The 334,483-nt window shown below is 60.0% G+C and carries 320 protein-coding genes, 1 tRNA gene, 1 other RNA gene, 1 pseudogene and 1 riboswitch (1 of these 324 only partly in view); of the genes and pseudogenes, 169 read left to right on the top strand and 154 right to left on the bottom strand.

Going from position 1 to position 334,483, the window contains the following annotated elements; genetic code table 11:
- Positions 1-156 precede the first annotated feature (156 nt).
- The 3 genes from F550_RS18235 (at position 157) to F550_RS18230 (ending at position 2,664) form a co-directional block, all read left to right on the top strand.
- Positions 157-1,497, top strand: coding sequence for a reverse transcriptase domain-containing protein (locus F550_RS18235; RefSeq protein WP_051076841.1), 1,341 nt, complete (start codon positions 157-159; stop codon positions 1,495-1,497).
- An 84-nt stretch (positions 1,498-1,581) separates the two neighbouring features.
- On the top strand, positions 1,582-1,929 hold the full coding sequence (locus F550_RS0116325; RefSeq protein WP_018149661.1) for a hypothetical protein: 348 nt from the start codon (positions 1,582-1,584) through the stop codon (positions 1,927-1,929).
- 207 nt (positions 1,930-2,136) lie between these two features.
- Positions 2,137-2,664: a flavodoxin domain-containing protein gene (locus tag F550_RS18230; RefSeq protein ID WP_040500584.1), complete on the top strand. Its 528-nt coding sequence runs from the start codon at positions 2,137-2,139 to the stop codon at positions 2,662-2,664.
- Between the two features lie 15 nt (positions 2,665-2,679).
- Here F550_RS18230 and arsB read toward each other — a convergent pair whose 3' ends face one another.
- From arsB to F550_RS0116305, 3 genes are read right to left on the bottom strand one after another with little or no spacing between them, the layout of a single operon-like run.
- The gene (gene arsB, locus F550_RS18225) at positions 2,680-3,750 is read right to left on the bottom strand and encodes an ACR3 family arsenite efflux transporter (protein ID WP_018149658.1); all 1,071 of its coding nucleotides are present in this window, start codon (positions 3,748-3,750) and stop codon (positions 2,680-2,682) included.
- A gap of 12 nt (positions 3,751-3,762) precedes the next feature.
- Positions 3,763-4,242 carry an ArsI/CadI family heavy metal resistance metalloenzyme gene (locus tag F550_RS0116310; protein WP_018149657.1) on the bottom strand — a complete coding sequence of 160 codons (480 nt, stop codon included), beginning with the start codon at positions 4,240-4,242 and terminating at the stop codon, positions 3,763-3,765.
- A complete protein-coding gene (locus F550_RS0116305; protein ID WP_018149656.1) occupies positions 4,239-4,616 on the bottom strand; it encodes an ArsR/SmtB family transcription factor in 378 nt (125 codons plus the stop codon). Before F550_RS0116305 ends, F550_RS0116310 begins: the two co-directional genes overlap by 4 nt.
- A gap of 142 nt (positions 4,617-4,758) precedes the next feature.
- On the opposite strand from F550_RS0116305, the gene F550_RS0116300 reads away from it, so the two are divergent.
- The 3 genes from F550_RS0116300 (at position 4,759) to F550_RS0116290 (ending at position 7,009) form a co-directional block, all read left to right on the top strand.
- A complete protein-coding gene (locus tag F550_RS0116300) occupies positions 4,759-5,316 on the top strand; it encodes a DUF421 domain-containing protein (protein ID WP_018149655.1) in 558 nt (185 codons plus the stop codon).
- Between the two features lie 81 nt (positions 5,317-5,397).
- The gene (locus F550_RS0116295) at positions 5,398-6,534 is read left to right on the top strand and encodes an Acg family FMN-binding oxidoreductase (protein ID WP_018149654.1); all 1,137 of its coding nucleotides are present in this window, start codon (positions 5,398-5,400) and stop codon (positions 6,532-6,534) included.
- Positions 6,527-7,009, top strand: coding sequence for a MarR family winged helix-turn-helix transcriptional regulator (locus F550_RS0116290; protein WP_018149653.1), 483 nt, complete (start codon positions 6,527-6,529; stop codon positions 7,007-7,009). The genes F550_RS0116295 and F550_RS0116290 overlap by 8 nt, the downstream gene beginning before the upstream one ends.
- A 276-nt stretch (positions 7,010-7,285) precedes the next feature.
- Here F550_RS0116290 and F550_RS0116285 read toward each other — a convergent pair whose 3' ends face one another.
- The 5 genes from F550_RS0116285 to F550_RS0116265 are packed head-to-tail and all read right to left on the bottom strand — an operon-like array spanning position 7,286 to position 11,393.
- Positions 7,286-7,780: a GNAT family N-acetyltransferase gene (locus F550_RS0116285; RefSeq protein WP_018149652.1), complete on the bottom strand. Its 495-nt coding sequence runs from the start codon at positions 7,778-7,780 to the stop codon at positions 7,286-7,288.
- 11 nt (positions 7,781-7,791) lie between these two features.
- Positions 7,792-8,793: an alpha/beta fold hydrolase gene (locus tag F550_RS18220; RefSeq protein ID WP_018149651.1), complete on the bottom strand. Its 1,002-nt coding sequence runs from the start codon at positions 8,791-8,793 to the stop codon at positions 7,792-7,794.
- 13 nt (positions 8,794-8,806) lie between these two features.
- Entirely contained in the window at positions 8,807-9,241 is a 435-nt protein-coding gene (locus F550_RS0116275; protein ID WP_026180852.1) for a PaaI family thioesterase, read from the bottom strand.
- A gap of 43 nt (positions 9,242-9,284) precedes the next feature.
- Positions 9,285-10,028 (bottom strand): CPBP family intramembrane glutamic endopeptidase, encoded by a 744-nt coding sequence (locus F550_RS18780; protein WP_083911027.1) that lies wholly within the window; start codon positions 10,026-10,028, stop codon positions 9,285-9,287.
- 9 nt (positions 10,029-10,037) lie between these two features.
- Positions 10,038-11,393 (bottom strand): ABC1 kinase family protein, encoded by a 1,356-nt coding sequence (locus tag F550_RS0116265; RefSeq protein WP_018149648.1) that lies wholly within the window; start codon positions 11,391-11,393, stop codon positions 10,038-10,040.
- Between the two features lie 109 nt (positions 11,394-11,502).
- Between F550_RS0116265 and yidD the strand changes: the two genes are divergently transcribed.
- Together yidD and F550_RS0116255 are read left to right on the top strand one after the other, a co-directional pair.
- On the top strand, positions 11,503-11,877 hold the full coding sequence (gene yidD, locus F550_RS19630) for a membrane protein insertion efficiency factor YidD (RefSeq protein WP_018149647.1): 375 nt from the start codon (positions 11,503-11,505) through the stop codon (positions 11,875-11,877).
- Positions 11,878-12,066: a hypothetical protein gene (locus F550_RS0116255; protein ID WP_018149646.1), complete on the top strand. Its 189-nt coding sequence runs from the start codon at positions 11,878-11,880 to the stop codon at positions 12,064-12,066.
- A gap of 12 nt (positions 12,067-12,078) precedes the next feature.
- Here F550_RS0116255 and F550_RS0116250 read toward each other — a convergent pair whose 3' ends face one another.
- The 6 genes from F550_RS0116250 to dapB all read right to left on the bottom strand — a co-directional run bounded on the left by F550_RS0116250 (position 12,079) and on the right by dapB (position 17,920).
- A complete protein-coding gene (locus F550_RS0116250) occupies positions 12,079-12,549 on the bottom strand; it encodes a VOC family protein (protein WP_018149645.1) in 471 nt (156 codons plus the stop codon).
- The gene (locus tag F550_RS0116245; protein ID WP_018149644.1) at positions 12,546-13,016 is read right to left on the bottom strand and encodes a hypothetical protein; all 471 of its coding nucleotides are present in this window, start codon (positions 13,014-13,016) and stop codon (positions 12,546-12,548) included. The genes F550_RS0116250 and F550_RS0116245 overlap by 4 nt, the downstream gene beginning before the upstream one ends.
- Before the next feature lie 49 nt (positions 13,017-13,065).
- A complete protein-coding gene (locus F550_RS0116240) occupies positions 13,066-13,950 on the bottom strand; it encodes a methylated-DNA--[protein]-cysteine S-methyltransferase (protein ID WP_018149643.1) in 885 nt (294 codons plus the stop codon).
- A gap of 158 nt (positions 13,951-14,108) precedes the next feature.
- Entirely contained in the window at positions 14,109-15,578 is a 1,470-nt protein-coding gene (locus F550_RS0116235; RefSeq protein ID WP_018149642.1) for a sigma-54-dependent transcriptional regulator, read from the bottom strand.
- Positions 15,579-15,754: 176 nt separating this feature from the next.
- Positions 15,755-17,005: an acetyl-CoA C-acetyltransferase gene (locus F550_RS0116230; RefSeq protein WP_018149641.1), complete on the bottom strand. Its 1,251-nt coding sequence runs from the start codon at positions 17,003-17,005 to the stop codon at positions 15,755-15,757.
- 105 nt (positions 17,006-17,110) lie between these two features.
- Complete coding sequence (dapB, locus tag F550_RS0116225) at positions 17,111-17,920, bottom strand: 4-hydroxy-tetrahydrodipicolinate reductase (protein ID WP_018149640.1); 810 nt, start codon at positions 17,918-17,920, stop codon at positions 17,111-17,113.
- 144 nt (positions 17,921-18,064) lie between these two features.
- On the opposite strand from dapB, the gene F550_RS0116220 reads away from it, so the two are divergent.
- The gene (locus F550_RS0116220; protein ID WP_018149639.1) at positions 18,065-18,583 is read left to right on the top strand and encodes a hypothetical protein; all 519 of its coding nucleotides are present in this window, start codon (positions 18,065-18,067) and stop codon (positions 18,581-18,583) included.
- A gap of 13 nt (positions 18,584-18,596) precedes the next feature.
- Here F550_RS0116220 and F550_RS18210 read toward each other — a convergent pair whose 3' ends face one another.
- Complete coding sequence (locus F550_RS18210; RefSeq protein ID WP_233349048.1) at positions 18,597-19,487, bottom strand: peptidylprolyl isomerase; 891 nt, start codon at positions 19,485-19,487, stop codon at positions 18,597-18,599.
- A gap of 85 nt (positions 19,488-19,572) precedes the next feature.
- On the opposite strand from F550_RS18210, the gene F550_RS0116210 reads away from it, so the two are divergent.
- Both F550_RS0116210 and F550_RS0116205 read left to right on the top strand, forming a co-directional pair.
- Positions 19,573-20,433 carry a 50S ribosomal protein L11 methyltransferase gene (locus tag F550_RS0116210; protein ID WP_026180849.1) on the top strand — a complete coding sequence of 287 codons (861 nt, stop codon included), beginning with the start codon at positions 19,573-19,575 and terminating at the stop codon, positions 20,431-20,433.
- A gap of 44 nt (positions 20,434-20,477) precedes the next feature.
- Positions 20,478-22,295, top strand: coding sequence for an aminopeptidase P family protein (locus F550_RS0116205; protein ID WP_018149636.1), 1,818 nt, complete (start codon positions 20,478-20,480; stop codon positions 22,293-22,295).
- A gap of 4 nt (positions 22,296-22,299) precedes the next feature.
- Here the strand turns inward: F550_RS0116205 and ligA are convergent, their stop codons facing one another.
- Genes ligA through F550_RS18205 form a run of 3 tightly spaced genes read right to left on the bottom strand, consistent with a single transcriptional unit; the run spans position 22,300 to position 26,974 of the window.
- Complete coding sequence (ligA, locus tag F550_RS0116200; RefSeq protein ID WP_018149635.1) at positions 22,300-24,402, bottom strand: NAD-dependent DNA ligase LigA; 2,103 nt, start codon at positions 24,400-24,402, stop codon at positions 22,300-22,302.
- Positions 24,399-26,099: a DNA repair protein RecN gene (gene recN, locus F550_RS0116195; RefSeq protein WP_018149634.1), complete on the bottom strand. Its 1,701-nt coding sequence runs from the start codon at positions 26,097-26,099 to the stop codon at positions 24,399-24,401. Before recN ends, ligA begins: the two co-directional genes overlap by 4 nt.
- A 53-nt stretch (positions 26,100-26,152) precedes the next feature.
- The gene (locus F550_RS18205; protein WP_018149633.1) at positions 26,153-26,974 is read right to left on the bottom strand and encodes an outer membrane protein assembly factor BamD; all 822 of its coding nucleotides are present in this window, start codon (positions 26,972-26,974) and stop codon (positions 26,153-26,155) included.
- Between the two features lie 181 nt (positions 26,975-27,155).
- On the opposite strand from F550_RS18205, the gene F550_RS18200 reads away from it, so the two are divergent.
- The gene (locus F550_RS18200; RefSeq protein ID WP_018149632.1) at positions 27,156-27,605 is read left to right on the top strand and encodes a helix-turn-helix domain-containing protein; all 450 of its coding nucleotides are present in this window, start codon (positions 27,156-27,158) and stop codon (positions 27,603-27,605) included.
- A 50-nt stretch (positions 27,606-27,655) separates the two neighbouring features.
- Here F550_RS18200 and lpxC read toward each other — a convergent pair whose 3' ends face one another.
- The 5 genes from lpxC to F550_RS0116160 form a co-directional block, all read right to left on the bottom strand.
- A complete protein-coding gene (gene lpxC / locus F550_RS0116180) occupies positions 27,656-28,570 on the bottom strand; it encodes a UDP-3-O-acyl-N-acetylglucosamine deacetylase (RefSeq protein ID WP_018149631.1) in 915 nt (304 codons plus the stop codon).
- Between the two features lie 141 nt (positions 28,571-28,711).
- Positions 28,712-30,163 carry a cell division protein FtsZ gene (ftsZ, locus tag F550_RS0116175; protein ID WP_018149630.1) on the bottom strand — a complete coding sequence of 484 codons (1,452 nt, stop codon included), beginning with the start codon at positions 30,161-30,163 and terminating at the stop codon, positions 28,712-28,714.
- A gap of 95 nt (positions 30,164-30,258) precedes the next feature.
- Positions 30,259-31,554: a cell division protein FtsA gene (gene ftsA / locus F550_RS0116170; protein WP_018149629.1), complete on the bottom strand. Its 1,296-nt coding sequence runs from the start codon at positions 31,552-31,554 to the stop codon at positions 30,259-30,261.
- Between the two features lie 2 nt (positions 31,555-31,556).
- A complete protein-coding gene (locus F550_RS0116165; RefSeq protein WP_018149628.1) occupies positions 31,557-32,423 on the bottom strand; it encodes a cell division protein FtsQ/DivIB in 867 nt (288 codons plus the stop codon).
- Positions 32,411-33,319 (bottom strand): D-alanine--D-alanine ligase, encoded by a 909-nt coding sequence (locus F550_RS0116160; protein WP_040500582.1) that lies wholly within the window; start codon positions 33,317-33,319, stop codon positions 32,411-32,413. Before F550_RS0116160 ends, F550_RS0116165 begins: the two co-directional genes overlap by 13 nt.
- Before the next feature lie 146 nt (positions 33,320-33,465).
- On the opposite strand from F550_RS0116160, the gene F550_RS0116155 reads away from it, so the two are divergent.
- Complete coding sequence (locus F550_RS0116155; protein ID WP_018149626.1) at positions 33,466-34,314, top strand: formate/nitrite transporter family protein; 849 nt, start codon at positions 33,466-33,468, stop codon at positions 34,312-34,314.
- Here the strand turns inward: F550_RS0116155 and murB are convergent.
- The gene (murB, locus tag F550_RS0116150) at positions 34,311-35,288 is read right to left on the bottom strand and encodes a UDP-N-acetylmuramate dehydrogenase (RefSeq protein WP_018149625.1); all 978 of its coding nucleotides are present in this window, start codon (positions 35,286-35,288) and stop codon (positions 34,311-34,313) included. The two genes, F550_RS0116155 and murB, sit on opposite strands and share 4 nt — an antisense overlap.
- The gene (gene murC, locus F550_RS0116145; protein WP_018149624.1) at positions 35,289-36,722 is read right to left on the bottom strand and encodes a UDP-N-acetylmuramate--L-alanine ligase; all 1,434 of its coding nucleotides are present in this window, start codon (positions 36,720-36,722) and stop codon (positions 35,289-35,291) included. It abuts the gene before it with no gap.
- Between the two features lie 164 nt (positions 36,723-36,886).
- On the opposite strand from murC, the gene F550_RS0116140 reads away from it, so the two are divergent.
- The gene (locus tag F550_RS0116140; RefSeq protein WP_018149623.1) at positions 36,887-37,372 is read left to right on the top strand and encodes a DUF3291 domain-containing protein; all 486 of its coding nucleotides are present in this window, start codon (positions 36,887-36,889) and stop codon (positions 37,370-37,372) included.
- Here F550_RS0116140 and murG read toward each other — a convergent pair.
- Genes murG through F550_RS18195 form a run of 10 tightly spaced genes read right to left on the bottom strand, consistent with a single transcriptional unit; the run spans position 37,369 to position 48,657 of the window.
- A complete protein-coding gene (murG, locus tag F550_RS0116135) occupies positions 37,369-38,460 on the bottom strand; it encodes an undecaprenyldiphospho-muramoylpentapeptide beta-N-acetylglucosaminyltransferase (protein ID WP_018149622.1) in 1,092 nt (363 codons plus the stop codon). The two genes, F550_RS0116140 and murG, sit on opposite strands and share 4 nt — an antisense overlap.
- Positions 38,453-39,607 carry a peptidoglycan glycosyltransferase FtsW gene (locus F550_RS0116130; protein WP_018149621.1) on the bottom strand — a complete coding sequence of 385 codons (1,155 nt, stop codon included), beginning with the start codon at positions 39,605-39,607 and terminating at the stop codon, positions 38,453-38,455. Before F550_RS0116130 ends, murG begins: the two co-directional genes overlap by 8 nt.
- Positions 39,604-41,031, bottom strand: a complete 1,428-nt coding sequence (gene murD / locus F550_RS0116125; RefSeq protein ID WP_018149620.1) for a UDP-N-acetylmuramoyl-L-alanine--D-glutamate ligase — start codon at positions 41,029-41,031, stop codon at positions 39,604-39,606. The genes F550_RS0116130 and murD overlap by 4 nt, the downstream gene beginning before the upstream one ends.
- Before the next feature lie 10 nt (positions 41,032-41,041).
- Positions 41,042-42,235 carry a phospho-N-acetylmuramoyl-pentapeptide-transferase gene (gene mraY, locus F550_RS0116120; protein WP_018149619.1) on the bottom strand — a complete coding sequence of 398 codons (1,194 nt, stop codon included), beginning with the start codon at positions 42,233-42,235 and terminating at the stop codon, positions 41,042-41,044.
- Positions 42,225-43,712 (bottom strand): UDP-N-acetylmuramoyl-tripeptide--D-alanyl-D-alanine ligase, encoded by a 1,488-nt coding sequence (locus F550_RS0116115; RefSeq protein WP_018149618.1) that lies wholly within the window; start codon positions 43,710-43,712, stop codon positions 42,225-42,227. The genes mraY and F550_RS0116115 overlap by 11 nt, the downstream gene beginning before the upstream one ends.
- Positions 43,709-45,145, bottom strand: coding sequence for a UDP-N-acetylmuramoyl-L-alanyl-D-glutamate--2,6-diaminopimelate ligase (locus F550_RS0116110; RefSeq protein ID WP_018149617.1), 1,437 nt, complete (start codon positions 45,143-45,145; stop codon positions 43,709-43,711). The genes F550_RS0116115 and F550_RS0116110 overlap by 4 nt, the downstream gene beginning before the upstream one ends.
- Entirely contained in the window at positions 45,142-46,797 is a 1,656-nt protein-coding gene (locus F550_RS0116105; RefSeq protein ID WP_018149616.1) for a peptidoglycan D,D-transpeptidase FtsI family protein, read from the bottom strand. The genes F550_RS0116110 and F550_RS0116105 overlap by 4 nt, the downstream gene beginning before the upstream one ends.
- Positions 46,794-47,144, bottom strand: a complete 351-nt coding sequence (locus F550_RS0116100; RefSeq protein ID WP_018149615.1) for a septum formation initiator family protein — start codon at positions 47,142-47,144, stop codon at positions 46,794-46,796. The genes F550_RS0116105 and F550_RS0116100 overlap by 4 nt, the downstream gene beginning before the upstream one ends.
- A complete protein-coding gene (gene rsmH / locus F550_RS0116095) occupies positions 47,141-48,133 on the bottom strand; it encodes a 16S rRNA (cytosine(1402)-N(4))-methyltransferase RsmH (RefSeq protein ID WP_018149614.1) in 993 nt (330 codons plus the stop codon). The genes F550_RS0116100 and rsmH overlap by 4 nt, the downstream gene beginning before the upstream one ends.
- The gene (locus F550_RS18195; RefSeq protein WP_083911050.1) at positions 48,133-48,657 is read right to left on the bottom strand and encodes a division/cell wall cluster transcriptional repressor MraZ; all 525 of its coding nucleotides are present in this window, start codon (positions 48,655-48,657) and stop codon (positions 48,133-48,135) included. Before F550_RS18195 ends, rsmH begins: the two co-directional genes overlap by 1 nt.
- 339 nt (positions 48,658-48,996) lie before the next feature.
- Here F550_RS18195 and F550_RS0116085 point away from each other — a divergent pair, with 339 nt between their 5' ends.
- The 8 genes from F550_RS0116085 (at position 48,997) to F550_RS18185 (ending at position 56,986) form a co-directional block, all read left to right on the top strand.
- Complete coding sequence (locus tag F550_RS0116085; protein ID WP_040500581.1) at positions 48,997-50,451, top strand: TrkH family potassium uptake protein; 1,455 nt, start codon at positions 48,997-48,999, stop codon at positions 50,449-50,451.
- 83 nt (positions 50,452-50,534) lie between these two features.
- Entirely contained in the window at positions 50,535-51,821 is a 1,287-nt protein-coding gene (locus tag F550_RS0116080; RefSeq protein ID WP_026180845.1) for a glutamate-5-semialdehyde dehydrogenase, read from the top strand.
- Positions 51,822-51,830: 9 nt separating this feature from the next.
- Positions 51,831-52,460 (top strand): nicotinate (nicotinamide) nucleotide adenylyltransferase, encoded by a 630-nt coding sequence (nadD, locus tag F550_RS18190; protein WP_233349047.1) that lies wholly within the window; start codon positions 51,831-51,833, stop codon positions 52,458-52,460.
- Positions 52,461-52,516: 56 nt separating this feature from the next.
- Positions 52,517-52,906, top strand: coding sequence for a ribosome silencing factor (gene rsfS, locus F550_RS0116070; protein WP_026180844.1), 390 nt, complete (start codon positions 52,517-52,519; stop codon positions 52,904-52,906).
- A 15-nt stretch (positions 52,907-52,921) separates the two neighbouring features.
- The gene (gene rlmH, locus F550_RS0116065) at positions 52,922-53,386 is read left to right on the top strand and encodes a 23S rRNA (pseudouridine(1915)-N(3))-methyltransferase RlmH (RefSeq protein WP_018149608.1); all 465 of its coding nucleotides are present in this window, start codon (positions 52,922-52,924) and stop codon (positions 53,384-53,386) included.
- A gap of 75 nt (positions 53,387-53,461) precedes the next feature.
- Complete coding sequence (locus F550_RS0116060; protein WP_018149607.1) at positions 53,462-54,274, top strand: SDR family NAD(P)-dependent oxidoreductase; 813 nt, start codon at positions 53,462-53,464, stop codon at positions 54,272-54,274.
- A gap of 160 nt (positions 54,275-54,434) precedes the next feature.
- Positions 54,435-55,115 (top strand): TorF family putative porin, encoded by a 681-nt coding sequence (locus F550_RS0116055; RefSeq protein WP_018149606.1) that lies wholly within the window; start codon positions 54,435-54,437, stop codon positions 55,113-55,115.
- Positions 55,116-55,237: 122 nt separating this feature from the next.
- The gene (locus tag F550_RS18185) at positions 55,238-56,986 is read left to right on the top strand and encodes a cation:proton antiporter domain-containing protein (protein WP_018149604.1); all 1,749 of its coding nucleotides are present in this window, start codon (positions 55,238-55,240) and stop codon (positions 56,984-56,986) included.
- Between the two features lie 95 nt (positions 56,987-57,081).
- Here F550_RS18185 and F550_RS0116040 read toward each other — a convergent pair whose 3' ends face one another.
- Positions 57,082-57,606, bottom strand: a complete 525-nt coding sequence (locus tag F550_RS0116040) for a GcrA family cell cycle regulator (RefSeq protein WP_018149603.1) — start codon at positions 57,604-57,606, stop codon at positions 57,082-57,084.
- 229 nt (positions 57,607-57,835) lie between these two features.
- Here F550_RS0116040 and F550_RS0116035 point away from each other — a divergent pair, with 229 nt between their 5' ends.
- Genes F550_RS0116035 through F550_RS0116025 form a run of 3 tightly spaced genes read left to right on the top strand, consistent with a single transcriptional unit; the run spans position 57,836 to position 61,824 of the window.
- Positions 57,836-58,675: an ABC transporter permease gene (locus F550_RS0116035; RefSeq protein WP_018149602.1), complete on the top strand. Its 840-nt coding sequence runs from the start codon at positions 57,836-57,838 to the stop codon at positions 58,673-58,675.
- Positions 58,676-58,723: 48 nt separating this feature from the next.
- Positions 58,724-60,550, top strand: coding sequence for an ABC-F family ATP-binding cassette domain-containing protein (locus F550_RS0116030; protein WP_018149601.1), 1,827 nt, complete (start codon positions 58,724-58,726; stop codon positions 60,548-60,550).
- 35 nt (positions 60,551-60,585) lie between these two features.
- Positions 60,586-61,824, top strand: coding sequence for a PAN domain-containing protein (locus tag F550_RS0116025; protein ID WP_018149600.1), 1,239 nt, complete (start codon positions 60,586-60,588; stop codon positions 61,822-61,824).
- Here F550_RS0116025 and F550_RS0116020 read toward each other — a convergent pair.
- Positions 61,821-62,054, bottom strand: coding sequence for a BolA/IbaG family iron-sulfur metabolism protein (locus F550_RS0116020; protein WP_018149599.1), 234 nt, complete (start codon positions 62,052-62,054; stop codon positions 61,821-61,823). The genes F550_RS0116025 and F550_RS0116020 overlap by 4 nt on opposite strands.
- Before the next feature lie 78 nt (positions 62,055-62,132).
- On the opposite strand from F550_RS0116020, the gene F550_RS18180 reads away from it, so the two are divergent.
- Positions 62,133-63,101 (top strand): M28 family peptidase, encoded by a 969-nt coding sequence (locus F550_RS18180; protein WP_018149598.1) that lies wholly within the window; start codon positions 62,133-62,135, stop codon positions 63,099-63,101.
- Positions 63,102-63,177: 76 nt separating this feature from the next.
- On the opposite strand, the gene F550_RS0116010 is transcribed toward F550_RS18180, so the two are convergent.
- Positions 63,178-65,040 carry a M2 family metallopeptidase gene (locus F550_RS0116010; protein WP_018149597.1) on the bottom strand — a complete coding sequence of 621 codons (1,863 nt, stop codon included), beginning with the start codon at positions 65,038-65,040 and terminating at the stop codon, positions 63,178-63,180.
- Positions 65,041-65,170: 130 nt separating this feature from the next.
- Between F550_RS0116010 and F550_RS0116005 the strand changes: the two genes are divergently transcribed.
- Complete coding sequence (locus tag F550_RS0116005; protein ID WP_018149596.1) at positions 65,171-65,677, top strand: DUF1993 domain-containing protein; 507 nt, start codon at positions 65,171-65,173, stop codon at positions 65,675-65,677.
- A gap of 155 nt (positions 65,678-65,832) precedes the next feature.
- On the opposite strand, the gene purL is transcribed toward F550_RS0116005, so the two are convergent.
- Positions 65,833-68,103 (bottom strand): phosphoribosylformylglycinamidine synthase subunit PurL, encoded by a 2,271-nt coding sequence (purL, locus tag F550_RS0116000; protein WP_026180843.1) that lies wholly within the window; start codon positions 68,101-68,103, stop codon positions 65,833-65,835.
- A gap of 270 nt (positions 68,104-68,373) precedes the next feature.
- On the opposite strand from purL, the gene F550_RS0115995 reads away from it, so the two are divergent.
- Positions 68,374-68,985 carry a hypothetical protein gene (locus F550_RS0115995; protein WP_018149594.1) on the top strand — a complete coding sequence of 204 codons (612 nt, stop codon included), beginning with the start codon at positions 68,374-68,376 and terminating at the stop codon, positions 68,983-68,985.
- Between the two features lie 94 nt (positions 68,986-69,079).
- Here F550_RS0115995 and F550_RS0115990 read toward each other — a convergent pair whose 3' ends face one another.
- Positions 69,080-69,301 carry a hypervirulence associated TUDOR domain-containing protein gene (locus tag F550_RS0115990; RefSeq protein WP_018149593.1) on the bottom strand — a complete coding sequence of 74 codons (222 nt, stop codon included), beginning with the start codon at positions 69,299-69,301 and terminating at the stop codon, positions 69,080-69,082.
- Positions 69,302-69,479: 178 nt separating this feature from the next.
- Here F550_RS0115990 and F550_RS0115985 point away from each other — a divergent pair, with 178 nt between their 5' ends.
- A complete protein-coding gene (locus tag F550_RS0115985; protein ID WP_018149592.1) occupies positions 69,480-70,607 on the top strand; it encodes an FAD-dependent oxidoreductase in 1,128 nt (375 codons plus the stop codon).
- 24 nt (positions 70,608-70,631) lie between these two features.
- Here the strand turns inward: F550_RS0115985 and F550_RS0115980 are convergent, their stop codons facing one another.
- A complete protein-coding gene (locus F550_RS0115980; RefSeq protein WP_018149591.1) occupies positions 70,632-71,849 on the bottom strand; it encodes a DUF3089 domain-containing protein in 1,218 nt (405 codons plus the stop codon).
- 141 nt (positions 71,850-71,990) lie between these two features.
- Here F550_RS0115980 and F550_RS0115975 point away from each other — a divergent pair, with 141 nt between their 5' ends.
- The gene (locus tag F550_RS0115975) at positions 71,991-73,094 is read left to right on the top strand and encodes a GNAT family N-acetyltransferase (protein ID WP_156807974.1); all 1,104 of its coding nucleotides are present in this window, start codon (positions 71,991-71,993) and stop codon (positions 73,092-73,094) included.
- Here the strand turns inward: F550_RS0115975 and F550_RS0115970 are convergent.
- Both F550_RS0115970 and purQ read right to left on the bottom strand, forming a co-directional pair.
- The gene (locus tag F550_RS0115970; RefSeq protein ID WP_018149589.1) at positions 73,091-74,278 is read right to left on the bottom strand and encodes a DUF418 domain-containing protein; all 1,188 of its coding nucleotides are present in this window, start codon (positions 74,276-74,278) and stop codon (positions 73,091-73,093) included. The two genes, F550_RS0115975 and F550_RS0115970, sit on opposite strands and share 4 nt — an antisense overlap.
- Before the next feature lie 56 nt (positions 74,279-74,334).
- Positions 74,335-74,997 carry a phosphoribosylformylglycinamidine synthase subunit PurQ gene (purQ, locus tag F550_RS0115965; protein ID WP_018149588.1) on the bottom strand — a complete coding sequence of 221 codons (663 nt, stop codon included), beginning with the start codon at positions 74,995-74,997 and terminating at the stop codon, positions 74,335-74,337.
- A 125-nt stretch (positions 74,998-75,122) separates the two neighbouring features.
- Between purQ and F550_RS0115960 the strand changes: the two genes are divergently transcribed.
- From F550_RS0115960 to F550_RS0115950, 3 genes are all read left to right on the top strand, one after another.
- Complete coding sequence (locus tag F550_RS0115960; protein ID WP_018149587.1) at positions 75,123-75,263, top strand: entericidin A/B family lipoprotein; 141 nt, start codon at positions 75,123-75,125, stop codon at positions 75,261-75,263.
- A gap of 84 nt (positions 75,264-75,347) precedes the next feature.
- A complete protein-coding gene (gene trhO, locus F550_RS0115955; protein ID WP_018149586.1) occupies positions 75,348-76,295 on the top strand; it encodes an oxygen-dependent tRNA uridine(34) hydroxylase TrhO in 948 nt (315 codons plus the stop codon).
- The gene (locus F550_RS0115950; RefSeq protein ID WP_018149585.1) at positions 76,292-76,948 is read left to right on the top strand and encodes a glutathione S-transferase; all 657 of its coding nucleotides are present in this window, start codon (positions 76,292-76,294) and stop codon (positions 76,946-76,948) included. Before trhO ends, F550_RS0115950 begins: the two co-directional genes overlap by 4 nt.
- 19 nt (positions 76,949-76,967) lie before the next feature.
- On the opposite strand, the gene alaS is transcribed toward F550_RS0115950, so the two are convergent.
- Both alaS and recA read right to left on the bottom strand, forming a co-directional pair.
- Complete coding sequence (gene alaS, locus F550_RS0115945; RefSeq protein WP_018149584.1) at positions 76,968-79,619, bottom strand: alanine--tRNA ligase; 2,652 nt, start codon at positions 79,617-79,619, stop codon at positions 76,968-76,970.
- A 164-nt stretch (positions 79,620-79,783) separates the two neighbouring features.
- On the bottom strand, positions 79,784-80,890 hold the full coding sequence (gene recA / locus F550_RS0115940; RefSeq protein ID WP_018149583.1) for a recombinase RecA: 1,107 nt from the start codon (positions 80,888-80,890) through the stop codon (positions 79,784-79,786).
- 182 nt (positions 80,891-81,072) lie between these two features.
- Here recA and F550_RS0115935 point away from each other — a divergent pair, with 182 nt between their 5' ends.
- The 5 genes from F550_RS0115935 (at position 81,073) to F550_RS18770 (ending at position 83,970) form a co-directional block, all read left to right on the top strand.
- On the top strand, positions 81,073-81,882 hold the full coding sequence (locus F550_RS0115935) for a hypothetical protein (protein WP_156807973.1): 810 nt from the start codon (positions 81,073-81,075) through the stop codon (positions 81,880-81,882).
- 57 nt (positions 81,883-81,939) lie between these two features.
- The gene (locus F550_RS0115930; protein WP_018149582.1) at positions 81,940-82,167 is read left to right on the top strand and encodes a DUF2093 domain-containing protein; all 228 of its coding nucleotides are present in this window, start codon (positions 81,940-81,942) and stop codon (positions 82,165-82,167) included.
- Positions 82,164-83,057: a M23 family metallopeptidase gene (locus tag F550_RS18175; protein WP_018149581.1), complete on the top strand. Its 894-nt coding sequence runs from the start codon at positions 82,164-82,166 to the stop codon at positions 83,055-83,057. The genes F550_RS0115930 and F550_RS18175 overlap by 4 nt, the downstream gene beginning before the upstream one ends.
- A gap of 176 nt (positions 83,058-83,233) precedes the next feature.
- Positions 83,234-83,452, top strand: a complete 219-nt coding sequence (locus tag F550_RS0115920; protein ID WP_018149580.1) for a dodecin — start codon at positions 83,234-83,236, stop codon at positions 83,450-83,452.
- A 71-nt stretch (positions 83,453-83,523) separates the two neighbouring features.
- Positions 83,524-83,970 (top strand): cupin domain-containing protein, encoded by a 447-nt coding sequence (locus F550_RS18770; RefSeq protein ID WP_018149579.1) that lies wholly within the window; start codon positions 83,524-83,526, stop codon positions 83,968-83,970.
- Here F550_RS18770 and F550_RS0115910 read toward each other — a convergent pair.
- Entirely contained in the window at positions 83,967-84,938 is a 972-nt protein-coding gene (locus tag F550_RS0115910) for a quinone oxidoreductase family protein (RefSeq protein WP_018149578.1), read from the bottom strand. The genes F550_RS18770 and F550_RS0115910 overlap by 4 nt on opposite strands.
- Positions 84,939-84,990: 52 nt before the next feature.
- Between F550_RS0115910 and rnhB the strand changes: the two genes are divergently transcribed.
- The 6 genes from rnhB (at position 84,991) to F550_RS0115880 (ending at position 90,733) form a co-directional block, all read left to right on the top strand.
- A complete protein-coding gene (gene rnhB, locus F550_RS0115905) occupies positions 84,991-85,557 on the top strand; it encodes a ribonuclease HII (RefSeq protein WP_018149577.1) in 567 nt (188 codons plus the stop codon).
- Positions 85,558-85,651: 94 nt separating this feature from the next.
- On the top strand, positions 85,652-87,283 hold the full coding sequence (locus F550_RS0115900) for an acyl-CoA synthetase (RefSeq protein WP_018149576.1): 1,632 nt from the start codon (positions 85,652-85,654) through the stop codon (positions 87,281-87,283).
- Between the two features lie 381 nt (positions 87,284-87,664).
- On the top strand, positions 87,665-88,621 hold the full coding sequence (locus F550_RS18165; RefSeq protein WP_018149575.1) for an alpha/beta hydrolase: 957 nt from the start codon (positions 87,665-87,667) through the stop codon (positions 88,619-88,621).
- A gap of 182 nt (positions 88,622-88,803) precedes the next feature.
- Positions 88,804-89,682, top strand: a complete 879-nt coding sequence (ttcA, locus tag F550_RS0115890) for a tRNA 2-thiocytidine(32) synthetase TtcA (RefSeq protein ID WP_018149574.1) — start codon at positions 88,804-88,806, stop codon at positions 89,680-89,682.
- Positions 89,683-89,765: 83 nt separating this feature from the next.
- Positions 89,766-90,395: an SRPBCC family protein gene (locus tag F550_RS0115885; RefSeq protein WP_018149573.1), complete on the top strand. Its 630-nt coding sequence runs from the start codon at positions 89,766-89,768 to the stop codon at positions 90,393-90,395.
- Entirely contained in the window at positions 90,395-90,733 is a 339-nt protein-coding gene (locus tag F550_RS0115880) for an ArsR/SmtB family transcription factor (protein WP_018149572.1), read from the top strand. The genes F550_RS0115885 and F550_RS0115880 overlap by 1 nt, the downstream gene beginning before the upstream one ends.
- 5 nt (positions 90,734-90,738) lie before the next feature.
- Here F550_RS0115880 and F550_RS0115875 read toward each other — a convergent pair whose 3' ends face one another.
- Complete coding sequence (locus tag F550_RS0115875) at positions 90,739-91,278, bottom strand: tetratricopeptide repeat protein (RefSeq protein WP_156807971.1); 540 nt, start codon at positions 91,276-91,278, stop codon at positions 90,739-90,741.
- A 152-nt stretch (positions 91,279-91,430) separates the two neighbouring features.
- Between F550_RS0115875 and F550_RS0115870 the strand changes: the two genes are divergently transcribed.
- Positions 91,431-91,613: a hypothetical protein gene (locus F550_RS0115870; RefSeq protein WP_018149570.1), complete on the top strand. Its 183-nt coding sequence runs from the start codon at positions 91,431-91,433 to the stop codon at positions 91,611-91,613.
- Here F550_RS0115870 and F550_RS19460 read toward each other — a convergent pair.
- The 6 genes from F550_RS19460 to F550_RS0115845 form a co-directional block, all read right to left on the bottom strand.
- On the bottom strand, positions 91,610-91,876 hold the full coding sequence (locus F550_RS19460; protein ID WP_233349067.1) for a L,D-transpeptidase: 267 nt from the start codon (positions 91,874-91,876) through the stop codon (positions 91,610-91,612). The two genes, F550_RS0115870 and F550_RS19460, sit on opposite strands and share 4 nt — an antisense overlap.
- Positions 91,810-92,571, bottom strand: a complete 762-nt coding sequence (locus tag F550_RS19640) for a peptidoglycan-binding domain-containing protein (protein ID WP_083911023.1) — start codon at positions 92,569-92,571, stop codon at positions 91,810-91,812. Before F550_RS19640 ends, F550_RS19460 begins: the two co-directional genes overlap by 67 nt.
- 80 nt (positions 92,572-92,651) lie before the next feature.
- On the bottom strand, positions 92,652-92,870 hold the full coding sequence (locus F550_RS0115860) for a helix-turn-helix transcriptional regulator (protein WP_018149568.1): 219 nt from the start codon (positions 92,868-92,870) through the stop codon (positions 92,652-92,654).
- A 4-nt stretch (positions 92,871-92,874) separates the two neighbouring features.
- Complete coding sequence (locus tag F550_RS0115855) at positions 92,875-93,297, bottom strand: hypothetical protein (RefSeq protein ID WP_018149567.1); 423 nt, start codon at positions 93,295-93,297, stop codon at positions 92,875-92,877.
- Between the two features lie 30 nt (positions 93,298-93,327).
- The gene (locus F550_RS0115850; protein WP_018149566.1) at positions 93,328-93,747 is read right to left on the bottom strand and encodes a DUF2178 domain-containing protein; all 420 of its coding nucleotides are present in this window, start codon (positions 93,745-93,747) and stop codon (positions 93,328-93,330) included.
- A 167-nt stretch (positions 93,748-93,914) separates the two neighbouring features.
- A complete protein-coding gene (locus F550_RS0115845; RefSeq protein WP_018149565.1) occupies positions 93,915-95,219 on the bottom strand; it encodes a PQQ-dependent sugar dehydrogenase in 1,305 nt (434 codons plus the stop codon).
- Between the two features lie 154 nt (positions 95,220-95,373).
- On the opposite strand from F550_RS0115845, the gene F550_RS0115840 reads away from it, so the two are divergent.
- Together F550_RS0115840 and F550_RS0115835 are read left to right on the top strand one after the other, a co-directional pair.
- On the top strand, positions 95,374-97,476 hold the full coding sequence (locus F550_RS0115840) for an amidohydrolase family protein (protein ID WP_018149564.1): 2,103 nt from the start codon (positions 95,374-95,376) through the stop codon (positions 97,474-97,476).
- Positions 97,477-97,481: 5 nt separating this feature from the next.
- On the top strand, positions 97,482-97,931 hold the full coding sequence (locus F550_RS0115835; RefSeq protein WP_026180837.1) for a YaiI/YqxD family protein: 450 nt from the start codon (positions 97,482-97,484) through the stop codon (positions 97,929-97,931).
- A 35-nt stretch (positions 97,932-97,966) separates the two neighbouring features.
- Here F550_RS0115835 and F550_RS0115830 read toward each other — a convergent pair whose 3' ends face one another.
- From F550_RS0115830 to F550_RS0115820, 3 genes are all read right to left on the bottom strand, one after another.
- Positions 97,967-98,773 carry an SGNH/GDSL hydrolase family protein gene (locus tag F550_RS0115830; RefSeq protein ID WP_156807970.1) on the bottom strand — a complete coding sequence of 269 codons (807 nt, stop codon included), beginning with the start codon at positions 98,771-98,773 and terminating at the stop codon, positions 97,967-97,969.
- A gap of 173 nt (positions 98,774-98,946) precedes the next feature.
- Positions 98,947-99,582 (bottom strand): class I SAM-dependent methyltransferase, encoded by a 636-nt coding sequence (locus F550_RS18155; protein WP_018149561.1) that lies wholly within the window; start codon positions 99,580-99,582, stop codon positions 98,947-98,949.
- A gap of 23 nt (positions 99,583-99,605) precedes the next feature.
- Positions 99,606-100,763: an alpha-hydroxy acid oxidase gene (locus F550_RS0115820; RefSeq protein WP_018149560.1), complete on the bottom strand. Its 1,158-nt coding sequence runs from the start codon at positions 100,761-100,763 to the stop codon at positions 99,606-99,608.
- A 142-nt stretch (positions 100,764-100,905) separates the two neighbouring features.
- Here F550_RS0115820 and F550_RS19260 point away from each other — a divergent pair, with 142 nt between their 5' ends.
- Positions 100,906-101,070 carry a hypothetical protein gene (locus F550_RS19260; protein WP_156807969.1) on the top strand — a complete coding sequence of 55 codons (165 nt, stop codon included), beginning with the start codon at positions 100,906-100,908 and terminating at the stop codon, positions 101,068-101,070.
- On the opposite strand, the gene F550_RS0115810 is transcribed toward F550_RS19260, so the two are convergent.
- The 14 genes from F550_RS0115810 to F550_RS0115745 all read right to left on the bottom strand — a co-directional run bounded on the left by F550_RS0115810 (position 101,067) and on the right by F550_RS0115745 (position 117,100).
- Complete coding sequence (locus tag F550_RS0115810; protein ID WP_018149558.1) at positions 101,067-101,750, bottom strand: HAD family hydrolase; 684 nt, start codon at positions 101,748-101,750, stop codon at positions 101,067-101,069. The two genes, F550_RS19260 and F550_RS0115810, sit on opposite strands and share 4 nt — an antisense overlap.
- On the bottom strand, positions 101,751-103,658 hold the full coding sequence (gene mutL, locus F550_RS0115805; protein WP_018149557.1) for a DNA mismatch repair endonuclease MutL: 1,908 nt from the start codon (positions 103,656-103,658) through the stop codon (positions 101,751-101,753).
- A gap of 204 nt (positions 103,659-103,862) precedes the next feature.
- Positions 103,863-105,365, bottom strand: coding sequence for a M16 family metallopeptidase (locus tag F550_RS18150; RefSeq protein WP_018149556.1), 1,503 nt, complete (start codon positions 105,363-105,365; stop codon positions 103,863-103,865).
- Complete coding sequence (locus tag F550_RS0115795; RefSeq protein WP_018149555.1) at positions 105,358-106,746, bottom strand: M16 family metallopeptidase; 1,389 nt, start codon at positions 106,744-106,746, stop codon at positions 105,358-105,360. Before F550_RS0115795 ends, F550_RS18150 begins: the two co-directional genes overlap by 8 nt.
- Positions 106,747-106,793: 47 nt before the next feature.
- Positions 106,794-107,288 (bottom strand): DUF3035 domain-containing protein, encoded by a 495-nt coding sequence (locus tag F550_RS18145; RefSeq protein ID WP_040501216.1) that lies wholly within the window; start codon positions 107,286-107,288, stop codon positions 106,794-106,796.
- Between the two features lie 22 nt (positions 107,289-107,310).
- Complete coding sequence (gene lspA / locus F550_RS18140) at positions 107,311-107,868, bottom strand: signal peptidase II (protein ID WP_018149553.1); 558 nt, start codon at positions 107,866-107,868, stop codon at positions 107,311-107,313.
- A complete protein-coding gene (ileS, locus tag F550_RS0115780; protein ID WP_018149552.1) occupies positions 107,868-110,846 on the bottom strand; it encodes an isoleucine--tRNA ligase in 2,979 nt (992 codons plus the stop codon). The genes lspA and ileS overlap by 1 nt, the downstream gene beginning before the upstream one ends.
- Before the next feature lie 207 nt (positions 110,847-111,053).
- Complete coding sequence (locus F550_RS0115775; RefSeq protein WP_018149551.1) at positions 111,054-111,518, bottom strand: YbjN domain-containing protein; 465 nt, start codon at positions 111,516-111,518, stop codon at positions 111,054-111,056.
- Positions 111,519-111,586: 68 nt separating this feature from the next.
- A complete protein-coding gene (gene ribF, locus F550_RS0115770; RefSeq protein WP_018149550.1) occupies positions 111,587-112,513 on the bottom strand; it encodes a riboflavin biosynthesis protein RibF in 927 nt (308 codons plus the stop codon).
- Between the two features lie 9 nt (positions 112,514-112,522).
- Positions 112,523-112,954: a MaoC family dehydratase gene (locus F550_RS0115765; RefSeq protein ID WP_018149549.1), complete on the bottom strand. Its 432-nt coding sequence runs from the start codon at positions 112,952-112,954 to the stop codon at positions 112,523-112,525.
- Positions 112,955-113,009: 55 nt separating this feature from the next.
- Positions 113,010-113,864, bottom strand: coding sequence for a TIGR01459 family HAD-type hydrolase (locus tag F550_RS0115760; protein ID WP_018149548.1), 855 nt, complete (start codon positions 113,862-113,864; stop codon positions 113,010-113,012).
- A gap of 69 nt (positions 113,865-113,933) precedes the next feature.
- A complete protein-coding gene (locus tag F550_RS0115755; RefSeq protein WP_018149547.1) occupies positions 113,934-115,160 on the bottom strand; it encodes an EAL domain-containing protein in 1,227 nt (408 codons plus the stop codon).
- Positions 115,161-115,462: 302 nt separating this feature from the next.
- Complete coding sequence (locus tag F550_RS0115750) at positions 115,463-116,239, bottom strand: hypothetical protein (RefSeq protein WP_018149546.1); 777 nt, start codon at positions 116,237-116,239, stop codon at positions 115,463-115,465.
- A gap of 6 nt (positions 116,240-116,245) precedes the next feature.
- Complete coding sequence (locus tag F550_RS0115745; protein WP_018149545.1) at positions 116,246-117,100, bottom strand: fumarylacetoacetate hydrolase family protein; 855 nt, start codon at positions 117,098-117,100, stop codon at positions 116,246-116,248.
- A gap of 119 nt (positions 117,101-117,219) precedes the next feature.
- On the opposite strand from F550_RS0115745, the gene F550_RS0115740 reads away from it, so the two are divergent.
- A complete protein-coding gene (locus F550_RS0115740; RefSeq protein ID WP_083911022.1) occupies positions 117,220-118,881 on the top strand; it encodes a DUF262 domain-containing protein in 1,662 nt (553 codons plus the stop codon).
- A 5-nt stretch (positions 118,882-118,886) separates the two neighbouring features.
- Here the strand turns inward: F550_RS0115740 and F550_RS0115735 are convergent, their stop codons facing one another.
- Positions 118,887-119,498, bottom strand: a complete 612-nt coding sequence (locus F550_RS0115735; protein ID WP_156807968.1) for a hypothetical protein — start codon at positions 119,496-119,498, stop codon at positions 118,887-118,889.
- Positions 119,499-119,626: 128 nt separating this feature from the next.
- Here F550_RS0115735 and pip point away from each other — a divergent pair, with 128 nt between their 5' ends.
- Both pip and F550_RS0115725 read left to right on the top strand, forming a co-directional pair.
- Positions 119,627-120,583, top strand: a complete 957-nt coding sequence (pip, locus tag F550_RS0115730) for a prolyl aminopeptidase (RefSeq protein ID WP_018149542.1) — start codon at positions 119,627-119,629, stop codon at positions 120,581-120,583.
- Between the two features lie 84 nt (positions 120,584-120,667).
- On the top strand, positions 120,668-121,096 hold the full coding sequence (locus F550_RS0115725; RefSeq protein ID WP_156807967.1) for a hypothetical protein: 429 nt from the start codon (positions 120,668-120,670) through the stop codon (positions 121,094-121,096).
- Positions 121,097-121,197: 101 nt separating this feature from the next.
- On the opposite strand, the gene F550_RS0115720 is transcribed toward F550_RS0115725, so the two are convergent.
- The 6 genes from F550_RS0115720 to F550_RS0115695 all read right to left on the bottom strand — a co-directional run bounded on the left by F550_RS0115720 (position 121,198) and on the right by F550_RS0115695 (position 128,423).
- Complete coding sequence (locus tag F550_RS0115720) at positions 121,198-122,613, bottom strand: sodium-dependent transporter (protein WP_018149540.1); 1,416 nt, start codon at positions 122,611-122,613, stop codon at positions 121,198-121,200.
- Between the two features lie 81 nt (positions 122,614-122,694).
- Positions 122,695-123,867 (bottom strand): rod shape-determining protein RodA, encoded by a 1,173-nt coding sequence (rodA, locus tag F550_RS0115715; RefSeq protein ID WP_018149539.1) that lies wholly within the window; start codon positions 123,865-123,867, stop codon positions 122,695-122,697.
- A complete protein-coding gene (gene mrdA, locus F550_RS0115710; RefSeq protein WP_018149538.1) occupies positions 123,867-125,786 on the bottom strand; it encodes a penicillin-binding protein 2 in 1,920 nt (639 codons plus the stop codon). The genes rodA and mrdA overlap by 1 nt, the downstream gene beginning before the upstream one ends.
- Complete coding sequence (locus F550_RS0115705) at positions 125,783-126,343, bottom strand: hypothetical protein (RefSeq protein WP_018149537.1); 561 nt, start codon at positions 126,341-126,343, stop codon at positions 125,783-125,785. The genes mrdA and F550_RS0115705 overlap by 4 nt, the downstream gene beginning before the upstream one ends.
- Positions 126,344-126,346: 3 nt before the next feature.
- Positions 126,347-127,273, bottom strand: a complete 927-nt coding sequence (mreC, locus tag F550_RS18760) for a rod shape-determining protein MreC (protein ID WP_018149536.1) — start codon at positions 127,271-127,273, stop codon at positions 126,347-126,349.
- Positions 127,274-127,382: 109 nt separating this feature from the next.
- A complete protein-coding gene (locus F550_RS0115695) occupies positions 127,383-128,423 on the bottom strand; it encodes a rod shape-determining protein (RefSeq protein ID WP_018149535.1) in 1,041 nt (346 codons plus the stop codon).
- Between F550_RS0115695 and F550_RS19520 the strand changes: the two genes are divergently transcribed.
- Positions 128,422-128,547: a hypothetical protein gene (locus tag F550_RS19520; protein WP_018149534.1), complete on the top strand. Its 126-nt coding sequence runs from the start codon at positions 128,422-128,424 to the stop codon at positions 128,545-128,547. The two genes, F550_RS0115695 and F550_RS19520, sit on opposite strands and share 2 nt — an antisense overlap.
- Before the next feature lie 353 nt (positions 128,548-128,900).
- Here F550_RS19520 and F550_RS0115685 read toward each other — a convergent pair whose 3' ends face one another.
- The 4 genes from F550_RS0115685 to F550_RS0115670 all read right to left on the bottom strand — a co-directional run bounded on the left by F550_RS0115685 (position 128,901) and on the right by F550_RS0115670 (position 132,665).
- Entirely contained in the window at positions 128,901-130,436 is a 1,536-nt protein-coding gene (locus F550_RS0115685) for a 2-isopropylmalate synthase (RefSeq protein WP_018149533.1), read from the bottom strand.
- Between the two features lie 160 nt (positions 130,437-130,596).
- A complete protein-coding gene (locus F550_RS18130) occupies positions 130,597-131,340 on the bottom strand; it encodes a TVP38/TMEM64 family protein (RefSeq protein ID WP_169332284.1) in 744 nt (247 codons plus the stop codon).
- Positions 131,341-131,391: 51 nt separating this feature from the next.
- Complete coding sequence (locus F550_RS0115675) at positions 131,392-131,775, bottom strand: GNAT family N-acetyltransferase (protein WP_018149531.1); 384 nt, start codon at positions 131,773-131,775, stop codon at positions 131,392-131,394.
- A gap of 74 nt (positions 131,776-131,849) precedes the next feature.
- Positions 131,850-132,665, bottom strand: a complete 816-nt coding sequence (locus tag F550_RS0115670) for a class I SAM-dependent methyltransferase (RefSeq protein ID WP_018149530.1) — start codon at positions 132,663-132,665, stop codon at positions 131,850-131,852.
- A 203-nt stretch (positions 132,666-132,868) separates the two neighbouring features.
- Here F550_RS0115670 and F550_RS0115665 point away from each other — a divergent pair, with 203 nt between their 5' ends.
- From F550_RS0115665 to F550_RS0115645, 5 genes are all read left to right on the top strand, one after another.
- A complete protein-coding gene (locus tag F550_RS0115665; RefSeq protein WP_018149529.1) occupies positions 132,869-133,468 on the top strand; it encodes a tetratricopeptide repeat protein in 600 nt (199 codons plus the stop codon).
- Positions 133,469-133,488: 20 nt separating this feature from the next.
- Positions 133,489-133,872, top strand: a complete 384-nt coding sequence (locus F550_RS18125; RefSeq protein ID WP_018149528.1) for a VOC family protein — start codon at positions 133,489-133,491, stop codon at positions 133,870-133,872.
- A gap of 55 nt (positions 133,873-133,927) precedes the next feature.
- Positions 133,928-134,704: a GGDEF domain-containing protein gene (locus F550_RS18120; RefSeq protein ID WP_169332282.1), complete on the top strand. Its 777-nt coding sequence runs from the start codon at positions 133,928-133,930 to the stop codon at positions 134,702-134,704.
- A gap of 78 nt (positions 134,705-134,782) precedes the next feature.
- Positions 134,783-135,793: an LLM class flavin-dependent oxidoreductase gene (locus F550_RS0115650; protein WP_018149526.1), complete on the top strand. Its 1,011-nt coding sequence runs from the start codon at positions 134,783-134,785 to the stop codon at positions 135,791-135,793.
- A 62-nt stretch (positions 135,794-135,855) separates the two neighbouring features.
- Complete coding sequence (locus tag F550_RS0115645; RefSeq protein WP_018149525.1) at positions 135,856-136,773, top strand: DMT family transporter; 918 nt, start codon at positions 135,856-135,858, stop codon at positions 136,771-136,773.
- Between the two features lie 10 nt (positions 136,774-136,783).
- Here the strand turns inward: F550_RS0115645 and eda are convergent, their stop codons facing one another.
- The 5 genes from eda to F550_RS0115620 form a co-directional block, all read right to left on the bottom strand.
- Complete coding sequence (gene eda, locus F550_RS0115640) at positions 136,784-137,425, bottom strand: bifunctional 4-hydroxy-2-oxoglutarate aldolase/2-dehydro-3-deoxy-phosphogluconate aldolase (RefSeq protein ID WP_018149524.1); 642 nt, start codon at positions 137,423-137,425, stop codon at positions 136,784-136,786.
- Positions 137,422-138,402, bottom strand: a complete 981-nt coding sequence (locus F550_RS0115635) for a glucokinase (protein WP_018149523.1) — start codon at positions 138,400-138,402, stop codon at positions 137,422-137,424. Before F550_RS0115635 ends, eda begins: the two co-directional genes overlap by 4 nt.
- Positions 138,395-140,239, bottom strand: coding sequence for a phosphogluconate dehydratase (gene edd, locus F550_RS0115630; protein WP_018149522.1), 1,845 nt, complete (start codon positions 140,237-140,239; stop codon positions 138,395-138,397). The genes F550_RS0115635 and edd overlap by 8 nt, the downstream gene beginning before the upstream one ends.
- The gene (gene zwf, locus F550_RS0115625; protein WP_018149521.1) at positions 140,236-141,705 is read right to left on the bottom strand and encodes a glucose-6-phosphate dehydrogenase; all 1,470 of its coding nucleotides are present in this window, start codon (positions 141,703-141,705) and stop codon (positions 140,236-140,238) included. Before zwf ends, edd begins: the two co-directional genes overlap by 4 nt.
- Positions 141,706-141,834: 129 nt before the next feature.
- Positions 141,835-142,251 carry a DUF3617 domain-containing protein gene (locus F550_RS0115620; protein WP_018149520.1) on the bottom strand — a complete coding sequence of 139 codons (417 nt, stop codon included), beginning with the start codon at positions 142,249-142,251 and terminating at the stop codon, positions 141,835-141,837.
- Positions 142,252-142,458: 207 nt separating this feature from the next.
- Between F550_RS0115620 and F550_RS0115615 the strand changes: the two genes are divergently transcribed.
- The gene (locus F550_RS0115615; RefSeq protein ID WP_018149519.1) at positions 142,459-143,808 is read left to right on the top strand and encodes an MBL fold metallo-hydrolase; all 1,350 of its coding nucleotides are present in this window, start codon (positions 142,459-142,461) and stop codon (positions 143,806-143,808) included.
- A 43-nt stretch (positions 143,809-143,851) separates the two neighbouring features.
- Here the strand turns inward: F550_RS0115615 and ilvC are convergent, their stop codons facing one another.
- The 4 genes from ilvC to miaA all read right to left on the bottom strand — a co-directional run bounded on the left by ilvC (position 143,852) and on the right by miaA (position 148,404).
- The gene (gene ilvC, locus F550_RS0115610) at positions 143,852-144,871 is read right to left on the bottom strand and encodes a ketol-acid reductoisomerase (protein ID WP_018149518.1); all 1,020 of its coding nucleotides are present in this window, start codon (positions 144,869-144,871) and stop codon (positions 143,852-143,854) included.
- 46 nt (positions 144,872-144,917) lie between these two features.
- Positions 144,918-145,469, bottom strand: a complete 552-nt coding sequence (gene ilvN, locus F550_RS0115605) for an acetolactate synthase small subunit (protein WP_018149517.1) — start codon at positions 145,467-145,469, stop codon at positions 144,918-144,920.
- 6 nt (positions 145,470-145,475) lie between these two features.
- Positions 145,476-147,263: an acetolactate synthase 3 large subunit gene (locus F550_RS0115600; protein WP_018149516.1), complete on the bottom strand. Its 1,788-nt coding sequence runs from the start codon at positions 147,261-147,263 to the stop codon at positions 145,476-145,478.
- 211 nt (positions 147,264-147,474) lie between these two features.
- Complete coding sequence (miaA, locus tag F550_RS0115595; RefSeq protein ID WP_018149515.1) at positions 147,475-148,404, bottom strand: tRNA (adenosine(37)-N6)-dimethylallyltransferase MiaA; 930 nt, start codon at positions 148,402-148,404, stop codon at positions 147,475-147,477.
- 51 nt (positions 148,405-148,455) lie between these two features.
- Between miaA and serB the strand changes: the two genes are divergently transcribed.
- Positions 148,456-149,385 carry a phosphoserine phosphatase SerB gene (gene serB, locus F550_RS18115; protein WP_018149514.1) on the top strand — a complete coding sequence of 310 codons (930 nt, stop codon included), beginning with the start codon at positions 148,456-148,458 and terminating at the stop codon, positions 149,383-149,385.
- 6 nt (positions 149,386-149,391) lie between these two features.
- Here serB and F550_RS0115585 read toward each other — a convergent pair whose 3' ends face one another.
- Positions 149,392-150,243 (bottom strand): prephenate dehydratase, encoded by an 852-nt coding sequence (locus F550_RS0115585; RefSeq protein WP_018149513.1) that lies wholly within the window; start codon positions 150,241-150,243, stop codon positions 149,392-149,394.
- A 238-nt stretch (positions 150,244-150,481) separates the two neighbouring features.
- On the opposite strand from F550_RS0115585, the gene F550_RS18110 reads away from it, so the two are divergent.
- On the top strand, positions 150,482-151,321 hold the full coding sequence (locus tag F550_RS18110; protein ID WP_018149512.1) for a c-type cytochrome: 840 nt from the start codon (positions 150,482-150,484) through the stop codon (positions 151,319-151,321).
- Between the two features lie 24 nt (positions 151,322-151,345).
- Here F550_RS18110 and F550_RS0115575 read toward each other — a convergent pair whose 3' ends face one another.
- The 6 genes from F550_RS0115575 to hflK form a co-directional block, all read right to left on the bottom strand.
- Positions 151,346-152,206, bottom strand: coding sequence for a C40 family peptidase (locus F550_RS0115575; protein WP_156807965.1), 861 nt, complete (start codon positions 152,204-152,206; stop codon positions 151,346-151,348).
- Positions 152,207-152,219: 13 nt separating this feature from the next.
- The gene (locus F550_RS18105; protein ID WP_018149510.1) at positions 152,220-152,609 is read right to left on the bottom strand and encodes a MarR family winged helix-turn-helix transcriptional regulator; all 390 of its coding nucleotides are present in this window, start codon (positions 152,607-152,609) and stop codon (positions 152,220-152,222) included.
- Between the two features lie 111 nt (positions 152,610-152,720).
- On the bottom strand, positions 152,721-154,187 hold the full coding sequence (locus F550_RS0115565; protein ID WP_026180831.1) for a Do family serine endopeptidase: 1,467 nt from the start codon (positions 154,185-154,187) through the stop codon (positions 152,721-152,723).
- Positions 154,188-154,259: 72 nt separating this feature from the next.
- Positions 154,260-154,457 (bottom strand): DUF2065 domain-containing protein, encoded by a 198-nt coding sequence (locus F550_RS0115560; RefSeq protein ID WP_018149508.1) that lies wholly within the window; start codon positions 154,455-154,457, stop codon positions 154,260-154,262.
- Positions 154,458-154,496: 39 nt separating this feature from the next.
- Positions 154,497-155,393, bottom strand: coding sequence for a protease modulator HflC (hflC, locus tag F550_RS0115555; protein ID WP_018149507.1), 897 nt, complete (start codon positions 155,391-155,393; stop codon positions 154,497-154,499).
- A 3-nt stretch (positions 155,394-155,396) separates the two neighbouring features.
- Entirely contained in the window at positions 155,397-156,545 is a 1,149-nt protein-coding gene (gene hflK / locus F550_RS0115550; protein WP_018149506.1) for an FtsH protease activity modulator HflK, read from the bottom strand.
- A 90-nt stretch (positions 156,546-156,635) separates the two neighbouring features.
- Between hflK and F550_RS0115545 the strand changes: the two genes are divergently transcribed.
- A complete protein-coding gene (locus F550_RS0115545) occupies positions 156,636-157,817 on the top strand; it encodes an Mrp/NBP35 family ATP-binding protein (RefSeq protein WP_018149505.1) in 1,182 nt (393 codons plus the stop codon).
- Here F550_RS0115545 and F550_RS0115540 read toward each other — a convergent pair.
- Both F550_RS0115540 and F550_RS0115535 read right to left on the bottom strand, forming a co-directional pair.
- A complete protein-coding gene (locus tag F550_RS0115540) occupies positions 157,814-158,722 on the bottom strand; it encodes an SMP-30/gluconolactonase/LRE family protein (protein ID WP_018149504.1) in 909 nt (302 codons plus the stop codon). The genes F550_RS0115545 and F550_RS0115540 overlap by 4 nt on opposite strands.
- A 106-nt stretch (positions 158,723-158,828) precedes the next feature.
- Positions 158,829-159,371: a dihydrofolate reductase gene (locus F550_RS0115535; RefSeq protein WP_018149503.1), complete on the bottom strand. Its 543-nt coding sequence runs from the start codon at positions 159,369-159,371 to the stop codon at positions 158,829-158,831.
- A gap of 123 nt (positions 159,372-159,494) precedes the next feature.
- On the opposite strand from F550_RS0115535, the gene F550_RS0115530 reads away from it, so the two are divergent.
- Positions 159,495-160,199, top strand: coding sequence for a VUT family protein (locus tag F550_RS0115530; protein WP_199285749.1), 705 nt, complete (start codon positions 159,495-159,497; stop codon positions 160,197-160,199).
- Positions 160,200-160,275: 76 nt separating this feature from the next.
- Positions 160,276-161,061, top strand: a complete 786-nt coding sequence (locus F550_RS0115525) for an SDR family oxidoreductase (RefSeq protein WP_018149501.1) — start codon at positions 160,276-160,278, stop codon at positions 161,059-161,061.
- 100 nt (positions 161,062-161,161) lie between these two features.
- Here the strand turns inward: F550_RS0115525 and F550_RS0115520 are convergent, their stop codons facing one another.
- Positions 161,162-161,956, bottom strand: a complete 795-nt coding sequence (locus F550_RS0115520) for a thymidylate synthase (protein ID WP_018149500.1) — start codon at positions 161,954-161,956, stop codon at positions 161,162-161,164.
- Positions 161,957-162,176: 220 nt separating this feature from the next.
- On the opposite strand from F550_RS0115520, the gene F550_RS0115515 reads away from it, so the two are divergent.
- From F550_RS0115515 to F550_RS0115495, 6 genes are all read left to right on the top strand, one after another.
- Positions 162,177-163,628: a TadE/TadG family type IV pilus assembly protein gene (locus F550_RS0115515; protein ID WP_018149499.1), complete on the top strand. Its 1,452-nt coding sequence runs from the start codon at positions 162,177-162,179 to the stop codon at positions 163,626-163,628.
- 122 nt (positions 163,629-163,750) lie between these two features.
- Positions 163,751-165,010 carry a vWA domain-containing protein gene (locus F550_RS0115510; RefSeq protein WP_018149498.1) on the top strand — a complete coding sequence of 420 codons (1,260 nt, stop codon included), beginning with the start codon at positions 163,751-163,753 and terminating at the stop codon, positions 165,008-165,010.
- Positions 165,011-165,367, top strand: a transfer-messenger RNA (tmRNA) gene (gene ssrA, locus F550_RS19025).
- 83 nt (positions 165,368-165,450) lie between these two features.
- Entirely contained in the window at positions 165,451-165,654 is a 204-nt protein-coding gene (locus F550_RS0115505; protein ID WP_018149497.1) for a hypothetical protein, read from the top strand.
- A 164-nt stretch (positions 165,655-165,818) separates the two neighbouring features.
- Complete coding sequence (locus tag F550_RS0115500; protein ID WP_018149496.1) at positions 165,819-166,310, top strand: SspB family protein; 492 nt, start codon at positions 165,819-165,821, stop codon at positions 166,308-166,310.
- 3 nt (positions 166,311-166,313) lie between these two features.
- The gene (locus F550_RS0115495) at positions 166,314-166,769 is read left to right on the top strand and encodes a PaaI family thioesterase (protein WP_018149495.1); all 456 of its coding nucleotides are present in this window, start codon (positions 166,314-166,316) and stop codon (positions 166,767-166,769) included.
- A gap of 31 nt (positions 166,770-166,800) precedes the next feature.
- Here F550_RS0115495 and F550_RS0115490 read toward each other — a convergent pair whose 3' ends face one another.
- A complete protein-coding gene (locus F550_RS0115490; RefSeq protein ID WP_018149494.1) occupies positions 166,801-167,304 on the bottom strand; it encodes an SET domain-containing protein in 504 nt (167 codons plus the stop codon).
- Between the two features lie 81 nt (positions 167,305-167,385).
- Positions 167,386-167,742 carry a RusA family crossover junction endodeoxyribonuclease gene (locus tag F550_RS0115485; RefSeq protein WP_018149493.1) on the bottom strand — a complete coding sequence of 119 codons (357 nt, stop codon included), beginning with the start codon at positions 167,740-167,742 and terminating at the stop codon, positions 167,386-167,388.
- 174 nt (positions 167,743-167,916) lie between these two features.
- On the opposite strand from F550_RS0115485, the gene F550_RS18755 reads away from it, so the two are divergent.
- Positions 167,917-168,699, top strand: a complete 783-nt coding sequence (locus F550_RS18755; protein ID WP_018149492.1) for a GGDEF domain-containing protein — start codon at positions 167,917-167,919, stop codon at positions 168,697-168,699.
- 125 nt (positions 168,700-168,824) lie between these two features.
- Complete coding sequence (locus F550_RS0115475) at positions 168,825-171,113, top strand: TonB-dependent receptor (RefSeq protein WP_018149491.1); 2,289 nt, start codon at positions 168,825-168,827, stop codon at positions 171,111-171,113.
- Between the two features lie 61 nt (positions 171,114-171,174).
- Here F550_RS0115475 and hemH read toward each other — a convergent pair whose 3' ends face one another.
- Positions 171,175-172,221 carry a ferrochelatase gene (gene hemH / locus F550_RS0115470; protein WP_018149490.1) on the bottom strand — a complete coding sequence of 349 codons (1,047 nt, stop codon included), beginning with the start codon at positions 172,219-172,221 and terminating at the stop codon, positions 171,175-171,177.
- Positions 172,222-172,388: 167 nt separating this feature from the next.
- Here hemH and fumC point away from each other — a divergent pair, with 167 nt between their 5' ends.
- The 10 genes from fumC to F550_RS0115420 all read left to right on the top strand — a co-directional run bounded on the left by fumC (position 172,389) and on the right by F550_RS0115420 (position 180,783).
- Positions 172,389-173,798, top strand: a complete 1,410-nt coding sequence (gene fumC, locus F550_RS0115465; RefSeq protein ID WP_018149489.1) for a class II fumarate hydratase — start codon at positions 172,389-172,391, stop codon at positions 173,796-173,798.
- A 42-nt stretch (positions 173,799-173,840) separates the two neighbouring features.
- Positions 173,841-174,278, top strand: coding sequence for a type II toxin-antitoxin system CcdA family antitoxin (locus tag F550_RS18750; RefSeq protein WP_018149488.1), 438 nt, complete (start codon positions 173,841-173,843; stop codon positions 174,276-174,278).
- Positions 174,278-174,580, top strand: a complete 303-nt coding sequence (locus F550_RS0115455) for a CcdB family protein (RefSeq protein ID WP_018149487.1) — start codon at positions 174,278-174,280, stop codon at positions 174,578-174,580. Before F550_RS18750 ends, F550_RS0115455 begins: the two co-directional genes overlap by 1 nt.
- A 71-nt stretch (positions 174,581-174,651) precedes the next feature.
- On the top strand, positions 174,652-175,461 hold the full coding sequence (locus F550_RS0115450; protein ID WP_018149486.1) for an SDR family oxidoreductase: 810 nt from the start codon (positions 174,652-174,654) through the stop codon (positions 175,459-175,461).
- 40 nt (positions 175,462-175,501) lie between these two features.
- A complete protein-coding gene (locus F550_RS0115445) occupies positions 175,502-176,254 on the top strand; it encodes a class I SAM-dependent methyltransferase (protein WP_233349043.1) in 753 nt (250 codons plus the stop codon).
- A gap of 100 nt (positions 176,255-176,354) precedes the next feature.
- A complete protein-coding gene (locus F550_RS0115440) occupies positions 176,355-177,995 on the top strand; it encodes a SulP family inorganic anion transporter (RefSeq protein WP_018149484.1) in 1,641 nt (546 codons plus the stop codon).
- 169 nt (positions 177,996-178,164) lie between these two features.
- Positions 178,165-179,319 carry a hypothetical protein gene (locus tag F550_RS0115435; RefSeq protein ID WP_018149483.1) on the top strand — a complete coding sequence of 385 codons (1,155 nt, stop codon included), beginning with the start codon at positions 178,165-178,167 and terminating at the stop codon, positions 179,317-179,319.
- Between the two features lie 77 nt (positions 179,320-179,396).
- A complete protein-coding gene (locus tag F550_RS0115430) occupies positions 179,397-179,693 on the top strand; it encodes a hypothetical protein (RefSeq protein ID WP_018149482.1) in 297 nt (98 codons plus the stop codon).
- Positions 179,694-179,956: 263 nt separating this feature from the next.
- The gene (locus tag F550_RS18090; RefSeq protein ID WP_040500574.1) at positions 179,957-180,577 is read left to right on the top strand and encodes a GNAT family N-acetyltransferase; all 621 of its coding nucleotides are present in this window, start codon (positions 179,957-179,959) and stop codon (positions 180,575-180,577) included.
- Positions 180,574-180,783, top strand: a complete 210-nt coding sequence (locus tag F550_RS0115420) for a DUF4169 family protein (protein WP_018149480.1) — start codon at positions 180,574-180,576, stop codon at positions 180,781-180,783. The genes F550_RS18090 and F550_RS0115420 overlap by 4 nt, the downstream gene beginning before the upstream one ends.
- Positions 180,784-180,906: 123 nt before the next feature.
- Here the strand turns inward: F550_RS0115420 and F550_RS0115410 are convergent, their stop codons facing one another.
- Positions 180,907-181,929: a hypothetical protein gene (locus F550_RS0115410; RefSeq protein ID WP_018149479.1), complete on the bottom strand. Its 1,023-nt coding sequence runs from the start codon at positions 181,927-181,929 to the stop codon at positions 180,907-180,909.
- Between the two features lie 153 nt (positions 181,930-182,082).
- Here F550_RS0115410 and F550_RS0115405 point away from each other — a divergent pair, with 153 nt between their 5' ends.
- A complete protein-coding gene (locus F550_RS0115405; RefSeq protein WP_018149478.1) occupies positions 182,083-183,195 on the top strand; it encodes an NADH:flavin oxidoreductase in 1,113 nt (370 codons plus the stop codon).
- Positions 183,196-183,270: 75 nt separating this feature from the next.
- Here the strand turns inward: F550_RS0115405 and F550_RS19020 are convergent, their stop codons facing one another.
- Positions 183,271-183,444 (bottom strand): YqaE/Pmp3 family membrane protein, encoded by a 174-nt coding sequence (locus F550_RS19020; RefSeq protein ID WP_083911018.1) that lies wholly within the window; start codon positions 183,442-183,444, stop codon positions 183,271-183,273.
- 126 nt (positions 183,445-183,570) lie between these two features.
- Between F550_RS19020 and F550_RS0115395 the strand changes: the two genes are divergently transcribed.
- Positions 183,571-184,383: an enoyl-CoA hydratase/isomerase family protein gene (locus tag F550_RS0115395; RefSeq protein ID WP_018149475.1), complete on the top strand. Its 813-nt coding sequence runs from the start codon at positions 183,571-183,573 to the stop codon at positions 184,381-184,383.
- 96 nt (positions 184,384-184,479) lie between these two features.
- Here the strand turns inward: F550_RS0115395 and F550_RS0115390 are convergent, their stop codons facing one another.
- Positions 184,480-185,031 carry a DUF5655 domain-containing protein gene (locus F550_RS0115390; RefSeq protein WP_026180827.1) on the bottom strand — a complete coding sequence of 184 codons (552 nt, stop codon included), beginning with the start codon at positions 185,029-185,031 and terminating at the stop codon, positions 184,480-184,482.
- A 148-nt stretch (positions 185,032-185,179) separates the two neighbouring features.
- Between F550_RS0115390 and F550_RS0115385 the strand changes: the two genes are divergently transcribed.
- Positions 185,180-185,713, top strand: coding sequence for a DUF3833 domain-containing protein (locus tag F550_RS0115385; protein WP_018149473.1), 534 nt, complete (start codon positions 185,180-185,182; stop codon positions 185,711-185,713).
- 22 nt (positions 185,714-185,735) lie between these two features.
- Here the strand turns inward: F550_RS0115385 and F550_RS0115380 are convergent, their stop codons facing one another.
- Both F550_RS0115380 and F550_RS0115375 read right to left on the bottom strand, forming a co-directional pair.
- On the bottom strand, positions 185,736-186,350 hold the full coding sequence (locus F550_RS0115380; RefSeq protein ID WP_018149472.1) for a hypothetical protein: 615 nt from the start codon (positions 186,348-186,350) through the stop codon (positions 185,736-185,738).
- Positions 186,351-186,445: 95 nt separating this feature from the next.
- A complete protein-coding gene (locus F550_RS0115375; RefSeq protein ID WP_018149471.1) occupies positions 186,446-188,242 on the bottom strand; it encodes an AsmA family protein in 1,797 nt (598 codons plus the stop codon).
- Between the two features lie 125 nt (positions 188,243-188,367).
- Here F550_RS0115375 and F550_RS0115370 point away from each other — a divergent pair, with 125 nt between their 5' ends.
- On the top strand, positions 188,368-190,710 hold the full coding sequence (locus F550_RS0115370; protein WP_018149470.1) for an ATP-dependent helicase: 2,343 nt from the start codon (positions 188,368-188,370) through the stop codon (positions 190,708-190,710).
- A 655-nt stretch (positions 190,711-191,365) separates the two neighbouring features.
- Here F550_RS0115370 and F550_RS18085 read toward each other — a convergent pair.
- From F550_RS18085 to F550_RS0115345, 5 genes are all read right to left on the bottom strand, one after another.
- Positions 191,366-191,869, bottom strand: a complete 504-nt coding sequence (locus F550_RS18085; RefSeq protein WP_083911017.1) for a YybH family protein — start codon at positions 191,867-191,869, stop codon at positions 191,366-191,368.
- A 394-nt stretch (positions 191,870-192,263) separates the two neighbouring features.
- On the bottom strand, positions 192,264-192,767 hold the full coding sequence (locus F550_RS0115360) for a YybH family protein (RefSeq protein WP_156807963.1): 504 nt from the start codon (positions 192,765-192,767) through the stop codon (positions 192,264-192,266).
- Positions 192,768-192,858: 91 nt separating this feature from the next.
- The gene (locus F550_RS0115355) at positions 192,859-193,329 is read right to left on the bottom strand and encodes a GyrI-like domain-containing protein (RefSeq protein ID WP_018149467.1); all 471 of its coding nucleotides are present in this window, start codon (positions 193,327-193,329) and stop codon (positions 192,859-192,861) included.
- 15 nt (positions 193,330-193,344) lie between these two features.
- The gene (locus tag F550_RS0115350; protein WP_018149466.1) at positions 193,345-194,607 is read right to left on the bottom strand and encodes an MFS transporter; all 1,263 of its coding nucleotides are present in this window, start codon (positions 194,605-194,607) and stop codon (positions 193,345-193,347) included.
- Positions 194,608-194,828: 221 nt separating this feature from the next.
- Positions 194,829-195,875: an acyltransferase family protein gene (locus F550_RS0115345; RefSeq protein WP_018149465.1), complete on the bottom strand. Its 1,047-nt coding sequence runs from the start codon at positions 195,873-195,875 to the stop codon at positions 194,829-194,831.
- Between the two features lie 264 nt (positions 195,876-196,139).
- Here F550_RS0115345 and F550_RS0115340 point away from each other — a divergent pair, with 264 nt between their 5' ends.
- Entirely contained in the window at positions 196,140-196,835 is a 696-nt protein-coding gene (locus F550_RS0115340) for a response regulator transcription factor (RefSeq protein WP_018149464.1), read from the top strand.
- Positions 196,836-196,850: 15 nt separating this feature from the next.
- Here the strand turns inward: F550_RS0115340 and F550_RS0115335 are convergent, their stop codons facing one another.
- Both F550_RS0115335 and F550_RS0115330 read right to left on the bottom strand, forming a co-directional pair.
- Positions 196,851-197,510: a M15 family metallopeptidase gene (locus F550_RS0115335; RefSeq protein WP_407637660.1), complete on the bottom strand. Its 660-nt coding sequence runs from the start codon at positions 197,508-197,510 to the stop codon at positions 196,851-196,853.
- 83 nt (positions 197,511-197,593) lie between these two features.
- Positions 197,594-198,115, bottom strand: coding sequence for a DUF1993 domain-containing protein (locus F550_RS0115330; RefSeq protein ID WP_018149462.1), 522 nt, complete (start codon positions 198,113-198,115; stop codon positions 197,594-197,596).
- Between the two features lie 145 nt (positions 198,116-198,260).
- On the opposite strand from F550_RS0115330, the gene F550_RS0115325 reads away from it, so the two are divergent.
- The 4 genes from F550_RS0115325 to F550_RS0115310 all read left to right on the top strand — a co-directional run bounded on the left by F550_RS0115325 (position 198,261) and on the right by F550_RS0115310 (position 201,150).
- Positions 198,261-198,725, top strand: a complete 465-nt coding sequence (locus F550_RS0115325) for a peptidylprolyl isomerase (RefSeq protein WP_018149461.1) — start codon at positions 198,261-198,263, stop codon at positions 198,723-198,725.
- 33 nt (positions 198,726-198,758) lie between these two features.
- Positions 198,759-200,369 (top strand): stimulus-sensing domain-containing protein, encoded by a 1,611-nt coding sequence (locus F550_RS0115320; RefSeq protein WP_018149460.1) that lies wholly within the window; start codon positions 198,759-198,761, stop codon positions 200,367-200,369.
- 80 nt (positions 200,370-200,449) lie between these two features.
- Positions 200,450-200,854 (top strand): PTS sugar transporter subunit IIA, encoded by a 405-nt coding sequence (locus tag F550_RS0115315; protein ID WP_018149459.1) that lies wholly within the window; start codon positions 200,450-200,452, stop codon positions 200,852-200,854.
- Positions 200,851-201,150, top strand: a complete 300-nt coding sequence (locus F550_RS0115310) for an HPr family phosphocarrier protein (protein WP_018149458.1) — start codon at positions 200,851-200,853, stop codon at positions 201,148-201,150. Before F550_RS0115315 ends, F550_RS0115310 begins: the two co-directional genes overlap by 4 nt.
- A 10-nt stretch (positions 201,151-201,160) precedes the next feature.
- Here F550_RS0115310 and F550_RS0115305 read toward each other — a convergent pair whose 3' ends face one another.
- From F550_RS0115305 to F550_RS0115280, 6 genes are all read right to left on the bottom strand, one after another.
- Positions 201,161-202,546 carry an SLC13 family permease gene (locus F550_RS0115305; RefSeq protein ID WP_018149457.1) on the bottom strand — a complete coding sequence of 462 codons (1,386 nt, stop codon included), beginning with the start codon at positions 202,544-202,546 and terminating at the stop codon, positions 201,161-201,163.
- A gap of 124 nt (positions 202,547-202,670) precedes the next feature.
- Positions 202,671-203,786 carry a glutamate 5-kinase gene (proB, locus tag F550_RS0115300; protein WP_018149456.1) on the bottom strand — a complete coding sequence of 372 codons (1,116 nt, stop codon included), beginning with the start codon at positions 203,784-203,786 and terminating at the stop codon, positions 202,671-202,673.
- Positions 203,786-204,829: a GTPase ObgE gene (gene obgE / locus F550_RS0115295; RefSeq protein WP_018149455.1), complete on the bottom strand. Its 1,044-nt coding sequence runs from the start codon at positions 204,827-204,829 to the stop codon at positions 203,786-203,788. Before obgE ends, proB begins: the two co-directional genes overlap by 1 nt.
- 10 nt (positions 204,830-204,839) lie before the next feature.
- Positions 204,840-205,367 carry a GNAT family N-acetyltransferase gene (locus tag F550_RS18745; protein ID WP_018149454.1) on the bottom strand — a complete coding sequence of 176 codons (528 nt, stop codon included), beginning with the start codon at positions 205,365-205,367 and terminating at the stop codon, positions 204,840-204,842.
- Between the two features lie 122 nt (positions 205,368-205,489).
- Entirely contained in the window at positions 205,490-205,759 is a 270-nt protein-coding gene (gene rpmA, locus F550_RS0115285; protein ID WP_018149453.1) for a 50S ribosomal protein L27, read from the bottom strand.
- A 39-nt stretch (positions 205,760-205,798) separates the two neighbouring features.
- Positions 205,799-206,497, bottom strand: coding sequence for a 50S ribosomal protein L21 (locus F550_RS0115280; protein ID WP_018149452.1), 699 nt, complete (start codon positions 206,495-206,497; stop codon positions 205,799-205,801).
- Positions 206,498-206,661: 164 nt separating this feature from the next.
- Here F550_RS0115280 and F550_RS0115275 point away from each other — a divergent pair.
- Positions 206,662-206,751, top strand: a tRNA-Ser gene (locus F550_RS0115275).
- A 353-nt stretch (positions 206,752-207,104) separates the two neighbouring features.
- On the opposite strand, the gene F550_RS0115270 is transcribed toward F550_RS0115275, so the two are convergent.
- The 6 genes from F550_RS0115270 to F550_RS0115240 all read right to left on the bottom strand — a co-directional run bounded on the left by F550_RS0115270 (position 207,105) and on the right by F550_RS0115240 (position 211,260).
- Complete coding sequence (locus F550_RS0115270) at positions 207,105-208,772, bottom strand: recombinase family protein (protein ID WP_018149451.1); 1,668 nt, start codon at positions 208,770-208,772, stop codon at positions 207,105-207,107.
- A gap of 2 nt (positions 208,773-208,774) precedes the next feature.
- On the bottom strand, positions 208,775-209,197 hold the full coding sequence (locus F550_RS0115265; RefSeq protein WP_018149450.1) for a DUF2924 domain-containing protein: 423 nt from the start codon (positions 209,195-209,197) through the stop codon (positions 208,775-208,777).
- Positions 209,197-209,436 carry a DUF3489 domain-containing protein gene (locus F550_RS18075; RefSeq protein WP_018149449.1) on the bottom strand — a complete coding sequence of 80 codons (240 nt, stop codon included), beginning with the start codon at positions 209,434-209,436 and terminating at the stop codon, positions 209,197-209,199. The genes F550_RS0115265 and F550_RS18075 overlap by 1 nt, the downstream gene beginning before the upstream one ends.
- 142 nt (positions 209,437-209,578) lie before the next feature.
- A complete protein-coding gene (locus F550_RS19255; RefSeq protein WP_156807962.1) occupies positions 209,579-209,869 on the bottom strand; it encodes a hypothetical protein in 291 nt (96 codons plus the stop codon).
- A gap of 294 nt (positions 209,870-210,163) precedes the next feature.
- Positions 210,164-210,640, bottom strand: coding sequence for a methyltransferase family protein (locus F550_RS0115245; RefSeq protein ID WP_018149446.1), 477 nt, complete (start codon positions 210,638-210,640; stop codon positions 210,164-210,166).
- Positions 210,616-211,260, bottom strand: coding sequence for a cation transporter (locus tag F550_RS0115240; protein ID WP_018149445.1), 645 nt, complete (start codon positions 211,258-211,260; stop codon positions 210,616-210,618). Before F550_RS0115240 ends, F550_RS0115245 begins: the two co-directional genes overlap by 25 nt.
- Positions 211,261-211,391: 131 nt before the next feature.
- Between F550_RS0115240 and F550_RS0115235 the strand changes: the two genes are divergently transcribed.
- The 6 genes from F550_RS0115235 (at position 211,392) to F550_RS0115205 (ending at position 219,233) form a co-directional block, all read left to right on the top strand.
- A complete protein-coding gene (locus tag F550_RS0115235; protein ID WP_018149444.1) occupies positions 211,392-211,856 on the top strand; it encodes a MerR family transcriptional regulator in 465 nt (154 codons plus the stop codon).
- Positions 211,857-212,362: 506 nt separating this feature from the next.
- Positions 212,363-213,658, top strand: a complete 1,296-nt coding sequence (locus tag F550_RS0115225) for a TolC family protein (protein ID WP_018149442.1) — start codon at positions 212,363-212,365, stop codon at positions 213,656-213,658.
- On the top strand, positions 213,655-214,959 hold the full coding sequence (locus tag F550_RS0115220) for an efflux RND transporter periplasmic adaptor subunit (RefSeq protein WP_018149441.1): 1,305 nt from the start codon (positions 213,655-213,657) through the stop codon (positions 214,957-214,959). The genes F550_RS0115225 and F550_RS0115220 overlap by 4 nt, the downstream gene beginning before the upstream one ends.
- 12 nt (positions 214,960-214,971) lie before the next feature.
- Positions 214,972-218,085 carry an efflux RND transporter permease subunit gene (locus F550_RS0115215; protein ID WP_018149440.1) on the top strand — a complete coding sequence of 1,038 codons (3,114 nt, stop codon included), beginning with the start codon at positions 214,972-214,974 and terminating at the stop codon, positions 218,083-218,085.
- Complete coding sequence (locus tag F550_RS0115210; protein ID WP_018149439.1) at positions 218,069-218,317, top strand: hypothetical protein; 249 nt, start codon at positions 218,069-218,071, stop codon at positions 218,315-218,317. The genes F550_RS0115215 and F550_RS0115210 overlap by 17 nt, the downstream gene beginning before the upstream one ends.
- Positions 218,301-219,233 carry a cation diffusion facilitator family transporter gene (locus F550_RS0115205; protein WP_018149438.1) on the top strand — a complete coding sequence of 311 codons (933 nt, stop codon included), beginning with the start codon at positions 218,301-218,303 and terminating at the stop codon, positions 219,231-219,233. Before F550_RS0115210 ends, F550_RS0115205 begins: the two co-directional genes overlap by 17 nt.
- A 772-nt stretch (positions 219,234-220,005) precedes the next feature.
- Here F550_RS0115205 and F550_RS0115195 read toward each other — a convergent pair.
- Positions 220,006-220,422, bottom strand: coding sequence for a MerR family transcriptional regulator (locus F550_RS0115195; protein ID WP_018149437.1), 417 nt, complete (start codon positions 220,420-220,422; stop codon positions 220,006-220,008).
- Positions 220,423-220,502: 80 nt separating this feature from the next.
- Between F550_RS0115195 and F550_RS0115190 the strand changes: the two genes are divergently transcribed.
- From F550_RS0115190 to F550_RS18740, 25 genes are all read left to right on the top strand, one after another.
- Positions 220,503-220,877 carry a mercuric transporter MerT family protein gene (locus tag F550_RS0115190; RefSeq protein WP_018149436.1) on the top strand — a complete coding sequence of 125 codons (375 nt, stop codon included), beginning with the start codon at positions 220,503-220,505 and terminating at the stop codon, positions 220,875-220,877.
- Positions 220,878-220,891: 14 nt separating this feature from the next.
- Positions 220,892-221,215 (top strand): heavy-metal-associated domain-containing protein, encoded by a 324-nt coding sequence (locus F550_RS0115185; protein WP_026180823.1) that lies wholly within the window; start codon positions 220,892-220,894, stop codon positions 221,213-221,215.
- An 88-nt stretch (positions 221,216-221,303) separates the two neighbouring features.
- On the top strand, positions 221,304-221,543 hold the full coding sequence (gene merF, locus F550_RS0115180; RefSeq protein WP_026180822.1) for a mercury resistance system transport protein MerF: 240 nt from the start codon (positions 221,304-221,306) through the stop codon (positions 221,541-221,543).
- Positions 221,544-221,687: 144 nt separating this feature from the next.
- Positions 221,688-223,037 (top strand): dihydrolipoyl dehydrogenase family protein, encoded by a 1,350-nt coding sequence (locus tag F550_RS0115175; protein ID WP_018149433.1) that lies wholly within the window; start codon positions 221,688-221,690, stop codon positions 223,035-223,037.
- Positions 223,038-223,096: 59 nt separating this feature from the next.
- Complete coding sequence (merA, locus tag F550_RS0115170) at positions 223,097-224,548, top strand: mercury(II) reductase (RefSeq protein ID WP_018149432.1); 1,452 nt, start codon at positions 223,097-223,099, stop codon at positions 224,546-224,548.
- A gap of 171 nt (positions 224,549-224,719) precedes the next feature.
- Entirely contained in the window at positions 224,720-225,106 is a 387-nt protein-coding gene (locus F550_RS0115165) for a hypothetical protein (protein WP_026180821.1), read from the top strand.
- Positions 225,107-225,164: 58 nt separating this feature from the next.
- Positions 225,165-227,018 carry a copper resistance system multicopper oxidase gene (locus F550_RS18065; RefSeq protein WP_040500573.1) on the top strand — a complete coding sequence of 618 codons (1,854 nt, stop codon included), beginning with the start codon at positions 225,165-225,167 and terminating at the stop codon, positions 227,016-227,018.
- The gene (locus F550_RS0115155) at positions 227,015-227,818 is read left to right on the top strand and encodes a copper resistance protein B (RefSeq protein ID WP_018149430.1); all 804 of its coding nucleotides are present in this window, start codon (positions 227,015-227,017) and stop codon (positions 227,816-227,818) included. The genes F550_RS18065 and F550_RS0115155 overlap by 4 nt, the downstream gene beginning before the upstream one ends.
- 9 nt (positions 227,819-227,827) lie before the next feature.
- Positions 227,828-228,925: a nuclear transport factor 2 family protein gene (locus tag F550_RS0115150; protein WP_018149429.1), complete on the top strand. Its 1,098-nt coding sequence runs from the start codon at positions 227,828-227,830 to the stop codon at positions 228,923-228,925.
- A 3-nt stretch (positions 228,926-228,928) separates the two neighbouring features.
- Positions 228,929-229,996: an acyltransferase family protein gene (locus tag F550_RS0115145; protein ID WP_156807961.1), complete on the top strand. Its 1,068-nt coding sequence runs from the start codon at positions 228,929-228,931 to the stop codon at positions 229,994-229,996.
- A gap of 116 nt (positions 229,997-230,112) precedes the next feature.
- The gene (locus F550_RS0115140; RefSeq protein ID WP_018149427.1) at positions 230,113-230,373 is read left to right on the top strand and encodes a hypothetical protein; all 261 of its coding nucleotides are present in this window, start codon (positions 230,113-230,115) and stop codon (positions 230,371-230,373) included.
- Between the two features lie 47 nt (positions 230,374-230,420).
- Positions 230,421-232,646 carry a copper-transporting P-type ATPase gene (locus tag F550_RS0115135; protein WP_018149426.1) on the top strand — a complete coding sequence of 742 codons (2,226 nt, stop codon included), beginning with the start codon at positions 230,421-230,423 and terminating at the stop codon, positions 232,644-232,646.
- A 17-nt stretch (positions 232,647-232,663) separates the two neighbouring features.
- Positions 232,664-233,164 carry a DUF411 domain-containing protein gene (locus F550_RS0115130; protein ID WP_018149425.1) on the top strand — a complete coding sequence of 167 codons (501 nt, stop codon included), beginning with the start codon at positions 232,664-232,666 and terminating at the stop codon, positions 233,162-233,164.
- On the top strand, positions 233,161-234,504 hold the full coding sequence (locus tag F550_RS0115125; RefSeq protein ID WP_018149424.1) for an APC family permease: 1,344 nt from the start codon (positions 233,161-233,163) through the stop codon (positions 234,502-234,504). Before F550_RS0115130 ends, F550_RS0115125 begins: the two co-directional genes overlap by 4 nt.
- The gene (locus F550_RS0115120) at positions 234,501-234,950 is read left to right on the top strand and encodes an ion channel (RefSeq protein ID WP_018149423.1); all 450 of its coding nucleotides are present in this window, start codon (positions 234,501-234,503) and stop codon (positions 234,948-234,950) included. The genes F550_RS0115125 and F550_RS0115120 overlap by 4 nt, the downstream gene beginning before the upstream one ends.
- 77 nt (positions 234,951-235,027) lie before the next feature.
- Positions 235,028-235,582 carry a DUF305 domain-containing protein gene (locus F550_RS0115115; protein WP_018149422.1) on the top strand — a complete coding sequence of 185 codons (555 nt, stop codon included), beginning with the start codon at positions 235,028-235,030 and terminating at the stop codon, positions 235,580-235,582.
- Between the two features lie 54 nt (positions 235,583-235,636).
- Positions 235,637-236,995 carry an MBL fold metallo-hydrolase gene (locus tag F550_RS0115110; RefSeq protein ID WP_018149421.1) on the top strand — a complete coding sequence of 453 codons (1,359 nt, stop codon included), beginning with the start codon at positions 235,637-235,639 and terminating at the stop codon, positions 236,993-236,995.
- 103 nt (positions 236,996-237,098) lie between these two features.
- Positions 237,099-237,374, top strand: coding sequence for a metal-sensitive transcriptional regulator (locus F550_RS0115105; RefSeq protein ID WP_018149420.1), 276 nt, complete (start codon positions 237,099-237,101; stop codon positions 237,372-237,374).
- A 122-nt stretch (positions 237,375-237,496) separates the two neighbouring features.
- Positions 237,497-237,853 (top strand): hypothetical protein, encoded by a 357-nt coding sequence (locus F550_RS0115100; protein WP_233349042.1) that lies wholly within the window; start codon positions 237,497-237,499, stop codon positions 237,851-237,853.
- A 72-nt stretch (positions 237,854-237,925) separates the two neighbouring features.
- Entirely contained in the window at positions 237,926-239,140 is a 1,215-nt protein-coding gene (locus F550_RS0115095) for a TolC family protein (protein ID WP_018149418.1), read from the top strand.
- Positions 239,137-240,981 (top strand): efflux RND transporter periplasmic adaptor subunit, encoded by a 1,845-nt coding sequence (locus F550_RS0115090; RefSeq protein WP_040500571.1) that lies wholly within the window; start codon positions 239,137-239,139, stop codon positions 240,979-240,981. Before F550_RS0115095 ends, F550_RS0115090 begins: the two co-directional genes overlap by 4 nt.
- 9 nt (positions 240,982-240,990) lie before the next feature.
- Positions 240,991-244,206: an efflux RND transporter permease subunit gene (locus F550_RS0115085; RefSeq protein ID WP_018149416.1), complete on the top strand. Its 3,216-nt coding sequence runs from the start codon at positions 240,991-240,993 to the stop codon at positions 244,204-244,206.
- Positions 244,203-244,418, top strand: a complete 216-nt coding sequence (locus tag F550_RS0115080) for a hypothetical protein (protein WP_018149415.1) — start codon at positions 244,203-244,205, stop codon at positions 244,416-244,418. The genes F550_RS0115085 and F550_RS0115080 overlap by 4 nt, the downstream gene beginning before the upstream one ends.
- 94 nt (positions 244,419-244,512) lie before the next feature.
- Positions 244,513-245,013, top strand: coding sequence for a copper-binding protein (locus tag F550_RS0115075; protein WP_018149414.1), 501 nt, complete (start codon positions 244,513-244,515; stop codon positions 245,011-245,013).
- 215 nt (positions 245,014-245,228) lie between these two features.
- Positions 245,229-245,690: a copper-binding protein gene (locus F550_RS18740; protein WP_156807960.1), complete on the top strand. Its 462-nt coding sequence runs from the start codon at positions 245,229-245,231 to the stop codon at positions 245,688-245,690.
- Between the two features lie 224 nt (positions 245,691-245,914).
- Here the strand turns inward: F550_RS18740 and F550_RS0115065 are convergent, their stop codons facing one another.
- Positions 245,915-247,045 (bottom strand): acyltransferase family protein, encoded by a 1,131-nt coding sequence (locus F550_RS0115065; RefSeq protein ID WP_169332281.1) that lies wholly within the window; start codon positions 247,043-247,045, stop codon positions 245,915-245,917.
- A gap of 278 nt (positions 247,046-247,323) precedes the next feature.
- Between F550_RS0115065 and F550_RS0115060 the strand changes: the two genes are divergently transcribed.
- From F550_RS0115060 to F550_RS0115040, 4 genes and pseudogenes are all read left to right on the top strand, one after another.
- The gene (locus tag F550_RS0115060; RefSeq protein WP_018149411.1) at positions 247,324-248,028 is read left to right on the top strand and encodes an IS6 family transposase; all 705 of its coding nucleotides are present in this window, start codon (positions 247,324-247,326) and stop codon (positions 248,026-248,028) included.
- A gap of 620 nt (positions 248,029-248,648) precedes the next feature.
- Entirely contained in the window at positions 248,649-249,812 is a 1,164-nt protein-coding gene (locus tag F550_RS0115050; RefSeq protein ID WP_018149409.1) for a hypothetical protein, read from the top strand.
- Positions 249,813-249,938: 126 nt separating this feature from the next.
- Positions 249,939-250,096 (top strand): annotated as a pseudogene (locus F550_RS19620) (IS6 family transposase); the annotation flags it as partial.
- 227 nt (positions 250,097-250,323) lie between these two features.
- The gene (locus tag F550_RS0115040) at positions 250,324-253,053 is read left to right on the top strand and encodes a TonB-dependent receptor (protein WP_026180818.1); all 2,730 of its coding nucleotides are present in this window, start codon (positions 250,324-250,326) and stop codon (positions 253,051-253,053) included.
- A 362-nt stretch (positions 253,054-253,415) separates the two neighbouring features.
- Here the strand turns inward: F550_RS0115040 and F550_RS0115035 are convergent, their stop codons facing one another.
- Entirely contained in the window at positions 253,416-254,249 is an 834-nt protein-coding gene (locus F550_RS0115035; RefSeq protein WP_018149406.1) for a 2-keto-4-pentenoate hydratase, read from the bottom strand.
- 147 nt (positions 254,250-254,396) lie between these two features.
- On the opposite strand from F550_RS0115035, the gene F550_RS0115030 reads away from it, so the two are divergent.
- The 18 genes from F550_RS0115030 (at position 254,397) to F550_RS0114945 (ending at position 273,119) form a co-directional block, all read left to right on the top strand.
- Positions 254,397-255,797 (top strand): pectate lyase family protein, encoded by a 1,401-nt coding sequence (locus tag F550_RS0115030; protein WP_040500569.1) that lies wholly within the window; start codon positions 254,397-254,399, stop codon positions 255,795-255,797.
- 65 nt (positions 255,798-255,862) lie between these two features.
- The gene (locus tag F550_RS18055) at positions 255,863-256,930 is read left to right on the top strand and encodes a LacI family DNA-binding transcriptional regulator (RefSeq protein WP_233349040.1); all 1,068 of its coding nucleotides are present in this window, start codon (positions 255,863-255,865) and stop codon (positions 256,928-256,930) included.
- A gap of 82 nt (positions 256,931-257,012) precedes the next feature.
- Positions 257,013-257,651: an RpiB/LacA/LacB family sugar-phosphate isomerase gene (locus tag F550_RS0115020; RefSeq protein ID WP_018149403.1), complete on the top strand. Its 639-nt coding sequence runs from the start codon at positions 257,013-257,015 to the stop codon at positions 257,649-257,651.
- Positions 257,652-257,700: 49 nt separating this feature from the next.
- Positions 257,701-258,462: a 2-dehydro-3-deoxy-D-gluconate 5-dehydrogenase KduD gene (kduD, locus tag F550_RS0115015; RefSeq protein ID WP_018149402.1), complete on the top strand. Its 762-nt coding sequence runs from the start codon at positions 257,701-257,703 to the stop codon at positions 258,460-258,462.
- Between the two features lie 12 nt (positions 258,463-258,474).
- Entirely contained in the window at positions 258,475-259,473 is a 999-nt protein-coding gene (locus F550_RS0115010) for a sugar kinase (RefSeq protein WP_018149401.1), read from the top strand.
- 37 nt (positions 259,474-259,510) lie between these two features.
- Complete coding sequence (locus F550_RS0115005; RefSeq protein WP_026180817.1) at positions 259,511-261,073, top strand: carboxylesterase/lipase family protein; 1,563 nt, start codon at positions 259,511-259,513, stop codon at positions 261,071-261,073.
- 15 nt (positions 261,074-261,088) lie between these two features.
- Complete coding sequence (locus F550_RS0115000) at positions 261,089-261,583, top strand: hypothetical protein (RefSeq protein ID WP_018149399.1); 495 nt, start codon at positions 261,089-261,091, stop codon at positions 261,581-261,583.
- Between the two features lie 470 nt (positions 261,584-262,053).
- The gene (locus F550_RS0114995; RefSeq protein ID WP_018149398.1) at positions 262,054-262,974 is read left to right on the top strand and encodes a TRAP transporter substrate-binding protein; all 921 of its coding nucleotides are present in this window, start codon (positions 262,054-262,056) and stop codon (positions 262,972-262,974) included.
- Complete coding sequence (locus tag F550_RS0114990) at positions 262,971-263,480, top strand: TRAP transporter small permease (protein WP_018149397.1); 510 nt, start codon at positions 262,971-262,973, stop codon at positions 263,478-263,480. Before F550_RS0114995 ends, F550_RS0114990 begins: the two co-directional genes overlap by 4 nt.
- The gene (locus F550_RS0114985) at positions 263,471-264,748 is read left to right on the top strand and encodes a TRAP transporter large permease (RefSeq protein ID WP_018149396.1); all 1,278 of its coding nucleotides are present in this window, start codon (positions 263,471-263,473) and stop codon (positions 264,746-264,748) included. Before F550_RS0114990 ends, F550_RS0114985 begins: the two co-directional genes overlap by 10 nt.
- Positions 264,749-264,766: 18 nt before the next feature.
- The gene (locus tag F550_RS0114980) at positions 264,767-265,444 is read left to right on the top strand and encodes a bifunctional 4-hydroxy-2-oxoglutarate aldolase/2-dehydro-3-deoxy-phosphogluconate aldolase (protein ID WP_018149395.1); all 678 of its coding nucleotides are present in this window, start codon (positions 264,767-264,769) and stop codon (positions 265,442-265,444) included.
- Positions 265,445-265,497: 53 nt separating this feature from the next.
- The gene (locus tag F550_RS18735; RefSeq protein ID WP_083911016.1) at positions 265,498-266,307 is read left to right on the top strand and encodes a cytochrome c oxidase assembly protein; all 810 of its coding nucleotides are present in this window, start codon (positions 265,498-265,500) and stop codon (positions 266,305-266,307) included.
- Positions 266,304-267,458, top strand: coding sequence for a c-type cytochrome (locus tag F550_RS0114970; RefSeq protein ID WP_018149393.1), 1,155 nt, complete (start codon positions 266,304-266,306; stop codon positions 267,456-267,458). The genes F550_RS18735 and F550_RS0114970 overlap by 4 nt, the downstream gene beginning before the upstream one ends.
- Positions 267,459-267,466: 8 nt before the next feature.
- Positions 267,467-268,435, top strand: a complete 969-nt coding sequence (gene coxB, locus F550_RS0114965; RefSeq protein ID WP_018149392.1) for a cytochrome c oxidase subunit II — start codon at positions 267,467-267,469, stop codon at positions 268,433-268,435.
- Positions 268,435-269,478 carry a sodium:calcium antiporter gene (locus F550_RS0114960; RefSeq protein ID WP_018149391.1) on the top strand — a complete coding sequence of 348 codons (1,044 nt, stop codon included), beginning with the start codon at positions 268,435-268,437 and terminating at the stop codon, positions 269,476-269,478. The genes coxB and F550_RS0114960 overlap by 1 nt, the downstream gene beginning before the upstream one ends.
- Positions 269,475-272,027 (top strand): cbb3-type cytochrome c oxidase subunit I, encoded by a 2,553-nt coding sequence (locus F550_RS0114955; protein ID WP_018149390.1) that lies wholly within the window; start codon positions 269,475-269,477, stop codon positions 272,025-272,027. The genes F550_RS0114960 and F550_RS0114955 overlap by 4 nt, the downstream gene beginning before the upstream one ends.
- Positions 272,024-272,389 (top strand): hypothetical protein, encoded by a 366-nt coding sequence (locus F550_RS18045; protein WP_018149389.1) that lies wholly within the window; start codon positions 272,024-272,026, stop codon positions 272,387-272,389. Before F550_RS0114955 ends, F550_RS18045 begins: the two co-directional genes overlap by 4 nt.
- Before the next feature lie 4 nt (positions 272,390-272,393).
- On the top strand, positions 272,394-273,119 hold the full coding sequence (locus tag F550_RS0114945; protein WP_018149388.1) for a ZIP family metal transporter: 726 nt from the start codon (positions 272,394-272,396) through the stop codon (positions 273,117-273,119).
- Between the two features lie 28 nt (positions 273,120-273,147).
- Here F550_RS0114945 and F550_RS18040 read toward each other — a convergent pair whose 3' ends face one another.
- On the bottom strand, positions 273,148-274,470 hold the full coding sequence (locus tag F550_RS18040; protein ID WP_018149387.1) for an OmpP1/FadL family transporter: 1,323 nt from the start codon (positions 274,468-274,470) through the stop codon (positions 273,148-273,150).
- Positions 274,471-274,614: 144 nt separating this feature from the next.
- On the opposite strand from F550_RS18040, the gene F550_RS0114935 reads away from it, so the two are divergent.
- The 4 genes from F550_RS0114935 to F550_RS0114920 are packed head-to-tail and all read left to right on the top strand — an operon-like array spanning position 274,615 to position 282,103.
- Positions 274,615-276,864, top strand: coding sequence for an acyl-CoA dehydrogenase (locus tag F550_RS0114935; protein ID WP_040500565.1), 2,250 nt, complete (start codon positions 274,615-274,617; stop codon positions 276,862-276,864).
- Entirely contained in the window at positions 276,861-278,189 is a 1,329-nt protein-coding gene (locus tag F550_RS0114930) for an acetyl-CoA C-acetyltransferase (RefSeq protein ID WP_018149385.1), read from the top strand. Before F550_RS0114935 ends, F550_RS0114930 begins: the two co-directional genes overlap by 4 nt.
- Entirely contained in the window at positions 278,189-280,204 is a 2,016-nt protein-coding gene (locus F550_RS18035) for a 3-hydroxyacyl-CoA dehydrogenase NAD-binding domain-containing protein (RefSeq protein WP_018149384.1), read from the top strand. The genes F550_RS0114930 and F550_RS18035 overlap by 1 nt, the downstream gene beginning before the upstream one ends.
- A complete protein-coding gene (locus F550_RS0114920; RefSeq protein WP_018149383.1) occupies positions 280,205-282,103 on the top strand; it encodes an acetyl-CoA hydrolase/transferase C-terminal domain-containing protein in 1,899 nt (632 codons plus the stop codon).
- A gap of 89 nt (positions 282,104-282,192) precedes the next feature.
- Here F550_RS0114920 and F550_RS0114915 read toward each other — a convergent pair whose 3' ends face one another.
- Complete coding sequence (locus tag F550_RS0114915) at positions 282,193-282,885, bottom strand: endonuclease/exonuclease/phosphatase family protein (RefSeq protein ID WP_018149382.1); 693 nt, start codon at positions 282,883-282,885, stop codon at positions 282,193-282,195.
- Positions 282,885-284,243: a cardiolipin synthase gene (cls, locus tag F550_RS0114910; protein ID WP_018149381.1), complete on the bottom strand. Its 1,359-nt coding sequence runs from the start codon at positions 284,241-284,243 to the stop codon at positions 282,885-282,887. Before cls ends, F550_RS0114915 begins: the two co-directional genes overlap by 1 nt.
- Positions 284,244-284,869: 626 nt before the next feature.
- Between cls and F550_RS19450 the strand changes: the two genes are divergently transcribed.
- Positions 284,870-285,097, top strand: coding sequence for a hypothetical protein (locus F550_RS19450; protein WP_018149380.1), 228 nt, complete (start codon positions 284,870-284,872; stop codon positions 285,095-285,097).
- A gap of 161 nt (positions 285,098-285,258) precedes the next feature.
- A complete protein-coding gene (locus F550_RS0114900) occupies positions 285,259-286,395 on the top strand; it encodes an acyl-CoA dehydrogenase family protein (protein WP_083911014.1) in 1,137 nt (378 codons plus the stop codon).
- An 18-nt stretch (positions 286,396-286,413) separates the two neighbouring features.
- On the opposite strand, the gene hemN is transcribed toward F550_RS0114900, so the two are convergent.
- The 9 genes from hemN to ccoN all read right to left on the bottom strand — a co-directional run bounded on the left by hemN (position 286,414) and on the right by ccoN (position 295,674).
- Entirely contained in the window at positions 286,414-287,760 is a 1,347-nt protein-coding gene (gene hemN / locus F550_RS0114895) for an oxygen-independent coproporphyrinogen III oxidase (protein ID WP_018149378.1), read from the bottom strand.
- A 76-nt stretch (positions 287,761-287,836) separates the two neighbouring features.
- Positions 287,837-287,998, bottom strand: a complete 162-nt coding sequence (ccoS, locus tag F550_RS0114890; protein WP_018149377.1) for a cbb3-type cytochrome oxidase assembly protein CcoS — start codon at positions 287,996-287,998, stop codon at positions 287,837-287,839.
- Entirely contained in the window at positions 287,986-290,217 is a 2,232-nt protein-coding gene (locus F550_RS0114885; RefSeq protein ID WP_018149376.1) for a heavy metal translocating P-type ATPase, read from the bottom strand. Before F550_RS0114885 ends, ccoS begins: the two co-directional genes overlap by 13 nt.
- Positions 290,214-290,720 (bottom strand): FixH family protein, encoded by a 507-nt coding sequence (locus F550_RS18730; RefSeq protein WP_018149375.1) that lies wholly within the window; start codon positions 290,718-290,720, stop codon positions 290,214-290,216. Before F550_RS18730 ends, F550_RS0114885 begins: the two co-directional genes overlap by 4 nt.
- A gap of 1 nt (position 290,721) precedes the next feature.
- Positions 290,722-292,179 carry a cytochrome c oxidase accessory protein CcoG gene (ccoG, locus tag F550_RS0114875; protein WP_018149374.1) on the bottom strand — a complete coding sequence of 486 codons (1,458 nt, stop codon included), beginning with the start codon at positions 292,177-292,179 and terminating at the stop codon, positions 290,722-290,724.
- Between the two features lie 12 nt (positions 292,180-292,191).
- Positions 292,192-293,079, bottom strand: coding sequence for a cytochrome-c oxidase, cbb3-type subunit III (gene ccoP, locus F550_RS0114870; RefSeq protein WP_018149373.1), 888 nt, complete (start codon positions 293,077-293,079; stop codon positions 292,192-292,194).
- On the bottom strand, positions 293,072-293,233 hold the full coding sequence (locus F550_RS0114865; RefSeq protein ID WP_018149372.1) for a cbb3-type cytochrome c oxidase subunit 3: 162 nt from the start codon (positions 293,231-293,233) through the stop codon (positions 293,072-293,074). Before F550_RS0114865 ends, ccoP begins: the two co-directional genes overlap by 8 nt.
- 11 nt (positions 293,234-293,244) lie before the next feature.
- Positions 293,245-294,012 (bottom strand): cytochrome-c oxidase, cbb3-type subunit II, encoded by a 768-nt coding sequence (gene ccoO / locus F550_RS0114860; RefSeq protein ID WP_018149371.1) that lies wholly within the window; start codon positions 294,010-294,012, stop codon positions 293,245-293,247.
- Positions 294,013-294,024: 12 nt separating this feature from the next.
- Positions 294,025-295,674, bottom strand: coding sequence for a cytochrome-c oxidase, cbb3-type subunit I (ccoN, locus tag F550_RS0114855; protein WP_018149370.1), 1,650 nt, complete (start codon positions 295,672-295,674; stop codon positions 294,025-294,027).
- Positions 295,675-295,867: 193 nt separating this feature from the next.
- Here ccoN and F550_RS0114850 point away from each other — a divergent pair, with 193 nt between their 5' ends.
- From F550_RS0114850 to F550_RS0114815, 7 genes are all read left to right on the top strand, one after another.
- On the top strand, positions 295,868-296,125 hold the full coding sequence (locus F550_RS0114850; RefSeq protein ID WP_156807958.1) for a hypothetical protein: 258 nt from the start codon (positions 295,868-295,870) through the stop codon (positions 296,123-296,125).
- Between the two features lie 117 nt (positions 296,126-296,242).
- Entirely contained in the window at positions 296,243-297,370 is a 1,128-nt protein-coding gene (locus F550_RS0114845) for a two-component system sensor histidine kinase NtrB (RefSeq protein ID WP_156807957.1), read from the top strand.
- Positions 297,363-297,986, top strand: coding sequence for a response regulator transcription factor (locus tag F550_RS0114840; protein ID WP_018149367.1), 624 nt, complete (start codon positions 297,363-297,365; stop codon positions 297,984-297,986). Before F550_RS0114845 ends, F550_RS0114840 begins: the two co-directional genes overlap by 8 nt.
- A gap of 308 nt (positions 297,987-298,294) precedes the next feature.
- Positions 298,295-300,892 carry a TonB-dependent receptor gene (locus F550_RS0114835; protein ID WP_083911012.1) on the top strand — a complete coding sequence of 866 codons (2,598 nt, stop codon included), beginning with the start codon at positions 298,295-298,297 and terminating at the stop codon, positions 300,890-300,892.
- 8 nt (positions 300,893-300,900) lie between these two features.
- Positions 300,901-302,370, top strand: a complete 1,470-nt coding sequence (locus tag F550_RS0114830) for an MFS transporter (protein ID WP_018149365.1) — start codon at positions 300,901-300,903, stop codon at positions 302,368-302,370.
- Between the two features lie 193 nt (positions 302,371-302,563).
- Entirely contained in the window at positions 302,564-303,187 is a 624-nt protein-coding gene (locus F550_RS0114825) for a TetR/AcrR family transcriptional regulator (protein WP_018149364.1), read from the top strand.
- Positions 303,188-303,286: 99 nt separating this feature from the next.
- The gene (locus tag F550_RS0114815) at positions 303,287-304,060 is read left to right on the top strand and encodes an IclR family transcriptional regulator (protein WP_018149362.1); all 774 of its coding nucleotides are present in this window, start codon (positions 303,287-303,289) and stop codon (positions 304,058-304,060) included.
- On the opposite strand, the gene F550_RS0114810 is transcribed toward F550_RS0114815, so the two are convergent.
- Complete coding sequence (locus F550_RS0114810) at positions 304,057-304,386, bottom strand: L-rhamnose mutarotase (protein WP_018149361.1); 330 nt, start codon at positions 304,384-304,386, stop codon at positions 304,057-304,059. The two genes, F550_RS0114815 and F550_RS0114810, sit on opposite strands and share 4 nt — an antisense overlap.
- Before the next feature lie 214 nt (positions 304,387-304,600).
- Here F550_RS0114810 and F550_RS0114805 point away from each other — a divergent pair, with 214 nt between their 5' ends.
- The 7 genes from F550_RS0114805 to F550_RS0114775 are packed head-to-tail and all read left to right on the top strand — an operon-like array spanning position 304,601 to position 311,832.
- Positions 304,601-306,028, top strand: coding sequence for an alpha-L-fucosidase (locus F550_RS0114805; RefSeq protein WP_018149360.1), 1,428 nt, complete (start codon positions 304,601-304,603; stop codon positions 306,026-306,028).
- On the top strand, positions 306,025-307,326 hold the full coding sequence (locus tag F550_RS0114800) for an enolase C-terminal domain-like protein (RefSeq protein WP_018149359.1): 1,302 nt from the start codon (positions 306,025-306,027) through the stop codon (positions 307,324-307,326). The genes F550_RS0114805 and F550_RS0114800 overlap by 4 nt, the downstream gene beginning before the upstream one ends.
- Positions 307,323-308,327 (top strand): aldo/keto reductase, encoded by a 1,005-nt coding sequence (locus F550_RS0114795; RefSeq protein ID WP_018149358.1) that lies wholly within the window; start codon positions 307,323-307,325, stop codon positions 308,325-308,327. Before F550_RS0114800 ends, F550_RS0114795 begins: the two co-directional genes overlap by 4 nt.
- Positions 308,324-309,181 carry an amidohydrolase family protein gene (locus F550_RS0114790; protein ID WP_018149357.1) on the top strand — a complete coding sequence of 286 codons (858 nt, stop codon included), beginning with the start codon at positions 308,324-308,326 and terminating at the stop codon, positions 309,179-309,181. The genes F550_RS0114795 and F550_RS0114790 overlap by 4 nt, the downstream gene beginning before the upstream one ends.
- Positions 309,129-309,905: an SDR family oxidoreductase gene (locus F550_RS0114785; protein WP_083911010.1), complete on the top strand. Its 777-nt coding sequence runs from the start codon at positions 309,129-309,131 to the stop codon at positions 309,903-309,905. The genes F550_RS0114790 and F550_RS0114785 overlap by 53 nt, the downstream gene beginning before the upstream one ends.
- A 12-nt stretch (positions 309,906-309,917) precedes the next feature.
- Positions 309,918-310,760, top strand: coding sequence for a fumarylacetoacetate hydrolase family protein (locus F550_RS0114780; RefSeq protein ID WP_018149355.1), 843 nt, complete (start codon positions 309,918-309,920; stop codon positions 310,758-310,760).
- 34 nt (positions 310,761-310,794) lie between these two features.
- Positions 310,795-311,832, top strand: a complete 1,038-nt coding sequence (locus tag F550_RS0114775; RefSeq protein ID WP_169332279.1) for a Coq4 family protein — start codon at positions 310,795-310,797, stop codon at positions 311,830-311,832.
- 6 nt (positions 311,833-311,838) lie between these two features.
- Here the strand turns inward: F550_RS0114775 and F550_RS18025 are convergent, their stop codons facing one another.
- The 3 genes from F550_RS18025 to F550_RS0114760 form a co-directional block, all read right to left on the bottom strand.
- Positions 311,839-312,249: a response regulator gene (locus F550_RS18025; protein ID WP_040500564.1), complete on the bottom strand. Its 411-nt coding sequence runs from the start codon at positions 312,247-312,249 to the stop codon at positions 311,839-311,841.
- 105 nt (positions 312,250-312,354) lie between these two features.
- A complete protein-coding gene (locus F550_RS18725) occupies positions 312,355-315,561 on the bottom strand; it encodes an ATP-binding protein (protein ID WP_018149352.1) in 3,207 nt (1,068 codons plus the stop codon).
- Positions 315,562-315,714: 153 nt separating this feature from the next.
- Positions 315,715-316,806 (bottom strand): GGDEF domain-containing protein, encoded by a 1,092-nt coding sequence (locus F550_RS0114760; RefSeq protein ID WP_018149351.1) that lies wholly within the window; start codon positions 316,804-316,806, stop codon positions 315,715-315,717.
- A gap of 360 nt (positions 316,807-317,166) precedes the next feature.
- Between F550_RS0114760 and F550_RS0114755 the strand changes: the two genes are divergently transcribed.
- Positions 317,167-317,820 carry a response regulator transcription factor gene (locus F550_RS0114755; protein WP_018149350.1) on the top strand — a complete coding sequence of 218 codons (654 nt, stop codon included), beginning with the start codon at positions 317,167-317,169 and terminating at the stop codon, positions 317,818-317,820.
- Positions 317,821-317,827: 7 nt separating this feature from the next.
- On the opposite strand, the gene F550_RS0114750 is transcribed toward F550_RS0114755, so the two are convergent.
- The 8 genes from F550_RS0114750 to F550_RS0114715 form a co-directional block, all read right to left on the bottom strand.
- Complete coding sequence (locus F550_RS0114750) at positions 317,828-319,606, bottom strand: hybrid sensor histidine kinase/response regulator (protein ID WP_018149349.1); 1,779 nt, start codon at positions 319,604-319,606, stop codon at positions 317,828-317,830.
- Between the two features lie 124 nt (positions 319,607-319,730).
- A complete protein-coding gene (locus F550_RS0114745; RefSeq protein ID WP_018149348.1) occupies positions 319,731-320,432 on the bottom strand; it encodes a TetR/AcrR family transcriptional regulator in 702 nt (233 codons plus the stop codon).
- A 26-nt stretch (positions 320,433-320,458) separates the two neighbouring features.
- On the bottom strand, positions 320,459-321,979 hold the full coding sequence (locus F550_RS0114740) for an FAD-dependent oxidoreductase (protein WP_018149347.1): 1,521 nt from the start codon (positions 321,977-321,979) through the stop codon (positions 320,459-320,461).
- Positions 321,976-322,923, bottom strand: a complete 948-nt coding sequence (locus tag F550_RS0114735) for an alpha/beta fold hydrolase (protein WP_233349039.1) — start codon at positions 322,921-322,923, stop codon at positions 321,976-321,978. Before F550_RS0114735 ends, F550_RS0114740 begins: the two co-directional genes overlap by 4 nt.
- An 11-nt stretch (positions 322,924-322,934) precedes the next feature.
- The gene (locus tag F550_RS0114730; RefSeq protein ID WP_018149345.1) at positions 322,935-324,632 is read right to left on the bottom strand and encodes an N-acyl-D-amino-acid deacylase family protein; all 1,698 of its coding nucleotides are present in this window, start codon (positions 324,630-324,632) and stop codon (positions 322,935-322,937) included.
- Positions 324,625-324,897: a hypothetical protein gene (locus tag F550_RS0114725; protein ID WP_018149344.1), complete on the bottom strand. Its 273-nt coding sequence runs from the start codon at positions 324,895-324,897 to the stop codon at positions 324,625-324,627. The genes F550_RS0114730 and F550_RS0114725 overlap by 8 nt, the downstream gene beginning before the upstream one ends.
- Entirely contained in the window at positions 324,894-325,136 is a 243-nt protein-coding gene (locus F550_RS0114720; protein WP_018149343.1) for a hypothetical protein, read from the bottom strand. Before F550_RS0114720 ends, F550_RS0114725 begins: the two co-directional genes overlap by 4 nt.
- Before the next feature lie 183 nt (positions 325,137-325,319).
- On the bottom strand, positions 325,320-329,462 hold the full coding sequence (locus tag F550_RS0114715) for a DUF7933 domain-containing protein (protein WP_456077547.1): 4,143 nt from the start codon (positions 329,460-329,462) through the stop codon (positions 325,320-325,322).
- A gap of 262 nt (positions 329,463-329,724) precedes the next feature.
- A riboswitch (cobalamin riboswitch) is annotated at positions 329,725-329,915 on the top strand.
- A gap of 122 nt (positions 329,916-330,037) precedes the next feature.
- On the opposite strand from F550_RS0114715, the gene F550_RS0114705 reads away from it, so the two are divergent.
- The 4 genes in view from F550_RS0114705 to F550_RS0114690 are tightly spaced (each overlapping or abutting the next) and all read left to right on the top strand, a layout consistent with a single transcriptional unit that may run on beyond the window.
- Positions 330,038-331,915 carry a TonB-dependent receptor plug domain-containing protein gene (locus tag F550_RS0114705; protein ID WP_083911008.1) on the top strand — a complete coding sequence of 626 codons (1,878 nt, stop codon included), beginning with the start codon at positions 330,038-330,040 and terminating at the stop codon, positions 331,913-331,915.
- Positions 331,916-332,764, top strand: coding sequence for an ABC transporter substrate-binding protein (locus F550_RS0114700; RefSeq protein WP_018149339.1), 849 nt, complete (start codon positions 331,916-331,918; stop codon positions 332,762-332,764). It begins immediately after the preceding gene.
- Positions 332,761-333,753: a FecCD family ABC transporter permease gene (locus F550_RS0114695; protein ID WP_018149338.1), complete on the top strand. Its 993-nt coding sequence runs from the start codon at positions 332,761-332,763 to the stop codon at positions 333,751-333,753. Before F550_RS0114700 ends, F550_RS0114695 begins: the two co-directional genes overlap by 4 nt.
- On the top strand, positions 333,746-334,483 hold the 5' portion of the coding sequence (locus tag F550_RS0114690) for an ABC transporter ATP-binding protein (RefSeq protein ID WP_018149337.1). Its footprint extends 24 nt past the window's final position; only the first 738 of its 762 coding nucleotides appear in the window; it begins with the start codon at positions 333,746-333,748; its stop codon lies beyond the right edge, outside the window. Before F550_RS0114695 ends, F550_RS0114690 begins: the two co-directional genes overlap by 8 nt.

The following is a 334,483-nucleotide window of genomic DNA, read 5'->3' as shown; positions in this document are numbered from 1 at the left end:
CGCATGAGCAATCGGCAAGGCGCGAGGGCCTAGGCGGTATCATCGAAGTTGCTTCGGCGGCTGAGTTGTCTGTTGGCACGACAAGATCGTGCGCAGTGGATGGTCCCCCGTCAACGGTCGGGATTGTATGAACGAAGGGCCCGAGCGGAGACTAAAGTGACGACATTATTCGATGATGTTCGCAAAACTGAAAACCTCCATTCGGCTTGGCGCCATGTACGTCGCAGTGCACTTCAGTCCAAGAACGGTCAGATTCGAGGCCAAGCCTCCGAGTTTGAGCACCAAAGCCATCGGCACTTAAAAAGAATTCAAACGCAACTCCGTCAACACCGCTTCGAATTTGACGCGGTACAAGGAGTACTGAAGGACAAAAAATCCAGGATCGCTGCGGGCAAGGACCCTCGCCCGATTGCGATTGGGACGATGACCAACAGGGTAGTTCAAAGAGCGATACTCCAAGTTCTGCAGCCACGGGCAGTCGAAGATCCATCCAATCCCAATTCGAAGTACTTGCCAAAGCGTGATGTTCGGCTTGGCACGCTAAACGACATCAATTGTTCAAAATTCGGTGTGGGTGGACTAATGAAGCCGTACGGAGGAGTTCAGCCTGCGATTAGACTTGTACTCGCCGCAATGGCCGATGGTGGTAAGGTATTCTATCAATCTGATATAAAAGCATTTTTTACAAATATACCGACTGAGAACGTTGTAAAAATTGTCCGCGACCAGACCCGGGATGACGCTTTAAGTAGCCTGTTTGCATCTGCTTTAGAAGTGAACCTGGCGAACAAGGACGAGCTAGACACGTATGCTTCCCTATTTCCAGAAGGCGGCATTGGCGTCGCTCAAGGTTCCTCACTTTCGGCCCTAGCCGGAAACATACTACTGCATGACTTCGACCATGAACTGAACGATCGTAAAGTGACGGCCGTACGATATATCGACGACCTATTTCTTATCGGCGAAACTGATCAAACGTTGGATGCAGCCGTCCATTTTGCCGAGACCGAACTCGGAAAGTGGGACTTCGAACTGTACCCACCCGTGAAGGGGTCTACAAAGGCCCGTCGCGGAGTTTGTACCGATTCTTTCAACCTTTTGGGATGCACAATTCAGCCCAATCGATGCGTTCCAAGCAAGGCTTCAGTTGATCGCATTAAATCAGAAGTGCGCGACACGTTGAATTCATCTCGCAAAGCAATCGACGCACTGGTCAAAGGCGATCCAAATTTTGACCCACGTAAATCTAGAAGCGCAACGCTGGACAACTTAGGAAGGAGACTGTTTGGGTGGCAGAAATCCTTTTCTTTTTGTACCGACGTACAAACGTTTCGGCATTTGGACGATGATACTTCTAATCTTGTTGGTCGCTACGACCATATCATCAAGCGATTACTTACAAGCGCCTCTTCGGCGACAAGAATGCGCGCTCTAGGGATCCCTTCCACGGCTCTGCTCCAAGAAACGGACATGGAACGGCGCTCAAAGGCTAAGTAGTCCACCATTCCATCCCCCTCCCCACGCCCCCGTCTATAACCCTCACCGATGGAGCTGACCTGGGCGATCATATGGAGCTGTCTGATGCGGGTGCCGGTGCGGCACTGGCGGACGCTGTTTCATTATCTTCGCCGTCTCGACGACACCTTCCATGAGGCGCAGGCAGACGGCCGAGGCTGGGTGAACTGGCACCTGCGCGAGGATGGCGTCATCTGGGTGTCTGCCTGGGAGCTTACCGAGGCCGAGCGGCACCAGCGCGGCGCCCTGCCGGAAGGCTTTGACCCCGCCCCATGGACGCGCGCGGCCCTCGCGCTGGAGCCGTCTTATGCCGTCGTCGCAGCCTGCACGCGCATTGAACTGCCGGGGCACCCCTGCTGGACCCTGCCTGCAACTATGGCACACGCCCCATACACCCCGCTCCAGCCGCCATAACCCGGCCCCGCCCCCTCAAATCCTCTCGCCGCACTCCGAAAACCGGAGCCTGCGGCCGCACCTGCTGGGCGGCATCAATCGCGCTCCCCTCGCTCTCCACAAAGCCCCTCCCCTCCGCTGCGTAGTTTTCCGGATGTCGGCCATTCTGCCATCAAGTTAGCTTGGCGGGCAGCTCATCCCGGCTTCGGACAGGAAGGACTTCGAGACATGAAACTTCTCATCGGCTATGCCACGAAGGAAGGTCAGACCCGGAAAATCGCGCGGCACGTGGCAGACAGGGCCGTTGATGCCGGGCATAGTGTGGAATTGCTCGCGCTCAAGGACGCTGGCGGCATTGAAATAGACCGCTTCGACGCTGTCATGCTCGCCGCGCCGATCCATGTCGGCCACTATCCGAAGGCTTTGATCGAATTCGCTTCGGCCCATGCGGACAAGCTCGCGGCCAGATCCTCGCGGTTCATCTCGGTGTCACTGGCGGCGGCCGGTCATGAAGCCGACGACTGGAGAAATCTCGACAATATCCTCGGCGATTTCAGCGCAGCCACGGGGTGGAGACCCGAAGCGACCAGGCATGTAGCGGGCGCCTATCTGCCTTCGACGTACGATCTTTTCACGCGCCTGATCATGAAAAGGATCATTTCGGCGAAGGATCCGGATGCCGAAATCGGAAAGGACAAGGAATACACCGACTGGGAGGATCTCGATAACTGGGTCGATGGCTGGCTGGCCCGGTAGCCGATACACACGGCCTCACTTTGTCTCCGCCGAAGCCCTCACCCGCCCCTCGCCAGCGACAGTTTCACCCTCCACAAACGCCCCCCGCGTCCGGTTCGCAAACGCCACCAGAGACAGCATCACCGGCACTTCCACCAGCACGCCAACAACGGTCGCGAGCGCCGCACCGGAATTGAGCCCGAAGAGAGAGATCGCCACAGCAACCGCCAGCTCAAAGAAGTTCGATGTCCCGATCAGCGCACAGGGCGCGGCGACATTGTGCGGGACTTTCAAGGCATAGGCCGCGCCATAGGCGACCGCGAACATGCCATAGGACTGGATCAGGATCGGCACGGCAATCAGCGCGATGATGAGCGGCTGTGAGAGGATCACCTCCCCCTGAAACCCGAAGAGAAGGACCACGGTCAGCAGGAGGCCGAGCACCGAGGCAGGCTTTACCCGCTCGATGAAGCCATCGACGGCCACGTCACCGCCCCGCGCCTTCAGCATCTGGCGCACGCCGATCCCCGCGACCAGCGGCACGACGACATAGAGCCCGACCGAGAGGAGCAGCGTCTCCCACGGCACGATGATGTCGGTCATGCCCAGCAGCAGCGCCACGATGGGCGCGAACGCGACGACCATGATCGCGTCATTTACGCTGACCTGGACGAGGGTATAGTTCGGGTCGCCGCGCGTCAGCTGTGACCAGATGAAGACCATCGCCGTACAGGGCGCCGCGCCGAGCAGGATGAGCCCTGCGATATAGCCTTCAGCATCCGCTTCGGGGATCAGCCCGGCAAAGACATAACGGAAAAAGACCACCCCCAGCGCCGCCATGGTAAAAGGCTTGATGAGCCAGTTGACCACAAGCGTAATGAGGAGCCCTGTCGGCTTCTCCCCCACCCGGGCGAGCGAGGAGAAGTCCACCCCGATCATCATCGGCCAGACCATCGCCCAGATCAGGATGGCGACCGCAAAGTTCACATTGGCGTATTCAAAGCCCGCAAGCGCGCCAAAGACGCCGGGCAAGACCTGCCCCAGACCGATCCCCGCCGCGATGGCGAGCGCCACCCAGACGGAGAGATATCGTTCAAAATTGCCCATGCCTCAAAGCCCTCAGCAACAGGCTTGTTTCTGGGCCGCAGGCTCTGGCGTGCAACTTGTGCTGTCGGGGCGCCCGGTCGGCGTCATGGCAAGCCGCCCGCTATCTGCGACAGCGCCGCCGCCATACTCTGCCGCCTCACCATCGGTGCGGAACACTTCCCAAGCGACGCCCGCCGGGTCGGTGACCCAGCTTTTCTCCGAGCGCGCATAACAGCAAACGGTCTCGCCTTCCTCCAGCACAGGCGCATCGGCCGCTTCCATACGGGCATAGACGTCGGCGAGCTCACCGGCGTCCTCGACCTGAATGCCAAGATGCTCAACCCCGGCCTTTGCGCCGCGCGCGCTGATCGCGAAATTGACGCGCGGATCGTCCAGCATCCATTTGGCGTAATCGGGTTTCAGCACGCTCGGCGGCGCAGCAAACATCGTTTCGTAGAATTTGGCCGCGCGGGCGATGTCATCGACAGCGACATGAACATGAAGGCGTTTCATTGCAGAGATTTCCTTGAGTTAGAGGCATCCGCAGGTGCGCAGCAGAGCGCGCGTTCGGCGGCCGCCTGGACATTGCTCGCCACGCAGGCCTCGCCCGCGCAGCAGTCTTCCATCAGAAAAACGATGAGGTCGCTCACCTGACCGAAACAGGCCGAATAGATGATCGACCGGCCATCGCGGCGGCTCTCGATGAGGCCCGCCTGGGACAGGAGGTTGAGCTGCGCCGACATTGTATTCGCCGCTCGGCCCGTCCTCTCAGCGATGACACCGGCGGCAAGCCCCTCAGGCCCGGCCTTCACCAGCAGCCTGAACACATCAAGCCGCCCCTCCTGGGCCAGCGCCGAGAAGGCGAGAATGGCATTTGTCTTTTCCATATTTCGACGATTATTGAATTATTGATGGAAGTCAATGGCGGTTAGGTTCTGCCCTTTTTCAGGCCTGAAATAACAAGGCCTCCGGGAACGCCCCCGCCATCCGATCATTCACGATTATCATAACAAGCTATCGGAGCCGCCCATGGACCCAATTCTGCTGGACCAGGAAAGCGATTTTGTTCGCGTCCTCATCTCCGCGCCCATCATGTATATCACCATCGTTTTCGTCATACGGCTTTCGGGCAAGCGCGCGACGTCGCAGATGAACAATTTCGACTGGATCGTGACAGTGGCGATCGGCTCGCTCGTCGGCTCCGGCATTGTCCTCAAAGGGGTGACCGTCATCGAATCCGTCGCGGCCATCGTGATGCTTCTCGTGCTGCAATGGCTGCTCACCAAGTCAGTCCTGCACAGCAAGCTGATCTCGAAACTGGTCAAGGCAGAGCCCGTTGTCCTGCTCGACAATGGCGAGTTCCGCGAAAAGGCCATGCGGCGCGAGCGCGTGACCAAACGTGAAGTGATGTCGGCCATCCGCCAGAAGGGCCTCGTCGATCCTGATCAGGTCCAATGGGTCATCCTCGAGACCAATGCCTCTTTCAGCATTGTGGCAAAAGGCGCCAATACGGAGCAGATCCGCGCCCTGCAGGATGTCGATGGCATCGACGAGGTCCCACAGGTGAAACGCGCCGAGACGTCCTGAGCTTCCTGAAGGCGAGCCCATCTCCTTGACTAGTTTGGTATCATACTATTAAAGTATGGCATCAAACCAATGGAGGCTTAGATGGTGACGCGCCGCAATGTTCTCATGCTAATTGGGGGCGGAACCGTCCTTGCCGCGGGAAGCGCCGGAGGCTTCGTGCTGTCAAATGGGCCGTCCACCGAGGCACGTAGGCCCTGGCGAGAGGCCGGTCGCTATGATGATTTTCGCAAGCGCGCGCTTTCCTACGCGCTGCTCGCGCCCAATCCTCATAACCTCCAGCCCTGGAAGGTCGAGCTGGTCGGCGATGATGCGCTCACCTTCTACCCTGACCCAGATCGAAAGCTCCCGGCGACGGATCCCTTCGACCGCCAAATCACGATCGGGTGCGGCGCTTTCCTCGAACTTCTTCGCCTTGCCGCCGCCGAGGAAGGATACGGCACCGAACTCGATCTCTTTCCCGAAGGCAGCAACATGTCCTCGCTCGCCAGCGCGCCGATTGCCCATGTCCGTTTCCTCCCGGGACAGGCAGACCCTGACCCGCTCTTTACCCAGGTGCTTAAAAGACGCTCCAACAAGGAGGTCTATGCGCCTAAAGATGTCGAGCCCGACAAGCTCGCCGCGCTGGTGCAAACGGGCACCGTCTATGGACAGAAGATTGAGGTTACCGGAAACACACCGCTTGCGGCGAAGCTGCGCGAGCTGACCTGGCAGGCGCACAAGCTGGAGGTGACGACAGACTATACCAACCAGGAATCGGTTGACCTCATGCGGATCGGCGCGCGGGAAGTGCGCGAAAACCCCGACGGTATCGAGCTTGAAGGCCCCATGATCGCAGCAGGCAAACTCGTTGGCATGGTCAACCGCGAAAGCCTTGCCGACCCCACTTCGGCAGGCTTCAAACAGGGACTTGCCATGTACGAAGGTATGGCGATGTCGGCGCGCGCCTTCCTCTGGCTAACCAATGACGACACTTCGCGCCGGGACCAGATTGACGCCGGGCGCGCCTATGTCCGTCTCAACCTGAAGGCCACCGAGCTCGGCCTTGGCATTCATCCATGGAGCCAGTCCCTTCAGGAATACCCGGAGATGACGCCGCTCTATGAAGAGGTTCACGACCTCATCGGTGAGGGAAAAAGACTACAGATGCTGGTCCGGGTTGGGTATGGTCCTGACGTGATTGCGACCCCGAGAAGAGGATTGAACGCCCACCTTGTCTGATACCCCACCTGACAACCTCTCTGCCCTGCCCGATGAGGCCGTCTTCTTTCGATTGTTCAATGAAATCGGCATTATCCAGCAGCTGTCGACGAGTGCCTTTGAGAAGATACTCCCGCATGGGCTGACGCAGGCGCAGTTCAGCATCCTCAATCATTGCGTCAGGCTGGGCGATGACAAGACCCCGGCCCAGCTCGCTGAAGCTTTCCAGGTCACACGCGGAACGATGACCTCGACACTGGCGCGCCTTGAGCAGAAGGGATTCATCCGCGTGGAGCCTAGCAAGACAGACGGCCGCTCCAAGCGCGTTTTTCTAACAGATAGCGGCAGGACGGCGCGCGAAGAGGGGCTTCAGAAAGCTGCACCACTTCTAAAGCGAACAGGCGAAGCGCTGGGCCGCAGAGAGGCAGAAAATCTGATCGGCCCCCTGTCCGAACTGCGCGCCTGGATGGACAATGATCGAAATGAGGAAGGCTAGGTCCTGTCCTCATAAATTTTGCCGCGGCGGGCGGCGGGGTTTTGTTTGCGGGCCAGGCGCCGTTGCGCAGGAAGGCCGGGGCCTTTCAAGCGGCGGCAACGCCGCACGCGGGCAAAAGACCGGTGCCCGGTGTGGCACGGGCGGGACGCCTCAACCGGCTGAGCGACGCCAAGCCGCGTCAAGCCGCTTGAACGGGCCTCGGCCCGCCCTGCGCGTCTTTCCTTGCATGTCTTGCTCATCCAATTGCCTCCGCAACAAAATTTATGAGGACAAGACCTAGGCCCCAGTCACGAGGCCTTCGAGCAGACTGGCATCGCTGGCAAGGTCCATCACCATGACGCGCGACTGATCCTGCGGGCCCGGAAAGGTGAGGCGCCCGCGCGGCGTCACTTCAAAGCCAATCCGCCCGAAATACTCAGGCGCGCCAATCAGGACGGCAGCCGGCCAGCCAGCCGCTTTCCCGGCCTCAAGCGCCGCTTCGGTCAGTTTCAGGCCAAGCTCTGAGCCCCGCCAGGCGGGCGAGACCGCGACCGGGCCATAGAAAAGCGCCCTGTCGCCATTTGGCCCGACCTTGAGCGGCCAGACACGGCAGACGCCGATGACGGTATTTCCGTCGACGACGGCAACCCGGTTCACGCCCGGCACGGAGGTAGAATATTCGCGAAGCCGCTCTGCGGTCTTGGCAAAGTGGCCCGGTCCGAAGGTACGGTCGAACAGGTCTTCTATCGCCGCCGCGTGCAAGGCGGGCGTCTCTGGGAGGATCTCGATCATTGGGCGGGGGTTTAGGGTGGGTTCAGTGCGGTTGCAAACGCCAAATCAGGCTTTGACTGGCCAGCCAGAAGGCCGCGAATTGCCGACACGAAAGCAAGCGGCTGGTCGAGCATGACATGGTGATAGGCTTCCGGCACCGTGATCATTGGCACCGGCGGGTCCTGAAGCGAGCACATATAGTCCGCCACCCTGTCCGGCACGAGGTCAGAGAGGCCGCCCCGCATGAAGACGATCGGGCAACGCGTATCGAGGCTCGTCAGGTCGATATCATTCCACTCACTCATCAGCGAGTTGAAGATGAAAGGATCAAACTTCCAGGAATAGCCCTGCTCGCCATCCTCACCGGGCATTTCCCGGATACTGTGACGGGCGATATAGTCGACGATATAGTGGTTGTCGCAGGGCTGCGGCGGCGCAAGCCGGAAGCGCTCAAGTGCAGAATTGAAGTCCGGGTAGATCCTGTTGGCGCGGGCGCGACGCGGCGGTCTTGGCCGTTCATCGCCGGGCGGTTCGATATGGCTGTCGACGATCACCGCGCCGCCAAATTTGTCCCCGCCTTCGGCGATCGTGGTAAAAAGCGAAATGATGCCACCAAAGGAATGGGACACGAGGATTGGTTTCGTCGCATGCGCAAACAGACCCGCGTCTTCGCAGACGGCATGCTGTTCGCGGCTGAAGCCCGGAAACGTATAGGCGTCACGCCAATCGCTTTCGCCCATGCCGGAAAAGGTCGGCGCAACAACATGATAATCGGCGGCAAGGAAAGGCGCGATGAAGTCCCACCAGCGGCCATGGGCGCCATTGCCATGCGCAAGCAACAGGCCCGGCTTTGCCGGGTCACCCCAGCTTCGATAGGCGATGGAGGCGCCGTCAACATCGACTGTCGAGGCTCTGGCTTCCTGGCTGATCGCCCAGTTGAACCAGTCCGGCGCAGGCGGTTTCTCGCCATTGTAGTGGGCGAGCGTCATGTCATCCGCCGTGGCGGCCTTACGGGGCAAATTACCGTCACTCATCAACTGTTCCGATCTATCCGCGCCGCTCGATGACCTTGAAGATGCCGCTGCCGGTCAGCAGCGTCCGCTCTCCGGTCCAGATGCGGCCTTCGACAGTGAAGAGATTGTTCTCTTCGGCAATGATGCTCGCCTTGCCCTCAACGAACTCGCCATGCTTGGCCCCAGAAAGGAAATCGCAGAGAAGCCGGATGGTCACCCACCAGCTATCCTCATCGCTTTCCACCGCTGCGCCCCACGCCATGTCAGCAAAGGTCATCAGCATCCCGCCATGGGCATTCATCATGCCATTGGTGTGGTGCTCTTCAACGCGGAAGGCACGGGTGATTCCTCCCTCGCCCCGCTTTTCGAAGAGCGGGCCGATCTGGCGGCCAAAGCCCCTGTGCCATGGCAGGAGCTGGTAGCCTTCGGGAAGATCGAATGTCTGGGAACGGTCGAGATCGTCTGTCATTTCGATATGCGGTTTGCCGCAAGCCGCCGCTTCCAACAAGGCCTCACCCAGCGGGAGGCGAAAGGCTTGCGAGAAAGGTGATCATGCCATTCGCGGCAATGTGCGCGAGGATCGGGACAAGCATCGACCCGCTCTTCAGGCGGAGCCAGGCAAAACCCATCCCGGCCACGAAGACGACCAGCAGCGCCGGTATGCTGTACTGCAGATGAAGAAAGGTGAACGCCGCGGACGAAATTGCTGCCGCCATGAAGGGCGGAACGCCGCGAACCAGCATGGCGCCAAGTGCAACGCCGCGAAAAGTCACCTCTTCGAGGATCGGCGCCAGAACAAGCGCGAAAACAAGATAGGAGACGCCCCAGTTTTCGGGGGCAAAGAAGCTGGTATCGACGTCGCTCGAATATTCCCAACCCTGCTCGCCACCGGCAAGCGCGGCAGCGACGAGGTTCGGAACGATGAGAATGACCGGCCCAAGCAGGATGGCCGCGATGATCCAGTTCTGCGAGGCCCGCATGGAGCCTGCAAAGGCGCCCGCTCCGATCCGCTCACTCCAGATGCTGAGTATCGCGAAATGGACAAGATGAATGGCTGCCAGCGCAGCCCAGAGAAGCCCGACGCTGCGGGCCGTTCCGTCAGAGCCGTTTATCACCTGATTAAAGCCCGGCCAGACGATACCGATCAGGAACGCGCCGAGGACCGGAAACAGGAATGGCGCACATAGAATCCAGAAAGCCGCCGTGAACGGTTCTTTCTGCAAGGCGGCGGGAGTATTGTAAGGACGGGTCTCCATCCGCCCCGACTAGACTGTAAGACCCGCCTTGGAAAGCACCTCAGCCTGACGCGCTGCGACGGTCTCTTCGCTGAAGCCTTCAAGGCTTTCCTCGAAGAGCTCGTGATAATTGATCTCGGCGCCGAGCCGGATATAGGCCGCGCCAAGACCAATGGCCGCGCGGTCCATGAAGACGAACTCACGCGGGATCGTCACCGGGCCTTTTTCCTTGAGCTTCTTGCGGACCTCAAAGGCCTGCTTGCGGCCATACTCACCCGGCGCGACACCATCGGCGACGCTGCGCACCCTGTCTTCGAGCAGCGGCCCATAAATGAAGCGCGCCCAGATATTCAGCACCTCGACAAGGTCCTTGTTGAGGTTCTTGAAGCCCCATTTCTCATAGGCGGCATAGGCAGCGTCGAAATCATCGGCGCGGATGGCGCGGTAGAGATCGACAACGCCGCCAACGAAGTTGGGTGGGAAAATACGGATACATCCAAAGTCGAGAAGGTTGAGCCCCTCCCCGCCATTGGTCACCTGATAGTTTCCAAGATGCGGGTCGCCATGGATGACAGCGTATTGCGTCATCGGCAGCCACCATGTCCAGTAGAGGCGTTTGGCGATGCCGTTGCGAACCTCCTGCGAGGCGCCTTCATAGGCGGTCAGTGGCTGTCCGTTGACCCATTCCATGGTGAGGAGACGGTCGGTCGAGAGCTCATCGACGGGCGCAGGGATGTGGACGAAATCTTTCTCACCCAGCATCTCGCGGTAGAGGTTCATCGCCTTTCGCTCGCGCTTGTAATCAAGCTCCTCGCGCAGGCGGTCGGAAATCTCCTCGACGATCTCTTCCGGGTCGATGGAGCCATCAAAGCGCCGGAACATGCCAAGCAGGCTTTTCAGCTGGCCGACATCGCTTTCAACGGCACTCGACATGTCTGGATATTGCAGCTTGCAGGCAACCTCGCGGCCATCAGGAAGCGTGGCGCGGTGAACCTGTCCGAGGGAGGCGGCGTGGGCGGCTTCCTTGCCAAACTCGGTGAACCTCTCCTGCCAGTCTGGCCCAAGCTCTGCGCGCATGCGGCGTTTGACGAACGCCCAGCCCATGGGCGGCGCCTGCGCCTGAAGCTGGGAGAGCTCATCGGCATATTCGGGCGGCAAAAGGTCCGGAATGGTCGACAGGATCTGCGCGACCTTCATGAGCGGGCCCTTGGTCCTGCCAAGGGCGGCGGCGAGGGCGCGGGCGGTGCGCTCATCGCCTTCATCGCCGCCAAGGAAACGATTCGCCGCAAAGGCGACGCCTGCGCCAGAAAGGTTGGAGCCGACTTTTGCCGTCCGCCTCAGCCGCGCGCTGAACCTGTTACGCTCGCGATCTTCCGATTTCGACATCTTACCCTCTGCTTACGAAGCTTCACTTAGTGTGGCTTCACAGCCCGTCCATTGCGACAAAGAGTTTGACTTTCTGGTTGAAATTCTGAATCCTATAACCGGGGGCTAGATGATTAACTCAATCGAAACGCGACAAATCGTCATTGATGGCAGGAGCTATAACATTGCTGCCGAGTGCATGCTTGTTCCCTCTACGATCCGAGCACTGGGCGGAAAACCGGAACTGGATAAGAGGGTCGATGAACTGAAAATGCCTCGAAAACCGCACTGGTTGAAGATCGTCATATGCTTTTTGCGCACTTATCGGGCGGTCCGCCCCACCACAGTGGGTAACCGCTGCGTTTTTGAGCCAAGCTGTTCCAGATATTCAGAACTGGCGTTTCGCCAAAAAGGGTTTTGGACTGGCATCAGCTTTACCTTGAAGCGTCTCAGACGATGCAAATCCGGAAACGGTGGACAAGACACAAATCAGCTGGAGATCTGAATGCAGTACCTAGTAGAGCCTATTGGCAAGGAATTTTCCAACCGAGCGCTCGATGCGCTCGCAAGTCGCCTGTCAGCGAAACACAGTCAGGGTTATCGTTTTCACTCGACTATCGAAGTCACACAGACAGGCTGCATGGGCTTCGGCGCCTCTGGTACCACCATTCTTGCGGTATTCGAGAAGATCTAAGCTGCTCGCTAGCTACCAGGACCCGATATTCTCGGCGCTGGCCCACGGTTCTTTGGCTGGAAGCGGATCGCCCTTCTGGAGAAGCTCCACCGAAATACCATCAGGCGAGCGGACGAAACACATGCGGCCATCGCGCGGGGGACGGTTGATGGTCACGCCGAGCTTCTGGAAACGCTCGGTCGCGGCATAGATATCATCGACCTTATAGGCGAGGTGGCCAAAATTGCGGCCGCCTTCGAGGGGCTCAGGGTCCCAGTTATGGGTGAGCTCGATCATCGGCAGGCCTGGCGGCAGGCCGGTCTCGTTTTCGTCCGGCGTATGGCGCGCAATGTCCTCAGGCGAGGCCAGGAAAACCAGGGTGAAGCGGCCGCCTTCATTGTCGACCCGGCGAAGCTCTTTCAGGCCAAGACCATCGCAGAAGAATTTCAGGGCCGCATCGACATCGCTGATACGGATCATGGTGTGCAGGTATTCAACGCTCATTCGCGGTCTCCTTCAAGGCGCCGGATTTCCGATTTCAGGGACGGCGGCGCATTGCGATAGTAATGTGAGGTCACGGCATAGAGGAAAAGGACGATGACGCCCATGACGAAGACGAAGGTCATGAAGACGTTGAACATGTAACCGCGCTCGAACGGCCCGGGAACGGCGCCGCCAAGACGCCACATCAAATCCCAGAGATTGTTGAAGCCCATGACCAGCAGCGGCAGGGCCAGCAGGCTGACCAGTGCTGCGCCCCAGCGATAGCTGGCCGCGAGCGGGGCCTCTGTGCGGATGAAAATTTCCTTGAAGTCTTCCTGCGAGACGCGGTCGGACAGCAAATTCTTCTCGCGCATCGACGTATAGACGGCCTTTGAGAAAGTGGGCAGCTCACGCCACTTCATCAGGATCCATATCCCCCACAGCCCCAGCGCGACGAACATCATCGCGTAAAATGTCAGATATCCCATGTCTCTTCCACTGGCTGGGCGCCAGGCCGACCGAATGGCAGCTGAGCCCTCAGGCGGCGTGCGCGCGCTCGAATGTCAGCATGGCGCGTTTGCGCGCCACACCCCAATGGTAATTATGTAACCGCCCATCCGACGCAAGGGCGCGATGGCAGGGAATGAGCCACGATATCGTATTCGCGCCGATCGCCGTTCCTGCGGCGCGGGCGGCCTTTGGCTGGCCCGCAGCCGCGGCGACCTCGCCATAGGTGCGCGTTTCGCCCGCCGGAATATCGAGAAGCGCCCGCCATATCTGGCGCCTGAACGGCGTGCCGTAGAGCGCAACAGGCACGGGCTCATCGCTGTCGAATATGCGCCGGGCCCAGGTTTTTGCTTCGCCATCATCTGCGCGGATGGAGGCGTTCGGATAGCGGCTCGCAAAGTCGCGCTTGACCGCATCCCTGCCATAGCCGGGATGCTCGAAGCCGGATTTGTGGGCGGCGTCATGATCGGCAAAGCCCATCCCGCACAGGCCGCGCGGTGAAATGACCAGAACGGCCGCGCCGAATGGGGTCTCGGCCTCGCCCATGACAAGATCAGCGCCATCGCCGCCGGATTTCGCCTCGCCGGGTGTCAGCCCCTCATGCGCGATGAAAAGATCATGAAGGCGTGACGGCCCTGAGAGACCCGTTTCCAGCGAGGCGTCAAGCAGGCTTGCCCCCTGCCTGAGGAGGTCACCGGCTTCGGCATGGGCGAGCGCGGCCTGATACTGTTTGGGGCTGATCCCGGCCCAGCGCGTGAACTCCCGCTGGAAATGATGCGGCGAAAGGCCGACGGCGCGGGCGCACTCTGCAAGGTCGGGCCAGTCACGCCAGGTCTCGCCAAGGTGGGTGAGCGCGTCAGCCATCCGGCCATAGGCGACAGAGCGTTCGGAAAGGGAAGGTCGCGTCGAAGTCATGAGGAGAGTTTGACGTGATCGGCGCGCCGCTTCCACCCGTTTCTTGCGGCCTGCCTGCGCGAGAAAAGAAAAAGGCCGCCATGACGTACGAGGACACCATAGCGGCCAGTTGGGGCCTAATGGACATGGACGACCCGAAAGCCTTGGCCAGTGTTTCTTCAGCCGGCCTTTTGTTCTTCGCCGTCGAGCTCATACTCACGGATCTTGCGGTATAGGGTGGAGCGGCCGATGCCGAGGCGGCGGCTGACTTCGGACATATGTCCCTGATAGAAGTCGATCGCATATTCAATGATGTCGCGTTCGATGTCGGTGAGCGGACGAAGCTCACCCTCGTCATTCTTGATCACGACCGGGCCTGTCTGTGCAGGCGTCATCATGTCGGCATTGCCGGCGTCAGCCATGTCATTGGCGGGTGCAGCACGTGCAGGCACAGGCGGCAGGTCAACCATTTCCGGCATGATGCCAGAAATCTGCGGGAAATCGTGCGGCTGCAGAACCGTGCCCTCGCAAAGGATCACGGCGCGAAAGACGGCGTTCTCCAGCTGGCGGACATTGCCCGGCCAGTCGAAAGCGCAGAGCATCTGCAGGGTTTCTTCGCTCGCGGTCTCCACATCCCGGTTTTCAGACGCGTTGAAGCGCGAGATGAAGTGCGTGACGAGGGCCGGGATATCTTCGCGGCGCTGGCTGAGCGATGGCACATCGACCGGAAAAACGTTAAGCCTATAATAGAGGTCTTCGCGGAAATTGCCGGCCTTTACCTGTTCGGCAAGGTCACGATTGGTCGCCGAGACGATGCGCACATCGACCTTGGTCGGGCGGCGTGAGCCGACGGCATCGACCTCGCCTTCCTGAAGCGCGCGCAGCAGTTTGACCTGCATGTCGAGCGGCAGTTCGCCGATCTCATCAAGAAACAGCGTTCCGCCATCGGCCTCCACGAATTTACCGAGCGATTTGGAGACAGCGCCGGTGAACGCGCCTTTCTCATGGCCGAAGAGGATGCTCTCTACGAGGTTTTCGGGGATCGCGCCGCAGTTGACGGTAACGAATGGCTTACCGGCGCGGTCGGACGCACCCTGAATGCAGCGGGCGATAACTTCCTTACCAACGCCGCTTTCACCGAGGATAAGGACCGGAATGTCAGAGCTTGCCGCGCGCTGGCCGAGACGGACGACCTGGCGCATGGCAGGGGCTGCCGCAATCATGTCCTCGAAGCTCATACCGCCTTCGGTCTTGCGGGTCAGGCGTTTCACCTCACCGGTCAGCGACGACATTTTCAGGGCGTTGCGGATAGAGACAAGGACGCGCTCAGGATTGGCTGGCTTGACGATAAAGTCGACCGCCCCTGCCCGCATGGCGGTCACGATTGTGTCGATGCCGGACGTTGCCGTCAGCATGACCACGGGCACATCCGGGATGCGCTCTGCAAGGCGCTCAAGCGTTTCCATCCCTGAAAGGCCAGGCATTGTCAGGTCCAGCAGGATGACGTCGGCGCCCGCTTCGGTCGCTGTGGTGAAGCCGCTTTCGCCGTCTGGCGCCGTCCGGCAGGCAAAGCCTGCTTTCTCGACAGCCGCCTGTATCAGCCTGCGTTGCGTGGGGTCGTCGTCGATGACCAGAACCGTCTTTGCCATGTCACATCACTCCTGAAGCGGCGACCTCTACTGGGTCATTTTGCTACGGCCCGATATGGCACACAGGTGTGAGGTTATGGTTCAGCCAACAGTTCAAATTTCAAACAAATGAAAACCCCGCCCCGGATGTGTCCGGGACGGGGTCATCTATATTCGTGTGATCGAGCTGGGGCCTATCAGGCGTCCAGGCGCTCGATGATGATGGCCGGGGCCATGCCGCCAGCCGCACACATTGTGACGAGGCCGTAGCGGCCGCCGGAGCGCTCAAGTTCGTCAAGCGCGGTGCCAATCAGGATGGAGCCGGTTGCGCCAATCGGGTGACCGAGAGCCATGGCGCCGCCATTGATGTTCACTTTTTCCCGATCGAGCTTGAGATCGCGGATGAACTTTTCTGCCACGACAGAGAAAGCTTCGTTGATTTCATAGACGTCGATATCGTCGGTCGTCATGCCGGCTTTCTCGAGGACTTTCTTGGCAGCCGGGACCGGTGCGTTGAGCATCAGCGTCGGGTCATCGCCCATATTGCAGGTCGCGACGATACGGGCACGAGGCTTGAGGCCATGCTTGTCGGCATATTCTTTCGAGGTGACGAGAATGGCAGCTGCGCCATCGACCACACCGGAAGAGTTACCGGCATGATGGACGTGCTGAACATTGCCTTTGATCTGAGGATACTTCTTCTCGATCATGTTGCCATAGGTCAGGCCCTTGTCGTCGACCGGCACATCCCAGAACATGTTGAACACGGTCTTGAGGCCAGAGAGGCTCTCCATCGTTGTGCCCGGACGTGGGAATTCGTCCTTGTCGAGGGCAAGCGAGCCATCACGGTTGTGCACCGGGATCACCGACTTGTCGAAACGGCCTTCATCCATGGCGCGCTTTGCACGTACCTGGCTGGTGACGGCGAGCTGATCGACGGCTTCGCGGTCGATGCCTTCGAGCGTTGCGATGGCATCCGCGCAGCAGCCCTGCTGGGACTGTGGGTGCAGCTCGCGAAGGTGAAGGTTGCCAGCGTCCATCATTGGCGGGCTTTTCGGGTCCGCAGTGGAGGCCGTGTAGCTCATCATCTCGCAGCCGCCTGCGATAACGCAGTCTTCCATGCCGGACATGATCTGCGCTGCAGCGAGCGACACGGTGGTGATGCCGGAGCCGCAGAAACGGTCGAGCGTAACGCCCGATGCCTTGACGTCGAAGCCTGCGTCGAGAGCCGCCATGCGGCCCATGTCAGCGCCTTGCGCGCCGCGCTGGGAGCTGGTGCCCCAGATGACATCGTCGACGGTGGCGGTGTCGAGCTTGTTGCGATCGCGGATTGCACCGAGAACGGTCGAAGCGAGGTGCTGGGGGTGGAGATGGGCGAGCGAGCCCTTGCCAACCTTGCCGATACCCCGCGGCGTACGTACCGCGTCGATAATATATGCTTCAGCCATGAATTCCTCCCGAACGTGCTGAATTGAGCCTGATGGGACAAGCTAATCCCCCTTCCGTTCGCGGAAGGCAATCTCTGCCCCAGCGTCAAAGACTGAGGAAGCTTTTCAGAGGCCCAGAACGTCGGTCATGTCATAGAGGCCGGGCGGCTGGCGAAGTGCCCAGCGTGCAGCCGCGAGCGCGCCATGGGCAAAGACAGAGCGATCGAGCGCCGAATGGGCCAGCGTGATGACTTCCCTGTCAGAGCCGAAGGTCACTTCATGTTCGCCAATGACCCCGCCAGAGCGGCGGACGGAAAAACCGATCTTGCCTCTCTCGCGTTCGGCGCCAGGGCCGTCATAGGGTGGCTGCCTCAGTGTTTTCAGGTCCGACCCACGACCAGAGGCTGCGGCGTCGCCCAGCATGAGGGCGGTACCAGACGGCGCATCGACCTTGCGCCGGTGATGGGTCTCCAGCACTTCAATGTCCCAGTCATCGCCGAGGCTTTCGGCGGCGCGTTTCGTCAGCGCGCAGAGAAGGTTGACGCCCAGCGAGTAGTTTCCAGCCTTGACGATGGCGAGGCTACCGGCAGCTTCGCCAATCGCTTCTTCTTCGGCGGCATCGAAACCGGTCGTGCCGATGATGACGGCTTTGACGCCTGCCTTCTGAAGATGTTTCAGAGCGTCAATCGTTGCCGCCGGACGGGTAAAATCGATCCAGACGTCCGCGCCCTTGGCGGCTCCCGCGACATCCGACTCCGGCTTCATGCTGGACGGCGCTCCGGGGATGAGCTTGTCGAGTGACTTGCCAAGTGCAGGACTGCCGGGGGCTTCGCTGGCGCCCGTCAGCTCATGGCCCGCCTCAATGGCGGCGCTTGCGAGCTGTTTTCCCATCCGGCCTGCAATGCCGGCGATTGCGAGTTTCATTGATCCAGTCATGGCTCGTCCTTAGCGCTATTTCGCCCTGTCTGAACAGACCCGGCCGGTCGCAAAATTTAAACTGACCGGGAACCAGAGCGCCAGCTGGCTACTTTCGTGTTAACTATCTGTTTACCCACACATATTGCAGCTGGAGGAAATCACATGCGCACGGGTCTTTTGATTGGGGCAGGCCTCGCGGCCATGGTGGTGCTTCCTGCGGCGGCCGATGGGTATGCCTATAATGCGCCTGCACACAGCTACAGCTACAATACACAGACAGCGACCAGTTCAGGCTGCGTAACAAGTTGCTGTTGCGGGCAAACGGTACGCACCTACACAACGCGGCCTGTGGTGAGACGCTATGCGCAAACCTATACGCGGACGGCCCCGCCAGCTTGCACGCACACCAGCCATGTCGGCCACGACCACGGCCATTACTCAGGCGGGTACGACTATCAGGGCAGCGCCAGCAGGTATTCGTCCGGCACGGTCACCAGCGAGTACGCCTATGACAGCGCGGCTTCAGCCTATGGCTACGAAGATAGCGGGTCGGCCTATTACGATGACGGCTACTACGCCGAAGGCGACGTTTATTACGACGCTTATCCAGCCCCTGCGCCCACCTATGGCGCTGAGCTAAGCCTCGACCGCGAAGCACCGTGGAATGGCTATCATCGCTAACGGGTGATGTCGGCTAGTCAGCCGTCGCTGCAGCGACCACGGGTTCAGCGGGCGTGGTGAACCCGCAGATGTCGAGGACTTCGGGCGGCTTGCGATAGAAAAAGTCGCCCTCGCGCACCCGCAGCGCCGTCTTGTGATCGGCAAAGGGCTGGCCGTCGCTCGTCATCGTGCGCCAGACCGGGCGCTCGTCTTCTGGCAGGTCGGAGGCAATTGTCAGCTTCCGGATTTCTTCGCCGGTTTCGGGCGCCTGGATGACGCCGTTCTGGATGGCGCGGTCGCCGCGCTTGAACGCCTGCACATGCTCCATGCCGTCGATGACCCGGCCAAAGACGGTCAGGTTGCGGTCGAGATAACGCTGCGCATCAAGCACAATGTAAATCTCGGTGCCGCCTGAGTCAGGGTCATTATTTCGCGCCAGCGCGACCGCACCCGGGCAATGAAGCAGCCATTCCTGGCCAAGCGCCTCATCCCGCCCGACCGGGAAGCCGCCAATATGGCCGACCTCTGGCGCGAAGAGATCGGCGTTACCGAGTGGGACGAAGCCTTCGCCGCCATAGGGCCGGTCATTCTCGTTCTTCAGGGGGCCCCAGCGCAGGATCTGCATGTCGTCGAAGAGGCCGCCCTGCGCAACGAATCCCTCGATGACCCGGTAGAAATGCTCGCCTTCGTATTCACCGGAGGCGGCAAGCTCCCGCATACGCTCTGCATGGTTCGGCGCGAAAGACGGGTTGAGCTCGATCACCACCGTGCCCTTGCCGGTTTCGATCAGCATCAGGTTTTCGGGGGCGATCAGGCGCCAGCCGGCCTCGGTCTGGGCAGGATCCGCAGGCGCGGTTTGCTGCGCAGTCGCCGCGCTAAAGTTGGCGCACATAGAAAGCGCAGCGCCCGCCAAGATTGTCTTCATCTGTCTGTTCATCGCGCCGCGCGCTCCCTGTCTGCTGAGCGCGACCCTACCCGGTTCTGCAATGCTCTGCTATGGGCGAGCCATCATGTATCAGATTTCCGCAAAAGGCCCGCGTGAGGCCATTCAGCCAGCCTGGGATGCCCTGGCCTGGACCGACCCGACACCTGCGGGTGCCGTCGACGCAAAGGAAGATGGCCGCCATGCCTGGCGCCTCGATGCCTATTGCGAAACAGAGGACGACGCCAAGGCTTGCAAGGCGATGATCGAAGACGTCTCGCCAAGTCTCAATGCCGTTGTCGAGGCGCTTGAAGACCGTGACTGGGTGACCCTGTCGCTGGAAGGGCTGCCACCTGTCGAGGCCGGGCGCTTCATCGTGGCGGGCAGCCATGTGCTGGCGAAATCCGCCCCCGGCAAGACGCCGATCCTGATCGAGGCGGGACCCGCCTTTGGTACCGGTCATCACGGGACGACGCTCGGCTGTCTTATCGGTCTTGAGCGTGTCCTGCGGCAGGCACGTCCAGAAAAGGTGCTGGATATCGGCACGGGCTCCGGCCTGCTGGCCATCGCCGCGATCAAGACCGGCTCAAAGCGCGCCTGGGGCACCGAGATCGACGCCGACAGTGTGCTCGTCGCGAATGAGAACGCCGCAAAGAACCATGTCTCCAATGCGTTCAAGACGTTTGAGACCGGCGGCGGTGTGAATACCACCATCCGCAGTGATGCGCCCTATGACCTTGTTTTCGCAAACATCCTGTTCCGTCCTCTGGTCGGTCTTGCGCCAGAAATCGAACGACTGACGGCGCCCGGCGGCCATATCATCCTGTCCGGCCTGCTGACCCCACAGGAGCCGCTGGTGCGCAAGGCCTATACAGGCCGCGGCCTCGCGCTGGTCAAGCGTGTGCGCCGGGATGGCTGGTCGAGCCTGGTGTTTCGCAAGCCATCCTGACGCGGCACCTTCCGCTAGAGCCTCATCCGCACTAGATTTGCCGCATGAGACAGAATTTCGACGTAAAAGGCGGCCCACAGCTTGGCCGCAAGCATCTGCCGCTTCTGCGCGAGGCAATGCGCGCGCAGGGCCTCGACGGCTTCTACATCCCGCATGAGGATGAGTTCCAGAATGAGTATCTGCCAGCCTGCAATGACCGGCTGACCTGGGCGACCGGTTTTACCGGGTCTGCCGGGGCCGCCATGGTGTTTCAGGACACGGCCGTCATCTTTGCCGACGGGCGCTACACGCTTCAGGTCAAGGACCAGACGGACCGCGAATTCCTTGAGATCGAAGGCCTGCCGGACCCCGGCCCGTTCGGCTGGCTTGCTGGCCAGTCCCGGAAAGGCGAGACGCTGGGTTATGATCCAAAGCTCATGACGCCAAACGATCTGGCGACGCTGGAAGAGAGCGCCCGCAAGGCGGGTATCCAGCTGAAAGCTGTCGAAACCAATCCGATCGATGCGGCCTGGCAGGACCGGCCTGAAGAGCCAGTGGCCCCGGTGTCACCGCACGCGGTCGAGCATGCAGGCGAAGACGCAGAAGCCAAGCGCGAGCGTATCGCTGCGGCGCTGAAAGCCGACGGGGCAAATGCCGCCGTCATTACATCGCCTGCCTCGGTTGCCTGGGCGTTCAATATTCGCGGCGGGGACGTTGCCTGTTCGCCGCTGCCGCTGTCGCGCGCCATCCTGAAAGCCGACGGCACTGCCGACCTGTTCCTCGATGCGCGCAAGGCAAATGACGCGCTTCGCCAGCATCTTGGCAACCGTGTCCGCCTGCGTCCCATGGAAGAGGTTGAGCCTGCCATGGCCGAGCTGAAAGGCCAGACGATCAGCCTCGATCCGGCTCTGGCCTCGGCCTGGTTCTTCAGCGCGCTGGAGGAAGCTGGCGCGAGCATTGTCCGCCAGCGTGATCCTGTCCTGCTGCCGAAGGCCTGCAAGAATGAAACGGAGATCGCCGGGACCGAAGCGGCCCATACCCGAGACGGCGCCGCCCTGACGCGGTTCCTGCACTGGCTGGACACCGATGCGCAGTCTGGCGAGGTCACGGAGATCGATGCCGCGCTGAAGCTTGAGAGCTTCCGCGAGCAACTGGGCGATCTCAACGATCTCTCCTTCGAGACGATTTCCGGTGCAGGCCCGAACGGCGCCCTGCCCCACTACCGCGTGTCTTCGGCGTCTAACCGCAAGCTGGAGCGCGGCTCGCTCTACCTCGTCGACAGCGGCGGGCAGTATCTGGACGGGACGACCGATGTCACCCGGACCGTGCCGATCGGTACGCCATCAGCCGATATGCGCCGCCATTACACGCTGGTGCTGAAAGGCCATATTGCGCTCGCCAGTGTGCGTTTTCCGACTGGCACGACGGGCACGCATCTTGATGCGCTGGCGCGTCATCCGCTCTGGCAGGCCGGTCTCGACTATGACCATGGCACGGGGCACGGCGTCGGTGTCTATCTCGGTGTCCATGAGGGCCCGCAGCGGATCGCAAAGCCGTGGAACAGCGTCGCGTTGCGCCCCGGCATGATCGTCTCCAATGAGCCGGGTTTCTACCGCGAAGGCCAGTACGGCATCCGCATAGAGAATTTGCAATATGTGACGGAAGCGGCCGAGATCGAAGGCGGCGAGCGCAAGATGCTCGGCTTCCAGAATTTGACGTGGGCCCCGCTGTCGCGTGACTTGATCGATCTGGATCTGCTGAGCCCGGCAGAGCTTGCATGGGTCAATGATTACCACAATCAGGTGCTGGACCGGATCGGCCCGCTGGTGGACGGCGAAGTCCATGACTGGCTGAACGCGCAATGTGCGCCGCTTGGCCAATAACAGGCTAGAGGCCGGCGAGTTCGAGCCAGTCATCCTCCGTGATGACGCGCACACCAAGCTCTTCGGCCTTTTTCAGCTTCGAGCCTGCGCCCGGGCCAGCGACGAGAATATCGGTCTTGGCCGATACTGACCCTGAGACCTTGGCGCCGAGCGCTGTCGCCCGGGACTTTGCTTCGTCGCGGGTCATCTTTTCCAGCGTTCCGGTAAAGACGATCGTCTTGCCGGACACGGCGCTATCGCTGGCAGCGGCCTCTGCGGGCTCGATCTCGACCTCGGCGAGCAGGCTTTCCAGCATCTCGCGGTTGTGGGCTTCTGCGGCGAAATCCTTGAGGCTGGTCACTGCTGTCTGGCCGATGCCATCAATCGACAGAAGGTCAGCTTCGGCCGTCTCGTCGCCTGCCGCGGCCTTCTCGACCACCTGCCAGAAGCTCTCCCAGTTCAGATAATGGCGCGCGAGGAGCCCTGAGGTGATCTCGCCGACATGACGGATACCGAGACCATTGAGGAACCGCTGGAAAGGCGGCTTCCGGCGTTGATCGATAGCGTCATAGAGGTTGCGGGCGGAGGTCTCGCCGAACCCTTCCCAATCTTTCAGGGGTGGCAGGCCTTCATCCTCGAGCCGCGTCGCCAGCCGGAAAATGTCCTGCGGGCCTTTCATGACGCCCTTCGACTGGAAGAGCTCGACCTGTTTGGCGCCGAGGCCATCGATATCGAGGGCCTTGCGGGAGACGAAGTGCTTTAACCGTTCGACCGCCTGGGCTGGGCAGGTCAGCCCCCCCGTACAGCGGCGGCGGACGTCTTCCTCGCCCTTGTCGTCGATTTCCCGGACAGCCGCAGAGCCGCATTCGGGGCAGGTTTCAGGCATTCTGAAAGGCGGCGCGCGGTCTTCGTCAGGGTCGACCACACCGAGCACCTGCGGAATGACGTCACCGGCCCGCTGTATCTCGACCATATCGCCGGGGCGGACATCCAGCCGGGCGATTTCATCTTCATTGTGGAGCGTCGCGTTCGAGACGACGACGCCGCCAACCGTGACCGGCGTCAGGCGCGCGACAGGCGTCAGCGTGCCCGTGCGGCCAACCTGAATCTCGATGGCTTCAAGTTTCGTGACGGCGCGCTCTGCCGGGAATTTATGGGCAATGGCCCAGCGCGGGAAGCGGGAGACAAAGCCGAGCCTCTCCTGCCAGTCGAGGCGGTCGACCTTGTAGACGACGCCGTCAATATCGTAGCCAAGCATGGCGCGGCGCTCGGCCATGTTGGCGTAGGCGCCCAGCAATCCCTCAACGCTCTCATGTGATTTAAAGAGGTCGTTCGTGACAAAGCCCCACTCCTGGAGCTTTGCGACCGCTTCGCTCTGGGTTTCGGCAAAGGTTTCAGAGACCTCGCCCCAGGCATAGGCAAAGAAGCGAAGGGGGCGGGCGCGCGTGATGGCCACATCGAGCTGACGCAGACTGCCAGCGGCAGCGTTGCGCGGATTGGCGAAGACTTTCTTGCCGGCCGCTTCCTGGGACGCGTTGAGCGCCTTGAAAGCCTCGCCCTCCATATAGACCTCACCGCGGATCTCGATACGGGACGGCCAGCCTTCGCCCGCGAGCTTGTCTGGAATATCGTCAATCGTACGCGCATTGACGGTTACATCCTCGCCAACCTGCCCATTGCCGCGCGTACCGGCCCGGATGAGCACACCGTCCTCATAGGTGAGGTTGAGCGAAAGCCCATCGATCTTCGGCTCGGCGGTTATGGTGAGCGGCTCATCAGCACCCAGCCCGAGGAAGCGGCGGATGCGGGCGGCGAACTCGGCAACATCTTCGTCTGAAAACGCATTGTCCAACGACAGCATCGGAATGCCGTGGGTGATCTTGCTGAAGGCTTCAGAGACTTCCACGCCGACCCGGTCGCTCGGGCTGTCCTTGCGTTTGAGATGCGGGAAGGCGGCTTCGACGTCGAGATTGCGCTGGCGTAGCGCGTCATAGTCGGCGTCGCTCAGATGCGGATCATCTTCCTTGTAATAGGCTGCGTCCGCCAGTTTTATTTCGGTCGCGAGACGGGCGAGTTCGCGCCGGGCTTCAGCGTCTGAAAGGTCTTCTGGCGGTTTCTGCGAACTCATACATCTTCAAGAAGCCTTGTTGCTGCGGCCCTTGCCTCCTCGGTCACCTTGCTGCCGGACAGCATGCGGGCGATTTCCTCATGCCGTTCGCTGGCATCTAGACCGGTGAGATGGGTTTCGCCAAGACCGTTGCCCTTCACGCCTGCCTTTGTGACCAGCCACTGGTTCGAGGCGGATGCGGCAACTTGTGGACTGTGCGTGATGGCGAACACCTGGCGGCTGTCAGCAAGTCGGGCAAGACGCTCACCAATGGCTGCGGCAACAGCCCCGCCAACGCCCTGGTCCGCCTCGTCAAAGACCAGGACCGGCACCTGCGTGCTCTCGGCCAGAACGCACTGGAGCGCCAGCGAGAAGCGCGCAAGCTCACCGCCGGACGCGATCTGGCGGAGCGGGCCAAAGCCTGCGCCGGGATTGGTCTCGACCTCGAACTCTGCCTTCTCACGGCCCATGCGGCCCGACTGGGTGTCCGCGATGTCGTCGAAACGGACTTTCACCTTGGTGCGCTCAAGCTTGAGCGGTTTCAGTTCGGTCGAAATCGAGGTTTCGAGACGTTTGGCAGCGGCCTTGCGCGCCTTGGTCAGGCGATCAGCGGCTGTACGCCAGCGCGCCGCCGCGGCCTGCTCATCTGAACGGGCTTTCATCAAAGAGCCATCTGGGGCATCGCAAAGCTCAAGTTTCTGGCGGGTCTCGGTCCAGAAGGCTGGCAGCTCATTGGCGTCTACGCTGTATTTGCGGGCGGCAGACCGCAGCGCAACGATGCGCTGCTCGACGCGCTCAAGCGCATCTGGATCGTGGACGGCGGCAAGCCCGAGCCCTTCCAGCGCAGCGCTGGCCTCCCCTGCCTCAATGAGGGCGCGGTCGAGCGCTTCAGCGGCTGCGCGGGCAGCCTTTGACAGATCGCTTTCCATGGCGTCGAGGCCATCGATACGCAGGATACGCTCAGCCGCGCGGCTTGCCTGGCCGAGGATCGCTTCGACCTCGCCAGCCTGAAAGGCCTCGAAAGCTTCGGTCGCCGACTCGGCGATCTTTTCCGACTGCATCAGAATGCTGCGCTCTGCGCTGAGCCTGTCAAACTCGCCCGCCTCAGGGGCAAGCTCATCTAGCGCCTCTACCGTTTCGGCGAGCCAGGCATGCGCCTCCTCAGCTTCTGCAAGCTGCGCCTCCAGCGCTTCGCGTGCATCCCGGACGGCTTCATATTCGTCCCATGAGACGCCGCAGGCCTCCAGCAGGCTTTCATTGCCGGCATAGGTGTCGAGCAGTGTGCGGTGATTGGAGGGCTTCATCAGCGTCGAAGCAGAATGCTGGCCATGAATTTCGACAAGCCGCTCACCGAGCTGCGCGAGCAGACCAGCGCTGACGGGCTGATCATTCACGAAGGCGCGCGCAGGTCCCTTGGCGGACAATATCCGCTTGAGGGTCAGCGTCTCCTCAGGAGAGGCCTCTACCCCGGCCTCTTCGAGCATCGGCCAGACGGGGTTATCCGCCTCCAGCGCGAACTCTGCCAGGATGCTCGCCTGATCGGCGCCCTTGCGCACAAGCTTTTTCGAAGCACTCGCGCCGAGCACGAGGCCGAGGGCATCAAGAATGATGGATTTACCCGCACCGGTTTCCCCGGTCAGGGCGGTGAAGCCATCGGCCGACTCAATGTCGAGACGCTCGATGAGCAGGAAGGATCGAATCGAGAGCGCAGTGATCATGCGCTCTGAATAACACTAGAACAAAATGAGAACAAGCCTGTTCTCGGCAGCGCCTACCAGGGCGTAATGCGTCCAAGCCAGCTCTCATTGCTCGCCTGCTGTGAGCTACCGTCGCCGCCGCCTTCGATGAGGGCGTAGCTCGCCTCATACCACTGGCTTTCAGGGTAGTTGTACTGAAGCACGGAGGCTGCGGCGACCGCTTCGCCGCGAAGGCCAAGCGAAAGATAGGCTTCGACAAGCCGATGCAGCGCTTCTGGGGTGTGCGACGTGGTGTCGTAATTGTCGATCACATTCTTGAAGCGGTTGACGGCGGCAAGGTGCTGGTTGCGGCGCAAATACCAGCGGCCGATCTCCATTTCCTTGCCCGCGAGCTGGTCGCTGACCATGTCGAGTTTGATCTGCGCATCGCGGGCATAGTCTGTATTCGGGAAGCGGCGGACGACGTCGTTCAGACCGTCGCGCGCGAGCTCTGTCGTGCGCTGGTCGCGGCCAACATCGACGATCTGCTGGAAATAGCTGAGCGCGATAAGGTGATAGGCGTAGGGGGCCGCGTCGCCCGCTGGATTGAGCGAAAGATAACGCTGGGCGGTGGAGATCGCGTCCTCATAACGGCGTGACCGGAATGAGGCATAAGCCGACATGATCGTCGCGCGGCGCGCCCATTCCGAATAAGGGTGCTGGCGCTCGACTTCGTTGAAGAGCTCAATCGCGCGGATATAGTCCCGGCTGTCGAGTTCATCGGCGGCTGCATTGTAAAGCGCTTCGACCGGACGCTCGACATAGGCAAGTTCACGCGCCTGGCGAGAGGAGTTGCACCCCGCCAGCGCCATGGCAATGACAAGGACTGAAAGGGAGCTGACAAGCGAGCGCTTCATTGCAAATTCCGGTCTTTGAACAAACTCCCCGCACTTTGCCGCTGGAGGCCAGCTTGTAAAGACATAGGCTACAGGAACATTGTTGGTGAAGTTTTAGTTGTCGTAGTGTATGTAGGGGGTTCAGAGGGGATTCTGATATCCAGTGCGGGATTCGCGCAAGCGGCCGAGAAGGCAGTTGGTCATGTCACAAGAGTCAGCAGAGTTCACAGCATCAGACGTGGACAGAATTGTGGGTGAGCGCATTCGCCGCCGCCGCATATTGACGGGACTGACGCAGGACCAGCTCGGCGAAGCGCTGGGTGTTTCCTATCAGCAGATCCAGAAATACGAGACCGGCGCGAACCGTGTCAGCGCTGGACGGCTCTACCTGCTGGCAGAGCGTCTCGGTGTCTCTCCAGGCTGGTTTTTCGACGGCCTCAATGAGGTGGATCAAGACAATGATGGGGACGTCGATTCCTCGTCGCGATTTACGATCGAGTGTGTTCGCGGCCTGACCCGGATCCGGGATGAGCGGGTTCGCTCTTCAGTGCTGAACATGATCCGCGCCCTTGCCGATTCCGAAACGGCTAGCGAGCCTGCAAAGCCAGCGAAGCCTGCCGTTTCCAACGGGCTCAGGCCGCGCGCCGACTAGGGCGGCATCGTCAGACAATTCCAGTTTTATGTAGTTTCGCAGATAGCCGTCTAGCCCGCGGCTGAAGCAGCCTGCTGAACGGAAACAGCGTCGGCGTCGCTTTCCCAGCACCAGGCTTCCGGATTGTCCAGAAGTGCCCGAACAAGCTTGTTGTTCAACGCGTGGCCGGGCTGGCGTGCTTCGTAAACGCCCGCAATCGGCGCACCGGCAAGCATCAGGTCGCCAACGGCGTCGAGGATCTTGTGGCGTACAAACTCATCACTTGAACGCAGACCTTCCGGATTGACCACTGTATCGCCATCGAGAACCACGGCATTGTCGAGAGAGCCTCCACGGGCGAGCCCCATCGATTTCAGCTTCTCGACATCCTGCGCAAACCCGAAGGTGCGGGCGAACGCAATGTCGCGCGCAAACATGCCGGGCAGCATGCGAAGTGACATCTGCTGCGTGCCGATTGCCTTGCTCTCAAACTCGATCCTGGCATGGATCGAGAGGTAATTGTCAGGCGACGGGCTGAGGCTGGCGGTCTTGATACCGTCAGTAATCTCGACCTCTTCAAGAATGCGGATCCGCTGGCGGAAGGCGCGTTGCTGGCGAAGACCTGCGGCCAGCATAAGCTCACAATAGACAGCCGAGGAGCCGTCCATGATGGGGACTTCGGGCCCATCGATCTCGATCAGGAGGTTGTCGACACCAACACCTGCGCAGGCGGCAAGCAGATGCTCCACCGTCGCAACGGACTGGCCTGCATCATTCGTCAGGGTCGTGCCAAGCTGAACCTCAGTGACGAAATCACCGCGGGCGATAATGTCTTCGCAGCCTTTGATGTCGGTCCTGCGAAAGCGGATCCCCGAGCCAGCTGCAGCCGGTTTCATGACGATGCGCGCGCGGGCGCCGCTATGGACGCCGACGCCGGCACAAACAACCGGAAAGTTGATGGTCTGCTGATACTGTACGCGGTTCATGAGGACCCCATTTCTCAAGGTCCTATAAAAGGGATCAGGCGCAAAGATTCAAAACAAGGAATATGTCGCAATATTACAAACGATAAGGGCGCCCTTTCGGGCGCCCTCAATACCTATAATTTCAGGGTGCAGAACCCGGGTCTAGCGGTTTGCCGACCGGCGCAGGAAGGCCGGAATTTCCAGGTCCGCATCATCGAAAGGTGCAGGGTTTGGATAATCGTCCCGCGAAGAGACGATCTCTTCCTTCGCATGGCTTTCATCGGTGTCATTGGCGCTCTGGGCTGACTTGGGCCAGCCGAAAAGATTGCCAAAGCCGGCTTTGCCTTCACTGGAGCGTTCAGATTTGCCCGAACGTGAGCGACCAAAGACCTGGTCGGCGCTGACGCGGTCATCTCCGGCGGAGCGTTCCTTGTGAGAGGCAGGCAGGCTGCGGCCTGCAAAGTCGGGGCGCGAATCGGCTTCGAGGCTTTCATCTTCCTCGAAGTCGCTGATCACGACACGCGGACGCTCGACTTCGACCTCGTCGGCAGCTTCTGCTTCGGCGATGACCTCTTCGGTCTCTTCGACAGATTCAGCTTCAACCGACAGCGGTTCTGGTTCGGCTCTGGCGACCGGCTGCGCGGCAGGTGTCTCTTCAGCGAACAGACCATGTGCGGCATCGATACCTGCAGCCACGACAGAGACGCGCAGCTTGCCTTCCAGCTCGGGGTCGAAGGTCGAGCCGAGAATGATGTGCGCGTCAGCGTCGACCTGCTTGCGGATTTCGTTCGCTGCTTCGTCGACTTCGAACAGCGTCATGTCATAGCCGCCAGTGATGCTGATCAGAACGCCGCGAGCGCCCTTCATCGAGACATCGTCGAGAAGCGGATTGTCGATGGCCGCGCGGGCGGCATCGAGGGCGCGGGTTTCGCCTTCGGCTTCGCCCATGCCCATCATCGCAGCGCCCATGCCCTTCATGATTGTGCGGACATCAGCAAAGTCGAGATTGATGAGGCCAGGCATGACCATCAGATCGGTGATGCCACGGACGCCTGAGTAAAGAACGTCATCGGCCATGCGGAACGCGTCAGCAAAGGTCGTGCGTTCATTTGCGACCCGGAAGAGGTTCTGGTTCGGCACGACAATCATCGTGTCGATTGCCTTGCGCATCTCGGCCAGACCATCTTCGGCGATGGTCATCCGGCGATTGCCTTCAAAGCTGAACGGCTTGGTGACGACGCCAACGGTGAGGATGCCGCGCTCATGGGCAGCACGCGCGATGACGGGCGCCGCGCCTGTGCCTGTCCCGCCGCCGAGACCGGCGGCGATGAAGACCATGTGCGCGCCTTCGAGGCACTTGTTGATTTCTTCGATCGATTCTTCAGCCGATGCAGCGCCAACTTCCGGCTTGGCGCCTGCGCCTAGTCCAGCAGTTGTGTCGGGACCGAGCTGAATACGTGTTTCGCATTTCGACCGTTCGAGCGCCTGCGCATCCGTGTTTGCGACGACGAACTCAACCCCCTGAAGGTTCGCCTCGATCATGTTGTCGACTGCGTTACCGCCGGCCCCGCCTACACCGAACACGACGAGCCGCGGCTTGAGTTCCTGAGTCATGAATAGTCCGCCTTTGCCAATCTACCTAGAGAGGGTTCATGGGCACAAAGTGCAGGTGTCAGACTAAGAGAGGGTTAATGGATTCTGCCCGGCTGTTAAAAATTTTCAGTCAACCATCGAAAGAACCTGTTTACTGTACCAGTCTTTGCCGCTGATGAGCCCTGTAGCGAGGACGGGGCGGACGTCGACACATCGGTAAACCCGCGTGATTCGTAGGACAGCAGGCCTGCTGCGGTGGAAAAGACAGGGCTGGCATGGGTTTCGCCGAGCGCCTCGACATCGACAGGTTTTCCAAGACGAACCGGCTGACCAAGAACGCGCGAGGCAACGTCGCGCACTCCCGGCATGAGGCTTCCACCGCCGGTAAGGACGGTTCGGCGCGGCATGATCTTGACGAGTTCGCTCTTGCCGATGATCCGCGCGGCGTATTCGAACGTCTCTTCGATTCGCGGGGCGATGAGACCAGCAAGCTCGCCTCGGGTCATATGGCAGGCGGTCAGGCGGCCATCATCGCCGAGGCGGGCGACTTCGACACGCTCCGACATGCCGGTGCCGGAAAGGTCTGCGTGGCCATAGATCGTTTTCATCCGCTCGGCGGCCGCGAACGTCGTGCCAATGCCCTGGGCGAGATCGCCGGTGACGTTCGCGCCGCCAGCTGGCACGACACCGAGCCAGGCAGGCACGCCGTTCACGAAGGCGCAGGCTGTCGTAACGCCCGAGCCCATGTCGATGCAGATCGCGCCATTTTCGATCTCGTCATCAATCAGGGTCCCTGCCCCGCTTGCCAGCGCAGATGGGATCAGCCGCTCAATATTGAGGTGGGCGCGCCCCACACACTCGACGAGATTGCGGACAAGTGACTGCGGCGCAGTCACCACCGAAAGAAGCACGCTGAACTTCTGGCCGATCATGCCAATCGGATCGGAGATGCCTTCCTGCTCATCCAGGCGATAGATGACCGGATGGGCGGTCAGGATCTCACGCTGTTTCGTGTCGACTTTGCCGAGCGCCTGAGAATGGAGTTTCTTCAGATCCTTCAGCGTCACCTCGCGGCCGCCCAGATCATTCAGCGCGCCGACGAACTCGCAGGTCACGCGCGAGCCGGTAACACCGAGTGTCACCGAATCAATGCGCTCGTCGGCCTGGCGCTCTGCATCTTCAACAGCCAGGCGCACGGATCGCTCCAGTGCCTCCATGTCGGTCACCGACCCATCCTTGAAGCCGCGTGCCTGTTGGCGGCCGCCACCGAGGAAGGAGAAGCCTGCGCGCGATTCAGGATCATAACGCCCGATCAGGCAGGTGATCTTGGAACTGCCAATATCCAGCGACGCGATGGTCTGGCCGACTTTGGCGGCGCGGGAAGGTTTCAAGCGTAGGTCTGCCTTGGCCATATTCAGCTTTCTGCAGGGGTGCCCGGGGCGCCCTGTTCTTCAAGGGGTTCGAGAAATGTCCGTCCGGGGACGCGGAGATCAATCCGCGCTAGAGACCGGTCGGTGAGACGTGCGGCTGTGTTCAGCGTTTCCAGTTCATCGGCGGCGCGCAGGACGCTGGCGTCTGCGGGCAACCGGATCATCAGCCCGTCACGCAGCTGGATATCCCAGCGCCGGCGCGACACCCGCTCTGCATAGGAGAGGCGCTGGGCAACATCATCGACACGGGCGAGAAACCTGAGAAGCGCCGGAACGCCTGCGGGCGCTTCGGCGCCGGAGAGGCGAACGAGGTCTGAATAGTCCTGCGCCGACAGGCCTTCCATGGTCTGGCCGGTGCCATCGATCACCCGCCAGGCTTCGCCATCATGCCAGACCGCAGCGGCACGTGCGGGCGAGGCATGGATCAGGATCTGGTTTGGCCAGAGCCGATAGACCTGCGCGCTCGTGACCTGCCCGCTGGAGAGGATGCGGCGGCGAATTTCATGCGGGTTGGCGCGGAACATATTGTCGCCGGTTTCCACCTCGGACACCTGCTGGACGAGCTGCGCCCGTCTTGCATCCTGTTGCAGACCGACAATGCGCACATCCTGGACGGCAAAACCGAGCCCGCCAGCGACGTCGTCAAGCGCATCGCCTACACCTGTGCCGACCTTGGACATCGAGCCGCCAAGCAGGGCTGCGCCTGCGACGATCACGGCGACGACCATGACGAGACCGGTGACGATGGAGGACGTATCAGCGCGCGTCGGCTCAACCGGCGGCGGGGGCGGCGGCGCGCGTCTTCGCCTCTGCGGCGCTTTCGGTGCTGCTTTGCCCTTCACCTTCGGCATGAAGCATCCTCGATCATCCAGCTCACAAGCGCTTCGAATGTCATGCCTGTGAAAGCGGCCTGCTCGGGAACGAGAGAGGTGGGTGTCATGCCTGGCTGGGTATTTGTTTCCAGGATCACGAGCCGGTCCTTCTTCTCGTCAAATCGAAAATCGGACCGCGACACCCCCCGGCAACCGAGAGCCTGATGCGCCGTCAGCGCCGCGTCCAGCGCTGCCTGTATTACAGCGTCCGAAACATCCGCGGGCACCACATGACGCGATCCACCAGCTGCATATTTTGCATCAAAATCGTAAAACTCTCTTAATGTTGTGATCTCTGTCACTGCGAGGGGCCGATCGCCGAGGACGGCCACGGTCAGCTCGCGGCCCGGAATGTATTCTTCGGCCATGAGATTGTCGCCATAGGCCCAGTCATCAGAGGTGAGGAGCTGCGAGGGGCCGTTATTTTCCTCGCGCACGAAGACTACGCCAAAACTGGAGCCTTCATTCACCGGCTTGATCACATAGGGCGGCTTGATCGGATGCGCGCGGGCGGCCTCTTCACGGCTCACCGCAACGTCTTCAGCGATATCGAGTCCGGCTTGGCTGTAGATCGCCTTGGACTTGCGTTTGTCCATTGCGATCGCAGAGGCTGTGACGCCGGAATGGGTGTAGGGAATTCCGAGAATTTCAAAGAGGCCCTGAACACAGCCATCTTCGCCCCAGGGGCCGTGAAGTCCGTTCAGGATGACGTCCGGCTTTTCAGCCGCGATCTGGCTCGCAAGATCGCGATTGGCGTCGATACCGACAGCGTCATATCCGGCCGCCTGTGCCGCACGCAGCATCTGCTGGCCAGACGAGAGGGAGACCTCACGCTCGGATGACCAGCCTCCATAGACGACAGCGACGCGTTTCATGCTCTTCTCCAGACTGCACAGGACCCGTTTGGCCCGGCCCGAAACAAACATGTAGCAGCCGAGAAATTAAGGCAGTCCTTCAAATTGAACCGATCGACTGCAGTCGGTGTGAATGAACATAGAGAGACCTGACGCGTTCGAACCGGATGTCAGTAGACGAAGCCAAGCCTCCCGAGCACAAAGACGAAGAACATATTACCGAGGAGGAGCGCGAGCAGGCGGCAACTTTGACCCGCCTGAAATCGCGCATCGTCTACGAGATTATCCGACAGGAAGGTCGCTCTGAGCTGTCGCGCCCGCAAAGCTCGATCTGGTGGTCTGGCATCGCCGCGGGGCTAGGTATCTCCATGTCTCTGGCGATGGAGGCGATGCTTCGGGTCGCCCTTCCCGATACAGACTGGCGGCCACTGGTCGAGAATCTGGGCTATTCGGCCGGGTTCCTCATCGTGATGCTGGGACGGCTGCAGCTCTTCACCGAAAACACCGTGACGGCGGTCCTTCCCACATTGGCAGATCCTTGCCGGCGCACGATCCTCGGCACGACGCGGCTCTGGAGCACAGTGTTTCTTGCCAACATGGTGGGTACATTGTTCGCAGCGGTTTTCTGGTTCTATTCAGGCGCCATCTCACCGGAGGTGGGCGCCGCCGTGCTGGAGCTCAGCCTGCATGTTGCCGACTGGGGCGCAGGCGAAACCTTCATGCGTGCCCTGCCAGCAGGTTTCCTGATCGCCGCGCTCGTCTGGATGATGCCAAGTTCGGAGGGCAGCGAGTTCTGGGTCATCCTGTTCTTCACCTACCTCATCGCGCTGGGTGATTTCGCGCACGTCGTGGTCGGGTCTGCCGAGCTATTCATGGTTGCGCTGTCTGGTGAGCAGGGCATTTTCAAGCTGCTGGGAGTGAACCTGCTGCCCGCGCTGGCTGGCAATATCATAGGCGGTGCCGGCCTCTTTGCGATCCTTGCCTGGGGCCAGGTGCATGAGGAAATGGAAGACTAGCCGGTCTCGCCCGCTGTTTGGCCCGATACCTGGATCCTGCCAATCCGGCGGATTTCCCAGCGGAGGTCGACGCCGGTCACATCCAGCACGCGGGCGCGCACCAGTTCCCCAAGCGCTTCGATGTCGGCCGCGTTGGCCTCGCCTGTATTGATCAGGAAGTTGCAATGCTTCTCGGAAACCTGCGCGCCGCCGACCCGCAGGCCCCGACAACCCGCGGCATCAATCAGCTTCCAGCTGGAGCGCTGGTCCGGCGTGCCGGGCGGATCGGGATTGGCAAAGGTAGAGCCGCCGGTCTTGTCCTTGATCGGCTGCGTTTCTGCGCGCCGGGCCTGATGATCCGCGATCTCGGCCTGCAGCGTGTCGGGGTCCCCATCACCAGACCCGGTGAGCAGGATGCCGGTCACGATGACATCTTCCGGAAAATTGGTGTGGCGGTAGGAGAAGTCGATCTTCGGGTCGCCATACTGGGCGATCTCGGCTTCGAACCTGACGCGCTCACCTGAGCTTGTGATGCCCTCAATCTGGTTGGCGACGTCTTTCAGCTCTCGGCCATAACAGCCGGCATTGGTGCGCACCGCGCCCCCGATTGAGCCGGGGATGCCAGAGAGGAAGGTCAGCCCGGCAATGCCATGCTTTGCCGATGCCTTGGCGACAGCAAGATCAAGAGCGCCCGCGCGTGCAAAGAGAGAATGCGAGCCTGTTGGCTCAATACCGCCCCAATAGCCGCCCATGAGACGGATCGTGACACCCTCAATCCCTCCATCGCGAATGATCGAGTTGGACGCCACACCCATGAAGTGAAGAGGCACGTCTTCAGGCAGCGCTTTCAGGAAGTCGGCGAGGTCATCCTCATCCTTTGGCAGGAAAAGGACATCGGCGGGTCCACCAACCCGGAACCAGGTGTAGGGCGCAAGCGGCTGGTCAAAGAGCAGCTTGCCACGTACCTCGGGCAGGTCGTCGCGCCAGTCTGCCATCTATTCGGCCAGCTTCCCGGCAAGTGCATTTGCGTGGGTCGTGATATCGCCAGCGCCGAGACAGACGACGAGATCGCCGGGGCGGGCGATTTCGCGGATCGTGTCTGGCAGGCTGGCGAGCGCATCCATGGGGCGCGCGTCTGCATGGCCATTCTCATTGATGGCACGGACAAGCGATTCGTGGCTGGCGCCCTCAATCGGGTCTTCGCCAGCCGCATAGACCGGTGCGATCAGGGCAATGTCAGCATCCTGGAAGCAGCCGGAGAAATCCTTGAAGAGGTCGCGCAGCCGCGAATAGCGATGCGGCTGGGCGACGGCGATGACGCGGTTTTGGCCCTGCATGGCGCGGGCAGCCTTGAGGACCGCCTTAATCTCCACAGGGTGATGACCATAGTCGTCGATAATGCGGATGCCATTCCACTCACCGGCAGGCGTGAAGCGCCGCTTCACCCCGCCGAAATTGGCAAAGCTGTGCCGGATCTGATCAGGTGTCGCGCCGAGCTCCAGCGCCACGCAGATCGCTGCGAGCGCGTTAGAGACATTGTGGTCGCCTGCCATCGGCAGACGCACGCCCTCTATCGACGAGACGCCAATGCCGAGGCGCTCGCGAAGCACGACGTCGAAGGTCACCCCGTCCGGATCAGAGGCGAGATTGGTCGCGCGCACATCGGCCTGGCGGTTGAAGCCATAGGTCAGGATGCGCCGGTCAGAGACACGCGCCACCATGGACGAGACTTCCGGGTGATCGGTGCAGAGGACGCCGAACCCATAGAAGGGGATATTCTTTACATAGGTGTCGAAGGCATCCCGCAGCGCCTGCATGGAGCCGTAATGCTCCATATGTTCAGGGTCCATATTGGTGACGATCGCTATCGTCGGGCGCAGCTTGGTGAAGGTGCCGTCGCTTTCATCAGCCTCCAGCACGATCCAGTCGCCATTGCCCGCCTTGGCGTTGGAGCCATAGGCATTGATGATGCCGCCATTGATGACGGTCGGGTCGATGCCTGCGCCATCGAGAAGCGCGGCGACCATGGTCGTCGTTGTCGTCTTGCCGTGCGTGCCCGCAACCGCAACGGTCCATTTGAGGCGGATGATCTCTGCCAGCATGTCGGCGCGGCGAACGACCGGAATACCGGACTCGCGCGCGGCGACAACTTCGAGGTTATCGGACTTGATGGCGGAGGAAATAATGACGGCCCCTGCTCCGATCACATTCTGTGGCTTGTGCCCGATATGGACGGTCGCGCCCTTGGACCGAAGGCGTTCGACATTGGCGCTTTCCTTCACATCAGAGCCCTGAACCTTGTAGCCGAGATTGATCATGATCTCTGCGATACCGGACATGCCAATCCCGCCTATGCCGACAAGATGGGCCGGACCGAGATCGAATGGCGATGGTTTGTTGGGCATGCTGGATATGACTTCGAAAGGCATGAAAGGAGGTCTCCGCAGTAGCGTGTGGAGACCAGATTAGGCAAGCACCCGCATGCTGAGATGGCTGTGACGCGGCGATTCAAGGGCAATCGGGTCGGGTTTTCCTTGCAAAACGAAATAGTTCGGGAAGGATAGCGGTTCAGGTCGAACCGAAGGTTTTCTCGATGGAAATGCATCTCGCCCAACTCAATGTCGGCCGTCTTGTGGCGCCGACCGATGATCCGCGTGTGAAGGATTTCATGGACAATCTCGACTTCGTGAACGGGCTCGGCAGGCGGATGCCCGGCTTTGTCTGGATGATGGAAGGCTCCGGTGAACCCGGCACCGGAAATACCGAGGTCAAGGTCGGGGGCGACCCGCGACAGGTCTCAAATCTTACCGTGTGGACAGACGTTGAAAGTCTGGAGCAGTTCGTCTGGGGAACCGTGCACAAGAAATTCTATGAACGCCGGAAGGAATGGTTCGAGGTGATGGGCGACATGCATTTTGTCATGTGGTGGATACCAGTCCATCACCAGCCTACGCTGGAGGAAGCCCTTGGGCGCCTGGAGAGGCTGCGCGCCAATGGCGACAGCGACGAGGCTTTTGGCTGGAGCTGGTTGAAACAGGCCAGAATGCACAAGACCCACGCCTGCCGGCCAGCCGCCTAGCTTATCGCAGCCTTCTCAGCCAGACTGGCAAGATCCTGCGCGGCGGTGATGGTGCCAGCTTCCCTCGCCCGAGCAGCGCGCGTTTCCAGCTCTTCGCCATTCTCCAGCCGCACCTTGATGAGCTCACCAAGGAGGTTCGGGTAGAGATTGTCCTCGAGGATCACATCGGCGGCATCCACATCGACGAGGGCTTCGGCATTTGCGGCCTGGTGATCATCCATCGCGATCTTGAGCGGGATGAGGATGGACGGGCGCCCGACGGCGGCGATCTCACTGACCGTGCCCGCGCCAGAACGCGCAATGATCAGGTGCGCTGCGGCAAGGCGTTCCGGCATGTCTGCAAAGAAGGGCCGCAACTCATGGCGAAGCCCGACCTCTTCATAGATGGCGCGGACCTCATCCAGCTGTTCCTCGCGCACCTGCTGGACGATGTTGAGGCGCGCGCGGAGCGGCGCTGGCGTGTGAAACGCAATCGCGAGCGGGATGATCTGGCCGAGGATACGGGCACCCTGACTGCCGCCGGTGATGAAGATATTCAGGTCGCCACTGGTCTGCGGGAATGGCGCGTCGCGCATGACCGCAATCGGCGCGCGGACCGGGTTGCCAACTGGCTCATGTCGTACGCCAGCGGGCAGCTTGTCGAGACGCGGGAAGCCTGAAGCGACAAACGCGGCCTTTGACGCAAACTGGCGGTTTACCCGGCCAAGAACCGCGTTTTGCTCATGGACGATTATGGGCACCTTGCACCGGCGCGCAGCGCTAAGGGCCGGAAAGGCCGGATAGCCCCCGAAGCCAGCAACGAGCGCGGGCTTTCTGGACTTCATCAGACTGTTGGCACGGCCGATGCCGCGCCAGATTTTCAGGACAGCGGATGGCAGCGTCCATGGCTTGCGGATGTTCGGGCTGGCGGCAGCGACTTCTTCCTTCCAGTCGGCTGGAAAGCTGCCCGCATAGGAGAGCCCGCGCGCATCGCTGATCAGGCCGACCTGCCAGCCGCGCGCCCGCATCTCTTCAGCAAAGGCGGCCGCAGGGAACATATGCCCGCCCGTTCCGCCAGCGGCGATGATGACAAGAGGTTTATCAGTCATGCCGGCCCCATGCCGCCACGCTTTGCCGCCTGATGAGGGCCAGGCCGAGACCGAGCGTCAGCGCAATCCCGATCATCGAGGAGCCACCATAGGAGATAAAGGGAAGCGTCATGCCCTTTGGCGGGATGAGGCTGACATTGACCGCAATATTGATGGCCGCCTGCAGCCCGAAAAGCGTAAAGAGCCCAGCCGCAGCGGCGCGCGGATAAGGGTCAAGTACACGGGACGCGGCCCGAAGACCTCGCCAGCAGATATAGCCATAAAGCCCGATCACCAGGAGGGCAGCCACATAGCCAAACTCCTCACCGAGCACGGCATAGATGAAGTCGGTATGCGCATCAGGCAGGCTGGACTTTACCGTCCCCTCGCCCGGGCCAGCACCAAGGAATCCGCCGCGCGCAATGGCTTCTGAGGCCTTGTCGATCTGAAAGGTGTCGTACTCAGATGGGTTGATGAAGCTGTTCACCCGGTAGCGAACATGCGGCAGCAGCCCGTAAAGCGCACCGCTCAGCGCGACACCGCCCGCGAAGAACGCTGCCGCCCAGCGCCATGGCAGACCTGAAATGAAAAAGGTAGCGATGAAGGCTGCTGTAAGGAGCGCCGACTGGCCAACGTCCGGCTGAAGCAGCAGAAGGCCGAGCACCACAACGTAGAAGACAAGCGCGATCAGCGCCCAGGGTCCGCCCGGAAACAGGCGCCGCTGGGCCAGAAGCCAGCCGGTCAGCACAATCAGAACAGGCTTTACGAATTCAGATGGCTGCAGCGTGAACCCGGCAATGTTCACCCAGCGCTCAGCGCCCTTTGCCTCATACCCGACGACGAGAATGGCAGCCAGGAACAGGAATGAAACCGCAAAGATGAGCGCGGCGGCGCGGCGGACCCAGACCTGCGTCAGCATGCTGGAGCCGACGAGCACAACAGCAGCGCCTGCCGCATAGACGCAGTGACGCTTTACGAAATGATACGGGTCATCGAAGCCGAGCCGTTCGGCCGCTGGCGGCCCCGCCGCAAGCGACAGCATCAGACCGAGACCAAGAAGCGTGAGAGAGGCCGCGAAAATGCGCCAATCCACGCTTAGGCGCCATTCGGTGACGATTGAGCGCTCTGACCGCGGCAGGACAAGCGTATTGCCAGCCGATACCGTCATGCCGATTCCCGCATGACAGGACGGAGCGCATCCCCGCCAAGCGTCTCGACGGCTTCACGGAAACACTGCCCGCGCGCCTCGAAATCCTTGAATTGATCAAAGCTCGCACAGGCAGGCGACAGGAGGATGATGGGATTGTCTTCGCCAGACGCTTTTGCATCCTCAAGCGCTCTGCCCACGGCCTTTTCCAGCGTACCGGTCGCCTCATAGTCGGCTTTGCCATCGAGCGAGCGCGCGAAGTCGTCAGCCGCCTCCCCGATCAGATAGGCTTTTGCAACATGATCCATAAGCGGCAGGAGCGGATCGATACCGCCAGCTTTGGCCTGCCCGCCTGCGATCCAGTAGACGCGGGGATAGGCGCGAAGGGCCTGCTCGGCCGCCTGCGCATTTGTGGCCTTGGAGTCGTTGACGAAGCGCACGCCGTCGATCTGGCCGACCTGCTCCATACGGTGCGCGAGACCGGGAAAGGTTGTGATAGCGGCAAAGATGCGTCCCGGATCGAGGCCGAGCGCCCGGCAGGTGGCATAGGCGGCGGCTGCATTCTGCCAGTTATGGCGGCCCGGCAGCGTCGCGGACTCGCCAAGGTCGCCGACGCGAACGGCATTGCTGGCAAGGCTGTCGAACAGTTTTCCATCAATGGCACTGATGCCGCGGCCGAGCGCAAACTCAGAAGACACACGCGCCAGACGCATGTCGCCGCGACCGGCAAGGTCCATCGCGATGGCCTGCGTGTACTTGTCATCGACCGCGATGACGGCTGTGTCGCCGCGCCCCTGATTGCGGAAGATGCGCTTCTTGGCGGCGACATAGCCCTCCATGCCGCCATGACGGTCGAGATGGTCCGGCGACATGTTGAGCAGCACTGACACATCGCAGTGCAGGCTTTTGACGAGATCGAGCTGATAGGAGGAAAGCTCCAGCACATAGCAGGCATTGGCGTGAAGTGGGGCAAGGTCCAGCACGCCTGTGCCGATATTGCCGCCGACCCGCACATCGAGGCCGCATTCCTTCAGGATATGGCCGATCAGCGCCGTCGTCGTCGATTTGCCGTTGGTGCCTGTGATGCCGATAATTGTCGGGCGGCTGCGCTCTGGCAGGGACTGAACCGCGCGGGCGAAAAGCTCCATATCGCCGACAACTGGCACATTGGTCATCTGCGCGAGACGAACCAGGCGATGCGGCTGGGGATGGGTAAAGGGGATGCCGGGTGACAGGACGAGCGCCGCAAAGTTCTGCCAGTCACGCTTGTTCAGATCAGAGATTGGAATGCCTTCGGCCTCTGCTTTTGCGCGCGAGGCCTCATTGTCGTCCCAGGCATGGACTTTCGCCTTACCGGCTTTCAGAGCGCGCGCAGCCGCGAGGCCTGTCCGGCCAAGGCCGTACACCGCAACGTCTCTTCCAGCATATTCGGTAATGGCGATCATATGGTGCGGGCTACCTCAGCTTCAGTGTGGCAAGGCCCGCAAGGGCGAAGAGGACCGACAGGATCCAGAAACGGACGACGACTTTCGTCTCCGGCCAGTTCTCTTTCTGGAAGTGGTGATGGAGCGGCGCCATCAGGAAGACGCGCTTGCCGGTTCCGGTGAGGCGCTTGGTGATCTTGAACCAGCCAACCTGGATCATCACCGACAGCGCCTCAATGACAAAGAGCCCGCCGACAATGGCGAGCGCAAACTCATGCTTTACGGCAACGGCGACGACGCCAATCAGGCCGCCAAGTCCAAGCGAGCCTGTGTCCCCCATGAAGACGGTTGCCGGGTAGGCATTGAACCAGAGAAAGCCCATCCCGGCACCAAGCATGGCCCCCAGCAGGACGCCCATCTCACCGGCGCCCGGCGTGTACTGGATGCCGAGATAATCGGCGAAAATGATGTTGCCGGTCAGATAGGCGATCAGCGCATATGACCCGCCCGCAAAGATTACCGGCACAATGGCAAGGCCATCCAGGCCGTCGGTGAAGTTCACCGCATTGGCCGAACCAACGATGACGACCATCGCAAAGATAATAAAGAACCCGCCCAGCGGGACGAAATAGTCATTCACGAAGGGAACAGCGACGCCACCAGAGAAGCTCTGATCATTCGGCTCGAGCGACGTCTGAGGGGCCAGTGACGCGATATACTGCGCCACATCATTAAGCGGGCCCCATTCAGCATGGCCGAGCGGCGTATTGGCGCCGTGCAGCCCCATGATGAAAGCACCGGCGAGGGCGGCGATAAGAAACTCGACCATGAGCCGGACCTGCGCCGAGACGCCTGCATCGGTCTGTTTGGTCACTTTCGCATAATCGTCGAGGAAACCGAGGAAGGCGAAGCCGACCGTCACGAAGAGAACGGTCCAGATGTAGGGATTGCTGAGGTCGGCCCAGAGGAAGGTCCCTAGGAGGACACCAATCCAGATCAGGAAACCGCCCATTGTGGGGGTGCCGCGCTTTTCAAGCTGGGCCTCGAGCGACAGATCGCGGATCGGCTGGCCCTTGCCCTGACGCTGGCGAAGCTTGGCAATAACCCAGTCCCCGGTCAGGACCGAAAAGAGGAAGGCGGTGACAATCGCGCCGCCGGTGCGAAACGTCGTGTAGTTGAAAAGACGGAAAAGTCCGTCATCCGCTGCCAGAAGCTCATACAGCATCACGACCCCTTGCTGCCCTGTCCGGGCCGCTATCCATCACCTGCTCGTCTGCGGTCTTGCTCCACTGGCGCAACCTGTCTGCGAGCTTGCCCATCCCGGAGGCATTCGAGCCTTTGATCAAGAGGAGATCACCGTCTTTCAGCGAGTTTTTTACCGCCGAGTCCAGACCGTCAGCTTTCTCGGCCCAATGCGATTCTATCTGTGATTCGAGAGAGGCCTGCAGCACCTGCATTCCGCGCCCGGCAAGGAAGGTTGCGCTTACGTCAGCCTCAATTACAGGTTTCGAGAGCGCGTTGTGTTCTTTTTGCGACGTCTCACCAACTTCGAGCATTTCGCCGAGCGCTGCGAGACGCCTGCCACCGTCGCGAGCAGCGAGCCCGGAGAGCGCCGCCCGCATGGAGGCAGGGTTGGCATTGTAGGCGTCGTCGATGAGCGTGAATTGTCCGCCATCTGGCAGTTTGAGAATTTCGGCGGTGCCCCGGCCCGGAGGAGGTGCGTAGCCGGAGAGGTCGGCAGCGGCGCCCTGCATATCAATACCCCCGGCGAGGGAGACTGCCAGCGAGGCGCAGGCGACATTATCCGCCCAGTGACGGCCAACCGCGTCGATGGTGACGCTTAGGGTGTCCGAATTGAGGGACACGTCGATCTGGCTGGCACCTTTGACGGTGTTGTAAGCGTCCACGATGGCAACAGATGCGGCGCCATGGGTTTGTTCGGCCTGTTTGCATGCATCTTTGGGGCCGAAGAACGCAAAGCGGGCATTCGGTTGAAGCTCTCTGACGCGCGCGATCAGCGCAGGCAGCATCTCATCATGCGCGGGCAGGACAACGACCCCGCCCGGCTCAAGCCCGGCCGCGATATCCGCCTTTTCCCGCGCCACACCCTCAATGGATCCAAGCCCCTCAAGGTGGGCCGGGGCGATCCGCGTGATGATGCTGACATGCGGCGCGACCATGTTTGAGCGCGGCGCGATTTCGCCGGGCGTCGACATGCCGATTTCGAAGACGGCATTCTGTGTGCCGGCAGGCATCCGCGCGAGCGTCAGCGGGACGCCCCAGTGATTATTGAAGCTCTTTACCGACCAGTGTGCTGGCCCCTGCCCGCGAAAGATGCGGGCGATCATTTCCTTGACGCTGGTCTTGCCGACAGAGCCCGTCACCGCGATCCGGCGGGCTTTGGTGGCACGCTTCCTTGCTGCAAGCCCCCAGTCTTCCAGCGCCGTCATGACGTCATTTACGATGAGCAGCGGGCCCGAGACGCCCTCGACCTTGCGGCTGACCAGCGCGGCGCTGGCGCCAGCTTCAAACGCGCGTGCGACAAACTCATGCCCGTCGCGCACATCCTTCAACGCAACGAAAATGTCGCCGGGCGCGAGCGAGCGCGTATCGATAGAGACCCCGGCCGCCTCAAACGGCGCGCTCGCTGATCCGCCAGTCGCGGCCGCGATCTCATCTGACGTCCAGAGGCGTGCCGTCATGATGCACGCCCCTTCAGGGCCGCAAGCGCGGTGTCCTGGTCAGAAAAGGGATGCACCGTATCGCCGACAATCTGTCCGGTTTCGTGGCCCTTGCCAGCGATGAGCAGCGTATCGCCTGCCTCAAGCTGGGAGACGGCGCGGCGGATAGCCTCTCCGCGATCGCCGATCTCTTCGGCGCCTTTCGCCCCGGCCAGCACCGCCTTGCGGATCTCTGCGGCGTCTTCCGAGCGTGGATTGTCATCGGTGACGATGACGACATCGGCCTGCTTCACGGCGACCTCGCCCATCAACGGGCGTTTCTTGCGGTCGCGGTCGCCGCCGCAACCGAAAATCACGAAGAGGCGGCCAGCCGTGTGCGGACGCGCTGCGCGGATAAGCGTGTCGAGCCCGTCTGGCGTGTGCGCATAATCGACGAAGACGCCTGCGCCCTCAGCAGTCTCGCCAACAAATTCGAGGCGCCCCTTTACGGTCTTCAGCCCGGAAAGCCCTTTGCAGACACCATCGAGGCTCGCGCCCAGCGACAGGGCGAGGCCTGCGGCGGTCAGCGCGTTAAGGGCCTGGAACTCACCGATCAGCGGCAGGTCGACCTCGACCTCCTCGCCGCGCCATCTCAGGAACAGGGTCTGGCCCGTCGCCTTCGGCATCAGCTCGGCAATCTTCAGATCGTCTCCGCGCCACCCGACCGAGACAGGCTTGAGACCATGCCCTTTCGCACTGGCCTCGAAGGCGGCGCGCTCAGTACTGTCAGCATTGATGATGGCGGGCGAACCGGCTGGCAGAAGCTCTGTGAAGAGGCGCATCTTTGCGGCGCGGTAGTCATCCATATCCGCATGGTAATCGAGATGGTCCTGGGTGAGGTTGGTGAAGGCGCCTGCCGTCAGCTTCACCGCATCTAGGCGATACTGGACGAGCCCGTGCGAGGAGGCCTCCATCGCGCAATGGGTGACGCCCTGATCGGCAAGCTTTGCCAGCGTCGCATGGATCGCAACCGGGTCCGGCGTGGTGTGGCCAAGGTCGATATGGCCTTGCGGCCCGATTGCGCCGAGCGTCCCCATCGACGCCGCCGTGATGCCGGCGCTTTCCCAGATCTGGCGGAGGAAATCGACGGTCGAGCTTTTCCCGTTCGTGCCGGTGACGGCCACGACGTGCTGCGGCTGGCGCGCATAGAACGCTGCCGATGCCAGTGCCAGCGCAAGGCGTGGTTCATCGACCTCTATGGCGACCGCACTGCCGGTATCAGGCAGGTCATAACCGATGATGGCGACCGCGCCTTTTTCGATGGCCTGCGGAATGAATTTGCGCCCGTCTGCCGCCACGCCCTGTAGTGCAGCAAAGACAAAGCCCGGCGCGACCTTGCGGCTGTCAGCGGTAAGGCCCGTCACCTCAAGGGTTGCGGGCACAGTCTTTCCGGGGAACAGGGCAGCAAGGTTCATAGTGAATTCCTTCTCTCCGCCACAGAGCGTACGAGCGGGCTCTCATAGCTACCCGGATCATCAAATCTCGGCTCGACACCCAGCGAGGGGGCAATCCGGTCGATGACCCGGCCTGCGGTTGGCGCGGCATTCCAGGCCGCTGTGCGTCCGCGGCCGACAGCGGCCTTGGGCGAGTCAAGCACGATCAATACGACATATTCAGGACGATCTGAGGGAAAGACCGCCGCGAAGGAGGCGATATTGGCATTGTCGGAATAGCCACCCGCGACCGGTTTTTCGGCGGTGCCGGTCTTCCCGGCCACACGGTATCCGGCGACTTCCGCCTGCCCACCCGTCCCGTCCACCACAGCTTCCCGCAGCATCTGCGTGACAAGTGCGGCGGTTGGTGCGGAAACGACACGGCGGACGCCGCGCTCGCCTTCATGGTCAGCGATGATGGTCGTCTCAACCACCTCCCCACCATTAGCAAACATGCCGAATGCGCCCGCGAACGAGACGGGGGAGACGGCGATGCCGTGGCCATAACTGACCGTCGCTGCGTGGATATCGTCGAACCGCGACGGCACAATCGGGTCGGCGCTTCCGGCAAGCTCGACCGTGGAGCGATCAAACAGGCCGAGGTTCTGGAGGATATCCTGCTGGCGGCGTGCCCCCAGCATCAGAGCGACTTTCACCGTGCCGATATTCGAGCTTTCCGAGACGATCTGCGACGGGGAAAGCGGCCCGGGGATACGGTGAGAGTCGGAAATCCTGCGGCCGGAGATGACGATTGGCTCTTCGACGTCGAAATTGTCGGAGGGACGAATTGCGCCGGTATCGATGCCGGCAGCCACCGTGATCGGCTTGAAGACAGATCCAAGCTCATACACTGAATTGACCGCGCGATTGGTCCGCGACGGGTCATCGCCGGCAAGCGTATGGGCGCGGTTTGGATCGATTGGCGGCCAGCTCGCCAGACCGAGCACCTCACCGCGGCGCGCATCGAGGACAATCCCCGCGCCGCCTTCGATCTCGTACTCGACCGCTGCGGTAGAAAGCTCTGTTTCCAGCATGTGCTGAATACTGGAATCGATGGTCAGCCGAAGCGGCTCGCCGCCAGCGGCAAGCTTTTCATCGAGGGCATACTCGACGCCCGCCAGACCCTGCCCGTCCGTCCCGGCATAGCCAAGCACATGGCCTGCAAGCGAGCGTCGCGGATAGACGCGGCGGTTTTCTTCGCGAAAGCCAAGGCCTTCGAGGTTAAGCTCAAAGACGGCCTTGTACTGGCGCGGTGTCAGCCCGCGCTTGATCCAGACAAAAGCGCGGCTGTTGTCGGAGAGGCGCGCGGTCAGCGCATCGACATCCATGTCCGGGAAGACGCTTCCAATGCCTTCGGCAACCACTTGCGGCTCCCAGATGGCGCGTGGATCAGCAAAGAGCGAATAGACGTTGACGGATGTTGCCAGAAGTACGCCGTGGCGGTCGACGATGTCGGCCCGGCGAACAGGCTCTTCGAAGACTTGCGCAACCCCGCTCTGGCCTGATGGCCCGGCAAGCGCGACGAGTCCCGCCTTCATGGTGACAGCCGCGAAGCCGACACATAGTGCAAGCGAGACGAGCCGTGCGCGAAGCGCCGATCTTTCAGCCTCTGATACGATAGCCAGGTCGCTCATCGCTCGCCCCCATGCCGAGCACTGCCTGGCTCGCCATCCTGGCCTGCAACATTCATCTCATCGACGGGACCGAGGACATGGGGAAGATCCTGCTCACGAATGAACTGGTCGGCGCGCGGCGGCACCATGCCAAGCTGATTGCGGGCATACTCCTCGACCCATTCCTGCCGCGACAGGTGGCTTAGCTCACCCAGCAGGATCATGCGCTCGCTTACGGCTTCGTCGATCTCGGCTTCGATCTCGGCGATCTGGTCGGCGCTGTCGCGCGCGCCGTATTTGGCCCGGTAGAGACTGAAGATCAGGAGGGCCATGATGCCCAGCCCGACCAGAAATGCGCGGCGGCTCATGATGACGCCTCCACGCTGGCAAGATCCGGCAGGTTGAGCCCTGTATCGACGGGCTCGCCCCAGGCCGGCGCATCCGTACGCACAGCCAGCCTAAGCTTGGCCGAGCGCGCGCGTGGATTGTCGCGCGTCTCTGTTTCCGATGGCTCGATCGGCTTTCTCTGGGTGAGTTCGAAACTTGGCGTACGGCCGGCTTCTGGCGCAGGCAGGTAGCGTGAACCACCTCCCGTCTGGCCAGCCCGCTCCTTCAAGAACTGCTTGACCATTCTGTCCTCCAACGAGTGGAAAGTCACAATGGCGAGCCGGCCTCCTGGCCTCATCACTGCCTCGCAGGCATCCAGAGCTCTTGCGAGCTCTCCCAATTCATCGTTGACGAACATCCTGATCGCCTGAAATGACCTGGTCGCTGGATGCGTCCGCGCGCCCCGGCGCCCGCCCATTGCATCTTCTATATGAGCTGCAAGATCGAGGGTTGTGGTGAATGGAGCCTTAAGACGGCGCGCAGAAATCGACCGCGCGATGCGGCGCGACTGCTTTTCTTCGCCGAGACGGAAGATGATATCCGCAAGCGCCTTTTCCGGCAGTGAATTGACGACATCAGCCGCCGATGGTCCTTCCTTGCCCATCCGCATGTCCAGCGGTCCGTCGCGCATGAACGAAAAGCCGCGTTCGGCCTCGTCGATCTGAAAGGATGAGACACCGAGATCTAGGGTAATGCCATCAACCTGGTCATGGCCCGCAGCAGCCACGAGCGCCGCCATGTCCCCGAAACACCCAAGGACTGGGATAAGGCGCCCATCATATTCGGAGGACGCATTTGCCCTCGCGATGGCTGTCTCGTCGCGGTCGATGCCGATGACGCGGCAGTCCGCCGCCGCGAGGATTGCACGTGTATAGCCGCCCCCGCCGAGCGTGCCATCGACGATAATGTTGCCTGCCTGCGGGCGAAGACCTTCCACGACCTCATCAAGAAGAACCGGAACGTGACCCATCAGCCACCTCCCGCGCGGCTTGTCGCAACGTCCGGGAGATTGCCGGCCTCCAGCGCCTTCTGAAAGGGCTCATCCAGAGCGCTCTGATTGTCGAGCGCGGTCTGGGACATCTTTTCATCGAAGGCGTGAAAGCGCGACGGCTCCCAGATGTGGAACCGGTCGAACGCGCCCGCAAAGACGAGCTTTTTGGTAATGCCAGCCGCCTCAAGCAGGCTCGCTGGCAATGTGATGCGGCCGGTATCGTCCATTTTAAGGTCGGCGGAGCGCGTAAAGATCGCATGCATGAAGGCGCGGCGATGCGGATCTGTTGGGGCCATGCGCGCCAGCGTCTGGCGGTAGACCGCCATCAACTCGTCTCCGCCGCCCTCAAGACAGCCAGACCCGTCCATGGCCGGCCAGACGAATATGCGCGAGCCCCCTCCAAGCGCTGCGCGGAAGGAGGCGGGCACAGAGACCCGCCCCTTCGCGTCGAGCGCCGTTTCATAGGAGGAGACAAACACCAGCCACGTTTCCCTTGGACCCATCACCCCAGGAATTGGGACAATCTAAGCATGAATTGGGATAGCATGGGAGCGTCAGGGCACCAATGGGGAGAGCTGGTGATTCGCGGCACCCACATATGTCCAGAACAAGAACATAAGCCGAATAAAATGGAACAGACTACCGTCCGAATTACTGGCTTATGCGATAGATCGTTGAAAAATATTCATTTACCGGCTGTTAACTTTTGTCGGAAAACTCGCAGAAGTTTTTACAGGCCAACCTCGATTTGTGCACAGCTTGCGCAGGTCGCCGGACAATGCCTTGCCGTCATGAAGAAAATCGCGGCCCGGCCCCACAATCGATGCTAAAGCCTCCCGGCGATGCAGATTCGAGCTGTCATATTTGCCATAGGCATCATGGTTGCCCTGCTCGGCGCCGCCATGATCCCGTCAGCGCTGCTCGACATCGCAGACCGGTCCGATCAATGGCCGATATTCCTGGTTTCTGCAGCGGTCAGCATTCTGATAGGCGCAGGTCTCGCCGTCCTGTCGGGCGGCGCGCCTCCCTCGACAGGAGCGCGTGAGGCGTTCCTGCTGACCGTGGTGATCTGGATCGCTCTGCCCCTGATCGCGACCATACCCTTCATCAGTTACGGGATGAGCTTCACCGATTCCATGTTCGAGGCGGTGTCCGGTCTGACCACAACCGGCGCCACCGTGTTGACGGGGCTGGATTCCACGCCGCGCGGTATCCTTCTCTGGCGCGCCATCCTGCAATGGATTGGCGGCATCGGCATTATCGTGACCGCAATCGTGATCCTGCCCATGCTGCGCGTTGGCGGCATGCAACTTTTCCAGATCGAAAGCTCCGATATGTCCGGCAAATTCCTGCCGCGCATTACTGAAATCACGGCGCAGACGGGTATCGTCTATCTGATCATCTCCGTGGTCTGCGCCATCACCTATGCTGCGTGCGGAATGACGGCCTTCGATGCCATCGCCCATTCCATGACCACGATGTCGGCGGGCGGATATTCAACGCATGACGCCTCCTTTGCCTATTTCAGCGATACGCCGGCCGCCTATGCGGCGACCTTCTTCATGTTCGTCGCCGGCCTGCCATTCAGCCTGCTGACCCTGGCGATCCTGCACGGGCGATGGCGCCCCTTCATCAGCGACCCCCAGCCCAGGCTCTATTTCTGGGTCGCGATCCTCTTTTCGCTCGTCATCGTCATCTGGCATGAGGCGGTCGTCGACCCGCCCGTTTTCGACCACGTCTTCCATGGCTTCAGGCAGGCGCTGTTCAACATCATCTCGATCATGACGGGAACGGGCTATGCGTCCGCGCCATATGACACCTGGGGCAAACCGGTGGTTGTGATCTTTCTGGTGGCCACTTTTCTCGGCGGGTGCGCCGGGTCTGCGGCGTGTGGCATCAAGATGTTCAGGCTGGAGATCAGCTTCAAGGCTGTCGCCGCCTATGCCGCCCAGATCGTTCGCCCGAACCGCATTGTGCGTGTGCGCTATGCCGGGCGCGTCGTTTCTTCCGACACGCTGCAATCGGTCATGGTGTTTGTCTTTCTCTATATGGCGACCTTCATCATCGCCGCGATCCTTCTCTCGATGACCGGCATGGATGCGCTTTCTGCGATTTCGGGTGCCGCGACGAGCGTCTCGAATGTCGGCCCGGGGCTCGGCCCGGAGATCGGCCCATCGGGAACGTTCCAGAACATACCCGAGACCGCAAAATGGGTTTGCCTGACCGCGATGCTGCTTGGCCGCCTTGAATTCGTTTCCGTCTTTACCCTGATGACAGCCCGCTTCTGGCGCGGCTGAAGCACTCCGAGCAGGCCTGCGGCAAAGTCGCCTGCCAGGAGCCCGTCTTGCGCGCCCTGCTGCTTTCCGGCAAACAGCCAGACATGACACGCATCATGCAATCTTCCGAAACCAGCCTTGCCGATACGATGCTGGAAATGGGGCAGCGCGCACGCGCCGCCTCGACAAGGCTATCGCATCTTGGCGGTGAGGACCGCAGTAGGGGCCTTCTGGCCATGGCTGATGCCCTGGAGACGTCCACCGAGGACATTCTGAAGGCCAATGCCCGCGACATGGCGGCCGGCAAGGAAAAAGGCCTGAGCGATGCAATGCTCGACAGGCTGCTGCTGACGCCAGAGCGCACGCGCGCCACGGCAGATGCGGTTCGCAAGATTGCCGGCCTTCCAGACCCGGTCGGCGAGACCATTGCGAACTGGACCGTGCCATCTGGTCTCGACATCTCACGCGTGCGCACGCCCCTCGGCGTGATCGGCATCATCTACGAATCCCGTCCGAATGTGACGGCTGACGCATCGGCGCTCTGCCTCAGATCAGGCAATGCCGCGATCCTGCGCGCTGGCAGCGAAAGCCTCAATTCTGCGCTCGCGATCGCAACGGCGCTGCGCTCCGGGCTGAAAGGCGCAGGCCTGCCCGCCGATGCCATCCAGCTTGTCGCGACGCGTGAGCGCGAAGCCGTCGGCCATATGTTAACGGGTCTCGGCGGCAATCTCGACGTCGTCGTGCCTCGCGGCGGCAAGGGTCTGGTTGCCCGCGTCCAGGAGGAGGCCCGCATCCCTGTCATCGGTCACCTCGAAGGCCTCTGCCACGCTTATGTCGATGGCGATGCCGATGCGGAGAAGGCCATCAATATCGTTTACAATGCCAAGCTGAGGCGCACAGGTATCTGCGGCGCGCTGGAAACCCTGCTGATCAATGAAACGGTCGCAAGTCAGCTTCTTCCTGCAATTGCAGCGCCGCTTCGCGATGGCGGCTGCGAGCTGCGCGGCGATGCCGCTGCTCGCGAAATCCTGCCCGACATGACCCCCGCAAAGGAAGAAGACTGGCGCACGGAATATCTTGCGCCAATCCTCTCGGTCCGGATTGTGAAAGGGCTGGACGAGGCGCTAGGCCATATCTCGCGCTATGGCACCGGGCATACCGAGTGCATCATCACCGAGAACACATCGACGGCCGAACGCTTCCTTCGTGAGGTCGATGCAGGGATCGTTCTACACAACGCGTCGACCCAGTTCGCCGATGGCGGTGAGTTCGGAATGGGCGCGGAAATCGGCATCGCTACAGGCCGCATTCATGCCCGCGGCCCCGTCGGCGCCGAACAGCTGACGACATTCAAATATGTCGTTCGCGGTAACGGCCAGACGCGCCCATAGCCGCGCCGCGTGAGTAATTCCACAGTCCCATTCCTGCCGCCTGTGCGCACACTGCCCCCGTCACAGACCGACCAGCGCATCGGCCTTTTCGGGGGCTCATTCGATCCGCCCCATTCAGGCCATCGGCACGTTGCGATAACAGCCATGAAGCGGCTTCATCTCGACTGGGTGTACTGGCTGCCCGCGCGCGGAAATCCGCTGAAAAGCGAGCCCGCAGATTTCTATGACCGGGTTCATGCAGTGCGCGAGCTTATCGGGCATCACCCGCGCATGTTTGTCAGCGATTTCGAACACTGGGCGGGCCTGCGTTACACGGCAGATGTCGTGCGCGGCTTTGCGGCCAATTGCCCGCGAGCAAACTTCGTCTGGCTGATGGGGGCCGACAGCCTGCAGAACTTTCACGACTGGAAGAACTGGCAGACCGTCGCTGCGGCCCTGCCCCTTTGCGTCGTCTCGAGGCCGAATGCAGGACCCCGCGCCCTTCGATCCCCATTCGCCAGACGCTATGCCGCCAACAGGCTTCCCGAGCGCGATGCCGCCTTGCTGCCATTCGAGGCGCCGCCAGCCTGGGTTTACCTCAAGGCCCCCTTTGATCCGTCATCGTCAACGCAGCTGCGAACGCACAGGCAAAAAAGCTAGAGCCGCCGGGGCTCGCATGCTATATTGAGGCTGGAATCGGAAAAAAGGATTACGCCCTGCCTTCTTCAAGCCCGCAGCCGTTAAAGGCCGCCAAAGCCAATGTCGATGACATTCGCGCCCTCGCGGACACGGTTATCAATAGTCTCGAAGACGATAAGGCCGAGGACATCATCTCGATTGATCTTCAGGGAAAATCTTCCCTCGCCGACGTGATGGTCATCGCGTCAGGTCGTTCGGCCCGTCACGTTGCTTCCATTGCAGACCACCTCGCGCAGACCATGAAGGATGCGACCGGCCGCCCCATCAAGGTTGAGGGGATGCCGAATGCTGACTGGGTTCTGCTCGATATTGGCGACATCATTGTCCACCTCTTCCGCCCGGAAGTGCGCAGCTTCTACAATCTCGAGAAGATCTGGTCTGACGGCAGCACGCACGGCCACGCCTGATAAGCGCCGGGCAAGGTGCGTATCACGATCATTGCCGTCGGCCGTATCAAGAAGGGGCCGGAGCGCGACCTCTTCGACGATTATCTCAACCGTTTCAGGAAGGCCGGGCGACAGCTCGGCTTTCGCAGCGCTGACCTCATAGAGGTCGACTCGTCCGGCGGGCTCGACGCGGAAGCTGACCGTCTTCTCTCCAAAATACCATCTGGTGCGCGCTCGATCCGCCTTGATGAATTTGGCGAGCAATACACATCCACCGCCTTCTCCAGCTTTCTTTCCACCGAGCGTGATAAGGGTCTGACCGATCTATGTTTCATGATTGGCGGCGCTGAAGGCTATGGCGAAGCGGTGCGCCGGGCCGTCCCGCAGACTATGGCCTTTGGCGTTCAAACGTGGCCTCACCGCCTGGTGCGGGTCATGCTGGCAGAACAGCTCTACCGCGCCGCCAGCCTCGAAGCAGGCCTTCCCTACCACAAGGCCTGAGCCCGCCCCGTTCTCTCATTGACGCCAGCGGCCAAGACGGGCCAAGTGCGTCAAAACAGGATGGAGGAAACGGGAATGGCCGAGAAGGATCTGGCGGGACGCAAGGCAATCGTAACGGGCTCAGCTACAGGTCTCGGGCGATCCATCGCTCTTCGGCTGGCAGAGCGCGGCGCGGATGTCATCATCAATTGCACGCGGAGCATTGAAGACGGCGAGGCCACTGTCGCCGCCTGCAATGAAGCCGGCGCGCAGGCCCAGCTGGTCGCTGCTGATGTGTCGACCGAAGAGGGCGCGCGCAAACTTGCCGATGCCGCGAATGCCTGGGGCCGGCTGGATATACTGGTCAATAATGCTGGTATTACCCGCCATGCGCGCGACCATGCCGATCTTGATGCACTGAGCCGCGCCGACTTTCTCGATACCTATGCCGTGAACGTGGCCGGCCCCTTCCTCGTGATGCAGGCCTGCAAAGGTTTGATGGTCAACGCCCACGAACAGACAGGCCGCGCCTCAACCGTTCTCAATATTTCATCTATCGCGGGGGTCACGGGCATCGGCTCATCAATTGCCTACGCAGCGACCAAGGGCGCACTCAACACGATGACACTGTCGCTCGCCCGCGCACTTGCGCCGGCGATCCGTGTGAACGCTGTCTGCCCGGGGTTCATCGGCACGCGCTGGTTCAAGAATGAGATGGACGGCGATCAGTATGACCGTCTGGAAGCCAGCGTCGCGCGCTCGACGCCGCTCAATGCGGCCAGCGGACCAGACGATATCGCTGATTCTGCCATGTTTTTCCTGACAGACGCTTCACGCCACGTCACCGGCGAAACGCTGCTTGTCGATGCCGGCACACACCTCGGTTTCGCACCGCTCACCGCGAGATAAAGAACCAAACCCGCACTTTTGGCAGGCGATTTTTGCGTCTTCTGCCTCTTTTTCGTGCTGCAGCGCAAAATTCTACGGTCACATCTGCTTCATCATGGCTGCCAGACGTGCAGGCGGTCAGTTTGCTCCTCGTGATGAGGATGCAAAGGAGGTAGAATTCATGTTCAAATCATTCACACGTCTGGCCGTTGCGGCCGCTGCAGCTGCGACTATGGCCACGCCTGCTCTCGCGCAGGATGAGGGGGAATGGAGCGGCAACGTTACGCTCACGTCCAACTACGTTTTCCGTGGGATCACCCAAACCGATGAAGCCCCGATGGTTCAGGGCGGCTTCGACTGGGCGAGCGACAGCTTCTACGTTGGCACCTGGGCGTCTGGCGTCGACTTCGGCGACGGCACGTCAACTGAGATCGACCTCTACGCAGGCTGGACACCGACCGTTGGTGCCTTCGACCTCGATCTTGGTGTCATCTATTACTGGTATCCGGATGCGCCGGACAATCCAGAGCAGAACTTCTTCGAGGCCTATGCCGGCGCAAGCACGACCCTCGGCGATACGGTGGAAGTCGGCGCGTCCGTTGCCTACTCGCCAGAGTTCTATCTCGAAATCGGTGACGCCTTCTACTACGCTGCAAGCATTGGCATTCCGCTCAGCGAGATGTTCTCTGTCGATGCGACGGTCGGCTATTCCGACTTTGTCGACGCTGGCGGCGACTACACCGACTACTCGCTTGGTCTGACCACCTCGCTTGAAGGGTTCGATCTCGACTTCCGCTTCATCGGCACGGATGATGATGCATTCGACGAGTATTTCGTCGTCTCAGTCAGCCGGTCGCTCTAAGCGCAAGAACGACGTCTCTACCGGTTTAATCGCCGGCAAGACCAGGGCCGCCGCTTCCAATCGAAGCGGCGGCCTTTCTTTCGGCGCATAACAAGCCAATATAGACCGCAAGGAGGACGGCCATGGCGGATGCCGCAACAGCACCAGTCGATGCACTTATCCCGGCCATGACGCTTCTGGCGGCCGGTGGCGCAGCGGCACTTGCCTCCAAAGCCCTCAAACTCTCTCCCATTGTCGGGTATCTGGCTGTCGGCATTCTGATCGGCCCGCACGTCTTCGGACTGATCGAGGAAAGCTCGACAACGCATCTGCTCGCAGAGCTTGGCGTTGTTTTCCTCCTTTTTGATATCGGCCTGCACGTTTCGCTGCGGGAGCTGCGCGAAAGCCAGCGTGACCTGATGGGGCTCGCGCCCGCGCACCTTGTCCTGACCAGTATTCCCTTCACCATCGCCCTGACGATGTTCGGTCTGGACTGGCCCATCGCACTTGCGCTTGGCATATCGTTTGGCCTCTCCTCGACGGCGGTTGTCTCGCGCGTCATAGTGGAGCGCGGCCTTGGCTCGTGCCCGCTTGGCCGGTCGGCCACGCATGTCCTGATCTTCCAGGACATAATCGCGATCTTCCTTCTGATCTTTGCCAACTCTCTCGGAGGAGACGGCGACGGCGTGCAGCTCGCCATGACGATGGCAAAAGCTGCGGGCCTTGCGCTGCTTGCGTTCGGGGTCGCGTTCGCGGCCGGTCATTACCTTATGGGGCCGGTCCTGCGCGGTCTTGCCCAGACCCGTAACCAGGAAGCGTTCACAGCCGTCACCCTTCTGCTTGTGCTCGGCGCAGCATCGGCCACCGCCTATCTTGGTCTGTCACTGACCCTTGGCGCCTTCCTTGCGGGTCTTGCCGTGTCCGGGACGGCCTTCCGCCACCAGGTTCAGATGGAGACGGGGCCATTCCGCGGCCTGCTCCTCTCCTTCTTTTTCATGTCGGTCGGCCTGTCGGTAGATCTTGGCGTGCTGATCAATCGCTGGCCCGTTGTCCTTGGAGTGACCGTCGCCATTCTGGTCGTGAAAACACTGACGGGCTTTGCTGCGGCCAGGCTTAACCAATGGAGCAATCCCGGTAGCATCCAGCTCTCTTTCCTGCTGGCCCAAGGCTCCGAATTTACGCTGGTTGTCCTGTCGATCCTTGTGGTCGCAACCAATGCGGTGCCCCCTGTCCTCGACACGATCGCAGTTGCCTCCATCGCCCTGTCGCTGGCGATTGCGCCCTTCTGGGCGGCAGGCGGCATGAAGCTCTCCCGCAAGGTCGCAAACATGTTCAAGGGGCAGACCCGTTCTGTGAACGAGACGACGCCGATCGGTCCGGACAGACCTGTGATCATTTTCGGCATGACGCGCGAAGGCCGTCTCGCCGCCGATGCGCTGGCCGATCACAGTATCCCGCATGTCTGTCTCGACGCAGAGCCTGAGCGTTTCGTGTCGGCCATTGCTGACGGTTACAAGGTGTCGTTCGGGAACGCCGCCAACTTACGACTTGTCGAAGCGGTCGCCGGGCGCAATCCGCGCGCCGTGGTTATCGGGGCCCCTCGCTACGAAGTTTCCCGTGACCTGACACCCGCCGCGCAGCGCGAGTTTCCAGACACGCCACGCTTTGTCTCCGTCGATAATGAGGCAGACCGGCGCCGCTTTGCCAATCTCGGCATGCGCGCATGGCTCGCCATGGGAGAACCCAAAGGCATCGAGATGGCCGCCGATATCCTCCGCCAGCTCGGCGTAACGGAGGCGAAAGTCGCAAACTGGATGTCCCGGGAAGCTGACCGGTTCGAGGTCGATGAGCCGCAAGACCTCGGTGAAAGCGTTGAAACCGAAGCGGCCTAGGCCTCTCCTCCAACTTCCTTGCCTGCACATCGACAAGAAAAAAGCCGGGCCTCATCGATGGAGACCCGGCTTTCTTTTTTCTGGTCGCCTGGAGCCTAGCCCGCGATCTTGCGCGCCTGCTGCTCGTCGCTGGACTTGCGTTCGCGCTTGCGCTGCGGCTGGAACGCCACTTTTGCGTGCTCGGTGCAGTACGGACCGCAGTCCGACTTGCGACCGCAGAAGGCAAATTGAGGATCCGCCGGATCACCGATTGGCCATTTGCACATGGAGTCGCGGAGCGTGAGAATGGTTGCTGCTTCACCATCTGCAACCGGCGCCGGGGCCAGAACAGACTGAATCGCCTGCTGAGCCGAACGGCGAATCTGCGTATCTTCCGGTGATGCTGAGGCCTGAACCTGCAACGCTCCATCTGCCTGCACCTGCGGCTTCGGTCTCGCCAGGCGCGGTGGGCGCTTCACAGGCCGTGACGGCGTTGCGCGGCCAGACAGGCCAAGCCGATGGACTTTCCCGATCACGGCATTACGGGTCACGCCACCCAGTTGCTTTGCGATCTGGCTGGCTGAATGACCTTCAGCCCACAGTTTCTTCAGAACATCGACGCGATCTTCGGTCCAAGACATTGGATGGCCTCCTGGCTTTATGCGACCCTAGATATAGTGACGACGGAATTTCGCCGCCGTGCTGAACACCTATATATCGTATCCAAGGCGAAACGAAACACAATATGATGATGCGGGTTCTCCACAACCTTTCTATATATAGTAGGAGCCTGTGGATATCTGGGATAAATCCTTGCGCAAGCGACTTTTAGCTATCGTCATTGCGTCCCCTAGCCCCTAAATAGCCCCCATGAGCGATGAGATTTCTGCAGCCGCCCGCCCGCTTCCCGCCCCGCCGCGCAATTATGGCGCGATCAACTGGATCGGTCTCTCGACCCTTTACCAGCGTGAGGTTGGACGCTTCCTGAAGGTCTGGATGCAGACCCTGTTTGCGCCAGTTATCACGACGCTCTTGTTCATGACCGTCTTCAAGCTCGCCTTCGGCAACCGGGGGGAGCTGACCGGCGACTTTTCCGGCCTCGACTATAATTCCTTTCTGGCGCCCGGCCTGATCATCATGTCGATGCTGCAGAACGCCTTCCAGAACACCTCGTCCTCCCTGACGATTGCGAAGGTCCAGGGCAGTCAGGTCGACTTCCTGATGCCGCCTCTGTCGCCGCTTGAGCTGACGCTCGGCTTCATCTTTGGTGCCGTCACACGCGGACTCATGGTTGGCATCGTCGGCGGACTTGCCATCCATTTCTCAGGACTTGCCAGCCTCAATATCGCAATGGTCTGGCCGCTGATCTGGTTCAGCCTGATGGCCACGATCTTCCTTGCCGCGCTCGGTGCCATTGCAGGGATATGGGCCGAAAAGTTCGACCACCTTGCCGCCATCACCAATTTCGTGATCGTCCCCCTCACCTTCCTTTCAGGCACGTTCTACGACATCAAGGTTCTTGTGGAGCCGTTTCAGACGGCGGCACATTTCGACCCGATCTTCTATCTGATCGACGGCTTCCGGGCTGGCTTTATCGGCGTGTCGAACACATCGCTGGCAACAGGCGCGGCCGTCTCTGCCGGGTTCACTTTTGTTGCCGTTTTCTGGGTATGGTGGCTCTTCAGAACCGGCTACAAGCTGAAGTCCTGATCAACATATCTTGACGACTGCCCCTGCTGGGCCGCACCTCTCGCCGCCATGGCTGATCTTCCTATTCTTCGCCTCGCTGATGTCGAGCTGACCTTTGGCGGCACACCGATCTTTACCGGTGTATCCTTCACTCTCGCACGCGGCGAACGCGCTGCGCTTGTCGGCCGAAACGGCGCTGGCAAGTCAACGCTCATGAAGCTGGTGACCGGCCAGCACGTGCCGGACGCAGGCGATCTCTGGCGCCAGCCAGGCGTGGAAGCGGCCACCGTTGAACAGGAGCCGGACCTTTCCGCCTTCAAGACCGTGCTCGACTATACCGCCGACGGGCTGGAAGCGATCTGGATGGCTGAGGCGGAACTCGGCCTCTTTGGCATCGACCCTGCCGCCGACCCTGCGACCCTTTCTGGTGGCCAGATCCGCCGCGCCGCGCTTGCCCGCGCCTTCGCGCAGGATCCCGACATCCTGCTGCTCGATGAGCCGACCAACCATCTGGACGTGCCGATGATCGAGACGCTGGAAACGCGGCTCAAATCTTTCTCCGGCGCCGTCCTGCTGGTCAGCCACGATCGCCGTTTCCTGGAGAACGTCTCGACCACGACGCTCTGGCTGCGCCAGGGCAAGGTCTGGAAGTCGCCAAAGGGATATGCCTATTTCGATGAATGGGCCGGGGCCATCGAAGCCGAAGAAGAAAAAGAACTCAGCCGCCTGAAGACCCACCTCAAGGAAGAGCAGCACTGGCTCGCGCGCGGCGTGACCGCCCGCCGCAAGCGCAATATGGGCCGGCTCAGCCGCCTCCATGATCTCCGCGCCAAACACGCCACGCAACGCGCCAATCTGAACGAAGCCCGCTCCACAGCCGGGTTGAGCGCGGAGAGCGGCGACAGCCAGAGCCGCAAGGTACTCGAAGCTTTCGGCATATCAAAGCAGTTCGGCGACACGATCATCGCCGATGATCTTTCCTTGCGCATCCTGAAGGGAGACCGGATCGGCATTGTCGGCCCCAATGGCGTGGGCAAGACGACCCTGCTGAAAATTCTTCTGGGCGAGCTGGAGCCCGACAAGGGGTCGGTAAAAATCGGCCAGACGCTTACCGTTACCTATCTCGACCAGACACGAGAGACCCTCAATCCCACCGATACTCTCTGGGAAGCGCTGACCCCGTCCGGGGGCGACTCCATCATGGTGCAGGGCCACCCCAAACACGTTGCCGGTTACGCCAAGGACTTCCTGTTCTCACCAGCGCAGCTGCGCCAGCCCGTCTCGGCCCTGTCCGGCGGCGAACGCAACCGGCTGACACTGGCCATCTCGCTCGCCAAACCCGCCGACGTGCTTGTGCTGGATGAGCCGACCAACGATCTCGACATGCAGACGCTAGACCTCCTGGAAGAGATGCTGAGTGATTATGATGGCACGCTGATCCTCGTCAGCCACGACCGGGCCTTCCTCGATGCCATCGTGACTAGCTGCCTTGTGCCTATGGGAGCCGGTAAATGGGTTGAGACGTCCGGCGGCTGGAGCGACGCCGCCCGTCAGGTGCCATCGCTGACCACGCGTGTCGCGGCAAAGCCCTCTGACAAAGCTTCGAAGAAATCTGGCAGCAAGACAAGCGAGCCTCCGAAGCGCGAGGCGAAGCTCTCTTTCAAGGACAAGCACCGCCTGAAAGAGGTCGAGCAAGCCATGCCGAAGCTTGGCGCTGAGATTGAGCGCCTGGAAGAAGACCTGTCGGATGCTGATCTCTTCAACAAGGATCCAGCCCGTTTCCAGAAACTGAGCGACCGGCTTGCCGCCGCCCGCGATGAACTGGAGCAGGCAGAAATGGACTGGTTGGAGATCGAAGCCCTGAAAGAAAAGCTTGAGAAGACGGGCCAGGCCTAACGACCTCTTAATCCCTCGCGCATAGTCTTCAGACTATGAAGATCACGACCCGCACCATCACCGCCCGCTGGGGCCGTCTGCTCGGCCTTTCTGTAATGGCTGCAGGCTTGCCCGCGCTCGCGCTGGCCGATGAGGCGGTGGAAGCCGACAGCTATCGCATTGGCCAGACCTACCAGTCTGAACGCGCCAACGGCCTGCAGGCCTGCGCGGCCGCGTGCGCCGAAGATCAACGCTGCGTCGCCTGGTCGATGACGCCCCCAACCTTCCGGGTCGGGCCGCGGTGCGAACTCAAAAGCTCAGTCGGGCAGAGGCAGCCAAGACCGGGGTATATGTCGGGCCTCAGCGGTGACATGGCGCCCCCTCAGACAACAAGCGTTGCAACAAGATCAGCGCCGCGCCGAACAACCGTACGATCGCGCCCAGCGGGCAGCGATGTCCTCGCCGGCGGAATGACCACCACAAGCAGCCGGGCGACCGCGTCGATGCCACCAGCGCCTTCCGGCGCGGCGACCAGCCACATGCTTCCGACACCGCAGGCGCCTGTCCGTCAAACGGCGACGCGCCGGACCAGCCAGCCGGCGAGCACCAGAACGCAGCTCGCCAACACTGTTGCGGCGCGCTCGGCCAGCACCACGGCGACTGTCGAGCAGCGTCCGCGACCTGTCCAGACCGCGCCAGCAAGAACCGTCACACGTCAGGTCGAGACCCGCCCTGTTCAGCGCCAGCCTGCACGCACCATGCCCGCCGCAACTCCGCCCGCGTCAATCGCGCGCCCTGAAAATGACCCTTCGCGTTATGTAACGCGCCGCACAGTTACGCCGGCGCCGCAGCCCACAACTGAGGCGCAGACCACAGTCCGAGCGGCGACCCCGACCGTGACGCAAACTTCCGCATCACCGTCCGCGGCAGCAAGACCAACAGGCAGCTCGGCGACGAGGACCACCCCAGCAGCTTCGACATCCGTCGACACGCGCCCACCACTTCCCCGGCCTAGCCGTCTGCCGTCACTTCCAAGTCCGCTCGAAAGAAACGGGACGGCTTATTCGGTTCAGAATATGGGCGGCTTTCCGGGCGATTTTGATGCCACGGCCGGGTTTATTGATGGCCTGCCAGAGAATGCCCGCGTTGAACCCATCCAGCGGGACGAAAGCGAAGAGCGCAGCAGCTCTGATGATGATGACGATGACGACGATAGCTGGCCGGAAGGGTATCCAGAATATCCCGACCCGCTAGGCGGCCCCATCGGCCGTATGGATGACGACGACGAAGACTAGTCCGGCGCGCGCGTCTTCAGGGCCAGAGCGTGAAGCTCTCCGCCCATCGTCCCTTTAAGGGCCGCATAGACCATCTGATGCTGGCGCACGCGCGGCACGCCCTTGAACTGCGGCGAAACGATTTCGGCCTGCCAGTGATTATCGTCGCCAGCGAGATCGGTCAGGATGATTTCAGCTTCCGGAAAAGCGTCGTTCAAATAGGTCTCGAGTGTCGCGCGGTCCATCGCCATGGCAGTCTCCTTTGACGCTCGCACATGGCGGCCAATGGCCGTATGGTCAAGGCGTTGTCCCATGGAGATTTCCCACGAATGATCAGATGTATTGTTGCCGCCGGACTGTTTCTGGCCGCCTGTTCCAGTCCGGCCGAGCATGACACCAACGTGGCAGCGACCGTTGCGGACCGCGAGTATACCCCCGAATTTCATGATGCAGACCGGGCGCTCTCCTCGCTTGAGACACTGTCGTCAGACGCATTTGAGGGCCGGCGCACCGGCGAACCTGGCAATCTGAAGGCGCGCGAGTGGATCACCACCCAGCTTGAGGGACTTGGCGTCCCATCGCTCAGCGCGGGCACCTATGACGCCCCGTTTGATACGGCCAGCTTCTCTGATGCAAAAGATAGCGTCAGCGGCACCAACGTGCTCGCCGTTATCGAGGCAGGCCCGGACGCGCCCGTCATCGTCATGTCCGCCCATTTCGACCATCTCGGCATAGGCGAGGACGGCCTTTATAACGGTGCCGACGATAATGCGTCCGGCGTCTCGGCCCTTCTGGAAACCATTGCCTGGTTTCAGAAGAACCCGCCGGAAAACACGATCGTTTTCGCCTTCTTCGATGCAGAGGAAATGGGGATTGCCGGATCGGCAGCCTTCGTCCGCGACCTGCCGCCATCCATCGAAGACCGGGTCGCCTTCAATCTCAATCTCGACATGGTTTCGCGCGCTGACAAAGGAGAAATATTCGCGGTTGGCACACACCATTTTCCAGATCTTGTGCCGCTGATTGACAGGGTCGCAACGTCTACGCCTCTCACCCTCAAACGCGGGCATGACAGCCCGGAATGGGGAGAGCAGGACTGGTCGGCCCTGTCGGACCATGCACCCTTCCTGCGCGCCGGTCTTCCGATCATCTATCTCGGCGTCGAAGACCATGCCGACTATCACAGGGTCACCGACACGTTTGACAAGGTCGCCCCGGAGACCTTTGCCCGCGCGATCGACACGATCATTCTGGTCGCAGAGGCGGCCGATGACTGGGTGGCCCAGGAGGCCGGCTGAACTCAGCTGAACCTGAATAAAAAAGCCCCGGACGATCTCTCGCCCGGGGCTTTTATCTGTCTGGCTTAATTGGGGCCTATTCCCAGCCGCAGCGGCGGCCTTCATTCTGCTCTTCGAGATAGCCGATCAGCGGATCGAAATACTCGATGATCGCAGAGCCATCCATTTCGCGCGTGCCGGTGAAGGTCTCCAGCACGTCTGGCCAAGGCTCGGAGGCCCCCATTTCCATCATCGCATTGAAGCGCGCGCCAACCTCTTCATTCCCGTAGATCGAGCAGCGATGCAGCGGGCCATCCCAGCCAGCCTGCTCACAGGCCGCTTCGTGGAACTGGAACTGCATGATGTAGCTCAGGAAATAGCGAAGATACGGCGTGTTGCCGGGGATGTGATACTTCGCCCCCGGGTCGAAGGCGTCTGCCGGACGCGGGCCCGGCGGAACGATGCCCTGATACCTGGTGCGCTTTTCCCACCAGGACGAGTTGTAGTCTTCTGGCGCCGTCGTGCCGTCCAGCACATCCCAGCGCCAGCTATCGACCGTCAGCGCGAATGGCAGGAAGGCGATCTTGTCGAGCGCTGTGTTCATCAGAAGCGCTGTATCGGCGTCGGCACCGGGGATCTGGTCCTCGGTGATCAAGCCGATTTTCTCAAGATAGACCGGCGTGATCGACAGGCCGATAAAGTCGCCAATCGCTTCGTGGAAGCCGTCATGGGCACCGGACTTGTAGAGATAGTCCTGATCCTTGTAGGCGCGCTGATAGAAGTTGTGACCAAGCTCATGGTGCACGGTGTAGAAGTCTTCCGCATTGACCTCGGTACACATCTTGATGCGCACGTCTTCCTCGTCATCGAGGTCCCAGGCCGAGGCGTGGCAGACCACTTCGCGCGGCGCAGGCGGGCGCACGATCATTGACCGTTCCCAGAATGTCTCCGGCAGCGGGGCCAGCCCAAGCGAGGTGAAGAACGCCTCGCCCGTTTCAACCATCTTGATCGGATCATAATCGGCTTCAACTAGTTCTTCTGTCAGGTCATAGCCCTGCCCCGGCAGGTCTTCTGACGCGACGACTGGATAGATGCTCGACCAGCCCTGCGACCACATATTGCCAAGCAGATCTGCCCGGATCGGACCGGTGCCCGGCTGGACTTCATCGCCATATTCGGCGTTGAGTTCTGCGCGCACATAGCAGTGCAGCTCTTCGTAAAGCGGCTCGACCTGGCCCCAGAGCCGCTCGACCTCTGCCGCCATTTCTTCCGGTGGCATGTCGTAATTAGACAGCCACATCGTCTTCAGATTGTCGTAGCCAAGCTCGCGTGCGCCTTCATTGGCGATATCCACCATGCGGGCATAATCATCCTTCATCGGCGGAGAGACTGTGCGCCAACCTTCCCAGACGGCTTTCAGCTCTTCCGGATCGCGGCTCGTCTCGATGATGGTGGAAAGCTGATCGAGGTTCAGCGTCTCGCCCTTATAGGTAAACGTGCCCGTCCCATAGGTCGCCTCAAGACCGGTGGTGATCTGCGACAGCTCTTCAGCCGCGCCTTCGGTCGACGGCGCCGGGATCGTCACGCCGGACTGCAGGCGCTGCATCTTGCGGGCAAGATCTGGCGGCAGGTCGACATCCTTGAACTGTTTGGACTCGTTTGCCAGCGAGACAGCCATCTTTGTCGCGCGGGCGCCGGCCTCTGCGGCTGCGGCGTTGGTCTCATCGGTGATGTTGGTCGCCTGCTCCCAGAAGACCGGGCTGATTTCCTTGGACATCGCGCCAAGTTCGGCGTCGGCGCGATCAAGGAAGGCGCGCGCTTCAGCGACGTCGGCCGTGTCTTCCGCCATTGGCGGGGTCGGCACTTCGGCGGCCGGTGGTTCGCCAGAATTATTGGTGCAGGACACAAGCAGCGCCGTGCCAAGCGCGATCACGCTGGTAGAAAGAAGACTTGTTTTCATCGGGGGACCTCCATGATGGCCGTACCGAAGCGCCAGCCGTGGCAAAGGTCAATGGGCACAATTCGTTTGGTCCATCTTGTAGAGGCGAAACATCGGCCTCACATCTGCGCCTTCCAAGGGAGGAATTTCCATGAGCGACACGGTTTCCAGCATACTCAAATCATCCGTCACCCAGACGCTCGGCGCATTGGCGAGCTGCCTCGCCAAGGGCAAGGCACATGCAGAGGCCATGAAGGTCGATGGGTCTGTCCTGCTCGCCGCGCGGCTCTATCCGGACATGCATCCGCTGACCCGCCAGGTACAGATCGCCTGCGACGGCGCCGCACGGGGCGCCGCCCGCCTTTCCGGCGCGGAGCTTCCGAGCTTTCCAGACACAGAGACCACGTTCGATGAGCTCATCGCACGCTGCAAATCAGCAATCGCGTTTGTCGACGGTACGGACAGCGCCGCCATCGACGCGAATGAGCGCGAAGTTCTGCAGATCCCGATGGGTGACAACACAATGGCGATGGAAGGCCGGGACTACCTTTCCCGCTTCATCCTGCCAAATCTGCATTTCCACGCCGCCACCGCCTATGGCCTGCTGCGTCATCAGGGTGTCGCGCTCGGCAAACGGGACTTCCTCGTCCCGGGCTGAGCCACTCACGCACGGCAACTTGATGCGTCATCCCGGAATTTGCGAAAGCAAATATCCGGGACCCATCTCCAGCCTATGATCTGATGCTCGAAGTCACGGCTCCGCGCCACGCGTCAGCCGAGCCTACGTGCAATCACGCGAAAACTAACCGACGGTCAGCCCTCGCCCTTCATGTAGCGCGGCAGCCAGCCTTCATGGGCCTCGCGAAGGGTGTCGAGCGAAAGACTTGTCGCATCGCCGCTCTGTGCGTCATGAACAAAGCTGATTTCCGGTTCGCCCACCTCTTCGACATAGCCGAGATAGAGGCATTTCACCTTGTCGCCCTCGGCCTCGATCAGGTCAAAGACTGCCTCTTCACCACCCTTTGCGGCGACGACATAGCGTGCCGTTCCTTCTCCAAACAGGAATGAGAGCGCCGAAAGTTTGCCGAAACGTTCGCCGATATCGATGCTCACGCCAGCATTGGCAGCAAGCGCGATTTCCGAGAGGGCGCAGGCGATACCGCCGTCACTCACATCGTGAACGGCATTGACGAGCCCGTCATGGATGAGCTTTCGAACCAGCGCAGCATTGTCGATTTCGTCCGCGAGATCCACACGCGGAGACGGGCCGAGCGCTTCGCCCTTGAGGCCCAGCCACTCACGCGCATAGAGGGACGCGCCCATTGAGCAGTTCTCGAAATCACCGATGAGGATGATCGCATCGCCCGGCTGCGCGCCTTTCAGCGTCGCAATCTTAGACACATCTTCGATCAGGCCCACGCCGCCGACGACCGGGGTTGGCGGAATGGCGACGCCGTCTGTCTCATTGTAAAGCGACACATTGCCGGACACGACCGGGAAATCGAGCGCGCGGCAGGCTTCCGCCATGCCTTCGATGGCCTTGACGATATAGCCCATCGTGGCGGGCTTTTCCGGATTGCCGAAATTGAGATTGTCGGTGATCGCGATGGGCGTCGCGCCCACGCTAGAGAGGTTGCGATAGGCTTCGGCGACGACCGCCTTGCCACCCTCATAAGGGTCTGCGGCAACATAATGCGGGTTGCAGTCCGAGCAGATCGCCAGCGCCTTGTTCGTGCCGTGGATACGCACGATGGCCGCGTCGCCCATGGACTGTGAGCTGTCGATCGTGTCGCCCATGACATGGCGGTCATACTGTTCCCAGATCCAGCGCTTGGAGGCCATGTCGGGTGAGGACATGAGCTTCAGCAACACCTCGCCATAATCCTCTGGCTCAGGGTATTTGGACATATCGAGTGGCGCGCGAACCTTTGGCTCAACCCATGGCCGGTCATAGTTCGGCGCGTCTTCGGCTAGCGGCGCGACAGGAATATCGCACACCGTCTGCCCGAACTGTTTGAGCACCATGCGGCCTGTATCGGTCGTCATGCCGATCACTTCGGCGTCGAGGTCGTACTTTTCGAAGATCGCCTTGGCGAGGTCTTCCTTGCCGGGCTGGAGGACCATGAGCATCCGCTCCTGGCTCTCCGACAGCATGATCTCATAAGCCGTCATGCCGGTTTCGCGCTGGGGCACCTTGTCGAGGTCCATCTCGATGCCGATGCCCTCGCCATTCTCGCCGCCTGACGCCGCCATCTCAACCGAGGACGAGGTGAGTCCCGCCGCGCCCATATCCTGAATCGCCTGAATTGCATCCGTCGCCATCAGCTCAAGGCAGGCCTCGATCAGCAGCTTTTCGGTGAACGGGTCGCCAACCTGAACCGTGGGGCGCTTTTCCTCGTCGCCTTCCGAGAATTCCGCCGAGGCCATGGTCGCGCCATGAATGCCGTCGCGGCCGGTCTTCGAGCCGACATAGAATATCTGGTTGCCGGGGGTCGCGCCGCGCGCATAGAAAATCTTGTCCTGATCTGCGAGGCCGACCGCCATCGCATTGACGAGGATGTTACCATTGTAACCTTCGTCGAACTGGGTCTCACCCGCGACGGTCGGCACACCGACGCAGTTGCCATAGCCGCCAATGCCCGCAACGACGCCAGCCACAAGGCTGCGCGTCTTTGGGTGGTCCGGAGACCCAAAACGAAGCGCATTGACCAGCGCAATCGGCCGTGCGCCCATTGTGAAGACATCGCGAAGGATGCCGCCAACACCGGTCGCCGCGCCTTGATAGGGCTCGATGTAGGAGGGATGGTTATGCGACTCCATCTTGAAGATGGCCGCCTGACCGTCGCCAATATCGATAACGCCCGCATTCTCGCCCGGCCCCTGGATGACCCGGTCATTCTTGGTCGGAAATTTCGAGAGATGACGGCGTGAGGATTTGTAGGAGCAGTGCTCTGACCACATCACCGAATAGATGCCGAGCTCGACAAGGTTCGGGTTTCGCCCCAGGCGGGTCACCAGCCGGTCCCACTCCTCGGCATTGATGCCGTGGCCGGCTGCATCGGTTTCGGATTGCTGCGCCTGCATGGCGTCAACGATCCGGTTCGAGAGGTCAGAAGTGTCGGTCAATTTGGCTTGCTCGATCCTGATTGGTAACTTTGAAATGCTCGATACTTGGCGCGCAGCTCCGGGACAATGCACTCTTGCGCGATTTGCAGGCCGCAATCCAGTTGGGCGCCTGCAAGAAGTGGTATCAGCACCGCACGCAGAGCATCAATTTTGTTTTGGTCGAAACCTGCGAGGTGGTCTCTGCGTTGATGCCGTGGTTCTTGGATACGAAACGAAAGGATACCTTCTATGAGACTGATCCTGTTAGCACTTCTTCCCGCGGCGCTTGCTGCCTGTGGCAATGATGGCGGTTATGGCGGCGCCGATGGCACGATGCCGGCACCCGGCCCGACCATGGAAGAGGCGGCCGCCGCAGCTGAAGAGAGCAGCGGCACGTCCCGTGAAATGCCGGAGGCCATGGAAGGCAGCTGGACAACAGCTACCGACAGAGGCGACCCATCCGTCAGCTTCGGTCCTGAAGGTGAAACGCTTCTGACCCTGATTTGCCGCTCTGAATCGATTGATGGCGACGGCAACTCGCTCGTCATCCAGCGCGCCATCAGTGAAAACCAGGGCGGCGATACGATCGATTTCCTGACGTCTGCTGGCAATGTCAGCATAGACGCCGTCGCGCTTGAGACGGACACCCCGATGATTGGCGGCTCCGTTGATCCTGCAACCAATGGCGTTGCGACGCTGGTCAACGCGAATGACGTCATCCGGGTTCGGTCGGGCAATGATGAGATTGTCGTCCCAGCTGATGACGCGATGAAGACCCTCGTCAATGATTGCCGCCCAGAGCCAGTCGCAGAAGAGGAAGAAGAGACTGAAGGTGAAGCAGAGGACGAGACCGAAGAATAGTCTCTGCTCTGCTTGAACGAAAACAAAAGGCCGGCGCAATCAATCGCGTCGGCCTTTTTGTATGGAAGCGAGATGAGCCGTTAGAGGCTGATCATCAGGCTTTGCGGACTTCCGAATGGCTTTTGAACACTTCTGAAGCGTCCTGCTCAATCAGATAGGCTGGCTCGTCCTCGCTGGCGTCGCGCGTGATTTCGCTGCCTTTGATCGTGACCGTCCGCTTCTGGGTGTAGACCTGTTTGATCGTGCCGGACCCGGTGCCGTTGCCCCAGTCCCATTCGACCTTGTCGCCTTCATTGTATCCATTTCCCTTGGACATCTCATTTCCTTCTTCGACTGCATTACTGATTGATGAACCGGGCATGGCGGTCTCGGTTCCGATGCCGTGACGATGCAGCTAGATCAGGTGCCAGATTCCCTCCTTACCGGACTTGCCCTCTATCAATGCTGAGGGCAGTGTCGCGCCGACGGGGCGAAAGCGAAAGACGAGGGTTTCTATGCGGCGACGCGACTTTGTGAGCAGCCTCGGTCTTGCCACGCTGGGCGCCTGCGCGACCCACCCGGCTGCGGAGATTCTCCAGCCCGAAGCAACGGCGCCCTACGCTCACTATACGCCCGTCCAGTCGTCGCTGTCGCGCGTGACCCGGACCGTAGTTGGCCTCAGGCCATACCGCCCAATCGGTTACCGGCTCGAGGCGGAAACAATCGGCGAGAAAACCGTGATCCACAATTACGGTCATGGCGGCTGCGGCGTGACCATGTCCTGGGGCACGGCCTCTGTCGCTGCCGATGAGGCGACCGCGACAGGGGCGCGCGATATTGCGGTGCTTGGCTGCGGGGTGCAGGGGCTGACGGCGGCGCTGATTCTGGCGCGGCGCGGGCACAACGTCACCATGTATGCCGAACAGCTCCCGCCGCACACGACGTCAAACGTCGCTGGCGTCCTCTGGATGCCGACCGGCTATTTCGACCGTTCGGCTGTCAGCCAGGATTGGCTGGCCATGAACCGCAAGCTCATCCGTCTCGCCTATTACGGCTTCCTGCCTTATGTGAACCGGCCGGGTTACGGGGTCTACTGGACTGATCATCACCAGCTCGGGCGACGCGTTCCAGCGGAGCGCCATGAGCTTCCCGGCGGCGACGATATCTATCCCGATCTTCGCATATCCCGCGAGAACACCCTCTTCGGCTATGCCTATGAGGAGCGGTTCAAGGCGATGATCATCGACCCCGACTATTACCTCGATGCCATTCTGAAAGACGCGCAGCTCGCCGGTGCGCGCACTGAACGCGTGCATTTCGCCTCGCTGGAAGACATTCTGGCACTGGACGAACGTGTCATCGTGAACTGTACCGGTCTCGGCGCCTCAACGCTTTTCGGGGATGACACGCTGGTGCCGGTGAAGGGCCAGCTAAGCCACCTCCTGCCCCAGCCGGACATCAATTATTCCTATGTCGCCCCGACCTCGACCGGGGTCCTCTACATGTTTCCGCGCAAGACCGGACTGGTCCTTGGCGGTACGCATGAGGAAGGCAATGACAGCCTGTTGCCAGACCCAGATCAGATCATCCGAATGGTCGAGGGTCATGCAGAGCTTGCCGCCCGGCTCAGCGCGACTGCCTGAACCGGGCGGACATGCCCTGAAAACCTACTCGGCTAGCTCCTCGCTGGAGGACCAGCTATTGGCTTGCGCCTCGACAATCGTGACGAGGTCACCCATCGCGACATTCATGTCGACCAGGTGCAGCCCCCAGTCTGACAGAACCTGACCGGCGATCATGACGTCGCCAGCGATATCGTCGGTACGCGGATCGGTTGGGTCACCGTTCACCGTCACCTCGAGATAGGTGTGTTCTTCGGTCTCGACGCAGGCGCCGGTGAGAAGGCCCGGAACGGATGCAAACGGCGTCTCGATGCTCCCCTCGTCCATAAAGCCCGCAGCCTCACCGGTTACCCAGTTGCGAGCAGACAGACGCGCATCAAGCGCGTCGCCGCTGCCGGTGACAGCTGCCGGATTAACGCAAAGGGCGCGCCGGCCCTCATCATTCGTCTGGCCGAACCAGCTGCGCTCTGGCGGGGCAGACGTCGCGCGGAAAGATACATAGCTGACGCTACAGCCTGTCTGGCCAAGTGTTTCGCAAGGCGCAAAAGGACCTATGCCGCCCGAGGATGCGTCCGGATAGGCCGTCCAGCCGATCGGCATCACACTGAGAACGCGGCCCTCGATCTCCGCCCCTTCAATCTCGCGGCTGACCAGTTCCTCGATCATGTGGGCGCCCTGCGAATGACCGATAATGACGACGCCGCGCCCGTCATTCTGCGTTTCGACATAGGCCTGCCAGGCGCCTGAAACGTCTGCCCAGCGCATGTCCTCGTCGGCGCGAACCTCTCCGCCCATCATGCGGCTGCGAAGCTCCGGTATCGTCATCTGGCGGTACATCGGCGCATAGAGCCGACACGCCGAGCCAAAATGCGCAAACTGGCTCTCGACCACACGCAGTTCCTCGTCGCCAGGCGTCAGGTCACTATTGGGCGTCTCGTCCATGGAGACAGTGGGATAGATGTAGAAGCAGTCGATGGCCGGGTCGTTTGCTGGCGTGTAGGCGCGCTGCTCCGTCATGCCATCAGCACTGACGACCGTGTAATCGAGATCGATGTCGCAGGCGTCTTCAGCCTTGCCGGGATGGCAGAGCCAGTTACTGAGCTCGCTATAGTCAGTCGGCGCATCTGCACCGGCGGCATTCGCCGTGTCCTCCGCAGAGGCAGCCTCATCGGCGGCCTCTGCTGCTGGCGCGGTCTCCTCGGCGCCGCCACAGGCCACGACGGCCAGTCCCAATATCGCAAGGACACTTGCCCGTTTAATCATGTCGCCACTCCCTCAATACGGTGTCACCTAACTGACTAGCCGCGCCCGTTCGCGGAGAACAGTTCGAATCGACCAATTTTTAAGTTTCAATGCCTTATGTGGGTCTGGCCCAAGATTATCCGGGCGGGAGACTGCGCGTTTTTGACTGAAATCAGGACTATCCGGGAAGACGACCTGCCTCAGGTAATGGACCTCGTTGCAAAGGTCGATTTCCCCTATCGCAGCAAGGCGGGCTGGCACTGGGCGCTGTTTGGAAACCCGCAGCAAGGCGACATTCCGACCGGCTTCGTCGCCGAGCGGGCCGGCGAGGTCGTGTCCATGATCGGCCTGCAGGCACGTGATTTCTGCTACAATGGCGCCATCATCAAGGCCGCCACCGGGCATACTTTCATCTCAGGCAGGAAAGGCCGCGGCAGCGGAGTCCAATTGGCCAAGCGCGCCATTTCTTATCCGGGGCTCGCATCGGTCTACTCACTGAACAATAATGCCAGCTCGGCCGGCCTCTACAAGAAACTGGGTCTGGACGCATGGCTGAATGAAGCCGGGCGTCACCGGGTCGACTGGCCCGCCCGTCCGCTGATCATGGCGGCGGGGCTCTGTTTTTCCAGGCTGGCCCGCGCCGACCGTTTCTACGACGCTCTATCCTCGCGGGAGTGGTTCAACGGTCGCACCGCGCCGCTGAGGCAAATTGCGATCGACCTCCTCTCCGAAAAGGACAGGCTTGATCCCGCCAATGAGACGGATGCGGACCTCATCGAAAGCTTCAACGCGTCCATCTGCGAGGTAAGATCCGTCGCCCCGGTCAGAAGCGCTGAATTCTATTCCTATCAGATGGCCGATCCCGATGCGCCCGGCCGTAGCGTCCTTCTCACCGTACGGGACGGCAATCGTGTTCTCGGCCTGATGCAGGTCATTCTGACGAAACCCAACGCGTTCGAGCCAGCAGAGCTTGAGATTACCGATCTGGAACTCCACCCCGACGCCCCGCGCAGCCGGGCGATCGGTCACCTTGTCAGAAACGCCAGAAAGATCGCGCGGGCCGCTGGCGCGGGCCGGTTGCGGCTGCTTCTGTCAGGAAGATTCTTGCGCGAAGACCTCAGCCAGACCGGCTATCATGTTCAGCGGCGGTATTCCTATGATCCGGCGCACGCCTCATTCGGCGAAGGCATGGAGCGTTTCGGCGAAGCCTGGGAGCCCACCGGCTTTGAGGGCGATTTCCATTTCGCTCTGAGGGTCGCGCCCTAACGTGCGCCGAGATAGGTCCAGCTGCGAAGAAGGTATTCCAGTGGGCCACGTGGAAATACCGTCCGCCACAAACTGGTGGCAGCAATTGACCCGACCCCGACCAGAAGCGCGATGATAACGGTGCCGAGGGCCCCAATTTCATCGTAGAGCCCAAGCCCGTAATTGTTGAAGATCAGCGAGAAGATCACGCTTTGCAGAATGTAGGCAGTCAGCGATGCCGTGCCGCCGCGCGCGAGAAAGACCTTTATGCGGCCACGCGGCGTCTCGGCCCACTTCGCGATGAGGCCAAGATATCCCGCCGTCGAGAAAGGACTGAACAGGGTCACGATGGTCATGCCCCCGAGCGCTTCCACACTCATCATGCCGCCATCTGAGGACGCAATTAGCCACCCGCCCCAGACACTGCCAGCCAGGCCAACTGGCAGAAAGTAACGCCTGAAGGTTTTCCAGATTGGACTGCCAGGGTTGGAAATCACTTCATAGCGCACGCTCGCAAGGCCAAACACGAAGAAAGCCATCGCGCCGATCCCCTGCATGAACAGCCCGCCTGTGATGACCATCGACCAGTCTGCAAAGCGCTGTACGACAGTGTCGGCAAAATTGCCTTCGCCAAAGGCGCGGCCCGCAGCCTGCGCTACCTCTCGCCCGGCGCCCGCTTCGGCGGCCATCTGTTCCGGCGCGAACGTCGAACCGAGCCAGATCAGGCTGAACGCAACAAGCACCACCAGAACCTGCAGCGTGTAAAGGCCGACACCCCAAACAATAAGGACCTTTGGACTGGTCTTGCGAAAGAGGAAAAGAAAACAGCCAAGGATCGCGTAGATGACAAGAATGTCGCCTTGAAACGCGAAGGCGACATGAAACAGGCCGAGAACCAGCAAGCCCAGAATACGGCGCCAGTATCGCCCGGCGAACCCGACACCGCGGCGCTCGGCCGCCATCATCTGGTAGGCAAACCCGACACCGAACATGAATGAGAAGAGCGTGTAGGACTTCAGAAGGAACAGGGCATTCACGCCGAAATATGCCCATTGATCAGCGCCCTGCAGCACGCCGTATCCGGTCACCATCGGATGGGAAAAGACGGCAACATTCACAAGCGCAATGCCGATCAACGCAAAGGCGCGCGTCAGATCAGGGAATATTTCGCGACCAGCTGCGCTGGTTTCCTCGATATAGCCCATCTTCTCCCCTCCCAGTCAGGAGGGCAGTATTGAAGAAAACGGCGATCTTCGCCAGTCTAGATCGCTGAAAGAAGGCTTTCGAACAGGGCGCGGCCATCGCTGCCGCCTTCGTGTCCGCCAATCGCCCGTTCAGGATGGGGCATCAGGCCAAGCACGCGGCCATTCTCTGAAAGGACGCCCGCAATATCGCGCGCCGATCCGTTTGGATTGCCATTATAGCGGAACGCAACGCGCCCCTCGCCTTCCAGCCGGTCCAGCGTCTCTTCATCGGCGACGTAATTGCCGTCATGATGGGCCACCGGAATGGCGATCTCTTTGCTCTCGCCATAGGCGCGGGTGAACGCCGAATTGGAGGTTTCGATACGAAGCTTCTGCGGGCGGCAGACAAAATCGAGCCCGGTATTGCGCAAGAGTGCGCCCGGCAGAAGCTGCGTTTCGGTCAGCACCTGAAACCCGTTGCAGACGCCAAGGACATATCCGCCGCGCTCGGCGTGGCGCTTCAGCCCCGCGATCACCGGTGAATTGGCCGCCATCGCCCCGCAGCGAAGATAGTCGCCATAAGAGAAACCGCCCGGCACGACCACAAGGTCGGCATCTTCAGGCAGCTCCCCATCCTTGTGCCACACCATGGCCGGCGCCTCACCGGTCAGCTCTTTGAGAGCGATTTCGGCGTCGCGGTCACAATTTGATCCGGGAAAGACAATAACAGCGCTTTTCATGGCACTCCCTTTAGCAGAGGCGCCCTTATCTTGGGAACCAAAGATGTCGGTAAGACCTTATTATGCAGGTCTTGTCGGGAGGTCCGGCTCGGCCATTAACCGGATTATCCAAAAGGAATTCGAAGATGAAAAAGATCGCTCTTTCCCTCGCAGCCCTGCTGACGCTCGGCACACTCGCTGCTTGCAACACTGTCGAAGGTGTTGGCCAGGACGTTGAAGCAACCGGCGAAGCGGTTAGCGAAGCGTCGCGCGAAGTTCGCAACTAGTCAGAAACAGGGAAAGGTGGGGCTCAGCTCTGCCTGAACCTCGTTCTGGAAGCTCATGACCAGCTCTGGCATAAGGGGCAGGTCATGAGCTTTCGCGTATCTGCCTTCTACAAATTCGTTCGTTTCCCCGACCCGGATGCGATTCGCGGCGAGATATCGTCTGCATTCGCTGACCTTGGCGTGCGCGGCACCGTGCTCGTTGCTGCCGAAGGACTGAACGGCACGATCGCGGCAGAGGGCGAAGCGCTCGACAAGGCTATGGCCCATCTGCGCGCGCTGCCCGGCTGCAGCGACCTTGAGCATAAGGAAAGCCATGCAGACAAGATGCCATTCTGGCGGCTGAAAGTGCGCCTGAAGCAGGAGATCGTCACCATGGGCGTGCCGGGCACGGACCCGAACGACCTTGTCGGCACCTATGTCGACCCCGGCGACTGGAACGCGCTCATCTCCGATCCTGATACGGTCGTGATCGATACCCGCAATGATTATGAATATGAGATCGGCACGTTCGAAGGCGCTGTCGACCCGGACACCGCGACCTTCCGGGAGTTTCCGGGCTGGTTTCGCGAATTTCGCGAAAAGCTTGAATCTGAAGGCCGCAAGCCGAAAGTCGCCATGTTCTGTACCGGCGGCATCCGGTGCGAGAAGGCGACGAGTTTCGTAAAGTCGGAAGGCATCGATGAGGTTTTCCACCTCAAGGGCGGCATCCTGAAATATCTCGAAACGGTGCCCCGCGATGAGAGTAAATGGCAGGGCGAGTGCTTCGTCTTCGACCAGCGGGTCTCTGTCGGACACGGGCTGGAGATTGGCAGTTATGACCTCTGCCATGGCTGCCAGCGCCCGGTAAGTGAGGCCGAGCGGCAAGATCCGCGCTACGAAAAAGGCATCGCCTGCCCGGCCTGCCACGACACGCTCACCGATGAGCAACGCGCCCGCTTCACCGAGCGCCAGAAACAGATGAAGCTCGCAAGGCAGCGCGGCGAGGCGCATATCGGGCGAACTGAGAAGTCTGGCAAAACAGAGGCGTCATGACGCTTCCCATCCTCTATTCCTTCCGCCGTTGCCCCTATGCCATGCGGGCACGGCTAGCGATTTCGTCGGCGGGTCTCACCTGCCGCCTTCGCGAAGTGGTTCTTCGCGATAAACCGGCCGAGATGCTGGAAGCTTCACCAAAGGGTACGGTCCCGGTCCTCGTTCTGGAAGATGGCAAAGTTATCGACGAGAGCCTCGACGTGATGTTGCACGCTTTGCGCGGCAATGACCCAGGCGACTGGCTTTCTCCTGAAGAAGGCTCCCTGCAGGAGATGCTGGATTTCATCGCTGCCTGCGACGGCCCCTTCAAGCATCACCTTGATCGCTACAAATATGCCAATCGCTATGAAGAAGAAGGCGCGGTCGCAGAAGACCATCGCAAGGCCGGGTCAGCCTTTCTGGACACACTGGAAGAGCGCCTTACTTCGCGCGAACAATTGTTCGGCACACGCGTCTCGCTCGGCGATATGGCGGTGATGCCGTTCATCCGGCAGTTCGCAAACACGGACCGGGCATGGTTCGACGCCGCGCCCTATCCCCATGTGCAGGCGTGGCTTGGCGCCCATCTGGAAAGCGCGCGTTTCAAAGCCATCATGCCAAAGTTCAAACAATGGCAGACCGGCGACGAAGAGCCGGTCTTTCCAGCAAACTGACCCGCGCGGCGCGCAGCGCTTAACCGGCGAGGAATTTCCTGACCGCGTTCAGGGCAGCGTCGGCCTTGTCACCCTCAGGGCCGCCCGCCTGCGCCATGTCAGGCCGTCCGCCCCCGCCTTTGCCGCCAACTTCAGCAGCGGCCACGCGCACCAGATCAACCGCGGACACTCGGTCCGTCAGGTCAGAGGTTACACCGACCGCGACGCCCGCCTTGCCCTCATTCACGCCAACAAAGACGGCGATGCCTGAGCCGAGCTTCGATTTGGCTTCATCAACGAGACCGCGCAGATCCTTGCCGCCGACGCCGTCTGCAACGCGCGCGATCAGCTTGTAGCCGCCAATCTCTTCGGGCCCTGCCGGGGCTTCACCGCCGCCACCGCCCATGGCGAGCTTGCGCTTGGTCTCGGCAAGCTCACGCTCAAGACTTCGGCGGTCTTCCATCAGGCTGCCGACCTTGCGACCAACATCCTTGAGGGGGACTTTCAGCTGATCTGAGAGGTCCAGAGCGACTTGCGCGCGGCCTTTCAGGAAGGACAGCGCTTCAGCGCCGGTCGCCGCTTCGATCCGCCGAATGCCTGCGGAGACGCCGCCTTCAGATGTGATCACGAAAGCCGCGATATCGCCCGTACGGGACACGTGTGTGCCGCCGCAAAGTTCAACCGAATAGAGCTTCTCATCGGCATCGATGGCCTGGCCCATGGAAAGCACGCGGACCTCGTCGCCATATTTCTCACCGAAGAGCGCCAGCGCCCCGGCTTCAATAGCCTTGTCCGGCGCCATTGTCTCAATGCGCGCTTCGTCATTCTGGCGGATAACCTGATTGACCTCATCCTCAATCGTCTCGATCTCAGCCGCGCTGAGGCCGCCGCCATGCGAGAAGTCAAAGCGCAGCCGGTCTTCTTCGACGAGCGAGCCTTTCTGGGTGACATGCGGACCAAGAATATTGCGGAGCGCGGCGTGCAGCAGGTGCGTCGCCGAATGGTTGGCACGGATCCGCTGGCGCCGCTCAAAGCTGGCAATAAGCTCGGCCTTGTCGCCGACCTGTACGGGCCCATCTGTCAATTCGCCGACATGGACGTGCAGGTCGCCAGCCCGCTTCTGGACGTCGCGCACAATAAAACGGGCACCAGAGGCGAAGCGGATCTCGCCATGATCACCGGCCTGCCCGCCGCTTTCGGCATAGAAGGGCGAGCTGTCGAAAACGAGTTCGCAGTCGCCTGCGTCAATCTCGTCGCGCATCTCTCCATCCGACACGATTGCCTTGAGCGTGCCGTTGTCGTGGGTGCCGGCATAACCGAGAAATTTCGTCGCGCCGATCTTGTCGCGCACGCGGAACCAGACGGCCTCCGACGCTGTGTCGCCAGAGCCGGACCAGGCGTCTCGCGCGGCCTTTTTCTGTTCGGCCATGGCCGCATCGAAGCCGGCCTGATCAACATTCATGCCGCGTCCGCGAAGGATGTCGGCGGTCAGATCCAGCGGGAAGCCGAACGTGTCGTAAAGCCGGAATGCGGTTTCCCCGGCAAGCTCGCCGCCCTCACTGAGGTCCCCCGTCGCCTCGTCCAGCAGGGCGAGACCGCGTCCGAGCGTGCGCTGAAAGCGGGCCTCTTCCTGCTCCAGCGCCGCTTCAATGGCAGGCTGCGCACGGCCAAGCTCTGGATAGGCTTCGCCCATTTCGGTGGTCAGAGCACCGACGAGCCGGTGCATGACCGGTTCGCGGGCCCCAAGCAGGTGACCGTGGCGCATGGCGCGGCGCATGATCCGGCGCAGCACATAGCCGCGGCCTTCATTCGACGGGGTGACGCCGTCGGCAATCACAAAAGCGGAGGTGCGAAGATGGTCAGCAATGACGCGGAAAGAAGCAAGCTGATCGCCAGAGGCTTTGCTCTTGTAGACATCTTCTTCAGCCGCGATCAGCGCGCGGAAAAGATCGATGTCGTAATTATTGTGAACGCCCTGCAGGACGGCCGCCATCCGCTCAAGGCCCATGCCGGTATCGATAGACGGTTTGGGCAGGTCCTTGCGCGTGCCATCGGCCTGCTGCTCATATTGCATGAAGACCAGGTTCCAGATCTCGATGAACCGGTCGCCGTCCTCATCGGGCGAGCCCGGCGGACCGCCAGCGATCTTGTCACCATGGTCAAAGAAGATTTCCGAGCAAGGTCCGCATGGACCGGTATCGCCCATCGACCAGAAATTGTCGGACGTCGAGATCGGAATGATCCGATCGTCTGGAAGGCCAGCGACCTTCTTCCAGAGATCCCGGGCTTCGGTGTCTTCCGAATACACAGTGACGAGAAGGCGGTCCTTTGAAAGGCCAAATTCCTTCGTCGCCAGCTCCCAGGCAAAGGCGATCGCGTCGTCCTTGAAATAGTCACCGAACGAGAAATTGCCCAGCATTTCAAAGAAGGTGTGGTGACGGGCGGTGTAGCCGACATTGTCGAGGTCGTTGTGCTTGCCGCCAGCGCGCACGCACTTCTGAGAAGTTGTGGCGCGCGGGGCGAACGGCGTCTCGGCGCCGGTAAAGATGTTCTTGAACGGCACCATGCCCGCATTCACGAAGAGCAGCGTCGGATCATTGTTCGGCACCAGCGGCGCGGAGGGTTTGCGGGCGTGGCCCTGTTTCTCGAAATAGGAAAGAAATGTCTCTCGAAGCTGATTGACGCTCGTCATCTTCTCGTCTGGCCCATCCTTGCCGCTTGCTCAAATTCAAGCGCCCGGCCGAAACCAGCCGGGCGCTTCAGGCCTTCGATATAAAGGCTCTATGTGGGCTCGCCAAGAAGCTGGCACGCCGCAGTCTGCCGTTCAGTGCAGTGCGGCAGTACCAGACGTCAAGATCAACCTGCTTCAGCCTGGTCGCTATCGTCTTCTGCTGCGGCAGCTTCTGCCTCTTCTTCGACAGACAGCATGACATCGGAGAGGAGCCCCGACTGACGCCGGATTTCGAGCTCGATCTCATTTGAAATATCAGGATTATCCTTCAGGAACTGCCGCGCTTTCTCACGGCCCTGCCCGATGCGTTCTTCCTTGTAGGAATACCAGGAGCCCGCCTTCTCGACCACTTCGCACTTCACGCCGAGGTCAATGAGTTCGCCGGTCTTGGAAATACCTTCGCCATAGAGGATATCGAACTCCACCTGCCGGAATGGCGGGGCGACCTTGTTCTTGACCACCTTGACGCGCGTCTGGTTGCCGATTGTCTCCTCGCGGTCCTTGATCGCGCCGATGCGGCGAATGTCGAGACGCACTGAGGCGTAGAATTTCAGCGCGTTGCCGCCGCTGGTCGTTTCAGGGCTGCCAAACATCACGCCGATCTTCATGCGGATCTGGTTGATGAAGATCACCATGCATTTCGACTTGGAGATCGAACCGGTCAGCTTGCGCAGTGCCTGGCTCATCAGGCGGGCCTGAAGACCGGGCAGCGAATCGCCCATCTCGCCCTCGATCTCGGCGCGCGGCGTCAGCGCCGCCACCGAATCGATCACCAGAAGATCGACCGCGCCGGACCGCACCAGCGTGTCGGCAATCTCAAGCGCCTGTTCGCCCGTGTCAGGCTGGGAGACCAGAAGGTCGTCCAGATCAACACCGAGCTTTGCCGCATAGGAAGGGTCGAGCGCGTGTTCTGCGTCGATGAAGGCGCAAACCCCGCCATCCTTCTGCGCCTCGGCAACAGAATGCAGCGCCAATGTCGTCTTGCCAGAGCTTTCAGGGCCATAGATCTCGATGATCCGTCCCTTTGGGAGACCGCCAATACCAAGGGCGATATCAAGACCGAGCGAGCCGGTTGAGACGGCCTCGACATCGAGGGTCTTCTTGTCGCCGAGCCGCATAACCGAGCCCTTGCCGAAAGAGCGCTCAATATTGGACAGCGCCGTTTCGAGTGCCTTTTGCTTATCCACGCCGGATTCCTTGTCCACGAGTTGCAGATTGCCGCGTTTGGCCATGTTCAGTCTCCTCATAAATGGCCCCGCTTTGCAAGGCCGGCGTTCCTGTCGAAGCGCAGTCTGTACCACACTTGTTCACGAGAACAAAACAAAAACGCTGAAGCTCACCCAGACGCTTGCCGAAATATGGGCAACCCGCCTAGTGTCGGGAGATGATCAAGCAGAGCGGCGCTGGCAGGTATATGATATCGATTCGAACTCTCCGTCGCGGGCTTCTCTCCAGTCTCGGCGCTATACTGGCGCTCAGCACACCGGCTGGCGCGCAGGCACAGCGGGACGATAACACCCCGCCGACGACGCTGCCTTTCGAACCGACCGTGCCCTCTGCCCCGCCAGGCTATGAGCCTCAGCCCAGTCAGCCCAGCACGCCAAGGCCCTCTCAGCCACAGCGCCAGCAATCTCCGGGCTCGCCGCCTCCACCGCCGCCGCCTCCCCCCGGCGACCCGCTCTGCTACGAGATCGGGCCCTATATCCGCGAGGGCGCCAGCGCGTCACGTTTCGCCGCGCTCAGCCCATCCACGGCGAGCGGAAATGCCATTGGCAGTTTTGAGGCTGGCGACGCGCTCAGCGCGCTTGGTGCTGGCCAGTGCGTCGTCGTCATCCCGGGCGCCGAACCCTTCGGTGTCGAAGCACCCTATAATCAGGTCACTTGCACCCTCGCGATCGAGCAGTCCGATGAGACGGGCCTCGACCCGTTCCGCGCCCGGCGTGACACCCTGACCCAGCGTATCGCCGAATGTCCTGCGGTCGCCGAATGGCAGGCAGAACTCGTCACGACATCTGGCACACGCGAAGGTTCATTGACGGCCGACCAGGTCTTCAGCCACCCGGACGTCAATGTTGAGATGGTGGTGCGCGCCAGCCAGCGCATGAAGTCCGGACAATGGCCAGACAATTATATCCGCACGCTGGCCCTTATCCTGCGCACGCCCAACCCGGACCGTCCGCCCCCGCCGGAACCGGCCCAGGAAACAGAGACGGGCAGCAATTAGCCAAGGGCACAAAAAGCTGTAGGTGCGCACTTTCCAAGCGGGACAGGGCAGCCCATTATGAGCGCCATGCTTACCAGAAACGGACCTTCAGGCGGCGAAGCCAGATTGCGCTATCTCGACGGCGACGTCGATGTCATTGAGCCCGGCGATTATGTGACCTGCGCCGTGACCGGCCGGAAAATCCCAATCGCGGCCCTGCGCTACTGGAGCGTCGATCACCAGGAAGCCTATATCGATGCCGCCGCAGCCGCGGCCCGTATGGTCGAGGGCAAGACCCCAGAATGACGCCCATCCGGCTTTCTATTGCTTTCGCGGTGGCGGCCTTCGGCGGCCTGACCGCGGCCTCGCAAGGCACCGCCCTCTCCTGTACTGGCGTCATGCAGCAAGGCGGCCTTCTGAGCTGCAGCGGGCCTGCAGAGACGGAAATCCGCGTCGCTGGCGAGAACGGGGCAAACGTCCGGGACGTGCGCACGGATGCAGATGGCAACGCCGTGATCGGTCTCACCCGCGATGAAACGAGTCTGCTCATCCTCACACCAGGACAGCCAGATGCGGCGCCCCTCGCGCTCGACATTACCGCGCGCAATGATGACATCCGGGTCCTGTCCGGGCTCGACTGCGACAAGGTCGATGCGCGCACCGAGGAGCAGATGCGCCAGGTCGAAGTGAGCTGGCTGAAGAAAAAGGCCGCCTTCGAAACTTTCAATGAGGGGCCGGGTGCGAGCCTTGGCTTCAAACGTCCCGCAGAGGGGCGCGCCTCATCGCCTTTTGGGCCCGAGCGCAAATATAGCGGCACGGGCGCCGACGGCGAAACATGCGAGAAAGTGTCGGTCCATCAGGGCTATGACATTGCCGCCCCCATCGGGACGCCGGTCCGCGCACCTGCACCGGGAACCGTTATTCTAGGTGACCCGGACCTTTACTATGAAGGCGGCGCTGTCTTCCTCGATCACGGCCAGGGACTTGTCTCTGTCTTCATGCACATGTCCAAAGTTGGCGTGACGGCTGGCGATGAGGTCGAGGCCGGTGAGCAGCTAGGCCTCACGGGCAATACCGGCCGCACCACCGGCCCCCATCTTCACTGGGCCGTGAAATGGAGAAATCCCGCATCCGAGAACCGGGACGAGGATTTCTACATCGATCCAGCGCTGCTGATGGCGCTCGAACCTCAGTAAGAGAGCCTCCTTACATTTAAGCAGACTGCCGTCGTAACGGGCGATGCCTTGGTGCTGACCGTTCGTCGGCCTCCCGCGACGTCACACGCTTTGTTATCGCAAGATTTTCCGGATCAATTCGGAACACGATGGGGTTGGACTAGTTCCTTGGAAGACAGATTTAGAAAGGAATACCCATGTCCACTGATACTTTCGCAATGACCAAAGTCGTTGGCACGTCGAAGACATCCATCGAAGAGGCCATTAACGGCGCGCTTAAAAGCGCGAGCAAGACGATCCGGAATATGGACTGGTTTCATGTGACCGAGACGCGCGGCTATATCGAAGACGGTCAGGTCGCCTATTATCAGGTCTGCATCGAGATCGGCTTCAAATACGAAGAAAAGCCATCCTGATCGCCCTCTGATTTTTCTTGCCTCCCTCAGGGTGCCGAGCAATGCTCGACGCACCTTGAGGGAGGTTCTTCATGAAAACGCTAATTATCGCAGGCGTCATCGCGGCAATCGCAGGTCCCGCGTATGCTCACGGGGGTCCAGACCATTCAGGCGCAGAAACGCTGCCGGCTGGATCGAACGAGAAACTTCGCGCTCCAATTGCCTCTGCCGACGGCCTCGAAGTCCTCATTTCAGATGTTGTCATTCCGCCCGGCGCGACCGTGCCGCGCCATTACCATCCGGGCGAGGAATTTCTCTACGTGATCTCCGGTTCAGCCGTGCACGTCCAGGATGGCCAGGAAGACATTATTCTTTCCGCGGGCGACTCCTACGTCATTCCACCACGCGCGGCCCACGCCCCGCGCGGCGGCCCCGATGGGGCGCGCGCGGTTGTGTTCCGGGTCCACCGGGACGGCATGCCAGAACGAATCCTGCTTGAAGATGGCGAAACACCGCCACCCGAAGACGACGCTGACTAGGGCTTCAGCAGGGTCGACCCGATCGTCTTGCCGCTTTCAATGGCGCGGTGCGCGTCTGGCGCATCGGCAAGATCAAACGTCTGGCCGATCTGGGCTTTCAGCGTGCCGGTCCGAAGCGCGCCGAAGAGCGCCGCGGCCCCGCGTCTCAAGCCCTCATCATCGGCGACGAAGTGAAAGAGGCCGGGCCGTGTCATGACGAGGGATCCGCGCCGGTTCAGCTCACCCGGCGCCAGAGGCTCCACGGCGCCGGAGGCGTTGCCATAGGTCACGAACCAGCCTCGGCTTTTAAGGCTGTCGAGAGAAGCTTTGGCCGAGTCCTTGCCAACGCTGTCATAGGCGACATTGACGCCCTTGCCGTCGGTCAGCTCGCGGACACGGCTCGCGACATCATCGCTCGACATGATGACGTCTGTCGCGCCCGATTTTTTCGCAAGCTCTGCCTTCTCATCGCTGGAGGTCACCGCGATCACACGCACACCCATTGAGGTTGCCCACGGCAACAAGAGAGAGCCGACACCGCCGACCGGGGCCCAGACGAGCGCCGTCTCGCCCGGCTGTGGGCGGTAAACCTCGAACAATAGCATCCAGGCTGTCAGGCCTTTCAGCATGACCGCCGCGCCTTCATCTTCAGAGACACCATCTGGCAGCTTCAGCATGCGCGAGGCCGGGCCTGTATAGTGCGTCGCATATGTGCCCTGGCCGAGATAGGCGACCCGGTCGCCGACCTTCAGTTTTTCGACGCCCTCACCGACCGCCTCGATTGTGCCCGCACCTTCCTGGCCGGGTGTAAAAGGCAGCTTGGCGGGGTAGAGACCCGTGCGAAAATAGGTATCGATAAAATTCAGGCCCGCCGCCGACTGGCGCACCAGCGCCTCGCCCGGCCAGGGCTGGCGGGGCTCCATCTGTGTCTTTTTCAACACGTCCGGGCCGCCAAGTTCGTTCATCTGAATGCAATATGCGTCGCTCATAATGGAATCCTCACAAAATCGTGGTCTTGTTTTTCTGAAGAGGGAGATAGGGATGATTTGCGGCGTTGACGAGGCCGGGCGGGGACCCTGGGCCGGACCAGTGACGGCAGGGGCGGTTATTCTGGACCCCGATCAACCCATTGATGGCCTGACAGATTCCAAGAGGCTGAGCGAAGCGCACCGCGAGGCGATCTACCCCGAGATCCGGGCCAAGGCCGTGACGTTCGGCATTGGCTGGGCGAGCCCCGGAGAGGTCGACCGGCTGAACATTCGGCAGGCGACCTTCCTCGCCATGTCGCGCGCCATCGCCATCATGGGCCTGACCCCGAAAGAGCTGATCATCGACGGCAATTGCCTGCCGCAGAACCTGCCCTGCCCGGCCCGCGCCATCATAAAAGGCGACCTCACCGAACCTGCCATTTCGGCAGCGTCAATTCTGGCCAAAGTTGCCCGTGACCGCGCGATGGCAGAGCTTTGCGCCCGCTATCCGGGCTATGGCTTCAGCCAGCATAAGGGCTATGGCACCGCGGCCCATTCCAGCGCGCTGGAGACGCTTGGGCCGTGCGCCTGCCACCGCAAGAGCTTCGCGCCCATCGCCCGCGCCCTCCGCGCCGCCTGAGACGCGCCCCATACGCCACGTTACCCCTCGTGAATCTGCTGTTTTGCGCCTAGAATGCGCTGAAATAGAAGACTTCATCGGAGGAACGTCACACATGGGCGACAGCATCTATAATCTTGGCGATATGCTCGACGCGGTCGGCGCGGAGCTCGGCGAAGAACATCCTGCCCTCATTCATGGCGACCGGGTCATAAGCTGGCCGGAAATGACGAAGCGCTCGAACAATCTTGCGCGTGAGCTTCGGACCATGGGGGTCGAGACAGGCGACAAGGCCGGCTTCTATCTGCGCAACCAGCCAGAATACATGGAAGCGCTAGTCGCCTGCTTCAAAGCGCGCTTCACGCATGTGAACGTCAATTACCGCTATCTCGACGATGAGCTGACCTATATTTTCGACAATTCGGACGCTGCCGTCGTCTTCTTCGACCGCGAATTCCGTGAGCATGTCGCCCGCGTGAAGGACCGTCTGCCCAAGGTGAAGGTCTGGGTCGAAATCGGCGGAGATGGCACCGACACGCCGGGTTATGCCGTCGACTATGAAACGCTGGCCTCCAAGGGCGACGGCGAACCGCTGGGCATCGAGCGCTCCGACGACGATCTCATCTTTCTCTATACCGGCGGCACGACCGGCATGCCGAAGGGCGTAATGTGGAGCCACAAGATCTGGCGCGAAAGCTCACGCCAGTCGATGATGTCGATCTATGGCTTTGCGCCTGACAACATGGCCGAGCATCTCGCCTTCATGCATGAGGTCGGCAAGCATGGCCGCCAGCTGCCGGCCTGCCCGCTCATGCACGGCACCGGCCTTTTCACAGCCATGGGCTCGATCATCTCCGGCGGCTGTATCGTGACGCTGGAGAACACCAAGACGTTTGATCCTGAAGAGCTCTGGTCGACGGTTGACCGGCGCGGCGTCACGGCGATGGCGATCGTTGGCGACGCCTTTGCCAAGCCAATGCTCCGCGTCCTCGAAGAGAACCCTGGAAAATATGACCTTTCTTCGGCCCAGACCATCACAAGCTCTGGCGTGATGTGGTCGATGGAGGTCAAGCGCGGCCTCATCGAGCACATGCCGCAGGTCGCTTTGATGGACAGTTTTGGCGCCTCTGAAGCGGTCGGGTTCGGCATGTCGGTGACCACCGCCGAAGGCACGCAGAAGACCGCGCGCTTTACGCTTGGCGAGGACTGCAAGGTCTTCACCGAAGACCGAAAGGAAGTGAAACCGGGCTCTGGCATTCCGGGTTTCATCGCGCGCGGCGGGGCCGTACCGCTTGGCTATTACAAAGACCCGGAGAAGACCAAATCGACCTTCTGGGAGGTGGACGGCGTGCGCTATGCGGTCCCTGGCGACTGGTGCACGGTCGAGGAAGACGGCACGATCACGCTGCTCGGACGCGGGTCCAACTGTATCAACTCGGCGGGTGAGAAGATCTACCCTGAAGAGGTCGAAGAAGCCCTTAAGAATCATGACGCTGTGCGCGATGCGCTGGTCGTCGGCCTTGCCGATGAGAAGTGGGGCCAGGCAGTGACGGCGGTGGTCGAGCTCAATGACGGGGCCGAGGTCGATGAAGACACGCTGCGCGCCTTCGTCCAGACCCAGCTGGCCCGCTATAAGGCGCCTAAACGCGTCCTGTTCAAGCCAAGCCTTAGCCGGGCGCCAAATGGCAAGGCCGACTATAAATCGATCAAGGCTTTCGCGATGGAAAGCCTCGGCGTTTCGGCCTGATCGCGCCCCTATTTTCCGACCGGATCGAATGATTTGGTCCGGTTGGAAAAAAGCCGGAAATCACGGTGTCGTGGCGGTGTCTGGACGGTGTCGGGATGGTGTCTAGAGGGGCGAGGCTTCAGGACCTGCCAGACCCCATCAAAACGCCAATCGGGGACCGGTGCCAGCTCTCCCGCCCTAAGGCGGCGCAGCGACTGACAATCAGAAAAACTGTGCGACCTGTGAGGATCCGGGCCATAATGGTTTTCCGGTCCAGCATTGCCTTGAAGTTACGCGCTGGTGTGAATACCGCAGAAAAATCAGTGAGTGGCGGTTATATCTTTTGTAGAGTTAGTGTAATCTTAAATAGAGTTTCGCTGGTTTAAACGAGGTTTATTGAGCATGCGTGCGGTCCGTCTCATCGCCTTGCCGGTCGCCATGTTCATGCTGGCGGCGTGCCCATCACGGACCCTGACGGCAGATGATGTCTTCGTACCAAATGAGCCAGACTTCGTGGCTGCAACCGAAGACGATCTCTACATTGATGGCGAGGAGATATACGCCGCGCCGACAGACTATACCCTCTCCTTCGACATTCTGGGGGCCCCGCGTGAGGTCCCTGTCAGCCGCGCCGACCATGTGCCCGCCAGCGTCGTTCACGGGTTTGCACCCTACAATGGAACGGGGGACCGGCTTGCCTGGACGCTGATAAGCCGAGAGGCGAGAGATAGCGAGGCGCCGCGCCCGCTGGTCGTGATGTGTGGCGGCAATGCCTTTTCACGATATTCGGCGGGTGTCGCCTATAGCCTCGCCGCGATTGAACATGGCGATGTCCTTCTGTTCGACTATCCGGGCTCGGGCGACACAGGGGGCGAGGCGAACCTCGCCAATTTTGAAGCTGCAGCGGATACGGTTCGCAGCCTTGCCGAAGAGAGGGCGGGCGTGGCGCGGGGCGTCGTGTTCTGGGGCCACTCCCTTGGCGGGTTTGTCTGCGCTGATATGGCGGCAAGATTTCCGGGGGCGGCCGGGATCATTATCGAGGCAAGCGCCAGAAATATTGCCGAGATCGCCGATGCGTGGCGGCCGTGGTATCTCTTTTTCGTCAACTGGCGCGTCGATGACAACCTCGCCAGGTACGATATCGTCAACGCACTTGAAGACTTTGAGAAACCGATTCTCATCCTGGCAGGGACGCGCGATCGTGTCCTGCCGCTCGAACTCAGTCAGCAGATCTTTCAGGGTCTGGACGCTGCCTCGCGCGATGTCGAGATCGAGAGCTTTTCAGCCGGGCATAACACGATCGTGCTGTCGGAAGATTTCGACGAGGTGATGGATACGTATTTTGAAGGACTGAATTAGAGCCCCCCTTCGACCCGCTCGCGCGGGCCACTTCCCCCTCATGCGGGAAGAAGAGAGACCATCAGCGTCTGGATTTCCTACCCGTTCACTGGGGTCGAATAACAATAAATTTCAACAAACATGATGCCATCGCGTGAGTTGGACGCTTTCTCGCACCTTACCAATTGTGCGATACGCACTTCATGGCTGACGATCAGATGACAGGGCTTGTCCCGCCGCTTTTTGCCGACGTGCCAAAAAGCGTTTCCTTCAAGAAATTGCGCAAGCGGATTGTCCGCAATGCGCTGCAGGCGGTGGACCAGTATGGCATGGTTGACCGGGCGCGTACCGGACCGCCGCCGAAATGGCTGGTCTGCCTGTCGGGCGGCAAGGACAGCTATGGCCTATTGGCCGCGCTGATCGACCTGAAATGGCAAGGCGCGCTTCCGGTGGAGCTGATTGCCTGCAACCTCGATCAGGGCCAGCCGGGCTTTCCGAAACACGTCCTGCCCGAATGGCTGGACAAGGTGGGCGTCAAATACCGGATCGAGACCGAAGACACCTATTCCATCGTCACAGAAAAAGTGCCGGAGAACCGGACTTTCTGTTCGATGTGTTCGCGCCTGCGCCGGGGCATTCTCTACCGCATTGCGCGCGAGGAAGGCTGCGAAGCCATCGTGCTCGGCCATCACCGCGACGATGCGCTTGAGACCTTCATGATGAACCTCATCCATGGCGGCCGGATGGCGGCGATGCCGCCAAAGCTGCTCAATGATGCAGGCGACCTCTTTGTGCTGCGCCCGCTGATCACCTGCGCCGAGGATGACCTCGCAAAGTTCGCAGAAGCGATGGAATTCCCGATCATCCCCTGCAACCTCTGCGGGTCGCAGGATGGACTGCAGCGTCAGGCTATGAAGGCGATGCTGGATGAGTGGGAGCGCAAGAAGCCGGGCGTACGGCAGGTCATGGCGCATGCGCTGGCGACGGTACGGCCGAGCCATCTGCACGACCCGCGCGTCTTCGACTTTGCGGGCCTCGCGCTTGGCGGCACCGGCGAGGACGACCCGAACGTGCCGTTCTGAAAGCCGGTCGCCCACGGATCCGTCATTTGACCTATATTTAAGGTACTGCTTATATAAGATCGCACTTAAATGCGAGGTTGATCATGGATTTCGGGAAAGCCTTTGGCGCGGTGGAGCGGTCCGTAGAGACGACCGAGCGCGGCGGCGCGCCTGCCCGAGCGGTAAAACTGTCGCGAACTTTTAAGACAGATGTCGAGGATCTCTGGGACGCTATCACCAATCCCGCACGCCTCCCGCGGGCCTTCCTTCCGGTCGAAGGTGATCTCAGGGTCGGCGGCCACTACCAGCTTATCGGTAATGCTGGCGGCAAGATCCTTATTTGCGAGCGCCCGGCGCGTCTGTCGCTGACCTGGGAATTCGGTGAAGCGATAAGCTGGCTCGATGTGCATCTTGCGCCCGAGGCCGAAGAGGCCCGGCTGACCCTGATTCACACCGCCCCTGTCGAAGAACACTGGGAAACCTATGGCCCGGGCGCGGCCGGCGCTGGCTGGGACCTTGCCCTGATCGGGATGCAATTCCACCTCGCCAATCCGGAGGCCATGTTTGACGAGGAGGCCTTCGGCCAGTCCGAAGACGGAAAATGGCTGATCCGCCAGTGCGGCCAAGCGTGGGGCAAGGCGGACGCCGCCAGCGGGGAGGATAAAGAGATCGCGCAAAAACGCGCGGTTCGCACGACTGCCTTCTATCTCGGCGACAGCCTGCCGGACGCGTGATGCACGCGTTCGACGTTCTTGGCGACCCCGTCCGGCGCCGCATCCTCGAATGTCTAACGGAAGGAGAGCGAGCCGCGGGCGAAGTCAGCGCTGTCGTCCAAGGAGAATTCGCAATTTCTCAGGCCGCTGTCTCCCAGCATCTGAAAGTTCTGCGTGAAAGCGGCTTTGTCACTGTCAGAGCGAACGGGTCTAAACGGCTCTACTCGCTCGATACCGCCCCGATGCAGGAGGTCGACCAATGGCTGGATACGTTCCGTGCCTTCTGGGAGCCGAAACTCATGGCGCTTGAAACTGAAATCGAACGTGGCAAGAAATCGCGGAAAACGCAGGCCAACTAACCGCCCTACCCCGCGCCATTGAGGCGGCGCTCGCATTCCTCGGCCCGGGCGGAGAGACCGGCGGCTGAATAGAGGCCGCGCGCTTCTCGCCAGTAATCGGCGGCGTTCGCAGGATCGTCGAGCCGGTCATGGATGCGGGCCAGCGCGCGTACCCCATTGGCCAGCATGTCCGGCTCGATGCCCTCGATCTGGCGATAGATTTCCAGCGCGTCTTCATAATGTGTCTTGGCAAGCCCGAAGCGTCCTAGCTCTGCGGTGACATCACCGAGATGACGGATGACATGTGCAGTGACGAGCGCGGGCACGTCGTCTTCGCGCCGGCAGAGATTGGCCGCTTCGACATAAAGACGCTCGGCCTGTTCGAACTCATGCGCGTCGCGGCAACACTGACCCTTGGCCATCAGGGCGCGCACGAGAAGCTCTGGCTCATCGCGGCCGCGGGCCAGCTCAAGCGCTTCATGGGCAAGCTCATGGGCGTCATCGGGACTTGCGCCCCGCCGGGCGACATAGACCCGGTCTACCATCTGCCTGACACTCTGTTGCATGATGGAGAATTCATAGCAGGTTTCCGGGCAGCTGGCGACGGGAGAGTGCCAAGCAGGCCCGGACCCCGTGACGGGACGCCCGTATTGGTCGCAGCAAGCAGCGAGAGAGGATTTCGTCTCCGTGGAAACGTTCCTGTCGACTTGCGGGCATCATGGCTTTCATCTTTTCAGACCTTGTCGTCCTGCCGGCTTTCCTCTGGTGGAAAGGTGTGACGGCAGGCTTTGGAAACCCGGTCGGCGAAGGCGTCCCAGAGAAGCTGCTCTTCGTGCTGGCGGTGATTGCCTATCTCTGGCTTGCGGGCGGGCTTGTCATTGCGCCGATGCTGACCAGTTAGTCGACAAAGCTCACTTCCACGCCCCGGCTGACCATGCCGGCAAGTTCGGTCGCGTCCCAATTGGTGAGACGAATGCAGCCATGTGACTGTTCCTTGCCGACAAGGTGGGGGTCTTCGGTTCCGTGCAGGCCGAAGGTCTCTTTCTCGAGGTCGATCCAGACGGTGCCGACAGGTCCATTGGGGCCCGGCGGCAGGGTCATCGCCTCTGTATTGTCGCCCTGCTGGAAGTTCTTTTCCGGATTGTAGGAATAGGTCGGGTCAATCGCGACGGCGGTGATGGCGTAGGTGCCTTCAGGGCTCGGCGTGTCGCTGAGCCGATTGTTGCGGGATAGCCCGCGATCAGCTTGTCATCCTTGTCGTAGGCGAGCACCTGCGCGCGCGATTTGTCAGCGGTGATCCTTGCGACCTCGCCCTCAAGCGCGGTGCCGGGGTCGAGCACGGTGACGCTTGATCCGGCAGACCAGTCGGCGTCCGGGTTCATCATGATGAGAAGGTCGCGGTCCAAATGCCAGTTTTCGGCGACAAGCTCTTCGATGGTGCGGAAACCAAGACGCTCGCGCGCGGCAAAATCTTCGTAATCGTGCGTGAGGTCGGGCATGAGACCCGACAGGTCTTCTTCCGTGATCGTGTAGGTGGTGGTGAGGTTGCTGGCATCGCCGAGCGCGCTCCAGACGTTCTCATCCATGACGCCGTCCACATCGAGACCGTGCATCTCCTCAAAGTCGCGAATGGCATTGTCGACATTCTCACCTGTGTAGCCGTCGATCACGCCCGGAGACGCACCGGCCCTGTCCAGCAGGACCTGAATCTTGATCGTGATCGCGCTCTGGCCGTCCGGCAGGGCATCGCCCTCATAGGTCGCCGAATTGATGTCGTCCGGACTAACACTCGCGAAAGCGGCAGGGGCTGCGAGGATGGCAAGAGCGGCGGTGGAGAGACGAAGCATAGAGCTGGGCATGGAAGATCCTTCTGATCCGGGAAAACCGTGGGGTTGCTGCCCGATCAACGCCGTGGCCCCGGCAAGGCTCCCTTGGCCGGTCAGTCGCCCGCCCAGCCGAAGACATCCTCCAGCCCGACCCCGAAGACGCGAGAGATGCGGAACGCGCTTTCGAGCGAAGGCGAATATCGCCCCTGCTCTATCGCGATGATCGTCTGGCGGGTGACGCCGATCTCCTTCCCGAGGGTGGCCTGCGACATGGCGCCATGCGCTTCGCGCAGCTCCCGCACGCGGTTTGTGATGGGGGGACGTTTGGCCATCTCTTTATACGCTGCTGCGGTAATAGACGATGCGGGCAGCGTATTCGGCGAGTTGCGACATCATCAGGGCGCCAAAGGCGGCGTGGAACAGAAGATTACCGTCATAGGTGAAGAGGTAGATGCCAAGCGCGCTGATCAGGCCGACACCGAGGACGACGCCGGCGATATTGCCCGCGCGCCCCGCAATGAGCTTGTCGCGCTCGTCCATCGTATCGTCGGCCTCCGATGGCTTGCTGACCGCAATCAGGATGTGGCCGACGATCGAGAGCACGACGATGATGATCACGTAAATGATGACCAGCGGCAGGACAGGCGGCGCAAGCTGTTCGAGCCCGGCAGACATGGCCGCGACAGTGTTGAAGTAGAAGATCATGCCGACGACCATGATGAGTCCCATGACCCAGGCGGTTTTTTCGTGAAAAGACATTTGAAGTGGTCCTCCTGGACGTTTGGCGGCTCAGACAGCCATCTGGTAAAAGCGGATCTTGGCCGTCGCTTCGAGCAAGGTGGCGACCAGCTGGATGGCGACGATTGCGTAAAGCGCGTCCCATTTGCTCATATCGAAAACGAATAGAAGCAGGATGAGGCCGGTCAGGGCAAAGCCATAGAGATGCATCGTCGGCAGGGCCGCCTTCATATTGATGATACGGTCGCGTTCATCGCTCGGGGCCTCTGCATCCTTAGGGTCGCGCGCGGCGATGGCGGCAGCCCCGATGGTCATCAGAATGAACCAGGCAACATAGGCGATGATAACCGGCAGCGCGCTTTCAGCCAGAGCGCCGCTGCCCGTCTGGCGCAGATACCAGTAGCCGAGCGCCGCGAGCGTCAGCGCCGTCACAATGGCGACGATCCAGTTGAATTTTTCCCTGAAAGACATGGGAATATTCCTTCGTGTCAAAAATATCTAACACGATAGGTAGTCAAAGATTTTTGACTTGTCAATTATTTTTTACAAGCCGAGCGTTTGCTGCTTCATCCTTCGACGGGCTCAGGATGAGGGACGGGTTGTGTTGAGGGCGGCCGGGGCCGAGGGAGCGGGAACCGCTACTGCGCGGCGGCCACCCGCCAGACCACGTTGCCGACATCGTCTGTCACCAGCAGGGCGCCATCATTCGCGATGGCGGTGTCGACGGGGCGGCCGCGGGCCTTGTTGCCGTCAAGAAAGCCGGTGAGCACATCCACCGGCATGCCGTCGGGGTCAGTACCTGCAAACGGCACGAAGACCACTTTGTAGCCGACAGCGGGCTTGCGGTTCCACGAGCCGTGCTGGCCGACGAAAAGGCCATCTTCGAAATCTGGCCCGAGCGCCGCACCATCGGCAAAGGCAATGCCGAGCGAGGCGGTGTGGCTGCCGAGGGCATAGTCTGGCGCGGTGGCGGCGGCGACTTTTGCGGCGTTGACCGGCTGAACCCGCGTGTCGACGGTCTGGCCGTAATAGCTCCATGGCCAGCCATAGAAGGCGCCCTCGTCTACCGAGGTCACATAGTCCGGCACCAGATTATTACCGAGTTCATCGCGCTCATTGACGGCGGTCCAGAGTTTGCCAGAGGCGTCGTTGAAGGCCAGTCCGACCGGGTTGCGCAGGCCCGTGGCGTAGAGGCGTTTCTCGCCGGTGGCGATGTCGACTTCCCAGATGGCGGCGCGGCCTTCTTCGGCAGCAAGGCCGTTTTCGGCGATGTTGGAGTTGGAGCCGACGGCGGCATAGAGTTTTGTCCCGTCCGGCGAGGCGATGATGTTCTTGGTCCAGTGATAATTGACCGGACCCGCAGGGAGCGTGGTGAGCGTCGTGCCGGGCGCGTCGATGCTGGTGGCACCTGCCTCATAGGGGAAGGCGATGATGGCGTCGGTGTTGGCGACGTAGAGCGTGTCGCCGACAAGCTGCATGCCATAGGGGGAATTCAGCCCTTCGAGGAAGGCGTGGCGGGTCTCGGCGATGCCGTCGCCATCTGTGTCGCGCAGCAGCGAAATGCGGTTGGCGCTGGGCACGGCGGCGCCGGCCTTTTCCATTGCCTGTTTCATGAAGAAGCCGCGAATGCCCTGGCCCTGCTGTGGACGCGGCGGAGCATTGGTTTCGGCCACAAGCACGTCGCCATTGGGCAGGACGTGGAGCGCGCGCGGATGATCGAGGCCTGTTGCAAAGGCCTGGACCTGCAAGCCCTCGGCGGCCACCGGCCTGGCGCCATCCGGCCAGCCGGTCGCTTTCTGAACATTCACAATGGGGATGAGATTGTTCGAAGGTTCGGGAAGCTCGGGCGAAGCGCCGTAGCCGATGGAAACCGGCTGGTCCGCCGTCGTGCCGCAGGCGGCAAGGGCGGCGCAGGCGAGGATAATGGGGCTGGCAGCACGCATGGCGATATCTCCTTACTGACCTGAAGGACATGATGCGGCGAACCCTGAGGTCCAGACGGCGAGCGAGGAAAGAGAGCAACACGCCCTCTCGCTTTCACCGCTTCAGTCTGCTTTTATGCAAGAAAATCAGATCACCGACTGAGGGAGTATTTTGATGTCGTATAGATGGCTGGCCGCGATGGGTCTTCTGGCGCTTGGTGCCTGTTCGAACCCATCGGGCGATGACGGCGCGCAGACGCCAGGTGAGACAGGTGTGGAGACCACCGCCGCCGATGGCCAGACCGTGTATACGATCATGACCAGCGGCACCAAGATCGGCGATATGGTCGTGGACCGCGCGGGCAATGAGATCACCGTCGACTATGAGTACCGCAATAATGGCCGCGGGCCCACCATGGTCGAGGAGATTACGCTGAACGAAGACGGCGTGCCGGTGTCATGGTCGGTGCGCGGCAATACGACGTTCGGCAATGCGGTCGATGAGAGCTATTCAGACGAAGACGGCGCCGCAAGCTGGACGGACTCAACTGGCCCGGGCGAGGCCGAGATTACAGAGCCGAGCGTCTATATCGCACAGTCGGGCACGCCCTATGCGCTGGCCATCTATGCAGGCGCGCTGCTCGGCGAAGAAGACATGTCGATGCCGGCGCTCCCGGCTGGCACGCTCAGCATGGAAGAGATCGAGAGCTTTGGGGTGGAAAGCACCGATGGCGCGGTAGAGGCGACCGCCTATGCGCTGATCGGGCCAGAGCTCGACCCGACCTATTTCCTGATGGATGCAGAGGGCGATGACTATCTCGCCCTGATGACGCCGGAATTCCTTATCGTGAAGGAAGGTCTTGAGGCCAATGACGAGATGCTGCGCCAGAAAGCGGTCGACTATTCGACGCAGCGCTTCGAGGATCTGCAGGCCGAACATGCCCGCAATTTCGACGGGCCGGTGCGCATCACCAATGTGCGCCTTTTCGAGCCCGGCTCAGACATGCTGTCCAAGCCCTCATCGGTTGTCATCGAAGATGATCGCATCACTGCGATCGAAGCGGCCGATGCAAGCGACGAGGGCGAATATGTCATCGACGGCAAGGGCGGCACGCTGATCCCCGGCATCTCTGACATGCATGGGCATATGGGGCAGAATTCTGCGCTTCTGAACGTGCTGGCTGGCGTCACATTCGTGCGCGACATGGGCAATGACAATGAGGTGCTGGGCGAGCTGATCAACAAGATCGAGACCGGCACGCTGGCCGGGCCACGCATCGTCCGCTCCAGCTTCATCGAGGGCAAGAGCCCCTACAATTCCAATAATGGCATTATCGTCACCAGTCAGGAAGAAGCCAATGAGGCGGTCCGCACCTCCTGCGAGGCCGGGCACTTCTTCATGATCAAGATCTACAACTCCATGAAGGGTGAGTGGGTGCCTGAAATGGTCGATATCGCGCATGAGTGCGGCCTGCGGGTCGCGGGCCACGTGCCGGCCTTCTCGCGCGCCAATGCGATGATCGAGGCTGGCTATGATGAGCTGACACATATCAACCAGGTCATGCTGGGCTGGGTGCTGGAAGATGAGGAAGACACGCGGACGCTGCTGCGCCTGACGGCACTGTCGCGCCTGCCGGATGTCGATCTCGACAGCCCGCAGGTTCAGGAAACGCTGGACCTGATGGTGGAGAAAGATGTGTCGATTGATCCGACGCTGGCGATCCATGAAGCGCTGCTTCTTTCGCGCAATGGCGAGACGCGGGCCGGTGTCGCCGATTATATCGACCACATGCCGGTTGGTGTGCAGCGGGGCGCCAAACAGGCCTGGTCGAACATCGAGACACCTGAAGATGACGCCGCCTATGCCGGGGCGTTCGACCAGATCGTCGAGACGCTGTCCATGATGCGCGAAGCTGGCATCATGATCTGGTTCGGCACCGATATGGGCGGGGCGTTCAACCAGCACCGCGAAATGGAGCTCTTCCAGCAGGTGGGCTTCACACCCGCCGAAATCCTGACGCGGGCTACCCAGGAGGCTGCGGACTATCTTGAGATGGGCGAAGAGATCGGCTCCATCGAGCCCGGCAAGAAAGCGGACTTCTTCCTGGTGCCAGGCGATCCCCTCGAAGACCTTGCCGCGATCAAGACGGTGCAACTGGTTATGAAGGATGGCACGGCCTATTTCCCGCGCGACATCTATCCCGCCTTCGGCATCGAACCTTTCGTCGACGCGCCGGACGTCGCTGTACCGGCCGGCGAGGCGTCCGAGGGCGAGTGAGCGGTATTGTCATTCATGTCGACGCCGATGCCTGTCCGGTAAAAGATGAGGTCTACAAGGTCGCGCTTCGCCACGGCTTGCCGGTCAATGTCGTGGCGAACAGCTTCATGCGCGTGCCGCAGCACAAGCTGTTCACGCGCGTGACTGTGCCGGATGGGCCGGATGTCGCTGACGACTGGATCGCCGAGCGAGCAGATGCGAACTCGATCGTAATAACCGCCGACATTCTTCTGGCCGAGCGGTGCCTCCAATCCGGGGCGCGGGTGCTTTCCGCCAAGGGCAAGGCGTTTACCGAGAACTCCATCGGGCAAGCCGTCGCGACCCGCGCCATCATGGAAGACCTGCGCGGAATGGGCGAACAGACAAGCGGACCAGCCGCGTTCAAACCGGCCGACCGGTCAAATTTCCTCTCAGCGCTGGAAGTGGAAATCCAGAAGCTGAAACGCGGGCGGTAATAAGGGTATTTGAGGTCTGGTAAAGCGGCTCGGTGCTACTCTGCGCGTTCGCTCAGGATTTCTTCAACTTTCCTTTCCAACGCCAGCGCGATCGCCCACTGCCCCGCGATATTCGGATGAATACCATCCTCGTGAATGACGACGTGCTCGCGCTGTTTGACGTTCTTCAGCAGTCCCTGAACGTCGAGAAGATGAGCGTCCTTGCAATCTGCAATCTTTGCCCGCGCGGCTTTGGCATAGGCGTCATTCATGCTCATACCTTCAAAAGGAACCGACCAGCGATACGTGTCCTCGTCCTCGACACCCCAATGGTAAGTAAGCCAGCCAGGCTCGATCTCATCGTAAGTATTGGCGAAGATGACATCGACATCCTTCCGACAGAGCGTGACCCGAATATCCATCAGCAGAAGATAAAACGCCATCGGGTCCTTACCGTGCTCGCCGGCATCTTCAATTACTGCAATGTCGCCTTCTTGGATTTGACCGTGGATCACACCCATAAGCACGTTTCCTGTGCTTGCAGTTGGTAGCCCCGATCCACCGCCATAGCCTACGTCGTAACCGCCATCTGAAACCATCCGAATCATGGAGACCGGTGACCGAAGCGGCCATAGGAGATCTTCTTCTGTTTCCTCTTCAGTGTACTCGTCAGGAAACTTCTTGAGCGCCCAGCCACGAAAAATACTGTCGCCGAAGAGATGGACGACAGGTTTTCCCTCTGTGCGGTTCTTGAGCGCGTCACCGTAAGGCTGGTCCTGAGGGCCGGCTTGCGCGGCAGCTTGTGCGCTAAGGGAAGCCGCCATGAAGGCCAAGGATATAGCAATCTTGAGAAGTGAGGGCACCGGTAAAGCTCTTCTTTTGCAGAATGAAAAGTATGGTTAAGCACCAGAAAAGGCACCGTATTAGCCTTATGCAGGTCGTCAATTTTGGTGTCAAACAATGGACATGAACAATGCCAGTTCGCCGCAATTTATGAGCGCCCGCAGCGGCACAGGGTCTGACGGGCTGCCGCAATCTACCACTTCTGCGCGACGTAGAAATTCGCGGCCATGCTGCTGTCGGTGCGGAGAATCTCTACCATACTGAAGCCCGTCTTGTTCAGCATTTCGAGAACATCTTCCTCAGAGAGAAATTTGACAAAGGGCGCCTTGCCGATGGCGCGCATGACCGGCACGGCGAGACGCAGGATGGGCGAGGCGTCTTTCAGGCAGGCCGTGCTCTGTATGAAATAGCCGCCGGGTTTCAGGAGGCTATGGACCTTTCGGGTGACACCTTTGGGATCGCGGCAGAGGTGCAGGATGTTGAGACCGAGGACGACGTCGAACTGTCGGCCCTGGGCGTCGTATTCCTCGATGCCGGTGCGCATGAAATCGACATTATCAACGCCCGCGTCAGCCGCCTTTCCCCGCCCGACATCAAGCATGTTGTCCGCGACATCGGTGGCGAGGATATACTTGACATAGGGCGCGTGACGCAGCGCGGTGGACCCGGTTCCGCAACCGAATTCGAACACCTCGCTTTCTGGCGTCAGATGTTTGCGCGTCAGCCCGAGTTTCTGTTCATAGGCTATCTCGTCGCTGATCGGCTGGCTGGCATATTTTGCCGCGAGCTTGTCCCAGAAGCGCTGATCGCTCCGTCTTGCTGTTTGCATGTCCCCTGTCCCCGGATGAACCCTTAGAATTTCGGAATTCGCATAAGCTCTGGATCGAGCTCAGCGAGATTTGTTGCCCCGAGTAGCGCCATGGTGCGGCGGAACTCATCCTCCATGATGGCAAGCGCCTTTTCGACGCCGGCCTGACCGCCTGCGCCAAGCCCAAACAGCGACGCGCGGCCCAGCGCGACGCCGGTGGCCCCGCGCAATAGCAGCTTGGCGACATGGCTCCCCCTGCGCACGCCGCCATCTGCGATAATATCTGCCCGCCCGCGCACCGCATCCGCGATTTCCGGCAGGAGGTCGATGACAGGTACCGATGTGTCGAGCTGGCGTCCACCATGATTAGAGACCCAGACGGCATCGGCACCTAAAGAGACGGCATTCTTCGCATCTTCAGCACGGGCGATGCCTTTGATGGCAAATCCGCCCTCCCAGAAGTCACGCATCCACTTGACGTCCTCCCAGGCAACAGAGCGGGAAAACTGCTCGTTCACGAACCCGATAATGCCGTCCTTGGCACCAGCATCGCCGCCGCGAAGATGTTTGAAATTTGCGGGCGTGATCTTTGGGCTGCGAATGAGGTCCCAAAGCCAGCGCGGACGCGCAAGCACCTGACTGGCGATTTTGAGGTTGGGCGTCGGCGGCACCGAAAAGTGGTTGCGCGGATCACGCTCCCTGTTACCTGCCACAGGCATATCCACGGTGAGGATGCAGCCTGTGAAACCCGCTGCCTTTGCCCGTTTCAGGAATGTCTTCACGATTTCCTTGTCGTGCCAGACATAGAGCTGCACCCATTTGGGGCCGGGATTGGCCCTGGCGATGTTTTCCACCGTCTGCGAGGCGAGCGTCGAGCAGCAATAGATTACTTTCTTCTCGTTCGCGGCCCCGGCCATCGCCAGCTCGCCTTTGGCAGGATGGAAGAGCCGGGTCGAGGCCGTCGGGGAGATGAAGAAGGGGAGCCGCGTTTTCTGGCCCATGATGGTGGTTGAGCAGTCGATCTTGGACACGTCGCGAAGGACGCGGCCTGTCAGCTGATAGTCATCAAAGCGGCTGACCGAACGCTTCAGCGTCACTTCGTCATCAGCGCCGCCGTCGATATAGTCGAACACCATGCGCGGCAGTTTCGCCTTCGCCATTTTACGCAGATCATCAATGTTATTGGCGCGTTCGAGCTTCATGGCGGCGCAGTCTCCCTTCCGCGGTTTTTCCTTGTCTGAGCGTTAGGCACGCGCGCGAGGGCGCGTCAATCACCGTCGCCCTCGGGGGAACGACCCGATGAGGGATTTCGTTCTACATGGTCACACCACAATGGAGATCGAGATGGACAAGAAAACTATCGAAGAGGAAGCCTCGGAAGGGCTTGCCGATCAGCATGTTCGTCCGGCTGGCAAGGAAAGCCAGAAGAACCCGCCAAAAGACTGGGACGATCAGGACGAAGAGCTGGACGAGTCATTTCCGGCAAGCGACCCACCGGCGAATTACTAGCCTTGCTGGCGACCCGCGCCGATCAATGCAGCGATTTCAGCGAAGCTTGCGGCGACATGATGCGCGCCGGCTGCCTCCAATCTTTCCCGCAAACCGGCATCCGCATGGGCGCCGCCCGTGAAGCCGACGGTCTGCATTCCAGCGGACCGGCCGGCGCGGACGCCGTTTTCGCTGTCTTCTATGATCAGACATGTGTCTGGCGCGGTACCGAGCCTCTCGGCGGCATACAGGAAGAGGTCTGGCGCCGGTTTGCCGTGCTCGACCAGATCGGCAGAATAGATGTGGTGGCCGAATGCAGGGGCCAGCCCTGTCATCTCGAGCTTGCGATGCAGCTTGTCCTGTTCGGATGACGATGCGACCGCGACGGGCCCATGAAAGGCGGCGGCAAGCTCCACAGCGCCGCGGATCGCCCGCAGCTCTGACGTGAAACGGGTCCAGATCGCAGCCTGTATGATAGCCGGGAAGTCTGCCGGAAGTGCGATACCACGATCGCTGGCATCAGCCCGCAAAGCCGCATGATAGTCGCGATTATGCAGGCCGACGAAGCGGGAAATATAGGTCTCGTCATCGTAGACGAGGCCCCGCCCGCCAAGATACTCCCGCTCAACGGCGATGGCGATAATCTCGGAGTCGACCAGCACGCCATCGCAATCGAAGATGATGGCCTGCGGCTTTTCCACCTAACGCCGTCCGAAGAGTTTTTCGATGTCGGCGAGCTTCAGTTCGACATAAGTGGGGCGGCCGTGATTGCACTGGCCTGAATAGGGCGTGGCTTCCATCTGGCGCAGCAGGGCGTTCATTTCATCGCCGTTGAGACGCCGACCGGCGCGCACGGCGCCGCCTGCGCAGGCCATATTGCCCATGACGTCCTCGAACCGCTCCTTGAGGGCGAGGCCTTCTTCATATTCGGCAAAATCATCGGCGAGGTCACGGATGAGACCGGCTGCGTCCATTGTCCCGAAGAGGGCGGGCGTCGCGCGCACGCAGACCGCCCCTGCCCCAAATGCCTCGATCTCAAGGCCCATTTCGGCAAGCTCGTCGGCGCGCTCCAGCACGCGGGCCGCTTCATCTTCGGTCAGCTCAACCACTTCGGGGATGAGCAAGGCCTGGCGCCTGACGCCATCGGCGGCCATCTGCGTCTTCATCTGTTCATAGACCAAGCGTTCATGCGCGGCGTGCTGGTCGACAATGACGATGCCGTCGCGGGTCTGGGCGACGACATAGGTTTCGTGGAGCTGCGCGCGGGCGACACCGAGGGGGAAGTCGTGCGGCGTCGGCTGTTGCTCTGGCTCATAGCGTGCGGATGGGGCGTCGTAGCGGGCGCTGTCTTCGGCCATGCCACCTGCGGGAGCAGCGCTCTGCCAGCCAGCGCCAGAAGCCGGCGCCTGCGGGCGCGGCGGCGCGCTGCCATAGCTATCGCGGAAGAGGCTTGAGCGGTCCCAGACCGATGGCTGGGGCAGGGGCTGGTCCCTGGGCCGGGTCTCCTCGCCTTGCATCTTGCCGAGCGCGTAGCCCGCAACTGTGGTGCTGGCGCGGTGTCCGGCAGCCGCCAGCGTATGGCGAAGCGTGCCAATGATAAGCCCGCGCACATTCCCGGCGTCGCGGAAGCGGACTTCGGTCTTGGCGGGGTGGACGTTCACATCGACAAGCTCAGGGTCGCAATCGACGAAGAGCGCGGCCATGGGGTGGCGGTCACGGGCAAGGAAATCCTGATAGGCGGCGCGAATGACGCCGGTCAGCATCCGGTCTTTCACCGGGCGCCCATTCACGAAGAGGAACTGGTATTGCGCGTTGCCGCGGTTGAGCGTCGGGAGGCCTGCAAAACCCGTAAGCGTTACGCCGTCGCGGTCTGATGTGATGGCGAGCGCATTCTCACGGAATTCGCGTCCCATGATCGAGCCGAGGCGTTCGAGGTCGCCCTCAGGCGTCGCCTGATGGGCGGCATAGCGGAAGACGTTGCGGCCATTACTTTCCAGCGAGATGGACACGTCCGCATTGGCCATGGCGAGGCGTTTGACCGCGTCGGTGACGGCCATGGTTTCAGCGCGTTCCGACTTCATGAATTTGAGGCGCGCCGGGGTCGCGTGGAAAAGGTCGCGGACCTCGATACGGGTGCCGGTCTCTCCCCTGCCCGTCCAGGCGGCGGGCTTCGGGCCTTCAATGCGGCCTGCCTCGACGAAGACTTCGGACGCGTCTTCGCCCTCAGCCTTGGAGGTCAGCGTCATGCGCGACACGCTGGCGATGGAGGGCAGCGCCTCGCCGCGAAAGCCCATTGTGTGGATGTTGAGAAGATCGATCCGCCCATCCTCGCCGGGCGCCAGCTTTGAGGTCGCGTGACGCTCCAGCGCCATCAGGATTTCGGGCCCGCTCATGCCGCAGCCATTATCTTCAATGATGAGGCGTTTGAGACCGCCGCCTTCGATCGTGACAGAGATGGCGCGCGCCCCTGCATCGAGCGCATTCTCGACAAGCTCTTTCACCGCTGCGGCCGGGCGTTCCACGACTTCACCAGCCGCAATACGGTTGACCGCATCAGGCGGAAGCTGGCGGATGGTTGGCCGGGAAGTGAGGCGAGCAGAATCAGGCATGAGCCGGTCAGTGTATCAGGCTTTGACTGCGGGCTGCAGGGGCGATGCGCTGGGAGGCTGTGGATGGTGAGGTTTGACAGCGCAGTATTCCCGGCTCGTCCTTCGACGTCGCTCAGGATGAGCCTACCGGTGTAGAGGACCTGAAAGCAAAAAGGGCGACCCGTGTGGACCGCCCTTTTCGTGTCTGTTCAACCTTTGGCCGCCCTAGCGGTTCTGGTCGCGGGTCGCGTCGGTTGTTTCTTCAGTGTCGCGTTCGCGCATGTCACCAGCCTCATCGATATCGACCTCACCGAGGATCGGCATTGGCAGGGAGGAGGTTTCCTCAATGCCTTCCGGCTGACCAACGACGATGAAGGTAAAGTTTTCAGCCTGGAGGTATTCAGTCGCGATGCGGTTCACATCTTCCAGCGTGACCGCATCGACCATGGCATTGCGCCGGTCGAAATAGTCGATGCCGAGGTCTTCGAGGCGTGCGCTCATCAGGCCGGACGCAATCTTCGCATTGCTGTCGAAGGCGAGCGGATAGGAGCCGGTCAGGTACGCCTTGGCATCTGACAGTTCCTGTTCGGTTACGCCGTCCGCGACGATCATCTCCATCTGGGCAGTGATGCCGTCGATGAAGTCGCCAGCGCTCTCATTCTTCGTCTGGCCGCCGCCCGTCCAGAGATTGAGGTGATCGCTGGTATTGATGCCGGTACCGACGCCGTAGGTAAGGCCCCTGTCGACGCGCAAATCCTTCATCAGACGGCTTTCAAATCCGCCACCGCCGAATGTGTAATTGAGAACATAGGCCGGGAAGAAATCATCATCATCGCGCGCCATGGCAGGCGCGGTGAAGGTGACGAGGCTTTGCGGTTGCGGCAGGTCAACGACGACCGGCGCTGCCATTGGATCATTGAGGGCAACGTCCTCGATCGCTTCGACGTCGGAGGTTTCAGGCAGGCCAGCCAGCGCTTCATCGAGAAGCGGGGCGAGCTCTTCTGGAGACATGGCGCCGACGGCCGTCACATAAAGCCGGTCGCCCGCCATGATGGCGTCCTTGCGCTCACGCACCAGATCGGTGGTCAGCGCATTGATGCTCTCTGTAGTCTTGATCCGCGAGAAGGGGTGGTCCGGCATCAGGGCCTGCGCACGCGCACGGCTCGCAAGGAAGCCCGCATTGGTTTCGCGCGTGCGGATACCGATAAGTTCTTCGCGCTGGAAACGCTCAAATGGTTCAGCATCGAAACGCGGCGCGTTGAGGGCAAGCGCGATGAGATCCATGGCATCACCGGCATTGTCAGTCAGCATATTGGCCGAACAATAGGTGGTCTCCGCGTCGGCCCCGCAGCTGAAGCCCATATTGAGCTCTTCCATACGGGTCGCGAAGGCGAGCGAGTCCATGTCGCCGGCGCCCTCATTCATCAGATACGTCACCGCATCCGTGAGGCCTTCCTGGCCTTTTGGATCGGTTGCAGCGCCCGTTTCCCAAGCCATGCGAAGCGCCATGATCGGGATCGACTGCTCTTCGACCAGCCAGACGGAAATACCGCCGGGCGTGGTGAATTGCTGGATCGTGGCGAAATCGCCTTCATGCACCATGACATCAAGGCTGGATGAGGTTTCGGCTGGGTCAGATGCCATTTCAGCCTGCGCGAACGCAGCAGGCGAAGCGGCGAAAAGAGCGGCAGCAAGCGCGCCGCCTGCAGCAAGATTGAGCTTATTCATCGGTCTGGCTCTCCTCAGCGGCCTGCTCTTCTTCTTCAGGAAGCAGGTGTGCCTCGATATAGTTCTTGTCTTCGGCCAGGACGCGGCGCAGCGCGGCGATGGCGTCCTCTGTGGTCACTTTCCGGATATCGTCCGGATAGCTCATCACATCGTCGACCGTACCGCCAACCGCCAGCGTGCGGCCATAGAGATTGGCCATGCCAGCCTGGCTGTCACGCTGATAGATGGCCGATGCGGCCAGCGAATTGCGCGAGCGTTCGACCTCTGCCTCAGTGAAACCATTGGCGAGAACATCATCGACGACGGCCATGTAGGCGGCTTCCAGATCATCGAGGCTCACGCCCTCACTTGGCGACGCGGAGAGGACAGCAGGCGCTGTGTCGTGAAGCGACAGCCAAGCGCCAGCGGAGGCGTCATTGGCGATCTTCTGTTCTTCAACGAGGGCCTGATAGAGGCGGCTGGTGCGCCCGCCGCCGAGAACGTCCATGGCGACATCAAGGGCATAGGCGAAGTCACGGTCCTGGGTGTAGGAGGTCGCCAAGTACCAGCGTTCCCATTCCGGCTGGCGGACCTTCGGATCTCGGTGGGTAATGAGTTGCGTTTCAGCCAGCGGTTCAACCTCCTGCCAGCCGCGCTCGGCGATCTCAGTCGAGGTTGATTCGATCTGGCCGTAGGTGCGCTCAGCAAGGGTGCGAACCTCTTCCGGCGTCACATCGCCAGCAACGATCAGGATCGCTTCGGACGGGGTGTACCATTTTCTGTAGAAATCGAGACCGTCCTGCGGGGTCAGCGCGCCGACCTCGTCCATCTTGCCGATCACGGTGATGTTGTAGGGATGATCCTGATAGAGCGCGGACATGACCTGCTCCTGCAGGATGACGCCCGGATTATTGTCTATGCGCTGGCGGCGTTCTTCCTTGACGACGTCGCGCTCAGAGATGAATGGGCCGTCTGGATCATCATTGATGATCAGGTCGGTCATCCGCTCGGCTTCGAGCTCCATCATCCGCTCAAGCTGGGTTTTCGCGACGCGCTCATAATAGGCGGTGTAGTCCCAGGAAGTGAAAGCGTTGAGCTGGCCACCATTGCGCTGAACGATGGTGGTAAACTCTTCAGGACCGATATCGTCGGTTTCCTTGAACATAACGTGCTCAAAGAGGTGGGCGATGCCTGACTTGCCTGGGTCTTCATCGACCGCACCGACCTTGTACCACACCATGTGCGTGACAACCGGCGCGCGATTGTCTGGAAGGACGACGACGTCCATGCCGTTGTCGAGTTGGAAAATGGTCGGCGCCCATTCGGACCCGGCCGTATCAGCGAAAGCAAGGCCGGAGCCGAGGCCTATCGCTGCCAGACCCCCCGCAAGAAAAGCTTTCATCCTATCTCCTCCGTTAGACTGTCTGGTTTGTGGCAGGTGATGCGCCGTCACGTACCCGGTAGTTTGATGCGTTCACCGCTGCCCCGGGCAATGGAAACCGGCTCGTCGCCGGTCGCGCTGTCGGCAACCGTACCGTCACCGCTATAGGAGAGGATCTGGTCTGCATCCTCTCTCGCCTTGCGGACAAGGCCGCCTTCTTCATAGTCGACAATGGCGCGGATACGCGGGTTGGTGGCGTTTGCGCCAGCTGCGCGGACCAGTGCCATTTCGGCCGCGCTGGCATCGACGCCGGCCTGGGTTCCGAATGCGGCAACCGTGGTTTCGCGTGTGGTGTCTGCTTCGGCTGGAACCGTGGTGCCGGCGCGCGGTGGGCGCAGGCTGTATTCAGGCGGCACGGTCAGCGGCGCTTTTGTGACCACGCGAAACTCGTCAGGGCCCGCATTGCTGGCCCCGTCGCCGCCGCCCGGAAGGATGGAACAGCCACCCGCAGCAAACAGCATTCCCATGGCAGCCAGTGTCAGGATTGATTGTTTCGTCGGCATCGTCATCTCTCTCCAACTCCGATCAGGCAGGATTGTGTTCGTCCGGTTTCGTTCGCGACATTAAAAACTGATCGAAAAACAGCAAGAGCGCGCCGACAGTAATCGCCGCGTCCGCGATATTGAATACCCAGGGAAACCCGATCGGGACGCTGCCAATATAGGCGCCGAACCATGGGCCAGAAAAATCGAGGAAGTCAACGACGGCGCCAAAGCGAACGCGGTCGATGAGGTTGCCGATCGCCCCGCCAATGACCATTGAGAGGGAAAGCGCCGTCACCCAACGCTCCGCCCGCGTCAGCCAGTAGGCAAAGCCGATCGCAATGACCGTGGTGAAGGCAACAAGGATCCAACGCATGATGCCGGTCGATTGCAGCGTGCCGAAGCTGACGCCGCGATTCCAGAGCATGGTGAGATCGAAGATGGAGGATATCTCGATCCGGCCACAGCGCACGACCGGGTCAAGGCATTCCAGCGCCCGGAAGACGGGCGCTTCGAGGATCATCCATTTGGATATCTGATCTGCGATGATCACAAAGACGATCAGCGCCGCCCATCTCCAGACATGCCGGGCAGCGTTCATCAGCTGGTGCCTCTCATTTCACGCACAGCCTCGGCGTCGCGCGGTGTGATGTCCGGAAAGGCTGGATCGGCCGTGGCCGGATCGAAATACTTCCAGCTGCGCGCGCACTTGATGCCGTCTGCTTTCTTCGGGACGACAGAGACGCCCGGCGTGTCATCCAGCCTGTAAGCCTCCGCAGGACCTTCGCCTTGGACGAGTTTCGTGCCCGAGGTGATGAAGATGTCGGCCGGGCTTTCGCCGTCGAACGCGTCGATGAGGGCCTTGTCTGCGACATAGACCTCAGGCGACGCTTCGAGGGAGGCGCCGATGCGCTTTTCGCGGCGCTCAACCTCCAGCGCGCCGGTGACGACGCGGCGGACCTTGAAGATACGCTCCCAGCGCTCGGCATGGGCCGGGTCGAGCCAGCCCTCAGGCGTTTCCGGGAAAGTCAGGAGATGCACGCTGTCAGCCTTGCCCGCGATATGGCTCATCAGGAAAGCTTCTTCAGTCGTGAACGGCATGATCGGCGCAAGCCAGGTGACGAGGCGTTCGAGGACCAGCGCCATGACGGTACGGGTCGCGCGGCGACGCGTCTCGGAAGGCGCATCGCAATAGAGGCTGTCCTTGCGGATGTCAAAATAGATCGCCGAGAGGTCCACGCCGCAGAAATTGAGCATGGCCGACATGACGCGCTTGAAGTCGAAAGCCGCATAGGACTTGCGAACGAGGGCATCGCTTTCAGCCAGGCGGTGAAGCACCCAGCGTTCCAGGCCGGGCATATCCTTCGAATCGACTGCTTCGGCTTCGTCATAGCCTTCCAGCGCGCCGAGCAGGTAGCGCAGCGTATTGCGCAGGCGGCGATAGGACTCAGCATTGGTCTTCAGGATATCGTCAGAAATGCGAAGGTCTTCGGTGAAGTCGGAGCTTGCCGTCCAGAGGCGCAGGATCTCGATGCCGAACTGGTCGGCGACCTTTTGCGGCTCGACCGTGTTGCCGAGCGACTTGGACATCTTCTTGCCCTCGGAATCGACGATGAAACCGTGGGTCACGACCTGTTTGTAAGGTGCCATGCCGCGCGTCGCGCAGTTCTCAAGTAGCGAGGACTGGAACCAGCCGCGGTGCTGGTCGGAGCCTTCGAGATAGACATCGGCCTGACCGGTTGCCTCGTCGATGATGCCGCGATCACGAAGCGTGAAGGCGTGCGTGGTGCCGCTATCGAACCAGACGTCGAGCACATCGGTGACCTTCTCCCAGCCTGCAGGATCGACAATCCCGTCCAGGAATTTGGCTGCGTCCGCAGAGAACCAGGCTTCGACGCCTTCGGCGGCGATCGCATCGAGGATGCGGGTGTTGACCTCATTGGCCTGCTCTTCGCTGAGCGCGGCTGTGTGCGGCTGGCCGTCAGGGCTGACCAGAAGCGTGATCGGCACGCCCCAGTTACGCTGTCGGGAAATCAGCCAGTCTGGCCGGTCTGCGACCATGCTTGTGATGCGGTTGCGCAGCTGCGGCGGGACGAAAGCGGTGTCCTCGAGGGCGCGGAGTGCGAGCTTGCGAAGCGGGGCGGCACCATTCGAGCCCGGCTTGTCCATCGCGATGAACCATTGCGGGGTGGCCCGGCGGATCACAGGGGCCTTGGAGCGCCAGGAGTGCGCGTCGCGAATCATGGTCACGCCGCGCGAGAGGAGGTTTCCACTCTCGGTCAGGAGACGCATGACTTCCGGGTTCGCCTTGCCCTGCTCGCCGCGCTTCTTGCCGGATGTGCGGATGATATCGAGGCCCTGAAGGGCGTCTGGCAGGTCTTCATGCTCGTAGGCGCCGTCCTGATTGACGATGTCACGAATATCGGAGGCCGTGCGACCCGACGCGATCCAGACGAGGAAGTCATCCTCACCATGGGCGGGCGCCGTGTGCACAAAGCCGGTACCTGCGTCGTCGGTGACATGGTCGCCGGCAAGCATCGGGATGTCGTGCTTGTAGAAGTCGGAAAGCTCGTGGAGCGGGTGCTTGAGTGACGTGATCGACTTTGGATCGACATCAGAGATCCGCCTGAAGGAAGAAACCTTCGCGCTGTCCATTACCGCCTGCGCCAATGCGTCGGCGAGCACGTACTTGTCACCAGGGGCTGCGAACGGCGCGAAGCCCAATTCTTCCTCGCTCATGACGGTTTCGACTTCATAGAGACCGTAATTGATTGAGGGATTGAAGGAGACTGCCTGATTTGCCGGGATCGTCCATGGTGTGGTTGTCCAAATGACGACGCTTGCCGATAGAAGTTCCGATGATGGTGGGGTGCCCTCTTGTACAAGGCCATCGACAGGAAACTTCACCCAGAGCACGGGCACTTTCCGGTCGTGATACTCGACTTCGGCTTCGGCGAGCGCGGTGCGTTCGACAGGTGACCACATGATCGGTTTGGAGCCGCGCACGAGGCGGCCCGACATGGCGACGCGCAGAAACTCACGCACGGTCGCGGCCTCTGAGCCGTAATTCATGGTGAGATACGGATGGTCCCAGTCGCCCTCGACGCCGCAGCGGCGGAAGCCCTCTTTCTGGACCTCGATCCATTTGGCGGCGTATGCGCGGCAGGCGGCTCGAAACTCGTCGCCCGGCACATCATCCTTGCCGCGTCCCTTGGAGCGGAACTCTTCCTCGACCTTCCATTCGATCGGCAGGCCGTGACAGTCCCAGCCCGGGATGTAGGAGGCATCATAGCCGAGCATCTGGTGGCCGCGCACGACAAGGTCCTTGAGGATCTTGTTCATGGCGGTGCCAAGGTGGATGGGGCCGTTCGCATAGGGCGGGCCGTCATGCAGGATGAAGGGCTTGGCGCCCCGCGCCTTGGCGTCCTCACGCATACGGTCATAGAGGCGCATCTCGTCCCAGCGCTCTATCCATTTCGGCTCGGCCTTTGGCAGGCCGCCGCGCATGGGGAATTCGGTTTTCGGCAGGAAAAGCGTGTCGCGATAGTCGTTCGCGGCTGTCTTGGTATCGTCGGTCATGGCAGGAAGGTCAGTCTCGAATTAGCGGTTGTGTTGCAAGCGGAAATAGCAAGGCCCCGGCACCGCGCTAAGGGCTGTCTGGTCAAGGACAGCTCAGCGCGCCGCCGGGCGGCTAATTCGAATTATCGAAGCAATTGAGCCAAACATCATGGCGCCAGCCTGTAGCAGTCGGCCCGCAGCGTGTCACCCGCCAAAGGACGCCCCGTCCTATTGCCCGAAGAAGAACTCCACGACGCCGGGGACGATCGCGAGAAAGTTGTCGAGATTGGTCGCGATATTCGCCTGGGTCATGCCGCCATCGAGGATGACATAGCGCGAGACCCCGAGTGACTCGTTCAGCAACCAGACGCTGACGGCGGCGCGGTCCAGATTAGCCTGATTGACCTTTTCCAGTGTCACCGTTTCATCGGCCTGAAAACGCGCACTCATCACGATCCCGCGGCAGGCGCCTGTCTCACAGGCGGTGCCTTCCATGTAATAGGTCACACCGTTTGATGTCTCGGCGCGCAGGGAGTTTTCGGTGGTTTCACCAAAGGCAACAACCTCGTGACCGGCCTCGGTGGCAAAGCGTTCAAGGTCTTCCAGCGTGACAGACTGAAGTGTGTCGACCGACTGGCCAGCGGCCGTTCCAGCGATGGCGGCGGCGCCTGCAAGCGCGTAGGCAAGTTTCATGACGGGTGTCCCTTTGAATGTGCGTCTATCGTCGCTTTTATACGAACGGCGCAGAAAGTCAGGGGTTGCTAGCGCGCTGCGGACAGAAGCCGGCGGGCCTCAGCCGTGTCGAGGTGCATCTGCTCGACCATCTCATCAAGCGAGCCGAAGTGCGCTTCAGCCCGCAGATAGTGAACGAGGGCGACCTCTATGTACTGGCCATAGATGTCGCGGTCGAAATCGAAGACGAAGGTTTCGAGCAGCGGATCGCGAAGCCCTGTCGTCGGGGTCCGCCCGAAATTGGCGACGCCGTCGAGCCAGTCGCCGCTGCCCGCGATCCGCACGCGAACCGCATAGACGCCCTGGCGCGGATGGATCAGCGTGCCGAGCCGGAGATTGGCGGTCGGATAGCCAATCGTGCGCCCGCGCTTTTCGCCGGACTCAACATGGCCATCGGCGATCCAGTCATGGCCGAGCATCTCTGCGGCGCGCTGCGGGTCGCCGGAAATGAGCGCCTCGCGAATGGCCGTGGACGACGCCTTGATCTCATCAGGGCCTTCGACCTTTTCGACGATGGTCACATCAAAGCCAAAAGATCGCCCGAGCGAGGAGAGCCGGTCAGCATCGCCCATGCGTCCGCGCCCGAACCTGTAGTCAAAGCCAACCGCGACATGCGCGACGCCAAGCCCTTCGTGAAGGACATGGCGGCAGAATTCCTCATCGGTCATCGACGCCATCTGGCCATTGAACGGAAGCTCGAAGACGGTCTTTGCGCCAAGCTCCATCAGGCGGGCATTCCGGCGCGCTGGCCGGTAAAGCCGGAAAGGCGGGTCGTTCGGGCGGAAATAGGCGCGTGGCGGCGGCTCGAAGGTGGCGATACCCAGGGGCGCTGTATCGATGCGGGCCGCATCGATCACCGCACGGTGGCCAGGATGCACGCCGTCGAAATTGCCCAGCGCGACAGAGAACCCACGCGCGGAGGGCGGCAGATTGCGATAGTCGGCAAGAACCGCCATCAGCCTCGCCTACCCTTCCTTGGCCGGGACCATGACCTTGGCTTCGCCAGCAACGACCGCCTTGTCATTGACCGAACAGGTGATTTTCAGGGTCACGCGGTTTCCCCGTTCGAACATCTCTGTGATCTCGGCGCGGGCCGTCACCACGTCGCCAATATAGACGGGGCGGCGGAAGCGCATTTCGAGATGCGTAAAGATGGCGCCAGGCCCTGGCAGGTCATTGCCGAGGATGCCGGAAATATAGGATGCGGTGAGGGCGCCATGGGCGACACGCTGACCAAAGGCGGTCTTCTTGGCGTATTCCTCATCCATATGGATCGGGTTGAAGTCGCCAGAGACCTTCGCGAAGAGATCGATATCCTCTTCGGTGATGGTGTGATGGGTCTCATGCGCCATGCCGACGCTGAGTTCCTCAAACTTGTATCCATCCTTCACGCTCATGCGGGGTCTCTCCGAAGCTGTTTTCTCGTTCTGTTACAGTGCGCCAGGTGTTTCGTCACCACCTGAGAGCGGGCATGGCCCAGCGCGCCTCGGCATCATACTGGCCGAGCAGGGCCTCAAGCTCACTTTCAAAGTCGCTGCCATGTTCGGCAAGGCCTGTGCCCACATAAAGCGCATCGAACCCCTGATCTGCCGCCCCGCGCATATCGGTTGCCGGGCTGTCACCAATGCAGAGCACTTTTTCAGGGGCCTTGCCGCGAATGGCTTTGGCGCGCTCCAGTGAGAGCCGGTAGATCGGGTCATGCGGCTTGCCGGGATAGATGACGCGGCCGCCCTCTTCCTCATAGATGGCTGCCAGCGCGCCGGCGCACCAGATAAGCTGATCCCCGACACGGACCTTGATGTCCGGGTTGGCGCAGATCATCGGCAGGTCACGGCCCGCGCCGATCTTCAGCTCATCGCGGTACGCTTCCGGGTCGTCCTTTTTCTCGTCCTCAAGCCCGACGCACAGAACGGTTTCAGCCTCTTCCGGAGACGTGAAATCGAGGCCGAGGCCGTCATAGAGAAACTTGTCCCTTTCCCAGCCGCTATCGACGCCCAGACGCCAGATCTTCTCATGCTTGCGGCGCGCAAGCTCATCGCGGGTCGCATCCCCTGAAGAGACGCAGTCATCGAAGACAGCATCCGGCACGCCCATCGGACGGAAATAGGAAATGACCTGCTGTTTGGGTACGGGCGCATTGGTGATCAGGACGACCGTCCCGCAGCCTTCCCTGAACTTAACCAGCGCGTCACAAGCCTCATCGAAAGCGCTGCGACCATTATGGATCACACCCCAGACATCGCAGAGGATCGTGTCGTAGCCAGCGGCAATCTTACCGAGACCGGATATATGCTGAGGTTTTGTCATGGCCGGTCAACTAGTCGCCGCATCCGGTCCGGTCAAACGGGTTGTACCGGTGGCAGCTGGATTGGGCGCTCACCCGAAGGCGGCCAGCCGGTCGATGAAATCCTGCGGCGGGGCCGTTTCCTGCATGAGGGAGGACTTGATCGGCTTGGGCGCGCCGAAGACGTGGCCCTGACCGAAAGGAATGTCGAATTCGAGGACTTCGACGACGCTGACTTCCTCTTCCATCTTCTCGGCAATCAGCGTGACGCCATAGCGCGAACAGACGGCCGCGACTTCCTCGCCGCTGATCCGGCGCTGGACATTGGAGGCAGGGCGCGGGCCGGACGGATCGCGAAGCTGGTCGATCAGGTCGCCGCCCTTCATCTTCACGAAGCGCACACCGGCCTCCTGAAGGCGCGGCAGGTCGAGCGCCAGGTCATTGGCATGATCGATGGAGAAGCGGAAACCGAGCGCAGTCAGCTTTTCCATGCTGTCGCGCATCTGGCGGGACCGGTTCTCGAACCGGTCTGCCGGGATCTCGAAGATCAGCGCGCCAGCAAGGTCGCTGTTCTCGCGCATGAATTCCAGGAAGTGCGGGAAGAATTGCGGGTCCGTGAGCGAGTTCGGTGAGATGTTGCAGAACACACCAACGCGGCGGTCACGCTCTGCCAGACGGCGCACGATCTGCACGCAGCGGAAGAGCAGCATATTGTCGACAAGCCCGAGAAGACGCGCGCGGCGGGCGGCCTCGAGAAAGTCTGCCGGCAGGATCAGCGTGCCATCAGGCTCACGAAGGCGGGTGAAGCCTTCATAGAACGCCACGCGGCGCTGTGGCAGCGACACGATCGGCTGCAGGTGGAGGTCAACGCGGCCATCCTGAAGCGCAGCTTTGACCGTCCGCAGCAGCGCATCATCCTGCGGGGCGATCGGTTCTGAAGTGTCACGCGACAGCTTGGCCTCAAAGCTCTTGGCGAGGCGGTCAATGAGGCCTTCAAGCTGGCGCATCTCGCTGACGAGGGCATCCCGGCGTTCTGAAAGCTCTTGTTTCAGGGTCGTCTCAACCTCTTCGTTGCGCGCCTCGATGCGGGTCATGCGCGTGGTATTTTCCTCATAGGAAAGCTCGAGCGAGTCGAGCCGGTCCGTGCTGTCTGCAACGCTGATCACATGGGAGAAGAGGAGGTGAAACTGACCGAGCAGCGCAGTGGTGACAGCGCCAAGAGCAATGGCAACAGGGATGCTCAGGCCTGCATAGGAGACGAGCCCGAAACCGAGCGCGCTACCCAAGGCAATGTACAGGATGAAGAGAATTCCGGTCATATAGCTGGTCTGCCCCGTCTTCGATGGAGCTTAACAATTAGCCCCAAAATCTTAACGAATTGGTAGTCTAAGAACTGATTTGCCCGCCTTGCCAATGCATGAGATGGCAGCTGGCTCCGTGGCAAACATGACACAGGCTTAATAATTGACAGCGTCAGTCCCTGTTTGCCCTTTTAAGGGTTCGATGAACAAGTTAAGTACATGACTGTGATCCGAAGCCTGAATGTCCGCGGCCAATTTGGCCGGACGGGGGCGTCTCGGGGGAGACCGGGGTCCTGCAACAGCGGGACCCCGATGCTTTTCTAGCCACCAGATCTGAACAGGAAGCGTGTGTGGGCGAACGGCCAGTCGTCGCCATATGCCCCGTCCGTGCAGGCGATCCTCGTCTGGTCGACCTCACCGATTTCCATCTCCCCTGCCGCCATGTCCGGCGCGCCACACGGCTGCAGGAAGAGCGCGTGCCAGTTCTCATTGATATCGCGGTAGACGATCCGGTAACTCACCCGGTCATTCATACCTGCGACGGCCTCAACCGTGAGATCGCCGGTGTCGAAGACCTGAACCTGCCGCGTCACTTCCAGCGCTGTGTCCAGCAGCGCCGCATCGAAGCCGCCAGCCGGTGCGCCGTCCTCAACGAAAATAAGTGCGTCCGAAACCTCATAGGCCCGGTTGAGCCCATCGATCAGCCCGCTCGTCCCCGTCGGCCCCGTCACATCAAGGGTTTGAGGCCGCCCGGCCTGCCAACTGAGATTGCGGACCTCATCGAGGCCTTCCACCTCTTCGGGGCGCAGGGAAAAGAGAAACAGTCCATCGAGCTTGGCGAGTTCATCGCGCGGGATCTCATTGCCGACACCGGCAGGCGCCCCAAACAGAAGCCGCTTGCCGCCCGCCAGCACCAGAAGACAGGGCGCGGTCTCATTTCGTCCGCAGGGCTTTACCGCGAAATCTGCCGGACGCACTGGCGGGTTGATTTCCACCGGCGCTTCCGGGGGCGCCATGCGACCTGGCACTTTTGGCCCGCCCTCATCGCAGGCGGTCAGCAGAAGAGCCAGACCTGAAACCAGCAAGACCTTGTGCATGATGACCTATCCCAGCCGCGCGGTGTCGGGTTCTGCAATCACCGGGTTTTCGAGTGAGCCTACGCCTTCAATCTCAATCCGCACACGGTCGCCGGGCTTCAGCCATTCGGGCGGTTCGCGCCCTGCGCCGATGCCGGCGGGCGTACCGGTAAAGAGAACATCGCCCGGCTCCAGCGTGAAGGCGGCCGTCAGGTGTGCGATCTGTTCCTCAATGGTGTGAACCATGTCGCTGAGCGTTGCCTCCTGGCGGAGGTCGTCATTGACGAAGGCGCGAATGGCGCGCGGGCCGAGCGGGCCTGCCTCATCCAGCGTCACCATGTAAGGGCCAAAGGGGGCATGCGTATCGAAGCCCTTGCCCATGATCATCGTCGGGCTCGCCTTCTGCCAGTCACGCACCGAACAATCGCAGCCACAGGCGACACCTGCGACAATCTCCATGGCGCGCTCCTTCGGGACATGACGGCCATGCTTGCCAATGATCACGACAAGCTCGGCCTCATAGTCGAGTTGTTCTGAAACCTTGGGCACATGGATCGGCGCGCCGGGCGCATTGGCGGCCGTCGTCTGCTTGTTGAACCATTTCTGGATCTCGGGCCGGTCATTGCTGATGAAGCTGGAGCTTTCAGCCACATGCGCTGCGTAATTGAGACCAATCGCGATGATCTTGCCCGGCCGGATGACAGGTTGCATCAGCCTGGCCTCCGAAAGAGGGACGCGGCGGCCGCTCTCGGCTTTCGCCGCCAGAACTGAGAGATCGCCGAGATACTTGCTGAGGCAGCCTTCCTCCGCCAGCCTGATATCTTTGCCCTCGACAAGCCCGCACCAGAGCGCGCCTTCGATTTCTACATTTGCCCATTTCATGTGGCTATTTGGTCTCCCTCGTCTGGAAATCGGGCCGACTGCATCAATTCAAGGTGTCAACGACCCGATTGCCCCGCTATCGATTGAAGTCAGGTCTAGTGTGAATTGCTGGGAGTGCAATGGAGTCGGGGATCAGGGCGCGCGAATGCAGGCTGTCGGCCATCCTTTCCCCGGGGACTGCACTGAGAATGCCGCCCTATCAGCGCAGCTATGCCTGGCAAGCCGATGAAGTCCTCGAACTTCTGGACGATCTCTGGCGCTCCACCAAGCGCGGGAAGTATCACTTCATCGGCGCGATTGTCCTCGTTGAGATGGATGATGGCGGCTTTCTGGTCGTCGATGGCCAACAGCGCCTGACGACCTTCTCGATGATCCTCGCCATGCTGCGCGATCTCGAGACCGACCCGCATTACAAGGCGCTTGCGCATGCGATGATCGGTGATCCTGACCGGGCGAACCGGGGCGATGCGGCCGCCTGGCGCCTGACGCTCAATCATATCGACAATCCGTACTTCCGCGAGGCGGTGCAGACCGAAGGGGCCACACTGGAGCGGGACGGGGAGACTGGCCAGGGGTCCAATCATGGGCGCATGTCCCAGAATCTGGAGATCATCGAAACCTATCTCGGCAAGCTGACTGCGCCGGAGCGCCGCGAGCTGTTCGAGACGATCCGCGACAGGATCATGGTGGTGCGTGTCGTCGTGCCCGACTGGGACGGCGGATATGATGTCTTCCGTGTACTGAATACGCGCGGCAAGGCGCCCAACACCCACGACATCATCAAGACCGAGATCCTGCAGCGCGGCGACTTCAGCGTGGACGAGGCTGGCGCCTATGCCCGCCAGTGGCTCGACCATGAATCGGTCCTAGGCGCCAACGGTCTGGACGACCTCTTGAACTACATTCGCCAGCTTCATTCGCGCAGCTCCAAGGGCAAGGTCGCCGCAGAGTTTCCAAAGGCCGTGCTGTCAAAGATGGATGCGCGGACGTTCCTCGATACGCATCTGCCCGATTATGTGCGCGCCTACAGCATGATCCTCCGCGGCGAGCCCGATTATGGCGATCATAGCGATGCTGTTCGCGCGCCGCTCAACCATCTGAGGCTGCTCGATCATCATCTCTGGCGGGTGCCTGCGCTGGCCTATCTCTATCAGAACCGGGATGATGGCGAGGCGGCCGCAGCCTTCTTCCGGCTGCTGGAGCGCTTTGGCTATGCGATGATGCTTTATGTGACAAACAGCGATGCGCGCCGCAAACAATATGCAAGGCTGACCCGCGCGATCCTCGACAACAAGCCGATCTTCCACCGCAATGGGCCGCTCAATTTCTCGCGCGACGACAAGCGCCGCATCCGTGAGCGGCTGACAGGGCGGTTCGTCAATTTCATGCAGCGGCGCGCGGTGGCCCTCCGCCTCAATGCGGCGCTCGAAAACGGCGAGCAGATCACCTCAGATCAGGATGCAAGCGTCGAGCACGTCCTGCCGCGCACCGTCCCGAACGAAAGCCACTGGAACAAGATCTGGCCGAGCGCGGCGGTGCAGCGCGAACTGGCTGAAACCGCAGGCAATTTCGCCATCGTCCCCCGCCATGTGAACCGGGTCGCAGACAGGCTGGAATTTCGTGAGAAGAAGAAACTCTATTTCGCTGAAGGCGTGCGCGTCTTTGCGCTAACCGAAGACCTCCGCGACAGGGAGACATGGACGCCGGACGATGTCCGGGCGCGAACAGAGCAGCTTGTCGATATATTGATGGCAGTCTGGTTTCCGGAAGCGCCGGACTGAAGCGGCTAGCTCAGCGGCTTGGAAGCCCGGGTTTCAGTATAGGCCCCGGCCATCTTGTCTGCGGATGCGCGCGCCATGTCGATTGTAGCGGCAAGCTCGCGAAGGGCGGCCTCTGTATCGCGACGCGATTGGCCCGCCGCGCCGTCTACAATGCCCGTTGCCTCCGAAAAGCTGCGATAGCTCTTCTGAGCGGTTACGAGCGCACTTTCAAAACTGATGAGATCGGCCCGCTGCACATCCCCAGACTGAAGCAGCGTCTCTGCAAGTTGGTCGAGCTCTTCCAGGCTGTCGGCAGCCCTGGACACATCACTGAGCACAGTTGCATAGAGCTGCGCGGGTTCCTTGGCTGAGAAAGCGATATTCTCTGCATAGGTGCGGTCTGGTTTCGTCGCGGCCGCGTCACCGCCGAACAGCATGTCTGCCAGGCCAGAGATACCGTTCGCTTCAGTAACCCAGCCTTCGTTTTCCGCCAGCGTCTCGAACGCCTCCGCCTTCTGGCGGACTTCTGATTGCTGCTCGGTCAATTCAGTCTCGACAATCGCCTGTTTGGAGACCATGGAGACCGTTGTGCATCCGGTCAGTGTCAGTGTTGCAAGGCAGACTAGAAGTGGTTTCATATACTGGTACGACCCGTGCGGGCTCAACACTTTTACTGTTGTAACACATACAGGTTGGAGTTTTTACGTCCAGACCTCTATGCCATTGCGGTGCACAATAGTGCCAAAGCGTTCAGACAAGGTTTATCATGCTCAAACTTTACCCACCCATTGATGCAAACAGGTCAGGCCGCCTCAGGGTTTCAGACCTGCATGAAATTTATTGGGAGGAATCGGGCAATCCGGACGGGATTCCAGTCATTGGCGTGCATGGCGGTCCCGGCGGGGGCTCGAGCCCTGAAATGCGCCGCTTCTTCGACCCGAAGCTCTATCGTATCATCCTGTTCGACCAACGCGGCTGCGGTCGCTCGACGCCGCATTCCGAGCTTGAGGAAAACGATACCTGGGCGCTTGTCAGCGACATGGAGCGTATCCGCGAGGCGCTCGGCATCGACAAATGGGTCGTGTTTGGCGGCTCTTGGGGTTCTACGCTGGCACTTTCCTACGCCGTCACCCACACCGAGAACACCTACGGCCTGATCTTGCGCGGTATCTTCCTCATCACCGAGGCGGAGATTCAGTGGTTCTATCAGGACGGGGCGAGCCGCATCTTCCCCGACGCATATGACCGCTACGTCGCGCCGATCCCGGAAGAAGAGCGCGGCGACCTGCTGCATGCCTTCCACAAGCGCCTGACGGGCACCGATCGCCGCGCGCGCATCGAGGCGGCAAAGGCCTGGGCCTGCTGGGAAGGAGAGACCATCTCTATCAAGGGGCCATCCTCACGCCCGGCCCGCTTTGAAGAAGACAGCTTCGCTGACGCCTTCGCCCGCATCGAGTGCCACTATTTCGTCAATAAGGGCTTCTTTCCCGAGGATGGCTGGCTTCTGAAAAAGGCCAAGGAAAAGCTGCAGGGCATTCCCGGCATCATCGTGCATGGACGCTATGACGTCGTCACGCCGATCGGAACCGCCTGGAAGCTGGCCAAGGTCTGGCCGGATGCGAAACTGCACATCGTGCCGGACGCAGGCCATTCCAGCCTTGACCCAGGCATCGTCGACCAGCTGATCACAGCGACACGCGCCTTCGCGAAAGAGTTCGGCTAGCGGCTCGCAATTTTGCCCGTGAAGGTTGAATTCATATCCCTGCCGATATAGTTGTAATGTTATATTATAATTATGGAGGTTGGAATGCGAGTTTTTGTATGCGCGGCTTTCGTGGGAACGCTCGCTTTGCCGGCGATGTCCGAGGCCTGCACTGAGACAGTATTTTCTGGCTCTGTCAGCGAACAATACATGAAGGCTGAAATCGCGCTTATCGAGGAAGACAATGCGACGAAAGCTTTGGACATAACAGACGATCTCTGGACCGCAGACCTGAATTGCTACGAGCGCCAGTCCTTGCGGAAGCTACGCGCCGCGAGCTTCGTCGAGATCAATAACTCTGCAGGCGCCATAGATATGCTCCTGCCCCTTCTCGAAGATGACGCCTCACCTGCCTCGGACCGCGCGCGCACGGCCTACAATATCGGCCAGCTCTACAGCAATCTTGGCGAGGCTGAAAAAGCTCAGCACTATCTGGAGATGAGCGACGCCCTTGGCGGTTTTAAGCCGAGCTGAGACGGTCCGGCGCCATCTACCCCTAGGAATACAGGTCCGAATAGAAAAAGCCCGGCCAGCGCCATGCTGACCGGGCTTTTCCTGAATGGGGCGCTGAAACCTTACTCGGATGGCAGCGCGTTGTTCGGGCCGAGGAAGCTCGTCATGAAGGCAGGCAGCTGGACATTGTATTGCTGCTGGATCTTGTCGAAAAAGCCGAAGAACAGAACGAAGGCGAGGAAGGCCGGGACCGGCCAGCGCATCAGGAAGCGCCAGATATTCATGATCGTGCCTTCGCCGATTTCAGTGGTCAGCATATCGCGCGAGAGCACCCAGCCTGCAAAGATTACCGCGAGCAGGCCGCCGAGCGGCAGCAGGATGTTGCCGGTCACGAAGTCCATGAAGTCGAGATATTCTGGACCGAAAACATAGGCAGAGCCGACAAGGAAGAGGATGACTCCCATCCCGGTCGCCGCACCAAAGCGCGTGACGCCCTGGCGCTCTTCAAGCCAGGAAACCGACACTTCCATCAGCGAGATGGAGGATGTGAAAGCCGCAAAGAGCGCAAGACCGAAGAAGATCACCGCAACGACAGCGCCGCCGGGGATCGAACCGAAGGCTACCGGCATCGACACGAAGAAGAGGCTCGGCCCGCCTGCAGGGTCGAGACCTGCGGCAAAGACAATCGGGAAGATTGCAAAGCCTGCGATGAGCGCAACGAGCGTGTCAGAGCCAGCAACAATGCCAGAGGCGCGCGGGATGTTCGTATCGCGCGAAAGATAGGCGCCATAGGTGATCATCAGGCCGACACCGATACCGATTGAGAAGAAGGCCTGGCCGATCGCTTCAAGGAAGGTGTTGAAACCGACCTCGCCCCATTTCGGGGTCAGGAGGAAGGACGCCGCCTGCGCGGCGTCGCCCGTCGCAAGACCAAAGCCAACAACCACGATCAGCATGACAAAGAAGGCCGGCATAAGCACTGTCGCCGCACGTTCGATCCCGCCCTTAACGCCGCGCCCGACGACGAAGATGTTGGCGATAATGAAGAGGCCCAGGAGAAGCAGCATATACCATTTGGACACGAGCGGATGTTCGCCTTGTCCGACAGTGTTGTTGAAATTCGCGCCTGAGGCGGCCGCATCCATGCCCGCGAAATTGCCGCCGAACGCCTGTATGGTGAAGGCCACGAGCCAGGCCGAAATGACCACGTAGAAGCTGAGGATAAATGTCGCCGTGAGCGTGCCGACCCAGCCGACAATGCCCCAGTTCAGGGATTTCGACTCAGCGCGCGCCAGTGACTGGACGCCTTCGATTGCCGACATGCCTGATTTCCGGCCCATCGAGTATTCCGCCATCAGCAGAGGGAGGCCAATGAAGGCAACGCACGCCAGATAGATCAGGATGAAGGCACCACCGCCATTCTCGCCGGCGGTATATGGGAAACGCCAGAAATTACCGAGACCGACAGATGAGCCGACGGCGGCCATGATGAAGCCGAATTTCGACCCCCATGTCTCAGTCTTGCGGCCAATTTCCATAATTTGCTCCCCTAGAGAAATGAATTTTGCCGGACACTAGCTTTCGCAGGACAAACGTCAACGGACCTCCGGGCACGGAGGTTAAATCACCCCCTGCGCCGACAGCCGGTCATCCCGGCCAAGGTGCACAGAGAGAAGAATACCGAAGCAGGCCATGGTCGTGAACATCACCGTCCCGCCATAGGATACGAGCGGCAGTGGCACGCCCACCACAGGAACAAGACCGAGCACCATCGCGACATTGAACAGGATGAAGAAGGCCACGGTCGCCACACAGCCGACCGCCGCAAACCGGCCGAACAGGCTCGTCGAGCGGGCCGCAATGAAAAGCCCCCAGCCGAGAATCGCAGCCCAGAGAAGCAGGAGGCCTGTCGCGCCGAGGAAGCCGAACTCTTCGGCGATCACGGTCAGGATAAAGTCAGTGTGCTGTTCAGGAATATAGTCGAGCTGGGCCTGCGTGCCTTCCATGAAGCCCCTGCCCTGCCAGCCGCCCGACCCGATGGCGATCTTGGCCTGCTCGATCTGGTAGCCATCATCTAGCGCATTCACGCTCTGGCCTGTCAGCTGGGCCAGGAAGGTATTCACGCGCTCGCGCTGATAGTCCTGAAGGACGAACATGTAGACGGGCCAGGCGCTGGCGACCCCTGCGATCACTACCGCAATAATGACACGGTAATAGAGCCCGGCGAGAAAGATGAGGACGCCGCCAGACGCGAAGAGGGCGAGCGTGGTGCCGAAGTCTGGCTGTTTGAAGATCAGCGCTGCTGGAACGATGATCATGAAAAGCGCGGGCACATGGATAAAGAAGCGCCCCGACTGAAAAGTCAGATTGTTGTGATAATAGCGTGCGAGCGCCAGCGTCAGGGCGAGCTTCATGAACTCCGACGGCTGTACGTTGATCGGTCCAAGCGGGAGCCAGCGTGTCGCGCCGCCGCCCGTCACGCCAAAGAACTCAACCCCCAGCAACATCGCAAGCGTCACGAAATAGGCAGGCCATGCGGCCCTCAGCCAGATACCAAGCGGGACCAGCGCGATGACAAACATAATGCCGAGTGCGATGGCAAAGCGCACCGCGTGACGGGCCGGCAGCGCCGCCTCGGTCGGGTTGGTAAAGGTCGAGGAATAGAGCGCCGCCGTGCCGATGCAGGCGACCGTGATCAGCATGAGGACAAGACCCCATGGCAGTTCGCCCAGCGTGCTGGCGAACGTTCGGTCCTCAAATCGAATGGCAGAGGCCCGGGCCGCTCGCGCCATCAGGGATTGCCCCCGCTATTGCCTGAAGTGCCCGTTGACGCGGTCTGCTGCCAGCGGGCGGGCGCGCGTGAGTCGCGGCGGATGGCAGCGGCCAGGATATCGCGCGCCACAGGAGCCGCGGTGCTGGACCCGCCCTCACCATGCTCGACCACAACGGAGATCGCGTATTTCGGATCATCGGCCGGTGCGTAGGCAACGAAGAGCGCGTGATCGCGCAGGCGCCGGTCAATCTCATCGCCTTTCAGAACGCCGGAGCGACGCTCGGCCTCACTGATGCGGCGAACCTGCGCGGTGCCTGTCTTGCCTGCGAGACGCGGACCGCCAAGGCCGAGATCGCCGGACCGCCAGGCCGTACCGCCAGCCTCGGAGGTCACGCCGTACATGCCGTCCATCATGCGCTGCATGTGTTCGGGATCGAGGGGGGCAGCATCCGGGATCGGATTGTCGGGCCGCGGACCTTCCCCAATAATGAAAGGTTCGATCAACCGGCCCTTGGCGGCGATCCGGGCAGACATCAAGGCAAGCTGAAGCGGTGTGGTGGAAAGGTAGCCCTGACCGATACCATAATTGAGGGTTTCACCTTCGTACCAAGGCTCCCCCAGCGACGCGCGCTTCCAGGCATCATCCGGTACCGTGCCGCCGCGCCCGCCCGTCAGGCCAAGATCCCAGACCTGGCCGAAGCCAAAGCGCCGGGAGACATCTGCGATACGCTCAACGCCGACGCGGCGGGCGATGTCATAGAAATAGACGTCGCAACTGCCTTTCATCGCCCAATGCATATCGACGGAGCCGTGACCGCCCCGCTTCCAGCAGTGCCATGTTCGATTGCCGAAGCGGTAATAGCCGTTGCAGTGAACCCGTTGCTCCGGATTGATACCAGCTTCGAGCGCGGCGGTTGCGACCACCATCTTGAAGGTGGAGCCCGGCGGATAGGTGCCGTCATATGCCTTGTGATAAAGCGGCGAGCGGTCGTTTTCACGAAGGGCGTTGTAATCGGCGTACGAAATGCCGTTCACGAAATCATTCGGGTCAAAGGCGGGCGTCGAGACGAAGGCGAGGATCGCGCCTGATTCAATGTCCAGCACGACAGCCGCGCCACTTTCGTCGCCGAACCGGTCGATTGCGGCGCGCTGAAGCTCGGCATCCACGGTGAGGCCGATGTCGCGCCCTGCTGTCGGCGCGAGATCATCGCTTTCCAGTTCGCGGATGACCCTGCCGGCCGCATTTGTCTCGAGACGACGGAAGCCTGGCTCTCCGCGCAGCCAACCCTCGGCCGCCCGCTCAATGCCAGAACGCCCCGTTCTCATATCGGGATGCTTGAAGAGGCGCGAGAGCAGTGAAGCCTCTTCCGGCGAGACATTCTCGGTCAGCCGGGTGAGATCATCCATGCTGGCCTTTGCGACATAGCCGAGCACGTGCGCGAAATCGCGGCCACGCGGATAGGACCGGGTCGCCGCCATATCCGCGCGCACACCGGGGATATCAGCGGCCAGAAGCGTCATGCGCGCGAACTCCTCATAGGTGAGCTCGCTCTTGACGATGGTGGACTGGAAGGTGGCCTGGCTGCGGGCCTGCTGGATCACGCGCTGGCGCTCTTCCATGGACAGATCGAGATGCCGGCCGATTTCAGCCAGCGTCGCGTCCATGTCGCCCGCCTGTTCGCGGATGATCGACACGCGCCCGGCCTGACGGTGAGACGCAAGCGGAACTCCGAACCGGTCATAGATGGCGCCGCGGGTGGGCGGCGCGAGGTCGAGCTTTACACCGTTCTCGTTCGCGATTTCCTTGTAGCGCTCGCCCTCAAAGAGCTGAAGTTGCACGAGGCGCGCGACCAGACCCGAAAACATTACACCGCCCGCGGCACCCGTCAGCATGGTGCGCCGGTTCAGTCTGGATTCAAAGTCGAGTTCACTGCTCATGACATGTTCCCCGTAAGCGGGCCGACCCTCCGGCCAAGGTCAAAGACGGGTGCGATCAGGATATGGAGAATATACGTGACGACAAATACATTCACCAGTGGCGAGAGCTGCACGAGGTGATTTCCGGAGAAACTGGCGAACAGCCACACCAGCAGAAATGCGATGGAATAGAGCAGAACCGGCGCGACCGTATTGATAAGCGGGTTACGGTCCCGATCGAACGCCCGCGCGATGAGGGAACTTCCGCCGAAGGTCGCCAGATTGATAAAGCCAAAGCAGCCGAGCGGGGCATAGGCGCTGACATCCTGGGCAAAGCCAAACAGGATAAGCACAGTCATCGGGCGAAAGCCTAGACCGCTTCGCCCCCAGCCAACTGCAGCGATCAGCGAGGCATAGGGCCAGACAAGTTCAGTATTGAACAGCGTTTTCGGCGTCAGCCCGATAAGGCCGATCGCGCCGACGATCATTGTCCCGATCAGGAAACGGCTGGTCGGGCCTGTCTCGGCCCAGATGCGGGAAATGCCTGAAAGCCGGTCATTGCGCCTGCGCCGGGCCATGGATCAGCCCCCGCCCGGCACGGCAGGCTCAACTGTCTGCGCGTCCGACGCAGCTGTCTCGGTTGCTTCGCCCGCGACGGCCTCGCCGTCTTCAGCGACCTCTTCCAGTTCTTCTGCCGGAAACTCTTCAGGCGTTGGAATATTCATGCTGGGCATCAGCCTGACAAAGCCGCCGCGCCCGCGCGTCATGCCGAACTCAACCCGAAGCGCGCCGCCGCGTTCAACGACTTCCCCCACAATGATGCCGCGCGGAAAGATGCCGCCCTCACCAGACGTCAGGACCCGCTCACCAAGAATGAAGCTGCCGCGTTCTGGAAGATCGGTCAGCGTGCCGAGATCATCGCGGTCACCAAAGAGAATGGCGCGCATACCGCTCGCCTCGCCCATGACGGGCACGCGCGAGTTAAAGTCTGTCACCAGAAGGACGCGCGATGAGCGCTCCCCCATCTGGACGACACGTCCGACAAGACCCCCCTCATTTTCGGCATAGGACCCGGCCTCGACCCCCTGGAGCACTCCGGCATTGACCAGGATCGCTTCGCGAAACGGGCCATTGGTCTCAGATGTGATGCGAGCGGTCACACCTCGCACTGGCGGCTCTCCCATCACATTCAGCATGTCTTCATAGGCTTCGAGGCGCGCCGCCATCGAGATTGCCACGGAGCGATAGCGTGTGAGCTCCCGGACTTCTGCTTCCAGTTCGCGAACGCGCTGGTCGCGGGCCGCCTTGCCTGAGATACGGTCCCAGAGGCCTGGGCGCGCCGAGCTGGCAAGCTGGTCGGCGGCGACGGTCCGGGTCGGGTCGATCCAGGCGCGAAGGCGAGGCGAGGTCTGGGCAAGCAGAACAGCAAACAGCACGACGAGCGCCACAATAAGAGCGTACCGGCGGACGGGCCGGGCCTTCAGACGTTTTCCACGCATACGGGCCATAGCGGTGCCTTATTGCCTCCCACGCAGGCTTGATCCTGAAGTGAAGCGCGAACGCGTGCAACCGGGTTTTCAGCTATAACGCCTGTCGCGCACCGAAGTCGCGGCGGCCCTAGACCTCTGGCGAAAGGACGTTCTTCATCCGGACCAGATTTTCCAGGACATAGCCGCAGCCCTGCGCGACGCATTTCAGCGGATCGTCGGCGATCATGACGGGCAGCTTGGCCTGCTCGCGGATCACAACGTCGAGGTTGCGCAGGAGCGCGCCGCCGCCTGTCAGGACAATGCCACGATCAACAATGTCAGCAGCTAGTTCTGGCGCCATGGCTTCGAGCGCGAGACGGATCGCGTCGACGATTTCATTGACCGGATCGGCAAGCGCTTCGGCCATCATGGCCTCGTTCACTTCCACCTCGTTCGGCACACCGTCGATCGTGCCGCGGCCTCGAACCGTAACGGTAAGACCATCGCCGCTCTCCGGTGCCTTCGCCGAAGCGATTTCCTTCTTGATCCGCTCGGACGACATCTCGCCGATCATGATCTGCTGGTTCTTGCGCAGATAGGACATGATGGCGTGGTCCATCTTGTCGCCGCCGACACGTACGGAGCGTGAATAGACGATACCGCCCAGCGAAAGCACGGCGACCTCCGTCGTACCGCCGCCAATATCGACGACCATAGAGCCGGCTGGCTCCTCGATTGGAAGCCCAGCGCCGATCGCGGCGGCCATTGGCTCTTCGATGAGCTGGACTTCGCGGGCACCAGCGGCCAGCGCGGACTGATGGATGGCCCGGCGTTCAACATTGGTCGCAGAGCTCGGCACGCAGATGATGATGAGCGGCGAAACGAAGGCCCGGCGATTATGCACTTTGCGAATGAAGTGCTTGATCATTTCTTCGGCGACTTCGAAGTCGGCGATGACGCCATCACGCATCGGGCGGATGGCTTCCATGTTGAGCGGGGTCTTGCCGAGCATCTGCTTGGCCTGATTACCAACCGCGTAGACAACCTTGCGGCCGCCCTGGTTCATGTAAGCGACAACAGACGGTTCATCGAGCTTGATGCCCTGACCTTTGACATAAACGAGCGTGTTCGCCGTTCCGAGGTCAATCGCCATATCTGTGGAGAGCATGCCGAGGAGGCTACCGATCATGAGCAAGGTCGCTTCTTTACTGGAGGCATGGCAGTTCTTTGCCGCCATGCAGGATTATCTGTTTAGCCAGCCCAGTTCCCCCATGCCGCCTATCGCCCGCGAAAGCAAGCATCAGACTGCCTGAAAACGGTACGCTTCGTACACCCGCCCATTCCCCATACAGTATGGGCAGAGACGCTTGCAATGCTGTTCGCTGCTAACGCTGCAGACAAGTACGTATCGTTCCGTCTGACGCGATTCGCCCGCCCGCACAGGCCTGCGGCAGCGCTCGCCCTTCTGTTCAAACTTCGCCCTCAGAAAGATAGATAACGGCTGTGAAACTGCGGTCGGTGCCGTGCGCCGAGCACCTTTCTCCAGCGCAGGCTTACTTCCGTAGAGGCCCACAGAAAACCAGGAGACCGAAAGATCCCCTGCGCCTCCAGGCGCTGCAACATCATTGAAAGTGAACCGGCACAGAAAGGCCAGAAAAACGGAGGCTCAGGCGGCCAGACGTTTAAGTCGCCGAGCTTCCAGCTTGTTGAGCGCATGGATGTAGGCCTTGGCGCTCGCGACCAGCGTGTCGGGATCAGATGCGCGCCCAACCGCCATGATGCCTTCACCGTTCAGACGGACGCTGACCTCGGCTTGCGCGTCGGTCCCGCCGGTCACGGCATGCACCTGATAGAGGTCGAGCTTTGCTTCATGATCCACGATCTCGCGGATCGCGTTGAAAACCGCATCGACCGGTCCGTTCCCAGTGCAGCTTGCCGTCAGGACAGCGCCGTCGACCCGCAGGGAAAGATCTGCCTGCTGTGGACCGACCGATCCTGCGATGACCCGAAGCGAATCAAAGCCGACCCGTTCGCCCATCGCCGAGAGCTGGTCATCAACCAGTGCCAGGATGTCATCATCGAAGACATGCTTCTTGCGATCGGCGAGGTCCTTGAACCGGCGAAACGCCTCGTTCAGGGATTCAGGGTCGAGGTCGTATCCCAGCGAGTTGATCTTGTCGCGGAAGGCGTTGCGTCCCGACAGCTTGCCCATGACGAGCGAGCTTTTCGACACGCCGACGTCCTCCGGCTTCATGATTTCGTAGGTCTCGGTGTTCTTCAGCATGCCATCCTGATGGATGCCGCTTTCGTGCGCAAAGGCATTCTTGCCGACGATGGCCTTGTTGTACTGGACCGGAAACCCGGTGATCCGGCTGACCATCTGGCTGGCGCGTGCCAGGCGTGTCGTGTCGATCGCGGTTTCGAAAGGCAGCGAGTCGCCCCGCACCTTGAAGGCCATGACGATCTCTTCAAGAGCGGCATTGCCAGCACGCTCACCAAGTCCGTTGATCGTGCACTCGATCTGGCGTGCCCCGGCCTGCGCCCCGGCAATCGAATTGGCGACAGCAAGGCCAAGATCATTGTGGCAATGGGTCGACCAGATCACCTTGTCGGAATTCGGTATCGTCTCCCGCAGGCTGCGGATCAGGGCACCATACTCATCGGGATGCGTATAACCGACTGTGTCAGGCACGTTGATCGTCGTCGCGCCCGACGCGATCGCCGCATCGATACACTTGCAGAGAAACTCGAACTCGGTGCGCGTGGCGTCCTCGGCCGACCATTCGACATCGTCGACAAGGTTGCGGGCGTGGGCCACAGATCGCCCGACCGCTTCGAGAACCGCGTTCGGCCCCATCTGAAGCTTGTGTTTCATGTGGACCGGGCTGGTCGAGATGAAAGTGTGAATGCGCGGACGGGCAGCGTGGCGCACGGCCTCGCCGCAGCGGTCAATATCTTCAAGTTTTGAGCGCGACAGCCCCGTGATGACAGACGACTTTGACCGGCGCGCGATTTCGCGAACCGCTTCGAAGTCGCCCTGCGAGGAGGCCGGAAAGCCTGCCTCAATGATGTCGACGCCCATCGTCTCGAGCAGGTCGGCAAGCTCGAGCTTTTCGGTATGGGTCATGGAGGCGCCGGGCGATTGTTCGCCATCGCGCATCGTCGTATCGAAGATGAGAATTCGGTCTTTTTCGGTGGTCATGGACGGGCCTGCGGAAGTCTTGGGGGTGTCAGTGAGAGGGCGGTTGCATCAATCCCCTGACCAGGCGCCAGACAATTAGTGTCCGGCGGCCACCAGCCAGGGGCCGGTAAGTAGCAGGGCAGCCAATCCATTGAGGGGCAATTTCTTGCGCATGAACGACCTATTCCGGCTTTTCACTTGTCCTGTCAACCGGGTTAATGGACATCGGCGAAATGATCTTGCCAGTTTTCTGGCGGTGACGAACGTAGAGCCAGAGCCCCCCAAACATAAGCGCAGCCAGGACCGCAAGTGCCACGGCCAGCATCGGAGATCCTGTGATCGCTGAGATCAGACTCTGGCCTGCAAATGTGACCAGAAGGATCTTCGGCAGGGAGCCGATCGCCATGCCGGCCAGAAAGGCGAAGTAGTTCGCGCGCAAGGCACCGAACGCCATGTTGACGATGAGGAATGGTCCCGTCGGCACGTTGCGGACAATGAGGCTGGCCGCAAAGGCGTTACGGCTGACAAATTCAGCAAACCGGGCGGTGCGACGGCCCGAAAAGCGCGCGACCGCCGCTTCGCCACTGAACCTGCCAAGCCAGAAGGTGACTGAGCCTGACACCATGGTCGCGACCCAAGAATAGAGCGCGCCATTGACCGGACCAAATGCAACGACAGCGGCGCCAATCAGACCAAACTGCGGCAAGCCCACAAACGCGGCCCCGGTAAACAGCGCGATCACCGCTGGCAGGGCCCACCGCGTGTCAGCCATTTCCTGCATCTGCGTGATGAAGGCTTCAAGCGAGCCAAGAACGCCGGTCTTGCCCAGGAGAAACAGCGTGATGACCGTCGCACCCAGCGCCAGGCCCAGCCAGAGCGCCTTGCGCGAACGCGCTGCGGGTATGCGGTCGGTTGTTGTCGTCATGCGGAGATCCATGTCCTCCAGACCAGAATGTCCGTCAAGTCATCCCGGACGTCAGAGCTTGAGCAAAAGGCGCGGGAGCGAACGGCCCGAGACAGATCCAGACAGGGCGGTCCCGGCTTCGCGAGCGCCATAGCGCGTATAGAAACCGACGGCGCCCGGATCGGATTCAATGATCATATCATGGGCGCCGCGTTGTCGCGCGGCATCACACGCCCAATCCATGAGGACCCGCCCGACACCAGCGCCTGCGTTGTCTGGCTCAACAAAGAGCTTCTCCAGAAAGCAGCCATCAGGACCGCTGCTCACCTGAACTATGCCAAGAATGTTGTCTTCGCCGTCCACTGCAACGGCCACCTCATCCTCTTCCAGGTCCCATTGAGACAGGGTGAGTTCTTGCCTGAAAGCTTCGAGCAAAGTTGCATCATAGCCGTGCACCGCTTTCGAACGCAGACACAGAGCCGATAGGGCTTCCAGCTCCACGGCGCGAGCTCGGCGTATCTGAGCCACCGTTATGGCGCGCTGTTGGGTTTCTCAAACTTCATGAGGAACTGGTCGGTGCGTCCGCGCACGGCCTCATCGAAGACGTTCGCGCTGAGATCATCGCCTGGATTGGCCAGTACATCGCTTTCAGAAACCAGCACAAAGCCTGCCTCACGGCCAAGATCGCGAACGATCTGTGGATCGATGCGGTGTGTTTCTCCGCCAATCGTCGCAGGTGAGCCTTCAGGTGCCGTATGGTCGAGCACGACGAACATGCCGCCCGGCTTCAGAACACGGAAAATTTCTGGAAAGGAGTCGTCTGGGTTGGACACAAGCGGTTCGCCATTTTCGGGCGTGTACCAGAGCTCATGCGGTCCCTGAAACCAGGTCGCCACATCGACGCTCTCGTCGTCCATTGGGAGATCGTCAAAATCGGCGCGGACGTATTCGACATTCTCCAGCCCCTCGATGCGGATTTCGGCAGCGTCGCCGAGAAAACCGTCAAAGGCAGCCGGGTTCTGCATATAGAGCGTCGCCTCATCGCTGAGGTATCGCGAAAAAATCTCGGTGAAATAGCCACCGCCCGCTTCCAGCTCGAGAACGGTATCGCCCGGCTGAAGAGCCATGAAACTGATAACTTCAGATGGCTTGCGCAGTTCGTCGCGCTCGACATCGGTTTCCGGCCGGTCCGCGCTGGTAATGGCCACGTTCAGGCGTGCGGCATCGACGCCGGCAGTGTCCATCATTGGCGGCGGCGGGGCTTCAGCTGGCGGAAGGTCGCGCTCTGTCGTGGTGGCGCAGGCCCCAAGCATGGCAAGCGCGCTCAGTCCGATGACAAGTCTCATTGCAAACTCCCTCTTTCATCACGGGCCATCAGCCCGTCCTGCCGGGATACGCGGTTCCGTCGGGCCAGACAATGAAAATCCGGTCAGGCAGGACGTCCCCTCCCCCAGGAAGAGGCACCAGTTGCAGCGTCAGACAGGAAACCGCCACATTCATGTCGTGTTCTGGAGGCTGACATAGTAGCCTTTAAGAAGCGAGGTCCTCCATGAAGACGTTTTCCATGCTGGCCGCCGGCCTTTTCACCCTCTCTGCGCTCGCCTTTTCGCCAGTCGCCGCGGCCCAGTTCGGTCCCGAACGTGTCGCAAGGCCTGACGCAGATGAGCTTTATGCCGACCGGGCGATGAAGAATGGCTGGTATGATGACGCGCTGGAGCGCTATGGCGCGGCCTGCGAAGATAAAAGCCAGCAGCGAGAAGTCTGGGCGCGCAACTGTCGCAAGCTCGGCAACATCTATCGCCGGGGCCTCGGCATCGATCAGGATTATGCGCGCGCCAAGGCCATCTATGATGAAGCTTGTTTCGATGGGCGCGACGCCGATAGCTGCCTCGAGCAGGCCCATGTCAGCTTCAAGGGCAATGATGACAATCAGGATTACGAATATGCCCGCCGCCTCTACAAGCGCGCCTGCGACCTCGGCGATCAGACAGGCTGCGCGGCTTATGGCTCTATGCTTTATCGCGGCCAGGGCGGAATGATGGAGCGCGATAAGGGCAAGGACTATATCCAGAGGGCCTGCGAGATCGGCGACAGCTGGGCCTGCGACCGCGCGCAAGGCTTCGGATTCCCCAACCGCCGAGGGCTTTGAAGCCGGTGAGCGAGAGCAACATGCATCGGGGCATAAGCGCGTTGACCTTGTCCACGAAAGACATGGCAAACGCCGTCGCCTTCTATGAAAGCCTGGGCTTCCGGCTGGACTTCATAGCAGGCGACAAGAGCTTTGCCACGCTCTGGGCCGGGCCAACAGCGCTTAACCTGACGACGGAGCCGGGCACCTTCGGCTTCTGGGGCCGCGCAATTTTTGAAGTCAGCGATGTCGACACGTTTCACGACAGATGCAAAGAGGCGGGGCACCAGGCTGACTTTGCACCACGCGACGCCCCCTTGCTGGAGCGGTACTTTCACATCCGTGACCCGGACGGCCATGAGCTCAGCTTTATGACGCCGCTGCCCGGCAAGACGTATCCGGGCCAGAAAAACGAAAATACATAAAATTTAAAACATGCGCTTCGGCGAATATTCGCTTTCGCCTGCTAAACAGCGCTTCATGACGCAGAGCTATCGCCTCCTTCATGCCGATGACGGCGCCGTATCCCGGGCCCTGATTTTCTTCGGGCTGGTGATTGCGGCGGCCCTCTCGCTCGCGGTTCTCTTTGCCGTCGTATTTACAAAGTTCTTTGGTCTGCCTGCTGGCCAGGATGACTTTATGCTGACGACAGTTGTCATCGCTGCCTGTGTGGCGAGCCCCATGGCCGGGCTTGCTGCCCAGAACCAGTACAGGGTTGATCGTTATCAGACGACGCTGGAGGCGATGGCCTCGACCGATCCGCTGACGGGGCTTCTCAACCGCCGCTCCTTCAAGACGCTGGCGGAAGAAGAGCTTGAACGCATGCGCCGCACGCAAAACAGCGTTTACATTGCCCTCTTCGACCTCGATCACTTCAAGCAGGTCAATGACACTTACGGCCACGCTTTTGGTGACCGCGTCCTGACCTCCATCGCCAATCTCAGCCACGCCGCTCTGCGCGGACCGTTCGACCGCCTTGGGCGCTGGGGCGGTGAGGAGTTCATCATTCTGATGAGCGAAGTCACGCAGGAACAGGCCCACGCTGTTTGTGAACGTCTTCGCAAGCGCATTGCGGGGGCTGACTATACATTCAATGGTAAGACAACCCGCATCTCGGCCAGCTTTGGCGTTGCCAAGCTGCGCCCTGAAGACGGCCTCACCAACTGTATCGAGAAGGCTGACGCGCTTCTCTATGAAGCCAAGAATGGCGGCCGCAACCGCGTCCGCAGCGAAGCGAAAATTCGCAGCGCGGCCTGATCGCGCGATATCGCGCTAGAGGCGGTTGCCCGACCCGGGCCTATTGAGAACAGACCGGACGGCCCATACATTCAGGGCATGATACCGTTTTCCGTACTCGACCTCGCCCCGATCGTTGAAGGCAGCGATCCGCAGGACGCGCTTGCCCGCTCAAAACGGCTCGCCACCCACGCCGACAGGCTCGGCTACAATCGCTACTGGCTTGCCGAGCATCACAACATGCCGGGTATCGCGAGTGCCGCGACCGCCGTCATGATCGCCCATGCAGGACAGGACACCGAGCAGATCCGGCTTGGCGCTGGCGGCATCATGCTGCCCAATCACGCGCCGATCATGGTGGCCGAACAGTTCGGCACGCTCGAGGCGATATATCCCGGCCGCATCGACCTTGGTCTTGGCCGCGCGCCCGGCGGCGATCAGCTGGTCTCACAGGCGCTTCGCCGCACGATGGTTGGCGGTGAAGACCGTTTCCCCCGCGAAGTGATGGAGCTGCAAGCGTTTCTCGGCCCGGTCCAGCCCGGCCAGCGCGTGCAGGCGGTCCCCGGTGGCGGGACCGATATCCCGCTCTGGATCCTCGGCTCGTCGACGTTCGGTGCGCAGCTCGCCGCCCATCTTGGGCTGCCCTATGCGTTCGCCTCGCACTTTGCGCCCCAGCAGATGAAGCAGGCGGTCTCGATCTATAGAGAGACCTTCCAGCCATCCGAGCAGCTGAAAAAGCCTTATGTCATGCTGGGCTTCAACATGATCGCGGCCGATAGTGACGATGAGGCAGAGCGCCTCGCCTCCTCGCTTCGCCGGACCTTTATCAATCTCCGCCGGGGCACGCCAACGCGTCTTGCGCCGCCAGACCTAGCATTCGATGCTGAAATCCAGCCGCACGAACGCGCCATGCTGGATTCGGTCCTCTCCTGCTCAGCGGTCGGGTCGCCAAAGACGGTCAGCGATAAACTTAACGCTTTCCTTGCCGACACCGGCGCAGACGAGCTTATCCTGTCGGCTCACATTTTCGACGAGAAAGCTCGCATGCGCTCCTACGAGATCGCTGCCGAGGTCCGCGAAAGCCTTGGTACGGCGAAAGCTGCAGAGTGAGTATAACACACAGATAAAGAAAAGCTGGCAGGCGCCATGTTCGCGCGTTACACCGCGCGCCCATGCTGACACGCCTTCTCGCCATGCCTGTTCTGATTGCCGTCTTCGCCATTGCGGTGGGGTCAGGCATTGATGCGCTCGTCAAAGGCGTCGCGCCTGGCGCCGGGCTTCATCACCTGCTTGCCTGGCGTTTCCTGTTCGGGGCCGTCATTGCCGTTGCGGTCTTCAAGGCCAAGAAACGCCCACGCCCCTCGAATGAAGCCATCCGCTTTCATACGATGCGCGGCCTCCTCCAGCTCTTCTGCGCCTTCACTTTTTTCTATGCGCTGACGCAGCTGAGGCTCGCCGAAGCAACCGCACTTGGCTTTACCGCCGCCCTGCTCGTTGCGCCCGTCGCGCGTGTCGTCATCGGTGAGAAGCTGAGCCCTGTTGCCATCATCGCTGCAATTCTCGGGTTTGGCGGTGTGGCGCTCGCCGTCTTCGGCTCCAATCCAGGCGGCAGCGAAGAGGCCGGACAGCGGATACTCGGCTATATCGCCCTCTTCAGCTCGACGATCGGTTATGCCTTCGTGCTGGTCTTTCTGCGGATGCGGGCCCGCCACGAGGACGCAACCACGATAGCCATGTTCACCAATGTCGTGCCTGCAATCGTGATGCTTCCGGTGACAATTGGCCTCTTCGGCTGGCCGGTCCTGTCGTACATTCCGTTCTTCCTGCTGCTCGGCATTCTTGGCTATTCGGTCTGGTATCTGATGACGCTTGCCTATGCGCGCGCCGAAGCGCAGATCCTTGCGCCGCTTGAGTACACCGCCCTTGTCTGGAGCGCGCTGCTCGGTCTCTTCTTCTTTGATGAATGGCCGGGTCCGGCGCTCTGGATCGGCGCGGTCATCATTATCGCGAGCTGTCTGATCGTGGCGTTTGAAAGCCGCTTTCGCACGCGCCGCGCCGCGAGGATGCCAGCGAGCGATATACCAGATTGAGGCGAGCTCTTTAGCTGCGCCGCCCAAGCTTTACGGCGGCTGCAGCCTTCTCAGCGATGGCGTCCCAGTCGCCATTCGCCATGTCCTCTGTACTTGCGATCCAAGAGCCGCCAACGGCAACGACGTTTGGCAAGGCCAGATAGTCAACTGCGTTTTCGGGGGTGACCCCGCCCGTTGGCATGAAGTCCATATGCGGCAGCGGCCCGGAAAGGGCTTTGAGGAATTTCGCGCCGCCTGCCGCTTCGGCCGGGAAGAATTTCATGACCCCATAGCCTTCGTCGAAGCGCGCCATGGCCTCGCTCGCCGTCGAGATGCCCGGCAAGATGACCCCGTCATAGCTGGAGAGGGCGTCCAGCAGCATGGGGCCTGCACCGGGTGTGACGAGGAAATCAGCGCCAGCCTTTAGCGACGCATCGACGTCGCCCTCAGAAATGATCGTACCCGCCCCGACCAGTAGTTCATCACCGACAAGGCCCATGCGCCGGATGACCTCCAGCGCGACCGGCGTACGTAATGTAACCTCCACCGATGTCAGGCCACCTCGGATCAACGCCTCTGCCAGAGGCTCGGCGTGGTCTGCCTCATGAACGGTGAGCACGGGGACGACGGGCGCCCTGTCGATCGCGTTGCGAAAAGCGGTCATGGTTTTCATGGCACGGTCACCTCATCGAATTGCAGTGCGGCTGCGCCGATCAGTGCAGCCTCCCCCGACATCAGGATCCGGATGGGGATGGGCTGCATGTAATCGCTCATTGGCCCGCGTTGCAGGAAACGGTCAATAGCGCCCGGCGCAGCGAGCCAGTCAGCGAGCTGTTCTGCCACGCCGCCAGTGATAACAACCCCGCCCTTCGTTCCGTTCGTGAGCGCCGCATCCCCAAGCGCATAGAGCGTTCCGCGCGCCTTGATTTCACAGATGTCGCGGCAGATCGGATCGCCCTCATTGGCGCGTTCAAGGACCTCGCCAGGGGGGGTCTTCTCCCAAGGAGTGCCATCGATATCACAGAGCGCCTTGTGGACCGCGTCAAAACCTGACCCGGAAAGCACAAGCTCGCGCGAAACATAAACATGGCTCTCACGCAGTTTTTCAGCCAAAGCCCATTCGCGCGGAGTCGCTGGTGCAAAGGCAGCGTGCCCACCCTCACCTGTCAGCACCCGCCATCCTGCAGTACCGACGGGTATAAGGGTTGCCATACCAAGCCCTGTGCCCGGCCCGGACACGAGGATGGGCTGGCGCGAGCTGCTGTCTGGTTCGCCCTCGTGGATGAGCCTGAAAGCGCCTTCGGGAAGCTCAGGGATCGCCCGAGCCATGGCGGCATAGTCATTGACCAGCCGGACCGAAGCGAGGCCGCACTTTTCCTGTAAACGCGCCGTATCCACCATCCAGTCGCGATTGGTCAGTTGAACCCGGCCTTTCGAAACAGGGCCAGCCAGCGCGATGAGCGCCTCGCGGGGCGCGCCCTTTCCCAGCTGATCGAGATAGGCGCTTAGCGCGTCGTCGAATGCGTCAAAATCGTCGCCGGGCATGACCGAGACATCAGAAACGACCGGCTTTCCAGCAAAGCCCTGCCGGGCCACAGCGAACCTCACATTCGTGCCGCCAATATCCCCAACCAGCACCGGATCAGCCATGGCCGCCCCCGGGCAGCGGGAGGAAGAACTCAAACAGGCTGCCACCGGAATCCGGGCGCCCGGCATTGTTGCGGAACGCACCGAAGAGCTCACGTCCAAGCCCCTGCCCCAGAATATTGGGGCGGTACTGCGCTGGTTCTCTGGCCTCAAAAACGGAGGGGTCGCAATCGATATCCAGCTCGCCTGTCTCTGCATTGAGGCGGATCATGTCGCCGTCCTGGACACGCGCCAGTGGGCCGCCGCGCACCGCTTCGGGGCTGACATGAATGGCTGCTGGTATTTTTCCGCTAGCTCCGGACATCCGGCCATCGGTGACCAGCGCGACCTTGAAGCCCTTGTCCTGAAGCGCGCCGAGCGCTGGCGACAGCGCATGCAGTTCGGGCATGCCGTTGGCGGCCGGGCCCTGAAAGCGGACCACCGCAATGAAATCGCGGTCCAGCACCCCTGCCTTGAAGGCCTCTTTCAAAGCGTCCTGGTCGTCGAAAACACGCGCCGGGGCTTCAATGATGCGGCGGTCTTCCTTCACCGAGGAAACCTTGATGACGCCGCGGCCCAACGGGCCGTTTAGCATGCGAAGCCCGCCCTCCTTCTGGAACGGGTCACTAACGGGCCGGACGATATCACTATCGCCACTCTTTTCAGGCGGCTCGCGGAATGCAATCGCGCCATCCTTCAGCCAGGGCTCGCGCGCATGGTCGGCAATACTGCCCATGATGCCACGTGCCTCTCCGTTGAGAAGCCCGCCCGCAATCAGCTCACGCATGACGAAGCTCATGCCCCCAGCGGCCTGGAAATGGTTCACATCGGCCGGGCCATTCGGATAGATGCGGCAGAGAAGCGGCGTCACTGCGCTTACATCGGCAAAATCCTCAAGCTCGACCTGATAGCCGGATGCGGCCGCCATCGCCGGGATATGCAACGCGTGATTGGTTGACCCGCCGGTTGCCATCAAGCCAACCATGGCGTTCACCCAGCTACGCGCATCGATCATCTCGCCCATCGGCGTGTAGTCGCGCTTCACCGTCAGCTCCACGACGCGGCTGACAGCAGCGCGGGTCAGCGCCTCGCGAAGCGGCGTGCCTGGGTTTTCGAATGCGGCGCCCGGTATGTGTAGCCCCATCACTTCCATCAGCATCTGATTGGAATTGGCGGTGCCATAGAAGGTACATGTGCCGGGGCTGTGATAGCTTTCCGCTTCGGCCTTCAGCAGCGCGTCGCGGTCCACATTGCCAAGGGCGTATTCCTGCCGGATGCGCTGTTTTTCCGGGTTTGGCAGGCCGGATGGCATCGGCCCGCCCGGCACGAATATGTGCGGCAACCAGCCAAAGCGCAGCGCGGCGATCATAAGCCCGGGCACGATCTTGTCGCAGATCCCAAGGTGGAGCGCGCCGTCGAACATGTCGTGGCTGAGCGAAACGGCAGAGGCGAGCGCGATGACGTCGCGGGAAAAGAGCGACAGCTCCATGCCCTGCTGCCCTTGCGTGACGCCGTCACACATCGCCGGTACGCCGCCCGCCACCTGCGCGGTCGCATTCACCTTGCGAGCCGCATCGCGGATAATTTGTGGGTAATCCTCATACGGCGCATGGGCAGAGAGCATGTCGTTGTAGGCGGTGATAACGCCGATATTCGGCCAGTTCGCGCCGAGAAGCTGGGTCTTGTCCATGATGGCGCAGCCAGCAGAGGCGTGGGCCAGGTTGCCGTCGGCGAGCTTCTGGCGGGCAAAGCCGTCAGGCTTACGGCCCCGTATCAGCTCCAGATAGGTCGCCCGCGTTTCGGCCGAGCGCTTCTCGATCCGCTCAGTCACTTCCTGAATTTTGGGGTGTAATGAGGTCATTTGCCATTGCTCCACCAGTCGCGGCCATCCTGGCGAAGCAGCATGCGCGCCTCGACAGGGCCATCTTCAAGTCCAGCAGCATAGGTATGGATCGGTGTGTTGGCCGCTGCCCAGCCCTCCAGAAGTCCGTCCACCCAATCCCACGCCTCTTCGACTTCCTCGCGCCGCATGAAAAGCGCCAGGTTGCCGCGAACCACATCCATGAGCAGGCGCTCATAGGCATCGGGATACCGCAATTGAAACGATTCCGCATAAGAGAGGTTCAGTGGCAAGGACTGCACGCGCAGGCCGCCGGGCCCCGGCTCCTTGATCTGAACGTATAGCTGCACGCCTTCATCGGGCTGCAGGCGAATGATCAGCCGGTTGGAATGGGCCTGATCCTCGCCGAACATGGCGTGCGGCGCCTCGCGGAACTGGACCACAATCTCTGAGTGGCGCGATCGCATCCGCTTGCCCGTGCGCAGATAGAACGGCACCCGCGCCCAGCGCCAGTTATCGACCCAGGCCTTGATGGCCACGAAAGTTTCGGTGTCACTTTCACCGCTTTCGAGCTCTTCGAGGTAACCCTTTACCTGCTTGCCATCGACTGTACCGGCGTCGTACTGCGCACGCACCGTGTCCGCACCGACATATTTGGACTCGATCGGCCGCAATGCGTTCAGCACTTTTATCTTCTCGGTCCGGATTTCATCCGCCTCGATGGAATTGGGCGGCTCCATCGCAATGAGGCAGAGAAGCTGCAGGAGATGGTTCTGCAACATGTCTCGCACCGCGCCTGCGGTATCGTAATACCCCGCCCGGTCGCCAACGCCGACGCTTTCAGACACAGTGATCTGGATGTGATCGATCGCCGTCCGATTCCAGAGCGGTTCGAACAGCGTATTGCCAAAGCGCAAGACCAGAAGGTTCTGAACGGTTTCCTTGCCGAGATAATGGTCGATCCGGTAAATCCGGTCCTCGGCGAACACGGCACCAACACCGCTATTGATCGCCTTTGCAGACTGTAGATCGGTCCCGATCGGCTTTTCCAGCACGACACGAGTATCGCCATCCGCAAGGCCCGCAGCGCCGATTGCCTCACAAATGGGCACATAGATTTTAGGCGTCACAGCGAGATAGAAGATCGCCGGGCGGTCATCATCGCCGAGCTTTGATTTCAGGTCAGACCAGTCGGCTTTCGGGTCGGTGGCATCGAGCGCGGTATACGCCAGAAGCTTCTCGAAAGCTGCCCACTGATCCTTGTCGATCTTGTCCTTGGTGTGGGCCTCGCAGGCTTCAAAGGCAAAGGCGCGAAACGCCTTGTCTGTCATCTTCGTGCGCGAGACCCCGACAATTCGCGAATCCTCGGGGACCTGCCCATCCGCGAAGCGGTGATAGAGTGCAGGCAGCAGCTTGCGCTGGCTAAGGTCGCCCGTACCCCCGAAAATGACGAGATCGAACGTTCCAACAGGAATAAATTTTGCCATCTTCCACACGTTCTAGGCAGGCAAGCGATGCTGTCAAAGGAAGACAAGCGAGAAAGTTCAATAATCTTTCCGCAAGGGCACCTTGGCATCAGTTTACGCGGACCGACGCACAATCCTGCATCGCCAGAACTAACAGGTTGAGGAGACGCGTTCAGCCGTCGCCGTCAGCATCACGGGCACGTTTTCACTGGCCGTGCCAGTCCATCCGGTGGCGTTCAGAATGGCCGTATCCGCGCCGACCTGCAGCTTTCCATCCAGCTCTCCATCCGGCCCGCCGGAACACTGCAGCTTGAAATCATAACCGTCAGCCGTTGTTTCGCTGTCGGTGACGCGGCAGCGAGAATTGATGTCATTGAAAAGCTGGTCGAAAGAACTTTGCGACATGTCTGAGCCGACGCAATACTGCCCACGGTCGCCTGCCGGGATCGGACCAATCATGTAACGTGCCTGGTAAGACCAGAGACCTTCGGCCACATTGGCCTGCGCGGAGGCGGTCCCCAAAATGGTGAGAGCGGAAAGGCCGAGGGCAAAGATACGGGCGGTCATAGGGGCCTTTCGAAAAGCGCAGATTTCGGCAGTCTTAAATGTGCACCAGCGCGCCGAACGGCAAGATAAAGAGATTTAATCTGATGTTCAGTCGCCATTCAGCCCAGGCTTGAAGGTAGAGGCAGCCCATTCTGGTACGCCTTGGAGCCTTGAGGTCTTTCACGCGTAGTTGGGGCACACTCTATTAGCATCGATCGGAGGCAAAGAATGTTCCTGCACAAGATCAAGTCGAATGGCCTTGCTCACCTCTCCTACATGATTGGATCGAATGGGAAGGCCGCTATCATCGATCCGCGCCGTGACATCAGCGCCTACATGGATCTTGCGCGCAAGGAAGACGTCCGCATTACGCATGTCTTCGAGACCCACCGGAACGAGGATTTCATCTCTGGCGCACCTGCCGTTCGCGCTGCGACAGGGGCTCGTATCCTGCACGGCCCCAACCGCGATACGCCGATCCAGTACGCAGAAACCACGCGCGAGGGCGACCATTTCGAAATCGGCTCCATGCGGATCGAAGTACTGGAAACGCCGGGCCACACTTATGACAGCGTTTCCTATGTCCTCTATGACACGGCATTCGATAATCGCGCTGTTGGCGTCTTTACCGGCGATGCCTTGTTCATCGGGGATGTCGGACGCACCGACTTCTATCCCGACCAAAAGCGTGAGGTATCCGGACTGTTGTTCGACAGCCTGCAAAAGCTGAAGACACTTGGCGACCAGACAATTGTCTACCCGGCACACGGGGCCGGGTCGGTCTGTGGTGCCGGGATGGCGGACCGTGAGTTTTCCACGATCGGGCATGAACGCTTGAATAACGATCGGTTTGCCATGACGGACCGTGAGGCCTTCATCGACGCAAAGGTAGCCGAGAACCACTATCAGCCCCCTTATTTCGAGATGATGGAACGGCTCAACACTGAGGGCGGCGCACCCACCGACCGTTATCTTACGCCGCCACCGATCAGCCCGGACAGCGAGCTTCTCAAGGGTGAAGCGCAAATCGTCGACATTCGCAGCGAGACAGATTTCGCCGCAGCCCACGTCCCCGGAAGCTACTGTATCCCTGCCGGCATGCTCGCTTCCTTTTCTGGCTGGTTCCTCGACTATGACCGCGACATCGTGCTGGTCAGCGACAGCGCTGCGCAGGCACAGGAAGCAGCGACGACCCTCGCTCGCCTCGGCTATGACCGCGTTGTTGGCCATCATGCCGGGACGGTTCCGATGGCGACCTCAAACCAGCCGCTTGAGAGCATCGACCTGATTGACACTGATGAGGTGAAAGCGCGGCTCTCCGACAGGCCCTCTGGCTGGACGCTGCTTGATGTGCGCAGCATCGACGAATTCAAAGGCGGCCATATCGAAGGCGCAGAACACGCCTATGCCGGCCGGATACCTGTCGACCTGCCAGACCTTGACCGTTCGGGCCCGATCACAGTGATGTGCGGCAGCGGCATGCGCGCCAGCATCGCCGCCTCCGTTCTCAGGCGGGAAGGCTTTGAGAAAGTCGATGTCTATTACGGCTCATGGAAAGCCTGGAACAGCCAGGGCTGAGCGATAAAGGGCGGACGCCGTTTCCGGCGTCCGCCTGATCAGTCTAGTTGCGCGACTTGTCGACCAGCCGGTCATTCTGCGCCCAGTGCATCATGCTGCGCAGCTTCTCGCCGACTTCCTCGATCTGGTGGTCATTCATGCGGGCACGTTTGGCATGGAAGCCCGGCGCGCCGGCCTGGTTTTCCAGAACCCAGTTGCGCGCGAATGTGCCGTCCTGGATGTCGGTCAGGATCTTCTTCATCTCCGCCTTCGTCTCAGAATTCACGACACGTGGGCCTGAGACATACTCGCCATACTCGGCGGTGTTGGAGATCGAATAGTTCATGTTTGCGATGCCGCCCTCATAGATGAGATCGACGATCAGCTTGGTCTCGTGAAGGCACTCAAAGTACGCCATTTCCGGCGCATAACCGGCCTCGACCAGCGTTTCGAAACCAGCCTTGATCAGCTCGACAATACCGCCACAAAGGACCGCCTGCTCCCCGAAGAGGTCGGTCTCGGTTTCTTCGCGGAAGCTGGTCTCGATGACGCCAGCGCGGGTGTTGCCGATGGCCTTCGAGTAAGAGAGCGCAACGTCCTTCGCGGTGCCGGTCGCGTCCTGATGGATCGCGATGAGGCCCGGCAGGCCGAAGCCGCGCTGATACTGGTCGCGCAGCGTGTGGCCAGGGCCTTTCGGCGCTGACAGCGAGATGTCCACGTTCGCGGACGGGCGGATGAGGTTGTAGTGAATGTTGAAGCCGTGGCCGAACATGATGTGCTGGCCGTCGCGGACGTTCGGCTCGATCTCGTTCGCCCAGAGCACGGCCTGCTTCTCGTCCGGGATGAGGATCATCACCACATCGGCCCATTTGGTCGCCTCTGCCGGGGTCATAACCTTCAGACCCTCGGCCTCACACTTCTTGCGGCTGGATGAACCTTCCTGAAGCCCCACCACGATGTCGGTGACACCGCTGTCGCGCGCGTTCAGCGCATGGGCGTGGCCCTGGCTGCCATAGCCGATCACGGCGACTTTCTTCTTGGTGATGAGGCCGAGATCGGCATCCTGCTCGTAATAGACTTTCACTGCTCGTTACTCCTTGGTGTCTCTGGGATACTTTTGAAATTGATACCTAGCCGGCATCCTTGCCGCGGCGGATTGAAAGCACGCCTGTGCGGCTGACTTCGACAAGGCCGAGGGGCTCCATCAGCTCACAAAACTGGTCGATCTTTTCAGACGCGCCGGTGATCTCGAAGATGAAGCTCTCATTCGTCGTATCGATGACGCGGGCACGGAAGATTTCGGCGATGCGCAGCGCCTCGACGCGCGGGTCGCCCTCACCGGCCACTTTCACGAGCGCCAGCTCACGCTCAATGCCGCGCTTTGACTTGGTGATGTCGATGACGGCCGCCACCGGCACGAGCCGCAGAAGCTGCGCCTCGATCTGTTCCAGCATATGGGCGGTGCCCGTCGTCACGATCGTGATGCGGGAGCGGTGCTTGCCGCGGTCCACTTCGGCAACGGTCAGGCTTTCAATGTTATAGCCGCGCGCAGAGAACAGCCCGACGACGCGGCCCAGTACGCCCGGTTCGTTGTCGACGAGGACGGCGAGCGTGCGGCGCTCTTCGACCTCTTCGGCATGGTCCATGTCATAGGCGCTGGCGGGGATCGGTTCGCGGGTCATGTCAGCTCACACCATCTTCCGGCCGGCTTCGTCAATCTCGTCGCCAGCGATCCTGCCGAGGATCATCTGGTTGTGCGGCGCGCCTGATGGGATCATCGGCAGGCAGTTTTCCGCCTTCTCGACCCTGCAGTCAAAGATCACCGGACCCTCATGGTCGATCATCTCCATGATCTTCGCATCGAGCTCTGCCGGATCATCGCAGCGGATTCCATGGGCGCCGTAAGCTTCGGCCAGCATCACAAAGTCCGGCAGACTTTCGGAATATGAGTGGGAATAGCGCTCACCGTGCAGCAGTTCCTGCCACTGGCGCACCATGCCCATCCACTCATTGTTGAGGATGAAGACCTTGATCGGCAGCTTGTGCTGAACCGCAGTCGAGACTTCCTGCATCACCATCTGTACCGAGGCTTCACCGGCAATGTCGATGACGAGGCTATCGCGGTGCGCAGCCTGGATGCCGACGGCAGCTGGCAGGCCATAGCCCATCGTGCCGAGGCCACCCGACGTCATCCAGCGGTTCGGTTCTTCGAAATGATAGTGCTGGGCCGCCCACATCTGGTGCTGGCCAACCTCGGTGGAAATGTAAGTGTCGCGGTCCTTTGTCAGCTCATAGAGCCGCTCAACCGCATATTGCGGGCGGATCGCGCCATCATTTTCCGGATAGGCGAAGCAGTCCACCACGCGCCATTTGGCGATCTGTTCCTTCCAGTCGGCAAGGTCTGGCGCTGGCAGGCGGCGCGCCTTCCAGCCATCGAGTAGCGCCTGAAGCGCGGCCTTGCAGTCAGCGATAACCGGCACATCAACCCGGATGATCTTGTTGATCGAGGACGGGTCGATATCGACATGGATCTTGCGTGAGCCCGGCGAGAAGGCTGAGATCTTGCCGGTCACCCGGTCATCGAAACGCGCGCCAACGCAGATCATCAGGTCGCAATCATGCATGGCATTATTGGCTTCATAGGCCCCGTGCATGCCGACCATGCCAAGCCAGCCTTCATGGCTGGCCGGGAAGGCGCCGAGACCCATCAGCGTCGAGGTGACCGGAAAACCGGTCGCCGCCTGAAGCTCTCTCAGCAGTCTGGAGGCTTCCGGGCCTGAATTGATGACGCCGCCGCCCGTATAGAAAACCGGCCGGCGCGCCGTGGCCATCATGTCGAGCGCATCGCGGATCGCATGCTCGCTTGGCTCGGTCTTTGGCCGATAGGTTGGTTTGTTGACGCCCTGCTTGCCGGTATAGGTGCCGGTCGCAAACTGGATGTCTTTCGGAATATCGATGACGACCGGACCGGGGCGGCCCGATGTCGCGATCAGGAAGGCTTCGTGCAGCGTGCGGGCAAGCTCATCCACATCGGTGACGAGATAATTGTGCTTGGCGCAGCAGCGCGTGATGCCAACCGTATCGCATTCCTGGAAGGCGTCGGTCCCGATGAGGTGTGTCGGCACCTGCCCGGTGATGACGACCATCGGAATCGAGTCCATCATCGCGTCGGTGATCGGGGTGACCATATTGGTCGCGCCCGGGCCAGACGTTGCCAGCGCGACACCGCATTTGCCGGTCGAGCGGGCATAACCTTCGGCCGCGTGGCCCGCGCCCTGTTCATGGCGCACAAGGATGTGCTGGATGGACGGCTGAGAATAGAGCGCGTCATAGATCGGCAGGACTGCCCCGCCCGGATAGCCGAACATGGTGTCGACACCCTGCTCCATCAGCGCAGTAATGACCATCTCAGCACCTGTCATACGGGCCCCGTCGAGGGTCGATTGGTCTTGGTCGGTCAGCGTGTGGGTGTCCATTAGCCTTTTCCTGTCTGTCAGTCCGGTCGTCTCTCTATCCTCGGGCGCATCAGGGATTTACCCAAAAGAAAAGGGCCCCCTTGGAGACCCTTCCATGCGCAACCCGCGCCAGCATCTGATGATGCCGGTCACGGGCTGATAAGTACGACGACCTTCTGATTGCGCAAAACTGTTTCCTCACTGTGCTAATGCGGCAATAACGTGCCTCAGCCTAGCGGTCAACCTCCCGGTAAAGGGCAGAAATCACCCGCATCCGCGTTTTGGTCTCTCCCGACGGGATTCGCGGCCAGAACGGAAACTGGCGTCCGATCCAGGTAAACTGGCGCTTGGCATAGCGGCGGGTATCGCGCTTGGCGTTCTCTGCGGCTGTGGCAGAATCGATTTCGCCGCGGATAAAAGCGGTCAGCCATGGCATGCCGTGCGCCTTCATGGCAGGAAGGTCCGGATCGATGCCGAGCGCCTGCAGCTGGCGCGCCTCTTCCATCGCCCCCTCCATCAGCATGCCTTCGAAGCGCCGGTCGATGCGGGCGTAAAGCTTGGCGCGCGGCGGGGTAAGGGCAACGCCTAGCCATTCATCAGGATTGAGCACCTGATTGGTCTTGTGAGTCTGGAAACTGGTGAGTGATCGCCCGGTCGCGAGCCAGACTTCGTAGGCGCGGGTCAGGCGCTGGCGATCATTGTCATCGATACGCGCGGCCGCTTCGGGGTCGACGACCTGAAGCCGGATCTTGAGGCCGCGCACGCCCTCTGCCTTGGCGATGTCCAGCACTTCGTGGCGGGTTTCTTCCGGCACGGGCGGGATGTCAGACAGCCCTTCGGTCAGCGCCAGCAGGTAAAGTCCTGTGCCACCGACCACGACTGCCGTCTTGTCGCGCTTCTGGATGTCTTCGATGACCGTGCGGGCCTGCTCCAGCCACTGGCCGGTCGAGAAACGCGTATAGACGGGCACATGGCCAAACAGGTGATGGGGAACGCCTTCCATTTCTTCTTCGGACGGCCGGGCTGAAATGACCTTCAGCCTGTCATAGACCTGCATCGAATCGGCATTCACAATCTCGCCATCATACTTGCGGGCAACGCTTATGGAGAGCGCCGTTTTACCGCTTGCAGTTGGACCATGGATCAGGATTGCGGGTTTCATGCGTTTAGACGTAAGGACTTTGAACGTGGACGTTAAGTAAGGACCGCCGATATGGACAGAAAAACAACGGACTTCTCCCATGTGGCGATTATCGTTGCACGTGCCGACAAGAGCCTGCAACACATTGGCGACAGGCTGGAAAAGACATTGGAGCAAGTCGAGAGCGGCGCGCGCGGCCCTGTCCGCATGCTGAGCGGTTCGCGAGACTTCTCCGCGATCGAGCAGGCCGGCAATTTCGCAGACCCGGCAAAGGTCCGCAGCGCGGTCGAAACCGCCTTTGAGGGCGATGCTGATATCTGCGTGACCCCGACCGGAAACCGGCGCAAGAAACTCCTGATCTGCGACATGGATTCCACCGTCATCCAGCAGGAATGCCTCGATGAACTTGCAGACTTTGCGGGGCTGAAAGCCAAGATCGCCGCCATCACGGAGCGGGCGATGAGGGGCGAACTGGAATTTGAATCAGCCCTTAGAGAGCGCGTCGGAATGCTGAACGGGCTCGACCTGTCGCAGCTGGAACGCTGCTTCCGTGAGCGCATCACGCTGACACCGGGCGTCGAAACGCTGGTCGCCACGATGAAAGCGAACGGCGCACATGCCATGCTGGTCTCGGGCGGCTTCACCTTCTTCACCTCCCGCATCGCAAAGGCGGCTGGCTTCGACAGCGACCGCGGCAATACGCTGCTTGATGACGGCAACACCCTCACCGGCAAGGTGGATGAGCCGATCCTCGGACGGGAGGCAAAGCTTACCGCGCTTCGCGAAGGCGCGTCACAACATGGCCTGTCGGACGCAGATGCCCTCGCCATGGGGGACGGCGCCAACGACCTCGCCATGATCGAAGCGGCGGGTCTCGGTGTCGCCTACCGCGCCAAGCCCGTCGTTGCCGCAGCCTCAGACTGCGCGATCACGGTCACCGACCTGACCGCCGCGCTCTATTTTCAGGGTTACACCGACACCGAAATCGTCTGGAAGCATTAGGCGCGCCTATCTGTGACGATACCGCTCGGCGTTCGCCGGGAAGACACCCATGATCTTCAGCGAGCTTGAGAAGAAACCAAGCTCTTCCAGCGCGAGCTGCACACGGCGCTCGTCCGGATGCCCCTCGATCTCTGCATAGAACTGGGTGGCGGTAAACGAGCCGTCGATCTGATAGCTCTCAAGCTTGGTCATGTTGACGCCATTGGTCGCAAACCCGCCCATCGCCTTGTAAAGCGCGGCGGGAATGTTGCGCACCTGAAAGAGGAAGGACGTCACCGCGCCCTCACCGACATCCTCATGCTCAAGCGGTTCCGGCGCCATGATAACGAAGCGGGTCGTATTGTGCTCCGCGTCCTCGATGTCGCGCGCCAGGATATCGAGTCCGTAAACCTCTGCGGCGAGCGCAGGCGCGATTGCGGCGGTGGCGCGCTCATCCAGGTCACGAACCACACGGGCAGCGCCCGCGGTATCGGCCGCAACGATGGGCTCGATGCCATGCTCGCGCAGGAAGGCCCGGCACTGGCCAAGCGCCATGACATGCGAGTGGGCCTGTTTGACTTCAGAAAGGTTCACACCCGGCAGCGCCATCAACTGAAAACGAATCGGCATGAAATGCTCTGCGATAATATGCAGGCTCGTGCCCGGCAGGAGGTGGTGGATATCGCCCACGCGCCCGGCAATTGTGTTCTCGACCGGGATCATCGCCAGATCGGCATCGCCGCGCTCGACCATGGTGAGCACGTCCTCGAACGTCTTGCAGGCGATAGGCTCCATCTCTGGATAGGTGGCGTTGCATGCAATGTGGGAATTGGCGCCCGGTTCACCCTGATAGGCAATACGGCCCTGTCGCGTGTCCATGAGTTATATCCTCGTCCAACCTGCAGCATGTGGTAGAAATAGCGGCTTGCCATGCGTGAGCAGAGGGCTTTTGGCAAGCCCTGGCCCGGTTGACGCCGCGCCTGCCGCTTGCAGCCCCTGCGCCCTTTCGCCGCTGTATCCCCCCGCGCATCCTGCTTCGCATCCGCTTATATTGCCTCTGACTCGATAGCGTGTCAGAAGGCGCGCAAAGACTGATACAGACATAAGGATGATCCCTATGGGCGATCTCTTCTGGAATAAGACATTCGGCGCAATCCTCGCTGTTGTTCTGGGCGTCATGGCCCTTCAGACGCTTTCGGATATGGCTTTCTCTTCCGGAGAAGGCGGCCATCACGGTGAGGAAGACGAGAGCCTCAATGAGTGGGCGCAGAGCCGTTTCTCATATTATACCGAGATCGCCGAAACCGGCGGCGCAGGCGGGGAAGAAGAAGAGGTCTATGACCTCGGCGCCCTTCTCGCAGCCGCTGATCCGTCATCCGGTGAGCGCGCCTTCAAGGCCAAATGCTCCACCTGTCACACGATTGATCAGGGCGGCGGGAATGGCACAGGCCCGAACCTTCACGCGATCATCGGCGAGAGCCATGCGCATGCAGCAGGCTTCGGTTATTCCTCCGCGATGCAGGCGACGTCCGGCGAGACGTGGACATATGAGAGCATGGACAACTGGCTGGAAAACCCGTCATCCTATATCCGTGGCACGTCCATGGCGTTTGCGGGTCTTCGCCGCGATGACGAGCGCGCCGACGTGATCGCTTATCTGGCATCCAACACACCAGGTGCCGCTCCCTTCCCCGAGCCACTTCCAGAAGAGACAGCAGGCGAAGAAGGCGAGGCAGCTGAAGGCATGGACGGTGAGGACACATCGGGCGAGGCAGTCGAGACGACGCTTGATTCCGAAACCGTTGAAGATGCGCCAACTGAGGCAACGGGCGTGATCGAAACCCAGGACGTGGTGACTGATCGCGACTCAGAGGCCGAAGGCAATGTCAGCGAAGTCGAGCTTGCCCCGGATTCGGCTCTTTCCGAAGAGAACGATGCGGGCAGTGATACGGACTAGTCCGAAGAGGACGAAGCAGTAGGGCTAAGGCTTTCTGCCAGCCGCGAGCCACTCTGGTGTGGCGGCCCTCTCTTTCAGGATATCGATACGGCGGGCCCCAATGGGCTCGCCGTATTCTTTTGCGATCCTCGGAATCGCCGTCAGCAAGGGCTCCTGCGCCACAGCCATGTGATAGCCATTCGAATGAAGCAGCGTGCTCTCATCCAGCATGATGCCGACATGGCCCTTCCAGAAAACAAGATCGTTTCTCTGTAGTGTGCCTGGCCCATTCCAGTCGTCCACCGGCTCCCCGCACCAGGCAACCTGCATATCGCTGTCTCTTGGCAGGCGCACGCCGCACGCTGAGAAGGCCGCCCGCGTCAGGCCGGTACAGTCGAGGCCAAGGCTCTCGCATCCGCCCCAGAGATAGGGCGTGTTAAGAAACCGGGTCGCAACATCAGCCGGGTCGTCTTCGACGATATCGAGCGCAACGACATGGCTGGACGTGACCCATCCACCACGCGTCGTTTTCAGAAACCCTCGGTCCTCATCAACGACCGTCAGTAAACTGCCCATGGAGATCAGGCCGTAAGGCGCTGACTTCAGATGCGGCTGCGAATAGGCATAGGTACGAAGCGCGGACACTTTGTGCGTCGGCTCTGAAACAGGAGCCGAAAACGTATCCATCAGGGCCCAGCCGACATAGCGATCGCGGTCCATCTGGAAAAGACCAAACTCTCCGTCTTCCTTGAACAGCGTGGCTGTCTCACCGTGCAAGGCCTGCGTCACCATCTCGGCGTCGGGGCGCGCGCTATCTCGTAGCGCAGCAACGCCGGCGCTCACCTGCATGCGCAGGCCAGCACCACGCTTTGGGGGTGTCAGGCGGAGGTCATCAAATTCAGGCACACTGCCTCCTTGATCAGGCAGCGACATCCTTGTCCAGCCCCGCATCGCTCGCAACTGGGCGGCGCTCTTCGCCTGCCTCGGCTGCGATGACGAGCTCAGCGAATTCGCGAAGCCAGGTCATGCCTTCAACGGTGCGTTCTATAATAACACTGCGAAGGTCATGTTCGTCGCGGCGGCGGCGTACAAAACCGGCTTTTTCAAGAGCATCAAGGGCACGTGTCACGGCTGGTTTGGCAAGATCGAGGTCGCTCGCAAGCCCGCGCACGGTGTGCGGCCCGGCTGACAGGGCAACGGTCATCAGGATGGCCTGTTGGCGGACCGTCAGATCACCGTCGGAGGTGCGCACATAGGATGACAGGGCGCGGCGCCAAAGGTTGAGGGCGTCTCTTTCAGTCATCGCCATTGTACATACTCCTGACTACAAGCCTGATCCCCCAATCCCCAAAATTGATAAAAGTATGATTTGCAAACGGCGTAAAGCCACAGTCGGCGCAACACATGGCCTGTCGTTTGACTAGCGCTCGGTCTCGATGGTGAAGAACATGGTCTGCCCGGACCGGCTCACCCGCACCAGTAGCGGCTCTCCCGGCGGGGCATTTGCAGGCTCGAGCGCGTTATATGCATCCTGAAGCGAGGTGACGCGCTCAAATCCCATCTCGGTGATGACGTCGCCCTTGCGCAGCTTGCCGAAACTCGGCCCGCTCGCCGCAACAGAGTTCACGAGAACCCCCGAAACACCGCGCGCAATACCATAGCGGCGCCGGGCATCATCATCGATCGATTTCAGTTCGGCCCCGAGCGGGTTCTGGGCCAGCGCGTTTTCAGGCAGTGGCTCGCGCGTCTCGGACTCATTGTTCGAGGCAAGCTCTCCAACCTCAAACTGCACTGTGCGGCGTTTGCGGTCGCGGATCAGGTCGACGCGGACGCGCTTGCCGATCCTTGTATCGGCGACGATGCGCGTCAGGCCGCGAACATTTTCGATCATCTCGCCGTCGAAGGTGAGCAGCAGATCGCCGACTTCAAAATCAGCAGAGGCTGCGGGCCCATCCTCATCTATCGAGGTAACGATCACGCCATTGGCGTCCTGCAGACCGTAGGCGCCCGCAAGGCCTTCATCGATGCCCTGCACATTGACGCCAAACCAGCCACGGCGCGGCTTGCCAAATTCGATGATCTGTCCCGATACCTGTTTGACGAGATTGGCCGGAATGGAGAAACCGAGACCAACAGACCCACCGGTTGGCGAGATAATGGCGGTGTTCACGCCGATGACTTCGCCATTGAGATTGAATAGCGGCCCGCCCGAATTGCCGCGGTTGATGGCGGCGTCGGTCTGGATGAAATCATCATAGCGGCCGGACTGGATATCGCGGTTGCGAGCAGAGATAATGCCTGCCGATACAGACCCGCCAAAACCGAACGGGTTGCCGATCGCCATCACCCAGTCGCCAACCTCGGCTGCGTCGCTGTCAGCAAATTCCACGAATGGCAGAGGGGTGTCGCTCTCGACGCGCAGCACGGCAATGTCGGTCTCGATATCGGTCCCGACCAGCTCTGCCTGAAGCGTGCGCCCGGAGGCGAAGACCACATTGATCTCGTCTGCATTCTCGATGACGTGATTATTGGTAATGATGACGCCGTCATCAGAAACGACGAAACCCGACCCGAGTGAGCCTTCACGGCGGAAGCCGTCGGGGTCACGTCCAAAGAATTCATTGAAACGTTCCAGCGGAGAGCCGTCCGGAAATTCCGGCATGCCCTCTGGCGCGACAGTCTGGCTCGTCGTGATATTGACGACGGACGGCATGAGGCGGCGGGCCAGCGCCGAAAACGAGTCCGGCGCGCGCTGCTGGTCGATTTCGCTGACCGTGTCGGAGAGAGAGCCCTGGCTGGCAGGCTGCGACCGTTGCGCACTGGCGGGGCCCGCCAGGAGGGCGGCGCCAGCAAGCCCGGCAAGGGCCGACATCGCAACACGTCTCATACTCTTGTACTCCATCACACGCGTCTTTTCGTATCCCAGAACTAAGGCGGTTCGCAGGCAGAACGCAACGCGTCAACCAAACCGTACGGCGACATAGAACAGGATAAGTCCCAATATGGCCGACCAGATACCGCCGCTGCGCACCGCGTCGAGCGGCAACGCGGAAAGCCATGCCGCCATTCTGCGCATCGTATCTGGCGCGGCGGCATACAGAATGCCTTCAAGCGCAAACCATAGACCGATGGCCGCAATCAGGACCTGCCAGGTCATGGCAGGTCCTGAAAACTGAAGCAGCTATCGGCGGGCACCCTAACGGCGAGAGCCGCTCTGGCGGGCCTGGTCGATAAAGTCATTGCAAATCCCAAGCTGGTTGGGTCCGACGACGATACGCGTGTTTTCGGTGAAGGCTTGCTCACAGGCGATTAGCGAGCGGTAAAAGCGGAAGAATTCAGCATCACGCTCATAGGCCTCGGCGTAGATTTCGTTCCGGAGCGCATCACCCGCACCGCGAATTTCCTCGGACTCCCGGCGCGCATCGGCCAGGATCACCGTCCGTTCGCGTTCGGCCGTGGCCCGCACCAGCTGGGCACGCTCGTCACCCTCGGCACGAATTTCCTCGGCTTGTTGCCCCCGCGTAGCTTCCATACGCTGGAAGACACGCTCGGACACGTCATCCGGAAGGTCTGCGCGGCGGATACGCACATCGATGATCTCGATACCCCGGCCCGCAATATTGCTCGCGAGATTTTGACGGATTTCGTCCATCAGTTCCGAACGCTGACCGGAGATAATTTCTTCGGGCAGACGCGAGGCAAGCGCGTTGCGGATTGCCGCATTGGTGAAGTTGCTTAGCTGGCTGCGCGCGTCGCGCTCATTGTTGAGGCGCTGGTAGAAAGCCAGTGGATCAGAGATCTGCCAGCGGACAAACGCGTCGACGATCAGCTGCTCCTGATTGGAGGCGTAGGCTTCGATGCCAGGCACATTGAGCCCAAGGTTGCGCCGGTCGTACATGACGACGTTCTGGAAAAGCGGGATTTTGAGTTTGAGCCCCGCCTCATCAGATCCCGGCTCGTTATAGGCTTCAACTGCTCGGCCAACCTGCAGGAGTAGCGCCTGCTTGCGCTGGTCGACGATGAAGAACGAATTGAACAGGACAATGGCAGCCAGGACGACCGCGACGATCCCAAGAATTCCGATGGGTTTCATGGCCTAGTTCTCCTGATTTCTGCGATTGACGCTATCCAGCGGCAGATAGGGGACAGCTCCTGACTCATTGTCCAGGATCAGCTTGTCGCTCCGGTTCAGCACCCGTTCCATTGATTCAAGGTACATCCGCTCACGCGTGACCTGCGGTGCCGCCTGATACTCGGCAAGGATCTGTTTGAAGCGGTTGGCCTGACCGGTCGCATCGGCGATCACCTGTTCACGATAGGCTTCGGCATCCTGCAGGATCTGCTGGGCCTCACCACGTGCACGCGGAATGATGTCGTTGGCATAACGGTTGGCGTCCTGCACAGCGCGTTCGGCGTCCTGACCGGCGTTCACAACGTCGATAAAGGCCGCACGCACTTCGGCCGGGGCCTGAGCTTCCTGGATTTCCACGTTGAGGATCTGTGCACCCGCGCGATAGTCCTGAAGCAGGGCCTGAAGCTGCTCGCGCACTTGCGTCTGCAGCTCGTTACGGCCCGTGGTGATGACATCATCGAGATTGGATTTGCCAACCACTTCGCGCATCACGCTTTCCGCGGCCGCTTTGACGAGATCCTCGCCGTCCTCGACGTTGAGGATGAAGTTCTCAGGATCTTCCTGATCATAGTACCAGAAGACGCGGTACTGAACGTCGACGATATTCTCGTCACCGGTCAGCATCAGGCGTTCTTCTTCATTGGCACCGATCTGCGTGACCTGTTGTTGCTGCGAGGGCATGAGCTCATGCGTCTCGATCGGGGTCGGCAGGTGCACATGAAGACCCGGTCCGTAATTCTTCTGCCACTCTCCAAAGCGGAACACAGCTGCGGTCTCGCCTTCGTCGACGACAACTACGCCGCTAAAGAGCCAGGCAAGAAGTGCGACAAAGCCCAGGACGATAAAGCCGAGCGGGCCGAAGTTCTGGCCACCACCGCGGCCGCCACCGCCGCCATTTCCACCGCGTCCGCGGCGAAAGCGTTCCTGCATGCGACGCATCTGTTCTTCGAGGTCAGGGCGATTTCCACCGCCACCACCGCCGCCAGATCCGTTCCCGCCGCCTGATCCGCCGGGGCGAGACCAGGGCGAATCGGGCTTTTTGCCTTGGGATCCCCATGGGTTGTTAGTCCCCTTGGACGATCCCTCACCGTCCTTGTTGTCATTCCAGGGCATTGCCCCTCCTTCACGACTGTCCGTCTATGGCCATATAGGCGTTGCGAGAATATGTGCACTCTAGGCACCGCGCATCAAGGAGTAGCCCGCATGTTTCGACGTAAACAGCGACAATCTGGCAGTCTCGAACAGCGGATCCGGGACGCGCTTGGCAATCCCGGCTGGCTGCAGGGGATCCGAATTCGCGATGGCGGCGTGGTAACGCTGGTCCTCGACGGCGACCCGGACGACCTTGCCGCATCCGAAACCCGCCGCATCGAAGCTGAGGCCCGCGCGATGAATGTCGACGGCGTCAGCGACGTGCGCGCCATGCTGACAGCAGAGCGCGCTCCAGGCAGTACGCCGCCGACCAGCCAGCCGCCGCACCCGTCGCCGCCCAAGCCCGGTCACAGACGCGTCAGCAAGGGCGCCCGCCTCTCCGATGAGGCCCTCAGCCAGGGCCAGCCGGGCGAAAACCAGACCGACAGGATCCCCGGCATCTCCCGCATCCTTGTTGTCGCCAGCGCCAAGGGCGGCGTCGGCAAATCGACTGTCGCCGTCAATCTGGCCGCCGCCTTTGCCAAGCTTGGCCTCAAGACAGGTCTTCTGGACGCGGATATCTACGGCCCGAGCGCGCCGACCATGCTGGGCACGACCGATGCCTCACCTGAAACCGATGCAAACGGAAAGCTCATTCCCGTCGAGGCGCACGGCATCCGGTCCCTGTCGATCGGGTATCTGTCAGACCCGGACGCACCGATGATCTGGCGCGGTCCCATTGTCATGTCCGCGATCACGCAGATGTTGAACGATGCAGCCTGGGGCACGCCCGATGATCCGCTGGACCTGCTCATCATCGACACCCCGCCAGGCACCGGCGACGCGCAGCTTGCCATCGCCCAGAAAATTCCCGTCACGGCCGCCCTTCTCGTAACCACACCGCAGGAGGTCGCGCTATCAGACGTCCGGCGCGGGGCCGCCATGTTCGCAAAAACGGCCGTTCCCGTCCTCGGCATTGTCGAGACAATGAGCTGGTTCGAAGACCCTGCCGGCAACCGTCATCACCTGATGGGCGAAGGCGGCGGCCAGAAGATCGCCGAGGCCCTCGGCCTGCCGCTGCTGGGCCAGCTGCCGATCCTGAACGATATTCGCGAAGGTGGCGACACAGGCCGACCAGCTGCCATCGGCGACGGGCCCGCTGCTGCGCTTTTCCATGAATTATCGAAATCCGTGGCGCTCAATCTGGATAGTCTCCAGACGAAAGCCCCGCCAAAGATTATCTTTGAGGATTAGGCGTTGAAGTTCAGCTTCAGGCCTGCTTCAGGCCAGCGGCATTTGATGAGCTGACCTGTGCCGGACAGCGTCACATAGGCGTCCTTCATGTCCTCGCCGCCAAAGGCGATATTGGTGACGAAGGGATCAGGGAACGCGATGTGAGAATGATTGCCGTCTGGCTGCACCGTGGTGATACCGCCCTGCAGGATGGTCGCGACACAGACATTCCCGGCGGCAGATATGGCAAGGCTATCGAAATAGCGAAGGTCAGGCATACCAGCCACAACGCGGCCCGTTGAGAAGGGTGAGGCCTGTTTCGCGACACCCGGGCTCTCAAGATCAAAGGCCCACACGCGCGCCGTCATCGTGTCGGCGAAATAGACCGTTTTCTCATCCGGCGAGAGGCCGATCCCGTTTGGCGAGATGTGGTTATAGTCAAGCTCCTGCACCTTGTCCGAGCCGGCCGCCATGAAATAGACGCCGCCCGTGTCGCGGTGGGTCGGATAGGATTTGCCAAGATCGGTAAAATAGAGATTCCCGGCCTTGTCGAAAACAAGATCATTCGGGCCCTTGAGCGCGCGCCCGTCGCATTCGGTCGCGATGACGTCGACCTTGCCTGTCTTGAGGTCGATCCGCTCAATCCGGCCCCCTGAATAGTCGGGCGGGCAATGACCGGGGATCAGCAGGCCGTCGCGCTCATGATAGACGAAGCCGCCATTATTGGTACACCAGAGCTTGCCGTCAGGCCCGATCGCAAGACCGTTCGGCCCCCCGCCCGGCTCAGCCACCGTCTCGCGCTTGCCGTCCGGCCAGCAGCGGGTGATTTTCTTGCTTTCAATCTCGACGACGATGATCGAGCCGTCAGACATGACGACGGGCCCTTCCGGAAACCGGAGGCCATCTGCAATCACTTCATAGTCCATGGCGCTTCTCCCACATTCTTGGTCTGATGGGGATGAAGAGTGTCGCGCAGACGAAGGCTCTTCAAGCCAGTCCGTCGCGGAAAGCCCGGGCCTGAAGGCGGTCGGGCTATCTCCGGCTATCTACACCGTCGAGGATGCGCTCGAGTATACGATACGTGAACGGGTATTCGTTGCGCTCATCAGCCGGGTAAGCCGTGGAACCCGCTTCGAGGAAATCATTGTCTGCAATCGGCGGGAAAAAGACGTCGCCATCTATGTCGGCGTCGACCTCGGTTATGTAGAGGCGTTCTGTCAGCGGCATGGCTCGCTCAAAGAGGCTCTGACCGCCAATAATGAAAATCTCATCGACGCCGCTTTTCTGGGCGATCGCCCGCCCGGCCGCGATCGCGGCGTTGATGTTGGAATAGACGCGTGCGCCAGGCGCGGCATAATCCCAATGACGGGTCAGCACGATATTCTGGCGGTCAGGCAACGGCTTGCGCGGAAGGCTTTCCCACGTCTTGCGGCCCATGATGATCGGCTTCCCAAGCGTCGCCTGCTTAAAGAGCCGGAGATCGTCTGCAAGCCTCCACGGCAAGGTACCGTCCTTGCCGATCGACCCGTTGCGTGCACGGGCGACGATCATTGAGAGCTTCACCTCGGTGTTCATGCAGACTTTCCTCTTGCATTCCTCGCGCGCTTTGCGACGGTCAAGTGCGGCGAGCTGCCGTCTTTACTAGGCGTGATGCCTCAATCAATGCTGCGCCTGCGTAAGGAGCTGTTGTTTCTACTGATGCCGGATTTCTGGAATGCCTTCATATCGGCGCTGACAAACCAGCAACCGGACCTCAAATATACTGTGTTGCTGGGTCTGGCTATTACAACGGCCATCATCTGGATTGCCAATGGCCGATTCTGGGCATTTGTTTACTTCGCCACCATTCCGTTTCTGAACTGGTCCTTCGGCGTGGTTGGCAGCATCACGCTACTCGACCCGGGTACGACATTTGCCCAAGGCATAGAGATCCATCCTTTGACAGTCGTCACCGGGCTTGTCTTCGTTTTCCGCGACTTTGTGCAGCGCCGCATGGGCCACAAAGTCCTAATCGTCATGGCCCTCGCAATCGCATGGTCCTTCTTCTACGCTTGGCCTGTCATCGCGCTGGCATCGGGTCTTGCGTTTGCCATTTCCGAGATCGTCGACTGGCTCATCTTCACGCTGACCAAATACCGGCTGTCGACCCGTATTCTCCTCTCCAGCGCCATCGCAGCCCCGGTGGACACGACCATCTTCCTATATGGCGCCGACCTGGCGCGACAGATGCAGCTTGGTGAAGAGCCCGGCAACATGCTCCATCTTGCAAACTGGGTCGTATTCATCATCGGCAAGATGGTCGGCGCGGCGATCATTTCCTACTGGATCCGCAAGCGGGAAAATCAGGGCAAGATCGATCCTTATGACGATGGCAAGATGAACGCAGCGCTCGCCCAGAGCTGACCCAGCGGCATCCTTTCCCGGCCTCGCACGACTGCCTAGAACAGGCGCATCGAACGATAAGGGAGAGGATTAACTCATGAAACTTGGTGCAGACACACCTGCCGTCGTCACAGGCGGCGCATCGGGCCTCGGGCGCGCAACGGCTGAGGCCCTCGCGGCGCACGGCGTAAAGGTCGCGATTTTCGACATTCAGGAAGAAAAAGGCGAAGAAGTCGCAAAATCCATTGGCGGCATCTTCTGCAATGTGAACATCCTGGACGAGGCCTCGTGCGAGGCCGGTTTTGCCAAGGCGCGCGAGGCCCATGGCCAGGAACGCGTCACCGTTCATTGCGCGATGACCTCAGGCCGCGGCAAGACGCTCTCCTTCGACAAGGAGACCATGAAGTACAAGCGCACGCCGACCGAACAGTATGATCGCGGCGCGCAGGGCATCCTCGTTTCATCCTATCGCATCGGCTCGATGTCGGCGCTCGGCATGGCGAACTCCGAACCACTCAATGATGACGGCGAGCGCGGATCGATCACGCTCACCGCATCAGTTGCCGCTCAGGATGCCCAGATCGGCCAGGTCATCTATGGCTCCTGCAAGGCCGGCGTGAACGGTCTGGTCCTGCCAATGGCACGCGACATGATGGACATCGGCATTCGCGTGAACTCGATCATGCCAGGCATTTTCGCAACGCCGCTGATGCTGGGCGCGCCGGAGAAAGTACTCGAAAGCCTCGCGGCTTCGGTGCCTTTCCCCAAACGCCTTGGCAAACCGGAAGAGTTCGGGTCGCTGGCCGTGGAAATCGCCCGTAACACCTATCTCAACGGCCACAATTTCCGTCTTGATGGCTCGATCCGCATGGCACCGCGCTAAGACGTTTGCGGTTACGAAAAGCCTTCCAACGTCATCCCGGCTTTCCTTGCGGTCGGCCGGGATGACGTCGAATTGAATTTTGGGTCTAACGGGACCGGCCCTAGACTGCGACGGGTGCCTTGATGTGCTTGTGGGCTTCATAGCCGACCAGCTCGAAATCCTCATATTCCCATGAGAAGAGATCGGTCTTCTCAGGGTTCAGGATCATCTTCGGCGGCGGCAGCGGCTCCCGGCTCAGCTGAAGTTTCGTCTGCTCGATATGGTTCGAGTAAAGATGCGCGTCCCCGAATGTGTGCACGAACTCACCGGGTTTGAGGCCTGTCGCGCGCGCCATCATCATGGTTAGCAGCGCGTAGGACGCGATATTGAACGGCACGCCGAGGAAGATATCGGCAGAGCGCTGATAAAGCTGGCAGGACAGTTTGCCGTCGGCGACGAAAAACTGGAACAGACAATGGCAGGGCGGCAGCGCCATCTCGTTCACGTCGGCCGGGTTCCACGCCGAGACGACCAGACGCCGGGAGTTCGGATTGGTCTTTATCTCGTTCAGCACCCATTCGATCTGGTCGATCATGCGGCCATCCGGCGCCGCCCATGAGCGCCATTGCTTGCCATAGACGGGGCCAAGGTCGCCATTCTCGTCGGCCCACTCATCCCAGATCGAAACGCCGTTTTCCTTCAGATAAGCGATGTTCGTATCGCCTTTCAGGAACCACAGAAGCTCAACGATGATCGAGCGCAGATGCAGCTTTTTCGTCGTCAGAAGCGGAAAACTATCCGCAAGGTCGAACCGCAACTGACGTCCGAAGACACCGAGTGTACCGGTGCCGGTCCGGTCACCGCGTTCGACGCCGTTTTCGAGCACATCGGAAAGCAGATTGAGATACTGGCGCATGCCAATATGCAATGACGACTCGCACGCCTGAGTCCAGTCCCACCCCTCACTTATCCCCATCATTCCCATTTGCGGCGGGGCTTCTCTTCGCATTTGCGGTGAAGTCTTAACAAGACATCTATGGGCATCATCAAATCTGGTCGCTGATCGAAGCCTCGTTTCAATGCGCAGGCGCTAAAGAGCAAGGCTGAACCGAAGTATTCGTGCCGGGGGCACTTAAATGCGACTAAGCCAAGTACAGAAATTTCGCCGGGACAGCCGCGGCAATGTTGCGGTCATCTGGGCGTTTGCGCTGCTGCCGCTCCTGGCCGTTGTTGGCCTCACCCTCGATTCCCAGATTGCGTTCGGCAAGAAGGATCGTGTTCAGCACGCCCTCGACTCGGCAGTTCTGGCAGGCGCGCGCATGCTGCAATCCTCGAACTCGAAGGGACAGGGCAGCACCCATGCTGAGACCTACTTCAATTCGCTTATCGCTAATAATTCCGGGCTGAACTGCGACCCGGTGGTGATTTCCTATCCGGACGACGAGGAAATCCAGGCAGACGTCAAATGCTACCAGGCGACAACGATGAGCGGCGTCCTCGGACGCTCAGAGCTCGAATTCAATGTCACCTCGACGGCGACGTATGGCGTCGGCAAGCTCGACGTCGCCTTCGTCTTCGATATCTCAGGCTCTATGAACTCCTATGGCCGGATTGCCGACTTGCGTGACGCGGCATCCGATGCGGCAACAACGCTGCTGCCCCTGCCCGGATCCTCCAGCGACGGTGACGTCAGGATCGCGATGGTCGCCTATAACAGCATGATCGATGCAGGGAATTTCTTCGAAAATGTCACAGGCATGAAGAAGAACCGCACTTATACAGCGAGTTATACGGATCGGGTCGAAGAGTGCGGGTATGTCTGCCGATTCTGGTGGGGGTCATACTGCCTGAGCTGGCGGAATGAATGCCAGTGGGTGGACAAGGAGATGACGGCGACCAAGTCGGTCAGCTCCACCTGCGTCTATGAGCGTGACGGTAGTCAGAAGTTCACGGACTTTCAGCCAACCCAGCGTAAAACGGTCGATCTCGTCGACACTCTGCCAGCCGGTCAGAAGCGTGCGACAACGATAACCCACAACGTTGACGGTTTCCTGTCCACCGCCTACGCGGAATACAATTCCGGCAACAAGAGCTGGAACGTCATCGGCGACGATTGCCGGAGCATCAAACCGTTCGAACTCAGCGACAATGCGACACAAATCAATCACTACATCAACAGCCTCAACGCTGGTGGCGGCACGGCTGGTCACCAGGGTATTGCCTGGGGCTGGTACCTGATTTCGCCAGAATGGAGTGATGTTTTCGACAACAGCGCCGAGCCGCTGCCCTACAACGAACCCAGCACGACCAAAGCCATGATCATCATGACGGATGGTGAGTTTCTGAACCAGCTTTATTCAGGTCAGGGCAATTCCACCGAACAGGCGAAAGCGCTGTGCGACTCCATCAAGGCAGAGGATGTTGTTATCTTCACGATCGCCTTTCAGGCCCCAACATCCGGCGAGGAGGTGCTGAGCTATTGTGCATCGAGCGGCGAACATGCCTTCAAGGCCACCAATGGCGCTGAGCTGACGGCAAGCTATCAGTCGATCGCGACATCAATCTCGGACCTCAGGATCAAGAGATAGGCGGTCCTCGCGGTTAACCGCCAGCTTCCAGCGCTCGTACATTTTACCTTAAAGGCGCAAGCCCGTCGTAAGCTCGATCCGTCACATTGCCGATGATCGCAATTCATTCGGTACCAATCTTGATGTGGCCTGAAAACGCAAAGAAGCTGACCGCGAACCGCGATGGCCAGACGGCGATCCTCTTTGCGCTATCGGTCTTTCCGATCCTTCTCATCTCGGGCTTCGCGATTGATTTCCAGGTCCTGACCACCAACAAGTCGAAGGTGCAGAGCAGCATCGATTCAGCTGTGATCGCCGGAACGCGCGCCTACCAGGATGGCGCCAGTACGTCTGGCGTTGAAGCCGTCGTGCAAAATTATTTCTCAGCCCTCATCGCAAATAACCGTTTCCCAATCGCCTGCACGCGGCCCGCAGTCCTCATCAATGAGACAGCGGTCGAAGCCACCACAGACTGCGTCATGGACACCTATCTCGCCAAAATCGCCAATATCAACACGTTCGAGTTCGGTATCGAGACGGCGGCCGCCTATGGCATCGGTAAGGTCGATGTCGCCTTCGTGTTCGATGTGTCTGGATCGATGGACGGTCAACGCATGATCGACCTGAAAGCAGCCGCACGCGACGCGGTCGATACCCTGCTGGTCGAAGAGCCAAAGCCCGGCCATGAGGACGATATCCGCATCTCTATGGTCGCCTATAATGGCGCCTTCAATGCGGACCCCTATTTCGAAGCGGCGACGGGCTCGTCCAGTGAGCAAAGCGTCAATTATTACTATAGTGGCAGGTGGTACACCTACAACTACGACTCCACCTGCGTGTTTGAGCGCGAGGGCGGGCAGGCCTTTACCGATGCGGCCCCGGGTCCTGGTCAGTATATCGAGAAGGCAGATGCCTCGCGCAGGGATGATTGCAGCGACGCTGAGCCGCTGCCGCTCACGAGCACCCGCCAACCCCTTTACGATTACATCACGGCGCTGGACGCGGAGGGCAATACCGCAGGTCATCTTGGTGTTGCCTGGGGCTGGTATACGATCTCTCCGGCCTGGGCCTCTGTCTTTCCGGGCACATCCGCGCCGCTATCCTATGAAGAACCCGATAGCGCCAAGGCCCTGATCCTGATGACAGACGGGGCCTTCAACACGGTTGGCGACAGCGCGAACGGCAATTCGACCTGGCAGGCAAAACAACTCTGCGACGGCGCAAAGGCGGCGGGCATACGTATCTATTCCGTCGCGTTTCAGGCCCCGGACGCAGGCCGCGACGTGCTGCAATACTGCTCCAGCGGGTCGGATTTTTTCTTCAGGCCGGAAAATGGCCAGCAGCTTCAGGATGCTTACCAGTCCATTGCCAGCTCCATTTCCGACCTGCGGATCACACTCTAACCCCTTTCATCGTCGCACTAGCTGGCCTATATCTAGGGCGTCCCTTCGAGGACTATGGCGATAAACGCGCGTGCAATAAGCGGTTCGGACCCGGGGGCGGTACCCGGCGCCTCCACCAATTTCCCTTCCTTCAGCGGGACGGTTTTGGGGGCGAAACAGGATCGACGGACGTGTAAAGACGATGCTTTCGCCCGGATGAGCTCCGTTAGAAGCTCACTCAACAATAGTTGCTAATGACAACTTTGCTGAAGGCGAACTGCTCGCAGCCTAGTCTGCGCTCGGTTTACCGAACTTAACTCCTAGGGCTTCAGCGCCTTAGGCGGGGCCCGGAGGCGCCTGGCAACAGAAGCCTCCACCTTCTCCCTTTCATCGCAATAATGGACCTTCGTGCGGAACACCGGGCTTGCCATTGGCGTTTGTCCGGAAAGTGGAGAAACTAGATGTCATCATTTGCGATTTACACCATTGGCTTCCTTATCTTTCTGGGCGGCCTTATCTGGGCTGCGCTAGCCTTTGGTCTGCCTGGACAATGGGTTGCGATCGGCGCTGTAATTCTGGCTGGCCTTGGCCTCATCACCGCCGTCACGAACACGCGCAGCAAGGATGAGACACCCACCTCAGAAGGTGAACAAAGCGGCTCCTGACCGCCTGAAAACAAGCGCGGCACCCACAAACTTTGGCCGCGTTTTCTTGCCAGGTTTAGAAAGGTGGAGCGCGCGAAGTTTCAAGCGCTGCTTCGCGTCCTGAACGAAGCGTGTTGAACCCGGCGCGTTTCCAGGTACAACCGGAGCCCGAAAAGGATTGTTGCATGACCGACTATATTGGCTACGAGGCGCTGACGCAGGCAGCCATGCGCGGCGTCGTTCGCGAAGCACTGCGCCAGACAGCAGCCAATGGCGCTGCGCCCGGCGAGCATCATTTCTATGTGAGCTTCCGGACCAAGGCCCCCGGCGTCAAAATGGCCGACCATCTGGTCGAGCGCTTTCCCGATGAAATGACCATCGTGATCCAGCACCAGTTCTGGGATCTCGAAGTCCATGACGGGCATTTTGAACTTATCCTGAAATTCAGCGGCGTGCCGCAGCATCTGTCTGTGCCTTATGCCGCCATGACACGGTTCGTTGATCCAGCCGTCAATTTCGGCCTGTCCTTCGAAAACGATACCGCCTCGACAGGCCAGGATGTTGTCAGCCCGGCCAGGCAATCGGCTGAGCCAGAAGAACCGAAGCCGCAGAAAAAGGCCGCTGGCGACGAAAATGCCTCGACCGTGGTCAGTATAGACGCCTTCCGCCGGAAATAGGTTTTGGCCGAAGAGACCGAAAAGCCCCGCATCAGCGATGCCGACATGCTGGCGCGCTTCAGGACCTCCAGGAAGCGTCCGGCCTGTTCCGATACGCTCGGTATGGAGCTTGCCGAAGTTCATCAGGACGAGATGCGTATCCTGGTCGACTTCAAGGCCGATGAAAGCTTTGCAAACCCGACGGGCGCCATTCAGGGCGGCTTCATCGCTGCGATGCTGGACGAGGCGATTTCCACCAACATCATTATCGCCTCCAACGTCACCATGACCGCGCCAACGCTGGAGATGAAGGTCTCCTATCTGCGGCCGCTATTTGTCGGCCCCGCCAGAGTCGAAGCGACAATCCTCAAATTCGGCAAGACGGTCTGCTTTTCTGAAGCTGCCTGCATGGATCCGGACGGCAAGGTGGTTGCCACCGCTACGGCAACGGCCGCCCCCAAACCTTTCAAGCGGTTCTAGAGCGCGCGTCCTCCAAGCTTCAAGGCCAGCGTCAGAACCGGCTTGAGTGCCCGTTTTTCACCGCCCTGCCCTCCGCAAACATTTCCATTCCGGGCAGCTGGAAGTATTCCGGCCAGAACTCCGCATAATCATTGGTGATCTCTTCGCCCGCCTCAATATCGCGCAGGGCCACACCAAGCGTTGGATCGGCGCAGCCCATATTCGGCGCGTGGGAATGGTTCACGAACCGGCCATTGTCGGTTTCGTAGATCATGACGTTGGAGCCGCTGGCGACCGGATAGGAATACCGCTCCATCAGGCGGCGCTGGGCTTCGGGGAAAGCGGCGATTTCAGAACGCTCGAACAGAAGATCGAACTTGGAATCGAATTTCCAGAGGGGTGTGCCTTTCGGAATGAAAGACGCAGCAAAAAGGCCAAGTCCCTCAATGGCACTTGGCGCTACATACGTGTCGATTAGAAGCACTGGGCATGTCCAGCCGGGCCGTCTGCCGGTGATGGGTTGCGGCACGTCGTCAGCCGCGATGAGACGGATCATCAGCTATCTGGATTATCCAAAGAACGCGCGAAATCAAATTAAATTATAGACGCCAGATCGCCCGCCCCAACAACGGTCTGGCTACTCCATCGCCTCGACGCGCATATAGATACCTTCGCGCTCTCCGACCCGGCGCTCAACCAGCAGGCGGGCGACCTGGTGATCATCTACGAAGGCGTTTCCCGACACGCTGTCGAGCAGGGCCTTGGCGAGATTATCAAGGTCCATCCAGGGTGGGTCGCCAGTATATTCCATCACGATATGCACGGCATAGTCCCCATGTCCGGGGCGCAGGCGGGTAAAGTCCTTGCGGAAGAACTCCCGTAAAAGCGGCTTGTAGTATTTCGCCTGCGTGGTCAGGCCAAAGCAGCGCACTTCAAGCGCGCCATCATCGGTGATCCGGCCGCGCACCTTTCCAGACTTGATCCAGTCATCCATGCGAAGACAGTTAGTCCGGCCACCCCGTTCGCACCAGTGGCGGAGCAGCCCGGCGCCGCAATACTCAAAACTCTACACACAAAAACGCGGGCGACCTCACTTAAATCCCATTGTAGATAAAATTTCATGCATCCGGGAGAGGCTATGTCAGGCTTAATTTGACATCACCTTCCCATGCAGCGCCTGACCACAAGACTTATCGATTATGTGAACCGCAAACCAACGCGGCTTCCAATGCTGGTTAGCGGCACGGGCATCAGCATGGCGGCAGCTCTGTCATCGCTGACAGTCGTCTTTGGCCTCAACCATAATGGTCCACTCCTTGTGGCGATCATGGTGCTCTTCGCCTGCACGATCGCCATTCCAGCCGGCTACATCCACTATCTTCGTGAGGTCGATATCGCCCGGCAGCAAAAGAGGCTGCATGAGCTTGCCTCTACCGATACGCTCACCGGTCTGATGAACCGCAGAACGTTTGAACGCGCCGTCGAAAAAGAGCGCGCGCGAATGAACCGGACCGCCAATGAGGCCGCCATCATCCTCTTTGACCTAGACTGGTTCAAATCGATCAACGACAATTTTGGTCACTCTGCCGGCGATGATGTGCTCAAGACCGTCGCCGAGCTTGCAGGCAGGGTCCTGCGCCATCCGGTTGATGCGCTCGCCCGCTGGGGCGGCGAGGAGTTCGCAATCCTTCTGACCGACGTGACACCCGATCAGGCCTATGCCGTTACGGAGAGACTTCGCGAGGTTATCGATGCGGCTTCTTTCGACGATCTGGCCCCAGGCCTCTCAGTTTCTGCCAGCTTCGGCGTAACGACTTTCACCTCTCAGTCATCGCTTCACGCCGCCCTCATGGAAGCTGACCACGCACTCTACCAGGCCAAGAAAGACGGCCGTAACCAGACGGTCTGCCGCACGACACAGACCACACCGGTGCTCGTCCACGCCGTCTGACCGTCTGACCGTCTGGCGTGTCCCGGAAGCCACAAATTGCTCTTTGTCGGGAAAATTTTCCGGACCGTCGCACGCCTGTTGCAAAGCACAAATAGGAGCCTCCGCAACAATAACGGAGCCCTCCCATGAAGACTTTCCTCCTGACAACAACGACACTTGCCCTTGCCGCCTCCTTCGCTGCGCCTGCAACCGCGCAGGACGCAGCCGAAGACGAGCTGCGCCAGACCACTGTGACTGTCACCGTCCAGAAGCGGGCAGAGAATCTGCGTGACGTGCCTGTTGCCGTTTCGGCCGTCGACTCCGAGCTTCTCGACGATCTTGGCCTTGATGAATTTTCCGATCTTGCCCGCTTCGTGCCCGGCTTTGAGGTTCAGGAGCAAAGCCCGAACAATCCAGGCTTCGTGATCCGCGGCATCACCTCCGATAGCGGCGAATCGAACATCGAGCCGCGTATCGCCATCTTTCAGGACGGTGTCTCCATCTCCCGCTCGCGCGGCTCCGTGGTGGAGCTCTTCGACCTTGAACGCGTCGAGGTCGCCAAGGGGCCTCAGCCGACCCTCTTTGGGCGCGGCGCCCTGATCGGCGGCGTGAACGTCATTCAGGCCAAACCAGAGTTCGAGTTCTCCGGTCAGGCAACCGCCGGTATCGGCAACTATGACGAGGTCTATCTCGACGGCCACGTCACCGGCCCGATCATCGAAGACACGCTTGCCTTCCGCATTGCGGGTCGCCTGCGTGAGCGCGATGGTTATGTCGAAAGCGTCAATCCGGCCGAGGAAGACTTCAACAGCCAGGACATGTCGGCGGTGCGCGCCTCGCTCGCCTTCACGCCGACGGCGGACCTGCGCTTTGATCTCATCGCCAACTATCAGGAAGACAGCCCATCGGGCACGAGCTTCAAGTCGAAGGCGTTCCTGCCCAGCCCGACAGGCTCTTCGGAACCATGGGACCCAGCCAACCTGAACACGTTCGGCGACTTCCTCGGCGGCAAGCCCCTCGGCCTTGAGCGCGACGTTACCAGCGTGACGCTTCTCGGCGACTGGCAGGTCTCCGACAGCATCTCGCTCTCGTCCATCACCGGTTATCGCGAGTTCGACAGCCTCGAAGTGTTCGATCCGGACGGTTTCGGTCTTGAGCTCCTTATCTTTGCTGAGGAAGCTTCAGGCGAACAGTTCAGCCAGGAATTCCGCGCCAACTATGACGCCGGCGGCCGCGTCCGCGGCTTCATCGGCGCAAGCTATTTCGATGAGACCGGCGAACAGAACGTGCCACTCACCTTTGATGAGCGTGCTGTGCAGGCCCTGCTCGGCGGCTTCCTGGCCCCGCCGCTGGCTCCACCGGTCGACGCACTGCCAGGCATCAACCTGACGGTCTTCCAGCAGTCAGGCGGCACCGTCATTGTCCCGCTGAAGCCGATCCACAATGAGGGCTTCGTCAATGACGGCGAAACGCAGGCCTTCGAGGTCTTTGCTGACGCCACGGTCGATGTCACCGACCGTCTCCAGCTGACCGGTGGCCTGCGCTACACAACCGAAGACAAGGAGAGCGGCCTGCTCGTCGAACTCCTGAACGGGCCAAGCGCCGTGACCGGTGCCGGCCTCTTCGTCCAGCCATCGGGCGGGCGCATCTCCCGCAGCGAAACCTTTGATGACATCACCTGGCGTGCTGCCGCGAAGTTCGAGCTGACCGATACGGTCAACCTCTTCGCCAACTATGCCCGGGGCCGTCGCCCGGAAGTTATCACGGCTTCGGCCTCAGCCCCGTCCGCGGGCTTTGCCGTCCTCGATGCAGAGATCGTCGATGCCTATGAAGCCGGCGTAAAAAGCTCACTTCTTGGCGGCGACCTCAGCCTCGAAGCCTCTGCCTTCTATTATGAATACAACAACTTCCAGTCGACGCAGATCAACGCGCAGGGCCTGATCGAGCCAATCAATGCTGGCGATGCAACGGCTGAGGGTTTCGAAGCGCAGGCCAACTGGTATCTCTCCGACGCGCTCAATATCATTGCGAGCTATGGCTACAACTATGCCCGCTTCGATGATGAGCCAGGTGCCCCATTCGGCGGCAACAAGCTCCGCCTTTCGCCAGATCATAAGGCCAGCCTCGCGGCCCGAATCTTCCTGATGGATGCAGGCTTCGGCACGCTCAGCCTCGTGCCGAGCTATACCTGGCAGTCTCAAGTCTACTTCGACAACACAGAGCGTGAGCTGATCAGCCAGGATTCCTATGGCTTGGTGAACCTCAACGTCCAGCTTGACCTTGAGAACGGCTTCGGTGTCGAGGCTTACGTCAACAACCTCACCGGCGAAGACTATATCATTGATGCAGGTAATACCGGCGACGGCTTCGGCATCCCGACCTTCATCGCCGGCGCGCCGACCTTCTACGGCGCGCGCATCCGTAAGTCTTTTTAGGCTTCTGGTTAGATCCATTAAGGAAGGGCGCGTCGAAAGGCGCGCCCTTTTCTTTTTTGGACTATATCCAGCCGGCCAGCTCGCGCGCGGCCAGCGTCTCAAGCAGGTCGATCGCCCGCTCGGAATCGTTAAGGCAAGGTGCCACCGAGAAATGCGTCCCGCCCGCTTCCATGAAGCTGTCGCGACCTTCCATGGCGATCTCTTCCAGCGTCTCCAGACAGTCCGAAATGAAGGCGGGCGACACCGCGACAATCTTCTTCACGCCCTGTTCCGGCAGCGCTTCCAGCGTCTTGTCCGTATAGGGCTGCAGCCATTCAGTCGGCCCGAAACGGCTCTGGAATGTGGTCATCGCAAATCCGTCCGCCCAGCCAAGCTTTTCGGACACAAGCCGTGTCGTCTTGTGACAGTGGCAATGATACGGGTCACCCTTCTCGAAATAGGCTTTCGGGATGCCGTGATAGCTCATCAGTACGCGCTCAGGCTCAAAGTCGAGGCCCGCGATATGCTCGGAAATGGAAGCGGCCAGCGCCTCGATATAGGCCGGGTGGTCATGAAACGGCGCCGCCGTACGCACGGATGGTTGCCAGCGCATCTCCTTCAGCGCGTTGAAGCTGCGGTCATAAACGCTGGCGGACGTGGTCGCCGAATATTGCGGATAAAGCGCCATGACCGCGATCCGGTCACACCCCTTCGCCTTCAAGGCGGTAATCTTCGAAGCGATCGATGGATTGCCATAGGTCATGGCGAAATCGACGATCAGCTGCTCGCTGCCAATGCGCGCATTCAGCATCTCGGCCTGACGCTTTGTATAGACGAGCAGCGGAGAGCCCTCATCGGTCCAGATTTTCTTGTATGCTTCGCCAGACTTCTTCGGCCGGAAAGTCAGGATCGGTCCCTGCAGGATAGGCTGCCAGATCAGCGGGCTTACCTCGATGATCCGTGGGTCGGACAGGAACTCTGACAGGTAGCGGCGCACCGACTTGTAATCGGTGCCGTCAGGCGTACCGAGATTGACCAGCAACAGGCCAACCTTGCCCTGCACCACCCCCGGATGCCCATCCGGCGCATGCGGCGGCTTGCCTTCAAGTACCTTGCCTGTCTCAACCATCGGATACCCCTCCGCGTCTCATGACTTCATAGATAGGGCGGCAGGCCGGGCGACAAGTGCGGGCGCTGCGACACGCGGGCGCAAACGCGCTTTTGCGCTTCTCGGTGACCATGCTAAAGCGCCCGGTACTCGACTATTCAACTGACACACGAACAGGAGCCGACCCGATGGGCATCTTTGGCGACAAGCAGCCGAAACCACGTACCGAAAGCGACACGATGGGACCTGTCGAGGTCCCCGGCGACAAGTATTGGGGCGCGCAGGCAGAACGCAGCCTCGGCAACTTCAAGATCGGCTGGGAAAAACAGCCCGCCCCTATCGTTCGCGCCCTCGGCATCGTGAAGAAAGCCGCCGCCGAGACCAACATGGCCCTCGGCAAACTCGACGCCAAGCTCGGCAAGGCCATCGTTCAGGCCGCAGATGAAGTGATGGAAGGCAAGCTCGATGAGCACTTCCCGCTCGTCGTCTGGCAGACCGGCTCCGGCACCCAGTCCAACATGAATGCCAATGAAGTCATCTCGAATCGCGCGATCGAGATCCTGGGCGGTGAGTTGGGCTCCAAGTCGCCCGTCCACCCGAACGATCACTGCAACATGTCGCAGTCCTCGAACGACACCTTCCCGACCGCCATGCACATTGCCTGCGCAGAAGAAGTCACCCACCGCCTCATCCCGGCGCTGCAGCAGCTGCACAATGCCCTCAACGACAAGGCCGAAAGCTGGAAGGACATCATCAAGATCGGCCGCACGCACACCCAAGACGCGACCCCTGTCACGCTCGGTCAGGAATTCTCCGGCTACGCCCAGCAGCTTGCCAATGGCATTGAGCGCATCGAGATGACGCTGCCAAAGCTCATGGAGCTTGCACAGGGCGGCACTGCTGTCGGCACCGGTCTCGCCTCACCAAAGGGCTTTGACACCATGGTCGCCGACAAGATCGCCCAGATCACCGGCCTCAACTTCCGCACCGCCCCAAACAAGTTCGAAGCGCTGGCGGCCCATGACGCCATGGTCTTCACGCATGGTGCGATCAGCACGGTCGCCATGTCTTGCTTCAAGATCGCCAACGATATCCGCTTCCTCGGCTCTGGCCCGCGCTCCGGCCTCGGCGAGCTTGCCTTGCCAGAGAATGAGCCGGGCAGCTCCATCATGCCAGGCAAGGTCAACCCGACCCAGTGCGAAGCCCTCACCCAGGTCTGCGCCCACATCCACGGCAACAATGCCGCCATCGGCTTTGCCGGTAGCCAGGGCCATTTTGAGCTCAACGTCTTCAACCCGATGATGGCCTACAATTTCCTCCAGTCGGTCCGCCTTTTGGCAGATGCAGCCGTGTCTTTCACCGAGAATTGCGTCGTCGGCATTGAGCCACGCCTCGACAATATCGAGCGCGGCCTGAAGAACTCCCTCATGCTGGTGACCCCGCTCAAGGAAAAGTATGGCTATGACCGCGCCGCGGCGATTGCCAAGAACGCTCACAAGAATGGCACCACGCTGAAAGAAGAAGCCATCAAAGACGGCATCCCCGAAGACGACTTCGACGCCATCGTCGACCCGTCCAAGATGATCTCGCCGGGCTGATTTCTGCTTGCACGATACACTGCATTCGTACAAATTGTACGAATGCAGTTACGTGAATGGCGCCAGAAAGCACATTTAACGTCCAAAGAATTTGGGCGGCTATGCGGTGTATCGGAAGCTGCTATTCGTCACTACGAGACGGGAGCACGTCGGCCTCGCGCGGACATTGCGAAGCGGATCGAGGCTGCCACTCATGGCGAAGTTACCGCCGCTGAACTTTTAGGCGTAACCGATCCCTCCACTTCGGGCCTCTCAGAAGAGACTGCCCCATTTGTTCATACGCAGATCGATTCAGCCCTAATTTCAGAAGCCGCATCCTACGGCCTTGATGCCGCAGAAATCGCACGCGCAGCTGTCGAGCGCGCTGTGAAGACCGAACGCATGAAGCGCTTCTCGGAAGAAAATCGCGAAGCCATCGAGAGCTGGAACGAGCACTATAAGAAGCACGGCCTCTGGAACGAAAAGTATCGACTTTTCTGATGGATGAGCGCTTCGCAGTTCACGAGATCAGTGACGACCCGGAGCAGTTGATCGTGCTACTCCAATACCCCCATGTGGATACTGGACCAGCAGTCCTCGTCGCGCCGCTACTCGCTGACACGGCCCTATTACCCATCCCATCTGTAACGATCGAAGCTGTCATAAGTGATCGGTCATACATTCTCGCGATGCACCAGCTTTCTGCCTTTCCGAAGCAACTGATCGGCGACCGGGTAGCTTCTCTTATCACCCACGAATACGAAATTCAGCGCGCCCTCTCCCGATTGTTCTTCGGCAACTGACGCCCACTGCCCTTGCCAGCCCGGCAAGCCTCCTCCAAACCGCAGGAAGCAAACGAAGCGGAGGACACGCCATGAGCAATGATTTCAGCAATCTCTTTTCGGTAAAGGGCAAAACGGTCGTCATCACCGGCGGCTCGCGCGGGATCGGTGAGATGCTTGCGGCGGGCTATCTCGCCAATGGCGCCAAGGTCATCATCTCCTCGCGCAAGGCCGATGCCTGCGAAGAGACCGTCAAACGACTGAAAGATCAGTATGGCGGTGAGATTTATGCCATCCCGTCCGATGTTGGCCAGATGGTCGGCATTCAGCATCTCGCTGACGAGATCGCCAAGCGCGAAGACAAGGTCGACGTCCTCATAAACAATGCAGGCGTAGCCTGGGGCGCGACACTGGAGGAGTTTCCAGAAAGCGGCTGGGACAAGGTGATGGACGTGAACGTCAAGGGCATCTTCTTCCTGTTCCAGAAGCTCATGCCGCTGCTGCGCAAGTCCGCCAGCGCCGATGATCCGGCCCGCGTGATCAACATCGCGTCGATCGACGGCATGCACACCTCGCCTTTCAGCGGCTATGCCTATGGTACGTCGAAGGCCGCCGTCATTCACCTCACGCGCTTCATGGCCTCCCAGCATGTGGGCGAACATATCCTCGTCAATGGCATCGCGCCGGGGCCTTTCCCGACCTGGATGCTGTCGACCGGCGTCGGTTTCGGCGGCAAGACCGAAGGCGTCGACTGGGACTCCGTCGCCAAAGGGAACCCATCCGGCCGTGTCGGCACCCCGCAGGACATTGCAGGCCTCGCCATGTTCCTGTCCTCGCGCGCCGGCGCCTATATCTCCGGCCACACCATCCCGTGCGACGGCGGCATCGTTTCATCGAGCTAGCCCGCGTTCGCCGGACAGGCGGTGCGGCCGCACCGAGTTTATGGTATCAGGCCCGATGCTGGATTTCGGGCCTGATACGTTCGGCACGCTGAATGCCAACGATTACGATGCGCTCCACGACCCGGGCACGACTGAGGAGTCGGTCGCCCTGATCGCTGAGCTGGCAGGGCCCGACGCACGCCTCCTCGAGCTTGCCATCGGCACCGGCCGCATCGCGCTTCCACTGAAGCAGCGCGGCTTCGACATTTCAGGCATCGAAGGTTCGCCAGACATGGTGGACATCCTTCGCGGAAAGCCCGGCGGCGCGGACATTCCGGTCGTTATCGGCGACATGGCTGATTGCCGCATCGCCGGGGAATACGACTTCGCCTTCCTCGTCTTCAACACCCTGTTCAACCTGACCTCACAGGATGCCCAGCTGCGCTGCTTCGCGAATGCTGCGCGCCACCTCGCGCCAGGCGGCGGCTTCCTGGTCGAGACCTTCGTGCCGGACTTTTCCGCCTTCCACGACCATCAGAGCCTGCGGACGATGCGGATCGGCATGGGCTCGCTCCTCTTCGAGGCCAAGCTGCACGACCCGGTCAATCAGCGCATCGATTACCAGCGCGTGCGCATTACCGGGAACGGGACGAAGCTGATCCCCCTCCAGATGCGCTACGCCTGGCCGCAAGAGATCGACCTGATGGCAAAACTCGCGGGCCTCGAGCGTGAGAACCGTTGGACCGGCTGGACGAAGGAGCCATTCACGCGCACTAGTCGGATGCATGTGTCTCTGTACCGAAAACCTGCATAACCGCATCCTCAGCGGTTTTTTCACGCCGTGTGTTGCGCCGCAGCATCAAGACCGCCATACGACCCCCAACTATTAACGCCAGACAGACTGAGCCAAATCCGTGACAAGCAAATCCCCATTCGCTGCGTTCGCAGATCGCCTCGGCGCGCAGAATTTTTCGCAAGCCAACCTTTCGAAATTCACGCCGAACAGGATCAAGATCGAGCTGCTCGCCGGTTTGACCGTCGCGCTGGCGCTGGTGCCGGAAGCGGTGGCGTTCGCATTCGTGGCGGGCGTCGACCCGCTTGTCGGGCTTTATGCAGCTTTCATCGTCGGCCTTATCACGGCCGCTTTTGGCGGTCGTCCGGGCATGATTTCGGGCGCGACTGGCGCGCTGGCGGTTGTCATGGTGGCGCTCGTTGCACAGCACGGCGTTGAATATCTCTTCGCGGCGGTGGTCCTCATGGGCATCCTTCAGCTTGCCGCCGGCATCTTCAAACTCGGCAAGTTTATCCGGCTCGTTCCGCATCCGGTGATGCTCGGCTTCGTCAACGGCCTCGCCATCGTGATCTTCCTGGCCCAGCTGACCCAGTTCCAGGTGCCAGGCTCTGCCGAAGTGTCCGGTCATGGCATGTCCGGCGGTGAATGGCTTACCGGCTTGCCGCTTGCCCTGATGTTGCTGCTCACCGCGCTCACCATGGCGATCATCTGGGGCATGCCAAAGCTTACCAAGGCCATTCCAGCCCCGCTTGCCGGTATTGCTATTGTCGCCGCTGTGGTCATTGCCTTCGGCCTCGACGTGCCGCGCGTTGGTGATCTTGCGTCTGTCGAAGGGGGCCTTCCGACCTTCCACATCCCGATGGTGCCGCTCAATCTGGAAACGCTGGAGATCATCTTCCCCTATGCGCTTATCCTTGCCGCCATCGGCCTGATCGAGAGCCTTCTGACGCTCAACCTGGTCGGTGAAATGACCAATCGGCGCGGCGGCGCCAGCCAGGAATGCGTGGCCCAGGGCGCGGCCAACCTCGTCACCGGCTTCTTCGGCGGCATGGGCGGCTGCGCCATGATCGGCCAGTCGATGATCAATGTGAAATCCGGTGGCCGCACGCGTCTTTCGGGTCTCTCATCGGCCCTCTTCCTGCTCGCCTTCATCCTTGTCGGCTCCGCCCTGATCGAACAGATCCCGCTCGCCGCGCTTGTCGGCGTGATGTTCATGGTCGTGATCGGCACATTCGCCTGGAACAGCCTGCGCATCATGACGCGCATCCCGCTTACCGACGCGCTTGTCATCGTGCTGGTGACCGGCGTCACCGTTGCCTATGACCTTGCCACCGCCGTCATCGTTGGCGTCATCGTCTCGGCGCTCGCCTATGCCTGGAACAATGCCCGCCGCATCCGCATCATCGAACGCGATAGTGTCCGCACGCCCGGCGCCCATGTCTATGAAATCGAAGGCCCGCTCTTCTTCGGCTCGACCGAAGGCTTTGCAGAGCTTTTCCATCCAGAGACAGACCCGGACGTCGTCATCGTCGACTTCATGCGCTCACGCGTGGTGGACCAGTCTGCCCTGCAGGCCATCGAAGACCTCGCCGCCAAGTATGAAGCGCATGGCAAGACGCTGCGCCTTCGCCACCTCTCACGCGACTGCCACAAGCTCCTGAAGCGGGCCGGACAGCTCATGGTCGATAGCGATGATGACCCAGATTACGGTCTGGCCGCTGACTATTCGGTACGCACCGGCGTCTTTGGCAGCGGTCACTGATCGCGTCTATACCGACGCGGTTTGACCCGCATTAACCGGTAAAAGGTGCAACGCTGCCCAAAATAGCGACGCTGAGCGCCTTTCCAGCGGGTTTTATCTATAATTACGTTCGCTTGTCCGCCGGGCCCGCTAGACAAAAGTCGGGGCGATAACAGGGGTGGGCAGCGGCATGGACCGCATCGAGGCAATTTACCAGACGATCACAGACGCCCTTCCAGGGGGTGTCGGCGACTTTCTTGCGGCCAATCCGATGGCGGCCGTCTACGCCCTCATCGTTCTTGCCATACTGGTCATGGGCTTCGTCGTCTCTGCGATCATCGTGCGCTGGCGCGAACGCAACCGGCCGAAAAAGCTCGCGCGTCTCGAAGAAGATCTTCGCGAAAAAGAAAAGATAAACGACACGCCGCAGCTTCACGCCTCGCTGCTCGACCAGCGGATGGCGAGCTTCTCCTTCTTCTCGATCATTTCTGGCGCCCTGGGGTGGCTGACGCACTACCGCCGCGCCGAGGACATCGACATCTTCGGCGTCTCCCTTGCCGACATGGCCCTGCCCCTGGCGGTGCTGTTTGCATTATTCGCGCTGGTGGCGCTCCTTCTGAAATGGTTCTGGTCACGTACTTTCGCCAGTTGGGACGAGTGGGTTGAGCAGCGCCGACGAGAGATTGTTCGCCTTCAGAAACTGACGCTCAACAAGCGCACACGGCTCGACGCCGCCCAGAAACAGCAGGCCGAACTAGAAGAGGCCGCGCAGGAACCAGTCGAGCAGCCCGCATCTAACCGGTTCTCGACCTTCTTGCATTCGCGCATCGCCATGCCGTTCGTCCTTGCGCGCCGCATTCGCGACGGAAAGCCAAAGCGGGTCTGGCAGGTGGGCGAAGTTGAAAAAGTGGTCAGTGACAGCTTCGGCTTCATCCGTGAACGTGTCGCCTCTGAAGGCTCCGGCCAGGTCAGCAAGGAAGGCGACCAGTTCTATTTCAACCGCGCCAGCGTCTGTAACACTGAGTTCGCTGATGAAGGCGGCGATGCCTTCTTCGTCACGTCCAGCCGCCGCGCGCCCAACAAGAAAGATGCGCATCCCGCCTATCTTGTCTGCCTGCGCGACAAGCCCTGCCGCGGCTTCGTCCGGCAGCATTTTTCCAACCGCGTCTGCATGGTGGAAATCGTCGACGGACACGAGAACTATGCGTCGGTTCTGGCCCTGCTCGACAGCTCGCTCGTTCCGACAAGCACGCGGCTCAAGCCCGGCGACCGTGTCGAGGGGATCGTTACGCACAATAATCTCGGCGTCTTGCTGAAACAGGTGAAACCGGTTCAGGATGCCTGAAGTCTTGGGCGTGCCCTTGGTGATGCGATATGCTCGACTGGAGACAGTCACGAATCACGAAGAAGGCGCACCGTCCCATGTCCAAAGGCCCTGTCGGCTCCAAATCCAATCCGTCTGAATTTGACGTCCTGTCAAAGCTCGCAGAAGACGAGCCCTATTTCGTTATCCGCGCGCATGACCCGCTCTCCTCTGCCCTGGTTGAGCTGCACGCCTATATTGGTGCAGGCCAGGCAGGCGCGGCTCACAACAAGCTCGCCGAGATCATGGCGCTGACGTCGGCGCGCGCCCCGCGTCCCGCCTCCAGCCCGAAATATCGCGAGACCTTCGCGATCTCTCTCGCCATGGAACAGTGGCGCGACACCCACCAGGCCTAGGTCCTGTACTCATAAATTTTGTTGCGGAGGCAATTGGATGAGCAAGACATGCAAGGAAAGCCGCGCAGGGCGGGCTGAGGCCCGTTCAAGCGGCTTGACGCGGCAGGGCGCCGCTCAGCCGGTTGAGGCGTCCCGCCCGTGCCACACCGGGCACCGGTCTTTTGCCCGCGTGCGGCGTTGCCGCCGCTTGAAAGGCCCCGGCCTTCCTGCGCAATGGCGCCTGGCCCGCAAACAAAACTCCGCCGCCCGCCGCGGCAAAATTTATGAGTACAGGACCTAGGCCGGTGAAGCTTCCGTCCGGCCCGCTACAGAGCGACCATGTCAGGCTCGTCCCGTTCGATCTTGATCGCCACGCGCCTGAGCTGCGCGACATGGCGGAGAGATCGGGAGAGCGTCTGGCGACCTGGCCGTTCTACAACCCGCCGGGCGACTGGATCACGCCCTGGACGAAGACCATCCGCCAGCGCACCGAGGCAGGGACGCTGATCCCCTATGCCGTGCTGCTGCCGGACGGCCGTTTCGGCGGGATGACCGCCTATCTCAACCCCAATCCGGACTGGCGCAATGTCGAGGTCGGCATGACGATCTATGCGCCCGAACATCAGGGCGGCATCGTCAACCCGGCCTGCAAGCATCTGCTGCTCAGCCATGCTTTTGATGCAGGCGCGATCAGAGTCTATTTCCATGTCGACGAGCGCAATGCCCGCTCACGCGCTGCGGTCCTGAAGCTCGGCGCGCGAGAGGAAGGCATCCTCCGCCATAACCGCATCCTGCCAGACGGACACCTCCGCTCGACCGTCGTCTTTTCCATTCTTGCCGAAGAATGGCCAACCGTGAGAGACAGGCTCCACCGAAGGCTGGCCAATGGAGGCCGGGACGCATGACCACCCCGATAAATCTCAACAAGGTCCGCAAGGATAAGGAACGCGCCGCTTCAAAGAAGCAGGCCGCTGAAAACCGGGTCAAATTCGGCCGGACCAAAATCCAGAAACTCGCCGAGAAAGCCGACGCGGCCCGCCTCCGCAAAACCGTCGATCTTGCAAAAAAGGAACAGGAGCGGTCCGACCGGCGTTCAAATTCTGAAAGTTAACTTCCAGAAAGGAATACGCCCATGTCCCGCTACCTGCTCACAACGAGCGTGATCTCAGCCTGTTTCCTGATCGCCGCGCTGGTTGGCTTCGCGATGGGTGTCAGCTGAACCGTTTCGCCCCGCCTAGTTGATCGCTGGCTCATAATACCCTGTCAGCCGGTCGAGTACCTGAAGCCCGTTGCGGTAAGCCGACACCCGCGACAGCGAGTCCTGGAATTGCCGATCGACCGGCATGCCAGACCGCCGCGCCTGCTCAGCTGCCTCGGCATAAAGCGCCTGCGCCTCAGCGAAGTTTTCACCGGACTCGTAACAGGCCGCCAGATTGTGCGTCACGGCAGGGGCCTGCGGGTATTGCGCATGCAGGTCCTGCCACACCGCGCATGACGCACCGGGCGAGCTGCTGGCTGCATCAAGCGCATCGGCAAAGCGTGGATCAGACGCGACGACCGGATCCATCGCGTCCTTTACGAACACCGCCCGCATGACGGCGTTGCGCGGCGCAATCTCATTGCGGATGTCGCCCAGCGTCGAGACAAGCGCATTGCGCACAAGCTGACGCGGCGGCTGCACACCTGCCCGCCGACCATAGCCCCATCCACCGCCTGCAGCACGTCTGCCACGGCGCCCGACCAGATAGCTCTCCTCGCAGCTTTCCGCGCTCGCATCGCCGAAATATGTATCCTGGTAGATCATGCGGCCAGTGCCATACTCGATAAGGCGCGGCGCAACGGACACGGACACATTCTCTCGCAGGCAGACCCGCTCCACCTCGGCCCGGCGCTCACAGTCAAACGGGCCATCCCATTCCACGCACTCGGTCGACGTGTCGTAATATTCCTCGGCCGTATAGTCCTCGATATTGATCTGGCCTTCATAGATACCGGCGCGCTGTCCGTCGGGCACATAGCCGTCACTATAGCGCGCAATGCTGAACCATGGCTGGCCATCAAACATTGCGCCCGACAGCATTGCCTCGAATTCCTCGGCATACCAGTTCCCGGACGGGCCATTGAACCGGCCGACATCCACGGTCCGCGTCTCCACGGCAGCTGTATTTACCGGCACGAGCCGGGCAGAATAATCGATCCCCGGCGTCGCACAGCCTGCAACACCCGCAATAGCAGCTAGAATAAATGCGAATTTCATGTCGGTTTCCCCTCGTCCAGATCAAACAATGCCACCCCTGTTGGCAGCCATCAAGTGAATGCTGACTGAATACTTGGCGCAAAAGAAAAGGATTGAACCACTCTCTTCGATGCCCCAGATGCAGGGCTGTCCAATCGATACGGAGTCTTCGCCATGTCCTCAGCCGCCCCGCTATTTGAACCGTTCAAGCTGAAATCGCTTGAACTTCCCAACCGGATCGTGATGGCGCCGATGACACGCGGCTTCAGCCCGGGCGGCGTGCCGACAGACGATGTCGCCGCCTATTATGCCCGCCGCGCAGAGGCAGATGTCGGCCTCATTCTCTCAGAAGGCACACTGGTGCGGCGCAAGGGCGCCTCCGACAATCCGAACTATCCGCTGTTCCACACCGAAGCCGCGCTCGCCGGGTGGAAGAATGTCATCGACGCGGTCCACGACAAGGGCGGCAAGATGGGCCCGCAGATCTGGCACCAGGGCCTCCTACGCAAGACCGGCACCGGCCACTTCCCCGACGCGCCATCCGACAGCCCGTCCGGCATCACCCACAAGGGCAAGAAACTCTTCGACGCGCCGACCGATGAAGATGTCGCCGACATGGTCGCCGCCTATGTCGACGCCGCCAAAAGCGCCAAGGACCTTGGCTTCGACACGGTCGAAATCCACGGTGCGCACGGCTATCTGATCGACCAGTTCTTCTGGGAAGTTATGAACCAGCGCGAGGACAAATATGGCGGCGGCCTGCCGGAGCGCGCCCGCTTTGCTGGCGACATCATCTCTGAAATCCGCACCGCCGTCGGCCCGGACATGCCGATAATCCTCCGCTTCTCGCAGTGGAAACAGCAGGACTATGACGCACGCCTCGCTCAAACCCCGCAGGAATTCGAAGCCTTCCTCAAAGTCTTCGTCGATGCCGGCGTCGATATCCTGCACGCCAGCCAGCGCCGCTTCTGGGAAGCCGAATTCCCTGAGGTCGACGGTGAGAATGGTCTCAACACCGCTGGCTGGGCAAAGAAGCTGACCGGCCTTCCAACCATCACGGTCGGCTCTGTTGGCCTCTCATCCGAGTTTACAGGCGCCATGCGCGGTGAAGGCTCAAAGACACGGCCGATCACCGACGTGGTTGAGCGTCTGGAAAAGGGCGAGTTCGACCTCGTCGCCGTTGGCCGCGCCCTGCTTCAGGACCCGGAATGGGCAACCAAGGTCAAGGAAGGCCGCACTGAAGAGCTTTCCGACTATGACGCCAAGGCGATGGCGACGCTTTACTAGAGCCGCGCCATAACCGGATACGAAAAGGGCGGGCCTTCAAAGCCCGCCCTTTTTACTTGTCTTGAAAGCCTGAGATCAGACCGGCTCTGCGCCGCCCTTGGAGCTGACCCAGAACGCGTGAATAACGGCGGGCAGCCAGAAGATGAAGCAGAGAACAATATTGATCAGCAGCTGCAGACCGATGCCTGCGCGCAACGCCACGGCAACAGGTGGCAGGAATATACAAAGTAGAATTTGAATTAATGACATGGGAGTTCCTTTTAGACTTGCAAAAGGAACGCGTCATGGCGCTCCGCCGTTCCGACTTCTATTTTTTCGCGTGACTGCCCCAGCGGCAGACCCCTCATCCTGACAAAAAATATCAGGGAGAACGCCATGTCCTACGAACAGATCAAGGTCGAGCATAAAGGCCCCGTCTGCCTCATCACACTGAACCGGCCCGACAAGCTGAACGCCTGGACCCCGGACATGAGCCGCGAACTGGGCGCGGCGATCACGGCGGCCAATGAAGACGAGGATATCGGCGCCGTCGTCATGACCGGCGAAGGCCGCGGCTTTTGCGCAGGCGCGGACATGTCCTACTTCCAGAACAATATCGAGGCCTCTGAAACCAAGGCCCACAAGCGCGATGGCGGGATCGACTGGATCTCGCTCATCCGCTCATCCAAGCCGTGCATCGCCGCCGTCAACGGCCCCGCTTTCGGCATCGGCGTGACGCAGATCCTGCCCTTCGACATGATCGTCGCGTCCACGGCGGCAAAGTTTGGTCTGGTCTTCGTGAAGGTCGGCATCGTGCCGGAACTCGCCAGTTCTCATTTCCTCGTCCAGCGCGTTGGATGGGGCAAGGCGCACGACTTGCTCCTGACCGCCCGGCCTGTCTCTGGCGAAGAAGCCGTCAACCTCGGCCTCGCCGACCGCCTTTCAGAGCCCGATGCCCTGATCGACGACGCGATCGAGCTCGCCAGCCAGATGGCGCTCAATCCCTCGCCCATGCTGCGCATGACCAAACAGCTTCTCAGCGCCAATTCCTGCGACACCGACACCGGCCGCATCCAGGCGCGCGAGCACGAACAGCTGGAGATCTGCTACACCCTGCCAGAGCATAAGGAAGCCGTCGCTGCCTTCAGCGAAAAACGCGCCCCCGACTTCAAGGCAGCCCGCCACAAGGCGCAGGCGAAGATCGACTAGGCGGCGCTCAGACCCGGTTGGTTACAATAGCCGCCCATGGTGAGCGAAGTCGAACCATGGGCGGCGAACAGCACAGGCGCTGCGGATAAGCCGCCCTCATGCCCGCTCATAAGCCGCTTTCAGCCAGGCCTTTACCTCGTCGTCGACTTCCTCGACCACTTGCAGCTTGATCTTGTGCGTGCACATGCCGCCTGGCTTCTCTTCGGCAAGCCGCAGCGTGCCAGCCTCGCCCTTGAGGTTCAGGCCAAGGTCCACCCGTGACTTTGTGGCGGGCGTCACAACGGCAAAATTCTTCGAGCGGCGGAAAGCAACCGACGTCTTCTTCGGCGCGATCTCTACATCATCCCCGAGCGTTTTTGCGAATGCCTCCAGAGCATCATAGATCGGCTTGAGGCTCTCCTTGCCCTGATACTGGCCGGACAGCAGATCATCTTCGCTGGCTTCGAGCCGGCCTTTGGCGGCCTGACACACAAAATTGGCGTAGCCATGGGTCATCCTATGCTCTGTCTTGAGCAAACTCATCTGCTCGCCATGCTTTTCCAGTCCGCTGGATTTCACGATCTTGACCCAGTGACCCAGCGGTTTTCCGGTTTTCTCGGCAATCCCCGCTTTCATGCTTTCCAGCATTTCCTCTGATGTCTGTGCCATGGTGCGCCCCCCACTCTATACAGCCTGCGTTTCCCTTGGGTCATATCAGGCAACCAGGAAGTGAAACTGTCAAGCTTCAGCGCGATTTGGACGAGCGCTGATCTGGTGGTCGCGTCTCTCCGTATTCAGCTTGAAAGGATCTTCCCTCATGCGAATTTCTACCGGTCTTGCGCCCGTCCTTCTTGCTGCCAGCGTCGCTGTATCTGGCTGCGTCTCCAACTCACTGGAGGATTTCAGCGAGGCCGAGCGGACCTTGCGCCTGGAAGACTATTTCCTTGGTGAAACCACCGCCTACGGCGTCTTCGAAGACCGGTTCGGCAAGATCAGGCGCCAGTTCAAGGTCGACATAACCGGCACGGTTGAAGGCGACACGCTGACCCTGGTGGAGGAGTTCGACTATTCCGACGGCGTTCGTGACACCCGCACATGGACGATTGAGATGCTTGGCAACGGTCGCTATCGCGGCACCGCCAATGACGTGCCGGACATGGCTGAAGGCCGGGCCGTCGGCAACGCCTTCAACTGGACCTACAGGGTAGACCTTCCGGTCGGTGACGGCACCTGGAATGTCGGCTTCGATGACTGGATGTATCTGCTACAGGACGGCGTGCTTCTGAACCGCGCCTTCGTCACGCGTTTCGGCATCCGCATTGGCGAAGTGACAATCGCCTTTCGCAAATAGGCCCGTTCTTCGAGACCGCCGTTCAGACGTCCTGCGGCCAGGCTGGCGGGCGATTGGCGAGCAGCCCGAACAGCAGGCTGCGGCCCTGACCCGGCTCGGCGCGGACAAGCTGGATGCCGGATGTCCGGCTGATCGCTTCGGCTGATCGTGCAACAATGGTCGTGCGGCCGTTTTCCCCGTGGCCGGGGTTGCGGTCTTCGCCAAGCAGCAGTTTGCGGCCATCTTTCAGGACCAGCCAGTAAGGCATCGTCGTCACCTGAATGCCCATTCGCGAATAGACCTCACGGCGGCGGACAATCTGGTGGATGTCGCGGTAGCCAACTTCGCCCTCAAAGCTCTCAGTCCGGTGATGCGCGGCCCGGTTTGCCGGCAGGCAGAGCGTGACATGACCAGGGCGCAGCGACACGCGCCACTGATGCTTCATCCGCATTGAGTGCTGCAGGCTGACACAATATGGCGCAATGATCAGGCCGATCAGGCAGGCCAGCCCCGCAGCAAGCGGTTGGCCCAAAACGAGAAGATATACTCCCCCGCCGAGCGCCCCGAGGACGAGGGCCCACATCGCTGTGGCTGCGAGAACCGCTCCGATTCGCGCGCCATAGCCGTATTCGAAAACAAGTCTGTCTGATGTGCCCATCGTCGTCGTCTTCCCCGATTGAATTCGTCTCAGACGGGAATATCCGCAAGTTTCATGCCGAGACAGGCGACTGGTTGTGACGGCTGCAGGCGGGCCTAATTATCAACGCTGGACGCTGACTCAGCGCGCGCAAGAAGCGATCCGCAGGGGGCGTCCTGCGCCATGCCAGGTTCGATGAATGGCAAGGCGCCCAGACCGCCGCTCACCGAGGCGAGGATGGTCGCAATCCCAAATTGGGCGACGGTCTCTGCACTGAAGGGCTGTAAGGATGGATTACGCAGCGTGCCGCCAATGGAAACGTCCCCGATCAAGGTCCCGAACGACGCGTCCTTCGCCTCCGAGCGCACGCTGAGGCGCAGGGCCTCATTGGAGAGGTCCACGTCGCCGCGAACGACCACGAGGCTGTCATCTGTATCGACGACGGCTGGCGACAGATTTCCAACACCCTCCTCGAATTCGAGCACGAGCGCTGCGCATCGTGCCATGACATATGTCCGGTCATCTGCGGATTCGCCCAGAAGGCTGATCGCCTCGCCTATATCGAGCGCGGCCCCTTCGGCTGCGAGGGCGAGAACTTCCGCATCGCGCGACCAGACCGCGGCCGTGCCGTTCATGCTCGCCGCTGCCTGGCGAAGCCCATCGCCGACCGTCGTCATATCGAAATTCCCATCGGCACCGCCGCGCAGATAGGGCGACAGCGACAGATTGGAGAACGCCACATTGCTGAGCTCGCCGCGCATATCGGTGTGGGCCGGAGACTGGCTGCCATCCAGCGTCGCATAAGCGCGAAACTCGCCCTGCGCGAAGTCGAGCAGGATGAGCGGTGCCCGCACCACCCGGCCCTCAATCTCGAAATCAAGCTCCAGCGACCGGATGTCGAATATGGAATCGCTGACATTCTGCGCCACGTACCGCACGCTGCCGTCGACCGCATCGAGCCGCGAAAAATCGACCTCGGCATTCGGGATGAGGCGGTCGCTGCGATTATAGGCGGTGCGCGCGCGCTCCTGCACCTCACCCGTGGTCTCATTCTCGCCGACACCGATCGGAATGCCGAAGACGATACCAAGATCGTCAGCATCAAGCTCGCTGGAGACGAGGTCTGCATTCACCACCGGCGTCTCTTCCCTGGGCTGCACCGTAATCTCACCGGAAAGGTCACTGTCGCCAATGCGCGTTTCAGGCTCGACGTTCAGCGTCCAGACATCAGGCGCGATATCGACGGTGAGCCGCATATCATAGGGCGGGGTATCCGGCGCGGCGAGTCCGGCCAGGTCTGCAATATCGGAGAAGTTCTCGCCCGTGATGGTCAACACGCCGTCGAGTTTGCTGAAAGCGGCCGACGTCTCTCCATCAAAGCTGAGCGTCGAATCCGCCCCGCTGGCGCGCAGCATGAAGTCACCAGACCGCAGCGACCCGCGCGCCGTCTCGATCAGCACGGTCCGCGTCTCGTCGTCCCGCTCGATGATCATCTCGACCGATGTCAGGCGCACTTCATCGACAATGCGCCGGGCACTGCCAAGGCCCGGCCCATTACTGTCGCCACCATCGGTATCCTCGATCCGGACCGAGCCGTTGTCAGCCTCAAGGTAGGAAAGCCAGCTCATGAAAGGCAGGAAGCCAACAAGGTTGAGCTGCGCCTCGATACGCTCAGCCTCAACCCGGCCCGGCACTGACAGCCCCTCGCCCTCGACCACGAGAATAGCCGGAAACCGCGTATGCGCGGTCTGAACACTTGAGCCATCAGGCCCGAAAGCCCCCAGCAACCAGTTGGCCACAGGCGTGCCAAAGCGCGGCTGCGTCATGGCCAGCAACAGCAGAAGAAAAGCGAGCAGGACCCCGCCAATCACCCAGCCCGCTATCTTGAACAGTTTGAAAAATCCGGATGACATCTCACCTTAACGCGCCGTCTGAAGACCGGTTCGCGTGCGCCTGCGCAATTCCTTCTCCGGTACCCCACATACCGCCTCAGTCCCGGCCACAGTCGGCCCCTGCCATTGGCGCCGAAGCCTGCTATATGTTCTCCATGAGTTCTGCCCCGAATCGCCGCCCTTCAATCTCCGAGATGGCCGCTGCGCGCGCGCCTCAGCCAGACGGCAATGCCGATTATCTGGACGGCCTCAACCCCGAACAGCGCGACGCCGTCGAGACGACCGAAGGCCCGCTTCTGGTGCTGGCCGGCGCCGGCACCGGCAAGACGCGCGTCCTGACGACCCGGCTTGCCCATATCATCGGCTCCAAGCTTGCCTGGCCTAGTCAGACCCTGACGGTCACCTTCACCAACAAGGCCGCCCGCGAAATGCGCGAGCGTGCGCTGCACCTCATCGGCGACGCCGGTGAAGGCCTCAGATGGCTCGGCACCTTCCACTCGATCAGTGCGCAGATTCTCCGCCGCCACGCCGAGCTCGCAGGCCTCAAATCCAGCTTTACCATCCTCGACATGGATGATGTCATCCGCCTCTGCAAACAGGTGATCGAGGCAGAGAGCATCGACACGAAACGCTGGACGCCGCGCCATCTCTCAAGCCTCATTGATGGCTGGAAGAACCGTGCGCTGACGCCGTCGAAAGTCCCTAAGGACGAAGCCTGGCAGTTCGCCGACGGCAAGGCGATCCAGCTTTACGAGACCTATCAGAACCGCCTGAAAGTCCTGAACGCCTGCGACTTCGGCGACTTGCTGATCCACAACATCACCATCTTCCAGGACAATCCGGACCTCCTCGCCGACTATCACAAGCGGTTCAAATACATCCTCGTCGATGAGTATCAGGATACCAACGTCGCCCAATATCTCTGGCTCAGGCTTCTGGCGCGCGGCTCAAACAATATCTGCTGCGTCGGCGATGACGACCAGTCCATCTATGGCTGGCGCGGCGCAGAGGTGGACAACATTCTGCGCTTCGAGAAAGACTTTCCCGGCGCCAAGGTCATCCGGCTGGAGCGCAATTACCGCTCGACCAAACACATCCTCGCGGCGGCCTCTTCCGTCATCGATTACAATAAGGGCCGCCTCGGCAAGACGCTCTATGTCGGCGATGGCGAAGAGACCAATCCCGACGCCGAAAAAGTCCAGGTCCGCGGCCTCTGGGACGGCGAGGCCGAAGCGCGCCTCATCTGCGACGATGTCGAAGCCTACGTAAACAAAGGCGGCCAGTATGAAGACTGCGCCATCCTCGTGCGTGCCTCATGGCAGATGCGGCTCTTCGAAGAACGCTTGATCATGCTGGGCATCCCCTACCGCGTCATTGGCGGCCCGCGCTTTTTCGAGCGCGCCGAAATCCGCGACGCCCTCGCTTATCTCCGCCTCGTGCGCAGCCCTGATGACGACCTCGCCTTCGAACGTGTCGTCAACCAGCCCAAGCGCGGCGTCGGAACCACAACCGTCCAAAAGCTGCAGACCTTTGCCCGCAATGATGGCCGCTCGCTTTTCACGCTGACCCCGATGGTGCTGCAGACCGATGAGGTCAAAGGCCCCGCCAAGCGCGGCCTCACCACCTTCATCGATCAGGTCAATCTCTGGCGCGACCGCCTCAATAACGGCATGGCGCATCACGAGCTCGTACAGGTCATCCTGGATGAGAGCGGCTATACCGACATGCTGCAGAAGGACCGCTCCCCGCAGGCCCAGACGAGGCTCGATAACCTCAAAGAGCTGATCCACGCCATCGGCCAGTTCGACAGCCTCGCCGGCTTCCTCGAACATGTTCAGCTGGTCATGGATGTTGGCGGTCAGAGCACCGGCAATGAGGTTCAGATCCTGACGCTTCACGCCGCCAAGGGCCTTGAATGGCCGATGGTCTTCCTGCCCGGCTGGGAAGAAGAAGTGTTCCCGTCCCGCCGCTCGCTTGATGAAAGCGGCATGAAAGGTCTCGAGGAAGAACGACGCCTCGCCTATGTCGGCATCACCCGCGCGCGCGAAAAATGCTCGATCAGCTTTGTCGCCAACCGCATGATCTTCGGGCGCTGGCAATCTGTCCTGCCGTCACGCTTTGTCGACGAACTGCCGCATGACAGTGTCGATGCCAGCAGTGAAACCGGCTACTCAACCGTTCCCGGCGGCGAGACAGGTTTTCAGGGCACAATAGAAGACCTCGGCGAGCGCTCGAACTATACCTCGCCCGGCTGGCGCCGCCTCAAGGAAAACGCCCGCAAAGGCTCACGCTCCAGCCCTGTCATCGACGGCAAGGCCGAGCTTATCGCCACCAGCGCCGGCCAGTCCGGCTTCAAGATCGGCCAACGCGTCCACCACGAAAAATTCGGCTACGGACAGGTCCTCGCGGCAGATGGCACCAAGCTACAGGTCAACTTTGAAAAGATCGGCCTGAAGAAGGTCATCTCGACCTTTGTGACGGGGGTTTAGATGCGTCTGAAATGGGTCGGACGCCGCCCAACGCTTCTATCTGTCTTCCCCCTCTCCCGGCTGCGGGAGAGGGGGAAGGGGTGAGGGCTGCAACCTGCGTTCGGGCGCTGCAGTGAATGCTAGTCAGGAGCGTTTCAGCCCTCATCCCCGCCCCTTCTCCCGCGATCGGGAGAAGGGAGAGCGCTCCACTCTAATCATGCGTCGCCCTCGACGGCGCAGCCGTCTGAGGGTCCATCTCCGGCCATCACCTCATATGCCCATCTCACCGTCCGGAGATGGACGCCCAGATGGGCTGGCACCCATCGGGCGTGACGCCTGTCTCTGGCGTCGCGCAACCTGAGGCCAGTATCCACCTCATCCTGAGCCTGTCGAAGGATGAAGCGTGTTGCGCTGTGCGTCCCGGCTAAAGAGCCAGCACATCAATCTCGTCCAAGGCGAAGACACCGACCGCCGAGCGCAGCCCTGTCTGGCTTCATCCTTCGACAGGCTCAGGATGAGGTCGCGCTTGAGGCGAGGTTTGCCTATTCGTTAAATCACTGCCGCCGAAACGCCGCCCCTAAGGCAACATTCGTCATCCCGGCTCGCCTGCGGCGTCCGGGATGACGATAAACTACGGATCAGATTGAAATAGACAGCCAAGGCCCGGGACGAAGCTCTACTCCCACCCGTCCGTGAACGGACACGCATCCAGCCAGTCGGCATCTTCGTCGATGTCGGAATTGAAGATCTGCACATCGACCAGCCAGCTCTGATCGCCCTGAAGCCTCAGTGTTTCGAGAAACTTGCCTGGATTGACCTCATAGCTGCCGTCTGCCTTGAGCTGGAAAAGACAGTAACGCCCACGCATATAGGCCGTGTCGCCGCTGCCCTCCATATGTTCCACCACAGAGGCAAGCTTGAGGCCCGGCTTGTGATCGGCCTTCCATTTCATGATGGAGGCATGCCCATTTACGGCAGGCTCGTGCGGCGGCATCACAATCGCGTCTGGCGTAAATACTGTCACGAACTGGTCGAGGTCGTCCTGATTGTAGGCAGCCACGACATTTGTCGACAGGGACTGTATCTGTGCCCGGTCCATCTGATCGATTTCCGGCGGAAGCGACTGACACGCAGCCGCACTCAGCAGCAAACTAATCACTGGTAGAACATGATTTTTCATTATTTAAATATCCCGTCCTGGCTGCCCGTGTTCGTCCCACACACGCAATAGCTACGCCAACCGGTAGGTCTTTAGCATATTAACCAAAATATGTCAGCGACACTTGGGAAAAATTCGCTTGCCTGGCGCGGCCTGACAGGCAGGTTCAGGCGCTTCCTACCGGGAATCCTGAATTTCATTGCGCCAGCAAGGCTTTAACCACGGCGATAAAACTTCATCGAGTACAGCAAGGTTTCGGAAATGGCTTGTGTCCGGGAACCGCACAAGTGTGCCAGTTTTGATCCGAACCGGACAGGCTAGCGCGCCGGAAGCGCCCTATCAGCTTCCCAGACGGGCGCCGACATACGTAGCTGGCGCGCCGCTCATTTTCTATCCGTCGACGAAGATCGCCCGGCTAGTTCCAGCCGTCAGCGAACGGACACGCATCCAGCAGCTCGGCGGCCGCCGGTGCGTTGGAATTGAAAATATCGACATCGACCAGCCAGTCGCCATTCTCCTGCAGCTTGCGAACTTCAAGGAATTTGCCAGCATCGACGCCATAGCTCTGCTCGCCGGTCGGGACGAACACACAGGAGCGGCCGCGTACATAGGCGGTGTCACCGCTGCCGCTGATATTTTCGATATCGAGCGCAATGCGGAAGCCATCTTCGTTTTCCGCTTCCCAGGCCGCGATGGCCTCACGGCCGATTACAGCGGGGTCGTTTGGCGGCATGAGGATCGCGTCCACCGTGAAGAGTTGAGACAGGGCCGTCCAGTCATTGGCGTTGTACGCCTCTACCCAGTCTGCAGACGCTGCCTCGATCATCGCGTGCTGATCGGTTTCCAGTTCCGGCGGCAGGGTCTGACACCCGGCAAGAAAAACCGTAGCAAGCGCGGCCGACACAAATACACTCTTCATCAAGTTGCCCCTCGAAACCTGGCCGGAATTGGCCTGCATTCTCTGACCAAAGCAAGATATGAGCCGGATTTTAGCGCAGCTGCGGCTGCCATCATCTCACGGCCCGCCACACCTCAGTGCGGACCTTGTCTTCCGGCAGGGTCGTTGGATCATCGGTATAAACCTCCCAGATCGGCATGGCGGGCGTCGCACCCGCCTCGCTTATGGCGGCCCACAGCGCCGAATGCGTCTGGTTCAGGCTGGCATAGGATCCGGAATGAACCGTCTTGATCGCTTCGCCCGCCGGAATGGTCCCTGCGATAATCGTCCCGGATGCCAGTGAGGCTTCAGCCGCATCGACAAAGAAACCCGCACGAAACGCCATCTTGCGGCCCGGACCGGGCATCTCCGCATAGACAGCGATCGGCATGCTGGCGGGCATGATTTTCTTCTCGCCGAAGAAACCGATGACCTCGCCAAATCCGGATTCCATGGCCGCCGCGATCCCCGCCGCGGTCAAATCGGCAGAGCGGTCGACATAGAGATAGGGTTGCGCGGCAAGCCTATGGCGTTCGATGTCCATGTCGCAGCCCCTCCCTCAGCCGGCCGGAGCGGCATCGATGTTCCGGCCCCAGACCCGCCAAGCAATAACTGACAGCGTCAGCAGCCCCCCTGACATGCACACGGCGAGCATCGCATTACCGGGCCAGCCTGCGAAATCATAGACGGCAGTGCCCAGGGAACTCGAAATGCCGCCGCCAATGAACATCATGACAATATAGATGGTCATCAGCCGGGTGCGGATATCTTTCTCAAGAGAGAGGAATGTCATCCGGTTACAGATATCGACCAGCGGCCCCAGAAGCGTCATCAGCACGACCGGGATGATCAGAAGCCAGAGATTATAGCCGAGCGGCCAGAGAAGGCAGACAGCGAGGAAATTGACGCAGGCCGCAACGATGCGTGCCTTGTACGGCCCCACCCTGTCGGCCCATCGCCCCAGTGCAGGCGTTGTAAGCAGGTTAAAGCCTGCAAAGGCCGCCAGATAGCCGACGACATCAACCCCGTAGCCCATATCCGGCAGGTGCAGGCCAAGCCCCATCCAGATCGACAGGAAAACCCCGAATCCAAGCCCCTGCATCGCGCCCGAGACGATAATTTCGGGATAGCGCTTCAACAGCGGGAACATCGATAAAAGCAGGCTGAAATAGCTTTGCTTGGGCCGGGTATCGCTGCCCGCCTCGCGCTCATCCATAAGGAAGGGAAGGAGGATCGACACGATCAGCATGAAGCAGGAGGCAATGTAATAGACCGTGCGCCAGCCAAACGTCTCCGCCACGATCCCGGCCCCGGCGCGGGCAACCAGAATGCCGCCAATGACGCCTGTCGTCAGCATCGCGGTCACCGCGCCCAGCCGCGCCGGGTCCACCCGTTTTGAGGCATAGGCAGGCAACAGATAAGGCGCGATCGTGAAGAAGCCGAGCACGGTCGAGGCGAGCGTGAAAAGCCTGAAATCGGTCGCGAAGGCCATCCCTGTGATCGACAGGAACTGGCCGGCCACCGTGATCGTCACAAGCCTTCTGTTCGAGACCCGGTCACCCAGCGGCAAAAGCAGGAAGACACCGAGCGCGAGCGCAAGCTGATTGGCGCCGGGCACGATGCCGATCACCGCATCGCGCACCTCAAAGCCGCGCGCGACCTCAGAGATGATCGGGTGAATGTAATAGGCGTTCGCTGTCACCACCGCAGACGCCAGCGTCAGAAGCAAGAGCTCGGTCGATGAAAGCCGACGTTCGTCGCCGGGCGCGTCGCCTGACGGATCTGACGTTTCGTCTGAAGCAGAAGGAGGAGGCGAAGCCATAGGTGTCCACCGATAGGACACTTCACAGGTGAAGCAAAGGTGACGCGCGCGTCAGCTATGGCGTTTGTGGTCGCCAGGCGGTCTGTCCACAGGAAAACTGGCGGCAAATCCAAAACACCGCCGGAACACCGCCCGTGCACCGTCCAGACACCGCCTTTTTCCCCTCATTTGAGAGGGGAACCGGCAGCATCATCCGACGGTAACCCCGCCGAATTTCCGCCTCAGGCTTTCACCGCCCCAATGCTGTCCTTCGCAGGACGCGCGCTCTTCGCGCCATTGATCCGCAAGAAGGCCGGACGCTCATAAAGGAAGCTGAGCGGGGTCTTTCGGATCACGAAGTGGAAGACCAGCGGCACAGCCACAGCGAAGACAAGGATCGCCAGCGACGCCCAGCCGATATCAGGGATAAGCCCTGTCATGGCGAGCCCCTTCTGGGCCACCTTCATTGGAATGAAGAAGGTCAGATAGATGACGATGGAATGCTTGCCAGCATAGCGCAGCGCGTTGCCGATCTCGAACCTGGCCAGCAAGGCTGCGACGGTCACGATGGCAAAAGCGCCTGCAAAACCAAGGATCAAGCTCACGACAGGCATGTCGCTGATGCCTGCACTTACAAGCTCACTGTTCCAGATTGCCCAGACCGCGAGGCCTGCCAAAGCTACCATGCCATGCTCGCGCATCGTGGTCGCCATGCGGAAGATAAGCGGGGCAAAGGCATAGCCTGCGAAGAAGAAGACATACCAGTTCGCAAACCGCTCGGTCACCGACCAGGATGGCGCGATCCAGCCTGCATAGAAGGCGATGTGAGCCAGGGCAGCAGCGCCGAAGACGGCCAGAACCGGCACACGGCGAAGGAGCCTCGTGACAAGATAGAAAAAGAGAAGCTGGTGAATGAACCAGAGGCTGGAGGCTGGAAAGACAAGTTGTTTCAAAAAGATAAGGCCAACCGCCGCAGGATCCGTGAGCAACAGGTTCGCCTCGAAAGCGACCGTCTGAAGGCCCAGCCAGAGCAGGTAGAAGTAAGCAAAATGGATGACTTTGCGGTCGATATAATCGACCAGCGGACCATTGATCGAGCGCGACAGGAAAAGGCCCGCAATCAGGAAAAAGTCCGGCATTCTGAAGGGTTTGGCGAAGGCGACGACGTCGTGCATCCAGCCGGTGCCATGCACCATCTCGCCATAGTTGAGCGTCGAATGCATCATCACCACGAGGATGATGCAGATGCCCTTGCCATAATCGACCCAGTCAATGCGATCCTTGGTCATTTCTTGTGTCCCTCAAGACTAGCCTGACAGGCGAGTTGCAAGTTTCGTGCACACTTGTGAGGATTACCTGTCCCCAATTGTGGCAACCCCCGCGCCTGATGCCCCCAAATTGCCCCATAGACTTCCAAGCCTTGCCACAGGCTAGGGGTCTGTTGTGACGGGGCCCGGGGCTTCCTCGAAGGCGCGAACCATGGTTCAACGCCCCGAATGAAACCGCCTGGCCTTGCGAACCGTATAGCTGGAATGGGTTGAGAGGAGGCTAAGATGACAACGCTGGCACTTGTGGACGACGACGAGAACATTGTCGCTTCGCTAAAGATGTTTTTCGAAGCCGAGGGCTACGAGGTCAAAACCTATCATGACGGGCTCTCTGCCCTGTCTGGTCTGACCGAAACCCCGCCCGACCTTGCCATCCTCGATGTGAAGATGCCGAAGATGGACGGCATGGAGCTGCTGCGCCGCCTGCGTCAGGCGTCAGAGCTGCCCGTGATCTTCCTTACCTCAAAGGATGAAGAGATCGACGAGGTCATCGGCTTCAATATCGGCGCCGACGATTTTGTCCGCAAACCCTGCTCCAACCGCCTCCTGTCAGAGCGCGTGAAAGCGGTTCTTCGCCGCTCACGCACCACAGAGGGACAGGTTGAAGAGGGCGACCAGAAGCCGATCATTCGCGGCCGCCTGACGCTCGACCCGAACCGCCATGCCTGCTCCTGGGACGGCGAACCGGTCCGCCTGACGGTGACCGAATTCCTGATCCTGCACTCGCTGGCCCAGCGTCCCGGATACGTCAAAAGCCGCGACCAGCTGATGGACGCGGCCTATGACGACCAGATCTATGTCGACGACCGCACCATCGACAGCCACATCAAACGCCTGCGCAAGAAGTTCCGCGAGGTCGATGACGAGTTCGACGCCATCGAGACCCTCTACGGCGTCGGCTATCGTTATAATGAGAGCTGAACCCGGTCTGACCGGTCACCTGATCACGAAGTCAAAATAGGTACTCGGATAAGGCTCATCGACGAGGGTGAAGTGCCACCACTCTTCCTTGAGACCTTTGAACCCGTGCGCCTGCATGATGGACTGCAGGAAGGCCCGATTGGCACGCTGCTGCGCGGTCGGGCGCGGGTCTGACGGCCACGAAATCGGATCGAACAGGTCGAAGGGGGAGCCCATATCGATTTCGTCGCCTGTTGCGATATCGACCAGTGTGAGGTCCATCGTGCTGCCGCGTGAATGCCCGGATCTTTCGGCGATATAGCCGAGGCTGAAGAGCTCGGCTTTCTCGACATTCGGATAGTAGACGGGCTTGGTGGACTGGTCTTCGAGGTCACCCGCCCAACGGCCAAAATGCGCGACAGCGCGCGCCGGGCGGTAACAGTCGAACACCTTCAGGCCGAGCCCAAATCCGGCGAGCCGCGCCTGCACCTCAACCAGTGCATCTGCTGCCTCACGCGTGAGCCAGCAGATCGGCGCCTCGTAACCATCAACCGGGACACCCACGAAATTGTCAGGCGTGTGGTAGCGCATATCTTCGATCAGGCCGGGGACATGATCGGCCAATCTTACAAATCCGTCCGGAGCCAAGCGCGTGCTCTCCTGTCCATTCGAGGGGGCACAGCCCATCAGGGCCATGAAGCAGATCGATATCAGATGTTTCATTGCGACCGTCCCCCAGAGCGCGCAGCAGGCTGATGTACGGTCCTGGCCGAGGCCGCTTACCGTTTCAGCTGCATCTGGCCGAGATAGTCGCGCTTGCCGAGCGGCACCGCTTTCATGCGCAGAATGTCATAGGCCGTCGTGGCGTGGAAATAGAGGTTCGGTTTGGCGAAGGACAAGAGGAAGCCTTCGGCGACGAATGGCATGGACATCTCGCCCATCTTGAACACGACGGCCTTGCCTTCCCATTCATTGACCTGATCGGACTTCATGGCCGCGATCGTCTGGGCAGTTTCGGCAAGCTTGGCCTGGAAGCCTGCATAGTCGAGCTTTTCGATCTTTGACGGCGGGCCGGTCTCTCCGCGGCGCACACCTTCGAGCGCCCCGAGCGAGTGGTGCATGACAGACTGAAGCTGGAAGGTCAGCGGCAGCATGTCCGAGTGGATACACTCGCTTAGGAGGTCGTCAGGGTTCAGGCCGCGCGCCTCATAATGCTGGGCGCCTTTCTCAAGAACGCTCTGCACAGAGCCGATAATCTGTTGCATTGGCGGGATTACGGCTTCGTAGAGTGAAAGGCTCATTGCGCTAGGCTCCTCCTGGTATCAAGCGACACCTGATCGCTAATGCCCCGACTGGGCTTATACAAGAGAGTGCGAACGGGGTTTGCGGGACCGGCCTCTGCACCTTATGCCGGAGCGCAAACCAGATGAAATACGGAGACCCATCATGGCTGACGCAGAAAACACCCTCCTCATGGAAACCACAAAAGGCCCGGTGAAGATCGAACTTCGCCCGGACCTTGCCCCCAACCACGTTGCCCGCATCAAGGAGCTCGCACGCGAAGGCTTCTATGATGGCATCGTCTTTCACCGCGTGATCGACGGCTTCATGGCGCAGTGTGGCTGCCCGAACGGCACCGGTACGGGCGGCTCCGACAAGCCGGACCTGAAGGCCGAGTTCAATGACGAGCCGCACGTGCGCGGCATCTGCTCCATGGCTCGCACCAATCAGCCGAACTCGGCCAATTCGCAATTCTTCATCGTGTTCGACGATGCCCGTTTCCTCGACAAGCAGTACACTGTCTGGGGCAAGGTCGTTGAAGGCATGGACAATATCGACCAGCTGAAGCGCGGCGAGCCGGTGAGCAATCCAGACTCGATCAAATCGCTGAAGGTTGAAGCGGACGCTTAAGGCGACAATCGGCAACCGGGCCCGGCAGGCAAGATGCAAGAGCCAGAGCAGAAACGCAGGTTTCTCGACCTTAAAGGCGCAAACCCGCTTTCATCGCGCATTGCGCGGCTCATCTTTGCATCCAATCTTGCCGGGCTCGCCATTCTTATCCTGGGCGCCATGGTGCTCAATGAGATGCGCGCGAGCTTTGTGGTCGCGAAGAAACAGGACCTTGTCGGACAGGCGCAGGTCTTCTCGAACCTGCTGGCGGAGGGCGCGACCTTTGGCCAGCCACAGCCTGTCATGGATGCCGATCTGGCGCGCGCAACGCTCGCCGACCTTTCCCTTCCCGTATCGGTCCGCGGCAAGGTCTACAACCCTGACGGCAGCCTGATCGGCGACAGCTATTTCCTGTCAGACAGGGTGGTCGTCTCTTCCCTGCCCCCGCTTCAGGAGCCGAGCCAGATTTCCCGCTTCGGCCGATCTCTCTCTGAATGGGCGGTATCTACGTTTGGCGCGATCGTACCCGACCGGGGCGGCGACGCCGTCCGGACCCAGACATTTGCAGATGAGTTCGCTGTCGCAGCCGCCGGCGCGGAAGCTGCGAGCCAACGTTTCAACGATCGCGGCCAGCGCATCATTTCTGTGTCCATTCCAGTCCAGCACGTCTCTGCCGTGGTCGGCGTCCTGACCGTTGAGTCCAATGATATCGACGAGATCATTCGCGCAGAGCGGGCCGCGCTTATCCCCTTTATCGGCGTGGCGGTTCTGGTCGCCCTGATCACCTCCACCCTTCTGACGATTGGGATTGCCCGGCCGCTGCGGCGCCTGTCGGCTGCGGCCGATGATGTCCGCTCAGGCTCGACCCAGCGGCTGAACCTGCCAAGGATTACGGGCCGGCGCGACGAGATCGGCGCGCTCGCCAATTCGATGGAGGCGATGACCGATGCCCTGTTCGAACGCATCAGCTCCAACGAACAGTTCGCAGCCGATGTTGCCCATGAAATCAAGAACCCGCTGACCTCAATTCGCTCTGCGGTCGAGACCGCCGAACGGGTCAAGGACAATCCTGAGGCCATGGCCAAGCTTCACAAGGTGATTGCCCATGATGTCGGACGGCTAGACCGGCTGATCACGGACATCTCGAATGCCTCACGCCTGGAGGCCGAGATCACGCGTGTGCCGACAGAGACAATGAACATCTCCCGTTTCGTGCAGGATATCGTCTCCACCTATGAGCATCTGAAGCTGGACGAAGCCGGGCCAAGCGTCTCGTTTGAGGACGCGACGATGGGCGCGGGCCTGCGCGTACGCGGGCGCGAAGGCCCGCTTGGCCAGGTGATCCGCAATTTGATCGACAACGCCCTGTCCTTTTCACCTGCCGATGGCACCGTCGCTGTCAGGGTCGACCAGAACCGGATCGGCCCGCAAACCACGGCGCGCATTATCGTCGAGGATGAGGGCCCCGGCATTCCGGGCGACAAGCTGGAGAAGATTTTCGACCGCTTCTATACCGACCGCCCGGCAGGATCAGCCTTCGGCCGGAATTCAGGCCTGGGCCTTTCCATCGTCCAACAGATCGCGGCGACCCATATGGGCGAGGTCTGGGCGGAAAACCGTGATGCAGGCGGGGCACGCTTCATCGTCGAATTGCCCGCGAGCTAAATAACTGGCCACGAAACTGTCTTGACCTACCGTCAGGAGCTGTCAGCATCCTTTAAGAGGGAGGACGGAATAAAATTCTAATGATTGGTATTGTCGTGGTGAGCCATGGAAAGCTGGCGCGGGAGCTCGTCAGGGCGACCGAACACGTTGTCGGTGAGCAGGACTTTTTTCGGTCTATTTCGATCGAGCCGGAAGACGATATCGATGCGCGCCGTGAGCAGATCCGCGAAACCGTCGCCGCCTGCAACTCGGGGAAAGGCGTCATCATCGTCACCGACATGTTCGGAGGGACACCGTCCAATCTCGCCATCTCCGTCATGCCCGACGCCAAGATCGATGTGATCGCGGGCGTGAACCTGCCAATGCTGATCAAGCTGATCGAGGTGCGCGAAGATGTGAAACTCGACGAGGCGGTGAAGGCCGGGCGCGATGCGGGGCAGGCCTATATCCGCATCGCCTCTGAAGTGATGGACAAGACGCCGTGAGCACACAAGGGGACAGCACGGTCGAGCGGCGCCTTCGTATCGTGAACCGCAAGGGGCTGCATGCCCGCGCATCTGCAAAGCTCGCCAGGCTTGCGGTGACGTTGCCGGAGCAGGTCTTCGTCATCCGCAATGAAGAGGTGGCCAATGCCCATTCCATCATGGATCTCTTGATGCTGGCCGCCCATCAGGGCAGCGAGGTCGATGTGCGGGCAAGCGGGCCGGATGCGGCAGCTGCCGTGGATGCCGTCTGCGCCCTCATCGCCGATGGCTTCGGCGAGAATGATGAGGACGATTAAAGCCGCGCCCTTACAGGAATAGCGGCGCCAGCCAATAGCCGATCGCGCTGATAATCACGATCCCGATGAGGTTTACACGCAGGCCGCGCTTCATCATCTGGCCGATGGATATTTCTCCGCTGGCATAGATGATCGCGTTCGGGGCGGTCGCGACTGGCAGCATGAAAGCGCAGGATGCCGCAACCGCAGCTGGCCCAAGCAGACTTTCAGGGGCCGCGCCGACGCCGATTGCGAGCGCGCCGAGGATCGGGGCGAGCGTCGTCATGGTGGCAACGTTGGACGTCAGCTCTGTCAGAAAAATCACAAGTGTCACGACGGCCACAATAAAGACGAGCGGCGGCAGGACAGAGAGCACGCTGAGCTGTTCGCCAATCCATGCCGAGAGGCCGGTGCGGGTGACGGCATTGCCGAGTGCGATCCCGCCCCCGAACAGGATGAGCACTCCCCAGGGAAGCCGCTCTGCCTCCTCCCAGTTGAGAAGCGCGCGGCCTTCGGACTTGCCCGCCGGCACAAGGAACATCAGCACGGCCCCGAAGATGGCGATCATCATGTCGACCTGAGCGCCGCTATAGCTGGACAGGAGCGGCCAGCCAGCCGTTTCAAGCGCCCCCACGATGATGAGGCGCATCACCCAGAGAAATGCGATGAGACCAAAGACAGCCGCGGCCCGCGCTTCGGACGTCGAGATGCGGCCGAGCCCGCGGCGCTGGTCTTCGATTTCGGCATGGGCGGCGGTTCCTGAGGCGCTCTTGGGAAGCTCTCGTGTGACGGCCCACCAGGCAGCGGGCACCAGCACGCAGGCGGTTGGAATACCGAACGCCATCCATTGCGGAAAACCGATGGTTGCCCCGGCCTCGGCCTGCAGCCAGTTGATCGCGATGAGATTGGTTGGCGTGCCGATCGGCGTGGCGACACCGCCAATGGACGCGGCGTAACAGACGCCGAGCAAGAGCGCGACAGGAAAGGCGCGGTCCTCCCCGCCGACGGCAGCGGCGGCGGAAAGCGCGATGGGGACCATCATCAGCGTGGTCGCGGTGTTTGAAATCCACATGGAGAGGAGCGCGGTCGCGACCATGAAGCCGAGCACCAGCATTCGGGGCGCTGTCCCCACACGGGTCACGACATTCAGCGCAATCCGCTTGTGCAGACCCCAGCGCTCTATTCCCATTGCGATGACGAAGCCGCCGAGCAGCAGGACCACGATATGGTGCATATAGTCGCCGCCAACGGTCCGGGGCGTGCCTGCATCGATGAGCGGCAGGACCACGAGCGGCAGCAGGGATGTCGCCGGGATCGGGATGGCTTCTGTGGCCCACCAGAGGGCCATCCAGACCAGAAGACAGGCCGTCCCCCAGGCGGGCCAGCCAAGACCTTCAGGTGTGCCTGCCGCCGCCATGAGCAGCGCCAGCAGCGGCCCGAGCCACAGTCCAATACGCTTCGGTGTTATGGCCGTCCTCCCTCAAAGACTTGTGCACCGACACTGGACAGTCCCGGCGTGCCTCGTCAAGCGGGCGGCTGGTTCAACTGTCGAGAACAAGGTCATCCCGGTGGATGACCGCGGGGCGGCCACGATAGCCAAGCCGGGCTTCTATGTCGTCGCTATGGGCGCCGGCCAGACGCTGAACGTCAGCGGCATCATAAGCGGTGACGCCCTTGGCCACCAGTTCCCCGCCAGGCCCCTTGATGGCGACGGCTGCGCCCTTTTCAAAGCGTCCCTCCACTCCGGTGACGCCGACTGCAAGCAGGCTGGAGCCCTTCAGCAAGGCGCGCATGGCCCCCTGATCGACAAGCACCGCGCCCTCTGGCGTCAGATGGCCCTTGAGCCAGGCCTTGCGAGCGGTGTCAGGCGAGACAGGCGGGATGATCCAGGTGGCGCGCTCGCCAGATTGCAGGGCGTGAACCGGCCTGGGCCGCTCACCCAGCGTGATCGCCGTGGCACACCCTGCCCCGAAAGCAATCCTGGCGGCGGCAAGCTTGGTCGCCATGCCGCCTGTTCCGACGCCGGTATCGGCGTTGGCGTTGCCTGCCATGGCGTCGTGTGCGTCTGTCAGCTCGAGAAGTTCGCCAATATGAGTAGCCGCCGCGTCCTTGCGCGGATCGGCAGTATAGAGACCATCGACATCCGAGAGGAGGATCAGGACATCGGCGCTCAGCATCTGCGCGACGCGGGCGGCCAGCCGGTCATTATCGCCGTAGCGGATTTCTTCTGTCGCAACGGTGTCATTCTCATTGATGATCGGGATCGCGCCTGCCCCCAGCAGCGTATCGAGGGTCGCGCGCGCATTCAGCCAGCGGCGGCGGCGTTCTGTATCCTCGAGCGTCAGGAGCGCCTGGGCCGCCTTGATGCCATGCGGTGCCAGCGCATCGGCAATGGCCGACATGAGAAGCGGCTGGCCGAGCGCGGCGGCGGCCTGTTTCTCTTCCAGTTTCTTCTGGCTGCCTGGCCCCAGATGCGGGCGACCGAGCGCAACCGCGCCGGACGAGACCCAGACGACATCCTTGCCGCTCTCTCTCAGGGCGGCGATGTCTGCCGCAAGCCCCTTCAGCCAGTCATGGCGCGGGGCGCCTTTCGCCGCGATCAGCGAAGAGCCGGTCTTGATGACGATCCGGCGGGCCTTATCGAGCGGCGAGCCCATCAGGGATGCCAGTCCTCGTCTTCTTCGGCGGCTTCTTCGATCTCTGCGGCGTGAAGCTCGCCCAGATGACGGGCGAGCGACATCAGAGCCGCGCGCACGCCGGTCCCGGCAACCGACGAGAGCCGCATGGGCGTGTGGCCGCAAGCGGCTTCCAGCTCTGCTGCCTGCTCGTCGACCATGTCTTCAGTGAGGGCATCGATCTTGGTGAGGGCGACAACTTCGGGCTTGTTCGCCATTTCGGGCTGATAGTCCTCAAGCTCCTTGCGGATCGTGCGCCAGGCCCCTCCGACATCGTCCTGCGTACAGTCGATGAGGTGGAGGAGCACCTTGCAGCGCTCGACATGGCCGAGGAAGCGGTGGCCGAGCCCTGCGCCTTCTGCGGCCCCTTCGATGAGACCAGGAATATCGGCCAGCACAAAGCGTGTGCCGGGCCCGAGATCGACCACGCCAAGACCAGGATGCAGCGTCGTGAATGGATAGTCGGCAACCTTTGGCTTGGCGGCCGTTGCCGCGCGCATGAAGGTCGACTTGCCCGCATTGGGCAGGCCGAGCAGGCCAGCATCTGCGATCAGCTTCAGCCGCAGCCAGACTGTCCGCTCCTCACCTTCCTCACCCGGATTGGCGCGCCGAGGGGCGCGGTTGGTCGATGTCTTGAAGTGGAGATTGCCCCAGCCGCCATTGCCCCCACGCGCCAGCAGGATGCGCTGGCCGACTTCCGTCAGGTCGGCGATCAGCGTTTCCTGGTCTTCCTCGAAAATCTGTGTGCCGACAGGCAGTTTGACGATCTTGTCCTCGCCGCCGCGGCCATGGCGCTGTTTGCCCATGCCGTGGCCGCCGCGTTCAGCCTTGTGATGCTGCTGGTAGCGGTAATCGATCAGCGTATTGAGCCCTTCGACAGCCTCTGCGTAGACATCGCCGCCATTGCCACCATCGCCGCCATCGGGCCCGCCGAACTCCACATAGGCTTCGCGCCGGAATGAGGAACTGCCCCGTCCGCCATCGCCGGCCTTCACATAGATCTTTGTCTGGTCGAGAAACTTCATTGTGTCGTCCTTAGCGCGTCTTTGGCTCGCGTACCATGAAGACATGATCGACATCATGGCCACGGCCGAGACAGAAGACAGGCGCGTTATGAGTTCGGCGAAAGCCGAGCTTTTCAAGTACACGGCCAGAAGCCGGATTGTCTGCGAAGTGACCGGATGTGAAATCTCTGGCCGCGCGGGTTTCCTCAAGCCAGCCGATGAGGGCGCCCGCCGCCTCTGTGGCGATACCCTGTCCCCAGGCATCTGGCGCGAGCCAGTATCCAATCTCGAAAGGCGCGTCCGCAACCGTGCGGTGCGCCCCGACAATGCCGATCAGGGCCCCGTCTTTTTCGATCACAAACACATGGTCGAGGTCTTTTCTTCGGCCCCGCTCTACAGATTCGAGCCAGCCAGTTGTCACCTTCATCGTCTGTCCGGGCGCAATCCGCGCGACCTTTTCATAAATGCGCGGGTCGTTGACGTAATCGGTGATCACCCCGGCGTCGCTGATCTGCGGGCGGCGAAGGCGCAACCGTTCTGTCTTGATCTGCTGCGTCATTGTCTTCGTCCCTGCCCCCTATCGGGCCACGCGCATAGAAAAAGGGGAGACAGCGCCTGTCTCCCCTTCAAACTTGTCAGGTCTGTCCGGTCAGCGGCGCCGTAGCCCGCTTTGGCCAGGCCTTATTCTGCAGCGTCAGCCATTGGCACAACGGACACATACTGGCGGTCACCGCGCGAGCGCTTGAACTCGACCTTGCCCTCTTCAAGCGCGAAGAGCGTGTGGTCCTTGCCCATGCCGACATTCTTGCCTGCATAGGTCTTTGTGCCGCGCTGGCGGATGATGATGTTGCCGGGGACCACGTGCTGGCCGCCGAACTTCTTCACGCCAAGATATTTCGGGTTTGAATCGCGACCGTTACGTGACGAACCGCCAGATTTTTTATGTGCCATAAGGGCGCTCCTTGATCCTTATGAAGTCTATATCAGACTTCAGGCGTCTTTTGCCAGTTGCTTGGCCTGCTTGACCCATTCGTCGCGCTCGATGCGACCGCCGAGACCGGCTTCGTCATCAAGTTCCTGGGCCTGCGTCTTGTTGAGGTCGGCAACCTGCCAGAAGTGGAAGATACCAGCTGTGTTCAGCTTCTTCTCCATGGCCGGCCCGACACCGGAGATCTTTTTCAGATCGTCCGCCTTGCCGACTGCCTGCTCAAGGCGGCCGCGATCGTCCGTCTTCGGCTTGTCAGCAGCCTTTGGCGCCTGTGCTTTTGGAGCAGCTTCCTTCGCCGGAGCCGCGTCCTTCTTGGCAGCAGGCTTGGCCTCTGCCTTTGGCGCGTCTTCGGCTTTCGGCGCAGCGGCCTTCTTCGCCGCAGGCTTCTTGCCGTCGGTCAGGATCGAGGTGATCGTGACGACGCTTTCAAGCTGGCGATGGCCTTTCTTGCGACGATAGGTGTTACGCTGACGCTTCTTCATGATCAGCTTCTTGTCGCCCTTGCGCTGGGCGGCAATCTCACCGACGACGCTTGCGCCATCAACGACAGGCGCACCGAGCGTGACGGACTTTCCGTCGCCCAGCATCAGCACGTCGAAGGTTACGTCTGCGCCAGCATCGGCAGCGAGCTTCTCGACAACAATCTGGTCGCCCTCGGCGACCTTGTATTGTTTGCCACCAGTCTTGATGACCGCGAACATGGCCTCATCCTTCCGGAAGGTGAATTAGTTGAGTGTCCGCACGCGCAAGGCGCCGGACATGAAGGCGCGGATAAACACTATCGGCCCTCCTGTGTCAAACCCTGTCCTGCATGAATCCGGGGGCTTGCGTGCACCCGGCTCCCACGCTATCTCCCCGCCCCTACGGAGAGGTGCTAGAGTGGTTGAATAGGCTAGTCTCGAAAACTAGTGAGCTCGCAAGGGCTCCGAGGGTTCGAATCCCTCTCTCTCCGCCACGGACCCGCAAATTTGAAGACCAGATCTCGAAACTTCCCAGATAGCCCGCCACTGGCGGGCTTTTTCATGCCCTGCGGTCTCCATTCTAATCACATTACCCTGATCTTCCGCGATATCTGGGCCAAAGTCTCTAGCGCCTAATTTCGCCAGATCTCTTAGAGGCAGAATACCCTGTTACGGCCGATTTACAGCGTTTTCAGGCGTTTTAACAGGGAACGACGCACTTCAAACACCCTAATACCCACGTACTTACAGTGCTCTAGCCTTTAAATTCCCTGCACATGAGAACAGGGAATTTTCAAATGCGGAACAGGGAACTTGTTTCCAATAACAGGGAAATTTTCTGGCCGGATCAGGGAAGTTCAAAACCCAAGAATTCAGCTTGGCGATCCCAATCCGGTGGAAGGTCTGATCGCAAAATTTTCTCAAGGCTCAGATCTGCAGGCTGACGTCCATCCAGGATCGCTTTGACAATCGCCGGCGAAAGAAAAGCCAGTTTCATTCGCTGGCGCAGCGGCGATGGGGTCCAGCCGATGCTTGAGGCGATATCTGCCAGCGATGCACCCGCCCGCCACGTCTTCATCCAGACATGTGATCTGGCGATGGCATTGATGAGGGTGGTATCTCGCTGCGGTGTTGGTGCGCCAAGAATGAGCACAGTCTCGACGCCGCGCTTCTTCAAGGTAAAATCTTCTGCGTGAACTAAAGCTGGCAGGGACAATTCGCTCGTTGGGATGGCGGTGGCAGCAGCAAGCGCGTCGGCATCTAAGGTCAGTCTCAACTCCCCTATCCCCACATCAATACGCCCCAAGAACCGGAAGCTCCTGGCAGGCGTTGCGGAAGATGCCAGCTGCTCGATCTCAGCCAGTCCAGCTGAGAGCCTGCCGAAAGATTCTGCATCTGGGTTGGCGAGCAGATGTTGAGGGGCCGTCCGCAGCCAGTTTCGCAGAGCCTCAGTCACGGCTTTTTCGAGTTTGGCAGCTGGTAGTCGCCATCCTCCGGAAGCCTCGCTCTTACTGTTGAGCAAGCCTCGAGAGACATAGTATCGCCACCGGCGACCTTTTGCGTTGGCATAGGTTGGTGTGAGGCGCTCACCCGTTTCATCATAGAGCCGACCCGTCAGCGGCGATCCTTCGTTGGTCTTCTGACCTCGCTGCCCGCGTTGTCGTGCGCTCTTCTCCTTCAACCGATCCTGCACCCGCGACCAGAGCACCTCATCAATGATCGCAGGATGAGTTGAAGGATAGGCGTTCTCCTTATGCCGGACCATGCCGCGATAAACCGGGTTGGTGAGAAGAGAATGGATCGCGCCCCGGGACATCTCACATCCACCGAGGGACTTCCCGCTTTTAAACGTCCGCTCCTTCGAGCGGATGCCTTCAAGGCTAGCTTTGCGAGCTACCGCGCCAAGGCATTGATGCTCATCGTAAAGCGCAAAGAGCCGCCTTACCGTCTCGGCCTCACCTTTGTTCAGGACCAGCTCCCGCTTGTTGGGATCAGGATGCGGGTCATAACCAAGCGGGGCCAGTCCGCCCATCCAGAGCCCTCGTTTGGCGGAGGCGGCCAGTTTATCTCGGATCCGCTCTGCAGTGACCTCACGCTCAAATTGCGCGAAAGACAGAAGGACGTTGAGCGTTAGCCGGCCCATGCTCGTGGATGTATTGAACGCCTGCGTGACGGAGACAAAGGAACAGTCTGACTTATCGAACCGCTCGACCAGGCGCGCAAAGTCGGCAAGCGAACGTGTGAGCCGGTCGATCTTGTAGACGACCACCATGTCAATCCTGCCCGCATCGATATCGTCGAGAAGAGTTTGCAGGCCCGGCCGCTCCATATGTCCACCTGAGATGCCGCCATCATCGTATCGCGTCGTCAGAAGCTTCCAGCCTTCATGCTTCTGGCTTTCAACGTACGCCTTGCAGGCCTCCCATTGAGCGTCGAGAGAATTAAAGCCCTGCTCGAGGCCCTCCTCATGGGATTTGCGAGTGTAGATCGCGCAGCGGATCGTCGTCTTGGCCATGGTCAGGTCTGCTTACGCTGCAAGCCAAAGAAGCGAGGGCCGGACCAGCGCGCGCCAGTAATCTCTCGGGCAACCGCACTCAGCGAACGAAATGTTTTGCCGCGATAGATCACTCCATCAGCCGTTACGTCGACCGAGTGCTGGACGCCATTCCACTCCCGCACGAGCCGGGTACCTTGCGTTGCGATCTTTGCAGCTTCTGGCGGCGGGTCACCCGCGGCGATCCGTTCGAGTGTGGATTGCAGGCGCTTACCTAAATCGCCGTACTTCTGAGCCTGGGCCTCATACGCAATTAGGCGAGCGAGAAAAGGCGTACTTGTTCGATTGGGAGGCGCCTGCGAACTGAGGGTTTCCCATAAGGCGAGGAGCTCCCCGCGGGGCATGTCCCGCAGGATCTCCATATTGGCTAGCATAAAGGCAGTCATCACGCTTTCTCCAGACGGTAGCGCGCGTAACGGTCTCCGTCCGCCGGCGGGAGCTTCTCCAGCTTTCCATCTTCTGCCCGCACTCGGGTGAGTGCCGCGCGAACGGTATGCGGAAGCCAGTCCAGGGCTTCGGAGATCTGATTGACCGTGACGCCGTCTTTCTTGTTGAGCAGGTTCACAAGCTGCTCGCGTTTTGTAAGCGGCTTCTTCTGGGTTTTCGGTTTGGTTGATGTAGTCATTGGTTTTCCTTCAGTTTGCGAGGAGCGATTGGCCGCTCCCACTGGCTGAAGGCCCGGCCATCTGAAGGGGGCTGGCGCGCCGAAATTCGTTTTCGGCGCGCCTACACTCACGCTCTGTTGGGGCGCGAAGTCCAGCCGAAAGTCAGCGGCTTTCTGAAGACTTCCGATGATTGGCCAAGGCCTGCTCCGCCAAGCCAATAGCTTCAAATGACTTAGCCACCGCACACTCGGCGTGCGCCGTGAATTGTTCGCTGTCTATTTTCGGTGACTGGGCGTTGGCCGCTGCTGCGTGCGCATCTTCAAGCGCGGCGGTCGCATCAGCCATGAGTGCGGAAGGTGATTTCAATCGAGCCATGCTTCGATTGGCGCTTAATTCCGTGATCGGTTCAAGCGCAAACGGGACTGCGTGATTTGCGCACCAGATTTCCAGCATTTTGTGCCCGCCAAGTTTGAGCCTATGCTGGAGTTGGCTGAATCCTGTACCTTCTGATCCTGCTCGCCGTCGTTAGTCCGAATATAGAGACAGCCATCGACTATGGTGGATTTCCTTTTGTGATCGCTGGCGCGGCTCTCACGCTCAATCTCATGGGGTACATGTTCGGGCTGACGGCGCTATTGTTCACGAGCGACCGCAAGGAGACCATTCCTGGCGCGAGGCTAGACATCACCAGTAACGTGAACACCCTCGAAGATCCCGGAGACTGCCGTCTGCCATCAATGCGATAGGCTACAGCCATCGTCGCGTTCGACGGCAATAGACGTCATAAGCACTGCCGAACTTTTTCTTGAGAGCCTTTTTCTCCGGTTCGATTTGCAGGACCGTCATTGCGGCGACAAATACAACTGGAGCGAGCAAGGCTGCACCATTCCCGGTCCAGATAGCGAGGCTGGTGAGGACTAGGGCAAAACCGAGATACATCGGGTTTCTCGAGACGCGATAGAGTCCGGTGGTGACCAGATGCCCGGCATCTGTCGGCCTGACCGGATTGACCGTCGTGCGAGCTATCAGGAAGGCGGCAACTGCAGCGGCAAGAATCGCTGCGCCAGCCAAGGCCAGACCTGCCGCGATGGCATGGTCGGCAAGCCCCGGATCATAATCCAGACCTGGTGAAAGACGGGATGCCATCCAGCCAAGACCGGCGCAAAACAGGAACTGGAGCAAGGGCGGAATGCGCAGCTTCATGAGGCTTTTGCCGTCGAACATGCGGCGCCGGATTTCTGTTGCCTCAACTCGCCGACGGCCTGCAGTGTGATGGCCCAGGAGGAACGCAGGAAAAGGCCTGCCAGTAGGGCGGCAACAATCAGGTCCGGCCACGGCGATCCGGTCAAAGCGACGGTGCCGGCTGCGGCGATAACACCGACATTGCCGATCGCATCATTGCGCGAGCAGAGCCAGACGGAGCGGACATTGCTGTCGCCGTCGCGCCAGCGCAATAGAATCAGCACGCTCAGCAAATTGGCCGCTAGAGCCAGACCGCCGATAATGCTCATGGTGATCGTCTCCGGGGACCCGTCTGAAAAGACACGGGCGATGGTAGATCCCAAGATGAACAACGCGATCAGCGCCAACGACCCAGCCTTGAATAGAGAGGCCTTCGCCCGCACCGAAGCGCTCATACCGATTACGGCAAGGCTGATCGCATAGGTTGCCGCATCGCCGCCAAAGTCCAGCGCGTCCGCCTTGAGGGCCTGGGACCGGGCAAGGTAGCCTGCGGAGAGCTCGACGATGAACATGATGGCGTTGATCGCGATGACGGCTAGAAGCGCGCGCCGATAGGACTTCGATGTTCCATCGAAAGATGTCTGTCCGCAGCAATCACTCATGCAACTGTCTCCTTTGGAAGGCGCCTTATGTCCTGTCAAAGTCGGACATCGTGCCTGCAAAGCTTGTGTTTCCGATGGTCAAAACTATTTCTACAGCCTACAGTAACTGTAGAGGCAAGGGGTTTCACCACATGGGATCATTGACGATTGGAAAACTGTCCGCGGCGACCGGAGTAAAGGTCACCACGATCCGCTACTATGAATCGATTGACCTACTTGAAGAGCCGGCGCGGAGCGCGAGCGGGCAAAGACTGTATGGCGAAGCGGCTGTCGAGCGTCTTGGCTTCATCCGGCACGCCAGGGACCTAGGCTTTCCCGTCGCGGCGATCCGGGAACTGATTTCATTGCAAGTTGACCCAGGCAGGGAGTGCGTCCTGGTTGACCAGATTGCACGTCGCCAGCTTGACGAGGTTCGCCGCAGGCTGACCCAATTGGAGGCGCTCGAGGCCGAGCTCAAACGCATGATCCGCGCTTGCGAAGGCGGCAAGATCGGATCCTGCTCTGTGCTCGCTGCCCTTGGCCAGCACGAGAATTGCTTGCACGAACAGCATGATGGCGCCGAGGTGCTTGCAGGGCTTCCGTCAAAAGGCGCTTGACCCTCCATTGACTGGAGGTGTTAAAAAGAGAGTGAGCCTGTTTACCCGATCGCAATAGAAAGTAGCTAGCCCAGCAATCATGTTTCCGTTCCAAGTCATAACGTGTTTACGAAGGTTGCTCGTCATGGTGATGGCGATAGCTTTTGTTATTGCGCCGATGACGGCTGCGGCGGATATCATGCATCCGGGCGATCAGGCCGCAGAGGAATGTTCTGCGAGTGAGCTAGCCCAAGATGTCTCTGATAAGGAGCCATCGCATGAAGGTCATGACCATACCGCGCATCAGTGCGGAAGCTGTCATTTCCATCTGATAGGCGGCGGCGATCTAAGCGGCGCTCCGAAGTCTGCCGTACAGACCAGACATTTGTTGCCTGGCGGTTCTTTTCTCGAGAACCTCCGCCCAGACGGTCTTTACCGTCCTCCTCGTGCCTAGACCAACGACACAGGATTATTTTGCGTGGCTACGGCCTCGCTGTCGTTGAATCTGGACGAGGAAACCAGCAAAAATGAAAATTCTTATATGCAGCGCGATCACCGCGCTCGCCCTGCCGGTCATGGCCGGTACGGCCTATGCGCAAGGGTGTAGTTCTGTCTATGTCAGCGCGACTGACTATGATCAATCCCGACCACTGACGCTCGACGCGGCTATTGCTCGCGCCGCCAATGCTTCGCCTGAAGTTCTGACGGCGGCTCTCGAGGCGAAAGCTTCATCGGCCGACGCCGATCAGGCGAGCCGTTGGCTTAATCCATCTCTGTCTGTCGAAACCGAGAACTTTGCCGGCAGCGGATCGCTTGAAGGCTTCAATGCCTACGAGACGACCCTGGTAGTGGCGCAGACCTTACAGCTTGGCGATAAACGAAGACTTTCCGAGCGGGCCGCCAGAGCTGAAGCCGCATTGGCGAGTGCCGAATGTTCTGTACGAAGCCTGGAAGCTCAGAAACTCGCAGGGGAACTCTATCTGGAACTTCGTGCCGCTTACGACATGGCCGAGGTCGCTCAGGCCTCAGCCGATCTCGCATCCGAGTTCTCCGGCGTCGTCCAGCGCCGCGTGGACGCTGGAGCGTCGGCTCCGCCTGAGTTGCTGCGCGCGCGGGCTGAAGCAGCAGCGCTTCAGGCGGTTGCGGATGGTGCGCGGGGCCAGGTCGAAGCCAAAGGGCTAGCGCTTGCGTCCGTTTGGGGTAGTCCAGAGATCGACTTTGTCTTGTCTGGCACTGCGGAAATCGTAACAGATCCGGCGGGTGGGTCGGCTCAACCAGATTCTGGCGTTCATCCGTCACTTGCGGCGGCTAAGGCCGGAGCGACGGCTCGTAGCGCGGCGACGGACCGGGCCCGCGCCGGCGCATGGCCTGATATAACCGTATCGGCTGGTGTCCGAAGATTTGAGGACACGGGCGATAGCGCGTTTCTGGCGGGTGTCAGTGTTCCTTTGCCGGTCTTTGACCGCAATCAGGACGCAACGCGGGCGGCGGGATTACGTACCCAGAGTGCCGAGCTATCAGCACAGACTGTTGAGGCAAGGTTGCGGGCCGAGCAAGCGAGTCTTGCCGCGCAGGTCCGGGCCGCAAAATCCCGCTTGCAGCGTCTCGAGGGCGAAGCGCTGCCGCTCGCAGAAGAAGCCTATACAGCTGCGGCAGAGGGCTACCGGGTTGGCAAGTTCGACCTGACCGCCACGCTCGATGCGCGGCGCAGTCTGATTGAAACCCGCGCCGCCGTTATCGATGCCCGGCTGGCGCTCCAGACATACACGCTGCGGTTGCGTGCGCTGATTGGCGCCGCGCCGTTCGAAGGAGAGATCCAATGAAACTGAATTTATTCTATGCGGCGCTGCTTTCGCCAGCGCTTTTGTATCTTAGTGCTTGCGGCAATGACGCCTCCGATTCGTCTGGTGCAAACCGGACGCCCCCACAAGCCGAAGATGGCCATGACGACCACGAAGACGGTAGTGATGAGGAGCATGAAAGCCATGATGAGGCCGATGGCGACGATCATGAGGGACATGAAGAAGGAGGCGGTCATACCGAACACGAAGGTGAAGGCGGCGATCATGTCGAGCTGACCGCCGAGGAGGCGGAAGCTGCCGGTATCCGGACCGGGCGAGCCCAGACCGGAGCGGTTTCGGGCCAGCTGGAACTGCCGGCCGAGATCCGTTTCGATGCGGACCGTGTCGCAAGGGTCTCGCCACAGGTCGAGGGCACCGTTGCCCAACTTTATGCAGGCGAAGGCGATATCGTGAAAGCCGGCGCCACGCTTGCCCGGCTGACCAGTCGTGAACTCGCCGGCCTAAAGGCCGATTATCTGAATGCCCTGAGCGCCGAGCGCCTCGCGCAAGCCGAGCTTGAGCGTGAGGAAAACCTCTGGGAGCAGAAAATCACCGCCGAGGCCGATCTGCAGTCGGCGCGTGCGGCATTCGCCGCAGCCAATGCCGGCCGGGAAGCTGCTGAAAACAGGCTTCATGCGATCGGCATTGGTCATGGCACACTGGACAAGCTTAATGAGGCTGCGGATGGGTCGCTTGCACAAGCCTATGTGACGGCTCCCCTTGCCGGAGAGGTGATTCAGCGGAGCGTTTCTCTTGGAGAAACCGTATCGGCTGGCGGCGCGCCCATCTTTGTCATCATCGATGATAGCGTCGTCTGGGCCGACATCGCCGTCTACAAGGAAGATCTCGGCAAGGTCAGCGAAGGCCAGACCGTGACCTTCCAGCAGGAAGATGGCCGCGTCCTGGCCGAAGGGACAATTTCAAATGTCCTGCCTGTCATCAATGAGGCATCCCGCACCGCGACCGCGCGGGTCATTGTCGACAATGCCGAACACAGGCTGAAGCCCGGTCAGTTCGTAACGGCGCGGATCGACACGGGAGAGGGGCGCCCCGTCGTGCGCGTTCCCTCCGATGCGATTGTCAGTGTTGAAGACAGGATGTCGGTCTTCGTCCCGACGGATGACGGGTTCGAACCGCGCGAGGTCCGGACAGGAGAGAGTGCAGGCAGCTATACCGAGATCATTTCCGGGCTCGAGGCCGACGAAGCATTCGTTGCCGAGGGCGCCTTCACCCTGAAAGCGCAGCTTGAAAAAGACGCTTTCGGCGACGGCCACGCACACTAGGAGACCCGCAAAATGATCAATTTGATGCACCGCCTTGCGGGTGGCCGGCTGCTTGCCGCCATTGCCGCACTCGCCCTGTCGATCGGGGGGCTGTTTGCCTTTCGCAGCCTGCCTGTCGACGCTTTTCCCGATCCCTCACCTTCTCTGGTCCAAGTCTTCACCGAAACTGAAGGCCTGTCGCCCGAAGAGGTCGAACGCTATGTCACCTATCCGATCGAGACGGCCATGTCCGGCCTCCCCAAGGTCGACGAGATCCGCTCGACATCCAATTTTGGCCTGTCTGTCATCAATATCTATTTCGAGGACGGCACGGACGTCTATTTTGCCCGCCAGGTCGTCGGTGAGCGCCTCGGCGAGGCCGCCGACGCCATTCCCGACGGTTTCGGCACACCCAAGATGGGGCCGATTTCGACCGGCCTTGGTATCATCATGTACTATCGGCTCGTCGATGAGACCGGCGAGCGGTCGCTGGTTGAGCTGCGCGAGATTGCCGACTGGATGATCAAGTATCCGCTCCAGTCGGTTGAAGGGGTGACGGAGGTTCTGTCACTAGGGGGTTTCGAGAAGCAGTACCAGGTCCGCCTCGATCCCGATCAGCTGACATCCTATGACCTCAGCGTCGGCGAGGTGATTGCCGCCCTGGAGAGCGCCAATCGGACGGCCGGCGCGCAATTCATCGAAATTGGCGCCGAACAGTACACGGTGCGCGGGGTCGGGCTCGCTCGCTCCCTCGATGATCTGCGTGAAACGCCGGTCAAGACCGTGGATGGACGAACCGTCCGCGTCAACGACCTCGGTGAAGTCGCCATCGGCGGCGGCGTCCGGCAGGGGCTCGCAACTGCCAATGGCGAAGGGGAGACCGTCGCCGGTCTCGTCCTGAAACTTTATGGCACAAACACGTCTGAGGTGATCGAGAACGCTCAGGCGCGCTTCGACGAGATCAACCAGTCGCTTCCGGATGGCGTCAAAGCCGTTCCGTATTATGATCAGGGCACGCTGGTGAAAAAGGCGGCTGCGACCGTGACGACCGCGCTCTGGCAGGGCGCGCTCCTGGTCGCCGTCATCGTCTTCCTGTTCCTCGGCGGCTGGCGGCCAAGTCTTGTTGTCGTCATGGCTATTCCCTTCTCGGTCGGCTTTGCCTTCATCGCGATGAAGGCCCTCGGCATCGGGGCCAATCTGATGACGCTGGGCGGGGTAGCGATCGCCATCGGGATGATGGTCGACGGCGCCATCGTCATCGCCGAGAACGTGGATCGCGGCTTGCGCGAACGACGCGAGGGTGAAGATAGCCGCACGACGGTCGCGCGAGCGAGCGCCGAAGTGATCGCGCCGCTAATTGCTGCCGTCGCCGTGGTGATCATCGTCTTCCTGCCGCTCTTTTCGCTACAGGGCACTGAAGGCAAGACGTTTCGGCCGCTCGCCGCTTCTGCCGCGCTCGCCATGACAGGGTCGCTGATCTATGCCGCGCTCATCGCTCCGGCGATGGCGCTCGGCCTCATGCGTCCGCCCAAGAGCAATAGCCAGGAGAGCGACAGCCGGCTTGTTTCGCTGATCAAGCCGCTTGCGGCCTTCTTCGTCCGGCGACGTCTCGCGGCGGTCGGGCTAGCAGGCGTCCTGCTTCTGGTTGGGGGCCTCTCAGCGACACGCCTTGGCTCGGAGTTCACGCCTGCGCTGGAGGAAGGCGATGTCCTGTTGCGTGTGACGATGGCGCCGTCCATCTCGCTAACCGAAGCAAAGGAAACGTCGACCCGCATCGAGACAAGACTGCTTGAAGCCTTCCCCGAGATCAGTTCCATTGTCAGCCGGATCGGCCGTGGGGAAGTCGGCGCGCATGCCGACCCGGTGAACAGTATCGAGGCCTTCGTGGCGCTCAAACCCCGAAGCGAATGGCGCAATGGCATCAGCCCGGATGAACTCCGGGCGTCGATCTCCGAGAATCTCGGCGGCTTTCCAGGCGTCAGGGTTAATGTCGGCCAGCCAATCGCCATGTCGGTTGATGAGCTCCTGACCGGCACAAAGGCGCAGCTGGCGGTCAAGATCTTCGGTCCGGATACGGAGGTCCTGCTCGAAGGCTCGCAGGACTTGCAGTCCATTCTTCAGGAAATTCCTGGGGCGACCGACGTCCAGGCCGATCAGATCACCGGCGCGCCGCAGCTTGTGGTCTCGCTCAACCGTCCTGCGCTCGGCCGGTATGGACTGAGCGTGGAGGAGGCGCTCGATGCCTTGCGTTCCGGCGTCGGCGGGGCAGAGGCTGGCGCCGTTTTCGAGGGGGTGCGCCAGTTCCCCGTGATCGTGCGCTATGCCGAGGAGGACCGCGACACGCCCGCTGCCATCGGACGGATCATTCTGGAATCGTCCAGCGGCGCACGGGTTCCACTCGAAAGCGTAGCAGACATCCGGGAGATCGTCGGTCCACGTCAGATCACGCGCGAGAATGGCGAGCGCTTCATCACCGTCCAGCTCAATGTGAGAGGACGCGACATCGGCAGCTATGTCGCGGATGCGCAGGCGGCGGTGGCGGGCCAGCTTGACTTACCGGCTGGTTACCGCGTCGAATGGGGCGGGCAGTTCGAACTCCAGCAAGAAGCGAATGCGCGATTCGCAGTCGTGATCCCGATCACGCTCGGCATCGTGTTCCTAATTCTGCTATTGACGTTCGGGCGGATGAAATCAGCCATCCTGATCCTGCTCAACATTCCGCTGGCGCTGACCGGCGGCGCGATGGCGCTCTGGGTTGCGAGCCTGCCGATCTCGGTGCCCGCGACGGTCGGCTTTATTGCCCTGTTTGGCATCGCGCTCGGCAATGGCATGGTGCTGGTCAGCTTCATGGATGATTTTGCCAGGGAAGGCCGGGGCCGCGATGAACTTGCCGTCGAGGCGGCAGGCTTGCGGGCACGTCCTGTTCTGATGACCGCCCTTACGACGGCGCTCGGCCTTGCGCCACTGCTCTTCGCGAGTGGTGTCGGTGCTGAAGTGCAGCGGCCACTGGCCACGGTCGTCATGGGCGGGCTGGTCTCATCGACCGTGTTGACCTTGCTTGTCCTGCCAGCCCTTCACCGCTGGTTCGCACCGAAGCCCGACGCGCACCATTCCTTGTTGGAGGCCGAGCATGTTCATCCATCGTGAACTTCGCGTTGCGGTCATGTCGATTTCTCTCGCAGCCCTGGCGGGCTGCGGGAATCTCGGCAACGCGATGGTGTCCCTTTCAAGTGAGCAGGCGGCCAAGGTGCAGGAAGAATGCGGCCTGATACCATCAAAGAGCCGTGTCAAAAACGCGGCACACGCGCGGCGACGCGCGTATCTCGAATGCAAGCGCAAGGTGCTGGAAGAGGAGGCCGATCATGAGCCACGCACATGAACATGACAGCCTTGATCCCAAAAGCGGTGATCGCCGGGTCTCCATTGCTATCTGGGCAAACGCACTACTAACCGTTGGGCAGGTTGTCGGGGGGATTCTCTCTGGCAGCCTCGCGCTCATCGCCGATGCTCTGCACAATTTCTCTGATATGGCGTCGCTCGTCATCGCGTTCGCTGCGCGCAAGATTGCGCGGCGACCGGCTGATGAGCGGATGACCTTTGGGTATGGCCGCATCGAGATCGTCGCAGCCCTGATCAATTATACATCTTTGATCATCATCGGCCTCTATCTGATCTATGAGGGTGTCATGCGGATCATTGATCCCCCCGCCGTTGGCGGCTGGACGATCGTTATTCTTGGCGGTGTTGCGCTGGTCATCGATACGCTGACAGCCCTCCTGACCTATTCGATGCAGAAAGGGAGCGTGAATATCCGGGCGCTCTTCCTTCACAACCTTTCGGATGCACTCGCATCGGTAGCCGTGGTTGCAGGCGGAACGCTCATCCTCCTCTATGACTGGAGACTGGTCGATCCGCTCGTGACGATCGGTATCGCGGTATACATTCTCTATCTGTCGTTCCGTGAAATTGGCGGGCCGATCCATATGTTGATGCTGGGTAGCCCACCCGAGATCGACAATGCCGCCGTCGTGGAAGCGATGCGAAGTGTCGATGGCGTTGCGGACGTTCACCACGTGCATCTCTGGCAAATGCAGGAACACGAGACGGCGCTCGACTGTCACGTCGTTGTGTCTGAACAAAACTGGTCGAGCATCGAGATCATCAAGGCGGCAATCAAGGAGCGTTTGAATCAGCGCTTCGGTATTGGTCATTCAAGCCTTGAGTTCGAGCACGAAGATCATGTCCACCGAAACGCCGATGTTTACGGGCATTCGAATTCTCAGCGAAAGGCGTGATCCTGTACTTGCCGGTACACTGCCAGAATACAATGGGTCTTACCGGGGTTGCGTGGGAAGGCGAGCTGTTCAAACGTGAGATCCAGCGGGTTCGTGTCTTGCTGACGTGTCTGGAAGCAGTGGCATTTGTGCGCTCGTCCCGTTTATGAGGCTTGATACAAGGCTGAAAGACTAGTTTCGAACGTGAGCGGAGTGGCTGAATGTACTAGTTGCTGAGCTCTAGTCCTAGCCTGGGCAGTATCAAGATCATCGTGAAGTAGAGCACAATTTTTATCGCTGTTCCCAAAATCAAGGCGCCATAAAAGGGAATGCCTCGGTCGAGCAGCCATGGGATAAGAAGGAAGGACATATCAGAATATGGCAGTGGAGTGGGCCGCCTGCCGGGATGTGTCTTCAGTGTCGCGCCACAGCCATATCACGCCCAGGACCGATACGAGAGGAAGTGAGGCCACAAGTGCCGCGAAGCCTGGACTGCGTTTTCCGATTTCGGAAATGGCGACGATGAGGATGGCTGAAATTACAGCCTTGATAAAAAGGTAGAACAATTTTGTCTCCGGCTCATGGTTCCGCGAGATCAACCCATGGGAAATGGCAGCCGCTCAAGTGGCGGTGAAGGCGAAAGCTCATTGTGACGGCCTGCTTCTGGCTTATCGAGTGTCGTGAGCGTGGGATCAACTGAACACGGCACGGGCGTGAGCCATGAACACGACTATAAAGAGGCAAGCCGCTTCTGACGTCGGTAAGACAACGCTCTTGGTACCGGCCCTTTTTATCAGCGGTCTTCGAACAGTTTGTCGGTGAGTGCGCAATCAGGTGTTTCAGCGCCGGTGCAACCAGCCATGATCTCGCCGAGCCGCCGATCCATTTGTCTCAGATCGGCGATGCGTTTGCGGATATCGCCACGATGTGCTTCTGCCAGCGCACTGACCTCTGCGCAGCTCGGCCTGCCATCATTGATGCCAAGCAGTGAGCGTACATCTTCCACCGAGAAGCCGAGACTGCGGGCCCGCAATATGAAACGCAGCCGTACCTGGTCCCCATTCGAATACAGCCGGTGGCCACTGGCAGTGCGGGCTGGATCGGGCAGCAGGCCGATCTTTTCATAATAGCGGATCGTTTCAAGATTGCAGCCGAGCCGCCCGGCCAGTTCAGCCCGTTTGAGTGCTGCTCGCGGCGATGTGATGGCCATGATGAATTACCCGCTTGTGTCTGTACCAACTACAGAGCGTAACGTGACCATGATCAATAAAGCAATGGGAACAGCTGGTCATGACAGATACCGAAAACAGCCCAGCAAATGAGCGTCGCTCAAGGTGGCTTGTTGCCGGTGGCATGCTGGGGGCATTCCTTGCATCATCCTGCTGCATCGTGCCGCTTGTGCTGATCAGTCTCGGTGTTTCCGGAGCGTGGATTGGCCAGTTGACGGCGCTGGAACCCTACAAGCCCCTTTTTCTTCTGGTCGCGATCGGATTTCTCGCGGCTGGATTCTGGGATGTCTATTTTCGAAAGACCAGTGTCTGCGAGGATGGTAGCTATTGCGCCCGTCCGCAGTCGTCAGTCATCAAGCAGGTCGCCCTGTGGAGCGGCGCGCTTGTCGTGCTGGCGGCCCTGACCATCGATGTATGGGCACCGTTATTTTACTAGCCGGGGAGACAAGTATGAAACGAACATGGATGATCGCCGGACTGGCAGGTCTGGCACTCGCGGGGGGGCTCGCAGTCGCCAGCGCGCAGAATGCTCCGGATGCTTCGGTGGAGGTCGAACAGGCGACAGCCCGTTTGACCATCGAAAACATGACCTGCGCGACATGTCCGATTGCTGTCAGGAAAGCGATGATGCGTGTCGAGGGCGTTAAATCTGTCGATATCGATTATGCGGCCAGGACCGCAGAGGTGGTTTACGATACGGCGGCGGCAACCCCCGAGGCGATCGCTGCCGCTTCAACCGATGTAGGATACCCGGCAAGCGTTACGGACGGTTGAACGCGCAGCATCTGGAATATCCTGATGAGGCACCTGCAAGTCGATGTTCGCATACATCGTCAGATTTTCACACAAGGCTTTCACTTTGATGTCAAAATGGACTGACCGAAAACTGCTGATAACGGGCCTGGCCGGTACCGTCATTGCGGCACTTTGCTGTTTCACACCAATACTCGTGGTGCTGCTTGGCGCTGTGGGCCTGTCGGCAGTGCTGGGCTGGATCGACTATGTGCTATTGCCCGCGCTTGCCCTGTTCATTGCGCTGACGGTCTATGCTGTCTGGCGCAGGCAGAAGCGGCCATGCAGCCCTGACGGAAACCAATCATGATGGCTCAATACGTGCCGCGATGAGCAGGATCGCTTCCGGGTGGAGCAGCAGGCAGGTGCCGATTGTGGAAGGGGGCTGGATCTTTTTGAACGGGCCTCGGGATCTTCCGCGCAGGGCAATCACCGAAACCAATGGAGACATGCCATGAAAGACGCATATGACCTTATCGTGATTGGCGGTGGAACCAGCGGCAATGGTGTCGCCCGGATGGCCGCAAAGGCGGGCTGGAATGTGGCGAGCATCGACAGCCTGCCTTATGGTGGTACCTGCGCCCTGCGCGGCTGTGATCCAAAGAAGATGCTGGTTGCGGTTACAGAAGGCGTCGATTGGGCAGACAGGATGAAGGGCAATGGGCTGAAGATGCAGCCTTCCGTCGACTGGCCGGACATGATCGCCTTCAAGCGAACATTCACCGACGCCATGCCGCCGCGCATCGAAGCGGGAATGGAAAAGGCAGGCATTGATGTATTGCATGGTGAAGCGCGGTTCACAGGCGCGGACAGTATCGAGCTGAATGGCGAAATCCTGCGCACGAAACATTTCCACATCGCCACCGGCGCACGGCCGATAACGCTGAACATTCCTGGCGAGGCGTATCTGACCACCAGCACCGAGTTTCTCGAACTAACCGAGCGGCCAGACCGGATCGCTTTTGTCGGCGGTGGCTTCATCGCCATGGAGTTCGCTCATATTTCCAGGCGCGCCGGCGCCAGCGAAGTTACTGTACTAGAAATGGCCGAGCGCCCCCTGGGCACCTTCGATGACGACCTGGTTGAGATACTTGTTGAGGGCACGGAAGAGCTTGGCATCGACTTGCGCACCAAGGCGAAAGTGCTGGCGATCGAGAAACAGGGCGAAGAATTTATCGTCACTGTGGACGGCGTGGGTGGTGCCGAAACCGTGACCTGCGATCTGGTGGTGCATGGCACGGGCCGGGTGCCAAATATTGACGGGCTGAACCTTGAGGCTGCCGGCGTCGAGTACACCCGCCGGGGCATTCAGGTGAACGCCTCAATGCGCACGAGCAATCTCGCGGTCTTCGCCGCCGGCGATTGCGTCGACAGCGGCCCCAACCTGACCCCGGTATCTGCCTTCGAGGGGCGTGTGGCGGGCAAGAACCTGCTAGCCGGAAAGGACGAGCGACAAGTCAAATACCCGCCGATTCCCTCGGTGGTTTTTACCTTGCCAATGGTTGCTAGCGTTGGCTTGTCAGAGGCTGCGGCCAGGAAAGAGGGTCTGAAGTTCGATACCCATTTCGAGAAGACCCATGACTGGTATTCGTCAATGCGCGTCGGCGCGCAGCGAACCGCGTACAAGGTGCTGGTCGAACAGGACACCGGAAAAATCCTGGGCGCACACCTGATCGGACCGGGGGCTGAGGAACAGATCAACCTTTTCGCCATGGCCATGCGTGCCGGTCAGACCGCCAATCAGATCAAGGCGATGATCTTCGCCTATCCCAGCTACGCCTCCGACATCGGGGCGATGGTGTGATTTTGAATACTTGATCGAGGCCGCGTCGCCGTGCCCGGTCGCAAGCGGAGGAAGAAACAATGGATCGAACCGTAAAGACAGGCGATTGCTGCTCCGTCAATGAGACCAGCGGCGACAGCTATGACCTCATTGTCATAGGTGCTGGCTCGGCCGGGTTTTCGGCTTCGATTAGCGCGGCCGAGGCCGGCAGGCGCGTGGCCATGGTCGGGCACGGCACAATCGGCGGCACCTGCGTCAATGTCGGCTGCGTGCCATCCAAAGCGATGATACGGGCCGGCGAAGCGGTGCATGGTGGCATATCGGCAGCACGGTTTCCGGGCATCGAGCCGTGCGCGCAAGGCGTGGACTGGCCGGCGGTCGTCAAGGGCACGGCCGAACTGGTCGACGAAATGCGCCAGAAAAAATATATCGATTTGCTGCCTTCCTATGAGAATATCACCTATATCGAAGAAGGTGCCGCACGCCTGGTCGAGGGCGGGATTGAAGTCGGCGGCCGGTTCATCGCCGCGCCGAAGGTCCTGGTCGCCACAGGCTCGCGCCCGCTATTGCCGGACATTGATGGGATCATGACCGTGGAGGCGCTCGATTCTTGGGACCTTCTCACGTTGCCCGAACAGCCCGAGAGCATCCTGGTACTGGGCGGCGGCTATATCGGTTGCGAACTGGCGCAGATGGCGTCGCGGCTGGGTATCAAGGTTACGCTGGTCACGCGCTCGCGTCTTCTGCCCGGCGTGGAACCGGAAGTGGCCGAGGCGTTGACCGACGCGCTGAAGGCTGAGGGTGTCGCGGTCGAGACCGGCCTGTCCTACCGATCGGTGAGACGGAGTGACGGCGGCGTCACGCTGACAATCGAACGGGGTGGAAAGCCTGTGACCCTCTTCGCGCAGCGGCTTGTGGCCACCACAGGCCGGGTTGCCAATTCTGAAGACCTCGGCTTGCGCGAGTTCGGCATCGAGACCGATGCGCGCGGATCGATCAAGGTCGGAGCCGACATGGCCACAACACGGCCTGGCGTCTGGGCAGCGGGTGATGTCACCGATCGCGACCAGTTCGTCTACATGGCCGCTTATGGGGCCAAGGTGGCGGCCAACAATGCGCTCGGGCTTCAGGATTTGCGTTATGACAATGCGGCCATGCCCTGGGTCGTGTTCACCGATCCGCAGGTTGCCGGCGTCGGTCTTTCCGAGGTGCAGGCGAAGGCAGCCGGCCATGATGTCAAGACCAGCGTGCTGACGCTGGACCATGTGGCGCGCGCCGCCGTTGCCCGCGATACCCGCGGCGTCATCAAGCTGGTCGCGGATGCGAAGACCGACCGCCTTCTGGGCGGACAGATGGCGGCGCCCGAAGGGTCTGATGCGATTCAAACCCTGGCTATGGCGTTGAAGTTCGGCATGACGAGCAAGGCGCTTGGCGAGACAATTTTTCCATACCTGACAACTGTTGAAGGGTTAAAATTGGCGGCACAGACGTTCGACAAGGACGTGGCGAAGCTTTCATGCTGCGCAGGCTGAGCCCAAATTTGGAGGTAAGGTCAGAAAGAAATTGTCAGGGTAACTGGCCGATTGAGCTGGCTGGCCGTCCCGGCTAGCGTCACAAGATGTCCCGTAATCCGTTAACGCCAACTTCCAGAATTCTCAAATCCCTTCTTGAGTTTAAACCCCCAAGGGGTATATCTATTAATCATGAACATTGTTGTCGCAGCTCTCGTGACTGTATTTTTCAGCCTGTCGCAGGTGCTCTGTGCGTGTCCTGTCGATACGTCGGCTACGAACAGCATGCCAACCGAGTTCACCACTCATTCTCACCAGGCACCAGCCGATGAGCCTGAGGCACCTTGCGATGATGAGACTGATCACTGCAAGCTTCAGACAGCGACGGTCGCACAAGCCGACAAGACGGCGAACTCGGTCCAGCACGTGTCAGGTGATACGAAGCCGATCGGGCTTGTAAAACCATCATGGCAACACGCTTGGAATATCGTCGTCAATGTCCACACGCCCTGGCTTGAGGTCCGAAATCACCTGTTCCGACAAACGCCAATCACATTAAAGGTGCGCTCCCTGAGCTGAGTTCGTGCGTCGCTGCATTAGCAGCTCGATTGCATAAATTCACCTCACGGAGACGATTATGTTGAACAGACGACATATGCTGCAGACGGTGCTCGGCACCGGCGCAGCCTGGGGGGCAAGCACCCTCCTGCCAGCTTGGGCAAAATCTTCCAGCAACGGGAACCTTGGTGTGCCCTCACTTTCGGGCACGCGCTTCGACCTCGAAATTGGGCAGTTCCCGGTCAGGCTCAACGGCAAAGCCGGTATGGCAACCGGAATCAATGGCACACTTCCCGGTCCGCTCTTGCGGTTGCGCGAGGGCGATGACGTCACAATGAACGTCACCAACCGGCTTGCCGAAGACACCTCGATCCATTGGCACGGACTGCTTGTCCCCTTCCATATGGACGGCGTGCCGGGCGTCAGCTTCCCGGGCATCGAACCAGGCGAAACGTTCAAATATCAATTCAAGGTGCCGCAAAATGGCACTTACTGGTATCACTCCCATTCTGGTCTACAGGAACAACTCGGCCATTACGGTCCGATCGTCATAGATCCGGCAGGTACAGACCCAGTCGCTTATGACAGGGAGTATGTGCTCGTCCTAAGCGACTGGAGCTTCACACATCCGCACCGGATCTTCGACAAGCTGAAGAAGAATGCCGAGAGCCTGAACTTCAACCGGCCTACCCTGTGGAACCCAACCGGACTTGGCGGCATGTGGGGGCAGATGCGAATGAGCCCGCGCGATCTCGCAGACGTGACCGGCGAAACCTACACCTACCTGATCAATGGCCATTCGACGGCCGATAATTTCAATATGGTCTTCCAGCCGGGCGAGCGGGTTCGCCTGCGCATTATCAACGCCTCCGCCATGACCCTCTTCAATGTCCGCCTCCCGGGCTTGCCGATGACCGTGGTCCAGGCCGACGGCCTGAATGTCCAGCCGGTTGAGACCGACGAATTCCAGATGGGCGTGGCCGAGACGTATGATGTCATCATCGCGCCAACCGAAGCGCGCGCCTACGCCTTTGTTGCCGAATCGATCGACCGCTCCGGCCAGGCCGTCGCCACGCTCGGACCGCGTGCCGGTATGCGGGCCGATGCGCCTGCGCTTCGAGCCGTGCCGATGCTGACCATGCGGGACATGGGAATGGCCCATGGAGACATGGCGGGCATGTCAGGCATGGAGGGCATGGATCACAGTCCCGGCACCAGCATGGACATGGACATGTCGGATCACGCCATGAAAGGTCACGACATGGGCACCATGTTCATGCAGCCTGACCCCAACGGTGCGGCCGTCCAGCCCGTCAAGATCGAAGCAGATATAGAGCGCGGCCCCGGTGTCGCAAAGGTATCAGGCGTGACGATGAGCCGACTGGGCGAACCCGGACTCGGGCTTGATGATGTCCCCCACCGCACGCTCACCTATAACCAGCTTCGCGCGCTCGACATGAATGAGGACCATCGCCCGCCTGGCCGCGAAATTGTCATTCACCTGACGTCGAACATGGAACGCTATATGTGGTCGTTCGACGGTGTAAAATTCTCCGAGGTGACCGAGTCCATCAAGTTCTACGAGGGTGAGCGTGTTCGCCTGACGCTCGTAAACGATACGATGATGCCACACCCGATCCATTTGCACGGCATGTTCTTCGATCTCGTGAATGGCGGTGGTCATCACATGCCCCGCAAGCACACAGTGACGGTCAAGCCTGCAGACAGGGTCAGCGTCGACATCACCGCAGAACATGTCGGTGACTGGGCGTTCCACTGCCATCTGCTTTACCATATGCATGCTGGCATGATGCAGGTCGTCAGCGTCATTCCATCGACAGAAGCTATGCCACCAGCCGAAAAAATGCCGGCAGGTCAGATGGATATGCCCATGGACCATCACGGCATGAACCATGGGGAGGGAAAATCATGATGAAACCGAATTTGGCAGCCCCTCTACTCCTCGGCTTCGCGCTCTACGCGACCGGCAGCGCGTTCGCGGAAGACACTAATCCAACCCCGCCCTGGGATCAGGCCGACGCCATCTACGGCGAGGATGTAATGGCGGACGCTCGCCGGGACGTTCTTGCGGAAGGCGGAGACCAGAAGAGCTTCTACATCCTCTTCAACCAGCTCGAGGCCCAGATGTCTGACGAGGGCGACAGTTTGTACTGGAACGGACAGGCTTGGTATGGGGGCGATATCAACAAGCTCTGGTTCAAGAGCGAAGGCCGCGCCTCTCTGAATGGAGAGGGCGTGGATGATGCTGAGATCCAGGCACTCTATTCCCGCGCGGTTGCGCCTTTCTGGAATGTTCAGGCGGGCGTTCGCTACGACATCGAACCGGATAGTCTCGCGCATGGGGTCGTCGCACTGAATGGTCTGGCGCCCTACTGGTTCGAAGTCGACGCTTCCGCCTTTCTCAGTGAAAAAGGCGATGTAACGGCCCGCATTGAGGCTGAATATGAGTTGCTCCTGACCCAGCGGCTGATCTTGCAGCCTCGGATCGAAGCAAATCTCTCCGCGCAGGACATACCGGAAAGAGAAACGGGCGCGGGGCTCAGCACACTCGATGCCGGCTTGCGGCTTCGTTATGAAATTAGACGGGAGTTTGCGCCCTATGTCGGCGTCGAATGGCAAAGCGCCTTCGGCGAGACACGCGACATGATCGAGGCCGCAGGCGGTAAAGGCGACGATATCGTCTTTCTCGTGGGCCTGCGGACCTGGTATTAGGAGAACAAGATGGGCGGTTTCATAGAACCCAATATTCACCCCGTGCTGGTGCATTTTACCTATGCCCTCGGCACATCTGCAGCCTTGGCATATGCGGCTGGTCTCCTGGTACCTGTAGGCCGCTGGCGCGACAGTCTTCGACCGGCCGCTGACTGGATGCTGGCATTGGCTGCCTTGGCGGTTCTGGCCACCATCGCGGCCGGTTTCCAGGCCTATTACAGCGTTGCTCACGATGCGCCGTCCCATGAAGCGATGACAACCCATCGCAACTGGGCTGTTCTCACGGGCCTCGCCTTACTGACCCTCGCTGGTTGGCGCTGGCTGAGAAAGGCCGCGTCGCCCGGCCCTGTATTTACGATCAGCGCCCTGGCGGTGGCAGGTCTTTTGACGATTACAGCGTGGTGGGGAGGCACAATTGTCTACAAGTACGGACTTGGCGTGCAGAGCCTCCCTGAAGCCAGCGGGCCAGGCCACGATCATGATCATGGCGGCGGGGCCGGTCATGGCGACCAAGGCACGGTGGATTCAACAGACGATCATCAAGACGCTCACGGAGAGTCTCCATCCGACACGATGGACGGATCATCGGCGAGCGGCGATGGACATGATCACGACCATTCCGACGGTGCAGCTGATCGAGAAATGTCAGGCACGGTCCCCGCCGGACACGACAACTCCGACGGCCATCATGACACCAAACCGGTCTCGACTGATGAACAGGCGATCCTGGATATCATGGCCGCGATCGAAACCGGTTGGGAGACCGGCGATGGCGAACTGTTCCGGCAGAACTTTCTCGACTGGTCAGGCGCCCGGTACTTTGAATCAGGCGGCGAGAATACTGGCCTGCTCGACCTTGTCGAAAATCATGTCGAGCCCGAAAAAGATACCATTCCGGATCTCGAACTCGACTTCTCGAATATAGATGTGCAATTCGAGGGAAGTGACTTTGCATGGGCTGTCGCGGACACAGCGATCAGTGGCACGTTCAGCTCAAATGGCGAACGCCTGGAGCGTATCGGGAAACAAACGGTGCTGTTCCGCAAGGTCGCCGGCACCTGGCAGGTTATTCACACGCACTCGTCCTCCCGTGCGCCGCGGCCCTGATCAATGTCAAACGTTGCAAACCAGTCGGGTTTGTGGGCGGACCCGCTCTTTGGGGCGAACCATTTCACGTTATTGCGTTGGGGACTGGCTCTCGGCGTGGTTGTCGGTCATGCATGGCTGATCACCACCGGGTATGAACCAACGCGCATTCATGACTGGACGCTCAGTTATCTCGCAGTGAACGGGTTTTTCATTTTGTCCGGGCTACTGATCGCGAAGAGTCTGGAAATGCGCAAGGATGTGAAGGGCTACGCACGGTCCAGGCTTCTAAGGATTTATCCGGCGCTCATCGTGCTCATGTTGGCCCTTCTTTTCTTTTTCGGACCTGCGTTTAGCAACCCGGGCGGAATTCGCTACCTAGTTGATTCGGAACCTTGGACTTACGTTCTCCGTGTCCTATTGATGGGAGACCCCCTGAGCGCGCCGGGCGGCGTATTTGGAATGTCATCAGACCCGGTCTTTAATGGGGCTCTTTGGACAATCCGTTACGAAATGCTTGCCTATGTCTTGGCGGGGATTGGGTTTTTCAGCGGATTTCTGAAAAATCGGTGGCGGGTGCTGACGTCGCTTCTGATTTCGCAACTTTTTTATTTGGTACTGCAACATGCGTCGATCCTGAATGATGCGCCCGACGGCGTTGTCGCACTCTTTCGGTTCACCACCGCTTTTTTGTTGGGCATGACGCTATGGCACTTTCCGGTTTTGCGACGTGCGGGATGGCTTTCAATATGCGTTGCGATAGGCAGTTTTCTGCTTCTTGGCCGCACCCCGATCGGTGAAACACTTGCAAATATCACGCTCGCCGCCGGATTGATGCACTTCGGCCTGGTACGAAGCGCCTCCCGCACAATCGCGACCATGCCGGACTATTCCTACGGGATATATATCTGGCATTATCCAGTCCTACAGAGCGTTTTGCTCCTTAATCCCGACATGCATCCTGTTGCCCTGCTCGCCGTGTCCGCGCCGCCAGTGATCCTTGCGGCGGCGGCGTCATGGCACGTGATCGAGAAACCGGCGCTGCAGTTGAAAAAGAGGAGACGAACTACTGGAAGGCTCGGCGAAAGGTAAAGCCGTGAAGCACGGGACAACAAAATCTTGTTTATACCCTATAGGGGTATTATGTGTCTGTTGTCGGCATACCGCCGATGCAATGCTTTGCCACGAACCCGCAGGAAGGCGACCTCATGAAAATTACATCTGTGGGACATGCCGTGTCCCTATTTCTCGTCATTACATTTCTGATCTGCATCGTTTGGGGGCTCGTGACGCCGCCTAGCCTTCACATGCATCCGGCATGGCAGGATCTACTGCCCGGATTCGAGTTTGGGACGCTGCCCGGTTTCCTGATCGGCCTTGTCGAGAGCTATCTCTATGGCTGGTACATCGCCATTCTGTTCGTTCCCTTGTGTAACTTCTTCAACCGAAACAGCAGCGCACAAAAGTAATGCAGACCCTCGTCCTGTGAAGCACTCCTGCTGAAAGACTAAGAGCCATGACCCACGACACCTCTCACGTCCATTCCGGACATGCGTGCCATCACGACGATCAGGCCACTCCAGAGAAGCCTGATGACGCCTATGATAAGGTTCCCAACGGCTATGCAGGCACCGTGTGGACCTGTCCGATGCATCCGCAGGTACGCGAAACTGCTAATACAGGCTGTCCGATCTGCGGCATGGCGCTCGAACCAGAAACGGTGACGGCAGAACAGGATACCAGCGAACTTGATGACATGACGCAGCGCTTCTGGGTCGCCTTTGTCTTCTCGGCGCCACTGCTCGCCTTTGTCATGGGCGAAATGATTCCCGGCAGCCCGCTCGGACAATGGCTTGATCCGACATGGAGTGTCTGGCTGCAGGCCCTGATCGCGACACCTGTCGTCGTTTGGGCCGGCTGGCCCTTCTTCGTGCGCGGCTGGCAATCCGTGAAACGACGCAACCTCAACATGTTCACCCTGATCGCTATGGGCGTCGGCGTCGCTTACGTTTATTCACTTGTCGCCACGATCGCCCCCGACATCTTCCCGGACACGTTTAGGGGCCATGGTGGCAATGTCGCGGTCTACTACGAAGCGGCCGCCGTGATCGTGACGCTGGTTCTACTTGGCCAGGTGCTCGAACTGCGCGCCCGCAGCGCCACCTCAGGAGCCATTCGAGCACTGCTGGAGCTTGCTCCCGCCACTGCGCGCAGGATTGCTGACGATGGCAGCGAACAGGATGTCGATCTCGCGGATGTAAAGTCCGGCGACAAGCTGCGGGTCCGGCCAGGCGAAAAAATCCCGGTCGATGGCGAGGTCGTCGACGGCCATGGGTCGGTTGACGAATCCATGGTCACCGGCGAACCTTTGCCCGTTGAAAAAACTGCTGGCGCCCGTGTAACGGGAGGGACGGTCAACGGAACCGGTTCGCTGGTCATGGAGGCGACGCATGTCGGCGAGGACACGCTCTTGTCCCAGATTGTGCGAATGGTCGCCGCCGCACAGCGATCCCGCGCCCCAATCCAGCGGCTTGCTGATCTCGTCGCCGCATGGTTCGTTCCTGCTGTCATTGGAATAGCGATCCTGACCTTTGTGGTGTGGGCCGTGTTTGGGCCCGATCCGGCGATGGCTTTTGCAATCGTGAATGCCGTTGCCGTCCTGATCATCGCATGTCCCTGTGCGCTAGGTCTGGCAACCCCAATGTCGATCATGGTCGGCACCGGCAAGGGCGCGTCCAACGGCATCCTGATCAAGAATGCTGAAGCGTTGGAAACGCTTGAGAAAGTCGATACGATCGTGGTCGACAAGACCGGGACGTTGACGCTCGGACGCCCCGAACTGGTGCGCGTCGAGCCAAGCGAAGGCTTCGACGAAGGCTCGTTGCTTAGTCTCGTAGCTGCCGTGGAACGTTTGAGCGAGCACCCACTTGCCGACGCGATCGTGCGTGGCGCAAAGGCCAAGGGCGTACCCAACAAGGACGCGCACGGGTTTGAATCCGTCACTGGCGAAGGTGCACAGGCAAGCGTCGAAGGCCAAACCGTTGCCATCGGCAACAGAAAGATGATGCAGCGGATCGCGGGCTGGTCGGACGACCTCGGGGCAAGCGCTGACCAGTACCGCGCCGAAGGACAGACGGTTATGTTCGTCGCCGTCGACGGAAAACCGGCAGGCCTTGTCTCCGTCGCCGACCCGATCAAGGAGACAACACCGGAGGCCATTGAACGCCTCCATGCCGAAGGGCTGAAGATCGTGATGTTGACAGGTGACAATGAGACGACAGCCCGCGCGGTTGCCGACAAGGTCGGCATCGACGAGGTTCACGCCGACGTCTCGCCTGAAGACAAGCATCGGATCGTCTCCGAACTCCAGAAAAACGGTGCCCGCGTGGCCATGTGCGGTGACGGCATAAATGATGCGCCTGCGCTCGCACAGGCAGATGTCGGAATCGCGATGGGAACCGGAACCGATGTAGCCATGGAGAGTGCAGGTGTAACCCTTGTGAAAGGCGATCTTATCGGGGTCGCAAAGGCCCGGGAGCTCAGCCACGCAACGATGCGTAACATCCGCCAGAACCTTTTCTTCGCCTTCATCTATAATACGCTCGGTGTGCCGGTTGCCGCCGGCATTCTGTATCCCTTCTTTGGCCTGCTACTGAGCCCGATGATCGCGGCGGCCGCCATGAGTTTCAGCTCGGTCTCTGTCATCGGCAACGCCTTGCGGCTGAGATCCCTTAAGCTCTAACTTTTCGGAGCACAGACATGTCCAGACTGGTTGGTATGAGCGCGCTTGGCGGGCTGATCATTGCAGCCCTGATAGTGGGCGTGATGCTCTTGACCGCGTCGCCTGCAGCGAACGCGCAAACGGTCACCGTTCACAAGACGCCGTGGTGCGGTTGCTGCGCCGCTTGGGTGGACCACCTGCATGACGAGGGTTTCGACGTCATCGTGAAAGAGGAAGAGGACCTGACACCCATTCGGTCACAGCTCGGTGTTCGGGCTGAGCTGATGAGTTGCCATACCGCAGACGTCGCCGGATATGTCGTTGAAGGTCACGTCCCTGCTCGGGAAATAAGACGCTTGCTCGAAGAAAAGCCTGACGTTGACGGCCTCTCGATCCCCGGCATGCCGCAAGGCTCTCCCGGCATGGAAACACCGAACGCGCCAGATCCGTTTGATGTCATCATCTTCTCTGGAGAGGATGCCAGGACGGAAGCCTCCTATCGGGGAACGCGATTGGTCTCTGAACCGGCCAGACCATGAGTAAGGATGAGTACAAGCAAGGATCACTGACGCTCGCTGGCACCGTCGCCATGGGGACGGGTGTGATGATTGGTGCCGGCATCTTTGCCCTGACCGGCCAGGTCGCTGGATTTGCAGGCGACCTGTTTCCGCTCGCCTTCCTCACGGCCGCCATCATCAGCGGATTCAGCGCCTATTCCTATATCAAAGTCTCCAACAAGTATCCGAGCGCCGGCGGGATCGCGATGATACTCCAACGCGCTTACGGGCCGTCTACCGTGACCGGAAGCGCCGCCCTGCTGATGGCGTTCTCGATGATCATCAATGAAAGCCTGGTCGCCCGCACGTTCGGTACGTACACGCTGCAGCTGTTCGGCGTCGAAGGCGGCCCACTTGTCCCCTTGCTGGCAATCGGATTGATCATCATGGCTTTCGTGATCAATGTTGCCGGCAATCAGGTGATCGGCGGCGTGTCCAAGGTCACGGCCATTCTCAAGATTGGTGGCATACTGATTTTCGCGCTTGTTGCGCTTTGGGCTGCGGGATTCAGCTTCCAGCCCGCAGCAGATGGCTTTGCCGACAACACGTCTGCAAGCGGATTTCTAGCCGGAGTCGCACTCGCCATACTAGCCTATAAGGGATTCACCACCATCACGAACAGTGGCGACGAGGTGAAGGAACCGAACCGCAACGTCGGGCGGGCCATCATGATCTCGCTTGCGCTCTGCACGTTCATCTATCTCCTTGTCTGTTTCTCTGTCGGATCAACCCTCACTGTCTCGGAGATTGTTGCGGCGAAGGACTATGCCCTTGCCGAGGCGGCTCGGCCTGCACTTGGAAACTATGGATTATGGTTCACAGTAACGATTGCGATCATCGCGACAGCTTCAGGCCTGCTTGCCAGCTTGTTTGCCGTCTCCCGCATGCTCGCCATGCTGACCGACATGAACCTGATTCCGCATAGACATTTCGGCATGCCCGGAACGGTACAGCGTCATACGCTCGTCTATACGGTTGTGGCTGCCGGATTGCTCGCGGCTTTCTTCGATCTCAGTCGCATCGCTTCGCTTGGCGCAATCTTCTATCTGGTCATGGATATCATCATCCATTGGGGCGTCTTCCGGCATTTGAGAAAGGAAGTCGGCGCCGCACCTGCAATCCTTATCTGTGCAATGGCGCTCGATGCCGTCGTCCTGATCGCCTTCCTCGTCCTGAAGTGGCAAGCCGATCCAGTCATCATCCTGATCGCGGCTTTCGGCATAGCTGCAGTGTTTTCATTCGAGCATTTCTTCCTGAAACAGCTCCGCGATAATCCTCCCGGAGAGGGGGCCGGAAACGACCAACACAAAGCCCATTTATGATCATTGCAAGCTTGATTGGACTGCTCACTTTTGCTCTGGCGAGTACGTTACATTATTTCGCACTGGCGCACCTGAACCTACGCCTGAACCATGAAGCGCGCTCAGGACTCCCGATCGTACTCTCTGGGATTGTAGGTGCAGGCTTGGCGCACCTGGCTGAGGCAACGCTCTATGCAACCAGCTTCAAGCTACTGGATGTCTTTGATTTAGGTGGTTTCAAGGGCGGCGAAGCGGACGGGTTCATGGACATATTCTATTTCTCCCTCGTCAACTACACATCGCTTGGGCTGGGCGATATCTATCCAACCGGACATTCGCGGTTCCTGGCCGGACTGGAATCACTCAATGGTTTCCTGCTGATTTCCTGCTCGGCATCCTTCATTTTCCTTCTTATGCGAAACCAAATGGATGGCCCAACTTCAGGCGGAATTCAAAAATCTGGTTAGCACGGAACTGTTTACACCCTTCTCCGTTAGTCGTGGAAATACCCCACCACTGTATAAGGAGGATGTTGAAAGTGGATATGAAGAATAGTTATTGGCGGTTCGGCGCAATGATCATCACATCGATGATCGTAATGTTTGGGCTGATGTATCTCAACACTTATGCGTGGGAGCATGTTCGCTGGAGTGAGACGCGCTTTTACATGGCGTTCATTATGGGTGCGGCGATGGCCGTCGTGATGCTGAGCTTCATGCTCAACATGTACAAGGACAGCCGCATCAATATCAGTATATTCGTTGGCGCTGCCGTCGTGTTCGTCCTGGCGTTGTGGCTGGTGCGCAGCCAAAGCACGGTCGAGGACCGGTCGTACATGAAAGCGATGATCCCCCACCACTCCATTGCCATCATGACCAGTGAACGCGCCGGCATCGACGATGTCCGTGTACGTGAGCTTGCCGACGAGATCATCACGGCCCAGCGCCGCGAGATAAAGGAAATGGAGTGGCTGATTTCGGACATCGCGGAGAATGGTCCGGCGTCGACCGAGAGCGAGGCGGAAAGCCGTCCCGTGCCCCCTTTTGAAGGCACGCTCAATCCAGAAGACGCTGCCGGTGCATCCATCGCCGAGGACTGACGCGCTTTCCACGTCCAGTCAGACCCATTCGATCCCGAAAAGGAGCGAAACAGAATGAGACTCGAAAAGATCAAGACACAGGGTCTTGCCCACCTTTCCTATTTCCTGAGTGCTGATGGCGAAGCTGCGGTCATCGATCCGCGGCGTGACATCGACATATATCTGGACCTCGCCCGTGAGGAAGGCTCTGTCATCAAGCACGTCTTCGAAACCCACCGGAACGAGGACCTGCTTTCAGGCGCCGCCGTGCTGAAGAAAGAGACCGGCGCAAAGGTCTGGCACGGGCCGAACCCTGAAAAGCCAATCCAGTACGCCGCCGAGACGCGCGAAGGCGACACGTTCGAGATTGGTGAGGCCCTGCTCAAGGTGCTCGAAACGCCCGGGCACACCGACGACAGCCTGTCCTACGTGCTTTATGACAAGAGCTTCGAGGAAGGCCCGGTTGGCGTGTTCACGGGCGATGCCCTGTTCATTGGCGATGTAGGGCGCACGGACTTCTATCCCGACCGCAAACGCGAAGTCGCCGGCCTGCTCTATGACAGCCTGGAGAAACTGTTGGGGCTCGGCGACCAGTGCCTCGTCTATCCCGCGCATGGCGCAGGTTCGGTCTGTGGCTCGGGCATGGCCGACCGGGAGTTCTCCTCCATCGGCCATGAAAAGCTCAACAATCCGCGCCTGCAAATCGGGGGCCGGGAGGCTTTTATCGATGCTAAAGTCGCGGAAAACCACTACATTCCGCCCTACTTCCGGCGCATGGAAGAAGGCAACATAGAAGGCGCCGAAGCCGCACCGCCTGCGCCTCTGCCTTCCTCCCCGGCGATGTTGCTCGATCCAGGCGATGCGATCTGCCTCGATGTTCGCGGCATTTTTGACTTTGCCGGCGGCCACCGCACAGGCTCGCTCTGCATCCCGCACGACATGCTTGCCGCCTTCGCGGGCTGGTTACTGCCAAACGACAAACCGGTGCTGCTACTGGCTCGGGATGAGGACCAGGCCGTCGACGCGGCCATCACGCTTCAGCGGATCGGCTTCGACAATGTGAGCGGATTTGTCAGCGGCGCCATGCCCCTCGCCGTCAAGAACGGCCCGCTCGACGTGCTTGATTTCATCGATACTGAAACGGTCGCCGCGCGGGTGGACAACCCGCCCGAAGGCTGGACCTTGCTCGATGTCCGCGCCATCGATGAATATGAGAGCGGCCACATCAAGGACAGCAAGCACGCCTATGTCGGCAAGCTGCCTGATGCGGCCAGTGACCTCGACCCGGACAAGCCCGTCACCGTCATGTGCGGAAGCGGTGCACGCGCCACGATTGCCGCCTCCCAGCTTCTGCGGAACGGGTTCTCCGAGGTCGATGTCTATATCGGCTCGATGAAGGCGTGGACCGCAGCTGGAAATGCCATTGAGAGATGACCATAACTCTATCTTGGGCTGAATTTTCTGTTGCTGACGCATAAAGAGACTGGCAATTGCTTCACGAGGTCCCCATATATATACCCCGTATGGGGTATTTGCCATGAAGACTGAAACTAAAGAGGCCGCGACCCGCAGGCTGGCCCGCATCGAGGGACAGGTGCGCGGCATATCGAGGATGGTGGTGGAAGATCGCTATTGTATCGACGTAATCCGTCAGGTGCAGGCAGTGAAGGCCGCGCTGGCGGGGCTGGAAGCTACTATTCTCGACGATCACATTGCGACCTGCGTGGACCATGCCCTGACTGGAAACAATGTCGACGAGCGACGAGAAAAGGTCGAGGAGCTTGTCGCAGTGCTCGGCGGGCGCAAGAAATGATAGAATCTCTCAATGTATTGTACTGAAATTTCTGGATTATTGACCTAACCACCAAATCGATGCCCATTCTGATACGACTCCTGACCCTTTTGGCCGCAGCAATTCTTACTGCGCAGCCTGTCATGGCATGTCCGTTCATGTTGGGCGACGAGGCGGCCACCAAGGTCGAAATCAGCACAAGTCATCCTTGCCACGATATGGCGATGGAAATCGAGGCGGACGCAGATAAATCCCCGCAGTCGTCGTCGGATTCAGATTGCCTGGCGGGCATTGATTGCGCGCCCATGCTGATCCAGGCGCAGTCGGACGCCAACCCAATTACACTGTCTGTCGATCCTTCTCCTATCCTGCCGATCATACTCGCTGAAGCGCCCGTTGCGTTTCCGCCTGAACGGTCGACCCTCTCGACAGGACCACCGCCAAATGCGGTCCTGCCACACCAGACACCCGTTACTCTGAAACAGCGCTTCCTGAATTGAGAGCGGTGACCTTCGGCTTCCACAGCAGCCTGACGTCATCGTTTCACACAATTCAGGAAATCCCGTTTTATCATGCCCCATATTGCCAGAATCCTGCTGGTCGCAGCGTTTGCTGCTATCCCACAGGCGACGATTGCCAGCGCTCAGAGCTTTAACGAGCTTGAAGCCCGTCTCAAGTCGCATCCAAGCCTTTCCGCTCTCGGTTATGATGCCGAGGCCAACCGGGAGCGTGCTATCGCCGCAACAGCGTTACCGGATCCCGTCGTATCCCTCGGGATCAACAACTTTCCGATTTTCGATCCCTCCTTCGACACTTACCTGCCGACCAATAAAGCCGTCGGTATCCGGCAACAAATTCCAAACCTCGCAGGCCGGCAAGCGCGCGCTGGTGAGGCCCGGGCGATGTCGGTACGGACCGAGGCGGTTCGCGATGCTCGTTACGCGGCATTGCGCGCCGAACTGATCGCCCTTCTCGCGGACAAGAGAAGATTAGCCAGACAGAGAACCCTCGCCGAAGCGCAAAATGCCAAATATGACGAGCTTGTCGACATTGTAGAAGCCGAAATCGATGCGGGCCGCCCGGCCGTTTACCGCCTCGCCGAAATTGAAAGCGAGCGGGCGGAAGTGTCCCGGACGCTTGTTGATCTCGATCAGCAGGAAGCCGAGACCGATGCGCTCCTGATCGAGCTCGTCGGTCTGGTTCCCTCGACCAGCGCCCCTCCCCTGACTGAAAAAGACTGGTCCGGTACCGCGCTTGAGTTCCATACCGTGCGTGTTGCCGACGCGGCCGTCCGCGTTACCGATTACGGTATCGACGAGGCCCGCGCGGCCTGGAAGCCAGAATGGGGGGCCCAGCTCACTTATCAACAGCGCGATGAAGGCGCGATGTTCGCGGGGGATGACTGGGTCTCCGGTATGGTGACTTTTACGGTTCCGCTCTGGGCCGAAAGGAAGCAGGCACCAAACTTGCGCGCCGCTAAGGCTGAGCGGGCCGGCGCCGAGCAACGCTACCAGGCTGCCGCACGGAATGCGGCGGCTCAGTACGCATCCCGGGACGCCATTATCCGCTCGGCCGATGACAGTATCAATGTCCTGCAGGTCAAAATTGCTGCCGTCGAAGACGAAGTCGAGGCCCAGTTGATTACTTATGAGTCCGGTGTTGGCGGCTATGCGCCGATCATCGACGGCGAGATCGCCATTCTCAAACTCCGGGCGGAAATCGAAGCTGAAACGGCCCGCAAGGCCGCTGCGATCGCACGCCTCAACGCCCTCCTGGTAACACAATGAAAAAGACATTCCTGATAATGGGCACGGCATCTGCCGCCCTCTTTCTTGCCGCATGCGGCGCGCCTGCCCGAACATCGGGCGGCCAGGCTGAATTGCCGGCCACCTCGAACGAGACGCAGCAATACACCTGCCCCATGCACCCGCACTATATCTCGACCGATCCGGACGGGACCTGCCCGATCTGCGGCATGGATTTGGTGCCCGCCAAAAAGGCGCAGGAGCCAGCGGGCACAAAAGGAGAAATCCTTTACTACAAGCATCCCATGGGCAAGCCGGACACTTCCCCCGTTCCTAAAAAGGATTCCATGGGCATGGATTATATCCCGGTCTATGCCGATGACACAGGCTCGGGCGTGGCGGTATCGCCGGAAATGATCCAGACCATGGGGATCAGGACAGCACCGGCCGAGACCAGGGATTTCAGCCGGGTACTGAGAGCCTTCGGCACGGTCGAAACCGATGAACGGCTGGAGAATGTTACCGTATCGCGGCTCGAAGGCTGGATCGAGGATCTGGCGGTCAATGCCGAGGGGGACACGGTCCGCCCTGGTAGCCTTCTCTACCGGATCTACAGTCCGGACCTGATCGCCGCGCAAAGGGATTATCTGAACTCTTTCAAAATTGGAAACGAGGCGCGTATCGCGTCGGTCCGGCAGCGCCTGCGCTCACTTGGTATGCAGAACGCGGCCATCGACCTGCTCACCGAAACCCGCCAGGTCATTGAGCGCGTCCCGGTCTATGCGGAAGCTGGCGGCACGGTTGCCGAGCTCCAAATCCGCAATGGCGACTATGTAAAACCCGGCACGCCCATATTACGGCTTCAATCCTATGCCGATGTGTGGGTCATTGCCTCTGTGCCGGAGAGCGATTTGCCTCTGGTGGAGACAGGCATGCCGGCCGAGCTCGATTTTCCAAGCGCGCCTGATGCGCCTGGCGAAGGCCGCATCGATTATATCTATCCGACAATTGACCCGAATACCCGCACGGCCAATGTCAGGATCGAAGTGGATAATGCATCGGGCTATCTTCGCCCGGGCGCCTATGCGGACATAAGCCTGAATATCGGTGGCCGTCCGCGGCTTTCGGTCCCAAGTGAAGCCATTCTGCTTGGTGGTGAGGGCGCCCGTGTCGTCATCGCCAAAGGCAATGGCCGTTTCTCCGGACGCGCGGTGCAAACCGGGATTTCGGCCGATGGCCGAACAGAGATCCTGTCGGGCCTGGAAAGCGGCGAAGTGGTCGTCGCCAGCGGCCAGTTCCTGCTCGATAGCGAAGCGAACCTGAAAGAAGGCCTTTCCAAGTTGGAGGCTCCAGAAGCGAGACCGGCCGGTCCGGAAACACCGCTCTCCGATATTCCGATGGACTACGAAACCCTGGCTGAGATCAATCACTTCACCGACATGGCGCTCTATTTCCACGAAGCACTGACGGATGCATATGACATTGATCCGCTGTTCGTCGACCCGGCCCTCGCCCTGGCGCCTGTACTGAGAGATCGCTACGCGAATACCAAGCTGGCGCCGGTCATCAATGCCTCGCAAACCGCGCTGGCCGCAGCGCGGAATTCCGTCGGCAATGAAGATCTCACCACACAGCTCGCCAAACTAGTGGAAGCCCTGAAACCCTGGTTGCTCGAAGGCGCGCCACAGCACTACAGGGATGCGGGTCTGGCCCTCTACAGGGACAGGGCAACTGACCGGCACTGGCTTCAGGAGGCTGGCACCCCCGCCAACCCTTATAGCGATGATGGAGAAGAACAGATCGGCTGGCCAGACCCGATGGCCGGCATGCCGATGAATGCCGATCGCGGCGCCCCTGGCGTCAACCAGGCCAGCGAGCGCTAGGAGGTAGGCATGTCAGAACAAGATTCAAACGACCTCGCCGGTCGTGATCCATCAAAATCATGGGTCGCGAAGCTGATCTCTTGGTCGGTGTCCAACCAGCTCATTGTCCTGATGCTCGCTGCGGCCCTCGCCATCACGGGGTGGATGGCCATCCAGCGCACGCCCCTTGATGCAGTGCCGGACCTGACCGACACACAGGTCATCATACGCACCGATTTTCCCGGCCAGAGCCCGCAGATCGTCGAGGATCTGGTTACTTATCCCCTGTCGACAAATCTTCTCGGCCTGCCAAGGACGAAGGATGTGCGCGGCTCTTCCATGTTCGGCACCAGTTTCGTCTATGTCATCTTCGACGATGATGTTGATATGTACTGGGCACGCTCACGCGTCCTGGAAGCCCTCTCAAGACTGGGGTCGGAGCTGCCGGATGGCGCCGTGCCACAGCTTGGCCCCGACGCGACAGGCGTCGGCTGGGTCTACCAGTATGCCCTGGTCGACAAGAGCGGCAACGTCGATCTCGCGGAGCTCCGTTCGCTTCAGGACTGGTTCCTGAAGCTCGAACTCGCAGGTGTGGAAGGCGTCGCGGAAGTCGCGTCCGTCGGCGGCTTTGTCCGGGAATACCAGGTTCTCCTCGATCCCAACCGCCTGCGAAGTTACGACTTGTCGATTACACGCATACGGGATGCGGTGCGCGCCGCCTCGAGCGAGGTCGGCGGCCGTGTGCTCGAACAGGGTGAAACCGAATATGTGATCCGCTCATCCGGCTATGTCGATGAGAAAATCGATCTCGAACAGGTCGTGATCAAGGCGGAGGATGGCACACCTGTCCAGTTGAGCGACGTGGCGCGGATTGTCGAAGGCCCAGCTCTCAGGCGCGGTATCGTGGAGCTCAATGGCGAAGGTGAAACGGTAGCGGGCATCGTCGTCATGCGTGATGGCGAGAATGCCCTCTCTGTGATCGACCGCGTGAAGGAGAAACTCCACAGCCTCCAGAGCGGCCTGCCGGAAGGGGTCGAGATCGTCACCGTCTATGATCGCGCCCCGCTCATCGAAGGCTCGGTCGATTATCTGAAGGACAAGCTTATCGAGGAAGGCATCGCGGTCACGCTCGTCATCTTGATCTTCCTCCTGCATGTTCGCTCGTCCTTGGTCGCCATTATTACCCTGCCTCTTGGTGTGCTCGGGGCCTTCCTGATCATGTCCTGGCAGGGCGTCACCGCGAACATCATGTCGCTTGGCGGTATCGCAATCGCGATTGGAGCGATGGTCGACGCCTCGATCGTGCTCGTCGAGAATGCCAGCCGGAAACTGGCGGACTTGGGACCGAAACCCGATCCGAGAGTCCGCCGTCAGGCGCTGGTCGAGTCCGCCCAGGAAGTCGGCCCCGGCATATTCTTTTCACTCCTGATCATCACGGTCTCCTTCCTGCCGGTCTTTGCCCTGACCGGTCAGAGCTTCAGGCTCTTCAGTCCGCTTGCCTATACCAAGACGTATGCGATGGCCTTCGCCGCCATCCTGTCGGTCACGCTCGTGCCTGTCCTGATGCTGCATCTCATGCGGGGGCGCTTTCGCCGCGAGGAAGCCAATCCACTGAACGCCTTCTTCGTCTGGGCCTACAAACCGCTGCTCCATCTAGCCCTGAGGTTCAAGTGGATCACAGTCGCCCTTGCACTCGCGCTGACGGCTAGCGTCATCGTGCCCGTCCAGAGGATCGGCTCGGAATTCATGCCGGCTCTTTATGAAGGCGAGCTCCTCTACATGCCGACCACCCTGCCCGGCGTGTCATCGACCAAGATGCGGGAGATTCTTGGCCAGACAAACCGCGTCATCAAGACTGTTCCCGAAGTTGACCGTGTTTTCGGCAAGGCCGGGCGCGCCGATACCGCGACCGATCCGGCGCCACTCACCATGATCGAGACATGGATCAAGCTGAAACCGAAGGAGGATTGGCGGCCAGGTGTGACGGTCGAGGACATCACCGATGAGCTCGATGCCAAGCTGCAAATGCCCGGCCTTGTGAACTCATGGGGCTACCCGATCAAGATCCGTATGGACATGGTTTCAACAGGTGTGCGCACGCCCATTGGTATCAAGGTCACCGGAGACGATCTGACCGAGATCGAAGCCATTGCCCGGGAGATAGAAGCGGCCGTTTCGGACGTACCCGGAACGCGCTCGGCCTTCGCCGACAGGGTCATGGGAGGCAAATATCTCGAGATCACGCCGGACCGAGGTGAACTCGCCCGGCGCAATATCGACATGGCCACCTTCCAGTCCGTGATCCAAACCGCCTTGGGCGGCATGACACTCACCCAGTCTGTCGAGGGCCGGGAACGCTATGACATCATCCTGCGCTATGATCGGCCATTTCGTGAGAGTGCCACAGACCTGGAAGAGATACTCGTCCCCGCCCCGTCCGGCGCCCATATCCCTCTCAGCGAACTGGCGGACATTTCCTATACGGAAGGCCCGCCAATGATCCGGTCGGAAAATGCCCGGCTGACTGGCTGGGTTTTCGTCGATATCGCGGACCGGGACATGGGCAGCTATGTTGCAGACGCCAGACAGATGATTGCCAACGCCGTCGACCTACCTGCTGGATATGCGGTGGAGTTCTCCGGCCAGTATGAACAGATGCAGGAAGCGAATGCGCGGCTGAAAATTGCCATTCCAGCGGCGATTGCCCTGATTTTCCTGCTCCTGATGCTCCATTTCGGAAGGCTCGACCGGACCCTCATCATCATGGCGAGCCTGCCTTTCGGCCTGATCGGCGGGATGTGGGCCGTCTGGCTGGCTGGCTACAACCTGTCTGTCGCCGTGGCCGTCGGCTTCATTGCCCTTGGCGGTATTGCTGTGGAGACTGCCGTCGTGATGCTGCTCTACATCGACGCGGAAGTCCGAAAGGCGAACCCGTCTGACAGGAGCCAGCTTTTCGCAGCTGTCAGCAAGGGCGCGGCCATGCGCGTCAGGCCGAAGTTGATGACGGTCACGACCATTTTTGCAGGTCTTGCCCCGATCTTCCTGACCGACGGCCTCGGGTCGGACGTCATGCGCCGGATTGCCCTGCCCATGCTTGGCGGCATGGCCTCGACCCTCATCCTCTCCCTGATCGTGATCCCGGCCATCTACTACATCCGGGTCGGGCTGCAGATTCCATCAGATTTACCCCGGGCCGAACCGGATAACCGGGCCGGCTCATTCACCCCCGAAGGAGAAAAACCATGACGAGACACCTGTTGAAAATTCCGCTTTTGTTTCCACTGCTTCTGAGTGGCGCCATGCTGCCGGCGGCCGCGCAGGATCGTTCACCAGACAGGATGATGATGGACGGCGGCATGATGGGCTGCGGCCTGTTCGGCATGATTTTCATGCTGCTTGCTGTCCTCCTCCTCCTGCTCGGGATCGCTGCCCTCATCAAATATCTGAGGTCGAAATAATAGTCCCGTGTCCATCCACCCTATTCCCCCGTCCCGGCGCGCATCGGGGGCCTCTGTTGAAAGCCGCGCCTGACAATCAAAAAGGAAGAAAACGATGAAAACCCTCGTCAGAAAGACCACCGTCACAGGCGCAATCCTCGGACTGGCCCTGATTGGTCCGGCGCTCGCCCAGGAGGCCGGCATGAAAATGGACAGTATGAAAGACATGGACATGTCCGGCATGAGCTGCTGCGGCGACATGGCGCCCGGCTTTGGTGTCATTAACAGCGTCGATCTGGATGCCCGAACCGTCAATATTTCACACGATCCGATCAAGAAGATCGGCTGGGGTGAAATGACAATGGACTTCGAGGTCGGCGGAATGGTTGCGCTCGACAAATTCGAGAATGGCGACAACGTCCATTTCATGCTCAAGCAGGACGACAGCGACAATTATGATATCGCCATGATGATGCCGATCGGCGGCGATCCGGATGCTTTCAAGCAATCCATGATGTCGATGATGAAAGGCGACGGCATGATGGACTGCAACATGGGCGGACACGGATCCATGTCCGGTATGACGCCTGATGAGCACGTCAGCGGGCATCACTAACCGTTTTTTTAGCATTTCGGCCCGGCTTTCCCGCAAGCCGGGTCTCAGACGCTCGGCAACCATTTGCCTTGGAATGCGCGGCCTGCCCGCCTTCCGACTCGGATCGCCACCCGGCCACTCGCTTTATTGCCTCTGGGGTCAAAGCTTTTCGCTAGCGCCGAACCAATCGAAGAAGACAAAAATCCATTTAAACTCAGCCTCCAAAAGGACCCGCTATGACACCATTGAACCTGATCGCAGTTAGCCTATTCGCGTTTGGCCTCGTAGCCTGCGACAATGCCCGCGACACACTACCCGCATTGGGGGACACAGCAGCAACGCCCATGGATGTAGCCGAAGACAACGCCATGCATCATGCAGGTCATAAGGCCGGCGATGGTGGCATCGGTCACGCCTTCGGCACAATCCGATCGGTCGATGACGAACAGGACTTTCTGACGATCGAGCACGGCCCCTTCGAGGGCGTAGCCATGGGCGCCATGACCATGAGGTTCGGTATTATGGGCGGAGTTGATCTCTCTCGTTTTTCCGAAGGCGACGAGGTTGAATTCATGGTCAAACAAGGCCGCGACGCCTCCTACAGGATCATGGCGATCTGCAAGAAAAATACCGAAGGTGCAAATTGCCTTGACGGCGTGATGGACCACCAGGAATCAAACGGGAAGGTTGCAGAATAAGCGCTCTCCGATGGAGCGCCGGCTATATAGATGGGTCGTTGTGATCTTCGGCATCCAGATACTGCTCTGGATGATGTGATCGTGTGGCGGAGATTAAGGCAATCGGGATGTCCGGCTCAAGCAAAGTTCAACTGAAGGTGCCAAAGCGAGCTAGTTTTTTTCTGGATGTCGCAAAAACTCGCCGATCGCGATCAAGCGGGATCTTCGGGCGTTCGCTGAGCCTTTCAATTGTAAACAACGCGGCTGGCGCTTCGATTGATTGCGCTGTTCAAACTAACGCGTAGGGCTGGCTTTGCCCGCAGAGCCGGCTCTTCGACAAAATGACGAAGCGCTATAGCCATTATGAGCGTACTAGAGGCCATGACAGCGAACAAGGTGCCTATCCCAATACCAGGATTCAGCGCCACAGCCATCTGTCCAATTGGCCAATGCAGGATGTAGACGCCGTAGGATATATCTTTAACGTCTCGAACTTGCCGCCCCATCGAGCCAGGGATCTTCTTAAACCCCAACCATAGTAAGACGTACGCATTGGCGAGTTGGCCGACGACTATGCCAGCAGGAGTTCCGAAAGAGGCATAGGCCAACAACAGGACCAGGACCGAACCAAAGGCAGTAAGGGCGATTAAATGTTTGAGGCGGTAGAAAAGCGCCCCTGTCATAAATGCTGGTCCGAAGCGAGCCATAGCTCCAGCAGTTTCATCTAGTGGACCGGTATAGGTAAACACTTGAATGCTGAATGATGCTATCAAGGACGCAGCGAAAATCGCTGGTATGCCCCAAGACTGACGCCACACGCCTAGGCCAGCTGCGACACCTGCTAGCACATAGCAAACCAACTCGTAGCGAATAGTCCACAGAGGCCGGTTAATTTCATTTATTGCATTGTGCTCGAATACGCCTTGAAGTTCGCCTTGCGGGTTGAGCTGTGACAGTGTCAAAAATGGATAAGCCCAGCTTTGTGAAGAAGCGAAATACGCGCTTATTGAAAGGTTTGTCATTATCGGCCCGAGTAATAGCCAACAGGCGAAAACAACAATGACCAAGCCAGGAAAAATGCGGAGGCTCCGCGCTAGCCAATAACTTGTCATATCCTGCGATTTGGCTAGCGACGCGGCAAGCATATAGCCTGACAAGATAAAGAAGCCATCGAGCGCGTATTGTACAATGGTGTCGATTACGCTTGCCCATGTCCCTTCCATCGGTAGGCCTTGGGGTATCATGAGCGAATGTCCATATAGGATAAGGAATGCAAATCCGATCCGTAGCGCTGTGAAATTGTTCAGCCGATCTTCAAGACGGCCATGGCCTAACGCAGTTGTTGTCATCGACACTTCTTTCGCTTCACTGATCAAGGGCAACGCAAGGATTGGGCCAACTGGGGCACTGTCAGACCAAACCAGCATTGAGCGCCTAGGTGGATCTGGATAAGTTCAGTCCATGCTCAAAAGGGTATTGTCAGAAGAACTTCGCTTGAGTCGGCCATCCCGACCGCCCTACTCTCTCCGGCATGACAAAATCTCCATTCCGCTACTTCAAAACGTCGCCTGAAATCATCCGCCTTGCCGTCATGATGGCATTGTCAGAAGAACTTTACTTGAGACGAGGTAGGTCGTCGCAGTATCGTTTCGCCATGTCCAAAAGCCCTTTTCGGTATTTCAAAACATCGCCCGAGATCATCCGGTTAGCCGTGATGATGTATGTCCGATTTCCGCTGTCGCTTCGAAATGTCGAAGACCTGCTTCACGAACGCGGAGTTGAAGTCAGCCATGAGACAGTCCGCTACTGGTTGAACCGGTTCGGACCAATGTTTGCGGAAGAGATACGCCGACGTCGGTCTCAGCAGCTTCGTCAGGTCACGCAATGGCGCTGGCACCTCGACGAAGTCTACGTGAAGATCAATGGCGTGACCCACTATCTCTGGCGTGCCGTCGATCATGAAGGCGAAGTGCTCGAAAGCTATGTCACGAAAACACGAGACAAATCAGCGGCTCTAAGATTCTTGAAGAAAGCCATGAAGCGCTACGGCGCACCGCGGACAGTCGTCACCGATCGGCTAAGATCGTACGGCGCAGCGATGAAGGAAATCGGGAATATCGATCGCCAGGAGGTCGGTCGACATCTCAACAATCGGGCCGAGAATAGTCACCTGCCCTTCCGGCGACGGGAGCGAGCGATGTCCCGATTTCGAAGGATGGGCAATCTTCAAAAGTTCGCCTCAACCCACGCTTCGTTTCACAACCACTTCAACCTCGATAGGCACCTCAATTCAAGAATTCGCTTCAAGCTGAACCGAGACGCCGCCCTCCTCGAATGGCGCCAGCTTCTGGCCGCCTAAATCTCTTTGCTCCTTAGAAAACAGAGACGACTTTGCATTAGTCTGACAACACCGCCACGCACCCATGGATTTGAAGACCAGATCTCGAAACTTCCGAGATAGCCCGTCACTGGCGGGCTTTTTATTGTCTTGCTGTCTCTGTTTTCCAGGAAATCCTTGATCAATGGCGATGTGATCTCCGTCGCCTGATTGATGATACCTAGGCTCACTCCCATCGACATTATTTGTCGTTCGCCCATCCAATGGTTTGGCTTCTCATTCTCTTCGGGCCCGGCGGGCTCGTCCAACACCTCATCGACGGAGGATTGAAGTCAGTCACGAGACGATCCGCTACGCCTCGTTTCACAATCACTTCAACTTAGATCGCCATCTCAAGTCTAGATCCCGCCTCAAACGCAACCGTGACGCCGTGCTCCAGGAATGGCGCCTGCTTCTGGCCGTCTAATCGCGTTCGCTTCTTCGAAGACAGAGACGACTTGGCATTAGCCTGACAGCATCGTGGCTTCAGCTTCTCGCTGAAGAAGTCTGCCTCTTTGCCGAGCAGCAGAGACGAGTTTGCGTTTGTATGACAATATTGCCGGGTTGGAGCTCGAGAAAGCTTTTGCGCGGGAGGGGTAACGATGTTGCGTGCGGGATTAGCAATTGCAATTTTGGTTGGCTGTTTTCGGCATGAGGGGGCAGCGCAAGTGTCGGTTATCGAGCTGGCCGATATTACCTTTCCCGTAGACGCCGAACTCAAGGGAATCGAGGGATGCTGCAAGATTGCATTCGAACTCCAGTCTGATGCTTCGAAGCGAATTGACGAGGTCAGTTGCACCAGTCCAGTCTTTGAACAGTCGGCCGTCGACGTTGTTTTGCGTTCGCGCATCTCCGGACTTCCCCAGTCCAAGGCACGCATTCCCATCAAATTTGCCTTTTCAGGTTCTACGAGCGGTTCTTGCACTGCAACTGAGACGTGGAATGAATTCGTTGGGGACGCAGCAGCCGCCTTCCCCTGGGAGGTGGCCGACTTTGATAGTGATCATGACCACCAAATCGCCCGTGCAAAAGGTATTGCCGCACTCCGGGTGAATCTCGACTATGCGGGAAGCTGCGGCGCCGAGCCCTATCTGCAGCCGGACGATGCCCGGGAGCTGCACGCGATAGATAGTCTGGCAACACTGCGTGTGGCCGAATCGACACTCCTCCACAGACAGAGCTGGCTCGACTGCAGGAAGCAGACGCTGAACAATTACGAGACAGAAGCGGCAGAAACGGCCGCGCGCTACGCGCAGTTAACTTCAACAGACTTTAGATATTGGGTGGCCCAGTACATGTCGTCCCAGGTGAGACGCACACGTGAAGAGCTTAATCGTGACGCAACCGAACTTGGCCAGTTCGAAGTAGCGCTCAATACGGCGATGTCGCGCGCCGAAAACATAGCTCGCCTTCGCGCGGAACGAAGACGACGAACGCGGCAGGACCGCCAGCGTGATCGTTCCAAAGCGGATGCGTTCTTCGCCTCGCGCGGCCCAGGTCAATATGAAACCTGTCTTGAAATGTCCTATACTTATTCGGCTCAGCAGGCGTGCCTGAATGACTGGATCGGCGGCAGTGCAGGCCGGGTCCCACAGCCTATACTGCACCGAGAAGCTCATGAGAGTGCTAACCCGGTAGTGCGCGAAGCAAGCTCAGCCATTCGCGCTTCCGAGCCGGTACCAGCTGAACCGTGGTGTCCCCAAGGCTATAGCTGCAATTGCGGCCCGGAACCTGTCCCGTTCTATCCGGGTGGATCGTGCAGATAGCGGCTCGAGGTTGCTCTGCTCGCCCAAAAACTGGATCGTATCTGCCTGGAGTTTCTGGCAGTCTCGGTGTTGTCAGAAGAACTTTACTTGAGATCAAATAGGTCGTTGTCGTCGTCTCGTTTCGACATGCCCAAAAACCCTTTTTGGTATTTCAAAACATCGCCCGGGGTCATTCGGCTCGCCCGTGATGATGTATGTCCGATTTTCCGCTGTCGCTTCGAAATGTCGAAGCCCTGCTTCACGAACGCGGAGTTAAAGTCAGCCACGAGACGATCCACTATTGGTGAAACCGGTTTGGGCCAATGTTTGCTGGCGAAATTACCGGCATTTTCGTCGACGGGTACAAACGAGATCGAAATTCTCTGACAACGCCCAGACAGCTCCTGCTGACTGAGGGCGCGTCTGCCGGACGGGGCGGAGGCCAGGAAGCTTGCCTTCCGCGTTACAGCATGGTAACGCAGTTATGACACCGGTGTCATACGGTGGACATAAAAAATATTGGGAGGAAACTATGACATCTAAAGTTCTATCAGGGCTAATCTACGGCGCTTCCCTGATCGCCTTGTCGCAAACTGTCAACCTGGCACACGCCCAAGAAGCCCCCGCAGATGATGCAGAGGCCCGTCTTTCCACCGTTACGGTAACCGGTTTCCGCGACTCACTCGCGCAAGCGCTTGACGTAAAGCGCCAGGCGACCGGCGTCGTCGATGCGATTGTCGCAGAAGATATTGCTGACTTTCCGGACCTGAACCTTGCAGAGTCCCTGCAACGCATTCCGGGCATCGCTATCGACCGTCAGGCTGGCGAAGGCCGCCGCATCACGGTTCGCGGCCTTGGCGGTGATTTCACCCGTATTCGCGTGAACGGCATGGAAGCCCTGTCGACCAGTGGCGGATCTGATGCGTCTGGCGGCACCAACCGTTCTCGCGCATTCGATTTCAACACATTCGCCGCCGAGCTCTTCAACGCTATTGTCGTTCGCAAGAGCCAATCGGCATCTATCGAGGAAGGCTCACTCGGCGCAAACGTCGAACTCAAGACTGCCCAGCCTTTCGATTTCGATGAAGGCTTCACTGGCGCGGTGTCCGCTCAAGGCCTTTACAACGACCTTATCGAAGAAGTGAGCCCGCGCTTTGCCGCCCTCGGCTCTTACCAGAACCCGAACGGAACCTTTGGCGCCCTTCTGTCGGTCGCCTATAGCGACCGCACCATCCGTGAAGAAGGCTTCTCGACGGTCCGGTTTGACGACCAGGGTACGTTCCGCTCTGTAAATGGGGCTCCGTGCACGGGCACGCCGCTTCCCGCAGAATGCCAGACGCTCAAGGACTCCTATTATGCGCGTATCCCGCGCTATGGACGCCTCGATTACGAGCAGGAGCGTCTGGGCATCACTGGTTCAGTCCAGTTCCGCCCAACGGAAGCCACGACCGTGTCACTTGACGCCCTGGTTTCTCAATTCGATGGCAAACGGGAAGAGAACTTCCTTGAAGTCTTCATTCGCAGCAACACCGATAACATCGACGTCACCGACTTTTCGGTGAACAGCAACGGCGTTCTCGAAAGCTTTACCGGCGACATTCAGCCGGACGCGTCCAGCGGGATCGTGCCCGTTCGCAGCGAACGCCGACGCGACGTTCTGGAGAATGACTTCCAGCAATTCACGGCCAAGATCGAACACGAATTTTCCGACACGCTGCGGGCGTCCGTGTTCGCCGGCACATCTGAGTCGAACTTCGACATTCCACAACAGGCCACCATCTTCTTTGATGCCGCCAACACGGTCTCAGGTTACCAGCTCGACTTTACCGGGAACCTTGAGACCCCTGCGGTCGATTTTGGCTCTCTCGATGTCGCCGATCCCGGCTCCTTCCTGTTTACCCAGTTCCGCAACCGTCCGCAAAGTGTCGACAACACGTTCGACACGTTCAAGGGCGACGTCGAATATGACCTGAACAACATGATCACCCTGAAAGCTGGCGCCAGCTGGAAGGAATTCACGTTCAGCACTGAGGAGGCACGCACCGAAGGCAGTGTCACCGACATTGCAGGCATCTCCGCCTTCATCCCGGTCACCAGTGGCCTGTCGCAAATCCTGTCCGGGTTTGGTAGCGGGCTGGACGCACCTGGCATCGATACGCGCTGGGTCGTGCCGAACTTCGAGGCCGCAGCAGGTCTTGTTGACCTGTACAATATCCCTGGCGCCGTCCGTCAGCAGGATACGCGCGGCGTCACGGAAACCGATACTGGTTTCTACCTGCAGGCGGATTTCAGCACCGAACTTGGGAACATGCCCGTACGCGGTGATGTCGGTGTGCGGTATGTCGAAACCGAAACAGAAGCGACCGGCTTTCTGAGCGGTAATCAGGTAACGGTAAAACGCGAGTACGACGACTGGCTACCTGCATTGAACCTGGTTGCAGAGCCGACCGAGCAGTTCCTTGTTCGGGCAGGCGTTGCCAAGGTCATGGCCCGTCCGTCGCTTGGCAACCTGACACCAGGTGGCTCGATCGACACCTTCAACGGCCCGCCCTTCGCAATCAGCCAGGGCAATCCCGGCCTCGATCCTTACCGGGCGACAGCCTACGATCTCTCTTTCGAGTACTATTTTTCTGACGAGTCCCTTGTCGCGTTGAGCCTCTTCTACAAGGACATCGATTCCTTCTTCGAAGATGCGGAGACAGTGGCAACGACGTTTAGCCGAACGGGCCTTCCGACCTCGGTTGCCGGTGCAACATCTCCTCTAGGGGAATTGCTCGCTGATGGCGTCGATCCGACGGTTGAAATCGACCAGGTCGTCAACGGGTCTGGCGCGTCGGTTCAGGGCCTCGAACTGGTGTACCAGCAGCCATTCACCTTCCTTCCGGTCGAAGGCTTCGGTTTTGTGGGTAACTACACCTATGTCGACTCTGATGACATTATCGGGTTCTCCCCGAATTCTTACAATGCAACGCTGTACTACGAGAACGACGCCTTCCAGGCCCGTCTCACCGGCGCCTATCGCGAAGCTTATCAGACCACACGCCCTCGCAGCAGCGACGGGCGCGAGGAGCGCGGCGTCGCAGACACCTTCAACCTCGACTTCTCAACCTCCTATCAGGTTAATGATCAGATTGAAGTCACCTTCGAAGCGATCAATCTGACTGATGAGTACGAGCATCAGACCTTTGACCGTCTAGAGCTTCCGACGGTGTATCACCACACGGGACGTAACTTCCTGTTCGGTGTTCGCTACAGCTACTAGGCAGACGTTCAACACTTACCGCACTTGGAGCGGTCCTCACTGGCCCGGCGCGCACCTCCACGCGTCGGGTCATTTTTTGACGGCCTTCTGTCAGGCACCTGAACCATAGTTTGCTTCCGAAAGGGTACGGATCGACGTCGCTGGCGTTTGCGCCGTCCGACGGTCTCACCAGAATACGCATCAGGGCAACCAATGGGTCTCGAACGCGTGGCCAATCATGCAGGCAAGCGCATCGCTCAATTCTGGGGGCGCACAATCCACAGAAGTGAAGCGTTCCGTCCTACATTGTTTTCCCAAGAATAACTTGAAGGCGATCGCCAGACCTGTCGCGGCCCCAGCCGATGCACGTCTTGCAGACTCGTTCAGTCAGCGCGCTGCGACAGGACCTGCGAGTATGGAACCAGTCGGCATGAAATGGCGTGTTGGCCTGCCAGGGTGATGGTTGCTTCATCGCCGGCAAAGGCCTGGTGCACCCCTGTCGCTGCGCCCGTAAGAATGCGCATTCCCGCCTTTATGGGACGTCCGCGGCGCGCCGTATTTTCGAGAGCGAACCGAACCGACTCCACCGGGCCGCCCGGCATGCCAAGCGGCGCAGAACGACCGACGGTCTTTCCATTCAACACGGTTTCGAACACCCAATCTTCAATGGCGAGCGAGAACCAGCCCGGGATGACTTCTCCCGTAATAAGCCCACGATTATTCCCAAAGTCACTTATCGTGACGAGCGGCCCGTGCTCATTGATTTCCGGAAACGGACTGCTGGCAATCTCAATACCAACGTGCAATGACTTGATGAACGCGACCGCATCATCGGTCGAAAAGCTCTTCTGATCTTCAGGAACATCTCGCGCGATCGTGGCAACGACTTCTGCTTCGACTGCCGCAAAACCATCAGCGAAAACCGGCATGGAAATCGTCTGACCGGAAAAAGTGTGTGTATAGGTGTCGAACACCGGCCCGACCAGGCGGTCTACGCCCACACTCTCCCGCCAGCGTCCATTAATTCCGCCAACCTTCCAACCTGTCAGAGTGGCCGGGAAGGCGTCGATAGCCTGATCCTGGATCCGGTATGCCTCGTCCAGCCCGGCTGGCTTCTCCCCCGGATACACGGAAACAACCGAACCGCTCAACCTGGCATCCACAAAAGTCTGGGCACGCATGTCGGCGCTCGAAGACCGGCTGTATTCCATCGTCATCTATGTCTCCTCGAACACCCCAGAAACGCCTTTATGGACAGTTATGGAAACCGGTGTCATAACTGGACCTATAAACAGTTATTCGGGTAAGGCCAAGCCCTCTGGGGAAGTGGCTACCGGGTACGAAACAGCGGGAGAGAGAAGATCATGCACATAACAACAAGAGTTTTGGGAACTGGCCTTGCCTCGGCGTTGGTTCTTGCCTTTTCGGCCTTCGCTCAGCTTCCAGCCCCCCAAACCGCTGCGACTAATGACGCCTCTGCATTCAGCTCTGCGCGGACTGAACCGGCTAAGGTCTGGGAGCATGGCGCCCCGCTTCTCGCAGACGAGATTACGCGTGGCGGCGCGGGAGGTCGCATCATCAAGGTCACATCCCTGGCGTCCAGCGGTCCGGGAACCCTGCGTGAGGCCCTGGCTACAGAGGGCAAGCGCACGATTGTGTTTGAAGTCGGCGGTGTAATTGATCTCGGTGGCGACAATCTTGCGATTCGTGAGCCCTTCGTCACTGTCGCGGGCCAGACAGCCCCCTCCCCCGGCATAACAATAATCAAAGGCGGCTTCGTCATTGGCGGCCACGATGTCATCCTGCAGCATCTGCGGGTCCGTCCTGGCGATCTCGGTGAAGGCGTTCGCTCAGGTCGTGACATCGACGCGGTCACAACGGCGGCTGCGCACAATGTCGTTGTCGATCATTGCTCGCTTTTTTGGGCGACTGACGAAAACCTGTCGGCCTCAGGCCCGCGCTTCACCGGCGAGACGGTCGAGGACTGGCGGAACGGTACCTCGAACAACATACTGTACTCTAACAATATTATCGCCGAAGGCCTTGCGAACTCAACACACGCCAAAGGAGAGCACTCAAAGGGCTCTCTGATACACGACAACGTCTCCGGAATTGCGATTTACGCCAATCTCTACAGCTCCAATTACGAACGCAGCCCGCTCTTCAAGGGCGGCGTCCAGGGCGCGGTCATCAACAATCTCATCTATAATCCCGGCCAGCGGGCGGTGCAGTACAATCTTCAGGGTCTTGAATGGGGAGATACCCCACCTGTGCTCGGCCGGATGGACCTTGTCGGAAACGCCATGCGTGCCGGACCATCGACAGCCGACGGACTGCCTCTCCTCATGATTGGGGGTACCGGCAATCTTTCTGTGCATCTCGATGATAATCAAGCTCACGACCGTTGGGGTGCGGATCTTCCGGTTCTTGGTCGCTACACGAGTAATCCGACGCGATTCATCGAAGCGCCCGAAGCCCATTTTTCCTGGCCAGGGCTCGACATCCTGCCCGTGGGCGAGGTCGAAACGTATGTCCTCGCAAATGCAGGTGCGCGTCCCTGGGACCGCGACACCCACGATGTTCGGGTTCTTGCTGACGCAGCCGAGGGGAGAGGCGGCATCATTGACAGCCAGGAACAGGTTGGGGGCTATCCAGAACAGGCAGAAACGCAACGCCCATTCGATGCAGACCTGTGGGACCTCCAGACCATGGCGCCACTCGCAGAAGAGGCACTCGGATCGGGGGAAGGCGCGAAGGGCACTTGAATTGTGCTAGCTTGAACTCTGCCCTAATAACCCATTGGCCAACCTGATGACGGGAGCCCATTCGATTGCCTGACAATAAAAAAGAAAACTCAGGCACATCCGGGCCACGCGAGACGTCCGGTTCAGACCGGGTAACAATCAATGATATCGCCCGTATGGCCGAAGTGTCGAAGAAAACTGTGTCGCGGGTCCTCAACGATCACCCTCTCGTCAAAGAGGAAACGCGCAAGCGTGTGAAGGCGATCATGAAGGAGCATGGTTACCTGCCTGACCCGCAGGCGCGTGCTCTCGCATTCCGGCGCTCTTTTCTTATCGGCCTCGCCTATGACAATCCCAGCCCGCAATACGTGGTCAACATGCAGCGGGGCATCCTCGATTCACTCGAAGGCAGCGATTATCAGCTGGTTCTTCAGCCCGTTGACAGATCCGAGGTCGATTACATCGAGAAGATCCGCCGTTTCGTTGATCGTCACCGGCCAACGGGATTGATCATGCCCCCTTCGGTTTCTGAGGATGACGCCGTCGCCGAAATGCTGCGAGAGGCAAAGTGTGAGTTCGTCCGCATTGGCTCGGTCGAACTCGATGAACCTGCAAGGCTCGTTCGCACGCATGATGCAGACGGTGCCGCTCAAGCTGCCCGTCACCTGGCGGGTCTCGGGCACCAGCGTATCGCGCACATCCATGGCCCGCGGTCATTCCGCTCAGCTCACGAGCGGCTCAACGGGTTCACGCGCGGTCTTGCCGAATTTGGAATTGATCTCAGCCCTGAACTCACCATTGAGGCTGGCTATACTTTTGACTCCGGCGTTCGGGCTGCGGACAATTTGCTATCACGCCCAGATCGGCCAACCGCCATCTTCACAGGCAATGACGAGATGGCCATCGGGGTCTACACGTCTGCGCGCAATGCGGGATTGCGTGTGCCAGAAGATCTGTCCATCGTTGGTTTCGACGACACGCCCATGGCCGCGCGAATCGCGCCCGCCCTCACAACAGTCCGTCTGCCAATTCGCGAGATGGGACAAGAAGCCGCCAAGGCTGTCCTCAGGCTGGTCAGCGAGGCGGGCAACAAGAGCAATAAGAGCTTCCAGCCGGAGATAATCGTCCGTCAATCGACCGCCCGCCCCGGCTGAAGGCGGGCGAAGGGCTGTTGAAAGTGGTCGGACGCAATGTTATGACACCGGTTACCGAACCGGATTTATTTGAGGATAGCCCATGAAAATCGCGCTCATTATCGAAAACAGCCAGGCAGCAAAGAGCGAGATCGTTCACGACGCACTGAAGGCCGTCGTTGACCCGCTTGGTCATGAAATCCTGCACTGCGGCATGGAAAACCCGGACGACACGCACCTCACTTATCCAATGCTCGGCCTGCTCGCTGGCATGATGATTAACTCGAAGGCGGCCGACTTTGTCGTAACAGGCTGCGGCACGGGCATGGGTTCGAACCTCGCCTGCAACGCCATGCCAGGCATTTTCTGCGGCCTTGTGATCGACCCGACGGACGCTTTCCTGTTCGGTCAGATCAATGATGGCAATGCCATTTCCATGCCTTACGCCAAGGGGTTTGGCTGGGCGGCCGAACTGAACCTGCAAGACTGCTACCGCAAGCTTTTCGAAGTCGAGCGCGGGGTTGGCTATCCAAAAGAGCGCGCCGCCGTGATGGCCGAGAACCGCAGCATTCTCAGCAAGCTGAAAGACGCGTCCTGTAAAGACATGCTGACCGTGCTGAAGTCGGTCGATCAGGACCTGCTGAAGTCTGCTGTAGCAGGCAAGAAGTTTCAGGACAGCTTCTTCGCAAACTCGCAGGACGATGCGATGAGCGACTACGTCAAAGGCGTCATTGGCGCCTGAGCGAAGGCTAAAAAACCCGTTCCATCCAGCCAACTGTCCGGAGCCTTTTATGACCTCCAATCCGTTCAGCCTTGAAGACAAGGTTGCCGTTGTAACCGGTGCCAATACCGGTCTGGGCCAGGGCATGGCTGTCGCGCTTGCCGAAGCCGGCGCCGACATTGCCTTGGTGGGCCGGTCTCAGCCCGAAGAAACGGTTGAACTGGTCGAGAAAGCCGGCCGTAAGGCGCTCGTAGTCATGGCCGACCTTGGAAGCCTCGAGCCGATCGACACGATTATCAGCCAGACGCGGGAAAGGCTGGGCAGTATAGACATACTCGTCAACAATGCCGGCATCATCAAACGCAATGACTCTATCGACTTCACCGAAGAAGACTGGGATGCGGTGATGGATATCAACCTGAAAACGCTCTTCTTTCTGAGCCAGAAAGTCGCGCGCTCGATGATAGAGGCGAAGACGCGCGGCAAGATCATCAACATCGCGTCCATGCTGTCCTATCAAGGAGGCATCCGCGTTCCATCCTATACGGCTTCGAAAAGCGGCGTGATGGGCCTGACCCGAATTCTCGCCAATGAATGGGCCAAGCACGGCATCAACGTGAATGCGATCGCGCCCGGCTATTTTGCAACGAACAACACAGCCGCATTACAAGCCGACGAAACGCGGAATAAGGAGATACTCGGTCGTATCCCTGCTGGCCGTTGGGGCGACCCTTCAGACCTTGGCGGCGCGGCTGTTTTCCTCGCATCGCGCGCATCGGATTATGTGCAAGGTGTCACCCTGCCCGTCGATGGCGGCTGGCTCGCGCGATAGGAACAAGTCACAATGGCTGGGCGCATCATCTGTTTCGGAGAGCTTCTTCTTCGCTTTACAGCGCCAGGCAATGAACGCCTGATGCAGTCGCCGAGGTTCGACGTCCATTTTGGTGGGGCGGAAGCGAATGCAGGTGTATCGCTGGCGCGCTTCGGACATGACGTGGGCATGGTCAGTGCGCTGCCAGACAATCCGTTCGGCCACTCAATGAGCGAAGCGCTCCGCGCCCAGGGCGTGGACACCCGCCATGTCTTGGCAGGCGAAGGCCGAATGGGCATCTATTTCCTCGAAACTGGCGCCGTGCGCCGACCATCGCGAATTGTATATGACCGGGCTAATTCCCTGTTCGCCAATACGCGAGCAAGTTCGTATGATTGGGCATCAGTCCTCAACGGTGCCGACTGGCTACATCTTTCAGGCATCACCCCTGCGGTCGGCCCTGAACCTATGAGAGCTGCGCAGGCGGCTGTCCGCGCAGCGCAGAAAGCTAATGTGAAAGTCGCCTTCGATGGCAACTATCGCGAGGCGCTCTGGGCCGCCTGGGGCGGAAGCGGGCCAAGCATTCTTCGGGACATCCTCGTCCACGCAGACACCGCTTTCATCAATGAGCGCGACATCGCGCTCATCACGGGCAAAGAGTTCAGCTCACGCGAAGAGGCCGTCGCGCATGCCTTTACTGAGTTCCCTGCACTGACTTCGGTCGCCTGTACGACGCGCGCTCAGGAAGCAGTTTCGAACCAGACACTTTCAGGTGAGCTCTACACGCGCAGCGGCGTCTGGAAATCTACGCCGCACGAGATGATCGATGTGATCGACCGTATTGGCGGCGGCGACGCCTTCGCCGCAGGTGTTCTCCACGGCGTGCTCGAAGGGTTCGACCCCCAGCGAACCATCGATTTCGCGACCGCAGCTGGCGTCATCAAGCATTCCATTCCGGGCGACTGGAACCTCACCACGATCCAGGAGGTCGAGGAAGCCATGAGCGGAAGTGGGCTCGACGTCAGGCGCTGAAGGTGTCGGCGGCGTCAGTCCAAAGGAGGGTTTCCCCATGAAGATGACCCGGCGTTCCGCCATTTTGACGAGTGCAGCTGCAGCATCGCTGGCAGGCGGACTGAGGGCCGCTGCTGAGTCGACCTCAAGTCCCGTGAAAACAACGTCTGGCGACTATCGAGGCCTGACAAACAATTCCGGTATCCACGTTTTCAGGGGGGTCCGTTATGGTGAGGACACCTCGATGTCGCGCTTTGCCAGACCCATTGCTGCGTCGCGGCGCACGGATTTGATAACCGCCGAGGAGTACGGCCCAGCCTGCCCGCAACGCGCAGAAAATGTCACAGAGAGCGAAGACTGCCTGTTCCTCAACATCTGGACGCCAGGCCTGAATGACGGGGCAAAGCGCCCGATCATGTTCTACATCCATGGCGGCGCCTATTCGAACGGTTCGGGATCGTCCCCGCTTTATGACGGGACCAATCTAGCCGTGAAAGGCGATGTCGTGGTCATCACCGTAAACCATCGCCTGAACGCTTTCGGCTACCTCTATCTCGATCGGCTTTTTCCCGGGACCTTTCCCGACAGCGGCAATGCTGGCCAGTGGGACCTTATACTTGCTCTGCAGTGGGTGCAGCAGAATGCGGCGGCGTTCGGCGGGGACCCGGATCGTGTGATGGTGTTCGGTCAGTCCGGCGGCGGCGCCAAGATCGCAACCATGATGGCGAGCCCTGCTGCAAAGGGCCTTTTCCATGCAGCTGCCACGATGAGCGGCCAGCAAGTCACGGCTTCCGGCCCACTGAACGCGACGTTGCGGGCATCGCGCTACCTGGATAAAATTTGCCTCTCTTCACCAGAAGAACTGAAGACCGCCCCGGTTGAGATGCTGCTTGAGGGCCTCACCGCCGACGACCCTGTAAACGAAACCCACAACATCTATTTCGGCCCGGTTCTCGATGAGCGCATGCTGACCCGCCATCCCTTCTGGCCCGATGCGCCGGCCCAGTCGGCCAGCATACCGATGATCCTTGGCAACACCGCAGATGAGACCAAGGCCTTTCTATGGAATGACACGGCATTTGCCCTCACCTGGGACACGCTACCAGCTTATCTGGCGGCACAGATGCGGTGTGACATTCATCCAGCGAGCGTGATCACAAGCTACCGCTCCTGGTTTCCCGGCCTCAGCCCCGCGGAGATCATGTTCAAGGCGACAACAGCTGGGCGAAGCTGGCGCGGACAGGTCGAAGAAGCCGACGCCCGAGCGTACCAGGGCGCCCCTACTTGGGTGTATCAGTTCGATCTGCCAGCCGCCGAGCCCGGGCGGGGCGCCCCGCATAAGATCGACATCGAACATGCCTTCGACAATCTGGCCCAGCCAAGCGCGATGTCCGGCACCGGCCCTGCGGCGACGCGTGTTGCCGATCAGCTCTCCTCTGCCTTCATCAGCCTCGCGCGGCATGGCGACCCGAACCATGCGGGCCTGCCGCAATGGGATCAGCATGCAATACCAGACCGCCAGACCATGGTGTTCGACACCGAGACACGGCTGATAAATGATCCTCGCAATAGAGAGCGCGAACTTTTCGCCAAAGTCCCCTTCGTCCAGTGGGGCACCTAAGGAGCCACGACACCTATGAAAAACTTCACCGTTACGGCAATTGCCGGTCTTGTGCTCGTCGCCTGCGCGACGGGTGAAGATGTTGCGATTACGGAGATTGAGCCATCGGCTCTGCCCACCTCCGTCGCTGACGCCATCGCCGCTGAACAGGCTGACTTCACCATTGCGGAAGTTCTACGAAAGGTCCGGGATGGCCGCACCTATTACGATGTCGAAGGCGAATTAGCGGATGGTTCGGAACTCGAATTCGACGTGCTGATGGATGGTGAAGCAGCCACCATTGTTGAAATCCAGCGCGACCTCGCTTGGGACGATGTGCCTGAAGCCGTAAGATCTATCGCACGCGTCGCCAGCAAGGGTGAGATTCCCGTTCGGACAATTGAAAGCACCCAGACAGACGGCTCAGTGATCTATGAGTTCTTCGCAGCGGGGCAACCAGCCGATCCGGCCTGGGAAGTCCGGGTCCATGGTGACAAGATAGAACTTCTCGACGAACGCTGGGTCCACTAACGCATCCGTTTTATTGCCGAGCTCTCGAGCTACGAAAGGAATGCCTGGCTGATCTTCAGGGAGCAGCATATCGCGCGGAGATCGAGGCGCATGCGCCCGCTTGATCGTTCAAGTCTGCTCGCAATTCAGCAAGCAAACGCCGAAGACTTTCTGTAAGTTCAGTTCCGGAGCCGCCCGTTCGAAATCATACTTGCGTTTAGTATGACACCGGTTACCATGCAGTCACCTCATCAGTGAGGTACGACCATCCAGACTGTCGGAAAGGCAGCAGGTCCGAAGGGAGGAAGAACAGTGCCTGAAGGCGCCACGAAGTTCGCGATGAACGCAGAAATATACACGTTGCGCATTCTCTGGCGCGACACGGTTGGCGTTTAGCGATGGCTAGTCTGTCAAGGCGAAACGTTCTTGCAGCAGGCAGCGCAGCACTCGCTTTGGCATCAGGCGGATGCAATCGGGCGAGCAGCCGTCCCTTGCTGTCATCCGACCACCACCCGGAAGACTATCCCACGGTCCGCGCCGTGAATTACATGGCGGAACTTCTCCGAAACGAAACGGACGGCAGGCTGGATATCAGGGTCTACGCTGGCGGTCAGCTTGGTTCCGAACGTGACACGCTGGAGATTACGACTTTTGGCGGGCTTCATCTCAACCGGGTCAATTTTGCACCGCTCAATGCGATCGAGCCGATGACGGTCGTTCCGTCACTGCCCTTTCTGTTCACCTCGCAGGCCCATCTGCACCGCATTCTCGATGGGGAGGAAGGCGAAGCCATTCTGGCCTCGCTGGAAAAACACAATCTGATCGGCCTCTGCTATTACGATTCCGGCGAGCGCAGTTTCTACAACACGCAAAAGCCTATCCGGACCCCGGATGACATGCAGGGAATGAAGATCCGGGTGCAGAACTCTGATCTCTATGTCGCCATGATCCGCGCTCTCGGCGCCGATGCGACCCCCATGTCTCTTAGTGAAGTGTACCAGGCACTTGTTCAAGGCGTCATCGATGGTGCCGAAAACAACTGGCCGTCCTATGAAAGCGGACGGCATTTCGAAGCCGCGCCCTATTACAGTCTCACTCGCCATGTCATGGCGCCAGAAGCGCTCGTGATGTCCAAGAGCCGATGGGACAAGCTGAAAGAAGAGGACCGGTATCTCATCAAGAGCGCTGCGAAGCGCTCCGTGGTGTATATGCGCAGCCTCTGGGAAGCGAGGGTTGAGGCCGCCAAGGCAAAACTCTCCCAGGCCGGTGTCCAGGTCAACGAGGTAGATGACCTGTCGGCGTTCCAGTCACGTATGCGGCCGGTCTGGGACCGCTTCATCACCACTGATGAACAAAAGGCAATCGTCGACCGCATTGTTGCGATTGGCGCCGAAATGGGTGGAGCAACATGACGAAAGCGTTTGCAACATTTACGCATCATGCTGCCGATCTCCTGGTCAAGGTCGCCGCACTCGGACTTGTGGCCATGACGCTTATCGTCGGCTGGCAAGTTTTTGGCCGCTACGTGCTGAATTCAAGTCCGTCATGGTCCGAACAAGCCGCTCTCACCCTCATGATCTGGTACGTGTCGCTCGCCGCTGCCGCAGGCGTCCGTGAAGGATTTCACATCAGGATCGTGGCGGTAGAGAATGCGCTGCCGCCACCGGGCAAGCGGCTTTTACGAATCGCTTCCGACCTGGTGGTCGCTGGCTGCGGTCTGGCGATGGTGATCTGGGGGGGCGAGTTAGTTCTGCGAACCTGGGACCACACCATTCCGTCACTCGGGCTACCACGTGGTCTCGCCTATGCAGGCCTTCCCATAGCAGGTGCACTCATCGTGGTCTTCGCTCTCGAACGGCTGTTTGAAGAGGCCGAAGGCGAAAAGGTCGAAGATGAGGAGGATCCACGATGGAACTGATCATCCTCCTCGCCGTCCTGGTGATCTGTCTCGCCATAGGCGTGCCAGTCGCCTTTTCGCTGCTCGCCGCCGCCATCGCCTGTTTCGTCGCGCTTGATATTCCGCTTGGCGTCGTATTCCAGCGCATGGCCGCCGGCGTGAGCGTCTTCACCCTGATGGCGATCCCGTTCTTTATCTTTGCAGGAGACCTGATGTACCGGTCAGGCATCGCGCAGCGGCTGGTTCAGGTGGCTGAGGCAGCATTTGGCCGGGTCCGCGGTGGGCTTGGGCCTGTAAACATCGGCGCATCCACCATGTTTGGTGCCGTGTCCGGGTCGGCGATCGCAAGTGCTTCGGCCATGGGCTCAACACTGATGCCCTTGATGCGGGAGAAGGGTTATGACGCCGATTATACCGTCAATGTGACGGTGACCGGCGCTATTGTGGGCCTTCTCATTCCTCCGTCTCACAACATGATCATCTACTCAGCAGCGTCCGGCATCGGTGTGCCCATCGGCGACCTCTTCCTGGCGGGGATCGTTCCAGGCGTGCTGACAGCCATGCTCCTTATGGTGGTCGCATGGGTCGTGGCCGTGAAGCGCGGATATGCCCGCGGGGTCTTTCCTGGCTGGAAGTCTTTTGTTCGCGCACTCGTCTTCGCAATCCCGGGCTTCATGACCGCCATAATAATCATGGGCGGTATCCTGTCCGGCATCTTCACGGCAACAGAATCGTCTGCCGTGGCGGTTATCTATACAATACTGGTGGGCGCATTCGTCTACCGCACGCTCGGCTGGCAGCGTTTTGGCCAGGCCGCGATGCAATCAGTCAAGATCACCGCCATGGTGCTCCTCATCATCGGAGCCGCAAGCGCGTTCGGCTATGCGCTTGCAGTACTGGAAGCGCCTACCCGGCTCGCTGAACTCATCACGACAGCGACGGACAATCCGATCCTGGTGTTGCTGATCGTGAACGTGATCCTGCTCGTGCTTGGCACGTTCATGGACATGTCACCCCTCATTGTCATCACCACGCCCATCCTGCTTCCAGTCGTATCGCAAGTCGGCGTCGACCCTGTACATTTCGGCATCATCATGATGCTGAATCTTGGCATCGGTTTGGTCACGCCTCCGGTTGGGTCCGTACTTTTCGTAGGATCCGCAGTTGGTAAGGTGCCGGTGGAAGACGCGGTCAAGACAATCTGGCCCTTCTACGGCGCGCTGGTTGTCGCTCTTCTCTTCATCACTTTCGTTCCGGCCCTGTCTCTGACGTTGCCAAGCTTCTTCTAGGGGGATGCGGACAAACTCATGGACGCCCTTAATGGACAATCACCGGTGACAAGCGTCGATGCCTCGCTGAAAGCCCTGATGGAAATTGCGACGGTTCCGGTCGTCACGATCGAGAACCCGGCAATGGCGGTCGATATTGCTGGCGCGTTGATAGAGGGCGGAATTGGCGCCATCGAAGTGACGCTACGGACCCGTTTTGCGGTCGAGGCCATTCGACAGATTGCAAATGCCCGGTTGGACATCATAGTTGGCGCGGGCTCTATCACGAGTGACCGGGACGTTGCCGAAGTACTTGAGGCGGGCGCTGACTTTCTCGTGACGCCAGCGACACCGCCGGCTCTTGTCCCGTCCCTGCTCGGCTCTGGTAAACTTGTTCTCCCAGGCGTCAGCACGCCCAGCGAGGCGCTTGGGCTCTATCTCGCCGGGTTTGAGGTCCAGAAGATATTTCCTGCATCCCTGCTAGGGGGCCCGAAGTACATCGCGGCCCTTCAGGCACCGCTCTCCGAGCTCAAACTGATGCCGAGTGGTGGTATCTCGCTGGACAATGTCAGCGAGTATCTGACCCTTCCGAACGTGGTTGCCGTCGGCGTCTCATGGCTGGCACCACCGGATCTCCAGAGCCATCAGGACTGGAAAGCAATAACCCGGAACTGCGAGCAACTCGCTGAACGGCTCAATACGGCACTGTCAGACTAAACCGGCATTGCGCGCCACGGCGCAACCTGAACGTTCAGTCCATACCCCAGCATATGCACCCGAATTGGCCACGTCTCGGACATGCCATACGTCCAGCGGAACCGGTGCGGGACCTTCACGTTGTTTGGCGGAAGCCGGACGGAATTCTGTATCGGATGCAACAAAATCCGCCAATCTCCCCTCGGTCTGCGACGTCGCTTCCGACGTCTCCAGGTAGTGCTGCCGCACGCAGGCGCAAAGCCAGCCGAGCCCGTTTGGCGACATTCTCTATCCTGGTCGCCGCTCTTATGATCGGCTTGAGCATCGAACGGCTTACGCCGGGCATGTTGACCCGGCATATGCTCACGCACATTTTCGCGATGAGCATCGTTGCTCCGGCGCTTGCCTGGATCTGGCACCCGAACCGATACCTGCCAGTTGGCAGGTCGCCTCTCATCGTCTCGACCATTTCGCAGCTTGTTCTTTTCATCCTGTGGCACAGCCCCGCAGGGATGCAGAGCGTGGCCCATTTCGCGCTTGGCGAATTGCTGATGATCGGTAGTCTGCTGGCCAGTGCTGTCTGGTTCTGGGCGTGCATGTTCGAAGCGGTACGCCACGATCGACTGGAAGCAGTTCCCGCGCTCCTTCTGACCGGGAAGATCGTCTGCCTGATGGCCGCCCTCATGGTATTTGCGCCGAGACTGCTTTTCCACGGAGGAGAAGCGACAGCGCCAGCGCACATGGCGATGTTCCGCGACCAGCAGCTTGCCGGCCTCATCATGCTCGTCGCCTGCCCTCTGACCTATATCGGCGCCAGCGTCTATATGGTTGCCCGGTGGCTCTCAAACCTCTCCGCGCACGAAAGGGGCAGCCACCGGGAATGAAATTGAACGTCACACTCACCTGGAGTCGTATCGTCTACGGGCTGATTGCCCTTGCGTTTCTTGGTGTCGCAGGTGCCTTTCTGGTGGCCTGGTCGGGTGTTTACAGCGTCGCCGCCAGCAGAGGGCATCCTGGGTGGCTCAACTGGTTTCTCGAACTCGGCATGCGTAATTCGGTCGAAGCCAATGCCAGGCAATTGGAGGTGCCCGACCTTGATGATCCGAACCTGATCACGCTGGGTGCAGCCCATTTCCAGGGCGGATGCGCGCCCTGTCATGGCGGGCCGGACGAACCGGTCAATCCGATCTATCAGGCAATGCTGCCCGTTCCGCCGCAACTCAACGAACACGCCGATAACTGGAAGCCGAGCGAGCTCCACTGGATTGTCACGCATGGCCTCCAATATGCCGGCATGCCCGGCTGGGCCGCGACAAAGCGGACCGACGAAGTCTGGGCAATGGTCGCCTTTCTGAAGGCGCTGCCCAATATGGACGAGGAGACTTATCTCACCCTCGCGGGCGGCAATGCCAACCTTGCAGCACCGGACGTGGCAGAGCTGATCACGGAAGGACTTTCCACGTCCTCTCTGGCGACCTGCGCCAAGTGCCATGACACCGCGAACGGGCCGCCCACGAGCAACCGGGTGCCCCGGCTCGGCGGCCAGTCGGAAACCTATCTGCGCCGCGCACTAGCAGATTACAGCGCCAATCGCCGCGAGAGCGGGTTTATGGAACCGGTTGCCGCAGAAATTTCCGAAGCCCAGATGGACGAGATCGCCGCCTGGTTTGCCAACCTCGACTCGCCGACCCATGCAGACAACACCCTCGCCGACGCCGATCTCGACGCGGGCAGGCAGATCGCGCTTGACGGCGTGCCTGCCAGGCGGGTGGCGGCTTGTCAGGCTTGTCATCACAGTAATGGCAGTACCGCCTATCCGCGCCTTTCCGGCCAGTCGGCGGTCTACCTGCGCAACCAGCTCGAGCTCTGGCGCGATGCCCCGCCGAGCGACACCGCGCACGCTGAGCTCATGCGCGAAGCCATCGGCCGGATCACGGATGAGCAAATTCGGGATGTGTCCGCCTGGTATGCAAGCCAGATTACAGAAGCGAGCGCGGCGGATACGAGTTCCGCCACAACGGGACCGGGTGAATGAGGTGGTCCGTGGCCCTTCTGCTCATCAGTATCGGCCTCCTCGCCGGATGCGCTGGCGAGCAGTCTGCGTTGTCAGGTGGCGGTCAGGAATCAGACCGCACACTTCTTCTCACAATTATCCTTACCGCCGGATCAGCGGTCATTTTCCTGCTCGTGATCGCAGCAATCGCCGCCGCATTCTTCGCCCCGGCACGGGTGAAGCGGTGGCTCGCATCCAATAACATCGTCATCTGGGGAGGCATCGCCTTCCCGACCGTCGTCCTGTCGGCTTTGCTGGTTTACGGCTTCCTGGCGCTTGGAGCAGGGCCCGCAAACTCCACAACAGCTGCAGGAGATCCGCTCCGCATTCGGGTGGACGGGCTGCAGTGGTGGTGGCGCGTTACCTATCTTGGCGACGATGGCGAGGCGATAGAAAGCGCAAATGAGCTTCGCCTGCCGGCCGGGCGGACGGTCCAACTCGAACTGACCTCAAGCGACGTGATACACAGCTTCTGGGTGCCGGCTTATGCTGGCAAAGTCGACATGATCCCGGGGCGGACAAATACACTCACCCTCGTCGCAGAAGAGCCCGGCATCGTGCGCGGACAGTGCGCGGAATATTGCGGCGGGGCGCATGCCTTCATGGCTTTTTCGGTCGTCACAATGGACCCGGCAGACTTCGACGCATGGCTCGCTGAAGAGGCAGGGTCGGCGGCCCTCACCGGTACGCAGGGCGAGCGAGCTTTCCTGCAGGCCGGCTGCGGCGGATGCCACACAGTCCGGGGCACCTCCGCGCGAGGCAGCGTTGGTCCGGACCTTACGCATATTGCCAGCCGCAGGACGATCGGTGCCGGCCTCCTGCCGACCGACCGTAATGCCATACTGACCTGGCTGAAGCGTCATAAATCACTGAAGCCAGACAATCTGATGCCAGCCTATGACATGCTTTCAGCAGAGGAGCAGGCCAGCATCGCAGACTGGCTTGGACAGCTGGAGTAATGTCCGATCTGACCTCCCTCAGCCTACCGGTCAATGTGGCGGTGTTCGCCATGGCAGCCTTCTTCGTCTGGATGGCCGGTGCAGGACTGGCAGCCTATGCCGACGAGATCTCTCGTCGCAGCGGTCTTGGGCAAGCGCTCATGGGGCTGCTTCTACTGGCGGGCGTCACTTCGCTGCCTGAAATCGCGACGAGCGTCACGGCAGCCTCGGTCGGCAACGCCCCTCTGGCGGTGAACAACCTTCTCGGCAGTATTGTCATGCAGGTCGCGGTCCTCGCTGTCGCCGACCTGGTCTACGGCAAACGAGCTCTCACAGCGATCGTGCCAGACCCAACTGTTATGCTGCAGGGGGCACTGAATGTCTGCCTGCTCTGCGCCGTCGCCATCGCCGCGATCGTTGGCGACTACGCCCTGGCTGGCGCAGGCTGGTGGACATGGGGGCTCGCGATTGGCGCCCTCTATTCGATGCACAAACTCGTCGAGGCCGACAAGCGAGAGCCCTGGATCGCGAATGTCGAGAAAGAGGACGTCCCTGCGCATTTCGAAGAAGACCCGATGTCGATCAGTCATACCAGCCTTGGCATCCGCACCGGGATGGCAGCGCTGGTTATTCTTTTCGCAGGTTCGCTCGTTGCGCTGACAGGCGATGCCATAGCCGCCCAGAGCGGGCTTGGCTCATCCTTCATGGGCTACGCCTTCGTAGCCATCGCAACCTCGCTGCCAGAAGCAAGCACCGTTTTCGCATCGATGAAACGAGGGCTCTACACCATGGCGATTTCTGACATTCTCGGCACGAACATTCTGAATGTCGCGCTTCTTTTTGTGGTCGACTTTATCGCACCGCAGCAGGCCATCATGGCAAGCGTAGGTCAGTTTGCCGCTGTGGCAGCCCTTCTTGGCGCAACTGTCACAGGCCTCTTCATCATGGGCGTGGCCGAGAGACGCGACAGAGCGTTTCTCCGCATGGGTGTAGATTCGATTGCCGTCCTAATCACCTATGCCAGCGGTCTTGCGCTGCTCTACACATTGAGGGGAGAAGGATGAGCGACCCGTCATCAACCGAACGCAAGACGATTAGCCCGATGCCACGGCCCGAGGGGGAGGAAGAAGAACTGCTACGCATCTGGGCGACGCCGAAAGGCTGGCGTCTTCCGACGGCCGTGAACAACAGCGTGATCGGCATCCTCTATCTTGGCGCCGCTTTTGTCTTCTTCGTGCTAGCTGGCATCCTCGCGCTCGTCATGCGCACCCAGCTTGCCATGCCGGGCAATGAGCTGGTCGACCAGAACCTCTACAACCAGCTTTTCACCGTACACGGCACGACGATGATGTTTCTGTTCGCCGTGCCAGCGATGGAAGCGCTTGGGGTCTTGCTCCTGCCACAGATGCTGTCAGCGCGCGATCTGCCTTTTCCGCGTCTGTCGGCCTTTGCCGTCTGGGCCTATGTGGTTGGCGGAGCAGTCTTTTTCTCAACGATCTTTTATGACCTTGCCCCTGCTGGCGGCTGGTTCATGTACCCGCCCCTGACACTGACCGACTATCAGCCTGGCGATAATGCGGACTTCTGGCTGCTCGGCATCGGCTTCATCGAGATCTCAGCCATTGCAGGCGCCATCGAGATCATCGTCGGCGTGTTGCGAACCCGCCCGCCGGGCATGTCGCTCGACAAGCTGCCGATCTTTGGCTGGGCCATGCTGATCTTTGCCGGGATGATCATGGTCGCCTTTCCGGCGGTGATCCTTGCCACCATGCTGCTGGAGATCGAACGGGCCTTTGGCTGGCCCTTCTTTTCCGCAGAGTTGGGCGGCGACCCGCTGCTATGGCAGCATTTGTTCTGGTTCTTCGGTCATCCCGAAGTTTACATCATCTTCCTGCCAGCGGCCGGTCTCGTCTCTATGATTGTGCCGACAGCGGCGCGCAAACCGCTCATCGGCTACAATCTTATCACGGTCGCCCTGATCGCAACCGGGTTTTTCAGTTTCGGCCTCTGGGTCCATCATATGTTCACGACGGGCATTCCGGCCCTGTCGATGGCTTTCTTCTCTGCGGCCAGCATAGCTGTGGCCATCCCGTCCGGCATCCAGTTTTTTTCCTGGATTGCGACCTTTGCTTCGTCTGACCGAAAACTCGAATTCAACGTGCCGACCTTATTCGTTGTCGGGATGTTGTTCATTTTCCTGATCGGTGGACTGACCGGCGTGATGGTCGCGATGGTACCGTTCAACTGGCAGGCGCATGACACATACTTCATCGTCGCGCACATGCATTATGTGATGATCGGGGGCATGGTCTTTCCGCTGTTTGCGACCTTCTATTACTGGGTTCCCATCATCGCGAAGAAACAGCTGTCGGAACGTCTCGGCAAGATCACCTTCTGGCTGATGTTCATCGGCTTCAACGTCTCCTTCTTCCCGATGCATTTCACAGGCCTGATGGGCATGCCCCGACGAATATGGACCTATTCCGACGTCATGGGCTGGGGCCCGCTCAACCTGATATCGACCATCGGCGCCTTCATGATCGCGGCCGGAGTGCTCGTCTTCATCATCGATCTCATCAGAAACTTCCGCGTTGGCGAAGGCGGGAAAGACAATCCATGGGGGGCCGGCACGCTCGAATTCCTGCCACAGGACGTCTACTCGACCCGCTCGATCCCACACGTCTACAGCCGCTACCCGCTCTGGGACGATCCTGACCTCCCTCGCTCGGTAGCCGCAGGCGAGCAGTACCTGCCCAACGCCCCAACCGGTGGGCGCGAGACCATCGTCACATCGCCAGTGCATGCACGGCCTCAATATGTGATCCAGATGCCTGGCCCCGGCTGGATGCATGTCGCCGCCGCCGTCTTTACCGCCGCCTGCTTCCTGCTGCTGACCGTCAAGGTGGTCATACCGGCCATCATCTGCGCGGTGATTGCCATTGTCTCCTGCCTGGTCTGGGTCTGGAATACCGACAAGGGACCGGACAAAGGCCCGGTCGACATTGGTGGCGGTTACAAGCTGCCTGTCTATGTCACCGGCCCGATGGCGCATGGCTGGTGGGCGATGATCGTGCTGATGATCGTCGCCGGATCTATCTTCCTTTCCTACGTCTTTTCCTACCTCTATCTGTGGACGGTCTCGCCCGAAGTCTGGCAGGCCGGGCGCGCCTTCCTGCCTCCCCTCTCATGGCCGCTCGCCACTGCGGGACTCCTCATCGCTTCGGCCATCGTCATGCGGCTGGCAAAGTCGGCTCTGCCCGAGCCGGGCGAGCGCCGGCTCGTCGTTCCGGTCCTCATTCTCGTCTCCGCCGCCCTCGCCATTGCAGGCATAACGGCCGAACTCTACGGTCACTGGTCGAACGGCCTGCGTCCGACAGAGACCAGCTATGGCGCGATGGTCTTTATGGCCGGTATCGTCTCGGCCCAGATCATTGTGGCGATAAGCATCATGTCACTGTTCTGCGCGGCCCGTCATGTGGCAGGCCTCCTCGACCAGGTTCGCTGGGCCAGCCTCGAGAATACGACGCTGCTGCTCTATTATGTGGTCGGGCAGGCGCTGGTCGGGCTTCTGCTCATCCACGGCTTCCCGCACATCATGGGAGGCGGCCCATGAGCAAGCCGCCAAGCGACACCCAATTTATCCGCCTCACACTGACCAGTATGTCCGGACCTCTGGTCTGGGCGCTGCATTTCGGCGTGGTATATGGCGGCCAGCATGTCGCCTGCGCGGCGGGCGGGCTCGGCACCGCGCCGATAAGATGGGGCATCATCATCGCCACGCTCGTTGCATGCCTTGCCTTGGTCCTCGTTTTCATCATGGCCCGGAAACTGGTGCAGCCAGACCCACCATTTGATGACGATGTTCCGGTCTTCCTTCATTCGGTGACTAACTACCTGCTCGGCCTCTCCCTGTTCGCTGTTCTGGCAAGTGGCCTCGCCGGGCTGATCCTGCCGGGCTGTCCATCCCTGAGATGATAGTTTGAGCGAATTCATGCGCGTTCTGGCCTTTGCCGCCCTCCCGGCACTCGGGAATATTGGCGGCGTACTCCTGGCCGAGATGATGCGACCGCCGCGCTGGGTGAACGGGGCGCTGCTGCATGGCGCAGCCGGGATCGCGATCGCAATCGTGTCGGTCGAGCTCATGCCCCGCGCCATGGATTCGATGGTGATGTGGGGCATCGCCCTTGCCTTTATCGGTGGCGCAATCGCGTCTCTCGGGATGGCCAAGGCTGTCAACGGATTTTCCAAACGCGCCGGCGGCACGACCAGTGCCTGGATGGTCTATGCTGCGATCATGGCAGACCTCGTTAGCGACGGTCTGATTACCGGTGCAGGCTCGGCGGCATCGCTGGAACTCGGCGTCTTCCTGGCTGGCGCACAGCTTGTCGCTAACTTGCCCGGTGGTTTTGCCGCCAGCGCCAATCTGCGCAAACGGAATGTCTCGCGCCGGACACGGCTGATCGCGGGGACAGTCATCACATTGCCGATCTTTCTCAGCGCCGCCCTGGGCTACTTGCTCCTGAGAGGTACGCCACCGGAAGTTCAGGGCATATGTCTTGCTGCAATTGCCGGTCTTCTGGTGGCGACGACTATTGAAGACCTTGTGCCGGAAGGCGACGCTCCTCGGCCCCCGCGTTGGAGCTCGACAATGGCCCTCGCCGTCGGCTTCGCGGCAATCGCTTCAATCTCGAACCTCATGACTTGAATTACTATGCCCAGAATTACTGGGTTACCTAGAAGCGGCGCGTCGCACTCAGCGAAAATACGTCTGCATGTCCGCTAAACGTGCCGATGACGCGGTCACGGAACTCGCCCGTGCGGTCGAAGTCGGCATCCTCAATGCTCACACGGTTGTAGGCGGCATCAACATCCCACTCCGGCGTTGGGCTCCAGGTCGTCCCGACAGCGATGATGTGGCGGTCATTGTCAGGGATGCGCGCGGTGCGGAATTCCGCAGGGGCAGGGCTTTCATCGAACGCATAGCCAGCGCGGACGGTCCACTGATCGGAAATCTGATAATCGCCCCCGATCCCATAGCGGCCTGCATCCTCGTAATTGAGCTCTTCGACCGAATCCGGCTGGACCGGATTCTCGAGATCGACCCGGAGCTCCTCAATGCTGGACCATTCGGTCCATTGTGCGCTGGCGTAGAGCGTTGCGCGTTCGCTCGCCTGCCAGCGAATACCGAGTTCTGTGGTTCCCGGAAGATCGAGGGCGGCACGGCCCGACGTGTCGGTGAAGGCGCCGCTGGCTGTCAGGAAGCTTGCCATGGCAGGGACGGTAAAATCCGCGTCGCCCTCAAGTCTCTGGTCGATGGAGGAGCGATGGTGCAGACCTATGAGCCAGTCTGGGTGAGGTGCCCATGCAAGGCCCACATTCCAGCCAAAGCTCCAGTCATCGCCTTCGATCTCTACCAGACCGTCTGACGCTTGCGGGACCAGGCCGGCTGGCGCGCAGGTCGCAGGCCCGGCCCGGTTCAGACATACAGCACCGAAATCAATCGCGCTCGTCAGGCGGGCATCGATGTATTGCGCGTTGAGACCGACGCCGAATGAGAGATCATCGGTTATCTGATAGCCCAGGCTCGGATTGATGTTGATGGTTTGCAGCTCCGATTCCAGCGCCTGATAGCGGCCCGGCCAGTCTCGCTCGTAATCCGTTGCGAGTCCGAATGGCACCGTCACCGATAGGCCGAGTGCGATGTCCCTGTTTAAGGGATAGACGGCGTGGGCTGCTGGGAGCGCAGCGTCAGACAGGAAGCCGTCGGTCTCCCCGCCGAGCGGATTGCCCAGGGCATCAATCGAGCCTTTGTCCTCGAACTCCGCATTGCCAAGAATGCCGCTGAGCCCGACCGAAACGGCGGGCCTATTGAACCGTGTCATGAGCGCGGGATTGCCATAGGCTGCGGCTGGATCCTCGGTCTGTGTCACACGGCCCGAATTTGCGCGTCCAAGGTCCGAAGTGGAATACTCGCTGATGGCAAAACTGTCGGCATGGGCCGGTATCAGGGCCGTGCTTGCGAGGACTGGAAGGGCGAGAATGGTGAAACGATGCATGGGAGGTACGCCTTCTGCGACTGGTCTTTTTTGCGTAACGAATGTTCCGTCGCGCCGTTCCGGTAACCTGCAGTTTGACGGAACCTGACATGCCACCAGTGCGCTTTATCCGAAGCGAAGGATGAACACGGATCGAAGGCAGATATGGCCAACCCTCTGAAAAGTCTCAGGCGCAACCTCATTACCCGGCCTTTGATGGGGTGGTACAAATCGGTGCTGCCAGGGCTCTCTGACACGGAAGCCCAGGCACTTGAGGCAGGCGATACGTGGTGGGAGGCGGATCTCTTCTCCGGCAAACCGGACTGGGACCGCTTCCGGGAGTTTCGGTCCCACGGTTTTACGCCTGAAGAGCAGGCATTCATCGACGGGCCCTTGGCCGAGCTTTGCGACATGCTGGACGATTACGAAATCGAGCATGAGCGCATGGACCTGCCGGAAAACGCATGGGCCTTCCTGAAGAAGAACAAATTCTTCGGCATGATTATTCCCAAGGAGTATGACGGGCTGGGCTTCTCCGCGTCGGCACATTCGGAAGTCGTCAAGCGGATCGCCACCCGAAACGTGTCAGCGGCCGTCACCGTGATGGTGCCCAATTCTCTCGGGCCCGGTGAGCTTCTGATGCTGTATGGAACGGAAGACCAGAAGACCTACTATCTGCCGCGCCTGGCGCGTGGTGAGGAGATTCCATGTTTCGCGCTGACTGGCGTGGAAGCTGGTTCCGACGCATCTGCAATGACGGCGACCGGTGTCGTGTGCGAGGGCGAATGGGAAGGCGAGAAGACGCTTGGTATCAGGCTCAACTGGGAAAAGCGGTACACAACGCTTGGCCCGGTCGCGACCTTGATCGGGCTTGCCTTCAAGCTTCAGGATCCGGACGGCCTGCTGGGTAACAAGACCGATCTTGGTATCACGGTCGCGCTCGTTTCGACCGCCCTGAAGGGTGTAGATGCGGGCGACCGTCATATCCCGTCCGGGCTCGCCTTTCAGAACGGCCCAAGCTGGGGCCGGGACGTCTTCGTGCCGATCAGCCAGATTCTTGGCGGTCAGGAACAGACAGGACAAGGCTGGAAGATGCTCATGGGCGCGCTTGCCGCGGGCCGCGGCATCTCGCTGCCGTCACTGGCGACAGCCGCTTGCCAGGTCTCCGCCCAATCGACCGGCGCCTATGCTCGCGTGCGTGAACAGTTCGGTATCAATATCGGCCAGTTTGAGGGTGTACAGGAGAAGCTCGCCCCGATCGGTGCCTCTGCCTACCAGCTGGAAGCTGCGCGCCGCTTCATCACGATCGGCCTCGATGACGGTCACCATCCTGGTGTCGCCTCCGGCATCATGAAGTATCACGCGACCGAACGCATGCGCGAAAGCGTGAACCACGCCATGGACGTGCACGGCGGCAAATCAATCTGCGTCGGGCCAAAGAATTACCTCGAGACCCCGTATCGTGCCATCCCGATCGGGATCACGGTCGAGGGCGCAAACATTCTCACCCGGAGCCTGATCATCTTCGGACAGGGGTCTATCCGCTGTCACCCTTACATTCTCGAAGAGATGCAGGCCGTTGCACTGGATGACCGCAAAGAGGCTCTCGAAAAGTTCGACGCCCTACTGTGGCGCCATGTCGGCCATGATATCGCAAATATCGGGCGCAGCTGGTTCCATGGCCTGACAGGTGGCCGCTTTGCGAGCGCGCCGGAGAAGACTACTCTCAAGCCATACTATCAGGAACTGGCTCGCTACAGTGCCAATCTCGCGGTCGCCTCAGAGATTTCTCTCGGCATCCTTGGTGGCAAGCTCAAATTCAAGGAAAGCCTGTCAGCCCGCCTCGGCGACGTTCTGGCCGAACTCTTCCTGCTGTCCGGCGCACTCAAACGGTTTGAGGCCGACGGCCAGCCAGAAGCTGACAAGCCGCTGCTCGACTGGATTTTTGCCGACGGCATCGCCCGCATGCATGGCAAGCTGGCCGAAGTTGGTGACAATTTCCCGAACGGGTTCTGGGGCTGGACCATCAAGATGCTGACCCAGACCGGTGGCAAGCGGCGCCGTGGCCCTACGGACGCCATGAACAAGGCGGTTGCAGACCTCCTGCAGCGCCCAAGCGCAACTCGCGAGCGTCTGACCGAAGGCGTGTTCACCGGCAAAGGTGCCGATCCGCTTGCCGCTCTCGAACGCGCGCTCGCCATGATGATCGAATGCGAACCGATAAAGAGGCGGATGAAGGAAAAAGGCGTCGAAAACACTGAGGCAGCGAAAAAGGCCGACATCATTTCGACCGAGGAAGCCGGCAAGTTGCGCGATCTCCACCGCGCGGTGCGTGAAGTGATCGAAGTCGATAGTTTCGACCCGTCCCGGTTTGAACAAGCCGATATCACACAAGCAGAGAAGCTCTCAGCATGAAGGTCTATATCGTCGACGGAAACAGAACGCCTTTTCTCAAGGCGCGCGGTAAGCCAGGACCCTTTACGGCTGTCGATCTCGCCGTTCAGGCGGGCCGGCTCCTCCTGCTGCGCAATCCGGACCTTGCCGGCAAGATCGAGGAAGTCATTCTCGGCTGCGGGTCACCCGGCGCTGAAGCGACCAATCCCGCCCGCGTCGCCGCACTCCGCATGGGGCTCGGCAGGGACATGCCAGGATGGACGGTCCAACGCAATTGCGGCTCCGGCATGCAGTCGGTCGATACGGCCTTCCGCTATATACGCGCTGGCGATTATGATTGCCTGATGGTTGGCGGTACCGAAAGCCTCAGCCATGCGCCGCTGCTCTTGAATGAGGACGCCGTCGACTGGTTCGCCGACGTCAACACGTCCAAGTCCCTGCTTGGCCGGGTCGAGGCGGTGAGCAAATTCCGTTTCAACATGCTCGAACCGGTGATCGGCGTCGAAAAAGGCCTGACCGACACCGTTGTTGATCTTGGGATGGGGCAGACGGCAGAAATCCTCCGCCACGAGTGGGATATCAGCCGGAAGGACGCCGATGCCTATGCCGTGCAAAGCCACAAAAGACTTGCGCGCGCCCATGAAAATGGCTGGCTCGAGCAGGAGATTGATGCGGTCTTCGGGCCTGAGGGACAACTCTACAAGAAAGATGACGGCGTTCGCCCGGACTCTTCAGTCGAGAAGCTCGGCACGCTCAAGCCAGTTTTCGAAAAACCCTATGGCCATGTCACGGCAGGCAATTCCTCTCAGGTGTCTGATGGCGCCTGCTGGATGATCGTCGCGTCGGAGCGCTTTGTGGAAGACCACGGGCTGGAACCGCTCGGCGAGATCAAGGACAGCGAATGGGCCGCGCTGTCGCCCGCGCGTATGGGCCTTGGCCCTGTCCACTCGGTGACACCTATCCTCAAACGCAATGAGCTTGGCGTTTCAGATATCGACCTCTGGGAGCTTAACGAAGCCTTTGCCCATCAGGTCCTCGCCTGTCTCAAGGCTTGGGAAAGTGACAAGTTCTGCCGTGAGGAACTCGGCCTTGATGGCGCACTTGGCACGATTGACCGAGACTGCCTCAACGTCGATGGCGGCGCGATCAGCCTCGGACACCCTGTTGGCACCAGCGGCGCACGGATTGTCCTGCACGCACTGAATGCGATGCGGCGGCTTGGCCAGAAGACTGGGATCGCCACTGAATGTATCGGCGGCGGACAAGGCGGCGGGATGCTGCTTTCTGCCCTCTCACCAGGCGCGCCACACAAACCCGACGAAAAACAAGACGCGGAGGCCGCATAATGGCCCGCAGCAATGAAATCTGGCACCTTGAAACTCAGGCCGGCGGCTATGCCACGCTAACCATGGACGTGCCTGGTAAACCGCAAAACACGCTTGGCCGGGAAGCACTCGAAAAGTTCGAGACCTGTCTCGACGAGATCGAGAAAAATCCGCCAAAGGCCCTATTCATCCGCTCCGGCAAGGAAAGCGGCTTCATCGCAGGTGCGGATATTGAAGAGCTGTCCGGCGCCAGCGCGGAAGACCTCAGGGCGCTGATCGACCAGGGACATAAGGCGCTTAACCGCCTCGAAGCCCTGCCCTGCCCAACCATTGCGGTCATTCACGGCGTCTGCCTTGGCGGCGGACTCGAAGTGGCTCTCGCCTGCGACCACCGGGTCGCAGACCAGTCGGCGAGCTTCGGCTTCCCCGAAGTCCAACTCGGCCTGCATCCGGGGCTCGGCGGGACAGAGCGTTTTCCGCGTCTTGTGGAGCCTGCTACGGCGCTGCAGCTCATGCTGACCGGCAAAACAATTGATGCGCGCAAGGCTAAATCGATCGGTCTCGTCCGCGATGCGGTGCCTGACCGCCACCTTGAAGCTGCTGCCCACGCAGCCGCCGAAGCCGGCAAACGGAAGAACCGCGGCCTGATCGGCGAGCTGAAGCACACAATCGAAATCTCCTCTCCCGGCAGGCGCTTCATTGCGAGCCGGGCACGGAAGGAGACCGCCAAACGCTTCAGCGAGGATCATTATCCGGCTCCGTATGCGCTGATTGACCTGTTTGAAGACGAAACCGCCAGCAACAACGCCTTTTCGGCCGAGGCCCGCTCCTTCGTGAAGCTCAGCCAGACCCATGCCGCGGAAAACCTGATCGGTCTGTTCTTGCGGCGCGAAGCGCTGAAGCGCGAAGCCCGTCGCCCGGAGGGCCACGGCATTTCCCATGTTCATGTGATCGGTGCTGGCACGATGGGCGCCGACATCGCCATGTGGAGCGCGATGAACGGATTCTCGGTAACGCTGCAGGATGTAGATATCGACGTAATCGCGAAAGCGATGGGGCGTGCCCACGACTGGATTGACGGTAAGCACGACCGTTCAGATGATATTCGCGACCCGCAAGACCGCCTGATCCCGGACCCCAAAGGCGACGGCGTGCGCTCCGCCGATCTTATCATTGAGGCTGGCCCGGAAAAGGCTGAGATCAAGCAGAAGATTTATGATGGCTTGAAGGACAAGCTCAAATCTCGCGCCATCATCGCGACAAACACATCCAGCATACGGCTCGAAAGACTCGCCGAGGGCCTGCCTACTTCCCTCGCAGGAAGGTTCGTCGGCCTACACTTCTTCAATCCGGTGACAAAGATGCCGCTCGTGGAAGTGGTGTCAGGCGAGAAAACCAGCAAGGAAACCGAGGCCCGCGCGCTCGCCTTCATCGAAGCGATCGACAAGCTGCCGCTTCCGGTCAAAAGCGCGCCAGGCTTTCTCGTGAACCGCATCCTGACACCCTACCTGCTCGAAGCCATGAAGCTGATTGATGAGGGGCATAAGCCAGAAGAGGTAGACAAGGCGGCAGAAAGTTTCGGCATGCAGCAGGGCCCTGTGGAAGTTGCCGATACGGTCGGCCTCGACATCTGCCTCGAAGTCGGCCGTGTCCTCGCACGCGATCTGGACCACATCGCGGATCCGCCGCAACGCCTCAGTGACAAGGTCGACTCCGGCGATCTCGGCAAGAAGACCGGAAAGGGGTTCTACACGTGGTCCGACGGCAAACCGCAGAAAGACGAAATCGACACGGCTGCCTCGAATCTCGACGAAATTCAGGACCGGCTGCTGAATCCGCTCTATGAGGAGGCGCGCCGCGTCCTGGAGGAGGACGTTGTAAGATCCGAAGACCACCTCGATCTCGGCGCGGTATTCGGCTCGGGCTTTGCCCCCTTTCGCGGCGGCCCCTGCATTGCCCTTCGGCAATTGGATGAGGCATCCTTGCAGGACAATCCGCCGGCCCAACCCGCGCCGGCTGAACCGAATGAGGCATGAATGGACGAAGCAACACCCGGGCAGGACTTTCCTACCCTGCCCGTCTTCAAATCAGCTGGCGCCTGTGCAGAAGCGGTTATCGAGCGCGTTGGCAAGGATATCCGCCTCGCCCTGCCGCTCGGGCTCGGCAAGGCAAACCTGCTCACCAATGCGCTCTACGCCACAGCCAAGGCTGACCCTTCGATCCACCTGACAATCTACACCGCTCTGTCGATCATCCGCCCAAAGATGCCGCTTGGGCTGGGATTACGATTTGGCGAGCCAATCCTGGAGAAGTTGTTCGGAGACTATCCCGACCTTCACTACGCCTCTGACCGGCGAGATGGTGCGCTCCCGCCGAATGTTACCGTCGAAGAATTCTTCCTCTCAACCGGCACTCTGCTTGGCAATGAATACGCACAACGTCACTATAACAGCGTAAACTACACGCACGCCATGCGCCGCATCGTAGCCCAGCGCGTCAATGTCCTCGGCCAGATGATCGCAAGCCGCGACGGGCGCTACAGCCTCGCCTGCAACTCCGACCTCAGCCTCGATCTGATCCCGATTATGCGCGACAAGGTCGGCCGGGAGAACTTCATTGTCGTCGGTGAACTGAACGACCGGCTGCCCTTCATGTCGAATGACGCGGAAGTGCCCGCTGATGAATTTGATCTTTTCTTGCAGTCTGGCGGCTATGACCTCGCCGGTCCGCCCGCCCCACGCGTTGATGTGACCAGCCATGCCATCGGGCTGCGCGCGGCGCGACTGGTAAAGGATGGCGGGACGCTCCAGATTGGAATTGGATCCCTCGGCGACGGCGCGGCGCAATCTGTTCGGTTGCGGCACTCCAACCCGGCTACTTTTCGCGCTGCAGTCTCGGCACTCCCCGGTCCGCGGGGCCCGGGAGAGGAGGGCGGCGACAGCCCATTCGATCAAGGGCTCTATGGCTGTACCGAAATGTTCACGCAGGGCATGTTTGAAATCCTGCGCGCCGGCATCTTCAGCCGCCGCGCCCACGAAGGCCGAGACATCACCATCGACGGGGGCTTTTATCTCGGGCCGCAGAATTTCTATCGCGGCCTACGTGAAGCGCCCGAGGAGATCCTCTCGCTGATCAATATGACCTCCGTTGATGATGTGAATGCCCTCTACGGCAATGAAGAAATCCGCCGGCGCGAACGCATCGATGCCAGATTCATCAATATTGCCATGAAGGCCACCTGTCTTGGCGCGATCACCTCAGACGCGCTTGAAGATGGCCGGGTCGTGAGCGGGGTCGGTGGCCAGTATAATTTCGTCGCCCAGGCCCATGAGCTTGAAGACGCCCGCTCAATCATCCTCCTGAAGGCTACGCGCGAAAGCAGCGCAGGTCTTGAATCCAATATCGTCTGGTCCTTCGGGCATGTGACTGTGCCTCGCCACCTCCGCGACATTGTAATCACCGAATATGGTGTCGCGGATTTGCGCGGCCAGCCCGATGAAGAGTGCGTGAAACGCATGCTCGCCATCACCGATGCACGCTTCATTGACGGATTGGTGAAGGATGCCATAGCCGCCAAAAAGCTGCGTGCAGATTTCGCCGTACCGGAAGCCTGGCGCAAGAATGTGCCGCAAACGATCCAAGAAGCTCTCTCGCCATACAAGCAGGACCTCCCTGCGTTTCCCTTCGGCACCGAATTGTCTGAGACCGAGCAGGAACTCTCCCTTGCACTGGACCGGCTACAGGCCAAAACAAGCTCTCGCCTGAGCGCTTTCCAGTACGCGGCCTCAGCCATCCTGACGGCGCCCTCGCGCAGTCAAGCTGCCGCTTACGCCGACCACCTCAAACGGATGGGCCTCAGCAATCCAGATGGTATGAAAGAATGGCTCTGGAGAAAACTGCTTCTAAAGAGTTTGGCGCACGAACAGCACCGTTAATAGTATTGTCAGCGGCGCGGGCAGATTGAGTGGCCAGCGTGATCCGACTAGCCTTTCCAAATACCCCGGAACCCGTTGGGTGATATTGTTTAGTCGTTTAGTTCAATATCCATCCAGATCGGCAGATGGTCAGAAGCGCGCTCTGCTGTTTGTCTCGACACCACACCATGGCCACCAACAGTCACTGGTCCGTTGATCACGAACCGGTCCAGGCTGAAGCGCGGCGCTGATGCGTGAAAGGAAGGACCGGGCGCGATTTCGGTCCAGTTTGACCCCGGCGGCACGAGACTTTTGGTCTTACGCCATTCGTTCAGATCGCCGCCAAGCACGATCGGCCCGTCAAACTGATGCGCGGCGTCGAGGACATGCGCCATCTGGGCCAGGCGGTCTCGTCGTCGCAATCCAAGATGAAGAGCGCCCAAGGTCAGGCTCATGTCAGGTTTGGTCACTGTCGCCAGTACCGCGCCGCGCGGCTCCAGTCCTGGCAGATCAAGCGCGGTAAATGTCTGCAGCTCCAGATCCGGCTTCAGCAGGATCGCATTGCCGTGGTGGCCAATCGAGGGGGTTTCGGGATCGGCGTCGATGGCGGTCCATCCTGCCCGCCGCACGAGATCAAGGGGCAGGGCCGGCGGGCGAGGTGGCAGACGTTTGTCGCTTTCCTGCAATAGCACGATATCGGGTTCGAGCCCTTTGAGCACGCGCAGGACGCGCTCAGGCTCGCGGCGCCAATCAAGCCCGACGGCCTTGCGAATATTCCAGCTGACGATCCGGAGGCGCTGCATCAGAGAAGTGGACCAAACAGCCGGGCAACCGGGGCCAGCAATCGGACATGCCAGGGCCCTGGAACCGCGACCGGGCGCGACCTTGAAAAATCCTCTTCCAGCATGGACTCAACATCGAGCGCGAAGGACCGGTCCTCAATCAGCGCAGTCTGTTCGAAGTTCAGCAGGGCCGAGCGGATATCAAGATTAACCGTGCCGACCGACGCGATATCGTCATCAATCAGCATAACTTTGGAATGCATGAATCCCGGCTGGTAGGCACAAATCTGAACCCCCGCTTCCTTCAGTCCCCGCGCGGCATTGCGCGATGCATACCAGGCTATGATATTGTCAGAGGGCTCCGGGATCAGGATGCGCACCTCGACGCCGCGCAATGACGCCAGCTGAAGCGCCGTCAACAGATCGGTATGCGGCACCAGATAGGGTGTCGCGATCCAGAGCCTGTGACGTGCAAGATTGACAAGCCCGCAGAGTAGCAGGCTGCCGCGTTCGAGCCTGTCGGTTGGCCCGAATCCCATCATGAGGCCGCGCTGAGGGCCATCAACGTCTGGCGGGGCGGCGGATTGGAGAAATGGTAGCTTCTTGCCTGTCACCGCCTCCCAATCGAACGCGAAGATATCGCGCAGCTGTGCCACCATCGGGCCTTTGATGCTGAGGTGTGTGTCACGCCAGGACTCGAACTTCTTCCCCCCATCAATGTATTCGTTTCCGACATTGATCCCCCCGGTAAACCCGAGCGAACCGTCGATCACCACTGCCTTGCGATGATTGCGAAAATTCACGCCGATGCGGCCCAGCGCGCGATGTGGGCCCGGAATGCCGTGTATCTCGATGCCTGCGGCCTGAAGGGCGCGGACATAGCTGAACCCAAGGAACAATGAACCGACCATGTCGCAAAGCACACGGACCTCAACTCCGCGCTTTGCCGCCTGAATCAAGCGCTCCTTCAGACTGTGGCCGATGGCGTCGGATCGAATGATGTAAAACTGGACGAGTATTTCACGTTCTGCCGCGTCTATGGCGGCGAAAACTGCATCGAACGTCGCCTGTCCATCCACAAGAAGCTTGACTGTATTGCCATCGGTCGGCGGGTTCGCGGCAAGGTTGGCGAAACTGTCGAGCCGTCCCTCTTCGGGTTTTGCGAGCGCCTGCACGTGGTGCCCCGCCCTCCCGAAAGATAGGCGGGAGACGCTGCCGAAGACCGCGAAGGCAGGTAATGCCAGAAGCGGAAAAGAAACGAGGAACACGACCCAGGCTGCTGCACCTTGCGGCGTTCTCGCAGTGGTGATCGCGGCGCGGGCTACCAAGATGCCAACAAGCACGAGCACGGCCTGCAAACCAATGCCTAGACCAATCATCGTCACGTCCTGTCCGTGTGATCAGCGCCCAGCACCGGGGATACGTATTTCCACGATCGAAGGCAAGGAAGGCCTGAATTGACGATACGAAAGCCGATATCTCCAGCGAAACGCGGCAGCCCCCCCCCCCCCCACCCTCTCGAAAAATCAAAGTATAGACCCAAGAGCCTCTTCACTGGGATTTTCAGAGGAACTGGGCTTAAGCGCTTTTGGGGTGACATTGGGAACGTCGACCGCCAGGCGTCCGGTCGCCACGTCACCAATCGGGCCGAAATTGGCCACTGGATTGACGCCTACCTTTAGCGTCCTTTTCCCAAGTTTTCCGACGGGGGCTCTACAGAAGACCTCCAAAACCTTCTCCGCGAAAGATACGCGTTCGGTCCCTTGCAAGTGCCCATAGGATAAAGCTATGGCGCCTTCTCCATAGCTTTATCCTATGGGCACTGTTGGAACTTCGTATTGTTCACGAGAGCCACCGAACCTTAACCATACTCAGCCCGCGCCTCTGAACGTCGAGGGTTCTTTATTCTTATAGGTTTCGCCAGCCTCCATGCTTCAGGCCGCCGCGCGCTCGAAATTGTTGTCTGAAACCGCAACGTCAGCCTCTTTTCCGGGACCGTAAGAGAATGAGCGAAACAACCCAGGGCCCGCGGAACTTTCACGCCGCTGCCTCCGACGCCATCGGGAGACGCTTCGGGTCCTTCGCCTACAGGTCTTTTGTCCTGATGTCGCTGACAGTGGTCTACACCTTCAACTTTATTGATCGGATCCTGATCAGCGTCGTCAGCGTGCCGATCATCAATGAGTTCGAGCTTTCACAATTCCAGTTGGCGAACTGGAAAGACCGTCCGTAGGCCTTGCCTGAACTACCCATAAAAACGAACCGCCCGGACTTGGTCTCCGGACGATTTCATTGTGCCGTGATGCGGGTGCGCCTATCTCGCAGTCAGCCATTTGGTTGGCTTCCGTAATTGTACGCATTGCAGGGCATGTTTCGACGCCGTGTAATTTAACGATGTACACTGCAACCCGCACTTGCGCCCCCGTTCGTTCTCCTCATCAGCCCTCAGGGCTGAGCGATGCGTTCAAAAATGAAGTGCAGGCTTTCCTGTCGGCATCGCTCACAGACACGCTCCGCGAGGCCGGGAGGAAGACGACAGGCCTCAAGTCGGATCCGGCGGCGTGCAAGGTCTGGCGCGATGCGCTGGCCCAAAAGGGATGGCTGGTCCCCGACTGGCCACGAGTTTACGGCGGAGCAGGCTGGACTTCCGAAGAGCGCCTTTATTTTGAGAATGCCTGCGCCGCCAATGACGCACCGATCCTCATGTCCTCCGGCGTGCGCACGATCGGCCCATTGGTCATTGCCTTGGGGAATAATGAGCAGAAAGCGCGCTATCTGCCCGCCATCCTCAATGGCACACATGAATGGTGCCAGGGCTTCTCTGAGCCGCAGGCGGGGTCTGACCTGCCCGCGCTGGCCTTGCGGGCGGAGCGCGAGAGCGACCAGTTCATCCTGAATGGCAGCAAGCTCTGGACGAGCTTTGCACAGTCCGCGACCCACATGTTCCTGCTGGCACGCACCAACCCTGCAAGCCGGGGCCGCGATGGCCTCTCTTTCCTGCTGGTCGAAATGAGCCAGCCCGGCATCGAGGTCAGACCGATAAAATGTCTCGATGGAAGCCATGAAGTTTCGGAAGTGTTTTTTGACAATGTCCGAACGCCCGTTTCTGACAGGATTGGAGAAATCGACGAAGGCTGGGCCGTGGCAGGCCAGTTGATGCAGATCGCCCGCTCCAACAATACAACGACTGGCACGCTCCGGCGCGCCTATCGAGCGGCTGAGCGCCATGTCGCTGGCCTTGACAAGAACGAGCCGCCCCTGGCCGCGCAACTATACAGTCTTTCGCGCCGGATCGACGAGTTCGAAGCGCTTGAGGCGCGGCTGGCTACAGCACCCGGACGCCAAGCGTCCTCGATGATGAAACTGCGCGCCACTGAGTTACATCAGGCTATCACTGAAGTTGGCCTGACTGCGGCGCCCCTGTCGTCATTCGCAATGGACAAGTATCTTTCAACCCGCGCCGCAACGATCTATTCCGGCACGAGCGAGATCCACCGCAACGCCTTGGCGAGAATGATCGGCTGCCCCTGACGGGTCACAGGCGGTCCGTTATCCCGCGATCGCGTGGCGCTCTGCAGTCTGAACCAGCCGGGCGTCGAGCGTTGCAGCGACGTTGCGAATGAGCAGCTTCACTTCCTGAGGGATGCTTACCCGCATCCCTTTCAGTCTGCACAGGCCGCGCGTTTCGAGCATTTTGAGCCCTTCCATAGCATCACCAAACACGCCCGGCGTCGCGCCGAACTGGCGCGCAATCTGACCAAGGTCCACGGAAAGGTTGCATAACAGATGCTCAATCGCATGGGCGCGCATCCGGTCATCATTTGTCAGCGAAACACCACGCGCAATCGGCAGTCTGCCAGTGGTGACCGACGCCCGCCAATCCAAGAGACCTTTATGGGACTGGCCGTACCCTTCCGGAAACCGTGAGATCGACGTCTGCCCGATACCTATAAGATAGGGGCTCGTATCATCAGTATAGCCTTGGAAGTTGCGACGCAGGCATCCATTCTTCGCTGCTTGCGCTAGCCAGTCGCCGGGCCGCGCATAGTGGTCGAAACCGATCGATTTGTAGCCGGCGGCCTGCAGCACACCTTCTGCCGCCTCAGCCTGCAGCATTCGCTCGGGCAGCCCGGGCAGGTCACTTTCTCTGATGGCTCTCTGGTGCTTTGCGAACCAGGGCACGTGCGCGTATCCGAAGACAGAGACACGGTCGACGCCAATATCGGCGCAGTACTGGGCGGCGTCTTCTATGTCGCTGACTGTCTGCCTGGGCAGGCCATACATAAGGTCAGCGTTCAGCGCCTTGATGCCGGCGCGCCGCAGATGCGCCACGGTGCGCGTGATGTCAGGTTTCGGCTGTATGCGGTTGATGGCGGACTGAACGACCGGGCTAAGCGTCTGAATTCCAAGGCTCGCCCGCGTCACACCCGATGCGGCCATGACCTCAATCATCGCATCGTTCAGGATGCGTGGGTCAAGCTCGACCGAAAACTCGTGATCCGGATCGACGTTGAACGCTTGTTTCAGATAACGGAAAAGCCGGGTAAAATCTGCGGGCGACAAGGCGTTTGGTGTGCCGCCACCAAAATGCAGGTGCGTCAAGCGCGCCCGCCCTGCACGTTCTGCCCAGAGGTCGATCTCTTGTAGCAGGACGTCGAAATAGGAGGCGATCCGGTCATATCCGTTCGGCACCGACGTTGTGCAGCCGCAATACCAACAGAGCTTGCGACAAAAAGGAATATGCACATAGACTGAAAGCGGTGCACTGTCGGGCATATCTGCGAGCCAATCACAGACATCGTCGGCGCCAACAGAGGCGCCAAAATCGACCGCAGTGGGATAGCTTGTATATCTTGGAACCTGTGCTCCGGCGAATTCGATCCAGTCGTCGCGCAAAAATCTGTCTCCACACGCTAGTTGCCTGGCACAGACCTTATTCGCGGACCGGAAACCGGTCTCTAGGTAGGGCTACCTAGCTGCGCTCAGTGAGCGGCTCATCCTCATCAAGCAGGATACGTGCAGCGTCTCCCTGGGGGTCATCAAACTGGCCTGAACGAACCGACCAGATAAAGGCGCCAAGTCCCATCATGCCCAGCAACAGGGCAACCGGGATAAGGAATGTCAGCATTTCCATAGGTTGGCCCTCCAACTAATGTGCGGCCGGAGCGCGTTGAGCGTCACAACAACAGAGGAGGCCGACATCGCAATGGCCGCCACCAGCGGCGTCGCAAAGCCAGCAACTGCGATCGGAACCGCAATCAGATTATAGGCAGCGGCGAGCGCAAAGTTCTGCCGCATCCGAGCGCTGGCGACGCGGGCGCCGTCGATAACCGTTGGAATGGCGTCAAGACCAGCGCCCGTATAGACCCCGTCGGAGGCAGACTGGCTGACATCCATTGCACCGCCTGGGGCAAGCGAGGCATGGGCAAGCGAGAGCGATCCGGCATCATTTAGCCCATCGCCAATCATCAGTACCTTGCGCCCGTCTGCTCTTAACGCCTCTAAACGATCAACCTTGTCCGCCGGGCTGGCCTTGGCGCGCCAGCTTTCGATACCGAGCTTGGCCGCTATTTCAGCCACAGCTTCTGCACGGTCACCTGACAGGATTTCCAGGGATGCCCCTCGGCGCCTGAGCGCCTCTGCGATATCGGCCGCACCGGGACGGAGCGCATCTTCGAATGTGAAGCAGACGGGCTGTGTATGGCCTTCGCCATACCAGAGCTGGAGCCGCGCATTTGCAGGCGCCGTCATTGCTCCAACCCATTCGGCCGACCCCAACCGGCAGCGAACGCCGTCAATCTCTGCTTCCAGCCCGAGGCCGGCTCGCTCCTCTACCCGTGGCGCGACCTCACCGGGGCCGGCTGCCGCCACAATGGCCCTCGACAGGGGATGGCGAGAGACACGCGCCAGCCGTGCAGCCCGGGCAACGACATCGCTCATACCTTCCGCCTCGACCAGCTCTGGCACGCCCAGCGTCAATGTGCCGGTCTTGTCGAAAACCACGTGATCGCACTCGGCTATTCTCTCCAGCGCGTCCCCCGACCGCAGGAAAACGCCTTTTCTGAACAGCCGCTCGGAGGCAACCACCTGCACGGCAGGCGCTGCGAGGGCCAGCGCGCAAGGGCAGGTAATGATCAGCGTGGACACAGCAACCATGAGGGCCTGCCCGATATCCGCCCCGGCCACGAGCCAGCCGGCAAATGTCAGCGCTGCGGTGGTATGAACCAGTGGCACATAGAGCGAGCCGGCCTTGTCAGCGATCCGCCGGTAGGTAGACCGCCTCTGCTCTCCGGCTTCAAGCATCCGCCCGATCTCGGACATGAGCGAACCATCCGCGTCTGCAAGGGCCCTGCCCTTGATCGCCTGTGACAGATTCACCGTACCGGCATAAAGCCGCATGCCTGGCGTGACGGCGCGCGGCACGCTCTCACCCGAGACCATGCTTTCATCGGCGTCGCTGTGGCCATCGGTAACTTCCAGATCAACGAGAACGCGCTCTCCTGCAGCGACCAGTATTGTGTCACCCGTAAGAATGTCCGCTGCTCTCACAGACCGCGCCGAACCATCCCGTTCGAGGCGCGTCGCCGAGCGGGCCTGCAGCAAGGCAAGCTCCTGAGCCGCCATATGTGTGCGCCGTCTCAGGCGGGCATCAAGAAAACGCCCGATAAGCAGGAAGAAGAGCAGCATTACGCAGGCATCGAAATAGGCGTGCTCACCACCCCTGATCGTTTCCGAGATGCTGACCCCTAGCGCAAGCAGAACCGCTAGTGAAATCGGAACGTCCATATTGGTGTGACCGCGGCGCAGGACACTCCAGGCCGACCGGAAAAATGGTCGTCCTGCAAAGAGCGCAGCTGGCAAGGCAATTGCCCCGGAGGTGGCGTGCATCGTTCGGCGCGTCGCTTCACCCATCTCTCCATGGCCGGACCAGATGGAAACAGACAGAAGCATGACATTTGCTGCCGCAAAGGCCGCGACACCCATGGCGATCAGCAGTGTTCGTTCTTCAGACTTGGCCGCCCCTTCACTGGCATCCGCGTCAAAAGGGGCTGCCCCATAGCCCAAATCGCTGACGCAGGTGGCAATCCGGTTTGCATCGAGCCCGCCTTGCCAACGAACGACAAGCCGCCCCGTGGAGAGATTCAGGCGGGCCGACTGCACCCCGTTAAGTGCGCGGACGGCACCTTCGATCTTACCAAGACACCCTGCGCATTTGGCCCCCCGTATCGAGAGGTGGAGCGTCTTTTCGCTGCCTGATTGCCGGACAAAGGCGCCTACATCGCCGCCTGTCTGGTGCCCAGCCGGCGCGAGGCCATTTGGACAGCCTTTCATCACATCGCCCGTCAACGTCATGGGATCACAACTGTTTTCCGGGCCTGCGCGACCCCGTCCTGATCAGCCGTACTGGCCTTGACCAGAACGTCCCAGCGTCCTGGAGCGAGATCAGGCAAGGCCGCAGAAAAGACGCCACCCGGTTCGTCCGGCGACAAGGTGAGTTCGACGTCATCATGACTGGTGACCGCACGGCGCATGGTCGCGGTGACAATCAGCTCGCGCCTCGCCATAGCTTCCGGCGCGTCCATCTCAACTCTCAGCCTGTCACCGGCCACGCCGGCGCGGATCTTCCAACCAGCCGCAACCTGCTCTTTTCGAGCTTCAAGCGTGTCATTGTAATCGAGGCCCTGAACATAGCTCTTCTTTATGTCCTCGCCCGGAAAGCTGGTGATCGCATTGTAAAGGAAGACCCCATTCACCGCGAACATCACGCCGAAGAAGGCGAGAAAGATCAGGAGAACATGCCATCCCTTCAGCTTTGCCTCAGGGTCTTGGCGATAAGGGGTTGCTGCAGGGGTCATCTCACTCTCCTGGGGCCATGAAGCTTGTACGGTTCGTGTGGATTTCGCCGGTCTCGACATCTGTGAGCACGAGCTGGAAATGCTGGCGGCCATCACTGGCCTGCTCTGGGGTCGTCACCAGCAGCCTGTAGCGGTCGACACCGTTCGATGCGACAGGCAACAATATCGGTTCACCGGCGACCGTCTCGATACCGACAACTTTGAGTGTGAACCCTTCATCGTCGGCGATGCTGATTTCCATCTCGCGCGTCTCGCCCGCCTTGTTGACCAGCTTCAAGGTGTAACCGTTCTGGATAAGCCCGCTCGACAGGCGCACATAAGGCGGCGAGCGATCCTTCAGCACATTTACTTCAATCGTGCCGCGATTGAGCAGGCCAAAAGCCATCAGGCTCGCGATTGCCGTCATCAGGACGAAGTAGAGGACCGTGCGCGCCCGCACGAGGCGATACTTCGGCTTCATACCAACCGCCCGCGCCGCCACGGCGGTGTCGGTATCATAGGCAATGAGGCCGGTTGGACGCCCAACCGTCTTCATGATCCCATCACAGGCATCAATGCAGAGGGCGCAATGGATGCACTCCAGCTGCGGTCCATCGCGGATATCGATCCCGACTGGACACACCTGGACACATTGCTTGCAGTCGATGCAGTCGCCCCTGCCCTGCCAGCTTTCACCCTTGCGGTGGGGCCCGCGCGGTTCGCCGCGGTCATATCGATAGGTCACATTGAGGGCGTCTTCGTCGGTCAGCGCAGCCTGAATGCGCGGCCAGGGGCAGAGATAGGTACAAACCTGCTCACGCATCGTGCCCGCCAGCGCGTATGTCGTGAAGGTCAGCAACCCCGCGAACCAATAGGCCGAAAGCGGTGCCTCGCCGATAAAAAAGGTCTGTGCGATCAATCGTGCGTCGTGGAAGTAAAGAATGAAAGCACCGCCCGTCACGAAGGCGATGAGGACCCACACGATATGCTTGCCGATCTTGCGCGCGGCCTTGTTCAGCCCCCAGGGCGCCTTGTCGAGCCGGATGCGCTTGGCCCGGTCGCCCTCGAAGGCGCGCTCCACCCAGATATAGAGGTCGGTCCAGACGGTTTGCGGGCAAGCATAGCCACACCAGACCCGGCCAAACAGCGACGTTACAAGGAAGAGACCAATGGCCGCGAGGATCATTAGTCCAGCAAGATAGTAAGCCTCTTGCGGCCAGATCTCGATCCCGAAAAAGAAGAACCGCTCACCAGCAAAATCAGCCAAAACTGCCTGGTCGGGAACGCCTGCACCCCGCTCCCAGCGCAGCCAGGGAATTAGGTAATATACCCCCAGCAGCACGCCCATTGCGACCCATTTTACCGTCCGGAACTTGCCATGGGCAAGCTTCGGATAGATCTGCTTGCGCTTGGCATAAAGGTCCTGCGGTGGCGGGACAGGCGGCGGCGAACGCGAGGGAATGAGGTTGATTTGCGGCATGGCAGGTCCCGCCTATTCCCCGCCGCCAAGCGAGTGCACATAGACAGACAGCGCCTTTATGGTCGCATCGTCCAGGCGCTCTCCCCATGCGGGCATATGCGCGTTCCTGGCATTGTATACTGAGTTGTAAACCTCGTCGTATTCACCGCCGAAAAGCCAGTCCTGATCGGTCAGATCTGGCGCACCGATCGTCTTGTCTCCTTCTCCGTTCGGTCCATGGCAGGACGCGCATTGCGCCGCGAAGATGTCTTCGCCCCGACCCGCCGCGTCGTTATCATCATCGCCGCGCCCGGACAGCGTCATGACATGGCTGACAACATCATCGATCTCGGCGCGCGTAAGAAGCCGGTCGCGCCCAAAGGCAGGCATCGCGGAAAAGCGTGTCTCCGGGTCTGGATCGTGGCGAATACCGTGGCGAAGCGTGTATTCGATTCCATCCAGCGTTCCCGACCAGAGCCAGACATCGTCCGCCAGTGTCGGATACCCCTTGGCACCTCGTCCGCCTGCGCCGTGGCAGGTTGCGCAGTTATCGCCAAAAGCGCTTTCGCCAGCGGCCATGGCAAATTGCTGAAGGGAGCGGTCTGTCTCGATTTCTTCGAGACTTGCATCTACGAGCATACTGCCCGTCCCCGCCCGTCCGGTCCGCAGGTCGTCGATCTCTGCAGCGACGTTCATACGGTCCGAATGGCCACCAATACCGGGCGTGTTCGTGCCAAGCCCCGGCAGCGCCGGAATGGCAGGCATGATCACCATGTAGACAATCGAAAAGGCGATTGTAGCATACCAGATATAGAGCCACCAGCGCGGCAGCGGATTGTTTAGCTCCTTGATCCCATCCCATTCATGACCTGTCGTCTCGACACCGGTCGGCTGGTCGATATCCTTGTTGTGATCACTCATCTCCGGGCTCCCGGTCTGACAGAGGAAGTTGGGCTGCTTCATCGAAGCGTGTCTGGTTGCGAGGCCAGAGGGCATAGACGAGCACGACGGCGAAAATGGCGACGAAGTAGATGAGGCCGCCTGTCTGGGCGAAGCTGGAAAGTAGTTCGTACACGGTCAGTCTCCCTAGCGCCGGTTCATGAGGTCTTCGGCTTCGTAAGTGGAGAAATCCACGAGCGTGCCGGTCATCTGGAGGTAGGCCACCAGTGCATCCATCTCGGTGATACGGTCTGGGTCGCGGTCGAAATCGCGGATCTGCACAGTGCCTTCGCGGCCCGATGCCTCCGTGTACCTGGCGACAAGCGCATCCTGTTCGTCAAAATAGATGTCAGGGTCGGCTTGGGCCTGAAGGTCGATCTTCGCGTTCTCGATCATCTCGTCGGTGTAAGGCACGCCGACCATACGAAGAGCTTTCAGGTCCTGTTCGATGTGGCGATAATCGAGCGACTTATCCGCAAGAAAAGCATAGGGGGGCATGATCGATTCCGGCACAAGCGCGCGCGGGTCGATCAAGTGATCGACATGCCACTCGTCAGAGTACTTGCCGCCAACCCGCGCAAGATCTGGCCCTGTCCGCTTCGACCCCCACTGGAATGGATGGTCATACATGCTTTCAGCAGCCAGCGAGTAGTGGCCATAGCGCTCCACTTCATCGCGAAGAGGCCGGACCATCTGCGAGTGGCAAACATAGCAGCCTTCGCGCAGGTAGATATTGCGGCCCGCCACTTCCAGCGGCGTATATGGCCGCATGCCTTCGACCTTCTCGATCGTATTCTCCATGTAGAAGAGCGGCGCCATCTGGATGATCCCGCCAATCGACACCACAACCAGAATGCCGATGGTGAGGAGGAGCGAATGACGTTCGAGCACGCCGTGATTGTTGAGAAGTCTCATCTCTCAGGTCTCCTATTCGGCAGGTTGCAGGGAAGCGGCGGCGGGCGGGTTGCTCACATCGGGCGCACTGGCAGACTGGTTGATCCGCTCATGCCCCATTGCAGTCCGGACCAGATTGTAAGTCATGATGAAGGCACCAGCGAGGTAAAGCAGGCCGCCAGCCGCACGGATGATATAGCTTATATGCTTGGCCTCGACTGTCTCCACGAAGCTGTATTCGAGGAAGCCGAAATCGTTATAGGCACGCCACATCAGGCCTTCCATGATCCCCGCGAACCACAGCGAAACGATGTAGAAAACGATGCCGATGGTCGCGAGCCAGAAATGCCACTCGACAAGCGGTAGAGAATAAAGGCTCTTACGTTTCCACAGCCACTGGGTGAGGCAGTAGAGCGCGCCAAACGAGATGAAGCCAACCCAGCCAAGCGCACCGGAATGCACGTGGCCGATGCCCCACTCGGTATAATGGCTTAGCGCGTTCACAGCGCGCACCGACATAAGCGGGCCCTCGAACGTCGCCATACCATAGAAAGCCAGCGAGACCACCATCATCCGGACAACCGGATCGGTGCGCAGCTTGTCCCAGGCGCCCGACAGGGTCATGACGCCGTTGATCATGCCGCCCCAGCTTGGCATCCACAGCATGATCGAAAAGGTCATGCCGAGAGTTTGCGCCCATTGCGGCAGCGCCGTATAATGCAGGTGGTGCGGGCCGGCCCAGATATAAATGAAGATCAGCGACCAGAAGTGGACGATGGAAAGCCGGTAGGAATAGACGGGCCGGTTCACGCGCTTCGGAATGTAGTAATACATGATGGCAAGGAAGCCGGTGGTCAGGAAGAAGCCGACCGCATTGTGACCGTACCACCACTGGGTCAGCGCGTCCTGCACCCCCGCAAACAGCTGGTAGCTTTTCGCCGAGCCGATCGAAACTGGGACGGATAGATTGTTCACGATGTGCAACATCGCGATGGTCACGATGAAAGACAGGTAGAACCAGTTGGCCACATAGATATGCGGCTCTTTGCGCTTCCAGAGCGTGCCGAGAAAAACCAGCAGGTAGGCAACCCAGACAACGGTCAGCCACAGGTCGGCATACCATTCAGGCTCGGCATACTCCTTCGACTGCGTGATCCCCATCAAATAGCCGGTCGCGGCGATGACGATGAAAAGCTGGTATCCCCAGAATACAAACCAGGGGAGCATGCCGCCGAAGAGACGCGCCCGCGTTGTTCTCTGGACGACGTGAAAGCTAGTGGCCAGCAGGACGTTACCGCCAAACGCGAAGATCACTGCAGAGGTATGCAGCGGACGCAGCCGGCCAAAATTCGTGAACCCCCACTGCTCGAAGTAGAAGACGTTAGGCCAGGTCAGCTGGCACGCGATTATGACGCCAACAAGAAGCCCAGCAATCGCCCAGAGCATCGAGGCGAAAACGCCCCATTTGACCAGTGTGTCTTCATATTTCGTCTCATCGAACGGATCGCGATCGCCCAGCTTGCCAGCCCAGAGCGCGATGCCGATCAGCCACGAAAGGACAGCGCCGAAAAACAGGGTCGCATGGATCCCCATCAGTCGATCCATCGCGTTGGCGGCGATAAATATGGCGAGGACGGCAAAGCCTATAAGCATACCGGCGACCGTCACGGTACTCGTGTCCATGCCCTCCCGCTTGAGATACGACGTGCTCAATTCTGCCTCCACTGCATGCTCTGGGGCTGTCGTAAATCCACGAGACAGCCCCGCTCCATGGCGGAGGAATAAGACAGGCCACGGCGCGCCGTTATACGGGCTCCTACGTATGGGCCAGCCTGTCGCACTATGGCTTATTGCCCCTCAAGAGGAGTGCGATGTGATGAACCGAATGATTGTCTTTCTTGCCGGCTCTGTTGTGACGTTGATGGCCTTTCCAATTGTGCTGAGCCATCATGAACAGGCTGAAATCATGGCGCTTGCCTGGTGTTCGGCAGCTGGTAATGCAGCGCCACAGACCGGTCTGTTCGGCGCTCATTGCGCGGCCTGTCCGGCTCTGATCTTCGGCCTCGTCGCCATGCTGGCCGCATGGGTCTTGCCGCTTCGGGCCTCCGCCCGAAAGCATGTACCAAACGGCTGAACATGACCTGCACCATTCCAGAGCAAAGTATATTGACCTTTGCGTCCCGCATGTCCCATTCCGGTGGACAGCAACGCGGAGACCTTTGCGCTGACATCCCGGAATCTGATAGTCGACATGGCGGAGATGGACGTTGATGCGCTCCATCAGCACTTCCGCTCGATCCTGCAATCGGTGCCGGATGCGATGGTTGTCATCAACGAAACCGGCATCATCACGGCATTCAGCCGCGCGGCCGAAGAGCTATTTGGTTATAGCTCCGAAGAGTTGCTCGGGCAGAACGTCAAAGTGCTCATGGCGCCCCTCGAAAACTCCCAGCACGACGAATATATCGCTCGATACCTACGCACCGGTGAGCGCCGGATCATCGGGATTGGCCGTACAGTTACGGCCCGGCATTCCGACGGCACCCTCTTCCCGATCGACCTCAAGATTGGCGAGGCGAATATCGGCGGGAATTATCTGTTCACAGCCTTCATGAGAGATCTCACCGAACAGCGGCGCAACGAGACGCGCATGAAAGCCTTGCAGGCAGAAATCGTGCATTTCTCGCGTCTAAGCTCTGTCGGTACTATGGCATCGGCGCTCGCTCATGAGCTCAATCAGCCACTAACGGTCGTTACAAACTACCTGGAAGCGGCAAGGGATCTGCTCGAAACGCCTGATCCAGAAACCATGAAGATGATCCAGCAGGCGCTGGACGAGGCGGCGAAGCAATCGGTGCGGGCTGGCCAGATCGTCCGGAAGTTGCGCGATTACGTTTCGCGCGGCGAGGTCGAGAAGCGCCCAACGGCGCTGGTACCGCTGCTGGGTGACGCAATTGCGCTGGTTCAGGCCGAAATGGGAAAGACATCCGGCCAGATTACCGTCAGCGTTTCTGAAGATGTCGCCGAAATCCTCGCTGAGCCGATCCAGATCCAGCAGGTCGTCATCAACCTCGTCAGAAACGCGCTGGAAGCGATGGACGGAGCCGCCGACGCCTGCGTTCAAATTGATGCCCGCCCTGCGAGCGGCGGCGTGGTCATGATATCCATCGAGGATAACGGGCCGGGCATAGACCGCGAGGTTGCCGATCAGTTGTTCCGGCCGCTCGCCAGTTCAAAGGCGACAGGAATGGGGCTCGGCCTGTCAATCTGCAAGACGATCGTAGAGGCCCACGGCGGTACGATCGAAGCGATGCCCGGCAAAAATGGCGGGACGCGCTTCGTCTTTACCGTCGAAGCTCTGGAGCTGCAGGATGACTGAAACCGCAAAGCCCCTCGTTCACCTCGTCGATGATGACGAAGCGGTTCGCCATTCGGCCAGCTTCATGCTTCGTCTTGCTGGCTACCGTGTCCAGACCCATAAGGACGGCGTCAGCTTTCTCGCCGACGTCGATACGCTGGAAGATGGCTGTATCCTGCTGGACGTCCAGATGCCCCAAATGAGTGGGCTGGCCGTACAGAAAGAGCTGAATGCCCGCGGGATTGTCATGCCGGTTGTTGTTCTCACCGGCCACGGAGATGTTTCCGTTGCGGTGCAGGCCATGAAAGCCGGTGCCCTGAATTTCGTCGAGAAGCCGTATGAGAAACAGGTTCTCCTGAAAGCCCTCTTAGAAGCCTTCGCTCAGCTCGACAGCCATTCTCGCGGTGCCATGCAAAAAGCCGATGCGGAAAAACGCCTCGCACATCTTACGCCCCGGGAGACCGACGTTCTGGAAGGCCTGGTGGAGGGCCTGACCAATAAGGCAATTGCAAATTCGCTGGAGATTTCCCCTCGCACGGTCGAGATTCACCGCGCGAACATGATGGAAAAGCTGGACGTGGACAGCCTGTCCGCCGCCCTCAGAATCGCATTCGCCGCGGGGCTCCGAGACGGCTGACCGAAGGCGCTCTAGAGCGCGAATTTCTTGTAGACAACCGCCCGCACCTTTCGCGGGGACGCAGAGACAGTTTTGCCGTCGTCCGACAGCACGGCTGCTCCCCACCTCTCAAACCTGAAGACCAGATTCCGCAAGTCCCGTACCCGCACGACATGGGCGGGATTTTTGATGGTCCTCGGAGCAACCTCAGGCCCCCCATTTACGAGAGCAGTCCTGACTGCCCTTAGGTAACTCTATTCAACTAGATTAATATATCCTACTCTCTTGGAAATCCTGGTCGGAGAACCGGGAACACATGGGAGGAATATATGAGACAGAGATCATCTTTGCTGGCGGCTGCAAGCCTGACTGTTCTTGCGGCTTTCAGCGGCGCTGCCATGGCGCAAGAGCAGGCCAGCGATGAAGCAGTGCCTGCCGCACAGGACGAAGAAGACGGCGTGCGCAAGCTCACGCAGGTCACCGTGACCGCCGTGAAGCGCGAACAGAACCTGCAGGATGTTCCTGTCTCTGTGACGGCTTTCACAGCCGACCTTCGCCAGGAACTCGCGCTCGACAACCTCGGTGACTTTGCCCGCTTCACCCCGAGCCTTGCCTATTCAGCCGGCGACGACCGCGTCTTTATTCGCGGTGTCGGCCGTCAGACCAACACGAACGGATCTGATCCCGGCGTCGCCACCTATTCCGACGGCGTCTATGACGCGTCGACGCGAGCTGTGTCCAAAAGCGACTTCTTCGTAGAGCGCGTTGAAGTTCTGCGCGGGCCTCAAGGCACGCTCTATGGACGCAACTCGATTGGCGGGGCGATCAATGTCATCTCCAAACGTCCAACCGACACCTTCACGACCGAAGCACGGTTGGAAGCGGCCAACTATGACACCGTCACTGCCGAGGCTGCTGTTTCGGGCCCGATTACCGACAGGCTACGTGCAAAGCTCGGCCTGTCCTACGCCAACCAGGACGAAGGGTACTTCGAGAATGTAGCAGGCGGGCCAAACGAAGCCGGTGCCCAACAGAGCTCGTATCTCGAACTCCAGCTGGAAGCCGATCTGGCAGATAATTTCTCAGTCTGGCTGAGAGCTGACACGGCGCAGAGCGATCTTCTCAACCGCACCACCAATCTTGCTGGTCCTTATGATGTTTCCCCTGTTCCGACGGGGTACCTCACTCCCGGCGCAGCTTTCGGGTATTCGCAAGCCAATCTTTTTCTGGCGGGCGATGTCACCACGAACCCGGGCCAGAGGGATATTCGCAAGTTCAATGTCGACACGTCGACACGCTCCAGTCTTGACGACGATTACGGAATCTCGGCCATCGCGACGTGGAACCTCGACAATATCGATATCAAGTATCTCGGCGGGTATCGGACTTATTTCTACAATTCATTCCGTGACGACGACAGCACCAACGTTCTTTCCTATTCCTTTCCTCTGGACGCACCCAATCCAGCCGCGGGTGAGGTCTTCCTGGGCGGGCCGAACTGTCAGTTCCTGCGCGTTGCCCTGGGCCCGGTTTGTACCCCGGCCACGGTTTTCCCGCAGCGCACATTCGACTACACTGAGGACAAGGAGTTCTGGAGTCACGAGCTGACGGCGCAATCGTCAGGCGATAGCGCCTTCTGGTGGATCGTCGGTGCCTATATGTACGACGAGAACTTCCTTCAGGAGTCGCACTTCGGCAACGCCGCCCAGCCGCAGCTCCTTGCGCCCGTTGGCGGGCCAGCCAATCCGAGCGGCGACTTCGTAACGGCGATCTCGGACATCAACACCAAGTCCTATGCGCTGTTTGCGCAAACCGACTACTCGATCACCGACACGATCACCCTGACGGGCGGCCTTCGCTATTCGATGGACGAAAAGGAAGGCTCCGAGTTTCTTCGGGTTATCGCCTATGGCGTTATTCCAGGCTTCACCGTTGGCGGCTCAGGTAATCTCGCGCCAGCGCTTGATCTGACGTCCTCGACTGTATCGAACTCAAACGCGCCGGGTGTGGCGAGCCTCGTAACGATCGACCCGGTTACAGGTCTGGCACAACGTGACCTCTCTGGAGAGTGGGATGCGGTATCCGGCACGGCGGGTATTCAGTGGCAACCCGATGCGTCCAGCAACTACTTCCTTCGCTATAGCCGGGGGTATAAATCCGGCGGCTTCAATGCGGGGGGGATCAGCCAGTTCCCGCAAACCGATGAGGAGCTTCTTGATGCGGTTGAGATCGGCGCCAAGAAATCGTTCGGCACGAATTTCCAGCTGAACGCGACAGCCTATTCCTATTCCTATGATGGGTTGCAGGTGCCGCTAGATGTTATTGAAAACGGCATCCAGCTCACCCGTTTCTTCAACCTCGAGGATTCGCGGGCCCAAGGGCTTGAACTTGAAGCAACCTGGACACCTACCGACGCTCTGCGCGTGCTTGCGACATATGCCTATAACGACTCTGAAGTGCGCGAAGCGTGCTGCTTTGTGGACGTCGCAGACCCCCTGGCCCAGCAGCCAGGCGCCCAGCCATCCGGGCCTGCCGTAGGGGCAAACCAGCCACAGGACCTGAAGGGCGAAATGCTGCCGCGGACGATACCCAACAAGTTTGGCCTCAATGTCAGCTACGACATTCCACTGGGCGCTCGCGGCGACGTGACAGTATCGGGCAACTATTCTTGGCGCGACGAAACCTATCACGGCGTCTTCAACCGGTCCTACACCCAGACCCCATCCTACGATCAGGTGGACCTCATCGGCCTTTGGAGGAATCCGGACGATACGCTGCAGATCATGACATATGTGAAGAATGTCTTTGATGAGCAGGGTTTTGACGGGGCGACCGGCACGCTCCGTATCCAGCCATTCGGCGTGTCGCAGACCCTCTACCTGACACCGCCGCGCACATACGGTGTCCAGCTCCAGCTCAAATTCTAGCTGGTAGAATGGAGACCGCAGCGATCCGGAAAGCGGGCAAACTGCCCTGGAGAACCAAGCTTGTTTATGGTGTTGGGACCATCGCGTTCGGCATCAAGGACAATGGCTTTAATGTCCTCCTGATGATCTACTACAACCAGGTCGTCGGCTTGCCGGCGGCCTGGGTAGGTCTCGCCATCATGATCGCCATGGTGGCCGACGCCGTCCTCGACCCGGTCGTCGGGCAATGGTCTGACAGCTTTCGCAGCAAGTGGGGCCGGCGGCATCCCTTCATGTATGCCTCCATTGTTCCGGTTGGCATTCTTTACTTTCTTCTGTGGTCGCCGCCGAACGGGGCATCGGACACGATGCTGTTTGCGTATCTTCTCATTCTGACGAGCGGCACGCGCATTGCCATCGGCATCTATGAGATCCCATCGACGGCGCTGCTAGCAGAGTTCACGCAGGACTATCATGAGCGCACCGTACTGGTGGCCTATCGCTTTTTCTTTGGGGTGGTCGGCGGCATCCTCATGGGTGTCTTTGTTTTCAGTGTCATCTTTGCCGATGACCCAACCGCGCCTGGCGGTCTTTTGGACCCGTCCGGATACCTGAAATATGCCGCCATAGCTGCGCCGCTGATGGCGATCTCGATCCTGGTTTCGACGGCTGGCACACACGGCCGTATCGCCACTTTGGTGGCACCGCCGCCGCCGCCAAAAGAACCGCTCATCCAGACGGTCCGGAACATGATGGGGACGCTGTTTCACCGCACAAACGCGCCGCTTCTGCTCGGCAGCATCTTCGGTTCGATGTCCGGCGGCCTGAGCGCCGCGCTGAATATCTACATGCAGACCTATTTCTGGGAGCTATCGTCGAGACAGATTGCGCTGCTGACATCAAGCGGCCTGCTCGGTGTCTTGCTGGCTTTCGTCGTCGTCCTTCCGCTCTCGAAGCTTTTCGGCAAGAAATGGACGACCCTGACCCTCTACTTCATTACCATGCTGACGGTCGTCGTGCCTGTCGCGCTACGCTTGATTGGCCTCTTCCCGTCGAATGAAAGCGCCGCGCTGGTGCCATTGCTCTTTGCATTCACGACCGTGACAATAATGGCCGTGATAGCCGCCGCGATCCTGACCGCATCCATGGTCGCCGACGTGACGGATCAGATCCAACTCAAGACAGGCCGCCAATCGGAAGGACTCATCTTTTCCGCCACGACATTCGTCAACAAGACTGTGTCTGGCATGGGCATCCTGGTCTCCGGACTTTTGCTGACATTGGTCGGCTTTCCTGACGATGCTCAACCCGGCGCCGTCGAGATGTCGACGGTCAATGAGCTTGCGATCGTATTCGGGCTGTCGATCGCGGGCTTCGTAACGATGGCCCTCATCATCATGAGCTTCTATCCGGTCAGCCGTGCAGACCACCAATTTGCGGTGGATGAGCTTGCGCGCCGACGGGCCGAAGGGCTTTCTCCGCAGAAAGGAGCGCCATGAGCTGGCTGGAAAGGCAGATCACTGCTTCGGATATGAGCAGAGCGGGTCTGACCTTCGAGGCAATGCTGGTAACCACGCCGCATAGTGTTCAACCCTGATATACGGACCACGGTCGCCTGGCTGCGACCTGACGAGACGAAAAATGGTAAAGAGACCGAAATCCGGCACAACAAAGGGAGGCCAAGACGCATCCATGCAGCGCCCGGAAATCAAATATCCACGTCGAACAGAACGTCGTCGTCGCACACGCGCAGCGATTTTGAAGGCGGCAGGTGATCATTTTCGCAAGGACGGGTACGCGACGACCACGATGCAGGCGATTGCCGACAGCGCAGACGTCCACGTCACGACCCTCTTCCTGCACTTCAAGACGAAAGCCGATCTTGCCCTCAGTCTGGTTCAGAACCGGATTGATGCGCTCCGCCAACGCGCGTTTGACGCGCGCGGATCGACTGGTTTCTTCTCATTCTTTCGCGCGGAAGCCCTGAACCGGGCAAAAACGCTCTCTGAAGAAAAGGACCCTGAACTGACGTTCTGGAATGCCTTGCAGACGGACCCTGATCTGGCGTTTGCGTCGACCACATTTGACGCCGACCAGACCGATATCTTCGCACGCTTCGTCGCCGAGGAATTCGAGCTGGACCGGGAGAGCGATTACCGGCCCGATCTGGTCGCGGGTCTTCTGCTGTCTGCGACAGATCTCGCCTATCGCAAATGGCTCAATTCAGGTCGCCGGTCAGACCCGGTTGAGGACATATCGGGCGCGCTGGACACAGCCGAACCCGCCGCGCAGCAAATGCTCAGCCTTGATGCGTGAGACGGTCGCCCTCGTTTCTAGCCTTAACACATACGATATGGATCGAAGCGGCCGGTTCATATACAAAACAGGCATTCTGGATATCAGGCTGCCCACTTAATGACTGACGCCCCCTATAAAGCGCCGGCCCTTGAGAAGGGCCTCGATATTCTGGAATGTCTTTCCAGTGTGCGCACGCCGCTATCGATTGCTGAAATCGCCCGCACCATTGGACGGTCCCGCAATGAGATCTATCGCATGATCGTCGTGCTGGAGATGCGCGGCTATGTCGAGCGCACCGAGGACCCGGAGAAGCTTCAGCTTTCCAACCGCCTCTTTGAGGTCGGCATGCGGTCGCCGCCAAAGCGCGACCTGCATGAAGCGGCCCTTCCCGAAATGTCAGCACTCGCCGCTGAGATGATGCAGTCTATTCAGCTGGCGGTCGTCAGCTCAGACCAGATCGTCGTTATTGCGAGAACGGAAAGCCCGGATGATGTTGGCTTCAGTGTAAGACTGGGCCACCGTCGCTCCATCCTGAATTCGGCGTCGGGCCTCGTCCTTTTTGCGTTTGCTGCCCACGCTCAGGAGAAGCGCATCCTGGAATACCTGAAGACAAGCGGCACCTCACAGGCCGAACTAGATGCGCTCCAACAACACGCTGTCAGTATACGCGAAGCGGGCTATGTCTGCATGCCGTCGCGCATGGTCGACGGGGTCACAGACATCGGTGCGCCGGTTTTTGATTCCACCAGCGAGTCCGCTGTCGCCAGCCTTACCGTCCCATTTGTCGTTACGCGGCGCACCAGGATTTCGGTGAATGACGCGCCCGCTTTTGTCGCGTCGGCTGCCGATCGGATCTCTAGTGCCTTGGGGCACGTCCCCCAGACAAACTAGTCGAGATGAAAGACTTCTTCCATCGGCACCCACCACTCGCCCGGCGCGGCTGATGCCAAGGGCTCTTGGCACGGATCGGTCACGGCCCACCATCGACGGGTCTCAGCATCTTCCGCCATACGGGCCATATCAGCCTCGAAATCGGTGCCGTGGTATTCGTAAATACCGAACAGGATGTTCTCTGGCTCTCGCAGGTAAATACTGTAGTTTCGGATATTGGACGCGGTGATCTGCCTCAGGATCGCTGGCCATGCATTTGCATGTAGCTCCTTATATTCAGATATCTTTTCCGGCTTGAGCTTTATCATCCAGGCTTTGCGTTCCATCCACACTCTCCCTCCGTCGTCTGATCTTTAAACGCCCTCTAAGACGTTCGCACTGAATAGCGATACTCCACATTTCTATTCATATACAAACATCATGCTTGCATATGAAACGTCCTAAACGTACAATCTCTCTATAGACCGTCCAGACAAGGATGGCATCATGGGAGGAAATACCGATGACCTTTAGCGTCAACGTCTACGCGTGTGCGGCTCAATGAGTGACATGGCAGGGCAATTCAAGCCGACCGCCGAAAGCCTCAGCCAGCACGAGGTGCCTGAATGGTTCAAGGACGCCAAGTTCGGCATCTTCATCCATTGGGGGCCTGCCGCTATACCCGCTTTCGCGCCGCACAAGGTCCAGATCGATCAGCTCGATACGACCGATGAAAAAGCCGGCTTCGCGAATACGCCCTATGCCGACTGGTACCAGAACACGATGTTGTTCGAGGACAGCGCAACAGCGAAATACCACCGCGAAACCTATGGCGAAGATTACGCTTACGACAATTTTGGCGCCGCCTTCAATAAAGCGCTGGACGCGTGGGATCCGGCTTCATGGGCCAAGCTCTTCAAGCAGTCGGGAGCGCGTTATGTGGTCCTGGTCACCAAGCACCATGACGGGTTCGCCCTCTGGCCGAGCAACGTCGAGAACCCGAACAAGGATAACTGGCACACCACCCGCGATGTCGTCGGAGAGCTGGCAGAAGCCGTGCGCGCCGAAGGTCTGAAGTTTGGTGTCTACTACTCTGGCGGTGTCGACTGGACATTCAAACACAAGCGGATCGAAAGCTTCGCCGACTTCCTGACCTCCATGCCCGGCAAGGATGAGAATTATATCGAGTACGCCAATGCTCACTACAGAGAGCTGATCGACCGCTACAAGCCTGACTATCTCTGGAACGATATTGCCTACCCGGCGGAGAAGGACTCGTTCGAGATCCTGGCGAAATATTACAACGAAGTGCCAGACGGTCTGACCAATGATCGCTGGATCACCCCGGATGGATCGCTCGCGACCGACGCCTTCGAACGGCCTGAGGGCCTGACCGGCATCATCCCACCGAAACCAGCCGTCTGGGACGCCCGCACGCCGGAATATGGCATGTTCGATCGTATCCTCCCGTTCCAGTGGGAAACAACGCGCGGCATGGGCCATTCCTTTGCCTATAACCGCAATGAGAGCGACGAAGACTATATCAGCCGCGACGCCATTGCTCACATGCTGGCAAGCTCTGCGTGCTTCAATGGAAACGTTCTGCTGAATGTCGGACCGCGCGGCGACACAATCATCCCGCCCGGCCAGGCTGCCCGGCTTGAAGCCGTCGGAAAGTGGCTGGAGACCGCAGGTCCCGCGGTCCAGGATACGCGGCCCCTCGCCATGCCGGAAGTCAAAGTCGCCGATGTTGCGATTGGGGCCACGCAGAACACTGAGGCGCACAAGGTCTATATCCATTTCCTAGGCGTTCCCGGTGAAACGGACGTAGAGATAGAACTGCCGGATGACGTGGCTGCGGTGAAGGCCGTCAAGCAGCTCGGCGGCAGTGTCAGCGGCTGGTCGCAAGAGAATGTCACCCTGAAGGTTTCGGTGCCTGAATGGTCTGACACGGCCGTGCAAATTCTGGCCCTGGACATTTCTGCATGATTACCGCGATCGGCGCGCGCGATATCCGCTTCCCGACATCACGGGACAGCCATGGATCGGATGCAATGAATCCCGATCCTGATTATTCGTGCGCCTATGCCTCGATCGAAATGAGCGGCGGCGATCCAACGGGAAATGGGCTGACCTTCACGATCGGACGCGGCAACGACCTCTGCGTTGCTGCGGTCAGGGGTCTCGGCGCTCATCTTGTTGGGCGCCAGCTGGACGAGTTCGAAGAAGACCTCGGCCTGGCATCTCGCCTCTTGCTGAATGACAGCCAGTATCGCTGGCTCGGCCCGGAGAAAGGCGTCGTCCATCTTGCCGCAGCGGCCCTGATCAATGCCGTCTGGGACGCGCTCGCGAAACGCGCAGGCAAGCCGCTCTGGCGCTATGTCAGCGATTTGCCGCCAGCGAAGCTTCTCTCCGCGATCGATTTCCGGCACATCCGGGACTACCTCCCCGAGGACATCGCTCTGGCGCGTCTGGAAGAACAGTATGCAGGCCGCGCAGACCGAATCGAGCGGCTGCTGAAAGAGGGGTATCCAGCCTACACAACGTCAGCCGGGTGGATCGGGTACAGCGACGCGGACATCGTACAGAAGCTGAAAGCTGCCCACGCCGAAGGCTGGCGCCACTTCAAGATCAAGGTCGGCGGCAATCTCCGCCAGGACGTTGAGCGCTGCGCGCTGTTTCGCAACACGCTTGGCAATGACGTCAGACTGAGCGTCGATGCCAATCAGGTCTGGGACGTCGCCGACGCCGTTGCAGCCTCAAAGGCGATGGCACCTTACGATATCTACTGGATTGAAGAACCGACCAGCCCTGATGATGTTCTTGGGCACAAGGCCATCGCCGACCAGATTGCGCCGCTAAAACTCGCAACCGGCGAACACGCCCACAACAAGGTGATGTTCAAACAATTCCTGCAGGCTGAGGCGATCGGCTTTTGCCAGATCGATGCCTGCCGGCTGGCGGGCGTGAATGAGGTGCTGGCCGTCATGATGATGGCCGACAAGGCCGGTATCCCGGTCTGTCCTCATGCAGGTGGCGTCGGTCTCTGCGAGTATGTCCAGCATCTTTCCATGATCGACTATGTCTGCATTTCAGGCACGATGGATGACCGCGTCATCGAGCACGCCGCACACCTGCATGAGCATTTCCTCAATCCCATCGAAATCAGGAACGGGCGCTACATCGCACCGACGAAGCCGGGCTACTCGATAGATATGTGGCCGCAGAGCCTTGCCGATCACGAGTTCCCAAATGGCGTGGTCTGGGCAGAGGTGGTCCATCCGTGACACTTCAGGCTGAGCCCTCCGTACTGAGTGAGCTGCCGCGTTTCGGCCTCGGCGCGGCAGGGCTCGGCAACCTCTATAGCGAAGTCTCGGAAGTCGAGGCGCTGGATGCGCTTCTGGCGGCCCGCGACGCTGGGCTCGACCTTATCGACACATCGCCCTTTTATGGACACGGGCTCAGTGAACAGCGCATAGGTGACTGCCTGGCGCAGGTAAGCTGGCGACCGGCCCTCTCGACCAAGGTTGGCCGCGTCCTCGATCCTGCCGGGGATGGCCCGGTGCCAGACAATGGGTTTGCTTCGCCTGCGCCCTTCATTCCTCGCTTTGATTATTCGGCCGGCGGCATCCGCCAGGCCTTCGACGACAGCAAGGCACGGCTCGGCGTAGACACCGTCGATACACTCCTGCTGCATGATATCGGACGCCTCACCCATGGCGACGCACATGAAAAGATTCTGTCTCAGGCGCTCAAGGAAGCCCTGCCTGAGATGGCCAGGATGAAGGCTGAAGGGCTGACCCGCCGCATTGGTCTCGGCGTAAATGAAATTGAGGTCTGCCAGGAGGTGATCGACCAGTTCGACCTCGACATCCTCCTGATCGCAGGCCGCTATACCCTGCTGGAACATAAAGCGTCACTGACTTTCCTCGATAGCTGCCACGATCGCGGGATTGATGTCATGATTGGTGGGGCTTTCAATTCGGGCCTGCTTGTCTCGAGCGAGAACCAGCCCCTCCGCTATGACTATGACACAGCCCCTGAATGGGCCATCGAGAAGACCGCCCGGCTTCGTGAGGTCTGCGCCAGATTTAATGCCCCCCTGCCTGCCGCAGCGCTCCAGTTCTGCGCTGCCCACCCAGCCGTGAGGACGGTTCTCGCCGGCGCCCGCGCGCGCAGCGAGGTCCACCAGATTGCAGACTGGACAGGCAAAAAGATCGTCCCGGACCTCTGGGACGCCCTGCGCGACGCTGGGCTGATCGCTGAAAATGCTCCGGTGCCCGCATGATCGCGAAGCTGGATGCTCATATGCACGTCTGGACGCTGGCTCGCGGCGATTACACCTGGCTGACGCCAGCGCTCTCAGACATCTACAGGGATTTCGGCATCGACGACGCCTGGACTGAAGCCCATGAAGCTGGCGTCCAGAACTGCATCCTCGTTCAGGCTGCGGCAAGCGCGGCAGAAACCGACTTTCTCTTGTCACTGGCGGCGGCAGACAAGCGTGTCGCTGGCGTTGTTGGCTGGGTAGACTTCGAGGCAGAAACCGCCGCCGACGAGATCAATCGCCGCGCCGCGCAGAACAGTCTCGTCGGAATACGGCCGATGATTGCCGACCTTTCCGACCCGAACTGGATCCTGCAGGACCAATTTGCCCCGGCTCTCGAAGCGATGAGCGACACTGGCCTTGTGTTTGATGGGCATGCCCGTCCCGACCTCATTGGCGTCATGACCACACTGGCGAAGCGCCATCCGGACTTGAGCATCGTGCTCAACCATGCCGGAAAGCCGCCTATCGAAAACGGTGACCTCGGTGATTGGCGCACCGATATCGAAGCTCTGGCAACTTGCCCGAACGTATCCACGAAATTGTCCGGTCTGCTTACCGAAGCCGGCGCGCGCACCGACGACGCGTCGATTGGCGACATCGTGCAGCATGTTGCGACCTGCTTTGGGCCTGAACGCGTTCTCTGGGGCAGCGACTGGCCCGTGCTGACCATGGCAGCGAGCTATGCCGACTGGGCCGCTCAGAGCGAGCGCCTTATCGCGCGATATTTCGCCGGACACGAAGACGCTATCTGGCGAACAAATGCCGCGCGCATCTACCTCGAACACTCAGGAGGCCAGCTTGGGCAGGCTTGACGGCAAGACCGCTTTGATAACCGCTGCTGGGGCCGGAATTGGCCGCGCATCGGCGATCGCTTTCGCGCGTGAGAATGCGCGGGTCATCGCAACCGATATAGATCCGACGGCTCTGGAGAGCCTCTCCGGTATTCGCAATATCGAGACACGCCTTCTCGACGTGACCGATCGTGTAGCCATCGCCGATCTGATTGATCGCGAGTCAGGGCTGGACATTCTTTTCAACGTGGCCGGTTGGGTCCATCACGGCACGATCGAAGACTGCGACCGCGAGGACTGGGACAAATCGATCCTGATCAATTTGACCTCGATGTATGAGATGTCGCGCGCCGTCCTTCCGTGCATGGTGCAACAAGGCAAGGGCGTGATCCTCAATATGAGCTCTGTGGCGTCGAGCGTCACCGGCGCACCGAACCGGTTTGCTTACGGTGCAACGAAAGCCGGCGTTATTGGTCTCACCAAGGCAATTGCCGCCGACTATGTCGGACAGAACATCAGATGCAATGTCATCTGCCCCGGGACTGTCGACAGTCCATCGCTTCAGGGCCGCATGGAGGCTCAGGGCAACTATGAACAAGCCCGGCAGATGTTTGTCTCACGCCAGCCCATGGGCCGGCTGGGCAAACCCGAGGAGATTGCGGAACTCGCCGTCTATCTCGTTTCGGATGAATCCGCTTTCACGACCGGAGCCGTACATGTCGTCGACGGCGGCTGGACCAATTAGGGAGATGTCGCAATGAAGCTTCTCAGGGTTGGTGCAAAGGGGCGTGAACGGCCGGGCATTCTCGACCGGGATGGCGACATCCGGGATGTAAGCGATCTGATCGATGACTGGGACGGTCTGGCCCTCGATGATGTGGTGCTTGATCAACTTCGCAAGGTCGATCTGACGACCTTGCCTTGCCTCGACCCTCACGACCGGATCGGTCCGTGCGTCGCCAACGTCGGCAAATTTGTCTGCATCGGTCTCAACTATGCAGACCATGCGGCCGAAACCGGCGCTGATGTGCCAGCAGAGCCGGTCATCTTCTTCAAGGCAACCAGCGCAATCTGCGGGCCTGACGACAAGCTCGAAATTCCGCGAAAATCAGAAAAGACAGACTGGGAAGTCGAGCTTGGCGTCGTGATCGGCAAAGAGGCCAAATATGTCAGCGAAGCCGAAGCGCTCGACCATGTCGCAGGCTATTGTGTGGTCCATGATGTGTCCGAGCGGGCGTTTCAGCTGGAAGGCACTGGCCAATGGGTAAAGGGCAAGAGCGCCGACACGTTCGGACCGATCGGCCCATGGCTCGTAACACGCGATGAAGTCGAGGATCCGCAGAACCTGTCAATGTGGCTCGACCTGAACGGTGAAGCGATGCAGCGCGGATCGACCTCGACCATGGTATTTGGCGTGTCTCACCTGGTGAGCTATCTTTCCCAATATATGAGCCTGCAGCCAGGCGACATTATCTCGACAGGCACACCGCCCGGCGTGGGCCTGTCTATGACGCCGCCGCGCTTTCTTCGCGCAGGCGATGTGGTGACCCTCGGCATTGAGGGCATCGGAGCGCAGCGACAAGTCTGCATCAATGCATAGGGCTTAAGAGGGACAAGAAATGGAAACGCCAGAGATGAAATCGAATTTTCTGAACGCGCTGGATACACCCCTCCAGCCGGAAGCGCTGAAAGCCGCAGCCTCTCGGTGCGCATCGAACAAGGCGGAAGGAACCGACCGGCTGCACATCGCTGCAACGCTCGCCCATGCAGCCTTTCTGGCGCCGGATCGGATTGCCGAAATCTATGACGCTCTGGCGATCGGCTGGACGGGCACACCCCTTGATGCCGCGCCAATCCTATCGCTGGACCGGCCCGCAGAACCCTCACCTGACGGTCTTTGGGACGCCTATTGGAACGTTGTAGAGGACGGAAAGGCTGGCAAGCTCGACGCGCTTTCGATCACCGCCCGCACAGCTGCCCTCGGCAAGTTCATGACGCCGGAAACGGTCGGCCGCATCGCCGAATTTGCCAGCAATTTCGAAGGCGTGGACGAAGCAGCGGCCGGACCGATGCCCGACCTCATCACGCTGGAAACGCTAGCAGCCTGCCCGCCCAAATCGCTCGGCCGACAATTCCACGACCTTATCGTGGACAACAAGTTCGATCTGGAAGTCCTGGACCGCGATGAGATCGGGCTTTCAGACTTGCCTCAGCCGCTCGCCTACCTCAACACACGCATGCTCCAGGCACATGACCTTTGGCACATAACGGGGGGCTACGAGACAACGGCCCTGCACGAGATTGCCATCTCGGCATTTCAGATGGCGCAGTTCGGCCACAACTATTCGGCGCAGTTTCTCTCGATCACCGCCGTGTTGGGCGCCGATGCACCTGGCCCAGCCTATAGCGTTCTCATGGACACGATCACCAGCGCATGGGTGCACGGTAGGCAATCGCCAGCGCTGATCCTTATTCCTTGGGAAGATGTCTGGCATCAGCCTGTCGAGAATATTCGGGAAACGTACGGCCTCGACACCTATGAGAGCCCTCACCCGCCAGCGTTGATCGAACGCGGACAGGCCGTGACGCAGAAGCTCGAAGCGGTGAAAGGCTTCTTTCAGAGACTGGGCCGCAGCCTGTCACGCGCCTTTCAAAGCAAAGAAGCATTTTAGTGCGTTCTATGCCTGCCTGCTTTCGCGATACCCGCTGGTGTCTCCTTCGGGCGCCAAGAGTGCTTTTACCCTCAAGAGAAGGTCTTCTGGATTGAAAGGTTTGGAAATGTAGTCGGTGGCGCCGAGCCTGATGGCATTCATGGCATCTTCCTGCCCGCGCCGCGCCGTCAGCATCATGACTGGAATGGTCTTGGTCGCCGGGTCGCGCCGGATATGCTGCAGGGCTTCCACGCCGTCCATTCCGGGCATCATCCCGTCCAGAATCACAAGATTGACCTGCTCACTCGCGAGCAGGTCCAGCGCTTGCTTGCCATCGGAAGCCTCAATCACTTCGCAGTCGATTTTTTTCATCTTGTGGACAAGCAGCGCACGAAGCATGCGGTCGTCGTCAGCGATCAGTATTCTACAGGATTGCATCGGAAACTCCTTCTACAGTCCCTGAGTCCTAGTTGATTAATCATAGGGTTTTATTGGGCCAGACCGGCAAAGTTGACGTTCGAAATTCACAAAGGGTTAATTCGATCATGCTGCCGCCTGCGTCAGTTGGAGAAAGGCTCGTATCTTTTCGTCGAGTTTCCCCCTGATCTCAGCGTCCTCAGACCTTGCCACAGCCGCGGCCGCGATTTCCTCAAGCTCGAATGCGGCGGTCGATACATCAGAGAAGCCGAAACTCCCCGCCGTGCCAGCAATGGAGTGCGCCAGGGCGGATATTGCTTTTGCCGCACTGTCGTCTTTGAGATTTCCCATCAGCATGGTCAGGTCCGACTTCAGCGATGCCAGATAATCCTTGTACTCACGTCGAAGAACCTCGAATTCATCCAGGTCCTCTTCGTGAATCTGCGCGGCATTGCCGCTCTTGGCCGCGGCCCCGCACATCTGGAGTATCTTTTTCTCCAGAATATCAAGATCGACGGGTTTGGGCAGATGGTCATCCATACCTGCAGCCTCGCATTCAGCGATTTGGGAGGGCAGCGCATTGGCCGTCAGCGCCATGATCGGGACCTGGCCGACAGGGCCTTCCAGTCTTCGTATGGCCCGGGTTGCCGTGAGACCGTCCATATCAGGCATCTGGACGTCCATCAGAATGATATCCGGCCGTTCCCCATCTGCGAGCGCGCCGAGCGCATTTCGAGCTGATGTGAAGGTCAGGATCGCAAATCCGGTCCGGCGCAGGCCAAGCTCGATAAGGCTGAGATTGGCTTCAACATCATCAACAACCATGATGGTCAGATTATCGCGTGCCTCAGACAAAGCGGCGGCCTCTGCTTGGTTCTCAAGCGTTTGCGGTGCAAGCTTGTAGGGTATCCAGAAGCTGACTTTTGTCCCCTCGCCCTCAATGCTGTCGAGCCCGAGGTTTCCGCCCATCATCCGCGCGAGCGACCGGCTGATCGTCAACCCAAGCCCGGTGCCGCCAAACTTTCTGGTGATCGTCGTATCCGCCTGGCGAAAGCCGTCAAATACCCGGCCAAGCTTGTCTTTCGCTATGCCGATGCCGGTATCGGCGACCGTGACGTTTACCGATTGATCGTCAATACTCACGGAAACGTCGATCCGGCCCTCACTGGTAAATTTGGCTGCATTTCCAATAAGATTGGTGAGAATCTGCCGGACACGGGTATCATCGGCCATGAGCATCACATCAGCTTTTTCGTCGATGTGACGGAAAATCGGGACGTTGCCGTTTGCCCGACCCGCTTCGACGAGATCCACCGTCTCGTTGATCAGTTGCTTGATACAAAAAGGCCTGTCTTCGATCTCGAGCCGCCCGGCTTCCATTTTTGAGAAGTCGAGTATGTCGTCAACGATATCGCGAAGCATTTGCCCGGCGCCGCGAATTCGGTCGAGATAAAGCGTCTGGTCATCGGTAAGGTCTGTTCGGCCGAAGAGCTGGGTGAAACCAAGGACACCGTTCAGCGGCGTGCGGATTTCGTGGCTCATATTCGAGAGAAAGTCAGCCTTCACGCGCGTCGCCTCTTCGGCTTCTTCGCGCGCAGCCGCCAGCGCCTCCTCGCGTTCGCGCCGGTCCGTTACGTCCCTGTAGGAGGCAATGACCGAAACCGGTTTGCCTGTTTCGTCGTGAATGACCGTTGGGCTGCTCTCAAGCCAGATGAACCCGCCACCCGCCGAAGGGGCACGATGTTCGCTGCGAAAGACGCCTTTGCGCGGATCATGCTCCAGAAGTTTTCGGAACGCCTTCGCCGCTGCCGGACGATCCTCGGGAATCACAAACTGCAGAGCTGAGTTGCCTATGGCTTCCTCTGGATCGATGCCCAGAATGCGACAGGACGGCGATACAAACGTGATCTCGCCGTCGAGATTATATTTCAGAACGATATCCGTCGCGTGCTCGGCTAGAATGCGATATTGCTGCTCACTCCTGGCGAGCTCTTCATAGACGCGCGTGGATTCGGTGACGTCCTTGAAAACGCCAATTATCAGCTCGACCTCGCCATTCTTATCTATCAGGCATTCTGCGAGCGAGCGGACGCGGCGCTGTTTACCGTCTGGCGTATTCAGCGTCGCCTCGAACTCCCAACCCTCTCCGCGTTGGATGCTACGCTGGACGGTCTCGTCCACCATCTTCTGGTCTTCAGCATCATAGAACGAGACAGCGTCCCCGTATGAGGGATCGAAATTCTCCGGCGTGACGCCGTGAATATCATAGACATGGGGCGACCAATAGACAGCAGACGTTTTCGGATTGAGCGACCAGTGTCCTACGCCGGACATCTGTTCTGCCAGACGGGACTTTCCCAGCATTTCATTCAACTCGCGGGTGCGGGTCTTCAGCCTGCGCTTCGATCTCTCCAGATAGGAGATGAGCCGCCGCCGGTCGGTCACCGTTCCCCCAACAGCCAGCGCGAGAATTGAGTTCACAACCAGAAAGCTCTGCAGGACCAGAACCTTGGATTCCATATCCGTCTGCATCAGCGAGGTTGGCCCCCGGTCTATGAGGGCAAAAGGAAGCGAAATGAAGGTGACGGCCAAGAGGCCGGTCGCGGCGCCTCGCAGTCCACTTACAAACGCCAGTGCAACCAGAGCCGGCGGCACGAAGAACAGGAACGGATACTCCGACTGAGCGAAGACAAGCACAGCGACAAGGCAGACCATGCCGAAGCCGAGAATCTGGCTTCGGTCATAGGGAAAGGCCTCGGAGCGGCCTTTTCTCTGGATAAGTATCTTGATGACCGGGGTAAACAGGATGATGCCCAGCGTGTCTGCAACAAACCAGATCGTGGCTTCACGCACCAGCACGCTCGACCCTGTAATCGCCAGACCTGAAACGGCAATAGCTGTCGAGGCGAAACAACCAATAGCGGCCGCGGCCATCAGCTTGAGGATGCCTGCCCGGCTGATGAGTTTCGGTGTTTTCCTGAAACGAAAGAGCAATGCAACCAGGACCGCTTCGAGCGCATAGGCGGACGAAAGCCATCCAGCCCTGACGAGGCCGTCTCCCGCCGCGATATTGGCGGTAAGCAAGGCCACCAGAAGCGACGAAATCAGGAGGGGCCATTCACGCCGGCTACGCCCGAGCATGAAAGCGAGAACAACCGCAGTCACAGGCCAGATTGCGGCGATCCGTCCCTGCGCTTGCGTAAGCTCAATCGCAAGAACCGCCAAGAAGTGGAGACAGATTGTCAGACAGGTGATGCCAAGAACCGTCTTAACGATCGGTCTTTGCGACAGATAATGGTTTGCCTGATTAAACGCTGTCTCTGCAATGCCCATCGGTGTTCACCTTCAGATCGTTGGCGGCGTTGCCGCCACTGAAGGCACCGAATACGGGACCAGTCTTTACAACCACTTATTGAGGCGGTCGAAACTGGATGTTTGCATGCTCAGGCATCTGCCAAAACGCAGCAGGCAATTGGCAAGGCGAAGCTAGGTGAACTCAACATCCAGATGGGTTCGCGTCCGTGACACCACCTTGCACGAAACGCTCAGCTCATCGGATCGTATGAAGAGGCGAAACTCATTCGGCACGTTCGTGGTGGTGACAAGGTCGAGACCAGCGCCTTCCTGCCCAAGGGAACGGACCGTGCAGTCGATCGATGCATGCGAGCCGGTAAAGGCGATCTGGCCGGCTTTAAGCACGCGTCTGCGAACAGCGCGTTCGACGCGATCGGTCGCGCCCCAAACGAGGCAACGGTTGCGGCCTGAATTCTTGGCCTCATACATCACGGCATCAGCACGGCTCATCAGAGTGGGCAGATCGTATTTTCGATCCTTTTGCGTCGCCAGACCAAAACTCGATGTCACCGCAATTGTCTCATCATTGAAGGTGAAACGCAGTGCACTTATGGCCCTGCGGAGTTTCTCGGCCACGAGTATGGCACCGGACTCTTCAGTCTCCGGCAGCAGCACCGCGAACTCCTCACCGCCAAGCCGGCCAAATACGTCGGACTGCCGGAGATAACCTCTGCAGGTTTCAGCGACAGCCTTGAGAACCTTATCGCCGGCATGATGCCCGTAGGTGTCATTGATCGATTTGAAGTGGTCGAGGTCGAAGTAAATGAGGTTCAGGGGGTGTCTGTGGCGGGTGCAAAGCTGCAAGAGCCGATCCGCCTCATTTTCGAAAGCGCGGCGCGTGAGAAGCCCCGTCAGGCCATCATTCACGGCAAGACGCCGTAACTCATAGAAATCAGTTACAACCTTGGCGACGTCCTCCATGGCTTTGAGCTGACCGGGCGGCAGTTCTCGCTCATTAGAATCGAGCGCTGATATGGTCCCAATGATCTCGTCATCGGCCGAGTGAATGGGCACGCCGGCGTAAAATTTTACGTCGCTGTATATCTCGTCCGGGTCGAGACCGGTCGACGCCTTTAGCCAGCGTTGTTGACCATCAGTGACCGTAATCGTCGTTGATTCAACGCCGAGCATGTTGCGCAGCAAGGAGACGATGTTCTGAAAGAACTCGTCCGCTGGCGCATAGTGTTCCTCTACTTTAGAGGTTCTCGGTGCAACATCCTGCATGGCTAGGACATATGTCCCTCTTCATCGTAGACCATCGCCTTTTCTCAGCGCGCAACATCATCTGCTCAACCGGCATTTACAGAACATTACATCAGCTGGAACTCGTTATAGAACCAACCCACATCGAGCAGCCGGCAAATGATGGGCCTGAGTGCGCTCCACGGTAAGTCGGGCTATCTTCATTTCTGGAATGGCTCTTCACACCCGAAGCTTTTGATGAATGATTTTTTTGGAGATCGAAGTTTTCGGCGCGGCGCTTGCATGCGCCGAACGGTCTCATGTCATGTTTTCTTGTAATCTGTACTGGTCATTACGGAACACGTGATTTGCACTGGCTGCTTGAGCGGATATACACAAGCTATGGGTGAGGCATCGAAATCAATCGCAATTGTCGATGACCACGACCTGTTCCTTCAGGGGCTCGCCCTGATCGTTGAGCAGGAGCTGCCTGAATATTGCATTGAGACCGTATCCGTAGCGTCCCAGCTTCTCCGCCGGTTCAAGTCTGGCGAGCGGCACGATCTCATCATCTGCGATCTCATCATGAAGGAAATGAACGGACTGACCTTCATAGACGAGGTCCGCTCCATGGGGCTGAGAACACCAATTCTCATGCTGTCGGGCATAAACACAAATGCGCCGGTCGATGAGATGCGCCAGCTTGGGGCAAACGGTTTCATTCACAAGTCCGAAGGCCGGGAAGCTCTGGTTAATGCGGTCAATACCGTTCTCAGCGACCCGCATAGTTTCCATGAATTCTCCAGCCAGAAAGCCGGCACCATTGAAGATCTGGACACTGAAGCGCCGCCTTGCTTCGATCTTCCGAAACTTGGTGAGCGCCAGTCCGATGTTCTTCGGCTTCTGTGCACGGGTGCGCCGAATAGCGAGATTGCCGCCAAGCTCAATATCAGCGAGAACACCGTCAAGACGCACCTGAAGTTCATCTTCGTTGAACTTGGTGTCAGCCGTCGCACCGAATGCATGCAGAAAGCTCAGCAACTCGGTCTCGTCTAAAGCCCTCTCAGGACACTGCGGCCGGACCTGCACCCTTACGTCGATCCAGAGTCCGCAAAACCTGCTCCAGATCGTCTGGCACAACAGGCTTCAGCATAACCTGAATAGACAGGCTGGAAGTGAGCGTATCGAGCGCGGCGATATCCCCTGTCATCAGAACCGCAGGCGTCTGCTCGTCCAGCACGTCGCGCAGCCGGGCGATTGTGTCGACCCCGTCCTCCTGGTTTGCCAGACGCCGGTCGACGAACAGAATGTCTGGCGGCTTTACGCTGGATTCCAGCAATGACACTGCCTGATCACCCGACATGGCTGCCCTGGTCCGGCACCCCCAGGCCGTCAGCATTTCGCTCATACTGTCCAGGATCTCCTGATTGTCATCGACGATCAGACAGTTAGGAGGTCGAGCGAAGACGGGGCGGCCCGTTTTCACCGGTAAAGGTTCTGGCGTCTCGGCCTCGGCGCCTTCAGGCAGCCGCAGTACCCATCTTGTCCCATTCCCCGCGCTAGACTTCAGCTCCAGGTCCAGACCAAGGATGTCGACCAGGCGCCTGACGATTGACAAACCAAGCCCGAGGCCCGGCTTGGCGGGGTCTTCATCCTCAAGCCGCACGTATTCCTCAAAAATATCCTCTTGTCGCTCGACCGGAATGCCGGGGCCCGTATCGCCAATCTCGATTTCGACCACACCGTCTTGAGACCGGGTGCGCAGAAAGACCTCGCCATGCTGAGGCGTATAGCGCACGGCATTGGAGAGAAGGTTGCGCAGAATGCGCGACAGCAGAACCGGATCCGTACTGACAACAACGTTCGCTGAAGAACTATCGAAGGTCAGCCCTTTCTCCTGGGCCTGCCTGGAAAACTCGTCCGCCAGGCTACCCGTGACCGTGTTTAGCTCAATCGTCTGGAGAGCGGGAACGACAGACCCGCTATCGATACGCGTAATGTCCACGATGCCGCGCAACAATTCGATCTGACTGCGCCATGTCGCCTCGATCCTGTCCAGAAGCTGGCGCTGCTTTCCGGTTGAGAGTTCACCGCGCAACGCCTGAATGAAAAAGCCCTGCGCGTGAAGCGGTTGGGAAAGGTCATGGCTCGTCGCTGCAAGAAACCGAGTGCGTTCGGCGCTCACTTTTTCTATCGTCTTGTTGCGTTCAACGAGCTCCTCCGTGAGACGCCTGTTGGTTCGGGCGATAATCCCATCGCGCATATCACGGTCGGTCTGGCCGCTGACGAGAAGGCCAAACACATAATAAAGGAGAAGGCCGAGAGCTGCGACACGGGTTGTTCCGTCGAGCGCATAGATCCAGTAGGCCCCAAAGGGGAGGATCGCAAAGCTGGCGAGCGCAATATAGCCCGGCCGATATTCCGATCCGGGCAGGATACCGCCGACCGTGATGGCAAAGATCATGTTCGCGGCAACAAACATCGACAGCACATCGCCTGGATTCAGTTTCAGGCTGGCGAACAAAGCCCAGACGAGCCCCGTCAGGCTGCACACTACAATGTGCCCGCGAAGATAGGGTTTGTAGTTCTCAGATGTGACCTCACCCGGCGCGCGAAGCTTGGCATGGACGAAAGTGACGCCGACCATGACAGACGCGGCAAGCAACCAGAGCAAGGCAAACTCAACCGTGCCGAAAGCGACAATCATCACGGTCAGATAAACAATCACCGCCTCAACGAAGAGGCAGGATCTTACAAGATTGGCGCGAAGCAGCCGAGCCTGCTCAAGCTCGATCCTTGCCGATCCAACAAGATCTGGAAATGGTTCTGCCGCCCCCGTCATACCTGCAACCTTGCAGGCAAAAGGTTTAACTTATCAAGAACTCATTGGAGCGGGCTGGGCGCCCATCCAGGCGCAGACTCTCCCCCAGCGCCGAGACCGGCCAAAACTTCCGGAATACCGGCGCCTACAGCGTCTCGGGCGACCGATCGCTGACCCTGGTTCCGGCGATCGCCAGATCATTTCGATACGCCTCAATCCGTTTGGTCAGCAGGGGGGCGCCCTTTACCGTGGCAACACCGCGAAGGCAGATGGCATACCCGATACCGACGGTTGGCGTTAGCGCCGCGGTCGAAAGGCTGCCGACCGCCCATGAAAGAAGAGCGCCGCCCGTCGTATGTGCCATTGCCTGTAGCGTCAGATCGGCAGGCACATCGTCTGCCAGACTTCCATCCTTGACCGCGTTGTGAAGAAGTGCCCGCCAGATCGCTTGCGTCTGGGCAAGACGTTCGGGCGTGGCGAGCCCCATATCGTCCTGCCCCGTCGTACTGAGCAAGGCGCGCCATAGCGTGCGATAGAACTCCGGGTCGCCCGTATAGTAGCTAAAAGCCAGCTCATGCGCGCCAAAGATACGGTCGATACTATTGCCTCTGTCGAGCTTTCCGAACCGTTCAACGAAATCGCGCTCATCCTCGAGCACGGCCAGCACGACCGCTCGCTTGGATCCAAACAGATTGTAGGGCGTGGACAGGCTGACCTCGGCGCGTTGCGCCAGCATCCTCATGGAGAGATCAGTATCACCGGTCTCCCTGATGAGGTCCCGGGCCGCACGTATTATTCGTGAGCGGCGCTGCGCCTTCGCCTGCTCGCGTTTACCGATGTCCTGCAATCTAACCCGCCCCTCTCCTCCTGGCTTCAGGCAGCCAGTTCACGTTGAGCGAGAGACTGGCGCAAATCGGCACGGTGGTCGATAGCGAGAGTGCTCAGAAGGGTTTCGCGGTCAGGACCAGCGCTCGGCGGATAGGCGGCAGCGTTCCGTTTCTTGCCACGCGCCCAGTAATACAGGACCCGGCAAAAATTCCTCGGCCTGCCCAGCCATTTGTTCGGATGCTCCAACATATGAAAACCGCGCATGGCCTCACGCAGCATGGCGATATCCGAGCGCACCGCAATGCTTACGCCGTCTTCGAAGAAGCTCTGGACCATCCGGCCCCACCAGCTCTTGCGATAACCCGGCGTCAGCGCGGCTTCGGCCCGCTTGATGGCGGATCGGTCCTGCGCCCGCTGGTTCACATAATAGGGCCGAAGCTCCTTGCGCAGGCGCGCATGATACGCGGTCTGGCGCGCCACGGGATCGGCTGTCTCGTCCAGCGTTTCGCGCAGCATTTCTGCGCTCACCGCCGCAAATGAGCAGCCCCGCCCATAGAGCGGATTGGTCCGCACCAGCGTGTCCCCCAGCGGAAAATAATTGCGGGTCGCCGGGACGCCCTCAACCACGATGTCGCGCCAGCGGCTGTGAAGATCACCCATCCCGTGCACCTTGCCGCGCGGCTCTGAACGCGCAGGGTCTGTCCATGGACGGATCCCTGGCAGCTCCATCGTAATGGCATGAAAAACATCCGGGTTCATGATCGACTTGCGAAGTTCGGTTTCCACTTCAGCGACCGAGATCGTGATGGAAAAGCAGCCATTGTCGCCCGGGAAGACGCCGAACTTGATATAGCCAAGATCGCCACTCGCTGGCGGGTTCTCTGTGCGCGAAGGCTCTTCCTGTCCGGGAAGCAGGCGATAGTGGCGCGTAAAATAGAGGATACCGGCAGTTTCAGATTCCTCGGTAATCTTGGCGCCTTCGTCCATCAGCTGCTGGATCAGGAAGCCTGACTTGCCGCTCGCATCGACGATCAGATCGGCATGCAGCTCAAGCGGGGCATCATTCTCTTCGCCGGTGACTCCATACACTTCAACCGAGCCATCATCGGCGGGCCGGGTGAGCAGTTTGCGGACAAAGACGCCGGGCCGGATCGTCACATTTTCGAGCCGCTCGACATAGCTGCGGAGCGCGAGCTCAAGCGTTGTGCGCCGGCTTGTGATGATGGTCAGCTCTTCGTCTTCCGGCTTCGGCTCATAAAGCTCGCGCTGGATGTCCGACAACATCATCTCAAACGTCAGCTCGCGCGCGCCGAGCGCCTTCAGCTCATCCAGAAGGCCCGGGTGGTGCGCCTTGATGATCCCGCGCAGGCGCGCAAGGAAAGCGTGGCTCTGGCGCACATGTCCTGCCCCGCGCCGGTGCCAGTCCAGGAAGACCACGTCGGCGTCTGTACTTGGCGGCGGCTGGTCACGTTCGAGAAGCGTGATGTGCCGGCCAGTGGGTGACAGTGAGAGCGCCGTGCAAAGCCCGCCAATACCGGCGCCAATTACGAGAACGTCTTCGCTCATCCGTCCACATCCTTCAGAAATTCGAGAATGATCTCATTCACCCGCTCGGGCGCTTCCTGCTGCGTCCAGTGGCCGATACCGGGGATCAGCTCATTCATCCGCAGGTCCTTCACAAAGGTCGGCATTGCCTGGAGCGCCTCAGCCGCCATCATGATGACCCCGTCATTGAGTCCGCCAGCAAAGAAGGCTGGCTGCTCGATGGTCGTGGGCGCGCCTTCCGTCAGTTTCCAGGCAAGATCGTGATTGCGATAATAGTTCAGCGGCCCGCGCATGCCTGAACGCTCGAACTCCTCGGTATAGAAATCGAGATCTTCCTCGCTCAGCCAGGGCGGCAGCGTGTCCGGGTTTGGCAGGCCGGAGAACATGTCGTCCTCTGGCCCCTTCGCAGGGAGGGTCGTGAGGTCCGTCTCACCGCCCGCCATGACCAGAAACTTCTTCAGTGCGGTGCGAATGTCGGCCTCGAACTCGGCCTCGGCAATGCCCGGCTCAAAGAAGTAGAGCTGATAGAAGAACTGCCCCTTGAACATCTCCCGCATGGCTGGCATCGGCTGGACAGGAGAGCGCGGCATAAATGGCACCGACAGCGCCCCGACGGCCCGTACCTTGTCAGGATGATGAAGAGCGGTCGCCCAGGCGGTCGGCGCGCCCCAGTCATGACCGATGACAATGGCCTTGTCGTAACCGAGCGTATCGATCAGGCCGATGATATCCTTGCGGACCTCGACCTGATTATACGCCTCGATTTCTTTCGGCCGGTCGCTCTTGCCATAGCCCCGCATGTCCGGCGCAACAACGTGATAGCCAGCGCCTGCGATTGGCGCGAACTGATGGCGCCAGGAGTACCAGGACTCCGGGAAGCCATGCAGAAGCAGGACAAGAGGCCCCTCGCCCGCTTCTGCTATGTTCAGCTCGATGCCATTCGTGGCAACACGCCGCTGGCTCACCCCCGCCCAGCTCATTCGGCTGCGACCAGCTCAGGCTGGCGAGCGGTCTCGCCCGGCAGCACTTCGCCGCGGGCATCCTGATAGCCATCCTTCGCCGTCCACGCGATGCCGCCGCCCACAATGACCGTATCGACGCCATGGGAATCGCGGACATAGCGGCTGCCATCACCCGGCACATCCTGAACGAACTTCTCGACGCCCCGATCGATTTTTGCGGCGTCGAAGACGGCGATGTCGGCGATATAGCCGGTCCGCAGCAGCCCGCGGTCAGGAATGCCCCAGATCGAGGCCGTATCGGACGTAACCTTCTTGATCGCGTCTTCCATGCGCACCGATTTCAGCTCGCGCACAAAGCGCCCAAGAAGATAGCCGGTGTCGCCATAGGTCGAGAAGGACAGGATGTGCGCCCCGCCATCGCTTGCGCCAATATGGACGCGCGGATGGTTGAGAAGCCGCGCAACGCGCGCATCATCATTATGGCCCATGCTTTCAGCCAGGAAATGCGCGTCGAGCTCTTCTTCCAGCGACAGATCGATCATCGCCTCGACAGGTGTCGTCCCGCGCATCTCGGCAATCTCGCCAAGCGTCTTGCCGACATATTTCTGGTTCGCGTCCGTCTTGACCTGACGCAGCACGAGGATCGGCCAGAGATCCTTGTAGCCTTGCGCCTCTTCAACCAGAGACTTGCGCTTTTCCGGGTCTGAGAATGTCGCAATGATCTCATCAGGGCTGCCGAAGCGCATGATGTTGTACCAGCCGCGGAAGCGGATGAAGAGCAGGCTCGGCACGGCAAAGCTGAACGAGATATCGATCGGCCGCGTCTGAACCTGCGGCCAGACACGTGCGCCGCGTTCGAACTGCTCATCGACGCGTTTCATGACCCGGTCGACAGCCTCGACATTGTCAGCATTCAGGAAGAGCGGCGAAAAGGTCGTCGGGATCTGATATTTGATCGACAGTTCAGCCAGCTGGTCGAGGCGGGCAATCGTCAGATCAGGATCGTAGAACTCCGGCACGATCTGCAGCATGCGGCCATATTCGCCGAGCACTTCGGCCAGCGCTTCAACCTCGCGGGCCTCAGCATAGCGGCTCGGGACAGGCTGGAGCTTTTCGTCCATGTCGACATAGCTGGTCGAGAGGCCGGCCGCGCCCGCATCGAGACATTCGCGCAGGACGTTCTGCATCTCCGCGATCTCGGCATCGGTGGCTGTGCGTTCGGTGGCTGCATCATTCATGACCCAGAGCCGGATGACGCTATGGCCGACAAGCGGCGCCACGTTGATGGCAAGGCCCTTGCGAATGCGCGTGATGTATTCCGAAAACGTCTCCCAGTCCCAGACGACGCCTTCGCGGAACGCCTTGTACGGCATTTCCTCGATCTGGTTGAACATACCAACAAGCCGCATTCTGTGGTCGGCCTTGAGCGGCGCCAGCGAGAGCGAGCAATTGCCTGGCACAATGGTCGTCACGCCATGCGAGAGGGCCGGTTTGGCATAACCATCCCAGAGCAGCTGCGCATCGAAATGCGTGTGCGGGTCGATAAAGCCCGGTGACACCACTTTCCCGGCCGCATCGACTTCACGCTCGGCGGTCTCGCTTATACGGCCGATCTTCGCGATACGGTTGCCGGTGATTGCGACATCGGCCTGATAGCCTGGCAGGCCAGACCCGTCGACGACGGTGCCATTGCGGATGATTAGGTCATACATGGGAATTTTCCCTTTGGTCTGAGGTTTGGTCGTTCAAATAGCGGGCAGACGAGGCGGCGAGCGCGTCGCGCACATGCTCCCAGCCCTTGCCGGTCAAGTCTTCCGGATCGTCGACGCCTGTCGACTGCATCAGGATGCGGGTGGCGTATTCATCGAGCGTGATGAGCGCGCGTCCGCCATTTTCGTATTCCAGCGTCACATTGAGCTCAGCGATGCCATCATGGGCAGCGGCGACCTCAACATGGTGGATGGTTGCCGCGCTCATTTGCCAGCAAGCGGTGGCTCTACGAAGATGACATCGCTGGGCAGGACAGGATTGCCTGCGCGCGGGCTATCGTCGGGCGCCGGTGCTCGCATGAAGACATGAAGGTTCCAGCTTTGCAGGCTGGCGACGCCATCCTTCTCGCTGAGATCCAACAGCTCCCGCTGGGCGATCGACGCCCAGGAATCGCCAGCTTGCGGCAGGATGGACTTCCTGACGACCGAAAGATTGCTATTGGCCATTTCGACCTCCCTCTTCGTTTTCTTTTTTTAGAACACGTTATGGTTTTTGTCGCAAGCTTTTTGGTCCCGGATACGCAAAGCCTGGCGACGCCCGCTGAGCGCCCGCCATTGCCGCGCAGAATAAAAAAGGGCCGGCAGACGTAACGCCTGCCGGCCCTCAACCCGATCTTTCATCGAGCTACTCTACTGAAGCATGGACGTCCCGCAGCCGCGCTGGCTGGCGAAGGTGCTATGGATCCCGCCGCCCGGGATACCGCAACCGGAAGCGGCACCCATTCCTGAAGCGGCAAGAGGCATCATGCCGGACACGGTGCCAGCCGCGCCAAACGGCACGCGGATTTCCAGTCGCGCCGTTTGCGCCTCATAGTCGCTCACACCGAGCCCGGAGTGGCCAAACTCAAACCGGATCAGTGGTCCCCATTTGGTCTGGGCTGCAAAGCCGATCTCGGCATCGGCGCGCATGTCCCGGCCTCCGCTCGTCAACTGGCCCGACTCGGTCAGAAGGTCGGCGCTATCATAGTCCCAGACCGCGCGAACGGCGCCGCTGACCTCTAGCCAGCCACCCCCATCGGTCTCGCCGCGCCAGGAAACTTCCGGGCCTGCGCGCAGACGTCCGAGCGTGATGTTCTGGCCCGGAATGGCTATGCCAAGGCTGTCGGTATAGGCGTCCTGGCTCTCCTCGAAATGGGTGATACCTGCCTGCGGGCGCAGGCTCCACGGACCTGAGCGGAACTCGCCCGTCAGGTTCGCGCGCAGCATGAACCGTTCGGTATCGAAGTCGTCGCTGTAAAGCCCCAGCGGGTTCACCCGGTTATCGGATTCGCCATAGGTGGCAGAGACGTCGAGGACGAGTGTGTCCTTGATATTCCAGACCGCATATGGCCCGGCCATCCAGCCTTCCCCCTGAACCTGCGCCCCGCGAACAGCCCCCGCATTAGCGAACACTTCGCGCGCCTGATCGTCCATCCAGTCATATTGCGCCATCGCGCCGATGATGAGGTTGTCCTTCAGGAGGTAATCGACGCCCAGCTGGCCCATGGCAAAGTCGGTGCTCGCCCGCTCGCCTGCGCGGTCGTCGGAGATGCCGGAGATTTCGGCCGCCAGCCAGATGTCCCAGCCATCCATGAACGGTATTTCGGTAGTGTTGTATCTGGCGCGGCTATTGGCCTCTTCGGCGGCTGCCTGATTGCGCATGCCCGCCAGTGATGCGCTGACGTTCATCTGGTAAAAGCCCGTCCCGGCCACATTGGCGGACATGCCTCCGCGCTGGTTGGACAGGCGCTCGGTGAACCGGCGCGAAAGGTCTGGCGCAGCGTCAACGATCCGGTCGGCCCGGCGGACCATAAAGTTCCGGATGGCCCTCTGGGTGGCGAGGCGAACCGCATCTTCGTCGCGGACATTTTCATAGACGCAGACGATGTTCTCGCCCGGGTCGACGTCGATCGTCGCTGTGGCTGTTGCCGCGTCATATTGGGTCCCCCCATCAACATCGCCGGAACAATCGAAGTTCTTCACCCGCCAGCCTAGAGGCGCCGATTGCGTGATCGCATAGCTGCCAAACAGGATCGATCCGCTGCTTGCATTGGCGGTATTGCCGCTCGTCGACAGCGTCAGATTGTTAAACGCCGGAACGTCGGAAGTGTAGGTGAAGCTCGCTTCGCCAGAGACACCGGACGGCGTCGTCGTGACCAGTTGGACGTTCCCGAAACGCTGCTGGATCGCAACATTCACTGGCAACTCCACAAGGATTGTTCCCGCACTCAGACCGACAGCAAGTGGATTGCCGCCGGACCCGCCGGACTGGACAGGCTGACCGTCAGCGCCGCCAGAGAAACCGGCCGAAGCCACCGGCGCAGAGCCAACCACAACGGTAACGGTGCCGCGATAGTCACCAGCCTGCAGCTCATTTACGCCGTCATTCAGGCTGACCGAGATATCAAACGTACCAAGCGGAGAGATCGTGCCCGTCGTTGGCGTGATATCGATCCATGGCACGTCGACGGACGCTGTAAACGGCAGAGGTTCGGACCCCGGGTTCGAAATCGTCGCCGCTGCGACAACGGCGCCCGGATCTGCTGTTTCAGACGAGAGGACCACCGATACTTCAGGCGTACTGGACACGGCTTCGATTGCCGCGCTCTGGGCGCCGCTCGCATTTCCGGCTGTATCGTTCGCGGCCGCTGCGGCCACGCTGATCGTTACCGTTCCCGGTGCCTGAGGGGTGATCAGCGCCTTGTATTCAGAAGCGCTCGTCACTGTGAACTCACTTGCAACGCCATTGGCGACCGTGATGTCGGCCAGCTCGAACCCGGTTACAGCCTCATTGAATTTGAAGACTGCATCGAAGGCCTTGGTCGTCTCCGTCCCCGGCAGATTGATGCTGAGAACCGGCGGCGCGCCATCCTCAATGGTCGCGTCGTTCTGAACTTTATAGCTGTTTTCGTTCGCACCGGTCGGCCCTTGGAGGGTATTGCCGAAACCATCGGTGATGCCGGCTTTCAGGGCGATTGTGACATCACCATTGAGCGCCGCCAGATCACCGCCCGAAGCCTTGACGTAAAAGCCGATGGAATAGCGTGTGACCGATAGGGTCGCAGTTGTTCCCGTTAGCGTGAAGTTATCCGCTGTTAGCGCGAAGTCACGCGACAGCGCGCTGAACTGAAAATCCCATTCCAGCTCGTCAGCGTCGGTCGTCTCTGTCTCTGGCGCCCTACGTTTAATCGAGTTCAGGACCAGGTCGCCATTGTAAACAGAATAGCTCTCGTCGGTTGCAGGTTCTGCCTGGACAAGCGGATTGCCTGAAAAGTCAGTTATACCGAAACGCACCATGGGAGGCGGCCCGTCCATGCTGAACGTGCTAAATTCCGTGGGCACGATCGGCGCCGCCAGATCAAGACTGACTTCGCCATTCAGGTCGGCAAGGTCGCCGCCGGACACTGTCAGGGTGAACTCCTGCCCGGCAAGACCTTCCAAGTCCCCCATCACGGGACCATCTTTTGATGGACTGCCCAGGATGAACGAGGCAGACGCTTCACGCCTCCCGACCGGATCGCCCTTGCTGGTGCTGACGAGTGCGCCTGTCGCGCTCGTGCCATTGATCCTGAAGCTGTCTGCGGTCACATTCCTGACGGGCTCACTGAAACTGATCTTGAAAACCAGCGTGTCGTCCGCGGTCTTCTGATCCAACGGATTGAGGCGCTCAAACGCGACCAGTGTCGGCTGCGTGCTATCGTTCACGACCTCAACCGAATTCTGGTTCGTGTTGGTGGCATTGATATTGACCAACGCATTGCCCGCCAGGTCATTCACGGTGGCACCACTCCGCAGCGAGACGGAAACCGTCCCGTTCACATTTGCCAGATTGCCGCCCGACAGCACCACGCGAAAACGCGCCGAATTTATCACCTGGCTGACCGAAGCCGTAGCCGTCGTGCCCGATATGATGAAGTCGTCAGCGTTTATGGACGCCTCGCTCATCGGTTCGCTGAACTCAAAATCAAAGCTTACCAGGTCGTTGGAAGTAGGCGACCGGTCGTTCGAGAAAACATTCAATAATTTCGGCAGTATGACGTCGCTGACCGTCAGCGTGCCAGACGCCGTGCCGCTATTGCCCAGGGAAGATGTGAGGTCGCCCGTCTGCTCAGCGAACGTCCCCGCCTCATCTGATTTCACATGCACATCTACTCTACAGCTTGCTCCTGCGCCGACCGACCCGCCAGTATAGGTGACCGACGTACCACCCGCGACCGCTGTAAGTGTTCCACCTGTACATGTTGTCGACGCATTGGCGGGGTCCGCAATCTCGACGCTGTTGATACCAGTCTGGAAGGCATGGTTGAAATTCAGACCGGTTGCCTCGACGCCGTTCAACACATTGTTGATGAAATAAGTGAGCGTCGCGCTGTCGTTATTCGTCGTCGAGGTCGGATTATAATACATGCTGAAGCTGGGAGGGCTCGAGACTTCAATCGTGGCGCTGGCAGGCCCGCTTGGCCCGATTTCTGTCTCCAGCGCAGTTGTCGAGGTTGAAAGAGACCCCGGCGTCGACATCACGACGTCCACGACGACTTTGCAGGATGAGTTTTCCGAAATAGTGCTCTCGACCTGAACCAAGGTGGACATCGCCACCCCCCCAGTCAGGCTAGTTGAGTGGCAGTTCCCCGAGAGGTTCGGGCTTGCCGCAACTGACATGCCGGTGGGAAAAAGATGCGAAAATACAACCGAAACCAGGGTCCCGTTGGGGTTGTCCAACGAGTACTCGAGTGACACCGGCTGTCCGGCGGGGACACTTGTTATCTCTGCTCCCGAACCATCCACGAATTTCATCGAGAAACCTATCGGGACGGTAGGGTCAGGAACCGCCTGCGCAATGGACGCAAACATGCTCGCCCCAAGCGCCAGGCCCAGTCCCCGGATGCCCCATCTCGCAAAAGTGCTCAGTCGTTTCCTGAAGATGTCCACGTGCGTCCCCCCAAATCCCAGCTACGGTCCCGGGGGCCATGCTAGGCGGGCCAGAATTGGGCCGCATCACCCAAACGGGTGAGTGGGCGCAATAAATTCGCGCTATTGACACCCATTCGCACTTGCAACATGACCAGCCGCAGATGGTGCCTCCCTTGACCGGGGGCTAAGAGGGAAGCCGGTGCAAATCCGGTGCTGTACCCGCAACTGTCAGCCAGGAGCTGATGGCCAGTATGTCACTGGGGTGAAAGCCCCGGGAAGACGGCCAGAAGCGTTGATCGGCGAGCCAGGAAACCTGCCATCGCGTCGTTTGCCCAAGGCCGGGAAAAGCCAGCGGGCGGCGGAGCTTTCTCCGTTTCACGACAATTCGTCAGCTGTGCCCCATGGCGCAGCTTCGTCTTGTAATGCGCACCCATGGTGCGCCCCGCGGAGCATTTTTTATGTTCAGACTAACCTTGTTGGCCGGTTCGGCCCTTATCGCTTTTACCCCCCTCACCTCTGCCCAGACACTCGATGAGCGACGCCTCGACACCGTCACCGTATCCGGCCTCCAGCCTGTTGCCACAGACACGCTGACCGAAGATGTCGCCATCCTCACCGAAGATGACCTCGCCATCCGCGACACGCCCTTTATCGCAGACCAGCTGCGCGCTGTGCCGGGCGTCGCCATCTCGCGCTCCGGCTCACTTGGCGGGCTGACGCAGGTGCGCGTGCGCGGCGCAGAGGCCAATCACACGCTTGTCTTCCTCGACGGTGTCGAGTTCTCGGACCCGGTCACCGGCGAGACAGATTTCGGGCTCCTCTCCGGGCTGGATATTGACCGCGTCGAAGTTCTGCGCGGCGAGCAATCCTCCCTCTATGGCTCTGACGCTGTCGGCGGTGTCATCGCTTTTGAGACAGCCGACACTGGCGGTTTCAATGCAGAGATCGAAGCAGGCTCCCGCGACACCCTGAACGGGTCCGCAGGCTTCAACATTGCAGAGGACCGCTACAGCTTTGGCGGGGCCGTTTCCGGCTACACGACCGACGGCGTCGACAGCGCTGGCCTCGATGGCGAAAAGGACGGCTCGTCCAACCGGACCGTGCTTGCCCGGGCGGGCGCGGCGCTTGGTGAAAACTGGAACATTTCCGCGCTCGCCACCTATCGCGAGGCCGACTCCCAGTTCGATTCCGATACTGATTTCGACGGCCTCCTCAACAATGTCGACCGCGAAACCGAAAGCGAACAGGTGATCCTCGGCGCGGCGCTGACCGGCAAGACAGGCGCGCTCGATCATATCTTCCGCGCCAATTACAATGAAGTCGACCGCACCAATCTGGCGGATGGCACGTACACAGACTCAACCAATGGCCAGCGCACCAAGCTCTCCTGGAGCCCCTCGGTCTCGTTCGGCGATGACACGGTCCAGCACACACTCAGCGCCCTCGTCGACCATGAGAGCGAAGACTATGAGCGCCAATCCACAGACCTTGCCTTCGGCGATCCGAACCAGTCGCAAAGCTTCGAGACCACTGGCCTCGCCGCTGAATACCGCGTCGAAATCGACGCCTTCACGGCCAACGCATCCGCACGCTTCGACGACAATGATGGCCGCTTTGACGACGCGGCCACATGGCGGACCGGCGCAGCCTACAGCTTCGGCTTTGGCGGGCGCCTTCGGGCCTCTGCAGGGACCGGGGTCAAGAACCCGACCTTTACCGAACTGTTCGGCTTCTATCCCGGCAGCTTCATCGGAAATCCTGATCTTCAGCCTGAAAAATCCACCAGCTGGGAAATCGGCTGGGACCAGAGCTGGGAACGCTTCACCGCCTCGATCACCTATTTCGAGGCAGAGCTCGAAGACGAGATCTACACCGCCTTCACCCCCACCTTCATGTCGACCGCAGCGAACCGGGCGGGCGACAGCAAGCGCTCGGGGCTCGAATTGGCGGCTAGGTGGACACCGACCGACCGTCTCGACATTTCGGGGCAGTTCACGTCCATCGACAGCGAAGCCGATGATGGCAGTGACGAAATCCGCGTGCCTGCAGATACGGCAAGCCTCGCCGCCAATTGGCGGGTCAACGATAACGGCCTGCGCATCGGTGCTGCACTCGATTATGTCGGTGAGCAGGATGACTTCGACTTCGGGTCATTCCCCTCGCGGCGCGTGAGCCTGGACGCCTATACGCTGGCCTCTCTCACAGCAGAGATTCCTGTCACCGAACGCCTCGCCATCACACTGCGCGGCAGCAACCTCTTTGATAAGGATGTCACCGACGTCTTCGGGTATCGCGGCCCGGGCGCTGGCGCGTTCATCGGCCTGAAGCTGCGATAAATGATCAGGCTGGCGATCCTTCTTGCCGCGCTTGCGGCAACAGCATGCGGCAAGCCCCCTGCACCTCCCCCCCAGCAGGCGGCTGAGCGGCCCATGCGGATCGTCAGCCTGGACTATTGCGCCGACCAGTATGTCCTCAAACTTGCCGACCCCGAGCAGATCCTGGCGATCTCCCCCGGTGGCACTGGCAGCTTCTCTTATATGCGCGAAACGGCCAAAGCGTTTCCAACGGTGCGGGCCGACGCCGAAAGCGTTCTTGTCCTCAAGCCTGACCTCATCGTCCGCTCCTATGGCGGCGGGCCAAACGCAGAAAGCTTCTTTGAACAGGCGGGCGTGCCGGTTCTGAACGTCGGCTGGACGTCCAGCATCGACGGCGAAGGCCTGACCTCCATCCCCGGCGTGATCGAGCATATGGCCGATGGTCTCGGCCAGCCCGAACGCGGCGCGCGTCTGATCGAGGATTTCCGCCGCCGTCTGGCGGCGGTGCAGCAGCGCAGCGAAAAGAAAACCGCCCTTTACATGGCCTCCGGCGGCGTCACCTCCGGCCCGGGTTCACTCGTGCATGAGATGCTGCTTGCGGCAGGGCTTCAAAATTACCAGGACACCCCTGGCTGGAACCCGCTTCCGCTAGAGCGTCTGACACGCGAAAAGCCCGACATTGTCGTTCCGGCCCAGTTCGCCAGTCGCGGCGGCTTCACGCCCGATATCTGGAGCGCGTCGAACCACCCCATCGCACGCGAGCAACTGACCCCGGAAAGGACCGTGCCAGTCGAGGGCGCCTGGACGGCCTGCGGCGCGTGGTTTCTTATGGACGCGATCGAAGCTCTGGCAGGGGAGGACGCATCTTGACGGCGCACCGCCTTCTCATCCCCGGTCTCGCCGCAGCGTGCCTGCTGGCGGTATTCGCCGCCTGTCTTCTTGGATCCACACCCATGTCGCCTGACCGCGTGCTCGCCGCGCTCTTTGGCGGCGGCGAGGCTGGTGACAGGATCGTGGTCTGGCAGATCCGCCTGCCCCGCGCGCTTGCCGCATTGCTTGTCGGCGCAGCCCTCGGCATCAGCGGCGCAGCGCTTCAGGGTCTCCTGCGCAACCCGCTCGCCGAACCGGGCGTCCTTGGTGTCTCCGCCTCGGCTTCCCTCTTTGCGACCTTTTCGATCTATTATGGCCTCGCCGCCCTCTCGCCATGGATCCTGCCACTGGCCGCTATCGTCGGCGCGTTAGTCGCAACCACCCTCATCGCGCTTGCCGCCATCAAGACCCGGTCGGTCGTCACCCTCATCCTGATCGGTGTCGGCATTTCGTCCTTTGCGGGCGCTGCGATGAGCCTCCTGATGAACCTCGCGCCGAACCCTTTCACCCTGTCTGACATGATCAACTGGATGCTCGGCTCCGTCGCCAATCGCAGCTTCCGCGAGCTTGGCTTTGCCGCACCTTTCCTCATCGCAGGCACCGCCATCCTGCTTCTCTCGCGCCGGGGGCTTTCGGCGCTCACGCTCGGCGAAGAAGCTGCAAGCGGCGTCGGCCTTAACCTCCGCAACCAACGTATTCTGACCGTGCTGGGTGCCGGGATCGCGACCGGCGGCTCTGTCGCCCTTGCGGGCGCCATCGGCTTTGTCGGCATCGTCGCGCCTCACACGATCCGGCCCTTCGTGAACCATGATCCAGCCCGCTCGCTCGTCCCGTCTGCTTTGCTGGCCGGGCTCATCCTGGTGCTGGCGGACATTGGCGTGCGTATCATGCCAACCACGAATGAGCTGAAGCTCGGCGTTGTCGCGGCGCTGATCGGCGCGCCCGCCTTCATCTGGATCGCGATGGGAAGGCGCGCCATTCATGACTGAGCTTGTCGTAAAAGGCCTCGGCGTGAAAACGCAGGGCGCGGTGCTGGTGGAAGACGCAAGCTTCCGCGTCGGGCCGGGCGAACTTGTCGCGCTCCTTGGCCCAAACGGCGCTGGCAAGACCAGCTTGCTTCGCGCATCGCTGGGCCTTGAAAAGACCAGCTCTGGCACGGCAACGCTGGATGGCGATGATAGCGCAAAGCTTGCGCCGATGCAGCGCGCCCGCCGCGTTGCCTACCTCCCCCAGCAGCGCCCGCTTGCCTGGCCAAACACGGTCCGCGATGTCGTCGCGCTCGGCCGGTATGCCTATGGCGCCGCGCCGGGAAGGCTGGGTGATGAGGACCGCGAGGCCGTAAACCGCGCGCTGACGAAATGCGGACTCTGCCCTCTCGCAGACCGTCAGACAGACACGCTCTCAGGCGGCGAGCTCGCCCGCGTTCATTGTGCCCGCGCCTTTGCATCCGAGGCTGGATTGCTGATTGCCGATGAGCCCGTGGCAGCGCTGGACCCGCGTCACCAGTTCCGCATCATGGACATCATCCAGCAATACGTTGCAGCAGGCGGCGGCGCCCTCGTCGTACTTCACCACATACCGCTCGCTTCGCGCTATGCCAGCCGCATGATCTGGATGAAGGATGCCCGTATTCAGGCGGATGGCCCGACCGAAGAAACACTGACCGAAGCGCGTCTGGCGGACATCTTCGGCGTAAAGGCCCGGGTCGACGGCCGGGCT

Source organism: Henriciella marina DSM 19595 (assembly GCF_000376805.1).
In the GTDB taxonomy this organism is placed as follows: Bacteria; Pseudomonadota; Alphaproteobacteria; order Caulobacterales; family Hyphomonadaceae; genus Henriciella; species Henriciella marina.
This window is presented reverse-complemented; position numbering and strand designations above follow the sequence as displayed.

What these genes read in the sequence shown, in the direction of transcription:
- F550_RS0115490 (WP_018149494.1), bottom strand. Translation starts at nt 167,304, where the DNA reads ATGATCCGTCTCATCGCGGCTGACGACGTGCCGCAACCCATCACCGGC.
- F550_RS0115245 (WP_018149446.1), bottom strand. Translation starts at nt 210,640, where the DNA reads ATGTTCGACGGCAAAAGCCTCATGAAGCTGCGCATTCCGCCCTTGCTC.
- F550_RS0115520 (WP_018149500.1), bottom strand. Translation starts at nt 161,956, where the DNA reads ATGCGCCAGTATCTCAATCTGCTTTCCGATGTGCTCGAAAACGGCGTC.
- F550_RS0115530 (WP_199285749.1), top strand. Translation starts at nt 159,495, where the DNA reads ATGCCGGATTTCTGGAATGCCTTCATATCGGCGCTGACAAACCAGCAA.
- F550_RS0114845 (WP_156807957.1), top strand. Translation starts at nt 296,243, where the DNA reads ATGGCGGAGATGGACGTTGATGCGCTCCATCAGCACTTCCGCTCGATC.
- F550_RS0115875 (WP_156807971.1), bottom strand. Translation starts at nt 91,278, where the DNA reads ATGCAACAGAGTGTCAGGCAGATGGTAGACCGGGTCTATGTCGCCCGG.
- F550_RS0116110 (WP_018149617.1), bottom strand. Translation starts at nt 45,145, where the DNA reads ATGAACCTTGCTGCCCTGTTCCCCGGAAAGACTGTGCCCGCAACCCTT.
- F550_RS18110 (WP_018149512.1), top strand. Translation starts at nt 150,482, where the DNA reads ATGGGCGATCTCTTCTGGAATAAGACATTCGGCGCAATCCTCGCTGTT.
- F550_RS0115030 (WP_040500569.1), top strand. Translation starts at nt 254,397, where the DNA reads ATGCACATAACAACAAGAGTTTTGGGAACTGGCCTTGCCTCGGCGTTG.
- F550_RS0115880 (WP_018149572.1), top strand. Translation starts at nt 90,395, where the DNA reads ATGCACGCGTTCGACGTTCTTGGCGACCCCGTCCGGCGCCGCATCCTC.
- F550_RS0115765 (WP_018149549.1), bottom strand. Translation starts at nt 112,954, where the DNA reads ATGAGCGTGAAGGATGGATACAAGTTTGAGGAACTCAGCGTCGGCATG.
- F550_RS0115125 (WP_018149424.1), top strand. Translation starts at nt 233,161, where the DNA reads ATGAGTAAGGATGAGTACAAGCAAGGATCACTGACGCTCGCTGGCACC.
- zwf (WP_018149521.1), bottom strand. Translation starts at nt 141,705, where the DNA reads ATGGCAAAATTTATTCCTGTTGGAACGTTCGATCTCGTCATTTTCGGG.
- F550_RS0116255 (WP_018149646.1), top strand. Translation starts at nt 11,878, where the DNA reads ATGCAGTACCTAGTAGAGCCTATTGGCAAGGAATTTTCCAACCGAGCG.
- F550_RS0115155 (WP_018149430.1), top strand. Translation starts at nt 227,015, where the DNA reads ATGATGAAACCGAATTTGGCAGCCCCTCTACTCCTCGGCTTCGCGCTC.
- F550_RS18120 (WP_169332282.1), top strand. Translation starts at nt 133,928, where the DNA reads ATGACGCAGAGCTATCGCCTCCTTCATGCCGATGACGGCGCCGTATCC.
- murB (WP_018149625.1), bottom strand. Translation starts at nt 35,288, where the DNA reads ATGGCAGACTGGCGCGACGACCTGCCCGAGGTACGTGGCAAGCTGCTC.
- F550_RS0115845 (WP_018149565.1), bottom strand. Translation starts at nt 95,219, where the DNA reads ATGCGTGCTGCCAGCCCCATTATCCTCGCCTGCGCCGCCCTTGCCGCC.
- F550_RS0115985 (WP_018149592.1), top strand. Translation starts at nt 69,480, where the DNA reads ATGCGGCGACGCGACTTTGTGAGCAGCCTCGGTCTTGCCACGCTGGGC.
- F550_RS0115140 (WP_018149427.1), top strand. Translation starts at nt 230,113, where the DNA reads ATGAAAATTACATCTGTGGGACATGCCGTGTCCCTATTTCTCGTCATT.
- F550_RS0114985 (WP_018149396.1), top strand. Translation starts at nt 263,471, where the DNA reads ATGGAACTGATCATCCTCCTCGCCGTCCTGGTGATCTGTCTCGCCATA.
- F550_RS0115745 (WP_018149545.1), bottom strand. Translation starts at nt 117,100, where the DNA reads ATGAAATGGGCAAATGTAGAAATCGAAGGCGCGCTCTGGTGCGGGCTT.
- ilvN (WP_018149517.1), bottom strand. Translation starts at nt 145,469, where the DNA reads ATGACCCGCGAACCGATCCCCGCCAGCGCCTATGACATGGACCATGCC.
- F550_RS0115135 (WP_018149426.1), top strand. Translation starts at nt 230,421, where the DNA reads ATGACCCACGACACCTCTCACGTCCATTCCGGACATGCGTGCCATCAC.
- F550_RS0114935 (WP_040500565.1), top strand. Translation starts at nt 274,615, where the DNA reads ATGGCCAACCCTCTGAAAAGTCTCAGGCGCAACCTCATTACCCGGCCT.
- F550_RS0115475 (WP_018149491.1), top strand. Translation starts at nt 168,825, where the DNA reads ATGAAGACTTTCCTCCTGACAACAACGACACTTGCCCTTGCCGCCTCC.
- hflC (WP_018149507.1), bottom strand. Translation starts at nt 155,393, where the DNA reads ATGAAACCCATCGGAATTCTTGGGATCGTCGCGGTCGTCCTGGCTGCC.
- pip (WP_018149542.1), top strand. Translation starts at nt 119,627, where the DNA reads ATGCTCAAACTTTACCCACCCATTGATGCAAACAGGTCAGGCCGCCTC.
- F550_RS0116220 (WP_018149639.1), top strand. Translation starts at nt 18,065, where the DNA reads ATGCGCACGGGTCTTTTGATTGGGGCAGGCCTCGCGGCCATGGTGGTG.
- recA (WP_018149583.1), bottom strand. Translation starts at nt 80,890, where the DNA reads ATGGCCAAACGCGGCAATCTGCAACTCGTGGACAAGGAATCCGGCGTG.
- F550_RS18035 (WP_018149384.1), top strand. Translation starts at nt 278,189, where the DNA reads ATGGCCCGCAGCAATGAAATCTGGCACCTTGAAACTCAGGCCGGCGGC.
- F550_RS0115560 (WP_018149508.1), bottom strand. Translation starts at nt 154,457, where the DNA reads ATGACCTGGCAGGTCCTGATTGCGGCCATCGGTCTATGGTTTGCGCTT.
- F550_RS0114755 (WP_018149350.1), top strand. Translation starts at nt 317,167, where the DNA reads ATGGGTGAGGCATCGAAATCAATCGCAATTGTCGATGACCACGACCTG.
- F550_RS0115525 (WP_018149501.1), top strand. Translation starts at nt 160,276, where the DNA reads ATGAAACTTGGTGCAGACACACCTGCCGTCGTCACAGGCGGCGCATCG.
- F550_RS0115355 (WP_018149467.1), bottom strand. Translation starts at nt 193,329, where the DNA reads ATGGACATCGAACGCCATAGGCTTGCCGCGCAACCCTATCTCTATGTC.
- F550_RS18150 (WP_018149556.1), bottom strand. Translation starts at nt 105,365, where the DNA reads ATGAATAAGCTCAATCTTGCTGCAGGCGGCGCGCTTGCTGCCGCTCTT.
- F550_RS0115960 (WP_018149587.1), top strand. Translation starts at nt 75,123, where the DNA reads ATGAAAAAGATCGCTCTTTCCCTCGCAGCCCTGCTGACGCTCGGCACA.
- F550_RS0116040 (WP_018149603.1), bottom strand. Translation starts at nt 57,606, where the DNA reads ATGTCTTGGACCGAAGATCGCGTCGATGTTCTGAAGAAACTGTGGGCT.
- F550_RS0114740 (WP_018149347.1), bottom strand. Translation starts at nt 321,979, where the DNA reads ATGAGCGAAGACGTTCTCGTAATTGGCGCCGGTATTGGCGGGCTTTGC.
- F550_RS0116060 (WP_018149607.1), top strand. Translation starts at nt 53,462, where the DNA reads ATGGCCGAGAAGGATCTGGCGGGACGCAAGGCAATCGTAACGGGCTCA.
- eda (WP_018149524.1), bottom strand. Translation starts at nt 137,425, where the DNA reads ATGAAAACCATGACCGCTTTTCGCAACGCGATCGACAGGGCGCCCGTC.
- merF (WP_026180822.1), top strand. Translation starts at nt 221,304, where the DNA reads ATGTCAAAATGGACTGACCGAAAACTGCTGATAACGGGCCTGGCCGGT.
- F550_RS0115280 (WP_018149452.1), bottom strand. Translation starts at nt 206,497, where the DNA reads ATGTTCGCGGTCATCAAGACTGGTGGCAAACAATACAAGGTCGCCGAG.
- F550_RS0115600 (WP_018149516.1), bottom strand. Translation starts at nt 147,263, where the DNA reads ATGGACACCCACACGCTGACCGACCAAGACCAATCGACCCTCGACGGG.
- F550_RS0115270 (WP_018149451.1), bottom strand. Translation starts at nt 208,772, where the DNA reads ATGGCCAAGACGACGATCCGCTGCGCGATCTACACTCGCAAATCCCAT.
- dapB (WP_018149640.1), bottom strand. Translation starts at nt 17,920, where the DNA reads ATGACTGGATCAATGAAACTCGCAATCGCCGGCATTGCAGGCCGGATG.
- F550_RS18745 (WP_018149454.1), bottom strand. Translation starts at nt 205,367, where the DNA reads ATGACGCAGCAGATCAAGACAGAACGGTTGCGCCTTCGCCGCCCGCAG.
- F550_RS0115720 (WP_018149540.1), bottom strand. Translation starts at nt 122,613, where the DNA reads ATGGAAATTGGCCGCAAGACTGAGACATGGGGGTCGAAATTCGGCTTC.
- F550_RS0116285 (WP_018149652.1), bottom strand. Translation starts at nt 7,780, where the DNA reads ATGATCGAGATCCTCCCAGAGACGCCCGCCTTGCACGCGGCGGCGATA.
- mreC (WP_018149536.1), bottom strand. Translation starts at nt 127,273, where the DNA reads ATGGCCCGTATGCGTGGAAAACGTCTGAAGGCCCGGCCCGTCCGCCGG.
- F550_RS0115040 (WP_026180818.1), top strand. Translation starts at nt 250,324, where the DNA reads ATGACATCTAAAGTTCTATCAGGGCTAATCTACGGCGCTTCCCTGATC.
- F550_RS0115990 (WP_018149593.1), bottom strand. Translation starts at nt 69,301, where the DNA reads ATGTCCAAGGGAAATGGATACAATGAAGGCGACAAGGTCGAATGGGAC.
- F550_RS0115165 (WP_026180821.1), top strand. Translation starts at nt 224,720, where the DNA reads ATGAACATTGTTGTCGCAGCTCTCGTGACTGTATTTTTCAGCCTGTCG.
- F550_RS0115645 (WP_018149525.1), top strand. Translation starts at nt 135,856, where the DNA reads ATGCTGACACGCCTTCTCGCCATGCCTGTTCTGATTGCCGTCTTCGCC.
- F550_RS18155 (WP_018149561.1), bottom strand. Translation starts at nt 99,582, where the DNA reads ATGCAAACAGCAAGACGGAGCGATCAGCGCTTCTGGGACAAGCTCGCG.
- F550_RS0115315 (WP_018149459.1), top strand. Translation starts at nt 200,450, where the DNA reads ATGATTGGTATTGTCGTGGTGAGCCATGGAAAGCTGGCGCGGGAGCTC.
- F550_RS0116020 (WP_018149599.1), bottom strand. Translation starts at nt 62,054, where the DNA reads ATGGCGATGGACCGCGCGACACTCGAGACCTATTTGAACGACGCTTTT.
- F550_RS0115840 (WP_018149564.1), top strand. Translation starts at nt 95,374, where the DNA reads ATGTCGTATAGATGGCTGGCCGCGATGGGTCTTCTGGCGCTTGGTGCC.
- ttcA (WP_018149574.1), top strand. Translation starts at nt 88,804, where the DNA reads ATGGCTGACGATCAGATGACAGGGCTTGTCCCGCCGCTTTTTGCCGAC.
- F550_RS0115185 (WP_026180823.1), top strand. Translation starts at nt 220,892, where the DNA reads ATGAAACGAACATGGATGATCGCCGGACTGGCAGGTCTGGCACTCGCG.
- edd (WP_018149522.1), bottom strand. Translation starts at nt 140,239, where the DNA reads ATGACCTCATTACACCCCAAAATTCAGGAAGTGACTGAGCGGATCGAG.
- F550_RS0116140 (WP_018149623.1), top strand. Translation starts at nt 36,887, where the DNA reads ATGGAAATGCATCTCGCCCAACTCAATGTCGGCCGTCTTGTGGCGCCG.
- F550_RS0116010 (WP_018149597.1), bottom strand. Translation starts at nt 65,040, where the DNA reads ATGAAAACAAGTCTTCTTTCTACCAGCGTGATCGCGCTTGGCACGGCG.
- F550_RS0115740 (WP_083911022.1), top strand. Translation starts at nt 117,220, where the DNA reads ATGGAGTCGGGGATCAGGGCGCGCGAATGCAGGCTGTCGGCCATCCTT.
- F550_RS18185 (WP_018149604.1), top strand. Translation starts at nt 55,238, where the DNA reads ATGGCGGATGCCGCAACAGCACCAGTCGATGCACTTATCCCGGCCATG.
- serB (WP_018149514.1), top strand. Translation starts at nt 148,456, where the DNA reads ATGGACAGAAAAACAACGGACTTCTCCCATGTGGCGATTATCGTTGCA.
- F550_RS0115775 (WP_018149551.1), bottom strand. Translation starts at nt 111,518, where the DNA reads ATGAAACTTGCCTACGCGCTTGCAGGCGCCGCCGCCATCGCTGGAACG.
- F550_RS18025 (WP_040500564.1), bottom strand. Translation starts at nt 312,249, where the DNA reads ATGCAATCCTGTAGAATACTGATCGCTGACGACGACCGCATGCTTCGT.
- F550_RS0115615 (WP_018149519.1), top strand. Translation starts at nt 142,459, where the DNA reads ATGTTCCTGCACAAGATCAAGTCGAATGGCCTTGCTCACCTCTCCTAC.
- F550_RS0116205 (WP_018149636.1), top strand. Translation starts at nt 20,478, where the DNA reads ATGAGACAGAATTTCGACGTAAAAGGCGGCCCACAGCTTGGCCGCAAG.
- F550_RS0115060 (WP_018149411.1), top strand. Translation starts at nt 247,324, where the DNA reads ATGTCCAAAAGCCCTTTTCGGTATTTCAAAACATCGCCCGAGATCATC.
- F550_RS18180 (WP_018149598.1), top strand. Translation starts at nt 62,133, where the DNA reads ATGATCAGATGTATTGTTGCCGCCGGACTGTTTCTGGCCGCCTGTTCC.
- F550_RS0114920 (WP_018149383.1), top strand. Translation starts at nt 280,205, where the DNA reads ATGGACGAAGCAACACCCGGGCAGGACTTTCCTACCCTGCCCGTCTTC.
- merA (WP_018149432.1), top strand. Translation starts at nt 223,097, where the DNA reads ATGGATCGAACCGTAAAGACAGGCGATTGCTGCTCCGTCAATGAGACC.
- F550_RS0116295 (WP_018149654.1), top strand. Translation starts at nt 5,398, where the DNA reads ATGGTGACGCGCCGCAATGTTCTCATGCTAATTGGGGGCGGAACCGTC.
- F550_RS0115115 (WP_018149422.1), top strand. Translation starts at nt 235,028, where the DNA reads ATGAAGAATAGTTATTGGCGGTTCGGCGCAATGATCATCACATCGATG.
- F550_RS18770 (WP_018149579.1), top strand. Translation starts at nt 83,524, where the DNA reads ATGAAAACGCTAATTATCGCAGGCGTCATCGCGGCAATCGCAGGTCCC.
- mutL (WP_018149557.1), bottom strand. Translation starts at nt 103,658, where the DNA reads ATGCCTGATTCTGCTCGCCTCACTTCCCGGCCAACCATCCGCCAGCTT.
- F550_RS0116265 (WP_018149648.1), bottom strand. Translation starts at nt 11,393, where the DNA reads ATGTCGAAATCGGAAGATCGCGAGCGTAACAGGTTCAGCGCGCGGCTG.
- F550_RS0115225 (WP_018149442.1), top strand. Translation starts at nt 212,363, where the DNA reads ATGAAAATTCTTATATGCAGCGCGATCACCGCGCTCGCCCTGCCGGTC.
- F550_RS0115210 (WP_018149439.1), top strand. Translation starts at nt 218,069, where the DNA reads ATGTTCATCCATCGTGAACTTCGCGTTGCGGTCATGTCGATTTCTCTC.
- F550_RS0114785 (WP_083911010.1), top strand. Translation starts at nt 309,129, where the DNA reads ATGCCGCGCGCATCTACCTCGAACACTCAGGAGGCCAGCTTGGGCAGG.
- F550_RS0115620 (WP_018149520.1), bottom strand. Translation starts at nt 142,251, where the DNA reads ATGACCGCCCGTATCTTTGCCCTCGGCCTTTCCGCTCTCACCATTTTG.
- F550_RS18175 (WP_018149581.1), top strand. Translation starts at nt 82,164, where the DNA reads ATGACGCCCATCCGGCTTTCTATTGCTTTCGCGGTGGCGGCCTTCGGC.
- F550_RS0116105 (WP_018149616.1), bottom strand. Translation starts at nt 46,797, where the DNA reads ATGAGCGACCTGGCTATCGTATCAGAGGCTGAAAGATCGGCGCTTCGC.
- F550_RS0116240 (WP_018149643.1), bottom strand. Translation starts at nt 13,950, where the DNA reads ATGACTTCGACGCGACCTTCCCTTTCCGAACGCTCTGTCGCCTATGGC.
- F550_RS0115455 (WP_018149487.1), top strand. Translation starts at nt 174,278, where the DNA reads ATGGATGAGCGCTTCGCAGTTCACGAGATCAGTGACGACCCGGAGCAG.
- F550_RS0114715 (WP_456077547.1), bottom strand. Translation starts at nt 329,462, where the DNA reads ATGAAATTCGTGGATGGTTCGGGAGCAGAGATAACAAGTGTCCCCGCC.
- F550_RS0116250 (WP_018149645.1), bottom strand. Translation starts at nt 12,549, where the DNA reads ATGAGCGTTGAATACCTGCACACCATGATCCGTATCAGCGATGTCGAT.
- F550_RS0114825 (WP_018149364.1), top strand. Translation starts at nt 302,564, where the DNA reads ATGCAGCGCCCGGAAATCAAATATCCACGTCGAACAGAACGTCGTCGT.
- F550_RS0114900 (WP_083911014.1), top strand. Translation starts at nt 285,259, where the DNA reads ATGTACACTGCAACCCGCACTTGCGCCCCCGTTCGTTCTCCTCATCAG.
- F550_RS18195 (WP_083911050.1), bottom strand. Translation starts at nt 48,657, where the DNA reads ATGGGTCCAAGGGAAACGTGGCTGGTGTTTGTCTCCTCCTATGAAACG.
- purQ (WP_018149588.1), bottom strand. Translation starts at nt 74,997, where the DNA reads ATGAAAAGCGCTGTTATTGTCTTTCCCGGATCAAATTGTGACCGCGAC.
- F550_RS18105 (WP_018149510.1), bottom strand. Translation starts at nt 152,609, where the DNA reads ATGGCGATGACTGAAAGAGACGCCCTCAACCTTTGGCGCCGCGCCCTG.
- F550_RS0115820 (WP_018149560.1), bottom strand. Translation starts at nt 100,763, where the DNA reads ATGAAGCTCGAACGCGCCAATAACATTGATGATCTGCGTAAAATGGCG.
- F550_RS18045 (WP_018149389.1), top strand. Translation starts at nt 272,024, where the DNA reads ATGAGCAAGCCGCCAAGCGACACCCAATTTATCCGCCTCACACTGACC.
- rsmH (WP_018149614.1), bottom strand. Translation starts at nt 48,133, where the DNA reads ATGGGTCACGTTCCGGTTCTTCTTGATGAGGTCGTGGAAGGTCTTCGC.
- ccoO (WP_018149371.1), bottom strand. Translation starts at nt 294,012, where the DNA reads ATGAGACTTCTCAACAATCACGGCGTGCTCGAACGTCATTCGCTCCTC.
- F550_RS0115850 (WP_018149566.1), bottom strand. Translation starts at nt 93,747, where the DNA reads ATGTCTTTCAGGGAAAAATTCAACTGGATCGTCGCCATTGTGACGGCG.
- F550_RS0115080 (WP_018149415.1), top strand. Translation starts at nt 244,203, where the DNA reads ATGACGAGACACCTGTTGAAAATTCCGCTTTTGTTTCCACTGCTTCTG.
- F550_RS0115755 (WP_018149547.1), bottom strand. Translation starts at nt 115,160, where the DNA reads ATGACCGGAATTCTCTTCATCCTGTACATTGCCTTGGGTAGCGCGCTC.
- F550_RS0115450 (WP_018149486.1), top strand. Translation starts at nt 174,652, where the DNA reads ATGAGCAATGATTTCAGCAATCTCTTTTCGGTAAAGGGCAAAACGGTC.
- F550_RS19640 (WP_083911023.1), bottom strand. Translation starts at nt 92,571, where the DNA reads ATGCCCAGCTCTATGCTTCGTCTCTCCACCGCCGCTCTTGCCATCCTC.
- F550_RS0114800 (WP_018149359.1), top strand. Translation starts at nt 306,025, where the DNA reads ATGATTACCGCGATCGGCGCGCGCGATATCCGCTTCCCGACATCACGG.
- F550_RS0114835 (WP_083911012.1), top strand. Translation starts at nt 298,295, where the DNA reads ATGAGACAGAGATCATCTTTGCTGGCGGCTGCAAGCCTGACTGTTCTT.
- F550_RS0115565 (WP_026180831.1), bottom strand. Translation starts at nt 154,187, where the DNA reads ATGAGACGTGTTGCGATGTCGGCCCTTGCCGGGCTTGCTGGCGCCGCC.
- F550_RS0116310 (WP_018149657.1), bottom strand. Translation starts at nt 4,242, where the DNA reads ATGAAACGCCTTCATGTTCATGTCGCTGTCGATGACATCGCCCGCGCG.
- F550_RS18125 (WP_018149528.1), top strand. Translation starts at nt 133,489, where the DNA reads ATGCATCGGGGCATAAGCGCGTTGACCTTGTCCACGAAAGACATGGCA.
- F550_RS0115980 (WP_018149591.1), bottom strand. Translation starts at nt 71,849, where the DNA reads ATGATTAAACGGGCAAGTGTCCTTGCGATATTGGGACTGGCCGTCGTG.
- F550_RS0114705 (WP_083911008.1), top strand. Translation starts at nt 330,038, where the DNA reads ATGTTCAGACTAACCTTGTTGGCCGGTTCGGCCCTTATCGCTTTTACC.
- F550_RS0114970 (WP_018149393.1), top strand. Translation starts at nt 266,304, where the DNA reads ATGAAATTGAACGTCACACTCACCTGGAGTCGTATCGTCTACGGGCTG.
- F550_RS0115685 (WP_018149533.1), bottom strand. Translation starts at nt 130,436, where the DNA reads ATGACCACCGAAAAAGACCGAATTCTCATCTTCGATACGACGATGCGC.
- F550_RS0115335 (WP_407637660.1), bottom strand. Translation starts at nt 197,510, where the DNA reads ATGGCCCTGATGGGCTGTGCCCCCTCGAATGGACAGGAGAGCACGCGC.
- F550_RS18730 (WP_018149375.1), bottom strand. Translation starts at nt 290,720, where the DNA reads ATGACCCCTGCAGCAACCCCTTATCGCCAAGACCCTGAGGCAAAGCTG.
- ccoG (WP_018149374.1), bottom strand. Translation starts at nt 292,179, where the DNA reads ATGCCGCAAATCAACCTCATTCCCTCGCGTTCGCCGCCGCCTGTCCCG.
- miaA (WP_018149515.1), bottom strand. Translation starts at nt 148,404, where the DNA reads ATGAAACCCGCAATCCTGATCCATGGTCCAACTGCAAGCGGTAAAACG.
- F550_RS18075 (WP_018149449.1), bottom strand. Translation starts at nt 209,436, where the DNA reads ATGACTACATCAACCAAACCGAAAACCCAGAAGAAGCCGCTTACAAAA.
- F550_RS0115585 (WP_018149513.1), bottom strand. Translation starts at nt 150,243, where the DNA reads ATGGACACGCGACAGGGCCGTATTGCCTATCAGGGTGAACCGGGCGCC.
- recN (WP_018149634.1), bottom strand. Translation starts at nt 26,099, where the DNA reads ATGATCACTGCGCTCTCGATTCGATCCTTCCTGCTCATCGAGCGTCTC.
- cls (WP_018149381.1), bottom strand. Translation starts at nt 284,243, where the DNA reads ATGATTGGTCTAGGCATTGGTTTGCAGGCCGTGCTCGTGCTTGTTGGC.
- F550_RS0116300 (WP_018149655.1), top strand. Translation starts at nt 4,759, where the DNA reads ATGGACCCAATTCTGCTGGACCAGGAAAGCGATTTTGTTCGCGTCCTC.
- F550_RS19520 (WP_018149534.1), top strand. Translation starts at nt 128,422, where the DNA reads ATGAGCAAGGTCGCTTCTTTACTGGAGGCATGGCAGTTCTTTGCCGCC.
- F550_RS18200 (WP_018149632.1), top strand. Translation starts at nt 27,156, where the DNA reads ATGTCACAAGAGTCAGCAGAGTTCACAGCATCAGACGTGGACAGAATT.
- F550_RS0114730 (WP_018149345.1), bottom strand. Translation starts at nt 324,632, where the DNA reads ATGTATGACCTAATCATCCGCAATGGCACCGTCGTCGACGGGTCTGGC.
- F550_RS0115635 (WP_018149523.1), bottom strand. Translation starts at nt 138,402, where the DNA reads ATGGCTGATCCGGTGCTGGTTGGGGATATTGGCGGCACGAATGTGAGG.
- F550_RS0115375 (WP_018149471.1), bottom strand. Translation starts at nt 188,242, where the DNA reads ATGTCATCCGGATTTTTCAAACTGTTCAAGATAGCGGGCTGGGTGATT.
- F550_RS0115320 (WP_018149460.1), top strand. Translation starts at nt 198,759, where the DNA reads ATGCAAGAGCCAGAGCAGAAACGCAGGTTTCTCGACCTTAAAGGCGCA.
- F550_RS0115105 (WP_018149420.1), top strand. Translation starts at nt 237,099, where the DNA reads ATGAAGACTGAAACTAAAGAGGCCGCGACCCGCAGGCTGGCCCGCATC.
- F550_RS0115075 (WP_018149414.1), top strand. Translation starts at nt 244,513, where the DNA reads ATGAAAACCCTCGTCAGAAAGACCACCGTCACAGGCGCAATCCTCGGA.
- F550_RS18205 (WP_018149633.1), bottom strand. Translation starts at nt 26,974, where the DNA reads ATGAAGCGCTCGCTTGTCAGCTCCCTTTCAGTCCTTGTCATTGCCATG.
- ccoN (WP_018149370.1), bottom strand. Translation starts at nt 295,674, where the DNA reads ATGGACACGAGTACCGTGACGGTCGCCGGTATGCTTATAGGCTTTGCC.
- F550_RS0115000 (WP_018149399.1), top strand. Translation starts at nt 261,089, where the DNA reads ATGAAAAACTTCACCGTTACGGCAATTGCCGGTCTTGTGCTCGTCGCC.
- F550_RS0115485 (WP_018149493.1), bottom strand. Translation starts at nt 167,742, where the DNA reads ATGGATGACTGGATCAAGTCTGGAAAGGTGCGCGGCCGGATCACCGAT.
- F550_RS0115195 (WP_018149437.1), bottom strand. Translation starts at nt 220,422, where the DNA reads ATGGCCATCACATCGCCGCGAGCAGCACTCAAACGGGCTGAACTGGCC.
- purL (WP_026180843.1), bottom strand. Translation starts at nt 68,103, where the DNA reads ATGCAGGCGCAGCAATCCGAAACCGATGCAGCCGGCCACGGCATCAAT.
- F550_RS0116275 (WP_026180852.1), bottom strand. Translation starts at nt 9,241, where the DNA reads ATGACAGACGATCTCGACCGTTCCCAGACATTCGATCTTCCCGAAGGC.
- trhO (WP_018149586.1), top strand. Translation starts at nt 75,348, where the DNA reads ATGAGCTTTCGCGTATCTGCCTTCTACAAATTCGTTCGTTTCCCCGAC.
- F550_RS0115430 (WP_018149482.1), top strand. Translation starts at nt 179,397, where the DNA reads ATGTCCAAAGGCCCTGTCGGCTCCAAATCCAATCCGTCTGAATTTGAC.
- lspA (WP_018149553.1), bottom strand. Translation starts at nt 107,868, where the DNA reads ATGAACGCTGCCCGGCATGTCTGGAGATGGGCGGCGCTGATCGTCTTT.
- F550_RS0114790 (WP_018149357.1), top strand. Translation starts at nt 308,324, where the DNA reads ATGATCGCGAAGCTGGATGCTCATATGCACGTCTGGACGCTGGCTCGC.
- F550_RS0114815 (WP_018149362.1), top strand. Translation starts at nt 303,287, where the DNA reads ATGACTGACGCCCCCTATAAAGCGCCGGCCCTTGAGAAGGGCCTCGAT.
- F550_RS19255 (WP_156807962.1), bottom strand. Translation starts at nt 209,869, where the DNA reads ATGCTGGAAATCTGGTGCGCAAATCACGCAGTCCCGTTTGCGCTTGAA.
- rodA (WP_018149539.1), bottom strand. Translation starts at nt 123,867, where the DNA reads ATGGCGCGAGCGGCCCGGGCCTCTGCCATTCGATTTGAGGACCGAACG.
- murG (WP_018149622.1), bottom strand. Translation starts at nt 38,460, where the DNA reads ATGACTGATAAACCTCTTGTCATCATCGCCGCTGGCGGAACGGGCGGG.
- F550_RS0115705 (WP_018149537.1), bottom strand. Translation starts at nt 126,343, where the DNA reads ATGGCCCGGCGCAGGCGCAATGACCGGCTTTCAGGCATTTCCCGCATC.
- F550_RS0114720 (WP_018149343.1), bottom strand. Translation starts at nt 325,136, where the DNA reads ATGGCCAATAGCAATCTTTCGGTCGTCAGGAAGTCCATCCTGCCGCAA.
- F550_RS0115010 (WP_018149401.1), top strand. Translation starts at nt 258,475, where the DNA reads ATGGCTGGGCGCATCATCTGTTTCGGAGAGCTTCTTCTTCGCTTTACA.
- F550_RS0115035 (WP_018149406.1), bottom strand. Translation starts at nt 254,249, where the DNA reads ATGACGATGGAATACAGCCGGTCTTCGAGCGCCGACATGCGTGCCCAG.
- F550_RS18780 (WP_083911027.1), bottom strand. Translation starts at nt 10,028, where the DNA reads ATGGAGACCCGTCCTTACAATACTCCCGCCGCCTTGCAGAAAGAACCG.
- F550_RS0115215 (WP_018149440.1), top strand. Translation starts at nt 214,972, where the DNA reads ATGATCAATTTGATGCACCGCCTTGCGGGTGGCCGGCTGCTTGCCGCC.
- F550_RS18740 (WP_156807960.1), top strand. Translation starts at nt 245,229, where the DNA reads ATGACACCATTGAACCTGATCGCAGTTAGCCTATTCGCGTTTGGCCTC.
- rpmA (WP_018149453.1), bottom strand. Translation starts at nt 205,759, where the DNA reads ATGGCACATAAAAAATCTGGCGGTTCGTCACGTAACGGTCGCGATTCA.
- F550_RS0116235 (WP_018149642.1), bottom strand. Translation starts at nt 15,578, where the DNA reads ATGGCAAAGACGGTTCTGGTCATCGACGACGACCCCACGCAACGCAGG.
- F550_RS0115150 (WP_018149429.1), top strand. Translation starts at nt 227,828, where the DNA reads ATGGGCGGTTTCATAGAACCCAATATTCACCCCGTGCTGGTGCATTTT.
- F550_RS0114810 (WP_018149361.1), bottom strand. Translation starts at nt 304,386, where the DNA reads ATGGAACGCAAAGCCTGGATGATAAAGCTCAAGCCGGAAAAGATATCT.
- F550_RS0115535 (WP_018149503.1), bottom strand. Translation starts at nt 159,371, where the DNA reads ATGAACACCGAGGTGAAGCTCTCAATGATCGTCGCCCGTGCACGCAAC.
- F550_RS0115670 (WP_018149530.1), bottom strand. Translation starts at nt 132,665, where the DNA reads ATGAGACTTGTCATCGGACTGAGCGCGCTTGCCATGCTTGGGGCCTGC.
- F550_RS0115085 (WP_018149416.1), top strand. Translation starts at nt 240,991, where the DNA reads ATGTCAGAACAAGATTCAAACGACCTCGCCGGTCGTGATCCATCAAAA.
- F550_RS0115515 (WP_018149499.1), top strand. Translation starts at nt 162,177, where the DNA reads ATGCGACTAAGCCAAGTACAGAAATTTCGCCGGGACAGCCGCGGCAAT.
- murC (WP_018149624.1), bottom strand. Translation starts at nt 36,722, where the DNA reads ATGCCTTTCGAAGTCATATCCAGCATGCCCAACAAACCATCGCCATTC.
- F550_RS0115175 (WP_018149433.1), top strand. Translation starts at nt 221,688, where the DNA reads ATGAAAGACGCATATGACCTTATCGTGATTGGCGGTGGAACCAGCGGC.
- F550_RS0115860 (WP_018149568.1), bottom strand. Translation starts at nt 92,870, where the DNA reads ATGGCCAAACGTCCCCCCATCACAAACCGCGTGCGGGAGCTGCGCGAA.
- F550_RS0115205 (WP_018149438.1), top strand. Translation starts at nt 218,301, where the DNA reads ATGAGCCACGCACATGAACATGACAGCCTTGATCCCAAAAGCGGTGAT.
- F550_RS0115665 (WP_018149529.1), top strand. Translation starts at nt 132,869, where the DNA reads ATGAAGACGTTTTCCATGCTGGCCGCCGGCCTTTTCACCCTCTCTGCG.
- F550_RS0115505 (WP_018149497.1), top strand. Translation starts at nt 165,451, where the DNA reads ATGTCATCATTTGCGATTTACACCATTGGCTTCCTTATCTTTCTGGGC.
- F550_RS18735 (WP_083911016.1), top strand. Translation starts at nt 265,498, where the DNA reads ATGCACCCGAATTGGCCACGTCTCGGACATGCCATACGTCCAGCGGAA.
- F550_RS19260 (WP_156807969.1), top strand. Translation starts at nt 100,906, where the DNA reads ATGGACAAGAAAACTATCGAAGAGGAAGCCTCGGAAGGGCTTGCCGAT.
- F550_RS0115145 (WP_156807961.1), top strand. Translation starts at nt 228,929, where the DNA reads ATGTCAAACGTTGCAAACCAGTCGGGTTTGTGGGCGGACCCGCTCTTT.
- F550_RS0116030 (WP_018149601.1), top strand. Translation starts at nt 58,724, where the DNA reads ATGGCTGATCTTCCTATTCTTCGCCTCGCTGATGTCGAGCTGACCTTT.
- F550_RS0115950 (WP_018149585.1), top strand. Translation starts at nt 76,292, where the DNA reads ATGACGCTTCCCATCCTCTATTCCTTCCGCCGTTGCCCCTATGCCATG.
- ccoS (WP_018149377.1), bottom strand. Translation starts at nt 287,998, where the DNA reads ATGGAAATGCTGACATTCCTTATCCCGGTTGCCCTGTTGCTGGGCATG.
- F550_RS0114805 (WP_018149360.1), top strand. Translation starts at nt 304,601, where the DNA reads ATGAGTGACATGGCAGGGCAATTCAAGCCGACCGCCGAAAGCCTCAGC.
- F550_RS0115435 (WP_018149483.1), top strand. Translation starts at nt 178,165, where the DNA reads ATGGACCGCATCGAGGCAATTTACCAGACGATCACAGACGCCCTTCCA.
- F550_RS0116160 (WP_040500582.1), bottom strand. Translation starts at nt 33,319, where the DNA reads ATGAAACGCGTCGCTGTCGTCTATGGAGGCTGGTCATCCGAGCGTGAG.
- F550_RS0115340 (WP_018149464.1), top strand. Translation starts at nt 196,140, where the DNA reads ATGACAACGCTGGCACTTGTGGACGACGACGAGAACATTGTCGCTTCG.
- arsB (WP_018149658.1), bottom strand. Translation starts at nt 3,750, where the DNA reads ATGGGCAATTTTGAACGATATCTCTCCGTCTGGGTGGCGCTCGCCATC.
- lpxC (WP_018149631.1), bottom strand. Translation starts at nt 28,570, where the DNA reads ATGAACCGCGTACAGTATCAGCAGACCATCAACTTTCCGGTTGTTTGT.
- F550_RS0116130 (WP_018149621.1), bottom strand. Translation starts at nt 39,607, where the DNA reads ATGACGGTATCGGCTGGCAATACGCTTGTCCTGCCGCGGTCAGAGCGC.
- F550_RS18230 (WP_040500584.1), top strand. Translation starts at nt 2,137, where the DNA reads ATGAAACTTCTCATCGGCTATGCCACGAAGGAAGGTCAGACCCGGAAA.
- F550_RS0114760 (WP_018149351.1), bottom strand. Translation starts at nt 316,806, where the DNA reads ATGCAGGATGTTGCACCGAGAACCTCTAAAGTAGAGGAACACTATGCG.
- F550_RS0116245 (WP_018149644.1), bottom strand. Translation starts at nt 13,016, where the DNA reads ATGGGATATCTGACATTTTACGCGATGATGTTCGTCGCGCTGGGGCTG.
- F550_RS0115405 (WP_018149478.1), top strand. Translation starts at nt 182,083, where the DNA reads ATGTCCTCAGCCGCCCCGCTATTTGAACCGTTCAAGCTGAAATCGCTT.
- F550_RS0115360 (WP_156807963.1), bottom strand. Translation starts at nt 192,767, where the DNA reads ATGAAGAGTGTATTTGTGTCGGCCGCGCTTGCTACGGTTTTTCTTGCC.
- F550_RS0115395 (WP_018149475.1), top strand. Translation starts at nt 183,571, where the DNA reads ATGTCCTACGAACAGATCAAGGTCGAGCATAAAGGCCCCGTCTGCCTC.
- F550_RS0115345 (WP_018149465.1), bottom strand. Translation starts at nt 195,875, where the DNA reads ATGACCAAGGATCGCATTGACTGGGTCGATTATGGCAAGGGCATCTGC.
- kduD (WP_018149402.1), top strand. Translation starts at nt 257,701, where the DNA reads ATGACCTCCAATCCGTTCAGCCTTGAAGACAAGGTTGCCGTTGTAACC.
- F550_RS0115240 (WP_018149445.1), bottom strand. Translation starts at nt 211,260, where the DNA reads ATGAGTGATTGCTGCGGACAGACATCTTTCGATGGAACATCGAAGTCC.
- F550_RS0115370 (WP_018149470.1), top strand. Translation starts at nt 188,368, where the DNA reads ATGTTCTCCATGAGTTCTGCCCCGAATCGCCGCCCTTCAATCTCCGAG.
- F550_RS0115235 (WP_018149444.1), top strand. Translation starts at nt 211,392, where the DNA reads ATGGGATCATTGACGATTGGAAAACTGTCCGCGGCGACCGGAGTAAAG.
- yidD (WP_018149647.1), top strand. Translation starts at nt 11,503, where the DNA reads ATGATTAACTCAATCGAAACGCGACAAATCGTCATTGATGGCAGGAGC.
- F550_RS0115735 (WP_156807968.1), bottom strand. Translation starts at nt 119,498, where the DNA reads ATGAAACCACTTCTAGTCTGCCTTGCAACACTGACACTGACCGGATGC.
- rnhB (WP_018149577.1), top strand. Translation starts at nt 84,991, where the DNA reads ATGATTTGCGGCGTTGACGAGGCCGGGCGGGGACCCTGGGCCGGACCA.
- F550_RS0114885 (WP_018149376.1), bottom strand. Translation starts at nt 290,217, where the DNA reads ATGACGTTGACGGGCGATGTGATGAAAGGCTGTCCAAATGGCCTCGCG.
- hemH (WP_018149490.1), bottom strand. Translation starts at nt 172,221, where the DNA reads ATGGTTGAGACAGGCAAGGTACTTGAAGGCAAGCCGCCGCATGCGCCG.
- F550_RS0114960 (WP_018149391.1), top strand. Translation starts at nt 268,435, where the DNA reads ATGTCCGATCTGACCTCCCTCAGCCTACCGGTCAATGTGGCGGTGTTC.
- F550_RS0115795 (WP_018149555.1), bottom strand. Translation starts at nt 106,746, where the DNA reads ATGAAAGCTTTTCTTGCGGGGGGTCTGGCAGCGATAGGCCTCGGCTCC.
- F550_RS0115220 (WP_018149441.1), top strand. Translation starts at nt 213,655, where the DNA reads ATGAAACTGAATTTATTCTATGCGGCGCTGCTTTCGCCAGCGCTTTTG.
- F550_RS0115500 (WP_018149496.1), top strand. Translation starts at nt 165,819, where the DNA reads ATGACCGACTATATTGGCTACGAGGCGCTGACGCAGGCAGCCATGCGC.
- F550_RS18165 (WP_018149575.1), top strand. Translation starts at nt 87,665, where the DNA reads ATGCGTGCGGTCCGTCTCATCGCCTTGCCGGTCGCCATGTTCATGCTG.
- hflK (WP_018149506.1), bottom strand. Translation starts at nt 156,545, where the DNA reads ATGCCCTGGAATGACAACAAGGACGGTGAGGGATCGTCCAAGGGGACT.
- F550_RS0116080 (WP_026180845.1), top strand. Translation starts at nt 50,535, where the DNA reads ATGACACGCATCATGCAATCTTCCGAAACCAGCCTTGCCGATACGATG.
- F550_RS0115120 (WP_018149423.1), top strand. Translation starts at nt 234,501, where the DNA reads ATGATCATTGCAAGCTTGATTGGACTGCTCACTTTTGCTCTGGCGAGT.
- F550_RS19450 (WP_018149380.1), top strand. Translation starts at nt 284,870, where the DNA reads ATGAGCGAAACAACCCAGGGCCCGCGGAACTTTCACGCCGCTGCCTCC.
- F550_RS0116305 (WP_018149656.1), bottom strand. Translation starts at nt 4,616, where the DNA reads ATGGAAAAGACAAATGCCATTCTCGCCTTCTCGGCGCTGGCCCAGGAG.
- F550_RS18755 (WP_018149492.1), top strand. Translation starts at nt 167,917, where the DNA reads ATGCAGCGCCTGACCACAAGACTTATCGATTATGTGAACCGCAAACCA.
- F550_RS0116210 (WP_026180849.1), top strand. Translation starts at nt 19,573, where the DNA reads ATGTATCAGATTTCCGCAAAAGGCCCGCGTGAGGCCATTCAGCCAGCC.
- ileS (WP_018149552.1), bottom strand. Translation starts at nt 110,846, where the DNA reads ATGACCGACGATACCAAGACAGCCGCGAACGACTATCGCGACACGCTT.
- F550_RS0115995 (WP_018149594.1), top strand. Translation starts at nt 68,374, where the DNA reads ATGAGACTGATCCTGTTAGCACTTCTTCCCGCGGCGCTTGCTGCCTGT.
- ftsA (WP_018149629.1), bottom strand. Translation starts at nt 31,554, where the DNA reads ATGGCCAAGGCAGACCTACGCTTGAAACCTTCCCGCGCCGCCAAAGTC.
- F550_RS18085 (WP_083911017.1), bottom strand. Translation starts at nt 191,869, where the DNA reads ATGAAAAATCATGTTCTACCAGTGATTAGTTTGCTGCTGAGTGCGGCT.
- F550_RS0116325 (WP_018149661.1), top strand. Translation starts at nt 1,582, where the DNA reads ATGCGGGTGCCGGTGCGGCACTGGCGGACGCTGTTTCATTATCTTCGC.
- F550_RS0115870 (WP_018149570.1), top strand. Translation starts at nt 91,431, where the DNA reads ATGGCTTTCATCTTTTCAGACCTTGTCGTCCTGCCGGCTTTCCTCTGG.
- obgE (WP_018149455.1), bottom strand. Translation starts at nt 204,829, where the DNA reads ATGAAGTTTCTCGACCAGACAAAGATCTATGTGAAGGCCGGCGATGGC.
- F550_RS0116035 (WP_018149602.1), top strand. Translation starts at nt 57,836, where the DNA reads ATGAGCGATGAGATTTCTGCAGCCGCCCGCCCGCTTCCCGCCCCGCCG.
- F550_RS0116165 (WP_018149628.1), bottom strand. Translation starts at nt 32,423, where the DNA reads ATGCCGAAGGTGAAGGGCAAAGCAGCACCGAAAGCGCCGCAGAGGCGA.
- mraY (WP_018149619.1), bottom strand. Translation starts at nt 42,235, where the DNA reads ATGCTGTATGAGCTTCTGGCAGCGGATGACGGACTTTTCCGTCTTTTC.
- F550_RS0115410 (WP_018149479.1), bottom strand. Translation starts at nt 181,929, where the DNA reads ATGAAATTCGCATTTATTCTAGCTGCTATTGCGGGTGTTGCAGGCTGT.
- F550_RS0115110 (WP_018149421.1), top strand. Translation starts at nt 235,637, where the DNA reads ATGAGACTCGAAAAGATCAAGACACAGGGTCTTGCCCACCTTTCCTAT.
- ribF (WP_018149550.1), bottom strand. Translation starts at nt 112,513, where the DNA reads ATGGCGGTTCTTGCCGACTATCGCAATCTGCCGCCCTCCGCGCGTGGG.
- F550_RS0115910 (WP_018149578.1), bottom strand. Translation starts at nt 84,938, where the DNA reads ATGAGCGACGCATATTGCATTCAGATGAACGAACTTGGCGGCCCGGAC.
- F550_RS0116005 (WP_018149596.1), top strand. Translation starts at nt 65,171, where the DNA reads ATGAGCGACACGGTTTCCAGCATACTCAAATCATCCGTCACCCAGACG.
- F550_RS19020 (WP_083911018.1), bottom strand. Translation starts at nt 183,444, where the DNA reads ATGTCATTAATTCAAATTCTACTTTGTATATTCCTGCCACCTGTTGCC.
- alaS (WP_018149584.1), bottom strand. Translation starts at nt 79,619, where the DNA reads ATGACGAGCGTCAATCAGCTTCGAGAGACATTTCTTTCCTATTTCGAG.
- F550_RS0114955 (WP_018149390.1), top strand. Translation starts at nt 269,475, where the DNA reads ATGAGCGACCCGTCATCAACCGAACGCAAGACGATTAGCCCGATGCCA.
- F550_RS0114780 (WP_018149355.1), top strand. Translation starts at nt 309,918, where the DNA reads ATGAAGCTTCTCAGGGTTGGTGCAAAGGGGCGTGAACGGCCGGGCATT.
- F550_RS0115920 (WP_018149580.1), top strand. Translation starts at nt 83,234, where the DNA reads ATGTCCACTGATACTTTCGCAATGACCAAAGTCGTTGGCACGTCGAAG.
- F550_RS0114850 (WP_156807958.1), top strand. Translation starts at nt 295,868, where the DNA reads ATGAACCGAATGATTGTCTTTCTTGCCGGCTCTGTTGTGACGTTGATG.
- F550_RS0116085 (WP_040500581.1), top strand. Translation starts at nt 48,997, where the DNA reads ATGCAGATTCGAGCTGTCATATTTGCCATAGGCATCATGGTTGCCCTG.
- F550_RS0115885 (WP_018149573.1), top strand. Translation starts at nt 89,766, where the DNA reads ATGGATTTCGGGAAAGCCTTTGGCGCGGTGGAGCGGTCCGTAGAGACG.
- F550_RS0115305 (WP_018149457.1), bottom strand. Translation starts at nt 202,546, where the DNA reads ATGGCGGCGGCAGGCACACCTGAAGGTCTTGGCTGGCCCGCCTGGGGG.
- F550_RS0115970 (WP_018149589.1), bottom strand. Translation starts at nt 74,278, where the DNA reads ATGGGCTATATCGAGGAAACCAGCGCAGCTGGTCGCGAAATATTCCCT.
- F550_RS0115935 (WP_156807973.1), top strand. Translation starts at nt 81,073, where the DNA reads ATGATATCGATTCGAACTCTCCGTCGCGGGCTTCTCTCCAGTCTCGGC.
- F550_RS18130 (WP_169332284.1), bottom strand. Translation starts at nt 131,340, where the DNA reads ATGACGACAACAACCGACCGCATACCCGCAGCGCGTTCGCGCAAGGCG.
- F550_RS0115855 (WP_018149567.1), bottom strand. Translation starts at nt 93,297, where the DNA reads ATGTCTTTTCACGAAAAAACCGCCTGGGTCATGGGACTCATCATGGTC.
- F550_RS18210 (WP_233349048.1), bottom strand. Translation starts at nt 19,487, where the DNA reads ATGAAGACAATCTTGGCGGGCGCTGCGCTTTCTATGTGCGCCAACTTT.
- F550_RS0116055 (WP_018149606.1), top strand. Translation starts at nt 54,435, where the DNA reads ATGTTCAAATCATTCACACGTCTGGCCGTTGCGGCCGCTGCAGCTGCG.
- F550_RS0115545 (WP_018149505.1), top strand. Translation starts at nt 156,636, where the DNA reads ATGTTTCGACGTAAACAGCGACAATCTGGCAGTCTCGAACAGCGGATC.
- F550_RS0116230 (WP_018149641.1), bottom strand. Translation starts at nt 17,005, where the DNA reads ATGGCTGAAGCATATATTATCGACGCGGTACGTACGCCGCGGGGTATC.
- F550_RS0115265 (WP_018149450.1), bottom strand. Translation starts at nt 209,197, where the DNA reads ATGACTGCCTTTATGCTAGCCAATATGGAGATCCTGCGGGACATGCCC.
- F550_RS0115750 (WP_018149546.1), bottom strand. Translation starts at nt 116,239, where the DNA reads ATGCACAAGGTCTTGCTGGTTTCAGGTCTGGCTCTTCTGCTGACCGCC.
- F550_RS0115100 (WP_233349042.1), top strand. Translation starts at nt 237,497, where the DNA reads ATGGCATGTCCGTTCATGTTGGGCGACGAGGCGGCCACCAAGGTCGAA.
- F550_RS0115005 (WP_026180817.1), top strand. Translation starts at nt 259,511, where the DNA reads ATGAAGATGACCCGGCGTTCCGCCATTTTGACGAGTGCAGCTGCAGCA.
- proB (WP_018149456.1), bottom strand. Translation starts at nt 203,786, where the DNA reads ATGGGCTCGCCGCTCGATAAGGCCCGCCGGATCGTCATCAAGACCGGC.
- F550_RS0115190 (WP_018149436.1), top strand. Translation starts at nt 220,503, where the DNA reads ATGACAGATACCGAAAACAGCCCAGCAAATGAGCGTCGCTCAAGGTGG.
- F550_RS0115540 (WP_018149504.1), bottom strand. Translation starts at nt 158,722, where the DNA reads ATGGACTATGAAGTGATTGCAGATGGCCTCCGGTTTCCGGAAGGGCCC.
- F550_RS0114700 (WP_018149339.1), top strand. Translation starts at nt 331,916, where the DNA reads ATGATCAGGCTGGCGATCCTTCTTGCCGCGCTTGCGGCAACAGCATGC.
- F550_RS0114840 (WP_018149367.1), top strand. Translation starts at nt 297,363, where the DNA reads ATGACTGAAACCGCAAAGCCCCTCGTTCACCTCGTCGATGATGACGAA.
- F550_RS0115390 (WP_026180827.1), bottom strand. Translation starts at nt 185,031, where the DNA reads ATGGCACAGACATCAGAGGAAATGCTGGAAAGCATGAAAGCGGGGATT.
- F550_RS0114930 (WP_018149385.1), top strand. Translation starts at nt 276,861, where the DNA reads ATGAAGGTCTATATCGTCGACGGAAACAGAACGCCTTTTCTCAAGGCG.
- fumC (WP_018149489.1), top strand. Translation starts at nt 172,389, where the DNA reads ATGGGCATCTTTGGCGACAAGCAGCCGAAACCACGTACCGAAAGCGAC.
- F550_RS0114775 (WP_169332279.1), top strand. Translation starts at nt 310,795, where the DNA reads ATGAAATCGAATTTTCTGAACGCGCTGGATACACCCCTCCAGCCGGAA.
- F550_RS0115325 (WP_018149461.1), top strand. Translation starts at nt 198,261, where the DNA reads ATGGCTGACGCAGAAAACACCCTCCTCATGGAAACCACAAAAGGCCCG.
- F550_RS0115900 (WP_018149576.1), top strand. Translation starts at nt 85,652, where the DNA reads ATGGGCGACAGCATCTATAATCTTGGCGATATGCTCGACGCGGTCGGC.
- F550_RS0116100 (WP_018149615.1), bottom strand. Translation starts at nt 47,144, where the DNA reads ATGAGCCGCCGCGCATTTCTGGTCGGGCTGGGCATCATGGCCCTCCTG.
- F550_RS0115510 (WP_018149498.1), top strand. Translation starts at nt 163,751, where the DNA reads ATGTGGCCTGAAAACGCAAAGAAGCTGACCGCGAACCGCGATGGCCAG.
- F550_RS0115095 (WP_018149418.1), top strand. Translation starts at nt 237,926, where the DNA reads ATGCCCCATATTGCCAGAATCCTGCTGGTCGCAGCGTTTGCTGCTATC.
- ligA (WP_018149635.1), bottom strand. Translation starts at nt 24,402, where the DNA reads ATGAGTTCGCAGAAACCGCCAGAAGACCTTTCAGACGCTGAAGCCCGG.
- F550_RS0115090 (WP_040500571.1), top strand. Translation starts at nt 239,137, where the DNA reads ATGAAAAAGACATTCCTGATAATGGGCACGGCATCTGCCGCCCTCTTT.
- F550_RS0115380 (WP_018149472.1), bottom strand. Translation starts at nt 186,350, where the DNA reads ATGGGCACATCAGACAGACTTGTTTTCGAATACGGCTATGGCGCGCGA.
- F550_RS0114915 (WP_018149382.1), bottom strand. Translation starts at nt 282,885, where the DNA reads ATGCAGCGCCTCCGGATCGTCAGCTGGAATATTCGCAAGGCCGTCGGG.
- F550_RS18090 (WP_040500574.1), top strand. Translation starts at nt 179,957, where the DNA reads ATGAGTACAGGACCTAGGCCGGTGAAGCTTCCGTCCGGCCCGCTACAG.
- F550_RS0114830 (WP_018149365.1), top strand. Translation starts at nt 300,901, where the DNA reads ATGGAGACCGCAGCGATCCGGAAAGCGGGCAAACTGCCCTGGAGAACC.
- ftsZ (WP_018149630.1), bottom strand. Translation starts at nt 30,163, where the DNA reads ATGACTCAGGAACTCAAGCCGCGGCTCGTCGTGTTCGGTGTAGGCGGG.
- F550_RS0114725 (WP_018149344.1), bottom strand. Translation starts at nt 324,897, where the DNA reads ATGAGCGCGGCAACCATCCACCATGTTGAGGTCGCCGCTGCCCATGAT.
- F550_RS0114990 (WP_018149397.1), top strand. Translation starts at nt 262,971, where the DNA reads ATGACGAAAGCGTTTGCAACATTTACGCATCATGCTGCCGATCTCCTG.
- F550_RS0115330 (WP_018149462.1), bottom strand. Translation starts at nt 198,115, where the DNA reads ATGAGCCTTTCACTCTACGAAGCCGTAATCCCGCCAATGCAACAGATT.
- F550_RS18040 (WP_018149387.1), bottom strand. Translation starts at nt 274,470, where the DNA reads ATGCATCGTTTCACCATTCTCGCCCTTCCAGTCCTCGCAAGCACGGCC.
- mrdA (WP_018149538.1), bottom strand. Translation starts at nt 125,786, where the DNA reads ATGAGCAGTGAACTCGACTTTGAATCCAGACTGAACCGGCGCACCATG.
- F550_RS0115725 (WP_156807967.1), top strand. Translation starts at nt 120,668, where the DNA reads ATGCGAGTTTTTGTATGCGCGGCTTTCGTGGGAACGCTCGCTTTGCCG.
- F550_RS0115420 (WP_018149480.1), top strand. Translation starts at nt 180,574, where the DNA reads ATGACCACCCCGATAAATCTCAACAAGGTCCGCAAGGATAAGGAACGC.
- F550_RS0114980 (WP_018149395.1), top strand. Translation starts at nt 264,767, where the DNA reads ATGGACGCCCTTAATGGACAATCACCGGTGACAAGCGTCGATGCCTCG.
- F550_RS18220 (WP_018149651.1), bottom strand. Translation starts at nt 8,793, where the DNA reads ATGAGTGACGGTAATTTGCCCCGTAAGGCCGCCACGGCGGATGACATG.
- F550_RS0115760 (WP_018149548.1), bottom strand. Translation starts at nt 113,864, where the DNA reads ATGACAAAACCTCAGCATATATCCGGTCTCGGTAAGATTGCCGCTGGC.
- F550_RS0115130 (WP_018149425.1), top strand. Translation starts at nt 232,664, where the DNA reads ATGTCCAGACTGGTTGGTATGAGCGCGCTTGGCGGGCTGATCATTGCA.
- F550_RS0115350 (WP_018149466.1), bottom strand. Translation starts at nt 194,607, where the DNA reads ATGGCTTCGCCTCCTCCTTCTGCTTCAGACGAAACGTCAGATCCGTCA.
- F550_RS18145 (WP_040501216.1), bottom strand. Translation starts at nt 107,288, where the DNA reads ATGCCGACGAAACAATCAATCCTGACACTGGCTGCCATGGGAATGCTG.
- F550_RS0114750 (WP_018149349.1), bottom strand. Translation starts at nt 319,606, where the DNA reads ATGACGGGGGCGGCAGAACCATTTCCAGATCTTGTTGGATCGGCAAGG.
- F550_RS18725 (WP_018149352.1), bottom strand. Translation starts at nt 315,561, where the DNA reads ATGGGCATTGCAGAGACAGCGTTTAATCAGGCAAACCATTATCTGTCG.
- F550_RS0115695 (WP_018149535.1), bottom strand. Translation starts at nt 128,423, where the DNA reads ATGATCGGTAGCCTCCTCGGCATGCTCTCCACAGATATGGCGATTGAC.
- F550_RS18065 (WP_040500573.1), top strand. Translation starts at nt 225,165, where the DNA reads ATGTTGAACAGACGACATATGCTGCAGACGGTGCTCGGCACCGGCGCA.
- F550_RS18750 (WP_018149488.1), top strand. Translation starts at nt 173,841, where the DNA reads ATGCAGTTACGTGAATGGCGCCAGAAAGCACATTTAACGTCCAAAGAA.
- F550_RS0115930 (WP_018149582.1), top strand. Translation starts at nt 81,940, where the DNA reads ATGAGCGCCATGCTTACCAGAAACGGACCTTCAGGCGGCGAAGCCAGA.
- F550_RS0116115 (WP_018149618.1), bottom strand. Translation starts at nt 43,712, where the DNA reads ATGACGGCACGCCTCTGGACGTCAGATGAGATCGCGGCCGCGACTGGC.
- F550_RS0115385 (WP_018149473.1), top strand. Translation starts at nt 185,180, where the DNA reads ATGCGAATTTCTACCGGTCTTGCGCCCGTCCTTCTTGCTGCCAGCGTC.
- F550_RS0115445 (WP_233349043.1), top strand. Translation starts at nt 175,502, where the DNA reads ATGGTATCAGGCCCGATGCTGGATTTCGGGCCTGATACGTTCGGCACG.
- F550_RS0116155 (WP_018149626.1), top strand. Translation starts at nt 33,466, where the DNA reads ATGTCAGTAGACGAAGCCAAGCCTCCCGAGCACAAAGACGAAGAACAT.
- ccoP (WP_018149373.1), bottom strand. Translation starts at nt 293,079, where the DNA reads ATGAGTGATCACAACAAGGATATCGACCAGCCGACCGGTGTCGAGACG.
- murD (WP_018149620.1), bottom strand. Translation starts at nt 41,031, where the DNA reads ATGATCGCCATTACCGAATATGCTGGAAGAGACGTTGCGGTGTACGGC.
- F550_RS0115650 (WP_018149526.1), top strand. Translation starts at nt 134,783, where the DNA reads ATGATACCGTTTTCCGTACTCGACCTCGCCCCGATCGTTGAAGGCAGC.
- F550_RS0115050 (WP_018149409.1), top strand. Translation starts at nt 248,649, where the DNA reads ATGTTGCGTGCGGGATTAGCAATTGCAATTTTGGTTGGCTGTTTTCGG.
- F550_RS0116025 (WP_018149600.1), top strand. Translation starts at nt 60,586, where the DNA reads ATGAAGATCACGACCCGCACCATCACCGCCCGCTGGGGCCGTCTGCTC.
- F550_RS0115020 (WP_018149403.1), top strand. Translation starts at nt 257,013, where the DNA reads ATGAAAATCGCGCTCATTATCGAAAACAGCCAGGCAGCAAAGAGCGAG.